Here is a 461373-nt window from a genome sequence, read left to right as displayed (position 1 = left end):
GGCTTAATGCCCATTTTTTCCATTCGTCGCGTTAGCAACATACCTAAGGTTTGGTTCGCTTTGCGTCCGTCGAAGGTGTAGTACAAGGTATAGTGCGCCTGTCTAAACGGAAATTGTTCTACAAGCACGTTGTCAGGACTAGGCAATTGAGAAAACGCCTGTTGAAGTTTAAGCCACTCTTGTACCTGTGCAGGCAGTGCTCTCCATGATTTCTGAGTAGCCAAAATTGCCCGTACCCCATCCGCCAAGTAAGTAGATAGCGGCATTTGACCACCCGCGTAGCTTGGTATTTTCGGCTCTTTTGCTTTTGCAGGCTTAGCGTGTAGCTGCATGTCGCGAATAGCCTCAAAACGCAATACTTCTCCTGCAAAATAGAAGGTGTCTCCGGGCGTTAACTGCTGAGCGAAATACTCTTCTACTTCACCAATTATCTTGCCCTGATTTCCTCTTCGTATACGCTTTACTTTAAGCCGACCCGCTTCAACGATTGTGCCGATATTTTGTCTGTGCCGTTGAATAACCCGCCGATTCGCTGGCGAGTAAGTGCCATCGTCGTTTTTTGTGAGGCGTTGATATCTCTCATACGCATTAAGCGCACTGCCGCCGTCTTGAGTAAACTGCCACAGTTTTGCGAAATCATCTCTATCGAGCCCTTGGTATGGCGTGGCGGTAAGTATCTCTTGATACAAGGTATCTGGGCTATCGGCCCTACTACACAAGCAGTTCATTATAAATTGCGGGATAATGTCCAGTGCCCCTGGCTGTGGACTTTCCCCGTCTAGCTCCCCTTTTTCAATAGCGGAGATCGCCGCCTGACATTCCAGCGCTTCAAAACGGTTTGCCGGTACGAGCAACGCTTCACTTGGCTCGTCGAGCCTGTGGTTTGCTCGCCCTATCCTTTGCAGCAGCCTGCTTACACCTTTAGGTGCGCCAACTTGTATGACCTTGTCTACATCACCCCAGTCGATACCTAACTCCAAGGCCGACGTACATACAATTGCCCTCAGCATGCCGCTTGCCATCATGGCTTCGGTCTTACGACGCTGCTCTTTGCTCAAGCTGCCGTGATAAAGGGCAATGGGTAGCGCAGCCTTGTTTGCCTCCCACAGCATTTGAAACAACAGCTCTGACTGAGCTCGCGTATTCACAAAAACCAGCGTGGTTTTGGCGTTTTCAATAGCCTGATAAATATCATCGATGGCGTAGCGAGCCATAAAGCCGCCAAAAGGCATGCGCGCTTTAGAGTGCAGCATTTCCACCTTAGGTTTTTCACCCGCTTTCACTTTTACAATATTAGCTACACCGTCACTGCCAGCCAGCCACGCACCTAGCGTTTCGGGAAAAGCGACAGTGGCTGATAAGCCAATACGCTTACAATGCGGTGATAGAACGCTTAACCGCGCGAGGGCGAGTGAAAGAAAGTCTCCGCGCTTGTTGGCCATTAAACTGTGCGTTTCGTCGATGATCACGCGTTTAAGCTTGCCAAAAAGCTTATCGGCATCGGCGTAGCTCAACATCAGCATGAGCGATTCTGGTGTGGTAAGCAGGATGTTTGGCGGCTTTTTACGTTGACGCTGGCGCTTGTGTGAGGGCGTATCGCCGGTACGTGTTTCTGCCGTTATAGGCAGCGCCATCTCTTCAATGGGCTGTAACAAATTACGATGAATATCTTGCGTGAGTGCTTTCAGCGGCGATATGTAAAGGGTATGTAGGCCGTTGAACCCATCCTTTTCTTTTCCTTTTGTTGCCTGTTTGTTTATTGCTTTTGTTTCGGCTTGTTCACTGGTTCCGGTCTTCTTAACAAGCTCCCCATTTTCCGACTTCTCGGCAAGTTCACTCATACCAAATGTCTCTGCAAGTTCGCTCATACCAAATGTCTCTGCAAGTTCGACTAGGCTAGGTAAAAAGCCCGACAGGGTTTTGCCAGCGCCGGTTGGCGCAATCAATAATGTACAGTCATGCTGGTCTTTCTCCACCAGCATGGTGTGTTGATAATCGCGTAGTTGCCAGCCTTTTTGTTCAAACCAATGGGCAAAGACTGAAGGAAGTGAAGTCATTGATGGTTCTTGTTAATACTTTTAGCACTTATACGGCAAAACCTTGGTTAGGTTTACTTGTCACGCCTTACGATAGATGCACAATGTAATCATCCTCAGCGCGTTTAACGTTTAGATACATTTTTCACTTCGACCTTATGCATTTTCTTAGCGTAAACTTCAGCGCGGAGTTTTTGACCTTCTTATGCTTCACGAATTAGCGATTTTCTTACAAGGACCGTACATGCGAATTCATTCAATAGACGCCGTTAGAGGTTTAGCCATTCTTGGCATCTTATTCATGAACATTACGTTTCACCAAAACGGTTACGCTAACTATGCATTTTTTGAAGAGCCGCTATTATCAGACACGGTTATTTCACTTTTTAACACGCTGTTTTTGGATGGACGATTTCGCTCTCTGTTCTGCTTGTTGTTTGGTGCAGGTCTGGCAATTCAATTTGAGGCCTGTGAAAAGCGCGGACAACATTTCCTAGATTTCTCACAAGCCAGACTCAAGTGGCTGTTTGTATTTGGGCTACTGCATGGCGTATTTATTTTCAGCGGCGACATTTTGCTTTATTACAGCCTGTGCGCATTTTTTATTTTAAAACACTTCACGCTCCCTCAAGATAAACTCAAAAAGAAAAGTATTCATTACCTTATTGTGGGAAGCGCAATTATGTTAGTTGGTGGGCTCGTCATGGCGTTTGTGTTCGACATGGGGACTGAACTGCCAACGCGACCCAGTGAAACATTTAACGAAGAAGTGGCCTTGTGGCAAAGCGGCTACTTAACGCAACTTGGTATTCAAGCATCGTTTATGCTGTCTACGGTTATTGTCGCGCCATTCACTATGCTGTGGCAGTCTATGGGGCTTATGATGTTTGGCGCTTACTTGTACAGGGCAGGCTTTTTCAATCACGGCTTCTCGTCACTACTATTTAAGAAGTTAGTATTGGTTGCTATCGTCACATCCATCATTACTGCACTTCCGCAATTTTTATTCGAACAGGTAACATTAGATGTGATTCCCATGTTCACTAGCATTCCAGCCATTTTCTGTGCTTTGGTATACGCTCACCTATTGATAAATATAAGACATACTGCGGCGTGGTGGTATCAGTCGCTTATAAACTGCGGCAAAGTTGCGTTCACCCTCTACTTAACCCAATCAATAGCACTCGCTGTGCTATTTCGCATCGTCATGCCCGCTTATTTTCCAAACTTTATTTACAGCGTAACTTTGCTTGATTTGCTTCTTGTCACCATCGCCTTCACCGCAGTACAAGTTATTTTGGCGAACGGCATTACTAAGCACTTCAACCAAGGTCCCTTTGAAGCCCTATGGCGAAAAATGTATTTGCGCAGTTTTCACAAAAAGCAAAAATTGAAACAGGACGAAATAGAGCAGCTCACCTAACGCCATATCGCTTGCATCTTGAAAATTGTGTCTATACTGAACGGTAAACGTAACCTAAATAAGTAGGCCTGCTAAGCTTTACTCAATGTTAAAGGTTAGCAGGCCCAATGGCTTTTCCTTAGCCATTGAGGTAAATAGGCATGATACAAAGTCGACGTCGAGTAGGACTATTTTCAATAGTAGCGGTGATGATAATTTGGCACCTTTTCTGTCAACAAGCTTTTGGAAGTGTGTTGGACAGTGCGCAAACATCACAGCTCGTCCCTAGCAGTTACGAAGTTAAGATAGTCGAAAGTAGTGAGCTCGACTATGCCTCTCATGCCTATTACTCTGCATTGCTTAAATTAGCGCTTAGCAAAACAGAAGACCCTATTAAACCAACATATCTCGTAGAGAGTAGCGGCAATTTGGTGCAAGAACGCGTTCTGCGCCAACTAAACCAAGAAGGGGGAATTGACGTATTTTGGACAGTGACGTCAAAACTACGTGAACAGCAAGCCATTCCGGTGCGGGTTCCTCTATTGAACGGAATCATGGGCTATCGTGTCTCTTTGATCCGCCAAACTACTCTACGTGAGTTTAACAATGTTCGTAGCGCGCCTGACCTAAAGCGGTTTGTTGCAGGTCAAGGTCACGACTGGCCCGACTTTCAGATTCTAGAGCACAACGGATTTACTACGTTAGGAACCAGTAATTACGACATTATCATTGAGCTTTTAAAGGCTGGTAGAATTGATTACTTTCCACGTGCGGCTCATGAGGCGGTGGTAGAGGCGAAATCGCTAAACGACCCGGACATTATCATAGAACCTTCAGTTTTATTGTATTACCCGTCTTACATGTTCTTCTTCGTTTCACAATCGAAACCTGAATTAGCGCAGCGCATAGAACGGGGATTAAATATTGCCCGACAAGACGGAAGCTTCGCCGCGTTATTTGAAAAATACATTAGTTTTAAAGATATTGAAAAAGCGCTGAAGCTTTCAGAGAGAACCGTACTTAAACTTAATAATCCACACCTCTCCGAAGCGACGCTAGAGGCAACAGCATCAGAAGCCCAACAACTTGAGATTGTACAATAGGTAGCTCGAATAGCACGTTATAAGACTACAGCATCCTTAATCAGTGTTACTTCTCATCAAGGAAAGTACTCCATTGATTCAACCACACATGTAATGTGAGAGACTTTTAAAGTGCCTCTTCCGAAGCTGTATCAAGTCCATATCTACTGCGACAAACAATGTGCTTAAGCGCTTAGCAGTTCGCAAAAATCCTAGACGAGCGAATATCAAATGGTCGATTTTAGGTACTCACTACGTAGTAAGAGCATTGTTTATTTCGTGGAAATTATGTGTAGTGCATCCATCAACATGGCTTAAAGCTGACGACACTGGCCTGTATTGCGAGCCGGGTGATTTCTATATTGACCCGATGAATGAAGTGGCCACAGCACTGGTCACTCACGGACACGCTGATCATGCGCGCGCAGGCCACCACAGTGTCTATGCCAGCGCAGAAACACTGGCCATTATGAAAACCCGCTACGGCGATGAAATGGCAACCCACCAACACGCCATAACGCTAGGTAAGTCAGTGACATTTAATGACGTTGCGGTCACTTTTTTCCCCGCCGGACACATTTTAGGCTCTACTCAAATTCTTATCGAATATGCAGGTTATCGCGTTGTAGTTTCCGGCGACTACAAACGTCGCCACGATCCTACCTGCCCGCCGTTTGAAGTTGTCCCTTGCGATGTATTGATTACCGAGGCCACTTTTGGCCTTCCTGTGTTTAAACATCCACCTATAGAGCACGAAATAGATAAGCTCCTTCACTCGTTACGTGTTTTTCCCGAACGATGCCACCTTGTTGGTGCGTATGCCCTAGGGAAATGCCAGAGGGTTATTTTAGCGCTACGTGAAGCGGGGTACGAAAAGCCCATCTACTTACATGGTGCGCAGCTAAAGCTATGCGATTTATATGAACAGCTTGGAATAAATCTAGGTGCTTTAATACCTGTATCCGATGTCGCAGATAAGAAAGCACTGGCAGGTGAGATTGTATTAGCGCCCCCCTCGGCATTGGCCGACAGGTGGTCGAGAAGCTTACCCAATGTGCGCCCTGTTATGGCGTCTGGCTGGATGCAAATTCGCGCCCGTGCGAAGCAAAGAAATGCCGAACTACCGCTTATTATTTCCGATCACTGCGATTGGCCAGAATTATTACAAACCATTGAAGAAGTGAATCCCAAAGAAGTATGGGTGACCCACGGTAGAGAAGACGCGTTAATGTATCAAGCTGAAAAAATGGGGTTCAAAGCTAGGGCATTATCGCTTGTCGGCTACGATGAAGAAGAGCAAGGAGGCGACTAATGAAAGCATTTGGTATTTTGCTTGAGCAACTTTATTACACGTCGGGAAACAAAGCCAAAGCGCAACTCATTGCTGATTACATTGCCAACACACCTGACCCTGATCGTGGTTGGGCTATAGCCGCTATGGCCGGTACGTTGCGATTTGATTTTTTTAAGCGTAACACTGTGAAAAAGCTCATTACCGAACACACTGACTCTGCGCTTTTTGCAATGAGCTACGATTATGTGGGAGAGGTTAGCGAAACCGTGGCGCATTTATGGCCTTACAGTGAACCTACGGATAATCTTCCAAGTCTTACTGAAGTCGTAGAAACCTTTGCGTCTGTGAGTAAACAGAAGGTGTCGGAAACGCTAGCCAACTACCTGACGATAATGACCCCTGCACAGCGCTGGGCTTTATTGAAACTTGGCACCCGCGGATTGCGCATAGGCGTGTCGGCTCGCTCCATTAAACAAATACTGGCCGATTATGGCAATAAAGATATCAAAGAAATTGAAACGCTGTGGCACGCGGTTACACCACCCTACACCGACATGCTTGCTTGGCTAGAAGGCAAAGCTGACAAACCTGACATTGAAAATGCAGTTACTTTCCACCCCGTGATGCTCTCCCACCCTATTGAGGACAGCGATATTGATGCTTTTACGGAAAACACGTGGCAAATTGAAAACAAGTACGACGGTATTCGCGTTCAGCTTGCTGTTAAATCGGAGCCTATTGCCAGTAAATGCGCCACAAGAAAAGACCAGAACGATAACAAAAAAGGGCAAACAATAGATGAAGAGACGCCGGATAAGGCGCTTTTCTCACGCACAGGGGATGACATTAGCCATTCTTTTCCCGACCTACTAGAGACGGTAGACGGAAATATGGTGCTAGACGGTGAACTACTGGTTATTCATAACGTAAAAGGCGACGCTTATGACGCTATGGCTTCACAGCCGAATGTCGACACATTCAATGCACTTCAGCAACGCCTCAACAAGAAAAAGCCAAGTAAAGCACTGCAAGCGTCTTCACCTGTTGGACTTATTGTCTACGATGCCTTGGTGCTAGATGGCAAAGATTTAACTGAGAAAACGTTGAAGGAACGTCGCCAGGCGCTCCATGAATGGTTTAACCACAACAAAAGCGAGCGATTATTTTTATCGGAAACCCTTTCTGCAAGCTCTCCTAAAAGCCTTCGTGAACTTCACGCCCACGTTTGTCAAAATCGCGCGGTGGAAGGGTTGATGATAAAGCGCTTAGATAGCAAGTACATCCCCGGCCGTCCCAAAGGGCAATGGTTCAAGTGGAAGCGCGACCCGCTGGTGGTTGATGCGGTAATGATGTACGCGCAGCGAGGGCACGGGAAACGATCGAGCTTCTATTCCGATTACACGTTCGGTGCATGGGAAGACAACCAGCTTCTGCCAATAGGAAAAGCATATTCTGGATTTACCGACGAAGAACTTAAGAAGCTAGACAACTGGGTACGGCGCAATGCAGTTGGACGCTTTGGCCCTGTGCGGGAGGTAAAGAAAGATCTGGTGTTAGAAGTGGCTTTCGACGCGGTCCATCCTTCTTCAAGACATAAATCGGGTGTAGCGCTGCGCTTCCCTCGCATTCACCGTATTCGTTGGGATAAACCCGCCGCCGAAGCTGACACGCTAACCAACGTTAAAGCGTTAATCGAAAACTAACCACGTAAAAATACTTCCTAAGTAAGAAAAAATCGCTGAAAATGAAGTTTTACAGATGACCTCGGGCGGATTGCCTGAAGAGAACAAAAATAGGAAATCGCCATGCCTAAGGCTAGTGAAATCAAAAAGAATAACACCGTGGTATTTGACGGTAAGACCTGCATAGTTAGAGATATAGAGCGTTCTGTACCCCAAGGTCGTGCAGGTGGCAGCATTTATCGCATGCGCATGTATGACGTGGTCACAGGTGCTAAGTACGACGAAACATTTAAAGACTCAGACACATTAGATATGGCTGATTTAATTCGTCGTCCGGCAATGTTTTCTTATGTTGATGGTGACGAATACATTTTTATGGATAAGGAAGACTACACGCCTTATCACTTGAACAAAGAAAGTATTGAAAATGAGGCGCTATTCATTAATGAAGACACCGACGGTATTCAGGTGGTTATCGTAAGTGAAGTGCCAGTAGCGCTAGATTTGCCAATGAGCGTAGAGCTTGAAGTTGTTGAGACAGACCCATCTATTAAAGGCGCCTCTGCTACGTCTCGAACCAAGCCTGCCACGCTTTCAACCGGACTGGTTGTACAGGTGCCTGAATACATCAGCACTGGCGAATGGATTAAGGTTAATACTGAAGAGCGTAAGTTCCAAAGCAGAGCAGATAAGCACTAAGCCTCCAATACATCAGCTGTCGCTACCTTTGCCGGTGCGCAGCTATTGAAGAAAAAAGGGTTCATTTTGAACCCTTTTGTTTATCTTAAGATCATCCTATTTCGTAAGGCGTTTACTTAGCGATATCAGCCTTTGTTGGAAGTGCGCTAAATGCACCATACTGCGTTACCGTGTAAGCACCACAGCGGATAGCAAATTCCGTAGCTTCGCTTACATTCTCGAAGTTCTCCGCCCATGCGTCGAAGTCATCAGCACTTTTCACTTTTGTAGATAGGAAATATAAGAAGCCACCAATAAAAGAGTCACCCGCTGCCGTCGTGTCTTTTACATCCATTTTAGGTGACGCTAACGTGCCGCTAAACGACTTGGTAATATAGTGAATAGGCTCACCACCATCGGTTACCAATACAACTTTAACACCGCTATCAAGCCACTGCTGAACTTTTGTATCAGCATTTTCTTCGCCATATAGCTCTGCGAGTTCTTCTCGGCTAGCCTTTAAAACAGACACTTTCTTTGCAGCTTCATCTATACGTGACGGAGCATTCGCTGTGTCATCCCAAAACGCTGGGCGATAGTTAATATCCAAACACACCATCATGCCGTTTTCCTTCGCCTTGTTCAGAATAAACTCGGTACCTGGAATAAGTTCAGGGCCTGAAATAGAACCTGAGCAAAAATGAAGCACTGTATTTTTATCACAATCTATCGTCGACAAATCTTGCTCTGAAATGTGTTTATGCGCTGCATTATCAACATAAAAATCAAAAGAGCGTTCGCCGTCTGCATCCAAGTTTACAAATGCCAAAGCCGTATTACCTTCTTGTGTAGTCCACACGAAGTCAGTATTTACTTTGTAGTGCTCTAGCATTTCTTTAAGGAACGCGCCAAAAGTATCGTCACCTACTTTCGAGACCATCGCACTCTCACCACCTAGCTGAGCAACAGCAACCGCTACGTTAGCAGGTGCACCACCCGCGTAGGGCTGGAAAGGTTCCATTGCTGGTATGTTGCCATCTTTGGGCGCAGCACCTTGGCTTAACATATCAATTAGCACTTCACCTAAACATAAAATCTTCATACCAGCCTCACTTAACAGAATTTAAAAATTGCAGCTTACCTATGCACAGTTCGCGCAAGGTTAACGAATCGTTAATTAATTGGGGCATAGTATTGTCGAAAGAACCAATTAAATCAACCTAATTGATTTAACCTTTTGCGCAAAAATCAATGGGTGTGATAGGGTTGACGTAGTACTGTCGAATAAAGTTACGTCTGAACAAGTACCTACACCATTTCTTAAATTTGATACACGGCTAGGTTGTTATTACACTCTAGCTTCTTAAAACGATAGATTGTAAATACATTGAATACTGAATCGGCCTTTCACCTGCCATCACAAAAAGCACCTACATTGCTTGATAGCCGCTCAGCGAATGAACGGGATATCCTTACCCTAATTCGCCAACGTTCTTCATTGCCTAAAGCTGAAATAGCACAGTTAACGGGGCTGTCTGCACAATCAGCGACAGTGATCATTAAAAAACTAGAGGCTGACGGCCTGGTAAGGCGACTAAAGCCAATCAAAGGCGGAGTAGGCCAGCCCAAGGTGCCGTTTGGTCTAAATGAAAACGGCGCGTTTGGTATAGGGCTGAAAGTAGGTCGACGAAGTTTCGATATGACGTTACTCGACTTGAAAGGCAATGTAAGAGCAACACTTCACGAGAAGTTTGCCTACCCGACCGTAAGCAATCTGCTTACCTTTGCAAAACGTGCTTTCAATGTACTCATTAAAAATTTGGATACCGACCAACAGCGCCTAATCCGAGGTTTAGGCGTTGCTATGCCCTTCGAAATTTGGAGCTGGGCAGAAGAAGCCGGAGCCCCAAAAACTGAATTGGAAGAGTGGAGAGAGTTTAACCCACAAGCGGCGTTGGAAGATTTATTATCACTGCCTGTTTTTATAAAAAATGATGCTGGGGCAGCGTGCAGCGCAGAGATGTCGTTCGGTAATTCCCAAAACTACAGTAGTTTTCTTTACATCTTTGTGGGCACATTCTTAGGTGGTGGCCTGGTACTCAATAACCAGTTAGTTAATGGAAAAACAGGCAACGCCGGGGCCATTGGCTCTTTACCCTTTTACAATGGCAGTACACAAAGCCAGCTAATAACCCAGTCTTCACTTTATTTGCTGGAAAGAAAGCTAAACGACGCTGGGCATAACGGTCAGCATATTTATGAATCGCCATCCCACTGGTCTTGTGACACGCACTCAATAGAAGACTGGTTAAGCGAAACCGCCAGAGGATTGGCCTTTGCGACTCAATGTGCAATGAGCTTGTTAGACCTAGACGGCGTAATCATAGATGGCGCAATTCCTGATGATGTCAAAAACGCATTGGTCGCGCATACGCAAACCGCGATGGAGACGCTTGATATGCGTGGCCTTGCTCAGGTACACATAAGCGAAGGTCTTGTAGGCAGAAAAGCGCAATCCATTGGAAGTGCAAACCTAGCCCTTCAGGCAAATTATTACTAATCATCTCACATCTCAAAAGGTTTGGCTTTGGGCAGCATGAAAGAAGGAATGCATGACATTTTAATTTTAGATGGCGGCATGGGGCGAGAGCTGAAAAAGACAGGTGCGCCCTTTAAGCAGCCAGAGTGGTCAGCACTGGCACTAATGCAAACACCAGAATTAGTAAGTGATGTGCACAAACGTTTTCTTGAAGCTGGTGCCTGCGTTATTACCACTAACGCCTATGCGCTTGTACCTTTTCATATTGGGGAAAATACATTTAGGGAGCAGGCTTTTACTCTCGCTCAGAATGCGGCCGAACTCGCTCGAGGTGCAGTAAACGCACTAAAGAGCGATGGTGACAAGAGGCGATTTGTCGCGGGTAGCGTTCCTCCAGCTTTTGGTTCTTACCGCCCGGATTTATTTGATGCGAGCCGTGTAGCCGACATTCTCACCCCGCTTATTAAAGCCCAGGAGCCCTATGTTGATGTTTGGTTGATTGAAACTGCAAGTTCGGTAGAAGAAGCTAAAGCCGTGGTGTCACTTATAAAACAGCACTCTTCACTGCCTATATGGCTGTCATTCTCCGTTAGTAATCGAGAAACATCTAACGAGCCTGTGACATTGCGCTCAGGTGAGCTGCTAAGTGAGATAGAGTCATTATTGAGCGAAGTACAGAGCGTACTTTTCAATTGCTCGCAGCCGGAAGAGATGGAAGACGCTATTTCAATAACGCGAAGTTTAAATGCTTCGATTAATATTGGCGCTTATGCAAATAGCTTTTCTGAGAGAAAACGTACACACGCGGCCAACGCGCTACTTTCCGAAATACGTGACGATATAACCCCCGCCCGCTATGTTGAATACGTTAAGACTTGGGTGGCTGCTGGCGCAACCATCATCGGGGGCTGCTGTGGTATCGGCCCTGAACATATTAAAGCCATCAGCGACGTTTTTGGTCAAGAAAAGTACTAAATAGACGTGGCTAGCTTTACAGCGCAAAGTCCTGTGTTTCGAAATACAATAATGAGTATAAGTCGCATACTGCAAACGCCGCATTGAGCTGTTCTACACTAGGCACATGCGTTTCCGTTGGTTTTATCGCTGGTTCGCTACATCCTTTTACGAGTATTAACGCATCATAAGAAGGGCGTGTACCAATACTATGAACGTACAGTTGACTATCGCCAAGCTCAATGATTGACCATGAATTAGCGCTCGGATCATTAGGGGCATCTACATCGGCGTGTTGCCGTTTATACTGTTTTGACACTCGACGTTTAAACAGCAACTCAACGAATGTCAGTTTCGATTCACTTAGCCACTGATTACCGCCTCGTTCAAAGTGCCCCTTAAAGAATTCCGCAGGAATAGAAAATTGCTCTCCATTAATGAGCTTATTTAAATCAAAAATAGCCGGCAACAGTGTAACCATGCTGCTCTGAGAAAAAGCGCCAGCGTGATCCAGATCTAAAGACTCAAGAACTAGCGCTTTACATGAACTGTCTATCTTGTAGATAAGTTGATAATCGTGTGGCGAGTAGTATAGCGGCAGATGACTAGCGTAGAGATCGGTACCATCGGAAAACACTACCATTCCGTGAGATCCAACTTTATCGTGATTAGCGTGTGTCGTGGCAACTGGCGCTAACTCGCGGCCGACGGCATTCGCACTGGAGGCGGGTGTATTAATGAAAGTCACGAATATATATAAAGCAGTAAGAAAGAGATATTTCATAAGGCGGCAAGTATGTTTGAAAGGCTACTGTGGCAATACTGACATTCAGTTCACATACAGTTAAGCTACAATTAAGATTCAATTAATTCCCAATTGGAAGCAATTTAGCGATGCACTTATGGATATTGAAGACTTAAGAAAATTTATTGTTGTTGCGCAATATGAGAACTTGAACAAGGCGTCCCAGCATTTATCAGTGACCACAGGCGCGTTGTCTAAAGTAGTAAAGCGCATAGAGCATAAATTGGAGGTGCAAGTATTTGACCGAGTAGGTAAACATATTCGACTCAACCAACGGGGTAACAAATTTCTGCTTTATGCCACTCATCTTGTGCACGAAGCCGATCAAGCTCTCAGTGAGTTTAGAGGAAGTACTGCTGTATACAACGTTACTGTTGCTGGCCCATCGCTATTGCTTCAATACTACTTACCTACGTTGCTTTCCAAGCCCTCTTTTTTACAAACTCACTTTCACGTAAATATTAATGCTTGTTGGGAAGGTAAAGCGCTGGATAGTGTGTCAAAAGGAGGAAGCGATCTCGCTATTGCCACCTCTTTTGCGATGGAAGAACGAGAGAAAGACCCTTCTCTTCATCATATATCGCTAGGTTCGTCTACATATGTGGTCGCTGCAGCGGAAAACCACGCTGCGGTAACTGAAGCAAAGAACGGCGCATTAACAAGTCAAAGTTTGTACGGTTACGCATTCGCCTGCCCTGATGTTTCGCCCTTTTGTGGAATAAAACGCGGCATCGGTTCTGATGGATGGAGAGACGACAAAGTGCCCCGCTCAATTCGCTATCGATGTAATGATTTTGGCACGCTGATATCCATTGTTCGACAAGGACTGGCCTTGGCCTACGTGCCTGACTTTATAGCAAAAAGCCATAACCTTACTAGCGTCGATGTATTAGGTTATGACTTTTATCATACGGAGCACTTCGAACTTGTTTACAAACCTAGCATGGCATCGGGATGGCTCAACCGGTTTGTCGACTCAGTTAAAAGCGCTATTTCGTAACAACATTTTTAGCCCCTTTGATCAGTGCTTCTCTGTCAATTTTATTAGGGACTTCCACTCCACGCCGTGCGGCTGGCCTCGCTTCAATACTGTTTTTCCAACGGTTTAAGTTGTCTAACCCTTCTATGCTTACACCAGACCATTCATAGGTACGCACCCAACACCAGTTCGCCATGTCAGCAATACTGTAGTCGTCGACCAAATACTCTCGATTTTCTAGCCTCCCATCAAGCACAGTAAATAGGCGGCGTACTTCGTTCTGATAACGTGCTATCGCCACTGGAATTTTTTCTTCTAGGTAGCGGTGGAACACATTAGCTTGGCCCATCATTGGGCCTATGCCTCCCATCTGAAACATGACCCACTGTAAAACCTGGCTTTTTCGCTTTGCGTCGGAGGGTAAAAACATACCGCTTTTTTCTGCGAGATAAATCATGATAGCGCCAGACTCAAACACGATGTGACCGTCGGCTTCTCTATCCACAATTACAGGAATGCGGCCATTGGGGTTCATTGCCAAAAATTCAGGAGTTTTCTGCTCTCCCTTCATCAGGTTTACGGCATGGGCAGTGTATTCAAGCCCCATTTCTTCAAGCGCTACCGACGCTTTCCAACCGTTCGGTGTGGCTGCGGTGTATAAATCTATCATTAGGCTTTTGCACTCTCTCTGTTACTTACCGCCTCATACCAGCGCGCCAGATTGACATGCTCGTCAGTCATACGAATGTTTACCACACGGGCGAAATCCATAGCGCATAACGCGGTTATATCGGCAATAGAAAAGGTGTCCCCAGCAATAAACTCTTTAACACCAAGTCGACGCTCTAAAATGTTCAAATATTTCGACGCATTGATACCCGCTTCCTTACCAAATTCAGGAACTGGCGTCATACGATCTTTAAAGTAGCCTGTAGTATGTTGAAAACACATACCAATTTGCATCATAAACGCGAACTCTACTTGTCGTTGCCACATAGAAATAGTCGCTTTTTCAACGGGCGTTGTTCCCATTAGCGGTGGCTCTGGCTGCAGTGCTTCAAAATACGTACAAATGGCATCGGTTTCGGCAATACAGGTGCCGTCATCAAGCTCTAAAATAGGTATCTTTCCCAGCGGGTTCTTCGCGCGCATTTCCGCAGTTAGATTTTCACCCTTTTGAATGTCGACCTGAACGTAGTCAACGTCAATGCCCTTCTCAGCCAAAAACATTCGTACTCGACGTGGGTTGGGCGCAGTCTTCGTTTCGTAGATTTTCATAATGATGATTACGGGCCTTATGGTGATTAGTCAGGAATTGTAATAACCCAAGATTAGTAACTGTGCAGTACGCTTTCAAATCACTCTGTATATGACTCATACTATTCAGCGCCTTTATGGTTATACCTCTGTGTTTTTCGCAGATAATTAACCAGTTGCAGGTCTTAAACCAGCTCTATCTAGATGCTGCTACAGCGCTGTGAGTACTTTAAGACGCTTTATTTCATTGTCAGTAAAATGGGCAGATTGATACTCTTGCAGTGCTTTTTCTATTGCGTTTGAATCAAGAGATTGCTGAACCAAGTTATCGCGGAATGTTTTGTATTCGGCAATTCTGTTTTGCCACTGAGCTTGTTGTGCCCATGTTTTGGAAAAGCGTTCTGCAACTTCGCTACCAAATTCAGCCGCCACTGCGTTATAGCGATCGTTAATAGTGCTGTGGTTGTTTTTTATTTCGTTTATTCGATGCATATTAAGCGTGGGCTGGAAGGCTTCACGTTCGGCGGAGTTTCCCGCTTTAATTGACTCGACGATAAGGGCCTTTCTTTCGTCTCTGGACAAGATGTTTTCTTGGGCAACACTTAAACGTGCTAGCGCCGCCTCATCTACCTGCGCTTCTTGACTAAACAGATAGTGATATTCAGTATTATTAAAGTAAGTTCGTCTAATTTCCTCTCGCTCATCTAGCTTAAACGACACATCCTGCAAGCTGTGACTGGCAAGGTCAACGTCCAATTCAACCAAAGACAGCGCTACTTTGTAATCGACATACCGGGCAAATAAGTCGATTGCGTCACCTTGCGTGCTGAGTGTGAATACTTCATGAGCATGGGTTGTGTAGGCAAGTTTCACTGCTTGCGGCACTTTTGAGGTGCGTGCAAATACGAAGCGATCGAAAGCGTCTTTGGTCGAGTAATTGAGTTCAAAGGGAATGAGATCAGCTGCAATATCAGTGTCACTATCCCGATGACTACCTACATCAGTTACTTGATGTACTGCACCGCCTCCTTCTAACTCATATTCTCCGGCTTTCGCTTGTTCACCTAAGGATGAGCGTTGACTGAAAATTTCTGAATTAGAGGTTTGGGATTCAGACGCTAACTGGTTGTAAAGAATAGCACCGAATACTAAGAGGGCGAGCAGCCCTCCTAGTATTGGAAAAACACGGCGTAATTGACGCTTCTCCACTACAGTCCTAAGCCTTTCAGTCGGTTAGCCTGACGAACAAACACGTCAACTGGGTCGGTTTCAAACCAGTGCGTTATGCCAAAGCTCTGGTTGACTTCATCAAGGTGGTTCATTTTATAGTTGTCTTTAAGTACTTTGCCTAAATGAGAACTACAGGTCGATACTAGCCCATCGTTTGGCTCTTTGAATGCGGTGCCAGTAATAGCTAAGAATGGGTCAACTACATCAAGTGCATTGGTGTAAGTTCTGCCTCCGCTCCACGAGAAATAGTACACGCCATTTTCAGCCAACATTTTTCCATCGTTGCGGCAGTAGGCAGTAGGCATCCCTTCTGGATATTTTTGATTGAAAGCAACAGAGCCAGACGTAGACAATGAATTAAGCGCAGCGATTGAATCTGTTGGTTTGTCTCGCGGATCTGACCCAGAGGCAATCTCGATGATATTGGCGAACGCATTAACTACAACGCCCGCAGCACCCTCGCCCACTGAACCTTCAGAAAAAGCGTCTCGTAGTTCATCTGCCACTTTGCTTCCCCAGTTTACGCCGGCAACTGAACTTACCGAAGCAACCTTATCTGGGGCAACGCTTGCGGCGTAACGTGCCGTTGGACCACCGTGACTGTGTCCAATTAAATTCACTTTGTCAGCTCCTGATAGCGCCAGAACTTCATCAATGTAATCGAGTAACTGTTCACCGCGGACTTCGGTCGAGTTTGCTGGTGAGACCTCTGCGATATAGACAACAGCGCCGTTTCGGCTAAGTTTGTGCGGTACCTTATAGAAATAATCAACAAATAAGATATCTTCGAACCCAAACAGACCGTGAACTAACACAATAGGGTGCTTGGTTTTTGCGTAGGTGCCAGCGTAGGCTTGGCCAGACAAGCCTAATGTCATACTGAACAAAGCTAATAACACGGCGAATTTACCGAGCCATGGTTTTGTAGAGCGTATTCTTATAGAGCGTAAGTGGTTATATAGTGTCATCGAGTGTGTCCCATAATTATGGTTATATGTGGTCTGTGGTCAGACCTTTGTTATAATTATGTAAACACTATGTAAAGATCAACCTTTGTGTGAAATCTTTAATAAAGGTTTTTACTGTGTATAGGTAAATTTTCGACGGAGTTAGTTACTATTAGTCAGTTAATTCAGAAAGATAGCGTCAGGTATGAAGTATGTTAACCCATACCATTTGCACTAAACATACAGGACATAAATAACACTTATAGTCGCTTATTTATGTTTGGAATATGCTTGAATGTAGTTTACCGCTAGGCTCGAAGTGGTTAGCCACTCTCCTTTAAGTGGGTTTAGCCTCATACCGACCTGATACTTAAGGGTAAACTCATTTCCAATCCAGCGTTTTAATTCGCAGGGCTTAACAAATTTCTTCCAGTCATGGGTTCCTATTGGTAAGTAGCGCATTACGTATTCCGCTCCCACTATGGCAACAACATAACTTTTCAGCGTGCGGTTCAGCGTCGCCAAAATCAGGAGGCCACCCGGCTTAACCAAACTTGCGCACTCGCGCATAAGCTGCTGCTGGTCAGGCACGTGCTCAACAACTTCGGCGTTAATTACCACATCATATTGCCGACCTTCTTCTACTACCTCGCTTGAGAGTTTATGCTGATAGTCTACCTTTACTCCTGTATTTTGAGCATGGCGCTTTGCCACTTCTACGCTCACCGCACTGGCATCTATTCCCGTAACTTGAGCGCCTAATTTTGCTAGCGGTTCGCTTATTAGCCCACCGCCACTGCCAATATCTATCACTGATAAGGCGGAATAATTGGGAGGCAAGTTGCCCTGACCGAAATGATTTTCTATTTGTGCTTTTATAACGTTTAGTCTTGCCCGATTAAAATCCAGCGCGGTTTTGTATTTGCCTTCTGGATCCCACCAAGAGTCAGCCAGCGCATCGAAGCGCGCAATCTCTTGTTCAGAAAAGTTACTGTCGCCTGTTTTTTTGCTTTTATCGAGCACGATTTTTTACCTTAAAACGTAGTTACCGTAGTGCTTATTGTTGACCCTTGTCGAGCAGGGTCATAAGGTGGATAGATAAGGTTCTATTCATCCTAAATTCGCTACTTGGCGATTTGAATAAGACATACCTATTAAACCATACGTTGTAAAAGAGGGTTCTGATTTTGGCGAACGCAAAAAATGTTTATGGACGCCCACTCCAGCTATGCTGTGGAAATACTGGATTTACGCGAGAAGGGTTTTGCTATGTACCAGACGCTGATGTGGGTAATCACAGCGTATGCGCGGTTGTCACTGACGAATTTCTTCAGTTTTCGCTACGACAAGGCAACGACCTCATCACGCCGTGGCCTAGTATGACATTTCCTGGCCTGTTAGCAGGCGACAGATGGTGTTTGTGTGCCGCTCGCTGGCTACAAGCCTATGAGGCAGGTGTAGCGCCGAAAGTACGCTTGGAAGCCACACATGAAAAAGCGTTAGACATTATTCCACTTTCACTGCTAGAAGAGTACGCGGCAGATTAATCTAAACCTGCCGCCTCGCCCTCGAATGCTTATATTCGCACTATTGCGCGAACATTGCTTGATTGAGCAGTGAAGTTCGATCTACTGCTGAGGAGTACGAATAACCATAAGTCGAGTCTCAGACATATCTTCAATCGCATAGCGAATACCTTCGCGCCCTAGACCTGAGTCCTTCACGCCACCATAGGGCATGTTGTCCACCCGCCAGCTAGGTACATCTCCAATGACCACACCGCCAACGTCAAGCACGTCCCATGCTTTGTGCGCTTTGTATATATCGCGGGTAAACACACCTGCTTGAAGTCCGTAGCGGCTGTTATTTACTTCTTCAAGCGCTTCGTCATAGTCATCGAATGGCACCAGAATAGATAGAGGGCCAAACGCTTCTTCGGCACTGGCATCACAATCCTTTGGTACATTTTCCATTACCGTAGCCTCAAGCATGGCCCCGTCTCGTGTTCCGCCGCATAGAATGGTGGCACCTTTCTCTTTTGCTTCTTCAATCCAGCCGTGAAGGCGCTCTGCTTCGCCTTCTGAGATCATAGGGCCAATAAAGGTGTCTTCATTAGACGGGTCGCCAGACACTAACGCTTTCACTTTTTCCACATAGCGCGACTTAAACTCATCGTATATTTTGCTGTGCACTAAAAGGCGCTGAACACTTATACAACTTTGCCCTGATTGATAATAAGCTCCGACAATTACCCGGTCGATGGCGTCTTCAATATCGGCATCTTCATCAACTACACATGCGGCGTTACCGCCAAGCTCCAATACCACCGGCTTCTTTCCTGCTTTTGCTTTAAGCGCCCAGCCCACATCAGGTGAACCTGTGAAGCTAAGCAGCTTTAGTCTTTCATCAGTAGTGAATAAGTCAGCGCCGTCGCGGCTACAGGGTAGAATAGAAAATGCGCCTTTGGGTAAGTCGGTTTCAGCTAATACCTCACCAATAATGAGCGCACCAATAGGGGTTCGCGAGGCAGGCTTAAGTACAAAGGTACAGCCTGCTGCGATTGCAGGAGCCACCTTGTGCGCAGCCAAATTCAGAGGAAAATTAAACGGCGATATAAATGAACATGGACCTATGGGGACCTTCTTGGTCATGCCCTGATAACCTTTGGCGCGCGCCGAGATTTCTAAATTCACCACCTCGCCGTTAATACGCACTGATTCTTCTGCCGCTATTTTGAAGGTATCGATAAGACGGCTGACTTCGCCCTTAGCGTCTTTAATTGGCTTACCAGCCTCTATACAAAGCGCTTGTGCCAACTCGTCGGCTCTTTCGGTAAAGCGCTTCACACAGTGCTCTAGCACCGCTTGTCTTTCGAAAGGAGCCATGGCGGACATCGCAGGCTGCGCTTCTTCTGCTGCAGCAATGGCCTTATCGATGGTATCCGCATCGGCCATCGCCACCTTGGTTGCTACCTCTCCGGTGTATTTATTAGTCACGTCCAAGTCGGTATTGGCATAATGTGGCTCACTCGCTAAATAATAGGGATAGCTTTCCTTCAACATTTTTTACTCCTTACCTTTCTGTTACGTTTGGCTTAAAGCTTGGCGCTAAGCTCTTTAATCGTATGATTTAGTGTTTTGTCATTCATACTGTAATCAACTGGACAATCGATAATATGTACGCCTTTTGTGTTCAAACACTTATCAACTAAGTGAATAAGTACATCCGCGTCGTCAACTCTCCAGCCCTGTGCGCCGTAACTTTGTGCGTATTTAACAAAGTTGGGGTTGCCATAATCTAAACCAAACTCATCGAACTGCATGTTTGCTTGTTTCCACTTGATCATTCCGTACGCATCGTCGCGCAAGATGATCACCACAAGGTCAAGCTTAAGCCTAACGGCAGTCTCAATTTCTTGGCTATTCATCATAAAGCCGCCATCGCCGCATACGCTTACCACAGGGACATCAGGCTTCACTAGTTTGGCTGCTATAGCTGATGGCAAACCGGCTCCCATTGAAGCCAGTGCGTTGTCTAAAAGCAGGGTATTCGGATGATATGCGGGGTAATTTCGGGCAAACCATATTTTATATACGCCGTTGTCTAACGTAACAATGCCGTTATCAGGCATAACTTTACGAATATCGCGTACAAGACGTTCTGGTAAGATAGGGAATCGGTTGTCGTCTTCTGCTTCAGCACGGTGGTCTACATAGGCTTGATGCACATCTTTGTAGAAGTCGAGTTTCCAACTGTCTTGGGGAGTAATGCCTTCTTTTATTTGCCAGATGCTGTTAGCAATATCTCCAACGACTTCGAGTTGCGGGAAGTAAACAGGGTCTACGGCAGCCGAATCAAAGTTGACATGAATCACTTTTTTATCGTTGTGATGCATGAAGAACGGTGGCTTTTCTACCACATCGTGGCCTACGTTGATAATAAGATCGGCACGCTCTATTGCCCTGTGTACAAAGTCACCGTCAGACAGAGCAGTATTCCCTGCAAAGCGCGGGTCGCTTTCGTTTAGTACCCCTTTGCCCATTTGGGTTGTAACAAATGGAATGCAGGTTTTATCAACAAACTCCCTGAGCATTTTCGCTGTTAGCTTTCTGTTTGCTCCGGCGCCAATCAATAACAAAGGTGACTGGGCTTCTTCAATCATAGTAACCGCAGCAGCAATTGCTTTGTATTCGGCGATAGGTCGACGGGCCATGCTAGGTGTTAGTATTTGGGCACTGGTTTGTTCTGCGGCAATGTCTTCTGGCAGTTCAATGTGTACAGCGCCCGGGCGCTCTTCATGGGCTAGACGAAATGCCTCTCGCACAGTAGAAGGAATTCTATCGCCACTCACAATCTGGTTGGTGAATTTAGTGATCGGCCGCATCATGTCAACGATGTCGATAACTTGAAAGCGACCTTGTTTGCTGGTTTTGATCGGCTTTTGCCCAGTAATCATCAACATTGGCATAGCACCAAGTTGAGCGTAAGCCGCGGGAGTAACTAGATTAGTGGCCCCAGGTCCTAAGGTCGAAAGGCACACTCCCACTTTTCCGGTAAGCCTGCCGTAAGTAGCAGCCATAAAGCCAGCGCCTTGCTCGTGACGAGTCAGCACCAGTTTAATAGAGGACTCGCGCAACGACTCAAGTAAGTCGAGGTTTTCTTCACCTGGGATACCAAAGACGTATTCCACGCCTTCTGCTTCTAACGCTTTAACAAATAAATCGGACGCTTTCATGTGCTGCACGCTCCTTGTAATTTGAGCAGAAAATAAAGTGCTTATTAGTTGTGCTACGAAACAATGCTGCGAATGGGTTTACTGTGCGTAATAAAATGCCCGTTGCTAACGGGCATGTTAAAAAATAGTGTATAGGAGAGAAAAAGGAAGTCTAATCACTGATTATTATGCGCTTGTATGCGAGCAAAGAACCATCTTCGTTTTGTGACACACTAAATGTATATTCATTGTAGTCACTGCCAAACACTGTATCTTGCCCCAGCAACGTGTCTGGCTCACCCCGGTGACTGTAGTCGGGATGATTGGTACAAATGTCTTGGCAAAAACTATCGGAAAAGCCAAATTGAGAAACCAATTGATCAGTATTGTTGCGACGTATACGAAAATGGATGTGGATAGCTCGGCTGCTGTACCAGCCGGGAAAACAGCTTTTTAGGTTTATTCTTCCGCTAGCATCTGTCACCGCAATACCTCTGAACCACTTCGCACTTAATGCATCCACTTCATTTCCCGTGCAAAATGCCGAATTAAATCCGCTGGCATCGGCACTATCACTGGTATCTCCTGAATAAACGCCATCTACATCGCAATGCCATACTTCAATTTCATAACCCGATAGGGGATTACACGCTTCATCAATTAACTGAAGACACAACATCATCGGCAAACCTGTTTGCTCATATGAGATGTCGTCAAGATAGTCACTTTGAAAATAGCACGGGCCTTCCGTTTGAGAACCTGTGAGAGCCACACTGCATACAGAAGCAGTGTCAAATAAACTATCGTCTGGAAAGTCTGACGTCATAGCTGACGTGCCACCGCTTGCCCAACCGTCAAAATCTTCTTCAGGTTCGGCATTTGAATCGGTGTCGTTATTGGAAGATGAGGAGTTAGATGCTGTGGAACTTGCAGAGGTGGAATTAGAACCTCCACAACCCCACAATCCGATAGCAATAGGAGCCAATGTAAGTCCCACCGCTGTTTTCATAAAGCGGCGTCGCTTTAGCGGCTTTTCCGTTAATTTTTTTGATGTCATCGTGCGTTGCCCTTGGTTGTCTTTGCAAAAAAGACATTTAGCTAAAGGACAAGGTTCTCTTATTTACTCAAGCTTTACGTAGCTTTACACAGTAAATAAGCAAAGTGAAAAAAGCGCAGGTATTTGGGTAACTAAACCTAGGTTATTCAGCACTCCATTCGGATAGTGCCTTCTGTGTTACTTTATCTACCTCATGTTTATTTTCGCTTATCCACCAGCGCTCCATAATACGGACATTTTTCTGATTGGCTTTATAGAATATATCCACAATGTCGCCAACAAATGGAATAAAACCTAAGCCAAAGTCGATTGCTGAGTTTTTTACCATTTGAGCTATTAGCGCTTTGGGCATACCCAATGATTTTCCCAGCCAAACTATTCGAAGTGAAACGAAGAGCATCAGCGCGTCACCGGCTCCTGGGATAAGGCCCACGATTGAATCCAAGCCTATTCTTATTGGGATAAAAGGGAGCTTTACAGCAGTATCCAGCAAGTTCGCCAGTTTTTGCGCTTTAAGTAGTGCCTTTGGTGCTTTGCCTTCCACGACCTTATCTCCCTTTCAATATAATAAATGCGCCACCAAGGGTGATTTCCCTATTGGTTTTCCTCGAAACGTTTACTGTCAGCTTTTCAAACGCTACTTTTCAGCGCCTAACGCTCTTGCTAAGCCTGCGCGCAAACCGTTGTCCGACTGCACTGTCCACCCATGCAGGTTTTCTTGCACTATGTCAAAAAGCACGTCTATATGTTCTTTGTCACTGTTAAGTGCCGCGATGTATTCATAGCGCTCACCACCAGCTTCCATAAAGTACTCGCGATTCTCTTCACCAATTTCTTCAATAGTTTCCAAGCAATCGGCTGAGAAGCCAGGGCACATAACCTGAATGGATTTCACCCCTTTTTCAGGTAAAGACTTTAACGTTTCATCTGTATACGGTTTCAACCACTCTTCTCGACCAAAACGAGATTGGAAGGTTGTCATATATTCGTCGTGTGAAAGGCCAAGTTTCTCGGCAAGCAAGCGCGACGTTTTGTGGCACTCGCAGTGATAGGGGTCACCATTCATTAAATAGCGCTTAGGAATACCGTGGTAAGACAAAATAAGCTTGTCCGCTCTTCCATGGGTTTCCCAATGCGCTTTTACTTTGTTCGCCAGCGCGGTAATGAAATTATCGCGGTCGTGATAGTGATTCACGAAGCGAAGTTCTGGGAGCCAACGGCGAGAGGTGAAATCCTTAGCGATAGCATCAAATGTGGAGCCAGTTGTCGACGCGCTGTATTGAGGGTAAAGCGGTAAAACGACGAGTTTGCGTACGCCTTTTTCCAACATGGACTCGATGGTATCACCAATGGCGGGCTTGCCGTAGCGCATGGCAAAATCAACAATTACGTCATCGCCATATTGGGCTTTACAGCGTTCAGCAATAGCTGATGCTTGCGCTTTAGTAATAGCCATAAGTGGAGAGCCTTCTTCCGTCCATACGGTGGAATAAGCCTCTGCCGAGCGCTTGGGGCGAAAGTTTAGAATAATACCATTTAATACAAACCACCAAATCGCTTTAGGCACTTCCACAACCCGCGGGTCAGAAAGAAACTCTTTCAAATAAGGGCGTAACGCCTGCTTAGTTGGCGCTTCCGGTGTCCCCAAATTCGTTACCAGTACGCCAATTTTATCTGGTTGCCCGTGAGTAAAACCTTTGTTCGATTTGTATTTCATGTATTCATAGTCCGAGAAGTACTGCGCTATATCCGTATTATACTGAATTACCTTAGATTATGATCTGCTATAACGCCAAAAAAGTGCGATTGCGTTAATAGATTTTGGGCATTAAAAAAGCGACAGGTGTTCGAAAATACTTTTCAAAAACACATGCCGCTTTCTTAGTTTGCTGCCGCATTATGCGTGTGGCAGCCCGTAAAGCTATCTATTTAAGGCTGATAGTAAGTCGCTGCGCCCGGGCCTACCGGCATACCGAGTAGGAACACCCAAATGTAGAACAAAATTGTCCAACCTACGATAAACACCATTGAGTAAGGCAGCATCATGGCAATGAGCGTGCCCATTCCCAAGTCTTTCTTGTACCTTGCAGCCATGGCCAAGATTAGTCCGAAATAGCTCATCATAGGTGCGATAACGTTTGTGACTGAATCACCAATACGGTATGCAGCTTGAATCACTTCAGGCGCGTAGCCTATGAGCATGAGCATTGGCACAAAAATAGGTGCTGTTACCGCCCATTGCGCTGATGCACTCCCTAGCGACAGGTTCACTACACCACACATCAAAATAAACAGAATAAACACCGCTGGGCCATCTAACCCTGCCGCTTGTAACAACGCAGCACCTTTAACGGCTAATACTGTGCCTAGGTTTGTCCATTTGAAAAACGCAACAAACTGCGCAGCAAAGAATACTAACGTTATGTAAAGACCCATTGCCCCCATGCTTTTAGACATGGCATCAATAACATCTTTGTCGTTCTTCATCGACTTGGTAACTTTACCGTAAACAAAGCCAGGAATAGCAAAGGTGATAAATATGAATGCAACAATGCCTTTAAGGAACGGAGAGCCCGCTACTTCACCTGTTTCTGGATGACGCAATATACCGTTTTCTGGCACTACCGTTAGCGCTAGTATCGCGCACACAATAACAAACGATATACCGGCCCAACGCAGGCCTTTCTTTTCTAAATCCGTAGGCGCGTCCATTGATTGCTTGCCTAGATCTATGGAAGCATCAGCAGGGTCAAATTTACCGAGTCTCGGCTCAACAACCTTTTCGGTGACCAACGCGCCCATTGTGGCTACAACGAAGGTACTGATGAACATGAAGTACCAGTTTACTTCTGGGCCTACCATATAGTCGGGGTCAATCATGTGAGCAGCGGCTTCCGTGATACCCGACAACAGTGGGTCGACGGTTCCAAGCAGTAGGTTGGCGCTATAGCCAGCCGATACACCTGCAAACGCGGCGGCCAGACCCGCTAACGGGTGACGACCTAACGAGTGGAAAATCATCGCTGCCAGTGGAATAAGTACCACGTAGCCAAGCTCTGATGCTGTGTTTGAAATGATACCTGCGAAGACGATAGCAAAAGTCACGGCACGTTTAGAGGCATTCATCACCAACGCGCGCATTGCTGCTGATAACAGGCCAGAATGTTCTGCTACCGATACACCAAGAAGCGCAACAAGTACGGTACCCAGTGGCGCAAAGCCTGTGAAATTGGTAACCAAGCCTGTCACTATTCGCTGCAAACCTTCTGCGCTCATCAGCGATATGACTTCAATCATACCGTCTTCTTCACGCCCCTTTGCACCTATTGGGCGAGGGTCAGCTACAGCAATGTCAAAGTAACCAAGTATCCCACTAAGTAACACAATGAAAAGTGAAAGCAGAGCGAACAGCGTTACTGGATGTGGGAGCAGGTTTCCTAACCATTCCACCGTGGTGAGAAATCGCGAGAATAACCCACCTTGTCCGCCCCTATCATCGGCAGACACTGTATTTGTATTTTCCGTTGTCAAAATCTTCCCTCTGTCGTTTATTGACGTCTACCACACCAAGGTTAATGCTGGGAAGGCATCAACCTTGTACATAAATAGTGACGTGTTTTAATAGTATTCAGACGGTATTTTACCCGATTTAGTAAAATTTTGGCAGTGGATAGGGTAAATGAAGGGTTAAGTCAGTGTACATTTTCCTAAATTGCCCGGCTACACAGATTAAATATAACTCGCTATATCATACCGTTAGCCTTTCAAAAGGCGTAAAAAAACCAGTCTAAAAAGACTGGTTTTTAAAGCTTCAAATTACGGCTATTTAGTTACCGTTTGACTTGTTCATATACTTGAAGAAGTCGCTGTCTGGTGCAATAACCATGACATCTTGTTTGCTGTTAAAGCTTTGCTTATACGCGTCCATACTGCGCAGGAAGCTGTAAAAATCAGCGTTCTTTGAGTAAGCGTCAGCGTAAATTTGTGCCGCAATCGCATCACCCTCACCGCGAAGTTGACGTGCATTACGCTCAGCATCAGCAAGCATTACCGTTACCTTCGCATCAATGTTTGCCTTAATGACCTCGGCTTGCTCTTGACCTTCTGAACGGTGCTCACGAGCTACGGCGGCACGCTCTGCGCGCATGCGCTGGAAGATCGAGTTGCTCACCTCAGTAGGTAAGTTAATCTGCTTAACGCGTACGTCTACAATTTCAATACCAAGCTCATCAGACGATGTAGAAGCTTGTTCCATTGCTTGGTTCATAAGCGCTGAACGCTCACCAGAAACGATTTGTGCAATAGTACGAGTACCAAACTCAGAACGTAGGCCGTTGTTTACTTTTTGCTTCAGTAGCGCTTCTGCTTGCAGCTTGTTGCCACCCGTTGATAGGTAGTAACGTGCAAAGTCTTCTATGCGCCACTTAACATAAGAGTCAACAATCAGGTCTTTCTTCTCGCTTGTTACAAAGCGATCAGGCGTTCCATCCAACGTTTGAATACGCGCATCTAAATGGCGTACCGAGTCAATAAACGGAAGTTTAAAGTGTAAACCTGGCTCAAAAACCCGAGTTTCACCGGTCGCGTCATCGCGCTGAACCTTACCAAATTGAATAACAATGGCACGCTCACCCTCTTTAACTGCAAACAGAGAACCTGATGCAAGCAAAACAAGAAGAACGAATGCTGCTATTAATAAATTCTTCATTATGCTTATCTCCCTTCTCTGTAGCTGTCACCGCGCAAACCAGAGGTTGGCGACGAATTACGGCTTCTGCCTGAGGTATCAGTTACAGGTGTTTGTAAGCTTTCTAGCGTGTTGCGTGAGCGATCGTTAGACGACGACTGCTGACGCTCCATAATTTTATCCAGAGGCAGGTACATCATGTTGTTTCCGCCTTTGCTATTAACCATGATTTTGCTGGTGTTACCCAACACTTCTTCCATGGTTTCAAGATAGATACGTTCGCGAGTAACCTGAGGTGCGCGCTCATATTGTGGAAGCAGCTCTTCAAAACGTGCCACTTCACCCTGCGCTTCCAACGTTACACGCTCTTTATAGGCTTGCGCTTCTTCATTCATACGATTTACTTGACCACGTGCACGTGGCTCAATCTCTCTCGCATAAGCTTCAGCTTCACGAATAAAACGTTGTTCATCTTCCTGTGCAGCAATCGCATCATCAAAAGCATCTTTAACTTGCTCTGGTGGGCGGGCATCACGGAAGTTCATATCGATAATGGAAACACCCATGTTGTAGGGTTCAATGATCGCTTGAAGCTCTTCCCATACACGCTGACGCGTTACTTCACGGCCGTCGGTAAGTACGTCGTCCATTTTAGAGTGGCCAACTACGTAGCGAATAGCGCTATCAAGAGACTGACTTAAACTCTGCTCAGGGCTTTCAACGGCAAACGTCCAACGATAAGGGTCTACAACGCGAAATTGCATTTCCATTTGAACGCTTACCACGTTTTCGTCTTCTGTAAGCATAGAGCCTGAAGATGACTGGTCGCGAATTGACTGAACATCAACTGGGATTACTGAGTCAATAAACGTTGGCGCCCAACGAAGACCCGGCTCAACCTGCTCGTGATACTCACCGAAGCGAAGCACTACGCCACGCTCTGCTTCACGAATAGTGTAAAAACCACTAATGAACCAAATTACGACAAGTAAACCTACAAGAATACCAGCGCCGATACCACCTAGGCTTTTGCCTGAGCCGCCACCGTTGCCACCTGACTTTCCAAACTTACCAAATAAGTTCTTAAAAACATCGTCCAAATCTGGGGGACCTTGCTCTTTCCCACCGCGATTCTTCCACGGGTCGTTATTATTGCCACCCGGCTCATTCCAAGCCATGCTGATACTCCATAGATTACTGTTATATTTTTGAATTTCGCATGCTCAATGCAGTGACTAGCACTGACTAATGTCGCACAACATACTCTGATATTCCGTTTTCCAGACGTTTTTCAAGTCTGTTCCAGTCAGCGGCGGGCATTCTTACATCAACTACCCAGTCTCCCTGACTGTCGTATTCTTCACTAGCAATACAGTTTAGTTCGTACAACACGCCGCGCAATCGACTTTGTGCAGGCGGAATCTTTAATGTGTAATTCACCATACTTTTACCTAAACATTCGGTTAAAGCTTGGCTCAATAATTCCGTTCCTTCGCCTGTTTGTGCAGATAGCCACACTCTGACAGGCACCCCTTCGTCGTTTCTTTCTATACGCGGTTGAACGTCGTCTAGTTTATCAATCTTATTACAGATTAGTAATTGTTGAATCTCTCCAGCTTCAATTTCTTCAAGTACATCATTAACTTCATCCATGGTTTCGCGATATTTTGCATCAGCAATATCAACCACATGGAGCAGTAAATCTGCTTCTTGAGTCTCTTGAAGTGTCGCTTTAAACGCAGCAACGAGGTCGTGGGGAAGATGACGAATAAAACCTACCGTGTCGGCTAAAATAGCCGGCCCTACGTCTTTTAAATCGATTTTGCGTAACGTGGGATCTAGCGTTGCAAACAGCTGATCGGCAGCGTAAACGTGTGAGTCGGTAATGGTGTTAAACAGCGTCGATTTTCCCGCATTCGTATAGCCAACTAAGGATACCGTTGGAATTTCAGCGCGTTTGCGCGAGCGGCGACCCTGCTCGCGTTGCTTTTGCACTTTTTCCAATCGACGAAGAATGGCTTTAATACGACCACGAAGTAGTCGACGGTCAGTTTCTAGCTGTGTCTCACCTGGACCGCGAAGACCAATACCACCTTTTTGACGCTCAAGGTGGGTCCATCCTCTGATGAGACGAGTTGAGATATGCCTCAACTGGGCTAGTTCGACCTGAAGCTTACCCTCATGTGTTCTTGCGCGCTGCGCAAAAATATCAAGAATTAGCCCCGTTCTATCTAACACCCGGCATTTACACACCGCTTCTAAATTACGCTCCTGAGAAGGAGAAAGCGCGTGGTTGAAAATAACAACGTTGGCATCGTGTGCTTTCACTGCCGCTGCTATTTCCTCTGCCTTACCTGAACCAACAAAAAACTTAGCATGAGGCGCACTGCGCGAAGTCGTAATAACTTCTACCGCATTAACCCCTGCTGAAGACACAAGCAATTCAAGCTCACTTAAGTCTTCTTTACTGTTCTCGTCGGAAAAATTAACATGAACAAGTACAGCCTGTTCACCGGCTTCATAACGGTCAAACAAGCGCGTTACCTTTTAAATTATTCACCTTTAGTATTTTCAGAATCTCCTGCGCTAGGCATTGTGATAGCGCGTGCTGGAACAACAGTAGAAATCGCGTGCTTATACACCATTTGGCTTACTGTGTTCTTCAGTAAAATTACGAACTGGTCGAAAGATTCAACCTGTCCCTGAAGTTTAATACCGTTTACCAGATAAATTGATACTGGAATACGTTCCTTACGCAAAGCGTTCAAGAATGGGTCTTGTAAAGATTGCCCTTTAGCCATTTGATATCCTTAGTTTTTATTATTCGTGATAGGAATTTCACTATCACTGCACGTCTAATATATACCACACTCAAACATTTAAAGTGTGACTTTCGCTGTAATTTTAGTCAAATTATCGTTAGCAAATGTGTCTAGCCATGTAACCTGCTCCCAGCCCCGTAACCACGTGAGCTGACGCTTGGCGAGCTGCCTTGTAGCAATAATGCCTCTTTCACGCATTTCTGCGTAACTCAATTGGCCGTCTAGGTACTGCCACATCTGTCTGTACCCTACCGAACGAATAGAAGGCAAATCTTCATGAAGATCACTGCGTTCGTAGAGCTTTACTACTTCATTCTCAAACCCTTGCTCCAACATCAAATCAAAGCGGGTCGCTATACGTTCGTGCAACACTGCCCTGTCTGCGGGCGCTATGGCAAATTGTGCAATGTTATAAGGGCACTTTTCACCCTCTTGTTGTTGCCAATGTGTCAACGTCTTGCCGGTACTTCTATACACTTCCAGCGCACGGGTAATTCGCTGTGGGTCGTTGGGGTGAATTCTCTCACCACTAATTGGATCTACACCACGTAATTCATCGTGTAATTTAGACCAACCCAAGCGTTGTGCCTGCTGTGTTATTTCGTCCCGTATCTTTTCATCTGACTTAGGTAGTGGCGAAATTCCATTTATCAAGGCATTAAAGTACATCATTGTACCTCCAGCCAAAATTGGCACCTTGCCACGCGCTAAAATATCGCCAATTAGCGCATTAGTGTCGTTTACAAATTGCGACACCGAATAGCTTTGTGCAGGGTCGATAATATCAATTAGATGATGTACTACACCTGCTTGCTCTTCCTGCGTTGGCTTCGCAGTGCCGATGTCCATACCTTTATAAACAAGGGCTGAATCAACACTAATTACTTCGCTTTCAACCTTGGCCGCTATATCAAGCGCCAAGCCTGTCTTGCCTGATGCCGTGGGGCCCATAATTGCTATTACTGGCAATGCAGAATTTATGCCATTGGACACCTTATTCTCCCCATACATCTAGCACTGAATTTAAGGGGCGCACTTTAGCAAATTGCTCAATAATTTCCCATTGTTTCACTTCACTCTGCTGATCCAACCAGTACCACAGCGCATTTGATGTCTCTTCATCTAAAACATGTTCAGGCAAAACCAATGATTTTACGGCATCATCAAGTGAATTTACTTCATCATTTAGTTCAACTAATAAGAAGTATTCAAACCACTTGAGCCACGGCAAGTGCCTGGTGCCGGCCGGCACCTGTTGCAGCCGATATTTGCCAGCCACTTTATTCACTTCAAAATGCGCGTCGTTTAGCATTGTAACCAGTTGCTCATTGACATTATTGAGCGAGACAGCAACGGGCATTAACAACGGTTGTCCATGTTGCGCTTTTAAAAATAGTTCGCTTAACCAGATACTTGCAACTTTAGTTGCACAAAGAAGGTAAATTTTTTCTGATTTTGGGTAAATTCTACACTGGGAAGTTAGATTAACGTGCTCTGCAACGAGCATCGGGTCTGCATTGTTGTTAATAATGTCGCTATTTGGCGTCATTAACGCATTGTAATTTGACTGATATGCCGCGCTTGGCCCTCGACTTTGCTTATGTGCAGCGCCACCACTTCGTCCACCACTGGCACTTCCCGAGGATGTATTTCTTGGACTACCTGTAAATTGCCCATAAGACTGTGGCGCGCCTTGCGAGATTCCCCCCGTCGAGTAACGAGAAGACTCGTTGAACGCCTGTGCATTATCCGACGTTTGATTCTGTAAAGGCCTAATGTAATCGTGTTCTACCTGAGAAGACATGAAATCTGAGCCCGAAGGACGGTTTGCGTCCATTCCTGATAAAGGCTGTTCGTCGGTCATGGCGTGCAGCGCATCACTCACGGTTTTACAGATAAAGTCGTGCACCAATCTGCCTTGTTGAAACCTCACCTCATGCTTGGCGGGATGAACATTTACATCCACATCTTTAGGGTTAACCGTTAAGTACACCACAAAGCTTGGTTGCTCCACCACACCCCAAACGCTTTCGTACGCTTGGCGAATAGCGTGCATAATAAGCTTATCTCGCATGCCTCTGCCGTTAACAAAACTGAACTGGCAATCATTGCTGCTGCGAAGCATGGCCTCATTACCTAGCCAAGCATCAATCTGAAGACCTTCATACTCGGTACTAATATGTACGGCGTTTTGAACAAACTTTTGTCCAACCACAGCGCCAATTCGGGTGGCTAAACTGCCTGCTTTGTCGGCGATAAAGCGCTTTGCTACTTTATCGTTGTGTTTTAAAACAAATGAAACCTTGGGATAGCTCAGTGCTATGCGTTTTATGACTTCTTCAATATGCTGAAATTCGGTTTTTTCGGTGCGTAAAAACTTACGTCTTGCTGGCGTGTTGTAAAACAGATCCGCCACGTCAATTGTGGTGCCAACAGGGTGGGCCGCTGGCTGAATATTTACCGCCATTTCCCTACCCTCACAGTAGGCCTGCCACGCCTCTCCTTGAGACTCAGTGCGTGATGTCAGTGTTAACCGGCTTACCGAGCTAATACTGGCCAGCGCTTCGCCACGAAAGCCAAGAGAGAGAATTTGTTCTAAGTCATCCAGAGTGGTGATTTTGCTGGTTGCATGGCGACTTAATGCCAGCTGCAGTTCACTTTTGACAATGCCTGACCCATTGTCTTTTATTCGAATGCGTTTGTGGCCACCTTTTTCAATATCGACTTCTATTTTGGTGGCACCAGCATCAAGGCTGTTTTCTAGTAATTCTTTAACCACAGACGCGGGGCGCTCAACCACTTCACCAGCGGCAATCTGGTTTGCAAGTTGGGGAGATAAAAGCTGTATAGGCAAAGGACTACCCTATGATATTAACTATATGGATTCGTGGCGATACGACATGTAAGTGCAATGAGTGCTGAAAAAGCCGATGAAACAAAACCTAGGTTTAGGTTCTCGGAATATTTAGTACCTGCCCTACGCGTACAACATCACTTGAAAGATCATTCGCTGCTTTGATGCTGCTTACTTTTACATTGTAACGCTGTGCTAATAACGAGAGCGACTCGCCGCTTCTTACTTTGTGCGTTCGGTTGTTCGCCCTTTCTTGTGCCCACAGTGTACCATCAGGGGGAACTTGCTTGAAGTAACGCTTAGTCGCATTAAACATGGCATTCGCTAAGCGTTCGCGATGTTTAGACCAGTTCAGATTCTTCTCTTCTTGCGGATTAGAAATGAAACCAACTTCGACCAAAATAGAGGGGATGTCAGGCGCGGTCAAAACTGCAAAACTGGCGGCTTGTGGTTTTCTTTTATGCAGACTGGTCACCTGCTTTAGCTCTTCAACCACTTTATTACCTAAATCGTGGCTGGTCGCCATACTGTGATCCATCGATAAACCCAGTATGGTTTCAGTAAGATATCGCTCGCTTGATTTATCATTGATCACTTCAGCTGCACCACCGAGTAATTCAGAGTGACGTTCAGATTTCTCTAGCCAGCGGCCTAATTCAGTGTCTGCTCTTCGCATGGATAGTACCCACACCGAACCACCTCGCGGTTGAGGCTGACTAAACGCATCGGCGTGGATGGAAATAAGCAAATCGGCTTTTTTCTCGCGCGCAATTTCAGGACGTCGATTAGGAGAAACATAATAATCATCGCCACGAGTCATGATGGCGCGCATACCTCGCTCCCGGTTTATCATGTCTTCCAGTTTTTTGGCGATACTCAGGGTGATGTGCTTTTCATAGGTACCAGCCGGACCGATTGAACCTGGGTCATGTCCACCATGCCCGGCGTCGATGGCGACGATAATGTCTCGGTCTCGGGCACTGGTTGAATCATCAATAACGACAGAGCCGGTTGATGCCGACGCTGATAACGTTGGAGACGGCTTCGGCGCGCTATCTGGTAAATCGACAACCAGCCTGTGTCCGTAAGCACCATCGGGGGTTACTGCAAATAACGAAGGCTTTGTATTTCTATTGAGCTCAACAACCACTCTGGCAGATGATTTGTTTTTCGGTGTGGAGTAGCGCAGCTTTTTAATCAAATCACCGCTGTTTTCAATGCCAGAAAGCTTAGCGGTGTCGCTGGTGTTGTTAAGATCGATGACAAGCCGAAGCGGATTTTTGAGCGTAAAATAGGTGAACTCTGGCGCTGATTTCATATCGAAAACAACGCGCGTATTGTCCGGCGACGGCCATATCCTAACCCCGTCGATGTTATTTTGCGCACCGTGTGCGAATTGCACGACGAAACACAATAATAATACCGAAACTATACTGCGCACCATAATTAGCCTTTCTGTTATTGTTATGCTGCTCTCGTCAACTCCGGAGCGGCTATTTATTCAGTTTTTCTTTCATTTCGCATTTGCGCTAAACGCGCTTGCATTGCTGAAGCAATTTCGCACCGTGGGCACTTTTTGCTTCCAAATTAAACTGCCTACCCGATGGCGTAATATTTATACTAATCACTAAGTCTGGGGATGCCAAGTATTCGCCCCCTTTTTCCGACCATTCAATAAGCGCGATAGCGCCCGAACCAAAGTAATCGCGAATTCCCATGAACTCTAACTCTTCTGGGTCGGCTAAGCGATACAGGTCGAAGTGATAGATATTGACGCCATCCAACTCATAAGGTTCAACCAATGTATAGGTTGGACTTTTAACGCTACCTGAATGACCTAAAGATTGAATGAAATATCGGCTAAATGTCGTTTTCCCTGCACCTAAGTCGCCGTTTAAATAAATAACAGCATCGGTAGGGAGTTGACTCGAAACAGCCTGCGCTAAATCTCTGGCAAGCTGCGCAGTATCATCTACTTCATTAGCAAAAAAAGAGGTATGCGGGTAAGACATCAACAATATTCCACAGTAATAGAAAGCCGAATAACACAGTAGATGCCTGCCCGTTCAAGACAAAACCACGCTAACTAGTGGTTTATAAGCGCACGTACTGCGTCAAACAAATCGCTTGCTATCATACCACGTTGACCATACAGTTGGGCAATATCATCGCCAGCCTTAGCATGAAGTACTACACCATATTTCGCTGCAATATCTGTTTCTACGCCTTGCGCGAGCAACGCGCCCAATATTCCGCTTAATACATCACCGCTTCCTGCGGTAGCCATACCTGGATTACCGTGACGGCAAACCCAGGTTTTCTTTTCATTGTCGATAAGCGTGCCCGCCCCTTTTAGTACACAGACCGCATGGTATCGCTGTGAGCACTGCCTTGCGTAGTTAAAACGGTCGCTTTCTACATCATCAATAGAAACACCGAGTAAACGCGCAGCTTCGCCCGCGTGAGGGGTTAAAATACTGTCAGACAAGGTGTACGCGGTTGACTGCTGACACAACAGATTTAGCGCGTCAGCATCAATGACCACAGGCTTATTTTGGCTTTGACAGTGCTTCATGGTGGTTTCAAATGCGCTTTCTGCCCATTCATCTTGCCCAAGACCCGGTCCAATAACCACACAGGTTGCCCAAGCTAATGCATCTTCCAAATTAAAGTCGGTGACCATGAGTTCAGGTCTGCCTGCACTGACCTGAACGACTGACGACTCATGGGTATACACGCGTACCATGCCCGCACCACTTCTCAGCGCGGCTTCACTGGCGAGTCGAATGGCACCTGCTGTTCCACGGTTACCGCCAATGCACAACAGTCGACCATAAGTCCCTTTATGACTGTTAATCTCCCGTGGCCCCATACCTTTAAAGTGGTCGATATTTAGCATGGTCGCGCTCGCTTTAGCTAATGCTTGGAACGCTTTGCCGATACCCAAGTCCGCATACACTAACTTACCGCACGATTGTTTACCCGCACCAGTAACAAGCCCCGGCTTAATGCCCACAAAAGTAACGGTGATATCAGCCTGAACACATCGCCCCAGGCTCTGTCCTGTATTTGCATCAAGCCCTGACGGCACATCAACGCTTACTACCGGTGTTGATGACGCATTCACCGCATCAATGATGTCTGCAAACTCATTGCGAATATAGCTATTAATACCTGTACCAAGAAGCGCATCAATCACTACGTCAGACTTCTCGAGGAGCGCAGCGTCAAACCCATTGATACTGCCTCCTGAATCGAGCCAGCGCTGCTGTGCTTTGCCAGCATCACCTTCCAGCGTACGTTCAGGCTCAACCGCACATAAATGCACTTGTTTACCCGCAAGTTTTGCGTTTATTGCTGCAATGTAGCCGTCACCCGCATTGTTACCTTGGCCCACCAGCACTAAGTAAACGTCTGAGTTTGGCATAAGCTCAAGACACTGCTTAAACACCACATCACCAGCTCGTTGCATCAACGTGAACATATCGCAGCCCGAATTCGCGGCGGCTTGTCCCTCATTTTCCCTAACCTGATCGGCCCGAAATAATTTGTATGATAAACTTGACGTTAATTGAGTATCTAGCATGAGCACATGTCCGAATTTAGTTCTATCGACCTTGTTGAATTAACCAACAATATCAAGGCTTGGGGTACAGCGCTAGGCTTTCAGCAGGTTGGCATCAGCGATATTGATCTACATCAGCACGAGGCACACCTTCAGGAATGGTTAGACAATGGGTATCACGGTGACATGGCCTTTATGGAGAGTCATGGGATGAAGCGTGCCCGGCCTGATGAGTTGGTCCCAGGGACATTACGGGTTATCAGCGTTCGCATGAACTACTTACCTCCTGACGCCTCGTTTGCCAAGCATTTAAAAAAGCCAGAAATAGGATACATCAGCCGCTATGCATTGGGCCGTGACTACCACAAAGTGCTGCGCAAACGTCTGAAGCAATTGGGAGAGAAAATCACCGCATCCTTGGCGCATACCCAATATCGCCCGTTTGTAGACTCAGCCCCCGTGTTGGAACACGCTATTGCTGAAAAAGCGGGTATTGGCTGGACGGGGAAACACAGCCTGACACTCAACAAAGAAGCCGGCTCTTGGTTCTTCTTAGGTGAGCTGTTCATCAATTTGCCATTACCCACTGACTCACCAATTGAAGAGGGTTGCGGCACCTGCACGGCGTGTTTAACCATTTGCCCTACCAATGCGATTGTTGCGCCTTATAAAGTAGATGCCCGTCGCTGTATTTCCTATCTCACCATTGAATCAGACAAAGATATTCCCGAATATTTACGCCCCATGATGGGCAATCGCATTTATGGCTGTGACGATTGCCAACTTGTTTGCCCTTGGAATCGCTTTGCCGACGTTACCAGTGAAGAAGATTTCCACCCGCGACAAGTGCTTCACGGCCAAAGTCTCAATGCGCTTTTCGGCTGGTCTGAAGAAACCTTCTTACGCAATACGGAAGGCTCTCCCATCAGGCGGATTGGCTTTGAGAAGTGGCAGCGTAATATTGCCGTTGCGTTAGGAAACGCTCCGTATGATGAACAAAGCATTCTGCTTTTGAAAGAAAGACGAGGGAGCGTGAGTGACTTGGTGGACAGACATATTGATTGGGCTCTTAAGCGGCAGCAAGAGAAGCAACAAGCGTCTGAAGCAAAAAACAGGCAGCAAGCGCGGCTTATTCGCGTAATTGAAAAAGGTTTACCAAGAGACGCCTAACGCCAGTACACGTTTGAATAAGGCATACCGCGAATTCAATTGGCGATATACACGTTTTGGGGTTAACCCGCTGAGGCAAGCTGACTGTTTAAATCGGCCTGAGTGCTATTCCGATAACGCACACGAGCATTTGGCGAATGGGATGCGGCGAAAGAAACGTTAAGTTTGAGGCCTCGCTGTGCCACTTGCGTGGTTATGATAGGCGAGCCGAATTCCCACCACGGTTCCTGTTCCAATGCTTCAATAACTCGCGACAGCTCAGTTTCAGAACCGTCATACTCACCCGTTATTTCGCAATGTCCGTTCTCACATTTTACCGAGTCTAAAACAAAGCGCTCGTTGTTAGGCGGCAGCGCAAAAAACGTATTGAGTGAGCCTTCGGTTTTCGTGTAGAAAACCTCTGGCGCCATGATTTGGACATTCTCAGCAACGGGGGCAACATTCATCTCGCCGTTTTTCGTAACGCTTGTATCCAAGAGCACCGCACCTGTTTCATTTGAAACCAACTTGGCGGCGGGCTTAATAACTTTCAGCTCACTCGTTTCGGTGGCACGAGAGCGCGCTAACACATTGGTTAGTCGCTCTTTTTCTGCATTGGATTCACTGAGTTGGTGTTGATAGCCAGAAAATTTATACCCTGCTATCAATGCAAACGCTATCAGCAACAACACAAGCCACGTTTTCATTTTACTTCCTTTATCGAAGTCGCTTACTTGTGATATTGCTTACTAAGTTCATGTACCGCATTAACGAACACACCTGCATTTTCAGGTGGTACGTCTAGATGGATACCGTGACCTAAATTAAATACGTGACCGCTACCTTCACCGTAACCTTCTAGAATGGACGCCACTTCTTGCTCAATTCTTTGCGGTTGAGCATACAGCATTGATGGATCCATATTACCTTGAAGTGCAACTTTATCGCCAATGCGCGCACGCGCTTCTTTAATGTCGATAGTCCAGTCTAAACCTACTGCGTCGCAGCCTGTCGCCGCAATCGATTCTAGCCACATGCCACCGTTTTTGGTGAACAAGGTAACAGGTACTTTACGGCCTTCATTTTCACGGGTCAGCCCACTTACAATGCGCTCCATGTACTGAAGCGAGAATTCTTTGTATTCACGAGGAGATAACACGCCACCCCAAGTATCAAATACCATGACTGACTGCGCGCCCGCAGCGATTTGAGCATTTAAATACTCAGTAACAGAATCAGCCAGTTTTGCTAGTAACGCATGAAGCGTTGCTGGCTCAGCAAATGCCATTTTCTTGATTTTGGTAAAGGCTTTACTTGAACCACCTTCAATCATGTAAGTCGCGAGTGTCCAAGGGCTTCCAGAAAAACCAATTAATGGCACTTCACCTTTAAGCTCACGGCGAATAGTACGAACGGCATTCATTACGTACTGTAGTTCACCTTCTGGATCAGGAAGGCCGATTTTATCCACATCCGCTTTACACGTGATTGGATTTTTAAAGCGAGGGCCTTCACCTGTTTCAAAGTAAAGACCGAGGCCCATCGCATCTGGAATGGTCAAAATATCCGAAAAGAGAATTGCAGCGTCGAGAGGAAAACGACGTAAAGGTTGTAGCGTCACCTCACATGCAAGTTCTGCATTCTTGCACAACGACATAAAATCGCCTGCTATTGCACGAGTCGCTTTGTACTCTGGGAGGTAGCGCCCGGCTTGTCGCATCATCCATACAGGTGTGACATCAACCGGCTGCTTAAGTAACGCACGTAAGTAACGATCGTTCTTTAACGCGGGCTTATCAACACTGGGGAAATTTTGCGACATATAACTCACCTAAATTACTGAAGATATTTGAGCGCGAAAGTATACCAGTATTCTTAACTAAGGTGTGCTAAAACCTGTATTAAAAAATCAATGTTTTAACGACAAATCGGTGTAGTGTCGATTATTAAAGACAAACAATACTTGAACATTACTTTAAAAAGACGCTTGCACTTAAAGTGAGTGTTTGCTATTACTATAACCGTTAAAGAAAAGAAGCCCTACATGGGACCGTGCTAAACTTATTGAAACCCTGCTTCGGCAGGGTTTTTTATTTGTCGCCGATCAGAGACACCGTTTCAGCAATTAATTGTCCCGCAATAGACACTTTCGGTGGAATAGTCGGCAGCGCATCTATATCAAACCATTGCGCATCATCTATCTCGTTCTCCTGACAACGAATTTCCCCTTCGTCATACTCGGCAACAAACCCGACCATTAAGGAATGTGGAAATGGCCATGGCTGACTATTGTAATAGCGCAAGTTTTTAACCTTAACGCCAACTTCTTCGAAAACTTCTCTGTGGACCGCTTGCTCCAGACTTTCACCACTTTCTACGAAGCCTGCAAGGGTTGAATACATATTGGATTCTCGGTGGCGAACGCCTTTGGCCAACAATATTTTTTCGTTGTCGTGTATAGAAACAATGATACAGGGAGACACTCTTGGATAACTGCGATGTTGACAGCGGTGACAATGCATTGCCATTTCCCAATCTACGCGTTCAGTCTTGGCTCCACATTGCCCGCAAAATTGATGAGTACGCAAGAAGTGGATGTATTGCCAGGCTCGCCCAATAACGGAAAAGGCAATATCGTATTCGGCAAAAAGAAGCTGTCTAAGCGATACCCGTTCCCAACCGGGTTCGTCAACATGCTCAGCGCCCAAATCAACAACATATACGGGCAGATCTCTATGCGCCGTCTCATTGAGCGGCGGAAGTTGATGAATTTCATCGACATAAGATGCTAAAAATGGAATATCACTCAGGTAAGCAACGGGGATAGACTCAGACGATTCTTGTACCACAATTTTGCCGCGACTAAAAACTACCCACAGGGCTTGCTGAGCAGCTAGTTTCGCCTCATCCAACTTTATCATCATTGCACATCACTCCTGTTCTTTAATGCTTCATACTACACTAAATACTGAGCGTATAGATCGCCACCATACATTTTGAAACGAACTTTTTCGCGCAAAATTTGTGTCGCTAGTGCACAGTGTTATACTGAAACTTATTGTCGCTAAACGGGTAACACATCAAAATGTTGCAACAGTTAGAAAGCGTTAAATCAAAATGGGGCGGGAAAAGCCAGGTTATTGACCGCTGGTTAATGGACAGACAGGCACTGTTAGTTTCTTTCTGTGAACTAGCAGGTATTAACAAGCGAAGCGAGTGTTTACCTGACCCAGATGAAATAGACAACTTTTGCAGCGCATTACTCGATTATTTGTCGGTAGGACACTTTGAGGTTTTCGATATGTTGGTTGAAAACGACAATGAAGGCCTTGCACTACGAGATAAACTTTACCCCAGATTGACAAAAACCACTGACGCAGCACTCGCATTTAATGATACGTTTGCACAAGCAGTAACGCCCGAGCAGGCAGCTGAATTTGACTCAGCGCTAGCCAAGCTTGGTGAGACATTAGAAGAGCGTTTTGCCTTGGAAGATGAGTTAATAGCTCATGTACACACTAAAAAACGTGATCCAGAAGTGACGCTTTAATATAACAATGAAAGTCGAGTTTACGGTTATCATCAATGAACAAAACCACACTTATTCATAAGGCACGGGCTTATTGCGAGCAACGCGGCGCCAGATTCACACCGCTTAGAGAAAAGGTGTACGAAATTCTTGTTTCAAAGCACGGTCCTATGGGTGCTTATGAACTACTCGACTCACTGAAAGAAACAGAGTCTAGTGCCAAACCTGCGACAGTCTATCGCGCCCTTGATTTTCTTCTCGATTTTGGGTTTATTCACCGTTTAGAGTCTACTAATGCGTTTGTGGCCTGCTATCATTTTGGTTGTAACCACCCTGTTCAGTTTCTAATTTGTGACAGCTGTGGTGATGTTGCTGAAATTCAATCTGAAGGTCTTCAAGAGACCCTTGATAGCCAAGCAAAGCAACACGGATTCAAAGTATCGAAACAAACTATAGAGGCCCATGGATTATGTGCCGATTGTCAACAAACGGAAGATCACGCTGCCCAGGAGAGTGTACATGAATGCTGATTTTGTGAACCCGTTTATTGCTGGTCTTTTGAACGTGCTTGAAACCATGGCTCAAACTAAATTGACCCCGGGCAAGCCCAAGCGCAAACAAAGTGATATCGCCAAAGGCGATGTATCGGGGCTAATTGGCATGGTGGGCCCTGACGTTCGCGGCTCTATGTCTATTACTTTTGACGAGTCGTTGGCCCTGACCATAATGGAGAGAATGGTTGGCGAGCGCCCTGAGAAGCTTGATGCAGAAGTAGGCGACATGGTTGGCGAAGTTACCAACATGATTTGCGGTAACGCAAAACGAGACCTTGCTGAACGGGGTTACGAGTTTGGAATGGCAACACCCATCGTTGTATCAGGAAAGCAACATACGATTAGTCACCAGGTTGATGGTGCTAAAATTATTCTTCCTTTCATGTGCGACGAAGGGTTAGCGCATTTGGAAATCTGTTTTGACAAATAATTTCTGGCAGTCTGAAAAAATTACACTCGACAGCTACCCGAGAGGATTTCACCTGATAACACAGCAGGTGGAATCTGCACTACCCAGTATTCGTCATGTTGAAGTCGGCCTTTTGCACCTATGGCTTCAGCATACAAGCGCTAGTTTGACAATCAATGAAAATGCCGACCCTACAGTGAGGCATGATATGGAAGCGTTCTTCAACCATAGTGTAAAAGAAGAGCTTTCTTTTTTCAGGCATACTTATGAAGGTAAAGATGATATGCCTGCTCACTTAAAATCGAGTATACTAGGGTGTCAACTTACTATACCTGTCCAACAAGGCAAGCTTGCACTTGGCACGTGGCAGGGTATCATGCTCGGCGAACACCGAGATCATGGTGGAAGACGAACAATTATTGCCACATTACAAGGGATCGCAGCCTAACCCATATTATAAATGGCACAATTTGTGCTAGCGTTAAACGTTAAGCACAACACAAAATTATCAAAAATCGATAATCACTCAACGTTAAACAGGATGTGACTATGAAACAACACTTTAAAATGGCAGCGCTATCTCTTGCTGTAATTTCTTCGACTAATGCATTTGCACAAGACTCTTCTGAGCCAGAGTACAAAAACTGGTTTGGTTTGTCTGGCATGTATTACAACACTGACGACTCACGTCCGTTAGATCTAACTGACGGCGGCCTTTACGACGATGGTCGTGGCGTAGCTTTTGAATACGGTTTCCGTTTTACTCAAAGCTGGGCAGCTCGTGTTGAATTTACAGCCCTAGACCTTGATTATGCAGGCGGCGGTGATGAAAGCGGTGAAATGGTTGGTGTTGACGCACTATACTTCATGCCAAATGATGCATGGTTCTTATTCGGTGGTGTTAAGCGTCAAGCAGTAGGCGAATCAACTACCCTTGGTAACATCGGTATCGGTAAACACTGGGACATCCACGAAGATGTTAAACTTGTTACTGAAATCGCCGCTTATCACGACTTCGGTGAAGATTACAATGACTACAGTGTTAAAGTTGGTATCGCGATCCCATTTGGTAAAGGCACTCCTGCCGCACCTAAAGACAGCGACAACGATGGCGTTGTAGACAGCAAAGACCAGTGCCCAATGACACCAGCCGGTGTTCGTGTTGACGCAAATGGTTGTAGCATCGATGATGATAACGATGGCGTTCTAAACAACGTTGACCAGTGTCCTAACACTCCAGCTGGCACTAAAGTAGATGCAACTGGCTGTGCAATTAAAGATTCGGACAACGACGGCGTTGTAGACAGCAAAGATATGTGCCCTGATACACCAGCTGGCGTAAAAGTTGATGCAAAAGGTTGTACAGTATTTGACGAAGAGACAGTAGAAATCACACTACGCGTTCTATTCGACAACGAAAGTGCTGTAGTTAAAATGCCAAAAGATCCAGAAATCTCTGAATTTGCTGAGTTCATGAAGCAGTATCCTTCAACAACTGCGGTAATTGAAGGTCACACTTCTGCACCAGGTAGTGAAGCTTACAACATGGACCTTTCTAAGCGTCGTGCTGCAAACTTCAAAGAAGTAATGGTAGACATGTACGGTATCGAAGGTTCTCGTTTAGAGACTATCGGTTACGGCGAAACTCAGCTTCTAGACAATGGTAAGAACGCTGAAGCACACCGTGTTAACCGTCGCATTTCAGTGACAGTTAAAGACACAGTGAAAGTAGCTGAAGAAAAGTAATTCATTGTAGATGAATTGAAAAAGGCGCCTTACGGCGCCTTTTTTGTGTCTGAAATACTTTAACTTATTTACCCTTAAAATGTAGACCGTGGCCGCGGTCGAAGCCTTTAGTCGCTATAAGAGGGGCTAGTATTCGTCGGCTATGGCAGGGCCTGCATAGTTGTCAAATCGTGAGAACTGACCTTGGAACGTAAGTCGACAGGTACCAATTGGGCCGTTACGCTGTTTACCAATAATAATCTCTGCAATGCCCTTATACTCACTGTTTTCGTGATAAACCTCATCACGATAAATAAACATAATTAGGTCGGCATCCTGCTCGATTGAGCCAGACTCACGAAGGTCAGAGTTAACTGGACGTTTATCGGCGCGTTGTTCTAGCGTACGGTTAAGCTGTGAAAGGGCGACTACCGGTACTTCAAGCTCTTTAGCCAATGCTTTCAATGAGCGAGAGATCTCTGCAATTTCCAATGTTCGGTTATCGCTAAGAGAAGGTACGCGCATCAACTGAAGATAATCCACCATGATTAGACTGATTCCACCGCGTTCGCGAGCGAGTTTTCTTGCGCGACTTCGCACGTCCATTGGTGTAAGGCCTGATGAATCATCAACAAACAAACAATCTTTGTCTTTGAGCATAGCCATGGTGTTGGAGATACGTGCCCAATCTTCATCATCCAGCTGAGCAGTACGAATTTTGGTTTGGTCAACGCGGCTTAATGACGCCAACATACGCATCATGATTTGTTCTGAGGGCATCTCAAGACTGAAAACAAGTACAGGTTTGTCTTCTGCCATCATGGCGTTTTCAATCAAGTTCATGGCGAAAGTAGTCTTACCCATCGATGGACGAGCCGCCACGATAATAAGGTCAGAGGGCTGCATACCACTGGTCATTTTGTCTAGGTCGGTAAAGCCGGTAGTAACACCGGTAACGTCTTTATTGGTTTTCACCAATTCTTCTAGACGGTCAATGGTCTTCCCTAAGATAGACTCGACATCGCGAGGACCTTCGTTTTCACCAGTTCTTCGCTCGGCAATTTCAAATACTTTACTTTCGGCCAGGTCAAGAATGTCTGCACTGTCACGGCCTTCGGGGTTGTACCCAACTTCCGCTATTTCATGCGCCACGCCAATAAGCTCTCGGGTTATCGCGCGCTCACTGATAATTTGCGCATAAGACACAACGTTCGCAGAACTTGGCGTGTTTTTGGCAAGTTCACCTAAGTAGGCAAAACCACCGGCATCTTCCAGTTCATCATGCTTTTCCAGCTCTTCTGATACTGTTATAAGATCTATTGGCTGGCTACTGTTTAGTAGTCGAGTGATAGCACGAAAGATAATTTGGTGTGAGCGATTGTAGAAATCGTTATCGGTAACAAGCTCCGCGACTTTGTCCCAGCTTTCAGGGTCAATAAGCATGCTGCCCAAAACAGATTGCTCAGCCTCAATGCTATGAGGTGGAACCTTCAATTTTTCAACATTCTTATCGTTTTTAGACGCAGACGCCACGAGTGAAACCTATCCCAATGCACAAAAGTCAGTTGGATATTATGCGCTTTTAACGTCCATCACTCAACAAAGGAAGTCGTCATTTTGTTGCGAAAGCGCAAAAAGACAACATCGTTTAAAGCGTTTTCTCCAGCTTTAAAAACGTACCATCAACCAAGGTGTAGGCGCTGCCACCTTCCTGAAAAATGAGTGTAGACCCCATGATTGCTGAATTATCAAGGCACGACAAACTTACTTCAGTAATCTTGTCGTCGCTAAAGCCAAGCGATGATGGAGAGGCTTTAAAAGCAGCATAAAAATCTTGATTACTGATATTTTTCGTTGAATACACCGGTGACTCACAAAATGCCTGATCGAGTTTAGCCGAGTCTGAAGCATAGGTTACCGAGCGACCCAAGAACTTTTCTGACTCTATTGATGAGTGAGCTGAAACACCTACATTATAGGCCTTAGTCACCACCCAAGTACCTTCGTAATAAGCGGGTTCCTGAACAGCACAGCCTAGCGTAAATGCGCATATTCCAAACGCACCAATAATTAGACTATGAAATCGCCAAAACCTTTTGACGTGTCCAACAATACTCAATTTAACCTCCAATCAAAAAATAACAAACAATGTGATGATGTGGGTGAAGCGTGCAGGTCCGCTAACTTGTAACTAAGAGCCATTAAAACGCACTTTTGTTACTTACAAACGCTCAGCTACACATTTTTAGCGACCAAACAAAAAAAGCTGCGATCACTCGCAGCTTTTCATTAATCACCACATGTCTGATTAATAAATGTGGACTAAATTCATTTTTTCAACCTAAAGTTTCAATTGTGTTGCCTATAGCTTATTCACTTTTGGTCTATTTCAATTCGCCCGTGTACCGTAGAGATGTCTACATTTGCAGCCCCACCGTTATGGATAAAGCGTAGCCAGCTACCTGGGCCATACTTAGGCTTTTGCGACTTTTCATCACTGATATTGTTTACAATGTTGCCGCCAGCGTGCGTCTCAATATCAAATTGTGCCGATACGCCATCTTGAAAGACAAATTCCATCGCACCGCCTACAGAATTCGCTTTTACGCTACCGTTCTTATTAAGACCTAAACTTGCGTAAGTCCTTCCATTAACCGTATTGATTTGCAGTACGTCTACCGCTTGAAGAGACACATCGATTCGACCGTTGACGGTTTCTACTGATACGTCTGGGCTATCGGAAGTGATGTCGAGCTTGCCATTAACTGACGCAAAGCTCACTGGCGTGTTTCCTGAGTGTGACGCTTCAATTTCGCCATTCACTGTTTCCGCCTCTAAACGGCCTCTCACATTCTCAAGCACGATATCGCCATTAACCGACTCAACTTCAACCCGCTCACCTATGTTTTTAAGGGTTACGTCGCCGTTTACCACCTCAACATCTACTGCTTTTGTTATACCTTCTGCAATAAGATCAGCATTGACCGCGGTATAGTGAAGGTCGCTTGCTGAAGGTATATAGATAACAAGGTCGTCGCCATCTTTACCTTTATTAAACCAGCTCTTCGAGTGGCGCTCGACTTCAACATGTATAACCACGACATCTCCACGTCTTTCAAAGATAAACTCTTCAGTTTGATCGCCCAGTTCGCCGGTGACACGAACCTGAGACTTATCCCAAACTCGGATATCTGCTTTTCCGTTGATGTGTTCAATGTCCACTTTCGGCGAAGACGATGTGTCGATGGTCTTATCTACTTTTTCTCCTGCAAACGCCGCAGTAGCGATACTTAGCAGCGCAGTAGTAAGTAATACCTTGGCCCCCAAAGGTGCCATGAACGTGTGCAAAAATGTGCTTTTCGTATTTATATTCATCTTTAAACCCTTATTAAATTTGCTGCCACTTTGGCGCGTGCACTCGCTCAATTAAGGCAATCTGCTGTTGATATACGTGATGCAGCATTTTGATTAATGCTGAGTTGTCTGGATCGTCCTTTAATGCCGCTTTAATAACATCTGCAGCATCGTCCAATTCTTTTAATTGCTCTTGCCAATCTTCAGTTAGCGCCGTTGTACTTTCATAACTAGCAAGAAGACTATTCACTTGTTGTTGCTGCTGCATACTCATTGCGTCAATCAGGGCATAGCCATCGCTTCGACTTTCATCAGCTTTAAACGCAAAAGGAGCCGCGAACCACAATACAGTAACTAAACAAACGCTTGCGGCTATTGCCATCCACTGTTTTGATGTAACCGTAGATGATGAAGCGTCGCCTTGCTGCGATGTTATGCCGAGTTCAATTCCTCGCCACAAATCTCGTTCTGGCTGCTTCTCTTTCGATATCCCAGAAATATGCTGAGCAAGCTTGTCGTCAAAATTACTCATCATCGACTCCCATAAAATCTTTCAATAATTGCTTAGCACGGAAAAATTGTGCTTTGCTTGAGCCCACTGCCATGTTCAACATGCTGGCAATGTCTTCGTGTCTGTAACCTTCAATTGCATGGAGGACAAAAACCATTCTGGCTCGCTCGGGTAAGCGAATAACTAATGCTTCTAAATCCACATCAGTGCTGTTTTCTTCAGCCGGCATCTCGTTAATGCCGCTATTTTCCAAGTTAAACATCCGCTGCACCCACCCTTTCTGCTTACGCATATAAGAGATGGTAATGTTTGCCGTAACGCTGTGTAACCACGTGGAAAATTGGCTTTGCCCATCAAAATTACCCAATTTTTTCCATAGCTGAATAAAGACTTCTTGCGAAGCATCTTCTGCCATTCCCTTTTCACCTGTAAGCCGGTAACAAAGCGCGTAGACTCGCCCAATATGTTCATCGTAAAGGGACCGAAATGCCTGCTTATCGCCCTTTTTCGCTTTAGATATCAGCTCATTTTCGCTTTTATTACCAAACACCACATTGGCGTGTACAACACGTTGTTGTGTGTGTTCCATTCTTTTCTCTTTGTTATTTGTGGTGCTGATTAGCATTAGCACTTGTTAGTGTTATAAGGTTAGTCGTACCCTATAGTAGAAAGGTTTAAATGCACAAAAATATTTTTTGGAGATGCCATGTCTACCTCATTTTCTGTTAACGCTCTGTTTGCTGGAAAACCTCAGCCGCTAGGCCCTCGTGGGGCACCAAGCAGTATTGTTAAAGCCCCCGTCGACGCGTTAACGGTACATATGGACAGAACCGATGAAGACGAACAGGCCAACAAACGGCTTCACGGTGGACCGGAGAAAGTGCTGCATCAGTTCAACCCGACCAACTATCTGACATTAAGAAAGCATTTTCCTGAAGGCGAATTTTCGCTGGGCAGCATTGGCGAAAACATCAGTGTAGAGGGCATGGACGATGCTACCGTTTATATCGGCGATATATGGAAGTTCGGCGAGGTAGAACTGCAAGTAAGTGCACCCCGTGCCCCTTGCAATAAAATCTCGCAACGCTTCGAAGTGCCCAATTTAGATAGATTTGTCGGAGAACGAGGTATCACTGGCTGGTATTACCGGGTTATTAAAACCGGAACCATCAGTGTTGGCGACGAAGTAACACTACTGCACCGTGAGGACGATACCGTTAACGTTCACACCCTAATGCAATGCGCCCATACCAAAGCAGACAAATCCCTGGCACAAAAGCTAGCGAAACTTGAGGCGCTTGATGACGAATGGCGCGAAAAATGCCAAAAAATTGCGGATAAGATTGCGGATAAATAGGCCATTTATCCGTAGCTTAAATTAAAAAGACGCCTGCTCACCTTCATTCAAAATAATCCAAGGCATTGCAGGGTTTAGCTGCTTCTTCATTTTCATAAGACGAAATAGCGCAGAATGTGACGTCTTGTCACCCATCATCCAGCTGGCATTTCCATAGCCCCAAGGCACTACGGCTTTACAGCCTAGGTCTTGGGCCGCAACAATGGCATCTTCTGGCGTAGTATGTACCTTGCGATACCATTTAGGTGAGGTTTCGCTGAAATAAGACGCTATAGGTAACAGGCAAACATCTATTTCACCAAAGCGCGCTTTAATATCCATGAAGTGCGGTGAATATCCCGTATCCCCCGCAAAGAACAATGTTTTGCCTTCACTCTCAAATACCCAACCACCCCACAGTGTCGCATTGTCGTCCTCGTACAAATAAGGCACCCAAATTCGGTTACTGAAATGATGGGCCGGCACGAAGTGGATAGAGGTTTTGCCTACGTTTTTGCTGGTATACCACGCCATTTCTTTAATGGTGTAGCCTCTATTAGGGAAGTGCTCTGCGAAACCTAACGGAACAAGATATTCGGGCTTTGTGCCTAATTCGGCAATATCGGCTTTATTGAAATGATCATAGTGAATATGGGAATAAACCACAGCATCGGTTTGTGCGAGTTTGTCTTCACCTACCTCAGCGGGTTCGTTGCGGCTGAACCCCTCCGCCAATCGAAAAGCCCAATTGACGGGCCAATCAAACTGCCCAAACACAGGGTCAATAAGTATTTGCTCACCACTTGCGGTGTTAAGTAAAAAACTTGCGTGCCCTAACCAGGTGACATTAAAGCCGGTGTGCGAGTTCACTGTCGGGTTGTTGCCAACGAACTGACAATTTTGCATGTCACTTTCACATTCAATATCGGCAGACGCTGGGTAGCAATCATTAGTGCACGTGACGGGGTATGCTTTAAAACTGTCGTAAATATTGCTGAATCTGTCCTCATACCCAGGCTCATTGGCGTGCTTGATTACAGCATTTTCACCTTCTATCTGAGTAACATGATTAGAGCTGGCGCAACCAGTAACGACACTTCCTGCTACTACTAGCGACGCCGACAACGTCGTTAACTTCTTTAAACTCATTACCATTTTTAAGATCGTGTCCTTGTAGCTCCAACCTAGGAGGCAAAGCGCTTAGTTGACTGCTGCGTCTATGCTTTATTTACTCAATTGTGCAGACATCAAGAGCACCGCAGTTTAGCGCAAGCACTAAGATAGCTGTTAACCGTTATTGTAAAGCGAGAAACCATCAGCACCACAGTAAATTTGTAACAATATAAAAGCGCGCGTTAGCGGCCCCATTTATCGTCACAAACCGATTAGTTGCAAATGATAACTATTATTAATAGTATGTTTAAAATTCTTTCCTGAAGCCATTATGCGTAAAACCCGAATACTCATTGTTGAAGATGACGCGACGTTAAGTGAACAAATCACACAGCTGTTGCAGTCTCGAGGATTTGACACTCGCCACGAAAGTGACGGTAATGCTGGATTACAAGCTGTGCTTGAGGAGAACTTTGACCTTGTGTTACTCGACATACGCCTTCCCTCTTTAAACGGCTTGTCGCTGTTAAACCAATTAAGGCAAATAAAGCAAACACCGGTTATGATGATCACCGCGTCAGGTGCCGAGCAAGAAAGGATTGAAGGCTACCGTAAGGGCGCAGATGACTACTTACCCAAGCCCTTCAATTTTACTGAAATGATGCTTCGCATCGACGCACTGTTGCGACGCAGCAAAACACTAAACGACTCAGGCACGCAAAAGTCGGAAATCATTGTTGATGTGCTTTATTTAAATCGCATTCAGCAAGTTACCAAATACCACTCAAGACTACTCGAATTCACGCCAATACAATTTAAGCTTCTTTGGATGTTAGTAGATAACAAAGGGGAAACGTTGAGCAAAGCATTTCTTTATCACAGCGTGCTTAACAAACCCTTTTCGAGGTACGACCGAAGCTTAGATATGCATTTGTCTAGAGTACGCAAAAAGCTCGTTGAGACTGGCATGCCCCCTGAACGCCTTGCCACTGTCCACGGCCAAGGATATCGCTTTTCGTGAAAAATAAACTGCTATGGCGACTGTGCGCATTTATTGCCGTTGGTACTGTTCTGTTATTTTGGGCCATCGCGTGGCTTACCAATCATACCGAGACCAGCATGAGTTTTATCGATAAAGCTCATCAAGAAACCCTTTATTCCTATGGTCAAGAAGCGGAGAAAATCTACCTGGAGGATGGAGAACAAGCGTTAGCTGCTTTTTTGCAAGAAGTGAAGACAAAGGAAGACACGTGGCTTGCCGTAGTTAACTCCCAAATGACCACATTCGCTGACACCCAAATGTTAGATGAGTTTGTTGACCGATTTCAAATAGGCCGCAGCCCCGAATGGAAAATACATTTGTACTTTTCTGAAAACCCTGTGATGGAAGTCCCCTTCGTCGATGACAATACGCACTTTTTAATTCAACTTCCACAGCGTATGCGCCCAGGTTCGTTATTGCTCGCCACACGCTTAACGCTTCAAATTGCATTACCTCTAGTGATATTAAGCCTTTTGAGTTTTATGCTGTATCGACACCTAATGACGCCACTAAAGCAATTAGAAAATGCCACAAAAGATTTCGCAAATGGGAATTTAGAAGCCCGTGCAATGGCTGCAATGCCCAAGCGAAATGACGAACTTACTGGGCTTGCCCAAACGTTCGACAAGATGGCCCAAAGAACCAGCAGTCTCATTTATAATCAAAGAAGTTTGCTTGCTGATCTCTCTCACGAGCTTCGCACGCCTCTTGCCCGCATTGATATGGCAATAGACTTTGTAGAGCAAGACATTAATCGTGAACAAGCGCTTTCACGCCTGCGTTATGAAGCGAGCACGATGAGAGAGCTTGTTGAAGATACGCTAACCTTTGCATGGCTAAATACAGAATCGCCACAATTGAACAGCGATGACTTTGACTTGGTAGAACTTATCAATGTTATTTGTGAAGATGCGCGGTTTGAATACCCTGATAGAACCTTGCATGTCGACACACCTGAATGCGCGAATATTGAAAAGAGCAGCCAGCTTGCTTTGGGGCAGGCGTTAGAAAATATTATTCGTAATGCCTTGCGTCATACCCCTGAGCAAAGCAAAGTGAGTTTAACGCTGACCAGCGATAACAATAACTATGTTATCACGGTTAAAGACGAAGGCACCGGCGTGCCTGAATCAATGCTAGACGCCATATTCGAACCTTTTTTCAGGGTAGACAAGGCACGGGCAGCCAAAAACTACGTACATGCCGCAAAGCGCTCTGGCTTTGGTCTTGGGCTTGCACTGGCGAAACGTCAAATTGCCGCTGTGGGCGGCGACATATCAGCGATAAATCGCGCTGCACTAATCAAAGACAACGCATTACATAGAGACGCTAGTGCTACAAAGCAAACAGGGCTAGTCGTTACCATTACCCTGCCTAAGTCTTTTAATGCTGCTTTCGCAAATTGAGAAGTCTCTGCACACCAAGTAGTGTGCCAGTATAAACTAAGATACAGCAAAGCAAGCTTACCAGCCCTGCGATGGTCTGCCCTATAAAGCCAAAGTATTCTCCCGTGTGCAAAAAGCGGGAAGTACCCCAAGCCTGACTCCCTTTGGGCCAATCGGTTTTGTAAAGTGTCCTAGTGATGTCACCGGTTCCCGTGTCGAAATACAGTGAATACGCTAACTCTTGCCTGTGCCCTATACTTTTATCGATATAAAACCGTGCAACACCCTCACTTTTGCCAATTTCCATCCACATGGAATACCAATCCTGATAGCCATTTTCATTGGCGTGTTGCTGAGCTTTGGTAAATAGCGTGTCGTAACTGACAACGTCGGCGTCTAGCGACTCAGGCATAGCTTTCTTTTCGCGAGTAGGGACTTGTTCACCGTACATTCCATACAATGCGTTGTTTGCCCACTCAAAATAAAACAGGGTAGCCGTTAGTCCAATCACAACTAAAAAAGGCAGTGACCACATACCAAAAACAAAATGCCAATGTCGGCGACGGTGCTGTTTATTAGTGTACTTTTGCCGTAACCACATTTGCTGCTTTAAGGATTTTTTCGATATGTGTTTGGGCAACCATATGATGACTCCCGATAACAGCAAAAAAATAAAAATAAGATTGCTATAAGCCGTTATGGTTTTGCCAATTAATTGGTAATCCCCTTCCATTAAAAGATATCGATGCAGGTCAGTTATGACATGAAATGCTTCTTCAACGACCCCTTCTCCTTCTCTTAATATATCTCCGGTATAGGGGTGAATAAGATAGCTGTGTTCGCCGGCCCATGCGGGAATTGCCGCTCCCTCGCTATTGACCCATCGAACAAAAATATGCGCTTCGTTAGGATGCTTTTCACGAAGTATTGATACAACCCGCTCAGTCGAGATTACCGACTTTTCGATATCAATCGTTTGTGCATAAGCCATTTCACTTAGCTCTTTGAACTGGCGCTCGTAAGTGAGTAATACACCGGTAAAAGCCATAATGAAAACGACAATGCTGGCCAATAAGCCAGCAAAGAGGTGGGCCCAAAAGACCCACCTTTTAAACGTGGAAAAGTTCATCTAAAGGCGTTGCTTAGAAATCGTAAGTGACAGACAAACGAATATCTCGTCCAGCTTCTTGCGGACCAATAACGCTTGGGAATACTTCGCTGTAGTCACCCACACTTGAATGGTCGATATACGCTTCATCAAACAAGTTCGTTACCGCCAGATTTAAGCGAAGGTCGTTTGTGACTTCCCACTCGCCATAAATATCCACTAGGGTATAGTCTGCTTTGTTAAGTGAATAAAGCGAGTCGGTCCAACCGTTTTCCAAGGCCTGATGTAGTGTATCTATGTTGATGTCGTCAACCATAGTGATGTTAAAGCCAACGCTAATGTCTGCAGTAACGGTGTAATCTGCACCAAGTACCCACGTATCACCGCGACTATTACCTAAGCCAACAAACTCGTATCCGTTAATATCGATGCTGTTATAGGGTACGCTGTACAGATCTTCACGAGGCATCAATTCAACATCTACGCTTGAAAACCCAAAGTACACGTCAACAGAGTCCCAGCGATACGCAAGGTTAAACTCTACGCCAGATGATTCTAGGTCGCCGATATTATTAAATACCGAGTTTCCTTGATAACCGCTAAATAGCACATCATCAATAGTAGATTCATAGGCGCTAAGGCGCGCATTAAGGTTATTCGCGCTGTATTCGATTGACGCTTCAATATTGGTGACAGTTTCAGGCACCACGTCACTGGCTACAACGGGAACGTCCTCACCATCATATAAGTATTCGTCAAGCGTGAAACCATCACCAATTTGCTTACCGCGCGCCGCTTCTGCGTAACCAAGACCAAGGGTCCAAGCTTCGGTAAGCTGATATTCAAGACCGACGTTAAAGCTAAGTTCATTGTCGTCTAGTCCAGATGGCTCATCGGTAACGGGTGTGCCGTAATAGTCATCGATCAAGATTTGTTGCTGAAAATCAAAGTCGTCATAACGAACACCGTAGCTCAACAACAACTCTGGTGTGATATTGCTATGAGCTTGCGCGTAAATACCCATTACGCTGCCTTCTTCTGCGTTCTGCACAGGACCTACGCCAGGACCACTTTCTACCTCATCTTTACGATAGTCGATACCGTAGGTGAATACGTGGTTTGAAATGTCGGTGGTGTTCCTAATATCAAAACCATAGGTATCGATATCAGACAAGAAATCGAAACGGCCGCCGCGGAACGATGATGAAGTTTGGTATGCAGTGGCCTCTAAGAAAACCAATGCGCTGTGGTCAAAGCGGTAGTTCGCTACGTAGGTATCACGCTCTGCTTCACTAGGATAAAGTGGAGCACCTTCTAGTACTACCCAGTTAGGTCTTGCCGAAAACTCACCCTCTTCATCGCGTTGCTCTGCACTTATTGAAAGGTATTGATTATCCGCAATGTAACCACTGGCTTTAAGGAACATGAGATCTTGATCTGCGGCAGTACCCAGCACTTCGTTGCCGTCGCCGTCTTCAAAGTTATCTCTGTCAACCGTGCTGTAATAACCTAGCAAGCCCCATGAATCACTTAGCTTTCCATAAAGGCTGCCGCTATATCGGGTGCCTTCGTTTGAGAAATAACTCGCTTTTACTCGACCACCAAATTGTTCGTCGCCTCTCAATAAATCTTGTGCATCTTTGGTTTTAAAGCGGATTGAACCACCAATGGCACCTGGGCCACTGGTTGCTTCACCTGCACCAGCCTGCACATCGATTTGCTTCAAAAGATCGGGATCTAGCGTCACGCGGCCTATGTGGTGAAATAGGGTTGAGGTTTGTTGCGCGCCATCTACGGTTACATTCAGGTAGGCATCTTCTAGTCCACGGATAAAGATTTTCTGCGCTACACCTACTGAACCGCCAACGCTGACCGACGGAGACTCTCTAAAAACATCAGCTAAATCGTTTGCCTGAAACTGCTCAATATCCTCGGCAGTAATGCTCAAGTTAGTTGCTGCGCCTACCACAGCAACTCGCTCTATAGACTTGGTTTCTTCATTCTGGTTTTCTAGGGATTGCGCAAATACTACCGGACTGGATAGCGTGCACACTGCACTGGCTAAAACTAACTTTTTCAAGGATGTCTCCATTTGATAATCAACAATTACAAATAAGAAACATTCTCATTAACTTTAGTCTAAATGGATAGCACTTTTACATTTGTTACAATTCTCTCAGTTCTTCGCTGTCAAAGACTCACGCTCATTGTTGTAACGTACTTTCTGGCCTGCACGCAGACGTTCAGCTCCTCTCACCACAACCGAGCGCTTCGGGTTCACATCGCCAAACACTTCAATTCTATCGCCCATCCCCACCCCGGTTGTCACCTTAACTTGCTCCGCTTCATTATTTTCATTGAGCTGATAGATAAAGGTGCCCGACTTTCTTAGTACCAGTGCATCGCGGGGTATGGTGACACCATCATGAGTATCGCTGCTAGGCAGCGCCACGCGCACTGCACTGCCTATAGGAAAGTCACCGGGGTTGATGGCAATTCGTAGCTCCATCATGCGCGATGTACTGTTGCCTACCGGTACAATGGCACGAATAGATTCTTCTACTTGGTTCACGTTATTGTGAACGCTAACGCTCATGCCGTTAGCAATATAGGGTAATACGTTGAGCGGTGCGCGCACTTGAACTTCAACGCTATCAGGGTTTACCACGCGAAGCAGGGTTTGCCCTACCCCAGTGTATTCGCCCGGCGACTGCTGCCTTTCAACCACCAAAGCCGTAAAGGGAGCACGAATACTGCTTTGTGCTATCTGATATTCGGTGAATTCTAAATCCAATTTGGCTTGCGCTAACTCCTGCTTAGCATTCTCTAAGTCAGCTTCCACTTCCTCTAACTCACCTCTGGACGTGTTTTGACTGGCCTGAAGGTTTTTGTACCTCGCGAGACGTTTGGTAAACAGTTCAACCTGCGACTGCCATCTGGCAATATTTGAGGCATTTTGATTGCGGGTAATACTTAAGCGAGTATCGTCGACTTTAACTAAAGGCTCCCCCGCTTTTACCACATCACCTACATCTGCCATCCAAGTGATGCGACCGTCTACCTCAGAGGCTAGGTTCGCATCGATAACGCTAAGTACCGTTCCAGGAACCCAGGTAAGTTGTGAAATCGCTTGCTCTCTGGCTTCATCTATTTGAACCAGCACCGGCGGTGGTTGATTGCTATCCTGTGCGTGTGCGCTCAACGATACACTGCTTGCAAATAAGGCAAACACACTAAGGGCGAGAGTAGAAGTCATTGCTTTCATGGTTGTCTTTTCCTTACACATGATCGTTGTATTTATTTTGTTTTACGGTGGATGAGGTAGTCGGCGAAGCGCCAGTGCTCTCTATGCGCTCGGCCAGGGGTTTGAGTATATTTACAGGTGACTTTGAAGCCGTCATACGCAGCAAGGTAGGCAGTAGTAGCAAGGTGAATATGGTACTCACCGTCATTCCTCCCACAATAACAGCCGCAAGACCTCGGTAAATAACGCTGCCTGCACCTGGTAGCAACAGCAGGGGCAGCATGCCAAAGATTGAAGTCAGCGTGCTCATAAAGATAGGCCGTAAACGTAGTTTGATGGCTTGTTCTACCGCGTCATCACGGGTCAGCCCTTCTTGCTCTCCTAGGCGAGTCTGATGCACGAGTAAAATGGCATTGTTTACTACAAGCCCTAGCAAAATAATAAAGCCAATCATGGTTAACAGGTCCATGGGCTGGAAGGTAAAGATGTTCATGATACGAATAGCAATCACCCCACCCACCGTGGCTAGCGGAATAGAAAGTACTACCAGCACGCTGTCTTTTAACGATTTAAACAACCCCGCCATTAACAGCAGTAGCAACACCATGGCAAAAAGAAAGTTATCAGCCATCGAGGCAATAGCGCCTTTTAAGCTATCCGCGCTACCACCATAATTAATAGCGCCATCGGTAGGCATCATGGCCATAATGGCAGGTTCAACCTCAGAGGTAATCACTTTCATGGCTTCTTCTAAACTCATACCCTCTGGCGGATTTACGTTTAGCGTAAGGGTTCTTCGACCATCAATGCGCTGAATACGACTTGGCCCTACGGCTCTTTCAATACCTACCAGTTCGCCTAATTGCACCACCTCGCCTGATGGCGTCATGACTGGCGTGCTATTTAAGTCTTCGGGTGTAAACCAGGGTGCTGAGCGAAAGATAATATTCATGCGTTTGGTGCCATCGAAGTACTCCCCCACATACATACCATCACCCATGGCACGTACCAGGTTCCCCATACTGCCCCGATTTAACCCGACTTCCATCATTCGGCTGTCATTAGGGTAAAAGCGAAGCTCTGGTTCGGCTTGCTCTAGAGGAGGATTCGAACGCGCATTCGCGTTAGGGAAAACTTCTCTCAATTTATCTAAACCTGCTTGCGCAGCGATGCCGAGCATGGCTTGGTCGGTACCTTGAAGATGAATGTCGATTGAGCGACCGTTTCCAAAGCCGCCGAACAAATTGCCTTGTTGTGAAAAGGTCTGTGTATCCGGCAAATCCTTTAAAATTTCATCGCGAACAATGGCTTCTAACTCTTTGACCTTAGACTGATCTTTAGCGCGCACACCCAAATTTCCGCCATTTGGCCATGTGATAATGTAGTAGTTTTTCAGCGCTGGCTGCTTTTCTCCGTCCATATAGGGCTGCAGTCTCTCAACGATAATTGGCATCACTTCTTCACTAATAAAGTTTTCACTGGCACCCGCAGGCAAACTTAAGAAGGCGTCAACGGCATCGCGTTTTACGGGCGGCAAATAATCCATGGAAGGCATAAGCAAAACACTACCTGTAATAGGCACGCCCATGAGTGTTAGAACTAATACAAGTCGGCGAAGCGGCGTACTTGATAGCGACATAATAGCGCGGGTTATCTTAGCCCATACCCGCTGTAAGCTATCAGCTGGCATGTTGCCATTAAGGTATTTAGCGGCAACGACGGGCAATACCGTTACCGCAACCACTAGCGACATACACACTGCAATGGCAATGGTAAGAGCGAGGTCAGCAAACAATTGCCCTTCAACATCTTCCAAAAACATGACGGGAATAAAAATAGCAACGGTGGTGGCTGTTGACGCCATGAGGGCACCAAACACTTCTTTCGTTCCCCGATGGGCACAATCCTCCATGTGCGTTTGTGAATTTGGGTCTTTATTTTCAATTTCGGCTTCGGCGCTCTTGCGCGTTCTTACAATGTTTTCCAGCACGACAATAGCAGCATCTAGCACCATACCTACCGCGAAGGCGAGTCCTGCCAGTGAAATGATATTGAGCGAGCGACCGGTAAGTTGAAGCACCACAAAAGTGCTAAGTAGTGAGATAGGAATGGCCAATGCCACAATGAGCGTTGCCCGCAGCTGGCGCATAAAGAGCCAAAGCACGGCAATGGCAAGCAGCACGCCTATAAATAAATTGCTGGTAACTAGCTGCACCGCTCTATAGATAAACACTGAGGCATCGAAGCTTTGCGCCATTACTAACTGCTCAGGGGCCAAGTCCTGTTCGTTTATTTGTGCAACTTTTGCTTTTACGGCTTCTAAGGTAGCTAGAACATTGGCGTTGTTTTGCCTGTCTACGCGAATAGATATGGCCGGATTGCCGTTTTGCACACTGTAGTTTGCACCGTCAGCGCGGGTGATTTTAATTTCGGCAATGTCATTTAGCGTGATAGGGCTGCCGTCTCGCCATTCGAGGATCATTTCACCCATTTGCGTAGGCTCGTAGCGACCTTCAAAACGCAGAGTATAGCGTCTTCTGCCCACATCGACAAAGCCACCTGAAATATCATTCGCACGCCCCAACTCGTTGGCAACTGCCGTTAGGTCAATGCCTAACTGCGCCGCTTTAAACGGGTCGAAAACAATTTGAAACTCCTCAACGCCGCCAACCCCGCTTTCCATACGCGCCCTTGCAACGCCCGGGATAGATTCAAGCTGAGGTTTAATGACATCGGTAAAAAAGGTCACATAGGTATTAATTTCGTTTGGATTGCCTGGAAGGCGCTGAAGAAAGAAGTAGGTCAAAGCGGGGGCGTCTCCCCCACTTCCAGCAAGCATAATATTAGGGGACAAGGCATCGCGAGGTAGTGGCGGTACGCGATTCATGCGGCTAATCACTTCAATGAGCGTTTTCTGCATGTCCGTATCTAAACCAAACTCTAGATTAATCCACGCATTACCTTGGTTTGCCCATGCATTCATCGACTCAAGGCCAGGGATCCCTTGCAGCACTTCCTCTTGAGGTTCAATGATCTCCGACTCAATTTCTTGGGGCGACGCAGCGCGCCACGAGGTCTGGATGTTAATATTCGGTCTTTCAATGTCAGGAAACAGCTGTACAGGTAAATTAAACAGGCTATATAGCCCTAAAAATACCAGCAGTGTTATTCCTATACCTACCCCAGTCGCGTTTTTTATTGCTTGCTTAGTGATGTCCATAATATGGCACTTATGCTTTTTATTGTTTGGTTTACTATAGGTCGCAGGAATGACAGAAAAAGTTTAAAGCCATGACACTAAGAATTTCAGCGATTATTAACATTTTGTTTAAATACCGTTTAAAAAACGTTATTTATCGTAGATGAGTGGACCTCAAAAATACGCCATTTGTCGGCGCTGGACATATTTGCTTACACCCATCGTTAATTAGGCGTCGCGACGTGGAGTGAGGGTAGGGATATTTTAAACTCGCCCTTCGGGAAGGTCTGGCAAGCTTCACTCTGGGAATTTGAAAAGCAACGGCCATCCCTGCATTCCCACGCTTTGTTAGGAAACTTGCCAGCGCCTTCTGGGTGGGCAATCATCTATGCGGATTGGTATTGGTCTTTAAGTATCGAACAAAAATTTAGAGCAAAAAAAAGCCGCTCTAGGAGCGGCTTTTTTCAAATACGTCAGCGATTACGCTTCAGCAATGATGATCACTTTGATTGAAGTGATAACGTCAGAGTGAAGTTGTAAGTCGATGTCATACTCACCAGTTTCACGAAGAGTACCAGTAGGTAGTTTAACTTCTGCTTTTTGTACTTCAACGCCAGCTGCAGTGATTGCATCAGCGATGTCACGAGTACCAACAGAGCCAAATAGTTTACCTTCGTCACCAGCAGGAGCTGCGATTGTAACTTCAGCAAGCTCAGCAACTTTTTCAGCGCGTGCGTTAGCAGCAGCTAGTTGCTCAGCAATTTTCGCTTCAAGTTCAGCACGACGTGCTTCGAACTTTTCAACGTTGTCTTTTGTTGCAGGAACCGCTTTACCCTGTGGGAAAAGGAAGTTACGAGCGTAACCAGACTTAACAGTCACTTGGTCGCCCAGGCCGCCAAGGTTGGCGATTTTATCTAGTAGGATGATATTCATCTTAGCTAACCCTTATATTCGCCAAATTACTTGTGTGAATCAGTGTACGGAAGCAACGCAAGGAAACGTGCGCGCTTGATCGCAGAAGACAGCTGACGCTGATATTTTGCGCTTGTACCAGTAATACGGCTAGGGACAATTTTACCGCTCTCAGTGATGTAGTTCTTAAGAGTAGCGATATCTTTGTAATCAATCTCAGTCACACCTTCTGCAGTGAAACGGCAGAACTTACGACGTCTGAAAAAACGAGCCATGGGTGATCTCCTTAAGCGTTGTCTTCAGTGGTTTCAGTTTTCTTTTCCGCGCGATCTTGGCGAGGAGCAGAATCGTCACGACGCTCACGACGAGGCTCTTCTTTCATCATTGGAGAAGGCTCAGTCACAGCAGTCTTAGTGCGCATAACCATGTTACGTAGGATCACGTCGTTGAAACGGAAAGCATTTTCCAATTCATCAACAGCTTCTGCAGACGCTTCAGCATTGATTAGTACGTAGTGGGCTTTGTGCAGCTTTTCAATTGGGTAAGCCAGTTGACGACGGCCCCAATCTTCTAAACGATGAATCTGACCACCGTCTTGCTTTAGGATTGTGGTATAACGCTCGATCATACCAGGTACTTGTTCACTCTGATCAGGGTGAACCATAAATACGATTTCGTAATGACGCATTATAGCTCCTTACGGTTGTAGCCTCGACAGTACAGCCGACTGTATGGAGACAAGGAACGAATTGGGATGGCTGTAAGGGCGCGCATTATACGCAGCAGTTACTAATTGCACAAGCATTAATCACCTTTAGAACAATCATTTGCCCTTTCCCCAAACACTACGCTCAGACATTTAATCAAAATACTGTTTATCTATACAGTAAAATACTGTACAGTTTTTGTGTCTTTAATAAACAGGGGACCTACCATGGCCATTACCACACAGTATGTTGTTACGCACAAAGGGGTAGAAAAATTGGTAACTACCGACAAAAAAGAAGCCGATCAGTATGACAAAATGCTCGATGCAGCAGATAACCTTGCTGACTACATTCATGCGAAGGGCATCAAGCTAGACGATAGCGTAGTGGAAGAGCTCACCATCATGCTGTCTAAAAACAAAGATAAAATCAGTAAGATTTTCAAAGGCGCTACCGCAGAAAGCGTATTAGAAGATGAAAGCGCAGAAGTGGTAAAGCTACAAGCTAACGGCTGATAATTTAGGCGCGCCTCTCTTTTGCGTCGTTATGATGAGCAATTAATAAGAGCAATTGCCGCTTTAGGCTGATGAGATCTGATAGCATAGCTATACGCAAAAATGTTATTTGATAACATTACCTCAACGCGGCAATGTGTTTTCTCTGGTTTTTAACTGGGTGAACAGACGTGTCGCTTTTGCTAATGTGAACATAAGACGTAAATACAGGTCGGGCTTAGCGTGAATACCACCAATAAAAAAAATAGCACTCACTCCCAGCGCAACGCAGTGTCTGAAGGGCGTAACACAGCGATTGAAGTTAGCAATTTACAGTTTTCGTACACCAAAGAAAGCCCCCCCATCATTGACATTAAAGCGTGGCAAGTTTCGCAAGGTGAGCACGTTTTTCTCTCAGGGCCTTCGGGTAGCGGAAAGAGCACATTGCTCAATTTGCTGTGCGGAACATTAACTCCAACTCAGGGCGACATTGCCTTATTAGCGCAGCCTTTCTCCGCATTATCGAACCGACAGCGGGACAAGTTTAGAGCACGCAATATCGGCGTTGTTTTTCAACAATTTAATCTTATTCCCTACCTTTCTGTGGCACAGAACATTAATGCGGCGGTGTATTTTGCAAGTACAAACGTCAGCAAGACAGCATCAGACGCAAAGCTTCGTCATTTACTGGACAAGCTACAGCTGCCTTCTCACGTGCTGCATGCGAAAGCTGACGCATTGAGTATTGGTCAGCAGCAGCGCGTTGCCATTGCCAGAGCACTGATTAACGACCCACAATTATTAATTGTCGATGAACCTACCTCTGCCCTAGATACCGATGCCAGAGATAGTTTTATGTCGCTGCTAAAAGACGTTGCAGGTGAAAGCACCATGATTTTTGTTAGTCACGATAAAGCCATGGAGAGTTATTTCGACCGCCACTGCAGCATGAGTGAATTAAGCCCAAGTACAAACCACATAAAAACGCGAGGCGATGAGGCCCCAAAAGCACAGGAGCGTGCGTAATGCTAAGTACCATTGCTATTGAAAGTTTAAAGCGCAGGAAAACAACGGCAATCCTCACACTTTTAAGCATTACCATCAGCATTAGTTTACTTTTGTGCGTGGACATTATTCGCACCCAAGTTAAAACCAGTTTTACGCGCACCGTTTCTGGTGTAGATCTTATTGTTGGCGCACCAAGTGGACAGCTTAATTTACTCCTGTCATCAGTGTTTAATATAGGCACTCCCACCAAAGGTATTGAATATAAAAGTATTGCGGCGCTTCAATCTAACAAGCAGGTATCGTGGCTTATCCCACTATCTTTGGGTGATACCCACAGAGGTTTTAGAGTAGTAGGTACGACCAACAGCTTTTTCGACCACTTTAAATACGGTGATATGCAATCACTTGAAATGGCAGCAGGCTCGACATTTACGCAGCCACTGTCTACCGTTATTGGCGCAGATATCGCCAAATCATTGGGGTACAAGGTAGGGGATAAGATTATTATTTCCCATGGTCTGGGTAGCGTATCGTTCAACAACCATGATGATCACCCTTTCACTATCTCAGGCATAGTTAAGAAAACCGGTACGCCCGTAGATAAAGCCGTATACGTTACCCTACAGGGACTTGAAGAAGCCCACACAGGACCTAAACATTCGCCCACCTCAATGTTAGGCCGTAAATCTGCTGACAAGGCGAACGAGCATGAGCATGAGCATGAGCATGAGCATGAGCATGAGCATGAGCATGACGAGCATACAAAAGAACATGCAGTTTACAATAGCGAAGCGTTTACGCCTGAGTCAGTATCCGTGGTGATGCTGGGGCTTAAACATCGGGTAACTGCACTGCAGCTTCAGTATCAAATTAATCAAAGTAAAAAAGAGCCGCTAATGGCTATTCTACCGGGCATGGCACTCGCAGAACTTTGGCAAATTATGGGAAATGTTGAATCGCTATTGCTTGGCCTTTCCGGTCTTATCGTCATCTGCGCGCTAATTGGGCTTGCGACTATGCTGCTGGCAACGATGAGAGAGCGTTATCAAGAAATCGCCGTTTTACGAACTATAGGCGCAGGACCGTTTACCTTACTGCTACTCATACAGATTGAAGCGATGCTGCTTACGATTGTGAGTGCCGCACTGAGTTTAGGCTTGGTAGCTGGGCTTATGAGCGCACTAAAACCTTGGTTAAGCAGTACCTATGGGTTGTTTTTAAGCAGCCCACTGTTTGGACAAAGCAGCGTTATTATCATTTTACTGATACTGGGGTGCACATACTTGGTTTCGCTATTCCCCGCTGTGGCGGCCTACAGACGCGGCCTACACGCGGGACTAAACGCGAACTCATAAATACCCATGCCTACAGCGTTGTTTCCGGTTTTATCGGCTTTTATTTAGCCCCACATCTGTGCGCCAATAGGCAATAGGTCTTTTAATGGAGCGAGCTTAAGCGAGCTGGAGAGAGTATTACTCTCCCACTCGCTTATCTGTACTGAAACGCAATATTAGCTCGTGAACCTGATTAACCGTTGCGCGCAAATCGTGACTTGCTGCAAGCGATGCTTCAGATGAACGCTGGGTTTCAGACGCGCCGTCAGCGACTTCTACTAACTGCTGGTTAATATGCTCTGCCACCGTGCTTTGTTCTTCTACCGCTGAAGACATCTCTACCGTGGCATCAGCGATACCTTTTACTGCATTGTTAATTTCAAACAATGCACCTCGGGTTTCTTCTACTATAGCGCTGCCGTGCTCAGCTGAAGCTAGCCCTTCCGTCGATACCCTTACAGCTCGATCAGAACGCTCAGCCAATTCATTAATGATGTTGTGGATTTTATCGGTCGATTCGCGAGTTTTCGAAGCTAAAGTACGAACCTCATCGGCAACAACCGCAAAACCTCTTCCTTGTTCGCCAGCCCTTGCAGCTTCAATCGCAGCATTAAGCGCTAACAGGTTAGTTTGCTCAGCGATGGTCGAGATGATATTGGCCGCTTCGCCAATATCGCTGGTTGACTGAGCCAACTCTGTCACTGTGGTAGAGATAGACTCAACCGCCTCGCGTAAGGCGACAATCGCCTGCATGGCTTGCTCTGCTTTTTGGTTGCCTGTCTCTACATTAGATGCCGCTGTCCTTGCGCTCTTTGCGTTACTTTCTACTCGTTCGGCAACTTCTTGAATCGCTTGACTCATTTGCGTTACCGCAGACGCAATTTGCTGTGTAGCTTGATTTTGCTGAACAACCGCGGCACTGGTGCTTTCCGCTTGTTGATGCGTGGTGTTAGCAATTGATTCGAGCCCCGCTGATGCATCTTTAATTCGGGTTAATGCCGTGCGATTTCTGGCAAGTTCACACCCCAGTGCAAGTTTGGCTTGGCTTATGTGAGGGGGGTCTGGGAAGTAGGTTTGTGCCACCGTTTCATTAGCGTAGCTTTCTGGGCTAAGAGAAAGCAGCGCGCCCCAGTCTTTTCTTGTCTTGGCTTCTTGAGCAATCATTAAAACTATAGCTCCAAGCAGCGCAATACCTGCCGCTGCCCAACCATGGGTAAACGCGAGTACTAAAACAAGTAGGGCGCTTAACAGTATTGTTGGCGCCATGTGCATGAGGCCTTGCCCCAGTCGCGACATCGGCGATACCGCAGATTTTCCTTCCTGCATTCTGGCGTAAACGCTAGATGCGCGTGCTATTTCGTCATTTAACGCCGGCACTCGAACAGATTCGTAGCCTACTACTGACTTACCTTCATAAACGGGAGTCACAAACGCCGAAACCCAATAGTGATCGCCATTTTTTCTTCTGTTTTTGACTAACCCAATCCAGCTTTGCCCTGATTCCAAAGTACGCCACATTTCTTTGAAGACAGGAGCAGGCATATCTGGATGACGGATAATGTTGTGATTTTTGCCAATGAGCTCTTCGCGACTGAAGCCACTTGCTTCTACAAATGCGCTGTTACAATGCTGGATTACACCGCGCTTATCGGTAGATGAAATAAGACGATGATGTGCGGGAAACTTGTACTCTTTTTGGGTAACTGGCTGATTATTTCTCATTGGGTGCTTTCTCCATGTAGCAAAGCAATCATCCGTTAATCGTAGGAAATGTTGCTTACCTCCTAAGACTAGAACATAAACAAATTCTGTCTAGCAGGAAGAAAAAATTAGAGAAATTCTATATTCTATCAGCTATTTAGGAAAGCAATTTATACTTTAGGCTAGAGGTAACAAAACGGTAACGCGCGTACCCTTTCCTTCTTCGCTAGTGATATTTATCTTTCCGTTGTGCTCTTCAACAATAGTCATGGAAATAGACATTCCCAAGCCTGTTCCCTCGCCGGGTGGTTTAGTTGTAAAAAAGGGCGTGAATATTCTATCCAGTGTTTCTTTCGACATACCAATACCCTCGTCTTCTACGATAAGCATGGCGCTTTTGTCATCTTGCTGCACTTTTAGTGTTATGGACTTCCCTTCTGGGGTTGCATAAATAGCATTGGTCACAAAGTTAACCAACACCTGCTGAATCTGTCCTGCATTACCAAGGAAATAGACATCCTTATCGGGTACTTCTACATTAAGTTTGTTTTTGTACCTGTGCAGGTTATTCGTGAGCTTGATCACCGTGTTCATGGCGTCAATGGCACTAATTTGTGTATGCTTTCCTGAACCAGGATACGAAAAACTTCGCAGCGCTTTTACAATTTCAATAATACGTTCAATGCCCTCGTGAGATTCATTGAACATCTCTGTAATTTCGCTCGCACTTTCTTGTAGTGAAAAGCGTTTTTCCAGCGCCTCGAACTGCGACTCTACCTCTCCACCAGCAGTGCGACAAAGCTTGCCTATTTCTTCTAACGCGTGTTGATAATCGCTAAAAATTTCTTTTGCAACCACCGTATTGCTTCGAACATAACCGATAGGGTTATTGATTTCGTGTGCTATACCCGCAGCAAGTTGCCCCAACATCGCCATCTTGTCTGCACTAACCAGCCTTTCTTCTAGAAAGTCTCTGTCTTTTTTAACCGAACTCAATTCTATTTGCCGACTGGTGAGCTCAGTTTTTTTGTTCTGGTAACGAGACGTAATGTTTAGATAATGTTTGGTGGTATCAAGAACGTGTAGCGTTTCTTCTTCTAAGTGATCGTCTTTGGTAAGCAACACGAGCCAAGCGAATTCGCCGTCTGCCATTTCATGCATAAAGTGAAGTAGCCTTGCTTCTTCTTTTGTATCTGGTCGCTGCACTGCATTAACGCACCAGTGGGAATAGCTCTCGCGCAGTGTCAGAGGGGTTTCGTCTTTGAGAAGTTTGGCGAGCTCGGGAGAGCTATACCATCCATTTTCGTGAGATAGCACCTGGCTATCATCCCCCACCGTTAGCGCTTCACCTTCTACAATAAATGCTTTTCCACAATGGGCACCGCTAAATTCAACCGCCGATTCCAGCGCAGAAAATATAAAACTCTTACCCGGCTGAGCATTTGAAAGCTGTGATGCGGCACGGTTAAGGTACAACAACTCCCTTTCCCGCTGTTTTGAATCTTTTAAGGCTTTTCTTAGCGCTTGATTCGCTAAGTAAGCATCTTGTGAGTAGGTTTCAAGAAAAGACTCTGCGTTTTTACGCGCTATTTTTTGACGTTTAAGCTGTCGTTCTAAAGAGTTAACGCGGGCTTCCAGCGCTAGAATGCGCTCTTGTTCGGTGGAATACGATGTTTCACTCACCAAAAAGCCCTCCGTTTAGGGCGCCGCTATGAATTCGGGCGCCACGCTTTTCAATAGGGCCAGTTGAACCGCAAGGCTCTACGGGCGCTAATTAACTAGCCTATCAAGTAGTGTTAGTACTCTCTCACTGGCTTGTTCCATTTCCATAAGCTTAGCATCTGCCTCAGCATTGTTGCCATTTTGTTTAGCTAGAACGGCAGCGATACCGCTACTATGCACTTTTGCATGCGGCGCTTCAATCTCTCTGAATGCCGTTGTTTGGCCAATCGCTTTGTTAGCATTTTCACTATACCACTGCCCAAGGCGGCAGTTCTTATGATCGCCAAAGTCCGCCACAGATTTATTGCTGTAGCCGCACAGCACTGCATAAACCTCGGCCTTCCACACTACATGATCCAATTTTACTGTTTGAATAAACGTAGCAATTGCGCCTTCGCTAATAGTGGACTTCATACTGTCACAGTGTTGCACCATAACTTCGTAGCTGCCATTTAGCTGATTAATGCCGGTCTCTAGCTGCTCGTTGTTTCCGCGCAGTTCATTGACACCTGAAACCGCTTTGGAAGTAGACTGAATTATACCGTTCACCAGCTCAGATACTTCTGTTGCTGATTTGTTGGTTTCTGTCGCCAATGCACGTACTTCATCAGCAACAACACTAAACCCGCGGCCTGCATCGCCTGCTCGCGCAGCTTCGATAGCAGCGTTTAGCGCAAGTAAGTTAGTTTGATCAGAAATACTCGTAATAGTAGTAACAAATTTATTAATGTTATCTGCTGTCGTTGATAGCCCCGATATACGTTCGCTCATGCTGCCCATTTGGACATTAAGCCCGCTCATGTCGGTAACAATTTTGCTTAATGTAGTCGCAGAATCACTAAACAACTCATTAATATTAGCAACAGACTGGTTCTCAGCATCGATACGTTGATAAGTAGCCAACACCGTTTCACGAATACCTTCTAATTGACGCATCGCATCAACAATGCACTTCATTACAACGGAATCGTTCGACGATGCATGCTGACCGTTTGCAGCCTCAATGGCATTAATGAGTTCACTATTTTCTGCCTCTAAAACGTCAATTTTGTCTAAGGCTTCTTGCACTCTTGCTTCTAGTTTACGTACTTGCGCTTCTTTTTCTTCGTATTTACTGCGAGATACAAACATGTGTGGTTACCGATATGTTTTTTATAGAGTTATTTTGTTCAGATTAACAGATATCCAGACCATTTAACTATTAGTCTGAAGTAGCGTTATGCTATGAGTATCGGCGGAATCTTGAAAAACTGATGAAATAAAACGCTCGGTTGAGACGAGCTTTATTTTTGTGGCAGTAGATGCGGCTCTAGGGGCGGGCGACGGGCGCCTTTTTTAGGACCATACCACAACGTCAGATAGTCTAGGATAGCGGGCTCCGCATCACCTAATGGCCATAGCTTTTGCGTGTCTTGCATCCATCGAATAGTTTCAAGCCATCTCTCTCTGCTCATTGCGTTCTGTGTAATTAGTGAAGGCGAATGGCATGCGCTACAGTGTGCAACAACTAGATTATAGCCCGGCGCTACAGTAAGACCTGACTGGGGGTCAACAGACACAGTCGTGGCGTCAGCGGAATGCATACTTGAGCCGCTATTTTTATCGCTACTTTCATTGATGGCCGCAACCAGTGGTGTGCTAACTACCCCCGCCATAATAGAAACAAAAACGAATAGATGGCGCATGCGAGCGCTCCATATCTCAAACACGTTACTCGGTACCATGTGTTTTACACAACCCGCACAGCAATGCGATGGCAGGCATTGTTTAAGTAGCCTTTTGGATTCCAGCCCGGCAATACCATAGGTTGTGATTTTCCATTTTCATCTACGGCTTTAGCCCATATTTCGAAGTAACCTTGTTGAGGAAAGGCTATTTTTGTAGTGAATTGCTGCCATGCATGTCTATTTACGGGTAGCGTGAGCTCTGCTATTTGCCACGTTTGTCCGAAATCAATAGATGTGTACACTTCAGCCACTTTACCCTCACCACTCCATGCATGACCGCGCACGCTTAGTTTCTTGGCCAAAGGATGATCAGTGCCCGACTGTGGAAAAGTAATGAGTGACTTAATAGGCATAGCTTCGATGATACACATATCTTCATCGGCTACTTTCGCCCCCGGAGCAACAGGTTTACAAGGGAGTCGGTACGCTTTGCCCAGCATTTTTGCTCCGTCATGCACGCGGTCTCTGACCACTATCTTCTTAAGCCACTTACCAGACGTAGACGCTGGCCAACCACCAAAAACTAGTCGGAGCGGATAGCCATTCATTAAAGGCAGAGGTTCATCATTCATTGCCCATGCAATCAACGACTCATCTTCCATCGCTTTGTTTATCGGCACCCCGCGAGAAATAGCCGCTTTGCCCGGTGTACGGCTTAAATGCTGGTCATCACCATAATAGCCAATGTAAACAGCGCTATCTTTTACGCCCACTGACGTGAGTACATCTTTAAGCCTTACACCTGTCCATTTAGGGCATCCCACAGCTCCGGTAGTCCATTGGTTCCCCGTCGCTGCTGGCGAGAACTCGGCACGTCCATTACCGCCGCATTCCAGCGTTAGTTGGTATGAATAATGTTTGAATTGGGTTTTGAGCTCTTCCAACGTGAAGGTTTTTGACTGCTCGGCCGACTCCCCTTCAATAGTAAGCGTCCACGTACTCGCGTCTGGCTTTTGCGGGGGAATACCATTATTCCTTACGAAAAGTCGAGAGGCAGGCGTAACCGCATCATCAAGTAAGTGCGCTGGCGTTTCAGCGTTAATTGGCCGGTCGTTAAGTATTGTTAGCCCGTCTTTTCCCTCGATAGAAAAAGGCGTGTTCGACTGAGCAAATGCAGCGGGAATAAGTCCTGCTGGCATGAACTGACCGTAAACGACTTCAGCACCAAGTAGCAAAGACAGAGACTTCAGACCTTTGATAAAACCACGCCGAGTCAGCGCGTTGCTAGTTCGCTGGAAAACCTGTTCGTCGGCCTTTACAGGGTTCTTAGCGTACAGTTCGTGAAGGCCATGTTTTTTCACTGCTACCACCTCGTCATTGAGTGCTTTGTGTATTAAGAGTGCATTAAGAATAATTGTGATAAATCGCGCAAAAAAATCCCACTATATTGCGAACAAATAGCCCAATATAAGCAGTGCAATCCACAGCGTTTCTGCCACAATCATCACAATTGGCAGCATACCGACTTCGGCTAACTTACCAAGGTTAGACTTCATACCGATTGCCGTAATTGAAACGACTAAGAAGAAGCGTGATATCTGGGTCCCCGTTTCAATAACTACTTCGGGTAGGGTTACAAAGCTGTTGAGTAACATAAGTACAATAAAGCCAACTAGAAACATCGGCATTTTAGGCACTTGCGCCCCGTCAGCCTGACTTTTGGCTTTGTAAAAGTGTTTAATGGCAATCATCATAATGAGTACCACTGGCATTAGCATGGCTACTCGTACCAGCTTGGTCAGTGTCGCCATGTCGCCTGCACTGTCAGACACCGAGTAACCTGCCCCCACAACTTGCGCCACATCGTGAATAGTGCCGCCTAAGAAAATGCCAGCTTCCGTATCATTCATGCCCAACTGCGCCGCCACAATTGGGTAGAGCACCATGGCGATGGTCGACATAGCGGTTACGCCAATAACCGTCAGCAACGTGTCTCTTTCGTGGTTTTCTCCCTTGGGAAGAATGGTGGAAATGGCGAGAGCCGCAGACGCACCACAAATGGCTACTGAGCCTCCCGTTAATGCACCAAAACGCTTTTGTAACCCGAGTAATTTGGCGAGACCCACTCCGACAATAATTGTTGTGAGTATGGCAGCGGCCAGCATAAGAGCGGTCTGCCACCCAAGTACCGCTAAGTCACCTAGCGCAATGCGTAGACCAAGCAGAACAACTCCAGCGCGAAGAAGAGTACTTGCCGTGAAATCGATACCACACGCACAGGGCGTATCGTTCTGATACAAAAACGATACGGCCATACCCAAAAGTAATGCGAACAACATAGCAGGGGCATTGTAATGCTCACTCAAAAAGAGCGCCGCCATACCGGTAATGGTTGCAATTCCTAGCCCGGGCCAAATATTTTTACATTTTACTGCTATATCGTTCATTTTCTTTTATCGCTCTGAGGCCACAAGCGCAACAAGCACTACGCGCTTTCGCTCGCCAGAATAAGGGCGGCGGCCATGCATTGCACGGTAATTGTCAACAATAGCCACGTCACCATCTTGCCACTCTAAGTCAAAGGTGTAAGTTTCAGACAGTTCTGCAACGCGCTCTAAACCGGCTTTAGGAATTGCACTTCCATCGCCAAAAGTAATTGCCGACGACGGGTTTTCCCTTACGCCTTTCCATCCCATATACGCAGCTATTAGCTGGTTATAGAACACTTCTGAGCCATCACTAAGTTCGATAACCGCAGGTAAGACAGGCGTAATGGCTCTTAGACTACCATCCTCCAACCATTGCCAGGTGTATCCTAACTCTTTTAATTTAGCTTCTGCCTCTTCTAATGACTCAACGCTTAGCGTGCTTTTCCAGCTTCTTCCTTGGCCAGAGTTGGCATCATTGGCTGCTGGCATAGTAGTCGTATATTTAAGGCCTTTCTCTTTAAAGTCTTTAGCAAGCGCAGGATTTTCTTCCTTCAATGCTTCAAACAATTTGTCGGAGCGACACAAAGGCGTTGCTCCCCCCTCATCCGCTGCAGTCTTACAAAAGAAAAACAGCTTGCTAGGTGAAATAGGCGTCTGCGCCATTTCATGATGTAGAAAAATTTCTACGTCTTTCGGCGCTTCATTTGCTGTGAATACGCGCTCAGTAAAGTTAATACGCACGGCATTAGACAACGACTCCTGATAGGTAAAGTTAGGATAGCCGAAGCCTGCTGAGAAAACGTCAAAGGTCTCTGCGGAATCAATTGGAAACCCTCGGAAAAGTAGTGCTCCCGACTTTGCAAGTTTTGCTTCAAGCTCTGATTGATTTGCTTTTACAAATGCAACGGTCTCTTCTACCGTTGTACAACCCTCGTTGTTCACGACTATTTCAGGGAACACACCGCCGTTATAATTGTGCTGAGTAGGTACACTTGCGTAGGCTACCGCAGAGCTGTCATTGACGTTTTTCATAGCTAACTCCTAGTCGTAAATAGGGTGGAAACGGTTAAAGGCAGCTTCGCAGAAGTGCCCTGGATCGTTAAATCTGCGATTTACGTTCAATGCAGATATTGCCTGCATTTCACTGTCGCTGAGTGAGAAGTCAAAAAGTGCGAGGTTTTCTTTCATACGCTCAACTTTTGACGTTTTTGGAATGATGGCGTTACCGCGCTGAATTCCCCAACGCAAGACAACCTGCGCGGGCGTTTTACCATGGGCTTCTGCCGCGGCTTTTACTACGCTTTGCTCAAGCACTGATTCCGTCTGATCAGCCATTTCAAGCTCTAGATAAGATAAGGCACCTAGCGGAGAGAAGGCCGTCACCTCCAGTCCATAGTCTTTTGCCAAACGAATTAGTCGCTCTTGCGTAAGGTACGGGTGAGATTCAATTTGCAGCATGGCTGGCTTAATACGCGCATAGCTCATCAGGTCGTTAAGCAAACCGGTGTTGTAATTACACACACCAATTTGTTTTGCTTTTCCGCTATCGGCAAGCGACTCCATTGCCTCCCATGTCTTATGCAAAGGTACAGGCGCGAGTTCCATTTTAGGCTCGGCAACATCAGGTTCGTAAAACCATTCTGGTGGATAACGGGTCTCGATAGGCACAAATTTCTGCGCTATCGGGAAATGGATCAGGTATAAGTCTACATAATCTAACTGTAAGTCTGACAAGGTTTTCTCTAAAGCAAGACCCACGTGCTCAGGGGCGTGAAAGGTATTCCATAGTTTAGAAGTAACCCAAAGCTCTTCTCTGGTGCACAAGCCTTCATCAATCGCTCGCTTAATGCCTTCACCCACTTCCTTTTCATTGCCGTAATCAGCGGCACAATCTAAGTGTCGATAGCCAGCCTTAATCGCTTGGTACGTGGTTTCCGCACATATGGCAGTATCGACCTTCCAAAAACCAAAACCTACCTCTGGTATCTTATTCATTGTTTCATTCACCTTAGAATTCGTTGCTTTAAGCTAGTACGGACTTTCTCTTAAACGTACTGCAAAGATAAAAAGCCGCGGTTTACTTTTGCAGTATGCTCTTGTATAACTTTAGCTTCAAACTTTAGTCTTGTATAAGACATAAGTTATTACACAGATATACCGATGTCAACAAAGTGTTAACAAACTTAATGAAAAGTTTGGAGTGCAATAAAAAGAAATGTCTAGCGGTGGCATAACAAGGTAAAGCGTTACCTTGTTATGCTAGGTGTTCGAGAGTCGGTAAGAAACAATTTGACAGGAACGGACGTTTAAAACGTTGTGGTTGAACAGTTTGGCGTTGATAGCAAAGGATTAATCAAGTTCAACTTGGTAATGGTAGTGGTCAGTTCTACATTTGCTTTCACGATATTCAATGAGTTTACCGTCAATAGACTCAGTGACGCGCGTAACCATAAGTAACGGCATTCCTTTTTCGATACCTAAGCTTTTTGCATCACTTTTTGAGGCCAAAACCGCTTTAATGCTGTCACGGGTCTTAAATACAGTTTGGTTATAGTCTGTTTGATAAAAATGATACAGAGTATGCGGAATATCTTCTCGCTTCTCGATGTCAGGAAATCGCTTAGACGGTAAATAAATAGTTTCAAGCATACAAAATTCGTTATCGAGAATTCGCCTACGCTTAAGCTTCACTACTTTGTCTTTAGCGGTAATTGATAGTGCAGTTTGGACACTTTCAATTGGCTCGACCAGCTCTTTACTTAACAGTTCAGCTTTGGGTAGGTCAGCACCTTTTCCGTCAGCTTGTAACGGAAAGAAACGAAACAGCGCATCTTGTGCCGTATGCTCAGAAACAAATGTACCGACCCCCTGACGACGGGTTACAATTTTGGTATCTGTCAGCAATGTTAGCGCTTTGCGAACGGTTCCTTGGCTAACATTGAATTCGTCAGCAAGCTTAAACTCACTAGGTAGCATCTCGCCTGGTTGCCAACGGCGCTCGACAATAAGCTGCTTAATGTATTCAGCGACTTGTTGATACAGTGGCTGAAAGGCAAGACTTGGACCGCTGAGTTTGTGATCGAATTGAGATGAAGACATGAACCCTAACCTAAACGCTTAATTTTTGTTGTTATATCATACACAAGAGTTATAGCGCACTTTTGATATAAATCACATACATTGCAGGAATTACACGTGATGCTTTTGGAAACACTGCTTCCCATGTTTGCGCTATTAGGGCTTGCGACACTGCTACAGACCTTAAGCGGGTTTGGCTTTGGCCTTATGGTGGTATCAAGCTTTACGTTATTCGGCATCTTGCCGCTTACGGCGACCACCTTTATGGTGAGTTTTCTAAGTCTTTTCAATTCCATCAGCTTAGTAGTGAAAAACACGGAGCAAATAAATAGACGTGCTTTCACTATTATACTGGTTAGCGGTATACCATTTATGGCGGTAGGCTACGCATTGTTGGAATACCTGTCCGTTGGGATGGCAACTTGGCTCAATTTACTGCTCGGCTTGGCTATTCTCAGCTGCTGTGGCCTTTTATTAATAAAAAGAAAGCGGACACAGCCATCTGGTCGCGCATACGGTTTTTCTATCGCTGGCGCTCTAGGTGGATTGCTAGGTGGTCTTTTTTCTACCTTTGGCCCACCTGTGGTATTTCAGTGTTATCGACAAACCTGGCCAATTAATGAAATCAGGATAACGCTGCTGGCCGTATTTAGTGTTACCTCACTTATACGCCTTGCCATAATACCGTTTGGTACTTTGCCTTCAACAGAAGTGTTTCTGTCTGCTGTTTTTGCCATTCCCGTCATTTTAATTTTCACGCGATTAGGACGAATTCTCGCTGCTCGCGTATCCGCTGCCGCTGTCCGACTGTTAGCCTTAACCATGCTTGCATTAAGTGGCGTAACCCTTATTGTCCAAAATATCAGTATATAAGACGGCTTGATAGTGAACGCGGATCTAAATCTTCATAATTTTCTAATTGCAGATTGACACCCAAGTTACATTTCATTAACTTATGTCTTATATAAGACATAAAGGGTAATGTAGAAATGAGTAACGCGTTTTGTGTAAATGAGCCAGAATGGAACGATATTAAAGCCGCTGACATTACTGAGCAGCCCTTTTTGTCGGATGATAAGACACTTATTGTCCCCACCCAATATGGTGAGTTGAGTCTAAGTATTAGTCAGTTTGGTTTACGCATTCAAAGTGACGTAAATGCAGCAGATGATTTTGGTATGCTTACTCAAGCGCCGGAAAGGCTATCGCTAGTACTTTCCGGTGATCAGTCTCACAGCACCCTGGAAGCAGGCGACTATCGATTAGAAGTTTTTGCCGCACCTCTTCATTTCAAGCTGTATAAAAATGACGTTTTAGTTCAGCAAAGCGCCACCGACGGCCACTTTGTACGTCAGCATCGCTTGCCGCCATTCGCTAAAACCGACAAAGGTTGGTTAGTAAGTTTAGAGCTTAGCTACGACGAAGCCGTTTATGGTCTTGGAGAGAAATGGGGCAAGCTTGATAAACGCGGCCAGCTAATTCGCTCATACAACCACGACGCTTTAGGCGTAAACGCCGAAAAGTCTTATAAAAACACACCTTACGCATGGAGTCCTGAAGGCTGGAATTTGTTTGTGCATACTCCAGCACCAGTCACCCATGGAGTCGGCTACGCACTTTGGTCACAGCGAGCTTATGTGTGCTTAGTTGAAGATAACGTACTCGACATGTTCTTGTTCCATCAAGACTCGCCAGCTAAATGCCTTCAAACCTACAGTGAGTTAACAGGCTTTGCGCCAACACCTCCAACTTGGAGCTTAGGTGTAATCCTGTCTAAAGCGTATTATAAAGACGCCGACGAGCTACTCGCCGTTGCCCGCGAAGTGCGCGAAAAGAATATGCCTTGCGATGTTATCACCCTTGATGGTCGCGCATGGCAAGACACTGATACCCGCTTTGCTTTTGAGTGGGACCCTAAACGCTACGCCGATCCTCAACCGGTTATTGATGAACTTAAAGCGTTAGGCTTTAAGATTTGCGTATGGGAATACCCCATGATTTCAGTGAAAAACCCCCTTTACAAAAAGGCGGCCGAAAAGGGTTGGCTGATAAAGGACAAACGCACTGGCGAAGCGTACCGCTATGCGTGGGATTTGAGCCCATTTGGCGAAGTACTTACGCCTTTGCCAGACTCAGGTATTTTAGACTTTACCAACCCTGAAGCTTACGAATTTTGGAAAACGTCGCACAAACCTTTATTTGACCTTGGCGTAGATATGATAAAGGCCGACTTTGGCGAACAGCTGGAAGACGACAATATGCTGTCGTATAGCGGTGATTCAGGTAATCGTCTACATAACGTTTACAGTATGCTTTACAACCGCTGTGTGTACGAGGCTGCCGACGCTTACTGCAAAACAGGCCCTTTCCTATTTAGCCGTTCAGCTTGGACAGGAAGTCAGCGCTACCCATCACAATGGGGCGGTGACCCGCAAGCCGACTGGCATGGCCTAGCCGCAAGTATTCGTGGCAGTTTGTCCTGGGGTATGTCAGGCGGGCCATTTTTCGCTACCGATATAGGCGGGTTTTACAAAGACACCCGAGATGCAGAACTTTACGTAAGATGGGCACAAGCGTCAGTGTTTAGTGCCCATATGCGATTGCACGGTATTGGTCCTCGTGAACCCTGGTCCTACGGCGATGCCGCCTCCAATGCAGTTTTTGAGGCCCTTAAGCTAAGATATAAGCTTATTCCATACCTAAAGGAAACCGCAGAAAAAGCATCACAAACAGGACTTCCGGTTCAGCGCGCCATGGCGTTAGCCTTCCCTGAACAGCCGCTTTCGCATGGTTTTGAACAACAATTTATGTGCGGTGATGACCTACTTGTTGTGCCTTGTGTGGTGCCCGGAGGAAAAATTAAATACTACTTACCAAAAGGTGAATGGATACGTTTTGGTACCGAGGAAGTCGTGCAGGGTGAGCAATACAGAGAAGAAATACTTGCGCTTAACGATGTGGCGGTGTTCATCCAAAAAGGCAGTCGCATTGTAATGGGCCCAGATGTTCAACATACCGATATGGATATGTCGAACACCACACATTGGCCAGCGTAGCGCATAGGAGCAGTTCATGGATATCACCCTTACCCTATTGTCATGCATGGCATTTATGGCACTGGTTGCCGTTATTTCTTACATGAAAACAAAAGGGGAAGTAAACACGCAAGACGGTTACTTCCTTGCAGGAAGAGGGTTGACCGGCACTTTTATTGCTGGGTCCATGATCCTTACCAATCTTTCCGCAGAGCAGCTTATTGGATTAAATGGCTCTGCCTTTGGGTATAACTTAAGCGCTATGGCGTGGGAAGTTACCGCTGGTATCTCTACCATTATTATGGCGCTTATTTTCTTGCCTCGTTACTTAGCGGGCGCTTTCTCCACCCTACCTGAGTTTCTACGCGACCGTTTCGACGATAGCGTTCGCAGAATGACGGTAGTTTTGTTTATGGTGGGGTATTCGTTAGTTACCATTCCATCGGTGCTTTACTCTGGCTCTATTGCCGTGCTTAGGCTTTTTGATGTACCCGGGCTTTTCAACGTAAGCTATGAGGTGGGACTGGTACTTACCATCGTCATAGTCGGTACGATTGGCGCTCTCTATGCCATTTTCGGTGGTTTAAAAGCGGTAGCCGTATCAGACACGATTAATGGAGTTGGCCTTTTAATTGTGGGTTTATTGGTTCCCGTTCTTGGCTTGGTGGCGTTAGGCGACGGCAGCTTTAGCCAAGGTCTATCTACTATTGCTACAACGGAAACTGAAAAGCTCAATGCTATAGGTGGTCCCGACGACCCTGTTCCTTTTGGTACTATTTTCACGGGTATGATTTTAGCCAATTTGTTTTACTGGGGTACTAACCAATACGTAATTCAGCGAACCTTAGGCGCTAAAAATCTGGTTGAAGGCCAAAAAGGGGTGTTGTTCTCTGGCTATTTTAAAGTGCTTGTGCCCTTTATGATGATGTTACCAGGCGTGATTGCTTATCACTTATATCAAGACGAAAATCTTCAAACTATCGACCTTGCCTACCCTCATTTAGTTAAAGATGTACTCCCACAGTATTTGTCGGGTTTCTTTTTAGCAGTATTGCTTGGTGCGGTGTTTAGCTCTTTTAATTCACTGCTTAACAGTGCTGCCACCCTATTTTGCTTAGACGTATACAAACCCTTCAAAAAAGACAAAGTGAGCGACGAAAAGCTTATTCGCGTTGCCAAGATCACCAGTATTGTTATTGCTGTGCTCTCTTTTATCACGGCGCCGCTGCTTATGTTTGCCCCTGAAGGATTGTGGCAAATCATTCGCATATTTACCGGCTTTTACAATATTCCCGTTATCACTATTGTGCTTGTTGGCCTATTTACAAAACGCGTTCCTGCGCTGGCGGCAAAAGTCGCGATTATCTTCCACGTAATTGCCTATGGACTGCTAAAGTTCGTATGGGAAGTCGATATTAACTTTATCCATATCTACGCCATTTTGTTCGCTATTGAATTGGCTATTATGTTGACTATAGGCAGGCTCTACCCAATGACTACTCCATGGCATTTCACTGCGAAGGCTGAAGTCAATATGACGCCATGGCGCTATGCCATTCCCTGCGCCATCGTGCTTGTTGGCCTTATCGCAACGCTTTACCTGATGTTCTCTCCTGTAGGCTTTGTGAATGGACTAAGCAACGCGTTTGTCCCTGCACTAGTCGGCTTGTGGGCAACATGTTTCGTGGCAATTGGTATAAGTCTGAAATGGTGGCGAGTAAAGTATGAGCAAGGCTTGAAGCGCCTTGCTTCTCAGCACGCCTAACTCTCCTTCATCATTTTTGTATAGAAAAAACACAAAAAAATTAACATAACGTTTGCAAACGGCTTAACAATTGTTTAACTTAATCACTCTTATATAAGACATCAGATGCAAGATATCTTTTATATAGAAGACCGTATTTATAACGCTATTGAATTTTGCTACTGAAAGAATAATACGCGTAGCGCTGTACCCTACGCAGCCAGAATAAAAAACGAAACGCCGATTACTTGCTCAAATGCTTTTGTATCCGAATAAAGGTAGCAAGGTGTAAGTGAGGGCGTGATAAGCGAAACACCCTGGAGAACAACATGAATACAAAGAGATCACTCATCAGCAAGGCGGTAACCCTTGCTATGACATCTGGATTGCTACTTCACACCAATGCATTTGCGCAAGAGGCAGATACAGAGCAAGTCGACGCCTCAAAAGATGATAAATCATTTGAACAAATTGTCGTTACATCGCAAAAGCGTGTTCAAAGCATCAGCGATGTGCCCGTTGCTGTATCAGTGTTACGCGGTGACCAGATAGAATCTGCCTTTGCTAACAATGTTGAAAATCTACAAGCGCTTGTGCCTTCTGTGAGCTTCCGAAAAGGGACAACAACTCGAAATTCAGCCTTAACCGTTCGTGGTATTGGAACAATTTCATTTAGTATCGCCGCAGAGCCGAGCGTAGCCACGGTGGTAGATGGCGTTGTATTAGGGCGTTCTGGTCAGGCGTTTGCCGATTTGTACGATGTAGATCGAATTGAGGTATTACGTGGTCCACAGGGTACTTTATTTGGCAAGAACGCCTCTGCTGGTGTGGTAAACATCACCACAAAAGATCCTTCTCAGGAGCTCACAGGCAGTCTTTCTACCGAGTTTTATCAAGATAACGAATACCGTTTAAAAGGCACAGTAAGTGGTGGCTTAACCGACGACCTTTCAGCCAGCTTAACCGTCTTCCAAGGTAAATTCGACGGCTATATCGACAACGTTTACAACAATGAAAAAGTAAACGGCTATGACCGTGAAGGTGCCCGTGCAGTTGTGGTTTACGAGCCAACCAATGATTTAAAAGTAAAGTTCATTAGCGAAATTTACAGCGCGGATGACGACTGTTGTGCTGATTTAGAAGGCGTATCTAGCGGTCGAAATCCCGACTCGAAGGCAGCGCCCAACAGTGAGACCATTGCCGACGGTATCGATTTAGAACAGCGACAAATTGATCATGACTTCGAATCTCGCACTATTGACGACCACTCGGCCTTCTCTGTACAAGTTGACAAAACCATTGGTGACTACACCTTCACGTCGATCACTGCCCAGCGCTCATGGGAAAATACAGAATTCCGCGAAGGTGATTTTACGTCTATTGCTGGCGACAGCGACCAGCCAGTATTTGGAGTGCCGTTTCAGCTGCATGACGTAGGTGAGCAAGAATGGAGTCAGTTTTCTCAAGAATTCCGTGTTGCATCAAACCTAGCAGGCCCATTTAACTTCCTAGCCGGTATGTTCTACTGGAACATGGATTCAGAGCGTAACTTCACTCGTGATGCAAGTTGCCAAAACAATAACCTTCAACTTGACCAAGCACTGACATTCTATGCGCAGAATAACCTGTCTGGAGACGCGCTGACAGACGCACTTTCTGACCTAGACGCTTACGCTAATTCGCTAGGTGTGACATGTAATGCCAACGACATTGTGTCTGCCACGGCATTCATGAGCACTGAGTTTAATAACTGGGCCGTTTACGGAGATGGCACCTACGACTTAAGCGATGACTTACGCCTTATCTTCGGTCTTCGCTATACCGATGATGAAGTGTCTTACACTCACCGTCGTATAAGTAACGACGAATATGGACGCCGTGGTGTGGGCGTTCGCCCTGCGACCGAGAACACCGATGCAGAAGGTGTGGTAGATGAAACCAATTTGTCTGGCCGCCTTGGTGTTCAATACGATCTCGACCAAAATCAAATGGTTTATGCAACCTATTCTCAAGGCTACAAAGGCCCTGGTTTCAATGTTTACTATAACTTCAACCCAGAGAATGACGGACGCCCAATTGGCGCGGAAGAGTCTGACGCTTACGAAATTGGCTACAAGTACGCAAGTCGCGATCTACTTTTAAATATCGCGCTATTTAGTACTGACATTGAAGGCTTCCAAGCAAACAACTTTGATTGTTCTGACGGCGCATGTATTACGCGCCTTACCAATGCTGGTGATGTGACGACCCAAGGCGTTGAAGTAGACTTTATGTGGAACGCAACCGACAACCTAACGCTAATCGGTGGCGCTGCGTACACCAAGGCTGAGATCGATAGATTTAATTGTCCTGAAGAGGCAGAGTGTACCGACCGTTCGGGATTGGATGTTCCATTCTCACCTGACATGAAATACTCACTGTCAGCGGAGTACTTCATGGAAACAGAGCATGGTTTTGACGTTTACTACAACGCGTCTTACATCTATACCGATGAACAGTACTCTGACTTGCCAGGCAACACGGGTGAATTCAACCCTCACTCATTGTTACCTGACTACAGCATGCTTAACGCAAGCGTTAGCTTCTCATTCAAAGACGATGCCTTCCGCGTATCTTTGATTGCGAAGAACTTGCTTGATGAAAGCTACGCGACCACATATAGCGGCGACAACTTCCGCTATCAAATACCGCGCGATGCAGATCGCTATTACGGCGTAGCATTTAAAGCAAGGTTTTAATCTCGTTATAAATTAAAAAACGTGTGTGTTGAAAGGGGCGTGTGAACGCCCCTCTTTTTTGCACAACTACAGGCTGTTAGTCCCTGAAAATCAAAACAAACGCCTTTGCCCAAATAATAGTATTAATTTATCTCTTCGTGCTGGTGTTCATGAGAGTGGGCGTGTAAATGGTCATTATCATCACGACATGGCTCACCCGGCAACTCAAACTCTATCGTGGTATGAGCAAGTTCAAAGGGGGCTAAACGCTCGTGAACTTCCTTTTTGAGTGCTCTCAGTTTGTCATTGTCTATTGCACAGTTTATTACCACGTGTGCAGTAAGCACGTGCTGCTCTCCGTCAAGCGACCAAAAATGTACATGGTGAATTTCTTCAACGTGCTCGATTTTCAAAAGCGTGTTGCTAATAGCATTCCTTGTAGCCAAGTCAGGTACGCCCTGTAGAAACAAAGACATAGTCTGCACAACATACCGAACAACATTGACCAAAATAAATAGCGTAAAACCAATAGATAAAATTGGGTCGAGTATAGGCCATTCAATAAAATGGAGCACAATGGCTACTACCAGTACCGCTACCCACCCCATCGTGTCTTCAATTAAGTGCCAGTTAAGCACCTTTTCATTCATCGAATGACCGCCGTGGAGTTTATAAGCTGCAAATCCGTTCACGACAATACCGAGGATCGCTAATCCAATCATACCCTCTGTAACGGGCATTTCGGGGTTAGATAAACGAGGGATGGCCTCAGACAACACCCAAATTGAGCCAATCACCAAGATAACGCCGTTGATCATAGCTCCCAAAAGGCTTAGCCGTTTGAAGCCATACGTATACTTTTCGGTAGATGCTTTATTCCCGAGCTTACTTAAATACCACGCCAGACCTATGGATAGAGAGTCTCCTAAATCGTGAACAGCATCTGCCATTATGGCGACACTGTTAGTAAGCCAACCCCCGATGAATTCAATAATAGTAAAGATGAAATTTAGCCAGAACGCCCATCCAATGCGTGTGGAATCTGTGCCTAGCGCTTGAGCATGCGCACCGTGGTGATGGCCGTGATGCTGACCTTTATGATGATTAGAGGCGGTAGTGCTGTGATTGTGGTGATGCATAATAACAACTCACATGAGATCGTACGTTGAGCTTAACGTGATGTGTACCCAGGTGCGAACAAAATATCGAGCACAGATCATTAACAAGTCTCTGAGATAATTTGTAAATAGTCAGTGAAACAAGCACCTTTAAATTTTAACCCACCCTGTAATACAACCTTATATTATTGTTTTATTTGAAAATAAATTAAAAACAACAAAAATAAGACCGACAGCCAAATGTTAATTTTTTGAGAACAGTATTGATCTTTATGTGTCAGTCGCTTAATGTAATGTAAGCGCTTTCAAACAGCCATTTTTATTTGACCTAAATTGTAAGCGCTTACAAAAAGCTTTTTACGTGGCATTTGCCACTACATAAAAACCCAATTTCTTTAGATCAGGGCTGAAAACAATGACGAAAAAAGCATCTCAACTTTCGCGGATAGCTGCCGCGATCTCAGTCGCAACCCTATTTGGCTGTGGAGGCGGAGCAACCACATCTACAGACATCGACGTTGTTGATCCTGCGGCACCCGTTTCTGACTGGGAGCTGGTATGGAGCGACGAATTCGATGGGAACAGTATTGACGATGACAACTGGACTCACGAAGTAAACTGCGACGGTGGCGGCAATAATGAATCTCAGTGTTATACCGACAGCGAAGACAATTCATTTGTGTCTGACGGTAGCCTAAAAATTGTTGCTCTACCCGCGGAAGAAGGAGCGCAAAAGCCTTATACGTCAGCCCGTCTAAACACGCGCTACAAAGCAGACTTTAAATACGGCCGTATTGAAATGCGTGCTAAATTACCCTCTGGTCAAGGCAGTTGGCCGGCGTTTTGGATGATGCCTACTGATGAGGTTTACGGTGGCTGGCCTCGTTCTGGCGAAATTGACATCATGGAAGCCGTAAACCTTAAGGCACTAGATGCCGACGGCAATCCTGAAAGCCATATTCACGGCACCCTTCACTATGGTCAAGAATGGCCAAATAACGATAGCTCAGGCAAAGCCTACTCGCTTCCTGATGGAGCGAATCCAGCAGACGACTTTCACACCTACGCCGTTGAATGGCAAGAAGGCGAAATTCGCTGGTACATGGACGATTACCTTTACGCTACGCAGCGTCGTTCAGAAGTTCGTTATAACGCAAACGGTGACGCAACTGGACTTTCTCACCGCGGCTGGTATGCGGAATACTTTGAGCAAGGCACAGGTGAGCTAACCACTCACTGGGACAACGCGCCATTCGATCAAGAATTCTACATTATCCTTAACTTTGCAGTAGGTGGCGACTGGCCAGCTAACGTAAACGAAACAGGTATTGATGCTGAAGCGTTTGTCGAAGGTCAGACTTACGAGGTCGATTATGTTCGAGTGTACGAATGTGCATCGAACCCAGACACCGGCAAGGGCTGTGAAACTGTTCGCCCAGGTTACAACTCACTAGACGATGCATTAGTGGAAGGCGAGGCGCCTATCCCTTCACCACCGTCAACCGGTGTTGCACAAAACCTTACTATTTTCGACGGAACACCTAATCCAAACTGGCCTGCGTGGGACTGCTGTGGTGGGTCAACACCAGCACTCGTAGAAGATGCCGAGCAAGGACAGGTTTTCGAATTTGCTATTAATGAAACACCTACGGTAATGGGCTTTATCAGTCGAGCTCAATTCATTACCGACCCAGAAGGTGAAGCGTCTCCGTTTGATGCGTCTCCAATGGAAGAAACTGGCAGTGTTAAATTCGATCTGAAAGTTACATCGCTGCCTGCAAATGCGACAACTAATTGGCTATTTAAGATTGAAAGTTCTGAAGGTTCAACTGCCGCAGAACTTCCACTGATGGACGGCTATGTAGGATCCGCAGACACCGCTGGTGCTGCGCCTGAACAGGGTGTGTGGGAGTCTTACGAATTTCCACTTAGCGCGCTTGCAGCAGCAGGCTTAGATACAAGCGCTATCGATGTCATCATGGTTTTCCCTGCGTGGGATACCGGCAATGGCGCGGTTTATCGAATGGCTAACGTAGAAATTTCGCAAGAAGGCGGAGCTAGCTACCCAGAATTAGTCATCTTCGAAGATGGGCAGAACCCTAACTGGCCTATGTGGGACTGCTGTGGCGGCTCTACCCCTACTGAAGAAATGGACAACGAAGAACACGGTCTAACTGCAGAATTTCGAATTGGCGCAGAACCGACTGTAATGGGCTTTATCACGCGCCCTGAATCTGGCGGCGGTGACACCCCATTCGATGCTACAGCACTTACCGACGGTGGCTTATTGCAGTTTGATATGCGCGTAGTTAGTGCGCCTAGTAACGCCGAAGCATCTTGGATATTCAAAATCGAGTCTAATGGCGCATCTACTGCTGTTGAATTGCCACTTTCTGATAGCGTTGAGGGTCAGGAGCCTGTGGAAGGTGAATGGCAAACCTACACATTTACCATTTCAGAATTGCAGGCACGTGGTTTGGACGTGAGTGCTATCGACGTCATTATGGTTTTCCCAGCTTGGGGCACAGGTGAAGGCGCGGTTTATCGCTTAGACAATGTGAAATTTTACCACCCTGATAGCGGCGAAGATGCGTCAGGTGCGGGCATCACGCTCTTTGCTGATACAGCAGCTGAACAATGGTCAATCTGGGATTGTTGTGGTGGCTCAACGCCAACTGAAGAAGTAGACGACGCGGAACACGGCACAGTAGCAGAATTTCGCATTGGCGCTACACCAACGGTGATGGGTTTCTTAGCTGATGAAACCGTATCATTCGATGCTTCATCACTACTTTCAAATGGCGCGATTAAGTTTGAAATGAAAGTAAGCTCAATGCCTAACGACGCCTCTGCTCCTTGGTTGTTCAAAGTAGAGTCCATTAATGTCTCTTCTGCTGTTGAACTTCCAATGTCGGCCAGCTTGGAAGGTGCTGATCCGGTTGAAGGTGAATGGCAAACATACACTTTCCCACTACAAACCCTATATGACGCAGGCTTAGATATCAGCGCTATCAACGTCATCATGATGTTCCCAGCATGGGGGCAAGGCGAAGGTGCAGTTTATCGCATCGACAATGTAGAAATAGCAGCACAGTAACAAAGCAAATGCCGCTTTAGCCTTTAAAGCGGCAGTGACCAATTGATAAGAATTAGTAGGGCAATTATGAAAAACACACCATTTAAAAAGACCCAGCTTGCCACATCAATGGCTTTGTTGATGGGCTCTACCCTAGCTCTTCCCTCTTACGCACAAGAATCAGAAGCGGTAACACCGGCAGAGGGCGAAGTTGAAGTTATTCAAGTAAGCGGTATTCGCGGCAGTATGATCCGTTCTATGGATTTGAAACGCAGCTCAAGCGGCGTAGTAGATGCCATATCCGCTGAAGAACTAGGTAAATTTCCTGATACCAACCTGGCTGAGGCACTTCAACGCATTACAGGTGTAAGTATTAGTCGTTCAAACGGTGAAGGTAGTGAAATTACCGTTCGTGGTTTTGGTCCTGAGTTCAACCTAATTACCCTGAACGGTAGACAAATGCCGGGGACGGGCTTTACCCGTTCCTTCAATTTAGCCAACCTTTCTTCTGAAGGTGTAAACACGCTTGAGCTTCAGAAGACCGCCCGTGCAGAAAACCCCAGCGGGGGACTAGGTGCAACGGTAAACATTATTACCATGAAGCCGTTGGCGCAATCAGGACAAAATGCCACGTTTTCAGTGAAAGGTATTTACGACTCGTCTAACGAAGCGGGTGATGACGTAACCCCTGAAATTGCTGGTGTCTACAGCAACACGTTTGCCGATGACATGTTTGGATTTGGTCTGTCATTCTCTCACCAAGAACGTGACTTTCAGCAGCAAGCGGCAAATATTCAAGGCTGGCAGCTTCAAGAAAACGCTGCACTACCTGACTTAGACCCTGAAAATGTGGTTGATAACCGCACCAATATTACCGACGCTGCGTTCTTCCCTAAGGACATGAACTACAGCATTACTGACGTTCAGCGTGAGCGTTCAAACGCCCAAGTTACTTTCCAATTTCGCCCAGTTGACGATTTTACGGCAACGATAGATTACACTGCAACACGCGCCACTACTGGCACCAACACAGTGGGATGGGGTATTTGGAATAACTTTGGCGCTAATATTAATGCGTACGAATTAGACGAAAATGGTACAGCAGTCTATGCCGATATTAGTGGCGACGACGGCTCGTTTACTGCCAGTCGCGAAACCACGCGAGTTGACGCGCGTTCAATTGGTGTAAACCTAGACTGGGTAGTGTCTGACGATTGGCATTTCCGTCTGGATTACCACGATTCTTACAACGAGATTGATAACGGTTATGACAAAGGTTTGGGTAGCTCTGGCCAAATTATACTGGGCTCAAACCAGCTTGAGTCAAAAGTTTACGACTACAGAGCAGGCGAGATTCCACAAGTTTATGTGAACTGGAACAACGGTACGAATGAAATCTTACCTAGTGAAATTGACTCTAACTTCAGCCAATTCATTTACTCACCAGGTCGCTCTGATATTGAGCAGCTGCAGCTTGACGGCACGTGGTATAACTCAGCTTTCGACATACCACTGGTTAAAATTGACTTTGGTTACGCCCGAACAGAACAAGCATTGACGGGTTTTGAAGCGTGGAGCGGACTACGCGGCGGCCCGGGTTTTAGTCCATCTTTCACAGAAATTTTCCCAGACAGCATGTTTATTCGCAATGACACATCAGGCTTCCTAGACGCCTTTGACGGTGGTGGCGCAGGCATGAATCCGGGTTACTATTACACCTATGATTTTGACGAAGCCATTGCCCGTCAACTTGCTTTCATTACTGGTGATGTCGTTGGCGAGAGTAACGCTTACTCTATCGACCCTTACTTCAGCGGTGCGCCTTCTGTCAGTAACGTAGAGGAAATTACCGACTCTATTTATGTTCAGTCAGAGTGGGACTTCGAGGTCGGTGATTATTACGTGCAAATAAATGCTGGTGTACGCTACGAAGAAACAGAAGTGCCAAGCTCTGCGGAGGTTCGTGTACCTGTGCAGGTAAATTGGGTCGCAGCTTCTGAGTGGATCACGCAGTTTGAAGACGAGCTACAGGTGCAAGACTTTACAGGCGAATATGACATTCTATTACCCATGTTCGACGTAAAAGTAGATGTGACGGATGACATTGTTGCGCGTTTCTCTTGGGGTAAATCAATTACCAGAGCGCCGATTGGCTTGCTACAAGGTGGCTTGGCATTCAGTGGAAGCCCTAAAATTGGCGCGAGAACCGCATCGGCGGGTAACACCAGCTTGCTACCGTTCGAGTCAACTAACTTAGACCTTTCATTTGAGTGGTACTACGACGAGTCGAGCATGCTTGCCGTGGGTTTATTCAGAAAGTCGGTTGAAAACTACATTACAACCACAGGTCAAGATCAGCAGTTCGAAGGTTTACGTGACATCTATCAAGGCCCTCGCTGGAACGAAGCCGTGACCGCATTAACGGCAGCTGGTGAGCAAGCCACCGATAGCGCTATCTATAATTACTTTATTGATAACGGCTATGCTGACGAAAACGGTGTGGTAACCCCTAATGCGGACGACCCGTTAATTACCTGGCGTACCACACAGCCTGGTAATTCCAGCGATTCAAAAACGGTTGAAGGTATTGAGCTAGCTATACAGCACACGTTTGGCGACACTGGTTTTGGTTTCGGCGCCAACGCAACGTTAGTTGACGGTGACGTTGAATACGATCCTTACAACCTGAACGAGCAAGACCCGCTAGTAGGTATCAGTGACTCGGCCAACTTCCAAGTGTTTTATGAGAAAGAAGGCCTTTCTGTAAAAGTGACCTATGCATGGCGCTCAGACTATGTTGTGGGTATTGGCCAAGCACAAGGTTCTTCAGATAACCCAGCAACTCAGTTCGACACCTTTGGTCAGGTTGATGCCAGCATCAACTATGATGTGAATGAGCACCTAACTGTCTTCCTAGAAGGCGTAAACATTAACGACGAAACAGAGCGTGGCTACGGCCGATTCGAAGAGCAATTCTTATTTGCTCGTCAGTACGGACCTCGCTACACGCTTGGCGCTAGATATACTTTCTAAGTTGATAGAGCAATAATACTAAGGGCCTTTTCAGGCCCTTTTTTGTTTTAGCACGCTAGAATTATCAAACATTTCTTCCAATATTTGATAACCTCACTAGACAAGCTCAGGTACGAGTAATAAAAGAAGAAAGCGAGTGAAGTATAAGAAGTGTATTAGCGTACTAGTGCTATTTTTGTTGGGAATAAACAATACCTTCGCATCTGACGATGACAGATATTTCCAAGCGTATTCCCAAATTATAGGCAGTAAACCCGACAGTGAAGAAGAGTTAACGGCATTAGTCTCTGACTCTGATGTCTTATCTGAACAGTCATCTCTTGCATCTGTTTACATTGCTTTACTGCAATCTATGCTTGATCATCCCACGGGATTCGAAGAGTACAAACTTGCCCCGAAAGACCACTTAAAAGATATAAAGCGTTCACACCCAGCGTTGTATTTCAGACACAACATTCTGTCAGCTTATAACCTCGCCATTCAGGAAAAGTGGCGTTTAGCCCATAGCACTATTGACGAAGTAATAGCGTTTGCCAACGACAATGATCCTGAGCTTTACTTTGACGCTATTGCGACTAAATCCATTTTTCTAGCGAGAATGGGACTAATAAGAGCATCCCTAAACTCTGGCGCGAAAGTGTTAGGCGAACTGCCTTCATTAACCGAAAAACGCTTCTTTGGAGACGGTGCAATAGAAAACATGGAGCTTGAGATAGGGCTCAATATGTCTTACTTAGGGGAGAATAAGCGTGCTTTAGAATTGTGTTCTCGTGCAGAGACCTTTTTTTATACTAGGCCTTTGTCTAGCCCCCATCGGTATTACCAAATTGCCCTAGACTGCCAACGAAGAAGCCTCGAGAACTTAGGTCAAATAGATGAGGCTTTCGACATGCTCGAAAAATACACCGAATACGCTACATCCATTGAGGACTGGAATACCTACACCTATGGACTAGTTTTAAAAATTGAATATTTCTATGCTCTAGGCAAAGTAAAAGAGGCGCATGAATTAATTGAAAAAACTGAGAGTTTCATATCCTTACTACCGACCTCATACGATACTAACACTTATCAAATTTCTCGGTTCAAAGCACTAGTAGAACAGAGTGAGTTTGAAAGAGCTAACGCGTTGTCAGCTTTAATTATCGACAACTTGAGTGACGAGTACAGCTCACCCGATTTACATTGGGCACAATTCAAATCTATTCAGTCTTCTCTTTTCGAGCAGCTGGGGAACAAAGAGGCTGCCATTTCAGCATTGCGAGACAGTAAGAACTTTTATCAATCTCTTTACTATCAAACTGACGACAGAAAAGAACTGTTTAGCGACTATTATGAAAGTGCGTTAGCTGAGCGAAAACTACAACTCTTAAAACAACAGCACGAATTATCTCAACTGGAACTTGCAAACAGCAACAGAATGAATCTAATTCTTACTGCTGGGGCGCTGACTTTATTAGGACTTTTAGCCCTCATTAGCTATCTATATGCTGTCCAGCGAAGGTTGAAAAGAGAACAGGAAACATTAGCGACCGTAGATACGCTCACAGGCGTTCGTAATAGAAGAAGTTTACTCGGCGCAGTGCAATTAGAGCTAAATGAAGCAAAGTCATATAAAAACGACTTATCTTTGGTGTTAATCGATTTAGATAACTTCAAAGAAATCAATGACAACTATGGCCATGAGTGTGGGGACGATTTACTCAAAGCCTTTTGTGAACACGTTTCCAAGTCCATTAGAAAAACAGATACATTTGGACGTTATGGTGGAGAGGAGTTCATTCTGTGCCTTCCTAACACGTCGGCTGCCGAGGCTAAGGAAGTTGTTAGCTCTATCCTTGATAGTTATCGAAAAGTACGTATTACGCCAAATATCAGCGCACAAACCTTTTCTGCTGGCATTGCGCAGTATCAAACAGGGATTGAAACATCGAATCTCATTAAGCAGTGTGACGAAGCGCTTTATGTCGCTAAAAGGTTTGGTAGGAATAGAGTTTGTATTTTCAGTCAGGATGACTAAGAAAACCAAAGAATTGAACGCCAATAAGTCGAGTGTACTACAGTATTAGAGTCATCAGACTTTAACACTGTAGTAACTAGTTTTAGCTACGGTCACTCGCGCGTTTCAAGCGACTGTTTTCGCTTATCCAATATTACTCGGTAACGGGCGTTCCATCCTTATTAAATTTCGCTATTTCGGCGCCAGAAGACTCCCATTCTTCCTTTTCAGCTTTAGTGGCTTTGGGTGAGAACCAGCCAACGTAGGCGTAAAATATCCCTATTAGGGGCGCCGTCCAACAAGCAAAGGCAAGAGGGATGTACAGCAGGTTCTCTAAGTTTGCGCCAGAAATACCCAAGCCAAGAGCAGATATCACAAAAGCACCACCGGCATTCCAAGGGATGAGCGGTGACATTAACGTGCCCCCTTCTTCAATGCCACGGGACAGGTTAAGCGTGGAATAACCCATGCCTCTATAAACGGGTGAATACATTCTTCCCGGCAAGGCTACCGACAAGTACGGGTCGCCAGCCACCAGATTAGTAGAAAACGCCGTACCAACCGCTGCTATCTGTGTACCAGCAAAGGTTTTCGCTTTGCTCTTTATTGCATTGATAATGCTTCTTAGGCAGCCTGTCGTTTCTAACGCTCCACCGAAACCAAGCGCAATCAATACCAATGAAATAGTCCACATCATTGACTGAACGCCGCCGCGATTAAGCAAACTATCTATTTCAACAATATTCGTTTGGATGGCATATCCGTTATTTGCATAATCGAAAACGGCTTGCAGACTCTGACCTTGCATAAACATGGCGAAAGCTCCTCCCACAACCGCTCCTGCAAATAACGCAGGAAGGGGTGGAATTTTCTTTAAGGCCAACCCCATAACAACAAGCGCTGGCAATAACGCCCACCCCGTAACGGTAAAGTTATCTTCTAATGCACTGGTGATACCTGCAATTTTTGCAAATGAGACGCTCTGAGCATCGATAACGAAGAAGCCGACGCCAAGGTAAATCAGAAATGCGAGCACCATGGCAGGGATTGTCGTTGCCATCATATTCTTGATATGTGAAAACACGTCGGTACCTGTAACCGCTGGAGCAAGGTTTGTGGTATCCGACAGCGGCGATACCTTGTCTCCGAAAAAGGCGCCTGAAACTACTGCTCCCGCCGTCCAGTACATGGGGATATCGAATCCTTCACCGATACCCATTAATGCTAAACCAACGGTGCCTACGCTGCCCCAACTTGTGCCTAAAGAAACTGAAACGACTGCACAGATAACCATACCCGCGGCCAGAAAAATTTGGGGAGACAGGGTCTTTAACCCGTAGTAAATAATGGTGGGTACCGTACCGCTGGCTATCCAAATACCTATGATCATCCCTACAACAATAAGTACACTTACCGACGGCAACGCAACATGGATAACTTTAAAGATTCCTGCCCGCACTTCTTCCCACGTTAGACCAAGATAAGTACCAACAAAACTTGTTAATGCTATGCCAATGGCAAGCGGTATATGAGGCTCAAACACGCCGAAGTAAAATATCTGGGTGCCGAGGATTAAAAGCGTCAATACAACAGGTGTTAACGCAAGTAAGAGACTTGGTGTTGCACGCTGTTCATCTGTCATTTTACTACCCTGTAATTTTCCCGAATGACAAGAATGAATGCAGGACGGAAACACGTCTTATCTACTTTCATCTCACCAACGATTGTTGTTTATATTACAGGTTGGCTACGGGATGAACTGCATAATAGATCGATAAACGGAAGGCTCAAGGTCGGTGCAAACAAAAAAAAGCCGCCAGTTTTTGAGGTTGGCGGCGTTGTTTTTTCTAGTAGCGTTGAGAGCTACTTACTGTTTAGTTTTGGCAACTTATACTCGCCGATTTGTCAGCCTCAGGGGTAAACTGAATATCTGCCACACTCAAGCTAGCCTTCCCTGAACTTCCCAGTTCAAATGGCACAACAAGGCCAGTAAAATCGATACCTTCATCAACAAAGCACTGTAGGTCAATACTTATGTTTGTCCATGTGTCAGCTGGCATCGCCTTTAGCTGCTCGCTAATGTCAATTTGAGTTGAACAGCTGCCCGCTGCGTCTCCCTCGCCTTCACAGTTCATGCCTACCGTTACAGGTGCATTTATGTCTGAGTGACGACTAACGTTAAAGCTTAAGGCACCATGCGTAAGTAATTGCGCACTTAAATCTTCACGGAAAAAGCTCTTGCTTGCAAAACGCATAGCGGCGAACTCAGTGCCATCGAAAGTGATTTTACGCGCATCTTCCTGCACTTCCTTATCAACCGTACGATAAGTAATTGCTCCAACAGTATGCGTGCTTGCGTTCACTGCCAGAGAATCATCACCAGAGTAGAGCCATAATACCCAAGGTGCCTCAACCGAGCCCTTAAGAATTTCCATCGGCTTGTTGCTGTCAGTACTCACCTTAATTTCAGTATTTAGCGCATCGCTTAGAACGTTGTCATCGCTGTACGTTAAGCCGAAGCCATAAGGCAGCAAAGGTTCATAGGTTTCATCGCCCTTGTTAACGATCTGCTGAGGCTCTGACGGCCACGAGAAAGACAGCTTGCCTTTAAAGTCCTGCTCACCAAACAAAACGTCTGCCACCGCTGCACCTTCAGAGCCAGGAAGCCAAGCTGCAACAAATGCATCAGATGCATTTAGCTCTGCGTTAACCCACATCGGTCGGCCGCTGATAAACACCGACACCACCGGAATTCCCTGAGATTTTAATTTTTCGAGCAACGCTAGATCTGTCTTGCTCCCGTGTTGATAAATTAAGGTTTCTCTATCGCCATGACCCTCGGCATAAGGCTCTTCACCGAACACCACTATGGCGACATCAGGTTTAGTTTCAAAGCTACCGTCAACCGATAGCTGTACGTTACCACCAGCATTGTCTACATGCGCTTTAATGCCGTCATAAATAGAGCTGCCGCCGGGGAAGTCATCGTTGGTATTATTTGTGCCTTGCCACGTAATACTCCAACCACCTGATTGCTTGCCGATGTTATCCGCACCATCGCCCGCTACCAATATGCGTTTGCTTGCAGAAATCGGGAGGGTTTTATTTTTATTTTTCAGCAGTACCAGAGACTCGCGCACCGCTTGCGCCGCCACTTCTCTATGCTCTGCCTTGCCAATAAGCGAACGGTCGCCAGATAACGGGCGGTTTGCCGGGCTTGGCTTTTCGAAAAGTCCAGCGCGTACTTTCACTCGAAGAATTCGGCGTACCGCATCATCAATACGCGACATAGGGATGGTGCCGTCGTTTACTTGAGCTAGGGTATTGTCATACAGCACCTTCCAATCGTTTGGCACCATGAAGATATCTAAGCCTGCGTTAATGGCCTGCGCACAATCTTCGTTGTTGCAACCTTTAACTTGCCCATGACCGTTCCAGTCACCAACAACAAACCCGTCAAAGCCCATTTGCTCTTTAAGTACGTCTGTTAGTAAGTATTTATGACCATGAAGCTTCTCGCCATTCCAGCTATTGAACGACGCCATGACAGACTGCGCGCCCGCCGTTAATCCGCCCACATAGCCTTGGGCGTGAATATCAAATAACTCTTGTTCGCTGGCAACATTGTCACCTTGGTCATCACCGCCAACCGTACCGCCGTCACCTACAAAGTGCTTTACTGTACTAATTACACGCTGGTCGCTTAAGAAGTCTTTGTCAGCCGCGCCTTGAAGACCTTTAACCACTGAAGCGGCATACTCTCTAACAATGGCTGGGTCTTCAGAATAGCTCTCGTAGGTTCTGCCCCAGCGATCGTCACGTACCACAGCAACGGTAGGCGCAAATACCCAATCGATACCCGTCGCCATGACCTCTTTAGCTGTAATGTGCGCAATCTTCTCTACCAGTTCAGGGTTATTTGCCGCACCTAATCCAATGTTGTGAGGAAACAAGGTTGCGCCTATAACATTGTTATGACCGTGAACAGCGTCTGTCCCCCACATTGTAGGAATTGTCGAGCCGTCCAAACTGTCATCGATGGAAGCCTGATAAAGCTTTTCTGCAAGTGCTACCCAGTCTTCTGGTGTGGCGTGCTTGTCGTTATTAGGGAATGCACCACCGCCGTTAAGATAAGAACCAAATCCATATTTGCGCATATCTTCTACCGTGATATTGCGAATTTCAGGCTGGATCATCTGCGCAATTTTTTGCTCGATAGTCATGGTAGACAGAATTTCTTCTACCTTAGTTTCGACAGTAGCGTTTGTTTTAACTTCAATATCTAGTTTAGGCCATACCTCGCTCGCTTTGTTTGGCTGTGGCTCAACGTCATCGACTGAAGACGTATTTTTTTCAGCTGAACATGCACTAACTAAAACGCCAACCAATGCACCGGTAACAACTTTCGCGATTATACTTTTTCGCATTATTTATCCTCGTTACTTTTCAGTGGTATTAATGTGAGATACGCGACTTCCTACAAGGCCATAGTAGGCAATGTAAAGGTAGCAAGAAGCAGGTAGTAAAAATGACAGCGTAACGCCGACGGTGTCTGCAAGCATGCCTTGAAGCAGTGGAATAATGGCACCGCCAACTATGGCTAAACAAAGAATGCCTGAACCTTGTGGGGTGTCTTTTCCTAGCTGGTGAAGTGCAAGACTAAAAATGGTAGGGAACATGATTGAGTTAAACAAACCTACTCCCAAAATGCTCCACAGCGCTATGTCTCCTGTGCTTGAAAGTGATAGCAAAATAAGCGCAATAGCCACACAAGCGTTGAACGCCAGCACGTAGCCACCCGAGATTTTTTGCATGACCACAGCACCGATAAAGCGCCCTACCATCGCGCCTCCCCAGTAGTAAGCAAGCAGCTTGGCCGCCCCTGCCTCACTTAATCCGCCAACCGCCGGACTCGCTAGATAATTCACTAGCATGCTGCCAATAGCCACTTCCGCGCCAACATACATAAAAATGCCGACAGCGCCTAAAACAAGGTGCTTGTGATGCCATGCACCTCCTTTAAATACTCCAGTGCTTGCGCTGGTGTGATTTAGCTTCGGCAGCTTTAAATACATGAAAATAAGAGCCAGAAGAAGCAGTGATGCAGCAAGAATTAGGTAAGGCACTTGCACGTCTGAAGCGCTTGGCGTACCGCCTCCGTGCTCTCCTGTAGCGCCGTAGATAAGATAAGAACCGAAGAAGGGAGCCACGGTTGTACCAAAAGCGTTAAATGCTTGGGTCATGGTGAGTCGTGACGAGGCAGTTTTAGGGTCGCCGAGTGCCGTTACATAAGGGTTGGCAGACACCTGGAGTACGGTTATACCAGACGCTAATACAAAAAGAGCTAACAGAAAAATACCGTATATTTGACTTGATGCAGCGGGGAAGAACAGCAAGCACCCCACGCAGGCTATAGCGAGCCCAAGTACAATACCTTTCTGGTAACCAATGCGCGACACCACCATGCCTGCAGGCAGTGACACAATGAAATAGGCACTAAAAAAGCAAAACTGAATCAGCATTGCTTGTGTGAAGCTAAGGTTGAATGCACCTTTTAAGTAAGGAATAAGGATGTCATTCAAACAGGTAATAAAACCCCACATGAAGAACAGCGTGGTGAGTGAGATAAGCGCAAAACGGTATCCACCGTTTGCCTCTGCCTCTTGGGCGCTTGAAATATTAGGCTGCACTGGTGTGTCCACGAATAACCTCTGTTGCTATTTTTCTATTTAATGATAAATTTACATTTGAAAGCGCTTACATCTAACTACAAATGATTTTGTAAGCGCTTACATTGAAGAGATAATTACACGAAGCGTAATCGAATTCAATGTAAATATGATGTTATTTGCCCTGTCTAGCGCAGGGTTAATATGAAAAAATTGTTATAGTCAGGACATACCCACGATGCAAGAAATTAACCTTCCATCCAATTCAATGATGTTGTCGAAAGACTTTTTGTTTGGTGTGGCTACATCAAGTTTCCAAATAGAGGGAGACAGAAAAGGAAGATTAGATTGTATTTGGGACACGTTCTGCGAAAAGAAAAATGCCATTACTGATGCCACTAATGGTGACATTGCCTGTAACCACATAGATTTGTGGAAACAAGATGTAGAGCTAATTGATTCTCTTGGTGTTGATGCTTATAGGCTGTCTATCTCGTGGCCGCGAGTGATGAAACAGGACGGTAGCGTAAACGAAGTGGGCATGCGCTTTTACGTAAACTTAGTCAATGAAGTTATCAAGCGCGGCATGAAAGTGTTCGTAACGCTTTATCACTGGGATTTACCGCAACACCTTGAAGACAACGGTGGCTGGCTTAATCGCAATACAGCCTATGCATTCGAAAAATATGCTGAAGCCGTAGCAAACGCGTTGGGCGAAAAAGTCCACTCCTACGCGACATTAAATGAGCCATTTTGTTCAGCCTATTTGGGTTATGAGGCAGGCATTCATGCACCTGGAAAGACAGGCATGGCAAATGGTCGAAAGGCAGCGCATCACTTATTGCTTGCTCACGGTTTAGCGTTGAAGGTGCTTAACCGAGTTTGCCCAAAAAGCCAAAACGGTATCGTACTTAACTTTAGCAATTGCCATACAAAAAGTGATTCACCCGAAGACATACACGCCGCCAAACTCGCCGATGATTACCAAAACCAATGGTATTTAAAACCTATTATTGAAGGCAAATATCCAGACATTATCGATAAGCTCGCTCCCGACGTTAAGCCCGACATTGCGGAAGGTGATATGGCTATTATCTGCCAACCAATCGATTACTTAGGCATTAATTATTACACCCGCACTGTGTATCAAAGTGATGGCAATGGTTGGTTTGAAATTGTGCCTCCAGCCACAACCGAACTAACCGCAATGGGCTGGGAAATCACTCCTGATGCCTTTACCGAGCTGCTTGTTGATTTGCACCAACGCTACGACTTACCGCCTATCTATATCACTGAAAACGGAGCAGCAATGGATGATGAGCTCATAGACGGTGAAGTGTTAGACGACGGGCGTACCGCCTACTTCCACACCCATTTAAATGCGGTAAATGAAGCAATAGAAAAAGGCGTAGACATACGCGGATATTTTGCATGGAGCCTAATGGACAACTTTGAGTGGGCACTGGGCTATTCAAAGCGTTTCGGCATAGTTTATGTCGACTACGCAACCCAAAAACGTACGCCAAAACAAAGCGCTTTGGCTTATTCAAAACTGGTTAAGAGCCGGATAAATGGGTACATTAGCGGTATCAAATAAGGACAAGTACCAAACCGTATGGCAACAATTTACCAAGTATCAGAGGCCGCAGGTGTTTCGTTAGCTACCGTTTCTCGCGTTATGAATGGCAACGCGAAGGTAAGCGAGCGCACCCGCAAAAAAGTAGAGGATGCTATGGCATCGTTGGGATACCAGCCCAATGCTATTGCGCAATCTCTTGCGTCAAATCGCACTAACAGCGTCGGTTTGCTCGTATCTGAACTGCACGGCTCTTACTTTGGCGACTTGATGAGTACAGTAGAACATGTGCTTAAACAAAACGGTAAGCACGTTATTATTACCGCCGGTCATGTGGATGAAAAGCGCGAGCACGAAGCTATTGAGTTTTTAAAAAGCCGCCGTTGCGATGCCTTGATTCTTCATGCTGAAGCCGTCTCCGATGACTACTTAAAAACACTAGTAGACAGTAAGATCCCCGTTGTTGTGATAAACCGAAAAGTGGACGCTCTCGACGAAAACTGCTTTGTTGTGGACAACGAAAGAGGCGGCTACATGGCAACGAAAGCTGCTATTGATGCAGGCCACAAAAAGATTGCGTACATCAGCGGCCCGCTATTTAAAAAGGATGCAAGCGATCGTCTGGCTGGTCACAAAAGAGCCCTTCAAGAAGCAGGGGTTACCTTTAGTGAAAACAGTGTCTTTGAAGGTGACTTCCACGAGTCATCAGGTCAAGAAGGCATGCAGCATCTTCAGAGAACATTCTCTGACTTTACCGCATTGGTATGCGCGAACGACGAAATGGCCTCTGGTGCAATGACCGCCGCAAGAGAAGCGGGATTTGATATACCGTCACAGCTTTCTATCATTGGCTTCGATAACGTACTGTTTTCGCGCTACCTTTATCCAAAACTCACTACCATTAATAACCCTATTCACGCTATGGGAGAAATGGCTGCTTATTGGGTGCTGCAACATGTTTATGACATAAAAAGCCCTATTCCTATTGAGCACTTATTTGAACCCGAAGTAGTAAATAGGGACACATTAGGCAAATTATAAAATGAATAAAGCCCTGTCTCCGTCGCTGTATTACACACTCATTGTCTCTCTTGGAGGGTTTATTTTTGGCTTCGATGCCAGTGTAATAGCAGGAGCCAATGGCTTTATCGATGCCGAATTTAACCTAAGCGATTGGCAGCAAGGCTTCGTCGTAAGCTCACCGACACTAGGCGCGCTAATAGCCATGCTATTTGCCGGCGGCGTTAGCGACGCTATTGGCAGGCGCAAAGCACTCATTCTTGTCGCTTTCCTTTACCTGCTTTCTTCTGTCGGCTCAGCCTTAGCCCCTAATTTCGAACTATTAGTGCTTTCTCGCTTTATTGGCGGCATTGCGTTTTGTTCGCTGATCATTGCCCCGCTGTATATTTCGGAAATAAGCGCCCCAGAAAACCGAGGCAAAATGGTGTCGGTGAACCAGCTAAACATTGTATTTGGCTTCGCCCTATCCTATTTCACCAACTATTACCTGTTGCAGCTCAGCAATAGCGGTGCAGGTTGGGTTACTGAATGGAGTATAGATACGCATTTGTGGCGCTACATGCTGGGCTTGGAGGTTATCCCCGCAGCACTATGGTTTGGTTTACTGTTTACTATTCCGCGTAGCCCCAGGTGGCTGGTACTCAAAGGCCAACACGAGGAAGCCGAACAGGTTATAAACCGCTTATTCGACAAAGCCCAAGCCAGCGCTCTTGTTGAAGATATAGCGTCTTCACTTAAAGAAAAGTCGTGGCCTTTTCGTGAACGCCTAGGCTTTCTAAAGGCAAAGGCCATGCGATTTCCGTTAATGGTCGGCATTATTATTGCCATTGCTCAGCAAATTACCGGCATTAACGTTATCTTTTTTTACGCGCCCACGATTTTTGAACAAAGCGGTGTAGGTACCAATGCGGCATTTATGCAGGCTGTATGGATTGGCTTGGTTAACGTAGCATTTACCGTAGTCGCTATGCTAACTATTGATAAATGGGGAAGAAAACCGCTGCTGCTGATTGGCTTAACTGGCGTAGTGATCAGCATGTCTATTTGTACCTATGGCTTTAAGCAGGCGACATATCAAGTACAGCAAACGGCCATAAACGAAATACAGCAAGATGCGCCGAGTGTGGCAATAAAGCTAACTCCACTAACCAACGATATTTACTATTCAGACGTTGAGTTTAAGCGCACGCTAAAGACCACACTTACCAGCGACGAATACGATGCGTATCAGCAAGCATTGCTAACTAGCAGTATTAATATGAATGCACCTTTAGTGTTGTTTGGCATCATTGCGTTTGTTGCTTCGTTCGCGATGTCTCTAGGCCCAGTGATGTGGGCAATGCTTGCTGAAATTTTTCCGAATCAAACCCGCGCTTTGGCTATTTCATTAGTTGGCATGGTGAATTCACTCACCAGCTTTCTTGTTCAAGTTGTTTTCCCTTGGGAGTTGGCCAACTTGGGAGCCGCGGCCACGTTTGCAATCTACGGCGGATTTGCCTTAGTCAGCCTGATATTAGTTGCTAAGTTCTTCCCAGAAACAAAAGGAAGAACGCTGGAAGAGATCACGGAAGAATTTGAGCAATGTGCATAATTTAAAACAGCACTGATGTTCAGACCATGTTAAGGCGCTGACCTTTACTCAGGTTACCAACACTCCCTTTATCTAGTGATAGTGTTGATGACACATTCAACGCGCTTGGCGTAACGTGAGAAGCAACAAGGATGAGGTGGTTGGCAGCGTAGCGATTTAATACCTCACACACTTTATGTTGAGTAGTTACATCCAAGCCCTCGAAGGGTTCATCAACAAGCAACACATTGGCGTGAGATAAAATAGCGCGCGCTAAGGCTAGTCGCTTACGCTCTCCCCCAGAAAGCGCCCTTCCCGCCTTGCCAACCCACATAGACAACGGCAACAGTGCCTCTAGCCCTAATTGAGCCAACAGGTTAGTCATGTCATCAAGGGGAATACCCATTCCGGCAGGGTCTAAATTTGAAGAGACACTGCCAGAAAGTACTATTGGCTCTTGTTCCACATAGCGCCAGTTTGTAATTAAGCCATCGGGTATACGCATGCCATCCACTTCTTTAAATCCAGTAGAAGGCACAACCCCCGCAATTGACTGAAGCAAAGATGACTTACCACAGCCTGACGGCCCCGATATACATACGATGCCAGTGGCTGGGAATGTAGCATTGACCAAAGGTAAGCGTCTATTTTTGGCAGTATAATCAGATAACGTAAGTGAATGGTGCAGTTCGGTGCGTTCAAGTACTTTAATGGGTGAGGTTTTGAGCTTCTTAAGGGCTTTCGCGCTTTGTTTGTGCTGTGCAAACTTGGTAATGCTGTGAAAAGCTGCACCAGCCCAATCAGGCGCAGCCATCAATATCATGGGCACAACAATAGCAATAGGCATATACGAAAAGTCAGATATTGGACTAACTGAGCCCGACATAACTAACACTACCGCAAAAAATGCCGCGCCTTGAAACCACCAGCTCGAGCGTTGCGCTTTGTCTTTCTGCGTAGTTTGTTGTCGCCACACCCTGTCAGCACTCGGCATGCTATTGATCACATGCCCACCCTCTTCCTGTGGCTTATCTGTCATTGCTTTATTTAAGTGCCATAAAGCGCTGCAGTTAAGAAAGTCGGCTGACTCTTGGCGAAACACTTTATTTTCCTTTGTCGCTTTTTTCGCAACGTTTAAACCACTAAAGCCTTGCAGCACAACGATGAAGAGCCAAATAACAAAAAGCGTAATTAAAAACGAGGTGCCGGGAAGGTCAAACCATACTGCAACAACACAAAGATTTGTGAATATAAATGTAATGTTAGAAAGCGGAGCTATCCATGCAATCCAACGGCTGGCAAACTCTTCGGTGTGCTGCGCTAACGCTTCTGTGGTGAAGGCTTTGTCGGTAATTTTACTGTTTTCAAGTTGACTGAATACAAGTAAGCGACCCTCTGCGATACGGGTAAGCAAATCGTTATGACCCACCCACATACTTGCATATCCCGAAGCAATGCGAAGTAGTGCTAGCGCGCGAATAACCACCGCGGGAATAACGTAATTAAAACCTATTGGTGCAATAGCGCTGATAGCAATAAACCACGAAGAAATAACAAGAATGGTTATTCCTGCCACACCATGTAAAAGAGCAAGCAGCAGCGTGAGATAAGCCGGTTTACTTTTCATCAAGGCTACGTTCCTTTTGATTGGCATTCATCTTAAAGCTCGTTTCCGTCACGCTGCTACAGCCTTGTAGGTGCCCGTCTTGTACTGCGCCTATTTTGCTTTTAAGCCCTGCCTCTGATTTTGACATTGAGTTGAAGTTTGAGTTGGAAATAACGTCTTGTTCATTCGTACTTCGCGATACCGTCCAAAAGCGGTTAAACCAGTTTGCAGGGAGTGCTTTGTGAGAAGCCCAAATCAGCGTTTTGTCTCTACCCAAACGTTCAATTAACTGTGCCAATCTTGCATGCAGGGAATCTGGCAAATGGGCTGTAGGCTCGTCTAGTAACCATATATTGTCTTTGCGCAACAGCGCTCTCGCTAACGACAGCCGTTGCGCTTCTCCACCTGAAAGTAGCGGATAATCAGTCATTACCGTATCAAGCCCCAAAGGCAATAACGACAGCCACGCGTCAAGTTCTACTGCTTCTAGTGCTTTCGTAAGCGCGTCGTCTGTATAGGTGTCGTTTAAGCACAAATTTTCACGCACGGTACCTGGCGTGATCACGGGGTGCTGGGTAATCCAAATTACCGGTTCACTGAATGTATGTGTGCTAGGTCTTTGACCGCCTAAGGCTTCTAATAATAGTGTTTTGCCCGAACCAGAGCGCCCGCTAATGAGTATTTTATCGCCCTTTAATACTACAAGGGATTCAGCGTGCAAGAGTGCAGGAGTATCATCTAAAGCCGATTTATCCTTACCGCTCGGCAAGCGAGGTTGCGGGGCGTTTATGTCAAAAACCTTAAGGTTTTTAGCCGCAAGCAATACCTCGTGTTCTGATGAATGATGGTGGGTTGTGTCAGCGTTGACCGGATTCACTGCACTACCATCAAGATTTTGCGTGAAGCACGAGAATAACGGCGCGAGTTCAGCTTTGGCGGCTTCTGCTTGCGCCTTCTGATGGTATACCTGTCCCAACTTTTTCATTTCACTGAGTAACAATGGCACAGTCAGCAATATCCATAAGCCTTGCTGGAGCGTTATTTCCGGCCCAATACTCAATTCACCTAACAGTGAAAAACCAATAAATACTGCCATAAGTGCAACCGCGAGTGTTGCGAAGAAGTCGAGCACGCTGTTGGACAAAAACGCTACGCTCACTACTTTCATAGTACGCGCATTCAAATTTTCACTGGCATCTTTAAGCAGGGCTGTTTGTTTTTGATGCGCCTGATAATTTGCCAGCATCGGCAGCGCGGCTAACCTATCAGTAAATAAACTTCCCAAACGTTCAAGGGCGATAAAATGCTTTCGATGTAGGGCAGCGGCTCCCTTGCCCACAATGATCATAAAAAGCGGCACTACCGGCAATGTCAGTAATAGGCCAATTCCTATAACGGGGTTCACATAAAAGATAACGGCTAAAGCAAACAAGGGGACAACAACTGCAATCATTTGCTGCACTCGATATTCAAGTGCCCAGTCAGCAAAAGCCTGTAAGTGCTGCAGCCACACCGTTTGCCAATAGTAAACCGAGTGCTGTCGAATAAGCGCATATTGACGCTCAATGAATACGTGTTGTAGGTGCTGTTCGAGCTTGTTTAACACCTGCATTCTTGCACTACTAGATAAGGCATTGAATGCGCCTTGTAGCAGCCAGCTAAGCCCCAGAGAAACGGCAAGTCCTGTGACATCACTCGCTGTTGCAGGAGTCTGGTTTACTACCCAATCATGAGCAATATGTGAAAAATAATAGAACCCAATAATCAAAGAAAAAAGCGACAAACACTTAACCATTACTTGGGCCATAAGCGAAGTGCGCAAGCCAAGCGACTGCGCCTTATCTATCTTATTGGACCACGCGTTGAGCGTTTGCCGGTTGGGAACTTTTTCTTTGATCACTGTGGTTTTGACTCATCTTTTTCGTTACTTAGTAACGAGAGCAAATCTCGCATTTCTTTTTCATTTTTTTCGAAGTGGTGGTGGGCTGGCTGCAAGAACCCTCAGCGGCAGGGACGCTGCTTAAGAGCCCCCATGGGCGAGTTCACGACGTGTCCTTGCGGCCAGCCTACTTCTACTCTTGGTCTTCGGGTCTATCCATATTTTCCGTCGACTCCAACCACATGGCGTTGATAATGCCAAAAGAGCACGCCAGCAAAACTCCTAAAATCCAAGCGAAATACCACATAGCGTTCTCCTTAATAAATGGTGTGAGACTGGTCGAGGTCTTCGTTTTTAATGCGCCCGCGCATTACGTAAAAGCTATAGGCCGTGTAGCTAAGTACAATAGGCACAAAGATACAGGCAACGATAAACATTACGTTTAGCGTCATATGGCTAGACGTAGCGTCCCATACGGTTAAGCTCGCCTCTGGCATAGTGATGCTTGGCATTAGGAATGGGAACATTGAAAAGCCAGCTGTTAAGATAACGCCTGCTATAAATAGCGCACTCGATACAAACGCCATGCCTGCATTACCTTTCTTAGAGAAAAGCGCACAGGCCAGACCCGCAATAATACCCAGCACAGGTGCTGCCATCATAAGGGGGTATTTGCTGTAGTTGCTCATCCAAGCTCCAGCTTCAATGGCAACCTCTTTCTTAAGTGGATTTGACGTTGCAATAGTGTCGACTGCCGACGTAATCACGAAGCCATCTAATCCAAATGCTACCCAAAGACCTGCAAGTACAAATAGCGTGACACCAGCCAGGCTTAACACAACCGATACTGCACGTGCGCGAACTTCAATAAAGCCATCGGTTTTCATTTGTAGCCAGGTTGCACCGTGATTCAGCAACATAGCCACAGAAAGCAGTCCTGCCACCAGCGCAAACGGTGTTAAAAGGCCAAAGAACGAGCCTGTGTAGGTTGATTTAAGCGTGCTGTCCATTTCAAACGGTACGCCCAACAGCAGGTTACCAAACGCCACACCAAAGATAAGGGCTGGGATAATACCGCCAGCAAATAACGCCCAATCCCACGCTTTACGCCACTGCGGGTTAGGTAATTTACTGCGGTAATCAAAGCCTATCGGGCGCATCCAAAGGGCAATTAAGGTAAGGGCCAGCGCAAGGTAAAAACCAGAAAACGCAGTGGCGTAAATCATCGGCCACGCGGCGAAAATAGCGCCACCTGCGGTGATAAACCAAACTTGGTTGCCATCCCAGTGCGGCCCTACTGTATTTATCATTACGCGGCGCTCTTTGTCATTTTTACCAATAAGCGTGAGCAGTGCTCCAACGCCCAAATCGAAGCCATCAGTAACCGCGAAGCCAATTAGCAGAACGCCAACCAAGCACCACCAAATGACTCTTAGTAATTCATAATCAATCATGCTTTTGCTCCTTGCTCGTCAAGGTCAATAAGATCAAATTCAGTGTCAGGCTGCTTATCTGCAGGGGGAATCGGCCCTTTTTTGGCAAACTTCTTCATTAAGTAAAAACCAATAATGAACATGCCGGTGTAGAAAGCACTGTAGGCTACAAGGGTTATTACCACGTCGCTTACGGCGAGATTAGATACCGACGTATGCACCGGAAGCACCTCTGCAATTGACCATGGCTGGCGACCATATTCAGCGACAAACCAGCCAGCCTCACAGGCAATCCAAGGAAGCGGCAAACCATAGAGCGCGCTTTTTAATAACCAGCGTGGCTTAGTAATCTTGTGTTTAGTGCTGTAGTAAAAGGCGCACACAAATAGCGCAAGCATAATAAAGCCAGCCACAACCATAAGGCGGAAACTCCAAAACAATGGGGCAACCGGCGGAATGCTGTAATCTACTGCCTGTTGAAGCGCGGCATCAGAAGGATTTGAAACGTTCTCAGTGAAAGGCTCTAGCAACATAGCGTAGCCCAAACTGTCTTTATTTTGGTCGAAGGCAGTACGTTGCTCAGCTGTCGCGGTGCCGTTTCTTACATCTTCAAGTACTTCATAGGCTTTAATTCCGCTTAGAATACGCTCGCGATTCTCTTCTTTAAGATCCTTAATACCTTTTACTTCTTCGGTTAACGAACGGGTAGCAATAATGCCCATTGCCCAAGGAATTTGAAGGGCGTACTCGGTTTCCTGCTTTTCGTCGTTTGGAATACCAAACACAGTAAACGGCGCAGGTGCAGGATGGGTTTCGTACTCAGCTTCAACTGCTGCCAGCTTCACTTTTTGTACATCACCAAGCTCATAACCACTTTCATCACCTAACACGATCACAGAAAGCGTTGAGGCTAGGCCGAAGCTAGCAGCTATGGCGAACGAACGGCGCGCAAAGGCGATATGCTTATGATTAAGCAGGTAGTAACTTGAAATTGCCAACACAAACATTGCGCCGGTCACGTAACCTGCTGATACAGTGTGAACAAATTTGACCTGTGCTACGGGGTTAAAAATAACCTCAGCAAAGCTGGTCATTTCCATACGCATGGCTTCAAAATTAAATTCAGCGCCTACCGGGTATTGCATCCAGCCGTTAGCAATCAAAATCCACAGTGCAGAGAAGTTTGAACCAATGGCCACCAGCCAAGTCGCCATCAGATGCTTCACCTTTGACATTTTGTCCCAGCCAAAGAAGAACAACCCCACAAAGGTAGATTCCAGGAAAAAGGCCATTAGGCCTTCGATGGCAAGTGGCGCACCGAAGATATCGCCTACATAGTGAGAATAGTAAGACCAATTCATTCCGAACTGGAATTCCATGGTTAAGCCTGTGGCTACACCAATGGCAAAGTTAATTCCAAACAGCTTTCCCCAGAATTGGGTCATCTGCTTATAAATTTCTTTACCCGTCATTACGTATACCGATTCCATAATGGCGAGTAGGAAACTAAGCCCCAAAGTTAAGGGTACAAATATAAAGTGGAACATTGCAGTTAATGCAAATTGCCACCGCGATAGTTCTATTAACGTATCGCTCATGGGTTATCTCCCTTGTATTTCGTGTGCGCGTTAAACGCTTAGCAGAAAAAGTGGTTTAAAATTCAGTGATGAACACATGAATATGCCGCATGGCAAGAGCACGGTTTATGCCATACATCAGTAATTTGGCTGCTAAAGCGCAATTACCGATAAACGGCGGTATTTTCGTACTGTGCAGATAAATTATTCCACGACCGAGTGTGAGGCTTATTGATCCAACGCAACAATTGGTGGCGATGCATTCGCCATATTTGTCATTTAGGTGACAAATATGGCACAAGAGAAAGGCTGCTTAGCAGATTGTCAAAAAGTGGAGTATAAGGAAAAGTTAAGGGGTATATAAGAGTGTGAACGCGCCTCGTAATTCTCCCAATTCGAACCCTGTAGCTTGATCGTTGGGATAGTGCTTTAGAATGGATTGTTTTACTGAAGGCGCCACATTAGCTCCGTGGCATGCCATGCACACCTGACCTTGTTCAATCGCCATCATGTACCTAAACTCACCGCTTTCGCTATCGTATTGATAAGTTTCAATAGGTCTTTTAGGGGCCAAATTGTCTTGCTTAGCTTTGGTCAGTAATTGTGAAAACCACGCTAACTGCTCACGCTCCCATTGATCTGCCGCATTGTTTGGGTTCCTTACTTTCAGCGCGGTACGCCCAACCTCCCACCCGTTTTGACTAAGCGCCAGAGCAATAGGAGCCGCTGCAATCTGGCATTCGTTAACGCCAGCCTCTAGCCCTCCGGATTGAATTGCTTGCTGTAGTCGTGACTTTAGCACGCCTCCCAGTGCTTTTGCGTGTAATCGCGCTTCTTTGACTTTTTCCTGTACACTGTTTTCACTTTTTTTCTCATAGGCAGTCACTGTATCTGCCAATGAATGAGCACTACTTGCCAATAAGCTTATCGCCACCAGCATTACGCTATTTTTCATTATAAAACTCTCTTTGGAACTGAATGAATTTCTACCGAAGTATTGTCGTTTGTCTCAAACAGTGAACAAGCTCTATGCCAATATGATAAATTGCCAAAATTAAATTAGAACAAACTAATATTCAGCCACCCATGAATATATCCATAGTACAAGCGATGATAGATGCGATAGATAAACCCGCAATCTTCATTAACCCAAGCTTCGTTATTGAAGCTGTCAACCAGCCCTACAGAGATACCTACCCTGTGGATATAAAGCTTGGCTTTAGTACCTGCTATCAAGTCTCTCACCGCAACAACAAACCTTGCGATAAGTGCGGCGAGCATTGCCCAATGCAAGAGAGTAAAGCCACAGGACGAGCGGCTAGCGTAGTACACGTTCATACCACCAGTGAGGGTCAAAGCTACTGCGACATCCTCATGCGCCCGATCTTCGACGGTAGCGGAGAATTATTAGGTTTCTTGGAAATACTTGATAAGCTTTCGTTTGCCTCAAACCGACCTTCAGCAGGAAAGATGGTCGGCGAATCAGAGGCATTTAAAGCAATGCTAAACAAAATAAATCGCGCCGCTAACTCAGATATTTCAGTACTACTGTTTGGTGAAACCGGCACGGGTAAAGAGCTGGTGTCCCAAGCACTTCACTCGAGTAGTCACCGTGCTGGCAAACCATTTGTTGTCATCGAGTGTACCGGCATGTCTGACACGCTGCTTGAAAGCGAACTATTCGGTTATGAAAAAGGGGCATTTACAGGCGCAACCACAAATAAGAAAGGGCTCGTAGAAGCAGCGGAAGGCGGCACATTGTTTTTTGATGAAGTCGGCGATATCCCACTTTCCACACAAGTAAAGCTTCTGCGGCTGTTCGAGTCTCAAACTTATCGACCTGTAGGAAGCACAGTGTCTAAAAAGGCTGATTTTCGTTTGGTGTGTGCATCACACAAAAATTTAAAGCACATGGTGGAAACGGGCGAATTCAGACAAGACCTCTACTACCGCATTGCCGGTTTTCCTATCAACCTCCCTTCTTTACGACAAAGAAGATCAGATATAGCACTGATAGCCGCTCACTTTTTGGCAATGTCTAAAGAGAAAAAACGGTTTCATAAAAACGCGCTAGAAAAACTAACCAACTACCCGTTCCCAGGCAATATTCGCGAACTCAAAAACATTGTAGACCAAGCTATTTTACTGGCTGATGAAACCGTTATTTACGATACAGACTTACCCGAGCTCGATAACATAAGCTCTGATGCTATCAATGATGCCTCTTCATCTCACGGTAACGTTGTGACCTTAGACGAATTGGAACGCCAATACTTACGTCAGGTTCACACGTCTTTTGAAGGCGATACCCAGCAACTTGCACAAGCGCTGGGAGTGAGTACCCGTACACTTTACAGAAAGCTGAAAAAAGCGGGGGTTGGAGATACGTAAAAAATAATAGGTAGAAAAATTACCAAAACGCAGGCTATGATAAAAAGGCGCTAACCAGATAAAGAAAAATGACTTTAAGACGCCTACTTACACTAACACTTTGCCTTTGTATGCTTTTGCAAAATGCATTAGCACTTGGCCTTGCTGCCCATACTATGCAGCAAGCACGTGCGTTTGTAGGTGAAGATATTGAACTTATTTGTACTGGCAAGACCATGCGCTACATTTCAATTAGCGCCACTGAGTTTGAAGGTGAGTTCGTTTTTGTTAGCCCCGAACTGCTCAAAGCACCCGCCGAGCACGTTGACTGTACCAATGGCACGTTAGCCGACTTACCTCAGGTTGACGAGCCACTACATGCCACATTACCTTTACTATCGCTGGTTCGCTATCGCGCTTTAGTCGCGCGTTTAGCGGCTAAGCCCTTTACAGATTTTGCTTACGCGGCGCCGCTAAGTCGTGCCCCACCACACGCATAACAACCTCCCAAACACACTGAACATGCATGCTTTCACCATGCACAACACTCGTTTTTTAAAATGGAATTGTTATGAAGCAATCTATCATTGCGCTTGCCGTATTCACTGCGTGCGCGCCCGTACACATTTACGCAAACACCATCGACTTAGCCGATAACACTTCGACAGAAGTGGTCACCGTTATTGGCACACCGCTTTCCCTTAGCACGCAAAATATAGAGCAAGAGTCTGTTAGTGCTGCCAGCAATATTGACGCTGACTTTGGCGATCAGCTTGCCACATTACCTGGCGTGTCGATATCTCGAAACGGCCCAGTCACCGGACTTATTCAGTATAGAGGACTTTATGGTGACCGAGTTGGCGTAAGCATTGATGGCGTTGATATTGCTGGAGCAGGACCAAACGCCATGGACTCGCCCCTTTCTCATGTGCTGCCAGAACCAGGACTGACCGCCACCCTTTACCGGGGGATTGTGCCAGTAAGTGCAGGTGTTCAGACGCTAGGCGGAAAGCTTCGCATTCACTCTGATGCCTCAGCACTTTTTGACTTGAATACAGGCTTTAGCGGTAGCGTAAGTGCCAGCGCAATATCTCCGGGGAGCGGTCAGCAATACCAAGGCAATCTGTTTTATAAGAGTGAGCAGGCTTTTGTTAGCGGCGCCTTCACTCATCAGCAGCGCGACGAACAAGAGTCGGGAGATAACAGCGTTATACCAAACAGCCATTACCAAAGAAATGGCGGTAAGTTCAGGGCGGGCGTCGAGTGGGGCAATCACCAAGTCGATGTGAGTTATCAGCAACTTAATACTAACGAAAGCGGCACCCCTGCTTTAGCCATGGACATTGGTTTTATTGATGCCGCTTGGTATCGACTGGGCTATCGCTATAACGCAAACGATAGGGAGTTCTTCACGTTAAGCTGGTTTGGCAACAGCAACCAACATGCCATGGACAACTTCTCACAGCGCATGGTGATGTCTGCCGACATGGCGAGAGAGAATAACGCTGATGCTATTGCTCAAGGTGTAGATGCCACCTATGTAATGCCATTTTATGAAGGTGACCTCAAACTGGGTGCCTATCTGCACCACAGCAGGAATAACTCGACCATCACCAACCCTAATAACGGCATGTTCTTCGTTGATAACTTTACCAACGTAGAAAAAGACACAGCCAGCGTATACGCAGAATGGCAGCGAGATAAAGCATCTTATTCAACAACAATTGGTACCCGGTATACACGTGTTGACATGGATGCCGGGCTAGCCGGTTCTAATATGGTTATGATGAACCAAGCCATTGCTTCACTCGTTGATGATTTCAACGCGGCAGAACGCAGTAAGAGCTATAACATGTTAGATATTGCCGCTAGCACGCGATATCACGCCAGCGACAATGTCGATGTTGTCCTTGGCGTATCGCAGAAAAACCGTGCCCCTACTTACTTCGAACGCTATACGTGGCTGCCTCTTGGTATTTCTGGGGGAATGGCAGACGGGTTTAACTACATTGGAAACTTGGCTCTAGACAACGAAACTGCACGCCAGATAGATGTGGGTATTGATTACCATTTCAAAAGCTGGTCAGTTTCTCCTCGCCTCTTTTATCAAGATATTGAAGACTATATTACTGGTTCTCCCAGCATGAATATGGCTGCCAATATGGTCTCTACCATGATGGCAGGCACAACACCATTTCAATGGACTAATACAGACGCTGTAATCAAAGGGGCAGATCTGACTGTTTCGGGTAACGTGTTTGATAACGTAAAGCTTAACGCAGTAGCAAGTGTTCAGCACGGTAATCGCGACGATATTGACGATGCGTTGTTTCGTATTGCCCCCGAACAGATCATCACTACCATTCAGTGGGACACACAGCTGCTTGATTTGCCAATGGCACTCCAATTAACGTCAGAATTGGCAGGAGCACAAAACCACGTTTCAGCGCTACAAAGTGAAAACACTACCGCTGGATATGGATTGGTGCATATTACGGGGCTTTTCACCCTTATAGATAATGCACAGTCAAACCTTCAGGTAACGGCAACCGTTCATAACCTGTTTGATAAACACTACGCCCCACACACAGCAGGAATTAACCGCGTGATGAATACTGATGTCGCAGTAGGTGAGCGAGTACCCGCTGCCGGACGAGAGTGGCATTTATCGCTGAGCTACAGGTTCTAACCGTTTAAAACTCAAACTCCAAAAGGCATAAAGATAAACCAGTGATTCTCCTTCGCTGGTTTATCTACTCGTAATGTCTGATACACATGCCGTTTTAAACGCTAGAAATGAAAACTTGCGCACTAACGTAAGTATTTTGAAGGTAAAGAACTGTGTCAGATTACAGCGGGAAATAAGGTTGAGAATGCCTGCCACAAGAGCCGCAGGGCCAACAGTGTCACCACTATCTTGAACGCCAGCATAAATTTTTCAGCGGGGACACGCTTTAATACCTTCAAGCCGAAAAACGTGCCGAGCGCACCACTGGCAATCATAATAATGATAAGCCCCGCCCACTGGGCAAAGGAAAATCCTACAAAGGTAAAAACAAACGCTTTAAGGCCGTGTTGCAGTGTCATACAGCTGGCAAACGTGCCGGTTATCTGCATTTTGCTGTAATTATTTCGGTGCACAAAGGCCGCCACCAGAGGTCCTGTAGCACCTACAAACATTGAAACCAACGTGGTTACTAACCCTGCCAATGTTCTACCCGCGGGGTTCATTTCTTGTGCTTTGGGTTTACTCCCCCACACCAGAAATAAAATAAATGCGGCAACCGCAAATTGAATAATAACCAACGGCAGCTGAACCACAACAAACGAGGCCAAAAAAGCGCCAACGATTGCGCCTAAAGAAAAATACTTCAGCATATTCCAGTCGATATGCCTTGCCGTCATCAGTGCACGGTTGCCGTTTGAACCAAGCTGTACTAAACCGTGAACCGGGATCAGCGCACTGACTGGCATAGTACCGGCCATTACTGCCAGTAATAAGACCCCGCCACCAATACCCAGCGTTGCTGTCATCATCGACGTAAAGAAGGAGGTAACAACAAGTATTACTGATGATGACATCGACATCGCATCATTGGCCGTTAACCAGCTATAAAGTAACTCCAAGGGTCAAATTCCACCTTAATTCGTAACACAGTTTGTATGGTTTGAGTGATCATTACACCAAAACATATCGTTTAAATATCATACAAAACTCACGCCTAGCGCGTAAGGTTATTTATCATGCCTTCTATTAGTTATTTAAACAAAGCACTTCGAATAATACGTGACAAGCAGTGTACAAAAGGCGCTAAGCTAGTTGCCAGGCAACTTCTCCGCAATAGCGGGTTCACTGATAAAGATATTTATGATTGTTTAAAGCAGGGCACGATTATTCGCATTACCATATTTGAAGCCTAGGGTAGCGTTACATCTTATACCTTACACTTACCGCTTGCCCACCCACTCGCATGGGTCTAATTTCTACACCTAAAAACCCATTGACTTTCTTCATTGTGCACAGGATACTCGGGTCATTAAATACTCATTAGCAGCGCACTGTTTTTAAATACTATGCCTAAAAACACGAATACACATACTGCTTACTCAGCGACTGCGCTGATTATTATTCTCGCTATTCTAAGGAATGGGCGGGTTAGCTAGTGCGTAAATAGAATTCACTAAACCCGCCGCAAAGGCGGGTTTTTTATTGGCTCGTCTTGCGGTAAAAGTAACGGAACGACAGCCATGAACAATCCAATATCTCACGTGTTACAACAGTTGCATGACGCAGTAAACCGCGGCGATCAAGACGCCTTATCCCAATGTTATGCTAGCGATGCAACAGTGGTCGCGACCCCTATGTCCAGCTCAACGCAAAACCAAGCCGCTGAAGAACATGCCACGCAGCGAGACTGCGTTGATGCCCTGCTTAAATTTCAAAAGAAATTCATGCCCGATCATTTTGTTACAACCGGAGATGAACGGGTTATACAAGCCGGTGACGTAGCGCTAGTCGTCGCTAAGCTTTACCTTGTTCCTAAAGCAACACCCAACGCCCTACCCTGCGAGGGTAAGCGCGCCGTTTACGTTCTGCAAAGGGATGCAAGTGGTGAATGGCGCTGTGTCATCGATAACTTCTTCGGTACTGATTTGTTAGATTTTGCGTGATTCTCTCAAATTCAGGCATTTTATTCTAAAAATTAGAATAATTTGATGGATTTTTACGCATTTTAAATTAACAAAAACGAACATAAGATTTATCTCGAGGTTTACGAAGTACTCACGACAAACTTAATCCAAGAGGAAATCACAATGTTCAATATTAAAAAATCAATGGCAGCACTTGTTACTGGCTTAACCTTTCTTGTTCCTTCTGTACAAGCAGGAGAGCCAGCCAACAGCCTTCTGACACCCGACAACCACACGGTCATTCTTATCGACCACCAGCCTCAAATGGCGTTTGCAACACGCTCACATTCAATCGAAGATGTGCGCAACAACGTTACAGGTCTAGCAAAATCTGCAAAGGCATTTAATGTACCCACCATTCTGACAACCGTAGCTGAAAAGTCATTCAGCGGCCCGCTTTTCCCGGAATTAAAAGCAGTATTCCCCGACCAAACACCTATTGACCGCACAACGATGAACACCTGGGAAGATAAGCGAGTCACCGACAAGGTTAAGAAATTTAAAAAGAACAAAATTGTTATTGCAGCGCTTTGGACAGAAGTTTGCGGTGTAGGGCCAGTGCTGTCTGCCATTGAAGAAGGCTATGACGTGTATTTTGTAACCGATGCGTCTGGCGGTGTATCTAAAGAAGCTCACGACATGGCGGTTCAGCGTATGATTCAGGCAGGTGCTCAACCCATTACTTGGTTGCAGTACCTTCTAGAACTTCAACGTGATTGGGCTCGCACTGAAAGCTATGTGGACGTGACAAACATCGCAAAAGAACATGCTGGGGGATACGGTTTAGGCCTTATTTACGCAACCGAAATGTTTAACGCCAAAGAAGGCCAGTAGCCTTTGATGCGACAGGTCACCGTGACCTGTCGCACTTGTATCGTTACTGCACGAGGAGTTGAACATGAGAGCTTTGCACCCACTTGTAGCACTATTGACCGCGCTTTATATCGCAACACTTTCTTTCAGCGTTAGCGCTAATACCGATAGCGCGCAATACGAAAAAGGCCAAACACTTTCACAATACTGTATGGGGTGTCACGGTGAAACAGGCATTGCCAGCATTGAAAGTAACCCTAATTTGGCAGGTCAGAACAAACCGTACCTAGTTTATGCACTTAAAGCTTATCGCGACGGCATCAGGAAAGGCGGTATGGCCAGCATCATGCGCCCCAATGCATCAGGGCTTAGCGATGACGATATTGACGCCCTAGCCACTTATTTTGCAGCCCAGTCAGGTAAACAAACCACTAGCCAAAGCAGCAATAACTAGGAGCTATCCCATGAATTTATTATTGTCACGTTTTTCGATTGTTGCTCTATTGTTTGGCGCTAGCCAGGCAATGGCTGCCCCAGATCTGGTCGTTGTAAATGCAAAAATCACAAATTCGAGCGGCCAAACCTATACGGCTCTTAGCGTAGAAAACGGTAAATTTAGCGCCTTTTCGCAAGATGCCCAACAGCTGCTAGCAGACGCAGATAGTGCCACTCAAGTAATCGATGCAAAAGGACAGCGGCTCATTCCAGGTATTAATGACTCGCATATGCACGTAACGCGAGGAGGACGTTTTTATAATTTAGAAACTCGCTGGGAAGGTATTACAAGCTTGAAAGAAGGCTTAGCCATGCTAGAAGCACAAGCCAAACGCACGCCCAAGGGGCAATGGGTAAGAGTCATTGGAGGTTTCAGCCCTTATCAATTTGAAGAGAAGCGCTTACCTACACCACAAGAGCTTACCGACATCGCGCCAAACACACCGGTATTTGTGCTTCATCTTTACTCAGGTGGTGTGCTCAATAAAAAAGGCCTTGAAGCACTGGGAATAGACAAAGACACCCAAGCGCCAAAGGGAAGCGTGATAGAGCGAGATGCTACCGGAAACCCTACAGGTGTTTTGCTTGCTCAACCCAACCCAATGATTTTGTATAAAACCATTGCAGCGCTGCCTCAGCTAAGCGCAAATGAGCAGTTAAATTCCAGTCGACAGTTTTATCGCAAGCTACTTAGCTTAGGCGTAACCAGCGTAGTAGACGCAGGCGGCGGTGGCCATACCTTTCCTGAAGACTATACAGCCAGTGAAACCCTTGCCAAGCTCGGTGAGTTACCGATACGGGTTTCTAATTACTTGTTCCCGCAAGTGCCTAATAAAGAAATGGTGAGTTTTGCTACATGGATGAGTAAGTATGAAACAAATCAAAACCAGCATATTCATTTAGACAATGGCTATGTAATTGAAGGCGGTGGCGAGCTACTCACTTATAAAGCGTCAGACTATGAAAACTTTCGTGCGTCACGCCCTGAACTTCCAGGCGAAGCCGAAGATGCGCTGGAAGAAGTGATTAGGCTTCATCTGTTGCAGCAGTGGCCGTTTAGGCTCCATGCCACTTATGACCAATCTATAACACGTATTTTAAACGTACTTGAACATATTCACTCAACACAGCCCGTTGATAGCGTGCGCTGGATTATCGACCACGCCGAGACGGTGTCTGATGAAAATCTCGAGCGCATTAAAGCGTTAGGTGGCTCGATTGCGGTACAAGGTCGTATGGCCTTTGCTGGTGAGGATTTCGTTGAGCGATATGGCGCCGAGCAAGCCAAGCGCACGCCCCCTATAAAGCAAATGCTTAGTGCTGGTATCACAGTGGGCTTAGGCACAGACGGTACCCGCGTTTCAAGTTTTAATCCATGGGCCACCTATTACTGGGCAGTGAGCGGAAAAACCGTGGGTGGTTTTGATTTAGGTACAGAACATGTAGACAGACTGACAGCCCTTAAGCTATTTACTCAAGGCAGTGCTGCACTATCTGGAGAAGAAAACGTTAAGGGTATATTACGACCTGGCTTTTACGCTGACTTTGCTATTCTTAACCACGATATCTTAACAGTAAGTGAAAAGGCATTGCTAAACACACAAGCACAGTTAACTGTCGTAGACGGCAACGTCGTTTTTGCCGATAGACAGCAGTACCCAGAACTCGCAACACCAATAGAATCAGCCGAGCCTGCGTGGTCACCGGTTAACTTCTCCCAACAACGTTAATTGAGAAAGATCATGGCAAAACGAATTTCATCTCACAAAAAAGATTTAGGTGGCTTCTCAGTAAGTCGCATTATTCCCCACGTTGACGCAAGGAGCATTGGCCCATTTGTTTTTGTTGACCATATGGGACCTGCACATTTCCCAGCAGGCAGCGGCATTAACGTTAGGCCCCACCCGCATATAGGACTGGCCACCATTAGCTATTTAATGGAAGGTAGTATGCTGCATAGGGATAGCTTAGGCACTATTCAGGAAATACAGCCTGGCGACGTAAACTGGATGACAGCGGGTAAAGGCATTGTTCACTCTGAGCGAGAGACCATTGAAACCCGAGGCAGTGACCATGTGCTAAACGGTCTACAGTGCTGGGTTGCATTACCCGAAGAAAAGGCAGATATGGAGCCCAGCTTTATACACGTTAACAAAGCTAAACTTCCTTATATACATCGTGAAAAAGTACTGATGCGACTAATTGCAGGGGAAGCGTACGGCTATACGTCACCGGTTAAGACGTACTCACCCATGTTTTATTTAGATGTGATAACAGAAGCAGGAGCGGTTATTGAGCGTCCATGTGGCAATTCTCAAACGGCCTGTTACGTTATTTCCGGAAAAGTAAAACTAGGCGATGCAGTATTCAGCGCAGGCGAATTTGTGCTATTGGACGATGAAAGTGAAATTGAAACCATGGAGAATAGTCGCTACTTTCTTTTAGGTGGAGAGAAAATGGAGAAACAACCCATTTTACGTTGGAACTTTTTGGCGTACTCTCAAGAGAAAATAGAAGACGCTGAGGCTCGTTGGGCAAACGGGTTATTCCCAACTATTCCGGGCGATGACCGCGAGTTTATTCCGCTGCCTAAATAAAGCTGTTGTTGTAAGCAGCTCTAGCAACAAACTAATGGCTTTAAGCACAAAATACATTAAAACCGAAAAGAGCAGGCTTATAACCTGCTCTTTCATTAGCGTAATACCACTACGTATTAATGGTCGTGATCGTCGTGCTCGTGTTCTTCTGCAATACCTAGCCAAACTGCACCTGCAGGCTCAAAATCCAGTTCAAGCAAGGTTTCCGTGGTCTCGGTTTCCAAATCAACAGCAAGGATAGCTTGCGCAACAGGGTCAACAACAAACAAGGCTTCTTCGTGTTGCGATGCCGCCATGCTAAATGACTGACCTTCTGCTAGGTTTGCGGCGCTGGCACTGGCCACATCAATTTTGTGCGCAAATTCCCAGTGCGTGTCACCGTCTTCTTCATGCGCTTCTAGCAGTGTTACAAAACCTTTGTCATCTAAAATAACAAAGAATTCACCGCCCATTGAGAAGCCGTATGACACTGCATGAGCGTCAGTCTCTGGCTGCCAGTCAATCACGCTCATTGTGCTAGTTACAGGCGACACATTGGCCAAGATGGCGCTGCCACCGCCGTGCTGTGAAGCAATACCAATAAACGCTTCAGCGTGTTCATGTCCATACATTGTGCCAATGCGCAAATCGCCAAGCCCAGCAATGTTGTCAATAAACGCGCTGGTAAATACCTCATCATCTTCGTTGAGAATTAATACGCCGTCGCTACAGCCAAATGCCACAGCGATTTCGTTTTGAGCGGCGCCATGTAAATCAGCACACTCGCCATCAAAGCGTTGCTCTTCTTCGTACTCGCCATCATGCCAGTGATATACCGCAACACTGTCTGGCAAGATTGGATTAGCAGAACGAGACTCTGCATCATCACGACGTACAGTACTAATTAGTATGTCTCCACGCGGTTCCGCGACACCGTGCATATTTACAGTAAATTCCAAAGTAGGAACTTCTGTAATTTCACTGGCAATTTGGGTATCGGTTACTACTTTTACCGCTGCCGGCATGCTGGTATCGGCATTTCCGTCGTAAAACACAGCAAGCTGACCGTCGTGTGTTACTACATGAGTCGGTTGACTACCTTCAAGTGTGAAACTAGACAGACTTGGGGCTTCTTCATAGTCGTGCAGATGCTCTACGTGATCTTCTCGCCATAACCCACCATCAAGAAACTCAGTTAGTCCGTTTGCTCGGCTGTTGATGACTGCAAAGCGATAGTCTGCGGAGGCGCTTACACTGCTTCCATCAAAGGTTGCAGAAAACGTATCAAGTACTGAATTATCATCTAGATCAAAGACAGTGAGCGTATTTGATGCAGCATCGGCAACAACCAATCTGCCTTCACTTTCAATTTCATAATCTGAGTCGTGATCGTCGTGGTCGTGATCATCCTCTGGCACCTCAATAGGATCCAGCTCTACAATATTGGTTTCTGCATCACCACAGCCTGCGAGCAAAAGTGCGCTGGCTATGGCGCTTAGTACTAGTCTATTTTTCATGTGTGTATCCCTATCAATAATTCTTTTTTATAAGCTGATCTTAGAAATAACCGCGTACGCCGAAAGCAAAGTTTCTACCCGGACGTGGTGCAATATCTTTCAGAAATGAGGTGTGAACGCGCGCTTCTTCGTCGGTTAGGTTTTCACCGCTCAGGTAAACCGATAAATCAATATCTCCCAAAGGAATGTCGTACGTGATTGAAGCATCAACAAGGGTGTAGCCGTCCGTTTCAGTCTCGAACGTCGAGTTATCGTCTTGTTTTGCAAAATATGTGATGTCTAAATCTGCGCGAATGTTATCTAACGTGTAGGCAACGTGTGAGCCCACTCGCATGGGCGAAGTGCGAGGCAGTGCGCCACCATCTTTAAGGCGGGCTTTAACGTAGTCGGCGAAGAAATCGAGTTTTAGGTTGTCAGTGGTTTGCCAGGCAACTTGTAACTCAAAACCATGAAGGATGGCGTCAGCTGAACCAAACAGGTAAACAGGTAGTTCATCGCTGTGTTCATCATGCCCTTCTTCACCGTGCCCCTCTTCGCCATGATCATGGTCATGACCACTTTCAGCGAATAAGCCGGTTTCTTCTTGGAAGTAGTAGTTATCTACTTGGTTATAAAAAGCATTAAATACAAAGCCAACGTCACCCTGTGTTTTTCTGAACGTTAGGTCGATGTTATTTGCTGTCTCAAGATCGATTGCCGTTTGAGAAAGCACAAACTCGCCTTCCTCTGACAAATCAAACAGGGCGCCAATTTCATAGGTACGGGTGCCAATATGCGGGCCAAAAGAAAGAAGCTCAGAGGCAGAAGGGGCGCGCTCTGAACGGGAAAGTGAAACGCCCACGTTATAGCTTTCATTAATGGTATAAACTACACCCGCTGATAGCGATATAGGTGTAAACTCTTGATCTACCGCGAACTGTCGTACGAACTCGCTGCCTTCATGTTCATGTTCGTCGTGAGCATGCTCATCATGATCATGTTCATCGTCGTGCTCGTGAGCGTCAAGCTCAGGCAACAGCACACTTGATGCGTCTAATGTTACGCTTTCCGCTCGCGCTCCTAGTTGAACCAGAAAATCACCAAAGTGACGCTCTTCCATGAGTGCTACAGCAAACATCTCCATTTCTGAAGGCGGTGTAAAGGCTTCTTCGCCTTGAGCAAATACATCGCTCCCTTTGTAATGAAGGCTGATACCACCGCGCCAGCCAGCCATGGGTTTATGCAATAACTCTACGCGAAGTTCTTCGGTTTCATTACTAAAAGTGGTACCTACTAAACCGCCCTCAACTTCAGCATGTTCATAATCGGTATAGCCCGCTCTAAAGTGAACACTTTGCAAAAAGTCATTGGTAAAGTTGTACTCACCTAAAAGCTGATACTTAGTTTGCTCAAGATCAGCGAATACCGAAGTATCTCCGCCATGGCTGTGCCCAGGCACGCCATACTCTCGCTCAAATCGCTCTACCGCTACGCCAACATAGCCTTGGTCGAATAAATAGCTGGTCCCTAACGTAAACCCATTCGATTCTTCGTTACTGTTTTCAACCACATGGGCGCCATCTGGGTCATCAATGTCAGGGGCAACAGGTGTTTCATAATCATTTGAATCGCGATAAAAACCGTCAGCGTAAAAGGCTATGTTGTCCACCCCAGTAGTCACGTTAAACGTTCCAAGTTTCTGGTCGTTAACGGTTTGCGTTTCTAATACAAATTCACCGCGCGTTTCAGTGGACGTGGGCACACGTTGGTCAACTACGTTCACCACACCGCCTATCGCACCGCTTCCGAAGAACAGGGTTGCTGGCCCACGCAGCACTTCAATTTGTTTAGCGGTTGAGGCTTCACTTGCTACTGCGTGGTCGGGGCCAACACGGGAAACGTCGCTCACATCCAAGCCATTTTGAGTAATCAGTACCCGTGGTCCGCTAAGGCCACGAATAATTGGCGTGCTCGCAACATTGCCATGGAAGTTAGACTGTACGCCGGGTAATTTTTCTAGCGTATCGCCCAGCGTGGCCGCTTGTTGCCGACGTAAGGTTTCGCCAGATAACACGCTCACTGGTGTGGCCGATTCCATCACCGATAAATGCATAGGCGTGGCGTGCACGTCAATCACTTCGATAGCACTGCGCGCCAAGACAAAGTTAGCGCCTTCTGCGTTGTCAGATTGAACTTGCGCATGCTCATGTAAGTGAGCGAAGCCAGAGGCGAATATGTGAAGCGTATAGTCGCCTTCCTTTACGTTAGAGAAAGTAAACTCGCCCAGCTCGTTAGTGCTGGTAACGCGCTTTAGCGCCTCAATTTCAACAGTGGCATTAGCGAGCGGCTTTCCGGCTGCATTAGTTACCGTGCCAGAAAGTGTTTGTGCCAGCGCTGACGGAGATGCTAATAGCAACGCAGGCGCTGAAAGCGATAAGCCTAACGCCAATCGAGACAGTTTCATTATTCTAACCTCTGAATTTGTGTAATGTGATAATGTATCATATTTATTTTTATGGTATGTTATATTGTAACGTTTACGCAAGAGGTAAAAATGAAAACTATTTCTATTACGTGGAAGAATTCACAAAAAGCGCTACGCGCCTCTTCAACTTTTCTTAAGGTAGGTACTTTTGTCGGATTGAATTTGGCTGGGATGGGTATCAACGCTGTTCATGCTGCGCCTCATACTCACGGCGAAGGCAAACTACAAATCCTACAAGCGGGAAGTGAGTGGCAGTTTGTGCTGCAGCTGCCTGCTGCTGATGTTCTGGGGTTTGAATACGCGCCATCCACGGCTAGCGAGAAAAAACGTTATAAAGAAACGCAAAAGGTTTTTCAGCGCTTTGACGATATTTTTACCCTGAGCAATACGTGTGAATTACTCGATACCACACTTGAAAGCCCATGGGAGGTAGCTAACGAGCATGACGAGCATGACGAGCATGACGAGCATGACGAGCATGACGAGCATGACGAGCATGACGAGCATGACGAGCATGACGAGCATGACGAGCATGACGAGCATGAAAGTGAACACGAAGACCATGCCCATCGCAACACGCACTCTGATTTTCGTGTCGCATATTTGCTTAGTTGCCAAGGCCCCGTAAAGCGTATTGAGATGACAGGGTTTCCCCATTGGCCAAGCCTGCAGCACGTTAATGCAATTTGGGTAACCAACAAAGGACAAGGCGCACTAGAGATAACTCCAAGTCAGCCAACCTTACTGATAAGCAGCTAGTTAGATTTTTTATTCTCTCAGGCGCAAGCTTCACTCATTGTGCGTGCGCCATAGCAATTTTCGGACATACTATGAATTCGATATCTCAAGGAAGCAGCGCAATGCCAAAAGTGCAGTTCATTTCAGACAGGCTCGCTATGCTCCTTTCATCCCTTTGCGTAATACATTGTTTATTAACGCCTATTTTATTGATTTCCATACCTGCATTGGCAGGTGTGTCAATTCTCAATGATGAAACCTTCCATCAAATATTGCTGTTCTTTGTGCTGCCCATCGGTGTTTTTGCGCTCTCACTAGGCTACCTACATCACAAAAATAAGTGGGTAGTATTTGCTGGCGTTTTTGGCCTAACACTTTTAAGTAGTCCGCTGCTGGTTGAATGGGTAGGCTTAGGACACGAAGTACTAGGTGAATATGGTGAAGTAACAATCACGGTAATCGCGTCGTTTATTATCGTTGGTGCGCACCTGATTAACTATCGGCTTAGGTCGAGCGTGCAGGAGCCTATTTGCGAAGAGCGCGAGACCACCCAATCACAACCCTATTAGTTTCATCATAATCTCAAAAGCGGGTAATTCTTATCGAGCGACGCTCGCAATATTAGTGGTGTAAGTCGTTTTTGAGGTCTCATTCAGAGGTTATTTTGTCTAGTTTTAATCATTCCGACACGGTACTTCCCGATGTCACTAAAGAGCATTCCACTGCGCAACTTCCTGTTATTGATAGTGTAGGTATGCAGGGAATCGCTATCCCTCTGCACGTGCTAGGTAAGCGCGGTGAGCGATTAGCCAGCCAAGCAAAAGTCGATGTAACAGTGAGTTTAGATCACCCCAATGCTAAAGGCATTCACATGTCTCGATTGTACAGCTTGCTGCAGCGATATTTGAGCAACCAAGACTTACATAAGTCGGCACTTGTGTCGTTAATGAACGCGCTTATCGAGTCTCAAGATGGGCTGAGCAACAGCGCCCAGCTTAATCTACACTTTGACCTCACCGTGTCGCGTCCGGCGCTCATAAGTAGGATGTCAGGATATCAATCGTACCCTGCTTCACTTTGCGTAAGACGATCACCTGAACGTTATGAGGCACAGCTTAAGTTAAGAGTACCGTACTCTAGTACTTGTCCTTGTTCGGCCTCCCTCTCTCGCAAGGCGTTATCAGAAGTATTTGTGCAGCAGTTCGAAGGAAAAGGTTTATCCGTAGAAGAAATGGGCGCTTGGCTCGCTTCTAAACAAGCCAGCATCGCCACGGCGCATGCACAGCGTTCTTTTGCCGATATAACCCTAGATTTAAGCGACAACGAGATCCCCGATTTTATTGGTATTATTGACCTGATAGAAAACGCGTTAGGCACACCGCTTCAAACCGCAGTTAAGCGTGAAGATGAACAGGCGTTTGCCAAGCGTAATGCTGAAAACCTAATGTTTGTAGAAGATTCGGTAAGGCGACTGCATGAAGCGTTAAGTACGTATTACCAAGCTACCTATTTTCGTGTAAAAGTAGAACATCAAGAAAGTCTGCATGCACACGACGCCATTGCTGAATTATCAGGCCCTGTTCATCGATAAATTCAGACATAATTTGGGTGTTGAAACCGGTAGGCAGAAGAAACAATAAAAGGAAATAACATTGTTATCTCTTAACAAGCTCTCTTACATCAGCAAAGCAGCGGGCATAGGCGCTGCAGTATCAGCTATTGCGGCGTGCTCGTCTGCGCCCTCAACCCCGCTTGCTGGTGTAAAATCACACACTCTGTCAAATGCTGTGATATACCAAACCAGCAGCAAAGAGTACCCTGTTCTTTCAAGTTTTGTGTATGGCCAAGCTATTTCAGCGCTGCCTACGCGTTTTGCTAATGGCGATGTTGTGGTGATGGATGTTGATGAAACCGTGCTAGACAATAGCACCTATCAAAAAGAACGGGAAAGTGCTGGCTTGGGATATTCTTCACAAAGCTGGGCCGAATGGGTAAAACGTGAAGAAGCCACACTGGTGCCTGGTGTAGCCGCTTTCATCGATGAAGTAGTTGCACGAAATGGCAAGGTGGCGCTTATTACGAATCGCAATAAAGCGCTTGATAGTCACACCTGGAATAACCTTTTGGCGCAAGGTTTGCCGCTTACCACGAGTAATACCTGTGTTGTTGGCCGCACTGCTGAAGACAAAGAAGCGGTAGGCCAAGAAGGTATGGTTAATGACAAAGACTTGCGCAGAATGCAGCTTACTCAGGGCAAGATCGCATGTTCGAATACATCTAAAGACGCGACGTCTACGTGGGCTGTGCCTCACACTATTATCATGCAAATTGGCGACAACATTGAAGATGTGGGCGGCGTAACCCAAGAATCTGCCAACGTTGAGTTGCTCATGCCACGAGTGGGCACAGAGATTTTTATTCTGCCAAACCCCATGTACGGTTCTTGGTAGAGCATTGACAAAGTAAAATCAACGAATGTCGCTTTCTATATGGAAAGCGCCGTTCGTTAAATTAGCGTTGTCATCGTTAATGCCATTTCCCAGCCCTGAATAGGGCTTTATTTCTACCACATCCAGTAAGTAAGCGGATGTGCCCTGAGGGTCTTCATACAACCCGGTAGAAAACTCACCCGAGAACGTATACGCCTGCTGGATGTCTATTCCTCTAATGCCGCCTTGCTCGTGGGTATTATTCAACGAAACAAACACAATTTGATTCGGTGGCGGGGGTGGGTAATGAATACACGCGCCGAAATAAGGCACAATGAAGAACGCCGTTATTTCTCGCTGTGCATTGGCCTCTACAGGCACAATAAACCCGCTGAGTTCGACGTACTTGCCGTTAAATGTATCAACCGTATTCACTGAGATAAGCGCTTGCTGGTATTCATCGTCAAACGTGCGTTGAATAGACTGAAATACCTGTTCATGAAGGGGTAAATTCTGCTGAGGATTTTGAGTCGTTCGGGTCTTGCCCAACAGCGCCTTTTCGGCGTCAGGTAACAGCGCGTCCCACGATAAGGGTTGGAACTGTTGAACGGTAGTTAACCTGGGGCTGTCTTGATAAATCGCCGTGTTATTCTCGAAAAAGCGCTCAATTACGCTATCAAGCTTACCCCTCAGGCCGAGCCCCACCAGCGCGCCCAATGCTATCAAAGCAATAAGAGAAGCCAGTAAAACGTACGTGGCGCGCTTCATACATTATCCTAGCTTTTAACTTGCTAAAATTTTGACTTTGCGGGTGTAAGTTACCGGCACATTCTTTTTAAGCGCATAGACTTTTAGAACAAGTTCGTGCGTGCCTTCTTCTTGTGCCTGAAAGCTAATGGCTTGTTCGCCCTTTGTAGACGGCAAAGAAAAGCGCTGCGGCGACAGTAGCGTTACGCCATCACTTGCCATTACATCTACGCTAACTTCTTTATAGTTCGAAGGAATGGAAAATCGCAGCGGAACGGCTGACGCTTCAAGCTTAGCCACTTCTCGCTTTCTGTCGATATTGAGCGAAATAAGTGGCTCCTTAGCTGCCGCTAAGTGCTGTTGCATCATGGGGTGCTGAAAGCCAAACTGCATGTTTCCCATACCTGCGTGTAGTTCACACGCAGTACTATGAAATGCTATAAGACTTGATAAAACGGTAGCTGCAACGACTGTTTTTTTCATATCAGTTACTCCTCGTAAAGCGCGAAGCTGTCTAGCACTAACGAATAAGCAGATGTACCTAGTGCGCTTTCGTGGTTGTCTATTTTTACCGTGCCTTCAAACCAATAAGGGTCGTACAAGTTCTCAACTGCAATGCCTTCTTTGTATTCAACATACAAAATTTGATTTGGCGGCGGTGGTGGCATGTGTAAGCAAGCCCCAAAATAAGGAACGACGAAAAAAGCCGTCGCTTTTTGCTCATCGTTTTGCTCTAAAGGCACTATAAATCCAGGGATGCGGATAGCCTTCCCGTCAAACGCCTCTATCACTCGCGTCGACACTAACGCTTGTTGGTATCGCTGTGCTTGTTCATCTTCTAGCTGCTTTGAAGCAAAGTCATCGACAGAGTCGGCGGCAGAGCCATCGGCAATATCGTTTAAAAACTCAGGCCTATTTAAAAGCGCGCTCAAATCGTCCTCGGGCATAAGAGCTACCCAGTCAATTTCCTCGTAATTGGCGGCTTGGGTTGGGTTTAACGTGCTAAATAAAACCAATAGTGCCGCAATTAAACCGAATTTAACGCTAGAAAGCGTGACAGAAAATTTCACAAAGATGACCTAACATACTATTTAACAATCACGTTATAACATATCACAACGTAGTAAATTGCGATAAGCGTTTATCTTTGCAAAATGTTACTTAGCGCCAATTACTCAATAGAAAATGCTTTGCTAGCGCATTTGTGAAGCATCAGTTAATTACGCTAGCTCCCGTTCACTTTTAAGCCCAAGCACGTGTTTAAAAAATAGCGTTGCTGGGCAAAAGCCAGTGAAGCTCTGTTGGAACAAGTTTGCGCCAATAAACACGGTAAACCACATAAAGTTTGCATGAACAAAATGGGTTAGTAATACAGACAACAACACCATGAGCCCTGCGAAGGCGGTTAATGCTTTTTCCTGAGACATAACGTAATCCTTAAATATTGGAAGAGATTAAAAATAAAATCGATAGGCAATAAACGCATTACTTGCGTCTTCAAACTGCCCCCAAAACGTATAGTTATCCTTACCTGAAAAGACATTCACCCCCGCTCTCACTTGCCACTTGTCGGTGGGCGAATAAGCCACTGTAGTCTTTAGGTATCCGTCGCTATCGCTGGGTGAATAAAACAGAAAAGTATTTAACGTCAGTGTTTGACGAAGTGCTAACCACGTTAAACGGGTCGTCACCCAATGGCGGTATTTTTCTTGAACTCGCTCAGAAGACGAGACTGTTCTATCTAGGCCATCCGCATTGTGTAAGTACTCGGTGTACCACTGGAAACCACCGGTAAGATTTGCGGCAATTTCTTGGCTATAGCCTAGTAAGAAACGACTTTGATCATTCGCTATTTGCCCGTTACTTCCATCTATGTCTTCAAGGCTGTTGTAGAAAACATATTCCGCATTTGCTATCCCCCGCCCCAGAGGCGCGACAACACTTGCGCCATAGGCATTCATTTTACTGTAGCGCGGTCTTCCAAGAGAATCTGTCGCGGTGGGCTGCCTTGTATAACCGGTGTAACCATAGCCTGCAATCTCCATCCCCTTAACAGATTTATACACCCTTAAGGCAAGCTCACTTCCTCGTGGGCGATTATCACGTTCAACAGAAAACGAAGGGGCAATGTTTTCATCCAATTGCGGGCTGTAAAAAGAAAATATTTCGCCTGTAATACCAATATCAGGCTCAAATTCAGGTGTGACGACTAAATCTACATTGGCAAAATCCGTGTAGCCCGACACCTTTAATGCATTACTCGGCGCTTTAAGGTATTCGTCTTCTCTTCCTGCAAAGAACGACTGATAATCTTTAGGGAAGAGATCATTTAAGAACAAGTAATCCCCTGCCCCCCAAGTCAGCACTTGCTTACCGACTTTAATGTCAAATGCATTTGCCCAGTCCCCCGTGCCGACTAAAGCGCTGGGTAGAATACTGCTTAAGCTACCTTGCCATGCCAGTTCGCGAAATTGTGATTCCCACGACGACGTTACGCCGTCATACCAAACGTCGGCTTTACTGGAAATGGAGGAACTGTCTAATGCATAGTCTGCGCGAAGTTGAACTCTGGCGTCGCGCAATGTGCTGTTATTTAACACAGATGGCGCGTTAGCAGCTTGAAAACTCTCGTTCATTTGTGAATTCTGACTGCCAAACGCGGTAGCCATGTCACGGGAAAAACGGTTTCCTACGGCGAGCTCGGCGAAACCAGAAATACGAAGCTTACTTTTGCTGTCAGTGCCCCATTCGTCATCCCACTCATCGCTCCAATCGTCACCTGATTCGACATTATCCTCCTCAGGCCACATGCTGTCCCACTCGTCGTTTACGTTAGCTTTCCGCTCTTTTACTCCGCTTTTCAATGGGTCTTTCTGATGTTGGCTTTCAACACCCACCGTCTGGGCGTTTAACGGCAGACTTACTAAAGCCGTGAGCGCAAAGGTGAGAATAATCGGCGCGAGTAAAGCGTGCGCCCTCCATTGCTTTTTAACCCGCTCAGAAAGACCATAGGCTTGGCTAGGCAGCGTTATCCATATGGATGGAGCTAGTAATTTAGGCAAGCGCACCGTGCTAAATTCCTTTTTCAAAATAGTGTTATTTAATATAGCGTTGCGGTGGCACACGTAGGCTACGCTCACTAAATATGCTATCTGGAAGACCTATGTCGTATTCAATCCCTCTGAATTCCATAAGGGTATAGCCACCTGATGCAAGGTCCGTCACTTTACTTCTCACCACAGTAGGATTGCCCTGTATAGTCTCAATAGTTACAGCTTCAACGCGGCGGTAGTTATTGTCACCCTTATAAAAGTTAATCAAGGTGGGCAGGTAAGTGCCTTTGTCTATCTCTACTACATAGTGACTGAACTCTACGAGCGCTGTGTCCTTAGGCGTCGCTTTTAAGCGATAATGAGTTTGGGTTTGTTCAAGCAGCTCAAAACTGTCCTGCGCTGTTGCGCGGCCGGAAACATCTTCATAGAAGAAATGAGAACCAACAAACGATGTACGTTTATCGCCTGCGGCGATTCGCTTTACTAAGTCTAAAGCCGGTAAATATAACCAACGGTCGTCATCAGAATTAAGCGCCGCATGCTTCTCAACGCGAAATACCGTGCCTTCAACCTCAGTAGGACGGCTAAAGAAAACCAGCATACGTTGATCGCCGGTGTCGGCGCCTGCCTCATTCGGCACATCTTTGCGCAGAATAGTAAACTGACGCATTTGCTTTCGACCTTGCTCATCTACAATGAGCATTCTCGCCATTGAACGTCCGTCATTGCCCGCGTAGTACGCCGCCTGCTCAGCCTTATTAACGATTTCAGCAACATCGATACTACTGCTGCTTTCGTCGCTTTGGGTTGCCAAGGCTTGAGCGAATCCATTACCCGATATAAGTAATAGCGCAACAAGGCCCCTGAACATGCTTCGAAGGTTTCGTATTTTTGGTCGACGCCACATGAACACTGATAATATGGGAATACGCATTTTAGGCCTCCTTGAAAACCCAACGTTTAAGCAACGTCATAGCAGCTGGCAACACCAGCAGCGTAACGAGTGCCGAAATAAACATGATACTTGCCAGGAAAATACCCACGGTGATGTAAGGTACGAGTGGTGCTAAAAGCAGCGGCGTAAAGCCAAGCGCGATGACCAGCGCATTACGAGTAATAGCGCTAGCAGGCTCTTCAAACATGGCATCAAACGTTTTACTCACGTTACCCGTTTGCTTGTAAATCTCTTTGGCTCTAGCCAGAAAGTGAATGGCAAAGTCTACCGACAAACCCAATGTCAGGGCTGAAAGCACGGCAATAGGCATATCGTAATCTTTACCTACAATGCCAATAGCACCGTAAATAAAGGTGATAGTTATAGTAAGGGGCAGCATGGCTAATACACCGAATATCAGTGAACGCAGCAGCAATACCATCATCACAAAAACAATAATGAAGGCGCTAAGTAAGCTGTCTAACATGCCTGCAACCATGTTGTCCTGCCACACCACATTTAGGTATGCCTTACCTGCCCATTGATATGTCAGGCCATCAGGCAGTGGGTGTTGAGCGAAGTAGTATTCGACTAACTCAATTACCTTTGTCATATCTTGGTTGTCACCACTGGATAGTTGTAGCCACACCAAGGTTTTACGATAGTCTGGTGTCACGAAATGCCACAAGTCTTGAGGCCTATGAGAGGACTGATATTGCAAGAGCGTCTGTGCTATCGCCGGCTGAGTATTAGGTAACACGTAGTCGCTGTCATTGCCCGAATGCAGCTCTCGGTTAACCACTTTAATCACATCACTGAGGGACTGAGTTTTACCCACCAGCGTTTGAGTGCTTAGGTAATTTTGCAGGTCTGAAAGCAGCGCTACATTATCGGGCTGTTGAAACGTTTTGCTTGTGCCTTTAATTTCATCAATGCTTGAAAGCAATCGATTTAAAGCGTCATATTCGTCGCTATCAAGATCACCGAATAATGCATCATCGACGGCAAATGCGAGAGTCTCAAAATTATTGCCGGCATTTTCATTGTTTAGTGTATCGAGGGTTGTTTCACGCCATTCATCTAATGAAGGGGGCAACACTGCACTTAGCAGTATTTCACGTGCACTTTTCAGCTTGCGGGTATCTTCAATAACAATGTACGCGTTATACGTACCCGCAAACTCCTTATTAAGCGCCTTATCGGCTACGCGAATTTCATGATTTTCTTTAAACCAGCGCACAGGGTTGTCGTTAATTTGTATTTGGAAAATACCCCACACTGACACCGCTGAAATCACCATGAATGCTACGAGTAATGCCCTTTTATAATTTAGCGCCAGGGTGCGAATGCCGTACACAAATCGCTGTAAATATGTTGTTTTCATTGATGAGGTATTGGCATCGGCGTGCAGTGCAGACTGCAATTTTGCGAGCGCCTCTGGCGACATTCTTGATATATAAGCAGGTATAAAGGTAAGCGTAATAGCGAAAGCCAACAGAATACCTGAGCCAATGAAAGCACCGAAAATCTGTACGGGTGGAATGGGAGTTAGCATAAGTGAATAGAACCCTGCCGCAGAGGTCAGCGACGTAAACAGCATCGGCTGAAATAGGTGTTCAACCACTGTGGTAATCACTTGATCGGCCTTTTGACCTGGTTTATAGCGGTCTGAAAACTCAGACAATATGTGCACCGAGTCAACAACAGCGATAGGCATCAAAAATATGGCAATCATGGATGACATGATGTGCACAGTGAAACCTAAGCCGATTAGCGCCCCCATTGTGATAATTACCGTTGCCATTGCCACCACCATCGGGGCGGTAATCAGCGTAAAATTGCGGAAAAAGACAAAGAGGAGGATAAAAATCATTAGTCCCGCAGCTGGCGCTGAAATTGCCATTTGAATAAACATTTCAACGCCGAACTGATCTTCAGCAACAGGGAGTCCTGTTATGTGCCACTGCAATGTTTCGTTTATTGTATTCGCGCCAATATAGGCACGAATGTCTTCCGCAATACGAAAGCTCTCATTTTTATCTTTAATGGGCACATAGATAGCCGCAGCATTGTGTGATGAAGAAGCCAGGCTCCCCTGTAACATTGGAAGGCGTGCAATAGCATCAGCAATGTAATCTGCTTCCTCTTGCGATGATGGGGCTGGTGACATCATCCAAGAGAACTTGAGCTCACCGTCGTCACCTTGAGTAATATTGTCCACTGTTGAAAACGACATGACATCTCTAGCAATAACACCCTCAGTGTTTAATATTTGCTGGGTAACACCGTCTATTGCTTGCAGGTTGTTTGGTGTATAGATGCCTTTATTGGTACTTAAAGCAGCATTTTGAGTGGCTGTTTCATTGGCCGGTGATGCTATAACCCCCACCACTATCGCGTCGTGCATAGCAAAAGTATGCTTCACATCGTTATGAAAAACGCGAGCAGGGTGATTGGCTTCAAGCATATTCTCTGGGTCGGTATCTATCGTAATTAGCCGCATTTGATAAGCGCAAAAGACAACAGCCAACAGTAAAGCGGCATAAACCCACTTACCTTTCTGGGTAGATAGGAACAGTAATTTTTCAATAACTGCCGTGAACATAGCTATGAACTCCTACTAGGAAATACATTGATTCCCTCTAATCGTGATACGACTGGGTTAACTCCATCCACTGTGTTTCCTTGGCGTGTTGAGTGGCGCTCCACTTTCACAAACCATGACCTTTGCTCTGAAGAACATTTCACAACGCCTACCTGCGTTAGCAAAAACAATGGGTACATTTATGGGACACAGCATTAAATTAGATATTTCTAATATATAAATAATCTAATGTATTTTTAGAAAAGATCAAGAGCAATGCGACGAGTAACACAGAGAAAAGAAAAGTGTTTGTAAAACGCTACACACCACCGAGAAAAAACTACATACCTACTCAACCCTAGTTTTTCAAATACGAGCCACTCGCTGTCCAAAAATAAAAATAACCCATAAAAATCAGCGATTTAAAATTATTCTAAACTGAATTTAAGGTTTGGCACAGATCACGCATACATTAGACTAACGGATAAATACAGAACGCAGTTTGTAGCTAGGACAGCTTTAGCGACGGAGAGGCCAAATTGCGTAGATGACAAATACTGAAGGTGACGACATGGGAAGTGCATGGAGTGTGTCACCAAGGAAAAACGGATGTGTCAGAATTGTAGCTAATGGATGCCTGTAGAAGATTCGTTAAATTGCTGGTCGATGATGAGGTTAGGTAAAAGACAACCTAATTAAACTCGCAGGATGCAAGGCACTTGTTTCATAAGGATTGCAAACAAGCTCTGAGTACCTACATCGCAAGCACCGACAGTGATGTCTCGTGCAGCAAGGGATTGTTGACCCAATTTGGATTCGTTGAATGTACGTGTGTGTTGCTTCAGCGAGACCATAGTGAGGACACTGGTAATGTCGTCGATGTTATTAGTGAGTTGTCATCCGACGACTACCCTCTCCCCTCAAAGGCCCATCCCGGCCTTTACATACCTCTGATTTTGGCCCGCCTTTGGCGGGCATTTTTTTATCTTCATTTGTGATAAAATTGCGTTGTTTCTTTATCGCCTACCAAAAGGGCTACCTGCGTGCTTTCGCCGTCTGCATCTACTATCGTTTTTAGAGTTCTTTTTTGTGCGTTGCTCGCTACGTCTGTTGGCCAAAGCGTTATGCTTACCACACTCCCTTCTATGGGGCGACAGGCGAACCTTTCTGAATTCCACATTGCCACTATTATGTCTAGCTCTGCACTTATTTTTGCGTTCGGCACGAATGTGTGGAGCAAGGTCGCTAAGCGTGCGGGCTTCAAACGTATTTTAATGGTTGGTCTGTCGGGTTATAGCTTGGGCACGTTTGCCTTCGCTAGTGCATGGATGGCAGGATTTTCTGGCATTATAAGCGGCACCAATTTGTTTTTGGCATTGTTGATAAGCCGAAGTCTGCAATCAACCATTATGTCTGCAACTCCGCCTTCTGCGGTAGGTTACGCCGTCGCCATCAGTACGCCCCAAAGTAGAGTAAGTGCAATCAGCAAAGTCACCTCTGCAAGCAACGTAGGGCAAATTGTGGGGCCCGCCTACGCTGGGCTTTTAGTCGGTTTTGGCTTATTGGCACCGTTGTACAGCATCGTGTTGCTAACCTTGCTGGCGCTTACATTGGTATATTTTAAGCTACCTGTTCTGCCGCCTTTGTCTCAGCAAAAAAACGCTCAGCAGACTAGCGACAATGACCAAGCGCCTAGCAAAGTACCTTATGTATTCGTCGCCGCATGTATTTGTGTATTTTGCGCAATGGCGATGATGCAGCAATCACTGGGTTTCTTTTTTATCGATTTTTACGACTATTCACCCGTAGACGCTGCTCGGCAAGTGGGTTTCGCGATGATGGTCAGTGCTGCCGCGTCTCTCACAGCCCAATTTGGGTGGGTACAAAAAGGCCGAATAAGCAAAGAAGCGATGATCACTATCGCGCTTCCGCTATTGGGCTTAGCCTACTTGCTGCTCTTTCTTCAACATTCGTTATTTATGCTTTATGCGGCCATGACATTAATGGGTTTAGGTATGGGAATGGCCTACCCATCTTTGGCAGCTGCAGCAACGACCTACTGCGCCCCCTCTCAACAAGCCACAATCACTGGGTTAATCACAGCAACGACTGCCATGGGCTACGTAATAGGTCCGCCACTGGCAGCTTTCATTTACCAACTGGACATCGCGCTTCCGTTCGCTATAGCGTCAGCGCTCATCGCAGCAACCACGTGCGTCGTCTACATAACATTGCGAAGAATAAGACACGTTGGCTAGGGCCTGTTAACCGTTGCTATACATTTGGCCCAATTTGTCATCAAAGCTAAACAGGCCTTAGCGAATTAATGCCAGCCTGACAGGTGACAGGTGACAGGTGACAGGTGACAGGTGACAGGAATACGCCTATTTCAAAGGTATTTATTTTTTTACCTTTTATTTTTAAAAAAGCGGAACCTTTTTATAATTAGGCTATCTTAACTTATACATGAAGTCGTTGAGTGTGCGTCTTTGTGGTGTGTAAATGTGTTTTCCAAGTTATGTTGTGGTTTTTTTAAGGGGCTTTTTAGCCCCTTTTCTTTTGCTCTAGTCTTTCCTTTTCCAGTGCGTATTTCTCGCTTATTGTTATAGTACTAATCCAACGTACACCTATCTATTTTATTTGTATTAGTTTATCTCAAGACCGGTCAGTTAATCTAAAAAATAGAACTAAACAATCCTGATCATTTCACCTTTAGAAATGGAAATGAGAATTATTTCTAAATAGAATAGCTACTCAAGATCACAGGAGTAAGCTAATGCCTAAACCGCAACCTCGCAGAGCTATTGTCACCCAATCAGTCCGAATTACCCCAAATATGCAGCGTGTACACCTCAGTGGGGAAGACCTTCTTACCTTTCCCTCGGTTACTGCAGGTGCGTACATTAAACTTATGTTCGACCTAGAAGGAAACCCGCTGAAACGCCCCACAGATACGAGCCAAGTGGCAATGCGCACCTATACGGTTGCGCACTTTGACGCAGAGAAGCCTGAAATGATTCTGGATATGGTTATCCATGCCGATGGTGGTAAAACTGGCCCTGCGTCGGCATGGGCGACAAGTGCAAAGCCTGGCGACATCATCACGCTCGCAGGGCCCGGTTCTAGTAAGGGACTCAGCGAGCAATATGATTGGATACTGTTGGCTGGCGACATGACAGCGCTTCCTAGTATTAGAAATCACCTCGCCGAGCTTCCTGTGCAAACCAAAGGCTACGCCGTGATTAAAATTGAAGACGAAAAGGATGCGGTTACACTTAAAAAGCCCGAAGGAGTAACGGTGATATGGGAACATGAGCAATCTTTACCTTCCCGCCTTGACCAGTTAACTTGGCTCGACGGAAACCCCACAGTTTGGGTGGCGTGTGAATTTTCTGATATGCGGGCGATTCGGGCATGGCTCAAGGACGAAAAATCCGTGGCGCACGAGAATATTTACATTAGCAGCTACTGGAAGAAAGGCCGCAGCGAAGATCAACATAAAATAGAAAAAAGGCAGGACAGTGAAGCGTATGCTAAAACCTTGGCCTAGTTGATGACTATGCTTCCTGTAGGCTTTGCAAGAACTTGTAAATTCTGCATAAAAAACAACAGTACGGCAGAATTTTCATAAACAACAAATTCAATACTTTCATGCACCTACACAATGGAACAGCATTTGCTGCTAAGAAAATAACTGGCCAATTAATTCCGCCAGTTTTTTCAACCAATTGTTTGGATAAGGAGAGCAAGTTATGAACAGTGATCGTATTGAAGGTAATTGGAAAGAAATGAAAGGTAAGGTGCAGCAAAAGTGGGGCAAACTTACCGATGACGACCTAGATGTAATTGACGGTCGACGTGAAGAACTAGTAGGTAAGATTCAACAAGCTTATGGCAAAAGCCGTGACGAAGCTGAAAAAGAGGTCGATGGTTATTTTAATTAATCGCCTTCTTCATTATATGAATTAAGACACTGGCAGTATAACAATCTGGTATCACTATGTTGTTAATCTTTACTGCTACTAAAAGGGCCGCTGCATAATGCAGCGGCCCTTTTTATTTGTGTCGTAGTCAAGGGAGGTTATGCCCTTTGATTTTTTATCACTCTTCCGTCTTAGGCTGTAAGTTATCGCGAACTTCTCTTGCGTCAAAGCTCGTTGCCGACGTTGGACGCGTACCTTTGCCTATCTCAATACTCAAGATACTTTCGATCTCACTTTGCTGAGAGCCCCCTACAAACACACCGGTTTCGAATTGGGTAGTAGGGTGGTAGGACGTTCTGCAAGTGAGCACACCGCACTCGGTAACCCGTGCATATCGCTTGCTAAAGCCTGCGGTAGGTGTGGTTTGCACAGTCTCTTTATCTACTAAGGTCTCTCGGTCAGTCACTACAAACCAGTCGTAACCTTCTAATAACGTAAGTTCGGCAGCACGGAGCATGGCGTAATCCATCGCCTTGCCTTTATCAGACCCCTTCGCTTTGAAATGCACGCGGTATTGGGTATCACTCAACTTACTTTCCGTGTAGCCAAAGCCGCCTTTTTTGGCCTGTCTATAATCGGGTTGACTGGCGCAGCCCGCCATAATTAATATCGCAAGTACTAACATAATTTTAGTTTTCATCATTTACTCCTTCGGCCTTATCAGCTAGCCAAGTTGCTTCAATTGCGTTTTTCTCTTGCTCTCGGTTTAATGGCGCAGACGCCATCATTTTGTCTAACTCTTCTTCCATTACTTTAGCGCTAGTGGCGGTTTGATATTGACCTGCATTCTCACCTAGCTCGTCCAATTTGCTAGCGGCAAGCTGCCACGCACCTTGCTTATCTTTACAAGCAATCATTACATTTAGTTCATCTTTCGATGCGATTTCAGCCTGTCTACAGTAGTTAAACTCCGTATTTACGAAAGACAACTGCGGCGTAACCGTCACGCCTGAATCAAAGGTTGTTGCTTCGCCAGTTAGGTTACTGTCGAGTACCGATGATACTCTCGCCCAATGAGAAGGCTGCGTTGTTTCAGCGCCCTGTTGATTAAAGAACACTAAGCCCGCTAATACCGCCACACTCGCAGCTATTGCAAAAGGCCCCTTCCACTTCGTTTGTTTATGTGGCGCACTATTAGTTGAATTCGCTTTCTTTGGAAACGGCTTAACGTTTTCCGCAGAGCTTTGATTTACGGAGCTTTGATTTGCAGCGCTTACGCTGGCTAAGCTTGCATCAGATGCCTGTACGCCGCTCGCCTGGCTTAACGGTTTTTCATCACTCAAAAGGGCCACGATTTCTTTGGGCAGCGCCACTGCTGTCGCTTTTTCAGCAGCCACCTTCACAACTCTATCCACTTCTGCAAGTGCGGCGAGTCGGTCAGAGACGGTAACATCGTGTGCTATCGCTTCACGAACCAGATCCATCTCAGCGGTATCTAACTCTCCATCTAAAAATGCTGAGAGTTTTTCGTCAGTTAAGATCACGATAGCACCTCGTTTTGACCATTTAGTAAGTTTGATATTTTTGCTCTCGCTCTGGCAAGACGGCTCATAATGGTGCCCGTCGGTACCTGCAACACTTCAGAAGCATCCGCGTAACTCATCCCTTGTACAGCAACCAAAGAAAGGGTTTCTCTTTGCTCACAGGGTAACTCATCCATAGCGCTTGAGACTTGTTTAAGCGTAATTGTCTGCGTTATAGCGTCATCTATGTCATTGCAGCTATTCGCCGATTGCGCTTCATAGGAAAGGGCATCAGTCGCATTGGTTCTAACTTTCTTCGCTCTGTATTCGTCTATCCAACAGTTGCGGCACACTCTAAATGCCCAAGCCATTAATGTAACTTGCTCAGGAAGCGGTTTACTCAATAGCCGTTCAAGCGTGTTCTGAAGTAAATCATCAGCATCATGCATGTTACCCGTCAACGAATATGCAAACTTTCGCAATGACGGGACGAGTTCAGTCAACTCATCTTTCATTTTCATGTACCTTTGTGAGGTTTCCCGTTATCTCTACCCTGATAACGAGCCACTTTTGTTTTTATTCCACGTTCTAAGAACTATTTTTTTACTGCACTGTATTGCAGCGGTCTGTGAGCCATCTAGACAAAGCGAATGTTTAACAGTCTAAAGGGTCGCATTGGAATTTTTCTTCTGTCTAATCGTCACTACACTGTAAGGTAGTGGTAAATGCCTGTTCGCCTTTAGCGCACATTTAGAACAACGTTTTTGCACAATGGACCACAGGCTTCTAATAGAGGCTATGGCACAATTTATGCCATTCCTTCTTTAGGCACCGATCTGCCCCAACGTTAACGTAAAGGTAGTAAAATGAAGTACACACTCATTGTGGCGATTTTGAGTTTGATTGCGGCACCAACATCACAAGCCCAACTAGCAGGAACATTGAATCAAGTGGTGTCTCCCGTGCGTCCGATAATTGATCGAACCTCCTCCGACCTAAAGGCCATTCGCGAGGAAGCAAGACGAAAAGCGCAATCATCTATCGAAGGCGCCAGAGACTTATCAACAGTGGCGTCGGGCGTACTAGGTGACATTCCTGCCCCCCAATTTATCGCTCCTGCAGCAACCACTATTTTATCGACTTCAGGCCAGGTAGTTGTTAATGAAGTAACGGTTGAAAATGGCTTTCTGGCTGTCGAAAAGGAGTGGCTATTCCTAGGGGAAGAAGCCGACAAAGTACATTTTCAAGGTGCCAATATTGAAATACAAAAAGCTCAGTTTTTGCCCGCGCTCTCTCAGTGGCTTTTTAAAGTTAAAGTCACAGGAGATAAGGATGATGTGTCGTCTATTCGCAACAGTTTGCCCCATAATTTGCAGTCTCAAATTGGTCGAAATCATATTTATTTGTCACAGACCAAGCCCACTTCGAACGGGTCTTTTCAAGAGATAAGCAGTGAAAAGCTGGAAACCTGTCCAACCCCACTGCGCATTGGAATGGTTGATACTCATGTAGCGTCCAATCACCCACTGCTCTCACACGTTAATCTAACGCAAGCGTCTTTTATTGTTGGTCATAATCAAGATCGAAATCAGAAGCAAGATGGCAATGCGGGCAGCGAAACTGACGTTGCCTTTTCGTCAGACCACGGTACCGCAGTAGCCAGCCTATTGGCGGCGTCGTTGCCAAAGTCTAGCCAGGTGTTTAACGCCAGTGTGTTTTATTCGCGTAATAGTGTTAGCCAAGGCGCTACGCTGATGTCGTTAATTGAAGGTTTAAACTATCTTGCATCACAGCAGGTAGACGCCATAAACATGAGTCTTGCAGGTCCCGACAACCCTATTTTAGCGCGGGTTATAAATCAATTGGATAAGAGCGGTATTCAAATCATTGCTGCGGTGGGCAACGAGGGGCCAGCCTCTTTACCCTTGTACCCCGCGGCTTATACAGAAACATTGGGCATTACGGCCGTTGATAAATCTAATGTAATTTACCGGTGGGCAAACCAAGGGGATTACGTTGATTTTGCTGCGTTTGGCGTGTCGGTAGATGCCGCACATCCTAATGGAAAAACGATCAGGCAAACGGGAACCTCTATGGCTTCACCGCGCGCCACCGCTTTGTATGCATGCTTTTTGCGCGAAAAACAAGAAAGGAACGCTGCCTTGTTGAAACTTCAGCAGCTAGCTTTAGATGCAGGGGCTCCCGGACGAGACAGCGTATTCGGTTTTGGTGTGCTGCCTTAAATTAAGCGTGCTGTTCATTATAGAATTTATATTAACGCCCACTAAAAATGAACGTTAATGCCTAACTCAGCAATGGTTTCTTGATAATTTGCGCCATCGACACTAGAAGCAAAGTCCCCATATTGCGTAGACAGTTTAATATCAACATTGTTGTGAATGGCGTAATCGGCACTCATCTCAACAACGTGTCTGTCGTCTTCCCTGCCTATACCTCCATCTTGTTCTGAGGCGTAATCTCTTACATCTAATTGATAGGCAACCGTAAGCTTTAAGGGTTTACTAAACACCGCTAGAGGATAGGTGTACGCTAGATCCATCCCAATACCGGTGTAATCGAACACATTATTTTGGGCATCTTCATTTTGATACTTAAGTGCGATTTGGAAGAAGTCTTCCCCTTCGAAGAAGTAAAATAGGTCACTGCGCACAGCAGCTGCTTCACTATCTCGAATTGGCGCACCTTCAGGCGTGTTCTCGAATTGTTTATCGATAAGGTCGCTACTAACACGCAAGTAAGTGCGCTGCCCCAACAATTTTCCGACAGATAATCCAGACTGTTGATAGGTGAGGAAGTCACGCCCGTCTAGCTCAGCGCTAGCGTGATAGTAGTGCGCTCCTAGTTTGGCGAAGTCAAACGCATAGCTGGTGCTAGCGGACAGTGTGGTAAGGCCAAGATCGAACTCGCTTAGCGTTTGATAGTTGGTATTCGCCTGACTTACCGACAGTACATTTTCCCATTTCGCTGTGGGCTTCACCAGCACCTTTAGCTGAGCTTCTGACTGTACCGCGCCGTCGGCCACATCTGAATTCGTATCGAGCTCGCTAACGCTCACATTGCTATCAGAGCGGTACCCTAGATAGCTAGACCCTGAGAATGAAATCGTTTGGTGTTTTGCGTTTGTATGATTCGCATCTTCATCATTGTGCGAGTGACTGTCAGAGCCCGCATAAGCAGCGCTACTACCGAGTAAAACAGCTGCCACGGACAGCGATAGGCAATTGCGGCCGCCACGAATAAGGTTGTTTGTTGTTGATGAGTGTTGAAGTATTTGCGTATTCATTGTTGTTACCTACCACAGAGAAAGTGAAACTTAGCGATTGCTGTTTTTAAGGAGAGACGTGAGATTTGACTTGAGGTGCTCGCTTTAAGGAATGCACGATAGCGAGGCAGTGTATTCGCACCTGCAGCCTAGACCTTAAATAGCGGCTTGCCTTTCTATTTAGACAAGCCGCACTCAGATTTTAAGGTGGCTATTTAACGTGCTAGCTCAAAGTTGCTCTACGCCCACCTAGTGGTTTTAGGCCTTTATATTAAAGGCCAAGCGCACCTGAAATACTTGAAGCTACGTTGTCGTTTACAGTGCTTGTTACGGCGCTTTCAACCGAACTCGCCACGGTATTATTTACCGTGCTTGCTACGGTGCTATCCACCGTATTTGCTACCGTACCTTCTACCGTATTTCCTACCGTATTTGCGACTGTTGCTGACACAGTTTGATCGACTGTATTTGAAACTGCGCCTTCTACAGAGCTATCCACCGTACTTGCTACCGTGCCTTCTACCGTGCTTTCTACCGTATTTCCTACCGTGTCAGTAATTGTTCCTTCGACAGCGGTGCCAACCGTTCCGGTTACAGAGCTGGTCACTGAGCTTGCTACGGTGCTGGCTGCTGTATTGGCTACGCCGCCGTTTACCGCACTTTCGATGGTGCCTGCAGCCGTGCTGTCAGCCGTGTTCGATAAGGTACTGCCTGCTGCTGTTTCTGCAGTATTGTTTAGTGCACCACTTACACTGCCAGCTAGCGAACCTCCTGCGGTATTTTCCGCGCCATTGTTTGTTAGTGAACCGATTTGGTTCAATGCCAAGCTTGGCGCTGTCTGCGCTGTACTTTCTGCTTCACTTTCTGCTCCATCGACTTGTTCTGCATTTCCAGACGCTGATGACAGTACAGATAATGACCCAGACACACTACTTGTCAGTGCGCCTGGCACTGGCGAAGTTATCGAGTTCGCCATATCTGATGTTGCAGAAACTTGACTCACTCCCTGATCGGCAGATAGATCGTTGCTTGTTTGGTTTGCGGATAATTGTTCACCGGTATCGGCTGAGGTCTCGGTGGACATTTGGCTCTGCGTAGATGCTTCGCCTTCGGCAGAAGTCTGCGTATTAACCTGATTTGCAGACTGTGTAGTTGCACCGCTTGTTAGTGAAAGTGATGCAGAAGTCGACGCATTAGCTGATGTGTTAGCAGAGAACGTGGTTTCTTGAGCCAACACAGACGTTGACGCGATACCTAAAGCCAGTGCAATTGCAGTATTTAACTTTTTCATCCGTTTATCTCCGTTTTTCATAAAGGACACTGAGATAACGATTGAAGAAAAGTTTTTATTCCGCACTGAGTTTGATTTTTTTAAAAGAATTAAAAAAGCCCTGTAAAAACAGGGCTTTTCGAACTATTTTTCTGAAGCAGTCATGCTCTTTTCCCACCAGGGAAGTGAAAAATCTATATTATCTGGGTCGTAAGTTTTGGCATATTTCATTTTAACTGAACTCCAAAACGCAGCTTTGAAAGCAGGGTCGTAAATAACAAACTCACCCTTTTCGCGATACTGTTCAAACAGTTTTTGATAAGCTCCTACTGGTGTTAACGGGTTATCCTGTTGAAAAACCACATCTCCGCCGTACGCTTCGTAAAGGGCTTTCGATACTTTCCAGCTTTTTGCCATGCCTTCCGCCATTGCCAAACGATAACGCTCTAGCTCTTCATCTTGATAGGCGCCATCGCTGTCCAAATCAACGGTCCATAATTTTATTACAGAATACGCAGATTGAATTTCGCTTTCATTTGGCTCTATCGCATTTTTATCGGCAAAATCTGAAAGAACAGACTCGGTAATTTTATTACCAAGTGCACGCTGAGCTAAAATAGCTCGTACTTCTTTCTCAGACTTGTCAGTTAAAATAGACTGAAAACGGTCAACATCAGCCTGTGAAGGCTGTAGTTCAGTATTAGAAATAGATTTGTTGAACAAACGAGCAATAATCTCGTTTGCGGCTTGCGGTGTATTAATCCCAAGCGAAACCACTATGGCTGCAAATAGCACCATAGGAATAACGTTCGAACGCGTCACTTTGTATGCTTCCCTAAGTTCCAATAATTAGCATAAGCACAAGACACATTCATTTATTATTGTAAGAATTTTCCGTTGTCTTGCGAAATGACATCTATAAGGCTTTATACTTTAGATTAGTTTTGTTTAAAATTCCACTTTCTTACGCATAGATTTTTTAGCACCTTGTTGTTTTTTTACATCTACACGACGTGCTTTTGCCGCACGGCTCACCTTTGTTTTTATGCGCGGTTTTTGTTCAATTGTCGCAGCCTTTATCCACGCAACAAGTCGCGCTAGCGCATCTTCTCTGTTTTGTTCTTGCGTTCGATAATTTTGCGCTTTAAGCACAAAAACACCCTCGTTGGTTACGCGACTATCTTTAAGCTGAAGTAGCTTTTCTTTCAGCTTTTCAGGCAGCGATGATCCATTTATGTCGAAGCGTAAATGTATGGCGCTACTTACTTTGTTCACATTCTGCCCACCGCTACCTTGTGCTCGAATAGCTTGCAATTCAGCTTCGCTTTCATCTATCGCGATAGAAGGGGTTATTATTAATTCCATCTCAAATCCTAATACGTCATGGCGTAACCACGTTAACGTTGCAGCACTAGCGGCCCTACATCTATAGGTCACTATCACTACTGCTTACTTGACCATTTTTGCGTTAACCGATAGGTTGTTTTTTATCCTTATTTTGGACATAAAACATGATCATCGCATTGCTCATCATTATTTGTATCGTTGTAGCGCTTATTTGGTTTACCGCCAAAATGGACAGCAATATCGAAGCTTCATTCACACCATCAGGAAAACTTACGCCCGTTGATGGTGGAATTATTCACTGGCAAAAGCAAGGAAACGGTCCGGCGCTTGTGCTGATTCATGGTTTACTTGGCAATAGTAACAATTTTAGCGAATTAGCAAAAACCCTCGCTTCCCGCTACACAGTCTATACCGTTGATCGTCCAGGCAGCGGATTTTCGAGCCGCTACAAAAGCACATCCGCCAGCTTCGAACAGCAAAGTAAAATGATACTCGAGTGGATGCAAAAAGAGGGAATAGGTAGTGCGAGCATCGCTGGGCATTCAATGGGAGGAGGAATTGCACTGAGGATGGCAATCGATGCACCTGACAAAATAAAATCGGTTTCGCTTCTATGCCCGTTAACTACACCACTAAAAGGTGGTGCCGGGCCTCTTTCGGTGCTTTACATACCCAATGAATGGGTACGCAGCAGTGTTGCAAAAACCATTGCCAGTCCACTGCGTGCAAAGTTAGGTAGAAAACAAGTCGCACAAATTTTTCACCCCGAGCCTGTCCCCCCATCCTTTTCAACTGAAGGCGGTGGTTTATTAGCGCTTCACTCTCGAAGCTTTTATGAAGGTAGCAGAGATACAGTATCTGCGCAGGGCAGTCTGCACCGTCAGCAAACTCGTTATGAAGAGATTCAATGCCCTGTTGGGGTATTGTATGGTGAAAAAGATACTATCTTGAGGCCCGATGAGCACATCACCGCGGTAACAAAGGCAACAGGAAGTGCGGTACACAAAATTATTTCTGGCGCTGGCCACATGATCCCAGTTACTCAGGTACAAGCGTGCGCAGACTTTATAATATCGATTGACGAAAGCGCTTAAGTAAGTGGCTTAGTGAAGCCTTGCACCTGCCTTTTCAACGTGCTCTTTATGAGAAAACTCAACAACGGCGAGTGTGCGCTCTCGACCACAAGTCGACTGCTTCAGTTTGCGAAGCTGATCGGCGACTCTCTCAATGCCGTCATACGCTTTGCACATTTCAAAAGGGGTCGCGCCCAGCGTTATATTGTAACTGCTAAACCACGCCTTCATTTGCTCATTGTCCCCATCTGACAATGAAATGAGTAAATGATACATACGAATAAAAGCGAGCTGCTTTCTGTACTCTGATGTGCCACTCTCAAACCCAAGTAGCGTAGTCTGCGCCAAAGAAGATGGAGAAATACCCAATATTTCAGAAGCTTGCTTGATATTTAAACCGAGTTCTTGGTATGCCCATGTGAAGGCTTTCGTAACAACGCTGGTAGGAAATAGTGATCTATTCATAATATCGCCTCGTTTCATCGAACAATGTTATACAGATGTTATGAAACGTTGCGAAATGCGTACCAAGTTTTATCTACAGCTTCATTGCTACTTTCTTACGATGCAAATCGATGCCATCTTTATCGACGGAAAATCCTTTTGAAGACAACCAATCAACAGCATCTTCTATGGAATCCACAAAAATATAATCAATATTGGTATCGCGATACACGCGTTTAAGTTGCGCCTGCGTGGTTGCTCGAACGCTTGACTCTCCCATCACTAATGCCACATGAGTGAGCCCTATGGGATTTACCGAAGCCACACGTTCGTGAAGCAGCGCTTCAGCATCAGGAATGAGTAGTGATTCGCCAACAACACTAACAATATCGCACCAAGCTTTCCCATGTAAGCACTCGGAAAGCGTGCGATACTCACTGGCAAAGCTATTTACACACTCTCTGTTCCACGGCCCATAAGCTTGCGTTAGCACCGCATCACCACAGCGTGTAATAATAAATTCGCCATGAGCATACTGCATATAACCACCTAACTACTTCGATAAAATATTAAGCTAGCAAATACCGTTAAGGCGATATATGCCTTTGACTACGAGTTGTTTTGAAACAACACGTAGTCAAAGTATGGTTCAGTATTGAGAAAATTGAAAATTAAGCAGCAAGAATGTTGATAAGCTCAGCAAACGTAGGGCGGCCCTGTATATCAAGCGGCAAACGCAGCTCTCTAGCAATGTCACTTACGCTGATTACGCCACGAATTTCATGACTGTCTCTGTCCATGACAAGGCAATGGTGCTGCCCGTAGTCTTTGAGTGTTTCTATCACGTCCCCCACTGATGAACGTATTAGCTCACTGAAATCGAACGACATGAGCGAGGTTTTAGGACGCATGAAATCATGAACAGTGAGCTCTTCTCGCTTAATCTTAAGCTCGCTCACACGCTGAATGATTTGCTGTTCACCGACATCGTGACTGGTCACAATACCAATGAAACGGTTCTCACTGTTTACAACCAGCATCATACGAACATGAGACTGACGCATAATCGACTCTATTTTCGTCGCTGGAGTTCGAGCATCAATAACGTGTGGTAAGTGCTGCTTAAAGTCAGTGAAGACCGCCATAGCAGATGATTTTACAGTAATGGTGTTTTCAACAACCGGCCATGCCAAAGTATCGATAGCTTCGGTTTTATATAGATTTAAGGCGTGCATACCTTTCTCCTAATCAAAAATAAAAAATTCAGTTTTTTAATGATTAAGTGAAAGAAGGTGGCCCTCGAATGATGTTATCGCGCTGCCTAGTAAAGGCTTTTGCATCAATCGTTTTACCAGCCGAAAACCGGTATTTTTCCAAGCCGCTGGTGATGTCGACAAACGAAATGCCATCATCAATGTCGTCGTCAGATACTTCAAAAGCGGAGCTTTCCCATTCGCTAATGAGGGTTGAGAGCGTATTTGCACTGTTCGACTGCCCCGCAATATTTTGCACACTTCTCCCCTCTCCCAATACGGAGACGGATACTAGTGATGAAAATAACGCTGGCAGAATAACGGCCAACAAAACGTACGAAACGCGCAAAGCGTACAACCTCTACTGAACTAAACAACATTGAAGCAAAGCAGTCACTTTTGTTACTGCCTATTTAAACTATAAGAGTATTTAGCGCGTTTAATAGAGGTGTTTAGCGCATTTTATCGACCATTAAACGACGCGTATTCGAAAACTAACCGTGTCGCGACTCAGGTTTGGTGGGTTGTTTGCTGTACATTCGTTCTAAAAACAAGAACGAACACTCCCATTAAATGTGATGTTTAGCCAACGTAATTAGAAATACACTAGATTCAACTGATCCATAAGGTGTTTTTTCAGCGGTCATTTAGCGTTTGAGATAACGCATTAACTGAAGGTCTAAACAACCTGATTGCAAGTAAGTAATAACGGAAGTGATATGAAACCAAGATGGTCCAGACCTATAGTTATTTTGCATTGGATATCTGCCATTGCCATTGTCGGCATGTTTGCTTCAGGGCTGTGGATGGTCGACCTCACATATTATAGCGACTGGTATAAGACGGCACCGCATTGGCACAAGAGTGTTGGATTAATTTTGCTTGCCATCACTGTTATTCGCTTAGTCACGCGCGTTGTTACTTCACGGCCGCCGTCACATGGCACCCCGTTAGAAAAAAGGTTAAGTCGCATAGGTCATGGGCTTCTGTACACCTTGATTATCATGCTATTCGCGAGCGGCTATTTAATTTCAACGGCCGATGGAAGAAGCATCGACGTATTTAATTGGTTTTCTGTACCTGCAATGGGCGAGTTCTTTGAAAATCAAGAAGACATTGCAGGAGAGGCCCATTTTTATATTGCGTGGTCGGTGATTGTATTGGCGATCATTCACGCGCTGGCTGCGCTGAAACACCACTTTATTAGTAACGATGACACACTGAAGCAGATGTTACGGCTTCGATGATATTGAGAAGAAAGGAGAAATGATGAAGAAGTTAACACTTGCCCTGGCCGCTGCGCTGTCTTTAAGCACCGCTAACGCCGCAGATTATGTGATTGATAGCAAAGGCGCCCACGCGTCTATCAACTTTAAAATTCAACACTTGGGCTACTCGTGGCTTACTGGTCGCTTCAACGATTTTAAAGGTACTTTTAGTTACGACGACGCAGCACCTAGTGCAGCAAAAATTATGGTGACTATCGATACCGACAGTATCGACTCAAACCACGCAGAGCGTGACAAGCACCTTAAGAGCGACGATTTCTTAAACGTTGACGACTTTCCAGAGGCGAAGTTTGTCAGCACAAAAATTGTCGATAAAGGCAATGGCATGATGGATGTAATGGGTGACTTCACGCTTCATGGTGTGACAAAGCCTATTACAATTGAAGCCAAAAAGATTGGCGAAGGCAAAGACCCATGGGGCGGCTATCGTGCAGGCTTTATGGGCACAACGACGATTGCACTTAAAGATTATGGCATCGACTATGATTTAGGCCCAGCATCGCAGACGGTAGAATTAGAGCTTCACGTTGAAGGCGTGAAACAATAGCTATTTACATTTAGTCCCAGCGAACTAAATTTATGATTTAAGAAAGCCCCAAACATGGGGCTTTTTTTACATGTGGTTAGTGAAGCTTCAGCTTAGGGCTGATGGCCTGACTTAACTTCTTCACAAGGAGCTTTAGAGCACCTTTAATTTTTCCGTGTACTGCAAACTGGTGCATATTATACAAAGAAACGTAAACCAACTTAGCTAGACGCCCTTCAATGAACATACTGCTGTTTGACAGTGAGCCCATTAAGCTTCCAACAGTGCTGTATTTACTTAAGTGAACCAAGGATCCATAGTCCTTGTAAGTAAAATCTTTCGTGTCTTTTTGATTAAATAACGACGTTATATTATGCGCAACAATATCCGCCATTTGGTGGGCAGACTGCGCTCGAGGCGGCACCCACTTCCCATTTTCCTGCTGGAAACCGCAGCAATCGCCTAGCACCCAAATATTCTTATGAGATGAACTGCGAAGCTGCTTATCAACAAGAATTTGATTGGCTCTGTTCGTTTCAAAAAGCGCAAGCTTTGTTATGAAGTCCGGTGCTTTCACCCCCGCAGCCCACACCATTAAATCAGCGTCAATCCGACCACCGTCTTTTGTGATCAGCCCTTTCGCGTCGGCTTCTGCCACCATGGTTTGCTCTTTAATGTCTACGCCCAACTTATGCAGCGCTTTTCTTGCAGAGTTTGCTATACGCTCAGGTAGCGCAGGCAATATACGCTCTCCCGCTTCTACGATCGTAATCTTAAGACGAGAAGCTGACATGTCTGGCATTCCGTACGCCTTGGACAAATTCGCCACATGGTGAAGTTGAGCGGCTAGCTCAGTACCTGTTGCTCCTGCCCCGACAATAGCGACATCAATTCTGGCGTCTTTATCTTCTTGCTGATTGATGCGGATTAGCTGATTAAGAAGCGCTCTGTGAAAACGTTCAGCTTGCTTTAACGAGTCAAGAAAGTAGCAATGCTCAGCAACGCCAGGTGTGCCAAAGTCGTTACTCACGCTGCCAACCGCCAGCACTAACTGGTCATAATGAATCTCGCGTTCAGGTAAAACCTGAGTCCCTTCTTCATCGATTAAAGGCGACAAGGTTATGGTTTGCGCTTGCGCGTTAAGCGAGCACATTTCACCTAATTGAAAGCGGTAGTGGTGAGCTGCAGCGTGGATGGCGTAGTCCACACCGTCTGAATGCTTATCAATTACACCGGCGGCCACTTCGTGTAATAGCGGCTTCCAGATATGGGTTCGACTGCGGTCGACGAGGGTAATTTCGGCTTGTTTCTTTCTCCCGAGGGTGCGGCTTAAGCGACTGGCTAATTCAAGACCACCAGCACCGCCACCAACAATTACTATTTTTTGCATGGGTATACCTATTAACAATCATTCCACGTATGTCGCCTGACCTTTCCAAGCGCTATACATGGCGTGACTGAGACCCATGCTGATGCCTACAGACTACGCCTGATGCCGCTGCGGTACAAGCAAATCACGGCAATAGTCTGTATTTTCAAGATTAATAATTATCTATTACGGCTGCTTATTTGAAGCTATAACGTGAACGATGCCGTTATCATGAAGTTTCGAGGCCGGCCAGGAAAATATCGAGGGCCTGTGAAGCTAGTAAAGTCTGCGCGTTCAGCGTAGTCTGTATCAAATACGTTGTTAACCCGCGCATACAATGTAACGTCTTCGTTCACGCTGTAGCGTACACGCGCATGTACCAAGTCATGCCCCTCGTACTCGTTGAGATTTTCAGCGTCGGTGAAATAGCTCGAAACATGCTGCCACTCTAGCTGCGTTTGTACCTTGCTCGACATCTCAAAGCTTAAACGAGCGTTAAACTGAAGCTTTGGCGCAGTATCAATATCATTACCTTTAATGTCTTGTTCACCTGAGAGCTGACTGTGCTCGTAGGTATGCTTTGCGTATGTACCAGCAAAATCTAAGCGCAGTACATCGCTTAACGGTTGGTCAAAAGTAAGCTCTACGCCTCTATGCCACGTTTCGCCGTTGCTTACGTTGAAAAAGTCGCTGTCGCGGTAAATCACATTATCTTTTTGTAGGCTGTAAAGGCTAAGCGTATAGCTGCCGTCAAATAGTGTACCTGTAACGCCCATCTCGTTATTATCGGCCGTTACCGAGTCAAGATCAGTAACAGTTTGTGCACGCTGCAAACGATACAGCTCTGTTGCCTGAGACGCGCGATAGCCTCTTGCGATGCCGCCAAATAACTGGGTTTGAGGGTTAAGTTGATAACGAAGTGAAAGCTTCGGACTAAAGTTATCAAAATCATTTTCGCTGTCTGCTGGTCTGGAATATCTGCAGCCGCCAAAACCGCACTGCGTGCCATCCTCGCGAACACGACCAACATTCATATTGTTGGTGTAGTCGTATTGCATAGACTCAAAGCGCCCGCCGACAGAAATAGCCCAACGCTCAGCTTGCCAATTGAAGGTAAAGAAAGGCGCAAATAGCGTGGCATCTACATCATAATCATAGTGCTTTCCTACAGGTATGGTTTCAACCAAAAAGGCAGACCCTTCTGTGGCGCTGTCTTGTGACTGGGTTAATTCACCTTCTGTGTATTCTACGTCTAATCCTATATCTGCACTTAGGCTGTCATTAATGACGTAATTGAACTGAGACAGCACACCAACGCCTTTTTGGGCATTCGTTTCAAGGGGTTTGCCTGGAAGAAAATGCATTCTAAAACGCATGTCCTGGTTGCGTAAGTAAGGTGTAATCGACAGTGCATGACCACCGCTAAAGCTCGTATCGAACTTGCTCCATAGCCTAAAACTTTCTGCTTTTCGAAACGCTTCGGGGTTTGGGTTGCTTTTGGCTATTTGTGTATTTTTGTAGCTTTCAAACCCTTCGATGTAGCCGGCAGTTTCTTGGTCCAGATGGGTATAGGTAAGGCCGCTCGTGATAACCGTGCTGTCCCACTCTAGCCTGTGGCGAAGCGAGACTTTCTCTTGGTCAACGCCCTCTTCATTTCGATATCCTGTATCTCTGGTAACACTGGCGGCGATACCCACGCCACTGTGACCAAAGTCTTTCCCTTCTTTAAGCTTTACGCGATGAAACCCATAAGACCCGTAATCAACGCTAAGCTCTCCGTCGCCTTGGGTTGTGTCAGGGGTAATCACATTAATCACACCATGTATCGCATTAGAGCCATAAAGCGCTGACGCAGGGCCTTTTATCACGTCAATACGCTGTGCAATTTCACCGTGTGCTTCAAACAGCTCATTAATATTGCAAAAACCTGCTGCGCGCAACGCAATACCGTCTTCTGCTGCTAAAATTCCGCCGCACGCGCCAGCGCCGGTTAACACTGGCGAACGAAGGGCAGGTAAATACTCTTGCCCATTGCCCCGCTGTACGCCGGCACCCGCAATGTAATTCAGCGACTCTTGGATATGTTGAAATGAAAGCAGCGAAAGCGTTTCTTCTGAAATAGACGACACTGCATAACCGGAAGCATTCATATTTCCCTGTATACGAGAAGACGTGGTCTCAATTCTTTCTATTTCATTGGTTTGTTGAGCGATGGCTGCATGCGATAGCAGAGACACAGCTAGCAACGACAGAGGAAAGCTTGGGGCAAAGCGCATTATCTATCCTTATGATGACATAATGTTTTTTTTAGCAACTGATGCTAGTGTATCGTTAATTTAGGCAAGAATGGGTTAAAACTCGCTAAACTGTTGCGGCATTTTGACAATTACGTCATATCTCTGATTTAAGCGTTGGCGTAGACTTTGCAGTTCGCAGACTTTACTGTCACAACACAAGTCTTAGTTTTATACACTATTTCTAATTTACGTGTATCTAACGCATATAGACTGGCAGTACGTTAGTAGATTGCAGCAATGGGTTAACCACTCTTTGCCTGAAGTAAGAACACCAAACTTTGTTCGCTGGAGGAACCATTGGACACACTTATTCCTAGTCTTTCACAGCTTATCGAATTCGCTGTTGCCCCCGTATTTTTACTTACCGGTATTGCGGGCTTCCTCAATGTTATGTCGTCTCGGCTGGGCCGAATATCAGACAGGGTGAGGGTGGCAGAAAGACAGATTCATACCCTTTCAGACCCGCATATTGTCGATCGCTCAAAGAAAGAAATTAAGGTGCTATGGCGCAGGGTAAAAGTGATTAACTGGGCGATTGGGCTGTGTGTCGCCGCTGGACTAATGGTGTGTACCGTCATTATGGCGCTGTTTTCTGGGTCGCTATGGGTTGTCGATTTAAAAACACCAGTCATCGTATTGTTCATACTGGCTATGATGTTTCTAATCAGTGCGCTCATTGTTTTTCTGGTTGAAGTAAAACTTGCGACAAATACCATAAATATGGTCAGAACCATTCGTTAGCCACGTATCGACAACGGCTTACTCGCTGGCGTTCAATTGATCCCATCAGCGACACACCAAAAAGGCGGATAGAGCGTAATGTTTACCTTCTCTATCCGCCTACTTATTTTTAGGCTGTCGCGATTGGCTTAGTTTTGAAACTAACATTCATATGCAAAGAAGCAACGTTGCCTCAATGTTTGCCATACTATCTACTACTCGTCCTCAGCGAGTGTATCTAATACAGAAAACAGAACGTTAGCGCCAATTCGCGACACTTCATCGTCGTACTTGTTCTCTACGTTAACGCCTTCTTGACCGCCAGCCAAATCACTAATAGCTCGAACAATAATCCAGTCAACGTCGTTAACGGTACATACTTGACCTATTGCGGCTGACTCCATCTCAGTTACTTCGGCATTGAACACGTCTCTTGTCCACTTTCGATACTCACGGTTATCCATAAAGACAGACCCGGTAATACCATTTCCGCCTACAAAGAGCTCGGCATCCCGCTCTCCAAGCACACGCTGCGTTGGCATAGTGCTCATTGCTTGTTTCGCCGCATTTAAAAGACGCGGTGTCGCGCTGAAATAGGCGGTGTCTTGTGGTTTATCCATCCCCTCTTTCACAATAAGCACTTCGTCAGGATGAATGAAGTGAAAGGGCTTATATTTTGGTGTGTGAGGATCTTTAGCGCGGCGTTCATCTTGCTCTTCAATGAACTTTGCATAATATTCAGGCAGTATGTATTCCCCCGGAGCATTCGGATCTTCATTGGTATACACACTCTCATCATGGTAGTACCAACGCGCCGGAACAATGACGTCACCCGGTTGCCATTTTGGGTTAACCGCTCCCGCAATCCCCATGTAAACCACTTGCTTAACCGGAAAGTAATCCAACGCCATCTGCATAGTCATAGCAGCGTTTGCAATGCTCATTCCAGTAGCGAATATTAATATTGGCTCGTCGTGATAGGTACCTAGGCGATACGTAACGCCTTTGATGGTTGTGGTTGTGTGAATGGATGCATTGGGATCTTGCTCAATACGATTAAGGATACCCTGCATTTCGGGTGCGTAGGCTACGGTAACAGCAGTAAACGCAGGCTGTGAGAACGCGGCGGGCCCGTATGAAGCGCCATCGGACGTTTTAGTAGAAGTACAACCGCCCATCCACGAGGTGGAGAGCAGAACAATAATCATCAAAGTAAACTGTTTCATTCGCGATTCTCAGCTGCATAGTTAGTGAATAATTAAACTAGCACTTTAATCGGGCAAAGAAACGCTGGATTTCAATAATTTACCATTTAAAAACATAAAGAAAACATCTTTAAAACAAGGTGAGCCCTAAAATTACTTTTAGCTACAAATGCGAAGAGAATGCATAACTTTCCAATGTAAGCATTGCGTAAAGACCTGCTTCAAAAGCGTTCATCAACGTTAAAATACGGTAGAATTCGACTATTTCCGTCGTTAATTTGCTACAAATGAACAGTCAAGATACTGCGGCCAATAAAAAGGATTAACTAAGCGCCATGAATACTAAATTACTTCGCTCTCTTCAGGTTTTTGTTGCAGTAACAGATAGCGGTAGCATGAGTGTAGCTGCTAGAGAGCTGCACATGACTGTCTCTGCTATTAGTCAGCAGTTAAGAAAGCTAGAACACGATATCGGCCTTAGCCTTTTTAACCGAAATACCCGAAGCTTGAGCCTAACGGAAGCAGGGCGCATCTATTACGAAACCAGTAAGCAAATGCTGCAAACCGCAGAACTTGCCCAGCAAAAAATTGAAAGTCTGCAGGATGATCCCACAGGTAAAATAAACATCATCGCGCCGGAGGGTTTTGGCGGAGGACTGTTAAGCGAGCCACTGAAAAAGCTTTGTGAAGAATTTCCTAAGATAACTATTTCTTTAACCGTAACTGACGAGCCTAAAGACATTATCGCTTCCAGTGCCGATCTTGTTCTTTGCTTCGCCCCAGTCTCAGATACAAATTTCAGCAGTTTGGTACTCGCGACCTGGAAGCGCATTTTATGTGTCTCTGCAGACCATCCACTTGCAAACGAAACTCTGACTTCGCCTGAAGCGCTTAACGCGCATACATACATTGCTCACAGACATATTGAAGAATACGTCATGAAGCACGAAAGCGAAGGCGAGTATGAATTGGATACACAACGCATTGATGTCAACTCAATGCAGACGTTGATTAAACTTACCCAAGATAGTGTTGGCTATGCGGTTCTTCCCGAACCAGAAGTGAGACATCTATTAAAGTCTGGTGAAATGAAGCAGCTCTTCACTGACTGGGAGTTACCAGATTATACGGTTTATGCGGTCACACCGAAAAGGGAGCTAATGCCTGCAAAAATCGGCGCAGCAATTACATGTCTGCAAGATTTATTTGCGCAAATTTAGTCGTTAAACAGCGCACAAGAACCCCATCGCACATAAAAAATGCGACGTTATACCAGTGTGCATAGGTCATTACCAAAAAGGCAGCGTAAATACGCTGCCTTTCTTATTTAACTTGGCTTCTTTGAAATTAGAAGCGAGTGTTCATTTGAACACTTAGAATGTGCGCAGTAGCTGACTGTGTGCCAGAGAAGTTAGTAGTAAAGTCAGTACCAGGAAGAACATTGCTTAGAATCGTTCTATCTTTGTCGATATTCGCTTCACGGCCATCAATGAATACGTAAGCCACGTCAATTGATGTATCTTCGCTTACCGTGTAAGTCATACCACCAGAGAACCAATGACGATCTGTATCTGGGATACTAAGTGAGCGGTTTTCTACCGATACCACACCGTCATCATAAGCATAGCCAGCACGAAGGGTAATTTCATCGTTTAGGATGTAAGTTACACCAAGCGCTGCACGCCATGAGTCGTCGAAATTCTCTTCTTTAATTAGGAAATCGATGCCGTCTTCTAGGTTAGCTTCAAGCTTCTCAAACGTACTCCAGTCAGTGAAAGTAACACTTGCTTGTACAGACCACTGATTGTCAATTTTTTGATCAATCGCTAGCTCTGTAATCGCAGCAAGGTTCAAATCTAGACTACCAGGCTGGTTTAAGTTGATAGGAAACACTGGCGTCTCTGAAGATACCGCGCCTTCTAGTTCTAGTTTCGTTTCTGCACGGTATGAAAGCGCAACATTAGTCATATCAGTTGGTTGCCAGAAAATACCAGCGTTCCAACCATAGCCCCAATCGTCACCTTCCATGCTAAACAGTGAATTGCCAGGAGTAAGCGTAGGCAATGTAATACCTAATGCTTCTGCTGTTGGCGCTAGGCCTGCAACAGTGCCCGCTAGCGTGTTTGATACACCAGAACCAATTTCAGCTTCAGCGTAAGTGATGTTTAAACCAAAACCTACCATAAGCTGCTTATTCACTTTATAAGATACAGCAGGGTTTAGGGTAACCGTTTTTACTTCAGCTGTGTCAGCAAAATGCAGCGCACCAAAATCATCAGAGTAATCTGAACGAAGACCGTAGGTTGTGAATACACCTACACCAGCAGATAGCTTTTCATTAATTGGGCTTACATAAAAGAATCCTGGAACAAAAGCAGTATCTGCAATGTTGTCTTCTGCTGCTGGCCTAGGTTGGCCAACTGGGGCTTCGCCTAACGCATAGCTAACATCACCATCGATATCTACATTCGGATCGATAAAGCTTACTGATGCACTGAACTCAGCTTCTTTAAATACACCAATCGCTGCAGGGTTAGTTGCTAAAATGGAGGCATTCTCTGGCTTAGCCGCTTGACCAGCCATGGCACGGCCTAGACCGTTTGCACTGTGTTCATTAACTTGGAAACCAGCTGCCAGCGCTGAAGAAGAGGCTAAGGTAGCAAGCGCTAAGCAAACTGAGGCACGTAAAGAAAACTGTTGCTTCATAAGATACTCATTGTAAAAGGGGAAAATTGCATCGGGCATTCTACGGATCTGAGTACTTTTGTTCAATGCAAGTAAACGCCATTTACGCACTTTTATCGCATTTTTTACAATTATAGCTACAACTTCGACGCATTTATAAGCAACTTTGATAAAGCAACGTTAACGAAAGATCTCAATATTGTTAACGCCATTTTAATTAACTATCACTAACACCTATTGGAAATGCAAAAAGGTTTCACTCAAATTTATAAGTAGGCTGTGTTATAGGTTGTGTTTATGTCTATAACCCCCACCCTATTTTAAACAGCGCAGATGCAACCGTGTTTAGCGACGCGCTTTTACATTCGATAAGACGTCGACCATTTGTGCTTGTAACAGGAGGACACCATGTCAACATACAAAGCTATAACACTCGTTAATCGCCCCCATGACAGAAAAATTGGGCCACATTTATTTGAGAGCAAAGAGCTCGAAATTCCCACGCCTAAAGACGGTCAAATTTTGATAAAGCAAACTCACATGTCTTTAGACCCTGCGATGTTAGGTTGGATGAGTGAAGACAGAGAGAGCTATATTCCACCTGTGGAGCTTGGCGATGTAATGCGCTCCAGCGGTGTGGGCGAAGTGGTTGAGTCTAACAACCCTAATTTTTCGGTTGGCGACAAAGTTATGGGAATGACTGGCTGGAGTGAATATGTGCTCAGTGACGGTTCTGGTTTTAACAAACTTCAGCCTGGCATTACTGAGGAAATGGCCCTTTGTGTTTTTGCACTACCAGGCCTAACGGCCACAACAGGTTTATATAATTTTGGCGAGCCCAAAGAAGGTGAGACACTTATTGTTACGGGTGCAGCAGGTTCTGTAGGCTCAATTGTAGGTCAGCTTGCTAAAGCAGACGGGCTGCGTGTAATTGGCGTAGTAGGAAGCGAAGACAAAGCCGATTGGATTGTTAACGAGCTTGGGTTTGATGGCGCTATAAACTACAAAACCGACAATTTAGAAGAAAAGTTAGCCGAACTAACACCAAATAAAATAGACGTCTTCTTTGAAAATACTGGCGGTCCTATTCAGCAGCACATTTTTAACAGAATGAATGCCCATGGCCGAATTGTGGTATGTGGAATGATTGCCGATTATCAGTCTGAAAAGCCGTCACCGGGCCCGAACTGGATCCCCCTGATTAAAAAGCGAATTAACATTCGCGGTTTTGCTATGCCTGATCACTGGGGTGAAATCCCACAACTACTGCAAAAGCTTTCGCCTTATGTTCAACAAGGTAAAATCAAGTACCGTGCACACACTGTGGAAGGCTTAGAGAACGCCGAGAAGGGCCTAAATATGTTGTTTGAAGGCAAGAACACGGGCAAGATGATTGTGAAGCTGTAAGCCAATCGTGAAAAAGCGCAGTGTTATTCTAAGCACTGCGCCTGATTTAATACAAACTGGGCTTTACCTTTTTCTTTTGCTTCGTAAAGTGCTTTATCTGCTTCGTCAATAAGGCAATCGATTGACATATTCTCGGCCGACTTGGCAAACACCACACCAATGGAACAACTCATTAAAGGATGCTTTGCATCTTGTGCATGTTCTAATGCTGCTTCTGTCCACTTATTCAAAAGTGCATCACAGTGCTTCTCAACTTGTTCTTTCTGAATGTCGCTCAATACAACAATAAACTCTTCGCCACCGTACCGACCTAATATGTCTGTCTCTCGCTTAAAGACCTGCTTCATAATGCGGACTTGTATTTTTATGGCTTCATCACCCTGCTGATGACCAAAACTGTCGTTATATTTTTTAAAGTCGTCTAAGTCGAGCATCATCACGGCCATCGACACTTTATGACGCTTACTCAACGCCAACAGTTTTTCACTCTGCTCTCGTAACGCACGCCGATTCAATAAATCAGATAAGGGGTCAAATTTGCTAAGTTTAAGTAGCCTGTCATTGGTTTCTTTTAACATGCGTACGCTGCGATCTAACCGATAACGGGCATAGACACAAATAAACAAAGACCCAGATACAAATGCCATTGAAATTGGAACTCTGTCACCATAAACCGGCGCAACCCACATTAACCCCAAGAAACCCAGAATGTTGATGACGTTGGCTGCTAGCGCTAATTTAAAGGCAATACCCAGCGCAAACACACAGAAGAAAGCATATAAAATGGTGCCCTCGTAGGGGAAAATGAAGCTGTGCTCTTCCCAGCAAACCCATATTAACCAGTAGTTGCTGTAAGAAAGCGCAATAAGTAACCCTGCGAAAATGTAGGCTCGATGCTGGATGAACCTGCGCCAGAAGGAGAGTACAACAACGACGAGTATAATAGGGAATTGAAGAAGTAAGCGATCGAATATGTACAGCTCGTACATGCTGCTTGGTAGTAGCATCAAGTCAGCAGCCATAAAGGCAAGCACAAGTACAGCACCAATGATCAGCGCAATTCTCAGCCGAAGTAGCTCGCGGGGTTTATTGATTTGCACACGCCACCTTAAGCAATAAGTTACTGTTAAAGCATCTATATATTAGCCCATGGTGAAATCACCCACGGGCTCTTACAACTTCAAATTACTGAAGCTGCATCACTTTAACTATTATCAGTGACTTCTTGATTAAGCGCCAGTTTCGACAAACTTTCTTGCAGTGCCTCAACGGTGACTGGTTTGGTAACGATGTCGTCCATCCCTGCTTCTTTAAATGACACGTGCCGCTCTTTGAATGCTTCGGCGGTAAGCCCTATAACCGGGATTTTGCTAAGCTCTCCATCAAGCTTTCGAATGCGTTTTGTCGCTTCAATGCCGTCCATCACTGGCATGTGCACATCCATGAAAACAACATCAATACCGCCCTCTTCTACTCGTGCAGCGGCTTTCAGTCCATTATCAACGTGCTCAACATCACATTTCAGCTGTTCTAAGAGTGCCTGTGCTACCACAGCATTAATGGCATTATCTTCAGCCAACAGAACTTTAATACCTTCTGGTAAGCTAGCGCGCTCTGCTTGTCGCGCGGAATCCGAATCGGCCGACGACTCCACCACGCGACGACTCTGCACCTTGGCGGTAACGGTGAAGCATGAACCTTCACCTACTTTGCTCACCACCTTAATATCACCACCTAATATTTGTGCAAGCTGCTTTGCAATAGCAAGACCTAGCCCAGTGCCACCGTATTTACGCGTAATTGATGAATCGGACTGCGTAAACTTATCAAAAATATGCTCGAGTCTGTCTGGCTCAATACCAATACCGGTATCTTTAACCGCAATTACCAAATGGTTCTCGCTCACGGTATCCTGGGAAGGCTGTTTGAGCTTAGCGGAAATAGTCACAGTGCCCTTATGAGTAAACTTAATTGCGTTACTCACCAAGTTAATGATTATCTGGCGTAACTTCGTAATATCACTGGTTACTGCCACCGATTCCATGTTCTTACTTTTGTAAACCAAACGCGTACTATTGGCGCTAGCATTGGTACCCAGTAGCGTAATAAGGTCATTCAGCATTGCGTCAAGATCGAACTCTGTAACGTCAACCTCTGACATACCTGATTCAATTTTTGAAAGATCCAGAACATCGTTGATAACGGTCGCTAGAATAGACGCCGATGATTTCAAATCGCTGGCATACTGATGCTGTTTATCCGACAGTTGCGTATCAAGAAGTAGCGTTGCTAATCCCTGAATACCGTTCAGTGGGGTGCGAATTTCGTGACTCATTACCGCAAGAAAATCCGTTTTTGCGCGGTTTGCTTGCTGAGCTTGAGCAACGTACTGTTCTATTTCACCAGACATTGCCTCAACGTCTCGCGCTAAACTACCTAACTCGTCGTTTTGCTGTAAGTCTATACTGACCTTCTTATGGTCAACCGCAATGCGACTTGCTGCTGATTTTATTTTTTCGATAGGAGAAACAACAAACACCTGTGTGACTCTTCCCATAAGCAAACTGACAATAACGACAGCAAATAGCGTCACTAATGACGTTAGCCACGCAATAGTAGATAGGGAAGATTGCAGTGCGTCCGCAGGCTGTAATACGGTAACTTTCCAATTCCATGGCGCAAATTCCGCACACGCAAATAACACGTCAGCATCGTTGATATTCGACTCACCAAAGGCGACCTTACGGCTGGCAATGGTTGCGATTGTCGCATCTTCGACATTAGGAACCACAGTGTGCTCCATCGTACTAAACACCACAGTATCAGCACTCTTGTCACTGATCGCAAAGTGGCGGTCGGTGGCTTGCTGCAACGACTTTAGCTCTTCAAACACTTCCTTTTGATAGGCCTCGCGAAACACAGGCACATTCTCTAGGCCCGACTCAATAAGCAGTTCACGTCTTTCGTCAATGATCTCTAAAACGTTTAATGTAAGCGTCTGAGTGAGGAGCTGATATTCTCTTTCGCGTACTGAATCGTACGCCGTCAAATAAGCCCAATACCCAGTAAGTGCCATACCAATTAATAAAATTGGAATGTAGATAACCAGCAGTTTCGATTTAATCCGCATACTTACTTCTAATTAGGCCTTATTGATACACATGTTTTTTCGACAGCTTCAAGTAATTTGAAGGAATGGGCAACTGCAGTTTGATTGCTGTAGACACATTTACCGCTACAGTGTACGTATCCATTTTATCAACGGGAATGTCCCTCGCCGATTTTTTCTCAAGAATTAGCTTGGCTTTTCTTGCAGCTGATTTGCCAATACTCGCTGGCTCAGATACTACGCCAAGAAGCGCACCTTCTTTCACAGAGGAAATGCTTTCTGCGAATAAAGGAAGCAGTCCCGTAGCTTCTTTTACCTTTGTTACTAAGCCATTCGATTCCGCGAGCGGCCCAGATGAAAGCCAGTAACCATCCAGCTCGTTTGTTTTTTGCTGCAAGCTGTTGATGATGCTGTCAGTCATTTCAACCAGTCCATCATCGCCTTCTATATACGGTGTACTAACAGCAACAAGATTTATGTTCTCGTAGTCACCATTCAGTGCCAGAAGTTGATTAACCAAGTTACTTGACGATGGGTATGTAGAATGGACTAGACCGATGGTAAAATGCGATGAGGGCTTAGACGCTCTGAGCACACCCTCTAACATATCTAGCTTTACCTTTGCGTCTAGCACGTGTGACTCGCCCGTCATGTTGCGTTCACTAACCGCACCAATAGCAGAAACTATTCCTTCTTCAACCGGTGCTGAGACCGCCATAAACAGCTTAGGTACATCAACAAACGCTTCAGACGCATTCAGCGCTCTGGTGGCAAGGGTCGCCACCGATACAATAAGGTCAGGCGCTGGGTTTTGTGCAAGCTCGGTAAGTATCTCCTTAGCACGAACTTCAGAGCCTTCGGCGTTATACGATGTTACGTTAATCTCGTGATTGGGCATAATCCGCGCAAGTTCCTTTTCGAACTCGGCCCGCGAATCAGCGACAATTGGAACAGGCAGTGTTTCAAGAACAATTAGGTCCAGGGTTTCTTTCGCAAAAGCAGCACTAGTGCCCCACATCAAAGAAGATAAAGCTAAAAGAAGGGAAAACCAGACCTTTGTCATGACTGTGAACCTAACACAACTAACTGAAAATACGCATATATAGACGTATCATAAAGTTATTCGAAGGTCATTCATAGTGGAAGTTATAACCAAATATTCAATACTGGGAATAGCTGTCTAAAAACTAAGATGCGATTTCCGCAAATGCGTTAACGCTAAACAAGCGCGCTTCTATATCGTAAATCGGCATCGACACGATAATTTCATCAACCCCCGTCGCTTCAACAAACTGAGCTAGCTTGTTTTGCACCGTTTCTTTCGACCCTACCAACGCATACCTCAATACATTCGATAACATTGCTTCGTCAGTCGCCGTACAATATTCTTCAAAGTTAGGCATAGGCTTAGCGAAAGGCCTATTAAGACCACGTCGCATGTTCATAAATTGCTGCTTCACTGACGTGAATAGGAGTTCAGCCTCTTCATCGGTTTCAGCAATCACCACCATTACACCAGCCATCGCTTTTGGCGCTGATAACTGAGGCGACGGTTTAAACATATTGCGGTACACATGAAGCGCATCGAATAGCGCATCGGGCGCAAAATGCGAGGCGAACGAATATGGCAGCCCCATTTTTGCCGCCACTTGGGCACTGTATAAGCTAGAGCCAAGCAACCACAGGGGGACATGTGTATTTGCCCCAGGTACTGCAACAATCGGCTGCCCGTCTTGCGGTGTACCCAAGTAGTGCTGAAGTTCTTGAATATCTTCTGGGTAACTGTCCACATCGCTTTGCAAATTACGACGAAGCGCGCGTGCGGTTGCCATATCAGTGCCTGGTGCACGGCCAAGTCCAAGCTCAATGCGATTAGGGAATAATTCAGCCAAGGTGCCAAACTGTTCAGCAATGACCAAAGGTGCATGGTTAGGCAGCATAATACCGCCCGCACCAACTTTAATGGTAGCGGTGGCGTTAGCAATGTGCGTTAACACTACTGAGGTGGCAGAACTGGCAACACCATGCATGCCGTGATGCTCGGCTAACCACACACGTTCATAGCCACAGCGCTCAGCTTCCACAGCCATTAACCTTGAATTGTTTAACGCGTCTTTTACGCCAAACCCTTCAGATATTGGCGCTAAATCTAGCAGTGAGTATGGGATAGCCATGTTGCCTCGCAATGTTGAAACTTGGTATGACTTATAGGTATGACCTTACTCCTCGTTTTACAACTGCCTTACCTGACAAAGTAAGACGGATGGAGAAGGTTTATCGATAAAGTGAGAGTGGTGGAAAGAGAAGTGAAATAATAGTGATTCATGGGCTTGCAGGAAAGCCGCTTAATTAGCAGCCAATACTCGCCTATTGAAAACAAAAAAGCCTGCGCTTTTGTCAGTCGCAGGCTTTGTTTGTGAGCACGAATAAGTGCTTCAGCAGTGTGCTTTATTCCACCGTAACCGACTTCGCCAAGTTACGCGGCTGGTCAACGTCGGTGCCCTTAATTAGCGCTACGTAGTAGCTCAAAAGCTGTAGTGGCAAGGTATAAATGATAGGTGCGATTGGTTCGTCGCAGTGCGGTACGTTGATAACGCGCATGGTTTCATCACCTTCAAACGCCGCATCTTTATCCGCAAATACATACATGATGCCGCCACGGGCACGTACTTCTTCAACGTTCGACTTTAGCTTCTCGAGGAGTTCGTTGTTCGGTGCAACCACAATAACGGGCATTTCGTCATCAATAAGCGCAAGTGGGCCGTGTTTCAATTCACCAGACGCATACGCTTCCGCATGAATATAAGAAATCTCTTTAAGCTTAAGCGCTCCTTCCATGGCAATAGGGTATTGATCGCCACGACCTAGGAACAAGCTGTGGTTCTTATCTGCAAATTCTTCAGCTAAATCTTCAATGCCACCAGTTATCGCTAAGGTCTCTTCAAGCTTTGCAGGTAGACTATGAAGCGCAGAGACAATAGCTTTGCTGTCAGCGTCTGTCATGCCGTTTTCTTTGCCCAGTGCTAGGGTAAGCATTAAGAACGCAGTGAGCTGAGTAGTGAAAGCTTTGGTAGACGCAACGCCAATTTCCGCGCCAGCGCGGGTCATAAATGCAAGGTCTGACTCGCGTACTAATGACGAACCCTGAACGTTACAGATAGTCAAACTAGACATATAGCCCAGCTCTTTTGCTAAGCGAAGGGCAGCTAACGTATCGGCTGTCTCACCTGATTGAGAGATAGTAATAAGCAGGCTGTTTGGGTGCACTACTGACTTGCGGTAACGGAATTCTGATGCAATTTCTACGTTGCACGACACATTTGCATATTGTTCTAGCCAATAGCGCGCCGTCATACCCGCATGGTAGCTGGTACCACAGGCAATAATTTGTACATGCTGTACTTTTTTGAATATCTCGCCAGCACCTTTACCAAATATGTCAGCAGTAAGTCCGTTTTCGTCAATACGATCTTTAAGCGCATTACGCACAACGGTTGGCTGCTCGTGAATTTCCTTAAGCATGTAGTGGCGGTAACCCGCTTTGTCACCCGCGTCGTGCTCGATATTCGACTCAATCACTTCGCGTTCAACGGCATTGCCGTCTTTATCGAAGATTTTAACGTCGCGACGAGTAATCTCTGCCACATCGCCTTCTTCTAAAAAGATAAAGCGGCGTGTCACTGGCAACAATGCCATTTGGTCCGAAGCAATGAAGTTTTCGCCAAGCCCCAAACCAATTACAAGCGGGCTGCCCGAACGTGCAACCACTACGCGACTAGGATCTTCTTTATCCATGATGACGGTGCCATACGCACCGTGGAAGGTTTTAACGGCACTTTGCACAGCGTCTAGTAAAGTCTTACCTGACTTAAGCTCTTCGTGTACGGTGTGAGCAATAGTTTCTGTGTCGGTGTCGCTGGTAAAGGTATAGCCCTGCTCTTTTAACTGTGCTTTTAAGTTAACGTAGTTTTCAATAATACCATTGTGAACAACAGCTACACGTTCAGTTGAAAAGTGTGGGTGCGCATTCGCTTCAGTCACACCACCGTGCGTTGCCCAACGGGTATGAGCAATTCCAGTTGTACCCAAAGCTTCACCTTCTGCCACCGCATCAGCAAGCTCTTGTACTTTGCCTGTACGGCGAATACGCGTAAGCGTGCCGTCGCCTTGCAATAGCGCTACGCCAGCTGAATCATAGCCGCGATACTCCAGTCTTTTTAAACCTTCTAATAGGATTTCAACCACGTTACGCTCAGCTACAGCGCCAACTATTCCACACATAATTATTCTCCACTCGGCGCTGCAATAAGTACTGTCACGCCCTGATTTTCAATATTAAGTTTGTCTTGTTCACAAATGCCTTCATCAGTGATCAAAACAGAAATGTTTTTCCAGCTTAGCTCTAGGTTAGGCATTTTATGCGTTAATTTCTTTGAGCTGGCTACTATAACCACCTTACTAGCCGCCACAGCCATGGCGCGGGTTACACCAATAAGCTCGTTAAAGGTGGTGGTGCCTCTGTTGACATCTATGCCCGCGGCACCAATAAACGCAATGTCAAAACTATAGGCACTAACCAACTGTTCAGCCATAGCGCCTTGAAACGACTGAGATTGGGCATCCCATGTGCCCCCTACCATTAACACCGTCGGCTCTTTTTCACTTTGGGTAAGGTAATTGGCGGTTGATAATGTGTTGGTCATTACCACTAAATCATCGGCATGTGATAAATGGGGTAAGATGGATGCGGTGGTAGACCCGCAGTCTATAACGAGCTTATTGCCCGGTTTGACCAAGCTCGCTGCAAGTTGGCCTATAGCGTTAATTGCTGGGCTAGTAGTTGAATTCGCGAAAGGGTCACTGGTAATAAACTGAGATGGCCCAGCATTTGAATTGGTAGATGATGGTACAGGCACTGCGCCACCAAACTGTCGAATCAGTAAACCTTGCTGCGAAAGGGCTGCGAGATCTTTTCTAATGGTGACTTCAGACGTAGCAAAACGCACGGCCAAATCTTCAACTTGAGATTGACCATGCTCTTTCACCCACGCCACTATCTGCTGGCGGCGCTGTTCAACCGATTTACTACTTTTCAATATAACCTCATGCTCTTGCCGCCTTCTCGCTAAACCTTCATGTACGCGTTGTTCCAATTGAGAACAAGCCATGAAAAGTCTGCAAAACAGTCCGCAAACACACCTTCAACATTCAATCATAACTTTCAAAACGAAAGTTATTAGTTTTAAAGTGAAAGCATCGTAAGTTAAATTGAAACGACGATCAAGGTAATTGTTTAATTAAACGCCAGCGATTTCTTTTGAGCACTCGCTTTTATGGCTAGCTCAATGACTTTGATAACAGGTACGACCGTACTCGCGTCAGCCGGCGAGAATTTACCGTCTTCAATAGCGTGAGCAAGGCGATTGAAAAACGTGAGATATTCACCCTTCAATGTTGTCACCGTCTCTTCAACTAGCTGGCCGCTTTCATTGACCACAGCTAGCACGCCATGCTCGTTATCTTTTGTAATCGCCCAGTGTTCATCATCAAAAGATAGCTCTGCACGCAATTGATCTTCTTGCGGATCTAAATAGAACTTTCGAAAGCTGCCTTTTGTGCCTTGCAAGTCGTAGCGCAATGTCGCTCCTGCCTGAAAAGCTGAACTACCTAGCTTTACAACTTTATCAACATAGTGAAGTGTTACATCGAACGTGTCATCTGACTGTCCATTTTCACGCAAGGCCTGTATGTTTGCCGACACTTCTTCCGGCTCGCCGAAAAGCTGTAGCGCTTGGTCGATTAAGTGGGGACCTAAATCCCAGAAGATACCGCTTCCTGGCCCTGCATTTTCACGCCACCTGTCTCGTGGTACTGGGCGAAATCGGTCGAAGCGGCTTTCCAAACGTTTAATGTCGCCAAGTTTTTCATCGTTAATTAGCTGCTTAATCGTAAGAAAATCGCCATCAAAACGTCTGTTGTGATAAACACAAAGCTGTTTATTTTGAGAATGTGCAAGCTCTACTAAAGCTTCTGCTTCTTCACTATCTAATGTAAATGGCTTTTCTACCAATACGTGACAGCTGTGCTCTAATGCCAGTTTCGCCTGTGGCCCATGAAGGTGATTTGGGGTTGTAATAACCACCAAATCTACATCGTGAATTTTAAGCGCTTCTTCCAACGAGCCATACACTTCAGCATGGGGTAAAACTGCGTTAACCGCATCAGGTTTTGAAGAGATAACCACATCGACAGAGAACTGCGGTAGATAATTTAGAAATGGCAAATGAAAGGTTGTGGCGGAAAATCCAAAGCCAACCAGAAGTGTAGATATCATCGCATATCCTTGTGTAACGAGAATTAAGAGGTAAGTAAACACACACTATCAGTAATGATAGATAGGGGAAACCTTAGATAGTTCATTATTTAGAAGACAGATAGCTGAATGAGTTGCGTTTACAGCGACACAGTAGACGTTAATTTAAGCCCTCTGATTTTGTCATCTTTCTGACTGGGCGATAGTTTGATGGGACTGAAGAAGAAACTGGGCTAGCTAATCACTATTTGTGTTTGCCAGCCCTATCTCACCATGTAACCCGTTAGCGAGCTTTAATAAGGGTACGTCTTTATTTTTTGGTCGGGCGCGGCCAATTTGGAATATTGCGCTGCTTACCGCGGGCAACGGCTAGCGCGTCTTCGTCTACGGTTGACGTGATCACGGAACCAGCACCTACGGTAGCGCCTTTGCCAATGTTTACAGGCGCGACAAGCGACGAGTTTGAGCCGATAAAGGCATTGTCGCCGATGACGGTTTTGGACTTGTTCACACCGTCGTAGTTACAGGTAATTGTGCCTGCGCCAATGTTCGCTTTGGCACCCACTTCTGCATCGCCTAGGTAGGTTAAGTGATTCGCTTTGGCGCCCTCGCCTAAAATAGCCTTCTTCATTTCCACGAAGTTACCCACTTTGGCATTTTTCTGCATTACTGCACCAGGGCGTAGTCGAGCGAAAGGCCCGACCGTACAGGCTTCACCTACACTGGCTTCTTCAACAATAGAATTAGCTTCAATTACAGCGTTATCGGCAATAGTACAGTTGCGCAGAATACAGTTTGCACCAATGTTGACGTTGCTACCAAGTGTCACCTTACCTTCAACAATAACGTTAACGTCGATAATTACGTCGTTACCGGTTTCAAGCTGGCCGCGTAAGTCAAAACGAGCAGGATCCAGCAAGGTCACGCCATTGGTCATTAGCTCCTCGGCTTGGCGACTCTGAAGCGCGCGCTCCAGGTTAGCTAACTGCAAACGATTATTAACGCCTTCCACTTCTACCGCAGACTGTGGCTGTGCTGACTGAATTCGCTTGCCTTCGGCCGCTGCCATGGCAATAACGTCGGTAAGGTAATACTCACCTTGCGCGTTATCATTGCTTAACTCGCCCAACCAGCGCTTAAGATCAACGCCAGACATCATCATCATACCGGTATTAATTTCTTTAATTTCACGCTGGGCATCAGTGGCGTCTTTGTGCTCAACTATCGCGGTAATGTTGTCATTCTCACGAATAATACGGCCCATGCCTGTGGGGTCGTCTAGATTTACAGTGAGCAGTGCTAAATCACAGCTTTTCTTTGCAGCTTTTAACGCACTTAGTGTCTCTTCGCGAATAAGTGGCGCGTCGCCAACCAGAACAAGCACGTCTTCATTGTCTTTAATATGAGGTGCCGCTTGCTGAACAGCGTGGCCTGTACCTAACTGTTCGGCCTGTAAGCACCAGTTTAGATTGTCTTCAACAACCGTTGCCTTTAGTTGGTCGCCGCCATGACCGTAGACCAAATGAATATTGTCAGCACCCAGTGATTTTACTGTGTTGATAATTCGCTGCACCATAGGCACACCACCTACTTTGTGTAACACCTTGGGCAACGACGATTTCATACGAGTACCTTTACCCGCCGCTAAAACAACCACTGAGAAAGCCATATAATTCCTTTATTTCGCAAAGAGAATGAAAATCGGAGCATAGTGTAACCAAGGGAATAGCATATGTCAGCGGTTCATTCGTGATAAAAAGCTATTTGCAGAGAGCGAAAACTAGGTGTTTTCCTTCATTGTTATTTAGTCTAAAGTTAATGATAGTCACCTAGTAGTTCAATATTGCAACAGGTATACTTACCATTATAGGTAAAGTTCAGTCAGGCAAGGGAGCATGCGCAGTCTGTGAACACATTTAGAACACTGCATAGAAGCATTTTAGTGTTATTCGCGGTAGTGGTTATCGCTATCGTTACACTGGTACATTTTAGTATTTCCAAGATTGTTGCCGAGCAGAGTCGCGCGCAACAACAGTCACTTTCGCCCGCAATCTCACTTATTGTGGAGCAACTTTTAAAACCACTCCATATTTCAGAAGCTTTGGGGCATTCCACCGAGTTAGTAGACTTGATGGATGGAGAAACGATTGACCAAGAGGCTGTTTTCAAAACATTGGATCGTCTTGAAAACGAGTTTGGGTTGTCTTTCTTTATTGCCAGCGAGGCAGACAGAAAACAATATAATTCTGATGGCAGCATAATTAACCTGATTGAAGGGGAAGTAAGCTGGTATTTCAAGTACAAGGACTACCCTACCGATGCCGTGGCAGATATCGGTAAATGGGAAGACACCCATTTCTATATTGATATAAAGATCCACGATGAAGATGGCCGCTTCTTGGGCTTCTTTGGTGTTGGAAAGAGTCTGCGCAGTTTTATCGAGGTCTTCGATACCTATAAGCAAGAGTACGGCTACGACTTTTTGTTTGTAGATGGTGAGGGTGACATTATGCTGTCTTCTGATCCTAATCTTATCGCGTCTTACTCTGACTTTACCAATTTGTCAGAATTGCCTTGGTATGCCAGCCTTCCCCTTACTATCCAGAACGAGCAGGCACTCAACAATAAATTAGTGACTATCGACCAGAATGATTACCTTATTGCCGAAGTAAAACTTAATCAATTTGGTTGGACGGTGTTTTTACTCAGTCCACTTGAAGAACGCCAGGCTGAAATTTCACAAGCATTTATATTCAGCGTTGTAACACTACTGGTTGTTGTATTCTCGCTGTTTTTGCTTATCTACAATCTGTTGTATTACTTCAGAAAAGACATGCAGCCAGATCTGGTTGTTCGCCATACTAACCGTCTTCCAGAAAAAGAGAATTTACAGCTTATCTACAAAACGCTACTGGCTGAACATAAGTCACTAAGCGTAATGCTGATTAGCATTGATGAGTTTTCTGACATTGTTGACGCTCACGGCAGAAACGCAGGCGACGACTTATTGGATAAAGTTGTGGCGTATTTGGCTGAGCACTTGCGCGAGCAAGATGTACTGGGACGCTGGAGCAGTGCAGAATTCATTATTCTATTGCCACATACCGGCCCGCATGTGGCTTTTGATATGGCACAAAATCTTCGTCACGGCATCGCTACCTTGCCGCCGCTACAAGAGTTACCAGAACTGCTTATTACAGCGTCTATTGGTATATCTTACACTGCGTCACCACGTGCTATGCACGAAGTTACCGCGCACGCGGAAGACGCGCTTTATCAAGCCAAGCGCGACGGCAGCAACTTAGTAAGAATGCAGCTAATAGACTAGCCCAGGTTTGTTTCAATTTAAGCAGGTTTAACCTTAAGGCGTTTTCTTTTGAGAACGCCTGTGGTTAACGCCACACCGAACAAAATCATTAAACCACCCACAATGGTTTGAATTGATAAGTGCTCTTGCAAGAACAGTACACCCCAAATAATGCCAAATAGTGGTACCAAGTAGGCTACAGTAATGGCTTTGGCTGGGCCGATGTCAGCTATGAGTTTGAAATATAAGATATACGCTATACCCGTGCCACCGACAGCCAGCGCTACCGCATTTACCCATGCATTAACGCTTGGCATTGTTTCTGGCAAAGTCGCAAGCGCGAATGGTGCTAGCATCACGCTGGCCATAGCCTGACTACCTGTAGCGACCACCAAAGGTTTAACCCCCTGCAACCATTTCTTCATCATACACGCCGCTACGCCGTAGCCAGTGGTGGCCAATAATGCAGTCAAAATAGGAAGAAAACTAATATCGCCCTCGCCAAGCTTTTGCTGACTAATAACGGTTACGCCTACAAAGCCTACAAAAAGCCCCGCTACTGCTGACTTTGTTAGTTTGTCACCTAACCACAGCCAAGCGACAATGGCGCCAAACATGGGAGCCGTGGCATTTAAAATGGCATTCACCCCTGCCTCTAAATGCAGGCTGCTGTAATTAAACAGGACGAAAGGCACCGCCGTGTTAGCCATGCCCACCAGCGCAATGGCCAACCAGTGGCGCTTTATGTCTTTTACCGACCCTCGTATTAAAAGCAATGGTAGCAATACCGCTGTAGCAAGCACGGTACGAATGGCTACTAATACATAAATGCCAAATTCAGGTGCGGCAACACGCATGAAAATAAATGAACCGCCCCAGATACCGGCTAACACAAGCAGCGAGATAATGTCTCTTATTGCCATTCTTTTATCACCATTTTCTTATCACCCATTCTTTTATAGCCCCAGCACCCCTTGGGCTCCTTCTAAATTAAGTAAATACTGCTTACGCGGTAAACCACCTGCATAGCCCGTTAGGGTTTTATTACTTCCGATTATACGATGGCAAGGCACGACAATAGCAATAGGATTACGACCATTTGCCATACCCACGGCGCGGACAGCTTTTGGGTTGCCAATGGCTTTTGCGATGTCTAAATAGCTAGCGGTTTCGCCGTATTTAACGTGCTGCAAGGCATCCCACACCTGATTCTGAAACGCCGTACCTTTAGGGCAAAGCGGTAGGTCAAACTCGCGTAACGTACCGTCAAAGTATGCTTGTAACTGACTGCACGCTGCTTCGGTGATGGCGTTTTTTTGCGAATGAAAGTCGTTGCTTAGCACGCTTTCTTGCGCTGCAGTTTTTCTGCCTATGCCACCCTGCTTTGCGTTGGCCGTATTACCTGATTCAGCGGCACTCACGAACGCGATAGCCGTTATACCTTTATCAGTGGCTTCAACTTTAACAAGCCCCTGTATGCTGTTCACGAAATCTGTATATTTCATACTAACGACTCTCTTTACTGATTGCTTAACTGCCACAATTGAAGGGTTAAATAACTGCGCCAAGGTGCCGCTTTTTCGGGCGCTATGGGGTACTGCTGGGCCATTTTACGAACGATCAAATCGCCGCCAAGATAGACGTCAGGATTTCTCTCCCCCCGCATTTTTAAATAGTCGAGCGTCCACGGGCCCACGCCTTTAATGGCGAGTATGTCTTCATGGCTTGGCATGTTACCGTTTATGAATAAACGAGCAAAATGACGTACTGCCTCTTTTCTCGCCTGTGGCATACGTAAGAATTCAAGACTGTTTTCGGCCACACTTTCAGGCGAGGGAAAGCTGTAGCGTTCACTCGTTATAGATTCAAGACCGTTTGACGGGAGCGCATCAGAGACCGTTTCGCCCAGCTGATGTACCAGTAAAGTCACCTGGCCAATAGCCGCTTTTACACTAACTTGCTGGCCTACAATAGCCCGGCAGCCGCTTTCAAATACGCTCCATGCACTGGGAAGGCGTAGCCCAGGCGTTAACTTGCTCGGCGGTAACCCAGACTGCAATAGGCTTTGTTCAATTAAAAGCGGGTCAGCGTGAAGATCTAGTACCTGCTTTATATTTTCAATTATCGTATGAAGACGACCTAAATCAGGCATGTCGATGAGAAGTTTGAATCCGTGGCGCGCCTCGTCGTGAATGGCTTTAAAAAAGCCTAAACTTTCATTGCATGAAAAGTATCGTTCATAGCTCTGGTCCGTTACTCGTTCCATGCCTTCAATAGCGCGGGTTGCCAAGAAATCTCGTATATAGGGCCAATTGTACGGCGGCCGATAAGAAAGAAATAAAGAGATAGCCTTTTGTTGAACCTGCTCTTTTTTTCTAAGCTGGGTAGGAGACGTAGCGCAATATTGCTCTATGGCACGCTGCAGTTGTCTCAGTGATTGATAGCCTGCCGTAATTGCGATATCTGTCATAGATAAATGAGTTTGTTGAATAAGCTGCTTTGCAAACAAAGTGCGCTGCATATTTTGAAACTGCTTAGGCGGTATGCCCACAGCATTGACGACCAACTTATTAAGGTAACGCTCACTAATACCCAACCGCATAGCAATATCCGCAACGCGCTCAATGGGAATAACAGATAGCAGCGACAACGCTCGGTTAATCGTTGCGCCCACGCCTTTCCACGCCGCTGAACGAGGTGCACTGTCTGGTCTGCAGCGAAAACATGGACGATAACCATGTGCCATTGCCTGTGTGGCGTGTTGAAAGTAAGTCACATTCTCTTCTTTAGGAAGTCGCGCTGGACAGATTGGCCTACAAAAAATACCGGTTGTTTTTACCGCCACAAAAAATCGTCCGTCAAAGCGCGGATCTCTACTAAGTCTTGCTTTTGAAAGCACTGACTCAGCAGTTGTCGAGTTTTCTGAAACCCCCATGTCTGAGACAAAAAGACTGTCTGGCATTAGAATGCACTTCCCACCTGTCGTTTATCACCTTTATCTAGTGTATCGTGCATTGGCTCTGTTGGTGCGACAAAATCAGAACTCAATAATTACAAATCTTGCTAGTCGAACTTCTCTTCCTTTCTTGCATATTCTTACAACGGTTCGCTTACCGCTAGAATAAATCAAATCATTGAAGAGATAGTGAGCATAATTGGCGACATTTGATCATTGGAGCAGCTAAACGCATAATAATGCGATAATAATAATGAGCGCCTGATGGATGTATCAGAAAACCACAGGCTTAACGAGCTGACTGTATGCTGAACTCTTTGCGCACCTTCAAGCTGCGCCTGTCTAAAATTTGGCTGATAGCGATGCTAATGGTCATTACACAAAGCGCTTTTGCGGATTGGCTTGATGACTATGCTAGTTACGTTCAAAAGGAAGCCTCAAAATACAACGTGCCTGGTTATGCGTTTGTGTTTTATGAACAGGGCAAAGCGCCAAGGGTTTACGTATATGGAAGTACCCGCAAACGCGGCGGAGAGAAAGTTACAGAGAACACAGTATTCAGGCTAGCTTCTGTTTCAAAAACCTTTACTGCGTTGTTGTCAGCTAAACTTGTAGAAAAAAACCAGCTTAGCTGGGAAACGCCGATAACCACCTTATTACCCGACATTCCTTTTAAAGGCAAAGGAATGAATGCGCTGCAACTGCAACATATCGTTGGCCAATCTAGTGGCTTTATGCCCAACGCTTACGACAACCTTATTGAAGCTGACTACTCGCTGGAGCGCGTGCTTAAATCCCTGGGCGAGCTTGAACCACTGTGTGCGCCGGGTGAATGCTATACCTATCAAAATGCACTCTTTGGTGCGCTGGAATACTACTTCAGCAACAATAATACCTCTTACTCACGACAGCTTCAGGCCAACCTGTTTGCACCACTAGGTATGAAAACAGCCAGTGTTGGAAAAGGCGGATTGCTTGCATCAGAATCATGGGCTCAACCTCATATTGCTATCGCCAGAAATAAATGGCGCGAAGGAAAGGTAGAAAGCAACTACTACCGGTTCTCTCCAGCTGCTGGCGTTAACGCTAGCATTTCAGATATGACGATTTATCTGCAAGCGCTGCTAGGCGAGTTCCCCACGGTCATATCCGATGAAATGGTGGACTATGTCACTACAAAGCGCGTGAAAACGAAGCGTGAAACCTACCGCAGAGGTTGGCGCGGCATGATTGACGATGCTCACTATGGTTTGGGTTGGCGTATTTACGACTTAAATGGATTACAGCTTAACTATCATGGGGGTTGGGTAAAAGGCTATCGCGCTGACGTGGCGTTTTTGCCTGAACACAAAGTTGGCTATGTGATGCTGATGAACGCAGAGTCGAATATGATTAATTCAACAACAGCCGAGTTTTGGAAGCGTTACTTGAAAAAAGCCGACGCAGATAAGTAATATCGGCATCGGCTTTTCGGTACTTTCATTCAGATATTAAACGCTACTGTTTTAGATAGGTATAACCTGCCAAACAGTTTTCGTAAAAATCAGTCCAGCGAACCCCTTCACGAGGGTTCAATTTTCCGTCCCACACTTGCTTGTCTATCATGCGTTTTACGTCTGATGCCATTGCGCGCGGGTTATACTGCATAACGTTAAGTACATCTTCTACCGATGAGCCCTTCACCACTTCTTCAATGTAAAAGTCTTCAGGATCGTCGTCATAGCTGTAAATATGCACTTCATTTAAGCGACCAAACAAGTTGTGCATGTCGCCCATAACGTCTTGATAAGCGCCCGTTAAGAACAAACCAATGTAGTACGGCTCATCTTTCTTAAGTGGGTGCATTGGCAGTACGTCAGTAATTTCACGGCCAATAGTGAACTGATCAATTTTACCGTCGCTATCACAGGTAATATCCACTAGCGAGCAATTGACCGTTGGCTCTTCATTCATACGAATAAGAGGCACTACCGGCAGCAACTGGTCGATGGCCCATGTATCAGCAGCCGACTGGAATACAGAGAAATTACAAAGGTACTGAGACGACAAACTGTAATCTAGCTCTTGAAGCTCTTCTGGAACATATTCTTCGTTGCGATACCACTGCTGTAAGCGACCCATAATTTGCCAGTACAGCGTTTCGATTTTGCCCAGCTCTTCAAGTGACAACACGCGTAATTTAAATGCATCTAGCGCCTGTTCTTTATACTGAGACGCGTCGTTGTAAATTTCATGCATGTTCGTTTGTTCATCAAACGTGTCTGCAAGTTCGCGCATATTCTTAAGGAAGAAGTGTTCACCCGCTTTTGCTGATGTATCCATTTGCGACGCATTCGACTTAATTTCGCCCACAATTTCCGTGATAACACAGCTGTGATGCGCAGTGATTGCACGTCCACTTTCACTAACCAGATGCGGATGCGGTACGCCTTCAAGGTCGCACATTTCCTTCATGCCATAGACAACGTCAGCAACATACTCTTGCATGCTGTAGTTACGCGACGATTCATTAGTTGAATTACTGCCGTCGTAATCGATACCAAGGCCACCGCCTACATCAACATAATCTAGCTCGAAGCCCATTTTGTGAAGGTCTGCGTAAATACGCGCGCCTTCGGTTACCGCTTCTTTAACCGCACGAATGTCTGTTAATTGGCTACCAATATGGAAATGCAGCAGCTTTAAGCAGTGTGCCATGCCTTGCTCTTCAAGGTAGCGGGCTGCGTTAATGATCTCAGTAATGGTTAAACCAAATTTCGCACGTTCACCACCAGAGCTTTCCCACTTACCACGACCTTTCACCGTCATTTTTGAGCGCACACCAATGATAGGATCGATATCCAGCTCTTTGGCTATTTTTACCAGAAGAAGAAGCTCGGTGTATTTTTCAACTACTACCACAACGCGGCGACCCAGCTTTCTTCCTAACAGCGCAAGACGCATAACTTCGTCGTCTTTATAACCATTTAGGATAGTCAGAGACTCTTCGTTAGTATTCATGGCAAGCACAGTCAGAAGCTCGGCTTTTGACCCCGCTTCTAAGCCATAGTTAAATGGCTTGCCCGCATCGACAATTTCCTCAACCACTTCGCGCATTTGGTTTACTTTTACCGGATACACACCTTGGTACTGGCCTTGGTATTCGGCTTCTTCGATGGAGCTTCTAAATGCTTTGTTCAAGCCTGCAACTTGCGAGCGCAGAATATCGTGGAAGCGCACAACAACAGGAAACTGTACGCCTTCTTTGCGGATATCTTCAATTACCGAATTAAAGTCGATTCGAATGCTAGGATCTTCAGGAACAGGGGTAATATGGACGTTGCCGTTTTCACCAATTTGAAAATAGCCGCCACCCCATTGAGACACGCCATAGACGCGCTCCGCTTCTTCGATGCTCCAATCTGACAATTTATTCACCTATTTGTAAGTGGGCTAGGCCAATACCTAGCGTAGAAAGTGCGAAAATAAGCAGCGTATTATAGTCAACGTAAGACTGAACGCGATAGTTGTTGCGATATAAAATATCTATTGTCGCGACGAATTTTGTTTATCGAACGCGGGCTTTTTTAGCCTATCCAAGTTCGAACATAATCTATAACAACGTTATCTGCTTTTTCTTCACAAAGGGTTATAAACTCTGAGATGCTTTGAGTACGTTCAAGTTCAAATCCCAGTTTAATTGATGGCGCGCTAAAAAACTTCTCTGCAATGTGATCAGCATCTGTTGCTTCATCTTCTAGCCATGTCTCGCTGAGCTGACTTCGCCTATCTAACTTAATGGGCGCTTTTATTTGATTGAAGGTATCAGAATTGGGGATTTGCCAACTACGCATGTCTACAAATAAGTGAAAGGGTCTGCCTTTACGGGTTTTCAAGCAATCAGAAAGCTTAGCAAGGTACTGAATGTTCGTGGACATATCCCACTTACCGCGAAGCGTGACCAAAATACAATTTCTAAACGGCTCAATATGAAAAGGGGTCGTAGACATTTACTCGTACATCTCTATGCGACTATATGAATAGCTAACTCAACATCTATAGCATTCACATACTAGAGCTGATAAGCATCAACTACAACTATAGTTGAGTACTTTATAATTAAGTTTAATACCCAATAAAAAGGCCTGTGTTTTAAACAGGCCTTTATAGAAGATGTCTCAAAGAGATACGCTGTATTAGTCGTCTCCGAACTCGCGAATAATGCTGTTAATAGTGTCTTTAGCGTCACCCAGAACCATGCGCGTGTTGTCTTTGAAAAACAGCGGGTTGTCTACACCGGCAAAACCGGCATTCGCAGAACGCTTAAGTACAAAGACCGTTTTCGCACGGTGTGCTTCGATAACTGGCATTCCGTAAATAGGGCTGCCTTTCATCTCTTTGGCTGCTGGGTTAACTACATCGTTTGCACCGATAACAATAACCACGTCATAGTTTTCCATACGAGGGTTAACGTCATCCATCTCGTATAGTTGGTCATAAGGCACGTCAGCTTCTGCCAATAAAACGTTCATGTGGCCCGGCATACGCCCCGCTACAGCGTGAATGGCGTAGTCAACCGTACAGCCATTTTCCTCTAGCAACGACTGAAGTTCACGTACCGCATGCTGCGCTTGCGCAACCGCCATACCATAACCAGGCACCACCAGTACTGCTTGCGCTGCTTCTAATACATAAAATGCATCTTGCGCCGACAGTACTTTAATCTCGCCTTCTATTTTTTCGCCGGCCTCGACTGGCTTGGCAAAGCCAGACAACAACACATTCATCAATGAACGGTTCATGGCCTTACACATAATATTGGTAAGAATTAAGCCTGACGCGCCTACTAGTAAACCGGTAACAATCAATATTGTGTTACCTGTAGCAAGACCTGCCGCCGACGCTGCTACACCTGAGTAGCTATTTAAAAGCGCAATAACCACCGGCATATCTGCACCACCAATTGAAATGGTAGCCCACAAGCCGAAGCTTAGTGACAACGCAATAGCACAGTAAATCCAAAGTGGGTTGCTTGGGTCGGTAGTAAAGAAATAACCTATCACCACCATGCCAATTAGATGCAAGATGCTTAGCTCGCGAAGCCCTGTGAAAATAACGGCTTTAGAGCTCATTTTTCCTGACAACTTACCCCAGGCTACCACCGAGCCAGAGAACGTAATGCCCCCAACTAAAATTGTGAAAAACAGGGTAATAAAAGTAAACGCACTTTCAGTTTTAAGAGTAATTAGGCTCATTCCGGCTAATGTTGCCCAACCCAGAAGCAATGACGCTGCGCCACCAAAGCCATTAAATAACGACACCATTTCTGGCATTGCCGTCATTTCAACGGTCTTGGCTTTCCACGCACCAAAGGCGCCACCAATAACAAAACCTAGCAGGATGTAATGATAGCTAATGATCTGCTGGTCAAGCAGGGTGACGACGACAGCAACCAGCATACCAATGGCAGAAATAAAGTTACCTTTTTTCGCGGTATCTGGATGGCTAAGTAACTTAAGTCCTAGTATAAATAGTGCCGCAGCTACTACGTACGCAAGGTTTATTACGGTTACGATATCACTCACTTGCGTACTCCTTATTTATCTTTTTTCTTGAACATGCCAAGCATGCGATCAGTAACGAGATAACCACCCACCACGTTGATGCTGGCCAGCGCCACCGCTGCGGTACCAAGAATGGTCGTTAGCAAGTTGTTGTCGCTACCCGAGGCTACCAATGCTCCCACTAACGTAATACCCGATATCGCGTTAGAGCCTGACATTAAGGGGGTATGTAAGGTTGCTGGGACTTTTCGAATTAACTCAAAACCCAAAAAAGCAGCCAGTAGCACGATGAAAAGTAGGTAAATGATTTCCATGATTAGGCTCCTTTGTATGCGTTGTTAAGCATGTCGTTGGTGATGCTACCGTCGTGGGTAATAACACAGCCGGCCAGAATGTCGTCTTCTAAATTCAGCCCAAAGGTTTTGGTTTCATCGTCAAAGAACTCATCCACAAGGTTGCAGATGTTATTGGCGTACATGTCGGTGGCGGCTTTAGCCACATACTGGCTCCAGTTACCATTACCAATTACCTTTACACCGTTAACTTCAACGGTTTCGCCAGCAACCGAACCTTCAACATTACCACCTGATGTTGCGGCCATATCTACAACCACACTGCCCGGCTTCATGAGTGCTAATGTATCTTTTGAGATAAGCACTGGTGGTTTGCGACCAAATAACTGCGCTGTCGTAATAACAATGTCAGAGTCGGCAATCGCGTCGCGTTGCGCTTCTTGCTGCTTCGCTTTTTGTTCATCGGTCAGTTCTTTTGCATAACCGTCCTTCGTTTGGCCTGTTTCCCCAATGTCGATCTTAAGGAATTTGCCACCTAGCGATTCTACTTGCTCAGCCACCACAGGGCGGGTGTCATAAGCAAGTACGTTTGCGCCTAAGCGTTTCGCGGTTGCTATAGCTTGAAGACCCGCTACGCCAGCTCCAATAATAAATACCTTTGCTGGTTTTATTGTTCCTGACGGTGTCATCATCATAGGTAATATTGATGGCAACTGATTCGCCGCCTGCATCACCATTACGTAACCCGCAAGACTCGCTTGCGAGCTCAATGCGTCCATTTTTTGTGCACGAGAAGAACGAGGGATCATCTCTACAGAAATAGCGGTTAGCCCCTTTTCTGCAATAGACTCAACAAGCGATTGCTGAAAGAAAGGGTCGAGATGGCCTACCACAATGGCCCCTTTTTTCATCAACGCTAGCTGTGCATCGGTGGGTTTGTTCACCGCCACGAGCATATCTGCTGTTGATAATGCATCATTCACATCATCGATGACAGTTACGCCTACATCTTTGTATTCTTTATCTGAATACCCTGAGTGTACGCCTGCTCCTGCTTCAAGCAGTAAGGTCGCCCCTTTTTTCACCAGACGCTGTGCACTACTAGGTGTAGCCGCACATCGCTTCTCCACATTATTTAGCGGATCTGGCGCTTTTGACTCATTTAATATTATGATTTTCACACGCTTCTCCTCACATTCCGGCTATCCGAGAATGACACCCTTTAAACAGTACTAAGCCATTTTATTCACTTATGCCTAGCATTCTCTAGCGAAATCAAAAACAGAACAGGCAATTTCTGTATTTATTTTGCTTCGAATAGCACCCCTTATTCCGCTTATTTTTCAAGCGAAACTGCGGCAAAGCTACGCTATATGGGCATACATCACTAGTATCATTTACTTACGAGTCATAACTAATATTTATATAGAAATGGCATACAGGCGATAAATGAAGTGGATAAAGAAGCATTTATTCTGTGAATACATTAATAATTGTGCACTTTTTAAACACACGTAAAGGTGAAATACGATAATCGATGTCGAAGAAATCACGCCTTTTAAATAAGGTGATTCAATTAATTTAAAAAATTGTTAAATAAATTTGGGGGATTTTACAAACCGTGTCGTCTTGATGAATTAACAGCGAAATGCTGTGAGAGAAAGCCAAGTGGGGTGCACACCATAAGGCGCATTAAAATTAACGATTAGGACACACACCATCATGTATAGGAAAACCAAGCTTGCATGCTCAGTGGCAGCAGTTTTAGCGTCGGCTATTTCTGCGAATAGTGCATTTGCCCAAGACGCGCAACCCAATAAAGACGTAGAAGTGATTGAGGTAAGTGGTATCCGCTCATCGGTTGCAAAATCGATGGATGTTAAACGCAGCTCTGCTGGCGTAGTCGACGCCATTAGCGCAGAAGACATCGGTGATTTTCCCGATACCAACTTAGCTGAATCACTACAGCGTATTACCGGCGTATCTATCGACCGTTCAGGCGGTGAAGGCCAGCTAATTACCGTACGTGGTTTTGGACCACAGTTTAACACCGTGTTGGTAAATGGCCGTCAAATGGCGTCTGAAAACGATTCGCGTGCGTTCAGTTTCGACACGATTGCTTCTGAGTTAGTAAGCAGCCTTGATGTGCATAAAACGTCAACGGCCACAATGCAGTCTGGTGGTGTAGGCTCTACCATTAATATTAATACCGCGCGCCCGTTCGCATTAAACGGTTTTAAAATGGCGGGCTCGGTAAAAGGCGTGTACGACGAAAATAGCGAAGAAACTACGCCGCAATTTTCTGGCCTTATTAGCAACACGTTCAATGACGACACCTTCGGTGTATTACTTGCCGTTTCACACCAAGAGCGTGAGACTCGCCTTAACCAGGCTCAGATGGACGGTTGGCTAGAGAACGTTGGCGTGCCAAACCCTGTTACGCAGTCAGGCGACGCTTGGACAGGCAATGTATTTTCACCGCGAAACTACGATCACAAAGTGACCTTTGAAGAGCGTACCCGAACAAACGCTAATCTTGTATTCCAATATGCACCTAACGACAAACTGGTAGTAACTGCTGACGCACTGTATTCAGATTTTGACGTAGAGTCTGAAGCAACGTCGTACGGCCACTGGTTTACCGCGCCTAACATTCAGGGTGTAGGTGATGACGGCAGCCTGTTTGATGAAAACGGCAATCGCCGCAGCCCAACGGTTGATGCAAACGGTACTATTGTCGATTTATACCAAGAGGTAGGTTTGGCGACCGATATGCACGCCAAAACGTTCGACCGTTTAACTGATACCTATGCCATAGGCCTTAACTTTGATTACCAGTACTCTGATAATCTGAATTTATCGTTTGATTTAAGTCATTCAGAAGCCGAACGCGAAGCCAATAATGGTGGCGGCGATCAGCTTTCACTTATTGGTTATGCCAACCGCGTACGATTCCAAGTAGATGACAACATTTTACCAGTTGCCAGCATGTTCGCTTCGCCTAATGACAATATTTATAGCGGACAACAAGAACTAGATGGCGCGATTGTTACGGGTCCTGACGGCTTCCCTATATATAACCCTGCACTGACACCTGATGGTGTTAGCAATCATCTTGATGAAGCGAACAGCCGAGCTCACGTAATGCTGCGTCGAGGCTGGGCGGTAGAAGATGAAGTGAGCCAGCTGCGCTTTGACGGCGAATACGTAACAGATGGCAGCGGCTTAACTGAAATTCGCTTTGGCGCACAGTACAGCACCGAAACCAAATCACTTACCCGTTGGGACAATGAAGGTGTAGGTATTCACTGTACTTACTGTGGTTACCCAGACTTACCTGAGATCCCAGCAGGCAGCCAATACGTTTTTGACGCAGGCAGCGATTTTCTTTCTGACGTAAGTGGTAGCGGTCGCATGCCCACCTCTTGGCTTGCCCATGATGGCGAAGCCAACTTTGCGTTTTTAGAATCTTATTATCAAAGCGTAAATGGTGAGTCGATTAGTTTTGATGCGGTGCGTCGTAATAACAGCTTTGAAGTTGAAGAAGATATTATCTCTACCTATATGGAATTCGACTTTGAAGGCGAAGTTGCAGACATGTTCTTAAGCGCAACCGCTGGTGTGCGTTATGAAATGACGGATGTGACGGTTAACGGAACGCAAGCGCCAATAACGGGCTTAACGATTCTGGATCAAACCGAAATGCTGGCTGGTTTTGGCGATGCGCAAAGTATTGCCACTGAGTCTGATTACGACGTGCTATTGCCAAACTTCAGCGTACGTTTGGAAATTACCGACGACTTAATTGCGCGCTTTGCGGCGAGTTCAACTATTACTCGCCCTACGCTTAACAGCATGTCGCCGGTAACGGTAATTACAACCACCCGCCAAGGTGGTGACTTAACATCTACCAGTGGTAACCCTGCGTTAGAGCCATTCAAATCGGATAACTTGGACTTGTCACTAGAGTATTACTATGACGAAGCAAGCTATGCATCGATTGGTTACTTCAGAAAGCTGGTATCGAACTTTATTGTTAATAGTCAAGAAGACAAAACCTTTGAGCTTGCTGACGGCAGCCTGCTAACCGACCCTTCTACAGGCACTAACGCTAGCGCGCCAGATGCGGGTGACGACGTTGCTGTGTTTACCAATACTCTGCCAAATAACGGTGAAGACGCAACGGTAGACGGCTTCGAGCTTGCGCTTCAGCACACTTTCGATAATGGCTTTGGGGTGCTTGCCAACGGAACTATCGTTGACAGTGACGCCGAACTCGATCCATTCGATATTAATCAGGTATTTGCACTAACCGGGTTAAGCGATTCTTACAACTTGGTGGCATTTTATGAAACTGACGATTATCAAATTCGTCTTGCCTATAACTGGCGTGATGAGTTCGTTCAGTCGTTAACACAAGGGCAGGGTGACGGCCCAACCATTGTTGAGTCTTATCAACAGCTTGACATTAGCGGTAGCTACAGCGTGACAGACAATGTAGAAATCTTCTTTGAAGGTATTAACCTTACAGAAGAGTTTGTACATAAACGCGGTCGCTTCTCTAATCACTTGCTGTTGGTTGAAGACAGCGGCAGACGTTGGGCCTTCGGTGTGCGCGGAAACTTTTAGTTTCGCGTAATTGGGGCCGGCATTTGTTGGTCCCACATTCGTGGCTACCATTTGGTAGCCACAGTTTTTATTCAGGAAATCAGTATGACAACAGCAACTCCCATAACGCACATTGTAGTAGTTGGTGGCGGTAGCGCAGGGTGGCTAACGGCTGGTCGTATTGCAGCGCAACATCAATGCGCTACCCGCAAAGACATTAAAGTAACCTTAATAGAAAGCCCCAATGTGCCTATTATTGGCGTGGGCGAAGGCACCTGGCCAACCATGCGCTCAACACTAATTGCATTGGGTATTAGCGAAACCACTTTCATCAAAGAATGCGACGCCACATTCAAGCAAGGAGCAAAGTTTGCTAAGTGGACCACTGGTGAAGAGCACGATTTTTACTACCACCCTCTCATGCTGCCCCAAGGGTTTTCGCAAACAAATTTAGGTCCCTACTGGCAGACTGTAGCACCAGAATTAAACGAGTCTTTTTCCCATGCAGTATGTGTTCAGGAAGCTATATGCGAAGCAGGTTGTGCACCTAAAAGCATACGCCACGCAGAGTTTGCAGGCACCGCTAACTATGCTTATCACCTAGATGCAGGAAAATTTACCGCCTTTTTAACCAAACACTGCACTGAAAAACTAGGTGTACACCATGTGCTGGCCGACGTTAACCGCATCGAAAGCAGCAATAACGGCGATATCAAAGCCCTTCAAACCAAGCAAGGGGTAACAGTAGAAGGCGACCTCTTTGTTGACTGTACCGGCTTCAAATCTATGCTGCTCGGCGAACACTACAAGGTGCCGTTTATTCCTTGTGACGATGTACTTTTTATCGACCGAGCATTAGCAGTACACGTGCCTTATGACACCCCGCAAAGTCCTATTGCATCCCACACTATCTCCACCGCACAAGACGCCGGTTGGATTTGGGATATCGGTTTGCAGTCACGCCGAGGTGTAGGCCACGTCTATTCCAGTAGGCATCAGAGTAAAGATGACGCCTATGCTCGCTTAGACACATACGTTCGCCAAACCAGCACGTTAAACGGCATAGATGGGATAAACGTAAAAGACATTACTATTCGAAGCGGACACAGGCAGTACTTTTGGCAAAATAACTGCGTGGCTGTTGGGCTAGCGGCGGGCTTTCTAGAGCCGTTAGAAGCTTCAGCGCTTGTACTGGTAGAGCTGTCTGCCTCAATGATCGCCGAACAGTTGCCAGCAAATCGAGCCGTAATGGATATTGTGGCAAAGCGCTTTAATGACACCTTTTCTTACCGTTGGCAGCGAATTATCGACTTCTTAAAGCTGCATTACATGTTGAGTAAGCGAGAAGACAGCGCATTTTGGCGGGACAATCGCGATAGTCATACTATTCCGGATTCATTGAAAGAATTACTCGCTCTGTGGCAATACCACCCACCTAGTGACAAAGACTTTACCAGCAACAACGAGGTATTCCCCGCGGCAAGCTATCAGTATGTCCTGTACGGTATGGGGTTTACCTCAGATTTAGGCGCACATCAGCAATGGGTTAACGCCGACTTTGCTAAGCAACAGTTGATGCAGAACAGAAAAGCTCGCGGCATGGCGGTGGAGAAACTGCCTAAACATCGCGAACTTATTAATAAAATTCACCAATTCGGCCTGCAGGCCGTTTAACGTAAATCAATAAGCAGGGCCTACGTATGACTCACATGGTTGCCATTAATAATAAACAACATGCAGATTTGAAAGTAACCGACGATGCATTGTCACTCAGTGCCAATCAGCACCTTGTTCCTGTGGTGGTCTCTGAGCTAAACAAGCTAGTGGTGCATTATCCCGTGGTGATCACCAAGTTTGACGACTCAGGACAATTTGGCTTATCTGCCTTGCTAGGTTTTGAAGAAAAGGAAAACCTATTTTGGCAGCAAGGTGAATGGGATGCGGTTTATATTCCGGCACAGTTTGAACGCCTGCCTTTTTATGTAGGAACGGAAGCGCAAAGCGCTGACAGCAGTAACCGGGTGCTGTGCATTGATATGGATAACGCTTCAGTAAGCGAAGAAAAAGGCACACCGCTTTTTGATAACACGGGAGAGCCCAGTAACTACCTGTTAGAAAAGCAGCAGATCCTTGCTCAGCTTCTTGACGGTGAAACGCAAAATCAACGTTTTATTGCCGCGCTGCAACAGCACAACCTTATCACACCATTCACCCTAGATATTACCTTTGAAAACGAAAGCAAAACGTCTATAACAGGGTTATATACCATTGATGAAGATAAGCTAGCGGCGCTTAGTGCTGACGCGATTGCTGATTTGCATGCACAACACATGCTGCAAAGCATTTACACGCTCATAGCGTCAAACGCACAAATCTATGCCCTTATCGACAAAAAGAACAAGGCGAATAAAAACGCAGACGCATGGTTTCAAACTACGAATTGATTAAGGTTGGTGAGCAAGCCACACCGATTGTTGTTATCGATGGTTTCATACCAGACCCGCTGAGTTTGGTAGAAACAATTGCTCAACACCACCCATTTACAAAACAAGATGGCGACTTTTATCCGGGGGTGAGAAGTCACCCGCCCCAGGAGTATGTCAAACACCTACATACCTCGCTTCCGTTGTTGTTTAGCCAACTTGCTTCGCATAATGGGCTACAAGATTTTGGCGTGGAAAAGCCGCTTCAAATACCCCTAGTGCAACTTTCCATAGCCAATCAAGCGCCGAAAAGTTTATCGCCCATTCAATGTATTCCGCACATCGATACGCAAAAGGATAATGAATGGGCATTGGTGCACTATCTGTTTAGCGCGCCTTTGGGCGGTACTGCATTCTATCGACATATTGAAACGGGGTTAGAGCGGGTTAATGCCGCGCAATACGAAGGCTATTTTAAAACCTTAAAACGTCAAGCCACCAGCGTAGGGTTACCACCTAAAGCGTACATAAACGGTGATACCGCCATGTTCACCCAAATCGCCCGTATTGAGCCTATGTTTAATCGCGCCGTGTTGTATCCAGCCAACTTGCTGCACAGCGGCTGTTTACCTAACGATATTTCGGATTCTGCTGATGTGAAAGAAGGCAGGCTAACCGCAAACGCCAGTATCACGTTTAAAGGGTAAAACGCTCAGCCCTAATAATGAGGGCTATGAAAACTTCAGATAGCGATTTGCGATAGCTGCCTTTGGTAGTGCTCGTTACGTTACTGCAATTTTAAGATAGACGACTAATTCATTAGTGAAAGTGTAATAGACGCGATTTCATCCGTGCCCGTTACGGTTATTGGTGAAGTCAGGCTATCAAAGGTAAATGGAATTTTCTCATAGCTTCGACCACCGTGTTCTCTCGCCACTTCAACGTGAAGTATTAACGACGAAGAGTTTGCGCTTTTTCCAAAATCATCCAATCCATCCCACTGTATGTGCAAGGGCGCGTTTTTCTTTGTAGCCCCGGCAAACCCATCGACTAAACCTTCATTTTTCCGACCCACTCTTCGCCACCATGTGCGCAGCTCGCCTAGCCATCTTTCGCTAGTGCCGCGAAGCGCCAAGCTTTTTACTAGCCGGTTCTTTTCGTCGCTTATCCACACGCTTACGTAAGGACCGCGATAATCTGCAATGTCAAATAGCGGTAAGGTGATATCAATTGAGATGGCGTGGCCATTTTTTTCAGCCTTGTTTTTACCCGACGTGCGAGCCGTATAGGCGTTGCTGGTAAATACCCTGCCATTTTCATCAATTAACTTCAGCGCTAGTGATGGGTTCGCGTTAACTAACTCCATGGCTTGCTGCGCTGTTTTGGTTGCCGAAAAGTGTGCTAACAACATGGCTTCAAATGCGTTATCCGCCACTGATATGGCTTGAAACTTGGCGCTAGGCCAACCGTCACTGTGGCTTAACACGCCTTTTTCTAGAGACGCCAGCTTTGAAGTAGAAAGTACTGGGCGTTGCCACGGCCTGATGAATGCAATGGTACTTGGATTACTAACAGCGTCCGTTGCGCGGCCATTTTGAATTACAGCCTCTTGCGCCACGGTCCCCTGCCAACTAAAACCTTGGTTCGACGCGTGGGTTTCTAGCCCTTGCGCGCTAATGTGGTAAGAACGAATATTAATTGATGTCAGGTAGTTAGCAATACGATCTACGGCAAGAGAAGCTGTGAACTCGGATAAATCCCACTTGATAGGTGACGCAAATGCCACGCTGTTATCGTCATTAAAATTGACCTCAGCAATGCGTGCCACACGAGCAAGACGTCTCACTTCGCGACGTGAAAGGTCATGCTTACCTTGAACATATTCGGCCCAATAGTCATAAAGCGCACCGTTGCGGCAGCTTATGTTACCTTCAGTCCGATTAAACCAATCCTCGCACCGCTTAATGGCACTGTACAGCCACGCCGGAAGTGTACCTTCGTAACGTTGATTAATTTCGCTAAGCGCACTCGTTGCGTTTGATTTATCTAACGTTTGATAGGTGTCTTTAATCAGTAGATCAATATTCTTTTGCTCAATGGCGCTAAGTGTCTGCTCTTCGTACAGGGTTATTTCTGTGTTAAGCGTGTGGGAGGTTGCTTCTGGTGATGGTGCAGGAAACACATACAACTCGGCCTTAACAGCATAGCTGGCGGTAAATACCGCCAGATATAAAAGGAAACGCCCAACCATTATTCGCTGACTTGTGCAGTGGTGGTGTCACTTTGCTCCTGCTGACGTGGCGCAGGCGCTGGATCAGCTAACGTTAAGTAGCCATCACCATTAGTGTCGTAGCGATGAAAGGCATTAAACCCAGACACCATGTACTCTGAAAATGTCATTTTGCCATTCTCGTCTGTATCAAGAACTTCAAAGCGAACGTAAGTTTGCTTAATTTGTCCTTCATGAGTTTTCTCAATCTGTGCATCCAGTCTGTCTTCAAACTCAAGCACATATTCTTGCTCTGTGAGTTTGTCGTCACTGTTTTCGTCTGTACGCTGGAATTGCGCTTTGCGAACGGCGTGAAACTCTTCTTTTGTTACCTTTTCGTCACCGTTTTGGTCGTATAAGGTGACAAAGCCTTCAATATTGTGACTGGTCGGCATGCGCAACATAGGGCGCTGTACTAGCTCAGGTTTGTCATCTTTTTCCTCTGACGCCGAGCGACGGGGTGCTGGCTCAGGGTCGCCCAGTGCAACAACACCATCATTATCACTGTCCATACGCGAGAAACTTCGCTCACCCACCGCATTGACTTCATCAATAGTAATGAACTCGTCATCGTTGCTGTCAACAGCATGGAAACGTATGTGAGTTTGTTTTACCGATGCTTTTCTGTCTTCAGCTAACCGTTTTTCTACTTTGCCTTCCCACTCATAAACATATTCACTTTCATCAAGTACACCGTCTTTGTTGGTATCAGACGCATTGAAGCGAGCACGTCTGGCATCAACGAACTCTTCTAATGGAAGTGACTCGTCTTTGTTCAAGTCATAGGTCAATATAATGCCGCTGGCGCTATGTGGTGCAGCTACTGCCGAAGCGCTAATACAAAGCGCAGATACAACGGCTAAACTTACTGTTTTAAACATAATTATCTCCTTGTACCCTTGTTAATTAGTAGGCTTCGAATGAAAGTGTGGTGGTGTAGCTATAAGTGGGCACGTCTGCACCATCAGGCGCGTCGGTACGCAGTCTTACTTGCATCAAATAGACATCTTGTGCTGAAGGAGTAAATGACGCTTGCCCTTTGGCATTTGTCGTTAATTTTTCTACATCAGATTCTTCGGCGAACTGATCTTTTCCTTGGTACACCGAGACTTCATGATCGGTTACAGGCTTACCGTTAAACAGAACTTTGAAATTAAAACTCTCGTTGGCAAACAAACTGTTAGGGTGATTAATTGCCACGATCTCTAAGCCGTCGTTTCTTGGCGCTAACGCCTGTTCACTTGGCCCTTTCTTCGTTACGTACGTTGTTGCAAACGTAACTGATTGAAAGTGCTCTTTTAGTATCGCACCTTCAGGTAGAGGCTTTTCATTACCTCGCATAGAGCCACGCTCACCGTCCTTTTCATACACGCGAAAAATTGCCCCCATGCGTTTTCCGGTTGAAAACTGGTAAGTCCCTTCTTCCTCTAAAGTGTGCTCAAGAACATTACGGGTAGAAAGATCGACAATCTTCTCCACACTCACTAGCTTGCCGCTAGGGGTAACCACTTCAAACGATGCATTCGTAATTGCCGCTTCTGGTACAAAAAATTGTTCTGCAAAAGATGCATCCAGCGTGACTTTACCGCCTCTAACCGGTTCAAACTGAAGCGGTTTTAGGTAAGCCACGTGGGCTAGAGCAGCGCCACTGAAGCAGCTTGCAATAAGCAAGGGTAAACTGATGAGCGTGTGTTTTTTCATGGTTTTTTATTTTCTAGTTGTGTAAAAGTGAAATCATACTATTGCAAATGATAATAGTTATCAATAGTATTACGGTCGATTTTTGACGCACGAAGTGTCAAGAAATCGCTTTGACAGGCGCGATTTAAGAAAAATAAAAATGATATCAACCGACGCAAACAGGAGGCTTAGCGTTGATACGAAATACTAATTATTTGCACTTTTATTAAAAATTGGAAAAAACAATGAAATTTAAACGCTCAACGGTAGCTATTTCGCTTGGCTGTGCGCTAACACTTCCTGCCCTAGCTCAACAATCAGAATTGGCAGTTACAAAGGCCAAAAGTGAAGAAACCCTGACAACGACTGTCGAAACCGTGCTGGATGCACAAACTCTGTCAAAGCGCTCAATTACAAATATTGAAGATACCGCTCGCTATATCCCAGGAGTACAAACTAATGATACGGGTAACCGTTTCGGTAACGATGGCTTCAACATTCGCGGCTTGGAAGGAGACGCCGTAGCAGTAACTGTAGATGGCGTCGGTCAAGGCGAAACGCTAAACCCAAGCTCATTCGCCGCTTATGGAATGTATGGATCGAGCCGCGGCGAAATTGAATTGGAACACGTAAAAGCCGTCAATATCACTAAAGGCCCAAGCGCTGTCGCGCAAGGACCAGGCTCCCTTGCAGGCTCAGTTACCTACGTGACCAATGAAGCGAGCGACTTTTTACCTGCCACTGGTGATGCTACAGGCGTTAAGTTGAAAACCGGTTTTGATGCACGCTCTGACGAATGGCTAGTACACGGCACCGTCGCTAACAGAACGGGTAACTTCGACTCGCTATTGCAATACACAATGCGCGACAGTAGCGAAACAGAAGCCCACAGCCATGGTGAGAATATCTCTGGCTCAGCACGTGGTCAGGCTGACCCGATGGATAATCAAGTCGATGCAGTTTTACTTAAACTTGCTTATAACTTTTCCGAGCACCAGCAACTAGGCTTTGTTTACGAAAAAACGGACAGAGAAACGAACGGCGTACCTCTTTCTCGCCAAAGTGACTCTTATTTTGACTTCACCTCAGCGGATGAAAATAACCGCGAGCGAATTGGGCTTTTCTTTAACAACGAAAACCTAGGCCTAGCGTTTGCTGACAGCATAGATGTGACATTGAACTATCAAGAGCTGTTTTCATCGGGTGTAACCAGCTTTCTTTACGGCAGTGCAGACGGCGACGCTATATTGCGTACCGAGGACCGCAATTTCAGCCAGGACTCATTGAGTTTCAATGTTGATTTAGCCAAATCAATCACCGGAGAATTTAACCATGAGATTATTTATGGCTTTAGTTATCAAAAGGTGGACGCAGAAGCGGTGATGTTCGACCGCAGGTTCGCTGGACAAACCGCGGACTCGCCTATATTAGACGGCTACCCTATTCGCGACCAAAGCTTCGTTCCAGAAACCGAAAAAACGTTAATTACAGCCTACCTAGCTGACACGGTTGAACTTAGCGAGCAATTAAGCGTAAACCTTGGACTTCGCTACGATTCCACGGAATATACGCCTACTGTAGACAGCACATTTTCAGATCCCACAGGATTAAGTATCACAGACAGCGAATTTAGTGCGGTGGTAGGAGAGATTGGTGCTACCTACGAATTCGTAAAAGGCCACTCTATAAATGCCCGAATTGCCCAGGGCTACCAAGCGCCTACGCTCCAAAGCTTGTATTTTGGTACAAACTCAGGCGATGAAGTCACCGATATCATAACTGGTAACACGTTTATTGACCTTGACCGTATTGCCAACAGTGAACTCGATGCTCAAGAATCGACTAACTTTGAACTCACCTATATTGGTGATTTCGAGAACGGAAATGTCAGCGTGTCGGTGTTTAGAACTGAATACACTAACATGATTCAAGACGAGACTTATTCAACGCCTTATGGCACTGAAGTAACTACCGTGCAGTGCGGTCGCTTCGGTTGTGAAACCGTAGTCAATACTGATGATGTATTCACGCAGCCACAAAATACGGGCGAACTGACTGTTGACGGTTTTGAAGTTACTGCTAATTACAATTTTACAGATAACATTGCGGGTCGTTTTGCTTATACAGCATTGGACGGTACCTACGACACCGCGTCTGCTTTTAACAATGCGGGGGACGACTTAGAAACCGTATCGCCAGATACCGCAACAGTTGGACTAGGCTACGTATCTGATGAAGGTGATTGGGGCGCAGAACTTGTCGCAATTTTGAGTAAAGGGGTAGAAGAAAGTACTCAACTTAGCTACACCTCGTTGAACAACGGTGCAGGTCCATCGCATACGCCTGCAGGCTATGCTGTTTTCGACCTGCTCGCCTACTACGACATTACTGAAAACCTGCGCTTTACCACGGCGATCTACAACCTTACAGACAAAGAGTATTACCGCTGGGAAGTACTTAATAGCGTAAGAGACGGTACTGGTGGTTTCTTTGGCGGTGTGAGCGGTAATGGATACCAGCGCTACTCAGAGCCAGGCAGAAGTATTAGTGCCTACGTCACTTACCAGTTCTAATGTAACCAAAGTGCAGGCCATACTTAGCTCAACTTAGCCAAGTGGCCTGCTATTCACTCAAGTATTCTCCCATGAATGTTTATGAAAGTTTGTTCACGAAAATGGGTGATCGAAAGTTCCTGTTCAAACGTTTTCTCGCTATCTCTCTTTTTAGGACTTTCACTATGTTTGGACTTTTTAAAAGCAATCCAACCAAAAAGATGCGGAAGCAGTATGACGCCCTTCTTGAAAAAGCCATGCACGCGCAAAGAAACGGTGACATAAAGACTTATTCATTGCTTACCGCCCAATCAGAAAAACTGTGGAAAGAAATAGAAACACTGGAGAAGAATACACAAGGAACATAAATGCTAGGCGCTTGCACATTGCGTGTGACCGAATACTAATACGTGATGTTTACACCTAAGGCGTAGCGCGCCCCTGCGTCTTGCACAAGCAAGAGATGATTGCTGAATCGGCCGCGCTTATGCACGGTTTCGTTAGTAATATTGATACCTTCAAAAAATACAGAAACCCTCGGGCTGAACTGGTATGAAAGGCTCATATCCCACTGCTTGTAGGGGCTAACAAAGGTAGGCTCGGTGCTTTGGGTTTGGTTCAGCGATTGCAAGAACCCTTCTCGCTGGTTCCAGGCCACCCGCCATTGCAGCGCGTTTTTTTCATAAAACAGCACCATGTTTTTGGCACCCGACAACCCTGTAAGTGCGAAGGTTGAACGGATATTGGCGGTGTCTAATTCAGCGTTGCTGTCTACAAAGCTCGCATTGGCCTGAATTCCCCACCCTGACTCGCCAAACAAATGCTGTACTGCTACCTCTACCCCTTCAACCGTTGCAGACTCACCGTTGCTAGGAGATATTACGGAAAACTGCGCTAACGCATCAGCATCATCAACCGCATTTGGATCTGTGCCGGTGCTAGGGTCAGTCACGTTATTAAAGGTTTGTGTACTGCTTTCATTAACAATGAAATTATCTACCGTTTTTCTAAAGTAACCTGCCGATATATAGCTATTTTCCTGGTAGTAATGCTCAATGGCCAAATCAATGTTTTTTGCCTCAAAGGGCAATAGCTGTGCGTTTCCGATACGCGCCCGCAGATCACCACCTTGTCGCGTGGTGGTGTAAGTTACGCCCGGCGCCATCTGTTCTAAGGTTGGGCGGGTGATACTGTGATTATAAGCCGCGCGAAATACCCAACTATCTAACCAGCTGGCTTTAACGCTCATGCTAGGTAAAAGATTTGTGTAGCTTGACGATTTATCAATATTTACCGAGGCGCCAAACTCTTGCCCCAGTTCGGTTTGGTCTAAAATAACTAACGCCGATAACTGCTCATCGACACCGCTTACCTTTACATCAGTATATTCAGCACGTAGCCCTGCATGCACATCGATAAACCAAGGCGCGTAGTCCTTTTCAATAGCGGTTTGAATATACCCCGCATACACTGTTTCTTTAACAGCGAAAGAGCTTCCCCGTGTTTCAGCGGCTAGACTGACATCTCCAGCGTTTTCCAAGTAACGGAATAATGTATCACCGTCGTGACGCAGCCACTGATGAGGTATGTTCTCATGCCCGCTAATCGACCCAAGAAAATCGTCGCCTGCGTCAAATATGGTTTGGAAGCTATCGGGAATATCTGGTGCATCAAAATAGCCGCAAAAGCTGCAGTGTCTTGCGTCTGCTTCGTTGTCTCTTCTTTCGTTGGCTTTTTCGCGCTGAGTTAATGCTCCACCAACGTCAATTTTGCTAAACCAGTTTTCATCCCCAAGCACACTTACATTGATTTTAGCTTGCCCTATATCGTCATCAATACTCCACCCTCTGCGCAACATCACGTGGGAACGGCCGTTGGCTGGATCTAAGTAATGGGACACGCCAACCGGCTCCCCCAAGGCATTTACCTGACGGGGGTTGGCTTGTTCAAAGCCCGATATTGCAGGCAATATATTCGACTGACGATGATCGAATGAAGAGCGATTTAGATAACCGATAAGCGAGAGAGAATTACCCTCTCCATTGTTGTCATCGACATTGGCCATTGAGTAAGACAGATCAGCATCAACAATTACGCTATCGCTTGCGATGTAGTTCGCTGCAAAACCGAAGCTCCTCAAAGTCGATGAACGGTTAAATGTGCGCGCGTGAAAGTCGGTGGCATGCCCGCTATTTTGTGAAAAAGCCACCGCCGTGCCGTTTTCATCCACCGTAACATCTTCAAGGTTGCTCGATGTAAACCAATGTCCCATTGAGGTTGCCGAGGTTTCAACATCAAATGTTGACCCCAGATAATCGGCCGTAAGCTCGAGCTTGTTGTTAGGTCGATATTGTAAAACGAGCGCAGACCCCGTACGGGTTCTATCGTCAAAGCGTACTCTTTGATCGTAATTCCTGGGTACATATAGCGTAGAAACGTCATCAGAAAGCTCACTTTCAGGTACGTTAGTATTTACCAACCAACCATCAATTTGCGCTTCTTCTAGTCGCGCTTGACGCTTGTGTTGAGTAAAAGAGGCTAGAATGCCAAACGAGTTATTCAAATAAGTGTTGCTGAACATAGCAGAGGTAGAAGGCGCATATTGTTGCGAGTTAGTATCGTACTGCACTTTGATGCTGCCAGCCGCCCGCATTCCCTTGAAAGAAAGAGGTTTAGCGGTGTGAACATCGATCGTAGCGCCGATGCCACCTGACTGCATAGTCGCCTGGCTTTGTTTGTGCACGGTAACACTGCTGACAATCTCAGAGGCCAGTGTATCAAAGCTGAATTCGCGCCCGAGCTTATCGGTTGCCATAGGCCTGCCGTTTAATAACACCCGATTAAATTCCGGCCCAAACCCCCTCACTGTAACAAGTTGACCTTCACCTTCTGCGCGGTCGATAGATACGCCAGAGACACGCTGCAGCGCTTCTGCGAGGTTTTGATCGGGAAACTTGCCCATATCCACCGACTGAATAGTATCAATGATGACGTTCGCGTTGCGTTTGATCCCCACCGATTGAGCAACACGCGCTCGTAATCCCCTTACTTCAATGTATTCAATATCGTAACTACCTTGCTCGTCAGGTACGGTTACCAAGCTATCGTCTTGTGCGGTAATGGCGTTAAAAAGACGACCAAGCAAGTGATTGTTTTCATCACTATCGCTAGCAGGCACTATTTTTATTCGGGTGTTATCGACAATATCAGCACTCAGGCCTGTACCAGCCAAAAGCTTTTCTATTGCTACTTGCGGGGTATAGTTACCACTTACTTCATTTGCAAAAATATGCCTGACTTTGTTGAAGGGGAAGACTACGGTCAGCTCGGCTTGATTGGCAAACGCGATGATTGCCTCGTCTGCACTTTGTGCAGGAATAGCGAAATCTATTGCGGAGACCTGCGATGTATTCTGTGTAATCACTTCTGCTTGTTGGTGGGGCAGCACTGACTGCGCAATAACAGTGTGACTTGCGCCGAACGACATCATGCACAGTGCAACCGTTAAAGCTTTAGGCTTAAAAGGCAGCATGATTATTGTGTCGAATGGTTCACTTGCCACAGGCATATTTGGTTTTACGCTATTGTTATTATTGATTATTAGAGTGTGTGATGCGTCTGCGTCACCCTACACGTTATTGTTGGTGTTGTTTTAAACTAGCGTCGCATTATATACAACCCATTAACAAATTTAATTTTTGAGCGATAATGTTGAAAATACTGGGGGAAAATAGCGTGGCTGTCGTCTTAGTCAGTAACAACGATAAAAAATAACAATATGCCCATAGAAACAGCCATACATAATGCCTATATGTCGGCGCGCGGCTCGATGGCCAAAATGCTATCGCGCCTTGTGCCGCCTAAAGAAGTGGATGACATACTGCAGGATACGTATGTTCGCTTGTGTCAGGCGAAATCTACCGAGCATATTAAAGAGCCCAAGTCGTTTTTGTTTAAAACCGCAAAAAACTTGGCCTACGATCACTTGAAGCGTGCAGAAACACGCATGGTAGACGACAGCGTAGAGGTTGCAGCAGCACTGGAAAGCGCAATTAGCGGTGTTGAAGATGAAACATTTCACAACAACGCCACCCAGCAAGAGTTTAAGTTGTTTTGTGACGCAGTGCGCGCCCTTCCCAAGCAATGCAGGCGCGCATTTGTATTAAAGAAAGTGTATGGCTACTCTCTTAAAGAGATTGCCCAAGAATTAGAGATAAGCGAAAAAACCGTGGAAAAGCATATTGCTGAAGGAATAAAAAGATGCACTTTGTTTATGCGACGACAAACGACGTCGCATACACGGCCGAATGCTTATCAAAGTGGTGGGCAACACAGTACGGCGGATGTAAAGAGAGACGCCCATGAATAGTTTAACAAACGAAACAAAAAACGCTAAGTCAGACACCAATAGCAACGTTGTACAGTTTAATAGCGATGAGCGTGTGCTTGATGCCGCTAGCGAATGGCTAGTGAAACTCGACGAAGGGCTTGATGCCGAAGAAATGCAAGCGCTAAAAACATGGCTTGCAACGCCATTGCATCGAGACACCTTCCTCGAAATGGTAGCCTTGTGGGACAAGATGTCGGTGCTTAGCGAACTGGCTGAAATCGTACCTCATACACCTGAGCCTAGCGCCAAACACAAAGCAAATAACACCGTGACTTGGAAGCGCCCGCTGGCCATTGCTGCCTCGTTTTTAATGGTTGGGCTGTTAAGTTATCAGGGGCTAAATTTATTCTCGCCGTCTAACCAAACCGAACCTGTTGCACAAATGGCAAGCTACTCGTTACAAGCTTCGACCAAACCGGGCGAGCACAAGAGCATTAGCTTAGAGGACGGCAGTACACTATGGCTTAATACCAACTCTCAAGTGAACATCGCTTTTACTGAAACCTCACGGATTATTCAGCTTGTCAAAGGTGAGCTTCATATCGAAGTGGCGAAAGACAAATCCCGCCCGCTCAATGTACTTGCAGCCGGTAAAGCCATACAGGCGGTTGGTACTGCTTTTAATGTGCAATATCACCGCGGCGACCTTGAACTGGTAGTTACCGAAGGCGTGGTAGAAGTCGCCAGCTATACACTTAACAAAGCGAATGGCGAAAGCATTATTGATCCAATTATAAAACCGCAGGCTCAGCCACTGACGTTAGTTCAAGGTGAAAAATCGCTTTTATCTTTGCCTAACAGCACCGTTGAGACCGTGTCAGATGAAGATATCGCGAATGATTTAAGCTGGCGTGAGGGCAAGATTGTATTTCGCGGCGAGCCATTAATTGACGTGATTGAAGAAGTAAGCCGATATACGGATAAAACGGTTGTTTTAGGTGATGCTGCGCTTGCTAACATGCAAGTAGCAGGGCTATTCAACACCAATGATGTAGACGCGCTTATTGCCGCCCTTGCCGACAATTTACAGATATCTACAGACTACTCTAGCGACACTATTGTCCTTCGCCCCCGTTAACAGTGGGTTTGCTCATAAGTTCTTACTTAGCTTTATTGAGCTACAAACTAAACACAAAGCGCGTTCTAAAGCTTAACTCGCGCTTTTACCAACTCCCCCTTACAATGACGCCTTATACCAGTCGGCAAGCATTGGTATGATAGATAAATGCATCAAACAATAAGGCGTCTTTGATATGCAAATAGGCAGTACTTTAACGGCAATTAAGCAGCTCACTTCCAGGCTACTATTTCTGGCCACCTGCGCGGTGCTATCTAATACAGCTTTCGCCATTGAAGCTGGCCAATATTACTATTTCATTTCTGACAAGTGCGTGGCTAAAGGCCCTCAAACGCCCGAAGAGCGAGGCGCCGTAACCCCAGATGTTATGCTATTTGAAGTGGTACCTGCGGGGATCAGCGACTACTACGTAAACATGAATACGAGCGCACTGATTCACTATACAGAGGAAGGGCAAGCGCACCTTTCTTCAATGGAAGCAGAGCAGGCCTATACTGCTGGTAAAGCACCGTCGAAAGACAGCCTTAGAAAAGATGGCAATGCCATCCAGCACGACTTCATGCTGCAGCGCGAAGCAATAGATTTAAAAACCTTGGTAAACACGTTAAATGGTTTTTCCCAGCTGCAGTCTGATAAAGGCTACTTTTTTAAGAAAATCGTAGGCCTTTCTAACCCCGATGCTAAATTTAAAGCCATTACCCGGGTTCGCTTAAGCGATATGGGTTACGACAATCGCATGATGCTAACAAGCTACTCCAGCGACTACTTTATGCTGGATGAACAAGGTAAGGCCTCTAACACAGCTTTTATTACGGTAGATCACGGCGCAGCGCTACGCAATTCACTGCACGACACCAACAGCCCGTACGCCATATTTACCAAAAATTCAGTATGCGGTGAAAAGTGGGAGCCCGGCAATTAACAAGGTAATTAGCTAGGACATACTTTAAACGCTTGTTGAATGGATCGGGCTTACTTCGGCTTTAGCGGCTTTGGTTTTAAAAGGCTCTGGTTTTAATTACTACGATAAAGCGTTTTAATAAGGTGGTAGCCGAAACGGGTCTTCACCGGCCCGTGTACTTTGAGCACGTCTTTTTTAAATACCACATCGTCGAAGGCTTTTACCATTTGGCCTCTACGGAATTCACCAAGATCGCCGCCACGCTTGCCCGACGGGCATTTAGAATGACGCTTTGCTAACGTCGCAAAATCCTTACCCTTTTTAAGCTGCTCTAAAATAGAAAGCGCTTCTTTCTCTGTTTTAACCAAAATGTGAAGTGCGGATGCCGTTGCCATGCCTCTTCCAATATTGAAGTATTAATTATTGCAGTATACCGTATAATGCGACACATCTTGGATGTTTCAACATTATTATATCAATGGAGTGGTATGCGCCAGCTTGTAATGTTACTTTGTTTTTTACATCTCACATTTGCGGCGGAGGCTGACCAGCCAAAAAATGTGATTTTTATCCTCGCTGACGACTTGGGCTGGAACGACACGTCAATCTATCAACATAATAAGTTCTACGAAACGCCGAATATAGATGCTCTAGCACAAAAAGGAATGACATTTACTCAGGCATTTAGTAATAGCCCATTGTGTTCCCCGACTAGAGCTTCTATCCTCACGGGCCAGACACCTGCTCGACATGGTATTTTAAATCCGAATATCGAGACGCCTACAGTTAGGCTTACTTCATCTGAACGTAGCAGTGGTCCCCGAAATCAATTATCAACCATTCCCCTAACAGCCACTCGTCTTGACACATCACTTCCTACTCTGGTCAAGGTATTAAAGAACGAGGGTTATCACACGGCGCATTTTGGAAAATGGCATTTAGGCTCTTCGCCATATAGCCCTCTCGAACATGGTTTCGATATAGACATTCCGCACTTCAGCGGCTCTGGCCCTTACGGAGGTTATCTTGCACCTTGGTCTTTCGCTCCGAATTTAACGCCCGAAACAGAAGAGGAACATATAGACATCCGTTTAGCTAAAGAGGCAAAAAAGTGGATTTTGAACAATCACAGTCGAGGTCCTTTTTATGTAAATTTCTGGCCATTTTCGGTACATGCTCCCTTTAACGCCAAGCAGGATGTTGTGGACCACTTCATTAACAAGCGCTCCCCTTTTAACAGCCAACGAAGTGCAACTTACGCAGGAATGGTAAAACACTTCGACGATGCTATCGCTATTTTATATGACGCGTTAGAAGAGGTTGGAATTATAGATGATACTATCATCGTGTTTACATCGGATAATGGGGGGAATATGTATGATGTACTGGGCGAGATTCATCCAACAAGTAACTTTCCTCTTCGCAGCGGTAAGGCGACGCAATATGATGGTGGCAGTCGCGTACCTACATTCATAATATGGCCAGGCCTCACTCAGTCAAACACCTTATCCAATCAACCTATCCAATCTGCTGACTTTTATCCTACTTTATTGAGTGGGTTAAACGCAGAAATGCCGAAAGGACATATTGTAGATGGTGAAGATATTCGCCCAATATTGCGTGGTGACACCTTATCGCCCAGACCTATTTTCACATATTATCCCACAATGCCTCGCGTTCCCGATTGGTTACCTCCTTCCGCTACAGTCTTATACGACGGTTGGAAACTAATAAAGACATTTTTTTACGGTGACAAGGAAGAACATAGGTACGCCCTTTATAATGTTGCAAGTGATGTAGAAGAAGCCCGTAATCTAGCGAATGAGAGGCCAGATAAATTAATAGAATTAGACAGTATTTTATCTGAATACTTAGTATCCACAAATGCCTCTCTGCCTCTCGAAAACCCCGACTATCAACAAGGAACATTTAGCTTTTACAGCATCGGAAAACCTGCAGACCAATATCTACTCCCTGAAGAACAGACATCGAATAACCTATCCCTAGATTTATCGATATCAAGCCCCCTCGCAAATGCTGGAGACAAGCTTTTTGCATCATGGGATCTATTGAATGGAAGTGCTTCCTCAAGCGTCAGTTATCGCCAATTCATGGGCCCAGACGTAACAACCGAGGCACAGAATAATGGTTTTAGTTTCACGGTACCAGAAGTGGATACTGCTCAATTTATCAGCTTTGCGTTCATTGCTAAAGACCACGAAAAGACAGTTAGAAAGCAACTGAGCGTTAAAGTTTTGCCCGTGAATGTTGCACCTACGATCGGTTTGTTACATACAACTATCACAGCTTCAAAAGGCAGCAGATTAACCATTAACTACACTGTGAATGATGTTAATAAAGATAAGCTCTACTTGAGGGTTCAAAGCGATGATTTATCTATCGACGAGAATATCAGTATTGCACGACCTGTTTATTATCTCGATATTCCTGCCTCATTTACTCAAAACCAAGCAGACATAAATTTTACTGTTTCCGATGGACTCACTTCAAACTCTAGTGCATTACGGATTACTCTTTCCGAAGCTCAGGGCGGAGGCTCTACAAATAACGGTGGAATACAAGAGAGTAGAACAGGAGGAGGGAGTATTATTATGCTAATTCCAATCCTGTTAATTGCTTTAGGACTCAGAAGTTTGTCTTATTCGCTACTCAAAAGCTGAAGTAGCTTAGTTTGAGATAGATTTTAATTGTAGGAATGTTAAATAAGCCACTAGCGCGAATAAAATGTTGATAATACCAGAATTCGACTTAGCCCAAGCGATAGGAATGCTGAGTTTTGCGCTTGGCATTTTGTGCTTTTATCAGCGTGATGATCAGCACCTGAGAATAATGATGGTGGTGATGAATTTAAATCACGCCCTGCATTTTGCGCTACTTGGTGCCGTAACCGCATGCTTAAGTGCCTTGCTTTCAGTGGTAAGAACAGGCATTTCGATTAAAACCCGTTCTCGCAGTGTCGCCTATCTATTTATATTAATATCGCTAGCAGCCGGGCTGTATTTGGCCGAAGTTTGGTACGATTTATTCCCTATTTTGGGAACGTGTATAGGCACTTATGCCTTGTTTTGTTTATCGGGGATCCGCATGCGTTTAGCGTTTTTGTGCGGTGCAATATGTTGGCTAACCAACAATATTATTGTCGGCTCTATTGGCGGCACCTTGCTTGAAGCTACGTTACTGGCAGTTAATAGCTTCACCATTATTCGCTTGTACAGAGGGCAAAAAGCACTCGGTCAGGCCTGATTCCCAATCTATGCCAGACTATGCTCCCAATCTACACGCCTTGATTGCCCAAAGTGAATGAATTGCTATACGCACACTGTATTGGAAGCTTTCAAGCAAATATTACCGAATGACTAGAAACGCCTTATTCAAAACGAAAGTGCAAACAGACTCGTTACTGACGTGTGATAGTCCAGTGACATAGCGACGGATAACAGCGTTATATTAACAATGGAGAAACCAAAAACACGTTTTGCCCAGCCTTCTACGTTGATGTCGGGTCTGTATCCGCGCAGCGCCATCAACAGCCACCAAAGGCTTGTTGCGAAAGCTACTGTTAAAAAGCCAATCCCCGTATAACCGCTAAGTGGAAGCAGCATTACAACTAAAGCAAATAACGCAATATGAAGAACAATATGGCGTTTTGCTTTCGCGATACCTTGCGATACAGGCAATACTGGAATGCCAGCCGCCTTATAGTCGTTATATCTAAAGATAGCGATGGCATAAGAATGGGGCATTTGCCAAATGCTGAATATACCCAGCAAAATAGCCGCAGCCATATCAAACTGACCGCTCGCGGCGCAATAACCGACTACGGGCGGAACGGCCCCCGACAAACTGCCAACGAAGGTGCCATACACAGAATTTCGCTTCATATACAGGCTGTAAACACCCACATAAATGACGTAGCCAAAAGCGGCAAAAAATACGGCAGTAAGGTTGGTGTAAAGCGCTAACAAGCCAAACCCTGCAATACCCAGCACAGCACCGTGCAACATCGCAGTAAGTAATGGTAACTCGCCTGTTACCGTAACCCGGTTAGCCGTGCGCTGCATTTTGCCGTCGATATCTCGGTCAATGCAGTTATTAATGACACAACCTGAAGCCACCACCAGCGATAAACCGATGAGCGTTGCGAGCAATAGCCAATAATCTATATCGCCACGGGACGCGAGCAAGAAACCGCCCGTTACCGAAATAGCATTGCCCATAATAATGCCGGGCTTGGTAACTGAGAGGTAACGTTTATAAGTAGAGGTCATGGGTAAAATCCAAATTTAGAACGCGCCCATTTAGACACGTATCAAGGTGTACTGAGAAGCCCCAATGTTGCCCCCAAAATAGGTTGCACCAATAGAAGGGCGAAACATGAGGGCTTAACGTACTTACCGCGATGAATTAATCACATTGAAAAGCCTGACATGATCGTCAGGCTAGACCACGCATATACAGAGATTTGCTAATACATCATCATGGCGTTTGATTCGTAGATGATCCAAACGGATAATCCAACCACCATGAAAATAATAAGCGCACTGAATAAGAATGAAAACGTATTGGCTCTGCCTTCTTCGGTAACAAAGTTAAGGTGCAAAAAGTATTTAAGGTGCACCCACATTTGAACCAAGCCCAAAGTTACCACGCTCCAAATCGTAGTAACTTTAGATAGGTCGCCATTCATCACTAGGGTGAACGGAATAGCGGTAAGTACCACAGATAGAATGAAGCCAATAATATAAGACTTCACATCGCCATGTGCGTCATCACTATTGTGGGTCGATGAAGCGTGACCGTCCGTATTTGAAGCTAATTTTGCATCGTGTAACGCCATTACATTGCCCCCATTAAATACACTACGGTAAATACACATATCCATACGATATCGAGGAAGTGCCAAAACAGACTTAAGCAACTAAGTCGAGTAACAGTTTGCTCACCTAGACCTCGGCGGGTTACTTCAATAAACATGATTGTCATCCAAATAAGGCCCGCTGTAACGTGCAGTCCGTGCAGTCCCACTAACGAGAAAAACGCCGTTAGAAACGCACTTTGCTGCGGCCCGTTGCCATGCTCAATAAGGTGATGAAATTCGTACACCTCCATACCAATAAAACACGCACCCAGTGCCCATGTCACCGCCAGCCAAGCAAGGGCGCCTGACTTGTTTTGTCGGTGAGCACATATCATGGCAAAGCCAAAGGTAATGCTGCTTAAAAGCAGAGCGGCTGTTTCAACTGCAACAAAGTTGAGCTCGAAAATATCTTTGCCAGACACACCGCCCGCCGTATTCATAAACAGCACGGCATAGGTGGCAAAGAAAGAAGCAAACAACAAACAGTCGGTCATTAAATACAACCAGAAACCAAACACGGTGTTGTTTTCATGATGTTCTTCGTGTGCGTGTTCATGCGGCATTGATGCGGCGCTTGATGTTGCAATAGTACTCATGAGCGACCTCCCACTGTATTGGCACTTAAGTGCGTAGCTTCAACTCGTTCAACCTCATCTACCTGCACGTAGTAATCAACATCCGAGGTATAGCAACGCTTAATAAATACTCCTATTCCTGCCACTAAACCGACAACAGCAAGCCACCAAATATGCCAGATAAGCGCAAAGCCCATTAGAGTAAAGCTCATGCTCATGAAAACTCCGGCTGAAGTATTTTTTGGCATATGAATAGGTGTGTATTTTTCAGGGCGTTGATACGACTCGCCGCGCTCCTTCATATCCGTCCATGCATCAATGTCTTTGATGTGAGGAATCTTGGCAAAATTGTAAAATTGAGGCGGTGACGCCGTTGACCACTCTAGCGTGTGACCATTCCACGGATCGCCCGTTGTATCGTTAAGTTTTTCTTTGTTTTTGAAGCTTACAAACAGCTGAAGTAGCTGGAAGAAAATACCAATTGCTATAACAAACGCACCAAATGCAGCAATGTATAACCAGATATTCCAGTCAGGATTGTCGGTGTGATTTAAGCGGCGTGTCATACCCAAAAAGCCAAGCACGTACAGGGGCATGAACGCCAAAAGAAAACCAATTTGCCAGCACCAAAAGGCTGCTTTTCCGGTTTTTTCGTCAAGCTTAAAGCCCATGGCTTTCGGGAACCAAAAAGCAAAGCCAGCCAGATAGCCAAATACCGCACCACCAATAATGGTGTTGTGAAAGTGCGCAATGAGAAACAAGCTATTATGAAGTACGTAGTCAGCACCTGGAATAGCAAGTAACACCCCTGTCATGCCGCCAATGGTGAAGGTCACCATAAAGCCTAACGTCCACAGTACAGGCACACTCAATATTAAGCGACCGCGATACATGGTGAATAGCCAGTTAAACAGTTTCACGCCCGTGGGTACGGCAATAACCATAGTCATAATGCCGAAGAAGGCATTCACATTGGCGCTTGAACCCATGGTAAAGAAGTGATGTAGCCAGACAATAAAACCAAGAATGGCAATGGCACCCGACGCATACACCATCGACTTGTAGCCAAACAGGCGCTTAGCGGTAAACGTAGATATAACTTCTGAAAAAATACCAAATGCAGGCAGTACCAGAATATAAACCTCAGGGTGTCCCCACGCCCAGAATAGGTTGATATACATCATCGAGTTACCACCGGCTTCATTCGTGAAGAAGTGGAAGTCCATGTAGCGGTCTAGGGTTAGCATAGCCAACACAGCCGTAAGAATAGGGAACGAAGCAGCAATCAGAATGTTCGCCCACGTACAGGTCCATGTGAAAATAGGCATTTGCATTAACTTCATGCCGGGCGCACGCATTTTAAACACGGTAACTAAGAAGTTTACGGCGGTTAGCAGCGTACCGAGTCCGGATATCTGCAGGGCCCATATATAATAGTCGACGCCAACCCCGGGACTAAACTCCAACCCGGCTAGCGGCGGATAAGCAACCCACCCTGTTTTTGCGAATTCACCTAAACCCAAAGACACATTTACTAGAATTGCGCCACCTGCGGTCAGCCAAAAACTTAAGTTATTTAAAAATGGAAACGCCACATCGCGAGCACCAATTTGTAGTGGCAAAATGATATTCATCAACCCAATCATAAACGGCATCGCCATGAAGATAATCATGATAACGCCATGGGCCGTGAAGATTTGGTCGTAGTGCTCTGGCGGTAGATACCCTGGCGCACCATTGGTTGCCATTGCAAGCTGAGTACGCATCATAATGGCGTCGGCGAAGCCACGCAGAAGCATGATCATTGCCAACACAATGTACATAATTCCAAGACGTTTGTGGTCGACAGACGTTATCCAATCAAACCACAGGGTTCCCCACTGTTTGTGCTTGGTGATAAGCATGGCAATGAGCACACCCACCACTGCCACAACAGCAAGTGTCACCATAATAATCGGCTCGTGATAGGGCACGGCCTCAATAGATAATTTACCTAATAAAGACATGGTTATTGTGCATCCTCTTGGTGATGGCTGTGTTGCATTTCAGGCATGGCGTGATGTTCGCCCATGGCGGCATTTTCCGGCTTGTTGTAGAAATCCATAGAGCCGTGATCTTTCATGTATTTCATAACGATGTTATGAAATAGACCGTCATCGACTTTGCTGAAATAGGTCACCGGATTGTTTTCGCTTGGCTCAGCAAGCTGCTCGTAGGCACCTGACGTTAACGATGTTTGCGACTGCTTAACGCTGGCAACCCACGCCTCGAAGTCATCCTCGGTAGGTGTGGCAATAGCGTTAAACTTCATTCCAGTGAATCCCGCACCGCTGTAATTTGAAGAAATGCCTTTGTACGTACCTGGCTCGTCGGCAATAAGATGAAGCTTGGTTTCCATTCCCGCCATGGAATAAATCTGGCTTCCTAGCTGAGGAATAAAAAACGAATTCATGGTGCTTTCAGAAGTAATCTTAAACGCAACGGGTTTATTGGCTGGAAACACCAATTCATTGACCGTTGCGATACCTTGTTCAGGATAAATAAACAGCCACTTCCAGTTGAGCGAGACTACTTCGACAGTAAGATGCTCTCCTTGACCTTCTAGCGGTGCATAAGGGTCGAGTGCGTGAGTAGAGCGCCAGGTGATCACACTCAACGACACGACAATGAGAATTGGAATGGACCACACCACCGCTTCTATTTTGGTCGAATGTGCCCATTTAGGGGTATAAATTTCGAAATCGCGACTAGCGCGATACTTCCACGCAAAGTAAAGCGTAAGAAAAATAACGGGAACAACAACAATCAGCATTAGGATGGTGCAAAGAATAATCAGATTCTTTTCATCCATACCCACTTGCCCTTTAGGGTCAAGCACGCCACCGCTGCAACCGGCCAACGTCAGCCCTGCACCAGCAGCAATTAAAGTAAAAAGGTTACGAATAGACAAAACAAGTTCCTATAACCCACAAGTTAAACGGCGATGACTGGGCCGCTTAATAGAGAATGGCAGCGTTACAGCATCGAAAAACACACCGGTAAAGCTTTGTCACACATACTGCGCAACGCTTTCGGCGTTAGATAATCAAATCGGAGACGTTTAACTAAAAAGTGGGGGCGCTCTACTGCCAACCGTCTGAACAAAAGGCTGGGGGAATGTAGGGCAAAGGTAAGGAATAGGTCGGCGCTGTTTTGTTATTTGCGCCTTTGCTATAGCCGTGGCTTTAACCAAGAGACCAACTAACACTAATGCAATGGTGGGAACAATAAATTGCGAAAGCGTGTGATTGGCCAGTGCAATGAAAAAAGGCTCTACAACCAAACTTTCATTAAACGCACTGACAAATTCTGCCGAGTCAGCCAAGGTACCACTGATAACTAGCGCAATGTTCAGCAGTAACACCAGATTAGCCAACCACAGCATAGCGCCTACACCACTGGTGTAGTTTATTGCGGGTCTAATCGAAGAATTCAGTTCGTCTAAAAAAACGAAAGAACGTGGTGCCATATAGAATGTAATGCCTTACAAGAACAATGCTCTAAGTTTAACGCTGCTTCAAATGAGAATGAGAAAGCAGGCGTGGCAGAGTAATCTCAAATAAGGACAAGTACAAGCCACCTATCGACGGGCTAAAAAGACCTAGTAATTAAAGCACCAGACACAAATAACTATTTTATTAACATTCAAAAGGTAAGACTCTGCTTCCACAGATTTATCGTCGCCCTTAGCATAGATGTCACGCATTCATTCACTTTTCCGCTCGCTGAGTCTTCAACTTGCACCTCGACAGCACCTACACATGTTAATTTTTTGTTTTAAATATACAAAATTAAACCGCTTACCGGACGCGGTTGATAAAGCGTTAACCTTCTTATAGATGCGATGAGTTGCACGACAGTTTTCTCTCTTTTCTCAATGTGATTGATTTAAAAATCATCAATAATTTAAAATGCCACCGGTAGCATTTTGTTTAATTCGTGTTAATATCGAGCAATATTATCTTGATTTCGGGACCGCAAAAAGATGGAAAGGTATGTTATTCCCAGTGTTATGCAGGCGCTGCAGCTATGTCAAGCCATCGCCGAGTCTCGCTCGGGTTTAAGTGCCTCTGAAATTGAGTCAGCGCTTAAACTTCCCCGCACATCAGTATTTAGATTACTTAGAACATTAACCAGCGAACGGGTAGTCGAAAAGCGTGGTACAAAATACTTCTATGGCACACGCATTTACGAAATTAGCGCCGCTAACTCGCGCAGCAGATACGTTCAGAGAATCACTGCACCTGCGCTTTCGAAACTTATAGCTGCAACCAACGCTAGCGCAATCATCTGCACATTAGGCGACTACTGCGCGTTTGTAATTGACGTTTTAGATGCCAGAGAAAAGCAAATAACAACAATTAGGCCAGGGACAAAACTGCCCTTATTTGAATCTGCTGCGGGTCATGTCATGTTGGCCTACCATCCCAAGTATCAAAACATGAACGACAGCACACACCCCGCAAACTTTGATGAACAACAAGCCGCGAAATTACGAGCAACAACTTGTACCAGAGGCTATGCCGTCAGCCACTTCGCACCGCGCAACGTAACGCTTGTTGCCGTGCCAGTCTTCATGCGAGATGGAGAGCTTGTATCAATTTTAGCAATAGAACTAGAGGGTATGATCCACGACGTTAAGGTACTCCAAGCATGGAGCGCTAAACTCAAAGACATCGCCCGCCAACCAACCACCGGTGCCCACCCTTACGAGCAGGACATGCAGTAATGAAATATATTCCAATTCAACTGATTGTCGCTTTCGTCGCGTTTCTCGCCTTGTCTAACTGTCACGCACAATCATTGGCGTTTGAAGGTGCGCTGGGGTTCGGAAAATACACACAAGGTGGAAACCAAGGAAAAGTGTTAGTTGTTAGCTCTTTGTCTGATAATGCTAAAAGCCCACAAGAGGGAACATTGCGATGGGCTATTGCGCAAGACTATCCCAGACTGATTGTCTTTAATGTGTCTGGCGTGATCGCGCTAGAAAAGGAGTTAGAAATAAAACATGGCAACGTCACCATTGCAGGACAGACATCTCCCCACGGAATTGTAATTTCTGGCGCATCAACAAGCGTTGAAGCTAACCAGGTTATTATTCGTCACATGCGCTTTAGGCCGGGGAAAGACAGTGAAGAAGGCGATGCAGTAACCGTTAGAAATACCACTGATGTCATTATCGATCATTGTTCGCTAAGTTGGTCAAAAGACGAAGTAGGCTCTTTCTACAATAACCAACGCTTTACACTGCAATACAGCATACTATCAGAGAGTTTAAACAACGCGGGCCATCACAAAGGTAGTCATGGCTATGGCGGCATTTGGGGTGGCAGTAATGCTAGCTTTTTGCGCAATATATTGGCCAATCATACCAGTAGAAACCCGCGCATTAACGGATGGCGACTGAACCCGCCTTACCCACAGCAGCAAGAATTCGTTGATATCAAAAATAACGTTATTGCCAACTGGCAAAAAAACTCAGCTTATGGCGGCGAAAACGGCACCGCAAATCTGGTTGGGAATATTTATGCCCCAGGCCCCGCTACGAAAAAGCTATGGTTTTTCCAATTATGGGACGATAAGGAATCACTCACTCGACTGTATGTTGCTGAAAACGTGATGAAGGGCTATAGCGACATGTCTGAGGACAACAGTAAAGGCATAGATGTTAAGAGCGCCAAAACCGGTTCAAAGAAAGAAAAAGACGTAATCACTCGTTCTCTTTCAACGTCGCCTTTTCATCAGAATGAAATAGATAAATTAGGCGATGCGCAACTTACTGCACAGCAAACATGGACAAGCTTGATTGAAAACCAAGACGTAGGTGCTAATCTCACCCGCACAGGTAAAGATCTAGACCCTGTAGACTCGCGCATACTTAAGCAAATACAAAGCAATCAGTACACAAGCAAAAATGGGATAATTGATAGTGAATTAGATGTGGTTGACTGGTCAATTTACAGCAGCTACTTTACTGCCAACCCCGCGCCCTCTCTTACTTTTCATGAAGAAAACTCATGGCGGGTACTCGCAGGAGTCCCAACACTGTGATCACTAAATATTCATATATTAATAATTTGTGAAATAAACGTTAAATATTAGTGCATTCCTATCTGACAAGATCAATACTGCCACCGGTGGCATAGCAAAATACAAATACTACAGCTATGTCGATTTTGGAATTTAGGAGTTCAAAACATGAAAGTGTTTCAATGGACAGCCCTCGCTCTAGCCGTGTCCACGGCGTTTTCCAGCATGGCGCAAACTGCACCCGCTCAGGAAAATACCGAGCAAACTGAAACAAATGAGACCCCTAGCGAAATTGAAGTAGTTGAAGTAAAGGGTGTTAAACAGGCAGACCTTAAAGCGCGTGACTTAGAACGCATGAAAAGCGGCTTTAGCTCTGTTATTTCTACCGATGATTTAGGCAATTTTGTTGATCAGAACGTGGCGGAGTCCCTTCGACGACTGCCGGGTGTTACGCTACAGCGCTCTGAAGGCGAAGGTAAGTTTGTCACCGTACGGGGCTTAGGACCCGGCTTCGTATCCATAAATATGAACGGCGCACAAATGTCTGGTGCAGGCGAAGAACGGAAAGTGGGATTAGACGCACTTCCTGCTGACCTTCTCGGTACCATTGAAGTGCTGAAAACACTCACCCCAGACCAAAACCTAAATTCCATTGGCGGTACGGTCAACGTTAAAGCAATTTCAGCTTTCGATCGCGGCAAAAATACATTAAAAATGCGTGTTCAAGACGCATATTCAGAAGCGCGCGAAAAGCACTCTCCGAAATTTAGCTTAGACGGCACCCAGTTTTTCCTCGACAACACCTTTGGTATTGGCTTTGCCATCTCTCACGAAGACCGCAAAACCCAGATAGACGAAACGCGCCACCACAGCACCAACGAAATGAAGTTTTACACCGCCGACTTGGGTAAAACAGAAGAAGAAATTGCCCAGGGTGACGAAATTCTTGCGCCTTCTCAGTTAGAAGTTCGTCGCGAAATTGCAGGAAGAACTCGTCAAGCTGCAGCACTAAACCTTGAATACAAGCCCTCTGCAGACGCTTACTATTATGCCAAAGGCACGTTCACTCAGTTTGAAGATGATGATCGCGCACAGCGAGAATTTTACGATTTTCAAGATGCAGGCTCTGTCGGAAACGATGAAATTGTATACGTAAACGGCGCTACGAAAGAGTTTATTCTTAGCGATATAGACGTATTCCACCAGCATTTCCTACAAGAAAGTAAGAACAAAACCATAACGTTCAGCTTAGGGGGCGAAAACCGTATTGCTGAACGCTTCGTGTTTGACTACGAATACGCTCAATCTCGCTCTGAAGAAGACTCCACTGGTGACCGCCGCGTTCAATTCCGTGAACGAGACCTGATTGTTTATGGTCAAGGCGGTCGCGACAACATTAACGCCCGCATTTTAAGCCCACAGGAAGCTGCTGAAATCGCAGGTCTAACCTACGACCCGGAAAACAGTATTTTTGGAACGTCGGGTAGTGGCGATGGTTCTGACCTTTCAAATTATCAATTCGATAACCTGTTTTTAGAAGGCGGAACGCGAATTGATGAAATTAAGACAGTGAACCTTAACTTGCGAACCGACATTTTTAATGACTGGTTAAACACCATTAAATTTGGTGTGCAGGTGAGCGAGCGCGATCACGTGCGTGACAAGGACCGGTGGAGTTTCGACCCTTCTGCCGGCGACTGTAGCGACGACGCATGTATTGCCGCAGTGAATTCTACCCTTGCCGACTATGACACCCAAATACCTTCAAATAGCGCATTCCAGCTGCCGTTTGAAAGCCGCGCAGTTGTCGACCAAATTGTTGATGCCACTCGTCAAACGGTTGAGCCTGCCACAAATGGCGAAGTGTCGATCGAAAGCACTAAGGGCGACTACAGCATTACCGAAGATACGCAGGCTGTATACGCAATGGCAGAGTTACCATTAGGCGCAGATGCCACACTAACAACCGGCGTTCGCTGGACACAAACCGAGTTCTCTTCTACCGGCTTTTTGTCTTTAGAAAACGATGACTTTGAGTTTAATGGCGCAGGGGCTGGTGCATTGGATATTGCTATCCCTCTTCCAGAAGCGTCTATTAAATACAGTGAGTTTTTCCCTAGTGCACACATTAAATGGGAACCGAGTGAAAACTTCTTAGTGCGTGCCGCAGCATGGACGAGTTTTACTCGCCCGTCGTTTAAACAAGCCCGTGCATTTGCTGTGTTTGACAGCGATATTGAGCTTTGTCCTCCGGGTTCTGACGATTGTGATGACAGTCAAGGTGGCGCATCGCTTCAACAGTTAAGCCAGTATGTGTTGGGTTCTGATAATGCACTAGATGTGGGTAACCCTAACCTCGTTGCAATGACATCTATTAACTACGATGCGTCAATTGGCTGGTATCCAAGCGAAAACCTCTTTATGGAAGCGGCAGTTTTCTATAAAGACATCGACAACTTTATCGTAGATGTAAACGGAATTGGCATGGCGCTTAATGACCTGCCGCTAACGCTTCCGGTAAACCAGGTGACTGAGTTTGTTATTCCGCAAGATTTATATCTTAACGAGATAAACATTACCGTTAACGGCAACAAAGCCTCGGTTATCGGGTTAGAGCTTAGCTACAACCAGTACTTTGAAAATGGTCTATTCATTCAAAGTAACGCCACCATCCTAGATAGTGAAGCCACGCTGGATAGCAGTATTCGTCAAGGCAAAGTGGCACTGCCCGACCAAGCTGATACCACCTTCAATCTTGTATTTGGTTGGGAGAGCGAAACGTTCTCAGCTCGCTTAATTGGTAACGTGCGTTCTGAAGTTCTTGAACAAATTGGCTCATGCCCAATTACTGCCGATCTTAACGACCCTAAGTCCTGCAAGATTTGGGGTGACCAATATCAAGATTCGGTTAAAAGCTTAGACTTTAAACTTCAGTACGACATTACCGAGTACGCACAATTGTACTTTGACGCCATCAACCTTACCGAGGAGTCAGACCTTCGCTACTTCCAGGGTAACGCGTTAAGCGGCGGTAATATTCTGTACCAGAAAGAAGAGTACGGCCGCAGCTATCAGCTGGGTGTAAATATCAAGTTCTACTAATTGTCTGTGCCGGGGAAACCCGGCCTTTTCCACATAATAAAGCTGGAGCGGACATGTAGTGCGGTAGTACGCCCAGTAAAATATGGAGATTGAGTACCATGAAACTCACGAAAATTGCTGCCCTGATGGGTGGTGTTATTCTCGTTACTGCCTGCGGCGAGAAAAGCTCTACCAACGTAACCCTCCCCCCCGACCCAGCACTTACTGGCGTATTTGTTGATAGCCCCGTTGAAGGAATTAATTATTCTTCTGCTTCTGTGGAAAACGGCACCACCAATGCGCAGGGTGAATACTCTTACTTCAGAGGCGAACAGCTCGCTTTCAGCATAGGTCAGCTGGCGTTTCCAGAAACCCCAGCATCGAGCGTTATCTCTCCTCTTGACCTATTCGCAACCGACAATCCTTTTAACCAGTCGGTCGTAAACACCCTTCGACTTTTACAATCTCTTGATACCGATGGCGATCCAAGTAACGGTATAACACTAAGCGCCAGTGCCGGCGATGTAGCAGTGGCAACCCTCGACGAAGGGCAAACCATTGAAGATTTCTTTAATCAATCTGATGCTGATTTTGCAGCGGATGTAGAGGTGTGGCTTGGTTCTGCTGGCGGAGCCAGTGCTACGCTTGTGGATAAAGCACAGGCTATCAGCCATTTCGTAAATTACCTTGAAGCCGAATTAGGCACGCTCTTCCCTAACACCTTTGATGTAACCCGCTTCACAGGCGACATTTACGCACCAACACTGGAAGGCAGAAGTGTATCTCAAGCCACTTACACCTTTACGCCAGACGACGAAACGAATTTGTCAGGTACATTCGTAAGAGTGCACGGTGAGGAAAGCACAACGGGTAACTATGAATTCTCTTTTGGACGAAAAGTCATAGCCCTTAGCTACGGTGAGCAAACTGAGTATCTTATTTCCCGTGCTTTCAACACGGTTAACGAGGTATACAGTTTGTGCGTGGTATCTCCAGATAACGCTCAGTCTATGCCGTTAGTGCTTCATGTTGAAAGCTGCCTTGCCAATGAAGACCCGCAAAACTACCTGTTTGCATTTACCCAAGAACAAGCAGATGTTGAACTGGCAAAATTAGAGGAAGCAGCGAATTCTATCCAGGCGGCGCTTGAAGAGAATTTCGATACCGATACCGATACGTTTTTCTCATCGTCGTACAAGCGTTTAAGTGAAGAGCCAGATGCTGGCGCGCTTTATTATGTAACAGGTGGCAGCCCACTAGTCGACGCCACCACAGGTCAACTTACCCTTGAAGGCGATCGATTCAGTATAGGTAATGCTGCAGCCAACCCAGGTGCCAATACGTCGGCATCAGATACGGTAGGCATGGGTATTTATAACCTTAGTGAAGGTTTTACCATTAGCTTCGACGTTATTTCTCACAATGGCGGCGGTACATTCAGCCTTTATGTAGATAACAACACCACAGGGCAAGATAACTCTGTACACGGTGCTGCTTCTAAGTTTGTAAGCGAAGGATTAGCGGACGGCACAATGGTACCCGGCACACGCTTTACCTACACCTATGAGCCGGGTGACGATATTGGTGGCGGCGATCCTAGTGCACCTGACGCGAAAATTCTCGATAGCTCGGTAACTAATAGTTTCTTCCAATTGCGCACAGATTCGAGTGCCACTATCACTATCGATAACTTAAAAATTGAGACGGTAGCTGACGCAGTTGACCCAGTGCCTCCGGTTGAGCCTGAGCCTACCGAGCCTGAAGAACCCGAAGTCATTCCAAGCGTACCGCTGCCGCTTTCCTATACCTTTGCAGGCGAAAGCGAGGATATTTTCTCGACAAACTTTGCCGCGATTGAAAATGCAGCGGGTGAGCAAGTCGCCATGTTTACCATTACCGGTGGCTCGGTAACGCAAATTGACACTGGTATTCAGCTTGACGGCGGACGCTTTACCCTTGGTAATACTGAACCAGATACCCAAAGCTCGTCTGACGATACATCATCAACCGGTGCACTGGATTTGAGCCGTCCTTACAATGTTATCTTTGATGTCATTTCTGCTGAAGATTCTGAAGGCGACAACAAATTCCAGATTTACGTGGATAACAATACTTCTGGCAGCGCCAACTCACACCTAGGTTCAGATTCTCGTTTCTTTAATGAGCCTGTGCTCGATTTAGTACCGGGAACCACCATGACAGTAGAAGGACAGATAGCAACGCCTAACTCGTACCTTCAATTTAGAACGGAAAGTGGCTCTATTGTGGTCATCGACAATATTCGCATTGAATATATTGATGAAAACACCCTGTTAGAGGAAACGTTTGAAACAGACGCTGACACCTTCTTCAGCCCTGAATACAAGTCGACCGATGGTGGTGCGACACCGTTTTATAGCGTAACGGGCGGCGGCTCAGGTTTAGTGATCTCCGAAGGCCAACTAGCCATCGACAGTGCACGCTTTACCATGGGCAACAGTACCCCTAATACAGACACAACCGCTGATGACACTGTAACCACGGGTATATTAGATTTAAGCCGTGAATATACCATTAGTATGGACATCATTGCGGTTGAAGACAGTGAAGGCGACAACAACTTCCAGATATATGTAGATAACAACACCAGCAGTAGCAGCAAATCGATACATGGCGGCGACTCTAAATTCTACAGCGAGCTGGTTAATAACCTTGTGCCAGGGCAACGCCTAACTATCGATGGATTTATTGGTACACCCACCTCGTTCCTACAGCTTCGTACTGAAAGTGGCGGCAAAGTGGTTATCGATAACTTTGTTATATCGTATGTGGGTGAAGCGCCAGATGACAGCAAGTTTAGCTGTGAAAATGAACCACAGCTTTACTTCTGTGACGACTTTGCATCGGGCTCTTTAGATAACTTCACGCTTATTTCAGACGACGCAGGCTCTAACGGTCCACAAGGCACGTTTGATATTGTAGAAGATGACGGCAACAAAGTGATGCGCTACACCGCTGGCGGTGAAGGTGGCGAGATTTTCTTGGTTAAAGAGTCGGCGCTAAGCAACCTGCCAGAAAATGGAAATTACTTTGTTGAAGCGCGCATTCGTCCAAGACAAAACAGCACCACGCGAAACAAACAGATCTTCCTTCTAGGTCGTTATGATAGCGCTGGAAACTGGTACGGCGGAGGTTTGAATGTACAAAACTCATCAAGCAGTACACAAGTGGAAGTAGCGGTAAGTACCGAAGGCAGTATTTCTCGCCCTGTCCAAGCTAAGTCACCTATTGTACTGGGTGAAAAAGACGGTACAGACGGCACGTGGTATCGCGTACGTTTTGAAATGGAAAACGAGAAACTCACCGTTTATTTAGACGGCGAGAACATGGGTACTGCAGAAGATACAACCTATAGCGCAGCGGGACTGATTGGCCTCTTCACTAATAACCGTTCGTTCGAGCTGGACGATTTAAAAGTAGGTGACCCCGCTGTTAAACCAGTTCAACTTACTCTGGATTTCAAAGAAACAGAGTGGGAGACCACCACCAGTAGCGATCCGTTATTCGTTTACGTTACCGCAGTACAAAACGACGGTATAACTGAAGACACGTTTACCGTAACCAGCAGTGATGCGAGTGTGGTCAGCGTAGAGCAGCAAGGTCCACAAGTTACCATTACCCCTCGCGCTGCCGGCAGCGCAATGGTAACTTTTACTTCTGGCTCTGACCCTACGTTAAGCAAACACATTGCCGTTAATGTTGGCGAAGGCTTCACAATGCCTACCGCCACCTATGGCGACTTATTCCCGGATACCACACCGTATTCGGGCAATAACAATGCGTATCCCGATACCCTACTCTCGTTAACCTTCGACAGCGAACCCACCTTAGGAAGTAGCGGTGAAGTACGCATTTACAATGCGACAGACGACACCCTGGTAGACGTTATCAATATTGCAGCTGATGAAGACTTTATTGGCTTTGAAGGCCAAGACAGACAGCGCAAAGTGGCTTACCGCCCAGCATCAGTTGTAGGCAACAAATTAGTGATTAAGCCTCATACAAATGCCCTTCAATATGGTCAGTCGTATTACGTAGCCATTAGCGATGGTACGGTAACCGGCGCAACGCTAAATGGTGAAAGCTTTAGTGGTATTGGCAAGAGTGCGAACTGGCGCTTTGCAACAAGAGCCGCTGCACCTTCTGGCGCGAATGTTACCGTAGATGATGACGGCGAAGCGGATTTCCGCACGGTGCAAGGTGCGCTTAATTACGTGATGCAAAACGTAAGTAGCGATACGCCATCTCGCATTACGATTCGTGACGGCGAGTATCAGGAAATGCTGTTCCTTCGCGGTAACAACAATGTCACGCTTCAAGGCGAGAGCCGAGACAATACCGTGGTGTACTACGATAACTTTGAAAGCTTTAACAGCGGTAGTGGCAAGAGCGAAGCACCTGCGGCGGGCACGCCATCAGGCGGAAGAAGCGTATTTTTAGTGGAAGGCGTAGATAACCTGACGCTAACGAACTTCACTTTGAAAAACTCACACATCAGAAGCAACGACTACTCTAACCAAGCTGAGACGATTTACTTTAACAGTGATTCAGGTCGTCTAACTGCCGTTGATATGAACTTTGTGAGTGAACAAGATACGCTGCTGTTAAAAGGCTTTAGTTGGTTCTACAACTCATTGATTGCCGGCAACGTTGATTTCATTTGGGGTTACGTAAATACCGCACTGTTTGAAAACAGCGAAATTCGCACCATTGGCGACTCTAAAAATGGTAACCCTGACGAAGACACAGCGGGCGGCTACATTCTACAAGCTCGCGTACCTGATATTTCTTATAAAGGGTTTATCTTCTTAAACAGCAGCTTCACCAATGGCCCAGGCCCTATTGGTAACGGTGTACTCGACGACTCTACGTATATTGCAAGAAGTGGCGGCAGCGCGAGCTACTTCGACAATATTACGCTTATTAATAACCGTTTCGACACCCACATTGCCACTATCGGCTGGGCGGGCGAAGGAGTACGCGACCAACCTGCACCAAACCCTAGCCCTGCAACCGCAGCAGCTGGATGGCGTGAATACGGCAGCATGGATATGCAGGGTAACCCGCTTGATCTTTCAAGCCGTCAGTTTGCCCACATTCTTACCGACAGCGAAGTGACTGAACTTACCAGCAGAACGGCAATATTCTCTCACTTTAATAACGGCGAAGGCTGGGTGCCAAGCGAGCCTAACTTACCGAATGTAGCACCTGCTCCAACGCTTGATGCGTACGGTTTTGCGCAATACAACTATGCATTAACCGGCGGTGCTGGCGGTACAGTAGTCACCGTAGATAACGGCGCAGATCTGCAAGCGGCACTAGATAGCGCAGCGAACAGCAACACCCCAGTGACGGTTTATGTAGATGGCACCATTACCGACGCAAACAATGGCGGTACGGGCTCACCGATTGAAATAAAAGACATGAACGATGTGTCAATTATCGGGGTTGCAGACAGGGGCGAATTCGACGGCATTGGCATCTTAATTCGACGTGCAAATAACGTGATTATTCAAAACCTGAAAATCCACCACGTGCTTACTGATGGTAAAGACGCTATCTCTATTGAAGGTGATAACGACGGCTCTACCACCAGCAACATTTGGATTGACCACAATGAGCTTTATAGCACATTGTCTGTGGACAAGGATTTCTACGACGGATTAGTAGATAGTAAACGCGGCGCGAAAAACATCACTATCTCTTACAACTACCTTCATGATCATTGGAAAGCCTCGTTACACGGCCACACTGAGAATGATGTAGACAGTGACAATACCGAGCGTTTAATTACCTTCCACCACAACCGCTTTGAGAATATCGAATCACGTTTACCGTTATTCCGCTACGGTCACGGTCACTTGTATAACAACTATTATAATCAGATATCCTCTACGGCAATCAATTCAAGAATTGGTGCAGAGCTTCAGGTAGAGAACAATGTGTTTGAGAACACGCAAAACCCAATTGTTTCTTTCTACTCAGACGTTATTGGATACTGGAACACGTCAGGCAACCTGTTTGGCGAAGGCGTAACGTGGACAACGCCAGCTGATGGTGACGTTGTAGCAGGACCTGATGCCACGCCAACATCCAGCTACGAAGTGCCGTACGACTACGTACTAGATGATGCCGACGTGGTTAAGCAGCGAGTTATCAACTACTCGGGCGTAGGTAAAATTAACCAAAATGCCGATGACATTCCTCCGTTAAACTAACTCCCAAAAGAGTTAGCACAAACAAAAAAGGCGCTGCTCTATGAGCAGCGCCTTTCTTTTAAGCGTTAAGCTTGGGGGATGATGTCGGGTAAGGAACAGCCATTACTGGCTGTCCCTCCCCTGAGAACCGTACGTGCGAGTTTCCCCGCATACGGCTCAAGCCTCTATAAGTCGATATTTTGGTAAAGACCGACGACTAACTGCACCCATTATCGTTGGAATGATTTTCGCGTTTATGCTTTTCTATTCCAACGTTATTGAGCATCCAGACTACGAGAAACGCCAATAAAATAAAGCTCATTCCGATGATAAAGCCTTGTAAAGTCATAAAACTTCTCCAAGTTATCTTTCCAATGTATAAAATTTAGCACATAAAAAACTGTAACTAAAACTGATAGCAATTTTATTGACAGTGATGTTGTCTATGGCAATTGGGATGCAACAGCACTAAGTTACTCAGTTTATCGCTACCACCTTTCACCCTTTCAATAACATGATGGATATTCCACCCTGTCTCTTTGGTAATCAGGTTGTTGCACATAACACAGCGTTTCCGCTGTCTGAGCCAAAGCGTTAGCAACTTATCTCTACCTTTAAAAGACTCCTTCCAAACTCGCTCTAGGCGCTGCTCAAAGTATTCTTCAAATTCCGGTAAATACGGATTTGCCTCTGCTTTTATCTTAATATGTCGCTTAATTGCCGTATCCATGGTGTAAACAAGTCGAGCGGTATTGCCTTTCCCATTTACGCCAGAAAATACCCAGTTACGGTTACCTGCTGATTTAAAGTACTTATCCTTAACCCAGCGTTTGTGACGATTTTGATGTCGTCTTCGGCACCATTTCCAGAGCATCTTCCAAACCCTGTAGTCCACATAATTGAAGGTTTCTTTAGCCACCACATGACGATGATAATTAGCCCACCCCTGTAAAACAGGGTTTAGCATCATTATCAAATTGCCAGCGGTGACTGTTTTGTTACCCGCAACTATTTGCTTCAACTTTCCGAGTACATTTCGCAGATTCTTTCGGCTAGGCTTAATTAAAAGCTTGCCGTTGTAACTGCGTAAATTCTGACCCAGAAAATCAAAACCCTCAGAAACATGAGTGACCAGTGTTTTCTCTTTCGATAGCGTTAGTCCTCGCTCGGCCATAAAGGCTTCAACAAGGGGTTTGACTTTATCTTCCAGTAACTCTTGCGAGATTCCTGTGATGATGAAGTCATCCGCGTATCGCACGTAATTGACCTTGGTCTTGTAGGCGGCTTTGGTATTTTTCTTCCCAAAATGGGATTCAAGCACCGCTTCCAAACCATCAAGCGCCATGTTGGCCAAAACAGGAGAAATGATCCCGCCCTGAGGCGTTCCCGCTTCTGTCGCATGTAAACTACCAGACTCCATGAACCCTGCTTTCAGCCACTTTCTGAGTACCTGTTTATCCAACGGAATGTTGGCAAGTAACCAGTCATGACTGATGTTGTCGAAACACCCCTTAATATCCCCTTCCAAAATCCATTTAGCTGAGCTCTTCCTACTGATGTTCACAAAGCATTGCTCTATGGCATCAGCGGTCGAACGCATGGGTCTAAAACCATAGCTATTACGATCCGCAGTAGTTTCCGAAACCGGCTCAAGACCTAGCAGGTATAAGGCCTGCATAGCTCTGTCCAGCATTGTCGGTATTCCCAACGGGCGGCGTTTGCCGTTTGCCTTTGGGATATAAACTCTGCGTAACGGCTTAGGCTTATAGCCATGCCGCCGTAGTCGACTAATGGCATTCCATTTACTATCTGGCGTGCTCCACAACTCCCCATCGACACCGGGCGTTGCTTTGCCACGGTTCTCAGTCACGCGCTTGACTGCCAATGCTTTGGCAGCAAACGAGCGCACCAACATACGTTGCAGGGCTTTCACCCTGCGCCACTGTTGCTGCTTAGTCGCCTTTGCGATCCGCACCTGCCACCCTCTCACCTGCCTGTGAACCAGATACCAGTTAATGGTATGCCAGCCCGAAGGTGGGTGGGAGAATGCAGGTACTGACATTGTCGTACTCATCTTGCTTTCCTCCTTAACCTAAAATGGAGAAAAGCCCGCCCAAAAGGGAAGCTAATCCCCATTTGGGTTGGTTTTAAGACGGCTTTACAAGCCTTCACACAATTAAAGACCAGTCTGAAGTCTGCACCCTTTCAGGTTAGGGCAAAGTTTGAACCCCTATCTGAGCTATTACTGCTCAGCATTCGCTTTTTCAAACCTCCTTTACCCACTCATCCAACAGCGCTCCTTGCGGATTGCCTGCCTGTATCATTGTTAAGAACAATCAGGCGGATAATTGGGCTTACCGAGTACCGTTGCAGTTACACGAACAACTTAGGTTCTGTCTATCTACCGGTGGTCATAAGACGGCGTAATCCCAGATGTAAAAGGATTAACCGACCACGTACCTTTTGGTCAGAGCGCATCAACAATATTTCGCTCATTGCGGTTGACGGTATTTATCAACAGTTCACTTACGTTAACCATATTGCCCAGCCTAGCCCCCAGCCAGCTTATTGTTAGCCAGCTATGCATACTCTCACGAGTTAAGACACTGCTTACGCAGGGGTACATTGTCAGGAAGCTTCGCACCATGCCGTTACCAGCATCGCACTATCCCTAGACTACTGTTAGCCGTATAACAGGTCTCACTACCGATTTGCCAAAAGCAAAACGGTGAGACAATAACTACAACAGCTTACGCCGGTAGATCTTAGGTCGAATTATTTATAAGGCTTAACACCCTAAAGCATTTATTTCTGGCCGAATCAAAACCCACAGTTACATAATGTTGCGATAGCATCAGCTTCGCTACCTAAGAGAGAACAATCTTAGGACTGTGTATTTCGATTGGTTCGTTGTGATGCGATAACGGAATCGTTTCGCTTTTATAAACAATCGCAAACACGATTGCGCGACACCATTACTTAATGAAGTAATGATTCCGGCATTCGATGTTCACTCCCCGAATACCGGAGTCGACTACTAAATTTGCAGGTGGGCTAGTGGCACTAACTTATAAAAGTTAGTGCACACCATCAATATAGCCTGCTAGGTTAGCGACCTACGCGACTCTCGTCGCACTACATCATGCCGCCCATTCCGCCCATGCCGCCCATATCAGGCATTGCTGGTGCGTCTTCTTTAGGTAGTTCAGCTACCATTGCTTCAGTTGTGATCATTAGTGAAGCAATTGAAGATGCGAACTGTAGTGCAGAGCGCGTTACTTTAGTTGGGTCAAGAATACCCATCTCTAGCATGTCGCCGTAAGTATCGTTACCTGCGTTGTAACCGTAGTTACCTTCGCCGTTCTTCACTTCGTTAACTACTACAGATGCTTCTGCACCTGAGTTGATAGAGATTTGACGTAGAGGCGCTTCCATTGCACGTAGTGCAAGCTTAATACCTACTGTTTGGTCGTCGTTGTCGCCAGTAAGGTCAGCAAGTTTAGCTGCTGCGCGAACTAGTGCTACACCACCACCAGGTACCACACCTTCTTCAACCGCTGCGCGAGTTGCGTGTAGTGCATCTTCTACGCGGTCTTTCTTCTCTTTCATTTCAACTTCAGTTGCTGCACCAACTTTAATTACTGCAACACCGCCAGAAAGCTTAGCTAGACGCTCTTGAAGCTTCTCTTTGTCGTAGTCTGACGTAGAGTCTTCAATTTGACCTTTGATTTGAGCACAACGGCCTTCAATCGCTTCTTGGTCGCCGTTACCGTCAACAACTGTTGTGTTGTCTTTGTTGATAACTACGCGCTTAGCAGTACCTAGGTCTTCAAGCTGAACTTTTTCAAGGTCTAGACCAATTTCTTCAGAGATTACTGTACCGCCAGTTAGGATAGCGATGTCTTGAAGCATTGCTTTACGACGGTCACCGAAACCTGGTGCTTTAACCGCTGCAACTTTAACAATACCGCGCATGTTATTAACTACTAGTGTAGCAAGCGCTTCGCCTTCAACATCTTCAGCGATGATCATTAGCGGCTTACCCGCTTTCGCTACGCCTTCAAGGGTAGGAAGTAGTTCGCGGATGTTAGAAATCTTCTTGTCAACCAATAGGATGAACGGGTTGTCTAGTTCAACAGTACCGTTTTCTTGGTTGTTGATGAAGTATGGAGATAGGTAACCGCGGTCGAACTGCATACCTTCAACAACGTCTAGTTCGTTTTGAAGTGCCTGACCTTCTTCTACAGTGATAACACCTTCTTTACCTACTTTTTCCATTGCCTGAGCAATGATGTCGCCAACTTCTGAATCAGAGTTTGCAGAGATAGTACCTACTTGAGCGATAGACTTGCTGTCTGCACAGTCAGTAGACAGAGCTTTAAGCTCTTCAACTGCTGCCGCAACCGCTTTGTCGATACCGCGCTTAAGATCCATTGGGTTCATACCCGCTGCAACGCTCTTAAGACCTTCAGTAACGATTGCTTGAGCAAGTACAGTAGCAGTAGTTGTACCGTCACCTGCTTCGTCGTTCGCTTTAGACGCAACTTCTTTTACCATCTGCGCGCCCATGTTCTCGAACTTGTCTTCAAGCTCGATTTCTTTCGCTACAGACACACCATCTTTAGTGATAGTTGGTGCACCGAAAGACTTGTCTAGAACAACGTTACGGCCTTTTGGACCTAGTGTTACTTTAACTGCGTTAGCTAGTGTGTTTACGCCTTTTAGCATTTTACTGCGAGCGTCATCACCAAAACGTACTTCTTTAGCTGCCATGATTAAATTCCTCTAAAATTCGTTTTAACGTTAGTTGTAATTACTCAACAATCGCTAGAATGTCGCTTTCGCTTAGGATTAGTACTTCTTCACCATCCAGCTTTTCTGTTTTAACGCCGTAACCGTCGTTGAAAATAACGGTGTCGCCTACTTTAACGTCTAGCGCTTTAACTTCGCCGTTCTCAAGAATGCGACCGTTACCTACTGCGATTACTTCGCCGCGTGTAGATTTTTCTGCTGCAGAACCAGTCAGAACGATACCGCCTGCAGATTTGCTTTCTTGCTCTGCGCGCTTAAGGATTACGCGGTCGTGTAAAGGACGAATTGCCATTTTCAAGTCTCCTGAAAATTCCACTATTCAAATGAATGTAATTGTCGACATTCAGATAATCTAAATGCCGTGTGTTTAAGGTTGCTCATTGCTGAGCAGTTAAAATCGTTTCTGCACGGATAGATGGGGTAGTACCCAGATAACTTCAAGGGTTTTTAAGCAAAAAAATGTAAAAAATTTGGTTTTTTTGCTAAATACTTCTTTTTATTGGGCAAGTAAACGCCGTTTATCGCGGTAAACGGCGCTCATAACCTGATGGAGAGGGCGTTGGGGCTCGCTATTTTAAGCGCTTATCTGGGTCGTTAGTGGTGTGATCGGTGTACTCACCTTCAAACACATCACCATCGCTATTATGTGAGCGTGAACGCTGGTCGAAAGGACTTTGCCCAAACGGTGACTGACCCTGTCCGAAGCCTGCAGTTCCCGGCCCCATACCCGGAGCGACAACACGCATTTTCATGTGCTTACTGACCTGAGCAGCAAAGAAGTGACGAGAGCCTGGCATTGCCAATAAGAAGCCGAAAATATCGGTAATAAAGCCTGGCGTCACAAGTAAAATACCCGCAACCACCAGCATCAAGCCTTCAACTAGTTCTTTTCCTGGCACTTCATTTCGCTGCATTTTTTCTTGTGCCGTTTGCAGCGTACTCACGCCTTCGCGTTTAACAAAGTAAGCACCAATAAAGGCAGAAAGAAGTACCAAGCCAACGGTATTCCAACCACCGATCACGCTGCCCACATTTATCAGCAACGCAATCTCTAAAATAGGTAATAGGGCAAACAGTATAAATAAAACCCGCAAAATGCTTCCTCTTTCATGTATTCATAACCTGTTATAGGGTCTTTGTACGTAATAACAAGAAAAGGTGCCCACCCTTTCGCTTAAATAGCCACTTAAAGCGACCGATAACGACCGTGATATACTGTAGCTATGAAAGAATAGTGCGACTTTTCAGGTCAATTACATATCGACCCATTAGCAAAGTAACAGGCGCGAAATAAAGTAGGAAAAGTTCATGACAATTAAGCTTGTATTGTGCACCACGCCCGATGAAAAGACAGCGCAGTTAATTGCCAGCACGCTCGTTGAAGAAAAGCTTGCCGCCTGCGTCAACATAATCAAGGGTATAGAGTCCGTTTATGAGTGGCAGGGGAAGGTGGAAACCGACGTAGAATGCCAACTGCTTATTAAAACGAACACACGACACGTTTTACAGGCCTTCGATAGAGTAAGCGAACTACATCCGTATGATGTCCCTGAATGGTTAGAACTTAATGCTGAGGCTAGCAGCGCTTACGGTCAGTGGTTACAAACCACGCTACAGCGCTAGTTAAAACGTAATTCTAATAAAAATAACGATAACGCAAAATAGATAAAAATGAACTGTAACTTTATGACTTTACCTTCTTTCTCATCAGGCAATGCATCAGCTTCGCTGTTCCAGCGCTTTACTGCTTATGTTCTCTCAGCGTTCTGTTTAATGACGTTATTAACCACGTTCGCATTGGCTCAGGTGCCCAATGCCTTTGACGATCCGTTCGTGGATGAACCCCAGTTTTTGGATGTAGACCAAGCGTTTGCGTTCGACTTTAACCAAGAAGACGATGTGCTTACGGTAAGCTTCGATATTGCCGACGGCTACTACCTTTACCTAAAGCAGTTTAAGTTTGTGGCGAAACAAGCCGAAATTGGCGAGCCTGAGTACCCAAATGGGGTAATGATTCAGGATGAGTTTTTTGGCGAGTCTGAAGTGTTTTACAACGGCGTATCTATTACTTTGCCCATAGAATCAGCGAGCAGTGACGGCGTAGTAAAAATTCGCTATCAAGGCTGTGCTGACGCAGGGCTTTGCTACCCGCCAACAGTGAAAGTCGTGTATTTAAATGAAGTGGGAAGCAGTGCAGTTGCTGAGACAGATACGGCCTCAGAACCAAATAACGCAGCAACTTCTTCACAAAGCGAGCAGTTCGATTTAGCGCAAAGGCTAATCGATAAAGATAACCTTGCTCTTACTTTAGCTCTATTTTTTGCACTAGGCGTAGGCTTAGCCTTTACACCTTGCGTATTCCCGATGTATCCCATTGTGTCGGGCATTGTGATTGGTCAGGGCAAACCTAAAACCGCATCGCATTCATTCTGGCTAACCTTTGTTTACGTTCAAGGTATGGCGATCACATACTCACTGCTTGGATTAGTGGTTGCGGTAGCCGGCGCGCAGTTTCAAGCTGCGCTTCAACACCCTGTAGTACTCGGCGTATTCATTGTGCTATTTGTGGCGCTGGCCGTTGCTCTGTTTGGTGGCTTTGAAATTCAGCTACCGGCAAAGTATCAAGAAAAGCTCACTCACATGAGTAACAATCAAACACCCGGCAGCTTTGCAGGGGTGTTTATTATGGGTGTATTGTCTGGTCTTATCGCTTCACCCTGCACTACTGCCCCGCTTACTGGCATATTACTATTCATCGCTCAAACTGGCGATATGACGCTAGGTTTTGTTTCGCTTTACTTGTTAAGCATAGGTATGGGCGTACCCCTCATTCTGTTCGGCATGACGGGTGGTAAGCTGCTACCTAAGGCGGGTAACTGGATGAATGTGGTTAAAGTTACCTTTGGCTTTATGATGCTTGCCGTGGCCATTGTGTTTATTGAGCGTTTATATAATAGCCCTGCCACTGGCTTCCTATGGGGATTGCTTGGTTTCGGTTTGTTCGGCTATTACTGGGCACTTAACCGCGCCAGCAAAAACTCACTGATGAAGCTTGTACGTGCTGTTGTGGTTGCAATAGGCATTATGGGAAGTGCTGGCCTTACCTATCAAGCAGGGCTCAACACCGGACTTTGGGGCGAACATGCTGATGGTGTTCACGCAGGGCACCCAGACTTTGTTGTTGCGCGAGATTTGGCAGACTTACGCAATAAAATTGCGGCGGCTAACGCACAAGGTAAAACTGTGATGGTCGATTTGTATGCCGACTGGTGCGTTGCCTGTAAGGAATTTGAAAAGTACACCTTCCCAGACGAGCAAGTGATATCTGCGCTTAGCAATACAGTATGGATGCAAATGGATCTTACCGATAACACACCAGAACGTCAGGAGATTTTTGACACCTTCACTGTGCTAGGCCTGCCAACCATTTTGTTCTTTGACAAAAACGGCGACGAGCTAACCAAGGCCCGTGTTACCGGGTTTATGAAAGCAGACGCCTTTGCCGGTCATGTAAACGAGTGGCTTAACAATGGGTCTGACGTTAATGATGCTCAAAGTGGTCGCTTGGACTAAGGCGCTTCTATTCGAGGCCTTTCCTCCTTTAATATGGCGAGCGGTGCGAAGCGCCGCTCTTTTTATTTTGGGTAGAGACGGGTTTCAGAAAAGAAGGTTGGCTTCAATGCTGGCCTTCTTATTTATTTCGCTCACTTTTTCCCTATCAATAACAGCGAAAACCACGGGGTGCTTCGATAACAAGCGCTTTTGTTTTGAGCTTACGCCTTCGTCTTCTTCTCTTTTTCTAGTCTCGGTACAAAGAAAAGTAGAATTGCCCGTAGCGCTAACTCTGTATTCCAATGTGATGCAAGACATTCCCACAGGCAATGGGGAGCTTAAATCAAAAGCCCACGTTAATGCATTTTTAGATACCAATGACCAAGTGCCCCTTGGCGTAGTAAAAAATGCCGACGCATTCTGGGATTCTATGCGCGTTAAATGGACGGTGGGGCGCGTAGACGCGATACACGACAACGCCTATACGTATCTGCCACCGCTACAACCAGCTAGCAAATACCGTATTGTGCAAGGCTTTAACGGCAATTTTAGTCATTCTGGTGCGTCAAGGTATGCTCTCGATTTTGCCGCGCCTGTAGGTACACCTATTTTAGCCGCCCGGGAAGGCGTAGTGATCGACACGAAAGATGACGGCACGAAAGGCGGGCCAACGCCGAAGTTTGCAAAATACGCTAACTACGTTGTTATTCTTCATAGCGACGGAACCACCGGCGAATACTACCACCTGAAATATAAAGGTGTTGTAGTAACAAGAGGGCAAACTGTAAAGCGCGGGCAGCTTATCGGTTATACCGGCAATACGGGGTTTTCTTCCTTACCCCACCTTCACTTTGGCATTTATGTAGCCAAATTCCATGGTAAGTACGTGAGTGTGCAGTTTTCGCTCGACAGCGCCCTAACTAAGGCCTCGCCTTAGCATTTATAGCAATACATACTGATACTTTTCGTCAAAACTACCATCTCATCCCCCACTAACGCCTTCTGAGAGTGCAGCATGCTGCGGTTTCACAGGCAGCAAATAAGCAAACTTTCCAATAAACTTTGCGCCGAAAACACCTGATTAGACCAGTATTTTGCTGCGAAATCTTTATCTATCACTATAATCAGCATTTAACACAATAAACGAGCAAATTAATTGGCTTTTTTTCGTGCAACTGTCACAAAAGTTTGTTGAAATGGCAATAACCGTGACTTTTTCCCGAAGATAGCAGCAAACTAGATGAATATTTTGTTATTGAACGGCCCTAACCTGAATATGTTAGGCCAAAGAGAACCCGACAAATACGGCACACAAACCTTGCAAGACATCGTAGATGATTTGCAGGCGCAGGCTGCGTCAAGCAACGTGACCTTAACGCATTTTCAGTCAAACGCTGAGTTTGAACTGATTGATCGCGTGCACGCTGCTATGGGTACTGTTGATGCCATTATTATTAATCCTGCTGCCTTCACGCACACCAGCGTCGCCCTTCGCGATGCATTATTAAGTGTCAATATCCCGTTTATTGAAGTGCATTTGTCGAACGTTCACGCCCGTGAACCGTTTCGTCATCATTCCTATTTTTCTGATGTTGCAGCTGGCGTCATTGTTGGCCTTGGTGCCATGGGCTACTCGCTCGCGCTAACTGCAGCAATCAACTTACCGAAATCGCATAAATAAAGCAGAGACAGAACATGGATATTAGAAAGATTAAAAAACTCATCGAACTAGTGGAAGAATCTGGCATTGCCGAGCTAGAAATCACTGAAGGCGAAGAGTCTGTACGCATCCACCGTGGCCCAACGGGTGTTCAAGCGCCAATGAACTACAGCTTTGCAGCACCTGCTGCACCGCAAATGGCTCCTGCTCCAGCGGCGGCCGCTACCACTGCTTCTGAAGCACCAGCAGAGCCAGCTCAGCCAGAAGGTCACGTTGTTAAGTCTCCAATGGTAGGTACGTTCTACCGTGCATCTTCACCAACGGCAAAAGCATTTGCAGAAGTGGGTCAGCAAGTGAAAGTTGGCGACACGCTTTGTATCGTTGAAGCGATGAAGATGATGAACCAAATTGAAGCAGATAAAGCCGGTGTGGTTAAGGCAATCTTGGTTGAAAACCAAGACCCTGTAGAATTCGACCAGCCAATGTTCATCATTGAATAAGCGAGTGCTTAACTATGCTAGATAAAGTACTTATTGCTAACCGTGGTGAGATTGCCCTGCGTATTTTGAGAGCCTGTAAAGAACTAGGCATCAAAACCGTAGCGGTGCACTCTACTGCGGATAAAAACTTGAAGCACGTGTTGCTGGCTGACGAATCAATTTGTATTGGTAAAGCATCGGCAACCGAAAGCTACCTGAACATTCCTCGCATTATCGCTGCTGCAGAAGTCACTAACTCTATTGCTATTCACCCAGGTTACGGTTTCCTAGCGGAAAACGCAGACTTTGCTGAAGCGGTAGAAAAAAGCGGCTTTATTTTCATTGGCCCTAAAGCTGAAACTATCAACCTTATGGGTGACAAAGTTTCTGCTATCAACGCCATGAAAAAAGCAGGCGTACCGTGTGTCCCCGGTTCCGACGGCCCGCTAACTGACGACGTAGAGCGCAACAAAGCCATTGCTAAGCGCATTGGTTACCCAATCATCGTTAAAGCTGCGGGCGGCGGCGGTGGTCGTGGTATGCGCGTGGTGCGCAGCGAAGCTGAGTTGATTAAAGCCATTGAAACAACGCAAGCAGAAGCTGGCGCTGCATTTGGCAACTCAACGGTTTACATGGAAAAATTCCTTGAGAACCCACGTCACGTTGAAATTCAGGTATTAGCCGATGGCCAAGGTAACGCCATTCACTTAGGTGAGCGTGACTGTTCAATGCAACGTCGCCACCAAAAAGTGGTTGAAGAAGCGCCTGCACCGGGTATTTCTGAGCAAATGCGCACCAAGATTGGCGATCGCTGCCGCAAAGCCTGTATTGAAATTGGCTACCGCGGAGCAGGTACTTTCGAGTTCCTATATGAAAACGGTGAATTCTATTTCATTGAAATGAATACCCGTATTCAGGTAGAGCACCCTGTATCTGAAATGATCACAGGCGTTGACCTTATTAAAGAGCAGCTTCGCATTGCAGCTGGTCAGCCACTGTCAATTGATCAGTCGCAAATTCAAATTCGTGGCCACGCTATTGAATGTCGAATTAACGCAGAAGATCCACAAACCTTTATTCCTAGCCCTGGTCCTATCGATATGTTCCATGCGCCAGGTGGTTTAGGTATTCGTTGGGAGTCGCATATTTACGCGGGCTACCACGTACCTCCTTACTACGATTCAATGATAGGCAAGCTTATCACTTACGGTGAAAGCCGCGACGAAGCGATTGCTCGTATGCGCCACGCCCTTGAAGAGATTGTAGTTGAAGGAATTAAAACGAATATCCCTCTTCAGCGTGCCATTATGGCCGATGAAAACTTCTTCGCGGGTGGAACCAACATCCACTACCTAGAGAAGAAGCTAGGTTTAGCCTAATCCCCCCTTTGGGCTACACGCTGTTTTTTGTGTAGCCCAATTTTCTTTCTTCGCTATTCGCTATTCGCTATTCGCTATTCGCTATTCGCTATTCATCACATTCTAATTTTCCGATTACTACAATCAATTTTTAACGATTTTCCTATTTAAAACTTGGTTCTATACTGCATACAAGTTTTAAGACATCTCCCTGAGTTTTAATGCTTTTGTGTGTTTTACCCTCATTGGAGTCCCACTCCACTTATTGCCGGCATCCCTGCCGGCTTTTTTTTTGTATTTTTTTCCTTAAACCGCTATTCGTTGCGCTAAGTAATTAGATTTAATGTATAAACTACTTAATCATGTTGTTTAGGGTTAAACAGGTGCGAAATCTTTTTTTGTTTATTTTACCGCTGATAGCCATTGCAGGAACTAACGCGCAGGCAGAACAAATAGCGCCCACCTTCTCACAGAAGCTAGATATTCAGGTTCGTTACGATAATCGTTCCAACCGCCCGAGCCGCGAACAATATCGACTGCGTTACTATCCCTCTCTTGCCATCACTTCTGCGTGGTCAGTAAACAGCTTTGTGGTGACTGGCGATGACTTTTCATCAAGTCACAATACATTCGGCAGCGACAACACTGATTATCTCTACGCAAGGCGTCTGTACTTAAGGCATGAAACCGATTCGGGGAAAACTGAGTTAGGTGTTATTCCAACTTACAAAGGGCGTGTTTCTTCCACCGGCTTGTCGAAAGATGGTTGGATAACGGGGGTACGTCATGTGAGGCAATTGCAAAACGACACCGCCATTGAAATAGTCGTTGGTCAACTTGCAAATGCTGAAGCATCTGAAGCCTTTAATATTGGCGGAGAGGATGAGTATTTCGAAATTGAATATTCGGCCAAGATGGGACAACGACATAGCTACGAAGCCAGTTTTGAAAGAATGCTGAACGGTACATTTGCCAGGGCAGAATATCGATTACGTATTAATGAACAAGATACCGCGTTCATTGAATTAGTGCAGCGTACTGATGAAAGTGCTGCGAAAGTTGTAGTGGGCACCAGCGGCGAATTCGCTGCAAGCGCTTTTAACACATCATATCCTATCGAATATTTTGCTTACTATTCCTATATAGACAGTAGTTTTGGTGAGCGCGCTGAATTAATTGAAGACTTCCTAGGAACAGGTCACGGCGGCTCTCTGGAATTTAGTGGCGTGCTATCGGAGAAGCATGATGTTGAATGGTTTATAAGAGCTGATGTGGTAGATAGTGTCAGTCGATTACTGGCAGGAGTAAAACTCTCCTTCGATAGTTGAATGAAACGAAGCGCCTACTCCAGATAAAAAAGGCCCATCAAACGATGGGCCAAACAGCAAGAACGCGTACACACTTTAACAGTGCATAATAAGTTACGGCTTGTCGCCATTGTGAGTTCAGTTACCGCAGATTACGTATTTTTAATCTCTTGAGCTTTAAACTTAAAGTTGAGTTTATTAAACTTTAGTCTAATGAAGCGCTAAAGCTCGTACTGTTTAACTCTAATAATCGTAATTTGAAGGTGTTCTTGTGCCCAGCCGTTACGCTCAGTTCAAAGAAAAACTTCCCATTTCCCGACTCTCCGATGAAGCGCTGCTTGCGTTTCGCGTCCTTTTTGATGATCCTCTCGATATCGTAGACTTAGCGCAAGATATATCTGACTTAACGCTTTACCCAGAACGGCTGAAAGACAGTTATAGAAAGGAGTGGGAAGCCTACGTGCTAAAGGCACTGGCGTTTGAGATCAAACAACATACAGACGTTTCTCCTGCAGAGTTCATTGAGCTTGTCATGAACAAGGTAGAAGCGATTCAGCAAAATAACGACACCTATCAAAATCTATTGCGTCAGGTTCAACACGCGAAGAGTATTTTGCAATCAGAAAACACGATCGTTTTTCCTACCCCCATGCGTCAGCAGTTAACTGCGTTTCTTTTGCCGATTACTACTATTTCGCCTCCCAAAAAATAAAGGCAGCTACAACGTAAGGCAGTTCCGCTTCTATAGGAAAGGCTTCTACACGCTACTTATTAGCGCCTTTAAATTTGTATTGAGAGGGGCAGTATCCTCTGTCCACACCTTCAGGGCGCAGGCTGGCATGTTTGGTTTTTCTACCCGACACGCGCTCTCGCCAGTTCTTGAAGGTTTTCTGTTTGAGATTTTTACGCATAAGCTTTATCACATCTTTTTCAGGCAGCCCGTATAAACGCTCTATTGCCTCGAAAGGCGTACGGTCTTCCCACGCCATTTCAATTACCCGTGATTCTTGTTCTTCAGTTAATGCCATTTCTTACATCTCAATATGCGTGTTTAACCCCACTACATACTTATTTTCGGCTCATTTTGTTCAGTTCAACTACGCTAAAATTCCAAACAATTAGTGGCCGACTTAAACGCTCACTTGCTCATCGTCTTTTTCAAACGCTAGCTTCAACAACTCGGCGGCGGCTTTCGCATCGCTCAGCGCGCGGTGATGCTGCTCCATTTCTATGTGAAAATGCTTTGTTAAGTTTGCCAGCGAGTAAGAAGGCAGCCCAGGATAGGTGCGACGCATTTCGCGAACGGTACACATTTTGGGTCGCCTGAAACTCTGCTCTAGTCTTGCAAACTCTTGCTTAATGAACCCGTAGTCAAAGTTTACGTTGTGAGCAACGAACACAGCGTCTTCGGTGAAATTTGCCACGTGTTCCGCTACTTCAGCAAAAAGCGGAGCATCTGCCACCATGTCATCCGAAATTCCAGTAAGGCGGGTAATGTTGCTAGGAATGCGGCGCTGCGGATTTAACAGGGTTTGAAACCTGTCTACCTCTTTCCCACCAACAAGTTTTACCATACCTATTTCGGTAATCCGGTTGTAGCTGCTGTTTCCCCCAGTGGTCTCTATATCTACCACAACATAAGGCTGTGCTGGGTCGCGTATCCATTTCACTGTTGTTACCGCAACGTCAAATCCAGCTTGCTGCAAACGTTGAATTGAAACCAGCTGATTTCGGCGAAGCTGATCGCCAGGCGCTTTGATTTCTTCAAAGCGAAGTGCGCCGTCAAATACCATGATATCGGGGAAGCCATCTCGGAGGCTCTCAAAGTCTTTGCACATCATGCGAAGTAAAGCATAAATAGAATCTAGCGAACCATGCTCAATTAGCGCTTCTATAGGCGTAAGCAAATGACTAGACCACATAAACAGGCTATTCACTTTGCCATAGTGCATCGTGGCCATTTTGTGAATATGAAAACGCAGTTTTTCTTTGCTATCAAGCGCCTGTAACAACGCTTCAATACTGTGTTCAAACTTGGCGTAAAAGTTATTCTGTTTAAGCGATAACGGTCTGCGATCAAACTCAGTAACCAGCGTGTCTTCTTCGTAAAGTTGCTTCCAAAAGGTAAGGCCGAACAAAGTGCGCCATAATCGGTTTTCCGTGCGCCAGCCTTCAATGCCGTGCCTTGCATAATGCGCCAGCACACCACGCTCAACCTGTTGGTTTTGGCTTACGTCAATATCCAGTGTACGGCTAGCATTGCGAAGCATGTCGGTAACCGTGCTGGTGCGTTTTTTGTGGTATTTACGGGCATAGAAATCTTCTGCAAATGCTAGCAGCGTATCCGATTGCGGATTATCAATTATCTCTTCAAGGGTCTGTTTAACACTATTTTCATTTCCGTCCTTGTAGTTCTCTCTTAACCACTTTTCTTTTGCCTTATCGCTTTGCGCCGCTTTCAATACTTCTAGCCCTTTCGCTCTATCAAACATCAGCACTTTTAGACCTAGTGCATAGAGAAACTGGTCGCGATAAAAACATGCCGACACACCTTCTGTAATGGGCAGTTCACCTTCGGCAATGGCAAGCAACATATCATCGTTATAAAAAGCTAACTGGCTGTAATGGTTGGCGTAAAACCATGACGCTTGGGCGTCGCTTTTAGTTTCAAAACGCGCCGTATCCGTTACGGAATCAGAACGGGTTCTCATTACGCCTAAATCGCGCATAGAAAACTGATTTAGGCGGCTTTTGGTGTTACCAAAATAGATAAACAGCAAATAGCGAAGTGCATCGTCGAACAAGCACACTAAGTAGTTATCTAGCGAAAAACGCTCTGGCCAGCCTCTAGCTTCGATATGTTCATTAAGCAACGTCACGAGTTTAGGCTTGGTGAGAGATGCGAGCCCCTGAATACTGCCGTATTCAGCAAGTAGCTCAAGCAGAGCATCTTTGGTCAAGACACCAGCGATGTCATTAAGCGAAGCGTGGGTAAGGTCACCAAACCAGCCGTTGTCGGTAAGCCAATCTATTTGCTCTTGTGGCACAGCGATTTCGCTATAATTGAACTGCGTCCTGTCAATCACTGCGTACTTGCGATTTGCAGCGCGCACAACAATACACTGTTTGTCATCGTCTAACGCTTTAAAACGCCTAACAAAATCAGTGGCTTCGTCACTTAGAAGCGCCCTGCTAGCACCCTCAAAGAACCCAAGGAACTCGTGAAAGTGTGTAAGGTAATAACGTGGCGGTAAATCTTTTCGCATGAGGTATCTTTGGCTATGAAAACACCAATAGTGTATATTTATACAGCCACGCGAATCAAATTAAATCCTCCGCGATTGGGTATCACATCTGCTGCCAATAGTGCACAGCGTGTACTTTTACACGCGTACGCGCTGTTTAGACACCCAATGAAAGAACGAAGAAAGCTGCGCATCTGCCAATAAACGCTGCAAATTGAAGTAGTGTTTGGCCAACGTCATCTCATCATAAAATCGATGTATACCGCTGTGACATTGTCTGCAAATGTAAATGCCGTCCTGAAGCTCCGCTTTGCTAAAGTGCTTTTTAAAATAGGTACGCCTGTGCATTTTTCGCGGAATAAGATGATGGTAAGTAAGGCGAGTTTCTCTATTACAGCACGGGCATTGACCAACTTTATTTGCCACAAGGTCACCTTTTTCGTCTATCACATCTATTATTTGTGCACCCAGTTTTCTGATTACTCATAAGCGTCAAATGGCAGTCTTGTCCTTTTCCCTTAAAATCAGATACAAGGGGCGTGTCTAAAAGAAAATCCACTCGTCTTTGCATTACGTAACAAATAGCATTAGTGATTACAAAGGCATTTAAATATGAGTTTAACTCGTTCCATGGGCTTTTCCTGTCCTTACTGCATGGCTCCAAATGATGTTGAAATAGATGAAATTAACGATGTTGGCCAAGTACAGGTGCTCGACTGCCAAGTGTGTTGTCAGCCCATTGAGCTTACTGCTTATCAGCACGGTGATGACATTCAGATAGAGGCAGAAAGAGAGAATGACTAAGCAGTTTACCCGCGGTGATATAGACGCCCTTGCACAGCGCTACCGCGCAAACCTAATTAATAGTTTGTCTGGTTTTAAATCGGCGACTTTGGTGGGTACAACAAACGGCGTTACAAACAATTTGGCTATAGTGAGCTCTATTGTTCATGTCGGTGCAAACCCGCCTCTCATTGGCATGATCATGCGTCCACATACCGTCACGCGAGATACGTTGAGCAACATAAAACAGCAGGGCTTTTATACGCTAAATCACGTGGCTGTTGACTGGGTCGACAAAGCCCACCAAACATCAGCCCGCTATGCGCCAGATGAAAGTGAATTTGAAGCCGTTGGGTTAACCGCGCAGATCAGTGAGTCCTTCAGTGCGCCGTATGTCAAAGAAAGTGAAATTAAAATGGGCTTAAAAGTAGCACAGCATTTTACTTTGCTTAATGAAACCGAAATGGTTATCGGCGAAATCCAGGAGCTCTACGTTCCTGAGCAAATAATAGATTCAGACGGCTATGCAGATATAGAGCAAGCGCAAACGGCCTGTATCTCAGGCCTAGACAGCTACCACAGCACACAACGAATTGCGCAATTTGCGTATGCAAAGCCCGATGTAAAGTTAACCGTGAAGTGAACTAATAAACTGTCCAACGGTCTTACATTCAATACTTAAGGTTGTAACTCTGAAGTTTATTTAATCTGGATCAAGCGAAAATGCGACATTTCGTTCGATCTTTTTTCAAAAAGAGATAGTATTTAAACATGAAACAAAACCTGCCTCTTTGGGCAGGTTTTTGCGTTTAAGGCACTGAATAAAAAAGAATCATTATCGTTTCTATCTCTTAAGGAGAATGTTATGAAATCTGTAAATCGCCGTGACTTTTTAAAGCTTTCTGGCTCGACAGTTATCGGTCTTACATTAGGTGGTGTAGCGTTACGTGCTCAGGCTCAAGAACAATTGAGTGCTGATGACCCTACTGCAAAAGCACTGAACTACACACCGTCGTCAACTGTTGAAGGTGCAAAATGCGCAAACTGCATGTACGTGCAGGGCGCCGATGGCGAACAACACCGCCCTTGTAACATTTTCCCTAATAAGCTTGTTAACGCTGATGGCTGGTGTAGCGCTTGGGTGAAAAAGCCTGGCTAACCAATCGAAAGAAAAGACGTTCAAAAGCCCTTGAGTTAAACCAAGGGCTTTTTTCGTTTCTGTTGAGGCGAAATACGATTATGTATCCTCATTTCCCGCTAGCGAACTACATCAATTCCGTCTTCGATACCTTTTAGCGCTGGGTTGTCAAAACGTGTAGGCAGAAGGCCAGGCTTAATGAAGAAGCCGTGTTTTGCTTCAAAGACTCTACCTATTTTCAACACGCTTTCGTCTTGCCACTTTCCACCAATAAAGCTAATCCCCACAGGAAGATCTTTCACCTGTCCAGCGGGCACTGTGAGATGCGGATATCCTGCAATTGCGGCCAAATACCCGATACCGATAAAACCGACAGGCGAATGGTCACCATATACGCCGTCTATTAAAAAAGAAGGGCTGTTTGAGGGCGCAACTAGTACATCAACATTGTGCTTTGCTAACAACGTATCAATACCATTTTTGCCCGCCGTGTCTTGAATAAGGCGCAGTGCATTTTGATACTTTTCGCTGTCAATGGCTGCCGACGCGAGCGATTTTTCGAAAATGTCTTGATTGAATAGCGCTAACTCGCGCTCTGTTTTGTTATTGAAATCGATAAGCTCAGACAAGTTCCTTGCAGGGAGGTCTGCCGGCGACCCCGACAAGTATTCGTTAATACTATGATGGAACTCGCTCAGCAGAACATTATAGGAGTCGGCCCAAAATGAATCTGGCTGAGAGAAGTCACTGATGTCCACCAGCGTCGCGCCCGATGCTTTAAGCTGGTTCAACGCCTTTTCATAAACAGCCAGTACATGAGGGTTATCGCCCTGGCGGTACCTAACCACACCAATACGCTTGCCTTTTAAATCTGTAGCCAGCATTGAAGATGTTGGCATAGAAGGGCGGTGAGACTCTGCGTCTAGTGTCGCGTTATCGCTTGCATCAGGGCCCGCCATGATTGCCGTCATTAGCCAGGCGTCTTGAACGTTAGACGTCATTGGTCCTGCGGTGTCCTGACTGAAAGAAATAGGCACTATGTGAGTTCTGGAAAGCAAGCCCACGGTTGGTTTAAAGCCGACTACCCCGTTTATGGATGCCGGACAAATAATAGAACCATTGGTTTCGGTGCCCACGGCAAGTGACGCGAGGCGAAGTGACATGGCAGCGCCCGAGCCCGATGACGAGCCACAAGCACTTCTTGATAGCATATGCGGGTTTCGGGTAAGCCCGCCAACTGCACTCCAGCCGCTGATAGAGGATTCAGAGCGAAAGTTTGCCCATTCAGACAAATTGGTTTTACCCAAAATAATTGCCCCTGCCGCTTTCAGTTTTTCTACGATAGGCGCATCGCGACCAGTGTAATTAGCAATAAGCGCCATTGAGCCGGCTGTGGTGGGCATCTCTTTACTTTCTATATTATCTTTTAGCAGCACGGGAATACCTGCCAGAGGGCCAAGCGTCTCGCCATTCGCGAGTCGTTTATCGATGGCCTTCGCTTCGTTCAGCGCGTTAGGGTTCAACGCTAAAACGCTATTTACCTTTTCATCTAGCCGTTCGATTCGCGCAAGATAACCGCTAACGAGCTCAGCAGATGTCGTGTCGCCACTCGCAATCGCTTGCGCCTGAACGTGAGCAGGCTTATCTAACCATTGCTCAATCTTATCTGTATGATTTGCTTGAGACACGCATGCAGTGCATAGCACGACTACGGCCAGCAAAAAACCCTGTTTCAACATAAACCTTTCCTTAACGTATGATCCTAGCGCCTGTTACTCCTTCTTATTATGCAGCTTTTGACGGCAATAGAAGGTAACGTAATGTTAGTTTCTTATACGTTGAATCAGAAATAGTTCACTGTCTAAGAATTATTTTGCCGTTTCCGCTACGGGAAGCTTATGAAGGAGGTTATCGAGCTTATATTCATCAAGCAGTAACTGATACCGCCCATCTTCAATAAATAGCCGAAGGGTGGCGTTGAACTTGGCTCTTAGCGCTGGGTCGGGGATTGCAGCACTGTAAGGCGATATAGGAAAAAGCTCATGAAAGACGGTTGCGTCTTCGGCATAAGCACTGTTTGCAGATTTGAAGTAGTTGAAAATATTTCTATCGAGAATGGCAACATCGACACTGCCGCGCATCAGCATGTCCACTTGACGATCTTGTCGTGCCATTTCTATATAGGTAGTTTGCGATGCAAGAGTTCGCCCAAAGTCCTCACCTAATACCGATTGAGCGGTTTGAAAAGCAATGACGCTTTTACCTTTCAAATCGTCGATACTGTCTATCGTCAGTTCTCTGTCTGCCCGTGTTACCACGACGTTCTGATAGATAATATATGGCTCAGATAAAATGCTTTGATCGACCGTGTGTGCAGGGTTAAGGGTAAGTCCAATGTCAACGGCGTCATCTTTTAATAACCTTGCCGTACGCCCGAAAGGAACATAAATAGGCGACAATCCATATCCCATTTCAGCAAGGATCGCCCGCACCAAGTCAACTTCAAAGCCGGTGTGCTCTTGTGAAATAACGTATGGAGGCTTGTTCCAGCCTACAACCACATCTAGCTCTTTCGCGCTAAGCGGTATGATAAAACACAGTAAACAAACAGCAGATAAAAGTGCGCGCATACAACAGATGAACCAGACTATAAATTAAACGATACCCTTCTCATAATATAAACTTATATTAGAATTTCACCAGTCGACAAAAGGTTAGTTTTTCTCGAGGCTTACGTAATCAATTGAGCAGCCAAGTTTTATTGGGTACTTGAGAGCCTGTTGAGAACCAAAGTGGTTAGATTTGATCATGCCTCTGTAAGCATCGCGTTTTCATTTACTGAAAGCTTTTCGCTTGCCTGCATTTTGTTTACTGCCAAGCAAAGGTACAATAATGCGCAAAGGTCTCAATGAACGATAACTATGGCTTGGCTACAACTTCGAATTAATACCTCCTCTGAACATGCAGAATCAATAGGCGACATGCTGACGGCCAACGGCTCACAAGCAGTGACCTATGTGGATGCGAAAGACACCCCTATGTACGAGCCCAAGCCGGGTGAAGTGTTACTGTGGCCCGATACACAAGTTGTCGGCTTATTTGAAGCTGATGCCGATATGAAAGGCATCCTTCAGCGCTTGGGTAAAGCCAAAGTATTAGGCCCTGATTTTAAATATAAGCTTGAGCCACTTGAAGACAAAGACTGGGAGCGAGAGTGGATGGATAACTTCCATCCCATGCAATTTGGCGAGCGCTTGTGGATATGCCCAAGCTGGCGCGATGTTCCCGATCCAAACGCGGTTAACGTAATGTTAGACCCAGGTCTTGCCTTTGGTACTGGCACGCACCCTACCACAGCGCTTTGCTTGCGCTGGCTAGACGGCATAGATATGACGGATAAAACCGTTGTCGATTTTGGCTGTGGCTCTGGAATATTAGCGTTAGCTGCGCTGAAGTTGGGCGCTAAGCGCGTCATCGGCATTGATATCGACCCGCAAGCGCTACAAGCAACAAAAGAAAATGCACGACGCAACGGCGTTGAAGACCGTTTGGATGTATACCTTCCTGAAGACCAGCCTGAGCTCGAAGCCGATGTCGTGATGGCGAACATCTTGTCAGGTCCATTACTAGAACTTCAAAGCGTGATTACAAATTACTGCAAATCAGGCGGTTTGTTAGTCCTTTCTGGCATTTTGGCGGAGCAAGTTACGCGCATAGAAGAAGCGTACGCTAACGATATCACCCTTGAACCCAGTGCCATTGATGGCGAATGGGCGAGAGTATCGGGCAAAAAACACTAAGTTTGAGCGATGAACCGACCAGTCGGTGAAAATTACGCCCAGTTAGAATAGTGTGTTTTCGGTCAACCACCTCAAAATTGCGACGAAAATTTGTACGACAAAGCACGTTACCGCCTAATTAATTGTTAATTTTTTTCACATTACAGCCCTTTCAAATCGGGGGCTGTAAGACTTTCGTACAATATTTAAACTAAAAATCGACGTTAGCTTACTAATGTGACAGATTTTTTTCACTGTCAAGACCACGGAGTGAAATTTTGTGCGATTTTTAGCCTTTTCAAGCCTTGCGAAAACACGTACACTTAGCGCCCCGTTTTAGCCGGGTGTATATTTTCTGTGCAGTTTTAGATGGCGAGCTATACATTTTACAATGCGAATTGGACCTTACGAGTTAGAAAACAATTTGATGTTGGCCCCCATGGCTGGCGTAACAGACAGACCGTTTCGCCAACTTTGTAAGCGCTTAGGTGCAGGGCTTGTTGTTTCAGAAATGCTTTCGAGTAATCCGAAAGTTTGGAACACAGCTAAATCACAAGCGCGTATGAATCATGAGGGTGAAGAAGGCATTCGCTCTGTACAGATAGCTGGGGCTGATCCTGAGCTTATGGCTCAAGCAGCACAATTTAATGTTGAGAACGGTGCGCAAATCATCGATATCAACATGGGTTGTCCTGCTAAAAAGGTCAACAAGAAGCTAGCAGGTTCTGCATTGCTTCAATACCCAGACACAGTGGAAGCGATTATTAAAGCAGTAGTTAATGCTGTTGATGTACCCGTGACACTAAAAATTCGTACCGGCTGGAACCCAGAAAATCGCAATGGGGTAGAGATTGCCCGCATTGCAGAGCAAAACGGCATACAGTCGCTTGCTGTTCACGGCAGAACACGAGCTTGTATGTATAAAGGAGAAGCTGAATACAGCACCATACGTCAAATAAAGGCGGCAATTTCAATTCCTGTTATTGCAAATGGTGATATTACTTCTCCAGAGAAAGCACAAGAGGTGCTGAATTACACCGGTGCAGATGGCGTAATGATAGGTCGCGGCGCGCAAGGTAAACCTTGGATATTTAAGCAAATCCAACATTATCTTGAAACGGGCGAGAACCTACCAGCACCGCCGCTGTCAGAGTTATATGAACTCTTGCATGAGCACGTAGCCAATGTGCAGGACTTTTATGGCGACATAGCCGGTGTGAGAATTGCCCGTAAGCACGTGGGCTGGTATCTCGCGGAGCACGATACGGATCGTCAGTTTCGTAAAACGTTTAACGCTATCGATGATGCGAATGAGCAACTCGATGCACTAAATGCATATTTTCAAGCGCTGCAGACACGAGAAACCCGACAGATTTCTCCCGCAGCATAGTGATGACTAACTTAAGAGCAACACAGTATTATGTTCGATCAAAACGTGACTTCACCTTTTACTACTACAGTAACTACGCCTTCACAAACGCAAGCTCAAAAGCCACTGCGTGACTCTGTAAAGCAAGCGGTTAATAAGTACCTTAAGCAATTGGATAACGCAAACATCGATAACCTGTACGAAATGGTACTGGCTGAAGTTGAAGCGCCGCTGCTAGAAGAAGTCATGACTTACACACGCGGCAATCAAACCCGCGCTGCCATCATGATGGGCATCAACCGTGGCACACTTCGCAAGAAGCTTAAGCAATACGGCATGAACTAAGATTCCAAGGGCTTTGCCCACCAAAGAGCACCAATCGGTGCTCTTTTTGTTTCAACACTACAACATTAGAAACTTAAAATTTATGCAAACACCAAAACCAATTAAACGTGCTCTCCTTAGTGTCTCTGATAAAACCGGTATCCTCGATTTCGCGACAGCGCTGCATAACGCTGGCGTAGAACTTCTGTCGACGGGCGGTACTGCTAAACTTCTCGCTGACGCTGGCTTACCTGTTAAAGAAGTGTCTGATCACACAGGTCACCCAGAAATTATGGCTGGCCGCGTTAAAACCCTTCACCCGAAAATTCATGGCGGTATCCTTGGTCGTCGCGGTACCGATGAAGCAGTGATGGAAGAACACAGCATTGCGCCGATCGACCTTGTGGTGGTTAACCTTTACCCGTTTGCTGCTACCGTGGCAAACGAAGACTGTACGCTAGAAGATGCGATTGAAAATATTGATATCGGTGGGCCAACGATGGTTCGCGCTGCAGCGAAAAACCATAAAGATGTCACTATTGTTGTTAATGCGGCGGACTACTCTCGCGTGCTTGCAGAGATGAACGACAACAATGGCTCGTTAACGTACAACACCCGTTTTGACCTTGCGATTAAAGCGTTTGAACATACGGCCGAATACGACGGCATGATTGCAAACTACTTTGGTGCTCGTTTAGACAGCACAGGTTGTGAAGCAGACTGTGACCACCAGCACAGTGAATTCCCACGTACCTACAACATGCAGCTTACTAAGAAGCAAGACCTTCGCTACGGTGAAAACAGCCACCAGGAAGCGGCTTTCTATGTTGAAAACAACATTCAAGAAGCGTCTGTTGCCACTGCTACCCAGCTTCAAGGTAAAGAACTTTCGTTTAACAATATCGCTGATACCGATGCGGCGCTAGAGTGCGTGAAAGAATTCGAAGAGCCAGCATGTGTAATCGTTAAGCACGCTAACCCATGTGGTGTAGCGATTGGCGAAGATATTTTAAGTGCCTATGACCGCGCGTTTAAAACTGACCCTACGTCTGCATTTGGCGGCATTATCGCATTTAACCGCGAGCTTGATGCGAAAACAGCGCAAGCGATTGTTGACCGTCAATTTGTGGAAGTAATTATTGCGCCGACAGTAAGCGATGAAGCGAAAGAAGTAGTAAGTGCGAAGAAAAACGTACGTCTTCTAGCGTGTGGCGATTGGGCTGGTCAGCTAACTGAAGGTTATGACTTTAAGCGCGTAAACGGCGGTTTATTAGTACAAGAGCGCGACTTCGGCATGGTTGAAATGGAAGACCTAGAAGTTGTGACTAAGCGTAAGCCAAGCGAAGATGAACTACGCGACCTTATGTTCTGCTGGAAGGTAGCAAAGTACGTGAAGTCTAACGCGATTGTTTACTGCAAAGACGGTATGACGGTAGGCGTGGGCGCAGGCCAAATGAGCCGTGTTTACTCTGCAAAAATTGCGGGTATTAAAGCAGCTGATGAGAACCTTGAAGTTGCAGGCTCTGTAATGGCGTCTGATGCATTCTTCCCATTCCGCGACGGTATCGACGCTGCAGCTGAAGCAGGTATTAAAGCAGTCATTCAGCCAGGCGGCTCTATGCGCGACCAGGAAGTCATTGATGCCGCTGACGAGCACGGCATTGCGATGGTGTTCACGGGTATGCGCCACTTCCGTCACTAATAAGTATTTACGCAATACCTTTTAGTGCAGGCTTAGTGAGGGACACCAACACCTAAGTTAAACACGCAGTAAAGTGGCGTTTAGTGGCTTTACTGTGTGTTTGTTATTTTTCCTTAACCCTTTTAAATACGCAGACTCGAGGTCATTTGCTTGGTTGTAGTGAAATCTCATCGAAGCGACAGAGTTGCGAATTATTCTGCTAAGGCGTAAGTGCAAATAGGGGTTAGCTGATAGGCTTGATCTGACCCGTGGTAATTTGTAGTAATAGTGTTATGTTATTCGCCTACCCTCGACAGAAAAAGGAAATAAGAATGAAAAAGTTAGCCCAATATGTGTTAGCCGCAACCCTAGGTGTAAGTGCTACTTATGCCAGCGCAGATGCGATTTCTGATGCCGCAATGAGCGATATCCGCTCTGCTAGTGCAAAAGTACGCGATGAGTACCGTAATCCTCAGCAAACACTGCGCTTTTTTGGCCTTACCCCAGACATGACTGTGGTAGAAATCTCTCCCGGTGGTGGTTGGTACGCCGACATCCTTTATTCTGTTGTAAAAGATAACGGTAAGTATGTAGCTGCTCACTTTTACGTGGATGATGAAACCAGCGGTTACTTTAAAAAATCGGTGGAAGGCTTCAAAGAAAAAATGAAGCCGGGCATGAAGTACGAAGGTGCTGAGCTTACTGCATTCGACCCAATCAAAGCGTTAGATATTAGCGACGCAGGTAGTGCCGATATGGTGCTGACGTTTCGCAACGTACACAACTGGTATATGCGTCACGGTGACGAGGGTATCGACAATGCATTTGGCGCATTTTTCAAAGCGCTTAAGCCAGGGGGCGTACTGGGCGTAGTGGAACATGAGCTTCCTGAAAGCGCAGATGATGAAGCAATGAAGAAAAGTGGCTACATGAAGCGTTCTTACGTTGTGGCTGCCGCCGAAAAAGCAGGCTTTGTGCTTGAAGCAAGCAGCGATGTCAACGCTAACCCAATGGATACTGCCGACCACCCGAAAGGTGTGTGGACGCTACCTCCACGTTTGGCGCTAGATGATCAAGATCGCGAAAAATACATGGCGATTGGCGAGAGCAATCGCATGACGCTAAAATTCACCAAACCAAAATCATAAAATTAAACACTCAAAACGGAACAGTTAATGAACGTACTTGTAATTGGCGGCGGTGGCCGCGAACACGCGCTAGCGTTTAAAGCAGCGCAGTCTTCTGATGTTTCAACAGTATTTGTAGCACCTGGCAATGCAGGCACAGCTACAGAACCTAAGCTTGAGAACGTAGCTATCGATGTAAATGATATTGCTGGCTTGGTTTCTTTTGCTCAAGGTAACGATGTTGAGCTTACTATTGTAGGCCCAGAAGCGCCGCTAGTTGCAGGTGTTGTTGATGCGTTCACTAACGCAGGTTTAATGATTTTTGGTCCCACTCAAGCTGCCGCGCAGCTTGAGGGCTCTAAAGCTTTTACCAAAGACTTTTTGGCTCGCCACAACATTCCAACGGCCGAGTATCAAAACTTCACAGAAATTGACCCAGCTATTGCCTATGTGCGTGAGAAAGGCGCGCCGATTGTAGTAAAGGCTGACGGTCTTGCTGCGGGTAAAGGTGTTATTGTTGCGATGACCCTTGAAGAAGCGGAAGACGCTATCCGCGACATGCTGGCAGGTAACGCGTTTGGCGAAGCCGGCAGCCGCGTAGTTATTGAAGAATTCCTAGACGGTGAAGAAGCGTCGTTCATTGTCATGGTAGACGGCAAAAACGTACTTCCTTTTGCCACCAGCCAAGACCACAAGCGTGCTGCTGACGGTGACAAAGGGCCGAACACAGGCGGAATGGGTGCATATTCTCCGGCTCCGGTTGTAACGCAGGACATTCACGACCGTATTATGCAAGAAGTGATTATGCCAACAGTTAACGGCATGGCTGCTGAAGGCAACGACTACGTTGGCTTTCTATATGCTGGCCTTATGATTATGGCCGATGGCACTCCGAAGGTAATCGAATACAACTGCCGCTTTGGCGATCCGGAAACTCAGCCAATCATGCTGCGCTTAAAGTCTGACTTAGTTCCACTTTGCCAAGCAGCGTGCAAAGGCGAACTTGCTGGCGAAACGATTGAGTTTGATGAGCGCGCGTCGGTAGGTGTTGTGCTTGCCGCTGGCGGCTATCCAGGCAGCTATGATAAAGGCGACGTGATTACTGGTTTCGAAGAAGCCGCTAAGTTAGACGGAAAGGTTTTCCATGCAGGCACCGCCCTTCAAGATGGCGAAGTGGTAACCGCAGGTGGCCGCGTACTTTGCGCTACAGCTTTGGGTAACAACGTTACCGAAGCGCAGCAAAAAGCCTACGAGCTACTAAAAGCCATTCAGTTTAAAGATGTGTACTACCGCACTGATATCGCGCACCGTGCGATTGCGCGTGAAGCTGAAGCCAAGTAGCCGAAAGCCTCATAGAAAGTGCTAAATGAACGCAGCGTAATGCTGCGTTCTTACATAATTACGAAAAGCCAGGGTGTGAATTCTACGCCCCCCACTTTTACTCTTACCTACTCTTACCACTTACTCACCATGCTAACGTGCAGTAAACGCAGAAATCGTAGTTTCCCAGCTACATATCACTGCTTAACCTGATACTAACGCTCAACACAAAAGAAAACTCGCGCTCAGTACATAAGCAATAAGGTATTGAATTTCACATCGAGTCTGATTTGGTACTTGCCGATAGTACTGTATACATTATAAATCTTTAATTTACTGACCTTCTCCATATGTTGCAGCGCATACAAGAACCTGTATGGTATTAATATCAATCCGCATAGATGATTAACCACTTAGCGAGATTTAATAAGCTCAGGTAGTCTGCTTAAAAAGCGTATTATTTCATTCTAATAAAAGAGGTATCACCTGATGTCGAACACTAAACTTATTGCTGTGTTGCTTGTAGCAGTAGTGGCGAGTACCGCAGCGTGGTTCGCCTTTTTTGCCAAAGAATCTGCTCCAGACTTTACTGCTTATGCCGCAGGCCCTGACCGAAAAGCGGCATTTTTTGAGTATTTCACTCCTATTGTAGTCGAGGTGAACAAAGAGCTAGCCACCGATAGAGAGCAAATTCAAAGTTCTTGCGACGCGGATGAAGCAGACAATCTAGACCAGTTCCTGACAAAGTTTCGTGTTGACGATGCTGACCTTGAACAGGAGTCAGCCTGCGAGGTGTTGTTAAGGCGTGCCGACATTGTTCCTGCGTCGTTAGCAATTGCACAAGCAGCGAATGAAAGTGCATGGGGTACCTCTCGTTTTGCAAAATTAGGGAACAACTTTTTTGGTCAGTGGTGTTTCTCTAAGGGCTGCGGTATCGTTCCAAAATCGCGTGACACTAACAAAAATCATGAAGTTGCTGATTTCCGTTCGCCTGCCGACTCAGTAGAAAGCTACATGCTAAATTTAAACACCCACGATGCTTACAAACCATTGCGTAAAATTCGACAATCCTTACGTGAAGAAGACAAGGCTGTCACCGGGGTTGCGCTCAGCTATGGCTTAGGGAAGTATTCTGAGCGTGGCGATGAATATGGAAAAGAAATACGTGAGATGATCAGTTTTAATAAACTTGCAGTGCTGGACAAGTTAGATCTGAGTATGCAGGAAGGCGAAGCCAATTAACTCAACCAGACAGAGCGTGACGAGCTCTGTAGCACATTTATTTATCGCCAAATGGCATGGCTTTTAGTCAAGGTGAGTGATTGCAGGTTAAAAGGAGTTGGCATTTCTGCGACTCCTTCCAATTACGCGCGGCAAGTCAATCAATTAAAGTAGCGACAAATTATGGTTCACTACTTTGTCAGCTTCACCTTTCCAAACACCGATGCATCTTTATACCCCAAGTTTTTATCGCCGTTTACTGGGGTGATCTCATGAGAGCCTAAAAAGTGCTCTCTGTCGCCACCATCCGCATCGCAATAGGCAAGCATAAAGCCCAGTGTCATACCTTCTTTTAAGGTGACAGGCGAATTATCTTTTCCGTGTTGATAGCTATCATCAAATACACGTACCGCTGCTTCCCAATGAATCTTATGCGGCGCTGATATATCTCGCTGCCATTTGTTCTCTACGTGATCATTGTAGAGTTGTGGTACAGCCTCTCCTGCTTCATTTGGACCTATATCAACAACCTGATTATCTAACGCTAAGTGATAGGCAAACGCATTGTAGTTATTAAGGTGATCGCCACCAGAGGCGTCTGCATCAATGAAAATTTCTAAACAGTCATCATCCCAATAACGTTCAAGGGGATTGGCATAGGTATCTGAGAGGTGATCGTCTTGTATTTCTGCCAACAGATACAGCGCATCCTTGTTCCATCGCAGTTTATATCGACCAGAAAAATCACCGGACTCAGGAGCCGAGCCCCACATAAGCGACGTCATTTCATGCCAATCGCCCCCTTTCCATGCAGCGTCATTGGCTACACCATCTATAACAGGTGGAGTTGATGAAAAAAGTACGCTGTCAGACTTAGCTTGTGCCGTGGGCACAGACATAGCCACAAGCAGTGCCGAGGTTAGTACTGCCCCTAAATGTTTTGCACTTTTCAATTGGATACGCTCTTTGTTTGCTTATTTGTATTTTAAACTACCATGTTTTGACCCCATCCGCGCTTGAAAATAGCACCGAACACCTCCTTCTTTTTTAGAAGCATTACCAATTTGCAACGGTAATTGGTATAAAAAGGACATTCGTTCCCTCACTACCATGGCTATGTCATTTCAAAACGCGTGCTATCACATCCTTGCGCCTGCCAGCGAGGCTCACGAGTACAAAAAGCTCAGCAAAATATTTGATGTATTTCTTATCGCGTTAATTATCGTAAATGTTGTCGCTATGATGCTGGAAACAGTGCCGGGTATCCCTGCCATTTGGCAGTACGAACTTCATATAATCGAAGTGGTTTCAGTACTGATATTTACCGTTGAGTACTTTCTTCGTTTATACGGCAGCGCATCGGCCCCAAACCGCCCTAATCACGAACGTACAACGACATGGCAAAAGCGCTGGACCTATTTGAAAAGTCCCATGGCGCTCGTCGACCTAATGGCAATTCTGCCTTTTTACTTAAGCGTTTTCGTGGCGTTCGATTTACGTATTTTGCGAATATTTCGGGTAATGCGAATTTTAAAAATTGGGCGCTATTCGCGCTCTATGCAAACTCTCGTTACCGTATTGCGCAACGAGTCTCACAGCCTTATTGCGGCGTTAAGCGTACTTTTGTTGTTCACGATTATCGCCGCCACCTGTATTTACTATATTGAGCATGCTGCTCAGCCCGATGTTTTTAGCAGTATTCCCGCTTCATTGTGGTGGGCACTCGTCACGCTGACCACGGTGGGCTATGGTGATGCCGTTCCTATAACTGCATTGGGTAAAATATTTGGCGGCCTCATAACTATTATGGGTATCTGTTTTTACGCCCTACCAGCAGGTATTTTATCTTCTAGCTACACGTCGCAGATGCAGCTAAAACGCGATAGGTTTAAAGACACAGTAAGAAGCCTTTTGGACGACGGAAAGTTGAGTGAGCACGATGTGCACCACCTAGAACATGTTCGCGCACTTCTTGATTTAGACGAAGAAGAGGCAAAGCTAATTGTGCGCCTATTGCAGCACCATCACAAACGGCTAGATGATTGATTACACGCAGGCTGGAGCGAAAGCAACTTCCAAGAATCGAGTGGTATGCGCTTATACCTCCCCTTGATTCTTAGCTCACATCAGCTTATAACTAGTACCCGTCATTTCCAAAAAGAATTCCTATGTCTGTCAAACACCCTATTATTGCTATAACAGGTTCTTCTGGCGCGGGTACTACTACCACGACCAACGCTATACGCCATATTTTCAGGAACTTAAGTGTTAATGCTGCGGTTGTAGGAGGCGATAGTTTTCACCGTTTTACCCGCCCGGAAATGGAAGTAGAAATTCGCAAAGCCCAAGAACAAGGCAGACATATCAGCTACTTTGGCCCTAAAGCCAACGACTTTGAGCTACTGGAATCCCTGTTTAGGGAATACGGCAGCTCGGGTACAGGACAGTTTAGACAATACCTTCACACGTTCGATGAAGCCGTGCCTTTTAACCAAATGCCCGGCACCTTTACACCTTGGCAAGATTTACCCAAAAACACTGATTTGCTGTTCTATGAAGGTTTACATGGCGGTGTAAAAACGGAAGAAAATGATGTAGCAAAACATGTAGATTTACTGGTCGGCATGGTGCCGATTGTAAACTTAGAATGGATCCAAAAGATTGTACGCGACACCACTGACCGAGGACATTCTCGTGAAGCGGTAATGAGCAGCATAGTGCGAGGACTGGACGACTACTTCCACTACATCACGCCACAATTTTCACGCACCCACGTTAATTTCCAGCGCGTACCAACCGTTGATACCTCCAACCCCTTCAGTGCACGGGAAATTCCAACCCAAGATGAAAGCTTTGTGGTTGTGCGCTTTAGACGGGAAATGAAGACTGTGGACTACCCCTACCTCCTTCAAATGATCGACGGCGCGTTTATGTCTCGCATCAACACCTTGGTTGTACCCGGCGGAAAGATGGGCTTAGCCATGGAGCTCATTTTAACTCCGCTCCTTGAAGACATCTTAAATAAAAAGCGCAGAGCTGGTCATCAGATGGATTGGTTGAGCAGCGACGAGTAAGCCCAATATACATCGCTTCTATAGGCATATATTTAAAACAGTAAGTCGTAATGGCTCATGCCCTAAGTCAATCTAGGTTCTATTCGGAAACTTTCTTGGTTTAGCTTCTTGATTTAGTTTCTCGACCTAGTTTTTGACACAGCAGGCTCCTATTATGACCACAATTAAAAGCCAACAAATTTGGGTAGACCAGCAAAACCTTGCCAACACTAACGTTGTTACCCGCGACATAAACATCAGCGACTTACAGCAAGACGAAGTATTGCTTGAGACAGACAGCTTTGGCTTTTCTGCCAACAACATCACCTATGCTGCACTGGGTTTTAAAATGGGCTATTGGGGCTTTTTCCCTGCAAAGAGTGATAATGACGTTGATGAAGCACATGGCTTCGGTATTGTGCCCGTTTGGGGCTTTGCTACCGTTAAGGCGTCTTGTCATAGCGATATCAAAGTAGGTGAAAAGGTGTTCGGCTACCTGCCTATGGCTAGCCATTGGGTGATAAAAGCTGGAAAAGTTGCCCCTCACGGTTTTTCAGACATCCACGAAAAACGGAAGAGCATTAGCCCTGTTTACGATCAATATCTTCGCTGTGCCGCCGACCCCGGCTACGACAAAAACCGCGAAGCATGGCAGCTTAATTTTAGACCCCTTTATATGACTTCGTTTGTGCTCGATGACTATGTGGCAGAGAAAGCAAACAATGAAACCTTACTGTTGTCGAGCGCTTCGAGTAAAACCGCACTGGGTACAGCGCAACTACTTAAAGACCAAAAAGCCTCTCGAAACGCAAGCTACAAGGTGGTTGGGCTAACCTCGAAACAAAACGTGGATTTGGTAAAAGCGACCGGCTGCTACGATGAAGTGTATAGTTATGACGAACTCTCAGCCCTAAGTAGCGAAGGCAATAGCAGTAAAAGCAGCGATGCGCGCTACTGGCTGCTTGATTTCGCTGCCAACGGTACGTTGATTAATGACCTTACCAAGCAGCTTGGCGACAGCCTGAGCGACGTTACACTCATTGGTGCGACAGATTGGAAAGCCCGAGAGAAGCCCAACCCCAAACTGCTCAATGCAGAGATATTTTTCGCGCCAGCTCGCGTGAAACTGCGCCAACATGAATGGGGGCACGAGGCCTTTTTGGCAAAATACGCCAGTGCATGGAAACGCTTCGCAGAGAAAGTGAGCGATCAGTTTTATGAGCAATCGCACCGCGGGACTGATGCTATAACGCAGTTATATTTAGAAACGCTTAACGGAACGGCGCAAACAAAAGCCCTTAACGTCGTCACTTTTGATTAGTGCCCCTTGTGGATTACAACTTGTACTGCTGGTGTGTTGTTGCAGCGCCTACGTTATAAAGCTTCTCACCAATACGTAGTTCACTATAAGCTAAGTGGGGAGAAAAGCGTAATGGCTTCCTCCTCGTTGGAGTCTGCTGGGCTTCTACTGGGCCTTTGCTGGCTCTTTCTTTACATCTAAGTTCGACAGACCTAGACACTATTTGTAACAAACATCCCCAGCCTTTTACGCTTTTCTCGCTTTTGTATTTCACATCTTGTGGTTATAGTGAAACAAAAGTAAAACGAAAGGTATGAGTATGGGTCAGGAAACCTCTAAAATTCTCGTTGTTGATGATGACATGCGTCTGCGCAGCCTATTAGAGCGCTATTTGCTTGAGCAGGGCTATCAAGTTCGCAGTGCGGCTAACGCAGAACAAATGGACAGACTGCTTGAGCGCGAGAATTTTCATTTAATGGTTTTGGACCTTATGCTACCTGGCGAAGACGGCTTGTCTATTTGCCGCCGATTGCGCCAGCAAGAAAACGACATGCCCATTATTATGCTTACTGCAAAAGGCGATGAAGTTGACCGCATTATCGGCCTTGAAATGGGTGCAGACGATTATTTGCCTAAGCCATTTAACCCCCGCGAGCTACTAGCGCGTGCTAAAGCGGTATTGCGCAGACGCAGCAGCGAAGCGCCGGGCGCGCCGTCTAAAGATGTGCAAATTGTGGAATTTGGCAATTACAAACTGAACCTCGCCACCCGTGAGATGACAGCTGGCGATACACCTTTAACACTGACAAGCGGCGAGTTTGCGGTATTAAAATCTCTGGTTACTCACCCCCGCGAGCCATTGTCGCGAGACAAACTGATGAACCTAGCGCGTGGTCGCGACTACAGTGCACTAGAGCGCAGTATTGACGTTCAGGTTTCGCGCTTACGAAGAATGCTTGAAGAAGACCCTGCCAACCCTCGCTATATTCAAACAGTATGGGGATTGGGGTACGTATTCGTGCCTGATGGCGAACAAGTTTAGCACCTATGGCTGATACGGCGGGCTCTACCCGTCTTTGCCAGTGCGCAAATGAAGTATGTTTACTCATGACTCCTAATTATGCGTTTACCTACTGCCATTCCAAACACTGGCTTATGATTCAAAGCGACGGCATGTTATGCGTTTAATTCCAAAAAGTGCATTTGGCCAAACCGTCATGCTTATTGGCGTGCTGTTGCTTATTAATCAGATTGTGTCCTACATCTCTGTTACCTATTACTTTATTCAGCCCAGCTACCAACAAATTAACAGCTTATTGGCCACCCAAGTTAAATCTGTGCTCGCCAACGATTTGCTAGTGACTAACCAAGAAACCCGCGACCGCTATTTTCAAAAAACCCAGGTACAGGTCTTTGACGAAAGCGTTGCCAAACAGAATGGATTAGAGAGCGCGGTATACTATAGCTATATTTCTTCTCAGGTTAGCGAGCAGCTCCGGCAGCTTGCAGATGTGCGCATTAGCACCACCACGCAGGCCAGTGATGAAAATGCACCTTACATTGTGTGGATATCCCTGAACCGATACCCAGACACGTGGATCTCTATTCCTATTTCAGGACTTAACGAAGCGAATATATCCCCTCTTACTATGTACTTGATGGTAATTGGTATATTAAGTGTGGCCGGAGGCTGGTTGTTTGTAAGACGCATGACTCGCCCGTTGTCAGCCCTGCAAAAAGCAGCGATAGCGGTAGGTAAAGGTGAGCACCCAGCACCGCTTCGCGAACAAGGTAGCACCGAGATGATTCAGGTTACCCGGGCTTTTAACCGCATGAACCAAGGCATTAAGCAGCTTGAGAATGACCGAAATATCATGACAGCAGGTATTTCTCACGACTTGCGCACACCGCTTACCCGTATTCGCCTTGCCTCAGAAATGCTTCCAGAAGATCAAGACTGGATTAAAGACGGCATTGTAAATGACATAGAAGACATGAACGCCATCATCGACCAGTTCATTGACTATGCGCGCTACGACACCGAAGAAGTCACTCAAGAAACCGATTTAAACGCGATTATTGCAGAACTGGTACAAGCCAGACATTTAGACGATAAGCACCACATTGAACTCAAACTCAACGCCATTCCTCCGTTGTCGCTACGACGAATTGCAATGAAACGCGTGATCGATAATCTCATCGAAAACGCCTTCAAATACGGCTCGGACGATATTGCTATTAGCAGCTTTTACAATCGCCACGAAAAGCGCGTGTATTGCAAAGTACGCGACTTTGGCCCGGGAATACCAGAAACGGAGCTCGACGGTGTATTCATGCCGTTTGCACAAGGCGACAAAGCCCGCAATTCGTCAGGTTCAGGCCTTGGCCTTGCCATAATAAGGCGAATTGTAGAAGCTCACGATGGTGAGGTGACGTTGCGAAATCATCCTCAGCAGGGCTTGGTCGCAGAGTTTTATTTACCCTATCAAACCCATTAAGCCCAAAAACACTACACGGATTGGTATTAGCTTCGGTGGTACTTAATTTTTCGGCTGTATCCATAAGATGCCAACCACAGCACGCAGCCGCCAAGCGGGATCACCCAAAACGCTGTAGTAAGTGGAGCAAAGTTCGCCCATAGCCCGGTAGAAAACGATGCCACTTGAACACCTGTAGAGTTACCGATAATTGAAATACCAGAAAGTACGGGGCCGTTGTCACTGTCGATATTCATTGCCGCAGAAAGTGCTAACGGGAAGAGCCCACCTAGCCCTAAGCCAAGCAGTAAGTTACCTGCGCCAATCCCGTAAAATGAAGGCATTAACTTCAGTGCGAATACACCTGCTAGCGATGCTGTCGCCATGATTACAATCATGCGGTGTACCGATACAAATCGCAGTAAAAAAGGGAAGGTAAGGCGACTAATCACCATGCCAGCGGTAAAAAATGCCAGTAAGTTTCTCGACTGTTCGCCGGTAAAGCCTAAGCCGTTTTGCGCATAGCTCACAAACCAGTTCGCGTTACCAAATTCTACAGCACCATAGCCAAAGGTAAGCAAAGTTAGAAATATGAAAACAGGCTGCTTAATAATGACCCCAAACGCCAAGGTCTTTTTAGGTGCTTTAGGCTGACCTTTAAGTATTTTTGCCTGAGAGCGCGCCGCAATAAATGCGTAGCACGAAAGCAAAATCATAACGCCTGCCAACACCTGAATAGGTAAGCGCCAGTTGTGCTCAACAAGGTATAACAGTGTTACAAAGAACGACGCCGCAAACGTTCCTAAACTGAACATAAAGTCCATTAAGCCCATCATAGTAAAGCGCTTTTCTGCGTACATTCGTGCAATAAGCGTGTGGCCAATAGTAAATATTGTTGAACTCACCACACCGATTAATACCGCTAACACCAAAAACCATTGCCAAGCGGTAAGCACTGACACAAGCAGCAACAGCGCCGTATTCATACTGAATAACGTGGCTAATAGCGGCATATATTCGAAGCGACTGGCATACTTGCCACCAATCACAGCGCCTAACATCATGCCTACAGAGAAAAGCGAAAAAAGTGCGCCACTGACTACTTCAGACATTTGCAGATCGGCTGCAATATCTGGCAGTAATATTCCCCACAAGAGAAACAATTTACCAATTAGAAAAAAAACAGCAAAAATAACGATGGTGGCAGGAAGTCGGCTCATTTAGGCTCCATGGCTGATATCAGTAGAAAGACATCCGATTTAGGCGTGAGGGCACAGCGTAGTTATGCCCCTTGACCACAAAGTGAACCTTTTGAGGGCGCTGACCTTTACTGTGCAAGAAAGAACAGCAGCCCTTAATTATCACATAATCACTACCTTTACAGATTGCTGATAATCGCAAGAAAATGCAAGTGAAAGCGTTTTCCCTTTTTCATCCCACATTACAGGTACGCTCCTGCCATCAAGTAAAACGCTCTGTGGTTTTTCGCTTAAACCATGCACGATGTAAGTGATATCTCGCTGCTTAGGCATACCTATATAGCTACCTTCGCTATCAAGGGTCAGGGTTAATGCGGCCTTATCGTCTACTGACGCATTAAGAAGTAGCTTTGTATATAAGCCTTTTTTGACAGACGCTGGATTTTTGCCGTCATCCTCGTAATAAGTATATGAAGATGAATTCACTGAATTGTCATGCCAGTAATGCATTTCTATTTTACGGGCATCAAACTGCTCTGTGCGGCTAAGCCCGTCAGCCATTGGCATAAAGCTTCCTGCTTTTACCCACACCGGGAAATTATCTTGGCTTAGCGGGTAGTTAACGGTTTGGTCACCTTGGTATTTCGTATCAGAGAAAAAATCAAACCATACGCCTTCAGGCAACTTGGTCGGCCACACCGTTTGGTTAGCGCTAGTCACAGGCGAAACTAACAAGCCATCGCCCCACAGATAACTGTCTGCATTTTCAAACCAATCGCTTTCACCGTACGCCATAGCTAACGGGCGCATTAATGGCGTGCCGTAAAGCGCATTTTCAAAGGCCAGTGAATAGTTATAGGGCAGCATGTCATAGCGAAGTTGGATAAACTTACGCGCAATAGACTTTACCGGATCGGCGTGGAAAATTGGCTCTGGCGCAATATTATCTTGAGCATGAGGCCTAAATACCGGTGAAAAGGTACCGAACTGAAGCCATCTTGTATAAAGCTCAGGATCAAAGGTTTCGCCTCCAGCAAACCCACCTAAGTCGGAATGGGTATACGCCATTCCAAAAACACTCATTTGAAGTGCCAACTCTACCTGAGGTTTAAGTCCGCCCCAGCTTCGGCTTACATCGCCTGTCCACGGCACCATGCCGTACCGTTGACTGCCCAAAAAGCCAGAACGCATCAGCACGAACGGACGCGTGTCGGGTTGTAGCGCAGTTAAATTGTTATACACGGTTTTCGCCCACTGATGACCGTAGGCATTGTGCACTTCTGCGCCGCTTACTTTTGTAGATTGCCACATGTGCTGAATATCATCAGGGTGCACTTCAGGCTCGCCCAAGTCGCCCCACCAGCCTGCAACACCCTGTGCAGCAAGCTTTTCATAGTATTGCCAAAACCAATCTTGACCCGCTTCACTGAACACATCAACAAGGCCGGTATTGCCAAAATAAAAATCGAAGGTATACGGCGCACCATCATCGTCTTGAGCAAGGGCATTATTGGCAACGGCGCTTTCCCATTGTTTTGACGTCGTAAGAATAAAAGGCTCTGTTATCAGCACGGTTTTGACATCTTGAGCGCGTAGCTCACTAATCATTTTCTCGGGTTCAGGGAAAGTGGCGGCGTCCCAACTTAAGTTCCCCATGTGCCCCTTAATGTCTTTGCCAAACCAATATAAATCGAGCACTACGGCGTCAACGGGAATATCTTGCGTATTAAAGGCATCGACAACATCCATCACCTCATTTTGAGATTTATAGCCAAATCGAGATGCAAAGTTACCCAGCAGCCAACGCGGCGGAAGCGGCTGTTTTCCCGTAACTGCTACGGTATTCGTAACCGTGTCTTCTAAATTTTCACCCAACACCATGATGTAGCTAGCACGGCCGCCTTGTGCCTTAAATAGCAACTCGTCGTTGTTCGTTTTGCCAATATCTAGTTCACCAGAAGCGGTGTTATCGAACAATACGCTGTAATTTTTTGACGACATCACAGCCGACAAGCCAAAGTACATCTGATTTGAAGACGTGGTGTAACCATAGTGTGCTTTGTCATATAGCGGCATGCTATGACCACGACGATCCATACCTAAAACGCGCTGGCCGCCACCGTAGAGTTTTTCGTTTTCATCTAACGCAAACGACAGGCTGACGCCGTCACTGGAAATACTTAGTCCGCCTTGTTCTTTTGCTACTACTTTGCCGTTAACAGAATAGCTGATAGCGTGCGTCGCCTTATCAACATGCGCTGCAATATTATTGAGTTTTAAGATTAGGGTTGTCTCAGTTTCAACTAGCTCTACATCATTAGCTTTTTTGTTTTTAACATCAGTCAACGCGGGCTCGGGAAGCGCCATAGACGGTAGATTTGCGTAAGGCGTGCCATTGTCATCAGTAAGATACGTTACTTGAAAGCCACTATCGTGCAACGCGCTTATCGTGAAGTCATTGGTATCCGTATCAATATTTAGCGTTGCTTTTTCGAGTGTCGCTGTTTGAACTTCGGCTACCGTATTTACCGAGAAAAATGCCAAACCAGCACATGCAAGTGCTATACGCTGTTTCCTGTCTATCATGCTCAAAACCTTCTTTATGCTTCAAAGCGAAGCGCACCTAATTAGCGAACCGCACTTAATTAACGAAGCGCGCTTAATTAAAGCCTTCTTGTGTACGGTGAATGATAGCTAGTGCCTTGCTCAACTTAAATAAACATACGTATTCATAATGTTAAATTTGTTAACAACAACACAAAAAAAGCCCGCAACACGGTGCGGGCAAAACATCAATCACGTTGAGTGTGATGAACGTTGGGAAGGGGCAAACCGAGTGTTAGTTACCCGGCCCGGCTTTAACGATAGCGTCGCTAACGTCGTATTTTTCAAAGTTCTGTTTAAAGTCGTTGACTAAGTTAGCGGCGTATTCGTTGTACTTCTCTTTGTCTGCCCACGTGTTTTGTGGCACAAGCAAATTGCTGTCTACACCGTCTATTGCCACTGGCACATCTAGGTTTAACGCGTCAATGTGCTGGGTTTCAACATCAGCCAAATTGCCCGATACAATTGCGTCGATGATGGCGCGCGTAGTAGGGATATCAAAACGGCTACCTGTGCCGTAAGGGCCGCCTGTCCAACCGGTATTAACCAAGTAAACCTTAGCGCCAAACGCTTTAACACGCTTAATCAGAAGCTCTGCATACACGCCTGCTGGACGTGGGAAGAAAGGCGCACCAAAACACGTTGAGAAGGTTGATTCAATATCGCTAGTAGAGCCAATTTCAGTAGAGCCTACTTTCGCTGTGTAACCGCTTAAGAAGTGATACGCCGCAGCTTCTTCACTTAACACTGAAACAGGAGGCAACACGCCACTTACGTCACAGGTCAAAAATACAACCGAGCGAGGTTCGCCGCCTCGGTTTTCAGCAACGCGCTTTTCAATGTGTGAAAGCGGATAGGCCGCACGTGAGTTTTGGGTTAACGAAGTGTCGGTATAATCTGGCGTGCGCGTTTCATCAAGCACTACGTTTTCTAGAATGGTACCAAACTTGATGGCATTCCAAATTACTGGCTCGTTCTTTTGAGAAAGATCGATACATTTAGCGTAGCAACCGCCTTCAATATTAAAAACGCTACCTGGTGCCCAGCCGTGCTCGTCGTCACCAATCAAGAAGCGCTTAGGATCGGCTGAAAGCGTGGTTTTACCTGTGCCTGAAAGACCGAAAAACAGAGTCACGTCGCCTTCTTCACCCACGTTGGCAGAACAGTGCATAGGTAGCACGTCTTTTGCCGGAAGCAGGAAGTTTTGCACGGAGAACATGGCTTTTTTCATTTCACCTGCGTAACGCATGCCTGCAATCAACACACGTTTTTTAGCGAAGTTGATGATAACTGTGCCATCACTGTTTGTGCCGTCACGCTCTGGCTCACAAGTGAAACCAGGTACGTTTAAGATTTGCCAAGGCTGGTCGCCTTTAACATTCCATTGTTCAGGAATAATAAAAAGGTTGCGGGCAAAAACGTGCTGCCACGCGGTTTGCGTTCTTACTTCAAGCGACAAAGCATGTTCAGGATCGGAGCCCACTTGAAGGTGTGAAAGAAAGTGTTCTTGGGTAGACAGGTAGGCTTCAACGCGGTCCCACAGCGCATCAAATTTGTCAGCGTCAAAAGGCTTGTTCACCTTGCCCCAATCGATGTCATTTTCGGTTGTTGACTCTTTAACGATAAATCTATCATTTGGAGAGCGACCGGTTCGTTTTCCGGTCTCAACGACAAGCGCCCCGTTTTTGTCAAGGACACCTTCGCCGCGCTTGACGGCGCGCTCGATAAGTTCTGCATTTGGCAGGTCGGTGAGTGGCGTTACTTTCAGATCCGTTTGAATTGAGGCTGCTGCGGTCATGGCTGTTACCCTATATGTAATTTTTCAAAAGCACTTTCAAAAAAGTATCACCTCTTCGAGTGTAATGTAAACAAGGCCTAGCGCGCATTTATAAAACACATACTCACTATTTCTCATATGTTAATTTCATAAATATTGTAAATTAATTACAAGGAAAGCCTTTTCCTTGGATATAAATGCAAAAATAGGGCGTAGAAAACCTATATTGATCGATGAATTTCAAAATAAAAAATGACAATTTTTTTTAGAAAGTGAAGGTGAAAATTTTCACCACGACAGGAAGAAAAGGAAAATAGGATGATGTAGGAAAGTTAAACACTTACTACTGGGCATTTTTTAACCACAAGTGAAGTGTTGGGAAAATGAACCTATCTAGACGGTGAGAGATTCAGAAACAAAAAAGCACCTTCGAAAGAAGGTGCTTTAACACAGCAGTAAACAAGTAGTTACTGATTTGAAGACGGTGCGTCGAAGTTGCCGCTGTGAATAGCCTCTACGTCGATACTATCGAAGCGATATTCAGTATGACAATACTGGCAGTTCATTTTGATCGCCCCTTCTTCAGCAATAATTGCGTGAAGCTCAGACTTCTCAACGTGACGAAGTGCTTCAGCGCTGCGCTCCTTTGAGCATGAGCAGGCAAAGGTTACGTCCTTCGCTGGATACACTTCCACGTCTTCTTGGTGGTAAAGACGATATAAAATGTCTTCAACCGACAACGTAAACATCTCTTCTTTGGTCAACGTTTGAGTAAGTTTAGAGATATGAGCAAACTCATTGGCTTGCGACACATCAGTAGCGCTAGCATCAGTCGGTAAGACCTGAAGTAACACTCCCGACGCTTTCGCGTTTTTAGGGTCGCTCATGTCAGTCATTAGGTGCACGCTGGTCGCTAGCTGCTCTGACTGAGCAAAGTAGCCTTCAATACATTCAGCTAGAGAAGGCTTATCTAATGCAACAACGCCTTGATAACGCTCGCCTTCATCAGGTGTGATAGTAATGACCAATACCGCTTGAGACAATAACTCTGAAAACGTTTCTGGCAATGTTTCTAATGTCTCGTCCCAGCGCGCCACACCGCGAAGCGTTTGTTCGTGAGTGGCGTTTAACACCGCGTAACTTACTGGGCCTTTGCTTTGAATTTGAAGAGAAATTTCACCTTTAAACTTAAGCGTTGCCGTTAACAATGACGTCGCTGCCGCCATTTCACTTAGCAATGTTTGAATTTGCACAGGGTATTCATAGCTGTGCACAATTTGCTTTAAGCTCTCATCAAGACGAACTAATTCGCCACGAACGTTAGCTTGGGTAAATAAGAAGCGGTGTAATTTATCGAAATCGCTCATAACTAATCCTGTTGAGCAGCTCATTATTGCTGCTTAAATTTAATAATCTGTCGTCGCTGCTTTTTATCAGGTCTATGATCTGGTTTAGGGCTGTGAAAGGCGTTCATTTTGCGCGCCGTTTGGTTTTCTTCACGTTTTGTTACACTTTCAATCGTCTCTTCAAAAAGCGCCTGCGCCAAAGGCGCGCTCAAACGCTTGTCACTTAAGCCTAGCACCTTAATTTCACGATTATCCCATCCTGAGGGAACTTTAATCATGGCGCCAAGCTCTACATGCTTACCAGGTTTGGCTCTTTGCCCGTTGTACTGGACTTTTCCCGACTGCACCATGTCTCTTGCTATTGCGCGGGTCTTAAAGAACCTTGCAGCCCATAGCCACTTGTCCAGCCTGACATTTTGTGTTGTATTGTTGCTATCCGATTGGCTCATGTAATATTTTCGTAATGGTGTGGCTTTAGTGTTGTGACCCTCACCTTTACTAGGCTATTATGGGTTTGCTAAAGCGCGGTTAACCAAAAATTCACTATATTATAATAAAGCAGTACCATCAGTGGCAGCATGACATTCAATAAACCCAACCCACAATCTCTGGTTGTTTATCTGAACCAGCATCAAAAACAGCTACATACCATCGTAGTGGTTCTGCTCAGCCTGTATTTAATTGCATTTGCTGCCAAACTCGTGTGGCGAATTATACCCGAACCTCAACTATCTGCGACACCCACAGTAAGCCGTGCTCCGGTTATTTCTTCGTCGTCAGGCCAAAATGGGGTCAACATCGCCAAAATACAACAGCTGAATTTATTTGGTAATGCTGCGGCAAAACCTGCTGAACCGGTCGCCGAGGTTACCGACGCACCAGAAACGCGCTTAAACCTAACCCTGACGGGTGTTGTGGCCAGTTCAGAGCAGGAGGCGGGTACCGCTATTATTGAAAATCGCGGCAGCCAAGCGGTTTATGGCCTAGGTGAGAAGATTGAAGGCACCAATGCCACGTTGCAAAAAGTGTACAACGATCGCGTTATTATTAAGAACGGGGTGAGAAACGAAACCCTGATGCTTGACGGAATTGACTACGACGAAGCTAATCGTCGCCGTGAAATGCAGGCAAGAAACCGACCTGAGCCAGAAGAATTAGAAGAAGACACCGTTGAGCTTAGCGACGAAGCATTAGAGGCAACTGCAGCTCTGCGAGAGCGTCCAGCCAACTTCACAGACTTTATTTCAATATCGCCAAAAACTGAAGAAGGCCAGCTTATCGGCTACCAAGTGAGCCCAGGCAAAGAGCCTGAATTATTTAAATCGGCAGGGCTTCAGGCTGGTGATGTCATTACACAGATTAACGGGCTAGACCTTACCGACTTGCAGCAATCGCAAGAGGCGCTGTCTGAGCTACGCAATGCACAAACTATAGAATTAACGATTATTCGAGATGGCAGTTTAACTACGCTATACCTAGATTTACCCGAGTCTTAATACCACTGACGGTAGCAGCGCTATATTGTCGCTAGGTAAGCAAAATAACAAATAAAGCAATTCGGTCATCGACAAGTTAGGAAATGAAGGAAGTTAGAATGAAAAGGCGCACTAGCCAAAAACTATTATCTCGCTTGAGCACAGCCATGTGTACAGCGCTTCTGTGTTTCTCGGTGACGGCCGCTGAGTACATGCCTAATTTCAAAGATACTGACATCAACGAGTTTATTAATATTGTTGGTAAAAATCTTGAGCGCACCATTATTGTCGACCCTAACGTACGTGGAAAAATAAGCGTACGCAGCTATGACATGCTCGATGAAGATCAGTACTACCAGTTTTTCCTAAACGTACTTCAAGTGTATGACTTTGCCGTTGTAGAAATGCCTAGCGGTATTTTAAAAGTGGTTCGCTCGAAAGACGCTAAAACATCCAATATTCCTGTTGTTGAAGGCGCTAATCGCGACGGCGATGAAATGATCACTCGCGTTGTGCCTGTTTATAACGTACCGGTGCGCGAACTTGCACCTATTTTACGTCAGCTAAATGACCAGGCGGGCGGCGGTAACGTAGTTAGCCACGACCCATCGAACGTAATGATGCTAACCGGCCGTGCTGCGGTAGTTAACCGACTAGTAGAAATTATCGAGCGCGTGGACCGTGCCGGTGACGAAGAAGTAGAAATCGTTAAACTTCGCTATGCGTCAGCATCAGAAATGGTGCGCATTATTGACAGCATTAATAAGTCGCAAGGAAAAGCTAATACAGGAACTAAGTCTGAGCCTCGCGTTGTGGCAGACGACAGAACTAACTCGGTTATTGTGAGCGGCGATATTAAAGCACGCCAGCGTCTTATCAACCTTATTCAGCGCATGGATCAAGAGCTTGAATCAAACGGCAACACCCGCGTGCTGTTTCTTAACTACGCTAAAGCGGAAGATTTAGTAAAAGTATTGCAGGGCGTATCTGCTAGCATTCAAGCAGAAGAACAAGGCGGTGGCACTACATCGCGCCGAGCGGGTTCAAACCGTGAAATCAGCATTGATGCACATGAAGATTCTAACGCCATTGTTATTACCGCAGAGCCAGACATGATGCGCTCGTTAGAAGAGGTAGTACGTCAGCTTGATATTCGCCGTGCGCAGGTACAAGTTGAAGCCATTATCGTTGAAGTCTTTGAAGGCGACGGCACTACATTGGGTGTGCAGTGGGCTTCTGAAGCCGGCGGCGGTACACAGTTCAGCAACGGTGTTGTACCGGTTGGATCATTGGCGGTAGCCCTTAAGCAAGCAGAAGACGATACCGATACCGAAGCCTATGTAACAGATGATGGCGAAGTGGTCACAGTTAACACCACCGATGAAGGCGATTACACCGCACTAGCGAGCCTTTTAGGCGGCGCTAACGGCCTTATTGCCGGCGTTATCGAAAATGGCTGGGGCGCGGTAGTACAAGCAGTAAGTACCGACACCAATTCAAATATTCTTGCCACACCTCACCTAACTACTATGGATAACGAAGAAGCGTTTTTCATTGTAGGTCAGGAAGTGCCTATTATCACAGGCACAACTACAGGGGCGAACAACTCTAACCCTTTCCAAACCGTTGACCGCCAAGAAGTGGGTATCAAACTTAAAGTTACACCACAAATCAACGAAGGCGACGCGGTACAGCTGCTGATCGAACAAGAAGTGTCTAGCGTAAGTGGCGCTACATCGGTAGATATTTCAATTAACAAGCGTGAAATTAAAACCACGGTGATTGTAGATGATGGCGGCACTATTGTTCTTGGCGGTTTGATTGACGAAGACGTGCAAGAAAGTGAATCAAAAGTGCCGTTATTAGGTGACATTCCAATACTCGGTCACTTATTCAAATCGACATCAACCAGCAAGCGTAAGCGTAACTTGATGGTATTCTTAAAGCCGACTATCGTCCGCGACGGCGCAACAATGAACGCAATCAGCCATCGCAAATACAACTACATTCGCGCACTTCAGCTTAAACGCCAGCAAGAAGGTGTTTCGCTAATGCCTTATGAAGAGACGCCAAGCATTCCTCAATGGGATGACGCACTCGCTTTACCTCCTTCATTTGAAGAATACCTCTCGGAGAAAGAGAAGCAGAAACAAGAAGAAGGTAACGACTAACATGGCAGGGCAGGACGAACAGATTACTCAGGCATTAGAGGCACAAGAAGAAGCCTTGGAAGCCATGGGTGAAGACGCCGGTTTGCCTGAAGAAGAGGCCGGTCCAAGACAGCTTTCTTTTAGCTTTGCAAAGCGTAATCAGGTGTTGCTGGAAACTAATGAAACACCTGCGGTTTTGTATTTCACAGAGAATACGCCGTTTGATGTATTTGCCGAAGTGCGACGCTTCTACGGCGAACCTTTTGTTCCTAAAACTATTCCTGCCAATGAGTTTGAAAGCCTGCTAACCAGCGCCTTTCAGCGCGATAGTTCTGCGGCTAAACAACTTATGGAAGACCTTGGTAACGAAAGTGATTTGTTCGCTCTTGCTGAAGACTTGCCTGACACTGAAGACCTGTTAGACAGTGAAGACGATGCGCCTATCATCAAGCTTATCAACGCCATGTTGGGCGAGGCGATCAAAGAAGGTGCATCAGATATTCATATTGAAACCTTTGAAAACCAGCTTGTGGTTCGTTTCAGGGTAGACGGCGTATTACGCGAAATTTTACGTCCTAACCGCAAGCTGTCTTCCATGTTGGTGTCACGTATAAAAGTTATGGCGAAGTTAGACATTGCCGAAAAACGTGTGCCTCAGGATGGTCGTATAACGTTGCGTATTGCAGGGCGAGCGGTGGATGTGCGTGTTTCTACTATGCCTTCAAGTCACGGCGAGCGCGTGGTGCTGCGTCTATTGGATAAGAACAATGCGCGCTTAAATCTAGAAGATTTAGGCATGACGCTGCAAAACCGTAACCACTTTTCATCTCTTATTCGCAAGCCTCACGGCATTATTTTGGTTACCGGTCCAACGGGCTCGGGTAAAAGTACTACCTTGTACGCAGGGTTAACCGAAATAAACTCGCGAGACAGAAACATTTTAACGGTTGAAGATCCTATTGAGTTCGATCTTCCGGGCATCGGACAAACACAGGTTAATCCCCGTGTAGATATGACTTTTGCCAGAGGCCTTCGCGCTATTTTGCGTCAAGACCCTGATGTAGTGATGGTGGGTGAGATTCGTGATATCGAAACGGCGCAAATTGCCGTTCAAGCCAGTTTAACCGGTCACTTAGTACTCTCTACTCTGCATACCAATACGGCAGCGGGCGCGATCACCCGTTTAGAAGACATGGGTATTGAGCCATTTCTGTTGTCTTCGAGCTTATTGGCCGTCTTGTCACAGCGACTCGTTCGTACCCTGTGCCCAGATTGCAAAAAGCCACATACGCCTGACGCTTCTGAGCTTGAAGTATTAGGGCAAAACGCCACAAGCGAGACCACTATCTACAAGCCTCATGGCTGCGCCGCGTGTAATCAAACCGGATATCGCGGTCGTACCGGTATTCACGAGCTATTGTTGGTAGATGAAAAAGTGCGCGAGATGATGCACGAAGGTGTAGGTGAGCAAGCCATTGAACGCTACATCAGAAAGACGACACCAAGCATTCGTGAAGACGGCTGTAGTAAAGTGCTGGCGGGCGCTACCTCACTTGAAGAAGTGCTTCGAGTTACGAGGGAAGACTAAATGGCGGCATTCGCTTTTAAGGCGGTTAATGCCCGCGGTAAAAATACAAATGGCGTACTTGAAGGCGATAATGCACGCCAGGTTCGCCAACAGCTGCGCGAAAAAGGCTTAATTCCCTTAGAAGTAGAGCAGGTCGCAGAGCGCGCACAAAGCGAAGGCAAAGGCCTGTCGTTTTCTTTATTTAAACCCCGTATTTCAGCATCAGACTTAGCGCTACTCACGCGTCAGCTCGCCACCCTTGTAGAATCGGCCCTTCCCGTTGAAGAAGCACTGCTTGCCGTCGCTGAACAGTGTGAAAAGCCTCGTCAGAAAAACATGATGATGGCAGTACGCAGTAAAGTCGTGGAAGGACATGGACTTGCCGATGCATTGGGTCAATTTCCAAGTGTGTTCGACGAGCTATACCGTGCGATGGTTGCAGCTGGTGAAAAATCAGGTCATCTTGATACCGTGCTTAACCGCCTTGCCGACTACACAGAACGCAGACAACAAACCCGCAGCCAAATTACACAAGCGATGATTTACCCATCGTTAATGCTGTTCTTTGCAATGGGTATCGTGTTGCTATTGTTAACGGTGGTAGTGCCCAAAATTGTGGGGCAGTTCGATCACATGGGGCAAGACCTCCCGGCCATTACCCAGTTTCTAATTTCTGTCAGTACCTGGCTGCAAAATTACGGCTTATTTATGCTTATTGGTATTGCCGTGCTTGTTGTCATTATTCAGCGCGTGCTGCAGCAAAAGCACATGAAGCTGCGCTACCACAGAGCGCTTTTAACCTTGCCGTTAATTGGCCGGGTGTCTCGCGGGCTCAATACCGCGCGTTTTGCGCGAACCTTAAGTATTTTGAGTGCCAGCGCGGTTCCACTACTAGAGGCTATGCGCATTTCAGGTGATGTGCTAGAAAATCAGCATATTAAAAACCAAGTGGCAGATGCAGCCATTAACGTTAAAGAAGGCAGCAGCCTTCGGGCTGCGCTGGATAACACAAAAATGTTTCCACCAATGATGATGCATATGATTGCGTCTGGTGAAAAGTCGGGAGAGCTACAGCAAATGCTAGCTCGCGCCGCAGATAATCAAGATAGGGAATTTGAAGCGCTTATTGGTGTCTCACTTAAGGTATTTGAACCCTTACTTATTGTATCGATGGCAGGCATTGTTCTGTTTATCGTTATGGCAATATTGCAACCAATTTTAGCATTGAACAACATGGTGAATATTTAATGAAAACACTTAATCGCAGTTCTGGTTTCAGTTTGATTGAAGTCATGGTCGTACTTCTAATCATCGGTATTATGGCGTCTATGGTGGCACCGCAAATCTTGGGTAACCAAGAAGAAGCGCAGCTTAAAAAGGCGGCGGTAGACATCCAGCAAATGGAAAGCGCGCTTGAGATGTATAAGCTGCGTAACAACCGCTTTCCAACCACAGAACAGGGACTAGAAGCGCTAGTTACCGCTCCAACTATCGACCCGATTCCACGTAATTACCCTGAAGGTGGTTTCATTAAACGCCTGCCTGAAGATCCGTGGGGCAATCCATATGCACTAATTAGTCCGGGAGAACTTGGCGTAGTTGATATTTTCTCTAATGGTCCAGACGGCGAACCGGGTACTGATGATGACATTGGTAACTGGAACATTAACGAATACCTGAACTAACCTTTATGCGCAACCGCGGCAGTACATCTTTGAAAAAAGCAGGCTTTACCCTATTAGAAGTCATGCTGGTACTGCTGCTTATGGGATTGGCGGCGGGTTACGTTATGTTTAACGCATTCGGTGCGAGTAAATCTGACCTGCTAAAAACCCAAGCGCAACGCCTGCAGGTGATTGTTGATATGGCCAGCGATTTTGCGGTGTTAAATCAACAACAGCTTGGTGTGCGGTTTGAAGCCGATAAAAATGAATACTACTTTGTCTACTTAGACGACGATGATGAGTGGCAGCGTATCGAAGGCGAAAAAACCTACGAGCCTTATACGTTACCTGAGCCTTTCACCTTCACTTTAAATTTAGACGACTTACCATGGGATGTTGAAGACAGGCTCTTTGACAGGGAACTATTCGACGAGAATTTAAGTGTTTCTGATGAAGGGGTTGAAATAGGTAACGAAGAAGAGAAAAAGCTGCCTCCGCCTCAAGTGCTTATAATGTCGAGTGGCGAAATTACGCCTTTTACCTTGTCGTTTAATTACGAAGGTGATGACGGCGACAACCCCGTCTATTACAGCCTGCAAAACCAAGATCTTCCGCCTTTAGTGCTTGAAGGGCCTCTGGAGAGACCACTATGAGTGCGTTCAACGTTGATGCATCGACAAAGAACGTTGCACCTGTCACGCCGCGCCAGCAAAGTGGCTTGACGCTACTGGAGGTTATGGTCGCCCTGCTTATTTTTGCGCTCACCGGTACAGCAGTACTTAAAGCTGCAGGCGAGCATTTATCAAGCGTTGGGCAAATAGAATCTGTCACCTTTGCCAACTGGGTGGCAAGCAATCGCTTAAACCAGCTTCAATTAGATACCACGTGGCCGCCCAAGAACAATTTAAAAGGCACGATGGAGATGGCCGATCGCACGTGGTACTGGCAGCAAACGGTGACAAAAACCAACGACAACGACTTGCGATCGGTAACCGTTTCGGTGGGTGAAGACGAAAGCTACGGCAGTTCAGTTACATCAGTAACCACTTTCGTTGCTAAATCGACGGCGGGAAATTAGCATGCAGCGCGGATTCACGCTTATCGAAATACTGATTGCTATGGCCATATTCACCCTAATTGGGCTTGCATCGACAGGTCTACTTACCACAGTTATCGACAGCAATGATATTTCAGAAGAGCGTTTTGCAAAACTTCAATTATTGCAGCGTGCCATGATCACGATTGAGCGCGACCTTCAGCAAGCCGTGCCTCGTGCAGCGAGGGTTAACGGCGAAAAGCAAGACGTGGTCATGTCTGGCGGTGAAACCGACGACAGTGACGATGACGGCATTGGTTTTGTACGCGGAGGGTGGCACAACCCTCAGTTAATGTTGCCACGAAGTACCCTACAGTTTGTCGCCTATAGACTTAGAGAAAACAAACTGGAGCGCCTTTACAGCAACTATGTGGATAACGTCATAGGCTACGAGCCCAAAGTCCGTGTGCTGTTAGAGGATGTAGAAAGCTTAAAAATTGAATTTCTTGCCACCGCTAACAGTAGTTCCTTAGATGAAGACGAAGACCTGTCGTGGAGCGAAAGTTATAAAGGAGCTGCACTGCCGCGCGCGGTGGCCATTGAGTTTGTCAGTAAAGACTTCGGAAAAATACGCAGAGAATTTACCTTAACTACGGGTGAATCGTCATGACAATCAAGAGTACTCAGCGCAAGTCGATTAATCCACCCGCTAAGCAGCAAGGCGTGGCATTAATGATTGTGCTCATGATAGTAGCCTTGGTTGCGGTATTAGCCACAGAAATGGGTACACGCTTGCAGCTTCAGGTGCAGCGTACGATGAACTTAAAAGACAACAATCAAGCCTACTGGTACGCCATGGGAGCCGAGGCTTTTGCGCGTAAGTCTATCCAGTCTTTGATAGAAGAAAGCCCGAATGTGATTTCTATAGATCAGCCTTGGGCACAAGAATTCAGCTATCCTTTAGAAAACGGTGGTTTAACCGCTAACTTAGACGATTTGCAAGCGTGTTTTAATTTAAACGCGATTACGTCTGGCAGTGCAGGAGGCGCGGGCAGTAACAGCGGTAATGGCAGCAGTGGGACGAGTAACACCACGGAAGCCATGGACGCTTTTCACACTATGTTGCTATCACTTAGCGTTGACGGGTTAGACAACTACACCGCAGATACCTTACGGGACAGTCTAGCCGACTGGGTAGACGAAGATGACAGAATGCGCCCTTACGGTGCGGAAGACAGCGAATACGAGTCCAGAGAGTTTCCTTACCTTGCGGCTAATGGACCACTGGCATCAAAAAGCGAATTGCGTATTATTAACGGTGTATCACCACAGTGGCTAGACGCATTACTGCCATTAGTTTGCGTGATCCCGGATTACAATGAGTTGAAAATTAACGTCAACACATTAGAAGAAGAAGATGCACCATTACTTGCAGGCCTAACGGGGTTAGACATTCAGCAGGCCGCAAGTTTGATTAGCAGTCGCCCGCAAAACGGCTGGGACGATACCAATGCATTTTTAAGCGAGCCCTCTATTCAAGCGCTTAATTTAACAAGCACTCGACAAGATTGGTTTTCGGTTAAAACTGAATATTTTATGTTGCATACAAAAACACAATACAACAAAGCAACCTTTAAGCTTTCCACCGTGTTTCACGTTAATGCCGATACCGGCGTTAGTATTGTGAATCGCGAGTTTGGGGGAACCTATTGATGGAACAACTCTTGGTGCGTTTAGGCGCCAACCATACAGACCCAATTAGCTGGCTCGTTTATTCGCGAACCGAAGATGAAATTATTGCATCGGGCGAGCTGCCTAATGCAGAAGCCTTATCTTCGCTGACCGAACGTGCGGGACAACGAAGTGTTATTGCCTTAGCGCCTAGCAGCGAAATTTTACTCAAATGGGTTGAGCTGCCGCCTAAAGCTGGCCGCAAGATCATTTCTGCCATCCCGTATATGCTAGAAGACGAGCTTGCCACTGACATTAGCCAGCAGTTTTTTGCGATCGGCCCTAAGCGAGGCGATGAGCAGGCCGTTGCAGTAGTTAGCCATGAAAAGATGGAGCTGTGGCAGTCTTGGCTTAGCGAGGCAGGGTTATTCTGCGACACCATTATTCCTGATGTACTCGCAGTACCAGTCACCGAAAACGGTTGGTCAGTGCTTACATTAGGTGAGCAGCTTCTCGTTCGACAAGACACATTCAAAGGCGTGCAGGGCGAGGCAACATGGTTACTGCCAACTCTTGTCCATTTTACAGCACAACAAGAAAGCCCGATAACCATTACCAATTATGCGGGTATCGATTTAAGCACTTTGCCAAATATTGAGGAAGCGCAGGCACCCTTAGAGCTGCCTATGCAAGTATTGGCAAAAGAGGCGATACAAAGCAGTTTTAACCTATGCCAAGGCGATTACAAAGTAAAACGCAAACGCAGCGGTGTTCTGAATCAGTGGCGTGTTGCGGCAGTATTAGCAGTGTTAGCGCTATGCACCAGCCTTATCGACAAAGGGTTTTCTCTTTACCAGCTTAAAGCCCAAAATCAGGCGTTAAGCAGTGAGATTAATACCGCTGTCAAAGCGGGTTTCCCCAATATTGGTACCTATCGCAACGTGCGACTGAAGCTACAAAGCGAGCTTGCCAAGTTAGAACAAGGTGGTGGCAGTGCCTCTATGCTTATTATGCTAGACCAGCTCGCTCCGGCTTTTTCAGCCACTGATGTAAAACCGCAAACACTGCGCTTCGATGCCACTCGCACTGAGATTCGCATTCAGGCGCAAGGTAAAAACTTTGAAGCGCTAGAGCAGTTTAAACGTACAGCAGAAAACGCAGGCTTTGTGGTTGAACAAGGGGCCATAAATAATCGTGACAATGGCGTTGTAGGTACAGTATCAGTAAGGAGTACCTCATGAATGCACTCTTAGAAAAGTACAAAGCGCTGACCGAGCGCGAACAAAAGTTAGTACTGGTTTCAGCTGTGCTATTAATAATTGCGCTATTTTATTTTGCGGTATGGTCGCCGCTTAATGCTGCTTTAGATAAACAAAAACAACTTCTCGACAACCAGCAATCCTTGTTGGTTTGGGTAAAAGACAGTGCAGCAAGAGCGCAGCAATTACGCCGCAGCAGCGGGGGTAAACGAACATTCTCTGGCTCGTTACCGCAAGCGGTAAACCGCACTACTGCTCAGCACGACATTGCTATATCTCGTATGCAGCCACAAGGCGACGAGCTTCAGGTGTGGGTTGATCAGGCGCCGTTTAACAGTGTTTTAGAATGGCTCAAAGCCATGGAAAATATGGGCGTGATTATTCTTCAAGCGGATATTGCCGAGGCCGATGCGCCAGGCTATATCAAAATTCGCCGATTACAATTAGGTAAAGCATGAAGTCGAAAGTTAGTTGGATTATAGGCGGCATTATTGCCTTCTTATTGTTTGCCATTGCTTACATGCCTGCTGTTCACGTTATTGGCCGTATTGCGTTACCTAGCAATGTTGCCGTTAGTGGTGTTAGCGGCACCTTGTTTTCAGGCAAGGCGCAAACTGTAGTGGTTAATGGCCTGCCTATCAACAATGTAAAATGGGAGCTTAGTCCCTTACATATGTTGATAGGTAAAATTAAATTAAACCTTAAAGCAGGTAATATTCGCGATAAAAACGACATTGCATTTGAAGGGCCTATTACCACGGGGCTTTTCAGCCAAAAGACTGTCAATACCGAAAACTTCACGCTGTATTTACCGGTAGACCGCGTGCTTGCACAAGTTCGCCTTCCGCTGCCAGTAAATGCTGGAGGGCGCTTTAAAGTGTCGCTTAGTGACTTAACGTTTGGGCCTGCGTGTCAATCGCTAAACGGTACCGGAGATTGGCTAAACGCGACAGTTGCCGGTACACAGGGTCCTATTGATTTTGGCACTTATTCCGCAAAGCTGCGTTGTGAAGGCGATGACATTGGAATACTAGTAAGCGAGCCTAACTTACTAAGCTTGTCGATGGATGCGGTTATCCCTACTACAATGAAAAATATTCGAGTAAGTGGTAAATTTAAGCCTGACGACAGCTTACCGCAAGAAGTCCATCAGGCCGCACGCTTGTTTGGTGCGCCGGATAGTAGCGGCTATATCGCTATTAAGCTGTGATGCATAGCACAAACTATGCGTAGAATTTCTAGGCCACCAACGTACTTCACGTTTGTGGCCAGAGGAACTGGGAACACTTTTTAACAAAGGATTGTAATCATGAACAAACCTCTTCTAGCTGGCGCGGGCGTAACTTTGGTTGCACTTGGCGTTGCCCCTTATTTTATTGGCACTAGCGTTCACGAAAATGTTAACGCCGCCGTAAACGAAATTAACCAACAAGCCGTTTATTCTGCCGAGGTACTTTCGTATGACAAAGGCTGGTTTTCGACAACAGCAGAAATCAAGCTTGCTGTCGATTTTCAAGCGCTAATCAATGCACAGAATGTTGACTCCACTGATATACCAATGGAAGAAAACCCTAGCATTACCGCTACGCTAGTAGCTCATCACGGACCGGTGTACTTTGGCGATGGCTTAGGATTAGGCCGCGTTCACTATACGGTCTCTATTGATGGAGATGAGTTAAGAGAATACGTTCAGTGGGATGGCCAACAGCCAATTTATCGCAACGAAGGCGTGGTTGGTTTGTTTGGTGGACTAAGCTACGCAGACGTTATTCCAGCGCTTAGCGCGACGGCCGAAGAAGAGGGGTTCACACTGCTTTTCTCTGGTTATGCGGGTGAAGCTGAGCCTGATGGTGACCAAACTTTGTATACGTCGTCGGGTGAATCGCTAAGCATAAGTGCAGATGAATTTTCGTTAGAGATGAAAAACCTGTCTATGGATATGAGCTATGATGGCGATATGGTAGCGGCGTTCAAAGGTGACTTATTTGAATCTACTGGTAAGGCGCGTATTGAAAGCATAGAAATTTCTAACATTGAGCCAGGTGCGACAGTTAAGATTGAGAACCTAGCTTTTGCTACTGACGTCAAGATTGACGAAGACAATAACACCGCCAATGTCTACGTAGAATACGCTGTCGACAAAGCCGTGGGCCCTGAGCTTGATGCTACAGACATGGTATTAGGCGTTGCCATCAATAACTTAGATATCGACTTCATTAAGGCCTATCAAGAATTTAGCAACAATTCATTATTAGTGCCTTCTGAAGAAGTGCCAGCCAAAATGATGGAGTTTATTGAAGCTAACTTGCTAACACAGCTTAAAGCTGAGCCTGAGATTAATATAACGAAGCTGAAAGCAACGTTGCCTGAAGGGTCGTTTAACGCTTACGCAAACACGAAATTAGTGGGTATAGATGCACTTCCCGGTACGTTGGAAGACGCCGCTTATTGGGTCACGCATTTGCTGGCTGATGCACAAATCACCGCCGATAAAGCGCTAGCACAGAGTATGGCATCTGGCTATATGATGGGCCAACTAATGGCGACGCCACAAGCACAAAATATGACGGCTGAAGAGCTTCAAGCCGCTGTAGAACAACAGACACCTATGATGCTAAGTACCTTTGCTCAACAAGGCTTAATAAAAGAAACCGAGAAAGGTTACGAGACAAAGCTAACACTAAAAGATGGCGAAGCCAGTGTAAACGGTACGCCTATTCCGCTGCCTTTTGCCCCTCAATAGTAGTTAGAGAACCTCTATAAAAGCGTAAACCGTGTATCGCAAACGGTTTACGCTTACTTTACTCCTGTTCAGACAGGGTAATGTTCATTAAATCTTCAGCGGCATATACTCGACCTTTTGCTACAACAGTAACCGCCTCAGTAAGTGCATCAAGACCCGGTTCGCTACGTTTCATAATATGAGACAACACTATTTGCTTAGCGTTTGACTGCGCGGCAATGTCGATAATCTGAGTCGGCGTCATATGCAAGTTCTTAGCAACCTGACCCGCGTCATCACCAATGGCGTTGTGCAGCACCAAAAGGTCCGCGTTTTTAGCAAAACGAGCAAGGTTTCCTTGTTTATCATTGGTATCGCCTGAAAATACCGCCTCGCAGCCATTGGCCTTGACCTTCCACGCTAATGCTGGAATAGGCCCGTGGTTCACCGTCATTGCCTCAACACTGACGCTATCGTTTACATTGCGTTTAAACGGTTGTTCAAAGGTTGTGGTCCCGATGCTTTTTGTGGATATCGTATAGTCATCTTGGCCTTCTATGGTGTAAGAAGATAGATACTTAAACGCGCCGTTTTTCCCTATTAACGACGACACATAGGCGTTTGTGGACGGCATAATGTCGTTGCCCTCTGGCCCCATTATTATTAAATCCTTCTCGCGATCGGTGAAATACCCACCTTTTACAAAGCTTGGCAAATCGGCGGAGTGATCGGTGTGTAAGTGCGAAAGCAAGATAACTTCTAACGATTCAAACGTTGCCCCCGCAGCGCCAAACTGAACGCTGCTTCCGCTTCCAGCATCTACCAACACGCGGGCGCTGCCATTTACCCAAACCACATAGGCACTAGATGTTCTGCCGTCATCCAATTCAGGTCCACCCGACCCTAATATTTGCACCGAAACGTTATGGCAACCCATAGGACTGGTGCTTAGGACGGCATCGTCTGATGTAGTTGATGGTTGAGACAACGGCTGCGCTAAAGCCGAGAACGATAGAATAGCAGTGGTTGTCATAGCGCAAAAAAACGCAGTTTGTTTTCTACCGCGCTGTTTGTCCTGCCTTGTAAGCCCAATGCCTGATCTTGCATTACTTAACCGTTCATTTATAACCGTCATAACCATCGCCTTATGTTATTCCCTACTCATTAATACACAGATATTTGATTAAAAGACCGTTTGCCCGGACGAAACTATTCATCCTAGTTGACTGTGCACTGTTTTTTCGCCTGACTGTTTTCGATTACATGAGCTTTACTTTGCGACTACTTTAATGAATAGGGCGTACGGCAAAACAAAAAAGGCGAACCCAAGTTCGCCTTTCTTCTCATCGCTTCTTACCGAAGTGCACTACTCGGCCGATTTCTCAGCGACCATGATAGTTTTGATATTGACGAATTCACGCATACCATAGCCTCCGTGCTCACGACCGTAACCGCTGTCTTTCACACCACCAAAAGGTAAGTTTGGTTGTGCCAAAGAGTACCCATTGATATTAACCATACCGGTATCAAATTCATCTTTCGCCAATGCTATTGCTTTGTCGGTATCTGTACTGAAGATACCGCCGCCCAAGCCATAACGTGAATCATTTGCTACTTCCATGGCTTGCTTGTCGTCGCGTACGCGAATGAGCGACGCAACTGGTCCAAATAGCTCATCATCATAAGCGGGCATACCTGGCGATACATCTTCCAGCACCGTAATTGGGTAGAAATAGCCATCAGAGTCTGGAATTTCTCCACCCAGTGATAGCGTAGCGCCGTTTTCTAGCGACTTTTTCACTTGCTCATGAAGTTCATCGCGCAAGTCTTCTCTCGCCATTGGGCCCAAATCCGTGTTTTCGTTTGTGGGGTCGCCAACTTTTAGCTTTTTACACTGCGCCACAAATTTGTCTCGGAATTCTTCATAGACGCTGTCCACAATAACAAAGCGTTTAGCCGCCACACAGGTTTCACCGTTATTAATAACCCGTCCTTGGATACACATTTCTACAGCATGGTCGATATCCGCATCCTCTAACACCAAAAAGGCGTCGTTACTACCAAGCTCCATTACGGTTTTCTTAGACAAGCTTGCAGCTTCCTTAGCCACTTCTTTACCTACTTCGTCACTCCCGGTAAAAGTAACGCCGCGAACGTATTTGTGCTTGATTAAGTCACTTGCCGTGCTGCCATCAATTAGCAGCGACTGGTAAACATTTTTAGGAAAGCCAGCATCTTCGTACATTTGCTGAATGGCTTGCGCCATACCAAACACGTTTTTAGCATGTTTCAGTACCGTGGTGTTACCCGCCATTATGTTTGAGGCGCTGTAACGAATAACTTGGTACAACGGAAAATTCCACGGTTGGATGCCAAGAATAACGCCAATGGGCTGGTACGTAATGATTGCTCGGCCGCCTTCGAAAATGCGGTGTTCGTCTTCCAAAATTGAAGCGCCGTGTTCGGCCGTATAGCGGCATATTTCAGCGCATAGCTGCACTTCTTGCTTTCCTTGCGCGGTAACCTTACCCATTTCCCGTGTCATCAGGCTGGCGAGATCGTCAATTCGCTCTTCCATCAGGTTTGCAAGGTTATTAAATAAATCTGCGCGGGTCTCAAATGACGTACGGCGCCAGTTCAAATAAGCTTCTTGTGAACGGGTAACTGCTTGCTCGGCGTCCTCGGCTGACATCAAATGATAATGATCGATCTTTTCACCTGTAGCAGGGTTGTAGGTATTGATTGTCTCACTCATTGTCACTCTCCTTATTCCGTTTGGTCTGAAGGAAGTGCAACTAAAAAGCCAAGGTGTCAAAAAATATTTTTTAACCTATTTTCAATAATATAGAAGTAACTTGAAGTCTAAGTAATGGATAGTGTCAGAAATGTTCCAGAAAAGATTACCTATCGCAGTAAAGATTTCAGGGCGACCGTTGCGATCGCCTTATCATTTTTCCTAAGTAAGGATACCCTTGCGGTACTCTGTTTGATTAACGGTGTAATGCGCCTTGTTGTACAGCACAAGAGGTTCAACACTAGTCCGTGTATAAGTCAGGGAAATGGAACTTTGCCATAGCAAGCGTTAACGCCACTTCATAAACACTTTGTCGCGAGGCGTGATTAAGAGTAAGCAAACCAATAGCCCCCCCTTTTTGCTTTATGTTTACTGTATCAAAGAGCTTGTCCATAACTGGCCCAAGTTCTTCTCCACGCTGTAGCGCCTGATATACGCTTACAGGAAGAGGCAAGCTTGCACTTCGCGTTACCGACCAGTGACCTTCATGGTATATCGCCACATAGGCAAAGGTAGCAGGACCATCTTCAAATACATCCACACCACCTTCAATTGCCACATACCACGCATCTGTGAGACCACCTTGATGATGAGCAAGCATGGCCTTCACGCGATTAATGGCGCCCAACCGCGTTTCATCTTCATTCATTGGCTGGTCAGGCACGCCGCTTGGTACAGCCATACCCTGAGCGTCGAAATCGTGCTCTAGTGTGTCAGAGAGTGTATTGAGCGCAGCATTAATTTTTACCGGATTCAGCGACCCTACATAAATTGTGTCAGAAACCATGTGCTTTCGTCCTTTAAAAACGTCCTTTCGAAACAGTCCCAACAGGGTTCTGCTTAATATCTTCTAGCATTAAACGGTAATCGCGCACCGCTGGAAACTCACTAATATTGCGATTTGGCAAAGTACTATCAGGGTTATCGACAGCAAGTAAATGTTTAATACCGTATGTCTTTGCCGCATTTAAAATTGGCAGTGAGTCATCGACAAATAAAGTGCGATGGGCATCGAACTTTACCCGTGCCTGTAATCTTTCCCATAGCAGCTGAGACTCTTTGGTTACGCCGAACTCATGGGTAGAGATGAGGTTGTCGATATGTGCGTCAAGCTGGGTATGTTCTAGCTTTAGCGCCAAACTGTTTGGGTGCGCATTGGTCACTAATACCACCTGCCTGCCTGAGTCATGAAGCGCATCGAGGAACGGAATTGTATCGTCACGAAGGGCGAGCAAATGTGCCAGCTCACGCTTCAGCGGCATAAACTCATTTTCTAAGTCCATTTCAAGAGATTCAGCCCAGTAATCTAAGCAATACCATTGAATTTGCCCGAATACTGACTCATATCGCGCAGTCATTTCACGTTGACTCTGCGCCTCTGAAATTCCTCTTATTTGTGCTAATCGTTTAGGCAAATGATGTAGCCAGAACTGGTTGTCGTAATGAAGGTCCAGCAAAGTGCCGTCCATGTCTAACAGTACAGTTTCTATTTCATTCCAGGGCAGAAAGGGCAAGCGATTTTCCTTATAATGAAGTAAGCTAAGAAATTGTATACAAGTATGATAACAAAGTTGTAGCGATAGACATGCCAAAAATTGATCCGAACAAACCGTTACCACAAATTCATTCTCGTGAAATCGTTGCGCAAAGCAAACTCTTTAGGGTAGAACGCTTAGACCTTGAGTTTTCGAACGGCGCCACCCGTGAATTCGAGCGGATGGCTGGCGGAAACAGGGGCGCGGTAATGATAGTGCCTATGCTTGATGAAAACACCATGGTGTTAATTCGTGAATATGCAGCCGGCACACATTCGTATCAACTAGGCTTCCCAAAAGGTTTAATAGACCCTGGCGAAACTGCCATTGAAGCTGCTAATCGCGAACTACAAGAAGAGGCAGGCTTCGCGGCCAATGATCTTGTGGAGCTTCATAAGGTCAGCATGGCGCCCACTTTCTTTAACGCCAATATGACCATTGTTTTGGCTCGAGACTTGTATCCAAAGCAACTTGAAGGCGACGAACCTGAGCCTCTTGAGGTGATTCACTGGCCTTTAGATGAAGCAGATGCTTTACTTGCACGAGAAGACTTTGTAGAAGCACGCTGTATAGCCGCGCTGTTTTTAGCTCAAAAGTGGTTTAAGGAACAATAAACAATGCCCGATGACGCCCATGCCGACCTACTAGAACTTGCGAAAGAAATTGCCATCGAAGCCGGTGAAGCCGTATTAGAAGTATACGATAAAGGGGAGTTTGACGCTTATCAAAAAGACGATGAGTCTCCCGTTACCAGCGCAGATTATTTGGCAAATGATATCATCAACAAGCGCTTACAAGCCGCAACGCCTGATATCCCAATCCTCTCAGAGGAAAACAAACACGCAAGTTTAGAAGAGCGAAAGCATTGGCCTCGATACTGGTTAATCGATCCCATCGACGGAACCCAAGAATTCATTGCTAGAAGCGGTGATTTCGCAGTAAACATTGCGCTAATAGAGAACAATGAGCCGACAATAGGCGTTATCTTTTGGCCGCCAGGGCAGTCGCTATATTACGCCCAGAAAGGCAAAGGTGCGTTTAAGTCATCACCTGATGGCGATCACCCAATAAGCGTACGCAAGCTAGACGACCCTAAAAATAGTGTGGTAATGATTGCAATAAGCCGTCGTCAGTCGAGAGAAAAAGTGCTCAGCAGAATGTGCGCTAAGCGCGTATACCAAACGCTTCCATTGGGAAGCTGTTCCCTGAAAGCCTGTTTTATTGCCGAAGGAAAAGCTGATGTGTTTATGCGCATCGGTATTACCGGCGAATGGGACACTGGCGCATCGCAATGCATTGTCTCTGAAGCGGGTGGGAGTATTGCCGCCGCTAACTTCGAACCTCTTACCTACAATCAGCGTCATTCGCTAGAGAACCCAGATTTTGTGGTAATGGGCGATCAAAGGGTGCCATGGCAAGATGTAGTCCAGTATGATGACTTCGTAAACCCACATCAGCACTAGCGCGTAATAATTTACTTAGCGCAGCGTGTTAACCTACGTATAATAGCGTAGTAATGTTGCTGGGCCACATTACTCTGGTAGTGGTTAAATCAAGCCAGATGGAACCAAAAAGTAAAAGGAGTAACCTATGATGACTACACGTATTCGCACGTTGTCTGCAGCATTGCTCGCATGTGGGCTAGCATTTCCCGCCGCAGCCGATTGGTCAATAGACGGCGAAACAAGTGCACTACACTTCTTATCGACGAAGAATGCACAAGTCACCGAAGTACATAAGTTTGATAGCTTTGATGGTACGCTGTCTGACGGTGGCAAACTTAACGTGGCGGTTGACTTATCGTCAGTGAATACAGCCATTGATATTCGCAACAAGCGAATGCAAGAGATGCTGTTCAACGTGACCAAGTTTGCACAAGCGACATTTGAGGCCAACTTGCCTGAGTCGATGATGAACCTGAAATCGGGCCAAGTTGTTAACGGGAAGGTAGACGGTATTTTGATGTTGCACGGAAAAGCCGTTCCTACGTCATTTGCTGTTAAAGCAAGTAAAGTAAACGACGATACGCTTACCGTATCAACCACGTCACCAACGTTAATTAAAGCAGAGTCTTTTGGACTTGCTGAAGGCGTAGCTGCACTTCAAAAAATTGCAGGGCTTAAGAGCATAACAACAACAGTACCCGTAACGTTTTCAGTTACGTTTACTCAATAAAACATTGTTATTGCCGCCGTCTATCGATAAAAAGCTAGGTGGCACGTGACTAAACGCAATAAAAAACCGCACACATGTGCGGTTTTTTTGTTTTGATATCTACTTTGAGTCCATTATGCGCTGTTAGGAAGCCTGTGGCGCATAGGCAATGGCTTTTGACTTAGTACTTGCTCTGGCATGCTCTGCCACACGTTATCAGGAAGCGCAGGTACTTCTGCCTTGTGCTGTGATATAGCGAAATACCCCATTGCAACGCGTAAACGCTTAAGTGCTTTACACTCATTCACTTCCTGGTCAATGACAAACACGCCCCACTTACGCATGGCTATGCCTAGTTTATCGCTGCTTGTTAAGCGGATAACCGGCGCCGCTAACACCATGCCTACCAATACAGGTAACAACCACATAAATAGCGACGGGGTGAAATAGAAGGTCGTTACGCCCCACGCTACCGCTAGACAGCTCATAATTTGCGTGTGTTTAATTGCAACTTTCCACGGTACTTTGCGCCCTTCGCGCTCTTGCGCTTCCCATTTAACTGAGTGGCCAACAAAAACGCTAATCACAAAATAACTGTGATAGAACATCATTAGCGGCGCGATAAGCACGGCCATAGTTAACTCAATTGCTGCCCCTTTAAGTAGAGACCACGCGCCACCAAATTCGCCGCGACGTTTTATTAAAGCTAAGGTAATACCGAGAAGTTTAGGCAAGAATAGTAAGGCCGCCGTACCCCACATGGTTACCATCATCATGTCTTGGCGCGCTACCTGCCAACTAGGGAACAGCTGGTATTCAGACACGAAGAACTCTGGCACTGACGTGGCGCGAATTAACGCATCTGCTGTGCCTAGCGCCAACATGCAAAATAGTATGAGTGAAGAGATGTACGCAAACGCACCAAATAAGAAGTGCAGGCGGTTTGCCATTTTAAGACCTTTAACGTTCAATAACCCTAAATGCTGTATGTTGCCCTGCACCCATCGACGATCGCGAATCGCGTAGTCAACAATGTTACTTGGCACTTCTTCATAGCTGCCCGTGGTGTCGGTAAGCAAGTAGGCCTGCCAGCCAGCACGGCGCAGTAGGGCGGCCTCAACAAAGTCATGACTTAAAATTTCACCGCCAAAAGGCGCGCGCCCTTCAAGGGTAGGTAGCCCGCAGTGCTGCATAAATGGTGCAATACGAATAATGGCATTGTGCCCCCAATAGTTTGCACTGTCTGTTTGCCAAAACGATAGACCTGTCGCCAACATTGGGCTGTAAAGATGAGCAGCAAACTGCACAAAACGACCAAAGAAGGTGTTTTGACGTACCGGCATTGGAATGGTCTGTACTAACGCCGTATCAGGGTTTTGCTCAATACGACGCGCCAAGTCTTGCATGCGCTCACCGCTCATCACGCTATCAGCATCTAACACAATCATCGACTCGTAGTTTGCCCCCCAGCGTTCACAAAACTCCTTGAGGTTACCTACTTTTCTGTGCAGATTCTGTTCGCGACGACGGTAAAACACTTGGCTAGAGAACGCACCTAAACGCTTCTTCAATCGGGAAAAGGCACGTAGCTCTGCATCCGCTTTTTCCATATCGCGGGTGTCGCTAAGCATGAAAAAGTCGAATTTCGAACTGTTTTCACTTTCCATCAACTCGCGAATACAAGCTTCAAACCCCACCATAATACGGCGGGTGTCTTCGTTATAAACCGGCATAACCACGGCGTGCTTTTGCGTTAATGGCGCAGTAGCATCAGGCTGAGGTTGATTTCTGCGCAAGCTCAACGGGTCGACGTTAAAAAGCTGCAGAAAGAAACCGATAATGCCTGTCCAAAACGCCATACACAACCATGCGAACAGGGTTAGCCCCAACCCCAGCTGTGCAATCTCTAGGTTGGTAAGGCCGTTAGGTAAAAAGATTTCGTACAAACTCCAACCGGCCAGTGCCGTGCTTGGAATAACTAGCATTGCCATGATAAACAAACGCATATGCTCTCCTTTTAAGATGAAATGTGAAGCACGTGCAGTGCCATCACTTTTAACCTGAGGCACGGCTTTAGCCTCGTCCGATACCGCTGCGCAAGCGCGATTATTTTGGTTGGTAGACATAATTCCAAACCTCACTCACACGTTTACCGTCTTTCTCAATGTAAGCGCGCATATCTACCGTCTGCTTTTCTTTCGGCTTAACAAAGAAGGTGGCTCGCCACTCTTGTCCGTCAGCAACGGGGTAAAGTCGCTGCTGAGAAATCGTGCCGTTAGTACCCTGTACCACCAACTTCATCGACTCGTTATCAAAAGTAATGGCAGAAGGCGCGCTGAAGTCCACGCTGAACTGTCGTGTCGTATTTAGACTGTCGTTTTTAAACTCGTCACCCGGCAACACAGCCTTGCCTTGGCGGGTACGTACTACTGAGGCCAGTTCACTGACAAACGGATTTTGTTCTACGGTTTTAAGCTCGTAAGCGAAATACAGTGATTCGCCCGAATTGAATGGCTTTTCAGGCGTCCAAAACGCCACAATATTGTCGTGTATTTCGGATTTAGTCGGAATTTCGACGACTTCTAATCGGCCTTTCTCAAAACCAGCTTCTGGCGTCACCCATAGCCCTGGGCGTATATGGTAATTGGCCTCTGCGTCGAGGTAATTATCCCATTCGCCGTCGCGTTGAAGCATGCCGAATCCTTTAGGGTTTGCGTCGCTAAGTGACGTGACTTGAAGGCGTGCAGGATTAGTCAGTGGACGCCAAATTTCTTCACCAGCGTGAGTTACCATAAGCACACCGTCACTATCATGCACCTCTGGACGATAGTCGTCATGGCGCTTTTCTGTGTTCTCGCCATACAAGAACATACTGGTAAACGGTGCAATGCCTAGCTTGCTCACGTCATCTCTGGCAAATAACCAACTCTCTACCTTAACGCTGGTATCAATATCAGGCTGTATAACAAATTTATACGCGCCCGCTACAGAAGGGCTTTCAAGACGCGCATAAACAGTAATCGGCTTACCCTCACTCGGTTCTAGGACCCAGAACTCAGTGAAGTGGGGGAACTCTTCGCCTTTGGCTAGCGCCGTATCAATCGCAAGACCTCGTGCAGAGATACCGTACACTTGATTTTTACCTACAAGACGGAAGTACGATGCCCCCAAAAATACAGCAAATTCGTCTTTGTACTCTTCGTTCTTGATAGGGTAGTGAACGCGAAATCCAGCAAACCCTGACTTTTCGTCCGTTAGCCCAGCTAACCCCGACGCAGACCCGTCGTAGTTGAACATGTCACTGTTGAACGCTAGGCGTTCAGGCTTATTGCTTTCACCAATAGTGTGGATAGTGACAGGGTATTCATATAAAAAACCCGGGTGAAAAAACTGCAGTTCGTAGTCATTCTCGCCATGCCAAAGACTCTGCTCGGGCTTGAAGCGAATTGAACGATACGTGGTGTAGTCAATTTCTTTAAGCTTGCTGTTTAACCCGTGATCGTCCTGCTCGTAGCTCTCTGTCGCTGACAGGCGTGCAGCATCAATAATTGACTGAAGAACCGGCGATGCTTTTTGAGGCTGATTATCGTCGTTAACCTCAACTGCACCGGCTTGATGAAACGCAAATAATGCGATGACACTGCTCATCGCTAAAAGAAGGTGTGACAGCTTATTGCGCTGACGCACATTCGTTTGTAAATCTTTACCGAAAATCGAAACTGGCTTAGCCATTTGTCCTCTCCTTATGAAAACAATGGTTATCCAGATGACCATCAACAACTCGTTACACGCCTTACTTACTGAAAAGCGTCTTTTACAAAAACGGTATTGATTGAAGCCACGCGAGAAAGGCGCTCTCTTCCTTTCTTTATCCACTAATATCGTGAAAAACCGAATTCCTTGCCGAAGGGCTAAAGTGAATGTTGGATAACACACAGAGACTTGAGCAAAAGCTGTTCCAACACGAAATAGTCGCCGTTATTTTTTATATTTTTCATAATTTACAATACTTTACAAACACACACATTGTGGATTATTGGAGAACACTGGCTTGTAAAAATGTCCGATGAGTTAGACAAAAGGATAACTGTTGTTTTTTAGAGACAGTTTTATGTGCCAACGTTTTACTAGGAATACATCAAACTTTGATTTTGAACATTTCAAATGTGTAGCCTCTAAAAAGCCAGACGCATTTTATCTATAAATATTAGCTACATAGATAAATTAAGACATATCAAAATAGTGATTTAGTACGAAGTTGGCAAACGCTTTGCTATTCATCATGTTGATAAATAAATCGGACACTATTTCTTAACGGAAATAACAAAGATGGCATGAAGGCAAGTACGGCTTTGTGTTCATCAACCAAGTAGCCTTTTGTAGCGCGCTGTTAAGCGCTGACTTGCGCTTGGGTTTGCACATTTATAACAAACCGAGAACATTCGCGATGAACAAGGTGGGTTACTTAACATACTAAGGAGTTATCACATGCGTAAATCATTCACACTTATTGCAGCAGCACTAACTGCGGCAACACTTCCTCTTACAGCTATGGCCGACAAGCCTGACTGGCGTTACGTAGAAGGTGGTTACACCAAAATGGACTTTGACGACAATGAGTCTTTTGAACCAGACGGTTTAACCGTTAACGGTAAATACCTACTGAACAGCAACTGGTACCTGAACGGCGAGTATAGCTTCTTTGAAGAGGGCAACTTTGACTTTGATATGCTGACACTAGGTGCGGGTTACCGTTTACCTGTTAACGCGACAACAGACGCGTATTTTGGTGCCAACTTAGAGCGTATTGACGGTGACGTAAACGACGAAACAGGTTACAGCATTAATGCTGGCCTTCGCTCGATGATCACAGAGCAGGTAGAGCTGGCGGGTGAAGTTGGCTACTACGATGTAGACGATGGTGAAGCGACATTTAGAGTAGGCGCTAACTATTACATCACGCCACAATGGGCTGTGGGTGCAAACTACAGAATCATTGATGATTTAGACATTATGCAGGTAACTGCACGTTACGCGTTTTAAGCCTTCCTCTCCTCAGGTAGGTAGCCGGGTTGCTCGACCCGGCTTTTTTGTGTCTATTGTTCTTCAGCTTCGCTTGGCTCAATATCTTCTTTTCTTTTGATATCTACACTTTCATGAAGCTCTGAATAGACCAGCACCGCCTCACCCGATTTGAGTCTGTTTAACACTTGCTGCACCTTCACATCTAGCGCAACTTCTTCAGCGCCGTAGTCCGTGCCCTCTCGCAGAACAAAAGACTCAGCCAAGCTATAAAGCGTATCGGCTTCTAGCGCGTCAATGGGGATTATCATTCACACTCCTGATAACAAGCGTTTGGGTAAATTAATAGGACATCAACATTAGCGGCTGACGTAACGACACGTAGTATTTACAGGTAAGGCTTCACTTACAAAACGTTTCACCCGTTCGTGCAGCCATACTTTAGGATTTAATATAGAACCCTGCATGAACCCAACGTGACCGCCTCGTTCACTTAGCTCCACGGTAACGTTGCGCGCAAGCTCTTCTTCCTTAGGCACAATTAAGTGATTCATAAAGGGGTCATCAATGCTATGCAATACCAGTGTAGGACAGTGGATCGCGCTTAAAAAGTGATACGCACTACACTTTTCATAGTAGTCTTGAGCGTCTGCAAAGCCGTGAAGCGGCGCTGTGATCTTCTCGTCGAATTGGGTAAAGCTGGTGATCTCTTCCACATCAGTTTTTGTTAGCTGTATAAGCTTGCGATAATCGATGTACTCCATTTTCTTACGCAGCGTATCTTTCATGCTAGTAAGTAAATACTTTTGATATACGCGAGAAAAACCTTGGTTAATTGATTTAGCGCACTCTGAAAGTTTAAGAGGTGAAGAAATGGCAATCGCTGCCTTAAGCCACTTTTGCGCAGGGTTTTCGCCCAACAGTTTCAATAGCATGTTGCCGCCAAGGGAAAAGCCGATGGCCACTTTAGGAATTCGTGGAAATTTATCGTGAAGCCACTCTAAGAAAAAGCTGGGGTCTTCTGTTTCTCCACTGTGATAAGCCCGCGCCTTTAAGTTTGGCACGCCGCTACAGCCGCGATAGTGCATCATCACCACCTGCCAACCATTCACCGACAATTGAGCCATCATATCGTTCGCGTAATGCGACTTAATGCTGCCTTCTAAACCATGAAACATCACCACGATACCCGATGTTTCCTGCGGTTTTGGCCCCCACGCCACATCGACGAAGTCGTCATCGGGTAATGTGAGACGCTCCATGTCGTAAGACAAAGGCAACCGCTTTTGAATAAAACGCGGCCATATGGTTTGCACATGACGGTTCTTCGCCCACCCTGGCACCTTAAAGCTGCTTTTTATTATCTTTCCATGCGATAGCGCTGATTTACTCATTTTGTTTTCTTATTGTGTTTTTACGATAGTTGGTTAACCACTAGGCTCACTAGTTGGCGCGCCTCGTTGTTGTCTCGCAGTCCGTATGCATTTATAAACGCTGCGATAGACGCGTTAAATACGTTAGACGATACAGATTGCCCTTGACCCAGATGCGTGACTGGCTGCTCATTGAACGACGCAACAATATCGTGCTGCTGCTGTCTTTCAAGCTCTAGCTCTTGTGCTTTGAGTGCGTCATATTCTGCTTGGTCTCCGCCTTTTTCGGGGCTCGCAGCCTTTCGCCTTGCACGGTGATACTGTAACTTTTCTTCGGTCGCACTTGATGCCGCAATCACTGCCTTAAGCTGTGGCAAATTAATGATGACATTATTCTCTAAACACCAGCAAATCAGCAAGAGAACGTTTACATTAACCTTGTGGTTGTCTTGCAGTAAAAGCGCAAGGGGAGCCATATCACCTTTGGTATAGCGAGAAACGCTATACTCCCAAAACGCGCGGTTTTCGATATTAGGCGTTGGCATTGTCATACTCTTCTCGTTTTAACTCAATTTGCTCTTGGGCATCTAGCCATGCCATCTCTTCTTCCTCAAGCTGTTGCTTAAGCTGAGTTTGCTTGTCGAGTAGGCCCATAAGCTGCGCCTTTTTGTCTTCGCTGTAAAGCGAAGTATCGGCAAGTGACGCTTCCACCTCAGCCAAAGCAGCACCACATTTTTCCATGGCTTTTTCGTGTTTTTCAATGGCTTTTTTAAGTGGCGCAACCCTTTGCCTAAACTCGGCTTCACGGCGTTTTTCTTCTTTACGATCTAATTTGCGTTCCGGCTTACTCTGCGCGCCAGTCTCTTGTTGCTCTTCGTTTTTGGCGTCGCTGTTGGCCTTGGCTTTTTCCGCTGCCTGCTGTTTTAAAATCCAGTCGCGATAGTCGTCCAAGTCGCCTTTAAATGGTTCAACTTCGCCACTGTCTACCAAATAGAAATCTTCACATACCGAGGAGAGTAAGAAGCGGTCGTGCGAGACCAATACCATGGCGCCTTCAAAACCTTGAAGCGCGATATTTAGCGCATGGCGCATTTCCAAATCTAAGTGGTTGGTAGGCTCATCCAGCAGCAATAAGTTAGGCTTCTGATAAACAATTAACGCCAATACTAAGCGCGCCTTTTCACCGCCCGACATGGGTGCCACGGGCGCTAATGCTTCATCGCCATTAAATCCAAATCCGCCCAGATAGTCGCGAAGTTGCTGCTCGGTGGCTTTTTCGTCAATGCGCTGCAAATGAAGAAGCGGAGTAGCGTTAGCATCTAATGTTTCTAACTGATGCTGAGCAAAGTAACCAATCTTAAGGCCTTTAGCCGTATTAAAAATACCTTGCTTTGGCGCATGCACACCCGCCAATAGTTTGATTAGCGTAGACTTACCCTGCCCGTTTCGACCTAGAAGACCTATTCTGCTGCCAGGTACTAAATTGAGTTTCACCTGTTGCAGCACAATATGGTCGTCGTAACCCAGCTGTATCTTCTCCATTTGCACAAGCGGGTTAGGCAGTGCCGACGGCGGCGCAAAAGAAAAGCTAAATGGGCTTGCCATATGGGCTGGCAACAAGGTTTCCATTTTCTCCAACTGCTTAATACGACTTTGCGCTTGCTTAGCTTTACTCGCTTTAGCTTTAAACCGGGTAATAAACGAATTGAGGTGCGCTACTTTTTGCTGCTGCTTTTCATATTCAATGTTTTGCAAGCGAATACGTTCAGCGCGCTGGGTTTCGTAAGACGAGTAGTTACCGGTGTAGGTGATAAGCTTCTGTTGTTCAACACTGATAATTTGCGCAACCGTGTTGTCGATAAAAGCTTTATCGTGAGAAATCAGCAATAGCGTTCCCGCATAGCGTTGAAGCCATTTCTCTAGCCAAATAACGGCGTCTAAGTCTAAGTGGTTAGTAGGTTCATCAAGCAGCAGTAAGTCTGAAGGACAAAGTAGCGCTTGAGCTAGGTTTAGGCGCATACGCCAGCCACCTGAAAAATCGCTAACTGGTGCGCTTAACTGCACATTGGTAAACCCAAGACCCGACAGAATGGTCGCTGCGCGAGCTTCCACGTCGTATGCTCCCGCTTGCTCGAGCTGCCCGTGAATTTGGCCAATCTTTACACCGTCGCCGCTTTTTTCAGCGGCTTCTAATTGCGCTTGTAGATTACGTAAATGTTTGTCACCGTCCACCACATAGTCTATCGCGGTTCGGTCAGTTGCTGGCGTTTCCTGTGCCACGCTTACAATTCGCCAGTCATTCGGTACGCTGCAGTCGCCAGCATCGACACTTAACTCACTTCTCAGCAGTGCAAAAAGCGTGGACTTTCCGCAGCCGTTGCTGCCAATCAGCGCTACTTTGTGGCCTGGAAAAACCTGCGCCGACGCCTCTTCTAGCAACATTTTGCGACCGCGAAGTAGCGATACATTTGAAAGCTTTATCATGAGTAACCTGTGATGGAACAAACTAGGGCGCGTATAATATCAAAAACTTAAGGTAAAAGCTGATCAACACTTACCATTTCAAGGTATAATAATCGCGAAATTCTCCAAAGGTGTATGTATGTCAAAACGTGTAAAACGCCGCTTTGTTGCAGGGGCTACGTGCCCCAAATGCCAAGAGCTAGATACGATTTCGTTATATTTTGAAAATAACGTAGAAAAGTTGGAGTGCGTTGCGTGTGGATATAATGAAGCGCAAACTGACGAAAAGGTGAGTGCCGCCACACGATCAAACGAAAATGTGATTGGCATCTTTAAACCGCACTAACATTCCTACCCACGTCTCAGTAAATCTTACCGTTAAGCCTGTGTAACACCTTACAACGCTGTGCTCAGGCTTTTTGCAAACGTCTCTTCATGCCACGCCAACACTGGGTATCCTCGTTACCTAACGAAAGAGGTTGCTCAGGCATAATTTTTGTATTTCCTTTGCAAAGGAGTGAAATATGAAACATGCTAAAAAACGTGTCTGCTATGTCCTTATAGCCTTGTTGCTTACGCTTATTGCCATAAGACTTTACTTGCCTTACGCCGCAGCGTCATACATCAACACGACGCTGAGTCAGTCAAAAGAGTATAACGGCCGCGTGGGCGATGTAGATTTAATGCTATGGCGTGGCGCATATAGTTTAGAACATGTTTTGCTTTATAAGGCGAACGGGCAAGTAGATAGGCCGCTATTTAAAGCTGACTATGTGGAGTTTACGCTTTCATGGTCACAGCTTTTCAAAGGTGCAGCGGTGGGAAAAGTCATTGTTAATTCCCCCGAGATTAATTTTGTAGACGGCAACACGGAGGAGAGAAGCCAGTCTGGTAAGGATGAAAACTGGTTATCTATCGCCGACCAACTCTTCCCGTTACGCATCGATAAGCTAACTATTAACCAAGGAAAAGTCGCTTTCCACAACCCCGATACTTCTCCGGCTATCGACATAGCGCTTCATGATATTCAGCTTGAAGTGAATAACTTGGTGAATAGCGATAACTTGTCAGACTCACGTGTAGCAACGGCCAAAGCGCAAGGACAAACGGCACAGCAGGGCACGATATCCTTAAACGCTAAACTCAACCCCGCAACAACAGCCCCCACATTTGACGTTGATATTCAAGCTGACAACGTTGGACTAGTGAACTTTAAGAACCTGCTTGATACCTACGCACCGTTTGATCTGGAAGCCGGCACCCTCACGCTTGCGGCTGAAGTGGCGTCTAATGAAGGGAAAGTAAAAGGCTATATCAAACCCATTTTGCATAATGTGGAGGTATTTTCTTGGAAGGGTGACATTGAACGTGACGGCGATGGTTTTATTGAAGGCAGTATCGAAGCCATTTCCGCGTTTGTCACCGAACTGTTTGAAAACCAAAGCGAAGACCAAATTGCCACACGCATTCCTGTTGAAGGCGATTTATCAAGCCCTGACACCCAAACATGGGAGGCATTTACCGCGATTTTAAAAAATGCATTTATCGAGGCTTTTAACGGCGATGTGGAGAAAAGTATAGAGTTGGATAGACTCGAGCTGGATAAGTTGGAAGCGCCGGAAGGCTCTGAAAATTAAGAGCCCTCGCCGCTGAGCGCGCTTAAATAGTACAGCTATCGCCACAGTCGTTGGCGCCGTCGCGCATACCTTCAATCTCTTGACTCTCTTGCTTGTCTTTTTCAGCCTGTTTCTCTGCTACTGACTGCTCAACAGAGTCAAAATCGATGCTATCAAACGCATCCATATCAAAATCGCTCATAACTCACTCTCTTAAATAGTAAAAAAGGCTTCTTTTTGCTGAAGCCTTTGTATCGGGGCGCAAGTGTAATTCAAATGTATATCCTGGCTAAATGAAGACTTCGCCTAACTCATAACAAGATGAACTAGCGTGATGTTTTTTCAACACTACTGCACATCAACGAAGCGCCTTTGATGTCTTCACAGGCCTCTTCCCACGATGAGCGCCCCGCAATAAGTGTCATCGCCAATGGACGTGATCCAAATGAATACCGCGCTGCAATTATTAGTGCGCTTCAATTATTCTAGTAATGCGGAGGCGGGGTTTCTTCTGACTGCTTAGCAATATTAGACGGCTCGATAGACTTAACGCGGTCAACGACATGGCGTACTTTAAAGGCTAAATCGTCAAGCTGCTTTTGTTGCGAAGACAGCGCATCGTTTAACGCCTCAATGGTGTGCTCCTGAAATGCAACTTTAGTTTGAAGCTCTTCGATATAGCTATTCGCGCTATCTATTTGCTGTTGTAAATGCTCAGCGCTTTTATCTGTCATGTAAATTCTCTATCTCTCTCGTTGCCATTCTTCGGCAAGGCCACTACTACTTATGGACAATATATTATCATTGGGGAGGAAGGCGACGCCATACACAACTGCGGTTGGTGGTGAAACTGACTCTCGTGATGCAACCTGTATGGACTGCACTTGCTCGCCAGTTTTCAAATCCCACAGGTATACTTTTCTGGCGGGAGAGCCTGTTAGTAAAAACTGACCATCTTTGGAAAACTCAACATCTGTGAAGATTTTCTGACGCGCTGCATATTTGAGGGATGCCACAGGCTGCCCAGTTTGCACATTCCACACTTGCGACTTGCTCTGGCTGTCCGCAGTAAAAGCAAAGCGGCCTTCATCATCAAGCGCTACTTTTGTTACTCGCGTGGGGTGGGTGAATGAATGAATTATTTGCCCAGTGTCAGTGCTCCATAAATACGCTATGTAATCGTTGCCCCCCGTCAATGCGAACTTACCGTTAGGAGAAATATCAATGGAGTTAACCTTTTCCTGATGCCCTAAAAACTCTAGTCGACGCGAAGTACGAGGTTCAAAGTACATAACTTTGCCATTTGAGCGCGCCACCAATATGCCGTTACCATTATTGGTAACCACCACATCTCTAATTGATGACTCGTCAATGCGCCAAAAACCTTCAGGCTCGCCAGTCTCCAGACTCCATAAGGCAAACGCCTCGCGGTCAGCGGTCACAACATAGCGTTTGTCGGCGCTAATGTGCACTGACATGACCAGGTTGTCACCTTCACCTTGGTGGCTCCAGTGATAAAGGGGATCACTTTGTCCAATTCGCCATACGTTTACCCCATTATTCACGCCAGAAACCACCGCTAACGTGCCGTCGGTAGAAATATCTGCGGCATAGGCGCCTTCTTCTACATGACGCCATTGCTGTATTGGCGTAGTATCAGGGACAGAGCATCCCATGGAATTACCTATAAGTACGATGAGTAACGCTATTCTATGGAACATTTGAGGCCTAAACATAATCAAATGGGTTTCGCTTTGTAAACGCTAGGTTTAACATAGCATGGATCACGCATCTTTAACTATCGTGCACACTGCCTTGGATGCAGCAGTATAGACATAGACGCATGATGATAAAAATTTATGGAGACGTTTTTATGCAGAAGTCGCTCGTTGCCTTATCTACTATCGCTGCGCTAGGCCTTTTCGCTTGCCAGCCAAATACATCTGATGAGGCCGCTTCTACAAGCGCTGATAGTGCAAAAACAACTTCTGTTTCAGCAGAAGAAATGACAGATACGCAAAAGCAAGCTTACGCCATGGGCGCAAGCATGGGTTTGTTCGTTAGCAACCGTGCCGAACAACAAGAGCAACTGGGTTTAACATTAGACCAAGATGCGCTACAACAAGGCTTTAAAGACGGTCTAAACGACACCCTTAAGTTTACGCCAGAGCAGATTCAGCAAATCGCTCAACAAGGCGAAGAAGTACTTCGCGCTAAGCAGCAAGAAATGGCGGAACAAGCCGCTGAAAAAAATATTGAAGCAGGCCTAGCTTACCTAGAAGAAAACGGTAAGAAAGAAGGTGTGGTAACTACCGAGTCTGGTCTTCAGTACGAAGTACTTGAAGAAGGCGAGGGTGCAAGCCCAGAAGCGACAGACATGGTTAAAGTTCACTACCGTGGCACCTTGCTAGATGGCACAGAGTTCGACTCATCTTACAAGCGTGGCGAGCCAGCAGAATTTCCACTTAATCGCGTTATTTCTGGTTGGACTGAAGGCGTTCAATTGATGAAAGAAGGCGCAAAGTATCGCTTCCATATCCCATCTGAACTTGCTTATGGTGCGCGTTCTACTGGCGCAATCACGCCAAACTCGACGCTTATCTTTGACGTTGAGTTGCTAGAAGTGGTTAAGCCTGAAGCAGAAGCGCCAACGGAATAAGTTAGCGCTTTAAGAAAAAGAGAAAGCCGACGCATAGCGTCGGCTTTTTTGTTTTAGTGAGTCAGCGTGATCCTTGCTTACCTTTTCCCTACGAGCCAGTGGGTTTTCACCACGCGCGTACCCAAATAGTAAAGTGGGTTATTCAATATGCTTGGTGCCTCGAATTACACTAATAAGCTTAGTCTAAATCGACCAAATTTCACGGTCTATTCCAAGCCTTTTTGGAACAATTTCGCCTTAAAACTTGGTGCTTAAAACAAAAGGTTTTAACGCTGAGGGGCGCGCCGTCTTTCTGTGTGTACCTTAAACGTAGCAAAATGATTTAACAGAGACTGACCCACCTTATACATAGCACAACCTAAAATAAGATATATCACGGTTTGCATACTATTTAAGCGAACAACGATATCAAGCAAGGCATACAACAATAACAGCGCGCCACTTAAAAACAGCATAAAACCGATGATAGTACCGCTGGTTTGGAACGGATCGTTCCCCGACCTTCGACGGTTCAACATTGGTATCCTGTTACGCATTCATTTCCCCTAATGGTTTGACTATTATTTATACTACGACACTAAACGAAAGGTTTATGTTCAATAATTATTCAATCTGGCTCTTTTGTCACTTTTTGACGTACAGAAAGATTGCGTTTTGCCTTATTACCCACATAAAGTAGGGGTAATTAGCTGGATTATTTATAGGACATTGTGAAAACACCGCTTATCACTCGAAAGGGCTACTTAAAGCTTAAACAAGAACTGGATTTCTTGTGGCGTGAAGAACGACCTGAAATTACTCGCAAGGTAACCTGGGCAGCGAGCCTTGGTGACAGAAGCGAGAATGCCGACTACCAGTACAATAAGAAGAAGTTACGGGAAATTGATCGCCGCGTACGCTACCTTCGCAAGTGCTTGGAAAACCTAAAGGTTGTGGACTACGATTCACAGCAAGAGGGTAAGGTCTTCTTTGGTGCCTGGGTTGAAATTGAAAACGAAGCGGGCAAGGTGATGGAACTTAGGCTCGTGGGCTACGACGAAATTTTCGGCCGCAAGGATTACATTTCTATCGACTCTCCGATGGCGCGAGCACTGCTTGGCAAAGAAGAAGACGATGAGTTTGTTGTAAAAACCGAAACGGGCACGAAAGAGTGGTGGATAAACCGTATTTGGTACGACGCAACAGACAAACTGTGAGCACTAATATGCCCTATTTAATCACCCATTTGTAACACAATGATCAGACGACTTCCCCTACACCGCGGTGATATACTCACCGCTCCTATTTTCACTACCGACGCTGTGTATATAAGCCTTTCACACACCGTTTATTCGCCATTGCCTGACGCGAATTTTTAGTATCTTAGAGCGACTTATGATTATCAATAAAATTGCAGATGAACTTAGCGTTCAACCTTCGCAAGTAACTGCCGCTGTTAAACTTCTTGATGAAGGGTCTACCGTACCTTTTATCGCGCGCTACCGAAAAGAAGTGACACAAGGCCTTGATGACACACAGCTGCGTACCTTGGAGCAGCGCTTAACCTACCTGCGAGAGCTTGAAGAGCGCCGCGATGTAATCCTTAAATCTATCGAGGAACAGGGCAAACTAACCGACGAGCTTAAAAGCAGTATCACCAGTGCTGACAGCAAAACTACCTTGGAAGATTTGTACTTACCGTACAAGCCTCGCCGACGCACTAAAGGCCAAATAGCGATTGAAGCAGGCCTTGAACCTCTCGCTGATACCTTATTCTCTACCCCAGATACCGATGCTGAAAGTGCAGCAAGCGAATACGTTAACGCAGATAGTGGCATTGCTGATACTAAAGCAGCATTAGAAGGCGCCCGCTATATCTTAATGGAGCGCTTCGCCGAAGACGCTACACTGCTGGCAAAAGTGCGCAAGTACTTAACTGAAAACGCTTATGTAAAAAGCACGGTTGTATCAGGTAAAGAGCAAGAAGCCGCCAAATATAAAGACTATTTCGAACACAGTGAAAAGTACAAGAACGTACCATCTCACCGCGCGCTGGCGATGTTTAGAGGCCGCAACGAAGGCATGCTACACATTCAGCTAGATGCCGATCCGCAGTCAGAAGACAACGGCCCATCGCATTGCGAACATATTATTGCCAGCCATTACGATATTATGCACCGCGGCCGTGGTGCAGATGACTTCTTAGCTCAAGTTGTACAGTGGACGTGGAAAATCAAAATTGGTTTACACATGGAAACTGAGCTATTCAGCGCCCTTCGTGAGCGCGCAGAAGAAGAAGCCATTGAGGTATTTGCTAAAAACCTAAACGACCTGTTAATGGCTGCACCTGCAGGTGCAAAAACCACTATGGGCCTAGATCCTGGTTTGAGAACTGGCGTTAAGGTAGCGGTCGTAGACAGCACAGGAAAAGTGGTCGCAACCAACACCATTTTCCCGCATGCACCACAAAACCAGTGGGATAAATCTATTCGCACGCTCACCACGTTGTGCAAGCAATACAAAGTAGATTTAATCAGCATTGGCAACGGTACTGGCTCGCGCGAGACAGACAAACTCGTTGGCGAAATGCTCAAGAACAACAGCGAGCTTACTGCACAAAAAATTATGGTCAGTGAAGCGGGTGCATCGGTGTATTCAGCCTCTGAGCTTGCTTCAAAAGAATTGCCCGATCTTGACGTGTCAATCCGCGGCGCAGTGTCTATCGCTCGACGCTTGCAAGACCCGCTGGCAGAGCTGGTTAAAATTGAACCTAAAGCTATTGGTGTAGGCCAATATCAGCATGACGTAAGCCAAAGCCAGTTAGGCAAATCGCTAGACCGTGTTATTGAAGACTGTGTAAACGCCGTTGGCGTTGACTTAAACACTGCTTCGCCCGCGCTGTTGAGCTACGTATCGGGCTTAAATAAAACCCTAGCGCATAACATTGTTAATTTCAGAGACACCAATGGTGCTTTCCCAGACCGAAAAGCGCTATTGAAAGTTGAACGTTTAGGGCCTAAAGCCTTTGAGCAAGCGGCAGGCTTCCTTCGCATTGTAAACGGCACAAACCCACTTGATGCCTCTGCGGTTCACCCCGAAGCGTACCCAGTGGTAGATAAAATTGTAGATACGACCGCTGTTGCTGTTAATGACATCATCGGCAATACCGAGCTTCTAAAAAGCCTGTCGCCAGATACCTTTACCAGCGACGCATTCGGTTTGCCAACGGTTAAAGACATTCTAAAAGAGCTGGATAAACCAGGCCGCGATCCTCGTCCAGAGTTTAAAACTGCCGCGTTTAAAGAAGGCGTTGAAACCATCAACGATCTTAAACCAGGCATGATTTTAGAGGGTGTGGTTAGCAACGTGGCCAACTTTGGCGCGTTCGTTGATGTAGGCGTACATCAGGATGGACTGGTGCATATTTCAGCACTGACTAACAAGTTTATCTCAGACCCGCGCGAGGTAGTTAAAGCAGGCGATATCGTCAAAGTAAAAGTGCTTGAAGTAGACGTACCGCGCAAGCGTATCTCCTTCACCATGCGCTTAGACGATACACCGAGTCAAAGCAATAATGCAGGCGGCCATAGCGCTTCAGGTAAGGGAACCTCAGGTAAAGGAGCTAATAGCCAAGGTGCAGGCAGAGCACAAAACAAAGGGCCTGGGCGTACAAACCCTAAAGCTAACCCTCGTTCAAATCAGGGTGGCGGCAATCGCAACAGCCAGCCTCAAAACAGCGCCATGGGCAACGCCTTTGCTGATGCATTTGCTAAAGCAAAAAAGTAAACAGTAGCGATTCAACATAATTTACTGTTGCTTATAGAGGGCCTGTCACTGACAGGCCCTCTTTGTATCACACTTCCATTTAGCCTGCCGTTTTTGCTACATTAGATTGTGGTACATTAGTTCGGGCGCATAGAAATTTTATGTGCCCAAAAACTCTTTAACCAAAAGCACCAGAATAGAGAATACCGAAATAATGAAGAGGTGTGGGTCACACCGAAACCGAAGTTCGTATATTGGTAGCGTTTAGCAAGGCCGTTGACATGCGTTTAGAGCCTTAACGTTTAACGAAGGTAATGTTGCTCATTTGACCACAGCCTTTTTCTAGGCAGCACTTTCGGACAACCATAATGAGCTAAGGGCCACTAACCTTTGGTGTACGAGCGTAATCATCCAACTGTACAGCAAAGATTATCTGCCCTCATCAAAGGATGATTTTATGAACTCGCCTGTCTCAAAAAACATGCTGAATGTCAGCGCCGATTACCCCGACCTTCGGGATCGTTATTACCAACCAAATCTTACTCCACTTAAGCCTTTTATCGACCCGCCAGGCAATTTGGTTATTTTAGACCAAGGTAAAGATGGAGCGTGCACCGGCTTTGCATTGGCCGCTACCATTAATTTCATTTACCGTCAGCAAGGCCGAAAACATACTGTTAGCCCGTGGATGCTTTATGCCATGGCCAAACGTCATGATGAGTGGTTAGGTGAAGCGTATGAAGGCTCTAGCTGCCGCGGTGCAATTAAGGGGTGGTACAACAGTGGCGTATGTAACGAGTCACTAACTGAAGACATAAAGCATAGCAACGAATTTGAAATGACCCTAGCTATTGCTAACAATGCAAGCAATCACAGGCTAGGTGCGTACTACCGTATTGAACGAGAAATTAGCGATTTTCATGCGGCGCTTAACGAAGTGGGCGTAATCTTTGTTTCTGCCAGAATTCATGAAGGCTGGAAAGATAGCGAAGGTGATGTAATAAGCCTAAGGCCTGAACCCATGGGTGGCCATGCGTTTGCCATTGTTGGCTATAACGATGAAGGGTTCTGGATCCAAAACTCCTGGGGGACGGATTGGAAGAAGTCAGGGCTGGCACTTTGGCGTTACGATGACTGGGCGTTAAACGTTATGGATGCATGGGTTGTTCAACTCGCACTTCCTATTTCAGGCACAGGAACTTACCATCAGGCTACGCGCTCTATTGCACAGGGTTTGTTTTCTCGCTCCACACCACGGGTGAGCATTCAAGATCACTTCGTTCATTTCGACGACGGACACTTTGATACCAGAAGTAAATATTGGAGCAATAAAAACCACGTCGATGCCATTATTGAAAAACTTTCCGAAAGTAACCATCGCCACGTAATGCTGTATGCACATGGCGGCTTAAATAGCATAAAAGCTTCGGCTAAACGCATTGCAGCAATGAAAGACACCTTTCTTAAAAACGATATTTACCCCATTCACTTCATGTACGACACGGGTATGCTAGAAGAACTCAAGGATATTCTGGGCTTTAAGAATAAAGAGATTAGCAACAAAGTAGGAGCCTTCACTGACTACACTGACCGCATACTAGAATGGGCAACACGTAAAGTAGGCGGCGCACTGTGGCGAGAAATGAAATCAGACGCTTGCACGCCCTTTACCCGTACCACATCAGATGGTACGTATTTCCTAACGCAATTGGCCGCCTACTTGAAAGACAATTCAGATATTAAGCTGCATGTCGTAGGGCATTCTGCTGGCTCTATTTTTCATGCACACAGCCTATCTAGGCTGTGTAAAGTTGATGAAAACATAACGATTAAGAGTCTGCATTTACTGGCTCCAGCCATTAGCTACCCCTTGTTCAACGAAAAGCTCTCTGCGCTTATAGAAGGGAAACACATTGAATCGACCACGGTTTACAACTTATCTGAAGCGTTGGAAAAAGATGACCACGTGGCGCGTATTTACCAGAAGTCGTTGCTCTATTTAGTATCAAATGCGTTTGAATCCAAACCAGAGATGCCCTTGTTAGGTATGGCTGTGTTTAATCAGCCGCTGCCTAACGTGACGTTTAAGTACAGTGAGGGGAAAGTAGGTGATGCCACCGCCGCCACGTCCCATGGTGGCTTCGATAGCGACGTAGATACCATGAACTCGGTACTTTCAGACATCACTGGCGGCTCACCTAAATATCCGTTTACAAAGGCAATACTGGATTATTAGGGCCTGCTGGTTTTAAGGCAATGCAAGGGAAGTGAAAGTGCTTTTTTCGCGATTTAGCCCTTAGCTATGACGGGCTAAATCGTTCGTGCAATGTTAAGCAGCTAGCGTTAATTGCACGTTATCATGCTTGAAGCGATAAACCTTCTCTAGAGGGGGTGTAAGCTTGCAAATAAGCATTTTGAATGCGGCCAATTCGTGTTTGCATCACATTAGACTCATTTGCCTGAAAGCCTTGTGTGTCTGCTGATGAAGATTGATTATCTAACACCATATCCGCAATAGAATCGGTTGCGGTGCCTATATTTGTATCGGGCTGCACGGCTGCCCCAGTGTCTGCAACAATGCCATTGCTTTGTGCTGAAGTAGAACCTGCTGAAGCCGTTTCTGTTTGGCCTTTGGCAATCTCGCTACGGGCCTCTGTGGCTTTTTGAGAAGCCTCTGCAGCCACTTTTAAATCTTGTGATGAAGGTTCAGCTGGTGCGAGGGCGGCTGCGCGCACTTGCTCCATTTTTTTCAGCGTTTCCTCTGGCGTTTTTTCTTCTGAAACATCAATCGACACTTCGCCATCGGTCACATAGCGTTTATTGTCAGGGCCTGTAGTGTATTCATACTGCGGAGCACCGGCGTACTGACCGCCTGTTGAAGCATGCGCTTGCTCGTGAACCCTCACTTCCTGATCGCGGGCTTTTAACTGCTCAATTTCAGCAGCGTCTTGTTTCTCTTGCTGTTCTTGTTGCCTGTCTTGCGCGCCCTGCTTGCCTGCACTCTCATCTTGCGCATTATCTTTCTGTTGCCCAAATACGTTTTGAAAGGCAGCTTGAAGTTCTGTTTGTACCTGAGGGCGCTCGTAAGTAACCGGCGCTGGCGGCTGGCCGGGGCTCTTCGCTTTATCGGCTTCTGACCCTAAGCCTTTTTGAGAAGCCCCTTGCTGGGAATCTGACGCTTGGGGAATAGTTTCTCGCTGCACGTTATCTCTACGTGCAGACTCTGTATTTATGTTCGCCGTGGGATAAGCAATGGCGTTAAGGATTGGTGTAACGATATTCACCGTAACTGTTCCACCTACGCAAGCACGTCTATGATGGTACCAAGCATCTCATCGGCAACACCTAATACTTTGGCAGAGGCTTGGGCATTACGTTCGTTTACATTGAGCGCGATTAAGTCGTCAGTGAGACGCGTGGAGGTAGACGTTGAATTCGATGACGTGTTTATTGTGTCGGTATTGGTCGCAATAGGTTGAGCGGGTGCTACCGCATCCTCAGCAGTTCGCTGAGCAATATTTGATGCTGCCTGCGAAATTCCGTCGCTGGCATTTTGTAAACCATATTGAGCCGCTGCAAATGCAGAGCCTGCACCTAAACCATCAATACTTGTCATACACTACCCCTAACCTCTCATGTGCAATTATTAACCAATTTCACACAAATGGAAAGACATGTATCACACCCTGTCATTAACTTATTGTAAGCAGGCGATTTTTATTAAGCTGTCAAAGATAAGAAAAGCTTCAAACTATCGGCAAGCCGCGGTTTGAAGCTTCATGTCATCGCTCTATTACGACGCCTTTTGCTGGTAAACGCCAGCGGCAAAGCGAAATAAAATGTCAGCAGTTTGCTGAGGATGTGAAATAAACGGCGCATGCGACGCATGAGGCAGAACAACGGTATCAGCCTGCGGATGTAGCTCACATATACGATCTATTCCGCTGGTCGGCACTAGACTATCCAACCTGCCATACAATCGTAATGTGGGTGTAGTTATTCGCCCCACGTCTTGACGCATGTCTTCAGTAGACAATATGCGTAAACCTTTCTTAAGCGCTTCCTCGGCGGGATCTGGGAATTGGGTTACCTGTTCTCTGATCGCCTTAATATCCTGCTTTGCCGTTTCGCTGCCCATCGCTTGAATTGCCAAAAAACGTTCCAGTGTTTTCTGATAGTTCTTTTCAAGCTGAGTCTCGAACATTGAAAGTAAATCGGCAGCAATACCCGGCCAACAAGGCCCTGCTATAAATCGAGGTGTTGAAGCAATCGTTACCAGTCCGGTAAGTTTTTCTGGTGCTAACAGCGCTAATTTTTGGGCAACTAGGCCACCTAATGACCACCCAACCAACACACACTGGTCTGGCAGTTGGTTCGCAATGGATTGAGCCAATGTTTCCACGTTATACGGTGATGGGACGAACTCTGCATTTTCCCCAAACCCAGGAAGATCTATGGTGGTGACGCGAAAATTATCGCTTAAATAAGGAATAAAGGATGTGAACGCTCCGCTGTTCATACCCCAACCATGAAGAAATACCACATCTACGCCTGTACCCTGAGTACGGGTGACAAGCTCGCCGTTTGTATGCAAACTTTCCATTTACACCTCCTTAGGCAGTCACGTGTTTTTGAGGCAACACGAAATAATGAAAACAAGTCGACGTTCGACAATTCAAGGAAGTTGATGGAATCAACACTATGAACCTTTCATGCTTGCTATGTTATCAGGCAAGTCCTACGCCAGTATGTCACTGGTGTGAAGATGACATATTTTTTTTCGATGCCACGTTGCACGGAAGTAACTTACTTCAATATGGCCCTGTGGCAGGCCACGTCAAGCATAGCCACTATGACGCGTTACGCGTTTTGGGACTTCATACGTGGCCAATGTCATCGCTGGTTCACCAGTTAAAGTTTACGCATTCCCTTACGGCAGGAAAAGTATTAAGTAACTGGTTTGTCCATAAAATGCGACAGTGCACTTTATCAGTGCCCAATGTGCTGCTTCCGGTGCCAATTAGTGCATGGCGACTTGCTACACGGCACTACAATCAGGCTACGCTTCTGTGTGAAAGCATAAGCAGTGAGCTGAATGTTCCAGTTAACCAGTCGTGGGCCAAACGACGGGGCTTTAGCGTGCAGCATCACTTATCCAAAATGGCGAGAGCCGAAAACGCAAGCCGTGTATTTAGTCTATCGACGCAGTGTATCGATGATGAGATAGCAATAGCGCAAGGCATTAAAGATGGCAGCAACTTCAGCGTTGCAATCGTCGATGACGTACTCACCACCGGCGTGACCGTGAATACATTGAGTAAAAGGCTCAAAAAACGCTACCCAAATTTACACATTCAGGTGTGGGTCGCGGCATTTACGCCACCGCCTAAAAGCAGTCTGTATCAGAAAGCCTAGTGAGCAGAAGCGGTGATACTGAAAAGCGCGGCATTCGCCGCGCCTTTCAAGCTGATTTAGCGAATAAAGTGAGACTGGTAGATTGCATTGGCCAGCATCTTGTTCGTGCCATACCAGTACCCTCTAAACTGCGTATTGTCGGTAAAGCCAATGACAACGCCGCGCCCCATTTTTTGAGTCGTCACAGCAGTTGATTCAGCCATTAGCGCAACCATTCTTTTGTCACTAAACCCAGCCATGAGAGGCTCATCAGTGTAGCGTGCAGGTGTTATAAAGGGTGAGCTACTGGCCTCCACTATCATATTATTGGTTTTAAACATGGGCAGTGTGTCGTCATCATAGCCGTAGAATAATGGATGAGTATTGTCGATATTGGCTTCAAACACAGCGCCAGCCACCAACTTTCTGGCGTATAACGATGCGCCATCTTTATAGCTGAGTTCGCTTTCATCGAACGCGTTATCAATACTCTCTCGACTAACAATTTCTACGTCTAACCATTTATGTTGAGCGAAATAACGCAACGCGGATTTCTGCCCCACGATCACGCCACCGGCTTTCACCCACTGCTCAATTTGAGTTCTTTCACTTTCACTAAAGCGATATCCACCGCTAGGGAATAGAAGGTGCGTATAAGTAACGCTAGGATCATTAAGCGCGCTTGTCAGATGTTGTTGCTCAACGATACTGGCAGCTAGCCCCACTTTTGTGTCGAAATAGTGCCATATTTCACCTGCTTCGTATTCGCTGGTACCTTCACCGCCAACAATTAATACTTGAGGTAAGGTTACAGGCGCCATGCTTCGGCTACCCAAATCGTGCCCTGTGGGTGTTAACCCACTGCGCAAACTAAATACAGGCACCTGAAGTTGCTGTTGCGCATCGCGCAAAATGGCCGCCAAGTTTTCTGGCTGACCCAGACCTTTCGGTACAACTATGCTGCCAGGCTGAAGCTCAATGCTGTTGCCATCGTATTTAATAGCGGAAAACGCTTCTTCACTACTACGCACCTTAACGCCAGCTTCCAATAACGTTTGCAGCATGGCTGGCGCATAGTACTGCTGCCATGAAAACGCATACGCGTATGCGTCTGGGTGAATATCGTTAAGTGTTGGTTGTGCAAGTGCGGTGTTGTCGCTAAGTTTTAGGCTTCGCGCATCGCCCCTATCTAGAGGCGCGTAATCCAAATTGAAAGCCAAAGCCAAATTCCACGTTGATACATCGTAAAACGTGTTGTTCTCAAACGAGGTTTGGGTAGAGAAAATTGACTTTACTAAACGGTATTGAGGCTGGTTTGAAGGAATATAAATCGCGCGACCTGCACCATAGCGAACTTTGCTTACCTCAACATCTTTCGTTAACACCTCGTAATTAATATGATGCTGTTCAAGCAATGCAACAAATGCGTTAAAGCGAGCTGTGTCATTCGATGCACTAACAACAAAACCTACCTGCTCATCCTTTTCAGCCAGTGACTGTGTGCTCTTAACAAAACCCGATTGATAATCGAGAATAGCAGCCTTATTTGCCAATGCGCCTCTAAAAGTGCTTAAAGACGTAGTAATTTGATTTGCTATGGTGTCTTTGAAGGCAAGCTTGCCATTAATAGAGTCCTGAATGTGGCCCCGTGAGCTTGCTTGCTCAAAAAGAATACCCACACTGCCGTGTAAATCTGGGTAGGTCGAGCCTTTGCCTGCGTAGAAATCGTCAAACGCTTCTTGGGTAAAATAGAGCTCCCCTTGCTCATCAAACGCGGCAGCATGATACTGGGCAAGCGCTTCAGTTAGCGTTACGTTCTCATCAGGCGTCAGTGGATTTTTACGCGAGCGCACACCAGGCTGGAAAAAATAGGTGCTGTCTGTCCCCATCTCATGAAAATCGGTGAGGATATGTGGGCGCCATTTATGAAACTGTTTAATTCGCGCCTGCGACTCTGGGTGCGCCAGCAATAGCCAGTCGCGGTTTAAATCAAACCAGTAATGATTTGTTCTACCTGACGGCCACCCCTCATCGTGTTCACGATGTCGACTGTCAGAAACCAGCTGCTTGCCCTTGTGCATATTTGCCCACTGAGCAAATCGAGAAAGCCCGTCGGGGTTGAAAGACGGATCAAACAGCACAATATTGTTATTCAACAAGGCATCAATTTCTTTACCTTCAGCCGCGGCCAAATAATAAGCCAGCGCAAGTGAAGCATTGGTTCCGGAAGGCTCGTTACCGTGAATACTGTAGCCCATGTAGAAAATAAGGGGAGCATCGCTACCTACTTTCTTGCCGCTTTCCATTGCATCAATGTGTTGCTGCCTCATCGCCTCAATATTGTTTCTATTTGAGGGCGCTGTGATTGTCAGTAACAGAAGTGGGCGGTTTTCGTGAGTACGGCCGGTTTCTTCAATGGTGATACGGTCAGACTTCTCGGCAAGTAGTTTCATATAATTGACGACTTGGTCGTGACGCACATGCCACTCGCCAATGTTGGCGCCTAGTATCGATTCAGGCGTGGGAATAGCTGGGTTGTAGGATACCGTGTCAGGTAAGTATGCTGTCACCGGCTGCCCGCCTACATCAGGTGCAATAGTAACAGTTGAAGCAGAGGCGGGTTGTGCTAATGATTTCTGACTGGCTGTTGCCCCAAAGGCGATGGTACCAAGGGCTAATAATGAAACGAGTGAGAATGGATTCTTTTTGGCGGTGTAATGCAATTTCGCGAACATAGCGCTTCCCGTCTTGTTGTTATGGTTGAGAATAGTGTCGATGTGCACGCCTCTCAACAAATTCGATTCACTGGAATAATTTATTTAATTAATACCTGACTGTTTTACTCAGGTAAATTTGATACAATAATCCAAATTTCAAAATATGTAGGACTTGCTGATGATAACTATATCAGAAGAAGCCCAGGCTCACTTCGTAAAACTGTTGAGTAAACAAGAGTCTGGCACGAATATTCGTGTATTCGTCGTAAATCCAGGCACTTCGTCGGCTGAGTGTGGCGTGTCCTATTGCCCACCAGACGCGGTTGAAGAAACAGATACCCGTTTGCCATTTAATGGTTTCGATGCGGTCGTAGATGAAGAAAGCGCGCCTTATTTAGAGGAAGCGGAAATTGATTACGTTACCGATCAAATGGGCTCACAGTTAACCTTAAAAGCACCTAATGCAAAAGCGCGTAAAGTGTCTGACGACGCACCATTAATTGAGCGAATTAACTATATGATTGAGTCGGAAATCAATCCTCAGTTAGCGAGCCATGGTGGCAATGTTGTATTGACAGAACTGACTGACGATGGCTATGCCATACTTCAGTTCGGCGGCGGCTGCAATGGTTGCTCAATGGTAGACGTAACGCTTAAAGAAGGTATTGAGAAGCAAATGGTTGAGCAATTCGCTGGCGAGCTTAAGGGCGTGCGCGATGCGACTGAGCACCAAGCGGGTGAGCACTCTTACTACTAAGCGTAATATTGCACTTGCTTAAGTGTATATCTCGATAACTATCTCATGCTAAAGCAAGACATTCACAAAAGCTGGCAACGATTCAAAATAGGTCTATCTATTTTCGTTGTCGGCGTCTTGCTGTTGTTTACCTTAAGTGAACTTCATATCACGCTGCATTACCTGAGCCTTCTTATATTATTTGTCGGTTTCGCTATCGCCATGTTGGGTTACTGGGGAATTTTTATTCAGCGTTTTTCGTTTATAAAAAACAAAAAGCCACCGCCTAAATTCTGATTACTTCCTGCTCTACGCCATACCTTCTTGCCCTATTCTTAATGTAAGCCAGTCTGATTGCATTCAGTTTTACCCATACGCCATACTCTACATTGCGAAGCTGTCTCCCGTTCATTTATGTTCGCCTAGCGCTCGTCTCGGGTTATAGGTAGATTAGAGGTTGCGCAAAGTGCATAACAATATGAAAAGGAGCTGTAGTGAATACAACAAAGAAGTTGGGCCTGCTTGGCGGAATGAGTTGGGAATCAACTGTCAGTTACTATCAAGCCATAAACCGTGGTGTTAATGCTCGACTTGGCGGCCTTCATAGCGCACCGCTGATAATAAGCAGCGTTGACTTTGCCCACATAGAGCAGCTTCAGCATAAAGGAGAATGGGATAAAATCGCCGATATACTGATCCGCGAGGCGAAGCACTTAGAAACTGCGGGTGCAAAAGCCATATTAATTTGTACCAATACCATGCATAAAGTAGCAGCTGACATAGAGCAGAAGATCACTATTCCACTTATTCACATTGCCGACGCTACGGGGTGCGTGTTGCAACAAGATAGGCTTAAGAAAGTTGGGCTACTGGGCACCCGCTTCACCATGGAACAAACCTTCTATACATCCCGCCTTAAAGAGATTTTTGGCATTGAGGTTGTTACTCCAAATGCCCAACAACGAGACACGGTTCATAACATTATTTATGAACAATTATGCAAGGGCGTGATTTGTGTTGAATCCCGTAACGCGTATATTGACATTATAAATGAACTGGCGGCCGAGGGTGCTGAAGGCATCATTTTAGGCTGCACAGAAATTGCCTTATTAGTTCAACAACATCACACCAAAGTTAAGTTATACGATACTACCGCTATCCATGCTTCAGCTGCGGTAGATTTTGCATTAGCTCCCCAAAGCGTTAGCAAAGGGTAAGTAGCGAAACACATATAACCTAACTTTGATAAAAGGGAATTGGCCCTACTATTTTCAGAGGACACAGCTATGTTTAGCCACGTAATGATTGGTGCGAACGACCTTGAAGCATCAAAGAAATTCTACGATGCTATTTTAGGAGTATTAGGATACGAGCCAGGCGTTTTTGATGAATATGGACGGGTATTTTACTACACGCCTAAAGGTATTTTAGCGCTAACAAAGCCGATTAACGGAGAGGCTGCCACACACGGTAATGGCACCACGCTCGGCCTTGCCGCTCGAACACCAGACATCGTTGATGAATGGCATAAAGTAGGAAGCGAGAATGGGGGCGTGCCATGCGAGGACCCACCGGGTATTCGAGGCAATGGGGAACGCCAACTGTATCTTGCTTATCTGCGTGACCCAGCGGGCAACAAGCTCTGTGCCACGCACATCGTAAGAAAATAGCTGTAGTGCTGCCTGCTTAAATGATCACGCTCTTTTTGCAGGCTATTCACTTTTAGCTGTCTATTTGGCCCAAAGCCCTTTGAATAATAGCACTTTGAGTAATAGCGTTTTGGGTAATGCCTAGTTATGTCTACATATAAGCCCTAACCAAACGAAACTGCATAGGTGTTACTGTCTGGCCGTTCAATATCCTAAACGGGTTTCGCCTTTTCTCTTCTTTGCACTATACATTGTTGCTAGATGAATTAACCTTGAACCAGTAAAAGCTCAGCTAACAGAGGGAATATGACACCTGAAGAAACTGGCAAGGCCTACGACACCATTACACACCTTTGGACTCGTCCTGAATTTAATCAGAAAAATGGGTTAACCGCCTACCAAAAAGCATTGTCATTTTTAGCGGCCACCCCATCACAAGAGCCTGATACGGTGCCCAGCGAAGCGCTTGATAAGGGAAAAGCGAGCAATAAAGACAAACCAAAGAAACGAGGTTACGCACTAGACATAGGTTGCGGATGCACCAATCGTTTTGTCCCGGTTATCGAAAGCGCAGGGCTAGCTTACGAAGGCATTGATGTTTCCAAAGATATGCTGGCCATTGCGACGTCCCAATTACCCGCTCATACCTTCTATTGCGCCGACGTGTGTACATTCACTATCCCCAAGCACTATTCGTTTATTAGCGCTTGGGATAGCTTTTGGCATATTCCCCTAACGCAGCAAGAGCCTTTGCTTAAGAAGCTAGTGGATCACTTAGACGATGACGGTGTGTTGCTTTTTAGCTGTGGAGGTACAGATGAAAGCGGCCAACACACAAACGAAGTGATGGGCCCAGAAGTCTACTACGCCTCGCTGGGGCTACATAGATACATAGAAATATTGATAGAAGCAGGCGGGTTTGTTCGTCACGTTGAATTCGATCAGCACCCTGAACTACACACTATTATCATTGTGCAAAAAAGAACCGCGCAAAAACACATTAGCAAGAATAATACTGAATGATGCCTAGAAAAACTGAGAGAGGCAGCGTGCTCAGCACGCCTTCCCTAAGTAAGGTCAGCGAAGCGTTATAAAACACTAGCTTTGCGGTGTCGCTAGCTCACCGCGTTTATCTAATCGATAAAAGCTCCAGGCCAATGTCATACCGCGAGCGAGTAAAAAGGCAAGGAGAGCATACCAAAGGCTGACGTTACCCTGATCTTGCGTGAGATACCAAACGGGGAAATACACCCCTAACGCACTTATTATCATGGTATTTCTCATTGCGCTGGCTCGGGTAAGACCAACAAATACGCCATCGTACAAAAAACACCAATGCGCTAATAGAGGAAGTAATACCATTAAACCAAGATAAGGTAGCGCAGCTTTTACAATGTCACTATGTTCGGTAAGCAGCGCGATAATGGCCTCACCGCCAGCGAAAAATATCAAGCTATAAATAAGGGCAAAAATACTCGACCAGACTAACCCTTGGTAGGTGCGTCGTTTCACTTCGCTGCTGTCTGACGCCCCCTTGGCTTCACCCACCAGCGCTTCCACCCCATAGGCTATGCCATCAAGTCCCAATGCAATAAGAACAAAGAACTGCATGAGTATGGCATTGACGGCCGCCGACGTTTCGCCGTAACGGGCACCTTGAATGGTGAGAAACGCTAAGCAGCCCTGTAATGCTAAGTTACGCAATAGCATGTCACCGTTAAGCTTCATCAGTACCTTACGAGCTGCACGGTTAAACCACGATGCACTCACCGCGACACCGCCTATGCGCTTAAACGCCACCGCTAGCGCCATTATAGCCATGGTATACTCAGCGATAACACTGGCCAGCGCCACGCCAGCTACAGACAAACCAAGCCCGAACACAAACACTACATCGAGTCCCGCATTCAATAAATTTCCCACAATTTGAATAGCCATGACGCTGCGCGTTTTTTGCTGCCCTACTAACCATCCAACTAATGCCAGATTAAGCATGGCAGCTGGTGCGCCCCATACCCGCGTCGAAAAGTAGTCTTGAAGATGCAGGGCAACTTCACTGTTTGGCTGAGTTAAAGCTAAGCCTATAGACAAGATAGGAGATTGAAGAGCGAGTACCACAGCCCCCAACATTAGAGCAACCGCCACCGTTTGCCACAGCACTTTTGCTGACTCTAATGTATTGTTCGGTGAGCCTTTAGCTTGTGCACTCAAGCCTGTTGATGACATGCGAAGAAACCCGCACACCCAGTATATCTGCGTTAAGATAAGTGCGCCCACCGAAGCCCCTGCAAGCATGGCTGGTAAAGACATGTGTCCCAAAACCGCGGTATCCACCAAACCTAATAGAGGCGTAGTAATATTCGCTAAGATCATGGGAAGTGCTAACGCCAACAGACGGGAATGGTCGTCAAAAAAGGAGCGCTGAGTTAGTTGAGCAGGGGACATAAATGATCTCAGTAGGGGTTAATTTCGCTATATACTATCAACCTATGCAGCGGCATAAGTGAAATGCGTACCAGCTTGACCATGTATAAGATTGGCCAAGTCGCATTATTTGGAGTTTACCATGCAATTGAATTTGATTAGGCACTCAGTGGATGATGATATGAAAACCAACAATGTAATTCAAAATAGAACGACGAGTCGTACGCGTTTGAAGATCTTATCTTCAATGCTTGCGGGAATTTTCAATGTTTTGTTGGTCTCACCTAGCATTGCTTCAGGCTCAGATGCAAACCCTGTTGCTGATGCGACTTCCACTACAAAGGAACAAAGTGGTAGTAACATCGACTCTAGTGTGAGCACCACGCCTAACGCCGCCATTTTGCTTTATCACCATGTGTCGTCTTCAACACCAGCCAGTACCAGTATTTCGCCTGAAGCCTTTAAATCGCACATGGAATACTTGGACGCACACCACACTGTTGTTTCGCTTCAGGACGTTGTTTCTGCGATACAACACAACACTACACTGCCAGAAAATGCGGTTGCGATTACGTTTGACGATGGCTACGCAAACATTTTAGACAATGCTCACCCAATACTGGCTGACCTAGGTTTTCCCTATACCGTGTTTATCAACCCTGATGAAATTGGCGTAGGTCCTAAGCAGCTAACATGGGAGCAAGTTATTGCTATGCATAACGATGGCGTTGTTTTTGCCAACCACACGCTAGACCACCTTCATATGCTAAACGGTGAGCAAGCAATGGGCGAGCGCGCATGGCTGGAGAAAGTTTGGCAGAACGTAGAAAGTGCTGAAAAGAAGATTGAAGATAAACTGGATATTAGCCTTAAATATTTAGCGTTCCCGTTTGGTGAATACAACACGGCGCTCGCTAATAAGCTCAAAGCTGAAGGTTACATTGGATTCGGGCAGCATTCCGGGGCTGTGGGCCCATCTAGCGACATGCAGGCACTACCGCGCTTCCCCGCGGCCGGTCCTTACGCCAATTTGGCAACGCTAAAGACCAAGCTTAATAGTCTAGCCATGCCAGTGACGCAAAGTTCACATAAAGACCCTCGTATGACAGCGCGAAACCTGTCATCGCCCATTAGTTTAACGATAGACAGTGACGATGTTCGCCTTACACAAGTAAATTGTTTTTTCGGCGGCGACCCTATCGAGACTAGCCTAGAAGAAAATGTGCTTACGTTTACCCTTGATGAAACCCTTCCAGTAGGACGTTCACGTGTGAATTGTACAGCACCGTCTAATGCGCAATCAGGGCGTTATTATTGGTACTCTACGCCCTTCTTTGTGGCAGATGAGAACGGCAATTACCCAGACTAGGGCATGTCGATAAGGCACATCTATGCTTGAGCGCGAGCGCATATCGATTGGGCTCGCGCGTATATAAGGAAACGTTTACCTATACGGGTTTAGAAAATCGAATAAAACCTTTATTTATCGACTCTTCCACAAAACTATGGCGCTGATAGAAACGAATGGCTGGCACGTTCGACACTTCAACATCTAGTACCACTTTACGTTTGTTCAGTTTTTCTGCTCGCGCTTGCATAGCATCAACCAGTATCGTTCCCACGCCCGTTCGACGGGCACTTTCTTCAACAGAGAGATGGCCTATCATGAGTTCGGTATTAGTAGGCGGCGTAAGATTGATGGCCACGGTCTGATTGCGCATGAGCACTGTCATAGCCTCATCGAGGGTAAAGTACGATGTGATGCTATCAAGGGTCGCCCTATCAAATGTTGCACCAAGTTTGCTGTGCCAAGAGGTCACAACACCGAGTACTTCGTCGCCGCTACACGCCACCCAATGATTCTTAAAGCCATATTGCCCGCCACCGAGCTCCCATGCATGAGACAGGTAGCCCTCAGCTGTTTTATTTTTATTTTGTCCAAAAATAGACGTTAACAAAGACTGCGCCGCATTCAATATAAGCGGCGTAGTTTGCGCAGCATCAGATGCCACACCTTGCCTTATTTTGATTTCCATATTACTGCTTCGAGATTATTATTGGCATATCAGCCAATATTTGCTGGGAATCACTTATCGATAGCTTTCCTGGCTCTCTTTTTGGTTTGAATCTTCCTATCACCCTAGCTTCAGGGTCGACAAGTACGACAGATGCACTGTGATCAACTAAATAGTTGGGGTTATCGGTACTTTCAGCAATGGCATACATCATTCCTAAATTACGTACAAACGGGAATAGCGCCTTGTGCTCTCCAGTTACGGCAATGAACTCCTCATTAAAATAGCTCACATACTCTGAAAGTCTTTCAATTGAATCGCGATTTGGATCAACGGATACAAAAACAATTCGAATAGGTTCGACACTATTTAATGCTTTTAGTTCAGGATATATGCCGTTCAGTTCAGCCATGGTAGTTGGGCAAATATCGGGGCAGAAGGTATAGCCCACAAATACTAAGCTCCACTGTCCTTCAAGCGACGAATTATCAAACACTTCACCTTCATGAGATGTAAGTGAAAACGGTGATAATGCTCTCGGCTCTGGGTAAGTCTGAAAGTATTCAGGCTGACTTTCAACATTTGGGGGCGCGATATACAGCGCCCCTACGATGCCTGCACATAGCGCTAAAAATGCAACAAGGCCGACGGTAGTTCGTTGATTCATAAACTCAGTGGTATGTAGTGATCTAAGAGTAATACGACAAACAATACCATGAGATGAATAATTGAAAACCTAAAAGTTTTCATTGCAGTTTGTGGCTCTGCATCGAATTTTAACTTTAATGCATAGTATAAAAACCCAATGTTAAGCACACTTGAGCCAATCAAATAAATGAGATCGCTCATGCCTGTAAGGTAGGGCAGCAAACATACAAGCCCCAACAATACTGTATACAGCAACACTGACGTTTTCGTAAATGACACACCGTGGGTTACCGGCAGCATGGGCACCTTCGCTTTGGCGTAATCTTTTTCTCTATGAATAGCGAGCGCCCAAAAATGCGGCGGCGTCCAGGTAAAGATAATCAGCACTAAAAGCAGGGCATGGGCATGTATTTCCCCTGTAACCGCGGTCCAACCTAGAAGCGGTGGAGCAGCCCCAGCTAAACCGCCAATCACGATGTTTTGCGGTGTCGCTCGCTTTAAATACATCGTGTAGATAAACGCGTAGCCTACTAGACTTGCTAAGGTTAACCACGCGGTTAGCATATTCACAAAAAGAGCTAACACTACAAATCCAACCACACCTAAAACGCCTGCAAACCACAGCGCGTTGTTTACGCTAACCTTGCCTTTTGCGACGGGGCGATTAAAAGTACGCGCCATCACACTATCTATCTTATGGTCGACAACGTGATTAATAACGGCAGCAGACGCAGACAACATACCAATACCCAATAAGCCACAGATAAGTACGGTTGCGTTTACCCACGAAGGCGTAGCTAAACACATGCCTACTAACGCGGTTAACAGCAACAACATGACGACATTAGGCTTCGTCATTTCATAGTAATCTCGCCACGTGACTACATTGTGCTGACGTGAAGTACGCGCATGTAAAGAGACCGATTTAGCCATGGAAACCTCCTGGAGCTTTAGGGAGAATATGAGAAGACGTTGACGCGTTTAAAGGGTCGTGCAAAGGCGCTTCGTGGATGCTAAATGCACCTGCACCCTGCAGTGGTTTCGAACCTGAGAATGAGCCTGTATTTCGTTTTTCTGTACCGAAGACGTTATCGTTTTCTAGTGCCAAGAATACGGTAAAAATGAGGTTGAGTAGGGAGAGAAGTAACACGGCTGCGACCGCGTTATGCATTACAGCGACAGCCAGCGGCAGCATAAAGATAATGTTACTAAGTCCTAATGCCACTTGCGTGCACAATGCTACCAACATAAACGCACCCACATATTTTTGTTTACTTGTGGTGTAGCGGCTTACCAACACACTTATACCTAGTGCTAGTAAGTATAAAAACGTGATGACCGCGCCGAACCTATGCACTATGTGCATGGTAACTCGTTCGCCGTAATCGTGAGCACCAAACTCATAGTTGTCTGCATCAGGCACACTGAATGCACCTGCCAAATCAATTCTTTCCTGCCAACCGCTTTCACAGACCGGCATTTCCGTACAGGCCAACGCAGCATAATTGGCAGAAGTCCATCCACCAAGAGCAATCTGGGTAACAAGCACGCCAAGCCCAATGAAGGCGAAAAGTTTAAGGTTTCGCTGAAAGACTTTGGCTTGAGGTAAGTCGGTAATATCCTGATCATGCATAGCTGACGCTATGGGCGCTTGTTTAGTTTTCGATGCATCGCCTGCGGTGTTGCGCAAGCGGAGGTAGAGAATAAACAGGCAAGAGAGTACAGAGAAGCCCCCCAGCAAATGCCCCATAACTACGACGGGAAGCAGATTGAGCGTCACGGTCCACATACCAAGTGCTGCCTGGAAGATAATAAGCCCCAGCAGTAACAGAGGTAATTTAACGGGCGTGCCTTTGTCGCGCTGCTGAATAGCAATAATGGCAATAGCCAGTACACACAGCCCCAGCGTTCCTGCAAAATAGCGGTGAATCATTTCATTCCACGCCTTAAACGCCTCAACTGGACGTTCGGGAAAAGCGGCGTTGGCTTGTGCCACTTTTTCCTCACTCAAAGGCACGGTTAAATTACCGTAGCATCCAGGCCAGTCGGGGCATCCTAGCCCCGCGTCGGTCAAGCGCGTATACGCACCGAGAATAATAACGACCGCCGCCAAAAAAATACTGAATAGGGTTAATTTTTTCATGGCCATTATCCTATACGCGATAATTTTAGGAGCTTTCTCATATCTGCCAGCATGTTGCGGCTTTCCATCACGGCGTCTTTTCTATCGTCTTTAATGTCGTAAAAGAGCATGGCGTTATTTTGCGTATCAACAATATAAACACTGCTAGAGGCAAGCGCCGTTGGTGTAGTAACGGGTAAGGTTTCGACAAAAGGGTAGTCTTCTAGCGCGGCTATCGCAGTTTGGTCGCTTGAAGCGGTAGTAACGACCACTGCTTGGGCACGGTCCGATTCTTTACCTAGTGCAAGCCACACTTGGTTAATGCTAAAAAGTGCGTTCTCGCACACTGCGTCACATTTACTTGGCATCACATACAACAAACGCCATTTAGGTTCCGCGTTTTCTAAAAGCGCACTCATGTCGATGGTCGGCGCGAGCAGCTGACCTTTATTTGTCGCGCCTTTAGTAAACCAATCGTTATCAAGTGCGAGCTTTGCCAAAACAACAGGTAAAACAAACACGGCTACCATAATAATTAATGTTTTTTTCGAAGCAGCATTACTCATAACTACGTCCTTTCTTACTAATTGCAAAGCCGCCAATGGCTGCAGCGGCAATGGCTAAACCAAACCATTGAACTGCATAGCCAAGGTGCTTTTCAGGAGACATTACGACGGCCTGATATTCACGAATAAACGCGGGGTCAGGCGTGGTAAGGTGAAGAATAAAGGGTAAAAGTTTGCGCTCTAAGGCGTTGCTTAGTGCAGGGAATTCTATGTGTTGTACCAGCGCGGGGCTTTGCGACAAAGCCATGTTGGTTTCTTTCACTAAGGGGTTGTTACCCGGCACGCTAAGCACGCCGATTAATTCGCGCGTTTGGCTTGTAAAACTTATTTCCGGTAGCGTGCGCGTTAAGTCTGGCGCAGGCACCCAGCCAAAGTTAACCAAGAGCCACCCGACATTGGTATTTACCGGTACGATGACATCGAAACCCACCCGCTGATTGTGAATCTGATTATCTAATAGCAACACATGGTTAGCGTCTATTGCGCCGCTGAACGATACGGTAATATCCCGAGGATCATCATGAGACAACGCCTCTTCTAAACTCAAGGTTCCATTACTTTGCTTTTGCGCTATGCTAGCTAAGCGTTGTTGCTTTTGGACCATGCGATCAAGTTGCCAGTACCCTAAACCGCACATAATCGCCACACTAAAGCCCGTGAGTAACCAAGGAATAACGTGGCGAGTGCGAGAAAACATGATTATTTCGCACCATGCAAAATTAGAATAAAAACAGAGGTGAATATGTTGATAAAAATAGTCCTTGTTGCGTTGGTGCTGTACATGATTGTGAATTTGTTCATGGCGATGCGAATCATGATGAAAAATGAAGCATCAAAAGGGCCTATGAGTAAGTACATTGGTCGACGCGTGCTCACTTCTGCCGTCATTGTTATTATTATTCTTATCGCTATTGGTACCGGTTTAATTACCCCAAACCCAAGGCCTTACTGAGTTTGGGGCTCCCTTTTAAAGTACGTAAACAAAGATGTAGAGCATGACCCACACTACATCTACAAAGTGCCAGTACCAGCTCCCCGCCTGAAACGCGAAGTGGTTTTCAGGCGTGAAATGGCCTTTCAAGACCCTAAAAAACAATACAATTAGAATGATGGTGCCAAGGGTCACATGCATGCCGTGAAACCCTGTGAGCATAAAGAAGGTGTTGCCGTAAATGCCTGACTGAAGTGTAAGCCCCAAGTCGCGATACGCATGTATGTACTCTTCTACCTGTAGGAACAAGAACCCACATCCAAGTAAGATAGTGATACCCAGCATTAGGGTTAGCTGTTTGCGTTTGTTTTGCTCTAGTCCCACATGAGCGAAGTGCAGTGTAATAGATGATATAAGCAAGATAACCGTGTTGATTGTGGGCAAACCCGCAGCACTCATTTCCTGTGTGGTAGTGCCGCCTGGCGTTGACACCAGCGGCCACATGGCCTCAAAGGTCGGCCATAAGACCTCATTGGTCATAGCGTTGTTCGATGCGCCGCCCAGCCACGGAACGGAAATAAATCTCGCGTAGTAGAGGGCGCCGAAAAACGCAGCGAAAAACATCACCTCTGAAAAGATAAACCAGCTCATACCTTGTCGATATGAACGCCCCAGCTGATCGCTGTAAAGCCCTGCCATAGATTCGTCTATTTGATTTTTAAACCAACCTACAAGCATAACGAGCAATACTGCTATCCCCGCTAAAAGGATATGACCGCCATAGCCTGTTTCACCTTTGGTTGCTTGCACCACATAATTGCCCGCACCTACGGCGATAAGAAATAGAGCAACGGCCCCTACGATGGGCCATGGACTTTGTGCGGGTACATAATATTTTTGGTATTCGTGATTCTGTACTTCGGGTTGCATTTTCTTCTCCTTACCCCTTCGGCCTATTCGCCATTTGATGGTGTTGAAGCCATAAAGGGATTCGGTGTTGTCGTTAGGTCACTGGCTCGCGCTGTGACGTCATAGAGTGTGTACTGCAAGGTAAAAAACGTAATTTCTTCAGGTAGCTGAGGGTCTACATAAAACTGCATGGGCATATAGGCTTCACTACCCGCATCCAATGGCTGCTGATTGAAGCAGAAGCATTCAGTCTTGTTCAGGTACAGTGCTGCCGTTCCGGGGGATACAGAGGGAATGGCCTGAGCTACGATATTACTTGATGCAGGGTTTCTCACATAAAACGACACCGTATTAAGTTCGCCAGGGTGCACTTTCACGCGCTTGGTTTCAGCACGAAACTCCCACGGCATACCGGTATTTGTGCGAGTAATAAACTCGACGGTCACTTCTCGCGATTCATCAATCTCAACCGATTGATAAACCGCAGCCGTGCCTTCGGTTTTTCCGTTAATTCCCGTAACGTCGCAAAATACGTCGTACAAGGGAACAAGGGCAAAGCCGAAGCCAAACATGCCAATGACAATAGCAACAAGTTTAATAACCATCTTGTTGTTTGCGCTTTGCTGTGACATCACGTGACCTCCGGGTAAATCCATAGATGAAGGTTGGTAAACGCTTGCTTAGTCGTTTATCTCCCTCACCACCTGCAATGTGTGAATGTCATTCCCATCGGCTTTTGCCGGTTGAAAGGAATGACCTATTCACAACTCCACCTACCGTTACTTAACGACAGGTGGTGTTTCAAACGTGTGATAAGGTGCAGGTGATGGAATTTCCCATTCCAATCCTTCTGCGCCGTCCCAAACTTGCGCTGATACCGGCTCACCTTGCTTTTTGCATGCCTTGATAAGCAGGGCAAGAAAGATGAGCTGAGATAAACCGAATGCAAAACCACCCAGGCTTATCCATTTATTAAAATCAGCGAACTGCAATGCATAGTCAGGAATACGGCGTGGCATACCAGCCAAACCCACAAAGTGCATAGGGAAGAACAACACATTGACCGATACCAATGAGCACCAGAAATGCCATTTAGCTAAGGTTGTGTCATACATTTTTCCCGTCCATTTAGGCAACCAGTAATACACCGCAGCCATGATGGAAAAGACCGCGCCAGTTACCAGTACATAGTGGAAATGGGCTACAACGAAGTAAGTGTCGTGATATTGGAAGTCCACGGGCGTGATCGCCAACATTAGCCCTGACAACCCACCAATGGTGAACAGCACAATAAAGGCAATAGCGAACATCATTGGCATTTCGAAGCTCAGTGAGCCGCGCCACATGGTCGCTACCCAGTTAAACACTTTCACGCCAGTAGGCACCGAGATAAGCATGGTGGCAAACATGAAAAACATTTCCATGTACACCGGCATGCCCGTGGTGAACATATGGTGAGCCCATACAACAAAAGAGAGCAGTGCAATCGACGCCGTGGCGTACACCATAGACGCGTATCCAAACAGCTGCTTTCGAGAGAAGGTAGGAACAATTTGCGAGATAATGCCGAAAGCGGGCAAGATCATAATGTACACTTCAGGGTGCCCGAAGAACCAGAAAATATGCTGGAACATAACCGGGTCGCCGCCACCAGCAGCATCAAAAAAGCTCGTGCCAAAGAACTTATCAGTTAACACCATGGTAACCGCACCGGCGAGCACTGGCATTACCGCAATCAGCAAGAATGCCGTGATAAGCCACGTCCATACAAACAGCGGCATTTTCATCCAGGTCATGCCTGGCGCACGCATATTAAAGATGGTCACAATCACGTTAATCGCACCCATAATGGATGAAATACCCATGATGTGAACAGAGAACACAAACAACGCTGTCGAATCGCCACTGTAAGTCGTTGAAAGGGGCGCGTAGAAAGTCCATCCAAAAGCAGGGCCGCCGCCTTCCATAAAGAGCGAGCTCAATAGAATGAGAAAGGCACCTGGTAAAATCCAGAAGCTCCAGTTATTCATGCGCGGTAACGCCATGTCAGGGGCGCCGATCATCATGGGAATAAGCCAGTTTGCGAGCCCAGTAAAGGCTGGCATTACTGCACCAAATACCATGATAAGCCCGTGTACCGTAGTCATTTGGTTAAAGAAGTTTGGCTCTACAATTTGTAGACCGGGTTGGAATAGTTCAGCGCGGATCACCATGGCCATCGCACCACCAACTAAAAACATAATAAAGGCAAACCACAGATACAGTGTGCCTATGTCTTTGTGGTTAGTGGTAAACAACCAACGCGTTATCCCTTTAGGAATATGATCGTGGTGTTCATGGTCATCATGTAGGTGACCGTCATGAGGCGCAGAGGTATCTGGCGAAATAACTTCAGTTGCTTTGCTCATTGTCTGCTCCTAGTTTCCGTTTGCCACTGCGTTGACATCTTTGGCTTGAACCATATCGCCAGTTTTATTGCCCCAGGCATTTCGCTCGTAAGTGACTACGGCGGCAATTTCCTTAAGACTTAGCATTTTTCCAAACGCTTGCATGGCTGTTCCTGACTTTCCATGCAGCACGATGTCAATGTGACCTTGCTGATCTTCTAGTGCCATCTTGCTGCCTTTTAATGCCGGGAACACGCCAGGTAAACCTTCACCATTTGGCATATGGCAAGCAGCGCACGTTGCGTTGTATACTCGCTCGCCCTCTTTCATCAGTTCATCCATAGACATATTCATAGAAAGTAGACGCTGCTCTTCTTCTTTTGCTTTACGAACAATCTCTTCTTGTTCGCCCATCCACTTTTCAAACTCGGCGGGTTCTTTAGCAATTACCACAACCGGCATATAGCCATGGTCTTTACCACAAAGCTCTGCGCACTGTCCGCGATAAATACCAGGCTCATTCACCTTGGCCCAAGACTCGTTAATAAAGCCGGGGTTGGCATCTTTTTTCACGGCAAAGTCAGGAACCCACCAAGAGTGGATAACGTCGTCAGAGGTAATAAGAAAGCGTACTTTTTTCCCAGTAGGAATAACCAAGGGACGGTCAACTTCCAGCAGGTAGTTATCTGTTTTCTGAAATTTGTTTTCTATTTGCTCGCGCTGAGTGGCGAGTAAAGAATAAAACTCTACATCGCTATCCATGTACTTGTAATGCCATTTCCATTGAGAGCCTGTTACTAACACCGTCATGTCAGGCTCAGACGTGTCTTCCATAGCAATTAGAGTATTCGCTGCGGGTACCGCCATGAAAATAAGAATAAGGAAAGGAATAACGGTCCAAGCAATTTCGACCTTCACGTTTTCGTGAAAATTAGCTGGCTTGGCACCACGGGACTTTCTATGTAGATACATTGAGGCGAACATCACGCCAAAAACTACAACCGCGATACCAACACAAATGAAGAACATCAACATATGGAGGTCGTATACCTGCCCACTGATGTCGGTAGCACCGCGTCTCAAATTAAGCGAAGAGGCTTCTTCGCTTGCTTCTTGCGCAAAAAGCAAAGGGGAAAAAAGCAAAATTGGTATACTAGAACACCATTTTGCGAAAACGGTCGTTAGTTGTTTCACTCAGCACCTCCGTAATGGCGTGGTCAAAGACGCTGATTAATTTGCGCGATGCCCTACCAAATGGTTTGCGAACGATTGACCCGTAACCTCAACTTGTAAAACAAATTTAGAGTCATTGTTATTTTTTTGTTAATCTCTGTATAAGAATTGCGCAATAATGTCGTGCCGTCTAGTCTTTTCTATTAAAAATTTAACGAAGTGGTTAATTTTTAATCATTTACTAAAATGGTCGCGGGGGATTTCACGTGCAAAAAGAGAAAGCCATTGCTGTGGGATGCCCTTGGAATCAAACAGGCATTTTGAACACGGGGTTAAAGTAAATGCTCGACTAACTAGTTAAGAAATCAATAAGTAATCGATTACTCAATGTCGATTTCAAACAAAATTCAAAATAAAAAATGGAAAATACTTGAAGCATTCATAGAAAGAATAACGAGAGTAATGATAAAAATAAGCGCGCAGAAAACCAACAGGTTTGCTGGGCAGGATAAAACCTAAGTTGGCAGATTGAAGAAAAAAACAGGAACAAAAGACATAAAAAAAGCGGCTAACGCGCCGCTTTTATACAAACAAGCTAAAATACTACATCCAGTCAGCGTTTCTGATCACACCCACCGCAATACCTTCTATCGCAAAATGTTCAGTCGCCAAATCAACTTTTATTGGTGCAAACTCATCATTCTCAGCATGAAGCAATACTTCACGCCCGCGTTTCTCTAGACGCTTTACGGTGACGTCTTCATCTACACGCGCCACAACCACCTGACCGTTGTGTACATCAGTGGTGCGATGAACAGCGAGAAGGTCACCGTCTAAAATACCAATGTCTTTCATGCTCATACCGTTGACGCGTAGCAAAAAGTCGGCATGGGGTTGAAACAGTGCAGGATCGACTTTGTAGTGCGATTCAACATGCTCTTGCGCCAAGATCGGCTCACCAGCTGCAACACGCCCAATTAACGGTAGGCCTTCTTCTTCTTGTGCGTCGTTATCAAGAGGGATATTGAGCTTAATGCCACGAGACGTACCAGGCAAAATTTCAATCACGCCTTTACGCGCCAATGCTTTCAAATGTTCCTCTGCTGCATTAGCAGAACGAAAGCCAAGCTGACGGGCTATTTCCGCACGAGTAGGCGGCATTCCCGTTTCTAACATGGTTGTTTTAATAAGTTCTAAAACTTCGGTTTGTCGAGCTGTGAGTGGGCGCATAAAAGACCTGTCTGTTCATACAGTTCCTGTAAGTATATACACCTAAAACTAAATAACAAGCACTTGCCGCGTCTTTTGCGATCTGCAATAGCCTACGACAAGTGCTTTCCTCTTATTTTACGAGAAGAGCCATGTTCGGGTTACTAATTTGTAACTCCAGCTCCCCATCACTATTTTGACGTGTGCGCATGCCTTCAACATTATCGAGCCCAAGTCCAGGGCTTTGCCACACCACATTGCCTTTATTATCAACCTCAACCACGCGATATGCGATGCTGTCATAATAATTGTACGAATAGTCATTCTCGTTAGGCTGGTAGATAGCGAGAATCGACTGATTAGACGACGTCGTTGGAACAGCCGCTATATACTGAGGGTAGAATGACGGTGCTATAGCGTCTTTGAGTTCTAATGCATCGCTCGCCACGTCATAAACATTGATGGTGTTGTAGTTTCTATTTAAACACGCAAATTCAAGTTCGCTATCACTATCAAAATTTACCGTGAGCAATTGGTCACAATTGGTTTCCAATTCATTCAATCCAACAAATTCACCATCCTGCATTTTATAGAGCTTGAGCGAACTATAGCCCCCAACAGCAAAATAATGCACACCGTCTTTTTCAGAGGCAGCAAGCGCATTAATTGAAAAATCGTTAATGATTGAGTCGATAAGCACCTGATTCTCGATATCAAACGCTTTAAGTCGATTGTTCTCAATAATAACTGCATCGGCGTAACTATCGTTATTTACGTCAATGGCTTCAATAAACGAAATTTCACTATTCTGATTATTGTTCAGTGTCCACTGAATAGCGTTATCTGTAAGTCTCACGACATTAAACGACGAACTATAATCCAGTGCCCCTATTAGTAACTCACCCACACCGTCATTGTTGTAGTCTGTAACGACCGGTTTGCTATAGTTATAGACATCTTCGCCAACCTCAGCACTTATCGCAAAGTTATCCTCTTTATCTACCGATAAAATCTGAATAGATGATTCGTAACTACTTGTATCGCTAACAAAGACGGCTCTTTCATCATTATCGCCATAAGGTGCCCAACCCGCGGCATGATATCTACTCGCGCGCGGCGCACCTTTTATATCTGACAAGGCATATTCACCGTTGGCATCTTGTTGCGCTACTAAAATTTGATTCTCACCAGTCCAAATAATGTCATCCACATTGTCATTGTCTAAATCGTCAATGAGAAGTGACATGCCACTGTAAGTGTTGTGGTTAAGAGCCCACTGCTCAGAGATTTGTCCCGCTTCTAATGCAAAACCTCTAACTTGTCCCCACTGACACTCGGAGACAACCACTATTCCTTCTGTAGCTGGGCTTTCTTTACTATAGGCGATATCACAAATGTCACCATGTTCCGCCGTTGCCAAACTGCTTTTCGATACTGCTGAGTAGATTGAGATATCATTCCAACTATCGGCACCGATGATTTCATCTACACCATCGTTATTCATATCACCCAGCACAACAAATGCGTCGCTGAACCCGCTACCGTATAGCCATTGGTTGGCACCGCTTTCGATATCAAATACATAACCATTGTTCGTTACCATTTCTATCGATGCGTCATCATCTACGTTACCAAAAGCAAGGTTATTGACGCCGTCAATATCGTACTGTTGCAACTGCTCACCTGTGCGAACATCTACAATGGCAATAGAAGTCGCATTGTAATATTCGCTCCCATATAAATAAGCAACTTCATCAACCCCGTCACCATTGATGTCATAAAATAAGCCAGAAATAATACTATCTTCAATAATAAACACCGCTTCTGCGTTACTTTCGCGGTCTTTTATTACAGACAATCCCTGTTGAGTAAGAAGGTAGATTTCATCATTATTGTCACCATCAACATCTTGGGTATGCACGCTTCTAATTTCGCCTTTAGTTGGCAGTTTATACGGATACACATAGGTATTTTTAAGCGTATTGCCTTCTAGCGAAAATGCGCCCACGTTGCGAGCATTTACCGTGATAAGTTCACTTACACCATTGGTCGAAGCAATAGCAAAGCCATGATTATGAATTGGTGTCATCACAGTAGTACGAGCATAAGCCGGGGCCTTGTCCGCATAAGAAGTGATTTCGAGCGTTTGTTGGGATTCAGTTCCGTCTAAGCTAGCGAAACTAAACATATAAGTTTGAGCGTTGAAAAGTTGATTCGCAGGTACATTCCAGGTCATCAGACCTTCCGCATTTAACGAAGCACCAGGAGGCGCTGAAATAAGCTCTCCCGCGACGTCATCGTCAACTCTGTCTGGGTCACTCATCGATACGGTAAACTCTACGTATCCGCCCGCAGTTACAACTTCAGGCATATTCGATGCAGTGAGCGTCATAGGAGAATTGCCGATCTCAACGAAAGTAGGCTGGGATTCAACAACGTTAATACCGTCTGACACCACCATGGTAACTTTAACTTCATCACCGAAGACTGCGCTGTAAGGTGGCAGCGTGGTACCATTAACATCGTCAAGGACTACACCATTTACATACCAGCGAAACGAAATCACCAGCTCTGAGTCGGGAGTATCTGAATCATGATAGTAGCCAGGCTCAACGGTGACTTCATCTGTGGTATAGACAGTCTCATAAGCATAGTAATAAGGCTGATTCACTACAGGAGGTACGGATATCGCATCGATATCTGAAAGCGCAAGGCCAGTATGATTTCCGCTGGCAAACGCTGTTAGATTATTAAAGTATACACCTACATCGTAAATATCATCGCCGTTGTTATCTTCGCCATAGCGAACTGCGCCATCAATAACGTCAATTCCAGCCGTTTTATCTCCTTTTACGACCAGCGAGCCAGATGACGAATAGGGAAGGTCGCCCTGATCAGAAGAATATGCAAAGTCCAATTTGCCTTTAGACGCAATGTAGATTGAACCATTAAGTTCAGACACGAAGGTATTGTTTGTCACCCCTTCTGCTGATGTGCCACTGACCTTGTAAGTTTCACCATTGTGCGTGACAGTAAGATACTGCCTCGTCTCTTCATAAAACGTACCTGTTTGTGGGCGGTAGCGAAAATCAACACTTAAGTAGCCTTTTAATGTTGTGCGCACGCCACCGTCTAGCATAGACAAAGTAGTGAAATAAGACGTTACTTCGGAGCTGTTTTCACCTGCGTCAGTAATAACTAGCGAAAATTGTCCGTCATACCGAGTGGAGTCGTAATATTGAATGCACTGATCATAGTCTACAGTAATCGTTCCTTTACCCGTGTCTTCATCAAGCTTACCTGAGTATGTTACTGATCCTGATTCATAGCACTCGGTCGTACCTTCAACGTTGCCGTTCTCATCTAGGAAGGTGTAGATATCATATTGATCTACATAGGGTGAGCCACTTGTATTGTCACCAAAGAGCGTGATGTAAACCTCTTGTACTGCGCTGATATCCACAGTAGAGACTTTCGTTTCTCCACTGTAGTTCGCATCAGCATAGGTGGTTGCCGCCGAGTTTAGTCGTGACTCTGAGTAATCTAAAGGATTTGATAAAATTTCTAGTGCTGTCGGCTCAGGTGGAGGTGGTGGGTTTGTAGGTGGAGAAGAATCAGAGCCACCTCCACCACCACACGCAGTTAGAGCTAAAAGAGAAAAAAGGCCAGAAAAACCCAAGCGCGAAGTTTTCATACATCGTCCCTGATTTAAAAGGCATGTCGGCTTTTTAGTTAAAAGCTCAAAACAAGCCTAATTATTAAGTTTAATAAAATATTCGTTTTTTATAACTTAACTTTATCAATCTAGCAACAGCGCCTTGAGCGTATACGCTTATATTTAATGTAGGCGAAGCCACGTACTATTATTATTCATCCCATACGACTTGGTTTCTGCCCTGCTCCTTGGCTCTGTACAGCGCCTTGTCAGCAAGCGATAAGAGGGCGCTGAAATCCGCCTCATAGGTGTCTTTAACAAATGTTGCGCCAATGCTGATCGATAAATTCATCGTGTCTGTCTTGTAGGTCACCCTTCCTTCTTCAACAGCAATACGCAGTGCTTCTAGCTGCCTATGGATCTCTTCTTTCTTGTCACCTATCATGACTATTGCAAACTCTTCTCCTCCTAATCGAGCCACGACATTTGGCGTTTGATTATGTTTAGCTATTTTTCTCGCAACAGCAATAAGCGCCTGATCTCCAGCATCGTGACCGTAGGTATCGTTTACTTTTTTGAAGTGATCAATATCGACGATAGCAACACATCCACGACAATGTTGTTTTGAAAATGAGATGCACTCGTCAAGGAACGCGCGTCGGTTATAAAGGCCCGTTAAAGAATCAGTCATCGCCAAATGCCTAAGCTTCTCTTCAGCAACGGCTCGGGCTTCCTCAAGCTCTACTGCGTAGAACAAGCCAGCCAAAGCATCTAAAAAGGGCTGTAGAAACTCAGCATCTTCGTCAGTATAGGTATCAAACTTATTCGCTAAACCGACCATTCCCACTACTTTATCTTTCACTTTTATAGGTAGGCCTAAAAATCGGCTAATGCGCGGATGACCGTGCGGAACACCTTTGGAATTAGGGTGACTGTTTGGCGCATTACTAATGGTAACTTCTCCCGTTAAAATTGAGGTTCCAAAAAGGTTGTCGAAGTTACTAAAGTAGAGGTTTCGTTTTTTGTATTCTGCATATTGAGAAAAGCTACTGTTATCCCAAACAATTTCAGAAATCGCATGAATGAAAAGTCTAGATGAGCTACCGTCTCCTTTCATTTGGCCGACGAAGGCAAACTGGCTATCTGAGATATCTATGAGTTCGGCCAATACGGACTGACACGCCATCGTCAAGTCATTGTTTTGGAGATATGATGCCCGGGTTTTATTGATAAATTGAAGGAGCTGGGTTTTCTTTCTCTCATGCAGTTCGCTTTCCATTCGTTGCGTTATATCTCTATGAATACCTGCTATACGAACCGGCTTACCTTGGGCATCTGTCTCAACGGTTTTCCCATAACTTTCAACCCAAACCCAAGAGCCATCAGTGTGTTTCATGCGAAATGTGGTGTTAAAGACTTTGCTCTTACCAATTAGATGCATGTTGAGCTGCTTTTCAACTTTGACGTAATCCGCGGGATGAATGAGCTGTCTAAAAAAGCGGGAGCCACTGTCATAGTATTCATACTCAAGACCAACAATGTCGCACCAGCGCTTGTTGACTTGATTAACATCGGCGGCCAAGTTCCAGTCCCATGTTCCTAACTCTGAAGCCTCGAGTAATAAACGCATCCGCTGATTGGTTTTGTTGAGCTTATCTTCCACATACTTTTGGTCACTAGTGTCAAACAAAAATGCTTGAACCGAGTACAACATGCCGTCTTCGCGAAAATTTGCCGTTGATATCATGCTCACCCAAATAGTACGCGTTGGCGTCTTTATCTGAAGACGGCAGGTGTGCGTTTCAACACCTTCCATGTGGGCCTGCATAGCAAAGGTAAAATCACCCTCCGCCTCCTCAGACAGAACCTCACTCAATGCCACCGTTCCAGTGAGCAAATCTTGGGGTGAAACTCCCAATACACGCTCACTATTTTTCGAGATATACACCAGCCTCAACGATGTATCATAGCGCCACGTTGCCAACACAATAGGAGACTTTTCAATTAGACCGTGCTCGCGTTTAAGCGCTTCGTGTTCTCTTGAAAGCGAAATATGCTGACTAACCAAAGCACCTATTCTGTCTAAAACTTCTAAGTGTTTTGCGTCTATTTCTCTTGGCACGGTATCAATTAAACATACGGCACCGATTACCTGATCATTTATCTCGATCGGCGTTCCTGCGTAAAAACAAATGTGAGGTTCTCCGGTGACGAGAGGATTATGCATAAACCGTGGATCTTCTTGCGCGTTGCTAACAACCACCTGCTTGCGCTCTTCAACGACGTGACTACAAAACGCATGTTCACGAGTGACTTTAGAAAGAGTGGTTCCGTAGTGTGCTTTAAAGGTTTCTTCAAACTCTCCGACGACGCCAATGAGTGCGATCGGCACCTTGTATGCCTCTGCGAGCACCATCATTAAATCATCTAGATCTAACGGCACTTCGCTATTGAGCATAAAGTCATCAATTGTCTTTAAACGGCTTTGATCATCCACTACTGCTTGCTCATATTCATTTGCCCTTATAAAAGTAGTAACAGTCCGGCTGTACCGCAATTAAATACAGCTAATGTTACGTTCTCTGTATTCGAACCCATTATAGAAATGGCTGTGACTCACAAGAAAAGGAGAAGGGCGCTTTTGAACTTCCCATGTTATGGATAGTCATTACAGCATGAGAAGCGATGAAATTGGCTTGTCGCGAGATTGTGACGCGTTTGTGTTACACTTCACCCGTTTTTATTTCATAGGATTACATAATTCATGTCGTGGATGCGAAAAGCCCTTCTGTCGGTATTTCATTATCCTGTTAAGTTACTGGTTAAAGCCCACAGCATTCCAGTTAACGTTGAAACCGAATTAGGAATAGATAAAAGTAAACCTATCGTTTATCTACTTCCCACCAACTCAGTGACAGACCAACTTGCACTGAGAATGTCGACTAAAGCGCTAGGTTTACCTAGTCCTACAGAAACCCTCACATTAGCGGGGCGAGAGTATTCGTCGACCTTATTTTTACGCAAAACCCAGCCTCTTTTCCGTTCGTCGGCTAAAGATACGGGAATTGAAGACGTTTTTACTGACCTCTTTCATTTGCATAGAGACCATGAAAACCTAGATTTACAAGTTGTTCCTGTCTATGTGACGTGGGGCCGTGCCCCGGGTCGTGGTAAGCCAGGCTTAAGCGATCTCATTGCTGATAAAGCGGCGCCAAGTTGGCTTCGTAAGTTGTTCATTGTGCTGTTTTTGGGCCGCGACAACTTTATTAACTACTCTAAAGCCGTTTCTGCACGCGCGATGTCCAATCAACATGGTAGTGACCAAAGTATTGCACACAAGCTTGTGCGCGTAGCAAGCACTCACTTTCAAAGAAAGCGCCAAAGCATGACTGGCCCTACGCTGTTAGAGCGCCAAGAACTCAATAATAGTGTGTTGGGCTCTGATGCAGTGCGTCGCGCTATTGCTGAGGAATCACGAAGCAAGAAGGTGTCTCATGAAAAAGCGAAAGAGACTGCCCAAACCTACATCACAGAAATCGCGGCAGACTACCGCGAAGGGCTAATTCGTTTTGGCGACAGGCTACTTACCCGTATCTGGAACAAAATTTATAACGGTATTAGTGTAGGTCATGCCGATCGCATTCGTGAATTGGCGGCTAATGGTCATGAAATCATCTACGTACCGTGCCACCGTAGTCACATGGATTACCTATTATTGACTTACGTGATTTATCACGAAGGTATGGTTACGCCACATATCGCTGCAGGTATCAATCTGAACTTTTGGCCGGTTGGAAAAATGTTCCGTCGTGGCGGTGCTTTTTTCTTACGCCGCAGTTTTGCAGGCAACAAGCTCTACACAGCTGTTTTCAGAGAATATCTAGAGCTGCTGTTTAACAAAGGCTATTCGGTAAAATACTATCCCGAAGGTGGCCGCAGCCGAACCGGCCGTTTGATCCCACCGAAAACGGGCATGCTAGCCATGACCATTCAAGCCATGCTCAAAGGCGTTAACCGTCCAGTTAGTATCGTGCCTGTCTATATTGGCTATGAAAACGTGATGGAAGTGAAGAGCTATTTGAACGAACTCAAAGGCTCTAAGAAGAAAAAAGAATCTAACCTTCAGGTGTTCTCGGCTATTCGTAAACTCAAGAATTATGGTCACGGATACGTGAATTTTGGCGAACCCATTGCGCTTAACCAGTTTCTTGAAAATCATGTGCCTAACTGGCGAGATTGTCGCGATGCCGAGCCAGAGAAAAAACCAGCGTGGCTGACACCTGCGGTTAACGAACTGGCCAATAATGTCATGACGCGAATTAATCGCGCAGCGGCATTAAATGGTATGGCGTTAGCGTCGTTATGCTTACTGTCTTCTAAACGACAGACCATGAGTGAAGCTGAGTTAAAACAAGCAATGGGCGATTTCATGGACTTGTTTAAAGCGGTACCGTTCAGCGATGATGCCACCATTCCAGATTCATCAGCGGAAGAGCTACTGCGCGATACGCTGAAATTAGGCCGCTTTGACGTAAAAGAAGACGATTATGGGCGTTTGATCAGTCCTCAACCAAAATCAGCGGTATACCTTACTTATTATCGCAACAACATTTTGCATTTATTCGCGATCCCAGGTCTTATTATGGCATCTATCTTCGCGAAGAAAGGCACCACGAAGAACAGTATTTTTCAGCTTATTGCGGCGCTTTATCCGTTGCTGCAAAAAGAACTGTTCTTGCACCTTACCCAAGATGAAGCGCTTGCGCATACTGATGCGCTTATAACAGCGCTACTAAACAAAGGATTGTTGCGTCAGGAGGGCGATGAACTGTTGCCGCCAGATGCACACTGCAAACAATTCCACTCAGCATGGCTGTTAAGCCGATGCATGCAGGAAACGCTTCAGCGTTACGCGGTGGTATTGACCATTCTAGATAAAGAAAAAGTGATTAGCCGAAGTGCACTTGAGCGCGAAAGTAAGCAAGTGGCTGAACGCTTATCTGCTCTCTACGGGCTAAGCTCACCAGAGTTTTACGATAAGAATGTGTTGTCTAGCTTTATCAGTGCATTGAAAGAAAACCACTGGCTGGACTCTGAAAAAGATGGCAGCTTAAAGTACTCAGAAGAGTGTGAAGCCTTACGTGCTGACGTTATGGCCCTGATTTGGCCAGAAATGATGCAGCATTTGGAGAACGTTACACTAAACGCTTCGAATTAAGGCGACGCTAGCTGGCTGAATTTGCCAGCACTACGGAGCTTAGGTAAAAAGAGAAAGCCCATGCTACTGCATGGGCTTTTTATTGCGCGTCAATCTATCTTGGCAGGCATTGAAAATCCCCATACTTCATTGATAGATAGACGCTAGATAGTGCCGCTTCGTATCGCTCCCCGGTAAACCTGCGCTTAACGCGAAGCAATACAAAGCAAAAACGGGAGATAGGCTCGTTTCGCCTGTTTCGCTATTTAGACCTTCGCTGGTTGCGACAGGAAAAAACGATAGGCGGGATTGTCTGTTACTTCTTCAACCTTATAGCCTAACTCAGCAACATGCTGGTTAAAGTCATCTCTACTTTCTGGTGCGATATCAAAGCCTGCCAATACCAAACCTTCTGCTGCGCCATGGTTGCGATAGTGAAATAGGGTAATATTCCACTGTTCACCTAACGTATTTAAGAAGTTCAGTAGGGCACCCGGACGCTCAGGAAATTCAAAGCTGAAGACTTGCTCGTTGAGAATAGTTGGCGGACGGCCACCAACCATGTGACGAACATGGAGCTTCGCTAACTCATTATCGGTTAAGTTAACGCAGTCATACCCTTTGCTTTCAAGGTCGCTTTGCAGGGCAGCAAACTCTTGCTGCCCGCCTTTAAGCTTAACGCCCACGAAAATATGTGCTTCGCTCTCACTGGCATAGCGATAGTTGAATTCGGTGATTGCTTTTGCCCCAACGCACTCGCAAAACTGTTTAAACGCACCTTTGTTTTCAGGAATTTTAACCGCAAAGACCGCTTCTTTCTGCTCACCTAATTCACAGCGTTCAGACACATAGCGAAGGGTATGAAAGTTGATGTTTGCGCCACACAGAATGCCGCCTAACTTCTTACCTTTGAGGTCGTGTTGCTTAGCGTACTTGCGAATTGCCGCCACCGACAATGCGCCCGCAGGCTCTGCAATAACACGGGTATCATCAAAGATATCCTTAATTGCTCCGCATATTTCATCATTAGTAACCGTAATGGTTTCATCAATTAAACGATTACACAGACGGAAAGTTTCCTGCCCCATCACTTTAACAGCAACGCCATCAGCAAAAATGCCGACGCTTTCAAGCTCGGTAGGCGCGCCTTGCGCCTTTGCTTTAATGAAACAGGCCGATTCTTCCGACTCTACCGCAACGATTTTTATGCTTGGTTTTAGTTGCTTTAAGTAAACCGCAATACCAGCGGCTAAACCACCGCCGCCCACAGCAATAAATAAGATATCGAGGTGTGGGTTTTGCTCTAGCAACTCTCGCGCGACTGTACCTTGCCCTGCAATGACATCGGGGTCGTCAAAGGGCGGAACAAAGGTATAACCGTGGGTCTCACATAATGCTTTTGCATGGCTACTTGCTTGATCAAAGCTGGTGCCATGCAATACCACATTCACGTTTTCACCGCCGAAGCGTCGTACTGCGTCTACCTTGATATCAGGCGTGGTTTCAGGCATGACAATAGTCGCCTGAATACCTTTCATTTTTGCACTGTACGCTAAGCCTTGCGCATGATTACCCGCCGAGGCGCCAATTACGCCAGCTTGCAATTGCTCGTCGCTTAGTGAGCAAATACGGTTATAGGCACCGCGCAGCTTAAAGCTTTTTACCGGCTGCTGATCTTCGCGTTTCAGAAAAATTTCATTGCCAAGCTCGGCTGAAAGCAAAGACATATAGGAAAGTTCACTTGCCACTGCTACATCGTAAACAGGGGCAAGTAAGATCTTCTTCAAATATTCATGATCGCTAACGTGTTCGGCTGCCATTACAGATTTTCCAGCTTAGTCACATCACGCACTGCACCTTTATCGGCACTGGTTGCTAACGCCGCAAAGGTTTTAAGTGATGTGGAGACTTCACGAACGCGATCTTTCGGCTTCCAAGGCTTATCACTGGCTTCCATTTTCGCGCGGCGTTCTGCTAGTTCTTCATCGCTAATAGCAATATTGATACTTCTATTGGGTATATCTATTTCAATTTTATCGCCATCTTCCACTAGGCCAATTCCACCACCACTGGCGGCTTCAGGTGAGCAGTGACCTATAGACAACCCACTGGTACCGCCACTAAAGCGTCCGTCTGTTACCAAAGCGCAGTGCTTGCCTAACCCTTTAGATTTCAAGTAAGACGTTGGGTACAGCATTTCTTGCATACCCGGGCCGCCGCGGGGACCTTCGTAGCGAATGAAGACCACATCACCGGCTTTTACTTCATCGCCCAAGATACCTGCTACCGCATCATCTTGGCTTTCGTAGATTCTCGCAGTTCCGTTGAACTTAAGAATAGACTCATCTACGCCAGCCGTTTTTACAATACAGCCATCTTCAGCCACATTACCGTAAAGCACGGCAAGGCCACCTTCTTGACTGAACGCATGGTCGATAGAGCGAATGCAGCCGTTTTCGCGGTCGTCATCGGCTTCGTCCCAGCGACAATCTTGGCTAAATGCTTTTGTCGTGCGAATACCCGCAGGACCCGCGCGATAAAAGGTAATAGCGTCTTCGTTTTCAGGGTTAGTGATGTCCCACTCGCTGATAACGTCGGTAAGCGGTTTTCCTAAAACATGATTAACATCGGTGTTCAGCAAGCCAGCCTTATTTAGCTCGTTCAAAATACCCAAAACGCCACCCGCTCGGTGTACGTCTTCCATGTGGTATTTGGGTGTTGAAGGTGCCACTTTGCATAGGTGAGGCACTTTGCGAGACAATCTGTCGATGTCTGCCATAGTAAACGGCACTTCGCCTTCCATTGCCGCTGCTAACAGATGCAAAATGGTATTGGTCGACCCACCCATGGCAATATCCAAGCTCATGGCATTCTCAAAAGCCTTAAAGTTGGCGATATTACGTGGTAATACACTGTCATCATCGTCGCCGTAGTAACGCTTGCACAGCTCAACAATTTGTTTGCCCGCTTGTTTAAATAAACCTTCACGGTCGGCGTGGGTAGCCAGCATAGAGCCGTTGCCCGGCAAGGATAAACCTAACGCTTCGGTTAGACAGTTCATGGAGTTCGCGGTGAACATCCCTGAACATGAGCCGCAGGTAGGGCAGGCTGAGCGCTCAATTTCGTCGGTATCAGCATCGCTAACTTTGTCGTCAGCAGCCGCTACCATGGCGTCAACCAAGTCTAGTTTAATAAGCTGGTCTGAAAGCTTGGTTTTACCCGCTTCCATTGGGCCCCCAGACACAAAAATGACCGGTACGTTCAAGCGCATAGACGCCATTAGCATTCCCGGGGTAATCTTGTCGCAGTTAGAAATACAAACGATGGCATCGGCGCAATGTGCGTTCACCATGTATTCCACTGCATCAGCAATGATTTCTCGAGATGGTAAGCTATACAGCATACCGCTGTGCCCCATGGCGATACCGTCATCCACTGCGATAGTGTTGAATTCTTTCGCCACACCACCCGCTTCTTCAACGCTGCGTGCCACTAATTGGCCGAGATCTTTTAGGTGAACATGCCCAGGTACGAACTGCGTAAATGAGTTCGCAATAGCAATAATAGGCTTGCCGAAATCAGAGTCTTTCATTCCAGTTGCTCGCCATAACGCGCGAGCTCCCGCCATATTTCTACCTTGAGTGGTAGTTGCTGAACGTAACTTGGGCATAAATCCTTCCCGTTAATTTAAGGTTCTAGGTTTAGGCGCTAGACCTTTTTGTGAAACTAAAAAACAGTGGTAAACCAGTAATGCTTTGGCTCAACTTCCAATACGCGCTGTTTTACTCAAAATTGCATGTCATACTGATGATGTAACACATCATCTAAGGTCGTTCAAAGCGAGGAGCAACAAAGCCTAACTGCTAACACATCAGTAGCGCTTTGTTTTATATGATATATTTGACATACAATACCTATATCCATTGGCATTGTAATTATGAAATGTTGTTCGATAGAGGTTATGGCTTTACCTCATCACTCAATATCACGAACCGTAATCTCAACAGTACGTTTCGATATTGGGCAAAGAAATAGCATGAAACATAAGGCCTGATCAAGTATTTTGCGGTAGGAATGGCGAGTTTTTAAGGGTAGTAAAAGGGTACAAGAAGATGTTTGATTGGTTTCATTGGTTAAACTTAGCGGGGGTTGCAGTGTGCGCAATTTCCGGCACCCTGATGGCCTATCAAAAGCGTATGGATGGATTTGGCGTGGTCGTGCTTGCCAGCGCAACCGCCATTGGCGGCGGAACACTGCGTGATGTCATGTTAGATGTCCCGGTCTTCTGGATTGCCGATACCGATTATTTATACACCACACTGATAGCCGCCTTTATACCCATTATCTGGCTGCGTATTAGTCCACGCTTTCCTTTTCACTATTTATTAATTGCCGATGCTTTCGGGCTCGCGCTTTTTAACGTAGTAGGCATAGAGAAAGCCTTGGCAAACGACACAGGCATGGCCGTGGCGGTTGCCATGGGCACCATTACCGGCGTGTTTGGCGGTCTGTTACGGGACGTTATTTGCCGAGAGGTACCGCTGGTACTCAACGGCGAACTGTATGCAATGACCTGTATTGCAGGGGGCGTGGTTTATGGAATAGGCATGCATATGGAACTCGCCACACAGTGGTGTGGTATTGCGGCCCTTGTCACAACCGTACTGTTTAGGCTTGGCGCCATGCGCTGGCATTGGCAGCTGCCCGTTTTCTACAACGACCACCACTAGCACTAGCCTAAGTTTGCTGAGCAGGATCATTACATGCCAAGCGTTTTATGCACTCTCAGTAGATCCCATCGTTAGTACAGTTACATCTTATCCCGACTCTCTCTAAAGTTTACGCAGACTGCGTTGGCTTACATTTTTTACCGCGCTGACACGTTTGCGTTTCATAACCACGAATCATAAGTATTCAGGGAAAGGAGGTTGTTTAGATTATGGGAATGGCTGTTGTTAAAACCTTTGCAGGGCAGGGCGTGGCAGCGCCAGAAGTAAGTGTAGAGATTCACCTTGCTAATGGTTTACCTGCTTTTCAACTGGTCGGCATGGCAGAAACCAGCGTTAAAGAAGCGCGAGAAAGAGTACGCAGCGCCCTGATAAACAGTGGTTTTGAGTTTCCCGCAAAACGAATAACCGTCAATTTAGCGCCAGCAGATATTCCCAAGTTTGGCGGGCGGTTCGACCTTCCCATTGCCGTAGGCATTTTAGCTGCGTCGGGCTACATCTCAGACATTAGCCTGCTCAACATTGCCTTCGTGGGCGAGCTTGCATTAAACGGCGAAATAAAGCCGGTTAACGGGCTTATTCCTGTTGTCATGGCAGCCGCACACGAAGACATTGCGCTCGTATATCCGGGTGATAATGACGTAGAGGCTGCATTGGTTTCTCATGCAACACGCTATCCCGCTTTCGATTTACTGTCTGTTTATGAACACCTTACCGGCAACAAAAAACTCGCCAAAGGCCAGCCGTTTACTTCTCATTCATCACGCAGCGCTTCAACTGGTTGGGACGATATTATCGGTCAAAAGCAAGCCAAACGAGCGCTTGTTATCGCAGCAAGTGGAGCACACAATTTACTTATGGTAGGGCCTCCTGGCACAGGTAAAAGCCTGCTCGCCAGCCGATTGCTGTCGCTATTACCCGATATGAGCGAGGAAGAAGCGTTGGAAGTGGCTGCCATTCACTCTGTGAAAGGCGAAAAACTGCATGCAGAGCGTTTTCTAACTCGCCACCTCCGCTCGCCCCATCATACTAGCTCTGCGGTGGCGCTTACTGGCGGTGGCTCAAACCCTGTACCGGGTGAAATATCGCTGGCTCATAATGGTATTTTGTTTCTAGACGAACTGCCTGAATTTGGGCGAAAGGCACTGGATGTATTGCGCGAGCCACTTGAAACCGGCGACGTGCATTTGTCTCGTGCTTCAGGAAGCGCCACATACCCCGCTAACTTTCAACTAGTAGCGGCGATGAACCCAAGTCCGACGGGTGATATTGATGATAACCGACTAACCCCGCAGCAACAGCTCAACTACTTGAACCGGTTATCGGGACCACTGCTTGATAGAATTGATATACAAGTCGAAGTGCCGCGGCTACCTGACTACGACCTGCCAGAGCGTGCCAATAGATCTGACGACTCGATACACGCAACGCGAGAGCGGGTCATTGCAGCGCGTCACAAACAAGGGCTACGGCAAGGTAAGCCAAATGGGGCGCTGCACGCGGGTGAGCTTGCCGATATATGCTTACTTGATGACGCTGATTTGCAGTTTTTACAAGCCGCTGCTAAACAGCTTAATTTGTCTATGCGGGTATTTCATCGCACGTTAAAAGTGGCAAGAACCATTGCTGACCTTGAAGAGCAGAACGCTGTATCGCGGGCGCACATTGCAGAAGCATTGGGCTATCGCGCCCTCGATAACCTTATTAAACAGTTGAGCGCTAGCTGAGCACCAGCTATGCCTTAAACTTAGCCACGCGTTTGCAAATTAAGCTGCATAAAGGCGTTAATAAGCGGCTCGTTTTGCTTATCCTGCAAGCAGCACAATCCTAGGGCATAAGGCTCAATATCTTCAACAGGTATTTGGGTTACAGCATTGGCCATACTGGAGTGATCAAGTACCACTTTAGGCACAAAACCCACGCCACATTCAAGTGCCACCATGCTCACGATGGCCTCGTTACCGCCGACATAAGCATACACATTTGGACGAATACCGTGTTCAGCAAACCAGTGATAGGCAGTACGACGGGTTGGGCCAGTTTCGGGCATTATCACCTGATGCTTGGTCCAGTCCAACTGGCTTAGTTGAGTAAGTCGCCACTCTCTTGGAGCAATAAGTACCAAAGGTACATTATCAAGCGCGGTGAAATGTAAATCTGTCGGCATATCAGGGGTGTAGATAGCAATAGATAAGTCGCACTCTTTGCCTTTCACTTTTTCTATCGCAAGGGCAGGATCGCCGGTAATTAGGCGTATATCAACACCCGGGTGCTGTTGCCTGAACTGTCTAAGCATAGCGGGTAAGTGGCTTTGACTAGCGGTAACCGAGCAAAATACGCTGAGCTCTCCCTGCAATGCGTCGTTATCTTCTTTTAAGTCGACCTTTAGCTGCTGCCAATCCTTCAGCGCTTGCTTTGAAAAAGACAGCAGCTTGTGCCCACTGTGGGTTAGCGCCACTTTGCGGTTATCACGTTTAAACAGTGTACAGCTTAACTCGTCCTCAAGGCGCTGAATCACGCGGCTTAATGTAGAAGGCGACACATACATGGCCTCGGCGGTAATGCCAAAATGTAGGCTGGTAGCTAGGTGATTGAACAGCTGTAGACTGCGAAAATCCATAAATATTTCACTTTATGCAACATTATCTTGCAAATATATCATTTTCCAAAACAAAAGAAATCTTTTAGTCTCAATATCAAGTCGTCATAGACGAGGTCTGTCAACACCAAGGTCGGTGTTTGATATTGACAAAAATGAATGTTGTTCGGAAATTTTTATGGCTAATTATTTCAACACCCTGTCACTTCGCCAGCAGTTAGATCAGCTTGGCCGCTGCCGTTTCATGGCACGCGATGAATTCGCTGACGGTTGTCAGTTCTTAAAAGGCAAGAAAATTGTCATTGTAGGCTGCGGCGCGCAGGGCCTTAACCAAGGCTTGAATATGCGTGACTCAGGGTTAGATGTTTCTTATGCGCTGCGTCAAGCAGCCATTGATGAGCAACGCGACTCATATAAGCGCGCAACCAGTAACGGATTTACCGTTGGTACTTACCAACAGCTCATTCCAGAAGCAGACGTAGTATATAACTTAACACCTGATAAGCAGCACGCTAGCGTAGTCGAAGCCGTTATGCCGCTTATGAAAGAAGGTGCAACGCTAGGTTACTCTCACGGTTTCAATATCGTTGAAGAAGGGCAGCAAATTCGTAGCGATATCACAGTAATCATGTGTGCGCCGAAAAGCCCGGGTTCTGAAGTACGTGAAGAATATAAGCGTGGCTTCGGTGTACCAACTCTGATTGCTGTACACCCAGAAAACGACCCTGAAGGTAAAGGCTGGGATCAGGCCAAAGCACTTGCAAGTGCAACGGGCGGTGACCGCGCAGGTGTACTTGAGTCATCATTTGTGGCTGAAGTTAAATCTGACCTCATGGGCGAGCAAACCATTTTGTGTGGTATGCAACAAGTTGCAGCGGTACTTGCGTTTGAAAAAATGGTTGATGACGGTATCGAGCCAGGATACGCAGGTGCACTTATTCAGTACGGCCTAGAAGCTATTACTGAAGCACTTAAGATTGGCGGTGTGACTAACATGATGGACCGTCTATCAAACCCTGCAAAAGTGAAAGCGTTTGAGCTTTCTGAGCAGTTAACTGATTTACTTCGTCCGCTATTTGAAAAGCACCAAGACGACATCATCAGCGGTGAGTTCTCTCGCACCATGATGGAAGACTGGGCGAATGGCGATGCGAACCTGCTTAAGTGGCGTGAAGAAACCGGTGAAACCGCGTTTGAGAACGCACCGGCTTATGAAGGTGAAATTAGTGAACAAGAATTCTTTGACCACGGCATCTTACTGGTTGCCATGATCAAGTGCGGTGTTGAAGTTGCGTTCGACGTAATGGTTGAAGCCGGTATTTTACCTGAGTCTGCGTACTATGAATCACTGCATGAAACACCGCTTATTTCTAACACAATCGCACGTAAGCGTTTGTATGAAATGAACGTGGTTATTTCAGACACAGCAGAATACGGAAACTATTTGTTTGCTAACGCAGCAATTCCAATTTTGCGTGAGAAATTTATGCCTACCATTGATACCAGCGTTATCGGTAAGGGTTTAGCCGCTACTTCTAATCAGGTAGAGAACAAACGCCTTGTTGAAATTAACGAAGCCATCCGCTCACACGGTGTGGAATCGGTAGGTAAGACCTTACGTGGCTACATGACTGACATGAAGGCCATCATAGGTTAGGACAGTTTCTGTCGTTAGGTGCTTAACTAAGCCCTCTTGCCCGACCATTTTGGTCGGGCTTTTTTATGTCCGTAAGCCTGCTAATAAGTATCTTTCTTACGCAACTAACCTCTGCGACACGCCGATACACCTTCTAAATAGAACCTTCACGAACGCGCTCAGCATAGCGTACGGATACGTAAGACAAAGCAAAAAAGACGAGAAATCCCCAGCCGATAGGCATTAAATTTCCATTTAAGAAACTGTCGACGAACAGTGCAACAGGCACCGAGAAAAGGCTAGAAAATGAGCCAATTATGGCCGCGCCTAAACCTGCCATATCGCCAAGCGGCTGCATCGCCATGGCGTTTAAGTTACCAAACAGTATGCCCACAAAGAAAAAGCCTACAAACATAACCGTAACCGTAGGAATTAAAGGCGGCAAGCCGTCGTACGCCAACAGTAACACTAAATACACAACGGCAAACCCGTTAACCCCTTTAAGTGCAAAACGACAAAGCTTGCGCATCCCAAAACGCATTACCATTTTGCCGTTAAAGTAAGAGGCGAGACCAATTGAAAAAGCAAGCGTTGCAAAGATGTAGGGAAACCATTCACCTACGTTGTAAAACACAGTAAATATGGTTTGCGAAGCGCTTAAATACGCCAGGAATGCCCCAAAAATACAGCCCATGGCAAAGGTGTAACCCATCACTGCTGGGTTAGTGAGAATGAACTTTGACGATGCAAAAAACTGCGCCCATGAAAACTTTTTACGCCTTGCTCTTGGCAAGGTTTCCCCTTGACGAGAAAAAAACCAAATGCCGGCCATGGTAGCCACAATGAGAAACATAGTGAAAATATGGAACCATGAGGTCAACTCCATCACCGTTTGCCCAATAATAGGCGCCAACATAGGCACTAATATAAACACCATCATGATAAACGACATGACTTTTGCCATCGCATCGCCAACGTAAAGGTCGCGAATAATTGCCATAGAGGCTATTCGTGGCCCAGACACCCCAAATGCTTGAATAACGCGACCTACCAGCATGGTCTCCAAATTGGTGGCCATCATGCAAACAAATGTACCTAAGGCGAAAATACACAGGCCCACTAATATAGTTAGGCGACGGCCGCGGCTATCGGAAAAAGGCCCAAAGAACATTTGACCCAGTGCCATGCCTAAAAAGAACACGGTAACGATTAAGTGGGTTTGATGCGCCTCGGCGACCTGTAGTGACTCGCCAATTTGAATCAACGCAGGCAGCATAGCGTCAATGCTCAACGCGACAAGGGATGTCATCGTAGCCATTAGCGCAACAAATTCAACAAGGCCAAGCGCTGGCTTTTGCACAACTGCAGTATCCTCAGATACGCCATTAGAAGTCTGGGGCATAAAGTCTCGAATATGAAATAAAGTGGGGGAAATTAAAAAGGCGCGAAATTAACGCGCCTTGTTGAGTATACCTGAAACTTGGTTAAAAAGCCGCCAGCCAAGCAAAATCTTGTCGTAAATACTGGTGCATTTAACGGGTGTTACTCGGAAGCTGAAACGTTTGCCGTTGCAGCACTCGCTTTACTCGCTGGCCTAAGGTGTTGGTCTAAAAATGCATCCATTTCCTTAAAGAAAATATGACGATTTCGCTGAATAGACAAATTGTGGTCGCCACTTTCAAGCTCTACATATTTGTAGACCTTGTCGTAATCATCTAACTCGTCAGCCATGTAGCGACTATGAAGTGGAGGGACAACTCTATCTTCATCTCCATGTACCAGCAAAATTGGCGTCTTTATCCCTTTCGCATTGTAGTAAGGCGAGCGCGCTTCAAGGTCATCATAATCATCCCCAATTTGGTTTTTCACAAATTCGTTGTTCAGGAAACGGCGAGAATGAATAATGACGTGTTTAAGTGAACTTACGCCAGCAAAGCTCACCGCACACTTAAACAGATCCGGGGTTTTGACAGTTGCCATCAGGGCGGCGTAACCGCCATAGCTAGCGCCCACAATACACATGTTGTCTTGCTCAGCGTGCCCCTGCTCTACCATCCAGTTTGCCGCATCGGTGATATCATCTTGCATAGCCAAGCCCCAACCTTTCATTTGGCTTTGCGCAAAGCTGTACCCATACCCTCTAGAACCTCTAAAGTTAGGCCTCAGTACTGCATAACCTTTCGACGTAAAATACGCTGTCCAATAGTCGAAACCACTGAAATCTCTTGCTCCGGGGCCGCCGTGGGGATGAATAATGGTAGGAAACGGGCCTTCGCCTTTTGGTAAAGTCAAATACGCTTCGATTTTGATGCCGTCTCTGGCTTCATATTCAATTAACGTATGCTCAGATAATTTTGCCGGATCTATTTGAGCATACTGCTCAAAAAGCATCACTAACGTGCCTTCTTTACGGTCACCCAACAAATAAACTCCTGGTAAGGTGTCTGACTCTGAATAAACAACATATGTTTGTTCGTCGTCGCTAAAGCTGACTAAGGTATTGTCGTAATCAGGAAGACCAGCATCGATACCATTTTGAAGAGCGACGTAACGTTCATCCCAATAATGTCGACCGTCATGGCGTACTCCTATTGCATCTCGGGTAACCGGTGAATAGATAAGGCTACCATTAACATCGTACCCTTCATCAGCATACACCTCTGTTCGCTCATTAGTAGTAAGGTTCAAGGTGTACAATGCACGGAAGTCTCCTTTATAACCTTTGAAATAAAGAATATTTGGGTCTTTTGCAAAGCCAACTGGGTATTCACCCTTGTCAGACATAGCGTTGTAAGCAAATAAGGTGCGCCAATCGTCTCCTTCTTTTAGAAAGACTTCTCGCTCCCCTGTATCGTAATCAAGCGAAACACCTATACGAACGTTATTTTGTTGGTCCGTCATCCAATCTCTAATGCGTTTTTTCCCGCGAATAATGCGACTTACGCCACCATCATTAACATTGATTTTGTAAACCGACGGCAGCCCCAACACCTCAGCGTCTAAGGCAATTAGAATATGTTCTGGATCGTCAGGCAGCCAGTCGATAACGTCATCGTGAAATTGAGGAATGTGGTTCGGGTTACCTGCTCGACGCTTTATTCTCTCCCATTCAACCAAGTTGAATGCACCGCCTTCACCGTCAAACTTAATGCTTAACAACCGTGTGTCGTGAACTTTCGTGGTGCCACGGCGGGTTTCGTAACGAGCGCTAACCACCAGCCGTTCATTGTTCACCCAGTTGTACCAGTTAATTTTTACGCGTTCATTGTCCGATCGCAGTAGGTAGTGCTTTTCACCCTTTTTTAAGTCGTAAGTGGCAAGCATGGCAAACGCTTCTTCTTGCTCAACGTTTTGAACAAAAGCGATTTTTGAGCCATCGGGTGACAGCGACGGAGTCCAATAAGTTGGCAAAGAACTGAATTTTTCGTACTCGGGTTCTGCCTTAGTTTGATCTGCGCCCAGTGTGGAGAAAGAGCAAACCAACAGTAGCAAAGTAACTAGTGTCGTAGGTAAGAGAGCCTTATTAGAAGACATAACATTCCCTTGTTGTTTTTTATTGTTAGTGGAACTTAGCTTAGGCAAAAAACTCGAAGTTAAGTTACACAGAGTATACTCACTCATGCCCAGATGTACAAAAACAAAGCAATGCTAGGCTCTATGTTCAGTGAGTGGATGTGCCAGATATGTTCTGAAGACGGGCATTCTAGTTAGGAAAATACGTTGAATGCATGCTATACCAATCCGCATAGATCATTACCCACTCAGCGAGAGTTAAAATGTTCGTAATCGCGGCGTGTTACCGCAGGTATAGTGGTCTACATCAAGGTGACACAACAAAGAGTACGGACATTTTAAACTCGCCCTTCGGGAAGGTCTGGCAAGCTTCCTAGCTTCATTCTGGGAATTTGAAAGGGAACAGCCATTCCTGCATTCCCACGCTTTGCTAGGAAACTTGCCAGCGCCTTCTGAGTGGGTAATGATCTATGCGGATTGGTATTATTTACCGACGTCAGCGCAATTATTTGATCTCTCGTCGTAGTTTGCGGATACAAATTGCAAATGTGGTATCATTAACCACAGACATAATATGGATTTTACCATCAAGCGGTAAGCTTCACAGCCCAGCGTTACCTTAAGGACTTAGCCTTTTCATGCCTTCGATTTGGAGCGGGCTTGCCAGTTTGCAAGACCATCTTTTCCGACAATTTATGTTTAGAATCACCAAAGCAGTCCGAGTTTTGGTGGGCAGTACATTGTGCACGCTAGTGTGTGCTCTCTTTACTTTTTCACATGCCCAAGACCCTATTTCCTATAACATTCAGGGCGTAGAAGACGACAAACTGCGTAATAATATCCGCCTGCATTTAAACAGTCTCGACGTGGAAAAATCGTTGCTTACTGACCCTTACTGGCAAGATGAAGTGGGTGAAACGGTAGCGACAGCGGTTCAACCCTATGGTTATTACAACAGCGAGACCAAGGTAAGTATTGAAGAGGGCGACAAGGTTACAGTGAACGTTGCTTTGAATGCGCCGCTTACCATAAATAAGGTTACTCGCGAAATAATAGGTGCGGGACGTGAAGATAAGGCTTTCAGAGAACGTTTTAATTCACTAAAGCTTAAAGAAGGCGACGTGTTAAACCAAACCATTTACGAGTCGTTTAAGTCGTCCATGTTTAACTACGCCTTATCTAATGGCTATTTTGATTATTTTTGGCAGGCGACGCGCCTCGACCTAGTGCGTGACGAAAAACAAGCAAACGTACTTTTGATTGCGCAAAGCGGGCCCCAGTACCAATTTGGAGAGCTAAAATTTATTGGCGATGACAAGGCGAAAGCCATCATTGAGCGGCTAAAGCCTTTTCAAACAGGCGATGCGTACTCTTCAGCAACACTTGCCGATTTCAACAGAAGCCTTAATCAATCTGGGTATTTTACCCGCGTTATTGCACGCCCGGTTGTAAGTGAGGCTGATGGTTTGCTGGTACCGGTTGAGGTATCGTTACTTCACAGACCCACAGACGCATTTAACGTTTCTGTTGGCGCAGCCACTGACACGGGCCCACGGGTTCGCTTGGGATGGGAGCGTCCTTGGGTGAATAGTAAAGGGCACTCTGTTTCATCTGATATTTTCATTTCAGCGCCAGAACAATCAGTGACTGCCGACTACCGTATACCTATGAGAAACATAACGCGGGATTACGCGAGTATAGAGGCGGGTTACCAATTTATAGAGTACAGCAACACTTCCTTTGAGAGTGAAACCTTATCTTTGTCTGCACACCGATACTGGCAACATGACAATTCACCATGGCAACACGATGGCTCGGTGACCTATCTACGTGAAACTTATGATCAAGGGGAATTGAGTACAAATACCACGTCCCTAGTATTACCCGGGTATTCGTTAACCTATCGCGATAAAGACAGTGAGCTCAACATTAATAATGGTACCTACCTTCAAATGCTCACTCAAATAGGCAAAGAAGGTTATGGTTCTGATATCGATTTTGCAAAGGCAGTAGTTGAAGCCACGCTTATCCGTACCTTTAACAATGTGCACAGAATAACCATACGCGGTGAAGCAGGGGTTATTAAAACCAATAGTTTTGATGAAGTGCCAACGTCGTTGCGTTTCTATGCAGGGGGCGATAAAAGTGTTCGCGGCTTCGACTATCGCGAAATTTCTCCGACAGCTGAAGTCATTGATCCAGAAACAGGAGAACTCATTGTTGACTCTATTGGAGGGAAGTACCTTGCTACATCGAGTGTAGAGTATGCCTATCAAGTGGCAGATAATTGGAGAGTGGCAGCGTTTGTTGATGCAGGTACAGCAACAAACGACACCAGCACAACGCTGACATATAGCGTTGGACCTGGTGTACATTGGCTTTCACCAATTGGTCCAGTCAGACTTTACGTGGCAAGAGGCTTTGCGCCAGACGAGAATACATGGCAGTTACATATTTTGTTGGGGCCTGAGCTATGAGAAAACGTACGCTTTCGGCTATTTTACTTTCACCGGTTCTTATACTTGTCGCGTTGTATGCCGTTTTGATAAGTCCCTTAGGCGGCACTACCGTTAAGTTACTGGCCAACACGTTTGTTGAAAACCTCTCCATCGATGCCATTGACGGTGGGTTTGCTGACACACTAGAAGTGCATAATGTGGAGTGGGAAAACCCGCAATGGAAGGTGTCTGCACAATATGCCTACATTGATATTACCTGGCGTTGTTTGTTTGAGCCTAGAGTGTGTGTCAATGAAGTCACGCTGGAAAACGCTACGCTCACACAGCGCTCAAACGCGCCTGACTCTTCCGATGATGCACCTGCAGGTGGCCAGATTGAATTACCGCTGCCTATTGATGTTGGGTATTTAGCGCTAACGAATATCAAACTTGCTCTACTTACGACAACAGTAGAAATTGATGAACTAGAGCTAACCGATTTTGAAGGAAATAGCGACCTCATACTTGACAGCATAGCCGCGAAAGGTGTTCGCATTGCTCTGCTAAACCAAGATGAAGCTGCCAGCTCTTCATCGGCAGCCATGACCAATGCATCGGAAACTAATAGTGAGCAGCCTGCTCCCAAAAAAGAACAGGCTCCAAGTGCTGATAGCGCTTTGCCTACGTCATACTCACTAAGCTACGACGTCCCCGTACTACCAAATATAGCTACGCCTATTCCTTTGTCTCTTGGTACTTTTTTAGTAGAAGATCTACACATAATTCAAGGGGAGAGCAAACAACACATTTCACTCATCTCGCTGTTAGAGGCTCACTTTAAGGGCAGCGATGTCGCTATTGAAGAAATGACCGTTGTACATGAACAAGGTGAGGTGAAAGGAAAAGCGAGCGCAACACTTGACGGAAACTTCCCATTAAATGTGGCTATTAACGCGAAAACGAAGCTTGGCGACACACCACAAGAACTGAGTGTAGCGGCCGCGGGTGCGTTGGACGACTTAACGCTGTCAGTTGTAGCCAAAGGCGCGGTAACCGCAAACGCTAACCTAATGGCCAACATTCTAGACAGTAACCTTCCCATAGAATTCACTGCGAACTGGCAAGAACAAGCCATACCGACACTGGAAAACACTACGCTCAAAGAAGGACAGTTAACGCTTTCCGGCACCATGGGTGATTACGTACTTAAAGGAGCAGGCGCAGCTACATTGCCTGACATTGGCAATGTACCAGTATCACTTGATGTGGTGCTGAAAAAGAACAATATTTTTGTTAATCAAGCCAATATAAACGCTTTGGATGGGAGCTTAACCAACACTGGTACCCTTTATCTAAATGAAAGTATCGCGTGGGAAGGTAAGACAACGCTTAAGAATGTATCAGGGCGGCAATTCAGCACTTATGCGCCTGAAAAAATTAGCGGAGAAATAGACAGTATATTGCAATACTCTGAGCGCGGCGGATTACACATGAGCCTAAGAGATATGACTGTCTCGGGTGTACTTCAGGGCAAACCGCTTCAGGTGAAGGGGAATGCGGTTTATGCTGGCCCCAGCGACTTATTCGTTACTAACGTCAATATCATTCAAGAACACGAGCAAGAGCGAAACACGATACGCGCCATTGCTCAGGTACTGAATAAGCGTCATTTAAACGCAAATATTGCGATAAACGTTAACGCTATTTCAAGCCTATACCCAGAAGTGACAGGTGCGGTAAGTGGCAATATCACAGCCGCCGGTCCTTGGCAAAATCCAAGTGCTAACGGCACACTCGCCCTATCTAATATCGCTGTGTCACCCAATTTAAATGCCTCTGCCGCGCAGCAAGGACCATTGAACGGCGAAATCAAAGTTAACGGTACCTATCGCGACCACACCGCAGATATTGACCTAGCTGTGCCCAACAATAATATTGGGCTGTCTTTAAAAGGTGCATGGACGAACAATCACTGGGTGGGGGAAATTAGTGATACCGCATTGAAGCTCGCGAATATGCAGTGGACGCTATCAAGCCCGTTCAGTGTAGATATAGGCTCCACACCTATAACGGCTAAAATAGGTCAGCACTGTTGGACCTCTCGAAAAGAAGGTGAGCTGTGTATTTCAAACGTGAATTATCAACAAAACAAAGCCAGTTGGGATATCAGCGCGACGGCGCTGCCCATCGGCTTGTGGGCGAACGAGTTAGCGCCTACTGTTGTTTCAAGTCCCTCACAAGCAACACTTACCGTAAAAACCAAAGGCAGCTACTCAGCTAACGATCCCATCGATGCCACATTTACTGCGTCTATGAGTTCTGCGCCATGGCAACTTGGTGAAACGCGCCCGCTAACGCTCACTATTAACTCCATAGAAACTAAAGGAGAGATAAAGCAGGGGCAGTTAGCATCAACATCTGTGATCTCAAGCCAAGATGTCGGGGATGCAACACTAACCTTAAATACCCGTCCTTTCGAATCGCGTATACCACTCGATGGTAAACTAGAGATGCAAGGGCTTAATGTTGCACCATTCAAACCCCTTTCCCCTGCTATCAGAACCCTTACAGGAAAGTTAAACGGGAACGTATCGTTGAGTGGTTACATTGACGACCCTACGCTTAACGGTGAATTGACGGTTTCAAATGGCGCTATCGATATACAAGATACACCTGTGACACTGGCCGATTGGAATCAAAAAGTATCGCTTAATGGTCAAACCGCTGCTCTAGACGGCACCTTCTTACTAGGCGGAGGAAAAGGGGCGTTAAAAGGCGAGTTAGACTGGTCATCCAACCCCAGTGCGACATTTAATTTAAAGGGAAACGGTTTCGAAATTCGTCAGCCAAACATTCGACTCAAGGTATCACCGAATATCGATATCGCCGCCACAAAAGAAAAAGTGGACGTGAGTGGCGAGGTAAATATTCCTTGGGCGAGAATTGAAATAGAGTCGCTACCTGAGAGTGCTGTTTCCCCATCAAAAGACGTGCACCTGCGTGGCGAACCGGATAGAGAGGAACCGCTAGATATCGTCCACGCTTCGGTATTGGTCAACATCGACAAAAACAAAACCGAAGAAGTAAAACTCGAAGCGTTTGGCCTTACTGCAAGTTTGTATGGTGGCATTCGCGTAAACACTCAACCTGCACTTGTGGGCTATGGTGACCTTCAAATTTTAAATGGTCGATACAACGCTTACGGACAACAGTTAATTATTCAAACCGGTGAAGTACAATTTAACGGCCCAATTGACCAACCTTTGTTGCTGGTCGAAGCCATCCGCGACCCGGCTAAAACCGATGACGACGTAATTGCAGGTATCCGAATTGATGGCGCGGCTGACTCGCCAAGTATTAACCTATTCTCTGAGCCTGCGATGGATCAACAGGGTGTATTGTCATATCTACTCACAGGTTCTGGACCGAACTCGGGCACACAAGATCCTAACTACGCTGCGCTGCTGGTAGGTTTTGGTTTATCCAACACCAAAACCCTGACAGGACAAGTGGGAAGCGCGCTAGGTATTGATGATTTTAGTTTAAGCACTAACGAAGATTTACTGTCGGTAAGAGGGCAGATAAACGAGCGATTATCTGTGGAATACAATGTGGACGTTGGTCTAAGTAACAACGACGCCAATAGCACACTACGACGCAGACAACTACCGCCTGACTTGGCGGTAAAATATCAGCTTCTACCTAGTTTATATTTAGAAGCCATTCAAACCACACTGGAAGACCAATCTGAGTTCGCGTTAGACCTTTATTATGAGTTTTTCTTGGGTGATAACAGAACCCGTAGAGATAGTGATGAAGACGACAGTGAATCTGACGAGTCCGATGAAAGCGCAGAGCAAGATCTGAAAGATAATGTGAGCACTCCGAGCACAAGTAATAACAATTAAGCGCTCAAAGTCAAAACATCGTACTTTTGCACTCATGCGCCCTTAACGCTGCTGTGCCATCTTCTCAAGCGTTTCGAGTTGACGCTCAAAACGCTTTTGTCTTTTGCTCGCCCACACATACCACACTAGCATTACAACGCTCATGGACGTCATAACTATAGCCATCTTCATGACTTTCTCTGGGGTAAGCTCCCCATAAAAATAGCGCTCCACCAGAAAGGCACATCCAAATAACACTGCAGTCCATGTCGAGTGTTTAGTGATTACAGCAATCTTCACGTTATTCTTAATTTGCTTTATTAGCTGCGTTAGGTGGTCAGCGGTTTGAGTGTCTTTTGAAAATGCAGCCACTCTTCTTAACCACAGCTGATAAACAAGCAGGGGAAGAGCCGTGACCAACATAAAAACAAACATCGCGTGGGCGACAAAAGTGAACTTTTCCCAAGTAACAACTAGCAAGTAGATCGCTGGGATAAACGCTAAGGAGTCAACCAACATATACCAGCGTTGCTTGGTTCGCTCGCTGCTTAAACTGGCTTTTACTTCCGAGAGGTTGATAGTCGTAACTGGCTGAGCTTGCCATAGCGCAGAAAGGCCATCATTTTGCGCATCGTCTACTGATACGGGCGGGTTCGTTTGATTCTCTTTATCTGAATTATGCATGCGGTTGCTCCTGCATGATACTTTGCTTGGCGCGCTTTAATATCACACCAACATGATTTTTAGTCAGACCACAGACGTCTGCAATTTCATCGTAACTTAAGCCTTCAAGAGAAAGCGTTAGCACTTGTCTTGACTGCAATGGAAGTGCCCGTACCGCGCGAAGTAGGCGTTCTAATGACTGGTGTTGACTAGACATTTCCTCTGGTGAGTGGGTAGTACTCGCGAACCCGTCAGAGCCCAAATCATCGTGGTCATATTGATGGGTATCGAGACGCTTCACTTGATTTGCTACGTGAGTAACTGCGCGGTTATGAGCTATCTTCAAAATATAGGTTTTCACGCTGCTATCGCCCTTGAAGCGAGACAGCCCCTGCCAGACGGCAATAGCAATTTCTTGCAATAATTCTTGCTGCATCGCTTCGTTTGCTTCATAGCTGTTGGCTACACGGCTCAGTATTGCCCCGTATTGCGCAAAAACATCTTCAAAACCCTGCCCCAACGTCACATCCCTAATCACAAAAACTGTTGTTATTTTATTGTGTTACTTCTATCAGTCTGCCCCCACGAATTTTTATTACAAACTTTTTTCGTCAATGCTGTAATTTTTTTAAGCAACAAACGACTAGTTAAAACAGTAAGTGCAGTAACGTGCGTTTAGGGCATTTTCCCTAAAAGCCTTCAACCTTGAAATTTGGATTAGGAAAAAATTATGTCTACGTTAAGTATAGTTTTGTTAATTGGCAGCCTGACGTCGCTTGTGCTTTTGGCAAGCTACTTAGACGCAAAATTTCAGTGGCGACTAAACGACTGGATGAACGGCGAGTGCAGCAACCCGTTCGTTAAAAGCGTGACCGACAAACAGCAGCAGCGTTTAGAGGAAAAAGATGCGCAGATTGAAGCTTTGATGGCGCGAATCGAAACCCTTGAAACCATTGTTACCGAGCCTGCTTACGAACTGAATAAGAAAATCAACGCGCTCAAATAAACGGTTTTACCAGCTCCTAGCTCGACACCGGTGGGCGACGCATAAAGCGAGGAATTTTTCCCATTGCAATGGCGTTGCCTACCAGCACAATGACCACCCCAACCACAGATAAAACGCTCCAGGTATAGCCTTCGAAAAAGGTGGAAATAACCAGTGCAACCATGGGGTATACCAAGACCACATATGCAGCCTTGTCAGCGCCCATTTGCTTTAACAGTTTCATGTACGCGCCAAACGCAAACACAGAGCCAAAGATAGCCAGATAAAGCAGCGACAGATAGAACTCGGGTTGGGTAGGAATGACCAACTTACCCGGCATTGCCAGTGAGGTGATGAAAAGCAGCACCATGGCATAGCTCATGGCATAGAAGTTCATTTGGATAACAGGCGTACCCGAGGTCAAAATACGCTCGGAGATAACGTTACCTGTTGAGGCGCAGAAAAAGCTGACAAACGCTATAGCGAGGCCGGTGGCAAGCGCCGCATCCATGGAGACTTTGGAAAACTCCGGCACAAACAAACACACAATGCCCAGCAAGCCAAATGTCGCACCTATAACCACTTCTTTTCTTATAGGCTCTTTAAGCCACCATCGCCGAAGCACAACATTAATGTAGATAATACAAGAACTCATAAGGGCTAACAGCGCGCTAATTATGTGCGCTTGCGCCATATACAGCAGCGTGTAATTTAAGCTGTATAAAAAGAGACCGACTGCGGCCATTTTCACATGAACATGTACCGGTAGCTTAAGCGGCAAACGCCTAATAACACAGTAAATCCCTAAACAGGCCGACGCCAATAAATAACGCAGCGCAATGGCAAACGTTTCAGAGGTATGCCCTATTTGGTAAGTGATGGCTATCCAGGTTGAGCCCCAAATCAGGCAGCACAGAGCAAATAAGGTTGCGTTATTCATAGTGGTGTTCTAGCCCTGGGGAGCTGATAAACAAGAAGATAAGTGGGCAGATAAATGGTCAATAGCACTATCTAGCAGTTTTTGCCTAGCGCCATTACCAATCCACGCATTATGCGGCGTTACCAGCAAGTTAGGTAGTGCCTCTTTAAGCAATATATGATCAACAGGCGGAGGCTCGACACTTAGTACATCTAATCCCGCGCCACCAATTTGGTTGTTTTTAAGCGCATGATAGAGTGCCTCCTCATCAATCAAACCGCCGCGAGCCGTATTAATGAGAAAAGCGGTTGGCTTCATCAGCGACAACGTCTCGGCATTAATCAGCTTATCGGTGGCTTCAGTAAGCGGGCAATGAAGACTTACCACATCGGCATTTGGTAAAAGCGATGCAAGACTTGGACGAGGGTCGTCTTGTTTACCTGGGCGAGCAGCGATACTCACCTGCATACCCATAGCCTTAAACAATGCCTCTACACGCTTGCCAAGCTCGCCATGCCCAACAATTACCGCATGCTTACCCGCCAATTCCACCACGGGATGATTGAGTAAGCAGAAATGAGAAGATGCAGACCATGCTTGGTTGCGTATATCGCGCTGATACGTCACAAAATTGGTGGCCAAATTCAACGCCAAGGTCAACGTATGTTGAGCAACGCTATCAGTGCCATAGCCCTCTACATTTTGAACGGTAATACCAGCCTGTTCGCAGTAATCACGGTCGATATTGTTCATGCCGGTCGCAGTTACACCAATATAGCGAAGCTGACTGGCCTGCTGTAAATCTTTGGCTTGTAGCACGACTTTGTTAACCAGCACAGCATCGGCATTTTTAATGCGCTCGGCCACATCTTCGGCTTGAGTTTGTTGATGAAGTGTAATCGCGGCGTCGAAATTGTTTTGTACGTCATCGAGTGAAGAGGTATCAAGACTGGGCAAATCCATGGTTTCGGCGTCTAGAAAGACAACCTGCTTTTGATTGCCGTTGCTCATCGCTTGTGATGCATTGTGTTTCGTCATTTTTGCCATGCTCTACATTACTTCCACAATCGACTCTAACGCTGTTTTCACATTAACAGGAATAGGAATGGCCTTGTCGGTTTTTCTATCTACAAACACATGCACAAATTGGCCATGAGCCACGCGTCGCTTATTCTCTCCGGCATAAACCGATAGACCATAAGTCACTGAACTTCTACCAATTTTGATAACGCGCAAGCCTACAAAAATGTCTTCAGGGTAGGCTGCCGGAGCAATGTACTGACACTGACTGCTTACCACATACGCCACGGATTGCCCGTTGTGTATATCTAGCCCACCTTCTTCAATTAAAAAACGGTTTACCGCGGTATCAAAGAAACCATAGTACACAACATTGTTGATATGTCCGTACGCATCATTGTCTTGCCAACGCGTGGCGATAGTGACTTTGTAAGGGTAGTCGGCAAGTGTAGGTGTGATATCAGTCATGATCGTCCCTTAGTGAATAAATGTATCGCTTTGTTGTTGGCGCAAATAATGAAAATCGATGAACGACTAACGCCAATTAATGTTTAATGTGCGGTAGTCTATTGCAGCGATTCTTTTGGGTAGCGCTATGAGTAAAGCACCATATCGTCACGGTGAATGGCAACATCCGTTGTTTCATAACCTAACACACTGGCAATTTCTTTCGACTTTTTCCCTTTTATAAGCGTTAAGTCTTTTGCGTTATATAAGCAAAGCCCCTTGGCAATAACTTCTCCTTGGCACACCACTTCAACAGCGTCGCCTTGTTCAAACAAACCGACGACATCAACAATACCCGATGGCAGTAATGATGCACCTTTTCGCACTAACGCCTCTTTCGCACCGCTATCAACTTCTATTCTGCCAGCGGTTTTTAGAGTATGGGTAAGCCACAGTCTGCGCGCGCTGGCGGGAGTGCTACTAGCATTGAATAGGGTTCCCGGCACTTTACCTTCAAGTAACGCATCGAAGGTTTCGCCTTTTCGCCCGTTTACAATAAGAGTTTGAATACCGCTACTGGTGCACTTATCTGCCGCTTCAATTTTTGTGCGCATGCCGCCAGTTCCTACCGCAGTTCCAGCGCCGCCGGCAAGGCCGTAAATAGTGCTGTCTATTTTATCTACCTGTGGAATGAGTGTGGCGCTGGCGTCTTTTCTTGGGTCTGCGGTAAATAAACCGTCGATATCTGAGCAGATAATGAGGGTGTCTGCTTGGGCGACCAGAGCGGTGTAAGCACCCAAGTTATCGTTATCACCCACTTTGAGTTCGTTGACAGCTACGGTGTCGTTTTCATTCACAATAGGTAACGCATTGTGATTCAAAATTTCGCGCAAGGTATTTTTAATATTTACGTAGCGGGTTCTATCGCGTAGATCATCCGCCGTTAACAATACTTGTGCACAGGGAAAGTCGAAAAAGCGCTGCCAGTTGGCCATCATTAAATTCTGGCCAATCGCAGCCATAGCTTGTTTTTCTGCAATAGATGCGTTGTGACGAACCTTCACTTTGCTGCGGCCCGCGGCAACACTGCCAGAAGAGACAAGAATAATTTCTTTGCCAGCTTCGCGACTAGCAGTAATAAATCGAGCAAGAGACAGTAAATAACGCCCACTACACTCATTGCCTTCAGGAGCAATAAGCGCACTGCCAACTTTTATAACGGCACGTTGCCAATTAAAACGGTTCATAGGGGGAAGAAAAAAGAAAACAAGAGCTTAAGAATACGACAGTTAAAGCGCGAAACAAAACGATCTGTTACAGTTTTTTTGCGTTAAAACATGGTTAGTTTACGGTCAAAAAATTGGATTGTGACAGGCATACTTATATACTAGGCGGTGTTATCTTATAACAATTCTAACTTACAAGTTGCAAGGAACCTGCATGAGCACCGCAAAACGACACTTTTTCTGGCTAGCGCCAGTGTTGTCTATGCTGATTTCTCTTCCTAGTACCGCCGCTATTAAACAAACTAAAGGCGATTTCGAAGATAAATTCCGTCAGCTGGACGAAGTTCTTCCTACTCCAAACGTATACCGTAACGCCGCTGGTGAGCCAGGCCACCAATATTGGCAACAGCAAGTAGATTACGATATTGACGTAAAGCTACTTGAAGACAAACGCCGCATTGAAGCAAGCGAAACCATTACTTACCACAACAACGCGCCAGACACGCTTAAGTACTTGTGGATCCAGCTTGACCAAAACAAATTCCGCGACGATTCAATGTCTGCGCTTACTACCACGTTTGGCGGTATCGGTAACCGCGGGCCGGGTACGCAAGCTGCTAGCGGCGATGCGCCAGCTAAGCTAAGCATGGGTGCATTGCGCCGTCAGCAGTTTGTTGACGACAACGAGCTGGGCTATACCATTTCTCGAGTTGAAGACAAAGCGGGCAATGACTTACGTCACACAGTAGTTGGCACCTTAATGCGTGTTGACTTGGCTCAACCGTTGAAGCCAGGCAGCAAAGTTACGTTTGATATCGATTTTGCGTTTAACATTGTTGAAGAAGACGCTGTTTCAGCACGTGCAGGTTACGAGCATTTCCCAGATGACGAACGTGAAGGTGGTAACGACATCTTCTTGCTAGCACAGTGGTTCCCACGCCTAGCTGCATACACAGACTACGAAGCATGGACTAATAAAGAGTTTATTGGCCGTGGCGAGTTCACGCTAGAGTTCGGTAACTACGAAGTAGATATTACGGTTCCGGCTGACCACATCGTATCGTCAACTGGTGTGCTTCAAAACCCGAAAGACGTGTTAACTAAAACACAGCGCGACCGTCTGAAAAAGGCAGAAAAAGCTGACCGTATCGTATTCATTGTTTCACCAGAAGAAGCAATTGAGAACGAAAAAGAAGGCACGACTAAGCTTAAAACCTGGACCTTTAAGGCAGAAAACGTACGTGACTTTGCATGGGCCTCTTCGCGTAAATTTGCGTGGGATGCGCGTGGTTATCAGCAAGGCGGTGACACTCAACCATTGGTAATGGCCATGTCTTTCTACCCGAAAGAAGGTGGCGAGCTATGGCAGAAGTATTCTACAGAATCAATCATCCACACCATGGATGTTTATAGCCGCTTTAGCTTCGATTACCCATACCCAGTAGCCCAATCAGTAAATGGTCCAGTTGGCGGCATGGAATACCCCATGATCACCTTCAACGGCCCGCGTACAGAGCTTCGTGACGATGGTTCACGCACGTACTCGCTTGCTGAGAAACGTTTCCTTATTGGCGTGGTTATTCACGAAGTAGGTCATATCTATTTCCCTATGACAGTTAACTCTGACGAGCGCCAGTGGACATGGATGGATGAAGGTCTGAACAGCTTCCTAGACGGCGTTGCCGGTCGCGAGTGGGATCCTACGATCCCTTGGGGCGTTGAGCCACGTGATATCACTGGCTACATGAAGTCTCAGACGCAGGTGCCAATTATGACCCAGTCTGACTCAGTACTTCGCCTTGGCCCAAATGCCTATACCAAGCCTGCAGTAGCGCTTAACATTCTTCGCGAAACTATTCTTGGCCGTGAGCTGTTTGATTTCGCGTTTAAAGAGTACGCGCAGCGTTGGATGTTTAAACGTCCTACACCATCAGATTTCTTCCGCACTATGGAAGAGGCGTCAGGCGTTGACCTAGACTGGTTCTGGCGTGGTTGGTTTTACACCACAGACCATGTAGATATTAGCCTAGACAGCGTATACAAGCTTCGTTTAGACACTGAAGATCCAGATATCGATTTTGCTCGCGAGCGCGAAGCAGAAATGGAAAAACCGAAGTCACTTACCGACCTTCGTAATAAAGAAGAAGGCAAAAAGCTTTGGGTAGATCGCTTTGAAGATATCAGTGACTTCTACGACGAAAACGATCGTTACACCGTAACTAACAAAGAGCGTAACAAGTACAAGAAATTCTTGAAAGATCTTGAGCCTTGGGAGCGTAAAGCGTTTGAGCGTGCGGTGAAAGAAGACAAAAACTACTACGTGCTAGATTTCAGCAACAAGGGTGGGTTGGTGATGCCAATCATTCTTGAACTAACGTTTGAAGACGGCACGAAAGAAGAAATGCGTATTCCTGCGGAAATCTGGCGTCGTACACCTAAAGCCGTAAGCAAGCTTATTGTTACCGACAAAGACAAAGAGCTGGTAAGCGTAACCGTTGATCCGCACTGGGAAACCGCAGACGTAGATGTGGAAAATAACCACTACCCGCGTCGTATCATTCCTTCGCGTATTGAAGCGTATAAGAATAAGCCGCGTAACACTTACGAGTACCGCGACCTTATGCACGACTCAAAGACCGAACTGAAAACCAACGACGAGGACAAAGATGACGAATAAGTTGTCTTTGGCTCGCTTGCAGCAGAACGCTCATGCTCTGCTTGCTAGCGTAAGTGCATTCGCAATTACGGCTGCGCTATTAGTTAGCGCAGTGTCGTACAGCACTGCAGCCCAAGCGCATCAAATAAAAGCAGCAATTACCACGGTACTGTTCAATCCTAGAACAGAAAATATTGAGGTGATGCACCGCTTTAATTTGCACGATGCTGAACACGCGGTTAAGGCGCTGTTCGACAAGCACGCAGATATTATGGACGACATAAAAACGCAGCAACAATTCGCTGATTACGTCGCCCACCACTTTGCAATTTTAAATGCAGCAGGCGAGCCATTAAAGCTTGCTGATGTTGGCTTTGAAGTTGAAGGTAAGCACTTTTGGGTTTATCAGGAAACTGCTGAGCCGCCTGTACTTGAAGGCATTAAAATTCGCCATGATGCATTGCGTGACTTGTGGCCGAAACAAGTGAATACGCTAAATGTAGAAGGCAAGGGTGATATCAAAACCCTGACCTTTGCTGATAGCGTAAATTTGCTGGAAGTAAGCTTTAAAAGCCAAAATAGCGACCATCACTAATACCTAACGGTATAAGTTTATGAAAGCCCACCCGCATTCCTTGTCAAACGGCAGTGATTGCGGGTGGGCTTTTTTGTTTACGTGCTTCACGGTGTTCTTGTAGATAATGGATGCCTACCTCAGCCTTTGCCCCCTCTAATTCGAGCGCCGCATTCGAATAGGGAAAATCCTAAAACACGTTTTCTAATTGTCGTGTGAGACCGAAGTCGTATAGTCATCTTGGCATGCATGCTCTACCTTAATTGTGGATAAACAGTTACTAAATTCAGTTAATGAGGTACATCATGACCCATAGCGCTACATCACCGTTGCCTTCACAGGTCAAGAAACCCCAATCAAGAAGTGAGCGTAGTGCACGAAAACTACGTGCATCTAAAGCAGCTCAGTGCGCTGTTCAAGCAGAAAATGCACAGCAAACGCAAGATGCCGATGCAAAGAACGTCAAACAAAACAATGCGTTCGCTGATAAGAAAAATATCATGTGGGTGCTGTTAAGTGGCGCAATGGCGCTAACCTTTGTCGTCATGCTGTTTTTGCCAGATACAGGGATGGGCGGCGGCCTTGTTTCCACCTACTCTGCCATGCTTTGGTGTGGCTTTTTTGGTGCAGCACTTTGGCGTTATAGAGCGACAAGTGGCTGGGCTGGGTTTGCTTATGGAAGCGTTGTTGGACTAGTGATTCAATTTATTTCACAGATAATCTAGCACACAGTGTTTATACAATTGCCTTATGCAACTCGCCTAGTAAGAAACCGCTGAGCGACTAGGAACGGCAAGTCCACATTTCTTTTAAGTACATTATGGGCAATCTAAACGCGGCTTTTAAATCAGACTTCTGTTTAAACAGAAGTCTTATCCGTTGATCGCCCTGTTGGCAACCTCACTTCCTAAACATTAAGTCCTGTTGATCTTTGATGTACAGCAATGGTCAACAGATCCTCAATGACTTTGGGCTGGAAACCCGATCCAGACGTTTTGTCCGACAGTATAATTTATAAACTCTAGTTACTTTTTTAGGTTATGTTTAGCCAATAACAAACCAAACGTTCCCCTTCGTCTTTAATAAAACTGAGTGAGCCTATGGCAGAGAAGCCCAATAAATCCGCTGAATCACCAACCCGTTCTAGTAGAGCGGTACCGACGTCGCGTTTATCGCGCATAGGCCGCTTGGGCTCATTGGCAGGTAGAATTGCAGGTAACGTAGTATCACAAGGTGCAGGACAACTGTTAAAGGGCGAGAAGCCCGCGTTGTCTTCGCTGCTCTTAACGCCCAAAAACATTTCAAACATTGCAGATCAGCTTGCCAGTATGCGTGGTGCAGCTATGAAGCTCGGGCAGCTTATTTCAATGGATGCAGGAGATTTTCTCCCCGAAGAGCTTGCGGTAATTTTAGGGCGATTACGGGATGATGCTGACCCTATGCCAAAAGACCAGCTAATTGTCACGTTGAATCAGTCTTGGGGCGAAAAATGGCAAGATGACTTACTTTACTTTTCCTTTGCCCCTATAGCTGCGGCCTCTATTGGCCAAGTGCATAAAGTCATTACGATGGACGGTCGGATGTTAGCAGTAAAAGTGCAGTATCCTGGCGTGAAAAAAAGCATAGATAGCGATGTAGACAACGTAGCTACACTTATAAAACTTACTGGCTTGGTACCTAAATCATTAGATATCAACCCGCTTTTACAAGAGGCTAAAGCACAGCTTCACCAAGAAGCTGATTATGTGCGAGAAGCTGACATGCTCAACCGTTATCGCGCGTTGGTTGAAAGCACCGACATCCAAAACAAGGGGAGTAATGCGTTTGTCATTCCGCAAACCTTTGCTCCCCTTACCACCAGTACCGTGTTAGCGATGGATTTCATAGAGGCGCAAGACTTAGATGCGCTATTAAACGAGCCTCAGGACGTCCGAGATGCCGTGATGACGGCGCTAATGACTTTATTTTTTAATGAAATTTTTCATTTTAAGCTGCTGCAGAGCGACCCTAACTTAGCCAACTATCAGTTTAAACCCGATACAAAAGAAATCGTTCTGTTAGATTTTGGTGCTACACGGGATGTGCCTGACGCCATTTCAGCCCAGTATCAAGCGTTACTCAACAGCGCCGCAGCCAACGATAGAGCGATGATGCAGCAAGCCGCGTTTCGCATAGGATTAATTGACGAAAGCCACTCTCAAACGCAAGTCGACGCCGTCATAAACATTGGTATGGAGGCGTGTGAAGCGATTCGCTGCGAGGGCGCTTATGACTTTGGCCAAAGCGATCTCATTGCAAGGCTTCACGAAAAGGGAATGGCGCTGACTATGGAGCACAATTTTTGGCATACGCCGCCAGTAGATGCCCTGTTTATACACAGGAAGCTAGGTGGCTTATTTCTGTTGGCTAAACGATTGAAAGCTAAAGTAGATATGCGAAAGGCAGCAGGCACATGGCTGAATCTATAACCTGCACTTCGTTGGTGTGTTAAGCGAGTAGGAAACTACTTATTACACAGCTTATCTATCGTTTGGATCGGTTTTGCGGTGCTGTGCCATGTTTTACTGTGAAAACGTTGCGCTGCAACCTTACAGAACTCAAATAGGACCCACTTCAAGAGCCTATAGCACTCGTACAACAGTCTAGTAAGGCAAATCCATGCTGAACGGTAACGCCATCTGCTCTTTACTTTTTGGCGGGTTGCCAATCATTTCATCGTAAGGCGTATCGTGCTTCATCACCGCCTGCTGAACATGACAATGCGCGAAGGCTTCGCGAATGTGGCCGGCACTAAAAAAACGCATGGGCTTATCTTTGTTGTCGTAAAGCATGCCACTCTGACTGCCGATAGTGAGATAAACCAGGTAAACATTCATCTCATACGACTGAACTTCCAGATAATCTATCGCGGTAGGCGACTCTTCAATATCTCGAAAATAGAACTTCTGCATTTTTCTACCTCATGAACCAAGTATGCACCTTGCACGCCCTATATTCTTATTTAATGACGGAAGTTAGGGCGAAAAAGCAAAATATATACGTTAAGCAAGGTGCTCAGGTTCATTAGATAGATCTAGCGGAGGTCGGTGGTTTTTAAACCGTACTGCATTTGCCAACACCAGCAAGGATGTAAGAGAGCAGGCACTGTATAGGAACGCCGCCGTTCCCATTCCAGAAGCAATCCATAGTAATGGAAATACCAGCAACCTAGGGCCTTCAACAGCTAAAGCGACTTTCGCTTTAGACAGTATAAAGCCATTTTGTATACTCATAACAATGACAGTCGCTACAGCAATGATCTGATGCTTAGTTGACAAGTTATTGATATTTAAAAGGAGATAAAGCATTACTCCCAGCATGATTAGATGCTGCATAACACTGTAGCGTTTTACTGCTCGGTGTAATTTAGGGTGATACTGTCTAAACTTACTCACGCTAATTATCCTATAAGGGCACATTTAAGTTGAAACGGGGTCGTGAGGCTCGAAATATTCACTAATTATTATAGATAACAACGAGCTAGCATTTGCTTTTCAATGACTAATCAACACATTAGTACACAAACCCAATTTGTTAAACATTTGTTTTAAAATTATTTTTGCATTTACATAATATCGAATGTGAATGAGAAGAAAAAATGAGGGTTTTCCACTAAATTTGTATAAAAAGAAATCGGAAAGTGACTTTTTTACGTTAAAAAGTGTTCAAAATAAGGAATTTACAATCTAAGGGAACATTTCTCTTGATTGATTTTCTAAATTTGGGTGTTATCTCTGGTAGTATTACCAAAAGGATAGTTTTGTAGCGGAGTCATTATGAGCGAATCGTCGGAAAAGAAATCGTTAGGCCCACACTTTATCATTGTAGGCATCCTTCTTGTTGTTATTCTGGCTGTTGTGTTTTGGCCCAGCGACGATGAGCCTGAGCCAGTAGTTACGCCTGAGCCCGAAGTGACTGAACCTGAAGTGACTACGCCAGAAGAGCCTGAAGTATTTGAGCCTACTCAGCCAGCCCCAACAGTAGAGCTTGAGGAAAAAGACGAGGTTGAGCCGCTTCCAGAGCCAGTTGAACCAGAACCGGAACCTCTGGATACCAGCGATCCTGCGGTGAAAGCTTCACTTATTGAGAGTTCGTCTGCGAGCGAAGAAACCGTTAACCGCATGCTGGTTGATGAAGGTCTAATTCAACGCTTTGTGGTGTCGGTTACGAATCTAGCAAATGATGAAATGGCGCCTAATCACCAGTTACTAACGCCACCTGAGCAGAACTTCCGCGTATACTCTCAAGCAGGCAAGCAATGGATTGATGCAGCAAGCTATAAACGTTATACACCATACGTAGATATGTTGGAGTCATTCAACAACGAAGCACTGCTTAACATATACGGTATTTATAAAGACGATATTCAGGCGAAGTACGCCGAAATTGGAAGCCCTGACCAAGACTTCAACAGCGTATTGCTTGAAGCGATTGATCAGCTTCTTGATACACCTGAAGTGCCGGTTCCTGTAGAGGTTTACACCGACTCGGTCGCCTACAAGTATGCTGATGATCGTCTAGAGAGTTTAAACGAGCCACAGAAACAACTTCTTCGTACTGGCCCAGATAACATGCGTCGCATAAAGGCAAAGCTACGCGAACTGAAAGTATTGGTTGAAGAGCGTGGATCTAACTAGATTTCAGCAGCAGCTTAAGGGCACGTCGTCAAAAGCGCGCCCTTTACCTCCTGTTGAACAATGGAACCCCGATTTTTGCGGTGACATTAATCTAACTATAGCGCTTGATGGAAGATGGTTTTATGAAGGCAGTCCTATTGGGCGCGCAAGCTTGGTTCAGCTTTTTGCTTCGGTGTTAAAGCGGGAAGGTGACAAGTACTTCTTAGTTACTCCCGTAGAGAAAGTAGGCATTACCGTTGAAGACACACCTTTTCTTGTAACTCAATGGCATAGAGAACAGGGTGAATCAGCAAGTGACAGCACCTATGTGTTTACCACACAAACAGGCGACATTGTAAGGTTAGAGCGTGCTGATCAGCTCGAACTTCGCGTTCCGCCTAAAGCCATACAAGATCCAGAGGCAACGCCCATTCCCTACCTATGCGTTCGCAGAAACTTGTGGGCAAGACTACATCAAAATGCCTATTATCAACTGCTTGAACAAGCTGATGAAAAACCGGATGAAGCCGGCACGCAATTTAGTATTCAGTCAAACGGCATCACCTTTATTTTAGGTGAAGTAAGCAACTAGCCTACTTTGTTGCTTCTGTCTCTTCGAACATATCAAAACGTAATTCATCTTCAATAAAGCACCGTTAACAGCGCTTTGTTTTGCGTTATACCTCTGACTGCATTACATTCGATATAGTCTATAAAACAATCAACAAGAAGACCTATATCATGAAAAAGCCTCTGATTACGCTGGCTGTTGCCAGTGCCTTACTCTCATCGCCCTTTTCCACTGTAGCCGACACGCTGATTCATGCAGGAAAAGTGTTTACTGGCACATCAAACTCTCTTCAGGAAAATGTGACTATTGTTGTTGAAGACAACAAGATCAAAGCGGTAAAAAAGGGGTTTGCTGAAGCCCAAGAAGGCGATACTGTCATCGACTTGAAGACGTCAACCGTTATGCCAGGTCTGATGGACATGCATGTTCATTTGTCTTCTCAACATGGTGGTCCACAAACGTATCTGGAGCGCTTTTCACTAAATGAAGCCGACTATGCATTACGGGCAGCGAACTACGCTAAGATTACGTTAGATTCGGGCTTCACCACGGTTCGCAACTTAGGGGATGGCTACAACGAAACCGTTGCGCTAAGGAACGCTATTAGTAAAGGCTATGCTACAGGTCCGCGAATCTATACCGTTGCCAAATCTATTGCCACTACAGGCGGGCACGCCGATCCAAGTAATGGCTTATCTCATTTACTTCGCCCAGACGTAGGCCCTAAGCAAGGTGTGGTTAATGGCGAAGCTGAAGCCCGTGAAGCAGTAAGAACTCGTTACCAAGATGGTGCGGACTTAATCAAGATCACCGCAACCGGCGGCGTATTGAGCGTAGCTAAAAGCGGCCAAAACCCACAATTCATGACCGATGAATTAGAAGCAATTGTTGAAACGGCAAAAGACTACGGTATGACAGTGGCGGTGCACGCGCATGGGAAAGAGGGAATGAAGCGGGCTATTGAAGCCGGTGTAGATTCTATCGAACACGGCACTTATATGGATGACGAAATCCGCAAATTAATGAAGAAGCACGGCACCTACTATGTACCAACAATACTGGCAGGAAAGTTTGTAGCAGACAAAGCCAAAATTGATGGCTTCTTTCCGGAATTGGTGCGCCCGAAAGCTGCAGCCATTGGCCCGCTTATCCAAAATACCTTTGAACAAGCACATAAAGCAGGCGTAAAAATTGCTTTTGGTACAGACAGTGGTGTATCAGCCCACGGAGACAATGCGCAAGAGTTCTCATTAATGGTTGAAGCTGGTATGAAGCCTGCCGACGCGCTGCTAAGTGCCACCGTGAATAGCGCGAATTTACTAGGTATCAGCGATATTCTTGGCACGCTGGAAGAGGGTAAGTTGGCTGATATTGTTGCGGTTCAAGGCAACCCGCTTGACGATATATCGCTTATGGAAAGCGTGTCTTTTGTGATGAAAGATGGAGTCGTTTACAAGCAGTAGAGAAAATAAAGTGGTAGGGATTACATGGAACTAGGTAAAAAGGTTAAGCACAAAACCAAAAAACTTGTCGATTCTAAGCATATGTTAAAGGGCATCACTCTTGCCTCATTTTTAGAATCAACCATTGTTCCCATACCACTAGAAGCCGTAATGGTGCCACTAATGCAAGCAAGACGGGAGTCGCTTTGGAAAATTGCATTAATGGCCACCATAGGCTGTGTGATTGGCGCAGTCTTCGGCTATGCCCTCGGTTACTACCTCTTCGATATGGTTGGTCAGTGGCTTATAGATACTTTTTTTAGCCAAGAGCAATTCGACAATGTAAAACAGCAGATGCAAAACCAAGGTTTTTGGTTCGTAATGACCTTAGGTATTGCCCCTATTCCTTTTCAGGTTGCGATGCTTGCAGCAGGTGCAACCCAATACTCACTTCCGCTTTTTCTTTTAGCTACTGTTATTGCGCGTTCAATTCGCTATTTCGGACTCGCAGCCGTGGTTTATTACACAGGAGACAAAGCTGAGCAGCTCATTAAGCGCTACAAAATGAAAGCGGTTATTGCTATCACAGTTGCGGTGCTTCTTTTATGGTGGCTTTCAAATTTAATCAGCTAATAAGCTCGCCTGTACTAGTGACTCAAAGTACTTAATAGGCGAGACAAACGATGCCGTTGGTTCACGACAACGTAAATATCAAATCAACCCAATAGATTTTTTGAACTTTACATTTGATAATGATTCTTATTTGCACTAATGTAATAAAAAACAGGAGGTGCTTATATGAATGTTCAGCGGCTATGCCCAGTTTACAAAAAGTGGCTACAGCTAAACCCTTCAAACGCGCGACAGCATCGCTATGCTATGCAAGCGCAGACGCAGCAAGCCCATCAACAGGGCAGATTGGATTATGCGAGAGAGTTAGGCTATCAAACCTTTGAGGCCGCAAAGGTTATCCTTAATGCGCTTCAGCCTACCTCTTTGCAGAAAGTCAGTGTAGTTCAAGAAGACGTACTCGCTTTTTCCACTATGGGAATGTACTTATCTTCTCTGCTTGCCGAAGAACATAGGAAGCGAGAATCTCACGCTATTTTACAAGAATGTCAGCAACAGCTTATTGCCATATTACCCCTGCATGCCACCAATCCTTCTATATGCAGGCTAATCGCGGCCATTCAGCATACCCTTGAGCAAACCTATGTCCCCCAAGCAAGCAAACGACTCGCTTCTGTGGCCGTGCATTAAATACTTTAGATAAAAGGAGATAGTTATGGCGTCGAAACAAATTTCAAGCGAAGACGGCTTTGTCTCATTAAACGTTAGAGCTTCTGTACTTCAAAAAATGCTTAATGGTGAAGTGCTACACATGACAGATATTCACTGTACCTGTTCGCGAAGCAAGCAGGTTTTGAAGCAACTTTTATTGCAGGCTGCTAGCGGCCGCGAATAGAAACAGTAACAAAAAAGGCGCTCAAGCGCGCCCTTTCTTAATAACGTATTGGTAAGGCATGGTCTCGGTTTGAGACGCAACCAGCGTGTGGTCCATAAAGCGGCAAAAGCTAGGAATATCTCTGGCCGTTGAGGGATCGTCAGCCGTGACCGATAAAGTTTCCCCATCGGCCAGCTTTCGAATATTCAGACGCACCATCATTACTGGCTCTGGGCAACGCAATCCTAGCGCATCTAAATGCTGACTAGCCGCGCTAAATGCGCTGTCAAAATCAGATGCCATAATTTTCACGATAGGTGTTAATGGCGCTGATTTCGCTATCAAACCCGCCTTTCTCGGTCAGATAAGCCACGACATCGGCAAGCGATACAATAGAGATAACCTGAGTGCCAAAGTCGCGCTCGACCTCTTGAATAGCTGACAGTTCGCCATTACCGCGCTCTTGTCTGTCTAGCGCAATCAGCACGCCAGACAAGCTAGCCTGCTGTTGCTCGATTAAGGTCATCGATTCGCGAATAGCCGTACCCGCAGTGATCACGTCATCCACCAGCATAACCTTACCTTCTAGTGGGCTGCCAACTAGATTGCCGCCTTCACCGTGGGTTTTCGCTTCTTTGCGGTTGAAGCAATAAGGGACATCAAGCTTGTGGCTATCGGCCAATGCAACGGCTGTTGTTGTCGCAATAGGAATGCCCTTATAGGCTGGACCAAAAAGTACATCGAACGCAACGCCTGCGTCCATTAACGCATCAGCGTAAAAACGCCCCAACTTAGCCAAATCGCCACCGCGATTAAACAAACCGGCATTGAAAAAGTACGGGCTAACGCGGCCTGACTTTAAAGTGAATTCGCCAAATTTCAGTACGCCACGTTCAATGGCAAACTCAATAAAATCACGCTGAAACGCTTTCATGATGACCTCTTAATTTCTAATTTACGCGTTGGTTCTAACTACGTGTCGATGACTCGCTTACGCTAGCGCCGCTTTTTGAATGTCGAACAATTCACGTAAACCGTGCTTACCAATTTTCAGCATCTCGTCAAGCTCTTCAAACGAGAACGGTTCGCCCTCTGCAGTACCTTGAACTTCAATCAGCTTGCCGGTTTCGGTCATTACAATGTTCATATCTGTTTCTGCCTCAGAGTCTTCGGTGTACTCAAGGTCAGCGATTGGCGTACCTTCGTAAATACCTACTGAAAGGGCGGCAATCATATGTTTAAGCGGGTTAGTTTTGATAATGCCTTTAGCACGCATGTAAGTAAGTGCATCAACAAGAGCTACACACGCACCGGTAATTGACGCTGTACGCGTACCGCCGTCGGCCTGAATAACGTCGCAGTCTAACGTAATGGTGTTTTCGCCCAGAAGTTTTAAATCTACCGCTGCGCGTAGTGAACGCGCAATTAGACGCTGGATCTCTAACGTGCGGCCGCCTTGTTTACCGCGCGCCGCTTCACGGCCGCTTCGCGTATGAGTAGCACGTGGAAGCATGCTGTACTCAGCTGTAATCCAGCCTTTCCCTTGGCCCTTCATAAAGCGTGGCACACCTTCTTCTACCGTCGCATTACACAACACCTTAGTGTTACCAAACTCTACAAGAACAGAGCCTTCTGCGTGACAAGTGTATTGGCGAGTAATTGTAACAGGGCGAATTTGACTGGCGGTTCTGCCGCTTGGACGCATAGTGTTCTCCACAACGTAAGTGCTTAAAAAAGGGTAGCGTTTTACAGGTTTTATTGGCGATATGTGAATAGAAAGCCCAATTCGCGGTCAAAACCTATAAATTCGATGTAGCTACGAAATTGCGCCTAAGTATAACGCAATACCCGCGGCCGTTAAAAACGAACTTTACATGTTTGCTTATTGAATTACGTAAATGTGCGCTAATATACAAAATACAAGAAAACCTGCTGTAGATATTCACGTATACAACACGACGTTCGGGTTGTTTTTGCAGGCTTTCAGTTAAATTTAAAGGATATTTATGATTTACAGCATGACAGCGTTTGCACGCGTAGAAACCAAAAAAGAGTGGGGCTCAGCCGTGTGGGAAATACGCTCGGTCAACCAACGCTTTTTAGAAACTTACTTTCGCCTGCCGGAACAGTTTCGCTCATTGGAGCCGGTTTTACGTGAACGATTCCGTAAAAAGCTAGCCCGAGGTAAGGTGGAATGTGCGCTGCGTTTTACCGCGAACGATGCTGCTGTAACTAAGCTAAGCTTAAATGAAGAGTTGGCTAAGCAAGTGCTTCACGCCGCTGACTGGGTGCAATCCCATGGCCAATCCACGGGGGTTAACCCACTAGACGTTTTGCGCTGGCCTGGGGTAATTGCAGCGGAAGAAGCCGATATGGACGCCATCCACGCTGACGTAATGGCCGCGTTCGATCAAGCTCTTAACGATTTTATCAGTGCCCGCGCAACCGAAGGGGAAGCCCTTAAAGGTATGATTACGCAGCGCCTTGACGCTATAGAAGTGGAAGCTGAAAAAGTATCCGCGCGTATGCCTGAAATCATGGTGTGGCAGCGAGAAAAAGTGCAAACCCGCTTTGAAGAAGCAAAGGTTGAACTTGATGCAGGCCGTTTTGAACAAGAAATGATCATGCTGGCGCAAAAAGTAGACGTGGCAGAAGAGTTAGATCGTCTGAATGCTCACGTTAAGGAAACCCGCAATATTCTTAAAAAGGGTGGAGCAGTAGGTCGCCGTCTTGATTTCATGATGCAGGAGTTTAACCGCGAATCGAACACGTTAGGTTCAAAGTCTATCAGCACCGACATCACACAATCGGCGGTTGAACTTAAAGTCCTGATTGAGCAGATGCGCGAGCAAATTCAGAATATTGAATAAAGCTCACTAGTGCTCACAAAAACCCACAACACTTTGAAAAACCTCACTTTATAGTGAGGTTTTGTTTTTTATGGTTCCGTATTTTTTCATTCTGTTTCATTCAATTGGTGAGTATTGTGGTGAGTATTTTTCACTGCTAGTCTCAAGCTACTGGTGAGTACAAGAGGTGAAGAAATGCCAAATTTAACAGTTAAACAAGTCAACATACTTGCTAAAGGCAAGCCAAGTAAAACTTCCGATGGCAATGGGTTATCGTTTGTCGTTCCAAATCGTGGTGAACCTTATTGGTCCTTGAGATATTCCTTTAATGGAAAGAGGAGAGAAAAGTCGCTGGGTAAGTTCGGGCAACTGACACTAGCTGAAGCGCGTGGTGAGGCTGAAACAGTCAGAGCCATGCTCAGAGAAGGCATTGATCCACTATCATTGAGCTCTCTCACCAAACATAGCGGGATGACTTTTAACGAGCTATTTCAAGATATGTATGAAAATAAGCTGCTCAAACGATTAAAAAGGCCTGATATTCCGAAAAGTAAATATAACAACAATGTTGCTAAATTCATTGGTCACCTTAAAGTTGAGCAGGTTAACGCATTCCACATTAGAGATATCCTAAATATCATTACCGACAGTGGACGACCTACTGTGGCAAATGATGTCCTTGATCTACTTAACAACCTTTTTAAGCATGCTATTCAATTAAATATTACACTCAACAATCCCGCGTCAGCCTTTAGCTATAAAGACGCTGGAGGGGATGAATTATGCCGAGAACGAGTATTGACGATAGATGAAGTGGAGCAAGCATTCAGCGTATTCAGAAAATACTCGGAGTCTTTTACTCGCGACAACTACCTGGCCTGCTGTTTGTTATTGGTTTTAGGTGTACGTAAATCTGAATTAATTCAAGCACCATGGCATGAATTCGATTTAGACAATGCGGTTTGGCATCTACCAAAAGAGCGTACCAAGAAAAACTTTAGAGCTATCAAAATTCCGTTACCGCCACTAGCTATTGAATGGCTTAAAGAACTAAAAGTTCGCTCACATGGCTCAGATTATGTATTTCCGGCTAGACGAAAGAGCAAAAAACCATATATGGGCCCTGATACCATCAACAGCGCTATTAATTCACTGTTCGGTATAGACAAAAGCAAGAAAGTTCCACCGCCAAAGCGTATGGGTGATTTGGAACACTTTAGAGTTCACGACCTTAGGCGCACTTTCAGATCTATTGCGGCCGGGATGAAGTTTCAAGATGATCATTTAGAGCGTTGCTTAAATCATCAAATCAGTAAGTTAGATGAAATTTACAACAAACATGACTTCTTTGAAGAGAGAAAGGAAATTCACCAAGCAGTATCAGTCGCTTTACAGCCTCTTCTTCAGTAGTGAAGAGGCTAGCCTAACTCACATTTTACCCGTAAAACTTGAGAAAGCATTATCCTCCCTCAACCTCTCGGTCAGTGTCTTCAGAGAGGGGATTGTAGTTAGCATTACAAGGCTGAACTATATACTTTTTCTCCGCACTAGGGTTGTAGACCAATACATTTTTTAATGCTGGATCTAAAAATATAACACCTTTGATATCATCATCTACTTTACATGGATGATTACTATTGAAATCCACCATAACAGCTGTTTTTTCAAGAACACCAGCAATATTTCCTCCATAGGCCAAGCTAAGAACTAATATTGCATAACTGGCAAAAAAGCCATTTGCTGTGTAAAAGTCAAACTTTTTGCTTTTAGTAAAAAAAGGTAAAATTGTAAAAAGGAGGCACGAAAAAGAGATCAATGCAGTTATCGGTGTAGCTGCAAGGAGCATTGCAATTGGTTTTGTCTGGCTAAAATAAACAGCATCCACTCCAAATATTTCATTAATTATAATATTTGAAAATGTACTCATCCCATATATTGACACTGAAAATATAACAGCCCAAATTAGTGCTGGTTCCCACTTTTCATTTGAAAACTTCCCTGAAAAGCTTGTAACTAGTGGTATCAGTACACAGTATAAGCAAAACACCCCCCCTAAGATAAAAAGGTATGACAAATCTACACTCCAAATCATGCCTAAAAACGCAGCCATAAACATAGCGCTACCAATGACTCCAGCTATATCGTGAAGTCTATAATCAGTAAAACCATCATTTATAAACGCAAGAACCCAATAAATGAGTGCAAACAAAATAGCTATTGAAGTAAACACCACTTGAAAAGTTTTGAAAAACTCAGCCACATCTTCGGAGAGCACAATTAAGCTATAATCATTAAGAAATAAGATTGTCATAACGATCGCAAAAGAAACCATAAACAAGCCTAAAAGCCCTAAACAAACTTTCTTTATTGCCATTTATTCACCAAAAGTATAAAAAATAAATATCAGACATATCATGAGTTTAAGTTGCTAAAGTGTCTACTCATTTCGACACATCCAAAGCAAAACATCAGACAGCAACCAACGGGCTTTTCCTTTACCCACGCTGGAGGCTGGCGGAGTTTCTCCCGCCTTTTGCATACGCCACCAGGTAGTGCGGCTAATGCCGGTTCTGCGGCAGCGCTCAGTCTCGCTTATCAACCGCTCTTCTTCGCCATAAAGCTTTAAAATTCCCGCTCGTTTTTCAAATAGTTCGTCATTCATGTTCGTCTCCCAGTTCAACTCGATTCTTTAGTACCCAAGCATCAACTTCCGTTCTCTTGAAAAAGGTTCGCCGCACTCCAAGCTTGTAGCTGGGCAACCCGTCCCGTACTTGTTGCCGCAAAAAATTAGGGCTTAGTGCTGTGTACTGAACACATTCATCAAATGTGAGGAACTCTTTGCTGTTGAGCGCTACTTTGCAAAGTTGGCTTTCAATCACGCATTTAATCTCGTCAAATAGCTGGTCAGTAAGCATTAGTAATTCTCGCTCTGGGAAACTGGGAAAGTGGGATTAGCATTACTATTCAATAAGTTATCATTTTCGTAAAAGTGGGATAGATCCACACTTTCACCGCATTCGCGACAGATTTTTTCTGGAAAGAACTTAATAAATCGCTCTCCTCCTACTTTAAATGTGCGTCGCGCGCCTTCATTGGAAAGGGCCCAACCTTTTTGAAGCATGTAATGGACTGTTTGACTGTATTCATGAGCAACAGACTCAATTACTTCCGATTTGAATAACTGCTGAGGGATGTACCAAGCCAGGTCCGGCTCTGATTCAAAGAATCCTATGCTCCCATTATGTGATTCCCCCCGAGGGCTCAGGCTATGCCGCCACTTATTGATTAACTTGATAAGCTTCTTAATAATTTTCTTACTTTCTGAGTTTTCGGTGCTATTCCGGTCATCTAGCCAAATTGTTGCTACTTGTTCCAATGCATCTTTAGCTTCACCTAAGTGCCATGGCAACAGCCCTAAATTAATGGCAATTTCCCCCGCGGCCGCTAGCAGAGCAAACTTATCTAAAACGTTATTAGCCTGACTCTCAATGTTTTTTGGCCACGGCCATTGCTCCCGAATATCTTTGTACTCTTTAATAACCTCATTATTGGGGCAATCAAATTTTGAGAGGGCTTCCACCCACGATTTGATGAAAGTGCCATGGTACTTACCTACGCAGGATGATAAGTACTCAGCAAACTCTTTAGCCGATGTAAACCCATGAGTATTTTCAAAAGCGTCATATTTGCTAAATACTGGAACCTCTATCAACCGGACTGATTGCCCTGCGCTAACACTTTGATTGATGCCCAACAAAAGCTCTTCAAGGGTAAGCTCGCCGGTACTGAGAAATATTGTGCGCCAACGGTAGCGCTTATCCAGTGCACCATCTTGCTGGCTTCTTAATTTTGATACGCCATTGCACAAGTGATAAATTAACTGGCCTATATCTTGCGCGGGGCATTGCTTAAATTCATCAAGACAAAGCAACATGTTATTTCGCGCACGAGCGATAGATTCAATACCGTTAGATGTTGAGCTCCAAGTCTCCCAGTAGGTTTGATCTGAATAGATACTGGCAGCCACTTTCATCACTGTAGACTTGCCTGATTTTGAGCTGCCGACGATTTGTATTCCAAAGCTCTCCAAATCAGTCCATCCAATAATAGGGGCCGCAAGTGCAGTACATACTGCAAGAATCATGATTGGATTACCTCGGCAATATTTTCCAATATTTTGTTGCCAGTCCAATAGAGAGCCTGATTCAACTAAGCTGTCACCAGCAAAATCACCAACATAAACTGCCGGAGTCTCATATCGGCCAATACTCCAATCCGGAGTCACGAATTGGCCGTCCACCCAACCGCTTTGTCTCACGCTATATGCATGCTTATTACATGGAGTTTCGATTAAGTAGGCTAAAAGAGATTCCCACGAGTATTTTCCTGGCGACAGTTGAAAGCCTGACCTAAGCAGCCTCTTTTTAAATTTCTTTGCAAAGTTGTCATCAACTTCTCCCATTGGTAGTACTTCACGAATCGGTAAGCCAAAGTAGTTTTTCCACTCTAAAAGTCGGCCAAAGTCATCTCGCTTATCGTGCGAAGAGACGATAGCCTTCACTTCTATCGGACCGGAAATCTTTCTCTCTTCACCATCTTTGTTAAGGGCGTAAATCCCGTCAGGTTTTGCTTTTAGCATTGGTGCTGTTCCTTATAATTCGAAACGCTATATGAGCGTGTGAAACTGTTTAGAACAGAGTGCCACAAGGTCCTTAATCGTGAGCGGAGAAAGGTAGGGGAACTTTCGATGGGTTTTTCAAGCCTTTAAAAATGCGGGATTAGCGGGTTTAGGTACGTTACTTGCGCATAAAACAGGAGGCAAAACGCTGTTTTTGGGCACCAAGAATTAGGCATGCCTAACTCCTTGGCTCAAAAGAGTGGATATCAGTCGAATTTATTGAGATTGTCGCGATTAAAATGAAATAACAAAGCAAAAAATATCACCAACGCCAGAACCATGGCGCATCCTGTAAGCAACGGAGCCATAACTATATTCTCCCCTCTTTAATTGCTTCAAATAGATCGTGTTTTAGTTTGTCGTAGTGGCGAGTAGCGCGAATTGCCAGCACCATTAAAACCCACATTTGAAACCATTCATATGTTGTCATAGCAGTTCCTATTAATTTTAATGCCTGGTGATGCCGGTAAATACGTCACCTTCCCAATTACACAATTCGATAACCCAATTACTGATTTGCTGCCGCTTATTAGGATTATAGCCGGTAAACGGGAATGTTATTTTGGTGCTGCGCGCTTTAAACTTTGAAAAGGGCTCCAGTCTTACATCCCAGACAGCCCCATATTCGTTTGAGACATCGAACGCAAACGCCTTTTGGGATATTAAAGTGAATAATATCTCCTCTTCAGTCTGAACATCCTTATCAAAAGAAAAGCCTAGTGGCTCACATTCAACTTCAATACCACACAGTCGATGTTTGATCTCAGCAAACGCGGGTAAAAATGGCCGTAGCTCAGAGTTATTAATCAATTTTTCATCGTTCATAAAATCTGCCCCCAATTTGGCATGCCAAATTGGCCTATGTATTAGCTCTAGTAATAAGTGTCGTATAGTTCTCCGCGCGCCTGAGCATCCTCAGCCTCTTGACGAGACATATGCTTGCCATCAGCGATGATATTTCCCATACCATCGTCGAGTTGGTCAAGCTGATCATTTTTGTCTGACGATTCATCATCAGCAGTAGATACCCAAACTAAAAGGTAAACAATTCCAAATATTACAAAAAAAAACGTTTCCACAATCGCTACTCCTATCCAATCCCAATTTGGCATGCCAAATTAAAAGCTAAGTATTCCTTAGTATCCAATTCCTATTAAAGCTAAGAAAATCTTAGTTTTCAATAGCAGATCTCGTACACCAGTTGAAATGTAATGATGGTTCGCCGTTTCCAACACGGCTAAAGCAAGCAAGAACAAGACTTGGTCTATCCCAAAAGCAATTAGGAATAATGGCGGGGATGGATAGCTTTGTTGCGTCTGCTCGCATGAACCAATACGAACGTGGCGTTCATGCCCCAGACTTTAAAACTGTTGAGGCCTTAAGCGCAGTTTTGAGAGTGCCAACTGCCTTCTTGTTCTGCATTGAAGACGAACTGGCAGAGAAAATATTGGATTGGTCATCGCAATGTTGATTAGTGTGAAGCGTGGAAGAATTTAAGTCTCTTGAAAACCTGTTGTCAGCGGATGAAAGGAATACCTTTTGGAGTGTTCTCGACGAAGAGTCGGGGGAAATGCGTTCAATTTCCTTAGAAGAAATATATCAGTCGATCTCGCATGTTTCATTGGATGCGGTGGTTCCCGAGGATGTTAGGAGCCAGTTTAATGTCGCGAAGAATTTAGCCGCGTACTCTTGGTACTGCTACCCATTCCATCAAGTATGTGAGATGAAAGCTTACTCGACGGTAGAGTATGCATTGAAACAACGCCTAGAACATCACTGGCCATTTCCAAAACTCATTAAAAAATCAATAAGTTGGGGATTAATAAAAGACATCGGGTTTTCCCACCTAAGGAAACCTCTGGATGTATCCTCAACTGAATACAGCAAGTCTTTGATAGAAATAATGCCAGGACTAAGAAATGGCCTAGCCCACGGAGGGACAACTCTTCATCCCGGCTCATTATCAACTTTAAGGTTCTGCGCTGATTTTATTAATCAGCTATATCGGAATGAAATCAATAAGCCCGCTCGCGAAATAAAAGAGTGGCATGGGTGCTCTACCAAAGCCTGAAATTGCAAATACGCTATAGACTAGGTTTGCTATTTTTTTAAAAATGCTGCTCTTGTCGATTTGGCATGCCAAATTCTAGCTACCTAAATAGGCATAGGTGATCTTCAATCGTTCATGGCCCAGTTCACGGCTTATTTTCTCACGGACATTGGTATCGTGCTCATAATCAGAGGGGGTAAGCTCTCTTCTATGCGGGCCTCCGTCGGCAGGGCATTTCCAACCTGTAAGCTCTAAATAACGTTCCCTTGCGTAATGGTGACGTAATCCGTGATTTTTATTTAATCCAACTCGGATAGTTTCGCGATCATACTCACCCATTTGTGATTTATAGTTCTTATAAGGTTCGATAAGTGCGCCTTTAGTAACAGCGGAAATATCACGAATAAGTTGTCGTTGAGATTCTTTTAGAATTGGGATGGTGCGGTATTTGCCACCCTTAGCCCATGAGCCTTTTATTTGTAGAGTGTTAGCGTCTATCAAAGCATAAGACAAGCTGAATTTCATACACTCCTCTTTTCTAAGCCCAAACTCTTGCTGCAAACGCAGGGAAAGCTTGATTAAGTCACTCTTGATCTTGGCATGCTTATCCATCTCTAACGTTTTTGACTTGCCAATTGGGTTGTTGCGAACTCTTGGAATGCCGTAATCATCATTGCTACGTGAACAGATATTAGGTTTACCTATTTTTTCGGCAATCCAACGCAAAGCCGCCATTCTGTTTTTTATTGTTTTTGCTGCCAGACCTTCATCTTGCCAACGTGTAACAAGATGATTGATATGCTTGGTCTTAAGGCCGATCGGATCTTTTAATCTATAACCATGTTTGAGTAGCTGCTTTGCAGCAAGGTTTAAAACTTTGCTTCGGGTAGCTCTAGTGCTAAAGCTACTTTCGCGGTGAGTGTCGTTCACCATTTGATGAAGACGATATCCTAATTGGCTCATTTCATGTTCCTCATAAATTTAAAAACTAATTTTTGAAAGTATTTAGAAAAACACCAAACCGAAGACCAGGGGGCGAAATGCCAAAATAGGTAAGTTTTAAAGCCATATGAACGGTGCGTAACCGAGCATATTGTCATAAGACATAAAGGCTAACTGGTCTAAAGCAACAAAGCTGAGCCGTGTGATTTCTGTTGAAATACAGCGCGAACTACTGTGGTTTATATTTGTGTTATTTATAGGGGGTGGCAGTCTGCCCCATAATGCTGCGAATGCAGCTCCTCAGGAACGTGTTGCGGGCAGTGGATACGCCCTTTTTCTTGATGCTCATTTCGAGCTAGTTCGTAAATAAAATTATCACAGTGATCAGAGATTGCAACTCCTTTTTGACACGCTCAAATCTCCATCCCTTTTTTGGCCCTGCAATTTTTAAGGCGGATTGGGTGTCGAGGCATCATGAGCAGTGGCCTCGACGTGCGACTCTGCGAGTCGTCCCTACTTCTTTCGAGTAGGGACGACTCGTCGCCAATCCGCCTTCAAATAAAACCCCGACAATCTTACCAGGTTTTTTCCGAACATTATTTTTGAAAGTGGTTTATCTTTGTGATTGGCAGCGCACACCGCGATTCGTTATCGATAGTAACGGCCCACACCTGGGTGCATGAGACAAGGCTATGGTGCATCAGGGTGCGACCCTGGAGGCGTGTAATCCATCAGACGTTAGGGTTTATCGTCTGTAGTCTTCGAGGATAGTCGTGTAGTTCCTACACGTGCAGCCCATTATATTGGGCTGCTTTTCTTAAGAATTGGTGTGTGCTGCTTCTGGGCTAAGCGATATCACATATGCTCAAACTATCGAAAATACACTGTAGCAATTCTTTATCAACCACTCCTTCGTTAACACATACTTTCAACTTATATGGCGTATAACCCAAATAAGAGACCTCTCTTGACCCCCCCACTCCACAGCAAACTAATCCTTTCTGATGTAACCGGAGAGTCACTGTTAACATTACTCAAGCCATTGATTGCTTTTCTAGCTCTCTGTTCGTTAGTCATCTTCACGACCCCTCATGGAAAATAATCTCCATCGTAGCGCTTAGCCATACTTCGGTTAAGTTAAAATTTTAACTACACTTGTTTAAACTTTCTATTTAGCATAAGTTAAGTATCATTATAGGAATTCACATAAAAAATAAACACTTAGAAATGAAAGATATAGAAAAGGAAATAGCTGTAGAGCGCTATAAGTTTATACTTACAAAAATACAACACTTAGACGAATCTTTATATAAAAACATCGGCTATATTGCAAAGTTTACAACTGCAATTATTAGTGCTATTGCCAGCTCTATACTCTTATTCAAAACTAGCAAAATAACTAATGAAATAGTGGTGTTAGCAATAGACTTTGCGGCATATATCAGCGCCTTCACATGTCTACTTTTTATTCTTATAACTTTAGCAACTATTTTTTCTTGGCGCGATTACAGAAAGGAAGAAATTGAACTGCTAGATAAATGTGGTATTGAAATTGCTAGAAAGCCCCCATCATTCAAGGGGCTCCTCCGGTGGACAGAAACATGGTTTTTGATAGCACTGCTAATCATTGCAACCGCTTCTTTAAATGTTGATAAAATTCTAGGGAGCCTAATAACACCCTAGAGAATATTTAATGTAATCAAAAACATTTACATAAACTCCTTCAAATCAGCACCATCTAGGAATTTAAAGTTATATTCCGAGTTGTCTTCCCAGAAATGAGGGGACAACTTTTTAACCAGCTCGCCTCTATCTTGTCGCCCTGGCATAACAACAACATTATCAACTGATACTCCTGTTATTAAAATACTCCAGCCTTCCCTCACTCCTTTAGCATACGATGCTTCTTCAGAACTCAGTTCCGCTAACTTTTCTTCTTCACGCTGCGTCAACGTACGTGGTGATACAAATAAATAGAGCACATTGATGGACTTATTTTCATACCTACTTTCTTGTTCATTGATTTCATGAAGGCCAAACCTCGACCGTTTGGTTTCAAAATAATAAACTTCGTTAGCAACTTTTTCTTCGAAATTATCACGTTCTTTGATACTGAACAGCCCCATTTTATCATGTATTGCTAACGGGCTTTGACCAAAGAAGGCTCCAATACCATTAGAATAATTCATAAGTTGGATCCCTTTTTCTCCGATAGGGCCTAAACTTCCAGAATCTCCCTTTGTAACTGCATCAAATAAACGGGGTGAGACAACTGGCAACATGCTTGAAACCAAGTCATATGATACATCCCAACTATCTGCTTTAATCAGTATTACCTGACCATCACCGCGATACCGTGTCTTGCTTGGTAAAGTGAAATTATTTCCATTATGCTCAAGCAAAACATCTTCACCTTTAACTTGAATCGAGTTACTTGAGAGTAACTTCCCATAAAGTAGGGTCTTCGTAAACTGAGGTAGAACCTGCTTATTTGGAGAAACAATTTTTAGTGGGCTCATTTTCATGAAATCACTGATTGTTATGTCAGTACCTGTTAGGGCACATAAACTCGCTGAGCTAACATCTCCGTAGTGATTATTTATGATGGACTGAATAAACCCTTGGCTTCCAAACCTAAACCGGTCAAATAAATAATCCCAGGTAAACCTTACTTCCTTAGAATCTGGCTGGAGCTTAAAAGTCTTTATGTGTTCAACAACTACACAAAGCACCTGCTCTGTTAGTTTTGATGTAATTGTTGCCATGTCTTCTTTTAACCCTTCAGGCCAAGCTGTGATAGAGTTACGGTCTACTGAGAGTTGTGGTCTTTTTTCTCCAGTGAAATTAAGCAACCCGATATAAGAAATAGGAAAACACATCTCAATATCATGGGGCATACTCGTATTAGTACCTACAGAAATCCCGTCGATACACACCCCTGTAGAACCTACAATTGGCATCACACGTAAAGCTGCAATATCACCAAACGTAACATTATCGGTCGGTAATGACAGGTGAGTGATGAACTCAATACCTTTATACTCAACCATGATTTTATAAGTTTTAATATTGTGTCTTACTTCAGAAAACAAATATTCTGGTCTTTTCCAATACATATCTCCAACAAGATAATCTATAAAGGCTAGATCTGATTCCAGTTCACTAGTTAGCTCGAACTCTGTTGGTTTGGGAAGTAGCTTTAGCTCATTTTTCCCTTTGAGCTTTATAACAACATCAATGTTGGGGAAAGGTGAATCAACGATTTTATTAATCTTATTAAACAGATGATTATCCCAATTTGCATATATATCTTTATAAGAGGTAAATTTTCCTCTTAGATTGGGTTTTTCTCTCAGAAGCAATAATTCAACCTTGTTTAAATCTTCGTTGTTTAATTCCGTTGCAACAGAGTCATTCAATAGTACTTTTATTTGCGTTCCCGAGCGCACTATCTTTTCCGTTTCAAACTTACTTGGGGTTTTGTAATAGAAGCTTTCATGTGGACCATCAATGGCGCATGAAACAAAATCACCTCCTTGTGTTTTTGTCGTGATTTCAATACTTGAACCAATCATGAAGCATGACAGTATCCCAATACCAAACTGAGATGTGGGCGTAAAGCTATCATTCCATGAAGCTTGTCTTCTGGAGAATTCAGACGACCGATAGTATGAATTGCCGATATTCAATAGGTAGTTTTCGATAATTTCATTAGTCATTCCACAACCATTATCTCGGCAGATCAAGAAGGTATCACTTCCTTTTCTTTCAATATCGAATTCAATCTTAAATCTTAAGATTCCTTCTTCCTGTGTAGATGAAGCCTGCATACTCCTGCATGCATCTAGCGAATTTTGATACAACTCTCTCAAGCATGCATACTTATCCTTGTATAAGCCCACCCCCATTAACAGTTCCAGTATTTTTCGTTGGCTTAATGTGAATTTTAATCCGTGTTTAGGTATAAAACTTCCATCACTTTTTATGCCACTTCGATCAACTTTTTCTGGTAGTTTAATATAGCTTCCAAGCCATTTTCTTTCGAACAAGAAGTAGTTTTGTATCTCCAGATCGACCCAGTCTAAGTATTCATGAACCTTGAAATAATCTCTGGGGCTCTCGCAAAAAGCCTTAAATGATATCAGACCATCACCTATAGAATAATTTACTCCATTATCTTTCATTGCCCATTGCTGAAAACTGTACTCTGATTGAAACTCTCTCGAAGTTCTCAATACTCGTGGAGCTCTATCAAAACTAAAATGCAAAATGTCCCCAAGCCTTAATAAGAGAGCTATGAGTTGCAAGTTTGCCGTATCATCACCTAGATAATGAGCAACCGCATCTAATGAGTCCTGAATATAAGAAACATTTTCGCAGTGAGAACGACAAACCTTTGATAAATCCGAGGCTAGCTTTTTACCCCAAACCCTGCCGGTGATTTGTCCTTCAAACAGGCGTGATAAATTAGCAATGTATTTTTCAACTCTTAAGTGATGATTCGCACGAATGAATGAAAAGCGAATAGCTTCACTTTCCCTTTCATATTCATCTTGAGACTTTATTAGACTAAATGTTTGCTTTGATCCGTTTCTAAACTCTTGGTATTCGACCAGAATGTGAGCAAGTTCTTCATGAAGCTGCTCTTGAGTCTCAGGGGAAAAGCGCCACTTACTTACCTCGTCAAAGCTTTGATATAACACCTCCTGATTTGCTTCAATAAAAGAAACAGCTTCAGAAAGTTTTAGCGGAGCTTTTAAATCATGTTTAAGTAGGCAGTATGGATCATGGTAATGCTCCCCTCCCTCAGTGGCCCTTAAAAGTTTCAATTCCCAGTCTGGAGGAGCTAGCGCACAGTCATGTAAAAATGGCGCAAGGTGAAGAAAAAACAGCTCGTAAGAGGTGAGACGACGAATTCCAGCATCACCTAGTAAACTTTCAATATTGCTAAGAACTTTTTCGCTATGAGATTCATCATGCAAGTCAAATTCAGGTAGCACAAGGCTAATTCTTTTTAAATGGTGCCTGCAATCAGTTTCAATTGTAGAAGCTAGCGAATATAACTCACCTAAAATAGGGTTCTCACTGGTACTTAGTCGTTGTTTTAAATCTGCTAATATTTTCATTATGATCAACAATATTTTTAGACTTCTTATGGGGTTAGAGTAGCCTCTTACACCCAAAAGCACCAGTATCCTTCCCCTAAACCACTTCGTTCAAATCCTGTAAAGCCATAAATCGGAACCCCGCAAGCGGGGCCCCCTTGCTTCGCAACCCTTCGGGCGATTTCTAGCTTGACTGGCTTTTCTCTGCGTAGTGCGTGTTGGCCATGAGGTATGGCGCGCCTTTAGGCGGCAAGCGCCTAAAACTCACCAACCTCATAGCGAAAGGGGCTTCTATGAAAACTATGGACTTTATAAAAAGGGCTAAAAAAGTAGAATTTGCTGATATAGCAAGGTCGGCAAAGCCGATTGAACGTACCACTCTTAAACACGTTCGGACTACAGATAAATGCTACCTGGTTAAAGCAGGCAGTAAGTTACAATTTTGGATCACCCGTGATGATTACTTGTTGTCTGTGAATGTATCTTTGCGCTCACCATTTTGTGTTTGTACTGACGCAGATAGTTAGCTATGTTTCCCATATCCCAACTTTCCCAGTTAGAAATTGAGCATTTTTTTATTTTTTTTCATAAATTTTTTCGATTTCTTTATGGTGAGTACACTGGTGAGTAAAAGGGTTTCAAAACGGGCCAGGAATACCTTGCAGCCCCTGACATGCATAGAATTGTGAAATTTAAAACGATAAACAAATTCAGAATATTGAGTAATTAAAAGCAGACTCAAACTCATTCAATAAATAACACCAAACCCAGCTTTCTAGCTGGGTTTGAGACTTCTGTAGGGCGTTTGGTAGCTCGTCGGTTACGAGCTGCTTAAGTCACTGTTGACGCGCTACCTGCCGCCAACATCTAACGCTTCTAATAACTCATCTCAGATACTGTGTTAAGAAGGCCTCGTGCGAGGGGAGTTTAGCTACGTGATTATCCACCTGCTGCTTTAATCCTGCCATAAACTGCTTAAGTGACTGTTCACTCATCTCATCGGCAACACGATGATACTGGCTAGGTGTCATGCCTTGGCCCATTAATACTTGGGTCCAGGAATCAACACGGAAAATATCTCCGTCATCTAAAAATACACGGCCAGATTCAGCAAACAAATCCAATTTATGTTTAAGAGAAGACGGAATGTCCATGCGTTGACACTGCTGCCAAAAGGGGCTGTCCTCGCGCTGTGTCACCTTGTAATGCATAACAATAAAATCGAGTATGGCCGACATTTCGCTATCAAACTTATTATTGTATTCGTCGATTGCGCTTTGGGTTATGCCATCGAAGGGGAATAGGCGCATTAAGCGTATAAGGCCAGTCATGATTAGATGGATGCTGGTCGACTCTAAAGGCTCAATAAAGCCACTGGATAGCCCTAGCGCCACGCAGTTTTTATTCCAACCACGCCTGCGTTTTCCAGGAGTAAAACGAATCACTCTCGGCTCATTAATGGGCGCGCCTGTCACCTGCGATTTAAGTGTATTGATGGCGTCTTCATCGTTCATAAATCGGCTACAAAATACCAATCCATTACCCATTCGTTCTTGAAGTGGTATCTGCCAGCGCCAGCCCGCCTTATGGGCCACGCTTTTGGTGTATGGCACGGGTGGGGCAGTAAGCTCAGTTTGCATGGCCACCGCACTATCGCAAAAAAGATAGTGTCGCCAATCGTCGTAACCGGTGTGAAGAGCTTGTTCAATAAGCAGTCCTTTAAAGCCTGTACAGTCTATGAAAAAGTCGCCATCTATGACTTCATCGCTTGCTAATCGAAGGGACTGGATGTTGCCTGATTGCGGGCATACTACGACCTTTTCTATATCTCCTTCCTTGTGAGTTACCCCAGCATCACACGCTAGAGACTTTAAAAATCGACCGTAAGCAACGGCATCAAAATGATAGGCAAAGTTAAGCGGCATGGCTTCTGATGTGGCGAACTTGCTCTGTTTAGCGGCAATAAGTTCCGGGCAATAATCACCAAATTCACCACCAAATCCGTATTCTTTAGCCCTCAGCCAAAAATGGTGAAACTCGCCAGCCCAACACTCTCTTCCGGTTATACCAAAAGAATGAATATAGCTGTGACCTTGTTCACGCCAATTTTCAAACTCAATACCCAGTTTGAACGTGGCTTGTGTGGCACGCATAAATGCTTTTTCGTCGATGCCAAGCAACTTGTGAAATGTTCTAATAGGCGGAATAGTCGCCTCGCCCACACCTACAATACCAATATCTTTCGACTCGACTAACGTAACGTTTATTGACTTACCCAAAAGCCGTGACAGCGCTGTGGCCGCCATCCATCCCGCAGTACCGCCACCCGCAATGACTACGTTCTTAACGGGCGTTTGATTTTTACTGCTATCTAAACCCGATACGGTCATTAGAGGTGTCCTTTTTATCTGAAGTATTTTTTATGTCATTACAACTCGAAGCTGAAGCGTGCTTGTTCTTTTCACGTTGAGCATGCGAGGGCACGTGTTGTTTTTCGTTGCTGTAGCGCTTTGCAATATCATTGAGCAAAACTCTGTTAGACGGCAATCCCTGCAGATAAGCGTTTTTAGTTTGTTGTAAGGTTTCGCGAATGTGAACTGCTTTACGCTTATGCTCTTCATTTAGCCGTAAAGGCGATGTAGAAGAAGAAAAGCCCATTCCATACAGTACATACTGATAGCTAGCAGAGGGGAAAATCTCTTCGTTCTCGATAAGATCTAAACGTGAAGGGCTTTGATACTTCCACAGTTCAAGCAATTCAGCGAGGGAATCGGGTATAGACGCCTTATCTCTTTGCGCTAACCAATACGGCTCTTCTCTATCGCTTAAAGCATAATGTAGTTTTAGAAAGTCGATAACGCGCTGCCAGCGATATGCAAAGCGCGAGTTGTAGCGCTTACTGGCTATTTCCATGTGTGCTTTGTTTTGCGGAAAAGCCTCACAGAGCATACGTAAGCCAAGTTCGACCATGGCAATGGCTGATGCTTCAAGCGGTTCAACAAACCCCGAAGACATACCTAAGCTCAAACAGTTTTTTACCCAAAACTGTGATCTATAGCCAGGCTCAAAGGAAAGTGTACGAAAAGAAAGCTCTGCATCTTGTGCACTAGGGTAACGTTCACGAACGTAGTCAATCAGCACCTGCTTTGCTTGACCTTCATTTGTGAATTGAGAAGAGTAAACTAGGCCTACACCTCGGCGGTGCTGCAACGCAATATCCCACGTCCACCCACAGGTTTGTGCAGTGGCCACTGTGGTACTTTTTATTTCAGCATCTTCGTTTGAATAAGGCACTTGAAGCGCAACGGCGCGATCATTGAGCATTGTGCGCTTAACGGGTATCCAGGGAATAGCAAAGTGTTTATTGATGAGCAGGCCGCTGTGGCCTGAACAGTCGATAAATAGATCGCCAACTATTTTTTTCCCGTCCTTTGTTGATACGCTTTCAATATCCCCGTTTTGATGAGAGTGAACACTGTCAACATGACCAACGACATGAGCGACATTTAACTTGTCTACGCAATGATTTTTTAACAGCTCAGCAAGCTTTGTGGCGTCGAAATGGTAACCGTAATTGAGCACATGGGCGTAGTCCGGCGTAGCAATTTGCTTTGGCGCCTTGCCTGCGGCACACATGGCGGCTTGTAACGAAAACGCATCTTCGTATGACGTATTGGGAGCGAGTTCTTGCCAGCAAGTATGAATATCAAGTTCGTTGTACCCTGTTGGAACGGTAAATGGATGATGATAGCAGTGCCCGCCTTTACGCCAATTAACAAAGCTGGAGCCTTGCTTGAAAGCGCCCTGACACAGAGTTAAGAATTCAGTTTCACCAATGCCGATATCAAGAAGGGTGTCGCGCAGTGATGGCCAAGAGCCTTCACCAACACCTATGGAAGGGATATTAGGAGATTCGATAAGGGTAATGGTGTGTTTCGCGCTTAGTTTTGCGGCTAGCACTCCAGCAGCAAGCCACCCAGCCGTACCACCACCGACAATGACGACCCGACGCATACTGCTATGACTTTCGTTATCACTCATACGTTAAGAACCACGATATGCCCCACTGCACTTCTACAAACATGTTCAGTCGATTTTCTGGTTACTATTCAAACAGCACTATGGCAAAAAAACCCGCTAAAGCGCAACCCTAAGCACTTTAGCGGGTAAACACACCCCAATCTTTAGAATGTATATCTGGCGCTTAGCGCATATCTAGCGCCATATTCATCTAAGTTCCACAGCATAGCGCTGGTTCTTCCGTGTCGGCGAATATTCTCTTCCGTGATATTGATACCTTCAAAGGCCACCGTTAAGTCTTCGGTTATGTCGTAGGAAATACTCAAATCAATTTGTGAGTACGCTTCGGTATAACCCGGCTCATTGATGTACTGAGAAGTAGTGTCTAAGAACTTGTCTCGCCAGTTGTATGCAATACGTGCCTGTAAGGCGTCTTTTTCGTACATTAATACAAGGTTCGCAGTATCACTTAAGCCGACCAATGCGAATTGTGTAAGAAGAGGGTTCGCATTGTTATCAAAACCGATATCGCCGGTAACCGTTGTGTAGTTTGCCTGTACACCAAAGCCACTATCACCAAAGAAGTGCTGTGCAGCTAGCTCGAAACCATAAATATTCGCAGCTTTATTGTTTACGGGTTTAGAGTTGATGAAGGTCAGTAACGGATCATCGCTGTTTGGCAATATATCGAATTGCTGCTCGAACTGGTCATCAGTGAGGGAATCATAGTCAATGCCATTTTCTAACGCGGCAACCATGTTAAATAAAGATGTGTCGCTTACTGGAATACCACGAGCTTCCAATTCGGCCAACGCTTCTTGTGCTCGTGGTCCATTAGTTACATCACGTAAACCAAATACATTTTCTTCTACCTGCTCATCACCAATGAAGTTTTTCACTCGCTTGTCGTAGAAACCAATCGACACATAACTTGTTTCTTCGAAATAGTACTCAAACGATAGATCTAGGTTATCGGATTCAAGTGGAATAAGTGTTGGATTACCCGAACTTGCCGTCGCCGTAGTAGCAGTACCTATAAGGGTAGGGAAGCTCTGCGGCGACACTGTCGATGCAGCGCTTAACCTATTATAAGTTGGTCGTGCGATAGTTTTGCTGTAAGAGAAACGAGCAATCATGTTTTCCACTAGCTCTATGTCAAAATCGAACGCAGGTAATACATGATCGTAACTAGATTTAACTTCCACGTCTTCCATTTCGCTACCAAAGCGCACGTTGAAATCGTTGTTACCTTCCCATGCAATACCGCTAGGCAAACTTATGTTCGCAATTGATGTAACATCTGTATTTTCATAGCGCACGCCAGTAAGAAGGTTATACTCCATGCCATTCAACTCGCCCGATAAATCGAACTCAAAGTAAACGGCGGTTATATCTTCTTCAATGGTGCGATTAGTGGCAAACGGGTTGTTAGCAACTAAATCAAAACCATACTGCTGTGCTGCAAATGCACCTATTTCAGCCACGCTCCCGGTAAAACCCTGAGAGAACATCCCCTCAGTATTGAAATCGCTAAACTCACTCGCCAAATCCAGTGGTGTTAAAGAACCAGCAGGCAGCTCACCCGGGTTCTCTATTCCCCAGTTGCCCATGGTGTGACGGGTTAGGGATTGGAGCGATGTACTCTCCATTGAGCGTGACTCAATACCAAAGTTTATGGTTCCAGTATCCATAACGTAAGACCCATCAAGACGAGCTTGGGTAATCTCGGTATCTTGCGACGAAAAATTCATGTCTAGTATTGACGTACCTACATCATCTTGGTCAAGTACGCCATTACCGTTTAGGTTGTCTCGAGCGGCATCGTCGAAATCGACGAACATAATAGGGAAGTCGCCTCTAAAATCGACACCTTGCCCTCTGACCACGTTTGCACCTAAACCAAGGTTTGTCCACGTTCCATATGGCGCATCGGGACGACCTTCCGCTGTAGAGTTATGTAGGTCAAAGATTAACGTCAATTCATCATTAACTAAGTATTCTAGATTCAAACCAATCGATTTATTTTCATTAACTTGGTTTAGTTCCTGAAGTGCTAAACCTAGATCACGAGGCAGTAAATCTCTGCGTTCCTGAGTGATTAATACTGGTGTCTTTACTGCTTCATCGTCAAAAGTCAGTTCCGCAAAGTAACGGTCATCCATCCAAATTGACTGTTCAGCTCGCGCTTCGAACAGATCCTGCCTTGAATACGTGTAATCTAGCGTGGCCGTCATTTTTTCTGAAGGAGCAAACTGGAACGTTAGCTGTGCATTGGTTCTATCACGCTCGCGGTCTGCCATGTAGTAACGTAAATCTGATGGAATACCGTAAAGCTGCCCAAGAGCGGGAGCGTTGTTCAACACTACAGGGTCGCCACTATTTGGATTCGATGGATCAGGAGATTGCGGTACCGTGCCATCAAACGGGTTGACTCTCCACTGGTTGACAAACGCACCTTGCGCAGCACTATCCCGTTGTTGGAATGAGCCGGTGAAAGTGACACCAAAGGTATTGTCGTCATTGAGGTAATTGATAAAGCCCGATACTTCTGGCGTTACGTCATCACCCACGCGGTTAGTCGTATCGTGCAGTGCCTTCGCACCTACGCTTGCCGTAAAACCGTTGTCTGCTGAATCGAAGGGTCTGGCTGTTTTGATATTAATTGAAGCGCCAATCCCGCCTGTCGCGATGCTCGCTCTGCCCGTTTTGTATACTTCTACTGATCTTACACTTTCAGAAGCTAGATCAGAAAAGTCGTAAGCTCTAGAGTTCGCGACACCGCCACCACCTGGTAATGCGGAACCCGGCATCGTACGTCCATTTAGGGTAACCATATTGTAGTCTGGACCGAAACCCCGTGCGGTAACCTGATTACCTTCACCATTGTTTCGGTTAATAGAAATACCAGTGATACGCTGGAGCGATTCCGCTAAGTTGGTATCAGGGAATTTACCTATATCTTCTGCTGAGATGGCATCAACAACACCAGCAGAGTCACGCTTGATACCCATCGACTTTTGCACACTGCTTCGTATGCCTGATACCTGAATAACTTCTATGTCTTTTTCTGTTTCTTGCGCTGTCGCAGACGACATCACGCCGCTACTCAAAGCGGTCCCGAGTATCAATGACAAACTTGCTGCGATCTTGCTTTTATTTGGTGTTGTTTGTGTCACGGTCTATCTCTCTTTAATAGTGGCTTTTATGTGTGTTGTGAACCTTACGCGCCGACAGAAAGGGCTTTCCCAAAGAGAAGCTAGAACACCCAGACATAAGAAAGCGCTTTCCGAACATTAATTCAACAAAAGTTTAAGATCAACACATTTTTTACAATTAATTCACAGGTAACAACTATATAGGAGAACACCAAACTCCTCACAAAAAAATAAAACCATTATATTTAATACCTTACAAGAAAACCAAAGCTCTATTAGATTCCGGTATTAGTCATATAAATATTATCAGTCACTTAATTCCATTAACGTAAAAATGACATAAATATGAGAAAGCGCTTTCTAATTGTTTTTTATTTGTGCTATAAACCGCTTTGTTATTTCAGATTCATTGTACTGCCAGCATCCGTTTAGAATTTGTGCAGTAAGAAAAAGGTTATCGACATATGAACAGCATTTCGCTTCCCGCAGGCAGTCCCTTACTCAAAAATTCGTTTCTTTATGGAACTGCCACGTCAAGTTTTCAGATAGAAGGGGATGTCGACAACCGTCTCGAATGTATTTGGGATAGATTTTGTGAACGGCCTTCAGCCATTGCTGATCACTCCAATGGCGATGTCGCCTGTGATCATATTGCTCGCTGGAGAGAAGATTTCGACATTTTGTTAGACTTAAATGTAGACGCTTACCGTTTCTCTATTTCTTGGCCGCGCGTTATCACTCAAGAAGGTGAGCTAAACCCAAAAGGCGTTGCCTTTTATAAAACGCTAGTTGATGCGTTAAATGAAAAAGGCATTAAGCCATTTGTTACCCTTTATCACTGGGATCTCCCGCAGCACCTGGAAGATAAAGGTGGGTGGCTTTACCGACAAACTGCTTTTGCATTTGAAGACTATGTTGACAAAATAACGCGGGCGTTAGGCGAGTCCGTTTTTTCCTATGCAACGTTCAATGAACCTTTTTGCAGTGCTTATTTAGGGTATGAAATAGGCGTACACGCCCCGGGCAGAACGGGTAGAAAATACGGAAGAACTGCGGCTCATCACATTTTGCTAGCACACGGCCTTGGGATGAAGGTGCTTAGAAAAAATGTCCCAAATAGCGAAGCCGGTATAGTATTGAATTTTACGCCATGCTACCCCGCTACACAAAAGAAAGAAGACCTCTTAGCCACCCGCAAAGCAGATGACTATATCAACCAATGGTATATGCAGCCTGTAATGGAGGGAAGCTACCCCGAAGTGTTATTTGATATAGACGAAGCGGATAGACCACCAGTTGAAGCTGGTGATATGGAGACAATCTGTCAGCCCATCGATTTCTTAGGGGTAAATTTCTACACGCGATTACACTATTCTGCGCCCAAAGAGAAAGGCGCATTGTATTTCGAGCATCCTCATCAAGGTCCATTGACCGATATTGGTTGGGAAATCTATCCAAAAGCGCTTTATGATTTACTTACTTCATTAAACGAACGATATACGCTCCCTCCCATTTTTATAACTGAAAATGGTGCAGCAATGGCAGACGAACTCAAAGATGGTCTTGTTAATGATGTGGATCGGGTTGATTACTACAATGCCCATTTAAACATGGTACACAACGCAGTGATTGATGGAGTAGAAGTGAGTGGTTACTTCGCATGGAGCCTCCTTGATAACTTCGAGTGGGCGGAAGGATATGAAAAGCGATTTGGGCTAGTTTATGTGGATTTTGAAACGCAAAAGCGTACGCTTAAACTTAGCGCCAATGCTTATAAAGCGCTCATAGCAAGTCGAACATAACAACAGTGGAAATAGCAATGAACCATAAGCTGACATTAAAAGAAAAAGTGGGTTATGGCATGGGCGACGCTGCGGCCAATTTAGTTTGGCGGGGCGCACTAGCATATTTGGCGGTATTTTATACCGATACGTTCGGTATTACAGCCGCTGCAGCTGCGATGCTATTTCTTGTCGTTCGTCTTTCTGACGGTGTGACCGATATTATCATGGGAATGATTGCTGACAGAACCCAGACTAAGATGGGAAAGTTTCGCCCTTGGATATTAGGCTCCACTCCTTTTCTTGGCCTTTTCATGGTCCTTTGCTTTACCACACCTGATCTCTCGTATTCAGGCAAACTCATTTACGCTTACCTGACCTACATCGGACTAACCTTAGCGTATACGGTTAATAATGTACCGTACTCAGCGCTAATGGGCGTGATGACCAGTGATGATAGAGAGCGTACAAGTTTGTCTGGCTTTCGTTTTGCTGGGGCATTCTTTGGTGGACTGCTTGTTATGGGTTGTTTGCCTATGCTGGTGGACTTGCTAGGCCAAGGGAACACTGCTGTAGGGTATCAATATACCATGTGGTTGTTTGCCACGTTGCTTGTCATATTAATGTGTGTAACAGTTTTTACCACGAAAGAGCGCGTTACGTTGCAGCAGGTTTCAAAGCCTCAAGACACTAAACTGGACTCTCCAAAAACAGAGACAGGTACCCAAGTAGCGCCCGCTCCTCGTTCACTAACATCTGAACTCATCGACTTGGGAAAGCAACTACCGTTAATTCTAGTTCCTCTTTTAGCAATAACCGCCTTCTTTTATTATCGAGACGTTTTAACTGGGGCAATCTTCATTACCGTTATAGCGCTTACTACTATTGCAATTAAACGGTTAACTCGCCGACCGGAAGCCGAGAACACCCGTTCTCAGCAGGATATTATCGACCTGCTTTCCAACAAACCCTGGCTAATTTTGTTAGGAATGGGTTTTCTAACCATGATGTTTAATGGCATCAAATATGGCGTTATTGCCTACTATTTCAAATATTACATGGGCAATGAGCTACTCACAGGCTACTTTTTCATTTCACTGCTGGTGGTGTCGATTTTCGGCGCATTAGCAACGTCCAAATTAGCCGCTATGTTTGGTCGCAAGAAGCTCTTTATTATCGCGCTGTTAGCAAGTAGCGTATTGACCTCTGGCATTTATTTTGTTCCTCAGAAAAGCGTGAGCGCCATATTCATTCTAGGTTGCAGTGCAGAGTTTTTTGCAGCCATATTGCCTACCTTATTTTTCTCTATGCTAGGAGACTCGGCAGACTACAGCGAATATAAGACAGGTCGAAGAGCCACCGGGCTCGTCTACTCTGCAGGCTCTTTTGTTCAAAAAACAGGGGGAGGCTTTGCAGGGGCGCTCGTCTTGTTGGTATTAGGAAGCTATGGCTATAACGGTCTTGATATCAATACAATTAATCAAACGCTTCCAGGTATGAAGTCTTTAATGAGTTGGATACCGGCGCTATTTGGCTTTGCTGGCGCGGCGTTAATCTGTCTGTACCCATTAAATGACGAAAAACAAAAAGAAGTTACACAAGCTTTACTCTCTCGACGTAGCGAACAACCGCCGATATCGGCATAATACAGTCAGTTAGAGTGATTGTTTTAGAGAACGAGGTCTTATCACGTGCCCACCATTTATCAAGTTGCCGAGCGTGCAGGTGTTTCTTTATCTACGGTATCCCGCGTATTAAATGGTAAGGCTTCGGTAAACAAAGTACTTAAAGAACGCGTAGAAAAAGCGGTAAAAGAGCTAAATTACCGCCCAAATTCTGTCGCTCGTTCATTGGCTAATAACCGCACTGACAGCGTCGGGGTACTTGTACCTGAACTCAACGCCCCGTTTTTTGGCGATCTGATGCAAGCTGTAGAGTCAACGCTGCGTGCCGCAGATAAACATGTCATTATTTCGGTAGGACGAAATTGCCTAGAAACAGAGAAAGATGCGGTAGAGTTTCTTATTAGCCGTAACTGCGATGCACTCATCATGCATGCAGAAGCATTATCCGATGAGTATTTATTGGAGTTAAACCAGTCGAAACTTCCCGTTGCTTTGGTTAACAGACAGGTAGAAGGGCTACCTGAGGCATGCACTAGCCTCAATAATGAAAAGGGTGGATATCTGGCTACCCGCCACTTACTCGAGCTAGGCCATAAAGACATTGCATATATCTCTGGTCCGACTGACAAGTGTGACGCGAGCTTGCGCTTGGAAGGACATAAACGCGCCTTGTCGGAAGCAGGGTTGCCCATAAACCCACAGTTGATATTTAACGGCGACTATTCTGAAGAAGACGGGAAAATTGGCTTGTTAGAACTCATGGCACGCGATGTGCCTTTCACGGCTTTAGTGTGCGCCAACGATTGGATGGCATCGGGTGCGATAAGCTGCGCGAGAGATTTAGGCATGAGCCTTCCCCACGACTTGTCTGTGGTCGGTTTCGATGACGTGGTATTTGCCCACCATGTTTTTCCTCGTCTTACCACGGTCAGTAACCCAATTGCGGAAATGGCTGAAATGTCAGCCAAGTACATACTTAATAAAGTATATGGTCAGGCTAATAACGTTCAGCTGTATTTCGAACCTTCCTTGGTTGTTCGGGAGTCTACGGTAAAACATGAAGGATGAAGCCAAGCTGGTAAGTCGAAAACCGACTTTCATCTAAACTCTCAATTAAAACTTTCGATTAAGTACCTTTCGCTCCAATAGTGCACTTTGCTATCCACCTTAATGATGGTACACCCCATAATAGACGCGAAGGCCTGTCTTATAAGTATTTAAGCCAAGGGGCGTTGTGCTTTGATTTATAGGCGCTAAACCATTTAACAGGGAAATAAAGCACTAAACTAAGGCCAGCAGCTATTAACCATATTTGCCAAATATGGTCTACGCCCACGTATTTTCCTTTATTCGCCCCCCAAATAAAGAATGCAATACCGTACATCACCAGCAATACGTACAAATGCAGGATGTAGAAAAACATCGGGACCGAGCCAAAGGTGTCAAGAAACGCAAACTGCGTATCCTTAACGCGCTCGAAAGCAAACAACAATAGAAACATGCCGGCCAGCGTAAAGAGCAAAAATGCTAAAGATGGGGGGTATTTGGTCAAATTAAGTAATGACATCAACGTAGTGATGGCACTTTGTTGTAGCTCCCAAGGCAAGGTCTCACCATAAATATTTAAACCGCGAAGTAGGAAAAATAGGCTGAGCGACACTGCAAATAAACCAAGCAACCACCGACCGCGTCGCACTTTATCAAGCTGTTGACTGTAAAGAGGCCCACATGCATAACCGAGCAGTATTACCCCTATCCAAGGAAGCACGGGATAACTCACTTTAATGTTTAGGGCGGCTGACTGAAGTATATATCCTCTATCGTGCAGCATTGTCCAAAGCGTATAGCCTGTTTCATGTGGAACATAGCTAATTGGCGTTAGTGCATTATGTCCAAAGACAATTAAGAGGCCTAAAATGAGCAACAGAGTTCTTGGAAGATAACTCAATACAGCCAGAGCAATCATGCTGATACCTATGGCCCACATCACCTGAAGATAAAGCGTTTGGAAACTCGCCCCCCAGCTAAACGTAATAAATGTGACCTCTAAGAACAGAATAAACAATCCACGCTTAATTAAGAACTCTCTGACATTGCGTGTCGGCTTGGCCTTATTCGCTGAGTCCATTGGATTGGCATAGAGCCATGCAGACAGCCCCGTCAAAAACACGAATGTGGGTGCACAGTAATGGGCGGCTAACCGTGTGAAAAATAGAGAAGGTGACGTGGTATCGATATCCATAGGATCAGATACCTGCAAATGCAGAAAAAAGCGCTCTCGCACGTGATCGATAAGCATAATCAGCATGACCAAGCCACGCATCATATCGATGCTTCGAATACGGTTTCGTTGAATACTAGAAGACATTTTAGCCATTACATCAAGGAGGAAATATTTGCTATCAACACAACTTCGTTCAGAATTTAGCGGTAGTTTTAGCCACTTACAGCATCGATAGTTAAACGATTAACCCAATGCTATAACATTGCAGTAAACAGTGGCAATTATTTGCTTCGAATATACTAATGATGCGTTCAACAGCATAATAAGAAATACTAGAAGAAAAACGGAGTCACTATGAAATATCTATTGTTAGGTCTGGTCATGCTTGCTGTTGCAACGACGGCCGTTGCGAACAACGACCGCGACGCAGTGAATCAGACACTTAATGCTCTACATCACAGTGCATCTATTGCAGACTTTGAGCAGTATTTTGGTTTGTATCACGACAGCGCGATCTTTATTGGCACCGACGCATCTGAGGTATGGACCAAAGAAGCGTTTAAGGCGTATGCCAAACCTCACTTTGACAAGGGCAGAGGATGGACATACCACCCGCGAGACAGGCATATCTATTTTTCCCCTAAACACGATGTAGCCTGGTTTGATGAACTGCTCGATAATGAAAGCCTGGGAGAAACACGAGGCACGGGTGTCTTAATAAAAGAGGGAGCGAAGTGGAAAGTAACCCAATACCATTTAACAATCCCTATCCCCAACGCGCTTGCAGATAGCGTTGCTAATCAAATTAAAACCATGCAATAAAAAAAGCCCCGACGTAACGGGGCCTTTGTTTCTCTTTAAGTCTTAACTACCTTTAGGTATTAGACTGTGTGAGTGGTTGAATTTCCATCTCTACTCGACGGTTCATCGAGCGGTTTGCTGCACTATTGTTAGGTACTTTAGGTGCGTATTCGCCCATACCTACCGTCGTGATACGCGTCGGGTTAACAGAATAGTTAATTAGTAAATTCTTAACCGCTCCTGCACGACGCTCAGATAAAGACTGGTTGTACTGCTCAGAGCCAGTGTCATCCGTATGGCCTTTGATCATAAGAACGGTTTTTTCGTAGTTGTTTACAACTTTGGCAACGTCTTGAAGAACCGGATTGAAGTTAGGGCTGATGCTAGAACTGTCAGTAGCAAAGGTAATGTCGCCCGGCATGATCAATCGTAGATTATCGCCTTCTCGCACAACTTGAACGCCAGTATCAGAAAGCTCATTTCGAAGCTCTTCTTCCTGTTTGTCCATGTAGTTACCTATCGCACCACCTGCGATTGCACCTACCGCAGCGCCCCACGCATAACGACTTTTGTCGTTATCACCTGTCGCTTTACCCAGCAATGCGCCTACTACCGCACCAATAGCGGCACCTTTTTGCGTATTATTCGGATCAGTTGCGCAACCTGCTACCGTTAGTGACGCAGCAATCAAACTTACAGCAAGAGTCTTTTTCATAACTTCCTCTTATTTCAATTAAAAGCTCAATATTGATGAGTTGCATTTATCCATTGCCACTCTCAATAAGCTCAGTGTTAGTTTTGCATTAAACAACTACAGTGATAGCAATTAGCGTTCCACTGGCAAATATTCTGTATGTAAGCAATAACGAGTATCTGAGCGCCACTAGTTCGTTTCCTGCTTAACTTTTCCTAAAAATCAGCACTCAAAGGCACTACAGCACTTCATGTTTAGAGGATTGTAGGACATCAAACCTGAACGTTAGCTAAATGAACGTTGGAATAAAGAAGAAAAAATGCGTTGGTACACAGTGTAAATACTACACTGTGTTGCTAAAAAGTAACGTTTTAGCCTATTGAAACTGAACGCTCAAAAAATGCGTTCACATCAATCTTATAGTCAGACGCTATGACGGCTTTGTTGATACTGATTGTTTTATCCGATGATAGGTCAACATCTTTCGGCGTTAGATAGTGGTTACTGCGAACCGAATAAAAAACCTTTACGAGTGGCGTAAGCGGGGAGTCTCTCTGTTCAAGCACCATCGCTAATTTATCATTTGATAATAGAACTAGGCTCCCTACGGGATAAACGCCCAGACACTTTATAAACTGTTGAACAAGTGACTGGTCAAGACGCGTTGGCGCATCACTCATCAAAATAGAGAATGCCTTTTGGCTAGACATACCGGCCTTATACACCCGGTCCGCGGTGAGTGCATCGTACATATCGGCAATGGCAAGCATTCGGCCCGCTTGGCTAATATCCTCACCTTTGGTCCCAGCAGGGTAGCCTAATCCATCCAATCGCTCATGATGCTCACTAATCGCTTGAATCAGTGGCTGCGCAATTTCCGTACTTTTTAAATAGTCGACCCCGTGCTTTACATGACCTTTCATGATGTCCATTTCGCTGTCCGTAAGGCGGCCTGGCTTATGAAGAATTTCATCTGGAATTTTGATTTTGCCCAAGTCGTGTAGAAAGCCAGCATAGGAAAGGTCTTGCACTTCTTCTTCAGACATCCCTAAATACTTGCCAAAATTGGCGAGTAAAATAGCGACGTTCAGAGAATGCTCTAGTAAATAGTCGTCTTTTTCTCGAATTTTAGTCAGACAAAGCAACGCATCGGGGTTTCTATCTACCGACTCTACCAACTTGTTTGAAAATGCTTTGGGAATACTCGCATCAAAAGGCGTCTCTTTTTGTACATTGGCAAGTAACAACTTTTGAATTGCCTTTCCTTGCTCGTGAAGCTTTGCGGCTCTTACCAGCTCATTTTCTAGTGATACTTTTTTTGATTTTACCGGCTGATCAGAAGGCGAGTTTTGGTGCTTTTCCACAGTGGCCGATGAGCTAGGTTGCTCAACGTTAAACGCCTTATCTGTATCAATGGCGAGGGTTTTCACACCTCGCTTTCTAAGTGTTTTAACCACGTCATCAGACGTAACGCGGCCTTGGCTCGTAACCCTCAACGCACCTTTTTGCTCTAAAATTTGATGAACAAACATGCCTGGCACTAACTGATCAATAGTAATCTTTTTTATCATCTTATATGCACTGCACTATATTAATCGCCATATATTTGCTAACTGCTTTCATATAAAAAGTGAAAGCTCAGTACTCTAACTCTACTAGTATAGTGTGTAAATCTGGCTTCCAACCAAACTTCGTCATATTCACTCGGTAGTTTTTAACGACCACACCTTCCTCTGCTAATCGCTCTCGCTGCTCATCCGCTTTATCAGAGCCAGCAGGAAAAGCAATTTTACCGTCAGCACGTAGTACGCGATGCCAGTGGCAGTCAGCATTTATCTCTCTTAAACACTTTCCCATCATTCTAGCTCTGCCGGGTAATCCACACAGGTCAGCGAGCAAGGCGTAACTTATTACCTGTCCCTCAGGCACTAAAGAAAGCGTTTTCTCTACTCGAGATTGTACTGCTTCATTCGGCATGTTGTATATTATCCTATCTATTAAGTTACTTAGTTAATAAGTGCGATAAACGTTCAAGAGAGAATAAAGAAATTCAGTTATGCGCCTTTATTGTGAACACTGTGGATATCCTCAAAAAACCTGTATTTGCTCTCACATTAACACAGTAGATACATCGTTAGAGATTGTGATAGTTCAACACGAAAAAGAAGCACTTCACGCCAAGAATACGGCGCGCTTAGTTTCATTGTGTATTCCTTCGACGCGAATCATACTTGCTAATGATGTCGTCGCTATGCAATCCCTATCCGAACACTGCTCACGTCGACATTCAGTGCTTGTTTACCCAAGTGAATGCAGTACACCGATAGAAAGTGTCGATGCCGTTGCACGTTCTGAGATCACAACGCTAATTCTAATAGATGGAAGTTGGAAACAAGCATTTGGTCTAGTGAAACAGAACCCATGGTTAACAAAGTTACCAGCGTTTCACTTCATTTCTGCACCCACTTCTAACTATGCTATTCGTCATACGACATTAAGCAATGCACTTTCTACGCTAGAAGCAACAGCTTATGCACTACAGTGCTTAGATCAAATCGACGTTTCTGGGCTTTACAGAGCACAGAGAGCCTTACAAGATAAGTGGCAAGGCCCTATGTCACATAGAAGGCATTTCTAGCGTAGAACTTCGTTTAGCGCACATTACGCGTTCATGGGAATGAAGCCCTTTTGATCTTTGACTAAACTTATCCAATTTCGAATGGCGGGATAGGCGGAAAGGTCAAACCCGCCCTCGTGGGCCACGTGGGTATACGCAAACAATGAAATATCCGCAAGAGTTAACGTGTCACCTAGCAAAAACGGCGTAGTTTTAAGTTGATGCTCCATGACAGCTAGTGCGCGATATCCACCCGCTTGTTTAGATTCGTACTCCGCTTTCCTGTCCTCGGGTAGCCCTAAATAAACATTGATGTAACGAGCAACGGCGATATAAGGCTCGTGACTGTATTGTTCGAAAAACTGCCACTGTAAAAGTTGCGAAAAACTATAGGGAGAAGAGGGGATTAAAGGAGTGTTAGATGCCAGGTAGTGCATGATGGCATTGGATTCTGACAACACCCTGCCGTCGTCTAGTTCAAGCAAAGGAATTTTCCCATTAGGGGTCTTTTCTAGGAAAGAAGGAGCGCGTGTTTCTCCTTTCATAATGTCCACATCAATCCATTCGCAGGTTTTACCTAACAAAGAAAGAAGCAGTTGGAGTTTGTAACAGTTTCCTGAACGCGTGTCGCCGTATATTCGCACAATGATATCTCTATGACCTAAGAAGATTTACCATACCAACGCAATGTGAATACGACAATTATTAATAGCTGTTAGGGTGCGAGAAGGGATTAAGCGAGCCTTGTCTAGATACCACATAGACCGCTGCGAAAAGATAAGGCAAAGAACAACAGACCCGAATAGACTAATGATAGCGAGGGAGTTGAATTAACCATTCAACAATGAACAATAGAACCCAAGAAATCGGTATTAACGCAATACACGCAGCCACTCTAGCCTTATCTCTTGGGGCAAAAACCCTCGCCCCCATTTTTAAGACTCGTTCTTTTTCGCTTTCTAGTTGCTCAATTGACGCAGCTGTAGAGAATTCTTCGTGCTTTGCACATCGTTTAATACCGTCTTCTATGTTTTCCTCTAGGTGCAGAACAGCAGCTTTCTGCTCTTTCTCAAGCATACTTTTAAGCTTTATTACCGGCCAAAATAGATAAACGCTCACTATCCCCGTAAAGAACGTCACTACTAGTACATCAATGGAAGGAATGTCTTTTTTCAACCAAAAGATAGGAAAAATGGCCAGTGCCCCCATCGCAAATATGCTGTTAGTTGTTCCTAATTTTAAAATCGTCATGATGGACTTAAGTCGGTCAATATTTCCACCGGCTTGGGGCAAAACTTTAGAAGTTAGGTACTTAATGTTGGAAGAAATCTGAAACAAAAATAAAATGGCCAAGAACCAAAAGGGGACGGCTGTGGCCGTTAAGAATAAAACGTGTATTTCTTGTTTTACCGTGATCAATCCTTCGAATATGCAGTACACAATCGTGATCATAATAGAAATGATGATTGCATTGAAAATATGGTGTCTAAATTCAATGGCGAGTTCTCGCCTATGCGCCGAAAACTGACTAAGCTGGTTGGTTTTTACAAGCAAAGAAATAAGGGTGCTAGCCACGTTTTGATGCATTAAACGAAGCGCAAACCAAAAGTATCCTGTAATAAGCGACATACCAATAGCAGAGTTGAAGTCGCGCTGTGCACGTACATTTCCCACTTCAGGCCAATCTAACGCACCCGTAAAATAATGCACTGAAAGTAAAATCAGTGTTGTTAGCAGAGGAAAAAATCCAATAGAGGCACCTTTGTGCATGTTGGAATACGGGTTAAGCTTCATTTCTATAATTCGTTACAGGCAAAGGTGGCACTAGAATTAGCGCCTATTACGTTTTAATTTAAATCGGTTAAAACGCTCTAACGATAAGCTTTGTGTAGTGCGATAGCAATAAAAATAAACGTAAGAGAATGTGAACGACCACTTTTCGTTCGGCAATAAAAAACCCGCCATTTGGCGGGTTTTTTCAAAGCTGTGCTTTTTATTTGCGTAACTTCTGAATAAGACGAAGTTGAGCAATAGCTTCTGCAAGCTCGTGAGCTGCTTCAGCGTAGTTAAAGTCAGCGCCTGGGTTGGCGATGTGCTCTTCTGCACGTCGTTTGGCTTCTTCTGCTGCCTGCTCGTCAAGATCTTCAGCTCGAACCGCGGTATCAGCCAGTACGGTAACATTGCCAGGTTGTACTTCTAGTACACCACCTGCAACATAGATTACTTCTTCTTCACCGTGCTGTTTAACCAAACGCACCATACCAGGTTTAATAGCAGAGATAAGTGGCGCGTGCCCTGGGTGAATACCCAGCTCACCTTCGCTACCTGTCACCTGAATCGCTTCAACGCGACCTGAGAAAATCGCTTTCTCCGCGCTTACTACGTCCAAATGTACTGTCATTGCCATGTGAACCTCCTGATTAGGTACGTTAGCATGATGCTAGGCTAGCAACTGCTAGCCCTGTCATTATGCTTTCTTGGCTTTCTCTAGCGCTTCTTCGATAGAACCAACCATGTAGAAGGCTTGCTCTGGAAGGTGATCGTACTCACCGTCTAGAATGCCTTTAAAGCCACTGATTGTGTCTTTTAGCGATACATATTTACCAGGTGCACCAGTAAATACTTCTGCTACGAAGAACGGCTGAGATAGGAAACGCTGAATCTTACGAGCACGTGATACCACTTGCTTGTCTTCTTCAGATAGTTCGTCCATACCTAGGATCGCGATGATGTCTTTCAGCTCTTTATAGCGCTGAAGAACAGTCTGTACGCCACGTGCTACGTCATAGTGCTCTTGACCAATTACTAGCGGGTCTAGCTGACGAGACGTTGAATCTAGTGGGTCTACCGCAGGGTAGATACCAAGAGACGCGATATCACGAGAAAGTACTACCGTTGCATCCAAGTGAGCAAAGGTTGTCGCTGGAGATGGGTCAGTCAAGTCATCCGCAGGTACATATACCGCTTGGATTGAAGTGATTGAACCTGTCTTCGTTGACGTAATACGTTCCTGAAGTACACCCATCTCTTCTGCAAGAGTAGGCTGGTAACCTACCGCAGATGGCATACGACCTAGAAGTGCTGATACTTCAGTACCTGCTAGGGTATAACGATAGATGTTATCTACGAAGAATAGAACGTCACGGCCTTCGTCACGGAACTTCTCAGCCATTGTTAGACCGGTAAGTGCAACACGTAGACGGTTACCCGGTGGCTCGTTCATCTGACCGTATACAAGCGATACTTTATCAAGTACGTTTGATTCGTTCATTTCGTGATAGAAGTCGTTACCCTCACGCGTACGCTCACCAACACCCGCGAATACTGAGAAACCGCTGTGCTCGATTGCGATGTTACGGATAAGTTCCATCATGTTTACGGTTTTACCTACACCCGCACCACCGAATAGACCAACTTTACCACCCTTAGCGAATGGGCAAACCAAGTCGATTACTTTGATACCAGTTTCTAGTAGTTCTACCGAGCTAGACTGATCTTCGTAGCTAGGCGCTTCACGGTGAATAGACATACGCTCTTCTTCACCAATTGGACCTGCTTCGTCGATTGGGTTACCCAATACGTCCATGATACGACCAAGTGTCTTCGTACCAACTGGAACCATGATTGGGTTACCGGTATTTTCTACTGCAAGACCACGTTTTAGTCCGTCAGTAGTACCTAGTGCGATGCCACGAACAACACCACCACCTAATTGCTGTTGCACTTCCAGGGTTAGACCTGACAAGTCACCTTCGGTAACTCGTAGTGCGTCATAAACTCTTGGTACCGCATCTTGTGGAAATTCAATATCCACAACGGCGCCAATGATTTGGACGACCTTACCTTGACTCATAATTTGTCCTCGTTATCTCTTTTAAACCTTTGCCTACACCGCTGCGGCACCGCTCACAATCTCACTGATTTCTTGTGTGATTGCAGCCTGACGCGCTTTGTTATATACCAGTTGTAACTCATCAATGAGGTTACCGGCGTTGTCGGTTGCTGCCTTCATGGCAACCATTCGCGCAGCTTGTTCTGACGCCGCGTTTTCTACAACACCCTGATACACCTGAGACTCAATGTAACGAACCATTAGTGCTTCCAAAATTTCTTTTGGATCTGGCTCGTAGATGTAGTCCCAACGATGTTGATATTCTTCGTCTTCTGACTTTGGCAAAGGCAATAACTGATTGATCACAGGTTTCTGTGTCATGGTGTTAACGAAGTCATTGAATACCAAGAATACTCGGTCAATTTGTCCTTCGTCGTACGCTTTAAGCATAACGCGTACAACACCCACTACATCGCTCACAGACGGCTTGTCATCTAAACCAGATTCAGCAGCAAGCAACTTGCCACCAAAGCGGTTGAAGAAACTGCACGCCTTAGAACCTAATGCAGCAAAATCCACTTCTACACCCTGTTCACGCCATTTTTTGACGTCTTGAGTGACGAGCTTAAATTCATTGGTGTTCAAGCCACCACATAAGCCTCGGTCAGTGGAAATCACAATGTAACCGACGCGCTTGACTTCACGCTCTTCCAAATAAGGATGGCGATATTCAAGGTTACCGTTTGCAATGTGACCAATCACTTTAAGCATATTTTGTGCATATGGACGGCCAGAAGCCATGCGTTCCTGCGCCTTTTTCATTTTAGACGCAGCAACCATTTCCATCGCACTGGTAATCTTCTGAGTATTTTTGATACTCCCAATCTTACCTTTTATTTCTTTACCGCTGGCCATGACTATCTCTCCGATTACTCAACGAATTGCGCTGGTGGTTAAACACCAGCACCATTGATTACCAAGTTTGTGTCGCTTTAAAGTTTGTTAAAGCGTCGTTCAACTTAGAGGCAATCTCGTCGTTGTAGTTACCTGATTCATTGATAGTCTTCATAAGGTCAGCGTGTTCGCTGTTCATGTAAGAGTGAAGAGCGGCTTCAAAATCTAGGATTTTGTTAAGCTCGATACCCTTAAGGAAACCTTTTTCTACCGCGAACAGAGATACACCCATATCAGCAATTGAAAGTGGTGCGTACTGCTTCTGCTTCATTAGCTCAGTTACGCGCTCACCGTGCTCAAGTTGCTCACGAGTTGCATCATCAAGGTCAGAAGCAAACTGCGAGAACGCCGCAAGTTCACGATACTGAGCTAGGGCTAGACGGATACCGCCACCCAACTTCTTGATGATTTTAGTCTGTGCAGCACCACCAACACGAGATACCGAGATACCAGCGTTAACCGCTGGACGGATACCTGCGTTAAACAAGTCAGTTTCTAGGAAGATCTGACCGTCGGTAATTGAGATTACGTTAGTTGGTACGAATGCAGATACGTCACCAGCTTGCGTTTCGATAATTGGAAGCGCAGTCAATGAACCTGTCTTACCTTTCACTTCGCCGTTTGTGTAACGCTCAACGTATTGTTCGTTTACACGTGCAGCACGTTCTAGTAGACGTGAGTGAAGGTAGAATACGTCACCTGGGTAAGCTTCACGGCCTGGTGGACGCTTAAGTAGTAGTGAGATTTGACGGTAAGCAACAGCTTGCTTAGACAAATCATCATATACGATTAGCGCGTCTTCACCGCGGTCACGGAAGAATTCACCCATAGTACAACCAGAGTAAGGCGCTAGGTATTGAAGCGCTGCAGACTCAGATGCAGATGCTGCAACCACGATAGTGTGGTCAAGTGCACCGTGCTCTTCTAGTTTACGTACTACGTTAGCGATAGTAGATGCTTTCTGACCAACCGCTACGTACACACACTTAATGCCTGTACCTTTTTGGTTGATGATAGCGTCAACAGCCATTGCTGTTTTACCACACTGACGGTCACCGATGATAAGCTCACGCTGACCACGACCTACTGGGATCATGGCGTCAACTGACTTATAACCAGTTTGTACTGGCTGGTCTACCGATTGACGCTCGATTACGCCAGGTGCAATTTTTTCAACTGGTTCGAAACCAGCTGCATCGATTGCGCCTTTACCATCGATAGGCTCACCTAGTGTGTTTACAACACGACCTAGTAGTGCGTTACCTACTGGTACTTCAAGAATACGACCAGTAGATTGTACTTTATCGCCTTCTTTAAGGTCCGCATAAGGACCCATAACAACTGCACCTACAGAGTCTCGCTCAAGGTTTAGTGCAATTGCGTAACGGCTTCCAGGAAGCTCGATCATTTCACCTTGCATTACATCGGCAAGGCCATGAATGCGGATAATACCGTCAGTTACTGCGACGATAGTACCTTCATTACGTGCTTCACTGCTTACATTGAACTGTTCAATTCTTTTCTTGATCAGTTCAGCAATTTCAGTGGAATTAAGTTGCATGCTCTTATCCCCGTTATGCTTGCAACGCGTCTGCTAGACGGTTCAATTTCGACTTTACGGAACCATCAATAACTGTATCGCCGGCATTAATTACCATTCCAGCGATCAGGGCAGGGTCCACGTTACAATAAAGCTTCACTTTACGTGCCAAACGTTTTTCCAAAGATGCAACCAACTCATTTTGTTGCGCATCAGTCAGCGTAGATGCTGAGGTTACGTCCACTTCTATTTCTTTGTCGTAATCTGCTTTAAATGCATCAAACAAAGTAGAAATTTCAGGCAACGCGGCTAAACGTTTATTCTCAGCCAAAACCTTAACCAGGTTTTGGCCGTGTTCGTCGAGTTGCTCACCACAAACATTGTTAAAAATGTCGGCAAGCGTGTCAGCGGCAACCGCACCAGACAAAAGCTGGTGCATGTCATCGTTCGCTGCTACAGCGCCTGCAAAGGCGAGCATTTCTTGCCATTTTGCAACGGCGTCTTTCTCGACAGCAAAATCGAAAGCAGCTTTAGCATAAGGACGAGCAACGGTTGTCAATTCAGACATGGCTCATCTCCCTATTAAAGCTCAGCGACAAGTTTTTCAACAATGTCGTTTTGTGCGTTTGCATCGATTTCACGTTGTAAGATTTGCTGTGCGCCAGCTACTGCAAGTGCAGAAACCTGCTTGCGCAAATCTTCTTTGGCACGATTGCGTTCAGCTTCAATCTCGGCATAACCAGAAGCGATAATTTTTTCGCGTTCCGCATGGCCTTTTTGCGTTTCTTCGTCAACCAATTGGTTGGCACGCTTTTTAGCCTGCTCGATAATTTCAGCTGCTTGCGCTTTCGCATCTTTCAATTGCTCAGTAGCTTTCGCTTGAGCAAGCTCTAGGTCTTTCTCTGCACGCTCAGAAGCTTCAAGCCCATCGGCAATTTTCTTCTGACGTTCTTCAATCGCTGCCATTAGTGGAGGCCATACATATTTCATGCAGAACACCACGAACACAGCGAAGGCGATTAATTGACCAATAAAAGTGGCGTTAAAATTCACAATCGCCCCTCCTCTTAAAGTTCGCTAAAAAAGTGTTTAGTAGAATTAGGCACCAACAGCGAACAATAGGTATAGAGCGATACCAACACCGATCATCGCGATGGCGTCGATAAGACCCGCTACGATGAACATCTTAACTTGTAGTTGAGGTGCTAGTTCAGGTTGACGAGCAGCAGATTCAAGGAATTTACCACCTAGTAGACCGAAACCAATAGCGGTACCTAGGGCACCAAGACCAATCAGTAGTGCAACAGCGATGTATAACATTTACGTCTCCGATTTAAGTTAAATTTAAAGTTAATGTTTAAAAGTCAAACTCTGTAAAAACGGTGTCGATTAAAAATCAAAACCGACACCCGTTAATGCTTAGTGGTCTTCACACGCCAGGCTTAAGTACACGATGGTAAGCATCATGAAAATAAACGCTTGAAGCGGAAGTACCAGAATATGGAACACAGCCCACATGAAGTGCAGTGGAAGCTGGAAATAACCAATTGTAGCAATCAAAATGAAGATTAGCTCACTGGCATACAAGTTACCGAACAAACGCAGTGCTAGTGAAAGCGGACGCGCAAGCAAAGTAACGGTTTCAAGAATAAAGTTCACCGGAATAAAGATAGGGTGACCGAAAGGCTGCATAGTAAGTTCTTTCGCAAAACCACCGATGCCTTTCATCTTGATTGAGTAGAAAAGAATAAGAATAAACACGCCTGAAGCCAGTGCGAACGTCAAATTAAGGTCAGTGGTTGGAACTGCCTTATTGTAAACGTCGTGTGGATCCATGCCAAAAGCCGCTTGGCCGATAAGACCAGACACCCATGGAATTAGATCAACTGGCACCAAATCCATAAGGTTCATTAGCAATACCCATACAAAGATAGTTAGCGCTAATGGCGCGATAAGTGCGCTCTTACCGTGGAAGGTGCTTTTAACGTTGTCGTCAACAAACTCAACAACTAGCTCAACAAACGCCTGCATTTTGCCAGGTACGCCGGTTGTCGCTTTTGAAGCAACGCTTCTAAAGATGATTAGGAAAAGAAGACCAAGACCGATAGACCATGCCAGTGTATCAACATGCCATGCCCAAAAACCGGCGTCAGAACACGCTTTGTTAAAAGCAATTCCGTTGTCAGTTGAGCACATGGTGGCATTGGTCAAGTGGTGCTTGATGTATTCTGAGGTAGTGTATTCAGATGCCATTGTTTAACCCAAGTTGTAAAGTGTAAAAATTTGGTGACTGGTTCTTTTGTCTCAATCGGTCGAATACGTTGTTTTCGTTATCGCAACGCCTCGCGCTGTCTTTATTCTTTCGTACCGTAATGAAACATGGCTAGCCCGTGGCTAGCGGTTGTAATCACAAATGCCATGAAAATCTCTAATGGCGCGGCGTTTAAGCCTTTAAAAGCAATTACAAATAAAATGATTGTCAGTGCCAGCTTCAATTTTGAGCCTTGGCTAAAACTCCGTGCAACAAGGTCGTTTTTACTGGCACCTGCGTAACGAAACGCGAAAGCCATAAAAACACTGTTCGGCAGAATGCTGATTAAAGCGCCTGCCGCTGCCGACATGGCGGAATGACTTCCTCCTGCGGCGCCTGCGAAAGCGGTAACGACTAGGGCCGTGACAGCCTGAAAAAGTAGCCCTTTCTTGGCGAGGTCTAACCCGCGTTTTGCTAACTTGTTCGTCACTTTTACTCGCAGCTTGTTCACGTCTTACAAAAAGCGTCAGAAGTATACTGTTTTACCGACAATTTTCAACAGTACAACGCTTTTTGAAAGTTATTCTGAAAATTTTCTATTGCTATAACCGGAAAGGAGAGTGTCCGGCGTTTGCACCGAACAGCGTATCAATTGCGGGTAGGCAAAGGGGGTTTCTCTACTAATTTTATTTTAAGCTATTGAATTTTAGAGATAATCCCATCTAATTGTTCAAGGTCGCTAAAGCTAATTGTCAGCTTGCCTTTGCCTTTCGCATTGTGGTCAATACTCACAGGAGTGCCTAAATTTTCTGAAAGTCGTGTCATAAGGTTTTGCACATCAGGATCAACTTTCTTCTCAGGCTTAGGTTTAGCTGGCTCCAAAAGCTTTTTAACAAGCTTTTCTGTATCGCGCACGGTAAGACCTTTGCCCGATACTACTTGCGCAGTTTCAGACTGGGTATCACCTTCTAGCGCTAACAGCGCTCTAGCATGACCCATTTCAATATCGCCATGCTCGACTAACAGTTTCACGTCGTCGTTCAAATTATTCAGACGAAGTAAATTTGTCACTGTGGTGCGTGACTTGCCCACCGCTTCAGCAACTTCTTGATGGGTAAGCGCGAACTCATTCATTAAACGGTCGAGGGCTTGCGCCTCTTCCATGGCATTTAAATCTTCACGCTGGATATTTTCGATAAGCGCAATGGCCACTGCCGCTTCATCAGGCACGTTCTTAACCAAACAAGGCACTTCGTCTAGCTGTGCCAGTTGTGATGCTCGCCAGCGACGTTCACCGGCAATGATTTCATAGCGGTGCTCGTCGACTTTTCTCACTACGATAGGCTGAATAATACCTTGCGCACGAATGGACGATGCCAATTCTTCTAATGCCTCAGGTGACATGTCTTTACGAGGCTGATACTTGCCCGGCACTAAGTATTCAATAGGGAGCTTGCTTAACTCACCGTTGGTTGAATTTACCTCGGCGGCATCTTGTTCTTTTTGAGCAGATGATTGGCTGGTTGCGAGTAGCGCATCTAAACCGCGGCCAAGGCCTCTTTTACGTGCTGACATAGTGTCCTCTATGGCATGTGCTGATAGTGTTCAGCTTATTGTCGTTTAACTTGCTTTTGCCTGTGCAGGCGTTGTTTTGTCCCTACGACGCAGTATTTCACCCGCCAGTGCCAAGTAGGCTTTAGCGCCTGTCGATGATTTATCATAATACATCGCTGGCGTACCGAAGCTTGGCGCTTCAGCTAGGCGAACGTTACGCGGAATAACCGTGCGATAAACTTGTTCACCAAAATGGCGCTTCAATTGTTCTGAAACGTCGTTAGCAAGGCGATTGCGCGGGTCGTACATAGTACGCAATACGCCTTCAATCTTCAATTCTGGATTCACTACAGATGCCAATTTTTGAATGGTATCCATAAGGGCAGTGAGGCCTTCTAGTGCGTAATATTCACACTGCATAGGCACCATTACCGAATCGGCAGCCGCCAGGGCGTTCACCGTTAACTGGTTTAGCGAAGGCGGGCAGTCGATAAAGACAAAATCATAGTAATCCATAACGGGCTTCAGCGCGTTGCGAAGCCTTACTTCACGGGCAAACATTTCCATCAGCTTAATTTCTGCCGCGGTTACGTCACCGTTCGCCGCGATGAGGTCATACTTGCCGCTTGTCGCTTTAACGATAACATCGTTAATAGGCTTTTCTTCAATCAACAATTCAAATGCCGTAGATTCAACGTCGTATTTATCAACGCCGCTTCCCATGGTCGCATTACCTTGTGGATCGAGATCAATGAGCAACACCTTACGTTTGGTTGCTGCCATTGACGCTGCCACGTTAACTGCGGTGGTTGTCTTTCCAACACCACCTTTTTGATTCGCGATCGCGATTACCTTAGCCACGTTAGATCCTGTTCTCGTCTATTTCTATTTTTCGGCTATTTCTTTTTTAGCCAAACCAGATGTCGTTCGCCTACCAAATTTGGCACAGTGAGGTTTTCCGTTTTGCTCACATGGAAGTGATCACTCACTTCGTCTATCTCATCTTGTGGAAACTGACCTTTAAGCGCCAAAAATTGACCTTCTGAATCTACCAGATGCTGACACCAGTGCAACATATCTTTTAGCGAAGCGAAAGCTCGGCTTAGCACAATATCGTAAGGCGTATCGCCATTGTGCTCCTCAACGCGGCTTTGCACAGGAGTTACGTTAGTTAATCCAAGCGTGTGCACACATTGGGTCATAAACCGTACACGCTTGCCCAATGAGTCAAGCAATGTGAATGATTTATCTGGAAACGCGATTGCCAACGGCATACCTGGAAGGCCAGGGCCCGTACCAACATCAATGATATTGTTACCATCAAGAAAGGGCACAATGGCCAGCGAATCTAGAATGTGTTTCACCATCATTTGTTTAGGGTCGCGCACAGAAGTCAGGTTATACGCCTTATTCCATTTGTCCATAAGCAGCACATAATCAACTAACTGCTGCTGTTGCTTATCAGTTAAGTCTAGTGAAAGGGCATCGAGTCCAGACACCAACATGGTGTGCAATTCTTGCTGTATCGTCATCGAAAAATCTGTCTGTTCGCGTTAATGTTTTTGCTTTACACAATCCTCACCATAAACACACGCAGCAAATCGTTATTTGCCGCTCATTTACAGCCGTTTGTTACTGCAGCTCTTCATGCTCGATACAAGTGCGCTTGAAGAAGGCACATAAATTAATCAAAGCCGCACAACGAATGTAAATTGGTGCAATGGGACAGTGTGAAAAGCGCCGAGTTTTTCTAGTTTTCGCATAGTTTAGGCAATTATGATTATCATAATACGCGAATAAATAGGAAAAACTAAGCGCTGCGAGTAATGTGTTGAGTTAAGCGCGTGTTTTACGCACTGATTTTCTCTTGCTTGCGCAACATGCCGTGTTTTTTAAGGTAAACCAGCAGTAAAGAGATGGCCGCCGGGGTAATGCCCGAAATACGCGATGCTTTACCGATTGTTTCCGGTCTGGCTTCGGTTAACTTGGCTACAACCTCGTTCGACAAGCCGGAAATCTTGCTGAAGTCCATATCAACCGGCAACAGGGTGTTTTCGTGTCGCTGCGTTTTCGCGATTTCATCCATTTGACGGGCAATGTAGCCGGCGTACTTAATTTGAATTTCCACTTGCTCTGCAGCAATCGGATCTTCAAGACCTGGGCCAACACTTTCAATTTCCATTAACTGACCGTAAGTCATTTCAGGTCGACGGATCAGCTCTTCAAGAGAATGTTCACGACTCACAGGATTTTTCAGCATGGTATTAAGTTCCGGCGTTGCCGCGTGATCAGGGTGGATCCACTGACCGCGTAAACGCTGTAGCTCACTTTCTACCGCTTCCATCTTGTCGTTAAATTTCGCCCAGCGCGCATCATCAACAAGACCAATCTCTCGGCCCATCGCGGTTAAGCGGCTATCGGCATTGTCTTCACGAAGCAGAAGTCTGTATTCTGCACGGCTAGTGAACATGCGGTACGGTTCTTTCGTACCCATGGTAGCTAAGTCGTCGATAAGTACGCCCATGTATGCTTGATCGCGGCGTAAAATCATCGGGTCTTTTTCTTGAACTTGTAGCGCTGCGTTTGCGCCTGCTACTAACCCTTGCGCACCCGCTTCTTCATAGCCAGTGGTACCGTTTATTTGGCCAGCAAAGAACAAACCTCGAATAAACTTCGTTTCCAGTGTTTGTTTTAGATCGCGTGGATCAAAGAAATCATATTCAATCGCATAGCCCGGGCGAACAATGTGCGCATTTTCAAAACCTTTAATCGAGCGGACAAGGTTCATCTGTACGTCAAATGGCAAACTGGTTGAAATACCATTTGGATAAACTTCAATGCTGTTTAAACCTTCTGGCTCAACAAAAATTTGATGCGATGTCTTGTCTGCAAAACGGGTGATCTTATCTTCGATACTTGGGCAATAGCGCGGTCCGATACCTTCGATAACCCCTGTAAACATGGGTGAGCGATCTAATCCCCCGCGAATAATATCGTGGGTTTTTTCGTTAGTGTGGGTGATATAGCACGGGATCTGGGTAGGATGTATGGTTCTATCACCCATGAACGAAAATACTGGCGTAGGATTGTCACCAGGTTGAGGCTGCATTACAGAAAAATCTAACGAGCGAGCATCAAGTCTTGCTGGTGTCCCAGTTTTTAAACGGTCAACACGAAACGGAAGGGCACGTAGTCTATCTGCAAGTGCGATAGACGGTGGATCCCCGGCACGACCGCCGCGATAGTTTTCAAGGCCAATGTGAATGGTTCCGCCAAGGAAAGTACCCACTGTCAGTACCACTGACTTGGCTTTAAACTTCAAGCCCATTTGCGTAACAACACCGCATACCTGATCGTTTTCAACAATCAGATCGTCAACGCTCTGTTGGAACAAGGTTAGGTTTTCTTGATTTTCAACAATGTCGCGAATAGCGTTTTTGTAAAGCGTACGGTCCGCTTGCGCACGCGTTGCACGAACAGCTGGGCCTTTAGAAGAATTCAATGTTCTAAACTGAATACCACCTTTGTCGATAGCCAGTGCCATTGCACCACCTAACGCATCGATCTCTTTTACAAGATGGCCTTTACCGATCCCACCAATTGCAGGGTTACACGACATCTGGCCTATCGTCTCAATATTGTGAGTGAGCAACAGCGTATTTGCACCCATGCGAGCAGCTGCAAGTGCCGCTTCTGTACCTGCATGTCCACCACCTACAACGATGACATCAAATGCTTCAGCATAAAACATGGTTAAACCTCACTATTAACTTACGATAAGCCGATTAAAAACTAATTTTTCTCACGCAGAGACTGCTGAAAAAAGGGCGCGTATTTTATCTGACTTATTGGATAAAGAAAATGATTAAATTTTCCTCAAAACCTGTTTTTGAAAAGGTGTGATCGAATTATAAGATCTTAAGATCTCTTTTAGATCTGTTTATTTTTACTTTTATTAGGATCATCAAGATCTGTGGGTAACCGATCAAAGCACATAAAGATCATCAAGTTACGCGATCAATAACATTGGGAAACCCCGATCCATAACCCTACCTCAAACTTGTGTATAAATGGCCTTTTTATCCACACCCCGAATCGTTTGAAAAGTTATTCTTTTTTCGATCAAAGCTTATGCACAGTGGTTTGTAGGATCCTATCCACAGGGGTGATCAAGATGTGATCCAACTGGGGATAAAATGTTTGCTATTTATGTATCGCGATCAAAAGATCGTGTAGATACGTGCGTTATAGCGTGATCACATTGTGGAGGAGATCTTTTCCAAAAGCTGTGATTAGATCGCCCGATCGCATTTATCAACACCTTCAGAAAAAGTGCACGTTTTTATGAACGACAAGATTATTTTTTCAAAACAGCCCATTTTTCAGGAGAAAAACATAGGAGCTGACCAAAATACAGTCACTTTTACAAGGAAGAAGTCGGTCTGAAAGAATGGTTATTTGTTTAACTGAAGGAGATCGTTGAGTGTATCTATGAATTGAAACCGTATCGTTTTGGTAAAAAGCGGGATCAACAGACTAAGTGATTCGCTATTACTTAGCACAACAGGAACATGCAATAAGGTTTAATGAAGGAAAAGACCTAGCAGAGTAAGGGCAAGGTTTTGAGAGAGATAGGAAACCAGGTGCTATTAGCGCACCTGGTTGGGTTGATAGCGTGGCTGTGAAACAGAGCCTTGCATGTCTTCTTGTTCAATGGTTAAGCCTTCACGGCGGCTTGGGCCTTGGAACCTAACCTTGTAAGTATCGTACTCTTTAATCGACTCAAAACAGTAAGGACCAAGGGCATTTTCAAGTTCGGCTAAATTGTGATTGGTGATCAAAATACAGTTTTTCTTGTTTACTAAGCGCTGTCTTAGCAGGTTACCAAACCAGCTTTGCGCATTCTTCTTTAACACACTTTCATTTACACACACTTCATCAAGAATAAGCAGATCGACGTCTAGCAATTCCTGATTGATCTCCCTAAAGCGCTGTCCTGCGTTATCTGAAGCCCCAAAATCAAACGAGAAATTGCGCATTTCAAGCAGTGTAGACAGTTGACGATAAAGCACTGAAATTTCGTACTGCTCTATAAGTTGATGGGCTATGGCACCGGCGATATGTGATTTACCACGACCGTAATCGCCGTAAAACAGCATCATATGCGAGCCGCTTTGACGCCATGCAGGGTCGTCATGGGCAGCAATAAAAGACTGAGCTATCGATACGGCTTCAATCACATCGTCACTGTCTTCAACTAAGTTGGCGAAGGTCCATTTAGGATTCAGATCAGAACGGCCATGAATAGCCTCTACACGGGCTTTTTTACTACGCTGCTGTAGTTGTGATACTTCTTCGTTCGCTTTCGCCTCGTACTGCTTACGAAGCGTTTTATAGTCGATGTATTCACGATTGGGATCGACATCTTTGTTGAGCGCTCTCGCTAAATTAGCAATTTTGTCGGTTATACGATCCATAACGAATTAACTCTTCTTAGTTGCGGCATACTTTTCCACCAGCTTTTTAGCATTATCATCTGCTTCTATGCCGGCTGCAACTTTCACTTGTTGCGTTCCCACCACCTTTGTTGGGGCGTAGCCTGAAGCGAGACGCTTTCGCTTGATATTGTTGGCAAACTTTTGTGTCCATTGAAATTCGCTAAACACCGAACTTGGCCTTCCTAACCAATAAGCAATGAATTCACCCACTTCGTTGTCATCAAATGTTTTATCGATAATACCAAGTAGCGAGGCCATTTCTTCAAACAACGCCTTATTGGGCGTCCAATTAGGGGTCATGGCGCTATGACGGGCATGTAGTTGGTCGAAGTCCGATTGTGGCTCGCTTAGAAGCGGAAGAAGTAGGGTTTTCCCGTTGATTGTATGCTCAAGATCAAGTTCAAGGGGCAGGGCAACCAAACCCACTTGTTCAAGCTGCTTCACCAAGCTATTGATTTGACGACCGCGTTGGTAAGGCTCGTCTTTGCTGTCGCCGTTTAGCAAATTCAATAATTGCTTATAATCAATAGGTGCCGACGATGTCGTTGCCGAATTTGCACCTGTTCGAAGCCCAAGTAAATACAGTACCCGGCAATCGTTAGAAAGGGGAGATTGCAACGCCGCTAGTTCAGCTTGGGTAAGGTTGCTGTTCATCGCATTGGTTCCACGTAAAAACGCTTGTTAAGCATTGGCCAGCTTTTCGTCAAACCATTCTACGGCGGCATCTTCAGGGATAGGGTGTTCTAGCACATCGATGTATAGCGCGTCGGTAATTAACGTGCCACCTGCGTTTTTAATATGCTTTTCCATTTCTTTTGCGCCGAAACAAAAGGTGTCGTAACTGGTGTCACCTAGCCCAATAACGTAGGCATTTACTGCGCTTAAATCCGCGCCCTCTAGCTGTTTTGCGAACGGCTGGATGTTGTCAGGTAATTCGCCAGCACCGTGGGTTGATGTACACACGATCCACGTTGATTCTGTTTTAATCTCATCTAAATTTGGTTCTGCGTGAATAGTGTGGGTGTGCCCGCTCGCATCAAGTTTTTCCGCAATGGCATCAGCCACATATTCTGCGGCACCTAACATGGTGCCAACGATGATTTCAAAATGCTTGCTCATTACTGGGTCGCTTCTCTATTTACAATTGTCGTCTTAACGTAAGTACGGCTTATCCGTTACGTTATTCACCATCTTACTTATAACTTTATTGGTTGCGCTACTTACCAATACAGAACGATGAAAAAATCTTACCAAGTAGGTCGTCTGACGTGAATTCACCGGTAATCTCACATAGTGCCTGGTGAGCCAAGCGCAATTCTTCAGCGAGTAACTCGCCCGCCATAGCGTCATGCAGTTGTTGTTCGCCTGTGCTTACATAACTGTAGGCTTGGTCGAGTGCGTCTATGTGTCGTCTGCGCGCAATAAATTGACCTTCAGTTGTAGTATCGAAGCCCATGGTTTTTGCCAGATGTGCTTTTAGCGTGTCGACGCCGCTACCTTCTTTGGCTGATAGATTAATGACTGAGATATCGCCTTGCTCGGTGGCAACCGTGCTTTGTCCAATATCTAAGGTACTAAGGTCGGCTTTGTTGCGAACTACGGTAACGGGGATGCCTTGTGGCAATCGGGCCATAAATTCTGGCCATATTTCATAAGGGTCGATAACAGCAGTTGCGGTAGAGTCTACAACGAATAATACGTGGTCCGCTTCATTGATAGCTTGCCACGCGCGCTCAATACCAATTTGTTCCACTTTATCTGGGCTTTCTCGAAGTCCTGCTGTGTCGATAATGTGCACCGGCATACCATCAATGTGAATATGCTCTTTAAGCACGTCTCGCGTGGTACCGGCTATATCGGTAACAATGGCGCTATCTCGTCCTGCCAGGGCGTTTAATAAGCTCGATTTACCGGCGTTAGGTCGCCCCGCAATCACCACCTGCATACCTTCGCGCAACAGGGTGCCTTGTTTAGCCTGTTCGCGCACTTTGGTTAAGCTTTGCATAATTGCGCTTAAGTCACCTGATACTTTTCCATCAGATAAGAAATCAATTTCTTCTTCAGGAAAATCGATGGCCGCCTCTACGTACATACGAAGGTGCACGATTTGGTCAGATAGCGTTTGAATTTGTGTAGAAAACTCACCCTGTAGGGAGCGCAGCGCACTTTTTGCTGCCTGTTTAGAACTTGCATCAATCAAGTCGGCAATCGCCTCTGCTTGCGCAAGGTCTAATTTATCATTCAAAAAGGCTTGTTCACTGAATTCACCTGGATTGGCAAGTCGGGCATGGCCCGTTGCAAGCACGGCATCAATCAGCATGTCCATGACAACTTGACCGCCATGGCCCTGCAGTTCAAGTACATCTTCACCGGTAAATGAATTAGGCCCTTTAAAAAACAGTGCTATGCCCTGGTCTATTACGCTGTTGTTAGCATCAACAAACGGCGTATAGGTCGCAAGACGTGGTGTTAGTGCGCTTGGTACTAACGCCTCAGCGATGGCTTTAGCCTTAGGACCTGAAACACGTACAATACCTACGCCGCCACGACCGGGCGCTGTCGCTTGTGCGGTAATAGTGTCGGTAGAAAGGGTGAGTGATTCCATAATTAGTCGCGGAAGTTCTTAAATTGGAAAGGTTGGCCTAAGTTCGACTCTTTAACCAGCGAAATCACTTGCTGCAAATCATCACGCTTTTTACCTGTTACGCGAAGTTCTTCGCCTTGAATAGCCGTTTGCACTTTGATTTTGGCGTCTTTCACCAGCTTCACAATCTTCTTCGCCATCGGCTGTTCAATACCTTCTTTAAAGGTAATGGTCTGACGGTAAGTTCTACCGTGTGCATCGTAGGGTTTAACATCCATAGATGAAGTGTCTACGTTACGTTTAGACATCGCCGTTCTAAACATGCTTTCCATTTGCTGAAGTTGGAATTCAGCTTCAGCTTTCATGACCACGGTTTTATCTTTGTACTCAAAGCTCGCGTCAATACCGCGAAAGTCGAAACGCGTTGATAGCTCACGGCTTGCGTTTTCAGTGGCGTTACGTACTTCTTCCATGTTGATTTCAGAAACAATATCAAATGATGGCACAGGTTATTCCTCTTAAGACAAAACAGCCCGCATAGGCGGGCTGTATAATTCATTGATCAGCGTGTTATTTACTGCTGATGCCCCGCTTCTCCATTGAAGCATAAATCATTTTGGCTTGAACCAAGGTAATCACGTTACTGACTAGCCAGTATAGTACCAGACCTGCAGGGAACCACAGGAAGAATACACTCATTGCTACCGGCATCCATTGCATGATTTTCTGCTGCATTGGATCAGTAATGGTGGTTGGCTGGAGTTTTTGCAATAGGTACATACTTGCGCCAGTTAGAATTGGCAGCACAAAGTACGGGTCTTTTGTAGACAGGTCAGTGATCCAAAGCACAAAGTCTGCATGGCGTAGTTCAACACTTTCCATCAGTACCCAGTAAAGCGCAAGGAAGATAGGCATTTGCAGAAGAAGAGGTAAGCAACCGCCCATTGGGTTTACTTTCTCTTTGCGGTAAAGCTCCATCATAGCTTGAGACATTTTTTGTCTGTCGTCGCCAAAACGGTCTTTTAGCTGCTGCATCTTAGGTGCTAAGTTGCGCATACGTGCCATTGACTCGTATTGCTTCTTAGTTAGCCAGTACATCGCGCCTTTCACTACAATAGTGATAAGGATAATTGCCACACCCCAGTTATTAACTAGGCTATGAAGGAAGGTAAGAAGGGCGAACAGCGGCTGTGAAATCCAGAAAAGAATACCGTAATCCACGGTTAGGTCTAATCCGCGCGCAATCTTCGCTAGGCTTTCTTGATCTTTAGGACCCATGTAAAGGGTAGATGCAAGGGTTTTGGTTTCACCAGGCGCTACGCTTTCAGACGGCGATAATACACCAATTACCGCATACTGATTTTTCAGGTTACGAGAATAAAGCGTGTTAGTTTGCTCTTGTGAAGGTACCCATGCTGATACAAAGTAATGTTCAAGCATGCCAACCCAACCCGCTTTCGTGGTTTCGCGTAGGTTGTCATCTTCAATCTCGTCGAACGAGTACTTCTGGTAGCGGTCATCTTCCGTTGAAAATGCAGCACCACGGTACGTTGGCATAAACATGTTGCTGTCGTCTTCAAACTCCATCACTTGCTTAAGCTGCGCATACGGCTGAACCGTTGCTGCGCTGCCGGTGCCATTTTCAACGTTATAGCTAACATTTACGTCGTACTGACCTTTAGTGAAAGTGAAAGTTTTAGTAATCGACAATCCTTGGTTGTTTTTCCACGTAAGAGGAATAACAAGAGTGTCGCCAGTCATCTCATAATAGTCACTTTGTGCATTATACACTGGGCGGCCACTGCTGCTGGCATCAGGCCCTTGAGCACCGATTAGGCCACTTTGCGCTACATAAAGACCGTTGCCAGAGCGAAGTAGGCTGTAAGGAATGTCTGAACCTTGCTCTACCGGAAACTTAAGTAAGTCTGCTGATACCACATCACCGCCTAGCAAATCGATGCGTAAATCTAGCGTATCGGTTTTTACTTCAATAATGCGGTTTGAGCTTTGCGCCGCTGCGATAGGTTGTGCAGCAGGAACGCTATCACTACTTGGTACATCTTCGCTGCCATTTTCATTAAATGACGGTACGCCTTGTGATGTCTCTTGCGTTTGTTGTTGCTCAACAGGCACAACTGGCTGTGGCCCATAATCTTTTTGCCATGATTGCCAAAGCAAAAAGCTAACTAGCGCAAGGCCAATTATCAGAAAACTACGTTGCGATTCCATAGAGGTCTCTTTATTTTGAGTGTTTATCTTGTTGTTTTTCCGGCACTGGATCATATCCGCCGGCATGCAAAGGGTGGCATTTTAATATGCGTTTAATAGATAACCAACCGCCTTTTACTAATCCGTGCGTTTTTAATGCGTCTATAGCATACCAAGAACAAGAAGGATGGAAACGACATCGTTGCCCTAACATAGGGGAAATGAACCATTGATAGAATTTTATCAAGGCCAAAGGCACTGCAATTAAGAGTTGCCGCAACGCTTGTTTAATTTTTTCCATAGCTTGTCCAATGTAGCGAAAACTTCTTGGTTGCTAAGGTTGTCAGCGCCAGACTTGCCAATAACGATAATATCAACATTGGGTAAGTTGTGCTGTTTATGCCTAAAACTTTCTCTGACTAATCGTTTCAAACGATTTCTATCGTGAGCTTTACGGATACGTTTTTTCGCGAGCGTAATGCCTAAACGAGGAGTTGAAAGTGTATTTTTTCTGGCTAGAACAGTAAAAGAGGGAGATACAGCTGGGGTTGCGTTATCAAACACATAGGTAAAGTGGGTGGGAGTTAACAGACGTAACTCCCTAGAAAAATTATTCTCGCCCACTTTGGCGTCTTTCAATTAAGCTGAAAGACGAGCGCGGCCTTTTGCACGGCGAGCTGCTAGTACTTTACGACCATTTTTAGTCGCCATACGAGCACGAAAACCGTGAGAACGCTTGCGCTTTAGATTGCTCGGTTGAAATGTTCTTTTCATGACCAAAGTCTCACTTATATTTAGTTAAACATAGGCGTTTTTGGTAACACATTATGCTGTTGCCAGAACAATGTGGTGTTTTCACCAGAAAAGCCCATCGAAAAAGGACGCTGAATTCTAGAGATCTCGGGGCGTGCTGTCAATGCATATTCTCGCTTTTCGGATGAATAAGTGAACAATTTTTGCATTTTCTAGTCGATAGCTTAATCGATAACGCAGTTTTCGTAAAAATCGTCTGTGAATAACGCGTAAAATTTGGTTAGGTTATCCACAGTGCGTTGTGAAAAACACAGAGATAGACATAAAAAGCAAGGTGATCTAACGGTTTTTTAGCACAAATTTAGAATGAATTTTTCTCGTTATAGTTTGATTTGATCTAAAAGAAAAAAGCTTGCTAATCAGTTGCTTGTTGTTTTGATCGAAAAGATCGATCGGGATCGCCATTTACATTGTGTTGATAAAGTAAGATAATCCACAGCGATTAAAACGATAACTTAATTTCTCGCTGCTACCCAACACTTCCAACGCTATTTTCTTCTAATGGCGCTTTTTAGTGCCTGCTTTCTTTATGCTTGGCTTTTTAGGAGTTGGTTTTTCTAGCGAGTTACGGGAGCTAACTACGTACCATGTCCTTGTGGAACCAATGCCTTGAAAGATTGCGTCAAGAATTACCAACGCAGCAGTTTAGTATGTGGATACGACCGCTTGTTTGTGAAGAACAACAAGGCGTGGTTGCACTCTATGCTCCCAATCGCTTTGTACTTGATTGGGTAAGAGACAAGTACCTTAATAATATTACCGCACTACTAAAAGAGTTTGCCGGAAGTGACGCACCACAATTGCGTTTAGAAGTGATGAATCGTCACAGCGTAAGCCGTAGTCAGCCTGTAAGTACCAGCGGATCTTCGCCTGCTCCAAATACGCCTAATAATCAACCAAGTAAGCCTAGTGCACCTGCGGGCGGTCAAGGGTATCAGAACTATAATACTAGTAATCAGCCTGTTCACAGCGGCAGTAATGGGCAGCACACATCGTCTTATTCACCAATGTCGAATAGCGGTATGCCATCATCGGCAAGCCAAGCGGGTGATCAAGGACAAAACAATGCGTTTTCAAAATCACCTTCATACACACAGGGTATGGATCTAAATGATCGCGGTGCGCAAAACCACGACCGTAATGGATATAATGCATACGCAGATCAAGCGCCAAGATCGTCTACACCGCCGAAAGTGATCCCGATCCCTGAGGCGATGAAGCATAAAAGTAATATTAATCCGACTTATCAATTCGACAACTTTGTCGAAGGTAAATCTAACCAGCTAGCACGTGCGGCTGCAACTCAAGTCGCAAATAACCCAGGCGGTTCTTACAACCCACTGTTTATTTACGGTGGTACGGGCTTAGGTAAAACTCACTTATTACATGCAGTGGGTAATGGCATCGTAGCTAATAACGGTGACGCTAAAATTGTGTATATGCATTCAGAGCGTTTCGTGCAGGATATGGTTAAGGCACTACAAAATAACGCGATAGAGGACTTTAAGCGCTTCTATCGCAGCGTTGATGCGTTACTTATCGATGATATTCAATTCTTTGCTAATAAAGAGCGTTCACAAGAAGAGTTCTTCCACACGTTCAATGCGCTTCTTGAAGGTAACCAACAAATCATCCTTACTTCTGATAGATATCCTAAAGAGATTGATGGGGTAGAGGATCGATTGAAATCGCGCTTCGGTTGGGGTTTAACTATTGCTATAGAGCCACCAGAGCTTGAAACCCGAGTGGCTATTTTGATGCGCAAAGCGGCAGAGAACCGGATTCACTTACCTAACGAAGTGGCGTTCTTTATAGCTAAGCGATTGCGTTCAAACGTACGTGAGCTCGAGGGTGCACTTAACCGTGTTATTGCTAACGCAAACTTTACCGGTCGCCCTATCACTATTGATTTCGTTCGCGAAGCGCTTCGAGACCTTCTCGCACTTCAAGAAAAATTGGTAACCGTTGATAATATTCAGAAAACCGTCGCAGATTATTATAAGATAAAAGTAGCTGATATTTTGTCTAAACGACGTAGTCGTAGTGTGGCGCGTCCTCGCCAAGTCGCGATGGCGCTGGCCAAAGAACTTACCAACCACAGTTTACCTGAACTAGGAAACGCGTTTGGTGGACGAGACCACACTACGGTTTTACACGCTTGTAGAAAAATAGAGCAGCTAAGAGAAGAAAGTCATGATATAAAAGAGGACTATAAGAACCTCATTAGGACTTTGTCTTCCTAACACCACGACCTTAGAGGCGAGATAGCACTGCGATGAAATTTACTATAAGCCGCGAACAATTTTTACAACCCCTACAGTTGGTATCTGGTGCTGTAGAGCGTAGACACACACTGCCAATTCTTTCCAATGTTCTCATCAAAGTAAGTGAGGACGCACTTTGGCTTACTGGTACAGATTTAGAGGTAGAACTAATTTCTAGCGTGAAATTAGAAGGTGAATTCACGGAAGGTGAAATTACTGTTCCTGCTAAAAAGCTGTTTGATATTATTCGCGGTATTTCTGAAGGAACAGATATTCATTTCTCGTTAGACGGCAGCAAAGCACTTATTCGTGCCGGTCGAGGTCGTTATACGCTTTCTACTTTATCTGCCAACGACTACCCAAATTTAGAAGACTGGGAAGGTGAAGTTGAGTTTGAATTATCGTGCAGTGATCTAAAACGTCTTATCGATGCAACGAGCTTTTCAATGGCTCAACAAGACGTACGTTATTACTTAAATGGTATGTCCCTTGAAACGGAAGAGAATATCATTCGTACCGTTGCAACAGACGGTCACCGTCTTGCTCTTTGTCGCCTAAACTACGAGACCGCTTTGCCATCTCGTCAGGTGATTATTCCACGTAAAGGCGTGTTAGAAATTTCTCGTCTTATTAGCGAAGATGATAAATCTCTTAAGGTGCAAATAGGCGCCAACCATCTTCGAATTTTCTCAAACGATTTCATTTTCACTTCGAAATTAGTTGATGGCAGATTTCCTGATTATCGCCGTGTTTTACCTCAAAATGGCGACAAAGAAATTATTGCGAGTAAAGCCGTATTAAAAGAAGCATTTTCACGTGCGGCCATTCTATCTAACGAAAAGTTTAGAGGCGTACGATTAAACTTGTCTTCTGGTGAGCTTAAGATAACGGCTAATAACCCAGAGCAAGAAGAAGCGGAAGAAATCGTTGATGTTCAATATCAAGGTGACGATTTAGAAATTGGCTTTAACGTTGCCTATTTAATTGACGTATTGAATGCGCTTGGATCTGATGGTGTTAAAGTTAGCCTATCAGACTCAAACGCAAGTGCGCTAATCGAAGATGATGCTGATGACGCCGCGTTATACGTTATTATGCCAATGCGACTGTAGTCACTACTACATTAAGTGTTTGCAGCGTTTCGCATATTCCACGTTATTTTGTTATTTAAATTATCAATTCAAGAAGCGATGAGTGTTGATACTCCTCGCTTCTTTTTTCATCAGTGTGACCTCATGAAACTGGACCGCGTCCAGATTACACAGTTTCGTAATCTTAGTTCCGTATCACTTTCTCCTTCACCAGCGTTGACTATCATTAAAGGCGTGAATGGGAGTGGGAAATCCTCGTTAATCGAAGCACTTTATTACCTAGGCTTTGGACGTTCTTTTAGAACAAATAAACACAGTTCGGTTATTCAAAATGAGAAAGACAGCTTCAGTGTTTTCGCGTCATGCAAAACTGAAGAAGGGGATGAATTAAAGCTAGGTTTTCAACGAAGTAGAAATGAGACATTCACCTGTAGTATTAACGGTGAACATTCAAATAAGTTATCAGATTTAGTTAGCTTGGTACCACTTCAACTTTTTACTCCGCAGAGTACTGACCTTATAATTGGTTCGCCTTCCGAGCGTCGACGTTTTTGTGATTGGGGATTGTTTCACGTGGAACAACAGTTTCAATCACTTGCTAATCAGTATGGTAAATTTTTAAAACATAGAAATGCCTTACTCAAACAGCAGGCAAATTTAAGCGCACCACAAAATCAATATTGGGAGTCTCAGTTCTCAGAACTAGGTGAATCTCTATCGGCTACGCGTCAGGAATATGTAGATACCCTTACGCCTATTTTTAAGCAATATGCGCAAGAATTTCTTCCTAACTTCGATGTGGAATTAAGTTACTATAAAGGGTGGGAAAAAGATGTCGGTTTATCAGAAAGCCTAGTTAAAAAACGTGAGTATGATGGTAAAATAGGACATACCTCTTCTGGGCCCCATAAAGCCGATTTAAGGCTTAAAGTGAATGGAGTAAACGCCCAGGAGCTTTTATCGAGAGGGCAGCTTAGAATGGCTGTGGCAGCGCTTCAAATGTCACAGACTAAGCTATTTAATAAGGCAACGCAGCGTAAAAGTATCTTTTTACTTGATGATGTAGGTGCCGAATTAGATGCCGATAAAAGAGAACTATTTATTGATGGGTTGCTCAAAATGGATACGCAGGTTTTCGTTACTGCAATAGAATCCACGCAGCTCGCTTTTATACAAAAATACAACGAAAAGAAAATGTTTCACGTGGAACATGGAAGCGTGAAAGAGGAGTAAAAGCTAGTATGTCAGCAGAGAACAACTACGACTCGTCCAGTATTAAAGTACTTAAAGGATTAGATGCCGTAAGAAAGCGTCCTGGTATGTATATCGGTGATACTGATGATGGTACCGGATTACACCACATGGTTTTCGAGGTGGTCGATAACTCTATCGATGAAGCACTTGCTGGACATTGTTCTGAGATTACTGTGCTCATTCACAGCGATGGCTCAGTATCTGTGTCTGACGATGGACGTGGTATACCAACTGAATTGCACCCAGAAGAGGGTGTGTCTGCAGCTGAAGTTATTATGACGGTTCTTCACGCCGGCGGTAAGTTCGACGATAACTCTTATAAAGTATCGGGCGGTTTGCACGGTGTAGGTGTATCAGTAGTAAACGCACTTTCAAGCCGACTGAAGCTTCGTATTCGTCGCGGTGGTAAAGCGCATGAACAAGAATATCATCATGGTGTTCCACAGGCGCCACTAGCCGTAACAGGCGATACTGACAAAACGGGAACTATGATCCGTTTCTGGCCAAGTTCAGACACCTTCACAGATACGCTTTACCACTACGATATTCTTGCTAAACGTCTTCGTGAACTATCATTTTTGAACTCTGGTGTGTCTATTCGCTTGAAAGACGAACGCGATGGAAAAGAAGACCACTTCATGTACGAAGGTGGTATCAAGGCTTTCGTTGAGTACCTAAATGAAAAGAAAACACCTGTTCACCAGAAAGTGTTTCATTTCAGCAGTGAACAAGAAGACGGTATTGCAGTAGAAGTAGCGATGCAATGGAACGATAGCTTCCAAGAGAACGTGTTCTGTTTCACCAACAACATTCCTCAGCGCGACGGCGGTACTCACTTGGCGGGATTCCGTGGAGCCTTAACGCGTACATTGAATAACTACATGGAAAAGGAAGGCCTGAACAAAAAGGCAAAAACGAATGCCAGTGGTGACGATGCGCGTGAAGGTCTAACCGCGGTTATTTCCGTTAAAGTACCAGATCCAAAATTCAGCTCACAGACAAAAGATAAGCTTGTATCTTCTGAAGTTCGTCCAGCAGTTGAGTCGGCAATGAACGAAAAGCTAGCAGAGTTTTTATTAGAAAACCCTGCAGAAAGTAAAATCATTGCGGGTAAAATTATTGATGCTGCTCGTGCTCGTGAAGCTGCACGAAAGGCCCGTGAAATGACACGCCGTAAAGGTGCGCTAGATTTGGCTGGCCTACCAGGTAAGCTAGCTGACTGTCAGGAAAAAGATCCTGCACTTAGTGAACTATACATAGTGGAGGGTGACTCTGCGGGCGGTTCAGCTAAGCAGGGTCGTAACCGTAAAAACCAAGCTATTCTGCCGCTTAAAGGTAAAATACTAAACGTTGAGAAAGCGCGTTTCGATAAGATGCTTTCTTCGCAGGAAGTTGCGACGCTTATCACGGCACTAGGTTGTGGTATCGGTCGTGACGAGTATGACCCTGAAAAATTACGCTATCACAGCATCATTATCATGACCGATGCTGACGTAGATGGTTCTCACATTCGTACGCTTCTACTCACATTTTTCTATCGTCAAATGCCTGAAATCATTGAGCGTGGATATGTATATATTGCACAGCCACCGCTATACAAAGTGAAGAAGGGTAAACAAGAGCAGTATCTTAAAGATGACGATGCGCTAACTAACTACCTAACATCAATCGCAATTGACGGTGCGTCTTTGCACACCAGCGATGAAGACCCAGGTATTAGTGGTGTAGGCCTTGAAAACCTTGTTAAGCAGTACCAATCGGTAGAGAAGATGATTGCACGTATGAAACGTCTTATGCCTGCATCTATCCTTTACAGAATGCTTTACACGCCTACGCTAAACCTTGAAGACCTTAAAGATCAATCTGCACTAGAGCATGTGGCGAAACACTTCGTAGAGCAGCTTACAGAGCGCGAAAACGACGGTGCTACATACCGTTATGAAATTCGCACTGATGCTGAACTTAGCGAGTACTACATCACAATCATTATGCGTATGCACGGTATCGATTATGAGTACATTATCGATCACGAGTTTATCGAGTCGTCTGAATACCAGCGTCTTAAAGAGCTTAACCTTGCCATTAACGACATGATGGGCAAAGACGCCTATATTCAGCGTGGCGAGCGTAGACAGCCAGTTGAGTCTTTCAAAGAAGCACTAGAGTGGCTAATGAACGAAGCGAAACGCGGCCAATACATTCAGCGCTATAAAGGGCTAGGTGAGATGAACCCTGAGCAACTCTGGGAAACTACCATGGACCCAGAAAGCCGCCGTATGCTTCAAGTTACCATTGAGGATGCCATTGGTTGTGATCAGCTGTTCACTACATTGATGGGTGACCAAGTTGAGCCTCGTAGAGAGTTTATCGAAGCTAATGCGCTTAAAGTGGAAAACTTAGACGTGTAGATTATTTAATGATGCATATTTTAAAAACGACCCAGGTAGGGTCGTTTTTTTTTGTGTACAAAAATGTATCTTAACGAAATATTGAAGAGCCTTACAAAAGAGTAAAAGTTGTTCTAGTATAAATTTATGTGACAAGCTGATAAGTGGTCTTATCAACTAAAACAGGGACATATAAATGACAGGACGTTTGTGTATTATTTCCATCATCGTAACGTTTTTAATAATAGGCTGTTCAAAACAGGCTGGACTTACAGAGTCTCAGATTCGACTATCAGAGGCCAAGAAAGCCCAGGCTGTTCTCATTGAAAAAGCGAACATCATTCTAGATACCAAAGTTAAGGGTATTTTCCTAGAAGATTTAAACCACATTTCTTATGCGAGTGAAATAGCACTTCGTGCTAAGCAAGTATTTATTGATGCCAAAATTAACCTTAAGAGCGAAAGCTTAGCAGCCCTTGATAATCGAATTGGTTCTTATGTAAATAGTGCAGGCCTAACAGCAGTAAAGCTCCTGCACCAGTCAGTAGATATGACAGTAAGCTTCAAGAAAGACATAGAAGATATGCCATTACAGCCACTAACCAGTAATAGTACGTCGACAAGTGATGGCATGGTGAAATTTTTGGCTAAGCAATACAGCGTTGATATTAAATCATGTTGTATATCTGATTTGAAAGATATCGCCATATTTTTGAGTCAAGTAGACGAGCTGGAGCATTACCCGTTAAGAAAAATGATTGCGAATGTAGAGGTAAGATTATCAAGCGTCTTAAGACACCCTGAAACCGCGAAGAAATACAAAAATGAAATAAATGCGATAGGTGAGCAATATAAAAATACTCAATAAGAAAATAAACGTTAAATAATGGACATAAAGGGATGGAAAATATTATGGAAAAAACAGTCATCGCATGCATGGGATTGCTAATGCTCCACACGGTACCAAGCGCATTAGCACAAACTAATTATAAGATTGTAGATAATGCCGATAAATCGGTAACAGTGACAAACGGAGCAGAAAAAGAAACCGTGCTAGTCATTGAAGACGAGGTAAAGTTTTCTATATCTCGAACACCAAGTATCAATAAATCCCAGCCACCGCTACAGAACAATAATATCTCCCTTAAAGGTGGTGTATTTGGCTTAACAATCAATGAAAGTGTAACAAGTATGCTGAGCGTACTCGGTACACCTACGTCAACGTATAGCGTTAACGAAGACACCGTGCTGTATTCTTATGGGAGAAACCTTTGGGTGGTGACCCACAAAGGAATAGTAAAAAAAGTGACTACAGAAAATCACTGGGTATCAACAACCCTTACTAATTCTATTGCCTTTGATAACCGGTTTAACAGCGATTGGCTAATAGAAGATCAAGTCGGCTACGAGACTAAAAAGGCGGAATTGTTAAAACAGTTGCCTGAGGGGAATCAAATTGAAAGAGGCAAATACCGATTTACTCTTAAAAAGAAAGCTGATGTAAATCTTGATGTAATAATAGATTTGAAAATTATAAACGGTGAAAAGGAATGGCTAGTTAACGGCTTCGAGTATGGATATACGGATACTGCTTATATAAAAGATTCAAGCAATGAAACTGAGAAGGCATATCAATACAATGAAGTTATCGCCTTTGTTGACAGTAAGCGTAAACAGGGTGACACCATAACGATAGAGCAATTAGATGAGCAGGGCTTTCGTTCAATTTTTGATGCTTATGCGGATAACGGTGATGTTATTCAAGTATATGGCAATCATCTTGTACTGAACTTTAGTTATCAAGAACTAAGTAAGTTATCTGTTTACGAAAGTGTGTTTAGAAACAAACAGAATCTAGAAGATTGGAAGTTTGCAGAACACTATTTTGAACAACCTAGCACTGAGGTTAAGGCGCTTTACGGTGATGAAATAATGGGTAATGACGATTATTGGCAGGTATTTCTAGATGATGCAAAGTACGATCTATATTTCGTTGAAAACGATGATGGGACAATGATGCTAGCCGAACTTGAAATAGAATTCTTTTAAATACCTGCTGCGAAAAAGACTAAAAGCGAGCTTTCTCGCAGAAGGTGAATAGTTAAACCTAAGCTAACTACAATTTAGACACGACCAAGGCGACTTCCCCCGCACTTGCTGCTGTTGCTGTAAAGCGATAGGTGCCAGTTGAGGAGGGGGTAAATTGCAAGTTCTCTGAGCCCTGTTCACAGACTAAATAAACAGTGGAACCTAACATTACAGGCTGCCCTTTATATTTGCCGCCACAGCTTTGTGAGGGCGTCCATTTTGCATCTGACAACCTAAAATCATAAGGTTGTCCGTCGGCTATGAGTTCAACGTCCACTGTCCAGCCTGAATTTGATCGTTTGAACTTGTAACTAGGGTCAGCCTCCCACCAGTTAAATACACCTCTTAGGAACATGTTTTCGAATTGAATGCGAGGCACGTCCGGTGCTATTTCTGGAATTTTAAAACTTCCACTGCTTGAGCATGCTGAAAGTGCTATGCACATAGAAGCAATAGTTAGTAACTTTTTCACAGCGTCTCCATTTATAAAAAAGCCCAACGTTAAGGCTGGGCTCTTTGTTTTTCGCGGCATAAAACCGCATTAACTCTTACTAGCCTACGACTTCGCGAGAATAGATATATCTGCGGTAGTAAGGAAAAGTTGCCTTAAAAGCGACAGTAAAGCAAGTCGGTTATTTTTAACCGCTTCGTCATCAGCCATAACCATTACGTTATCGAAGAAGTTATCGATTACATTACGTAAGGTTGCAAGCGCAGTAAGAATACGCGTGTAGTCCTGTGAAGGAACAGCAATATCAACTTCTTTCTGTGCGGCTTTCAGCTCAACATAAAGCGCTTTTTCAGCTTCTTCGGCTAACAGTGACTCATCAATATTCACTGAGTCTGTCACTTCAACGTTTTGCTTAGCAAGGATGTTTGCAACACGCTTGTTAGCGGCAGCTAGCGCTTCGGCTTCTTCCAATGCTCTGAACTTATCTACTGCATGAACTCGGGCTAAGTAGTCAGCTGGCTTAGTAGGGCGACGAGCAGCAACGGCCTGAATAACGTCAATGGCGATAGCTTGATCTTGTAGGAGCGCAGTAAATCGACCCAATACGAAATCAACAACCTGAGATTGTGTTTCTGCATTCGTTAACTTATCGCCATACACATCGATAGCTTTGCTTACTAGCGTTTCAAGATCTAGCGGCAGTGACAGCTCAGTGACAATACGTAATACACCGATAGCTGCACGACGAAGCGCAAATGGGTCTTTATCACCCTTAGGCAACTGGCCAATACCAAAAATACCCACAAGAGTATCTAGTTTGTCAGCAAGCGCGACCGATGCGCTAACGCCTGAACTAGGAAGTGCGTCACCAGCAAAACGCGGCATGTATTGTTCATACAGTGCTTCTGCAACGGGCGCATCTTCACCGTCGTTTAGCGCATAGTATTTACCCATAACACCTTGAACGTCAGGGAACTCCATAACCATGTTCGACATCAAGTCGGTTTTAGCTAGAAGACCTGCTCGTGCAGCTTGTGTTTCATTCGCATCTATTTGCGACGCAATAAACGCCGATAGGGCAGATATACGCTCAGACTTTTCTTTTAGCGTACCAAGCTGTTTTTGGAACAACACGGTTTCTAAACTTTCAAGGCGGCTTTCTAATGTCGTCTTTTTATCGCTGTTAAAGAAGAACTCAGCGTCTGCAAGACGAGGGCGGATAACCTTTTCATTGCCAGAAATAACTTGAGACGCATCGCGACTTTCGATATTCGTTACAAATAAGAAAGTGTTTGAAAGTGAACCATCGCTATCTAGCAGCGGCACATATTTTTGGTCGTCTTTCATGGTATAGATAAGCGCTTCTTTCGGTACTGCCAAGAAAGTCTCATCAAACCCAGCTTGAAGTACAACCGGCCACTCTACAAGTGACGCGATTTCTTCTAGTAAGTCTTCATTATAGTCTGGCTTAAGCGACAAGCTTTGCGCTGCGTCTTCAAGCTGCTGACGCACTTTATCTTTACGCGCCTCAAAATCTGCCAGCACATATTGTTGCTCTAGGGCAGAGGCGTAATTGTCAGCATGATCCAGTTCAAAGCGACCTTCGCCGTGGAATCGGTGACCCTGAACAACGCGGCCGCTTGTTAGGCCCAATACAGAAACGTTAACCACTTCGCTTCCGTAAAGCACGCAAAGGGTGTGAACCGGGCGTATAAACTGAGTGTTGTAATTACCCCAACGCATTGGCTTTGGAATAGGTAGCTTGCTTACCGCTTGGTTTATCAGCCCTTCTAGAAGCTCTGCAACTAATTGCCCTGGAACGTGGGCTTTATGAAGTAACCACTCTCCTTTGTCAGTTACAAGGCGTTCTGCGTCAGCAACGTCAATGCCGTTACCGCGAGCCCAACCTTGTGCTGCTTTAGTGGGATTACCGTCGGCGTCAAACGCGGCTGATACTGCTGGGCCGCGTTTCTCTACTACTTTGTCAGCCTGACCTTCAGCAAGACCTGAAACATAAACGGCTAAGCGGCGAGGGGCGGCAAACCAGCTGACTGAATCAAAGCTTAAGTCAGCTTGCGTAAGCGCAGCTTCAAACTGCGTGGCGAAGGCTTCACCTAAAGACTTAAGCGCTTTGGGTGGGAGTTCTTCAGTACCTAATTCAACTAAACAATTTTCTGTACGCACGCTTATGCCTCCTTGTTACATAGTGGGAAGCCAAGTGCTTCACGTGCTTGGTAATAGCTTTCTGCACACGCTTTGGCTAGCGTTCGAACGCGAAGAATATAGCGCTGGCGTTCAGTCACTGAGATAGCATGACGAGCATCAAGCAAGTTAAATGCGTGTGACGCTTTCATAACCTGCTCATAGGCAGGAAGTGGAAGGTTGTTTTCGATAAGCTTTTTGCTTTCTGCTTCACATTCGTCGAAGGTTCTAAATAAGGCTTCAACGTTGGCGTGTTCGAAGTTATACGTCGATTGTTCTACTTCGTTTTGATGGAACACGTCGCCATAGGTCACTTTGCCCATAGGGCCGTCAGTCCAAACCAGGTCGTAGATACTATCTACACCTTGAACGTACATGGCGAGTCGCTCTAAGCCGTAGGTAATTTCGCCGGTAACAGGCTTACACTCTAGACCGCCTACCTGCTGGAAGTACGTAAACTGAGTTACTTCCATGCCGTTTAGCCACACTTCCCAACCTAGACCCCATGCACCAAGCGTGGGTGATTCCCAGTTGTCTTCTACGAAGCGAATGTCATGAACCAGCGGATCGAAACCTAACTCTTTCAAAGAGCCCAAGTACAACTCCTGAATATTGTCAGGTGAAGGCTTAAGCATTACTTGGAACTGATAGTAATGTTGTAAGCGGTTTGGGTTCTCACCGTAACGACCATCGGTTGGTCTACGGCACGGTTGAACATAGGCGCTACTCATTGGCTCTGGACCTAAAGAACGTAGGAACGTCATAGGGTGAAAAGTACCGGCACCCACTTCCATATCCAGAGGCTGAATAATAACGCAGCCCTGACGCGCCCAATAATCTTGAAGCGCAAGGATCAACCCTTGAAAGGTCTTAATATCGTATTTCTGCATACATCCGCTGCTTATTAGTTATCTGACTTAAAATAAAGGTGGGATAGTATACAATTTGTGAGGCATAGTATGTAGGTGTAAAGGGTGAAAAAACGTCACGAATAAAGCCAATATGCCACTTCACAACAAGGATTTAATCTTAAGCCATGCCCAATCAAACAAAAATAGAAAAAAATATGCCTTTGCATCGCTGCGGTTGGGTAAGCAGCGACCCTATTTATTTAGCGTATCATGATAACGAATGGGGTGTACCCGAGCTAGATAGTCGCGCGTTGTTTGCTAAGTTATGCCTCGATGGACAACAGGCTGGTTTATCTTGGCTGACCATTTTGAAAAAACAGCAGAATTTTGAACAGGCATTCTATCAGTTCGACCCTGAGAAAATTTCGAAGATGGGCCCCGCTGATGTCGACAGACTTATGCAAGATAGCGGCATAATCAGAAACAAGCTCAAAATAGAGTCGGTTATCAAAAATGCCAAGGGTTTTTTAGCTATCGAAGCGTCGCAGCCATTCAGTGATTTTATTTGGCAATTTACAGATGGACGTACGGTCATTAATGCATGGGAAGACTTCAGGCAAGCACCCACATCAACCGATGCGTCTAAAGCAATGTCAAAAGCACTTAAAAAGCACGGATTTAATTTCGTAGGTGAAACGATTTGCTATGCTTTTATGCAAGCTGTAGGTATGGTCAATGACCACGAGGTAGGGTGTCATTGCTACGAGCGTACCTGCGAGCTCGCGATAAAGTGATATAGGCAAAGGTAACCGGGTTAAAAAAATGGCCGACTACATACTGTACTCGGCCATTTTCGATATTGATTGCATCAGTTTTTATCTTTTAAATCAGCGTAGCGCTTACTCGTTATTTAGTGGCTATAAGTGTCTCACAATACGCCTTCAGCGGTGGTAATTCGTCCAACACTTTAGATTCGTACTCCGATTCAATCTGCTCGCGAGCGATATCTTGCTTTCTTCGCTCATTCTTAGGTAGCTGTTGCCTTGCTTCTAAAATTGCAAAACCGCTTACCTCTGTGAATAGTGCATGAATGTTGGGATACTGCGCTTTAAAATCAGGCGGAGTACTTATTGGAAGCGCGTTAAGCAAGTTCACGATGCGAATTACGCCTTCTGACAAATCACATTGCTGCTGCTCCATCGCCTTAGCTATTACTATAATACTGTCGGTTATAGTGGCTACGCGCGACTGCCTTGCCGCTTCTTGTCGCTCTTTTTGTTGTTTTAACATAAACAGCAGTTTGCCTGCGTAAAAACCTAGCGCAAGAATAATTAGTAGCGCGATGCCTGAAAGTACTGCCCAAAGCATGACTCTTTCCCGTTTTTTATTAGTGCTTAAAGTCGTCGATATTAATAGCGTCTAAATCATTAAACGGATCCATATCGTCGTCTTCATCATCCTCTTCTACTATTCCTAATAGGTCACAAAGAATGCGGTGGCGTGCCATCTTCTCGTCGACATAAGCTTGTTGCTCACGGGTGAGCGGTTTATCGTCGTCAAGTTTGTCGAGTAAATCTGACAAGCGTTGATCTGCTTCAAGCGCTGCCAGTTCTTGGGCTGGTGTGGCGTACTTTTTCTTTTGAGCAGGGGTGGGCGTCACTGCTTTTACAAGCTGAATAGGCTTTTTACTGCCGTGGCGCGGATCTTTATTCTCAGCACTCTTTTTGCCCGTCACTTTTTTCTGTTCAACATTGTGGCGATTACCAGCGGGCTTACCTTTATGCTTTTTAGGGCGAGGCGAGTCTGATTTACGGTTTTCGCTTGGTTTAAAGTCAGGATCTTTACGAACGCCGATTAGGCCGACTTTACGTGATTTCTTTGAACGTGCCATAATTTCCAAATAACAAAGAGAGTGAAAAAACAGCGCTATTATAGCGCGAATTAGTGTCTACGTATTGATCTTTGGGTATGCAGTGCAAAATCAATACGGGGAACATAAAGTATTACGGGAATTTGTTTCAGCGCTTTCTCAATAGAGCGACATCGCTGGCAGGAAAAGTGACATCATAGCCATCTCGTTGTGCCAAATATTGAAAGGTTGCTTCGCTGAAAAAGCTAACGTGGGTGACGTCGTTTTTATAGTGCCAATTTGCAAACCTGGCTTTATCAAGTACGCGCTTGGTCATGATGGCAATAACGCCACCAGAAGCTACAAGTTTGTTAAAAAGCGCCCATTCCACATGAGGGGCGTGAAAGTGTTCTATAGCCTCTGTACATGTCACTATGTCATAGCTTTGCTCAAGTACCGATAAGTTGTGTGCATAGAAGGGATCGTACATATTCATCCTAACGCCTTCTTCTTCCAGCATACTTGCTAAAACAGGCGCAGGGCCACAGCCAAAGTCTAGTCCTCGGAGTTCACCAAATTTCATGTCTTTTATAAAAGGTGTAAGTGGCGTTAAAACCTTTCCTAAAAACTTTCGATACCCTTCGTCTTCAAAGCTATTCTCGTGAAGGTCATACTCCTGCTTTTCTACTTCTTTCGATGGCAAGAATTCAGGAGAAACATAAACGAGTTTGCATTGATTACATTGAAGGTAATCGCGCTTTTTATCTGAGTGATAGTGAGATGGCGCGTTAGCGCTTTTGCATAAAGGACAGTACATAGGAAAGTGAACAATAATAAGGGGCTTAAAAAAGAAAAAGGTGATGGTTCTCACCATCACCTTACATTGTATGAGTGTCAGATGACACCTCTCCCGTTATACACTTCTATGTGTATTTTGCTTCCCTAGCCGTGCTCCCCTTATTTTTATTGTTAGCAGAGCTGTATTGTTGTTTTTGGCCCTCGTGGCTCTTTATCCCGTCTTCCATGCTGCATTTTTATTATTATTCTTGTTATTTAGCTTGTAGCTTTTCAAAGGCACCTACAAACTACGCCGTTAGATTACACGAATAATTTCAAAATACAACTTTTTCGGTAACAAATTTTTAACAACAATGTGCAAAAACGGTAATGCTTAGTGTAAGCCCGCGATATAGTTAGATAAAATCTCAATATCTTCGTCGGTTAATTTCATCGCAATATCACGCATCATGCCATTCATGTCATTGTGACGTTGGCCTGAACGGAATGCTTTCAATTGAGCTGCAGTGTAAGTTGCATGTTGACCGCTGATATCAGGGAAACCTGCTAAGCCCATGCCGTTGCCCTTAGGACCGTGACACGCGATACATGCAGTTACGCCTCGAGACTCGTCGCCACCTTGGTACAATGCACGGCCAGCTTCAACGTATTGCTCTGGTGTTTCACCCGCCTTTGGCTCTTGGCTTGAGAAATAAGCGGCTAGGTCTTTCATGTCTTGCTCTGAAAGTGGGGCAGCCATGCCGTTCATCACAGCATTGTTACGACCTTCCTCGCCACCTGTTTGAGAGGCAAGTTTAAATTCGGTTAATTGCTTAACAATGTACTTCTCATGCTGGCCAGCAATCTTTGGGTTCATGTCAATCATGCTGTTGCCATCAGGGCCATGACAGGCTGCACATACTGCAGATTTCGCTTTACCTGCCTCGGCGTCGCCTTCTGCCATAGCAGTTGCGCTTAAACCTAAAGACATACATACCAACAAACACAGTTTTTTCATAATAAATCTCTTAAATGGATCCAACGGCTCGCGTGATATACGTGATATCATGCGTATTTTACACATTTAACGCGTCAGAAAAACCTATTCCATGATAAAACTATGGTTTTTAGTTGGTTTATTCATTAAAAAACTGTAAACCGAAGGTTGAGACGCATGTGGAGGTAAGTCTAGATGTCGTATTACACCAAAGCAAAATTCTTTACGAGCGCACCTGATATTCGTCATTTAAAGAATGATACCGGAATTGAAGTAGCGTTCGCGGGCCGCTCTAATGCGGGTAAATCGAGTGCACTTAACACGTTAACTCGTCAGAAGAACTTGGCAAGAACCAGTAAAACACCGGGTCGCACCCAATTGATCAACGTCTTTGAATTAGAAGAAGACTTACGCTTGGTTGATTTGCCAGGATATGGCTTTGCAAAAGTGCCAGTAGCCATGAAAAAGAAGTGGCAGGCGTCACTTGGTGAATATCTTCAAAAGCGCAAGTCCCTTAAAGGATTAGTCGTTTTAATGGATATTCGTCACCCCTTCAAAGATTTAGACCAAGATCTTATCCATTGGGCAGTAGCGTCAAATATTCCTGTACTGGCATTACTTACTAAGGCCGACAAACTTAAAAGCGGTAAGCGAAAGGCACAGCTGTTAATGGCGCGTGAAGCTGCGATGGCATTTATGGGCGATGTTACCGTGCAAACCTTCTCGTCATTAAACAAGCACGGGTTACCCGAATTAGAGCGTATTTTGGATACGTGGTTTGGCATAGATAAACAAGACGAAATAGAAGAGTCTGATAGCGAAGTACAGTAGCGCAATTTACCCTTACCGTTTGTGCTGATCTGACGTGCCCGATGGATAGGTATGATGGGGTGTTAGAAAAAAGAACGCCCCGCATAGAGCGAGGCGTAAACTGAGAGAAAACACATAAAAACCGTAGATATAGAGTCGTGATAAATAGAGAAGTTCAGAAAAATTAAAATAAAATTCGCTTTATTTTTTAAGTTATTGATATTTTTGGATTATTTATTTTCTGCAGATATAAAAAAACCCCGACAAAACTGTCGGGGTTAAAGCAAAGGTTTGAAAACAGCTTTCTCACCTCTGTACCCTACATGTGTAATATTACAACAAAGCACAGAAAAGGCAAGGGTGTTATGTAATTAAATTACCAAATTTAATGAATATAACGCGCCTTTTAATGTAAAAACTGTAATCTAATTACCAAACTAGTGCGCTTCATCCCAGTTTTCGCCCACACCTGCCTCGACAACCAGCGGAACATTTAGCGTAGCTGCGCTTTCCATAAGAGCAGTGATAGTAGAGACATAGGTTTCCACTTTGTCTTCTTTTATCTCAAAAACCAATTCATCGTGCACCTGCATCATCATGGTCACATCATCAGATGCATTTTTCCTAATCCAGTCATCAACTTTGATCATCGCCATCTTAATAATGTCTGCCGCTGTGCCTTGCATAGGCGCGTTTATCGCTGCGCGCTCTGCGCCTTTTCTACGTGCACCATTACTGGCTTTAATATCAGGCAAATAAAGTCTGCGACCAAATACGGTTTCTACATAACCTTTTTCTTTCGCGCTCTCACGTGTTGAATCCATGTACTCAAGCACGCCTGGGTAGCGCTCGAAGTAAAGATCCATATATTTCTGTGCTTCATTACGTGGAATATTAAGTTGCTTCGACAACCCAAAGGCACTCATACCGTAAATTAAGCCAAAGTTAATCGCTTTTGCACTGCGACGCTGTTCAGTGGTTACTTCATCAAGTGGTACACCAAAAACTTCCGCAGCGGTTGCTTTATGAATATCTTTACCATGCGCAAAGGCATCTAACAGACCTTTATCGCCAGAAAGGTGCGCCATAATGCGCAGCTCAATTTGTGAGTAGTCGGCTGCGACGAACTTATTTCCTTCTCTTGGTACAAATGCCTGACGTACGCGGCGACCTTCCTCATTTCGGATAGGGATGTTCTGTAAGTTAGGATCGGTGGAAGAGAGTCGTCCCGTGGCGGTTACTGCTTGGTGATACGAAGTATGCACTCGACCCGTACGATGATTGATCATCTTAGGAAGTTTATCCGTGTAGGTATTCTTTAGCTTGGTTAGGCCACGGTATTCCATGATCTTCTTCGGCAACGGGTACTCAAGCGCAAGTTCTTGCAGTACGTCCTCAGAAGTAGACGGCGCCCCTTTAGGCGTTTTCTTTATGATCGGTAGCGACATTTTTTCGAACAAGACATGTTGAAGCTGCTTAGTAGAACCTAAGTTGAATGGCTCGCCAGCTTCCTCATGTACTTCACTTTCAAGCTCGGCAATCCGTGTGGCAAGATCCTGGCTTTGCTGACGCAGTCTTTGGCTATCTATCAATACACCTTCCTGTTCCATACGAGAAAGTACACAGGCTAGGGGAACCTCAACATCTATCAATAGATTTTTAAGCTCAGGAATTTCTTTCAACTTAGTCCAAATAGCGTTGTGTAAGCGAAGTGTGATATCAGCATCTTCTGCGGCATAAGGCCCTGCTTCTTCAAGGCTAATTTGATTAAACGTTAGCTGCTTTGCGCCTTTACCCGCAATCTCTTCAAAGTGAATAGTTTTATGACCAAGGTAGGCTAGGGCAAGCGAGTCCATATCATGGCGCTGCGCAGTACTGTTTAGTACATAGCTTTCAAGCATGGTGTCAAAGCCGATGCCGTTTAAGGTAATGTCATAGTTCGCTAACACATTTTTGTCGTATTTTATGTGTTGACCTACTTTGATCACGGTGTCCGATTCTAAAATAGGCTTTAATGCGTCTAATACAAATTCTCGTGATAGCTGGGCGGGGGCATCTGGATAATCGTGAGCAACAGGCACATAAGCAGCTTCACCTTCCTCTATACAAAATGAAACGCCAACTAACTCCGCATCCATGTAGTTAAGGCTGGTTGTCTCGGTATCAAAAGCGATGAGTTCGGCTTTTTCTAGCTTCGCTACCCAAGCGTTAAAACGCGCCTCATCAAGCACGGTCTCATACTTCGACTTATCTATTTCTACCGCTAAACTTTGTTCGGTATCTTCTACGCTGTCACTTTTGCTTTCGTCGGCGCTTGAATTGGCAGCTGAGGTATCTCCGCCAACTATTAGCGCGCTTACTTCTGCATGCCAGCGTTTGAACTCGTATTCGGCAAACAGATCGCGAAGTTGTTCGTTATCTGCCTGACACGGCATTAACGTCTCAACGTCGTAGTCAAGGTCAAGATCGATGCTGATAGTAGCTAGGGTATAAGATAGCCGAGCTTGCTCTTCGTATTCCTGCATTTTAGCCGCCATCGACTTACTGCCTCTAAACGATAGATCTGCAATTTTATCCAGGTTCTTATATATGTCGTCGATACCGCCAATACCGTTTAACAAGGCTTGAGCACTTTTATCACCTACACCAGGTACACCTGGAATGTTATCGACTTTATCGCCCTTAAGCGCAAGGAAGTCGATCACAAGCTCCGGTGGAATACCAAACTTCGTATTTACACCTTCGACATCCATCAGTTGGTTTGTCATGGTGTTGATTAAGGTGACATGTTCATTAACTAGTTGCGCCATGTCTTTATCGCCGGTGCTGATAAGGGTATCAATACCTTTTTCTGTGGCGTGTTTGGCTAACGTGCCAATCACGTCATCAGCTTCTACACCCGACTCAACAATAACAGGTAAACCCATTGCCTTAATGATGGCGTGCAACGGTTCGATTTGGCTTCTTAGCTCATCCGGCATCGGAGGACGGTTCGCTTTGTACTCTTTATAGATGTCATCGCGAAAGGTCTTGCCTTTAGCATCAAAAATCACCGCCATATGCGTCGGGTTGTATTGTTTGATCAAGCTTTTAAGCATGTTCACAACACCATAAATAGCACCGGTGTCTTGACCTTTTGAGTTGGTTAATGGTGGTAAACCGTGAAAGGCACGAAAAAGATATGACGATCCATCGACAAGAATAAATGGAGGCTTTTTAGAATCAGGCATAGATGGCGATTTTCCAATAGAGAATATGAGCGCAAGGATGCCACAGGCTAGGGCAGATCGCCATATCATGAAGGAACATTAAGGTCGATAGCGGATCGCATTTCGCCTGTGGATAACTTTGTGATCTAAAATTTTGGGCACAGTGATCCGGATGATCTTTGTCAAGTTAAAGATCACCTTTCAAATCAAGAAAAATAAGGGAATGAGACTTAGGTGTGAAAACAGCGTACCTGCTACTTACCATTCCATTTTATGTGGATAACTTGGTGTACGTTTATTTTTGGTTTAACCAAGTTGGTCAAGTAATGTAGCATAACCATTAACAATGTATACACGTATTATTAAGAACTTTTTTTGAACAGTTGTGTGTTTAATAGCCAAATTTTGAATAAGTAGATGGCATAGCGTCTAGGAGGACAATATGAAACAAGTAGCCGTTATTTTAAGTGGTAGTGGTGTGTTTGACGGGGCTGAGTTACACGAAGCGGTATTGACACTTTTAGCCATTGAGCAAGAAGGTGCGTCTTACCAGTGTTTTGCTCCAGATGTAAACCAACTGCATGTAGTCAATCACTTAACCGGTGAGGTATCAGAAGGTGAAACCCGAAATGTGTTAGTAGAATCGGCCCGTATTGCCCGAGGTGATATAAAACCCGTGACTGAGTGCGACGTAACTGCTTTTGACACACTTATTTTACCTGGTGGTTTTGGCGCTGCGAAGAACCTGTGCACGTTTGCTGTAGACGGTGAAAATTGTACCTTTAACGAAGAGGTGCTGACAGTGTGCAAAGCCTTTGCTCAAGCTAAAAAGCCCGCAGCGTACGCGTGTATTGCACCTGCGCTAGCAGCAAAAGTGTATGGCAACAAAACTAAACTGACCATTGGCAATGACGAAGCCACGGCTGGTGGGCTGAATGCCTTAGGAGCAACGCATGTAGAGTGCCCAGTTGATGAGGTGGTTGTTGATAATGACGCGAAGCTTGTTACTACACCTGCGTATATGCTGGCGCAAAGCATTAGTGAAGCCAATGCGAGTATTGCTAAGATGGTCAAAACCGTGCTTGCTATGAAATAGAAAACTAAAAAAATAAAAGTGGTTGGTTTTTTCCTAGTGAAAAGATCAGGTGCCTTTATGTGTAATTAGCCTAATGTAGTGGGGAGACAAAGGTTTCCCCTTGTTCATTATAGTCCTATAATCAAAACCCTATGCGTAACGTATAGGATTTCATCTACCTTGTTTCACGTAGATAGATTCGCTTTTTGAAACCATATCAAAAAGCACATTGTAACTAGGGCTCAGTAGTCCTTATGCGCACTATAAAAATAAAGGCATAACAAACAATGCACTACCGTGCCATCATACGAATACTTGGGTTATTAATTGCGCTTTTTAGCGTAACCATGATCCCACCCGCTATCGTGTCGTTGATTTATCAAGATGGCAGTGGCCTGCCTTTTATCCTCGCATTTATATTTTGTGTCATCGGCGGTATGGCATTGTGGTATCCCAACCGTCAGCAGAAAAATGACTTAAGAGCGCGAGAAGGGTTTCTGATTGTTGCGCTGTTTTGGTCAGTACTAGCAAGCGTGGGGGCAATTCCACTTATCTTGCTAGAGCAACCAAGCATGACGGTAACCGATGCTTTCTTTGAGTCATTTTCTGGCCTGACTACCACTGGAGCTACGGTTATTGAGGGGATAGATTTTCTTCCTCACTCAGTACAGTTTTACCGTCAACAACTTCAGTGGTTAGGTGGCATGGGTATCATCGTACTCGCAGTTGCCATTTTACCTATCCTTGGAGTAGGGGGAATGCAGCTTTATCGGGCAGAAACTCCTGGCCCAGTTAAAGATAATAAAATGACTCCGCGTATTGCCGATACGGCAAAGCATTTGTGGTACATCTACCTATCCATAACCATTGCATGTGCCGGTGCATACTGGCTTGCGGGAATGAATGTTTTTGATGCGATTTGCCATTCTTTCTCAACGGTTGCTATTGGTGGCTTTTCGAACCACGACGCCAGCTTAGGCTATTTTAATAGTCCTATGGTAAACGTGGTGTGTACCGTGTTTTTGCTTATTGCTGCGTTAAACTTCTCATTACACTATGCGGCGGTGAGCTCTCGTTCGGTTAAAGGCTATTTTAACGATCCAGAGTTTAAGGCGTTTTTTATCATTCAAGCCTCACTCATCGGGATTTGTTTCCTAGTACTTACGCTATCAGGCTACTATAGCTCGGCAGAGCAGGCTTTAGACCAAGCTATGATCCAAGCGGTATCTATTAGTACCACTGCCGGGTTTGCAACCACTGATTTTTCAGTCTGGCCGGCATTCCTCCCTATTATGCTTATTTTTTCAAGCTTTATCGGCGGGTGCGCAAGTTCCACGGGTGGGGGCTTAAAAGTAGTACGCGTCTGCTTACTGTTTCTACAAGGCAAGCGTGAGGTTGATAGGCTAATTCACCCGAAAGCGGTATACAGCGTTAAGTTTGGCGACCGTGCCATGCCTGACAGAGTAGTAGAGGCCGTATGGGGGTTCTTTTCAGCTTATGCAGTGGTGTTTGTTATCATTATGATAGGCTTGATTGCCACGGGTTTAGATAACCTAAGCGCCTTTACCGCTACTGCGGCCATGCTGAATAACTTAGGTCCGGGATTGGGGAGCGTAGCGGCCAACTATGCTGATGTTACTGACGCAGGCAAATGGATACTGGTGATTGCCATGGTATTTGGGCGACTAGAGGTCTTCTCATTGCTGGTCTTGTTCTCACCAACGTTCTGGCGCAGTTAACAAATAAACCGGTAGTTTTGATACGAGCTAAAAAAAAGGGCGATAAATATCGCCCTTTATGTTTATGTCTTCAACTTTTAATCTTGCGGCACCTATGACGCTTTGCAAAAGCGCTAGCCAAAGAAAAATGCGCTGGGTTGGAACAGCTTTTCCACGTCGTTGATGTACTTCTTATCAACCAAGAACAAAATTACATGGTCGTTTGCTTCAATCTTGGTATCGCTGTGAGCAATAATCACCTGATCGTCTCGAACAATAGCCCCAATCGTGGTACCTGGCGGTAGTTTAATATCGCCTATTTGTTTGCCAACCACCTTAGAGGTATTTTCATCACCGTGCGCTATCGCTTCAATAGCCTCGGCAGCACCTCGTCGTAATGAGTACACGTTTACAATGTCACCTCGACGTACGTGAGTCAGTAGCGCCGAGATAGTGGCTTGTTGAGGTGAAAACGCGATATCTATCTCACCGCCTTGCACCAAGTCCACATAAGCACTTCGCTGGATAAGCACCATGGCTTTTTGTGCACCCATACGCTTTGCCAGCATGGCCGACATGATATTCGCTTCATCGTCGTTGGTAACGGCTATGAAAGCGTCAACTTGCTCGATATTTTCTTCACTTAGCAATTCAGGGTCAGACGCGTCACCGCTAAATACAATGGTTTTATCTAAGTTCGCAGATAAATATTTGGCCCTTTCTGGGCTGTATTCAATAAGCTTAACGTTATGATTGTGCTCTAACTTTTTCGCAAGGCCTGCGCCAATCAAGCCACCACCGGCTATCATAATTCGTTTGTAGCTTGATTCGAGCTTTTGAAGCTCACTCATTACTGCGCGAATGTGCTTGGTAGCGGCAATGAAGAACACTTCATCATCGGCCTCAATAACCGTGGTACCTAACGGGCGAATAGGGCGGCCGCGTCGGTAAATGGCAGCAACCCGAGTTTCAACGTTAGGCATGTGGTCTTTAAGCGCAGATAACGCGTGGCCTACCAATAAGCCACCGTAATAGGCTTTAACCGCAACAAGGCTGGCCTTGCCTTCAGCAAACTCAACCACCTGAAGTGCACCCGGGTAGTCAATAAGACGTTTGATGGCCTTAGTTACCAACTGCTCAGGAGCGATAATGTGGTCAACGGGAATGTCTTGCTGCTTATATAGCTGCTCTTGGTAAATGATGTACTGTTCAGAGCGCACGCGAGCGATTTTAGTGGGTGTTTTAAATAGGCTGTAGGCCACCTGACAGGCCAACATATTGCTTTCATCACTATTGGTTACGGCAATCAGCATATCTGCATCTTCCGCACCGGCCTTACGCAACACATCAGGATGTGATCCCACGCCTGTTACTACTTGTAAATCAAGACGGTCTTGAAGTGCGCGCAATATAGTGGGGTCAGAGTCAATAACCGTTATTTCGTTATTCTCACCCACTAAGTTTTCAGCAAGTGTTCCGCCTACTTGGCCGGCCCCTAAAATGATGATCTTCATCGTTATTATTTTGCCTTCATATTCGTGCAAGTCTTAACTGTGTGACGTTGCACAACTATTGAACTCAGTCTGCTGACTTTACCAGCCTCGCATAATAGAAACCATCCATTTGTTGCTCCCCTGGCGTTATCTGGCGCCCGGGTTTATCAACGGTTTCTGTTTTCACTATGGGCGATAACGAGGCATCTGGAGTGTCGGCGAGAAACTGCTGTATTTGCGCCATGTTCTCTTTTGGCAAAATAGAACATGTTGCATAAAGCAGCGTGCCGCCTGGCTTTAATAGACCCCACAATGTTTCTAATATACGCCGTTGAAGCTGTGCTAAATTGTCGATGTCATTGGCTTTTCGAAGCCAGCGAATATCTGGGTGACGTCTAATCACACCGGTAGCAGAGCAGGGGGCATCCAGTAATATTCTGTCGAAGGGCTTTCCGTCCCACCAGGTATCAGGATTAGCTGCATCACCTTGCTTGATATCGACAGTGTGCTTAAGGCGAGTCATGTTTTCTTCTACCCGTTTTAGGCGGGTAGCATCAGCATCAAGCGCTAATACGTACTGCGTATCAGGTGCAGACTCAACAATGTGCCCTGTTTTTCCGCCTGGTGCGGCGCAACAGTCTAGAATGCGTTCGTTCGCTTGAGGCTTTAGGTAATGCGCAGCTAATTGCGCAGCCCCATCTTGTACCGCAAAGTGACCTTTTTCAAAACCAGGCAGGGCAGTAATGTCTACCCGCTTAGTCAGAATTACGGCATCAGCATGGTTTGCGCTAAGGGTATATTCAACCCCTGCTTTATCTAACGCCTGAGTAAATGCTGCCAACGATGTTTGCAACTTATTTACGCGAAGCCAAATGGGGGCCATGGCATTCGTTTCGTTACGAACCTGCTCGGCGTCGTCACCATAGGCGTTCTCTATTGCCTTAAACAACCACTTTGGCAAGCCGCTGTTTATGATTGCGTCGTCTACAGGTTTGTCTGCAAGGTTCTCACGCTGAAAATTACGCAGTACCGCATTAACTAACCCTTTTAATACTGCGGCATTTAAATAAGATGCTGCGGCGACGGTTTCGCCAACGGCGGCGTGGTTGCTAACTCGGGAAAAATTAAGCTGGTACAAACCAAGAAGAATAAGATGTTCTATGACTTTCTTGTTGCCTTTTAGAGGCCTATCTAACAAAGAGCGTAGCCAGTGCTGTAAAAGGGGAAGGCGACGCATTACCCCTAGTGACATCTCTTGAATCCATGCGTTATCTTTGGCGTTGTGTCTGCGCTGAACGCGTTCTAAGCACTCACGCGATGACTTGCCTTGCTCTAAAATTTGATAGATGACCCACGCACAATCTGCGCGCAGGTTCTTTTGTTTGGGAAGGGGTAATGGTTTCACGTTTAGTCCGCTTGTGTCAGACAACGGCCCACTTCAAACCACGTTTGGCGAGCATTGATAACGTCTGACGCTGGAAGCGCCTTTTTACCTGGAATTTGAAGTGATGTAATGCAAAGCGCATCGCGTCCTGTAGCGATAGTAATGCCTTCTTTATTGGCACCGATTACCGTACCTGGCGTTACATCTTTATTTAACGGAACAACGCTGGCAGACCATACTTTAACGTTCTGATCTTCGACCTGCATCCACGCTACAGGCCAAGGGTTGAAGGCGCGGATATTTCGCTCTATTTGCTCAGCATCGTCTGCCCAATTAATCAGGGCTTCTTCTTTTGATAGCTTTTTCGCGTAGGTCGCTTGAGAGTCGTCTTGTTTGGTGGGCGTGTAACGATCAAATTCATTAACGACCTCAACCAACGCTTGTGGTCCTAGCTCTGCAAGCTTTTCATATAAGGTGGCGCTGGTATCTTCAGAGGTAATAGGTAATGTTGCTATGTGAAGCATGTCACCCGTATCTAAACCTTCGTCCATTTGCATTATAGTTACGCCGGTCTCAGCGTCACCCGCCCAGATTGAACGCTGTATTGGTGCCGCGCCTCGCCACTTAGGCAGAATAGAGCCGTGCACGTTAATGCACCCTAGCTTAGGTGCATTTAACACCGCGGTAGGCAGTATCAGTCCGTAAGCAACAACTACCATTAAATCGGCATTGAGCGAGGCTAATTCTTCCTGAGCGTCTTGAGCTTTAAGCGACTGAGGCTGGTAAACTGGAATGGCGTTTTCTTCTGCTAATATTTTAACCGGACTGGCGGTAAGCTTTTTACCTCGCCCTGCGGGTCTATCAGGCTGAGTGTAAACAGCAATGACTTCGTGCTCGCTCTCGAGTAACGCTGATAGATGTTTAGCTGCAAAATCCGGAGTACCGGCAAAAATCACTTTCAATGGAGTTGTCACGTTATTCCTTAGGCTTTTGCAGCAAGACGCGCTTCTTTCTCAAGCTTTTTACGAATACGTTGGCGCTTAAGCGGTGAAAGGTAATCAATAAACAATTTGCCTTTTAGATGATCCAGCTCGTGCTGAATACAAATCGCTAACAAACCTTCTGCATCCAACTCAAAGCTTTCGCCATTCTGATCTAGCGCTTTTACGGTAATTGATTCGGCGCGCTCAACTTTCGCGTAATTACCCGGCACTGATAAACAGCCTTCTTCACTAATCGTCGAGCCATCTTTACGAATGATTTCAGGGTTAATAAATACGCGTGGCTCGTTTTGATCTTCCGATACGTCCATTACAACAACTTGAACGTGGCGGTTAACTTGCGTTGCAGCAAGGCCAATACCGTTCTCGTCTTTCATGGTTTCGAACATGTCCGATACCAATTGTTTAATTTCGTCGTTAACCTCTTCAACCGGCTTAGCTACCGTGCGAAGACGTTCATCAGGAAAACTTAATACGTCTAAAATTGCCATTTCTCGCTTACTTCACCTTTTCGCTGTATAAATTCATATACGATCTAATTGCCAGCACACTTTACAGTGCTTATTAAGTTACTATTCTAACGTATATCGGGCTGTTTCGTGCAGTTTTTTACCGAAACCCTATTAGAATACCTAGTTATGCCGATATAGTGCTATTGTCTGAAAAATCAACAATGAGTGACAGTGAATAATTTGCAGGTGGTTAATTTGAAAAAGCGATTGATTTACGCGCGTCGTGCAGCATTGTTTATCTTAGGTGTACTGCTTTCTTTGCCTACCTTTGCGCTGCAGCTAAAAGAGAGCGCGCCAGAAACCTACACAGTAAAGCGTGGGGACACGCTATGGGCAATCGCTAACGTTTTTCTCAATGAGCCTTGGCTCTGGCCTGAATTATGGCGAACCAACACCCAAATCGACAATCCACACCTTATTTACCCGGGCGATGTTATCGTCGTTGGGTATGTTGATGGGCAGCCTGTATTAAGTGTAAAGCGCGACAAGCCTTCCTATAAGCTTTCTCCGGCTACCGATAAGCGAGTAAAACCGAAGCCTGTTGATGTGTTGTCGTGGACAACTATCTCTCCATTCATTAGGCAACATATGCTGCTAGACGAGGAAAGCTATGCTTCGCTACCTAAATTGCTGGGTAATCAGGATGGAAACGTAAGGTTTGCGTCTGATGATTTTGTGTTAAGCCAGCAACAATTCAGTACCGACGATCAGTACAGAGTAGTAAGAAAGCACGCTACGATTAGAAATCTTGATGGGGAAATCCTTGGTATTCAAGTTACCCATGTTTCAACAGCTTCACTAGTGGAAAAAGATGAAGGTAGCAACACGATGTTGCTTTTCATCGACGATGCGAACCAAGAAGCTAAGCGCGGTGATAAGTTAATGGCGGGTGGATTTGAACATCCTGAAGGCTTTGAACTTGTTCCGGCTACTTCGCAGCGAGGCGCAATAGTTGGAGATTTGCATGATCACGATTTACTTGGCAAATACGACGTTGTCATTCTTGATTTAGGCAGTATGGAAGTAGCGCCAGGTACGGTCCTGGGGCTTTACTCACAAGGTCCAGCCATTATTGACGAAGAAAGTCCACGCTATGTAGATGAACCCGGCGCTAACACTGGTGGTGAGTGGTTTATCGATACAGTATCGCAACCCGCGCTTAAAGTAGGTGAAGTTGTTGTGTTTAAAACATTTGATGCGGCAAGTTACGGATTAATAACGCGAGCGAACAAAGGGATAAAGCGCGGCTTTATTGTCGCAAAGCCCTAAGCGTTGCATGGTTCATTGTCGCTCGCATTAGGAGCGATAATGGCACCACAATCTTCTCAGTTAGACAGCGAAACATTAGCATGGATAGCGCTGGCTTCCGCTCAGCGTGTTTCACCTAAACTATGGCTACAGGCTCTCGAAAAATATCAACTTTCTACTGTCGATTTAGGCAGCAACACGTCTTCGCTGCCTAACGAGGTTAAACAACTCACCAACAACATTTCACCGCCTCTTATTGATGCAGCAATAAACTGGCTGCAAGCGAGCGACAATAGACACATCGTGCCGTTGTCATCGCCTCACTATCCAGAATTACTTAAGCAATTGGATAGTCCGCCCCTCGCGCTATTTGCCACGGGAAACAAAGCGCTAATTCAAAAACCACAGATTGCTATAGTGGGAAGCAGAAGGGCCAGCCTTCAGGGTAAGCGTACCGCAACCGACATTGCTTATGGGTTATCTAGTAGCGGAGTTGTAGTGACGAGCGGCCTTGCCATGGGCATTGATAGCGCCGCACACCAAGGCGCCCTGTCTGGTAGCACCGGAACCATTGCGGTAATGGGTACGGGACCTGAAAAGGTATATCCGGCTAAAAATAGTAAGCTCTATGAAGCTATCAACAATGACGGAGGTGTCACCGTTACAGAGTTTTTTCCGGGGCAGGGACCTAAGCCTTGGCATTTTCCAAGGCGAAATCGAATTATCGCAGCGTTATCCCTTGGAACCTTAGTGGTAGAGGCAAAAATTAAGAGTGGCACCTTGATAACTGCGAATTTGGCCGCAGATATGGGGCGAGAAGTATTCGCTGTGCCAGGCAATATCGCTAACGCTTACGCTGAAGGTTGCCACTGGTTAATCCAACAGGGCGCCAAATTAGTAACAAATATAAGCGATATTCTAGATGAAGTTGGCGTTCAGCCTGAACAACTAGGCTTGAATGTTGACGAGCAAAACGAAAAAAGTACAGCGAATAGCTTGGCAACCGATAAATTATTAGCTAGTGTGGATTATGACATCACCGCTATTGATGTCATAGCCCAGCGCAATGCCTTATCTGTATCGCAAGCAATGGCATCATTATTAGAATATGAGTTGCGTGGTTTAGTGGCCGCTGTCCCTGGTGGTTACGTTAAATTGAGGGGAAAATAATATGTTCGATATCCTCATGTATCTGTTTGAAAACTTCATTCACAGTGAAACGGAAATTCGTGTTGACCAAGACGAGTTAACGGAAGAGCTTGTGCGCGCAGGATTTCATCACGATGAGATTTATAAAGCCCTCGCATGGTTAGAAAAGTTAGCGGCACTGCAAGAGACGGACATCAAACCGTACTTTTGCAAAGGTATTAGCACTAGCTTAAGCCGTATTTACACGCATGAAGAACAAATGCGTTTAGATGTGGAATGTCGCGGTTTTCTTATGTTCTTAGAACAGGTTAATGTGTTGGATGCCTCCACACGCGAAATGGTTATAGATCGCGTTATGGAAATTGATTCCAATGAATTTTGCTTGGAAGACCTGAAGTGGGTTGTGCTAATGGTACTATTTAACGTACCTGGCAAAGAGAAAGCCTACGCACAAATGGAAGATCTTTTGTTCGAAGAGCCAGATGGTGTTCTGCATTAATGCAGTTGTAGTCACTGGTATTTGAATCTTTACTTAAAAATGCGCTGTGAAATTACAGCGCGTTTAAGGCCTTAACGTCCAATACATGTCTAAAATAGACCATTCACTCTTTTCAGCGCACGAGCATGCTCTCGATGATAATTTCGGAGATTGCCCCGAGTGCGGTAAACCTCTTCATATAAAGAACAGTAAATCCGGCCCTTTCATCGGGTGTACGGGCTATCCGGAATGTAGCTTTAGTAAGCCACTTCACGATAAACAAACCACCATACTGAAAACCTTAGACGGTGTAGCCTGCCCTGAATGCGCATCCGACTTAGCCATAAAGAAAGGGCGGTTTGGCATGTTTATCGGCTGTACCAATTTTCCTTCATGCCATCACATAGAGCCCATTAAAGAAAAAGAAGATACTTTGGTGGATTGTCCAAAGTGTAAGAAAGGGCATCTAATCTCGCGTACTAACAAATACGGCAAACAGTTTTTTGCGTGCAACCATTATCCACAATGTCGATATGTGCTAAATTTCACGCCGGTTAATGAAAGCTGCCCAGACTGCGGTTGGGGAGTATTGATAGATAAAAAGGGGCAGTTACAGTGTCCTCAGCCTAGTTGTGGCTTTAAAAAGTAATTATACGAACAACTAAAGAAGAACTATACGTAGAGATTAAAACCATGTCTGATATCCAAAATGGGAACGTAAACACGTTTACCCCCGTTGAGGCTAACTCACCTGAAGTAGACCCTGTTGTTGCCGCATTCCAAGCTGGCAGTTTAATCGTTTATCCAACCGAAGCGGTAATGGGCATCGGATGTGACCCCGACAATGAAGCCGCTGTAAATGCGTTGTTAGAGATAAAACAGCGACCGGTAGAAAAGGGCGTGATATTGATTGCAGCAAACTACAGTCAGCTACTGCCTTATGTTAACGACAACGCCATTCGCCCTGACAGACGCACCGATATTTTTTCGAGCTGGCCAGGCCCTAATACTTGGCTATTACCTAAGTCGTCATCTGCGCCAGTTTGGTTAACCGGCAAGCATAGTAAAATAGCGGTGCGCGTAACTAATCACCCTGTAGTAGTGGAATTGTGCAACAAGTTAGGTAAACCGTTAGTTTCTACAAGCGCTAACCTGACCGGCCAACCGCCAGCCATCACCACTGAAGAAGCAAAAGCCGTATTCGCTGATTCCGTTTTCTATATAGAAGGGGAAGTAGGTGGTGCAACTAAACCCAGTACCATTCGCGATGGTGACACAGCAGAGGTAATAAGAGCATGACATCAGCAGAATTACTGGACGGTAAAAATGCCGCTGAAGTAATAGAACAAGTAAAAAGCTATTTACTAGGGCTGCAAGACACCATTTGCCAAACCCTTGAACTTGCCGATGGTAAGGGCCAGTTTGTTGAAGACAGCTGGCAGCGAGAAGAGGGTGGCGGTGGCCGCTCTCGAGTACTAAAAAATGGTGCGGTGATTGAACAAGGCGGCGTTAACTTTTCTCATGTGTTTGGTAGTCAAATGCCTGCTTCAGCAACGGCTAATCGCCCTGAGCTTGCGGGAAGAAACTTTCAAGCAATGGGTGTATCACTCGTTATTCATCCACATAACCCGTACATCCCAACGTCACATGCTAATGTTCGCTTTTTTATTGCAGAAAAAGAGGGCGAAGCACCTATCTGGTGGTTTGGCGGCGGCTTCGACTTGACGCCATTTTATCCGTTTAAAGATGACGTTTTGCATTGGCATGACACTGCAAAGAAGTTGTGCAAACCATTTGGCAATGACGTCTACCCTAAGTACAAAAAGTGGTGCGACGACTACTTTTACTTAAAGCATCGCAATGAAACTCGCGGAGTGGGCGGTTTATTCTTCGACGACCTGAATGAATGGGGCTTTGAACAGTCATTTGCATTTATGCAGGCTGTTGGTAATGGCTTCATCGATGCTTACGTTCCTATTGTTGAACGTCGTAAGCAAACCGATTTCGGCGAAAGAGAGCGTGATTTCCAACTTTACCGCCGGGGCCGCTACGTTGAGTTTAACCTTGTATTCGACCGAGGCACTTTATTTGGACTGCAAACCGGCGGGCGTACGGAATCAATTCTAATGTCGATGCCGCCGCTCGCGCGCTGGGAGTATTGTTATACACCTGCACCGGGTAGCGCCGAAGCCAAGCTGACAGACTGGTTAAAACCTACTGATTGGTGATTAATTATTAAATAAGGCTCCGCTTAAATCCTTACGCGGACCGCCGATAGCAGCTTTCATCTTTAATGACTAAAAAACGCCGTATTAATGTTAATGCGGCGTTTTTTTGATCTACATCAAGGTGGAATATCATCTGTGTTTCAGTGAGTTATCAAACTTGCGCTGGATCAATGTTTCTCTTAACCACAGGCGTAAAGTATCGCCATCTTAGTTAAATACAAAAGAGACACATCATGCGCAAACACTTTTTATCTGCATCTGCACTTTGCCTTACACTTGCTGCACTCTCACCTTTAGCTAGCGCTCACCAGCAGGGCGACTGGATTGTTCGTGGCGGTCTTACTACCGTTGCTCCTGACGAATCTACCTCTAACATCGTCGCGGGTGGAACTGATCTTGGCGTTGCCCTTAATATCGATAACGATACTCAGCTAGGTCTAAACGTAGCGTACTTTATTACTGATAACATTAATATTGAGCTGCTTGCCGCAACGCCGTTTAAGCACGACGTGAATTTTTCTGTTGCTGACCCGTTAGGGACGGGTAACCAGCTTGGAGAAGTCACGCACCTTCCACCTACGCTTACCGCAAACTACTATTTTAATGATGCCAGCTCTGCGTTTCAGCCGTACATTGGTGCTGGTATCAACTATACCTTTATCTTTGATGAAGAGTTTACAGGTGCAAATGAAACAGCTGGCTTAAGCGACCTTTCGCTTGATAATTCATTTGGCTTGTCAGCACAGGTGGGAATGGATTACCAAATTGATACCAAATGGCATGTCAATGCATCGGTTCGATTCATTGATATAGATACCGAAGCAACCTTCAAAGTGGGTGATGCTGCTGGAAAGGTAAGTGATATTGAAATAGATCCTTGGGTGTATACCTTATCGGTGGGTTACACATTCTAATTATTAGTTCTACGCCTTATTAACTATTAGGCTTTCACAATTGCACTACTTTATGCGCCATAAAGAGCGTAGACAGTAACAGGGGAGTTGCGCGTTAAAAGGTTAATCCTTTCAACGCGCTTTTTTATTTTGTATTCACCATGTGATTGGCGAGTTGATCAAGTGCGTCTATCAACTGTTGAGCTAAGGCGATATCTTCAACCGTTTTAAACATGGCTTTTCGCATGCAATACATCCACTGCGCTTTTAACTCCGGTGTTACGGTATAAGGTAGGTGGCGTGCACGCAGACGCGGGTGGCCATACTGCTGCTGATAATCATCAGGACCACCAAGCCATAAACTTAAATAGAGAAAGAACACGTGGCGAATTCTGTCTAATGGCTGGGGGTGAATAGCTAGCAGTTCATTGGCGAGTGGATCGGTTTCCATTATGTCGTAAAACGTATTTGCTAATTCCCGTACTTTCTCCTCTCCACCTATACGTTCATATGGTGTACTCTGCGAAGCACGATTATCGCTTTTCTTCTTTATATTAAATAAGTCTCGTATTCCCATGAAAAAATTCGCTGTATTCGGAAATCCTATTGCACAGAGTTTATCACCAACTATCCATCAAATGTTTGCTGAACAAGTGGGAGAAAAGATTTCTTATGAAAAGATACTTGCGCCAGTAGACGGTTTTGTAGATGCCGCCAACGCGTTTTTAGCTCAGGAAGGCGCGGTAGGTTGTAACGTCACTATGCCTTTTAAGCTTGATGCATTCAACTTGGCAAAGGTAGATGACCAAGCAGCCAAAGATGCACAAGCTGTTAATACGCTAATGAATGGTGACAGCGGTGAAGTGTGGGGATACAACACTGATGGTGTAGGGCTGGTAAACGATCTGCTTAACAGCGGTGTGGAAATTAAGGGTAAGCGCGTGTTGCTTATTGGTGCCGGCGGCGCAGCCCGTGGCGTAATCTCCCCGTTATTAAAAGCAGGGGCCGCCTCTTTAACCATCACCAATAGAACCAAAGCGAAAGCTGAGGAAGTGGCAAGCGCCGCTTCAAACGCTAAAGTGCAGGTGGCTGCGCTTGAAGATATCGCAGATGTTGCGCCTCATATTATTATCAATTCAACAGCCGCCAGTTTAAGCAATGAATTGCCGTGCCGTTTAAATGATGGTGTTTTACAAAACTGTGAAGTGGTGTACGACATGGTTTATAAAAACTCACCCACGCGCTTTATGAGAGAGGCGGCCGAACTTGGTGTTAAAACACAAATAGATGGGTTAGGGATGCTGGTTGAGCAAGCGGCTGAAGCATTCTACATATGGACACAAAAGCGCCCCGATACTTCAGATATTGTAAAACGTGTCAGGGCTATCGTTGAGCAAGGTGAGAAGCGAAACTAGTTCGCTTCTTCAAGGTACTCATCTTTCAATACAACATAGTTAACGGCAGACTGTTTCAGGAATGCCATTTCAGCGTCGTTGAGCGGTCTTTTCTTTTGCATGGGGTTTCCCACGTAAAGAAATCCGCTTTCTAACCTTTTGTTCGGCGGTACTAATGTACCTGCACCAATAAACACATCGTCTTCAACAACAACACCATCCATTACAATAGCGCCCATGCCAACGAGAATTCGATTACCCAACTGGCAGCCGTGCAGCATACACTTATGCCCCACGGTAACGTCCTCACCAATAATAAGTGGGAAGCCGTTGGGGTTTTTCTCAGATTTACGGGTAACGTGTAAAACACTGCCATCTTGAATATTAGAACGGGCACCAATACGAATTTTGTTCACGTCGCCACGAGCTGCAACCAGCGGCCAAATACTCGCATCATCTTCTAAAACTACATCACCGACGATTCTTGCCGAGCCATCAACATAGACATTCTTTCCTAATGTAGGAGAAACACCTTTAAAACTATCAATCGATTTATGCATTACACACTCATATAAATTGCGCAGAAAGTGAATTACGCAAACTCTAACAGCAATGCCGATGAGTTGGTACTAGTAGGGTGGTTACAGAGCCTACCTGTAATGCTTTAAGCATCAGATAACTATCCTACGTTGCAACACGCGAAGAGGAGGGTAGTAAATCACAAAGAGAAAAATGATAATGTAGTTTGCTAATAGAATTTATCGAGACGTTGTAATGCCCAAGCGCTATGTATTTTTCACTGCCCTTTCCTATGCGTATCCTATTTATAGACCACTACAAGAGGCCATTAGGGCTAGAGGTGACGAAGTAGCGTGGTTTTTGGAAGGAGAATGTCCCGATCTATTGAAGCCTGATGAAATTCGCCTTCATACTATTAATGATGTTATTGAATACAACCCCTTAGCCATATTTGCGTGTGGAAATATCATCTATCACTTTTTGCCAGGTATAAAGGTATCAGTCTTTCACGGTTATCCGATTGGCAAGCGAGGGGAGAAGAGTAGCGCTACAGATGATCACTTCTCTATTCGCGGGTGGTTTGATATGTACTGTACTCAGGGGCCAAGTAGCACAGAGTATTTTAAGCAGCTTGAAGCAAAGCATCAGTTTTTTAAAGTGTATCAAACAGGTTGGGCTAAAGTGGATGACTACTTTTCTTCATATAAGAAGGAAAACGATGTTCCCACTATTCTCTACGCCACCACTTTTTCTAAAGGCATTACCTCTGCTCCTGTACTTGTCGATACAATTAGTAGGTTAGTGAAAGAAAAGAAATGGAATTGGCGTTTAACATTTCATCCTAAACTCAACGATCAAGCACTATTAAATAGATATCGTGCGCTGGCAGATGAAAATAGTAACGTTACCTTTGTTGATAATGTGCGTCTTGAAGACTTTCAGCAATCAGATGTCATGTTGTGTGACAGCAGCTCTATAATTTTAGAGTTTATGATGATGAACAAACCTGTTGTCACTTATCGCAATACAAACCCCGGACAACATTTACTTAATGTCACAGAAGTAAGCGAAGTAGAAAACGCCATTGAAACTGCATTAACGCGACCAGCATCATTAATGAAAGAGGTTAATGACTTTGCCCATTATCATGAAGCCTATAGAGATGGACGTAATTGCGAACGTATTTTAGATGCAGTCGATGACTTTAATAGTAACTATAAAGGTAAGATAAAAGCTAAGCCGCTTAACCTGTGGCGCAAGTTCAGGTTAAGGAATAAGCTGAAATACTGGAAATAGTTGGTATTTTGAGCGTTCAAAACGAATATGACACTTTTTTTAAAATAAGTGTTGACGTGAGCGCTCATTTCCCTAAAATGCGCATCCGCTTCGGGGGAAAAGCAAAACAGCAACCCTCCTGAAGTAAGTCTCTACTACCTTTATAGGCCAGTAAAGACGGGAGTTTAGAAGAAACGCTTCAGAAAATAAATTTTCGAAAAGTGTTGACAACGAAAACTTCCAGCGTATAATGCGCACCTCACTCGAACAGGGTGAGCCACTAAGAAGCAGCGGCTTCTAGTGAATGTTCTTTAAAAATTTAGACAAGACAATCTGTGTGGGCACTCGTTAAGAGTGTCACAACGACGATTCATATTTCGATATATTTAATTGAAGAGTTTGATCATGGCTCAGATTG

The 461373-nt window shown here is 45.5% G+C and carries 398 protein-coding genes (1 of these 398 only partly in view); 172 read left to right on the top strand and 226 right to left on the bottom strand.

Annotation, left to right across the window (positions count from 1 at the left end; translation table 11 throughout):
- Positions 1-2057, bottom strand: partial view of a ligase-associated DNA damage response DEXH box helicase gene (locus MHN00_RS09835; protein WP_239301044.1) — the 5' portion only. Its footprint begins 550 nt before the window's first position; only the first 2057 of its 2607 coding nucleotides appear in the window; its start codon is at positions 2055-2057; its stop codon lies beyond the left edge, outside the window.
- A gap of 223 nt (positions 2058-2280) precedes the next feature.
- Between MHN00_RS09835 and MHN00_RS09830 the strand changes: the two genes are divergently transcribed.
- From MHN00_RS09830 to yeiP, 5 genes are all read left to right on the top strand, one after another.
- Complete coding sequence (locus MHN00_RS09830; protein ID WP_239301043.1) at positions 2281-3459, top strand: DUF418 domain-containing protein; 1179 nt, start codon at positions 2281-2283, stop codon at positions 3457-3459.
- 140 nt (positions 3460-3599) lie between these two features.
- Entirely contained in the window at positions 3600-4541 is a 942-nt protein-coding gene (locus tag MHN00_RS09825; protein ID WP_239301042.1) for a transporter substrate-binding domain-containing protein, read from the top strand.
- 274 nt (positions 4542-4815) lie between these two features.
- Positions 4816-5832: a ligase-associated DNA damage response exonuclease gene (locus MHN00_RS09820; RefSeq protein WP_239301041.1), complete on the top strand. Its 1017-nt coding sequence runs from the start codon at positions 4816-4818 to the stop codon at positions 5830-5832.
- Complete coding sequence (locus MHN00_RS09815; RefSeq protein ID WP_239301040.1) at positions 5832-7517, top strand: cisplatin damage response ATP-dependent DNA ligase; 1686 nt, start codon at positions 5832-5834, stop codon at positions 7515-7517. Before MHN00_RS09820 ends, MHN00_RS09815 begins: the two co-directional genes overlap by 1 nt.
- Before the next feature lie 102 nt (positions 7518-7619).
- Positions 7620-8195 carry an elongation factor P-like protein YeiP gene (gene yeiP, locus MHN00_RS09810; protein WP_014951071.1) on the top strand — a complete coding sequence of 192 codons (576 nt, stop codon included), beginning with the start codon at positions 7620-7622 and terminating at the stop codon, positions 8193-8195.
- 112 nt (positions 8196-8307) lie between these two features.
- Here yeiP and MHN00_RS09805 read toward each other — a convergent pair whose 3' ends face one another.
- On the bottom strand, positions 8308-9276 hold the full coding sequence (locus MHN00_RS09805) for a carbohydrate kinase (protein WP_239301038.1): 969 nt from the start codon (positions 9274-9276) through the stop codon (positions 8308-8310).
- A 285-nt stretch (positions 9277-9561) separates the two neighbouring features.
- On the opposite strand from MHN00_RS09805, the gene MHN00_RS09800 reads away from it, so the two are divergent.
- Both MHN00_RS09800 and MHN00_RS09795 read left to right on the top strand, forming a co-directional pair.
- Positions 9562-10734, top strand: coding sequence for an ROK family transcriptional regulator (locus MHN00_RS09800; RefSeq protein WP_239301036.1), 1173 nt, complete (start codon positions 9562-9564; stop codon positions 10732-10734).
- A gap of 36 nt (positions 10735-10770) precedes the next feature.
- Positions 10771-11688: a homocysteine S-methyltransferase family protein gene (locus MHN00_RS09795; RefSeq protein ID WP_239301035.1), complete on the top strand. Its 918-nt coding sequence runs from the start codon at positions 10771-10773 to the stop codon at positions 11686-11688.
- Between the two features lie 16 nt (positions 11689-11704).
- On the opposite strand, the gene MHN00_RS09790 is transcribed toward MHN00_RS09795, so the two are convergent.
- Positions 11705-12451 (bottom strand): hypothetical protein, encoded by a 747-nt coding sequence (locus MHN00_RS09790; protein WP_239301034.1) that lies wholly within the window; start codon positions 12449-12451, stop codon positions 11705-11707.
- 118 nt (positions 12452-12569) lie between these two features.
- Here MHN00_RS09790 and MHN00_RS09785 point away from each other — a divergent pair, with 118 nt between their 5' ends.
- Positions 12570-13472 carry a LysR family transcriptional regulator gene (locus MHN00_RS09785; RefSeq protein ID WP_039229262.1) on the top strand — a complete coding sequence of 301 codons (903 nt, stop codon included), beginning with the start codon at positions 12570-12572 and terminating at the stop codon, positions 13470-13472.
- On the opposite strand, the gene MHN00_RS09780 is transcribed toward MHN00_RS09785, so the two are convergent.
- From MHN00_RS09780 to ubiG, 5 genes are all read right to left on the bottom strand, one after another.
- A complete protein-coding gene (locus tag MHN00_RS09780) occupies positions 13462-14121 on the bottom strand; it encodes a glutathione S-transferase N-terminal domain-containing protein (RefSeq protein WP_239301033.1) in 660 nt (219 codons plus the stop codon). The genes MHN00_RS09785 and MHN00_RS09780 overlap by 11 nt on opposite strands.
- Positions 14121-14729 (bottom strand): glutathione S-transferase family protein, encoded by a 609-nt coding sequence (locus MHN00_RS09775; RefSeq protein ID WP_239301032.1) that lies wholly within the window; start codon positions 14727-14729, stop codon positions 14121-14123. The genes MHN00_RS09780 and MHN00_RS09775 overlap by 1 nt, the downstream gene beginning before the upstream one ends.
- A gap of 189 nt (positions 14730-14918) precedes the next feature.
- Positions 14919-15917 (bottom strand): lipase chaperone, encoded by a 999-nt coding sequence (locus tag MHN00_RS09770; RefSeq protein WP_239301031.1) that lies wholly within the window; start codon positions 15915-15917, stop codon positions 14919-14921.
- Positions 15917-16906: a triacylglycerol lipase gene (locus MHN00_RS09765; protein ID WP_101566193.1), complete on the bottom strand. Its 990-nt coding sequence runs from the start codon at positions 16904-16906 to the stop codon at positions 15917-15919. Before MHN00_RS09765 ends, MHN00_RS09770 begins: the two co-directional genes overlap by 1 nt.
- Positions 16907-17155: 249 nt before the next feature.
- Positions 17156-17908 (bottom strand): bifunctional 2-polyprenyl-6-hydroxyphenol methylase/3-demethylubiquinol 3-O-methyltransferase UbiG, encoded by a 753-nt coding sequence (gene ubiG, locus MHN00_RS09760; protein WP_239301030.1) that lies wholly within the window; start codon positions 17906-17908, stop codon positions 17156-17158.
- A gap of 164 nt (positions 17909-18072) precedes the next feature.
- Between ubiG and MHN00_RS09755 the strand changes: the two genes are divergently transcribed.
- Complete coding sequence (locus MHN00_RS09755) at positions 18073-18432, top strand: DUF2237 domain-containing protein (RefSeq protein ID WP_014951082.1); 360 nt, start codon at positions 18073-18075, stop codon at positions 18430-18432.
- A gap of 81 nt (positions 18433-18513) precedes the next feature.
- On the opposite strand, the gene MHN00_RS09750 is transcribed toward MHN00_RS09755, so the two are convergent.
- From MHN00_RS09750 to MHN00_RS09680, 15 genes are all read right to left on the bottom strand, one after another.
- Positions 18514-19947: an aldehyde dehydrogenase family protein gene (locus MHN00_RS09750; RefSeq protein ID WP_239301029.1), complete on the bottom strand. Its 1434-nt coding sequence runs from the start codon at positions 19945-19947 to the stop codon at positions 18514-18516.
- 32 nt (positions 19948-19979) lie between these two features.
- A complete protein-coding gene (locus MHN00_RS09745; RefSeq protein ID WP_014951084.1) occupies positions 19980-21620 on the bottom strand; it encodes an acetolactate synthase large subunit in 1641 nt (546 codons plus the stop codon).
- A gap of 151 nt (positions 21621-21771) precedes the next feature.
- Positions 21772-22656 (bottom strand): intradiol ring-cleavage dioxygenase, encoded by an 885-nt coding sequence (locus tag MHN00_RS09740; RefSeq protein ID WP_239301028.1) that lies wholly within the window; start codon positions 22654-22656, stop codon positions 21772-21774.
- 142 nt (positions 22657-22798) lie between these two features.
- Positions 22799-23200, bottom strand: coding sequence for a DUF4112 domain-containing protein (locus MHN00_RS09735; protein WP_014977648.1), 402 nt, complete (start codon positions 23198-23200; stop codon positions 22799-22801).
- Between the two features lie 93 nt (positions 23201-23293).
- Positions 23294-24373, bottom strand: a complete 1080-nt coding sequence (hemH, locus tag MHN00_RS09730) for a ferrochelatase (protein WP_014951087.1) — start codon at positions 24371-24373, stop codon at positions 23294-23296.
- A 212-nt stretch (positions 24374-24585) separates the two neighbouring features.
- On the bottom strand, positions 24586-26163 hold the full coding sequence (locus MHN00_RS09725) for an AbgT family transporter (RefSeq protein ID WP_014951088.1): 1578 nt from the start codon (positions 26161-26163) through the stop codon (positions 24586-24588).
- A 319-nt stretch (positions 26164-26482) separates the two neighbouring features.
- Entirely contained in the window at positions 26483-27364 is an 882-nt protein-coding gene (gene hflC / locus MHN00_RS09720) for a protease modulator HflC (RefSeq protein ID WP_014951089.1), read from the bottom strand.
- A 5-nt stretch (positions 27365-27369) separates the two neighbouring features.
- Positions 27370-28521 carry an FtsH protease activity modulator HflK gene (gene hflK / locus MHN00_RS09715; protein ID WP_239301026.1) on the bottom strand — a complete coding sequence of 384 codons (1152 nt, stop codon included), beginning with the start codon at positions 28519-28521 and terminating at the stop codon, positions 27370-27372.
- Between the two features lie 67 nt (positions 28522-28588).
- Complete coding sequence (hflX, locus tag MHN00_RS09710) at positions 28589-29878, bottom strand: ribosome rescue GTPase HflX (protein WP_014951091.1); 1290 nt, start codon at positions 29876-29878, stop codon at positions 28589-28591.
- A 17-nt stretch (positions 29879-29895) separates the two neighbouring features.
- Entirely contained in the window at positions 29896-30144 is a 249-nt protein-coding gene (hfq, locus tag MHN00_RS09705; protein WP_014951092.1) for an RNA chaperone Hfq, read from the bottom strand.
- A gap of 78 nt (positions 30145-30222) precedes the next feature.
- The gene (gene miaA / locus MHN00_RS09700; protein WP_052234870.1) at positions 30223-31176 is read right to left on the bottom strand and encodes a tRNA (adenosine(37)-N6)-dimethylallyltransferase MiaA; all 954 of its coding nucleotides are present in this window, start codon (positions 31174-31176) and stop codon (positions 30223-30225) included.
- Positions 31160-33019, bottom strand: a complete 1860-nt coding sequence (gene mutL / locus MHN00_RS09695; protein ID WP_239301025.1) for a DNA mismatch repair endonuclease MutL — start codon at positions 33017-33019, stop codon at positions 31160-31162. Before mutL ends, miaA begins: the two co-directional genes overlap by 17 nt.
- A gap of 94 nt (positions 33020-33113) precedes the next feature.
- A complete protein-coding gene (locus MHN00_RS09690) occupies positions 33114-34463 on the bottom strand; it encodes an N-acetylmuramoyl-L-alanine amidase (RefSeq protein WP_014951095.1) in 1350 nt (449 codons plus the stop codon).
- A gap of 85 nt (positions 34464-34548) precedes the next feature.
- The gene (tsaE, locus tag MHN00_RS09685; RefSeq protein ID WP_014951096.1) at positions 34549-35031 is read right to left on the bottom strand and encodes a tRNA (adenosine(37)-N6)-threonylcarbamoyltransferase complex ATPase subunit type 1 TsaE; all 483 of its coding nucleotides are present in this window, start codon (positions 35029-35031) and stop codon (positions 34549-34551) included.
- A gap of 74 nt (positions 35032-35105) precedes the next feature.
- Entirely contained in the window at positions 35106-36605 is a 1500-nt protein-coding gene (locus MHN00_RS09680; protein WP_239301024.1) for an NAD(P)H-hydrate dehydratase, read from the bottom strand.
- Positions 36606-36611: 6 nt separating this feature from the next.
- Here MHN00_RS09680 and queG point away from each other — a divergent pair, with 6 nt between their 5' ends.
- The gene (gene queG / locus MHN00_RS09675; protein WP_239301023.1) at positions 36612-37754 is read left to right on the top strand and encodes a tRNA epoxyqueuosine(34) reductase QueG; all 1143 of its coding nucleotides are present in this window, start codon (positions 36612-36614) and stop codon (positions 37752-37754) included.
- 62 nt (positions 37755-37816) lie between these two features.
- Here queG and MHN00_RS09670 read toward each other — a convergent pair whose 3' ends face one another.
- From MHN00_RS09670 to nudC, 3 genes are all read right to left on the bottom strand, one after another.
- Positions 37817-38440: a hypothetical protein gene (locus tag MHN00_RS09670; protein WP_069945116.1), complete on the bottom strand. Its 624-nt coding sequence runs from the start codon at positions 38438-38440 to the stop codon at positions 37817-37819.
- 23 nt (positions 38441-38463) lie between these two features.
- The gene (hemE, locus tag MHN00_RS09665) at positions 38464-39555 is read right to left on the bottom strand and encodes a uroporphyrinogen decarboxylase (protein ID WP_239301022.1); all 1092 of its coding nucleotides are present in this window, start codon (positions 39553-39555) and stop codon (positions 38464-38466) included.
- Positions 39556-39823: 268 nt separating this feature from the next.
- Positions 39824-40657 carry an NAD(+) diphosphatase gene (gene nudC, locus MHN00_RS09660; protein ID WP_080760052.1) on the bottom strand — a complete coding sequence of 278 codons (834 nt, stop codon included), beginning with the start codon at positions 40655-40657 and terminating at the stop codon, positions 39824-39826.
- Positions 40658-40818: 161 nt separating this feature from the next.
- Between nudC and MHN00_RS09655 the strand changes: the two genes are divergently transcribed.
- The 5 genes from MHN00_RS09655 to MHN00_RS09635 all read left to right on the top strand — a co-directional run bounded on the left by MHN00_RS09655 (position 40819) and on the right by MHN00_RS09635 (position 43971).
- Positions 40819-41283 carry an Rsd/AlgQ family anti-sigma factor gene (locus MHN00_RS09655; protein WP_014977657.1) on the top strand — a complete coding sequence of 155 codons (465 nt, stop codon included), beginning with the start codon at positions 40819-40821 and terminating at the stop codon, positions 41281-41283.
- 35 nt (positions 41284-41318) lie between these two features.
- Positions 41319-41792, top strand: a complete 474-nt coding sequence (locus tag MHN00_RS09650; protein WP_014951103.1) for a transcriptional repressor — start codon at positions 41319-41321, stop codon at positions 41790-41792.
- Positions 41782-42246: a chemotaxis protein CheX gene (locus tag MHN00_RS09645; RefSeq protein WP_014951104.1), complete on the top strand. Its 465-nt coding sequence runs from the start codon at positions 41782-41784 to the stop codon at positions 42244-42246. Before MHN00_RS09650 ends, MHN00_RS09645 begins: the two co-directional genes overlap by 11 nt.
- The gene (locus tag MHN00_RS09640; protein WP_039233612.1) at positions 42236-42673 is read left to right on the top strand and encodes a secondary thiamine-phosphate synthase enzyme YjbQ; all 438 of its coding nucleotides are present in this window, start codon (positions 42236-42238) and stop codon (positions 42671-42673) included. Before MHN00_RS09645 ends, MHN00_RS09640 begins: the two co-directional genes overlap by 11 nt.
- A 101-nt stretch (positions 42674-42774) precedes the next feature.
- Positions 42775-43971, top strand: coding sequence for an OmpA family protein (locus tag MHN00_RS09635; protein WP_039229239.1), 1197 nt, complete (start codon positions 42775-42777; stop codon positions 43969-43971).
- A gap of 126 nt (positions 43972-44097) precedes the next feature.
- Here MHN00_RS09635 and dnaB read toward each other — a convergent pair whose 3' ends face one another.
- From dnaB to MHN00_RS09610, 5 genes are all read right to left on the bottom strand, one after another.
- Positions 44098-45483: a replicative DNA helicase gene (dnaB, locus tag MHN00_RS09630; protein ID WP_014951107.1), complete on the bottom strand. Its 1386-nt coding sequence runs from the start codon at positions 45481-45483 to the stop codon at positions 44098-44100.
- A gap of 115 nt (positions 45484-45598) precedes the next feature.
- Positions 45599-46069 (bottom strand): hypothetical protein, encoded by a 471-nt coding sequence (locus MHN00_RS09625; RefSeq protein WP_014951108.1) that lies wholly within the window; start codon positions 46067-46069, stop codon positions 45599-45601.
- A gap of 254 nt (positions 46070-46323) precedes the next feature.
- Positions 46324-47325, bottom strand: coding sequence for a DUF4097 family beta strand repeat-containing protein (locus tag MHN00_RS09620; protein WP_014977658.1), 1002 nt, complete (start codon positions 47323-47325; stop codon positions 46324-46326).
- A 13-nt stretch (positions 47326-47338) separates the two neighbouring features.
- The gene (locus MHN00_RS09615; protein ID WP_039229236.1) at positions 47339-47836 is read right to left on the bottom strand and encodes a hypothetical protein; all 498 of its coding nucleotides are present in this window, start codon (positions 47834-47836) and stop codon (positions 47339-47341) included.
- Positions 47829-48404: an RNA polymerase sigma factor gene (locus MHN00_RS09610; protein ID WP_014951111.1), complete on the bottom strand. Its 576-nt coding sequence runs from the start codon at positions 48402-48404 to the stop codon at positions 47829-47831. The genes MHN00_RS09615 and MHN00_RS09610 overlap by 8 nt, the downstream gene beginning before the upstream one ends.
- 117 nt (positions 48405-48521) lie before the next feature.
- Between MHN00_RS09610 and MHN00_RS09605 the strand changes: the two genes are divergently transcribed.
- A complete protein-coding gene (locus MHN00_RS09605; protein ID WP_014980567.1) occupies positions 48522-49172 on the top strand; it encodes an MOSC domain-containing protein in 651 nt (216 codons plus the stop codon).
- Positions 49173-49193: 21 nt separating this feature from the next.
- Here the strand turns inward: MHN00_RS09605 and MHN00_RS09600 are convergent, their stop codons facing one another.
- A complete protein-coding gene (locus MHN00_RS09600) occupies positions 49194-50306 on the bottom strand; it encodes an MBL fold metallo-hydrolase (protein WP_239301021.1) in 1113 nt (370 codons plus the stop codon).
- Between the two features lie 289 nt (positions 50307-50595).
- Between MHN00_RS09600 and MHN00_RS09595 the strand changes: the two genes are divergently transcribed.
- Both MHN00_RS09595 and MHN00_RS09590 read left to right on the top strand, forming a co-directional pair.
- Positions 50596-51285, top strand: a complete 690-nt coding sequence (locus MHN00_RS09595) for a response regulator transcription factor (RefSeq protein ID WP_014977663.1) — start codon at positions 50596-50598, stop codon at positions 51283-51285.
- A complete protein-coding gene (locus MHN00_RS09590) occupies positions 51282-52712 on the top strand; it encodes a sensor histidine kinase (RefSeq protein ID WP_239301020.1) in 1431 nt (476 codons plus the stop codon). Before MHN00_RS09595 ends, MHN00_RS09590 begins: the two co-directional genes overlap by 4 nt.
- On the opposite strand, the gene MHN00_RS09585 is transcribed toward MHN00_RS09590, so the two are convergent.
- From MHN00_RS09585 to rpsF, 7 genes are all read right to left on the bottom strand, one after another.
- Positions 52690-53820 (bottom strand): PepSY-associated TM helix domain-containing protein, encoded by a 1131-nt coding sequence (locus tag MHN00_RS09585; protein WP_239301019.1) that lies wholly within the window; start codon positions 53818-53820, stop codon positions 52690-52692. The genes MHN00_RS09590 and MHN00_RS09585 overlap by 23 nt on opposite strands.
- Before the next feature lie 13 nt (positions 53821-53833).
- Positions 53834-55879, bottom strand: a complete 2046-nt coding sequence (locus MHN00_RS09580; RefSeq protein ID WP_061096100.1) for a TonB-dependent receptor — start codon at positions 55877-55879, stop codon at positions 53834-53836.
- A 96-nt stretch (positions 55880-55975) separates the two neighbouring features.
- Complete coding sequence (locus MHN00_RS09575) at positions 55976-57064, bottom strand: efflux RND transporter periplasmic adaptor subunit (RefSeq protein WP_239301017.1); 1089 nt, start codon at positions 57062-57064, stop codon at positions 55976-55978.
- A gap of 13 nt (positions 57065-57077) precedes the next feature.
- On the bottom strand, positions 57078-60263 hold the full coding sequence (locus MHN00_RS09570; RefSeq protein ID WP_239301015.1) for an efflux RND transporter permease subunit: 3186 nt from the start codon (positions 60261-60263) through the stop codon (positions 57078-57080).
- Positions 60264-60722: 459 nt separating this feature from the next.
- Positions 60723-61175 carry a 50S ribosomal protein L9 gene (rplI, locus tag MHN00_RS09565; RefSeq protein WP_012519953.1) on the bottom strand — a complete coding sequence of 151 codons (453 nt, stop codon included), beginning with the start codon at positions 61173-61175 and terminating at the stop codon, positions 60723-60725.
- A 26-nt stretch (positions 61176-61201) separates the two neighbouring features.
- The gene (gene rpsR, locus MHN00_RS09560; RefSeq protein ID WP_012519954.1) at positions 61202-61429 is read right to left on the bottom strand and encodes a 30S ribosomal protein S18; all 228 of its coding nucleotides are present in this window, start codon (positions 61427-61429) and stop codon (positions 61202-61204) included.
- An 11-nt stretch (positions 61430-61440) separates the two neighbouring features.
- Complete coding sequence (rpsF, locus tag MHN00_RS09555; protein ID WP_014951120.1) at positions 61441-61842, bottom strand: 30S ribosomal protein S6; 402 nt, start codon at positions 61840-61842, stop codon at positions 61441-61443.
- A 246-nt stretch (positions 61843-62088) separates the two neighbouring features.
- Here rpsF and MHN00_RS09550 point away from each other — a divergent pair, with 246 nt between their 5' ends.
- The 3 genes from MHN00_RS09550 to MHN00_RS09540 all read left to right on the top strand — a co-directional run bounded on the left by MHN00_RS09550 (position 62089) and on the right by MHN00_RS09540 (position 64718).
- Positions 62089-62376 (top strand): YebG family protein, encoded by a 288-nt coding sequence (locus tag MHN00_RS09550; protein WP_014951121.1) that lies wholly within the window; start codon positions 62089-62091, stop codon positions 62374-62376.
- Between the two features lie 222 nt (positions 62377-62598).
- Positions 62599-63381 carry an ABC transporter ATP-binding protein gene (locus MHN00_RS09545; RefSeq protein WP_239301013.1) on the top strand — a complete coding sequence of 261 codons (783 nt, stop codon included), beginning with the start codon at positions 62599-62601 and terminating at the stop codon, positions 63379-63381.
- Positions 63381-64718 (top strand): ABC transporter permease, encoded by a 1338-nt coding sequence (locus tag MHN00_RS09540; protein ID WP_239301011.1) that lies wholly within the window; start codon positions 63381-63383, stop codon positions 64716-64718. The genes MHN00_RS09545 and MHN00_RS09540 overlap by 1 nt, the downstream gene beginning before the upstream one ends.
- Before the next feature lie 117 nt (positions 64719-64835).
- On the opposite strand, the gene MHN00_RS09535 is transcribed toward MHN00_RS09540, so the two are convergent.
- The 9 genes from MHN00_RS09535 to MHN00_RS09495 form a co-directional block, all read right to left on the bottom strand.
- Positions 64836-66419: a PAS domain-containing methyl-accepting chemotaxis protein gene (locus MHN00_RS09535; protein ID WP_061486742.1), complete on the bottom strand. Its 1584-nt coding sequence runs from the start codon at positions 66417-66419 to the stop codon at positions 64836-64838.
- 156 nt (positions 66420-66575) lie between these two features.
- The gene (locus MHN00_RS09530) at positions 66576-68081 is read right to left on the bottom strand and encodes an ATP-binding protein (RefSeq protein WP_061486743.1); all 1506 of its coding nucleotides are present in this window, start codon (positions 68079-68081) and stop codon (positions 66576-66578) included.
- 87 nt (positions 68082-68168) lie between these two features.
- On the bottom strand, positions 68169-69251 hold the full coding sequence (locus MHN00_RS09525) for a methyl-accepting chemotaxis protein (protein WP_239301009.1): 1083 nt from the start codon (positions 69249-69251) through the stop codon (positions 68169-68171).
- A gap of 152 nt (positions 69252-69403) precedes the next feature.
- Entirely contained in the window at positions 69404-69805 is a 402-nt protein-coding gene (locus MHN00_RS09520; protein WP_239301008.1) for a hypothetical protein, read from the bottom strand.
- Positions 69806-69849: 44 nt separating this feature from the next.
- On the bottom strand, positions 69850-71124 hold the full coding sequence (locus tag MHN00_RS09515) for a sulfite oxidase (RefSeq protein WP_275444288.1): 1275 nt from the start codon (positions 71122-71124) through the stop codon (positions 69850-69852).
- A 105-nt stretch (positions 71125-71229) separates the two neighbouring features.
- The gene (locus MHN00_RS09510) at positions 71230-72234 is read right to left on the bottom strand and encodes a putative sulfate exporter family transporter (protein WP_014951129.1); all 1005 of its coding nucleotides are present in this window, start codon (positions 72232-72234) and stop codon (positions 71230-71232) included.
- Between the two features lie 6 nt (positions 72235-72240).
- Positions 72241-73248 (bottom strand): TauD/TfdA family dioxygenase, encoded by a 1008-nt coding sequence (locus tag MHN00_RS09505; RefSeq protein WP_014951130.1) that lies wholly within the window; start codon positions 73246-73248, stop codon positions 72241-72243.
- Between the two features lie 9 nt (positions 73249-73257).
- Positions 73258-74211, bottom strand: coding sequence for an aldo/keto reductase (locus MHN00_RS09500; RefSeq protein ID WP_014951131.1), 954 nt, complete (start codon positions 74209-74211; stop codon positions 73258-73260).
- Positions 74212-74565: 354 nt separating this feature from the next.
- Entirely contained in the window at positions 74566-75315 is a 750-nt protein-coding gene (locus tag MHN00_RS09495) for a GntR family transcriptional regulator (RefSeq protein WP_014951132.1), read from the bottom strand.
- 99 nt (positions 75316-75414) lie between these two features.
- On the opposite strand from MHN00_RS09495, the gene MHN00_RS09490 reads away from it, so the two are divergent.
- The 4 genes from MHN00_RS09490 to MHN00_RS09475 all read left to right on the top strand — a co-directional run bounded on the left by MHN00_RS09490 (position 75415) and on the right by MHN00_RS09475 (position 82811).
- The gene (locus tag MHN00_RS09490; RefSeq protein WP_014951133.1) at positions 75415-76167 is read left to right on the top strand and encodes a TSUP family transporter; all 753 of its coding nucleotides are present in this window, start codon (positions 75415-75417) and stop codon (positions 76165-76167) included.
- A 116-nt stretch (positions 76168-76283) separates the two neighbouring features.
- Complete coding sequence (locus tag MHN00_RS09485) at positions 76284-78350, top strand: alpha-xylosidase (protein WP_239301007.1); 2067 nt, start codon at positions 76284-76286, stop codon at positions 78348-78350.
- A 16-nt stretch (positions 78351-78366) separates the two neighbouring features.
- A complete protein-coding gene (locus MHN00_RS09480) occupies positions 78367-80094 on the top strand; it encodes a solute:sodium symporter family transporter (protein WP_014951135.1) in 1728 nt (575 codons plus the stop codon).
- Between the two features lie 308 nt (positions 80095-80402).
- Positions 80403-82811: a TonB-dependent receptor gene (locus MHN00_RS09475; RefSeq protein WP_014951136.1), complete on the top strand. Its 2409-nt coding sequence runs from the start codon at positions 80403-80405 to the stop codon at positions 82809-82811.
- Between the two features lie 122 nt (positions 82812-82933).
- Here MHN00_RS09475 and MHN00_RS09470 read toward each other — a convergent pair whose 3' ends face one another.
- Complete coding sequence (locus MHN00_RS09470) at positions 82934-83929, bottom strand: cation diffusion facilitator family transporter (RefSeq protein ID WP_239301006.1); 996 nt, start codon at positions 83927-83929, stop codon at positions 82934-82936.
- Between the two features lie 394 nt (positions 83930-84323).
- On the opposite strand from MHN00_RS09470, the gene MHN00_RS09465 reads away from it, so the two are divergent.
- The 3 genes from MHN00_RS09465 to MHN00_RS09455 all read left to right on the top strand — a co-directional run bounded on the left by MHN00_RS09465 (position 84324) and on the right by MHN00_RS09455 (position 92037).
- A complete protein-coding gene (locus MHN00_RS09465) occupies positions 84324-87005 on the top strand; it encodes a glycoside hydrolase family 16 protein (protein ID WP_239301005.1) in 2682 nt (893 codons plus the stop codon).
- A 66-nt stretch (positions 87006-87071) separates the two neighbouring features.
- Positions 87072-90017: a TonB-dependent receptor gene (locus MHN00_RS09460; protein ID WP_014951139.1), complete on the top strand. Its 2946-nt coding sequence runs from the start codon at positions 87072-87074 to the stop codon at positions 90015-90017.
- Positions 90018-90153: 136 nt separating this feature from the next.
- On the top strand, positions 90154-92037 hold the full coding sequence (locus tag MHN00_RS09455) for a GGDEF domain-containing protein (RefSeq protein ID WP_239301004.1): 1884 nt from the start codon (positions 90154-90156) through the stop codon (positions 92035-92037).
- A gap of 133 nt (positions 92038-92170) precedes the next feature.
- On the opposite strand, the gene nhaC is transcribed toward MHN00_RS09455, so the two are convergent.
- The 3 genes from nhaC to MHN00_RS09440 all read right to left on the bottom strand — a co-directional run bounded on the left by nhaC (position 92171) and on the right by MHN00_RS09440 (position 97718).
- Entirely contained in the window at positions 92171-93658 is a 1488-nt protein-coding gene (gene nhaC, locus MHN00_RS09450; protein ID WP_014951141.1) for a Na+/H+ antiporter NhaC, read from the bottom strand.
- 232 nt (positions 93659-93890) lie between these two features.
- Entirely contained in the window at positions 93891-96443 is a 2553-nt protein-coding gene (locus MHN00_RS09445; protein ID WP_239301003.1) for an exo 1,3/1,4-beta-D-glucan glucohydrolase, read from the bottom strand.
- A gap of 12 nt (positions 96444-96455) precedes the next feature.
- Complete coding sequence (locus tag MHN00_RS09440) at positions 96456-97718, bottom strand: sugar MFS transporter (RefSeq protein ID WP_075177264.1); 1263 nt, start codon at positions 97716-97718, stop codon at positions 96456-96458.
- A gap of 205 nt (positions 97719-97923) precedes the next feature.
- On the opposite strand from MHN00_RS09440, the gene MHN00_RS09435 reads away from it, so the two are divergent.
- Genes MHN00_RS09435 through MHN00_RS09425 form a run of 3 tightly spaced genes read left to right on the top strand, consistent with a single transcriptional unit; the run spans position 97924 to position 101872 of the window.
- A complete protein-coding gene (locus MHN00_RS09435) occupies positions 97924-99282 on the top strand; it encodes a GH1 family beta-glucosidase (RefSeq protein ID WP_075177263.1) in 1359 nt (452 codons plus the stop codon).
- 18 nt (positions 99283-99300) lie between these two features.
- Positions 99301-100302: a LacI family DNA-binding transcriptional regulator gene (locus tag MHN00_RS09430; protein WP_075177262.1), complete on the top strand. Its 1002-nt coding sequence runs from the start codon at positions 99301-99303 to the stop codon at positions 100300-100302.
- Position 100303: 1 nt separating this feature from the next.
- Positions 100304-101872, top strand: coding sequence for a sugar porter family MFS transporter (locus MHN00_RS09425; RefSeq protein ID WP_239301002.1), 1569 nt, complete (start codon positions 100304-100306; stop codon positions 101870-101872).
- A 19-nt stretch (positions 101873-101891) separates the two neighbouring features.
- Here the strand turns inward: MHN00_RS09425 and MHN00_RS09420 are convergent, their stop codons facing one another.
- The 6 genes from MHN00_RS09420 to MHN00_RS09395 all read right to left on the bottom strand — a co-directional run bounded on the left by MHN00_RS09420 (position 101892) and on the right by MHN00_RS09395 (position 109301).
- On the bottom strand, positions 101892-103478 hold the full coding sequence (locus MHN00_RS09420; protein WP_239301000.1) for an ATP-binding cassette domain-containing protein: 1587 nt from the start codon (positions 103476-103478) through the stop codon (positions 101892-101894).
- The gene (locus MHN00_RS09415) at positions 103468-105357 is read right to left on the bottom strand and encodes an ATP-binding cassette domain-containing protein (protein ID WP_239300998.1); all 1890 of its coding nucleotides are present in this window, start codon (positions 105355-105357) and stop codon (positions 103468-103470) included. The genes MHN00_RS09420 and MHN00_RS09415 overlap by 11 nt, the downstream gene beginning before the upstream one ends.
- A 172-nt stretch (positions 105358-105529) precedes the next feature.
- Positions 105530-105643, bottom strand: a complete 114-nt coding sequence (gene cydX, locus MHN00_RS09410; protein ID WP_014951149.1) for a cytochrome bd-I oxidase subunit CydX — start codon at positions 105641-105643, stop codon at positions 105530-105532.
- Between the two features lie 10 nt (positions 105644-105653).
- Positions 105654-106790 carry a cytochrome d ubiquinol oxidase subunit II gene (cydB, locus tag MHN00_RS09405; RefSeq protein WP_014951150.1) on the bottom strand — a complete coding sequence of 379 codons (1137 nt, stop codon included), beginning with the start codon at positions 106788-106790 and terminating at the stop codon, positions 105654-105656.
- Positions 106787-108367 carry a cytochrome ubiquinol oxidase subunit I gene (locus MHN00_RS09400; protein WP_014951151.1) on the bottom strand — a complete coding sequence of 527 codons (1581 nt, stop codon included), beginning with the start codon at positions 108365-108367 and terminating at the stop codon, positions 106787-106789. The genes cydB and MHN00_RS09400 overlap by 4 nt, the downstream gene beginning before the upstream one ends.
- A 328-nt stretch (positions 108368-108695) precedes the next feature.
- On the bottom strand, positions 108696-109301 hold the full coding sequence (locus MHN00_RS09395; RefSeq protein ID WP_239300996.1) for a DUF3365 domain-containing protein: 606 nt from the start codon (positions 109299-109301) through the stop codon (positions 108696-108698).
- 155 nt (positions 109302-109456) lie between these two features.
- On the opposite strand from MHN00_RS09395, the gene MHN00_RS09390 reads away from it, so the two are divergent.
- From MHN00_RS09390 to MHN00_RS09380, 3 genes are all read left to right on the top strand, one after another.
- Positions 109457-110737, top strand: a complete 1281-nt coding sequence (locus tag MHN00_RS09390; RefSeq protein WP_239301156.1) for a sigma-54-dependent Fis family transcriptional regulator — start codon at positions 109457-109459, stop codon at positions 110735-110737.
- A 68-nt stretch (positions 110738-110805) separates the two neighbouring features.
- On the top strand, positions 110806-111216 hold the full coding sequence (locus MHN00_RS09385) for a hypothetical protein (RefSeq protein WP_014951154.1): 411 nt from the start codon (positions 110806-110808) through the stop codon (positions 111214-111216).
- Between the two features lie 71 nt (positions 111217-111287).
- Positions 111288-113405: a TonB-dependent receptor gene (locus tag MHN00_RS09380; RefSeq protein WP_239300995.1), complete on the top strand. Its 2118-nt coding sequence runs from the start codon at positions 111288-111290 to the stop codon at positions 113403-113405.
- Positions 113406-113560: 155 nt separating this feature from the next.
- Here MHN00_RS09380 and MHN00_RS09375 read toward each other — a convergent pair whose 3' ends face one another.
- Positions 113561-114343, bottom strand: coding sequence for a sulfite exporter TauE/SafE family protein (locus MHN00_RS09375; RefSeq protein ID WP_239300994.1), 783 nt, complete (start codon positions 114341-114343; stop codon positions 113561-113563).
- 117 nt (positions 114344-114460) lie between these two features.
- Between MHN00_RS09375 and MHN00_RS09370 the strand changes: the two genes are divergently transcribed.
- The 6 genes from MHN00_RS09370 to MHN00_RS09345 all read left to right on the top strand — a co-directional run bounded on the left by MHN00_RS09370 (position 114461) and on the right by MHN00_RS09345 (position 119313).
- Positions 114461-114637, top strand: coding sequence for a hypothetical protein (locus MHN00_RS09370; protein ID WP_014977695.1), 177 nt, complete (start codon positions 114461-114463; stop codon positions 114635-114637).
- A 327-nt stretch (positions 114638-114964) separates the two neighbouring features.
- Positions 114965-115387 carry a DUF4440 domain-containing protein gene (locus MHN00_RS09365; RefSeq protein WP_014951158.1) on the top strand — a complete coding sequence of 141 codons (423 nt, stop codon included), beginning with the start codon at positions 114965-114967 and terminating at the stop codon, positions 115385-115387.
- A 144-nt stretch (positions 115388-115531) separates the two neighbouring features.
- Positions 115532-116242, top strand: a complete 711-nt coding sequence (locus MHN00_RS09360; protein WP_239300993.1) for a hydrolase — start codon at positions 115532-115534, stop codon at positions 116240-116242.
- A gap of 64 nt (positions 116243-116306) precedes the next feature.
- Positions 116307-116675 (top strand): cytochrome c, encoded by a 369-nt coding sequence (locus MHN00_RS09355; protein WP_239300992.1) that lies wholly within the window; start codon positions 116307-116309, stop codon positions 116673-116675.
- Positions 116676-116685: 10 nt separating this feature from the next.
- Positions 116686-118446 (top strand): amidohydrolase, encoded by a 1761-nt coding sequence (locus MHN00_RS09350; RefSeq protein WP_239300991.1) that lies wholly within the window; start codon positions 116686-116688, stop codon positions 118444-118446.
- A gap of 12 nt (positions 118447-118458) precedes the next feature.
- A complete protein-coding gene (locus MHN00_RS09345; protein WP_014977698.1) occupies positions 118459-119313 on the top strand; it encodes a pirin family protein in 855 nt (284 codons plus the stop codon).
- Positions 119314-119429: 116 nt separating this feature from the next.
- Here the strand turns inward: MHN00_RS09345 and MHN00_RS09340 are convergent, their stop codons facing one another.
- On the bottom strand, positions 119430-120809 hold the full coding sequence (locus MHN00_RS09340; protein WP_239300990.1) for a 5-methyltetrahydrofolate--homocysteine methyltransferase: 1380 nt from the start codon (positions 120807-120809) through the stop codon (positions 119430-119432).
- 40 nt (positions 120810-120849) lie between these two features.
- Entirely contained in the window at positions 120850-123252 is a 2403-nt protein-coding gene (locus MHN00_RS09335) for a TonB-dependent receptor (RefSeq protein WP_239300989.1), read from the bottom strand.
- Between the two features lie 90 nt (positions 123253-123342).
- Here MHN00_RS09335 and MHN00_RS09330 point away from each other — a divergent pair, with 90 nt between their 5' ends.
- The 4 genes from MHN00_RS09330 (at position 123343) to MHN00_RS09315 (ending at position 126461) form a co-directional block, all read left to right on the top strand.
- Positions 123343-124032, top strand: coding sequence for a DUF2796 domain-containing protein (locus MHN00_RS09330; protein WP_239300988.1), 690 nt, complete (start codon positions 123343-123345; stop codon positions 124030-124032).
- A 71-nt stretch (positions 124033-124103) separates the two neighbouring features.
- Positions 124104-124580: a MerC domain-containing protein gene (locus MHN00_RS09325; protein WP_230633809.1), complete on the top strand. Its 477-nt coding sequence runs from the start codon at positions 124104-124106 to the stop codon at positions 124578-124580.
- 95 nt (positions 124581-124675) lie between these two features.
- On the top strand, positions 124676-125602 hold the full coding sequence (folE2, locus tag MHN00_RS09320) for a GTP cyclohydrolase FolE2 (RefSeq protein WP_075177252.1): 927 nt from the start codon (positions 124676-124678) through the stop codon (positions 125600-125602).
- 61 nt (positions 125603-125663) lie between these two features.
- Entirely contained in the window at positions 125664-126461 is a 798-nt protein-coding gene (locus tag MHN00_RS09315) for an HAD family acid phosphatase (RefSeq protein WP_239300987.1), read from the top strand.
- Positions 126462-126479: 18 nt separating this feature from the next.
- Here MHN00_RS09315 and MHN00_RS09310 read toward each other — a convergent pair whose 3' ends face one another.
- The 7 genes from MHN00_RS09310 to MHN00_RS09280 all read right to left on the bottom strand — a co-directional run bounded on the left by MHN00_RS09310 (position 126480) and on the right by MHN00_RS09280 (position 133779).
- Entirely contained in the window at positions 126480-127208 is a 729-nt protein-coding gene (locus MHN00_RS09310; RefSeq protein WP_101566283.1) for a DUF3299 domain-containing protein, read from the bottom strand.
- Positions 127209-127223: 15 nt separating this feature from the next.
- On the bottom strand, positions 127224-127670 hold the full coding sequence (locus MHN00_RS09305) for a hypothetical protein (RefSeq protein ID WP_239300986.1): 447 nt from the start codon (positions 127668-127670) through the stop codon (positions 127224-127226).
- A 5-nt stretch (positions 127671-127675) separates the two neighbouring features.
- Positions 127676-128257, bottom strand: a complete 582-nt coding sequence (locus MHN00_RS09300) for a DUF3299 domain-containing protein (protein ID WP_014951170.1) — start codon at positions 128255-128257, stop codon at positions 127676-127678.
- A 150-nt stretch (positions 128258-128407) separates the two neighbouring features.
- Positions 128408-128614 (bottom strand): DUF2892 domain-containing protein, encoded by a 207-nt coding sequence (locus MHN00_RS09295; protein ID WP_110288880.1) that lies wholly within the window; start codon positions 128612-128614, stop codon positions 128408-128410.
- Between the two features lie 27 nt (positions 128615-128641).
- Entirely contained in the window at positions 128642-130255 is a 1614-nt protein-coding gene (locus tag MHN00_RS09290; RefSeq protein WP_239300984.1) for a hypothetical protein, read from the bottom strand.
- A gap of 28 nt (positions 130256-130283) precedes the next feature.
- Positions 130284-131174 (bottom strand): outer membrane lipoprotein-sorting protein, encoded by an 891-nt coding sequence (locus MHN00_RS09285; RefSeq protein WP_239300983.1) that lies wholly within the window; start codon positions 131172-131174, stop codon positions 130284-130286.
- Position 131175: 1 nt separating this feature from the next.
- Entirely contained in the window at positions 131176-133779 is a 2604-nt protein-coding gene (locus MHN00_RS09280) for an MMPL family transporter (RefSeq protein ID WP_239300982.1), read from the bottom strand.
- Between the two features lie 1022 nt (positions 133780-134801).
- Here MHN00_RS09280 and MHN00_RS09275 point away from each other — a divergent pair.
- The 3 genes from MHN00_RS09275 (at position 134802) to MHN00_RS09265 (ending at position 137702) form a co-directional block, all read left to right on the top strand.
- The gene (locus tag MHN00_RS09275) at positions 134802-136016 is read left to right on the top strand and encodes an MFS transporter (protein ID WP_080752383.1); all 1215 of its coding nucleotides are present in this window, start codon (positions 134802-134804) and stop codon (positions 136014-136016) included.
- Between the two features lie 518 nt (positions 136017-136534).
- Complete coding sequence (locus MHN00_RS09270) at positions 136535-137308, top strand: siderophore-interacting protein (RefSeq protein ID WP_239300980.1); 774 nt, start codon at positions 136535-136537, stop codon at positions 137306-137308.
- 202 nt (positions 137309-137510) lie between these two features.
- Entirely contained in the window at positions 137511-137702 is a 192-nt protein-coding gene (locus MHN00_RS09265) for a CsbD family protein (protein ID WP_014951177.1), read from the top strand.
- Between the two features lie 157 nt (positions 137703-137859).
- Here the strand turns inward: MHN00_RS09265 and MHN00_RS09260 are convergent, their stop codons facing one another.
- From MHN00_RS09260 to MHN00_RS09250, 3 genes are read right to left on the bottom strand one after another with little or no spacing between them, the layout of a single operon-like run.
- Positions 137860-138381 carry a hypothetical protein gene (locus MHN00_RS09260; RefSeq protein WP_239300979.1) on the bottom strand — a complete coding sequence of 174 codons (522 nt, stop codon included), beginning with the start codon at positions 138379-138381 and terminating at the stop codon, positions 137860-137862.
- Complete coding sequence (locus tag MHN00_RS09255) at positions 138371-139225, bottom strand: DVU3141 family protein (protein WP_239300978.1); 855 nt, start codon at positions 139223-139225, stop codon at positions 138371-138373. The genes MHN00_RS09260 and MHN00_RS09255 overlap by 11 nt, the downstream gene beginning before the upstream one ends.
- Positions 139222-139719, bottom strand: coding sequence for an RNA polymerase sigma factor (locus MHN00_RS09250; protein ID WP_039229337.1), 498 nt, complete (start codon positions 139717-139719; stop codon positions 139222-139224). Before MHN00_RS09250 ends, MHN00_RS09255 begins: the two co-directional genes overlap by 4 nt.
- A gap of 351 nt (positions 139720-140070) precedes the next feature.
- On the opposite strand from MHN00_RS09250, the gene MHN00_RS09245 reads away from it, so the two are divergent.
- Positions 140071-141447 carry a S8 family serine peptidase gene (locus MHN00_RS09245; RefSeq protein WP_239300977.1) on the top strand — a complete coding sequence of 459 codons (1377 nt, stop codon included), beginning with the start codon at positions 140071-140073 and terminating at the stop codon, positions 141445-141447.
- Between the two features lie 41 nt (positions 141448-141488).
- Here the strand turns inward: MHN00_RS09245 and MHN00_RS09240 are convergent, their stop codons facing one another.
- The 4 genes from MHN00_RS09240 to arfB form a co-directional block, all read right to left on the bottom strand.
- Positions 141489-142508, bottom strand: coding sequence for an outer membrane beta-barrel protein (locus MHN00_RS09240; RefSeq protein WP_239300976.1), 1020 nt, complete (start codon positions 142506-142508; stop codon positions 141489-141491).
- A 250-nt stretch (positions 142509-142758) separates the two neighbouring features.
- Positions 142759-143778, bottom strand: coding sequence for a hypothetical protein (locus MHN00_RS09235; RefSeq protein WP_239300975.1), 1020 nt, complete (start codon positions 143776-143778; stop codon positions 142759-142761).
- A gap of 123 nt (positions 143779-143901) precedes the next feature.
- Positions 143902-144579 (bottom strand): hypothetical protein, encoded by a 678-nt coding sequence (locus tag MHN00_RS09230; RefSeq protein ID WP_039229119.1) that lies wholly within the window; start codon positions 144577-144579, stop codon positions 143902-143904.
- Between the two features lie 126 nt (positions 144580-144705).
- A complete protein-coding gene (arfB, locus tag MHN00_RS09225; RefSeq protein WP_239300974.1) occupies positions 144706-145122 on the bottom strand; it encodes an alternative ribosome rescue aminoacyl-tRNA hydrolase ArfB in 417 nt (138 codons plus the stop codon).
- Positions 145123-145268: 146 nt separating this feature from the next.
- Here arfB and MHN00_RS09220 point away from each other — a divergent pair, with 146 nt between their 5' ends.
- Positions 145269-146198, top strand: coding sequence for an alpha/beta hydrolase (locus MHN00_RS09220; protein WP_239300972.1), 930 nt, complete (start codon positions 145269-145271; stop codon positions 146196-146198).
- 9 nt (positions 146199-146207) lie between these two features.
- Here the strand turns inward: MHN00_RS09220 and MHN00_RS09215 are convergent, their stop codons facing one another.
- The 4 genes from MHN00_RS09215 to MHN00_RS09200 all read right to left on the bottom strand — a co-directional run bounded on the left by MHN00_RS09215 (position 146208) and on the right by MHN00_RS09200 (position 148133).
- Positions 146208-146642 carry a hypothetical protein gene (locus tag MHN00_RS09215; RefSeq protein ID WP_239300971.1) on the bottom strand — a complete coding sequence of 145 codons (435 nt, stop codon included), beginning with the start codon at positions 146640-146642 and terminating at the stop codon, positions 146208-146210.
- Between the two features lie 73 nt (positions 146643-146715).
- Complete coding sequence (locus tag MHN00_RS09210; protein WP_239300970.1) at positions 146716-147162, bottom strand: hypothetical protein; 447 nt, start codon at positions 147160-147162, stop codon at positions 146716-146718.
- A 130-nt stretch (positions 147163-147292) separates the two neighbouring features.
- Complete coding sequence (locus tag MHN00_RS09205; RefSeq protein ID WP_014951189.1) at positions 147293-147856, bottom strand: CBS domain-containing protein; 564 nt, start codon at positions 147854-147856, stop codon at positions 147293-147295.
- Between the two features lie 43 nt (positions 147857-147899).
- Positions 147900-148133: a hypothetical protein gene (locus tag MHN00_RS09200; protein ID WP_014977718.1), complete on the bottom strand. Its 234-nt coding sequence runs from the start codon at positions 148131-148133 to the stop codon at positions 147900-147902.
- Positions 148134-148593: 460 nt separating this feature from the next.
- Here MHN00_RS09200 and MHN00_RS09195 point away from each other — a divergent pair, with 460 nt between their 5' ends.
- Positions 148594-149121: a cytochrome b gene (locus MHN00_RS09195; protein WP_014951191.1), complete on the top strand. Its 528-nt coding sequence runs from the start codon at positions 148594-148596 to the stop codon at positions 149119-149121.
- Between the two features lie 22 nt (positions 149122-149143).
- Positions 149144-149710: a YceI family protein gene (locus MHN00_RS09190; protein WP_014951192.1), complete on the top strand. Its 567-nt coding sequence runs from the start codon at positions 149144-149146 to the stop codon at positions 149708-149710.
- 76 nt (positions 149711-149786) lie between these two features.
- Here MHN00_RS09190 and MHN00_RS09185 read toward each other — a convergent pair whose 3' ends face one another.
- Together MHN00_RS09185 and MHN00_RS09180 are read right to left on the bottom strand one after the other, a co-directional pair.
- Positions 149787-151079, bottom strand: a complete 1293-nt coding sequence (locus MHN00_RS09185; protein ID WP_014951193.1) for an NAD(P)/FAD-dependent oxidoreductase — start codon at positions 151077-151079, stop codon at positions 149787-149789.
- Positions 151080-151264: 185 nt separating this feature from the next.
- Positions 151265-153334, bottom strand: a complete 2070-nt coding sequence (locus tag MHN00_RS09180) for a TonB-dependent receptor (protein WP_239300969.1) — start codon at positions 153332-153334, stop codon at positions 151265-151267.
- Positions 153335-153652: 318 nt separating this feature from the next.
- Between MHN00_RS09180 and MHN00_RS09175 the strand changes: the two genes are divergently transcribed.
- Positions 153653-154096 carry a DUF2721 domain-containing protein gene (locus MHN00_RS09175; RefSeq protein ID WP_014951195.1) on the top strand — a complete coding sequence of 148 codons (444 nt, stop codon included), beginning with the start codon at positions 153653-153655 and terminating at the stop codon, positions 154094-154096.
- 194 nt (positions 154097-154290) lie between these two features.
- On the opposite strand, the gene MHN00_RS09170 is transcribed toward MHN00_RS09175, so the two are convergent.
- Positions 154291-155301, bottom strand: coding sequence for a 5'-methylthioadenosine/S-adenosylhomocysteine nucleosidase (locus MHN00_RS09170; RefSeq protein ID WP_239300968.1), 1011 nt, complete (start codon positions 155299-155301; stop codon positions 154291-154293).
- A gap of 314 nt (positions 155302-155615) precedes the next feature.
- Here MHN00_RS09170 and MHN00_RS09165 point away from each other — a divergent pair, with 314 nt between their 5' ends.
- Complete coding sequence (locus tag MHN00_RS09165; protein WP_014951197.1) at positions 155616-156500, top strand: LysR family transcriptional regulator; 885 nt, start codon at positions 155616-155618, stop codon at positions 156498-156500.
- Positions 156501-156627: 127 nt separating this feature from the next.
- Here the strand turns inward: MHN00_RS09165 and MHN00_RS09160 are convergent, their stop codons facing one another.
- On the bottom strand, positions 156628-157986 hold the full coding sequence (locus MHN00_RS09160; protein WP_239257711.1) for an outer membrane protein transport protein: 1359 nt from the start codon (positions 157984-157986) through the stop codon (positions 156628-156630).
- 387 nt (positions 157987-158373) lie between these two features.
- Between MHN00_RS09160 and MHN00_RS09155 the strand changes: the two genes are divergently transcribed.
- A complete protein-coding gene (locus MHN00_RS09155) occupies positions 158374-159372 on the top strand; it encodes an NADP-dependent oxidoreductase (protein WP_039221630.1) in 999 nt (332 codons plus the stop codon).
- A 23-nt stretch (positions 159373-159395) separates the two neighbouring features.
- Here the strand turns inward: MHN00_RS09155 and MHN00_RS09150 are convergent, their stop codons facing one another.
- The 8 genes from MHN00_RS09150 to glmU form a co-directional block, all read right to left on the bottom strand.
- A complete protein-coding gene (locus MHN00_RS09150; protein WP_239300967.1) occupies positions 159396-160472 on the bottom strand; it encodes a GGDEF domain-containing protein in 1077 nt (358 codons plus the stop codon).
- 104 nt (positions 160473-160576) lie between these two features.
- Entirely contained in the window at positions 160577-162502 is a 1926-nt protein-coding gene (locus MHN00_RS09145; RefSeq protein ID WP_110288894.1) for an ATP-binding protein, read from the bottom strand.
- 19 nt (positions 162503-162521) lie between these two features.
- Positions 162522-163544 carry an ABC transporter substrate binding protein gene (locus MHN00_RS09140; protein ID WP_239300966.1) on the bottom strand — a complete coding sequence of 341 codons (1023 nt, stop codon included), beginning with the start codon at positions 163542-163544 and terminating at the stop codon, positions 162522-162524.
- Between the two features lie 124 nt (positions 163545-163668).
- On the bottom strand, positions 163669-164655 hold the full coding sequence (locus MHN00_RS09135; RefSeq protein WP_239300965.1) for an LLM class flavin-dependent oxidoreductase: 987 nt from the start codon (positions 164653-164655) through the stop codon (positions 163669-163671).
- Positions 164656-164929: 274 nt separating this feature from the next.
- On the bottom strand, positions 164930-166762 hold the full coding sequence (glmS, locus tag MHN00_RS09130) for a glutamine--fructose-6-phosphate transaminase (isomerizing) (RefSeq protein ID WP_239300964.1): 1833 nt from the start codon (positions 166760-166762) through the stop codon (positions 164930-164932).
- Positions 166763-166764: 2 nt separating this feature from the next.
- Positions 166765-167577 carry a DeoR family transcriptional regulator gene (locus MHN00_RS09125; RefSeq protein ID WP_239239163.1) on the bottom strand — a complete coding sequence of 271 codons (813 nt, stop codon included), beginning with the start codon at positions 167575-167577 and terminating at the stop codon, positions 166765-166767.
- A gap of 197 nt (positions 167578-167774) precedes the next feature.
- Entirely contained in the window at positions 167775-168815 is a 1041-nt protein-coding gene (locus tag MHN00_RS09120) for a Gfo/Idh/MocA family oxidoreductase (protein ID WP_239300962.1), read from the bottom strand.
- 289 nt (positions 168816-169104) lie between these two features.
- Entirely contained in the window at positions 169105-170463 is a 1359-nt protein-coding gene (gene glmU / locus MHN00_RS09115) for a bifunctional UDP-N-acetylglucosamine diphosphorylase/glucosamine-1-phosphate N-acetyltransferase GlmU (protein WP_239300961.1), read from the bottom strand.
- Between the two features lie 237 nt (positions 170464-170700).
- On the opposite strand from glmU, the gene MHN00_RS09110 reads away from it, so the two are divergent.
- Positions 170701-172122 carry a diguanylate cyclase gene (locus tag MHN00_RS09110; protein WP_014977725.1) on the top strand — a complete coding sequence of 474 codons (1422 nt, stop codon included), beginning with the start codon at positions 170701-170703 and terminating at the stop codon, positions 172120-172122.
- 17 nt (positions 172123-172139) lie between these two features.
- Here MHN00_RS09110 and MHN00_RS09105 read toward each other — a convergent pair whose 3' ends face one another.
- The 3 genes from MHN00_RS09105 to MHN00_RS09095 are packed head-to-tail and all read right to left on the bottom strand — an operon-like array spanning position 172140 to position 175063.
- Positions 172140-173024: a DMT family transporter gene (locus tag MHN00_RS09105; protein ID WP_239300960.1), complete on the bottom strand. Its 885-nt coding sequence runs from the start codon at positions 173022-173024 to the stop codon at positions 172140-172142.
- A 33-nt stretch (positions 173025-173057) separates the two neighbouring features.
- Entirely contained in the window at positions 173058-173606 is a 549-nt protein-coding gene (locus MHN00_RS09100) for a methylated-DNA--[protein]-cysteine S-methyltransferase (RefSeq protein WP_239300959.1), read from the bottom strand.
- Between the two features lie 14 nt (positions 173607-173620).
- A complete protein-coding gene (locus tag MHN00_RS09095) occupies positions 173621-175063 on the bottom strand; it encodes an Ada metal-binding domain-containing protein (protein WP_239300958.1) in 1443 nt (480 codons plus the stop codon).
- A 299-nt stretch (positions 175064-175362) separates the two neighbouring features.
- On the opposite strand from MHN00_RS09095, the gene MHN00_RS09090 reads away from it, so the two are divergent.
- A complete protein-coding gene (locus MHN00_RS09090) occupies positions 175363-176511 on the top strand; it encodes a serine hydrolase domain-containing protein (RefSeq protein WP_239217753.1) in 1149 nt (382 codons plus the stop codon).
- A gap of 43 nt (positions 176512-176554) precedes the next feature.
- Here the strand turns inward: MHN00_RS09090 and speA are convergent, their stop codons facing one another.
- The 5 genes from speA to MHN00_RS09065 form a co-directional block, all read right to left on the bottom strand.
- Entirely contained in the window at positions 176555-178465 is a 1911-nt protein-coding gene (speA, locus tag MHN00_RS09085) for a biosynthetic arginine decarboxylase (RefSeq protein WP_014951242.1), read from the bottom strand.
- Between the two features lie 158 nt (positions 178466-178623).
- On the bottom strand, positions 178624-179046 hold the full coding sequence (locus MHN00_RS09080; RefSeq protein WP_168463127.1) for an arginine decarboxylase: 423 nt from the start codon (positions 179044-179046) through the stop codon (positions 178624-178626).
- 186 nt (positions 179047-179232) lie between these two features.
- Positions 179233-180621, bottom strand: coding sequence for an NAD(P)(+) transhydrogenase (Re/Si-specific) subunit beta (locus tag MHN00_RS09075; protein WP_014951244.1), 1389 nt, complete (start codon positions 180619-180621; stop codon positions 179233-179235).
- 11 nt (positions 180622-180632) lie between these two features.
- Positions 180633-180914 (bottom strand): NAD(P) transhydrogenase subunit alpha, encoded by a 282-nt coding sequence (locus MHN00_RS09070; RefSeq protein ID WP_014951245.1) that lies wholly within the window; start codon positions 180912-180914, stop codon positions 180633-180635.
- Positions 180915-180916: 2 nt separating this feature from the next.
- The gene (locus tag MHN00_RS09065; protein WP_239300957.1) at positions 180917-182074 is read right to left on the bottom strand and encodes an NAD(P) transhydrogenase subunit alpha; all 1158 of its coding nucleotides are present in this window, start codon (positions 182072-182074) and stop codon (positions 180917-180919) included.
- Between the two features lie 541 nt (positions 182075-182615).
- Between MHN00_RS09065 and MHN00_RS09060 the strand changes: the two genes are divergently transcribed.
- The 4 genes from MHN00_RS09060 (at position 182616) to MHN00_RS09045 (ending at position 188631) form a co-directional block, all read left to right on the top strand.
- Complete coding sequence (locus MHN00_RS09060) at positions 182616-185522, top strand: TonB-dependent receptor (RefSeq protein ID WP_168463126.1); 2907 nt, start codon at positions 182616-182618, stop codon at positions 185520-185522.
- A gap of 84 nt (positions 185523-185606) precedes the next feature.
- Complete coding sequence (locus MHN00_RS09055) at positions 185607-187175, top strand: tryptophan halogenase family protein (RefSeq protein ID WP_239300956.1); 1569 nt, start codon at positions 185607-185609, stop codon at positions 187173-187175.
- Between the two features lie 26 nt (positions 187176-187201).
- Entirely contained in the window at positions 187202-187945 is a 744-nt protein-coding gene (locus tag MHN00_RS09050) for a SapC family protein (RefSeq protein WP_014951249.1), read from the top strand.
- A complete protein-coding gene (locus MHN00_RS09045) occupies positions 187924-188631 on the top strand; it encodes a DUF6445 family protein (RefSeq protein WP_239300955.1) in 708 nt (235 codons plus the stop codon). Before MHN00_RS09050 ends, MHN00_RS09045 begins: the two co-directional genes overlap by 22 nt.
- A gap of 104 nt (positions 188632-188735) precedes the next feature.
- Here the strand turns inward: MHN00_RS09045 and MHN00_RS09040 are convergent, their stop codons facing one another.
- Genes MHN00_RS09040 through MHN00_RS09030 form a run of 3 tightly spaced genes read right to left on the bottom strand, consistent with a single transcriptional unit; the run spans position 188736 to position 191894 of the window.
- Complete coding sequence (locus MHN00_RS09040; protein WP_239300954.1) at positions 188736-190175, bottom strand: DUF2271 domain-containing protein; 1440 nt, start codon at positions 190173-190175, stop codon at positions 188736-188738.
- Positions 190175-191074, bottom strand: coding sequence for a calcium-binding protein (locus MHN00_RS09035; RefSeq protein ID WP_239300952.1), 900 nt, complete (start codon positions 191072-191074; stop codon positions 190175-190177). Before MHN00_RS09035 ends, MHN00_RS09040 begins: the two co-directional genes overlap by 1 nt.
- 25 nt (positions 191075-191099) lie before the next feature.
- Complete coding sequence (locus MHN00_RS09030; RefSeq protein ID WP_239300951.1) at positions 191100-191894, bottom strand: DUF4198 domain-containing protein; 795 nt, start codon at positions 191892-191894, stop codon at positions 191100-191102.
- 224 nt (positions 191895-192118) lie between these two features.
- On the opposite strand from MHN00_RS09030, the gene MHN00_RS09025 reads away from it, so the two are divergent.
- Both MHN00_RS09025 and MHN00_RS09020 read left to right on the top strand, forming a co-directional pair.
- Positions 192119-194446 carry a TonB-dependent hemoglobin/transferrin/lactoferrin family receptor gene (locus MHN00_RS09025; protein WP_239300950.1) on the top strand — a complete coding sequence of 776 codons (2328 nt, stop codon included), beginning with the start codon at positions 192119-192121 and terminating at the stop codon, positions 194444-194446.
- A 164-nt stretch (positions 194447-194610) separates the two neighbouring features.
- A complete protein-coding gene (locus tag MHN00_RS09020; protein WP_039229326.1) occupies positions 194611-194793 on the top strand; it encodes a DUF6435 family protein in 183 nt (60 codons plus the stop codon).
- 35 nt (positions 194794-194828) lie between these two features.
- Here MHN00_RS09020 and MHN00_RS09015 read toward each other — a convergent pair whose 3' ends face one another.
- Positions 194829-197993 (bottom strand): TonB-dependent receptor, encoded by a 3165-nt coding sequence (locus MHN00_RS09015; RefSeq protein ID WP_239300949.1) that lies wholly within the window; start codon positions 197991-197993, stop codon positions 194829-194831.
- A 210-nt stretch (positions 197994-198203) separates the two neighbouring features.
- On the opposite strand from MHN00_RS09015, the gene MHN00_RS09010 reads away from it, so the two are divergent.
- From MHN00_RS09010 to MHN00_RS09000, 3 genes are all read left to right on the top strand, one after another.
- The gene (locus tag MHN00_RS09010) at positions 198204-198794 is read left to right on the top strand and encodes a sigma-70 family RNA polymerase sigma factor (RefSeq protein ID WP_039229032.1); all 591 of its coding nucleotides are present in this window, start codon (positions 198204-198206) and stop codon (positions 198792-198794) included.
- Positions 198787-199893 carry a FecR domain-containing protein gene (locus MHN00_RS09005; protein WP_239300948.1) on the top strand — a complete coding sequence of 369 codons (1107 nt, stop codon included), beginning with the start codon at positions 198787-198789 and terminating at the stop codon, positions 199891-199893. The genes MHN00_RS09010 and MHN00_RS09005 overlap by 8 nt, the downstream gene beginning before the upstream one ends.
- A 175-nt stretch (positions 199894-200068) precedes the next feature.
- Positions 200069-200815, top strand: coding sequence for a hypothetical protein (locus tag MHN00_RS09000; protein ID WP_239300947.1), 747 nt, complete (start codon positions 200069-200071; stop codon positions 200813-200815).
- A 92-nt stretch (positions 200816-200907) separates the two neighbouring features.
- On the opposite strand, the gene ppiC is transcribed toward MHN00_RS09000, so the two are convergent.
- Positions 200908-201189 (bottom strand): peptidylprolyl isomerase PpiC, encoded by a 282-nt coding sequence (ppiC, locus tag MHN00_RS08995; protein ID WP_012520075.1) that lies wholly within the window; start codon positions 201187-201189, stop codon positions 200908-200910.
- 57 nt (positions 201190-201246) lie between these two features.
- Between ppiC and MHN00_RS08990 the strand changes: the two genes are divergently transcribed.
- Together MHN00_RS08990 and MHN00_RS08985 are read left to right on the top strand one after the other, a co-directional pair.
- Entirely contained in the window at positions 201247-203475 is a 2229-nt protein-coding gene (locus MHN00_RS08990) for a sulfatase-like hydrolase/transferase (RefSeq protein WP_239300946.1), read from the top strand.
- Between the two features lie 64 nt (positions 203476-203539).
- Positions 203540-204058 (top strand): YgjV family protein, encoded by a 519-nt coding sequence (locus MHN00_RS08985; protein ID WP_101566352.1) that lies wholly within the window; start codon positions 203540-203542, stop codon positions 204056-204058.
- A 128-nt stretch (positions 204059-204186) separates the two neighbouring features.
- On the opposite strand, the gene cyoE (MHN00_RS08980) is transcribed toward MHN00_RS08985, so the two are convergent.
- The 6 genes from cyoE (MHN00_RS08980) to MHN00_RS08955 form a co-directional block, all read right to left on the bottom strand.
- Positions 204187-205083, bottom strand: a complete 897-nt coding sequence (gene cyoE / locus MHN00_RS08980) for a heme o synthase (protein ID WP_239300945.1) — start codon at positions 205081-205083, stop codon at positions 204187-204189.
- Between the two features lie 197 nt (positions 205084-205280).
- Positions 205281-205652, bottom strand: coding sequence for a cytochrome o ubiquinol oxidase subunit IV (cyoD, locus tag MHN00_RS08975; RefSeq protein WP_239300944.1), 372 nt, complete (start codon positions 205650-205652; stop codon positions 205281-205283).
- Complete coding sequence (gene cyoC / locus MHN00_RS08970) at positions 205652-206269, bottom strand: cytochrome o ubiquinol oxidase subunit III (protein WP_014977735.1); 618 nt, start codon at positions 206267-206269, stop codon at positions 205652-205654. The genes cyoD and cyoC overlap by 1 nt, the downstream gene beginning before the upstream one ends.
- The gene (gene cyoB, locus MHN00_RS08965) at positions 206266-208254 is read right to left on the bottom strand and encodes a cytochrome o ubiquinol oxidase subunit I (protein WP_239300943.1); all 1989 of its coding nucleotides are present in this window, start codon (positions 208252-208254) and stop codon (positions 206266-206268) included. The genes cyoC and cyoB overlap by 4 nt, the downstream gene beginning before the upstream one ends.
- Before the next feature lie 2 nt (positions 208255-208256).
- Positions 208257-209198 (bottom strand): ubiquinol oxidase subunit II, encoded by a 942-nt coding sequence (gene cyoA, locus MHN00_RS08960; protein ID WP_239300941.1) that lies wholly within the window; start codon positions 209196-209198, stop codon positions 208257-208259.
- A 150-nt stretch (positions 209199-209348) separates the two neighbouring features.
- Entirely contained in the window at positions 209349-209756 is a 408-nt protein-coding gene (locus tag MHN00_RS08955) for a hypothetical protein (RefSeq protein ID WP_014951265.1), read from the bottom strand.
- Positions 209757-210272: 516 nt separating this feature from the next.
- On the opposite strand from MHN00_RS08955, the gene MHN00_RS08950 reads away from it, so the two are divergent.
- From MHN00_RS08950 to MHN00_RS08930, 5 genes are all read left to right on the top strand, one after another.
- Entirely contained in the window at positions 210273-211016 is a 744-nt protein-coding gene (locus MHN00_RS08950) for a helix-turn-helix domain-containing protein (RefSeq protein ID WP_239244116.1), read from the top strand.
- Positions 211016-212338 (top strand): pectate lyase C, encoded by a 1323-nt coding sequence (locus tag MHN00_RS08945; RefSeq protein WP_239300939.1) that lies wholly within the window; start codon positions 211016-211018, stop codon positions 212336-212338. Before MHN00_RS08950 ends, MHN00_RS08945 begins: the two co-directional genes overlap by 1 nt.
- 147 nt (positions 212339-212485) lie before the next feature.
- Complete coding sequence (locus tag MHN00_RS08940; protein ID WP_156087216.1) at positions 212486-215419, top strand: TonB-dependent receptor; 2934 nt, start codon at positions 212486-212488, stop codon at positions 215417-215419.
- A 98-nt stretch (positions 215420-215517) separates the two neighbouring features.
- Positions 215518-221655 (top strand): pectinesterase family protein, encoded by a 6138-nt coding sequence (locus MHN00_RS08935; protein ID WP_239300937.1) that lies wholly within the window; start codon positions 215518-215520, stop codon positions 221653-221655.
- Positions 221656-221788: 133 nt separating this feature from the next.
- On the top strand, positions 221789-221944 hold the full coding sequence (locus MHN00_RS08930; protein WP_239300936.1) for a hypothetical protein: 156 nt from the start codon (positions 221789-221791) through the stop codon (positions 221942-221944).
- A gap of 114 nt (positions 221945-222058) precedes the next feature.
- Here MHN00_RS08930 and ltrA read toward each other — a convergent pair whose 3' ends face one another.
- The 4 genes from ltrA to MHN00_RS08910 form a co-directional block, all read right to left on the bottom strand.
- Positions 222059-223708: a group II intron reverse transcriptase/maturase gene (gene ltrA, locus MHN00_RS08925; protein ID WP_239300935.1), complete on the bottom strand. Its 1650-nt coding sequence runs from the start codon at positions 223706-223708 to the stop codon at positions 222059-222061.
- A gap of 1061 nt (positions 223709-224769) precedes the next feature.
- Complete coding sequence (groL, locus tag MHN00_RS08920; protein WP_014951270.1) at positions 224770-226407, bottom strand: chaperonin GroEL; 1638 nt, start codon at positions 226405-226407, stop codon at positions 224770-224772.
- 40 nt (positions 226408-226447) lie between these two features.
- A complete protein-coding gene (locus MHN00_RS08915) occupies positions 226448-226738 on the bottom strand; it encodes a co-chaperone GroES (RefSeq protein WP_012520088.1) in 291 nt (96 codons plus the stop codon).
- Positions 226739-227015: 277 nt separating this feature from the next.
- The gene (locus MHN00_RS08910) at positions 227016-227540 is read right to left on the bottom strand and encodes an FxsA family protein (protein WP_014951271.1); all 525 of its coding nucleotides are present in this window, start codon (positions 227538-227540) and stop codon (positions 227016-227018) included.
- 214 nt (positions 227541-227754) lie between these two features.
- On the opposite strand from MHN00_RS08910, the gene cutA reads away from it, so the two are divergent.
- The 8 genes from cutA to MHN00_RS08870 all read left to right on the top strand — a co-directional run bounded on the left by cutA (position 227755) and on the right by MHN00_RS08870 (position 235514).
- Positions 227755-228069, top strand: coding sequence for a divalent-cation tolerance protein CutA (gene cutA, locus MHN00_RS08905; RefSeq protein WP_075177199.1), 315 nt, complete (start codon positions 227755-227757; stop codon positions 228067-228069).
- 63 nt (positions 228070-228132) lie between these two features.
- Entirely contained in the window at positions 228133-230019 is a 1887-nt protein-coding gene (locus MHN00_RS08900) for a protein-disulfide reductase DsbD (protein WP_239300934.1), read from the top strand.
- A gap of 106 nt (positions 230020-230125) precedes the next feature.
- Positions 230126-230935, top strand: coding sequence for a M23 family metallopeptidase (locus MHN00_RS08895; protein WP_075177198.1), 810 nt, complete (start codon positions 230126-230128; stop codon positions 230933-230935).
- A 303-nt stretch (positions 230936-231238) separates the two neighbouring features.
- Complete coding sequence (gene aroQ, locus MHN00_RS08890) at positions 231239-231679, top strand: type II 3-dehydroquinate dehydratase (protein ID WP_014951275.1); 441 nt, start codon at positions 231239-231241, stop codon at positions 231677-231679.
- A 14-nt stretch (positions 231680-231693) separates the two neighbouring features.
- Positions 231694-232158 (top strand): acetyl-CoA carboxylase biotin carboxyl carrier protein, encoded by a 465-nt coding sequence (gene accB / locus MHN00_RS08885; RefSeq protein ID WP_014951276.1) that lies wholly within the window; start codon positions 231694-231696, stop codon positions 232156-232158.
- A 14-nt stretch (positions 232159-232172) separates the two neighbouring features.
- The gene (gene accC / locus MHN00_RS08880) at positions 232173-233516 is read left to right on the top strand and encodes an acetyl-CoA carboxylase biotin carboxylase subunit (RefSeq protein ID WP_039228980.1); all 1344 of its coding nucleotides are present in this window, start codon (positions 232173-232175) and stop codon (positions 233514-233516) included.
- A gap of 362 nt (positions 233517-233878) precedes the next feature.
- Positions 233879-234823, top strand: coding sequence for a hypothetical protein (locus MHN00_RS08875; protein ID WP_061096455.1), 945 nt, complete (start codon positions 233879-233881; stop codon positions 234821-234823).
- Between the two features lie 250 nt (positions 234824-235073).
- Positions 235074-235514, top strand: a complete 441-nt coding sequence (locus MHN00_RS08870) for a hypothetical protein (protein WP_075177197.1) — start codon at positions 235074-235076, stop codon at positions 235512-235514.
- Between the two features lie 52 nt (positions 235515-235566).
- Here the strand turns inward: MHN00_RS08870 and MHN00_RS08865 are convergent, their stop codons facing one another.
- The 3 genes from MHN00_RS08865 to MHN00_RS08855 all read right to left on the bottom strand — a co-directional run bounded on the left by MHN00_RS08865 (position 235567) and on the right by MHN00_RS08855 (position 238473).
- Entirely contained in the window at positions 235567-235830 is a 264-nt protein-coding gene (locus MHN00_RS08865; RefSeq protein WP_014977757.1) for a TIGR03643 family protein, read from the bottom strand.
- Positions 235831-235932: 102 nt separating this feature from the next.
- Positions 235933-238068: an exonuclease domain-containing protein gene (locus MHN00_RS08860; RefSeq protein WP_075177196.1), complete on the bottom strand. Its 2136-nt coding sequence runs from the start codon at positions 238066-238068 to the stop codon at positions 235933-235935.
- Positions 238069-238185: 117 nt separating this feature from the next.
- Complete coding sequence (locus MHN00_RS08855; protein ID WP_230598863.1) at positions 238186-238473, bottom strand: hypothetical protein; 288 nt, start codon at positions 238471-238473, stop codon at positions 238186-238188.
- A gap of 186 nt (positions 238474-238659) precedes the next feature.
- Here MHN00_RS08855 and MHN00_RS08850 point away from each other — a divergent pair, with 186 nt between their 5' ends.
- The 3 genes from MHN00_RS08850 (at position 238660) to MHN00_RS08840 (ending at position 239989) form a co-directional block, all read left to right on the top strand.
- On the top strand, positions 238660-238851 hold the full coding sequence (locus tag MHN00_RS08850) for a CPXCG motif-containing cysteine-rich protein (protein ID WP_014980678.1): 192 nt from the start codon (positions 238660-238662) through the stop codon (positions 238849-238851).
- Positions 238844-239473: a flavin reductase gene (locus MHN00_RS08845; protein ID WP_014951284.1), complete on the top strand. Its 630-nt coding sequence runs from the start codon at positions 238844-238846 to the stop codon at positions 239471-239473. Before MHN00_RS08850 ends, MHN00_RS08845 begins: the two co-directional genes overlap by 8 nt.
- A gap of 222 nt (positions 239474-239695) precedes the next feature.
- Positions 239696-239989 carry a high-potential iron-sulfur protein gene (locus MHN00_RS08840; protein WP_014951285.1) on the top strand — a complete coding sequence of 98 codons (294 nt, stop codon included), beginning with the start codon at positions 239696-239698 and terminating at the stop codon, positions 239987-239989.
- Between the two features lie 98 nt (positions 239990-240087).
- Here MHN00_RS08840 and MHN00_RS08835 read toward each other — a convergent pair whose 3' ends face one another.
- On the bottom strand, positions 240088-241707 hold the full coding sequence (locus MHN00_RS08835; RefSeq protein ID WP_075177195.1) for an amidase: 1620 nt from the start codon (positions 241705-241707) through the stop codon (positions 240088-240090).
- Between the two features lie 129 nt (positions 241708-241836).
- Positions 241837-242598, bottom strand: coding sequence for a transporter substrate-binding domain-containing protein (locus MHN00_RS08830; RefSeq protein ID WP_014951287.1), 762 nt, complete (start codon positions 242596-242598; stop codon positions 241837-241839).
- A gap of 291 nt (positions 242599-242889) precedes the next feature.
- Here MHN00_RS08830 and prmA point away from each other — a divergent pair, with 291 nt between their 5' ends.
- From prmA to MHN00_RS08795, 7 genes are all read left to right on the top strand, one after another.
- Complete coding sequence (gene prmA / locus MHN00_RS08825) at positions 242890-243768, top strand: 50S ribosomal protein L11 methyltransferase (RefSeq protein WP_014977763.1); 879 nt, start codon at positions 242890-242892, stop codon at positions 243766-243768.
- Between the two features lie 370 nt (positions 243769-244138).
- A complete protein-coding gene (gene dusB, locus MHN00_RS08820) occupies positions 244139-245137 on the top strand; it encodes a tRNA dihydrouridine synthase DusB (RefSeq protein ID WP_014951289.1) in 999 nt (332 codons plus the stop codon).
- Between the two features lie 30 nt (positions 245138-245167).
- Positions 245168-245461, top strand: coding sequence for a DNA-binding transcriptional regulator Fis (gene fis / locus MHN00_RS08815; protein WP_012520109.1), 294 nt, complete (start codon positions 245168-245170; stop codon positions 245459-245461).
- 82 nt (positions 245462-245543) lie between these two features.
- Entirely contained in the window at positions 245544-247142 is a 1599-nt protein-coding gene (gene purH, locus MHN00_RS08810; protein WP_239300933.1) for a bifunctional phosphoribosylaminoimidazolecarboxamide formyltransferase/IMP cyclohydrolase, read from the top strand.
- A gap of 311 nt (positions 247143-247453) precedes the next feature.
- A complete protein-coding gene (locus MHN00_RS08805) occupies positions 247454-248269 on the top strand; it encodes a class I SAM-dependent methyltransferase (protein WP_039228695.1) in 816 nt (271 codons plus the stop codon).
- Between the two features lie 27 nt (positions 248270-248296).
- On the top strand, positions 248297-249589 hold the full coding sequence (gene purD / locus MHN00_RS08800) for a phosphoribosylamine--glycine ligase (RefSeq protein WP_014951292.1): 1293 nt from the start codon (positions 248297-248299) through the stop codon (positions 249587-249589).
- 468 nt (positions 249590-250057) lie between these two features.
- Entirely contained in the window at positions 250058-250810 is a 753-nt protein-coding gene (locus MHN00_RS08795) for a glucosaminidase domain-containing protein (RefSeq protein WP_239300932.1), read from the top strand.
- A 170-nt stretch (positions 250811-250980) separates the two neighbouring features.
- On the opposite strand, the gene MHN00_RS08790 is transcribed toward MHN00_RS08795, so the two are convergent.
- A complete protein-coding gene (locus tag MHN00_RS08790; RefSeq protein WP_014951294.1) occupies positions 250981-251742 on the bottom strand; it encodes a sugar-binding protein in 762 nt (253 codons plus the stop codon).
- 157 nt (positions 251743-251899) lie between these two features.
- Here MHN00_RS08790 and MHN00_RS08785 point away from each other — a divergent pair, with 157 nt between their 5' ends.
- The 5 genes from MHN00_RS08785 to envZ all read left to right on the top strand — a co-directional run bounded on the left by MHN00_RS08785 (position 251900) and on the right by envZ (position 257640).
- The gene (locus tag MHN00_RS08785; RefSeq protein WP_101566377.1) at positions 251900-252835 is read left to right on the top strand and encodes an ion transporter; all 936 of its coding nucleotides are present in this window, start codon (positions 251900-251902) and stop codon (positions 252833-252835) included.
- 122 nt (positions 252836-252957) lie between these two features.
- Positions 252958-253863, top strand: coding sequence for a phosphoribulokinase (locus tag MHN00_RS08780; protein WP_014951296.1), 906 nt, complete (start codon positions 252958-252960; stop codon positions 253861-253863).
- Positions 253864-254017: 154 nt separating this feature from the next.
- On the top strand, positions 254018-255163 hold the full coding sequence (locus MHN00_RS08775) for a DUF2855 family protein (RefSeq protein ID WP_239300930.1): 1146 nt from the start codon (positions 254018-254020) through the stop codon (positions 255161-255163).
- Between the two features lie 298 nt (positions 255164-255461).
- Positions 255462-256184, top strand: a complete 723-nt coding sequence (ompR, locus tag MHN00_RS08770; protein WP_014951298.1) for a two-component system response regulator OmpR — start codon at positions 255462-255464, stop codon at positions 256182-256184.
- A 136-nt stretch (positions 256185-256320) separates the two neighbouring features.
- The gene (envZ, locus tag MHN00_RS08765) at positions 256321-257640 is read left to right on the top strand and encodes a two-component system sensor histidine kinase EnvZ (RefSeq protein WP_239300928.1); all 1320 of its coding nucleotides are present in this window, start codon (positions 256321-256323) and stop codon (positions 257638-257640) included.
- 26 nt (positions 257641-257666) lie between these two features.
- Here the strand turns inward: envZ and MHN00_RS08760 are convergent, their stop codons facing one another.
- The 5 genes from MHN00_RS08760 to hslR form a co-directional block, all read right to left on the bottom strand.
- Positions 257667-258839: an MFS transporter gene (locus MHN00_RS08760; RefSeq protein ID WP_239300926.1), complete on the bottom strand. Its 1173-nt coding sequence runs from the start codon at positions 258837-258839 to the stop codon at positions 257667-257669.
- Between the two features lie 141 nt (positions 258840-258980).
- The gene (locus tag MHN00_RS08755; protein ID WP_239300925.1) at positions 258981-261404 is read right to left on the bottom strand and encodes a TIM-barrel domain-containing protein; all 2424 of its coding nucleotides are present in this window, start codon (positions 261402-261404) and stop codon (positions 258981-258983) included.
- A gap of 253 nt (positions 261405-261657) precedes the next feature.
- Entirely contained in the window at positions 261658-263220 is a 1563-nt protein-coding gene (locus MHN00_RS08750; protein WP_014977771.1) for a phosphoenolpyruvate carboxykinase, read from the bottom strand.
- Between the two features lie 446 nt (positions 263221-263666).
- Positions 263667-264566, bottom strand: coding sequence for an Hsp33 family molecular chaperone HslO (gene hslO / locus MHN00_RS08745; protein WP_014980693.1), 900 nt, complete (start codon positions 264564-264566; stop codon positions 263667-263669).
- 23 nt (positions 264567-264589) lie between these two features.
- Positions 264590-264994: a ribosome-associated heat shock protein Hsp15 gene (gene hslR, locus MHN00_RS08740; protein WP_014977772.1), complete on the bottom strand. Its 405-nt coding sequence runs from the start codon at positions 264992-264994 to the stop codon at positions 264590-264592.
- Between the two features lie 129 nt (positions 264995-265123).
- On the opposite strand from hslR, the gene gspC reads away from it, so the two are divergent.
- The 13 genes from gspC (at position 265124) to MHN00_RS08675 (ending at position 278110) form a co-directional block, all read left to right on the top strand.
- Complete coding sequence (gspC, locus tag MHN00_RS08735) at positions 265124-266041, top strand: type II secretion system protein GspC (RefSeq protein ID WP_014951305.1); 918 nt, start codon at positions 265124-265126, stop codon at positions 266039-266041.
- A gap of 98 nt (positions 266042-266139) precedes the next feature.
- On the top strand, positions 266140-268191 hold the full coding sequence (gspD, locus tag MHN00_RS08730; protein ID WP_014951306.1) for a type II secretion system secretin GspD: 2052 nt from the start codon (positions 266140-266142) through the stop codon (positions 268189-268191).
- A gap of 1 nt (position 268192) precedes the next feature.
- Positions 268193-269758, top strand: coding sequence for a type II secretion system ATPase GspE (gene gspE / locus MHN00_RS08725; protein ID WP_014980696.1), 1566 nt, complete (start codon positions 268193-268195; stop codon positions 269756-269758).
- Positions 269759-270985, top strand: a complete 1227-nt coding sequence (gene gspF / locus MHN00_RS08720) for a type II secretion system inner membrane protein GspF (RefSeq protein WP_014977774.1) — start codon at positions 269759-269761, stop codon at positions 270983-270985.
- The gene (gene gspG, locus MHN00_RS08715; RefSeq protein WP_014951309.1) at positions 270985-271422 is read left to right on the top strand and encodes a type II secretion system major pseudopilin GspG; all 438 of its coding nucleotides are present in this window, start codon (positions 270985-270987) and stop codon (positions 271420-271422) included. The genes gspF and gspG overlap by 1 nt, the downstream gene beginning before the upstream one ends.
- A 5-nt stretch (positions 271423-271427) precedes the next feature.
- Complete coding sequence (gene gspH, locus MHN00_RS08710; RefSeq protein WP_014977775.1) at positions 271428-272054, top strand: type II secretion system minor pseudopilin GspH; 627 nt, start codon at positions 271428-271430, stop codon at positions 272052-272054.
- Complete coding sequence (gspI, locus tag MHN00_RS08705; protein WP_239300924.1) at positions 272051-272479, top strand: type II secretion system minor pseudopilin GspI; 429 nt, start codon at positions 272051-272053, stop codon at positions 272477-272479. The genes gspH and gspI overlap by 4 nt, the downstream gene beginning before the upstream one ends.
- 1 nt (position 272480) lies before the next feature.
- Positions 272481-273107: a type II secretion system minor pseudopilin GspJ gene (gene gspJ / locus MHN00_RS08700; protein ID WP_014951312.1), complete on the top strand. Its 627-nt coding sequence runs from the start codon at positions 272481-272483 to the stop codon at positions 273105-273107.
- Entirely contained in the window at positions 273104-274150 is a 1047-nt protein-coding gene (gene gspK / locus MHN00_RS08695; RefSeq protein WP_239300923.1) for a type II secretion system minor pseudopilin GspK, read from the top strand. The genes gspJ and gspK overlap by 4 nt, the downstream gene beginning before the upstream one ends.
- Positions 274150-275349, top strand: a complete 1200-nt coding sequence (gspL, locus tag MHN00_RS08690) for a type II secretion system protein GspL (RefSeq protein WP_239300922.1) — start codon at positions 274150-274152, stop codon at positions 275347-275349. Before gspK ends, gspL begins: the two co-directional genes overlap by 1 nt.
- A complete protein-coding gene (locus MHN00_RS08685) occupies positions 275346-275825 on the top strand; it encodes a type II secretion system protein M (RefSeq protein ID WP_014977776.1) in 480 nt (159 codons plus the stop codon). Before gspL ends, MHN00_RS08685 begins: the two co-directional genes overlap by 4 nt.
- Positions 275822-276577: a type II secretion system protein N gene (locus MHN00_RS08680; RefSeq protein WP_168463161.1), complete on the top strand. Its 756-nt coding sequence runs from the start codon at positions 275822-275824 to the stop codon at positions 276575-276577. The genes MHN00_RS08685 and MHN00_RS08680 overlap by 4 nt, the downstream gene beginning before the upstream one ends.
- A gap of 99 nt (positions 276578-276676) precedes the next feature.
- Positions 276677-278110: a YdgA family protein gene (locus MHN00_RS08675; protein ID WP_239300921.1), complete on the top strand. Its 1434-nt coding sequence runs from the start codon at positions 276677-276679 to the stop codon at positions 278108-278110.
- Between the two features lie 58 nt (positions 278111-278168).
- Here MHN00_RS08675 and MHN00_RS08670 read toward each other — a convergent pair whose 3' ends face one another.
- From MHN00_RS08670 to yrfG, 4 genes are all read right to left on the bottom strand, one after another.
- On the bottom strand, positions 278169-279224 hold the full coding sequence (locus MHN00_RS08670) for an MBL fold metallo-hydrolase (RefSeq protein WP_239300920.1): 1056 nt from the start codon (positions 279222-279224) through the stop codon (positions 278169-278171).
- Positions 279225-279455: 231 nt separating this feature from the next.
- Positions 279456-280844, bottom strand: coding sequence for an NAD-dependent succinate-semialdehyde dehydrogenase (locus tag MHN00_RS08665; RefSeq protein WP_014951319.1), 1389 nt, complete (start codon positions 280842-280844; stop codon positions 279456-279458).
- Positions 280845-281124: 280 nt separating this feature from the next.
- Positions 281125-281670: an inosine/xanthosine triphosphatase gene (gene yjjX, locus MHN00_RS08660; RefSeq protein WP_014951320.1), complete on the bottom strand. Its 546-nt coding sequence runs from the start codon at positions 281668-281670 to the stop codon at positions 281125-281127.
- A 13-nt stretch (positions 281671-281683) separates the two neighbouring features.
- Positions 281684-282397: a GMP/IMP nucleotidase gene (yrfG, locus tag MHN00_RS08655; protein WP_014977781.1), complete on the bottom strand. Its 714-nt coding sequence runs from the start codon at positions 282395-282397 to the stop codon at positions 281684-281686.
- A gap of 71 nt (positions 282398-282468) precedes the next feature.
- On the opposite strand from yrfG, the gene nudE reads away from it, so the two are divergent.
- The 3 genes from nudE (at position 282469) to MHN00_RS08640 (ending at position 284593) form a co-directional block, all read left to right on the top strand.
- Positions 282469-283032 carry an ADP compounds hydrolase NudE gene (gene nudE, locus MHN00_RS08650; RefSeq protein WP_014951322.1) on the top strand — a complete coding sequence of 188 codons (564 nt, stop codon included), beginning with the start codon at positions 282469-282471 and terminating at the stop codon, positions 283030-283032.
- Positions 283033-283035: 3 nt separating this feature from the next.
- Complete coding sequence (gene cysQ, locus MHN00_RS08645; RefSeq protein WP_014951323.1) at positions 283036-283881, top strand: 3'(2'),5'-bisphosphate nucleotidase CysQ; 846 nt, start codon at positions 283036-283038, stop codon at positions 283879-283881.
- 127 nt (positions 283882-284008) lie between these two features.
- Positions 284009-284593: a YceI family protein gene (locus MHN00_RS08640; RefSeq protein ID WP_014977782.1), complete on the top strand. Its 585-nt coding sequence runs from the start codon at positions 284009-284011 to the stop codon at positions 284591-284593.
- A gap of 113 nt (positions 284594-284706) precedes the next feature.
- Here the strand turns inward: MHN00_RS08640 and mdoH are convergent, their stop codons facing one another.
- Entirely contained in the window at positions 284707-286698 is a 1992-nt protein-coding gene (gene mdoH, locus MHN00_RS08635) for a glucans biosynthesis glucosyltransferase MdoH (protein ID WP_239300919.1), read from the bottom strand.
- Entirely contained in the window at positions 286679-288304 is a 1626-nt protein-coding gene (locus tag MHN00_RS08630) for a glucan biosynthesis protein G (RefSeq protein WP_239300918.1), read from the bottom strand. Before MHN00_RS08630 ends, mdoH begins: the two co-directional genes overlap by 20 nt.
- Positions 288305-289060: 756 nt before the next feature.
- Here MHN00_RS08630 and MHN00_RS08625 point away from each other — a divergent pair.
- Positions 289061-289615 carry an outer membrane beta-barrel protein gene (locus MHN00_RS08625; RefSeq protein WP_014977785.1) on the top strand — a complete coding sequence of 185 codons (555 nt, stop codon included), beginning with the start codon at positions 289061-289063 and terminating at the stop codon, positions 289613-289615.
- A 53-nt stretch (positions 289616-289668) separates the two neighbouring features.
- On the opposite strand, the gene MHN00_RS08620 is transcribed toward MHN00_RS08625, so the two are convergent.
- The 4 genes from MHN00_RS08620 to MHN00_RS08605 are packed head-to-tail and all read right to left on the bottom strand — an operon-like array spanning position 289669 to position 293451.
- A complete protein-coding gene (locus tag MHN00_RS08620; RefSeq protein WP_014951328.1) occupies positions 289669-289905 on the bottom strand; it encodes a YheU family protein in 237 nt (78 codons plus the stop codon).
- Between the two features lie 48 nt (positions 289906-289953).
- A complete protein-coding gene (locus MHN00_RS08615; protein WP_014951329.1) occupies positions 289954-290988 on the bottom strand; it encodes a hydrolase in 1035 nt (344 codons plus the stop codon).
- Between the two features lie 20 nt (positions 290989-291008).
- Positions 291009-291518, bottom strand: coding sequence for a TIGR02444 family protein (locus tag MHN00_RS08610; protein WP_014977787.1), 510 nt, complete (start codon positions 291516-291518; stop codon positions 291009-291011).
- Positions 291499-293451, bottom strand: a complete 1953-nt coding sequence (locus tag MHN00_RS08605; protein ID WP_039228738.1) for an ATP-binding cassette domain-containing protein — start codon at positions 293449-293451, stop codon at positions 291499-291501. Before MHN00_RS08605 ends, MHN00_RS08610 begins: the two co-directional genes overlap by 20 nt.
- A 118-nt stretch (positions 293452-293569) precedes the next feature.
- Between MHN00_RS08605 and MHN00_RS08600 the strand changes: the two genes are divergently transcribed.
- Together MHN00_RS08600 and MHN00_RS08595 are read left to right on the top strand one after the other, a co-directional pair.
- Positions 293570-293776: a YheV family putative zinc ribbon protein gene (locus MHN00_RS08600; protein WP_012520152.1), complete on the top strand. Its 207-nt coding sequence runs from the start codon at positions 293570-293572 to the stop codon at positions 293774-293776.
- A 178-nt stretch (positions 293777-293954) separates the two neighbouring features.
- Positions 293955-295067: a DUF748 domain-containing protein gene (locus MHN00_RS08595; RefSeq protein ID WP_061486831.1), complete on the top strand. Its 1113-nt coding sequence runs from the start codon at positions 293955-293957 to the stop codon at positions 295065-295067.
- Positions 295068-295089: 22 nt separating this feature from the next.
- Here MHN00_RS08595 and MHN00_RS08590 read toward each other — a convergent pair whose 3' ends face one another.
- The 3 genes from MHN00_RS08590 to MHN00_RS08580 all read right to left on the bottom strand — a co-directional run bounded on the left by MHN00_RS08590 (position 295090) and on the right by MHN00_RS08580 (position 296722).
- Positions 295090-295248 carry a hypothetical protein gene (locus tag MHN00_RS08590; RefSeq protein ID WP_012520154.1) on the bottom strand — a complete coding sequence of 53 codons (159 nt, stop codon included), beginning with the start codon at positions 295246-295248 and terminating at the stop codon, positions 295090-295092.
- Positions 295249-295531: 283 nt separating this feature from the next.
- Positions 295532-295780, bottom strand: coding sequence for a SlyX family protein (locus MHN00_RS08585; RefSeq protein ID WP_014980717.1), 249 nt, complete (start codon positions 295778-295780; stop codon positions 295532-295534).
- 9 nt (positions 295781-295789) lie between these two features.
- Positions 295790-296722: a hypothetical protein gene (locus tag MHN00_RS08580; RefSeq protein WP_239301154.1), complete on the bottom strand. Its 933-nt coding sequence runs from the start codon at positions 296720-296722 to the stop codon at positions 295790-295792.
- Between the two features lie 197 nt (positions 296723-296919).
- On the opposite strand from MHN00_RS08580, the gene fkpA reads away from it, so the two are divergent.
- Positions 296920-297705, top strand: a complete 786-nt coding sequence (gene fkpA, locus MHN00_RS08575; RefSeq protein ID WP_014951335.1) for an FKBP-type peptidyl-prolyl cis-trans isomerase — start codon at positions 296920-296922, stop codon at positions 297703-297705.
- 266 nt (positions 297706-297971) lie between these two features.
- Here the strand turns inward: fkpA and MHN00_RS08570 are convergent, their stop codons facing one another.
- A complete protein-coding gene (locus tag MHN00_RS08570; RefSeq protein ID WP_170826521.1) occupies positions 297972-298241 on the bottom strand; it encodes a hypothetical protein in 270 nt (89 codons plus the stop codon).
- A gap of 174 nt (positions 298242-298415) precedes the next feature.
- On the opposite strand from MHN00_RS08570, the gene greB reads away from it, so the two are divergent.
- The 3 genes from greB to MHN00_RS08555 all read left to right on the top strand — a co-directional run bounded on the left by greB (position 298416) and on the right by MHN00_RS08555 (position 303685).
- On the top strand, positions 298416-298901 hold the full coding sequence (gene greB, locus MHN00_RS08565) for a transcription elongation factor GreB (RefSeq protein WP_014951337.1): 486 nt from the start codon (positions 298416-298418) through the stop codon (positions 298899-298901).
- A 178-nt stretch (positions 298902-299079) separates the two neighbouring features.
- Positions 299080-301470 (top strand): Tex family protein, encoded by a 2391-nt coding sequence (locus MHN00_RS08560; protein WP_239300916.1) that lies wholly within the window; start codon positions 299080-299082, stop codon positions 301468-301470.
- A 436-nt stretch (positions 301471-301906) separates the two neighbouring features.
- Positions 301907-303685, top strand: coding sequence for a C1 family peptidase (locus tag MHN00_RS08555; protein ID WP_061486834.1), 1779 nt, complete (start codon positions 301907-301909; stop codon positions 303683-303685).
- Positions 303686-303806: 121 nt separating this feature from the next.
- Here MHN00_RS08555 and MHN00_RS08550 read toward each other — a convergent pair whose 3' ends face one another.
- The 3 genes from MHN00_RS08550 to bioH form a co-directional block, all read right to left on the bottom strand.
- Entirely contained in the window at positions 303807-304733 is a 927-nt protein-coding gene (locus MHN00_RS08550) for a putative metalloprotease CJM1_0395 family protein (protein ID WP_061486835.1), read from the bottom strand.
- A 14-nt stretch (positions 304734-304747) separates the two neighbouring features.
- Positions 304748-305065: a hypothetical protein gene (locus tag MHN00_RS08545; protein ID WP_014951365.1), complete on the bottom strand. Its 318-nt coding sequence runs from the start codon at positions 305063-305065 to the stop codon at positions 304748-304750.
- Between the two features lie 177 nt (positions 305066-305242).
- Positions 305243-306052, bottom strand: coding sequence for a pimeloyl-ACP methyl ester esterase BioH (gene bioH / locus MHN00_RS08540; RefSeq protein WP_110289570.1), 810 nt, complete (start codon positions 306050-306052; stop codon positions 305243-305245).
- Positions 306053-306150: 98 nt separating this feature from the next.
- On the opposite strand from bioH, the gene MHN00_RS08535 reads away from it, so the two are divergent.
- A complete protein-coding gene (locus MHN00_RS08535; protein ID WP_014951367.1) occupies positions 306151-306864 on the top strand; it encodes a ComF family protein in 714 nt (237 codons plus the stop codon).
- Positions 306865-306920: 56 nt separating this feature from the next.
- Here MHN00_RS08535 and MHN00_RS08530 read toward each other — a convergent pair whose 3' ends face one another.
- On the bottom strand, positions 306921-309578 hold the full coding sequence (locus MHN00_RS08530; RefSeq protein ID WP_239300915.1) for a M14 family zinc carboxypeptidase: 2658 nt from the start codon (positions 309576-309578) through the stop codon (positions 306921-306923).
- Between the two features lie 160 nt (positions 309579-309738).
- Here MHN00_RS08530 and nfuA point away from each other — a divergent pair, with 160 nt between their 5' ends.
- Positions 309739-310317, top strand: a complete 579-nt coding sequence (gene nfuA, locus MHN00_RS08525) for a Fe-S biogenesis protein NfuA (RefSeq protein ID WP_014951369.1) — start codon at positions 309739-309741, stop codon at positions 310315-310317.
- A 265-nt stretch (positions 310318-310582) separates the two neighbouring features.
- Here nfuA and MHN00_RS20450 read toward each other — a convergent pair whose 3' ends face one another.
- Positions 310583-310708, bottom strand: a complete 126-nt coding sequence (locus MHN00_RS20450) for a hypothetical protein (protein WP_275443096.1) — start codon at positions 310706-310708, stop codon at positions 310583-310585.
- Positions 310709-310790: 82 nt separating this feature from the next.
- Here MHN00_RS20450 and MHN00_RS08520 point away from each other — a divergent pair, with 82 nt between their 5' ends.
- The 3 genes from MHN00_RS08520 to MHN00_RS08510 all read left to right on the top strand — a co-directional run bounded on the left by MHN00_RS08520 (position 310791) and on the right by MHN00_RS08510 (position 312968).
- A complete protein-coding gene (locus MHN00_RS08520) occupies positions 310791-311513 on the top strand; it encodes an aspartate/glutamate racemase family protein (protein ID WP_343213212.1) in 723 nt (240 codons plus the stop codon).
- Positions 311514-311582: 69 nt separating this feature from the next.
- Positions 311583-311966, top strand: a complete 384-nt coding sequence (locus MHN00_RS08515; RefSeq protein WP_014951372.1) for a VOC family protein — start codon at positions 311583-311585, stop codon at positions 311964-311966.
- 285 nt (positions 311967-312251) lie between these two features.
- Complete coding sequence (locus MHN00_RS08510; protein ID WP_239300914.1) at positions 312252-312968, top strand: class I SAM-dependent methyltransferase; 717 nt, start codon at positions 312252-312254, stop codon at positions 312966-312968.
- 75 nt (positions 312969-313043) lie between these two features.
- Here MHN00_RS08510 and MHN00_RS08505 read toward each other — a convergent pair whose 3' ends face one another.
- Positions 313044-314390 (bottom strand): MATE family efflux transporter, encoded by a 1347-nt coding sequence (locus MHN00_RS08505; RefSeq protein WP_014977798.1) that lies wholly within the window; start codon positions 314388-314390, stop codon positions 313044-313046.
- A 121-nt stretch (positions 314391-314511) separates the two neighbouring features.
- Here MHN00_RS08505 and MHN00_RS08500 point away from each other — a divergent pair, with 121 nt between their 5' ends.
- Positions 314512-315738 carry a polysaccharide deacetylase family protein gene (locus tag MHN00_RS08500; protein WP_075177170.1) on the top strand — a complete coding sequence of 409 codons (1227 nt, stop codon included), beginning with the start codon at positions 314512-314514 and terminating at the stop codon, positions 315736-315738.
- 79 nt (positions 315739-315817) lie between these two features.
- Here MHN00_RS08500 and MHN00_RS08495 read toward each other — a convergent pair whose 3' ends face one another.
- The 6 genes from MHN00_RS08495 to MHN00_RS08470 are packed head-to-tail and all read right to left on the bottom strand — an operon-like array spanning position 315818 to position 320417.
- Positions 315818-316405 (bottom strand): GNAT family N-acetyltransferase, encoded by a 588-nt coding sequence (locus MHN00_RS08495; protein ID WP_014951376.1) that lies wholly within the window; start codon positions 316403-316405, stop codon positions 315818-315820.
- 1 nt (position 316406) lies between these two features.
- Positions 316407-317051 carry an SCO family protein gene (locus tag MHN00_RS08490; protein WP_014977801.1) on the bottom strand — a complete coding sequence of 215 codons (645 nt, stop codon included), beginning with the start codon at positions 317049-317051 and terminating at the stop codon, positions 316407-316409.
- Positions 317048-317965: a heme o synthase gene (cyoE, locus tag MHN00_RS08485; RefSeq protein ID WP_014980735.1), complete on the bottom strand. Its 918-nt coding sequence runs from the start codon at positions 317963-317965 to the stop codon at positions 317048-317050. The genes MHN00_RS08490 and cyoE (MHN00_RS08485) overlap by 4 nt, the downstream gene beginning before the upstream one ends.
- The gene (locus MHN00_RS08480) at positions 317958-319175 is read right to left on the bottom strand and encodes a COX15/CtaA family protein (protein WP_239300913.1); all 1218 of its coding nucleotides are present in this window, start codon (positions 319173-319175) and stop codon (positions 317958-317960) included. The genes cyoE (MHN00_RS08485) and MHN00_RS08480 overlap by 8 nt, the downstream gene beginning before the upstream one ends.
- Before the next feature lie 5 nt (positions 319176-319180).
- Positions 319181-319720 carry a hypothetical protein gene (locus MHN00_RS08475; protein WP_014951380.1) on the bottom strand — a complete coding sequence of 180 codons (540 nt, stop codon included), beginning with the start codon at positions 319718-319720 and terminating at the stop codon, positions 319181-319183.
- Positions 319713-320417, bottom strand: coding sequence for an SURF1 family protein (locus MHN00_RS08470; protein WP_239300912.1), 705 nt, complete (start codon positions 320415-320417; stop codon positions 319713-319715). The genes MHN00_RS08475 and MHN00_RS08470 overlap by 8 nt, the downstream gene beginning before the upstream one ends.
- Positions 320418-320462: 45 nt before the next feature.
- On the opposite strand from MHN00_RS08470, the gene MHN00_RS08465 reads away from it, so the two are divergent.
- Positions 320463-320672, top strand: coding sequence for a DUF2909 domain-containing protein (locus MHN00_RS08465; RefSeq protein ID WP_239300911.1), 210 nt, complete (start codon positions 320463-320465; stop codon positions 320670-320672).
- 15 nt (positions 320673-320687) lie between these two features.
- Here MHN00_RS08465 and MHN00_RS08460 read toward each other — a convergent pair whose 3' ends face one another.
- From MHN00_RS08460 to MHN00_RS08430, 7 genes are all read right to left on the bottom strand, one after another.
- On the bottom strand, positions 320688-321581 hold the full coding sequence (locus MHN00_RS08460; RefSeq protein WP_014951383.1) for a cytochrome c oxidase subunit 3: 894 nt from the start codon (positions 321579-321581) through the stop codon (positions 320688-320690).
- Between the two features lie 23 nt (positions 321582-321604).
- Entirely contained in the window at positions 321605-322192 is a 588-nt protein-coding gene (locus MHN00_RS08455) for a cytochrome c oxidase assembly protein (RefSeq protein WP_014951384.1), read from the bottom strand.
- 147 nt (positions 322193-322339) lie between these two features.
- Positions 322340-323968: a cytochrome c oxidase subunit I gene (gene ctaD, locus MHN00_RS08450; protein WP_039228778.1), complete on the bottom strand. Its 1629-nt coding sequence runs from the start codon at positions 323966-323968 to the stop codon at positions 322340-322342.
- Between the two features lie 9 nt (positions 323969-323977).
- Entirely contained in the window at positions 323978-325141 is a 1164-nt protein-coding gene (gene coxB, locus MHN00_RS08445; RefSeq protein WP_014951386.1) for a cytochrome c oxidase subunit II, read from the bottom strand.
- 582 nt (positions 325142-325723) lie between these two features.
- A complete protein-coding gene (gene lexA / locus MHN00_RS08440; RefSeq protein ID WP_014951387.1) occupies positions 325724-326350 on the bottom strand; it encodes a transcriptional repressor LexA in 627 nt (208 codons plus the stop codon).
- Between the two features lie 112 nt (positions 326351-326462).
- Positions 326463-330023: a hypothetical protein gene (locus tag MHN00_RS08435; protein WP_239300910.1), complete on the bottom strand. Its 3561-nt coding sequence runs from the start codon at positions 330021-330023 to the stop codon at positions 326463-326465.
- Positions 330024-330195: 172 nt separating this feature from the next.
- A complete protein-coding gene (locus MHN00_RS08430) occupies positions 330196-332481 on the bottom strand; it encodes a diguanylate cyclase (protein ID WP_239300909.1) in 2286 nt (761 codons plus the stop codon).
- 267 nt (positions 332482-332748) lie between these two features.
- Between MHN00_RS08430 and plsB the strand changes: the two genes are divergently transcribed.
- On the top strand, positions 332749-335202 hold the full coding sequence (gene plsB, locus MHN00_RS08425; protein WP_014951390.1) for a glycerol-3-phosphate 1-O-acyltransferase PlsB: 2454 nt from the start codon (positions 332749-332751) through the stop codon (positions 335200-335202).
- 245 nt (positions 335203-335447) lie between these two features.
- Here the strand turns inward: plsB and ilvA are convergent, their stop codons facing one another.
- Complete coding sequence (ilvA, locus tag MHN00_RS08420) at positions 335448-337001, bottom strand: threonine ammonia-lyase, biosynthetic (RefSeq protein ID WP_014977809.1); 1554 nt, start codon at positions 336999-337001, stop codon at positions 335448-335450.
- Positions 337001-338851 carry a dihydroxy-acid dehydratase gene (gene ilvD, locus MHN00_RS08415; RefSeq protein WP_014977810.1) on the bottom strand — a complete coding sequence of 617 codons (1851 nt, stop codon included), beginning with the start codon at positions 338849-338851 and terminating at the stop codon, positions 337001-337003. Before ilvD ends, ilvA begins: the two co-directional genes overlap by 1 nt.
- A gap of 442 nt (positions 338852-339293) precedes the next feature.
- Here ilvD and MHN00_RS08410 point away from each other — a divergent pair, with 442 nt between their 5' ends.
- Positions 339294-339911 (top strand): trimeric intracellular cation channel family protein, encoded by a 618-nt coding sequence (locus tag MHN00_RS08410; protein WP_239300908.1) that lies wholly within the window; start codon positions 339294-339296, stop codon positions 339909-339911.
- 209 nt (positions 339912-340120) lie between these two features.
- Positions 340121-341635, top strand: a complete 1515-nt coding sequence (locus MHN00_RS08405) for a YifB family Mg chelatase-like AAA ATPase (protein ID WP_239300907.1) — start codon at positions 340121-340123, stop codon at positions 341633-341635.
- A 20-nt stretch (positions 341636-341655) separates the two neighbouring features.
- Here the strand turns inward: MHN00_RS08405 and ilvY are convergent, their stop codons facing one another.
- Positions 341656-342528: an HTH-type transcriptional activator IlvY gene (gene ilvY, locus MHN00_RS08400; protein ID WP_014951395.1), complete on the bottom strand. Its 873-nt coding sequence runs from the start codon at positions 342526-342528 to the stop codon at positions 341656-341658.
- 157 nt (positions 342529-342685) lie between these two features.
- Here ilvY and ilvC point away from each other — a divergent pair, with 157 nt between their 5' ends.
- The gene (gene ilvC, locus MHN00_RS08395) at positions 342686-344164 is read left to right on the top strand and encodes a ketol-acid reductoisomerase (protein WP_014951396.1); all 1479 of its coding nucleotides are present in this window, start codon (positions 342686-342688) and stop codon (positions 344162-344164) included.
- Positions 344165-344297: 133 nt separating this feature from the next.
- Here the strand turns inward: ilvC and MHN00_RS08390 are convergent, their stop codons facing one another.
- Both MHN00_RS08390 and MHN00_RS08385 read right to left on the bottom strand, forming a co-directional pair.
- Entirely contained in the window at positions 344298-345545 is a 1248-nt protein-coding gene (locus MHN00_RS08390; protein ID WP_239300906.1) for a multidrug effflux MFS transporter, read from the bottom strand.
- A 140-nt stretch (positions 345546-345685) separates the two neighbouring features.
- A complete protein-coding gene (locus tag MHN00_RS08385; protein WP_014951398.1) occupies positions 345686-347677 on the bottom strand; it encodes an alpha/beta fold hydrolase in 1992 nt (663 codons plus the stop codon).
- 617 nt (positions 347678-348294) lie between these two features.
- On the opposite strand from MHN00_RS08385, the gene MHN00_RS08380 reads away from it, so the two are divergent.
- Both MHN00_RS08380 and MHN00_RS08375 read left to right on the top strand, forming a co-directional pair.
- Positions 348295-350133 (top strand): autotransporter assembly complex family protein, encoded by a 1839-nt coding sequence (locus MHN00_RS08380; RefSeq protein WP_239300904.1) that lies wholly within the window; start codon positions 348295-348297, stop codon positions 350131-350133.
- On the top strand, positions 350130-354002 hold the full coding sequence (locus tag MHN00_RS08375; RefSeq protein ID WP_239300902.1) for a translocation/assembly module TamB domain-containing protein: 3873 nt from the start codon (positions 350130-350132) through the stop codon (positions 354000-354002). The genes MHN00_RS08380 and MHN00_RS08375 overlap by 4 nt, the downstream gene beginning before the upstream one ends.
- 42 nt (positions 354003-354044) lie before the next feature.
- Here the strand turns inward: MHN00_RS08375 and MHN00_RS08370 are convergent, their stop codons facing one another.
- Both MHN00_RS08370 and MHN00_RS08365 read right to left on the bottom strand, forming a co-directional pair.
- The gene (locus tag MHN00_RS08370; RefSeq protein WP_110289584.1) at positions 354045-354665 is read right to left on the bottom strand and encodes a hypothetical protein; all 621 of its coding nucleotides are present in this window, start codon (positions 354663-354665) and stop codon (positions 354045-354047) included.
- Positions 354658-355164 carry a sigma-70 family RNA polymerase sigma factor gene (locus MHN00_RS08365; RefSeq protein WP_014980752.1) on the bottom strand — a complete coding sequence of 169 codons (507 nt, stop codon included), beginning with the start codon at positions 355162-355164 and terminating at the stop codon, positions 354658-354660. The genes MHN00_RS08370 and MHN00_RS08365 overlap by 8 nt, the downstream gene beginning before the upstream one ends.
- A gap of 210 nt (positions 355165-355374) precedes the next feature.
- On the opposite strand from MHN00_RS08365, the gene MHN00_RS08360 reads away from it, so the two are divergent.
- Complete coding sequence (locus MHN00_RS08360) at positions 355375-355650, top strand: hypothetical protein (protein ID WP_014951413.1); 276 nt, start codon at positions 355375-355377, stop codon at positions 355648-355650.
- 16 nt (positions 355651-355666) lie between these two features.
- On the opposite strand, the gene MHN00_RS08355 is transcribed toward MHN00_RS08360, so the two are convergent.
- From MHN00_RS08355 to proB, 4 genes are all read right to left on the bottom strand, one after another.
- Positions 355667-356569, bottom strand: coding sequence for an EamA family transporter (locus MHN00_RS08355; protein WP_049586437.1), 903 nt, complete (start codon positions 356567-356569; stop codon positions 355667-355669).
- Positions 356570-356578: 9 nt separating this feature from the next.
- The gene (locus MHN00_RS08350) at positions 356579-357595 is read right to left on the bottom strand and encodes a D-2-hydroxyacid dehydrogenase (RefSeq protein ID WP_239300900.1); all 1017 of its coding nucleotides are present in this window, start codon (positions 357593-357595) and stop codon (positions 356579-356581) included.
- 3 nt (positions 357596-357598) lie between these two features.
- Entirely contained in the window at positions 357599-358036 is a 438-nt protein-coding gene (locus MHN00_RS08345; protein ID WP_014951416.1) for a thioesterase family protein, read from the bottom strand.
- A gap of 125 nt (positions 358037-358161) precedes the next feature.
- Positions 358162-359262: a glutamate 5-kinase gene (proB, locus tag MHN00_RS08340; protein WP_069945230.1), complete on the bottom strand. Its 1101-nt coding sequence runs from the start codon at positions 359260-359262 to the stop codon at positions 358162-358164.
- Between the two features lie 193 nt (positions 359263-359455).
- Here proB and MHN00_RS08335 point away from each other — a divergent pair, with 193 nt between their 5' ends.
- The 4 genes from MHN00_RS08335 to MHN00_RS08320 all read left to right on the top strand — a co-directional run bounded on the left by MHN00_RS08335 (position 359456) and on the right by MHN00_RS08320 (position 364939).
- Positions 359456-361918 carry a M1 family metallopeptidase gene (locus MHN00_RS08335; protein WP_239300898.1) on the top strand — a complete coding sequence of 821 codons (2463 nt, stop codon included), beginning with the start codon at positions 359456-359458 and terminating at the stop codon, positions 361916-361918.
- Positions 361908-362492, top strand: coding sequence for a DUF6702 family protein (locus MHN00_RS08330; RefSeq protein WP_239300896.1), 585 nt, complete (start codon positions 361908-361910; stop codon positions 362490-362492). Before MHN00_RS08335 ends, MHN00_RS08330 begins: the two co-directional genes overlap by 11 nt.
- A gap of 284 nt (positions 362493-362776) precedes the next feature.
- Positions 362777-363196 (top strand): hypothetical protein, encoded by a 420-nt coding sequence (locus MHN00_RS08325; RefSeq protein ID WP_239300895.1) that lies wholly within the window; start codon positions 362777-362779, stop codon positions 363194-363196.
- Between the two features lie 375 nt (positions 363197-363571).
- Positions 363572-364939, top strand: coding sequence for an AarF/ABC1/UbiB kinase family protein (locus MHN00_RS08320; RefSeq protein ID WP_239300894.1), 1368 nt, complete (start codon positions 363572-363574; stop codon positions 364937-364939).
- A gap of 174 nt (positions 364940-365113) precedes the next feature.
- Here MHN00_RS08320 and MHN00_RS08315 read toward each other — a convergent pair whose 3' ends face one another.
- Entirely contained in the window at positions 365114-365422 is a 309-nt protein-coding gene (locus MHN00_RS08315) for a DUF6482 family protein (protein ID WP_014951422.1), read from the bottom strand.
- Positions 365423-365512: 90 nt separating this feature from the next.
- Positions 365513-365905 (bottom strand): hypothetical protein, encoded by a 393-nt coding sequence (locus tag MHN00_RS08310; RefSeq protein ID WP_014977824.1) that lies wholly within the window; start codon positions 365903-365905, stop codon positions 365513-365515.
- A 381-nt stretch (positions 365906-366286) separates the two neighbouring features.
- Here MHN00_RS08310 and MHN00_RS08305 point away from each other — a divergent pair, with 381 nt between their 5' ends.
- The 6 genes from MHN00_RS08305 (at position 366287) to MHN00_RS08280 (ending at position 370604) form a co-directional block, all read left to right on the top strand.
- Positions 366287-367147: a DUF3014 domain-containing protein gene (locus tag MHN00_RS08305; protein WP_014977825.1), complete on the top strand. Its 861-nt coding sequence runs from the start codon at positions 366287-366289 to the stop codon at positions 367145-367147.
- Positions 367134-367718: a DUF1285 domain-containing protein gene (locus tag MHN00_RS08300; protein ID WP_202941495.1), complete on the top strand. Its 585-nt coding sequence runs from the start codon at positions 367134-367136 to the stop codon at positions 367716-367718. The genes MHN00_RS08305 and MHN00_RS08300 overlap by 14 nt, the downstream gene beginning before the upstream one ends.
- Positions 367719-367867: 149 nt before the next feature.
- On the top strand, positions 367868-369160 hold the full coding sequence (locus MHN00_RS08295) for an amidohydrolase family protein (RefSeq protein WP_014951426.1): 1293 nt from the start codon (positions 367868-367870) through the stop codon (positions 369158-369160).
- A 24-nt stretch (positions 369161-369184) separates the two neighbouring features.
- Positions 369185-369772, top strand: coding sequence for a VTT domain-containing protein (locus MHN00_RS08290; protein ID WP_131137210.1), 588 nt, complete (start codon positions 369185-369187; stop codon positions 369770-369772).
- A 165-nt stretch (positions 369773-369937) separates the two neighbouring features.
- Positions 369938-370399, top strand: coding sequence for a hypothetical protein (locus MHN00_RS08285; RefSeq protein WP_014951428.1), 462 nt, complete (start codon positions 369938-369940; stop codon positions 370397-370399).
- A gap of 25 nt (positions 370400-370424) precedes the next feature.
- Positions 370425-370604 carry a hypothetical protein gene (locus MHN00_RS08280; protein WP_014951429.1) on the top strand — a complete coding sequence of 60 codons (180 nt, stop codon included), beginning with the start codon at positions 370425-370427 and terminating at the stop codon, positions 370602-370604.
- 21 nt (positions 370605-370625) lie between these two features.
- Here the strand turns inward: MHN00_RS08280 and tusA are convergent, their stop codons facing one another.
- Genes tusA through rph form a run of 3 tightly spaced genes read right to left on the bottom strand, consistent with a single transcriptional unit; the run spans position 370626 to position 372288 of the window.
- Entirely contained in the window at positions 370626-370886 is a 261-nt protein-coding gene (gene tusA / locus MHN00_RS08275; protein ID WP_014951430.1) for a sulfurtransferase TusA, read from the bottom strand.
- Entirely contained in the window at positions 370876-371517 is a 642-nt protein-coding gene (pyrE, locus tag MHN00_RS08270) for an orotate phosphoribosyltransferase (RefSeq protein ID WP_039228851.1), read from the bottom strand. Before pyrE ends, tusA begins: the two co-directional genes overlap by 11 nt.
- Before the next feature lie 57 nt (positions 371518-371574).
- Positions 371575-372288, bottom strand: coding sequence for a ribonuclease PH (gene rph / locus MHN00_RS08265; protein WP_014951432.1), 714 nt, complete (start codon positions 372286-372288; stop codon positions 371575-371577).
- Positions 372289-372589: 301 nt separating this feature from the next.
- Between rph and MHN00_RS08260 the strand changes: the two genes are divergently transcribed.
- A complete protein-coding gene (locus MHN00_RS08260; protein ID WP_239300893.1) occupies positions 372590-373453 on the top strand; it encodes a YicC/YloC family endoribonuclease in 864 nt (287 codons plus the stop codon).
- 174 nt (positions 373454-373627) lie between these two features.
- On the top strand, positions 373628-374842 hold the full coding sequence (locus MHN00_RS08255; RefSeq protein WP_069945235.1) for a site-specific integrase: 1215 nt from the start codon (positions 373628-373630) through the stop codon (positions 374840-374842).
- A 49-nt stretch (positions 374843-374891) separates the two neighbouring features.
- On the opposite strand, the gene MHN00_RS08250 is transcribed toward MHN00_RS08255, so the two are convergent.
- From MHN00_RS08250 to MHN00_RS08230, 5 genes are all read right to left on the bottom strand, one after another.
- A complete protein-coding gene (locus MHN00_RS08250; protein ID WP_069945236.1) occupies positions 374892-375806 on the bottom strand; it encodes a hypothetical protein in 915 nt (304 codons plus the stop codon).
- A 63-nt stretch (positions 375807-375869) separates the two neighbouring features.
- Complete coding sequence (locus MHN00_RS08245; RefSeq protein WP_069945237.1) at positions 375870-376094, bottom strand: AlpA family phage regulatory protein; 225 nt, start codon at positions 376092-376094, stop codon at positions 375870-375872.
- A 252-nt stretch (positions 376095-376346) separates the two neighbouring features.
- Positions 376347-378071, bottom strand: coding sequence for a DUF927 domain-containing protein (locus MHN00_RS08240; protein WP_069945238.1), 1725 nt, complete (start codon positions 378069-378071; stop codon positions 376347-376349).
- A 486-nt stretch (positions 378072-378557) separates the two neighbouring features.
- Positions 378558-378935 carry a hypothetical protein gene (locus tag MHN00_RS08235; protein ID WP_170826523.1) on the bottom strand — a complete coding sequence of 126 codons (378 nt, stop codon included), beginning with the start codon at positions 378933-378935 and terminating at the stop codon, positions 378558-378560.
- 47 nt (positions 378936-378982) lie between these two features.
- Positions 378983-379189, bottom strand: a complete 207-nt coding sequence (locus tag MHN00_RS08230; RefSeq protein WP_239300892.1) for a hypothetical protein — start codon at positions 379187-379189, stop codon at positions 378983-378985.
- Positions 379190-379311: 122 nt separating this feature from the next.
- Between MHN00_RS08230 and MHN00_RS08225 the strand changes: the two genes are divergently transcribed.
- Positions 379312-379581 carry a helix-turn-helix transcriptional regulator gene (locus MHN00_RS08225; protein ID WP_069945240.1) on the top strand — a complete coding sequence of 90 codons (270 nt, stop codon included), beginning with the start codon at positions 379312-379314 and terminating at the stop codon, positions 379579-379581.
- Positions 379582-379593: 12 nt separating this feature from the next.
- Entirely contained in the window at positions 379594-380181 is a 588-nt protein-coding gene (locus MHN00_RS08220; protein WP_069945241.1) for a hypothetical protein, read from the top strand.
- A gap of 75 nt (positions 380182-380256) precedes the next feature.
- Here the strand turns inward: MHN00_RS08220 and MHN00_RS08215 are convergent, their stop codons facing one another.
- Positions 380257-381123: a phage integrase N-terminal domain-containing protein gene (locus tag MHN00_RS08215; RefSeq protein WP_069945242.1), complete on the bottom strand. Its 867-nt coding sequence runs from the start codon at positions 381121-381123 to the stop codon at positions 380257-380259.
- A gap of 1206 nt (positions 381124-382329) precedes the next feature.
- Here MHN00_RS08215 and MHN00_RS08210 point away from each other — a divergent pair.
- Entirely contained in the window at positions 382330-382785 is a 456-nt protein-coding gene (locus MHN00_RS08210; RefSeq protein WP_069945243.1) for a hypothetical protein, read from the top strand.
- Positions 382786-382811: 26 nt separating this feature from the next.
- Here MHN00_RS08210 and MHN00_RS08205 read toward each other — a convergent pair whose 3' ends face one another.
- Entirely contained in the window at positions 382812-386228 is a 3417-nt protein-coding gene (locus tag MHN00_RS08205; RefSeq protein ID WP_069945244.1) for an ATP-binding protein, read from the bottom strand.
- Between the two features lie 272 nt (positions 386229-386500).
- Between MHN00_RS08205 and MHN00_RS08200 the strand changes: the two genes are divergently transcribed.
- Positions 386501-386734 (top strand): hypothetical protein, encoded by a 234-nt coding sequence (locus MHN00_RS08200; RefSeq protein WP_049586398.1) that lies wholly within the window; start codon positions 386501-386503, stop codon positions 386732-386734.
- A gap of 357 nt (positions 386735-387091) precedes the next feature.
- Here the strand turns inward: MHN00_RS08200 and MHN00_RS08195 are convergent, their stop codons facing one another.
- The 3 genes from MHN00_RS08195 to MHN00_RS08185 all read right to left on the bottom strand — a co-directional run bounded on the left by MHN00_RS08195 (position 387092) and on the right by MHN00_RS08185 (position 393322).
- The gene (locus tag MHN00_RS08195; RefSeq protein WP_239300891.1) at positions 387092-388597 is read right to left on the bottom strand and encodes a tryptophan halogenase family protein; all 1506 of its coding nucleotides are present in this window, start codon (positions 388595-388597) and stop codon (positions 387092-387094) included.
- Positions 388575-390248: a tryptophan halogenase family protein gene (locus MHN00_RS08190; RefSeq protein ID WP_239300890.1), complete on the bottom strand. Its 1674-nt coding sequence runs from the start codon at positions 390246-390248 to the stop codon at positions 388575-388577. Before MHN00_RS08190 ends, MHN00_RS08195 begins: the two co-directional genes overlap by 23 nt.
- A 143-nt stretch (positions 390249-390391) precedes the next feature.
- Positions 390392-393322 carry a TonB-dependent receptor gene (locus MHN00_RS08185; RefSeq protein ID WP_230633805.1) on the bottom strand — a complete coding sequence of 977 codons (2931 nt, stop codon included), beginning with the start codon at positions 393320-393322 and terminating at the stop codon, positions 390392-390394.
- A gap of 524 nt (positions 393323-393846) precedes the next feature.
- Here MHN00_RS08185 and MHN00_RS08180 point away from each other — a divergent pair.
- From MHN00_RS08180 to MHN00_RS08170, 3 genes are read left to right on the top strand one after another with little or no spacing between them, the layout of a single operon-like run.
- Positions 393847-395184, top strand: coding sequence for a GH1 family beta-glucosidase (locus MHN00_RS08180; RefSeq protein WP_239300889.1), 1338 nt, complete (start codon positions 393847-393849; stop codon positions 395182-395184).
- A 17-nt stretch (positions 395185-395201) separates the two neighbouring features.
- Positions 395202-396809, top strand: coding sequence for an MFS transporter (locus tag MHN00_RS08175; RefSeq protein WP_239300887.1), 1608 nt, complete (start codon positions 395202-395204; stop codon positions 396807-396809).
- Positions 396810-396854: 45 nt separating this feature from the next.
- Positions 396855-397856: a LacI family DNA-binding transcriptional regulator gene (locus MHN00_RS08170; RefSeq protein WP_239257802.1), complete on the top strand. Its 1002-nt coding sequence runs from the start codon at positions 396855-396857 to the stop codon at positions 397854-397856.
- A gap of 139 nt (positions 397857-397995) precedes the next feature.
- On the opposite strand, the gene MHN00_RS08165 is transcribed toward MHN00_RS08170, so the two are convergent.
- The gene (locus tag MHN00_RS08165) at positions 397996-399165 is read right to left on the bottom strand and encodes a heparan-alpha-glucosaminide N-acetyltransferase domain-containing protein (RefSeq protein WP_239300885.1); all 1170 of its coding nucleotides are present in this window, start codon (positions 399163-399165) and stop codon (positions 397996-397998) included.
- A 201-nt stretch (positions 399166-399366) separates the two neighbouring features.
- Here MHN00_RS08165 and MHN00_RS08160 point away from each other — a divergent pair, with 201 nt between their 5' ends.
- The gene (locus MHN00_RS08160; protein WP_239257804.1) at positions 399367-399834 is read left to right on the top strand and encodes a nuclear transport factor 2 family protein; all 468 of its coding nucleotides are present in this window, start codon (positions 399367-399369) and stop codon (positions 399832-399834) included.
- Positions 399835-399886: 52 nt separating this feature from the next.
- Here MHN00_RS08160 and MHN00_RS08155 read toward each other — a convergent pair whose 3' ends face one another.
- The 3 genes from MHN00_RS08155 to MHN00_RS08145 all read right to left on the bottom strand — a co-directional run bounded on the left by MHN00_RS08155 (position 399887) and on the right by MHN00_RS08145 (position 402484).
- Positions 399887-400528, bottom strand: a complete 642-nt coding sequence (locus MHN00_RS08155; RefSeq protein ID WP_014951442.1) for an OmpA family protein — start codon at positions 400526-400528, stop codon at positions 399887-399889.
- Positions 400529-400878: 350 nt separating this feature from the next.
- Positions 400879-402078, bottom strand: coding sequence for an HD-GYP domain-containing protein (locus tag MHN00_RS08150; protein WP_239300883.1), 1200 nt, complete (start codon positions 402076-402078; stop codon positions 400879-400881).
- 67 nt (positions 402079-402145) lie between these two features.
- Positions 402146-402484, bottom strand: coding sequence for an MGMT family protein (locus tag MHN00_RS08145; RefSeq protein ID WP_014951444.1), 339 nt, complete (start codon positions 402482-402484; stop codon positions 402146-402148).
- Positions 402485-402563: 79 nt separating this feature from the next.
- Between MHN00_RS08145 and MHN00_RS08140 the strand changes: the two genes are divergently transcribed.
- Entirely contained in the window at positions 402564-403145 is a 582-nt protein-coding gene (locus MHN00_RS08140; protein ID WP_069945253.1) for a tRNA-uridine aminocarboxypropyltransferase, read from the top strand.
- A gap of 23 nt (positions 403146-403168) precedes the next feature.
- Here MHN00_RS08140 and MHN00_RS08135 read toward each other — a convergent pair whose 3' ends face one another.
- From MHN00_RS08135 to rpmH, 24 genes are all read right to left on the bottom strand, one after another.
- On the bottom strand, positions 403169-403768 hold the full coding sequence (locus tag MHN00_RS08135; RefSeq protein ID WP_039228873.1) for a glutathione S-transferase family protein: 600 nt from the start codon (positions 403766-403768) through the stop codon (positions 403169-403171).
- A 163-nt stretch (positions 403769-403931) separates the two neighbouring features.
- On the bottom strand, positions 403932-404918 hold the full coding sequence (locus tag MHN00_RS08130) for a hypothetical protein (RefSeq protein WP_039228875.1): 987 nt from the start codon (positions 404916-404918) through the stop codon (positions 403932-403934).
- Between the two features lie 199 nt (positions 404919-405117).
- A complete protein-coding gene (locus tag MHN00_RS08125) occupies positions 405118-405531 on the bottom strand; it encodes a F0F1 ATP synthase subunit epsilon (RefSeq protein WP_014951448.1) in 414 nt (137 codons plus the stop codon).
- Positions 405532-405591: 60 nt separating this feature from the next.
- Entirely contained in the window at positions 405592-406977 is a 1386-nt protein-coding gene (gene atpD / locus MHN00_RS08120; RefSeq protein WP_014951449.1) for a F0F1 ATP synthase subunit beta, read from the bottom strand.
- Positions 406978-407010: 33 nt separating this feature from the next.
- Positions 407011-407871, bottom strand: a complete 861-nt coding sequence (gene atpG, locus MHN00_RS08115; RefSeq protein ID WP_239300882.1) for a F0F1 ATP synthase subunit gamma — start codon at positions 407869-407871, stop codon at positions 407011-407013.
- A gap of 58 nt (positions 407872-407929) precedes the next feature.
- Positions 407930-409471, bottom strand: a complete 1542-nt coding sequence (gene atpA / locus MHN00_RS08110) for a F0F1 ATP synthase subunit alpha (protein ID WP_014951450.1) — start codon at positions 409469-409471, stop codon at positions 407930-407932.
- A gap of 13 nt (positions 409472-409484) precedes the next feature.
- Entirely contained in the window at positions 409485-410018 is a 534-nt protein-coding gene (gene atpH / locus MHN00_RS08105; protein ID WP_239300881.1) for a F0F1 ATP synthase subunit delta, read from the bottom strand.
- A 14-nt stretch (positions 410019-410032) separates the two neighbouring features.
- Positions 410033-410503 (bottom strand): F0F1 ATP synthase subunit B, encoded by a 471-nt coding sequence (gene atpF, locus MHN00_RS08100; RefSeq protein ID WP_014951452.1) that lies wholly within the window; start codon positions 410501-410503, stop codon positions 410033-410035.
- A gap of 45 nt (positions 410504-410548) precedes the next feature.
- A complete protein-coding gene (atpE, locus tag MHN00_RS08095; RefSeq protein WP_012520222.1) occupies positions 410549-410770 on the bottom strand; it encodes a F0F1 ATP synthase subunit C in 222 nt (73 codons plus the stop codon).
- Between the two features lie 99 nt (positions 410771-410869).
- Positions 410870-411703, bottom strand: coding sequence for a F0F1 ATP synthase subunit A (gene atpB / locus MHN00_RS08090; protein ID WP_012520223.1), 834 nt, complete (start codon positions 411701-411703; stop codon positions 410870-410872).
- Between the two features lie 101 nt (positions 411704-411804).
- Positions 411805-412191 (bottom strand): ATP synthase subunit I, encoded by a 387-nt coding sequence (locus tag MHN00_RS08085; protein ID WP_014977839.1) that lies wholly within the window; start codon positions 412189-412191, stop codon positions 411805-411807.
- Between the two features lie 206 nt (positions 412192-412397).
- Entirely contained in the window at positions 412398-413276 is an 879-nt protein-coding gene (locus tag MHN00_RS08080) for a ParB/RepB/Spo0J family partition protein (protein WP_014951454.1), read from the bottom strand.
- A 45-nt stretch (positions 413277-413321) separates the two neighbouring features.
- Positions 413322-414116: a ParA family protein gene (locus tag MHN00_RS08075; protein WP_014951455.1), complete on the bottom strand. Its 795-nt coding sequence runs from the start codon at positions 414114-414116 to the stop codon at positions 413322-413324.
- A 35-nt stretch (positions 414117-414151) separates the two neighbouring features.
- Positions 414152-414787, bottom strand: a complete 636-nt coding sequence (rsmG, locus tag MHN00_RS08070) for a 16S rRNA (guanine(527)-N(7))-methyltransferase RsmG (RefSeq protein ID WP_239300880.1) — start codon at positions 414785-414787, stop codon at positions 414152-414154.
- Between the two features lie 317 nt (positions 414788-415104).
- A complete protein-coding gene (mnmG, locus tag MHN00_RS08065) occupies positions 415105-417006 on the bottom strand; it encodes a tRNA uridine-5-carboxymethylaminomethyl(34) synthesis enzyme MnmG (RefSeq protein ID WP_239300879.1) in 1902 nt (633 codons plus the stop codon).
- A gap of 898 nt (positions 417007-417904) precedes the next feature.
- Entirely contained in the window at positions 417905-418732 is an 828-nt protein-coding gene (locus tag MHN00_RS08060; protein ID WP_014951458.1) for an ATP-binding protein, read from the bottom strand.
- Between the two features lie 6 nt (positions 418733-418738).
- A complete protein-coding gene (locus MHN00_RS08055; RefSeq protein WP_049586378.1) occupies positions 418739-419407 on the bottom strand; it encodes a DnaT-like ssDNA-binding domain-containing protein in 669 nt (222 codons plus the stop codon).
- 27 nt (positions 419408-419434) lie between these two features.
- Positions 419435-419872, bottom strand: coding sequence for an FMN-binding protein MioC (gene mioC, locus MHN00_RS08050; RefSeq protein ID WP_014977843.1), 438 nt, complete (start codon positions 419870-419872; stop codon positions 419435-419437).
- A gap of 97 nt (positions 419873-419969) precedes the next feature.
- Positions 419970-421358: a tRNA uridine-5-carboxymethylaminomethyl(34) synthesis GTPase MnmE gene (gene mnmE, locus MHN00_RS08045; RefSeq protein ID WP_071816526.1), complete on the bottom strand. Its 1389-nt coding sequence runs from the start codon at positions 421356-421358 to the stop codon at positions 419970-419972.
- 2 nt (positions 421359-421360) lie between these two features.
- Positions 421361-421843 carry a YajQ family cyclic di-GMP-binding protein gene (locus MHN00_RS08040; protein ID WP_014977844.1) on the bottom strand — a complete coding sequence of 161 codons (483 nt, stop codon included), beginning with the start codon at positions 421841-421843 and terminating at the stop codon, positions 421361-421363.
- 64 nt (positions 421844-421907) lie between these two features.
- Positions 421908-423566: a membrane protein insertase YidC gene (gene yidC, locus MHN00_RS08035; RefSeq protein ID WP_239300878.1), complete on the bottom strand. Its 1659-nt coding sequence runs from the start codon at positions 423564-423566 to the stop codon at positions 421908-421910.
- A 10-nt stretch (positions 423567-423576) separates the two neighbouring features.
- Positions 423577-423825 carry a membrane protein insertion efficiency factor YidD gene (gene yidD / locus MHN00_RS08030; protein ID WP_014951464.1) on the bottom strand — a complete coding sequence of 83 codons (249 nt, stop codon included), beginning with the start codon at positions 423823-423825 and terminating at the stop codon, positions 423577-423579.
- A complete protein-coding gene (gene rnpA, locus MHN00_RS08025; protein WP_015000154.1) occupies positions 423810-424169 on the bottom strand; it encodes a ribonuclease P protein component in 360 nt (119 codons plus the stop codon). The genes yidD and rnpA overlap by 16 nt, the downstream gene beginning before the upstream one ends.
- 15 nt (positions 424170-424184) lie before the next feature.
- The gene (gene rpmH, locus MHN00_RS08020; RefSeq protein WP_014290886.1) at positions 424185-424319 is read right to left on the bottom strand and encodes a 50S ribosomal protein L34; all 135 of its coding nucleotides are present in this window, start codon (positions 424317-424319) and stop codon (positions 424185-424187) included.
- Positions 424320-424945: 626 nt separating this feature from the next.
- On the opposite strand from rpmH, the gene dnaA reads away from it, so the two are divergent.
- The 6 genes from dnaA to MHN00_RS07990 all read left to right on the top strand — a co-directional run bounded on the left by dnaA (position 424946) and on the right by MHN00_RS07990 (position 433403).
- Complete coding sequence (gene dnaA / locus MHN00_RS08015; protein WP_039228897.1) at positions 424946-426601, top strand: chromosomal replication initiator protein DnaA; 1656 nt, start codon at positions 424946-424948, stop codon at positions 426599-426601.
- A 32-nt stretch (positions 426602-426633) separates the two neighbouring features.
- Positions 426634-427734, top strand: coding sequence for a DNA polymerase III subunit beta (dnaN, locus tag MHN00_RS08010; RefSeq protein ID WP_012516526.1), 1101 nt, complete (start codon positions 426634-426636; stop codon positions 427732-427734).
- 123 nt (positions 427735-427857) lie between these two features.
- The gene (gene recF / locus MHN00_RS08005) at positions 427858-428946 is read left to right on the top strand and encodes a DNA replication/repair protein RecF (RefSeq protein WP_239301151.1); all 1089 of its coding nucleotides are present in this window, start codon (positions 427858-427860) and stop codon (positions 428944-428946) included.
- Between the two features lie 8 nt (positions 428947-428954).
- Entirely contained in the window at positions 428955-431375 is a 2421-nt protein-coding gene (gyrB, locus tag MHN00_RS08000) for a DNA topoisomerase (ATP-hydrolyzing) subunit B (RefSeq protein WP_075177142.1), read from the top strand.
- A gap of 175 nt (positions 431376-431550) precedes the next feature.
- Complete coding sequence (locus MHN00_RS07995; protein WP_039228902.1) at positions 431551-432222, top strand: hypothetical protein; 672 nt, start codon at positions 431551-431553, stop codon at positions 432220-432222.
- 44 nt (positions 432223-432266) lie between these two features.
- Positions 432267-433403, top strand: coding sequence for a hypothetical protein (locus MHN00_RS07990; protein ID WP_239300877.1), 1137 nt, complete (start codon positions 432267-432269; stop codon positions 433401-433403).
- Between the two features lie 67 nt (positions 433404-433470).
- On the opposite strand, the gene MHN00_RS07985 is transcribed toward MHN00_RS07990, so the two are convergent.
- From MHN00_RS07985 to glyQ, 3 genes are all read right to left on the bottom strand, one after another.
- Positions 433471-433914 (bottom strand): hypothetical protein, encoded by a 444-nt coding sequence (locus tag MHN00_RS07985; protein WP_139125413.1) that lies wholly within the window; start codon positions 433912-433914, stop codon positions 433471-433473.
- 84 nt (positions 433915-433998) lie between these two features.
- Entirely contained in the window at positions 433999-436077 is a 2079-nt protein-coding gene (gene glyS / locus MHN00_RS07980) for a glycine--tRNA ligase subunit beta (RefSeq protein ID WP_239300876.1), read from the bottom strand.
- Between the two features lie 2 nt (positions 436078-436079).
- Complete coding sequence (gene glyQ, locus MHN00_RS07975) at positions 436080-436985, bottom strand: glycine--tRNA ligase subunit alpha (RefSeq protein WP_014947716.1); 906 nt, start codon at positions 436983-436985, stop codon at positions 436080-436082.
- Between the two features lie 146 nt (positions 436986-437131).
- Between glyQ and MHN00_RS07970 the strand changes: the two genes are divergently transcribed.
- Entirely contained in the window at positions 437132-437740 is a 609-nt protein-coding gene (locus tag MHN00_RS07970) for a DNA-3-methyladenine glycosylase I (RefSeq protein ID WP_014975246.1), read from the top strand.
- A gap of 112 nt (positions 437741-437852) precedes the next feature.
- Here the strand turns inward: MHN00_RS07970 and MHN00_RS07965 are convergent, their stop codons facing one another.
- From MHN00_RS07965 to MHN00_RS07950, 4 genes are all read right to left on the bottom strand, one after another.
- Complete coding sequence (locus MHN00_RS07965; RefSeq protein WP_014975247.1) at positions 437853-438314, bottom strand: DUF2489 domain-containing protein; 462 nt, start codon at positions 438312-438314, stop codon at positions 437853-437855.
- 19 nt (positions 438315-438333) lie between these two features.
- The gene (gene yihI, locus MHN00_RS07960) at positions 438334-438837 is read right to left on the bottom strand and encodes a Der GTPase-activating protein YihI (protein WP_014947719.1); all 504 of its coding nucleotides are present in this window, start codon (positions 438835-438837) and stop codon (positions 438334-438336) included.
- Positions 438838-438964: 127 nt separating this feature from the next.
- Positions 438965-439666 carry a class I SAM-dependent methyltransferase gene (locus tag MHN00_RS07955; protein ID WP_239301150.1) on the bottom strand — a complete coding sequence of 234 codons (702 nt, stop codon included), beginning with the start codon at positions 439664-439666 and terminating at the stop codon, positions 438965-438967.
- Between the two features lie 300 nt (positions 439667-439966).
- The gene (locus tag MHN00_RS07950) at positions 439967-440590 is read right to left on the bottom strand and encodes a c-type cytochrome (protein WP_014947721.1); all 624 of its coding nucleotides are present in this window, start codon (positions 440588-440590) and stop codon (positions 439967-439969) included.
- Between the two features lie 174 nt (positions 440591-440764).
- On the opposite strand from MHN00_RS07950, the gene yihA reads away from it, so the two are divergent.
- On the top strand, positions 440765-441400 hold the full coding sequence (yihA, locus tag MHN00_RS07945) for a ribosome biogenesis GTP-binding protein YihA/YsxC (RefSeq protein WP_171337508.1): 636 nt from the start codon (positions 440765-440767) through the stop codon (positions 441398-441400).
- 416 nt (positions 441401-441816) lie between these two features.
- On the opposite strand, the gene polA is transcribed toward yihA, so the two are convergent.
- Complete coding sequence (gene polA, locus MHN00_RS07940; protein WP_239300875.1) at positions 441817-444609, bottom strand: DNA polymerase I; 2793 nt, start codon at positions 444607-444609, stop codon at positions 441817-441819.
- A gap of 421 nt (positions 444610-445030) precedes the next feature.
- Between polA and elbB the strand changes: the two genes are divergently transcribed.
- Positions 445031-445684, top strand: coding sequence for an isoprenoid biosynthesis glyoxalase ElbB (gene elbB, locus MHN00_RS07935; protein WP_239238861.1), 654 nt, complete (start codon positions 445031-445033; stop codon positions 445682-445684).
- A 266-nt stretch (positions 445685-445950) separates the two neighbouring features.
- Positions 445951-447402: a TrkH family potassium uptake protein gene (locus tag MHN00_RS07930; RefSeq protein WP_014947725.1), complete on the top strand. Its 1452-nt coding sequence runs from the start codon at positions 445951-445953 to the stop codon at positions 447400-447402.
- Positions 447403-447515: 113 nt separating this feature from the next.
- Here MHN00_RS07930 and trkA read toward each other — a convergent pair whose 3' ends face one another.
- The 4 genes from trkA to def form a co-directional block, all read right to left on the bottom strand.
- Positions 447516-448895 (bottom strand): Trk system potassium transporter TrkA, encoded by a 1380-nt coding sequence (trkA, locus tag MHN00_RS07925; protein WP_014947726.1) that lies wholly within the window; start codon positions 448893-448895, stop codon positions 447516-447518.
- A gap of 64 nt (positions 448896-448959) precedes the next feature.
- Positions 448960-450279: a 16S rRNA (cytosine(967)-C(5))-methyltransferase RsmB gene (rsmB, locus tag MHN00_RS07920; RefSeq protein ID WP_239300873.1), complete on the bottom strand. Its 1320-nt coding sequence runs from the start codon at positions 450277-450279 to the stop codon at positions 448960-448962.
- A gap of 2 nt (positions 450280-450281) precedes the next feature.
- Positions 450282-451232: a methionyl-tRNA formyltransferase gene (fmt, locus tag MHN00_RS07915; RefSeq protein WP_239300872.1), complete on the bottom strand. Its 951-nt coding sequence runs from the start codon at positions 451230-451232 to the stop codon at positions 450282-450284.
- A gap of 8 nt (positions 451233-451240) precedes the next feature.
- Complete coding sequence (gene def / locus MHN00_RS07910) at positions 451241-451750, bottom strand: peptide deformylase (protein WP_014947729.1); 510 nt, start codon at positions 451748-451750, stop codon at positions 451241-451243.
- A gap of 216 nt (positions 451751-451966) precedes the next feature.
- Here def and MHN00_RS07905 point away from each other — a divergent pair, with 216 nt between their 5' ends.
- The 7 genes from MHN00_RS07905 to MHN00_RS07875 all read left to right on the top strand — a co-directional run bounded on the left by MHN00_RS07905 (position 451967) and on the right by MHN00_RS07875 (position 457788).
- A complete protein-coding gene (locus MHN00_RS07905) occupies positions 451967-453040 on the top strand; it encodes a LysM domain-containing protein (protein WP_014947730.1) in 1074 nt (357 codons plus the stop codon).
- 39 nt (positions 453041-453079) lie between these two features.
- On the top strand, positions 453080-454189 hold the full coding sequence (gene dprA / locus MHN00_RS07900; protein ID WP_239300870.1) for a DNA-processing protein DprA: 1110 nt from the start codon (positions 453080-453082) through the stop codon (positions 454187-454189).
- A 1-nt stretch (position 454190) separates the two neighbouring features.
- Complete coding sequence (locus tag MHN00_RS07895; RefSeq protein ID WP_014947732.1) at positions 454191-454667, top strand: DUF494 family protein; 477 nt, start codon at positions 454191-454193, stop codon at positions 454665-454667.
- A gap of 85 nt (positions 454668-454752) precedes the next feature.
- Positions 454753-455295, top strand: a complete 543-nt coding sequence (locus tag MHN00_RS07890; RefSeq protein WP_014975256.1) for a type I DNA topoisomerase — start codon at positions 454753-454755, stop codon at positions 455293-455295.
- Between the two features lie 44 nt (positions 455296-455339).
- Positions 455340-455945 carry a Sua5/YciO/YrdC/YwlC family protein gene (locus tag MHN00_RS07885; protein WP_049586351.1) on the top strand — a complete coding sequence of 202 codons (606 nt, stop codon included), beginning with the start codon at positions 455340-455342 and terminating at the stop codon, positions 455943-455945.
- Entirely contained in the window at positions 455942-456874 is a 933-nt protein-coding gene (gene hemF, locus MHN00_RS07880; RefSeq protein WP_049586350.1) for an oxygen-dependent coproporphyrinogen oxidase, read from the top strand. Before MHN00_RS07885 ends, hemF begins: the two co-directional genes overlap by 4 nt.
- Before the next feature lie 233 nt (positions 456875-457107).
- The gene (locus tag MHN00_RS07875) at positions 457108-457788 is read left to right on the top strand and encodes an OmpW family outer membrane protein (protein ID WP_014947736.1); all 681 of its coding nucleotides are present in this window, start codon (positions 457108-457110) and stop codon (positions 457786-457788) included.
- 124 nt (positions 457789-457912) lie between these two features.
- Here the strand turns inward: MHN00_RS07875 and MHN00_RS07870 are convergent, their stop codons facing one another.
- Complete coding sequence (locus MHN00_RS07870) at positions 457913-458344, bottom strand: group II truncated hemoglobin (RefSeq protein ID WP_014947737.1); 432 nt, start codon at positions 458342-458344, stop codon at positions 457913-457915.
- Between MHN00_RS07870 and aroE the strand changes: the two genes are divergently transcribed.
- Entirely contained in the window at positions 458343-459182 is an 840-nt protein-coding gene (gene aroE, locus MHN00_RS07865) for a shikimate dehydrogenase (RefSeq protein WP_101563210.1), read from the top strand. The two genes, MHN00_RS07870 and aroE, sit on opposite strands and share 2 nt — an antisense overlap.
- Here the strand turns inward: aroE and MHN00_RS07860 are convergent.
- On the bottom strand, positions 459179-459721 hold the full coding sequence (locus MHN00_RS07860) for a gamma carbonic anhydrase family protein (RefSeq protein WP_014947739.1): 543 nt from the start codon (positions 459719-459721) through the stop codon (positions 459179-459181). The two genes, aroE and MHN00_RS07860, sit on opposite strands and share 4 nt — an antisense overlap.
- Before the next feature lie 343 nt (positions 459722-460064).
- Between MHN00_RS07860 and MHN00_RS07855 the strand changes: the two genes are divergently transcribed.
- Positions 460065-460976, top strand: a complete 912-nt coding sequence (locus MHN00_RS07855) for a UDP-N-acetylglucosamine 2-epimerase (RefSeq protein ID WP_080986386.1) — start codon at positions 460065-460067, stop codon at positions 460974-460976.
- Positions 460977-461373: the final 397 nt, after the last annotated feature.

The organism is Alteromonas sp. Cnat2-8 (genome assembly GCF_022348355.1).
Lineage (GTDB): Bacteria > Pseudomonadota > Gammaproteobacteria > Enterobacterales > Alteromonadaceae > Alteromonas > Alteromonas macleodii.
This window is presented reverse-complemented; position numbering and strand designations above follow the sequence as displayed.

What these genes read in the sequence shown, in the direction of transcription:
- MHN00_RS08865 (WP_014977757.1), bottom strand. Translation starts at nt 235,830, where the DNA reads ATGGCATTAACTGAAGAACAAGAATCACGGGTAATTGAAATGGCGTGG.
- MHN00_RS08180 (WP_239300889.1), top strand. Translation starts at nt 393,847, where the DNA reads ATGAACAGCATTTCGCTTCCCGCAGGCAGTCCCTTACTCAAAAATTCG.
- MHN00_RS08215 (WP_069945242.1), bottom strand. Translation starts at nt 381,123, where the DNA reads ATGAGCCAATTAGGATATCGTCTTCATCAAATGGTGAACGACACTCAC.
- MHN00_RS09765 (WP_101566193.1), bottom strand. Translation starts at nt 16,906, where the DNA reads ATGACACTATATAACCACTTACGCTCTATAAGAATACGCTCTACAAAA.
- MHN00_RS08805 (WP_039228695.1), top strand. Translation starts at nt 247,454, where the DNA reads ATGAAAAAGTTAGCCCAATATGTGTTAGCCGCAACCCTAGGTGTAAGT.
- atpH (WP_239300881.1), bottom strand. Translation starts at nt 410,018, where the DNA reads ATGTCTGAATTGACAACCGTTGCTCGTCCTTATGCTAAAGCTGCTTTC.
- gspH (WP_014977775.1), top strand. Translation starts at nt 271,428, where the DNA reads ATGCGCAACCGCGGCAGTACATCTTTGAAAAAAGCAGGCTTTACCCTA.
- MHN00_RS09595 (WP_014977663.1), top strand. Translation starts at nt 50,596, where the DNA reads ATGCGTAAAACCCGAATACTCATTGTTGAAGATGACGCGACGTTAAGT.
- plsB (WP_014951390.1), top strand. Translation starts at nt 332,749, where the DNA reads ATGTCGTGGATGCGAAAAGCCCTTCTGTCGGTATTTCATTATCCTGTT.
- hemH (WP_014951087.1), bottom strand. Translation starts at nt 24,373, where the DNA reads ATGAAATACAAATCGAACAAAGGTTTTACTCACGGGCAACCAGATAAA.
- mdoH (WP_239300919.1), bottom strand. Translation starts at nt 286,698, where the DNA reads ATGTCTACCAACCAAAATAATCGCGCTTGCGCAGCGGTATCGGACGAG.
- tsaE (WP_014951096.1), bottom strand. Translation starts at nt 35,031, where the DNA reads ATGTCTTACCCGCATACCTCTTTTTTTGCTAATGAAGTAGATGATACT.
- MHN00_RS08675 (WP_239300921.1), top strand. Translation starts at nt 276,677, where the DNA reads ATGAACAAACCTCTTCTAGCTGGCGCGGGCGTAACTTTGGTTGCACTT.
- MHN00_RS09165 (WP_014951197.1), top strand. Translation starts at nt 155,616, where the DNA reads ATGAATACTAAATTACTTCGCTCTCTTCAGGTTTTTGTTGCAGTAACA.
- MHN00_RS09270 (WP_239300980.1), top strand. Translation starts at nt 136,535, where the DNA reads ATGCCTAAACCGCAACCTCGCAGAGCTATTGTCACCCAATCAGTCCGA.
- MHN00_RS09250 (WP_039229337.1), bottom strand. Translation starts at nt 139,719, where the DNA reads ATGAAAGATGAGTTGACTGAACTCGTCCCGTCATTGCGAAAGTTTGCA.
- hflC (WP_014951089.1), bottom strand. Translation starts at nt 27,364, where the DNA reads ATGAAGAATTTATTAATAGCAGCATTCGTTCTTCTTGTTTTGCTTGCA.
- MHN00_RS08945 (WP_239300939.1), top strand. Translation starts at nt 211,016, where the DNA reads ATGAAATATATTCCAATTCAACTGATTGTCGCTTTCGTCGCGTTTCTC.
- accB (WP_014951276.1), top strand. Translation starts at nt 231,694, where the DNA reads ATGGATATTAGAAAGATTAAAAAACTCATCGAACTAGTGGAAGAATCT.
- MHN00_RS09600 (WP_239301021.1), bottom strand. Translation starts at nt 50,306, where the DNA reads ATGGTAATGAGTTTAAAGAAGTTAACGACGTTGTCGGCGTCGCTAGTA.
- MHN00_RS08640 (WP_014977782.1), top strand. Translation starts at nt 284,009, where the DNA reads ATGATGACTACACGTATTCGCACGTTGTCTGCAGCATTGCTCGCATGT.
- MHN00_RS09365 (WP_014951158.1), top strand. Translation starts at nt 114,965, where the DNA reads ATGAACAATCCAATATCTCACGTGTTACAACAGTTGCATGACGCAGTA.
- MHN00_RS08390 (WP_239300906.1), bottom strand. Translation starts at nt 345,545, where the DNA reads ATGCCCCAGACTTCTAATGGCGTATCTGAGGATACTGCAGTTGTGCAA.
- ompR (WP_014951298.1), top strand. Translation starts at nt 255,462, where the DNA reads ATGGGTCAGGAAACCTCTAAAATTCTCGTTGTTGATGATGACATGCGT.
- MHN00_RS08560 (WP_239300916.1), top strand. Translation starts at nt 299,080, where the DNA reads ATGATTATCAATAAAATTGCAGATGAACTTAGCGTTCAACCTTCGCAA.
- MHN00_RS09105 (WP_239300960.1), bottom strand. Translation starts at nt 173,024, where the DNA reads ATGGCAATAAGAGACATTATCTCGCTGCTTGTGTTAGCCGGTATCTGG.
- MHN00_RS08895 (WP_075177198.1), top strand. Translation starts at nt 230,126, where the DNA reads ATGCTGGCCTTCTTATTTATTTCGCTCACTTTTTCCCTATCAATAACA.
- MHN00_RS09245 (WP_239300977.1), top strand. Translation starts at nt 140,071, where the DNA reads ATGAAGTACACACTCATTGTGGCGATTTTGAGTTTGATTGCGGCACCA.
- MHN00_RS07890 (WP_014975256.1), top strand. Translation starts at nt 454,753, where the DNA reads ATGTCTAAAATAGACCATTCACTCTTTTCAGCGCACGAGCATGCTCTC.
- MHN00_RS09490 (WP_014951133.1), top strand. Translation starts at nt 75,415, where the DNA reads ATGCTTTTGGAAACACTGCTTCCCATGTTTGCGCTATTAGGGCTTGCG.
- MHN00_RS09510 (WP_014951129.1), bottom strand. Translation starts at nt 72,234, where the DNA reads ATGAACGATATAGCAGTAAAATGTAAAAATATTTGGCCCGGGCTAGGA.
- MHN00_RS08080 (WP_014951454.1), bottom strand. Translation starts at nt 413,276, where the DNA reads ATGTCAGCACGTAAAAGAGGCCTTGGCCGCGGTTTAGATGCGCTACTC.
- MHN00_RS09330 (WP_239300988.1), top strand. Translation starts at nt 123,343, where the DNA reads ATGAAAACTATTTCTATTACGTGGAAGAATTCACAAAAAGCGCTACGC.
- MHN00_RS09260 (WP_239300979.1), bottom strand. Translation starts at nt 138,381, where the DNA reads ATGAAAACTAAAATTATGTTAGTACTTGCGATATTAATTATGGCGGGC.
- MHN00_RS09370 (WP_014977695.1), top strand. Translation starts at nt 114,461, where the DNA reads ATGCCTTCTATTAGTTATTTAAACAAAGCACTTCGAATAATACGTGAC.
- MHN00_RS09305 (WP_239300986.1), bottom strand. Translation starts at nt 127,670, where the DNA reads ATGAAAAAAACAGTCGTTGCAGCTACCGTTTTATCAAGTCTTATAGCA.
- gspI (WP_239300924.1), top strand. Translation starts at nt 272,051, where the DNA reads ATGAGTGCGTTCAACGTTGATGCATCGACAAAGAACGTTGCACCTGTC.
- MHN00_RS08515 (WP_014951372.1), top strand. Translation starts at nt 311,583, where the DNA reads ATGTTTAGCCACGTAATGATTGGTGCGAACGACCTTGAAGCATCAAAG.
- MHN00_RS09090 (WP_239217753.1), top strand. Translation starts at nt 175,363, where the DNA reads ATGCTGAACTCTTTGCGCACCTTCAAGCTGCGCCTGTCTAAAATTTGG.
- gspG (WP_014951309.1), top strand. Translation starts at nt 270,985, where the DNA reads ATGAAAACACTTAATCGCAGTTCTGGTTTCAGTTTGATTGAAGTCATG.
- yidC (WP_239300878.1), bottom strand. Translation starts at nt 423,566, where the DNA reads ATGGAATCGCAACGTAGTTTTCTGATAATTGGCCTTGCGCTAGTTAGC.
- MHN00_RS08235 (WP_170826523.1), bottom strand. Translation starts at nt 378,935, where the DNA reads ATGAACGATGAAAAATTGATTAATAACTCTGAGCTACGGCCATTTTTA.
- MHN00_RS08630 (WP_239300918.1), bottom strand. Translation starts at nt 288,304, where the DNA reads ATGGCTAAGCCAGTTTCGATTTTCGGTAAAGATTTACAAACGAATGTG.
- MHN00_RS07950 (WP_014947721.1), bottom strand. Translation starts at nt 440,590, where the DNA reads ATGAAAAAACTGTGTTTGTTGGTATGTATGTCTTTAGGTTTAAGCGCA.
- MHN00_RS08585 (WP_014980717.1), bottom strand. Translation starts at nt 295,780, where the DNA reads ATGACAGATAAAAGCGCTGAGCATTTACAACAGCAAATAGATAGCGCG.
- MHN00_RS09805 (WP_239301038.1), bottom strand. Translation starts at nt 9,276, where the DNA reads ATGAAGATTTTATGTTTAGGTGAAGTGCTAATTGATATGTTAAGCCAA.
- gspL (WP_239300922.1), top strand. Translation starts at nt 274,150, where the DNA reads ATGGAACAACTCTTGGTGCGTTTAGGCGCCAACCATACAGACCCAATT.
- MHN00_RS08175 (WP_239300887.1), top strand. Translation starts at nt 395,202, where the DNA reads ATGAACCATAAGCTGACATTAAAAGAAAAAGTGGGTTATGGCATGGGC.
- MHN00_RS08150 (WP_239300883.1), bottom strand. Translation starts at nt 402,078, where the DNA reads ATGATAAAAAAGATTACTATTGATCAGTTAGTGCCAGGCATGTTTGTT.
- MHN00_RS08155 (WP_014951442.1), bottom strand. Translation starts at nt 400,528, where the DNA reads ATGAAAAAGACTCTTGCTGTAAGTTTGATTGCTGCGTCACTAACGGTA.
- MHN00_RS08205 (WP_069945244.1), bottom strand. Translation starts at nt 386,228, where the DNA reads ATGAAAATATTAGCAGATTTAAAACAACGACTAAGTACCAGTGAGAAC.
- accC (WP_039228980.1), top strand. Translation starts at nt 232,173, where the DNA reads ATGCTAGATAAAGTACTTATTGCTAACCGTGGTGAGATTGCCCTGCGT.
- recF (WP_239301151.1), top strand. Translation starts at nt 427,858, where the DNA reads ATGAAACTGGACCGCGTCCAGATTACACAGTTTCGTAATCTTAGTTCC.
- MHN00_RS09400 (WP_014951151.1), bottom strand. Translation starts at nt 108,367, where the DNA reads ATGAGCGATACGTTAATAGAACTATCGCGGTGGCAATTTGCATTAACT.
- MHN00_RS08330 (WP_239300896.1), top strand. Translation starts at nt 361,908, where the DNA reads ATGACGAATAAGTTGTCTTTGGCTCGCTTGCAGCAGAACGCTCATGCT.
- MHN00_RS09100 (WP_239300959.1), bottom strand. Translation starts at nt 173,606, where the DNA reads ATGAAATATACAGATTTCGTGAACAGCATACAGGGGCTTGTTAAAGTT.
- MHN00_RS09055 (WP_239300956.1), top strand. Translation starts at nt 185,607, where the DNA reads ATGACAACAGCAACTCCCATAACGCACATTGTAGTAGTTGGTGGCGGT.
- groL (WP_014951270.1), bottom strand. Translation starts at nt 226,407, where the DNA reads ATGGCAGCTAAAGAAGTACGTTTTGGTGATGACGCTCGCAGTAAAATG.
- MHN00_RS09795 (WP_239301035.1), top strand. Translation starts at nt 10,771, where the DNA reads ATGAAAGAAGGAATGCATGACATTTTAATTTTAGATGGCGGCATGGGG.
- MHN00_RS08160 (WP_239257804.1), top strand. Translation starts at nt 399,367, where the DNA reads ATGAAATATCTATTGTTAGGTCTGGTCATGCTTGCTGTTGCAACGACG.
- gspJ (WP_014951312.1), top strand. Translation starts at nt 272,481, where the DNA reads ATGCAGCGCGGATTCACGCTTATCGAAATACTGATTGCTATGGCCATA.
- mioC (WP_014977843.1), bottom strand. Translation starts at nt 419,872, where the DNA reads ATGAGCAAGCATTTTGAAATCATCGTTGGCACCATGTTAGGTGCCGCA.
- MHN00_RS09340 (WP_239300990.1), bottom strand. Translation starts at nt 120,809, where the DNA reads ATGAAAAATAGACTAGTACTAAGCGCCATAGCCAGCGCACTTTTGCTC.
- MHN00_RS08915 (WP_012520088.1), bottom strand. Translation starts at nt 226,738, where the DNA reads ATGGCAATTCGTCCTTTACACGACCGCGTAATCCTTAAGCGCGCAGAG.
- MHN00_RS08600 (WP_012520152.1), top strand. Translation starts at nt 293,570, where the DNA reads ATGTCAAAACGTGTAAAACGCCGCTTTGTTGCAGGGGCTACGTGCCCC.
- MHN00_RS09485 (WP_239301007.1), top strand. Translation starts at nt 76,284, where the DNA reads ATGAGTAACGCGTTTTGTGTAAATGAGCCAGAATGGAACGATATTAAA.
- MHN00_RS09335 (WP_239300989.1), bottom strand. Translation starts at nt 123,252, where the DNA reads ATGAAACTGTCTCGATTGGCGTTAGGCTTATCGCTTTCAGCGCCTGCG.
- MHN00_RS08455 (WP_014951384.1), bottom strand. Translation starts at nt 322,192, where the DNA reads ATGTCACAGCAAAGCGCAAACAACAAGATGGTTATTAAACTTGTTGCT.
- MHN00_RS08060 (WP_014951458.1), bottom strand. Translation starts at nt 418,732, where the DNA reads ATGGATCGTATAACCGACAAAATTGCTAATTTAGCGAGAGCGCTCAAC.
- MHN00_RS09575 (WP_239301017.1), bottom strand. Translation starts at nt 57,064, where the DNA reads ATGAAAGCAATGACTTCTACTCTCGCCCTTAGTGTGTTTGCCTTATTT.
- MHN00_RS09785 (WP_039229262.1), top strand. Translation starts at nt 12,570, where the DNA reads ATGGATATTGAAGACTTAAGAAAATTTATTGTTGTTGCGCAATATGAG.
- gyrB (WP_075177142.1), top strand. Translation starts at nt 428,955, where the DNA reads ATGTCAGCAGAGAACAACTACGACTCGTCCAGTATTAAAGTACTTAAA.
- MHN00_RS07995 (WP_039228902.1), top strand. Translation starts at nt 431,551, where the DNA reads ATGACAGGACGTTTGTGTATTATTTCCATCATCGTAACGTTTTTAATA.
- MHN00_RS09680 (WP_239301024.1), bottom strand. Translation starts at nt 36,605, where the DNA reads ATGCTAGATACTCAATTAACGTCAAGTTTATCATACAAATTATTTCGG.
- MHN00_RS08505 (WP_014977798.1), bottom strand. Translation starts at nt 314,390, where the DNA reads ATGTCCCCTGCTCAACTAACTCAGCGCTCCTTTTTTGACGACCATTCC.
- MHN00_RS08495 (WP_014951376.1), bottom strand. Translation starts at nt 316,405, where the DNA reads ATGGAAATCAAAATAAGGCAAGGTGTGGCATCTGATGCTGCGCAAACT.
- MHN00_RS09475 (WP_014951136.1), top strand. Translation starts at nt 80,403, where the DNA reads ATGAATACAAAGAGATCACTCATCAGCAAGGCGGTAACCCTTGCTATG.
- MHN00_RS09360 (WP_239300993.1), top strand. Translation starts at nt 115,532, where the DNA reads ATGTTCAATATTAAAAAATCAATGGCAGCACTTGTTACTGGCTTAACC.
- MHN00_RS09240 (WP_239300976.1), bottom strand. Translation starts at nt 142,508, where the DNA reads ATGAATACGCAAATACTTCAACACTCATCAACAACAAACAACCTTATT.
- MHN00_RS09185 (WP_014951193.1), bottom strand. Translation starts at nt 151,079, where the DNA reads ATGCAAAAAATAGTAATTGTTGGTGGCGGTGCTGGTGGTCTTGAATTA.
- MHN00_RS09045 (WP_239300955.1), top strand. Translation starts at nt 187,924, where the DNA reads ATGGTTTCAAACTACGAATTGATTAAGGTTGGTGAGCAAGCCACACCG.
- MHN00_RS08405 (WP_239300907.1), top strand. Translation starts at nt 340,121, where the DNA reads ATGGGAATGGCTGTTGTTAAAACCTTTGCAGGGCAGGGCGTGGCAGCG.
- MHN00_RS09570 (WP_239301015.1), bottom strand. Translation starts at nt 60,263, where the DNA reads ATGGACATCACTAAGCAAGCAATAAAAAACGCGACTGGGGTAGGTATA.
- rplI (WP_012519953.1), bottom strand. Translation starts at nt 61,175, where the DNA reads ATGAATATCATCCTACTAGATAAAATCGCCAACCTTGGCGGCCTGGGC.
- MHN00_RS08670 (WP_239300920.1), bottom strand. Translation starts at nt 279,224, where the DNA reads ATGACGGTTATAAATGAACGGTTAAGTAATGCAAGATCAGGCATTGGG.
- MHN00_RS09345 (WP_014977698.1), top strand. Translation starts at nt 118,459, where the DNA reads ATGGCAAAACGAATTTCATCTCACAAAAAAGATTTAGGTGGCTTCTCA.
- ctaD (WP_039228778.1), bottom strand. Translation starts at nt 323,968, where the DNA reads ATGAGCAAAGCAACTGAAGTTATTTCGCCAGATACCTCTGCGCCTCAT.
- def (WP_014947729.1), bottom strand. Translation starts at nt 451,750, where the DNA reads ATGGCAATTTTAGACGTATTAAGTTTTCCTGATGAACGTCTTCGCACG.
- MHN00_RS09465 (WP_239301005.1), top strand. Translation starts at nt 84,324, where the DNA reads ATGACGAAAAAAGCATCTCAACTTTCGCGGATAGCTGCCGCGATCTCA.
- MHN00_RS08685 (WP_014977776.1), top strand. Translation starts at nt 275,346, where the DNA reads ATGAATGCACTCTTAGAAAAGTACAAAGCGCTGACCGAGCGCGAACAA.
- MHN00_RS08760 (WP_239300926.1), bottom strand. Translation starts at nt 258,839, where the DNA reads ATGAGCCGACTTCCTGCCACCATCGTTATTTTTGCTGTTTTTTTTCTA.
- MHN00_RS09620 (WP_014977658.1), bottom strand. Translation starts at nt 47,325, where the DNA reads ATGAATATAAATACGAAAAGCACATTTTTGCACACGTTCATGGCACCT.
- glmS (WP_239300964.1), bottom strand. Translation starts at nt 166,762, where the DNA reads ATGTGTGGAATAGTTGGCGCTGTAGCTGAGCGTAACGTGGTTGAAATC.
- MHN00_RS09655 (WP_014977657.1), top strand. Translation starts at nt 40,819, where the DNA reads ATGTTGCAACAGTTAGAAAGCGTTAAATCAAAATGGGGCGGGAAAAGC.
- bioH (WP_110289570.1), bottom strand. Translation starts at nt 306,052, where the DNA reads ATGGAAAGTTTGCATACAAACGGCGAGCTTGTCACCCGTACTCAGGGT.
- MHN00_RS08850 (WP_014980678.1), top strand. Translation starts at nt 238,660, where the DNA reads ATGAGTTTAACTCGTTCCATGGGCTTTTCCTGTCCTTACTGCATGGCT.
- MHN00_RS09050 (WP_014951249.1), top strand. Translation starts at nt 187,202, where the DNA reads ATGACTCACATGGTTGCCATTAATAATAAACAACATGCAGATTTGAAA.
- cutA (WP_075177199.1), top strand. Translation starts at nt 227,755, where the DNA reads ATGACAATTAAGCTTGTATTGTGCACCACGCCCGATGAAAAGACAGCG.
- gspC (WP_014951305.1), top strand. Translation starts at nt 265,124, where the DNA reads ATGACATTCAATAAACCCAACCCACAATCTCTGGTTGTTTATCTGAAC.
- yeiP (WP_014951071.1), top strand. Translation starts at nt 7,620, where the DNA reads ATGCCTAAGGCTAGTGAAATCAAAAAGAATAACACCGTGGTATTTGAC.
- MHN00_RS09815 (WP_239301040.1), top strand. Translation starts at nt 5,832, where the DNA reads ATGAAAGCATTTGGTATTTTGCTTGAGCAACTTTATTACACGTCGGGA.
- MHN00_RS09740 (WP_239301028.1), bottom strand. Translation starts at nt 22,656, where the DNA reads ATGACATCAAAAAAATTAACGGAAAAGCCGCTAAAGCGACGCCGCTTT.
- MHN00_RS08595 (WP_061486831.1), top strand. Translation starts at nt 293,955, where the DNA reads ATGAAACATGCTAAAAAACGTGTCTGCTATGTCCTTATAGCCTTGTTG.
- MHN00_RS08290 (WP_131137210.1), top strand. Translation starts at nt 369,185, where the DNA reads ATGGAACTAGGTAAAAAGGTTAAGCACAAAACCAAAAAACTTGTCGAT.
- MHN00_RS08370 (WP_110289584.1), bottom strand. Translation starts at nt 354,665, where the DNA reads ATGCATAATTCAGATAAAGAGAATCAAACGAACCCGCCCGTATCAGTA.
- MHN00_RS07965 (WP_014975247.1), bottom strand. Translation starts at nt 438,314, where the DNA reads ATGCTTTGGGCAGTACTTTCAGGCATCGCGCTACTAATTATTCTTGCG.
- tusA (WP_014951430.1), bottom strand. Translation starts at nt 370,886, where the DNA reads ATGGCATCTGATTTTGACAGCGCATTTAGCGCGGCTAGTCAGCATTTA.
- MHN00_RS08375 (WP_239300902.1), top strand. Translation starts at nt 350,130, where the DNA reads ATGAGAAAACGTACGCTTTCGGCTATTTTACTTTCACCGGTTCTTATA.
- MHN00_RS08350 (WP_239300900.1), bottom strand. Translation starts at nt 357,595, where the DNA reads ATGGCAAAAATGACGAAACACAATGCATCACAAGCGATGAGCAACGGC.
- MHN00_RS08615 (WP_014951329.1), bottom strand. Translation starts at nt 290,988, where the DNA reads ATGAGTAAATCAGCGCTATCGCATGGAAAGATAATAAAAAGCAGCTTT.
- MHN00_RS09445 (WP_239301003.1), bottom strand. Translation starts at nt 96,443, where the DNA reads ATGCGAAAAAGTATAATCGCGAAAGTTGTTACCGGTGCATTGGTTGGC.
- MHN00_RS09420 (WP_239301000.1), bottom strand. Translation starts at nt 103,478, where the DNA reads ATGAAAAGTAAACCGGCTTATCTCACGCTGCTGCTTGCTCTTTTACAT.
- MHN00_RS09350 (WP_239300991.1), top strand. Translation starts at nt 116,686, where the DNA reads ATGAATTTATTATTGTCACGTTTTTCGATTGTTGCTCTATTGTTTGGC.
- MHN00_RS09000 (WP_239300947.1), top strand. Translation starts at nt 200,069, where the DNA reads ATGCAAATAGGCAGTACTTTAACGGCAATTAAGCAGCTCACTTCCAGG.
- glmU (WP_239300961.1), bottom strand. Translation starts at nt 170,463, where the DNA reads ATGGCTTTCTCAGTGGTTGTTTTAGCGGCGGGTAAAGGTACTCGTATG.
- MHN00_RS08125 (WP_014951448.1), bottom strand. Translation starts at nt 405,531, where the DNA reads ATGGCAATGACAGTACATTTGGACGTAGTAAGCGCGGAGAAAGCGATT.
- cyoE (WP_239300945.1), bottom strand. Translation starts at nt 205,083, where the DNA reads ATGACCTCTACTTATAAACGTTACCTCTCAGTTACCAAGCCCGGCATT.
- MHN00_RS08900 (WP_239300934.1), top strand. Translation starts at nt 228,133, where the DNA reads ATGACTTTACCTTCTTTCTCATCAGGCAATGCATCAGCTTCGCTGTTC.
- atpD (WP_014951449.1), bottom strand. Translation starts at nt 406,977, where the DNA reads ATGAGTCAAGGTAAGGTCGTCCAAATCATTGGCGCCGTTGTGGATATT.
- nudE (WP_014951322.1), top strand. Translation starts at nt 282,469, where the DNA reads ATGCCAAAAATTGATCCGAACAAACCGTTACCACAAATTCATTCTCGT.
- MHN00_RS08610 (WP_014977787.1), bottom strand. Translation starts at nt 291,518, where the DNA reads ATGACAATGCCAACGCCTAATATCGAAAACCGCGCGTTTTGGGAGTAT.
- MHN00_RS09380 (WP_239300995.1), top strand. Translation starts at nt 111,288, where the DNA reads ATGAAGCAATCTATCATTGCGCTTGCCGTATTCACTGCGTGCGCGCCC.
- MHN00_RS08590 (WP_012520154.1), bottom strand. Translation starts at nt 295,248, where the DNA reads ATGAGCGATTTTGATATGGATGCGTTTGATAGCATCGATTTTGACTCT.
- polA (WP_239300875.1), bottom strand. Translation starts at nt 444,609, where the DNA reads ATGCCTGATTCTAAAAAGCCTCCATTTATTCTTGTCGATGGATCGTCA.
- MHN00_RS09080 (WP_168463127.1), bottom strand. Translation starts at nt 179,046, where the DNA reads ATGTCTACGACCCCTTTTCATATTGAGCCGTTTAGAAATTGTATTTTG.
- ltrA (WP_239300935.1), bottom strand. Translation starts at nt 223,708, where the DNA reads ATGAGTACGACAATGTCAGTACCTGCATTCTCCCACCCACCTTCGGGC.
- MHN00_RS08605 (WP_039228738.1), bottom strand. Translation starts at nt 293,451, where the DNA reads ATGATAAAGCTTTCAAATGTATCGCTACTTCGCGGTCGCAAAATGTTG.
- MHN00_RS09830 (WP_239301043.1), top strand. Translation starts at nt 2,281, where the DNA reads ATGCGAATTCATTCAATAGACGCCGTTAGAGGTTTAGCCATTCTTGGC.
- MHN00_RS09610 (WP_014951111.1), bottom strand. Translation starts at nt 48,404, where the DNA reads ATGGAACACACACAACAACGTGTTGTACACGCCAATGTGGTGTTTGGT.
- MHN00_RS09750 (WP_239301029.1), bottom strand. Translation starts at nt 19,947, where the DNA reads ATGTTGAAGGAAAGCTATCCCTATTATTTAGCGAGTGAGCCACATTAT.
- nudC (WP_080760052.1), bottom strand. Translation starts at nt 40,657, where the DNA reads ATGATGATAAAGTTGGATGAGGCGAAACTAGCTGCTCAGCAAGCCCTG.
- MHN00_RS09540 (WP_239301011.1), top strand. Translation starts at nt 63,381, where the DNA reads ATGCTAAGTACCATTGCTATTGAAAGTTTAAAGCGCAGGAAAACAACG.
- MHN00_RS08410 (WP_239300908.1), top strand. Translation starts at nt 339,294, where the DNA reads ATGTTTGATTGGTTTCATTGGTTAAACTTAGCGGGGGTTGCAGTGTGC.
- MHN00_RS08250 (WP_069945236.1), bottom strand. Translation starts at nt 375,806, where the DNA reads ATGGCAATAAAGAAAGTTTGTTTAGGGCTTTTAGGCTTGTTTATGGTT.
- MHN00_RS09430 (WP_075177262.1), top strand. Translation starts at nt 99,301, where the DNA reads ATGGCAACAATTTACCAAGTATCAGAGGCCGCAGGTGTTTCGTTAGCT.
- MHN00_RS08195 (WP_239300891.1), bottom strand. Translation starts at nt 388,597, where the DNA reads ATGACCGTATCGGGTTTAGATAGCAGTAAAAATCAAACGCCCGTTAAG.
- MHN00_RS09550 (WP_014951121.1), top strand. Translation starts at nt 62,089, where the DNA reads ATGGCCATTACCACACAGTATGTTGTTACGCACAAAGGGGTAGAAAAA.
- MHN00_RS08255 (WP_069945235.1), top strand. Translation starts at nt 373,628, where the DNA reads ATGCCAAATTTAACAGTTAAACAAGTCAACATACTTGCTAAAGGCAAG.
- MHN00_RS07860 (WP_014947739.1), bottom strand. Translation starts at nt 459,721, where the DNA reads ATGCATAAATCGATTGATAGTTTTAAAGGTGTTTCTCCTACATTAGGA.
- MHN00_RS08145 (WP_014951444.1), bottom strand. Translation starts at nt 402,484, where the DNA reads ATGCCGAATGAAGCAGTACAATCTCGAGTAGAGAAAACGCTTTCTTTA.
- rpsR (WP_012519954.1), bottom strand. Translation starts at nt 61,429, where the DNA reads ATGGCTCGTTTTTTCAGACGTCGTAAGTTCTGCCGTTTCACTGCAGAA.
- MHN00_RS09325 (WP_230633809.1), top strand. Translation starts at nt 124,104, where the DNA reads ATGAATTCGATATCTCAAGGAAGCAGCGCAATGCCAAAAGTGCAGTTC.
- MHN00_RS09470 (WP_239301006.1), bottom strand. Translation starts at nt 83,929, where the DNA reads ATGCATCACCACAATCACAGCACTACCGCCTCTAATCATCATAAAGGT.
- MHN00_RS09285 (WP_239300983.1), bottom strand. Translation starts at nt 131,174, where the DNA reads ATGCGTATTCCCATATTATCAGTGTTCATGTGGCGTCGACCAAAAATA.
- hslO (WP_014980693.1), bottom strand. Translation starts at nt 264,566, where the DNA reads ATGAGCGATTTCGATAAATTACACCGCTTCTTATTTACCCAAGCTAAC.
- cydB (WP_014951150.1), bottom strand. Translation starts at nt 106,790, where the DNA reads ATGATTGATTATGAATTACTAAGAGTCATTTGGTGGTGCTTGGTTGGC.
- MHN00_RS08680 (WP_168463161.1), top strand. Translation starts at nt 275,822, where the DNA reads ATGAAGTCGAAAGTTAGTTGGATTATAGGCGGCATTATTGCCTTCTTA.
- yihI (WP_014947719.1), bottom strand. Translation starts at nt 438,837, where the DNA reads ATGGCACGTTCAAAGAAATCACGTAAAGTCGGCCTAATCGGCGTTCGT.
- MHN00_RS09500 (WP_014951131.1), bottom strand. Translation starts at nt 74,211, where the DNA reads ATGAATAAGATACCAGAGGTAGGTTTTGGTTTTTGGAAGGTCGATACT.
- MHN00_RS08320 (WP_239300894.1), top strand. Translation starts at nt 363,572, where the DNA reads ATGGCAGAGAAGCCCAATAAATCCGCTGAATCACCAACCCGTTCTAGT.
- MHN00_RS09355 (WP_239300992.1), top strand. Translation starts at nt 116,307, where the DNA reads ATGAGAGCTTTGCACCCACTTGTAGCACTATTGACCGCGCTTTATATC.
- MHN00_RS09205 (WP_014951189.1), bottom strand. Translation starts at nt 147,856, where the DNA reads ATGCACGCCTTAAATCTATATAAAACCGAAGCTATCGATACTTTGGCA.
- dnaN (WP_012516526.1), top strand. Translation starts at nt 426,634, where the DNA reads ATGAAATTTACTATAAGCCGCGAACAATTTTTACAACCCCTACAGTTG.
- MHN00_RS08210 (WP_069945243.1), top strand. Translation starts at nt 382,330, where the DNA reads ATGAAAGATATAGAAAAGGAAATAGCTGTAGAGCGCTATAAGTTTATA.
- MHN00_RS09210 (WP_239300970.1), bottom strand. Translation starts at nt 147,162, where the DNA reads ATGCAGTATGCTCATGGCGAATTTATTATTACACGCTGTGGTGATGCG.
- MHN00_RS08935 (WP_239300937.1), top strand. Translation starts at nt 215,518, where the DNA reads ATGAAACTCACGAAAATTGCTGCCCTGATGGGTGGTGTTATTCTCGTT.
- rpmH (WP_014290886.1), bottom strand. Translation starts at nt 424,319, where the DNA reads ATGAAAAGAACATTTCAACCGAGCAATCTAAAGCGCAAGCGTTCTCAC.
- ilvA (WP_014977809.1), bottom strand. Translation starts at nt 337,001, where the DNA reads ATGGCAGCCGAACACGTTAGCGATCATGAATATTTGAAGAAGATCTTA.
- MHN00_RS07875 (WP_014947736.1), top strand. Translation starts at nt 457,108, where the DNA reads ATGCGCAAACACTTTTTATCTGCATCTGCACTTTGCCTTACACTTGCT.
- MHN00_RS09025 (WP_239300950.1), top strand. Translation starts at nt 192,119, where the DNA reads ATGAAATTTAAACGCTCAACGGTAGCTATTTCGCTTGGCTGTGCGCTA.
- MHN00_RS08545 (WP_014951365.1), bottom strand. Translation starts at nt 305,065, where the DNA reads ATGACAAGTATTGATGGTTTAGGTGCAGGCTCTGCATTTGCAGCGGCT.
- MHN00_RS08295 (WP_014951426.1), top strand. Translation starts at nt 367,868, where the DNA reads ATGAAAAAGCCTCTGATTACGCTGGCTGTTGCCAGTGCCTTACTCTCA.
- MHN00_RS08955 (WP_014951265.1), bottom strand. Translation starts at nt 209,756, where the DNA reads ATGGCACCACGTTCTTTCGTTTTTTTAGACGAACTGAATTCTTCGATT.
- MHN00_RS08190 (WP_239300890.1), bottom strand. Translation starts at nt 390,248, where the DNA reads ATGAGTGATAACGAAAGTCATAGCAGTATGCGTCGGGTCGTCATTGTC.
- MHN00_RS09310 (WP_101566283.1), bottom strand. Translation starts at nt 127,208, where the DNA reads ATGAAGCGCGCCACGTACGTTTTACTGGCTTCTCTTATTGCTTTGATA.
- envZ (WP_239300928.1), top strand. Translation starts at nt 256,321, where the DNA reads ATGCGTTTAATTCCAAAAAGTGCATTTGGCCAAACCGTCATGCTTATT.
- MHN00_RS09395 (WP_239300996.1), bottom strand. Translation starts at nt 109,301, where the DNA reads ATGAAAAATAGCGTAATGCTGGTGGCGATAAGCTTATTGGCAAGTAGT.
- MHN00_RS09160 (WP_239257711.1), bottom strand. Translation starts at nt 157,986, where the DNA reads ATGAAGCAACAGTTTTCTTTACGTGCCTCAGTTTGCTTAGCGCTTGCT.
- MHN00_RS08845 (WP_014951284.1), top strand. Translation starts at nt 238,844, where the DNA reads ATGACTAAGCAGTTTACCCGCGGTGATATAGACGCCCTTGCACAGCGC.
- MHN00_RS08570 (WP_170826521.1), bottom strand. Translation starts at nt 298,241, where the DNA reads ATGCGTAACAGGATACCAATGTTGAACCGTCGAAGGTCGGGGAACGAT.
- MHN00_RS08940 (WP_156087216.1), top strand. Translation starts at nt 212,486, where the DNA reads ATGAAAGTGTTTCAATGGACAGCCCTCGCTCTAGCCGTGTCCACGGCG.
- glyQ (WP_014947716.1), bottom strand. Translation starts at nt 436,985, where the DNA reads ATGCAGAAATACGATATTAAGACCTTTCAAGGGTTGATCCTTGCGCTT.
- mnmG (WP_239300879.1), bottom strand. Translation starts at nt 417,006, where the DNA reads ATGTTTTATGCTGAAGCATTTGATGTCATCGTTGTAGGTGGTGGACAT.
- aroE (WP_101563210.1), top strand. Translation starts at nt 458,343, where the DNA reads ATGAAAAAATTCGCTGTATTCGGAAATCCTATTGCACAGAGTTTATCA.
- MHN00_RS09745 (WP_014951084.1), bottom strand. Translation starts at nt 21,620, where the DNA reads ATGAAAGCGTCCGATTTATTTGTTAAAGCGTTAGAAGCAGAAGGCGTG.
- ppiC (WP_012520075.1), bottom strand. Translation starts at nt 201,189, where the DNA reads ATGGCAACGGCATCCGCACTTCACATTTTGGTTAAAACAGAGAAAGAA.
- MHN00_RS09425 (WP_239301002.1), top strand. Translation starts at nt 100,304, where the DNA reads ATGAATAAAGCCCTGTCTCCGTCGCTGTATTACACACTCATTGTCTCT.
- hemE (WP_239301022.1), bottom strand. Translation starts at nt 39,555, where the DNA reads ATGTCGCAAAATTTCCCCAGTGTTGATAAGCCCGCGTTAAAGAACGAT.
- MHN00_RS07970 (WP_014975246.1), top strand. Translation starts at nt 437,132, where the DNA reads ATGCCCAATCAAACAAAAATAGAAAAAAATATGCCTTTGCATCGCTGC.
- MHN00_RS09615 (WP_039229236.1), bottom strand. Translation starts at nt 47,836, where the DNA reads ATGAGTAATTTTGACGACAAGCTTGCTCAGCATATTTCTGGGATATCG.
- MHN00_RS08315 (WP_014951422.1), bottom strand. Translation starts at nt 365,422, where the DNA reads ATGCAGAAGTTCTATTTTCGAGATATTGAAGAGTCGCCTACCGCGATA.
- cydX (WP_014951149.1), bottom strand. Translation starts at nt 105,643, where the DNA reads ATGTGGTATTTCGCTTGGATTTTAGGAGTTTTGCTGGCGTGCTCTTTT.
- MHN00_RS09385 (WP_014951154.1), top strand. Translation starts at nt 110,806, where the DNA reads ATGACTTTAAGACGCCTACTTACACTAACACTTTGCCTTTGTATGCTT.
- purD (WP_014951292.1), top strand. Translation starts at nt 248,297, where the DNA reads ATGAACGTACTTGTAATTGGCGGCGGTGGCCGCGAACACGCGCTAGCG.
- MHN00_RS09390 (WP_239301156.1), top strand. Translation starts at nt 109,457, where the DNA reads ATGATAGATGCGATAGATAAACCCGCAATCTTCATTAACCCAAGCTTC.
- MHN00_RS08360 (WP_014951413.1), top strand. Translation starts at nt 355,375, where the DNA reads ATGTCTACGTTAAGTATAGTTTTGTTAATTGGCAGCCTGACGTCGCTT.
- rsmG (WP_239300880.1), bottom strand. Translation starts at nt 414,787, where the DNA reads ATGACGATACAGCAAGAATTGCACACCATGTTGGTGTCTGGACTCGAT.
- dnaA (WP_039228897.1), top strand. Translation starts at nt 424,946, where the DNA reads ATGTCCTTGTGGAACCAATGCCTTGAAAGATTGCGTCAAGAATTACCA.
- MHN00_RS09095 (WP_239300958.1), bottom strand. Translation starts at nt 175,063, where the DNA reads ATGCCAGACAGTCTTTTTGTCTCAGACATGGGGGTTTCAGAAAACTCG.
- gspD (WP_014951306.1), top strand. Translation starts at nt 266,140, where the DNA reads ATGAAAAGGCGCACTAGCCAAAAACTATTATCTCGCTTGAGCACAGCC.
- yjjX (WP_014951320.1), bottom strand. Translation starts at nt 281,670, where the DNA reads ATGGTTTCTGACACAATTTATGTAGGGTCGCTGAATCCGGTAAAAATT.
- MHN00_RS09690 (WP_014951095.1), bottom strand. Translation starts at nt 34,463, where the DNA reads ATGGTGCGCAGTATAGTTTCGGTATTATTATTGTGTTTCGTCGTGCAA.
- elbB (WP_239238861.1), top strand. Translation starts at nt 445,031, where the DNA reads ATGAAACAAGTAGCCGTTATTTTAAGTGGTAGTGGTGTGTTTGACGGG.
- MHN00_RS09040 (WP_239300954.1), bottom strand. Translation starts at nt 190,175, where the DNA reads ATGGTTGGGCGTTTCCTTTTATATCTGGCGGTATTTACCGCCAGCTAT.
- MHN00_RS09060 (WP_168463126.1), top strand. Translation starts at nt 182,616, where the DNA reads ATGTATAGGAAAACCAAGCTTGCATGCTCAGTGGCAGCAGTTTTAGCG.
- gspE (WP_014980696.1), top strand. Translation starts at nt 268,193, where the DNA reads ATGGCAGGGCAGGACGAACAGATTACTCAGGCATTAGAGGCACAAGAA.
- MHN00_RS07885 (WP_049586351.1), top strand. Translation starts at nt 455,340, where the DNA reads ATGTCTGATATCCAAAATGGGAACGTAAACACGTTTACCCCCGTTGAG.
- MHN00_RS09015 (WP_239300949.1), bottom strand. Translation starts at nt 197,993, where the DNA reads ATGCCTGTGGCAAGTGAACCATTCGACACAATAATCATGCTGCCTTTT.
- MHN00_RS09635 (WP_039229239.1), top strand. Translation starts at nt 42,775, where the DNA reads ATGAAACAACACTTTAAAATGGCAGCGCTATCTCTTGCTGTAATTTCT.
- MHN00_RS08380 (WP_239300904.1), top strand. Translation starts at nt 348,295, where the DNA reads ATGCCTTCGATTTGGAGCGGGCTTGCCAGTTTGCAAGACCATCTTTTC.
- MHN00_RS09190 (WP_014951192.1), top strand. Translation starts at nt 149,144, where the DNA reads ATGAAGAAGTTAACACTTGCCCTGGCCGCTGCGCTGTCTTTAAGCACC.
- MHN00_RS08480 (WP_239300913.1), bottom strand. Translation starts at nt 319,175, where the DNA reads ATGAAAAAATTAACCCTATTCAGTATTTTTTTGGCGGCGGTCGTTATT.
- MHN00_RS08625 (WP_014977785.1), top strand. Translation starts at nt 289,061, where the DNA reads ATGCGTAAATCATTCACACTTATTGCAGCAGCACTAACTGCGGCAACA.
- cysQ (WP_014951323.1), top strand. Translation starts at nt 283,036, where the DNA reads ATGCCCGATGACGCCCATGCCGACCTACTAGAACTTGCGAAAGAAATT.
- MHN00_RS09495 (WP_014951132.1), bottom strand. Translation starts at nt 75,315, where the DNA reads ATGTCTTCATCTCAATTCGATCACAAACTCAGCGGTCCAAGTCTTGCC.
- MHN00_RS08285 (WP_014951428.1), top strand. Translation starts at nt 369,938, where the DNA reads ATGAATGTTCAGCGGCTATGCCCAGTTTACAAAAAGTGGCTACAGCTA.
- atpB (WP_012520223.1), bottom strand. Translation starts at nt 411,703, where the DNA reads ATGGCATCTGAATACACTACCTCAGAATACATCAAGCACCACTTGACC.
- MHN00_RS08535 (WP_014951367.1), top strand. Translation starts at nt 306,151, where the DNA reads ATGAACCTTTCATGCTTGCTATGTTATCAGGCAAGTCCTACGCCAGTA.
- hemF (WP_049586350.1), top strand. Translation starts at nt 455,942, where the DNA reads ATGACATCAGCAGAATTACTGGACGGTAAAAATGCCGCTGAAGTAATA.
- MHN00_RS09460 (WP_014951139.1), top strand. Translation starts at nt 87,072, where the DNA reads ATGAAAAACACACCATTTAAAAAGACCCAGCTTGCCACATCAATGGCT.
- MHN00_RS08460 (WP_014951383.1), bottom strand. Translation starts at nt 321,581, where the DNA reads ATGCAACCCGAAGTACAGAATCACGAATACCAAAAATATTATGTACCC.
- dprA (WP_239300870.1), top strand. Translation starts at nt 453,080, where the DNA reads ATGGCACCACAATCTTCTCAGTTAGACAGCGAAACATTAGCATGGATA.
- MHN00_RS09295 (WP_110288880.1), bottom strand. Translation starts at nt 128,614, where the DNA reads ATGTCTCAGGAAAAAGCATTAACCGCCTTCGCAGGGCTCATGGTGTTG.
- rpsF (WP_014951120.1), bottom strand. Translation starts at nt 61,842, where the DNA reads ATGCGTCATTACGAAATCGTATTTATGGTTCACCCTGATCAGAGTGAA.
- trkA (WP_014947726.1), bottom strand. Translation starts at nt 448,895, where the DNA reads ATGAAGATCATCATTTTAGGGGCCGGCCAAGTAGGCGGAACACTTGCT.
- MHN00_RS09235 (WP_239300975.1), bottom strand. Translation starts at nt 143,778, where the DNA reads ATGAAAAAGTTAAATACTGCAATTGCACTGGCTTTAGGTATCGCGTCA.
- MHN00_RS09215 (WP_239300971.1), bottom strand. Translation starts at nt 146,642, where the DNA reads ATGAATAGATCACTATTTCCTACCAGCGTTGTTACGAAAGCCTTCACA.
- MHN00_RS08580 (WP_239301154.1), bottom strand. Translation starts at nt 296,722, where the DNA reads ATGGGATGCTCTGTCCCTGATACTACGCCAATACAGCAATGGCGTCAT.
- MHN00_RS07990 (WP_239300877.1), top strand. Translation starts at nt 432,267, where the DNA reads ATGGAAAAAACAGTCATCGCATGCATGGGATTGCTAATGCTCCACACG.
- MHN00_RS08435 (WP_239300910.1), bottom strand. Translation starts at nt 330,023, where the DNA reads ATGAAAACTTCGCGCTTGGGTTTTTCTGGCCTTTTTTCTCTTTTAGCT.
- MHN00_RS08385 (WP_014951398.1), bottom strand. Translation starts at nt 347,677, where the DNA reads ATGTCTTCTAATAAGGCTCTCTTACCTACGACACTAGTTACTTTGCTA.
- MHN00_RS09170 (WP_239300968.1), bottom strand. Translation starts at nt 155,301, where the DNA reads ATGAAACAGTTTACTTTGATGATTATTGTTCTGCTCTCCACCTCGTGG.
- MHN00_RS09780 (WP_239301033.1), bottom strand. Translation starts at nt 14,121, where the DNA reads ATGATAGATTTATACACCGCAGCCACACCGAACGGTTGGAAAGCGTCG.
- MHN00_RS08260 (WP_239300893.1), top strand. Translation starts at nt 372,590, where the DNA reads ATGATTTACAGCATGACAGCGTTTGCACGCGTAGAAACCAAAAAAGAG.
- MHN00_RS08665 (WP_014951319.1), bottom strand. Translation starts at nt 280,844, where the DNA reads ATGAGTGAGACAATCAATACCTACAACCCTGCTACAGGTGAAAAGATC.
- MHN00_RS08355 (WP_049586437.1), bottom strand. Translation starts at nt 356,569, where the DNA reads ATGAATAACGCAACCTTATTTGCTCTGTGCTGCCTGATTTGGGGCTCA.
- ilvD (WP_014977810.1), bottom strand. Translation starts at nt 338,851, where the DNA reads ATGCCCAAGTTACGTTCAGCAACTACCACTCAAGGTAGAAATATGGCG.
- MHN00_RS08305 (WP_014977825.1), top strand. Translation starts at nt 366,287, where the DNA reads ATGAGCGAATCGTCGGAAAAGAAATCGTTAGGCCCACACTTTATCATT.
- MHN00_RS08835 (WP_075177195.1), bottom strand. Translation starts at nt 241,707, where the DNA reads ATGTTGAAACAGGGTTTTTTGCTGGCCGTAGTCGTGCTATGCACTGCA.
- nhaC (WP_014951141.1), bottom strand. Translation starts at nt 93,658, where the DNA reads ATGACAGATGAACAGCGTGCAACACCAAGTCTCTTACTTGCGTTAACA.
- MHN00_RS08795 (WP_239300932.1), top strand. Translation starts at nt 250,058, where the DNA reads ATGTCGAACACTAAACTTATTGCTGTGTTGCTTGTAGCAGTAGTGGCG.
- atpG (WP_239300882.1), bottom strand. Translation starts at nt 407,871, where the DNA reads ATGGCCAGCGGTAAAGAAATAAAAGGTAAGATTGGGAGTATCAAAAAT.
- lexA (WP_014951387.1), bottom strand. Translation starts at nt 326,350, where the DNA reads ATGCGCCCACTCACAGCTCGACAAACCGAAGTTTTAGAACTTATTAAA.
- MHN00_RS09790 (WP_239301034.1), bottom strand. Translation starts at nt 12,451, where the DNA reads ATGAAATATCTCTTTCTTACTGCTTTATATATATTCGTGACTTTCATT.
- cyoD (WP_239300944.1), bottom strand. Translation starts at nt 205,652, where the DNA reads ATGGCGTTACACGATGCAAAATTAGCTTCAAATACGGACGGTCACGCT.
- MHN00_RS08750 (WP_014977771.1), bottom strand. Translation starts at nt 263,220, where the DNA reads ATGACCGCAGCAGCCTCAATTCAAACGGATCTGAAAGTAACGCCACTC.
- MHN00_RS09670 (WP_069945116.1), bottom strand. Translation starts at nt 38,440, where the DNA reads ATGAAAACGTGGCTTGTGTTGTTGCTGATAGCGTTTGCATTGATAGCA.
- MHN00_RS08280 (WP_014951429.1), top strand. Translation starts at nt 370,425, where the DNA reads ATGGCGTCGAAACAAATTTCAAGCGAAGACGGCTTTGTCTCATTAAAC.
- MHN00_RS08530 (WP_239300915.1), bottom strand. Translation starts at nt 309,578, where the DNA reads ATGTTCGCGAAATTGCATTACACCGCCAAAAAGAATCCATTCTCACTC.
- MHN00_RS09265 (WP_014951177.1), top strand. Translation starts at nt 137,511, where the DNA reads ATGAACAGTGATCGTATTGAAGGTAATTGGAAAGAAATGAAAGGTAAG.
- gspF (WP_014977774.1), top strand. Translation starts at nt 269,759, where the DNA reads ATGGCGGCATTCGCTTTTAAGGCGGTTAATGCCCGCGGTAAAAATACA.
- MHN00_RS08840 (WP_014951285.1), top strand. Translation starts at nt 239,696, where the DNA reads ATGAAATCTGTAAATCGCCGTGACTTTTTAAAGCTTTCTGGCTCGACA.
- MHN00_RS08475 (WP_014951380.1), bottom strand. Translation starts at nt 319,720, where the DNA reads ATGAGTAATGCTGCTTCGAAAAAAACATTAATTATTATGGTAGCCGTG.
- MHN00_RS09585 (WP_239301019.1), bottom strand. Translation starts at nt 53,820, where the DNA reads ATGAACTTTTCCACGTTTAAAAGGTGGGTCTTTTGGGCCCACCTCTTT.
- cyoB (WP_239300943.1), bottom strand. Translation starts at nt 208,254, where the DNA reads ATGTCTTTATTAGGTAAATTATCTATTGAGGCCGTGCCCTATCACGAG.
- MHN00_RS20450 (WP_275443096.1), bottom strand. Translation starts at nt 310,708, where the DNA reads ATGAACGGGAGACAGCTTCGCAATGTAGAGTATGGCGTATGGGTAAAA.
- MHN00_RS08950 (WP_239244116.1), top strand. Translation starts at nt 210,273, where the DNA reads ATGGAAAGGTATGTTATTCCCAGTGTTATGCAGGCGCTGCAGCTATGT.
- MHN00_RS08465 (WP_239300911.1), top strand. Translation starts at nt 320,463, where the DNA reads ATGTTGATAAAAATAGTCCTTGTTGCGTTGGTGCTGTACATGATTGTG.
- MHN00_RS09605 (WP_014980567.1), top strand. Translation starts at nt 48,522, where the DNA reads ATGTCTACCTCATTTTCTGTTAACGCTCTGTTTGCTGGAAAACCTCAG.
- MHN00_RS09145 (WP_110288894.1), bottom strand. Translation starts at nt 162,502, where the DNA reads ATGCGGATTAAATCGAAACTGCTGGTTATCTACATTCCAATTTTATTA.
- nfuA (WP_014951369.1), top strand. Translation starts at nt 309,739, where the DNA reads ATGATAACTATATCAGAAGAAGCCCAGGCTCACTTCGTAAAACTGTTG.
- MHN00_RS08200 (WP_049586398.1), top strand. Translation starts at nt 386,501, where the DNA reads ATGAAAACTATGGACTTTATAAAAAGGGCTAAAAAAGTAGAATTTGCT.
- atpA (WP_014951450.1), bottom strand. Translation starts at nt 409,471, where the DNA reads ATGCAACTTAATTCCACTGAAATTGCTGAACTGATCAAGAAAAGAATT.
- proB (WP_069945230.1), bottom strand. Translation starts at nt 359,262, where the DNA reads ATGAACCGTTTTAATTGGCAACGTGCCGTTATAAAAGTTGGCAGTGCG.
- MHN00_RS07930 (WP_014947725.1), top strand. Translation starts at nt 445,951, where the DNA reads ATGCACTACCGTGCCATCATACGAATACTTGGGTTATTAATTGCGCTT.
- fkpA (WP_014951335.1), top strand. Translation starts at nt 296,920, where the DNA reads ATGCAGAAGTCGCTCGTTGCCTTATCTACTATCGCTGCGCTAGGCCTT.
- hflK (WP_239301026.1), bottom strand. Translation starts at nt 28,521, where the DNA reads ATGGCTTGGAATGAGCCGGGTGGCAATAATAACGACCCGTGGAAGAAT.
- MHN00_RS08335 (WP_239300898.1), top strand. Translation starts at nt 359,456, where the DNA reads ATGAGCACCGCAAAACGACACTTTTTCTGGCTAGCGCCAGTGTTGTCT.
- MHN00_RS08470 (WP_239300912.1), bottom strand. Translation starts at nt 320,417, where the DNA reads ATGTTTTCTCGCACTCGCCACGTTATTCCTTGGTTACTCACGGGCTTT.
- MHN00_RS09155 (WP_039221630.1), top strand. Translation starts at nt 158,374, where the DNA reads ATGTCAACATACAAAGCTATAACACTCGTTAATCGCCCCCATGACAGA.
- MHN00_RS09140 (WP_239300966.1), bottom strand. Translation starts at nt 163,544, where the DNA reads ATGACAAAGGTCTGGTTTTCCCTTCTTTTAGCTTTATCTTCTTTGATG.
- cyoE (WP_014980735.1), bottom strand. Translation starts at nt 317,965, where the DNA reads ATGGCTAAATCGGTCTCTTTACATGCGCGTACTTCACGTCAGCACAAT.
- MHN00_RS08130 (WP_039228875.1), bottom strand. Translation starts at nt 404,918, where the DNA reads ATGAAGCTTAACCCGTATTCCAACATGCACAAAGGTGCCTCTATTGGA.
- MHN00_RS09520 (WP_239301008.1), bottom strand. Translation starts at nt 69,805, where the DNA reads ATGCGCCATCTATTCGTTTTTGTTTCTATTATGGCGGGGGTAGTTAGC.
- cyoC (WP_014977735.1), bottom strand. Translation starts at nt 206,269, where the DNA reads ATGAGTACTATTGCAACATCAAGCGCCGCATCAATGCCGCATGAACAC.
- MHN00_RS09020 (WP_039229326.1), top strand. Translation starts at nt 194,611, where the DNA reads ATGTTTGGACTTTTTAAAAGCAATCCAACCAAAAAGATGCGGAAGCAG.
- MHN00_RS09775 (WP_239301032.1), bottom strand. Translation starts at nt 14,729, where the DNA reads ATGAAAATCTACGAAACGAAGACTGCGCCCAACCCACGTCGAGTACGA.
- MHN00_RS08620 (WP_014951328.1), bottom strand. Translation starts at nt 289,905, where the DNA reads ATGATAATCCCCATTGACGCGCTAGAAGCCGATACGCTTTATAGCTTG.
- MHN00_RS08055 (WP_049586378.1), bottom strand. Translation starts at nt 419,407, where the DNA reads ATGAACAGCAACCTTACCCAAGCTGAACTAGCGGCGTTGCAATCTCCC.
- MHN00_RS09070 (WP_014951245.1), bottom strand. Translation starts at nt 180,914, where the DNA reads ATGGAAATCATTTACCTACTTTTCATCGTGCTACTGGCTGCTTTTTTG.
- yihA (WP_171337508.1), top strand. Translation starts at nt 440,765, where the DNA reads ATGTCGTATTACACCAAAGCAAAATTCTTTACGAGCGCACCTGATATT.
- MHN00_RS08490 (WP_014977801.1), bottom strand. Translation starts at nt 317,051, where the DNA reads ATGAATCAACGAACTACCGTCGGCCTTGTTGCATTTTTAGCGCTATGT.
- MHN00_RS09645 (WP_014951104.1), top strand. Translation starts at nt 41,782, where the DNA reads ATGAATGCTGATTTTGTGAACCCGTTTATTGCTGGTCTTTTGAACGTG.
- MHN00_RS08325 (WP_239300895.1), top strand. Translation starts at nt 362,777, where the DNA reads ATGACCCATAGCGCTACATCACCGTTGCCTTCACAGGTCAAGAAACCC.
- MHN00_RS08500 (WP_075177170.1), top strand. Translation starts at nt 314,512, where the DNA reads ATGCAATTGAATTTGATTAGGCACTCAGTGGATGATGATATGAAAACC.
- MHN00_RS09220 (WP_239300972.1), top strand. Translation starts at nt 145,269, where the DNA reads ATGATCATCGCATTGCTCATCATTATTTGTATCGTTGTAGCGCTTATT.
- prmA (WP_014977763.1), top strand. Translation starts at nt 242,890, where the DNA reads ATGGCTTGGCTACAACTTCGAATTAATACCTCCTCTGAACATGCAGAA.
- ilvY (WP_014951395.1), bottom strand. Translation starts at nt 342,528, where the DNA reads ATGGATTTTCGCAGTCTACAGCTGTTCAATCACCTAGCTACCAGCCTA.
- pyrE (WP_039228851.1), bottom strand. Translation starts at nt 371,517, where the DNA reads ATGAAAGCGTTTCAGCGTGATTTTATTGAGTTTGCCATTGAACGTGGC.
- purH (WP_239300933.1), top strand. Translation starts at nt 245,544, where the DNA reads ATGCAAACACCAAAACCAATTAAACGTGCTCTCCTTAGTGTCTCTGAT.
- ilvC (WP_014951396.1), top strand. Translation starts at nt 342,686, where the DNA reads ATGGCTAATTATTTCAACACCCTGTCACTTCGCCAGCAGTTAGATCAG.
- MHN00_RS09650 (WP_014951103.1), top strand. Translation starts at nt 41,319, where the DNA reads ATGAACAAAACCACACTTATTCATAAGGCACGGGCTTATTGCGAGCAA.
- MHN00_RS09505 (WP_014951130.1), bottom strand. Translation starts at nt 73,248, where the DNA reads ATGAAAAACGTCAATGACAGCTCTGCGGTAGCCTACGCAAGTGTACCT.
- MHN00_RS09480 (WP_014951135.1), top strand. Translation starts at nt 78,367, where the DNA reads ATGGATATCACCCTTACCCTATTGTCATGCATGGCATTTATGGCACTG.
- dusB (WP_014951289.1), top strand. Translation starts at nt 244,139, where the DNA reads ATGCGAATTGGACCTTACGAGTTAGAAAACAATTTGATGTTGGCCCCC.
- MHN00_RS08830 (WP_014951287.1), bottom strand. Translation starts at nt 242,598, where the DNA reads ATGCGCGCACTTTTATCTGCTGTTTGTTTACTGTGTTTTATCATACCG.
- MHN00_RS07895 (WP_014947732.1), top strand. Translation starts at nt 454,191, where the DNA reads ATGTTCGATATCCTCATGTATCTGTTTGAAAACTTCATTCACAGTGAA.
- MHN00_RS07870 (WP_014947737.1), bottom strand. Translation starts at nt 458,344, where the DNA reads ATGGGAATACGAGACTTATTTAATATAAAGAAGAAAAGCGATAATCGT.
- atpE (WP_012520222.1), bottom strand. Translation starts at nt 410,770, where the DNA reads ATGTTATACATCGCTGTTGCACTACTGATTGGTCTTGGTGCCCTAGGT.
- fis (WP_012520109.1), top strand. Translation starts at nt 245,168, where the DNA reads ATGTTCGATCAAAACGTGACTTCACCTTTTACTACTACAGTAACTACG.
- MHN00_RS09035 (WP_239300952.1), bottom strand. Translation starts at nt 191,074, where the DNA reads ATGTTTAAAACAGTAAGTTTAGCCGTTGTATCTGCGCTTTGTATTAGC.
- MHN00_RS09120 (WP_239300962.1), bottom strand. Translation starts at nt 168,815, where the DNA reads ATGATATCTACACTTCTGGTTGGCTTTGGATTTTCCGCCACAACCTTT.
- MHN00_RS08240 (WP_069945238.1), bottom strand. Translation starts at nt 378,071, where the DNA reads ATGCTAAAAGCAAAACCTGACGGGATTTACGCCCTTAACAAAGATGGT.
- hfq (WP_014951092.1), bottom strand. Translation starts at nt 30,144, where the DNA reads ATGGCTAAAGGGCAATCTTTACAAGACCCATTCTTGAACGCTTTGCGT.
- MHN00_RS09135 (WP_239300965.1), bottom strand. Translation starts at nt 164,655, where the DNA reads ATGGCTATCCCATACTCACTGCTAGATTTAGCGCCAATATCTGAAGGG.
- MHN00_RS08860 (WP_075177196.1), bottom strand. Translation starts at nt 238,068, where the DNA reads ATGCGAAAAGATTTACCGCCACGTTATTACCTTACACACTTTCACGAG.
- MHN00_RS08555 (WP_061486834.1), top strand. Translation starts at nt 301,907, where the DNA reads ATGAACTCGCCTGTCTCAAAAAACATGCTGAATGTCAGCGCCGATTAC.
- MHN00_RS08165 (WP_239300885.1), bottom strand. Translation starts at nt 399,165, where the DNA reads ATGGCTAAAATGTCTTCTAGTATTCAACGAAACCGTATTCGAAGCATC.
- MHN00_RS08345 (WP_014951416.1), bottom strand. Translation starts at nt 358,036, where the DNA reads ATGACTGATATCACACCTACACTTGCCGACTACCCTTACAAAGTCACT.
- MHN00_RS08510 (WP_239300914.1), top strand. Translation starts at nt 312,252, where the DNA reads ATGACACCTGAAGAAACTGGCAAGGCCTACGACACCATTACACACCTT.
- MHN00_RS08140 (WP_069945253.1), top strand. Translation starts at nt 402,564, where the DNA reads ATGCGCCTTTATTGTGAACACTGTGGATATCCTCAAAAAACCTGTATT.
- aroQ (WP_014951275.1), top strand. Translation starts at nt 231,239, where the DNA reads ATGAATATTTTGTTATTGAACGGCCCTAACCTGAATATGTTAGGCCAA.
- arfB (WP_239300974.1), bottom strand. Translation starts at nt 145,122, where the DNA reads ATGGAATTAATAATAACCCCTTCTATCGCGATAGATGAAAGCGAAGCT.
- mnmE (WP_071816526.1), bottom strand. Translation starts at nt 421,358, where the DNA reads ATGGAATCACTCACCCTTTCTACCGACACTATTACCGCACAAGCGACA.
- MHN00_RS09005 (WP_239300948.1), top strand. Translation starts at nt 198,787, where the DNA reads ATGAATAGTTTAACAAACGAAACAAAAAACGCTAAGTCAGACACCAAT.
- MHN00_RS09280 (WP_239300982.1), bottom strand. Translation starts at nt 133,779, where the DNA reads ATGTTCACGGCAGTTATTGAAAAATTACTGTTCCTATCTACCCAGAAA.
- miaA (WP_052234870.1), bottom strand. Translation starts at nt 31,176, where the DNA reads ATGTATGGGGAGAATAAGGTGTCCAATGGCATAAATTCTGCATTGCCA.
- MHN00_RS09010 (WP_039229032.1), top strand. Translation starts at nt 198,204, where the DNA reads ATGCCCATAGAAACAGCCATACATAATGCCTATATGTCGGCGCGCGGC.
- MHN00_RS09180 (WP_239300969.1), bottom strand. Translation starts at nt 153,334, where the DNA reads ATGCGCTTTGCCCCAAGCTTTCCTCTGTCGTTGCTAGCTGTGTCTCTG.
- MHN00_RS09435 (WP_075177263.1), top strand. Translation starts at nt 97,924, where the DNA reads ATGCAAGAAATTAACCTTCCATCCAATTCAATGATGTTGTCGAAAGAC.
- MHN00_RS08775 (WP_239300930.1), top strand. Translation starts at nt 254,018, where the DNA reads ATGACCACAATTAAAAGCCAACAAATTTGGGTAGACCAGCAAAACCTT.
- queG (WP_239301023.1), top strand. Translation starts at nt 36,612, where the DNA reads ATGTCCGAATTTAGTTCTATCGACCTTGTTGAATTAACCAACAATATC.
- MHN00_RS09525 (WP_239301009.1), bottom strand. Translation starts at nt 69,251, where the DNA reads ATGTTTGTATCTCGCAGTAAATACGAAGAAAAAGAAGCGCAAGTACGT.
- MHN00_RS08245 (WP_069945237.1), bottom strand. Translation starts at nt 376,094, where the DNA reads ATGAATGACGAACTATTTGAAAAACGAGCGGGAATTTTAAAGCTTTAT.
- hslR (WP_014977772.1), bottom strand. Translation starts at nt 264,994, where the DNA reads ATGAGCCAATCGGATAGCAACAATACAACACAAAATGTCAGGCTGGAC.
- MHN00_RS09195 (WP_014951191.1), top strand. Translation starts at nt 148,594, where the DNA reads ATGAAACCAAGATGGTCCAGACCTATAGTTATTTTGCATTGGATATCT.
- MHN00_RS08785 (WP_101566377.1), top strand. Translation starts at nt 251,900, where the DNA reads ATGGCTATGTCATTTCAAAACGCGTGCTATCACATCCTTGCGCCTGCC.
- rph (WP_014951432.1), bottom strand. Translation starts at nt 372,288, where the DNA reads ATGCGTCCAAGCGGCAGAACCGCCAGTCAAATTCGCCCTGTTACAATT.
- MHN00_RS09535 (WP_061486742.1), bottom strand. Translation starts at nt 66,419, where the DNA reads ATGAGAAATAATCAGCCAGTTACCCAAAAAGAGTACAAGTTTCCCGCA.
- MHN00_RS08780 (WP_014951296.1), top strand. Translation starts at nt 252,958, where the DNA reads ATGTCTGTCAAACACCCTATTATTGCTATAACAGGTTCTTCTGGCGCG.
- MHN00_RS08185 (WP_230633805.1), bottom strand. Translation starts at nt 393,322, where the DNA reads ATGTCGTCTGCGACAGCGCAAGAAACAGAAAAAGACATAGAAGTTATT.
- MHN00_RS09825 (WP_239301042.1), top strand. Translation starts at nt 3,600, where the DNA reads ATGATACAAAGTCGACGTCGAGTAGGACTATTTTCAATAGTAGCGGTG.
- MHN00_RS09030 (WP_239300951.1), bottom strand. Translation starts at nt 191,894, where the DNA reads ATGAAAAAACACACGCTCATCAGTTTACCCTTGCTTATTGCAAGCTGC.
- MHN00_RS08985 (WP_101566352.1), top strand. Translation starts at nt 203,540, where the DNA reads ATGTTGATAATACCAGAATTCGACTTAGCCCAAGCGATAGGAATGCTG.
- gspK (WP_239300923.1), top strand. Translation starts at nt 273,104, where the DNA reads ATGACAATCAAGAGTACTCAGCGCAAGTCGATTAATCCACCCGCTAAG.
- MHN00_RS08755 (WP_239300925.1), bottom strand. Translation starts at nt 261,404, where the DNA reads ATGATAGACAGGAAACAGCGTATAGCACTTGCATGTGCTGGTTTGGCA.